Source organism: Burkholderia sp. AcTa6-5 (assembly GCF_017815075.1).
Taxonomy (GTDB): domain Bacteria; phylum Pseudomonadota; class Gammaproteobacteria; order Burkholderiales; family Burkholderiaceae; genus Burkholderia; species Burkholderia sola.
Genome location: NZ_JAGIQE010000005.1, coordinates 1 through 362,375 on the forward strand (window position 1 = coordinate 1; position 362,375 = coordinate 362,375).

A 362,375-nucleotide genomic window follows, 5' to 3' on the forward strand; every position below is an offset into this window, starting at 1 on the left:
TGGTTGCGGGGGTAGGATTTGAACCTACGACCTTCGGGTTATGAGCCCGACGAGCTGCCAGACTGCTCCACCCCGCGTCCGTCGAAGAAATGAATTATATGGTCTTACCCGAATGCGTGCAAGTGTTTTCTGACAATCGCGTGACGAGCGCTGGTGGGGCCGGTACGGGGAGGCGCGTGCGCTAGAATCGAGCGGTTTGTGTCGTCATCCCGGCAGCGGCCCTGCGCGAGCGCATCGGCGCCGTTCCGATACTCATTACTGCATCGACGGATTCATGGATATCGCTCACGATCTGCAATCGATCGGCGCGCAGGAACAGGCGCTCGTGTTTCCCCATTTCGACCCGGCCCGCGCGTGGGCGCTCGGCAACCGGATGCACGCGCTCGCGACGTCGCGCGGCCATGCGATCGCGATCGACATCGTCACGTTCGGCCAGCCGCTGTTCTACGCGGCGCTCGCCGGCGCGACGCCCGACAACGCCGACTGGGTGCGCCGCAAGCGCAACGTCGTCGCGCATTTTCGCCGCAGTTCTTACGCGATCGGCCTGCGCATGCAGCAGGCCGGCGCGACGCTCGCGGACAAGCACGGGCTGCCGGCCGCCGACTATGCGTCGCACGGCGGTTCGTTTCCGCTGACCGTCGCCGGCGCCGGCGTGATCGGCTCGATCACCGCGTCCGGGCTGCCGCAGCGCGCGGACCACGAGTTCGTCGTCGAGGCGCTGTGCGCGGAACTCGGTCACGACTACGCGGTACTGGCCCTCGCAAGGAGCTGAGCGATGCAACTGCCCGGTTACGCATGGCTCGCGATCGCGATCGTCGCGGAAGTGATCGGCACGTCCGCGCTGCGCGCGGCGGACGGCTTCACGCGCCTCTGGCCGTCGGTGCTCGTCGTCGCCGGTTACGGCGTCGCGTTCTACTGCCTGTCGCTCACGTTGCGCACGATGCCCGTCGGCATCATCTATGCCGTGTGGTCGGGCGCCGGCATCGTGCTGATCACGCTCGTCGCGATGCTGCTCTATCGCCAGGTGCCGGACGTGCCGGCGGTGATCGGTCTCGGGCTGATCATCGCGGGCGTCGTGGTGCTGAACCTGTTCTCGAAGATGCAGGCGCACTGAGCGTGCGACTGCCGTTTGCCGGATGACCGTCATGACCGATTCCACTCCCGCCGCCGTTTCCGCCGAATCCGCCCAGCCCGACGTGTGCGCGTACGTCGCGAACCGCATCGGCTTTCTCGAACTGAACCGGCCGAAGGCGCTGAATGCGCTGTCGGTCGGCATGATCCGGCTGATGCAGCAGGCGCTCGACGCGTGGCGCGACGATCCCGACGTCGTCGCGGTCGTCGTGCACAGCCCGCATCCGCGCGCATTCTGCGCGGGCGGCGACGTGCGCTTCTTCCACGACGCGTGGCGGCGCGGCGACCGCGATGCGGTCGACACGTTCTTCATCGACGAATACACGCTGAACCATGCGATCTTCACGTATCCGAAGCCGTACATCGCGCTGATGCACGGCGTCGTGATGGGCGGCGGCATGGGGATATCGCAGGCGGCGCGGCATACCGGCGGCCTGCGCGTCGTGACCGACTCGACGAAGATGGCGATGCCCGAAACGCGCATCGGCCTGTTCCCGGACGTCGGGATGAGCTGGTTTCTCGCGCGCACGCCCGGCGCGATCGGCCGCTATCTCGCGGTGACCGGCGCGACGCTCGACGCGGCCGGTGCGCTGTACGCGCAACTCGCCGACGTCTATCTGCCCGACGCCGCGCTGCCGGCGCTGCTCGACACGCTGCGTACCGCGCGCATCGACAGCGGCGCGCAGGCCGTCGCATGCGTGAAACACGCGGCAGCCGCGCACAAGGTCGTGCCGACGCCCGACACGTCGGCGCTCGCCGATGCGCGTGCCGCGATCGACCGGCATTTCGCGCAGCCGGACATCAACGCGATCCTCGCGTCGCTCGACGCCGAGCAGGATTGCGCGGCGGTCGACGGGTGGGTCGAGAAGGCGACCCACGCGATGCGCGAGCAGTTGTCGCCGCTGTCGATGGCCGTGTCGCTCGAAGTCGTCGAACGCGCGCGCGGCGCGACGATGGCCGATTGCCTGCGGCGCGATCTCGATCTCACGCGCTCGACCTTCGCGCGCGGCGACGTGATCGAAGGCGTGCGCGCGCTGATCGTCGACAAGGATCACCAGCCCGTGTGGCGTTTCAAGTCGGCTGCCGACGTCCGGCGCGCCGACGTGCTCGCGATGTTCGACAGCCCGTGGGCGCCCGACGCGCATCCGCTGCGCGAGCTGAAGGACTGACGTCGATCAGGCTGACCCGCGCGAGCCGATCGACGCGCGACACGGAAACGAAAAGGCCGCGCGCACGATGCACGCGGCCTTTTTCATGGAAGTCGGCCGGTCCTGAAGGGCGCGTCGCCCGCGCCGCGGCGTTATTCGTCGCCCGCGTCGTCCGACATGAACGCGCGCATGAACACGAGCGCGCCGAAACCCCACACCGCATTGGCCGCGAAGCCGGCCGCGAGCACGGGCATCATGTTGCCCGACGGCCAGATGCCGCGCAGCGGATCGATCGCGAACACGCGAGCGGCCGTCAGCACGATGCCGCCGAACACGAGTGCGCCGATCCACGATGCTTCGCGTTCCGGCGACACGCGCAACAACCACGCCATCGGAATCGCGCAGCACGCGCTGATCAGCGCATTCGCGACAAATTCAGGAATGCCGAGCGGCGCGAACGGTTGTGTCGAGAAGCCGGTTGCGGCGATCAGGTCGGCCGTGTGAAGGAGGGCCAGCGTGGCCTCGCGGAAGAACAGTGCGGCCAGGAAGCCGGACAGGAAGGGCAGGATGACTTTCTGCATCGATGAGTGCACCGCAGGCGCGCACGGCCGGGGCCGGGCGCGCGGAGTTATTCGGATAGGTGCGCCATTATAGGGCCCGGCCGCGGCGATATTCGCTCCAGCGTCGTGCTAATCACGAAAGCGGAAAACCTAAGCTCAAAAAAATCGTTCCAAAGCCCTGTACCGGTCCCTAGACTGATTTCCCAGAAACAGCCGTGCAATCGCGTCCTCGTCCGCGGCACGGCCTGACCGGCGAGCCATCCCGATTCGAATGCACACCATGCATGCGTCGCTCATCCGCGACGCGAGCAGGGCGATGTCTTTTTCAAATTTCGGCAGTGACAGTCAAGCAGGAGCAGCAGATGAATGTGTTCTGGTTTATCCCCACGCATGGCGACAGCCGCTATCTCGGCACGGCCGAAGGCGCGCGAGCCGCGGACTACGATTACTTCAAGCAGGTCGCCGTGGCGGCCGACACGCTCGGCTACGACGGCGTGCTGCTGCCGACCGGCCGTTCCTGCGAGGATGCGTGGGTCGTCGCGTCGAGCCTGATTCCGGCGACGCAGCGCCTGAAGTTCCTGGTCGCCGTGCGTCCCGGCATCGCTTCGCCGGGGCTGGCCGCGCGGATGGCCGCGACGTTCGACCGTCTGTCGGGCGGCCGCCTGCTGATCAACGTCGTCACGGGCGGCGATGCGGCCGAGCTCGAAGGCGACGGCCTGTTCGCCGATCACGACACGCGCTACGAGATCACCGACGATTTCCTGAACATCTGGCGCGGGCTGCTGACCGCGTCGCACGACAACGGCGGATTCGACTACATCGGCAAGCACCTGCAGTCGAAAGGCGGCAAGGCGCTTTATCCGCCGGTGCAGCATCCGCATCCGCCGCTGTGGTTCGGCGGCTCGTCGCCGGCCGCTCACGCGATTGCCGCCGATCACATCGATACCTACCTGACCTGGGGCGAGCCGCCCGAGGCCGTCGCGAAGAAGATCGCCGACATCCGCGCCCGTGCCGACGCGCGCGGCCGCAAGATCAAGTTCGGCATCCGCCTGCACGTGATCGTGCGCGAGACCGAGGACGAAGCATGGCGCGACGCCGAGCGGCTGATCAGCCGGCTCGACGACGACACGATCGCGCGGGCGCAGAAGGCGTTCGCGAACATGGATTCGGAAGGCCAGCGCCGGATGGCCGCGCTGCACGGCGGCAAGCGCGGCGGCCGCGAGGCGCTCGAGGTCTATCCGAACCTGTGGGCCGGCGTGGGGCTGGTGCGCGGCGGCGCCGGCACGGCGCTCGTCGGCAATCCCGAGCAGGTCGCCGAACGCATGCGCGAATACGCGGATCTCGGTATCGAGACGTTCATCCTGTCCGGCTATCCGCACCTCGAGGAGTCGTATCGGTTCGCGGAACTCGTGTTCCCGCTGATCAAGGGCCAGGGTGTCGAGAAGGCGGCCGGTCCGTTGTCGGGGCCGTTCGGCGAGATCGTCGGCAACAACTATCTGCCGAAGACGAGCCAGAGCTGAGCGACGGAGGCTTGCGATGACAACGAAAACGTCGAAGACGGGCGTCGCCGTGGCCGCCCGCGCATGGCGCGGCGTCGCGCCGTGGCTCGTGCCGCTCGCGTTGCTGGTGGTGTGGGAAGTCGGTGCGCGCACCGGCTGGCTGTCGACCCGCGTGCTGCCCGAGCCGGTGGCGGTCGTGCGCGCGGCCTGGTCGCTCGTGACGTCGGGCGAAATGTGGGCGAACGTGAAAGTGAGCACGTGGCGCGCGCTGTTCGGCTTCGCGATCGGCGGCGGCGTCGGCCTCGCGCTGGGGCTTGCGACCGGGCTGTCGAAGGCCGCCGAGGTCGCGCTCGACTCGACGATCCAGATGATCCGCAACATCCCGGCGCTCGCGATGATTCCGCTCGTGATCCTGTGGTTCGGCATCGACGAGAAGGCGAAGCTGTTCCTCGTCGCGCTCGGCGTGTTTTTCCCCGTCTACATCAATACGTATCACGGGATCCGCTCGGTCGACGCGAACCTGATCGAGATGGCGAAGAGTTACGGCGTGCGCGGCTTCGCGCTGTACCGCGACGTGATCCTGCCGGGCGCGCTGCCGTCGATTCTCGTCGGCGTGCGTTTCGCGCTCGGGCTGATGTGGGTGATGCTGATCGTCGCGGAAACGATCTCCGCGCAGTCGGGCATCGGCTACATGACGATGAACGCGCGGGAATTCCTGCAAACCGACGTGGTGGTGGTCGGCATCCTGCTGTACGCGGTGCTCGGCAAGCTGGCCGATGTGCTGGCGAAATGGATCGAGCGCGTGACGCTGCGCTGGCACCCCGCCTATCAATCAGGAGCAAAGGCATGAATGCGACGACTTCGGCGGCCGCCTACGGCCCGCTCGCCGGCGCAGACCTCGAGGCCGAGCTGGCGCAGGCCCGCGTCGCGGACGGCGATGCGCGCGATGCGGCCATCCTCGAACGTGACGGCGGCGCATCGGTCGTGCCGCTCGCGCGGCGGCGCGCGGGCGGTCCGGCATCCGACGACGCGGTCACGCTGTCGGGCGTCAGCAAGCGCTTCGGCGCCCGCACGGTGCTCGACAACGTCGAGCTGAACATCGCGCGCGGCAGCTTCGTCGCGATCGTCGGCCGCAGCGGCTGCGGGAAATCGACGCTGCTGCGTCTCGTCGCGGGACTCGAGCAGCCGAGCAGCGGCGCGCTCGTGACGCACGGCGACGGCGGCGGCGCGCTCGATACGCGGATCATGTACCAGGACGCGCGCCTGCTGCCGTGGAAGACCGTGCTGCAGAACGTGATGCTGGGCCTCGGCCGCGGCGCGCGCGACCGGGCCCGCGCGGTGCTCGACGAAGTCGGGCTGCTGGAACGCGCGAACGACTGGCCCGCGCAACTGTCGGGCGGGCAGCGGCAGCGCGTCGCACTGGCCCGTGCGCTCGTGCACCGGCCGCAACTGCTGCTGCTCGACGAGCCGCTCGGCGCACTCGATGCGCTGACCCGCATCGAAATGCACGCGCTGATCGAGCGCCTGTGGCGCGAACATCGATTCACCGCGCTGCTCGTCACGCACGACGTGCAGGAAGCCGTCGCGCTCGGCGACCGCATCCTGCTGATCGAGCAGGGGCGGGTGGCGCTCGACCAGCCGGTGCCGCTCGACCGGCCGCGTGCCCGCGCGTCGGCGGCCTTCGCGGCACTCGAGGATCGCGTGCTGAAACGCGTGCTCGCCGGCGGCCCCGGCGCGGTCGATCAAGACACGCAGCATGAAGCAGACAAGGTTCGACCGGTCGGGCAGATCCGCTGGGCCGTTTAATGCCGGGCGGCTCCGGCCGCCCGTTCTGAGACTTTTTCTTCGGAGCGATCATCCCGATGAGCATCACCGCAATCAACGTACGTAACCAGTTCAAGGGCAAGGTCAAGGAGATCATTCGCGGGTCCGTGGTCTCCGAAGTCGACGTCGAGACGCCGTTCGGCATCGTCACGTCGGTGATCACCACCCGTTCGGTGGACGAACTCGAACTGAAGGTCGGCGCCGCATTGCATTCGTGGAGCGCGTTTGCCTCGGTATTCGACTGCCGGACGAAGTGCTAGGATGGAACGACACCGATGCCGGAGGCGAACGCATGACCCCCATCCTTTCCCCCGAAGCCATCGAGGCGCTGAAATGGATCGACCAGTTCGGCGACAGCCGGCCGGTTCCCGCCTCGTTCAATGACGTTATCTACGCATTGCTGAACGACGGGCTGATCTATCAGGCGACGGCCGACCGGGTCGACCTGACGGCCGATGGCCGGTCATTTTTGTCCGACGAATACGATTGAGCGCGCGATGGAACCGAGAGGCAGCGACCTCGGCGATTTCAGCGAGCCGTACCGCGGCTTCGAGATCGAGGTGAAGACCGAGCAGGTCTGGGACGGCGAGCATGCGCATTACCGCGTGCTGCGAGGCGATACCGTGCGGATCGACTGGCGGCTGGTCAAGGTCGACGGGATGCTGCTAACCGAGCGGCACGTGATCGAGCGCGTGTTCGACGAGGCACGCCGGGCGGTCGATGCGGAGCTGGGCGACCGGTAGCGCGCGTGTCGGGCGGGCATGGCCGGGATTGCGGTAAAATACCCGGTTGTTTCCGTGCCGCCTGGCCTGTACCCGAATTCCATGTCCGCTCCGTCCTCGCTTCCTCCCCGCCGTGTATCGGTCGCGCCAATGCTCGACTGGACCGACCGCCATTGCCGGTCGTTCCACCGCACGCTGACGCGCAATACGTGGCTGTATACGGAGATGATCACGACGGGCGCGCTGCTGTTCGGCGATGCTCAGCGGCATCTTGCGTTCACGCCGAGCGAATCGCCGGTCGCGCTGCAACTCGGCGGCAGCGAGCGGGACGACCTCGCGCGCGCGGCGAAGCTCGGCGAGCAGTGGGGCTACGACGAAATCAACCTGAATTGCGGGTGCCCGTCCGAGCGCGTGCAACGCGGCGCGTTCGGTGCATGCCTGATGAACGAGCCGCAGCTCGTCGCCGACTGCGTGAAGGCGATGCGCGATGCGGTGTCGGTGCCGGTCACGGTCAAGCACCGGATCGGCGTCGATGCGGTCGAGGACTACGCGTTCGTGCGCGACTTCGTCGGCACGGTGGCCGAGGCCGGTTGCGAAACGTTCGTCGTGCATGCCCGCAACGCGATCCTGAAGGGGCTGTCGCCGAAGGAGAATCGCGAGATCCCGCCGCTCAAGTACGACTATGCGTATCGGTTGAAGCGCGATTTTCCGTCGCTGGAGATCGTGATCAACGGCGGCATCACGACGCTCGATGAAGTCGCGCAGCATCTGGAGCACGTCGACGGCGTGATGCTCGGCCGCGAGGCGTATCACAACCCGTACGTGCTGGCGGAGGTCGATGCGCGCTTCTACGGATCGAGCGCGGCGGTGCCGACGCGCGAAGCGGCCGAAGCGCAACTGATCGCGTATTGCGCGGCCGAGCTGAAGCGCGGCACCTACCTCGGCGCGATCGTGCGGCACGCACTCGGGCTGTATCGCGGCATGCCGGGCGCGCGTGGCTGGCGTCGCGTGCTGTCCGACAACAAGAAGCTCGCACGCGGCGATCTGGCCGTGTTCGACGAGGCACGCGCGCATCTGAACGAAGCCGAAGAATTTTTTGAAAAAAAGGCTTTGCAAGATTCAAAAGTGTTCGTATAATCTTGTTCTTCGCTGCTGAAACAAAACAGCGAAACGAAGCAAGCAGTATCAGTGGTGGCTGTAGCTCAGTTGGTAGAGTCCAGGATTGTGATTCCTGTCGTCGTGGGTTCGAGTCCCATCAGCCACCCCAACAAATTCAAGCAAAAAGCCCGGTTCATTGAACCGGGCTTTTTGCTTTCTGGCGTTCGGACACAGCTAATGCGTGTCTTGGTCCCGGCTTCTTTAACGAAGTGGCATTCCCGTATTCAGCGAATCAACCACGGCACCATTTCGGCCTCGCGCGCGTCAAAAGAGCGGTTGCATAAATCGAGTCGTCCCGGCGATATGACTTCGCTACCGAATACGAGACCTCGAATGAGACGACGCGGGCAGGTATCGAAATCGGGCGCGCGATCGTTCGTGGTATCGACGGATGGCCGCTTGTCCCGCATCGCCGATGTGGATGACGGAGATGGCGACGAGGCCCCCGGGCCTGCTTCGTATCGCGTTTCCTTGTCGTTGCGCTGACAACGTTCGTACCCATGCTCGCGCCGTTTCCTTTCCCGCCTAAGGTTCCCGCGCGCCGTGCCGTTATCTTCTCTGGACAGCCCTCGTGCCTCGAATGCTGATCCGTTTTCTTGCCTGCTCGCGCGAAACGCGAGCAGGCTTTTTTCGTTTACGGCCGCTCGTAACCGGCTGATTGGCGGAATCGAACAAGGGCTTGGCGCAAACCGACAAAGCGCAACAGTCTTACATGCGTGTAATGTAGGACCTTCCTCGTGCCCTCATGCTTTGCAGGGCCGTTCGATCCCGACGACCGGAGAAGGTGTCGGGATTTTTTTTGGGCGCTCGCCGACGATCGCCGACAAGCCCTGCGAAATGCATCCCGCAAAGCGCGGTATATTTTGCGACGACACAGGCCGATCAAGAGAACCTACACGAGGAGTGGCTATCGATGCCGGACACCCGGGTCACACTGCGCGCCGCGACGCGGCCCGACGCGAGCCACATTGCTCGCCTGCACACGCTGAGCTGGCAAACCGCCTATAGCCACATCCTTCCGGCCAGCTATCTGTCCGATGAGGTGCCGACGGAGCATGCGATCCGGTGGCGCAACTATTTCGATCGCAACGAGAGTGAGTGGGGTCTCGTGCTGATCGCCGAGTCGAACGGCGAGCCCGTCGGCTTCGTCAGCGCCGAGCGCCCCGTCGATCCGGCGCTGGGTGTGCTGCTCGACTGCCTGCACGTTCATCCTTCGCATCACGGCGGCGGCACGGGCAAGCGCATGATCGAAGCCGTTCGCGCATGGGCTCGCTCGATCGGCGTGGACAAGGTCCATCTGCAGGTACTCGAGGGCAACGTGCGTGCGATCGGGTTCTACGAACACAACGGCTGGCAATTGGCCGGTGTCGAAACGTGTCGCATCGGCCAGACGCAAGTCACCGACCGGATTTACGCAATCCACGCTTGAACGCCGGCCGGCATCGATGCGAGCGGCGGCAAGCGAGTGCAATTGCGCCTGGCTGCTAGGGAAGCGCCGGGTGAAAGCCGAACGGACTTTGCCCTCACTCGCCGCAATACCGCACAAGCAAATCGGCTTCGGTCTCGTGAATTTCGACGGGCAAGATCGTCGCGCCGGCATAGGCGAGATAGCGCGCGCGATGCTGGCCGTTACGGAACGATGCGACGCCGATTTTCGACAGGCCGGGAATGCCGAGCAACGTTCGCGTTCTCGTCTCGCGAAACGTGATGAACGGCATGTCCGGAATCCGGTCCTGGCCCGGATCGAGGAATTCGCGAATGCCCGCGGCTTTTCCAGGGGCCCAGTACTGGACCGACGGCAACACATAGTCGGTGGTGTCTCGGTCGGCGCAGGCGAGCAGTTTCCTCAGGTCGATCGTCACGACCCGATGGCGAGAGTCGTCGGACGAGAATACCCGCTTGAGGTGCGTGTAGGCATAGGGAACGTGCCCGGGAAGCTGGACGATCCAGACATCTACGCCGCTTTGTCGTGCGTGAGCGAGCGTCATTATTTCCTCTGGTAGCGCAAGCGGTCTTTGTGATCCGAGTTTAGCAGCGCGGACGGCTGCGCAGCAGGTCGAGACCAAAAATAGGAAAACAGAGCGACTTGCGGCTCAATCTGCAAAAGGAATGGGGGCGGCCATCCGTTGACGGCCCATATCGACGGGCCGCAACAATATCGCGATACGGCCAGCGAGAATGAAGCGCTGCGCGAAATTCTCGCAAGATTCATACTGTGTGGCGAAGCATGCGTCACGCACCGGGCATCACGAAAACTGAGAGGGCACATTGAACGGAGAGGCCAAGTCGTCGAAACTCGAGATCGACCATCTCGATTACCGCTTCACGGCAACGCTCGACATCACGGAGTCCGGCCGTACCGCCGTTGTCGACAGGCAACTCGAGTCCGAGGTACGCAGCAAGACGCTCGGGTGGATCGTGTTCGATCGTTTTCTCGAGCGGAACGACTTCGCCGATGAGGCGGACGCGCGCGCCAATATCGTCGACTGGCTGGCGCGGCTGGCCGATCCGAGGTCCGTTGCCTCGGCCGAGATTGCGAAGGCGCGCGCGGTGGCAACCGGCGTGGTGGCGGCAGATCTGTCGACAGGCGAAATCGTCGGCGGCGCCGCTATTGAAATCGCCGGCAATCTCGACTGGATCGATAGGACGGTCGACTGGTTTTCCAGTGGTGCGTTGTAGCGACGAACGCGTGTTTTCGTGACGTAGATCATTGCGCGCAAGAAATTCCGCACATAAAAATGAGATGGAAATCGCATTGCGCAAAAAAATAGAATAATCCTGCTTTGACAATATCCGCGACTTACCGGAAACTGCCGCGGGTCTGAAAACGAGATTTGAATTAAAAAGAAATAAAAGGCTGGAATGAAAAACCGAACGCGGTCGGCCGGTTCCTCGCGCTTGAATCACGATGGTATTCGCCGGCACGCGCGCATGCCGGTTGCCGTCGCGTTGTCACTAAAGGGTGAGTTGCCGCACAGACCGTCGCGCAGCCCGCGATCACAATTTGACCGGTTGACCGTTCTTCCCCGGCCCGGTCAACCGTTTCCCCGCTCGCTCGTGCAGGAGCGGGGGCTTTTTGCCCCCCCGACGCCGGAAGATTGCGTCGGCGGAATCGGACAGGCGTTCGGCGGGCTGCGCGACGGCACACGTTCGCCCCCGACATCCGTTCGCCCGATCCGGACGAATTGCTTTCCTCGTGCCTGAGCGAACCCTCAGGCCCATCGCCGGTCCTTGCCGGCGATGCCTTGTCCCGGCGGCGCGTCACAGCGCTGCCGGGATGTTTTTTGCGTCACGTCACATCGCGCGTCACGGGCATCGCGCTCCGCTCAGCCCGCCTGTTCGACGCTGGTTTCCCATCCGTCATAGTTGCCGCCGAGCGCGCGCACCTCGCGATTGAGCGCGACCGTGTGGCGCGTGATGTCGGCGAGCGCCATCGTGCCTTCGTGCGAAAACCGCACCGCCGACTTGCCGTCCTCGGTCGGCGCGACCGATTCGACCGGATAGCCTTTCGCTTCGGCCCAGTCCGCGAACTGGTGCGCGTCGCTCGGGTCGGGGAAGTACGCCCAGTGCATCACGCGCCGGCTCACGTCCGGCGCGTCGCCTTGCTGCCGCAGCGCATCCAGCGTGCGCATGTCGCGCATGATCTGCCAGTCGTCGTCGGTCGGGTAGAGCGTCTGCCAGTATGTCGTCTTGTCCGGGTCGTCCTGATGGGCATACTGAAGCGCATAGGTCGTCTGGTCGGCCAGCGAGTCGACGATCTCCGCGGCCGCCTCTTCGTCGAACGGCACGTAGAAAAGAAAATCCCGGTTGCCGTCGACGGTGATGCGGCCGACCTGCACGCCGCCTTTCGCGACGATCGCGGCGTCGAGCAGATCCTCGATCTTCGCGAGATCGGCGAATTCGTCGCCGGTCGGCAGACCTTCGGGCGACGGATGTGCAAAGGGGACGCGCACGCTGAGCAGCGACGTGCGCGGATCGCCTTCGGCGATTTCCGCAAAGCCGTGATTGAAGCTGATGAAAGCCTGATGGTCGCCCATTCTGGCAGGGAAGGTTCCCCAGGCGTCGCTCATGTGTTTCTCCCGTACACGATTGTCTGTTGACGGTTGCAAAGCGTCCCAATGTATCATCGAAAATCGCGTTGGCCGGAGCCGCGCACCCGATCGCGGGCCGTGTGCGCCGCGCCCGCGGGATCCGGGCTGTTCGCAGCGCGCCGCATGCATGCGGCCGGCCGCAAAAATTCAAGGGAGATGCCGATGTCGACGTTCGCGGTGAATGGTGTCCGAATCGATCCGCTCAGCGCGCGCGTGACGCACGTGCGCTGGGCGGCCGTGAACCCGGCCGATCGCTCGTGGGCGGCGACGCCCCGCGAGGCACCGGTGGCGGACGTGGCGCGCGCGCTTGCGTCCGGTAACGATGTCCGCGCGATCTTCTCGGCCTCGGACACCACCGCAATCGGGCCCAGGCTGAAACGCGTGCTGTATCGCGATGCGTCGGAAGGCATCGAGCTCGACATCGATGCAACGAGCGAGTCGCGCACGTTGCGCGATCTGCCGCAGATCTGACCGCGAGCCGTTTCCCCAACCGAATCGCGCGAACGCGCCCACGACCATGTCCAGATTCGCCATTTTTCCGCTGGCATTCGCGCTTTGTCTGGCGCTTGCCGCCTGCCAGACCGCGTCCGGGCCGACGCCCGTGCACCCGTCGCCCGAAACCGCGTCGACGACCGTTCCCGCATCGTCGCCGCCGGCCGCGCCGATTCGCGGCATCGGCGTCGCGCCTCGTCTGGCCGGGCAGAGTCACGCGGCCGTCGGTCAATGCACGACCAACGGTACCGTCAACGTATGCAATTGACCGGCGTCGGCGCGATGGCGCGTGATGCGTGCAAACGGAATCGGAATCCCGACATGTCGCCCGCGTCGATGGACGGGCGGCCGTCGACACGAGGCGGCGTGCAATGAACGACGAACGCGAAACGACGGATTCCGGCTGGCACGTCGATCCCGTTGCGGGAACGGTCACCGGCGCGTTGCCGGTGACGCTCGCGGTCGACAGCCGAAGCCTGAAAAGCAGGGCGGTCGTGTGTGCGGGGCTGGGCGCGGCGAGCCTGTGCGGTTACGTGGCCGCCCCGACGCTCTGGCCGCTAGCGGCGCTGGCCGCGTTGCTGGGGCTCGCCAGTGCCGCGTTGTTCGTCTCGTCGCGGCGCAAGCTGGCGCTGCAGGTCGACGAGACGGGCTTCCGGCTGATCGGTTCCGCCCGCGAAAAGCCCGTCACGCCGTGGCGGGACGTCGCTGAATTCCGGATCGTCAGCGTCGCCGGTAATCGTTACATCGGCTACCAGTTCTCCGTACATTCTTCCCGTACGAAGGTGCCGGGCGGCGTGATGCTGCCGATCGCCCGGTTTGCCGATCTTCCGCTCGACGCGGTGGCCGCGTTGCTGGAGGCTTGCCGCCGGCAGTTCGGCTTGCCGGACTAACCGGCCGACCGAACGGGCCGGTAACGCCCGATGCGGCTTCCTGCGCGCCCCGTCACTCGAGCAAACAGAAAAATCCCGGGCGCCGTGTCGATTTCCGCGGGAGTCGTCCGTCGTAGCATCGGAGGCGTGCGCATCGCGCGTCCGTCCCGATTTTCGATACGACAACCGACTGAAGGAGCGACACCATGGCCACATCCGTCAAGCCGATCCCGGAAGGGATGCGCACGCTGACCCCGCACCTGATTTGTGCGGGCGCTACCGCCGCCATCGACTTCTACAAGCGCGCGTTCAATGCGACCGAACAGTTTCGCCTCGCGATGCCCGACGGCCGGCTCGCGCATGCGTGCCTGGCGATTGGCGATTCGACGCTGATGCTGGTCGATGAAATGCCCGAACACGGCGCGCTGGGGCCGAAGGCGCTGAAAGGCACGCCCGTCTGCCTGCATCTGTACGTGCCGGACACTGATGCGGCGATCGAGAGGGCGGTCGCGGCCGGTGCGACGGTCACGATTCCGGCGGCCGACATGTTCTGGGGCGATCGTTACGGGCAGGTCGAGGATCCGTTCGGGCATCGCTGGTCGCTGGCGACGCATCAGCGCGATCTGACACCCGAGCAGATCGCGGACGCCATGGCCAGCGCGCCGCCCTGCGGCAGTTGAATCGACACCGTCGCACGAGCGCGGCGACGGCGGCGACGGGCAGCGCGGCGGCTTGATCGCGCCGCGCCGGCCTGGCTCGTCGGCGGTCATGCGCGGGCCGTCCGGCCGCGCTGCTTGTGTTAGTCCATCCGCCGATCGGCCGAGCCAAGCAGGTCGGCGACGGTGCGATGGCGGGCGGGATCGTAGGCAACGTGTCCGATCGGGCCGCCACGTCGGCCGGTTTCGGTGCGATTTGCGTGAGTCTTGTCTCGTGTCCCGACTGTCAGGTCGGTCATGGTTCGTCGAACGGTATTGCGCACGGTTCGATGCATCGCCACGCTGCAACTCCCGCCGCGGCGGCGATCGGGTTCGCGAGTGTCGGTGAAGATGCGGCGAGAAGCGAGGGGCATCGGCCCGCGTTCCGTCCCGATGCGGAATCGGACCCGCGATGCCTCAAGGGCGCGCGTCGCCCTGCCGTAAACAGGACGAGTCCAATCGTTCATCTCATCTCATCCGATCGCACCATGGTTCGAATTCTGTACGCGGGCTATCTCGCGTTTGCGCTGTATCTCCTTTACCCGCTGGTTCAGAACACGCTGATGTTCAGCACCGCGTGCGTGCGCAGCGTGCTGCCGATGGGCGACCACGGGCTGTCGGCGAATTCGGCCAGCGGCGCGGACGGGCACGCGAGCCGTTGTGTCGCGAGCGCGCCTGCGCGCGTCGCGACCGGGCGGGCGCCGGAAATCCATTGAACGCGGCGCGTCGCGCGTGAAGGGCGCTTCGCGACGCCGCGTGCTGGCCATTCGGCCGAATTGAACATCGCGCCATGCTCGCCGATCATCTGCAACGCGGCGGCAGAAATGCGAGGGGCGAGCGCCACGAGAAAGCGTGTGTCGGCGTCAGTAGCTGGAGCGATACGGCGTGCCCTGGTCGAAGCGGCTTTGCCAGTGCGTGAGGTAGCGTGACGCGAGTTGCGGGTTGTTCCAGACCACGACGACGTTCTCGGAATTGCGGCTGGCCGCCGACGCACTGTAGTTGAACGAACCCGTTTCGACGTGCTCGGCGTCGATCACGAGGTACTTGTCGTGATGGATCGCATAGGCATCGATCGTGCGCGTCGGGATGCCGGCGTTGACGAGCAGGTTCAATGCCTGCTTGCTGCTCTTCGCGCGATTGCCCTTGTCGTCGACGACCACCGCGACGTTGACGCCGCGGCGCTTGGCGGCAAGCAGCGCGCGCGCGACGGGCGGCGACGTAAACGAGTACGCGGCGACCCGGATCGAGCTGCGCGCCGCCCCGATCGCTTTCAGCACGAGCGCCTCGGCGCCGCCGTCGGGCGAGAATGCCGATTCGACGACCTGGGTCGCGGGGGCTTCGTGAGTGGGGGCCGGCAGCCATCGCGACACGAGGTCGATCGCTTGCTGGAGCAGCGATTCGCTTTGCGTCTTGCCGAAGGCGGCGAAGGGTGTGGCGAGCAGGGAAGCGGCGAGACAGGCGGCGGCGAGGCGATTGCGCGACAACATCTTGGACAGCGAATAATTTCGAGACAGCGGGCCGTGAGTGTAACGCACGCATGCCGGCCGGGTCACGCGCGGATGCGAAACGAGGGCGTGCGCAGTGATCGGCAGGGGTGGACAGGGTGACGCAAAGTTGCGTTATGCAGCCGGTGCGGGCGAGCGGGCGATCAACGCACAGCGATAGTGCCGGCGATGGCAGGCGATTGCGTTTGCCGTTGCGGCGCACCGGCGTGCGAACGATGCGTGCGCCGGCGGGCGGACTGCGACTCGATGCGGCCTGTGGCCCAAGCGTATGTCTAGCAGGCGCGTCGGAACGACATCCGTGCGCGACGTATCGTCAATCCGTGGATGCGGACGCCTCGGTCCCGTCGGACGCGATCCATCCGGGCCCCGGCTCGGGCTGCACGTCGCGTGCGTCGAGCGGTTCGCCGCACGCCGAGCATACGGTGACCGCGTGCATCAGTTGCCCGCAGGCCCGGTGGCGTAATTGCACCGGCGGCCCCTGGCCGTCGTCCTTCCAGCGATCGCCCCACGCCATCAGCGCGAGCAGGGCCGGGTAGAGGTCGAGGCCCTTTTCCGTCAGCCGGTATTCGAAGCGCGGCGGGCGTTCCTGATACGCGCGCTTGACGAGCACGCCTTCGTCGACGAGCCGCGCGAGCCGTTCGGCCAGCACGTGGCGCGTCAGGCCAAGCTGGGCCTGGAACGCGTCGAAGCGGCGGCAGCCGAGGAATGCGTTGCGCAGGATCAGCATGGTCCAGCGGTCGCCGAGCACGGCGAGCGTGCGCGCGACCGAACAGTTCAGCGTGCCGATGTCATCCCATTTCATTGTCGAGTCTCGTGCCCGTTGCGGCAGTCTTGCGGCGGTTCAGCGAAATAGCGGGTTCGATTATAGAACCCGCCTTCGGTCGCAACGGGCGCAGCCGCGTTGACAACGGCCCGCCTCGTTGACAATAATGAGTTCCAATTTAGAACTTACTCGCGCGGCGACGCGCTTTCAACCCGGAGACAACCCGATGAACCCGCTTTCCCTGTCTGGCCTCGATCTGCTGCGTGCCGCCGCGTCCGGAGACGCGCCCCTTGCGTCGATTTCCGAGACGATTCCGATGCGCCCGCTCGACGTCGAGCTCGGTTACGTGAAGTTTTCGGCGCGCGCGGACGGCCGGCACCTGAACCCGCTGGGCGGCGTGCACGGCGGGTTCGCCGCGACGGTGCTCGATTCGGTCACCGGGTGCGCGGTACATTCGATGCTCGACGCGGGCGTCGGTTACGGCACCGTCGATCTGCACGTGAAGATGCTGCGGCCCGTGCCGCGCGACGTCGACCTGATCGCGGAAGGACGCGTGATTCACCTGTCGCGCTCGCTGGGCGTCGCGGAGGGCACGCTGAAGACGCCGGACGACAAGATCGTCGCGCATGCGTCGGCGACCTGCTTCATCCAGCGACCGCAGTGACGGAGCGCGGCCGCATCCGGGCGGGCGCGTGAACGCGCGGGGCAGCGCTGGAGGCCGCCTGTAAGCGTGCGCCGCGCCTGCCTGAAGCAGTTGCGTCAATGTGATAGCTTTCCTGCTTTCCACCGACGCGACAGGAACAGCATGGAATACCGCACACTCGGCGATTCGGGTCTCGAGGTCAGCCTGATCGGTCTCGGCACGATGACGTGGGGCGAGCAGAATTCGGAGCGCGACGCGCACGAGCAGATCGACTACGCGCTCGGGCAGGGCGTGACGCTGATCGACGCCGCGGAGATGTATCCGGTGCCGCCGAAGCCCGACACGCAGGGCCGCACCGAGCAATACATCGGCACCTGGATCGCGCAGCATCGCGCGCAGCGCGACCGTATCGTGCTCGCGACAAAGATCGCGGGGCCGGCGCGGCAGCCGCACAATCCGCGCCATATTCGCGGCGAGGGCAACCAGTTCGACCGCAAGAACCTGACCGAAGCGCTCGACGGCAGCCTCAAGCGCCTGCAGACCGACTATGTCGATCTCTACCAGTTGCACTGGCCCGATCGCAGTACGACCACGTTTGGCCGGCCCGCGTATCCGTGGGTCGACGACACATACACGGTGCCGATCGAGGAAACGCTCGGCGTGCTCGCGGAATTCGTGAAGGCCGGCAAGGTGCGCGCGATCGGCGTGTCGAACGAAACGCCGTGGGGTGTCGCGCAGTTCCTGCGCGCGGCCGAAAAGCTCGGGCTGCCGCGCATCGCGAGCATCCAGAATCCGTACAGCCTGCTGAACCGCACGTTCGAGAACGGGCTGTCGGAATTCACGCATCGCGACGGCGTCGGCCTGCTCGCGTATTCGCCGCTTGCGTTCGGCTGGCTGTCCGGCAAGTACGAGAACGGCGCGCGTCCGGCCGGTGCGCGCATCACGCTGTTCGAGCGTTTCCAGCGCTACAGCAAGCCGCAGGCCGTCGAGGCGACGTCGCGTTACGTCGCGCTCGCGCGGCGTCACGGGCTGTCGCCCGCGCAACTGGCGCTCGCGTTCGTCAACAGCCGCCCGTTCGTGCGCAGCAACCTGGTCGGCGCGACGTCGCTCGAGCAGTTGAAGGAGAACATCGGCAGCATCGACGTGGCGCTGTCCGACGAGATCCTCGCCGAGATCGACGCATTGCACGAACGGCAGCCGAACCCGGCGCCGTAAACGGCACGCGGCCCGCGCGGCAGCGATGCCGCGACGGGCCGAGTCGGGCGGTTGCGGCGGCGCCGCGCCGCGCCGTCGTTTCTCGCGTCAGCGCATCTTCAGCCGCGTGCGCGCGACGAACAACGCGGCGAGGCTCAGCAGCGCGCATCCCATCAGATAGAGCGCCGGCGACAGCCGGTTGCCGGTCGTGCTGATCAGCCAGGTGATGACGAACGGCGCGAAGCCGCCGAACAGCGTGACGCCGGTGTTGTAGCTGACCGCGAGCCCGGTGGCGCGTGTTTGCGACGGGAACAGTTCGGCCATCAGCGCCGGCAGCGCGCCGCAGTACATCGCCTTCAGCGCGCCGATCCAGATCAGTGCGGCGAGCATCGTCGCGAACGACGCATGGCGCGTGAGCCACGCGAACGTCGGCCACACGGTCAGCAGCATCAGCACGGCCGCGACCGCCATCATGCGGATCCGCCCAGTGCGGTCGGACAGATGGCCGACGACCGGCGTGACGAGCGTCAGCACGAAACCGGTCGCGAGCGTCGCCGCGAAGCCCGTCGATGCCGGCAGCCCGAGCTGCTTGATCGCGTAGGTCGGCATGTACAGGATCATGTAGTTGACCGCGGTCGAGATCACGAGCGCGCCGATCGACAGCAGCAGCCGCACCTTCTGGTCCGCGAACAGCTCGCGAACCGGCGCCTCGGAGCGCGCCTGCGTCTTGAACTCGACGCCTTCGTCGACGTAGCGGCGGATATACAGCCCGACCGGGCCGATCGCGAGCCCGAACAGGAACGGCACGCGCCAGCCCCAGCTTTCGAGTTGCGCGGAAGTCAGCGTGGCCGTCAGCAGCGCGCCGAAGCCCGACGCGAGCAACGTCGCGAGGCCCTGGCTCGCGAACTGCCAGCTCGACATGAAACCGCGCCGCTGCGGCGCGTGTTCGACGAGAAATGCGGTCGAACTCGCGAATTCGCCGCCCGCGGAAAAGCCCTGCATCAGCCGCGACAGCATGATCCCGAGCGGCGCGAGAATGCCGATCGACGTATAGGTCGGCATCAGCGCGATCAGCAGCGTGCCGGCCATCATCATCGCGATCGACAATAGCAGCGACGCCTTGCGGCCCGCGCGGTCGGCATACGCGCCGAGCACGAAGCCGCCGATCGGCCGGATCAGGTAGGACAGCCCGAACGTGCCGAGCGTCAGCATCAGCGACGTCGCTTCGCTCGTGGCGGGGAAGAACAGCTTGGCGATCGTCACCGCGAAGAAGCCGTAGACGATCAGGTCGAACCATTCGAGCGCGTTGCCGATCGACGCGGCGAAGATGATGCGGCGGATTTTCGCGGCGCTCGGGCGCGCGGCGTCCTGCGCGGTGAGGGTGGTCGTATTCATCGTGTGTGCAGATCCCGTGAAAGGGGCGAAGCGCGTTACAGGGCGGCGCCGGCCGCGGCGGATGCCGCGCGGCGAACGGGCGGCGCGTCGTCGCCGAGATCCCAGAAGAGGCCGGCCATCATCTGCAGCCCCTCGCTGACGACGCTCGCGAGCAGATGCTCGTCGGGCGCGTGCTGCGCGCACGCCGGGTAAGAGTGCGGCACCCACAGCGTCGGCAGCCCGAGCGTGTCGGCGAACACCTCGTTCGGCAGCGTGCCGCCGAGATTCGGCAGGATCGCGGGCTTCTTGCCGGTGGTGCGCGCGAGCGACGCGACGGCCCAGCGCACCCACGGATCGTCCGGCGGCACGCGCGTCGCCGGTGCGCCGCGCTCGACGTCGATCTCGATATCGGCGAAGCCGTGCGCATCGAGGTGCGCGCGCAGGTGCGCATGCAGTGCTTCCCAGTCGGTGCCGACGACGAAGCGCAACTGGCAGTGCGCATACGCGGCGGGCGGGATCGCGTTGACGGGATGCTCCGGATTGCCGGCCTTGAACGCGAGGATCTCGAACGTGTTCCAGCCGAACACGCGCTCGGCCGCGGACAGGCCGGGCTCGCCCCAGTCGGCGTCGAGCGCCGGGTCGCCGGGGCCGCCGCCGACGGAAAGATCAGCGAGCGCGTCGCGCACCGCGGCCGGGATCGGCGGCGGGCGCAGCCCCGCGACGCGAATCGCGCCGCGCGCGTCGACGAGGCTCGCGAGCGCATGCGCGAGCACGATTGCCGGATTGCGCAGCAGTCCGCCCCAGTTGCCGGAATGATGCGCACCGTCGCGGGCGCGCAGGCTCAGCTTGAAGTTGACCGCGCCGCGCGAGCCGAGGAAGACCGTCGGGCGCGCGGCGGCGATGCGCGGGCCGTCCGACGCGATCAGCACGTCGGCCGCGAGCGCGTCGCGCTCCTGGCGGCACAGCGCGTCGAGCCCCGGCGACCCGGTTTCCTCGCCCATCTCGATCAGCAGCTTCGCGTTGAAGCCGAGCCGGCCGCCGCGCGCATCGAGCACGCTCGCCAGCGCGGCGAGGTTGATCGTGTGCTGGCCCTTGTTGTCGGCGCTGCCGCGCCCATACCAGCGGTCGCCGTCGGCCGTCAGCGTCCACGGCGACAGCGGCGCGCGCCACTGCGCGTCGTAGCCGCGCACGACGTCGCCGTGGCCGTAGATCAGCACGGTCGGCAGCGCGTCGTCTTCGTGGCGCGACGCGAGCAGGAACGGGCCGCCGCCGTCGACCGGGTTGTCGACGATCCGCGACGTGAAACCGAGGCGGGCGGCCTCGGGCGCGATCTCGTCGGTCAGATAGGCGCGCAGCGCGGCGCCGCTGCCGCATTCCTGGCTTTCGGTGCGCAGGCCGACGCGGCGGCTCAGGGTCGTGAAGAACGCGCCGGATTCGAACTGGTTCAGCGCATGCTGGATGGCGGCGGTACGGCTCAAATCGTGTCTCCTCGGTCGGGTTCGCCGTGCGCGGGCCGCGCAGGCAACGTGAAGTGCGATCGATTCTAGAAAGCCGCTTTTTTTGTCACAATGATCGAATTTCGAACCTTTCTTTGCCGAAAAGGCAAAGCAGCGCGGCCGGACGCGGCGCGGAGACAGAACGATGGCGGCTTTCCTGCATGGCCTGGGGTTGCGGTATTTCGTCGAGGTGGCGCGTACCGGCTCGATCAGCGACGCGTCCGCGCGGCTCCACGTGGCCGTGTCGGCGATCAGTCGCCAGATCGCGAAGCTGGAGAGCGAGCTCGGCGCGCCGCTGTTCGAGCGGCGGCCGCGCGGGATGGCGTTGTCGGAGGCGGGGGAGCGGTTGCTGGCGTTCGCGCAGCGCAGCCTGCTGGAGGCCGAGCACGTGATGAAGGACATCGGCGGGCTCGACGCGCTGCACGGCAGCCTGCTGAAGATCGCGTGCTCGGAAGGGTTCGCGATCGATTTCCTGCCCGGCGTGCTCGCGAGCTTCAAGGCGCGCCACCCGGGCGTCGATTTCACCGTATGGGTCGTATCGCCGGCGGACGCGACCCGGCGCGTGCGCGACGGCGATGCGGACATCGCATTGACGTTCAGCCTCGCGCCGGAGAAAGGCGTGCGCGTCGACCACACCGAGCGCGCGCCGGTCTTTGCGCTGGTCCGGCACGATCACCCGCTCGCGGCGCGCGATGCGGTGTCGCTAGCCGATGTCGCGCGGCACGCGCACGTGCTGCCCGAGGCCGGCACGACGGTGCGCCAGTTGATCGACATCGCGTGCGCGCTCGACGGGCTGCTGCTCGAGCCCGAACTGACCAGTAACAACACTGCGGCGATGTACGGTTACGCGCGCCGCACGGGTGCGGTGATGTTCACGGGGCTGTTGTCGGTGCGCGATCGCGCCGATGCGGACGGCTTCGTCGTCGTGCCGGTGACGAACCCGCAACTGCGCGAACGCAGCATCCAGGTGCAGACGATGGCCGGGCGCGATCTGCCCGCGTCGGTGCGCGCGTTCCGCGACCATCTGATCGACGCGATGCAGGCCGCGTCGTCGTCGCCGACTGCCGCACGAGGCCCGGGACGCCGGCCCGTGAGATAATCGTCAATCCGCCTTCCGTGCCCATGCGGCTCCCCGAGCCGCATCGCCCCTGTTCGACGCCAAATTGAAGAACCTGATTGTCACCCTCGATCGCGCCGGCGAGTTCGACGAGATCATCGACGTGCGCACGCCGCTCGAGTTCGCCGAGGACCATATCCCCGGCGCGCTGAACGCGCCCGTGCTCAGCAACGAAGAGCGCGTGCTCGTCGGCACGATGTACCGGCAGGTGTCGCCGTACGAGGCGACGCGCGTCGGCGCGGCGATCGTCGCGCGCAACATCGCACGCCATCTCGACACGACGTTCGCCGACCGGCCGCGCAACTGGCGACCGCTGATCTACTGCTGGCGCGGCGGCAAGCGTTCGGGCTCGATGACGACCTGGTTCAACCTGATCGGCTGGAAGGCGCGCCAGCTCGACGGCGGCTACAAGGCATACCGCCGGTCGGTGTGCGCGACGCTCGACTCGCTGCCGACGCGCTTTCGCTACATCGCGCTCGTCGGCCATACGGGCTGCGGCAAGACACGCCTGCTGAACGCGCTGCGCGACGTGGGCGCGCAGACGCTCGATCTCGAAGCACTCGCGTGCCATCGCGGCTCCCTGCTCGGCGCGCTGCCGGGCAAGCCGCAGCCCACGCAAAAGGGGTTCGATTCCGGGCTCGTCGAGACGCTCGGGCGTTTCAACCCCCAATGGCCAGTATTCGTCGAGTCGGAAAGCCGCAGGATCGGGCTCGTGCAGTTGCCGATCGCGCTGATCGAAGCGTTTCACGCGGGGCCGTGGGTGCAGGTCGAAGCGGCGCACGACGAGCGAATCGCGTTCCTGCTCGACGATTACGCGCACCTGTTCGACGAACCGGACGCATTCAAGGCGCAGCTTCATCGGCTGATCGGCCTGCACAGCCGCGAAGAGGTGATGCGCTGGAAGGCGCTGATCGATGCCGGCGCGCGGGCCGATCTGTTCACCGAACTGATCGACAGGCATTACGATCCCGCCTATGCGCGCACTTACCGCGCGACGTACAACAAGCCGAACCGCGCGCTGACGTTCACGTTCCGGCCCAACGCGGACGACGTACGCGCTCAGGCGCGCACGCTGCTGGCCGAACTCGCGCAGGCCGGATTGCCCGCATCGGCCGCGCTTGCCGGCGGCACGACATCCGAAACCGACAAAAACCAATCGACGATCACCACACGATGACGACCACACGCACCCAACCGAACCCGGCCCTCGGCTGGATGACCTTCCTGCTGATCGCGGTCGCGGGACTGTTCTACGTAAAATGGTTCCCGTACTACAACAAGGCGTTCGTTGCCGCCGAGCACCATTCGATCGGCCAGTCGATCCTGATGGGCACGTCGGCGGCCGCACCCGAGCCGTCGCTGAAGGCGGCGCTCGACTACGCATGGGCATACGGCAAGGCGATCTGGCAGGCGATGGTGCTCGGCCTGCTGCTCGGCTCGGCCGTGCAGGCGCTGCTGCCCGCGCATTGGGTGGCGCGCGTGCTCGGCCGCACGGGCTTCGGCAGCGTCGCCGCGGGCGGGCTGCTGTCGCTGCCCGGGATGATGTGCACGTGCTGCGCGGCGCCGGTCGTCGCGGGCCTGCGTGCGCGCCATGCATCGCCGGGCGGCGCGGTCGCGTTCTGGCTCGGCAATACGGTGCTGAATCCGGCCGCACTGGTATTCATGGGCTTCGTGCTCGGCTGGCACTGGAGCGCGCTGCGCGTCGTGCTCGGCATCGCGATGGTGTTCGGGATCGGCTATCTGCTGAACCGCATCGCGCGCCCCGAAGACCGCGGCATCGACGATGCGCAGCTCGCCGCGCTGGCGGCCGAACAGGCCGCTGCCGGCAATCCGTTCGTCCGCTGGATGAAACTGCTCGCGCGCATGGCCGTGCGGCTCGTGCCCGAATACATCGTGCTCGTGCTGCTGCTCGGCGCCGCGCGCGCGTGGCTGTTTCCGCACATCGGCCCGGACATCGGCAATCATCTCGGCTGGATCGTCGCGTTCGCGGTCGCGGGCATGCTGTTCGTGATCCCGACGGCCGGCGAGGTGCCGATCATCCAGGCGATGCTGTCGCTCGGCATGGGCGTCGGTCCGGCCGCCGCGCTGCTGATGACGCTGCCGCCGATCAGCGTGCCGTCGCTCGCGATGCTCGCGCGTTCGTTCAAGCCCTACATGCTGGCGATCGTCGCGACGCTCGTCGTCGTATTCGGGATCGTGAGCGGCTTGCTCGCGATCGCGTTCGGGTTCTGACAACGCGGGCGACACGCCGGCCCGGCGCACGCGTCGCATTCGTATTCATCCGGCGCCGCCGCTTCACGCGTGCGGCGCCCTTTACAAGAAGCAAACAGGAAAACGCATGACCCAACCGAAGATCCATCCTCGACTCGAAAAGGCGCTGACGCGCGGCGATCTCGCGATCCGCCAGGCCAATTCCGCGCGGGCGACTGCCGTGTTGCACGCACTCGGCACGATGATCATCGAGGCATCCGCAACGATCGGCGTCGAGGCCAGCATCGACATTCCGCAAGGCGATCGCATCTACGATCCGGTCAACGGCCTGTGGCCGCAGAAGATGCTGGTGTCGTTCGACGGCCCGGTGAACGAAGCCGACAAGGAAGAACTGCGCACGGTCTATCTGGTGGCCGACGATCCGGGCACGCAGTTCCGCGTCGAATGGCATCGCGCGGACGGCAAGCTCGGCCGCCAGGAAGGCGGCCCGCTCGCGACCGTCGCGTTCCTGACCGACGTCGAAATTCCGTGGAGCGACGATGACGAGTAACGTCGTCGCATGAAGCCGGTGCCCGGCGCCTGGTGCCCGACGCCTGGTGCCCGACGCGCCGGCCGTCAGCGCATCATCCGCCGCCGGAACAGCCACGCGGACAGCAGGAACCCGCCGACTGCGTAGCCGGCGAGCACCACGACGTGCAACGCGATGTCGGTCGCCGGCCGACCGAGCATCGCAGGCCGGATCAGCTCGACCGCATTCGCGAGCGGCAGCGCCTGCGCCGCGTGCCGCGCGAGCGGCGGCAACTGCGTGATCGGGAAGAACACGCCCGACAGCAGCAGCATCGGCGTCAGCACGAGCGTCTGGTAGAACATGAAGAAATCGTAGGATGGCGCGAGCGCCGTGACGATCATCGCGAGGCTGGCGAACGCGAGGCCGGCCAGCGCGATCACGGGCAGCACCGCGAGCATCGACGGAAACGCCGCGTAGCCGAGCACGCCCGCGACGAGCATGATCGCGCTCCCCGACAGCATCGCCTTGCTGGCCGCCCAGACGATCTCGCCGAGCACGATGTCGCCGAGCGCGAGCGGCGTATGCATGATCGCTTCCCACGTGCGCTGCACGTGCATCCGCGAGAAACCCGAATACATCGATTCGAAGCTCGCGGACATCATCACGCTCGAGCCGACCGTGCCGGCCGCGAGGAACGCGATATACGACACGCCGTCGACATGGCCGAGCATCAGGCCGAGCCCGAAACCCAGCCCGAACAGATAGATCATCGGATCGGCGAGATTGCCGAACATCGACGCGAGCGCGAGCTTGCGCCACACGAGATAGTTGCGCCGCCAGACGGCGACCCAGTTGCTTGCGTTCGCCGGCATTGCGATCGCGAAGCGCGACGCGCGCGGCGGGGCCGATGGCGTGGTGGCGGAATAGTTGCGGACGTCCATGGTCGATCAGTCCTGCATCTCGCGGCCCGTGAGCCGCAGGAACACATCCTCCAGATTGGCCGGGCGATGCAGATAGCGCAACCCCGGGCGGCCCGTGAGGCGTGCGCTGACCGGTTCGGGGTCGGTCACGTAGCAGAACAGCGTCTCGCCGCTGATCTCGGTGTGCTTCGCGAATGCCGACAACTCGTCGCGCAGCGCGGCCGGATCCGGCCCGTAGATCTCGATCACGTCGCAGCCGATCTCCGATTCGATCAGTGCATGCGGCGCACCTTCGGCGATCTTGCGGCCTTCCTCGATCACGCACAGCCGATCGCACAGGCGCTCGGCTTCTTCCATGAAATGCGTGGTGATCAGGATCGTCTTGCCGCGCGCGAGCAGCGAGCGCAGCCGCTCCCACATCAGGTGGCGCGCCTGCGGATCGAGGCCCGTCGTCGGCTCGTCGAGCACCAGCACGTCGGGATCGTTGACGAGCGCGCGGGCGAGCGTGAGGCGGCGTTTCATGCCGCCCGACAGTTCGCCGACTTTTGCATCGGCCTTGTTTTCCAGCTTCGCGAATTCGAGCAGCGGCGGCACGAGCGCGCGTGCGGCCTGCGCGGACATCCCGAAATAGCGGCTGAACACGAGCAGGTTTTCACGGACGGTGAAGTCGGGGTCGAGGTTGTCGAACTGCGGGACGACCCCGACTCGCCGGCGTGCATGTCGCGCACGCGATGGAACTGGTTCGCCGCACAGCGCGATCGTGCCTGCGTCGGGATGCGCGAGGCCGAGCAGCATCTTCAGCGTCGTGGTCTTGCCGGCGCCATTCGGCCCGAGCAGACCATAGCATTCGCCGGCCTTCACGTTGAAGGACAGGCCATTGACGACGAGCTTGTCGCCATAGCGCTTTTCGACGTTGCGGAAATCGATTGGTGCGACGGACATGGGCGTGTTGTCGTTGTAAGCGGGTGCGTTCCGCTGTCCGGCCCGCGGCCCGTGTGCGAACGGATCGCGCGAAGGCGTGTCACATGGGCATGGCCGAAGCATACGACGCCGGCGCGAGCTGGCCCGCCGGACGTGGAACGGGGCCATTCTAGTGCATCGCTGCATCGCTTGAGGGCATGCGCGCACGGTGCGAGGCAAGCACGCACCGATCGTGCACTGCATCATCGCGCACGCGCCGAGCGGGGCGAATCAGCGTTTTCCATCCCTTGCGTCCTGAATTGCGGCGCACCATGATGAATGCGTAGGCTCGTTGTCGCGATAGGGAGGCTTCATGGCTAGCTACAACAAGATTTTGCTGTGTTACGACGGCACGCTCGAAGGGCGCAAGGCGCTGCGTTACGGCGCCAATCTCGCAATGGACCTGAAGGCCGAAACGCACTTGCTGTCGGTCGTGGACATGCGTTCGAGCATCGCGCAAAGCGCGGGTTTGCTGACCGACGTCGCATGCGGCCGCTTCGAGGAAACCGCGCGCGAAATCCTGCAGGAAGGCGTGAACTGGCTGCGCGAGCGCGGCGTCCAGGCCGAAGGCCATTTCGCATTCGGTTATCCGATCGACGAAATCGCGAATCTCGCGTCGGAGCTGAAGGTCGACCTCGTCGTCGTCGGCCACCGGTGCCGCAGCGGATTGTCGAGATGGTGGATGGGGTCGGGCAATACGCAACTGCTCGATCGTGTGAACTGCAGCATTCTGGTCGCGTGCTCGTCGGCGGAAGAGCAGAAGGCCGAAATCGCGCGCGAACGTGAAGCGGCCACGGCGAGCAGCCAATGACCTAAAGGCTGGATGACCCTGACAGCCCGACCGGCGATGCGGGCCGGTCAGGCGTCGCGCTGCATTGGCAGCGCGCGCACCGAGCGCGGCCTGTTATGCGTGCAGGTCGATTCCGGACAATTTCCACGAGAACAGCCCGAAGCGGTGGAAGATCGCCGCATAGCGCGTGCCGTCGGCGCTGCGCTGATATGTGACGACGAATTCATCGATATTCCGGTAGCCCGCGCTGGTTTGCTGCTGGCGCGGCGCTTGCGTTGCTTCGCTCGGGCTGGCTGGTGCGGCGGGCGCAGGTGCCGGCGACGATGCGGCCGAAGCGGCCGCGTTGCCGCCCGGTACCGCAGCACTTGCCGGCGCCGGATTGACGGGCGGTGCGGCAGGCGGGTTGCCGGACGCATTGCCTGCTGGCGGCTGATTCGACCACTCGGGCGGGCGCTCGCCGGGATTGCCGCGCGGCGGCAATCCGCTCATCAACGCGGCGACGCCTTCCGGGGTCGCGTACGCATCGACCAGCGGGCCGATCAGCGCCGACCCGATCAGCGCGCCAATCACCGCTAACGGATTGTTCTTCTTCACGGCGTCGATCCGGCGCATCAACTCTTCCGTGACCTGCTGCTTCAGGCTGATGCGCAGCGACGGAAAATCGACATACTCGCTGATCGCCTGCGCATCGCGCGCATCGATCGCCGATTTCAGGCGACCGAGCGCGACATACGGTGACGCGTACGCATAGCCGAGCGCCGCAATGAGGGCGACGACCAGCGCGACGATCAGCAGCGGCTTGATTCGCCAAGCGCGGCGCGACGATTCAGTCACGTTGCCTCCGGTGCGGGAAGGTTCCGCAATCAGAGACCGCCCGGCGTGGCCGATCGTTCCTCCGCGATGCAGCGATCGATCATCCGGCACACGGCATCGATCGTGCCCACCATGATCAGGCGCGAGCGGCCGTGATAGACGCGCACCGGCGCGCGGCGCGCGGGTTCCGCATGGTTAAGACCGGCGTTCAGCGACACCCGCGCGAACGCGGGGAGCGCTGACGGCAGCAGGGACGCCTGCCGTTCGACTGCGATTTCTTCTTGCACAGGCGCCGCCGCGGACAGCGGTGCGCAGGGCGTGCGGCCGCGCAGATGACGCAGGCGACCGAATTGACGGAAAGGCAGCAGGCGGGAAAGGCGTTCCATGATGTTCTCCTAGCGAGACGGAATGTCAGAGTTCGCCCGAGCGGATCAGCCCGACGGCGATGCCTTCCAGCGCGAAATCCGCGCTGCCGGCCTTGACGAAGATGTTTTCGTAATCCGGGTTCTCCGCGATCAGCTCGAGGCCGCCGGGCCGGCGCATCAGGCGCTTGACCGTGACGTCGTCGCCCAGACGCGCGACGATGATCTGGCCGTCCTTCGCTTCCGTGCGCTTCTGCACGGCGAGGAGGTCGCCGTCGAGAATGCCGGCGTCGCGCATCGACAGGCCGCGCACCTTCAGCAGATAGTCGGGCTTGCTGGTGAACAGCGCGGGATCGCACGCGTAGTGCTGCGAGATGTGCTCCTGCGCGAGGATCGGGCTACCGGCCGCGACGCGGCCGACGAGCGGCAGCGACAGTTGCATCAGGCCGGCGTGCGGCAGCGTGAACTGATGCGGGGCGTCGTCGAGGCCGAGCAGCCGGATGCCGCGCGACGCGCCGGCCGCCAGCTCGATCACGCCCTTGCGCGCCAGCGCGCGCAGGTGCTCCTCGGCGGCATTCGGCGAACTGAAGCCCAGCTCGGCCGCGATCTCGGCACGGGTGGGCGGGAATCCGGAGCGCTCGATCGCGCGACGGATCAAGTCGAACACTTGCTGCTGACGGGCGGTGAGTTTGGTCATGGCTGAACTGTATGGATAGACAGTGAGCTGTATTTTTATACAGTACTTGGGGAATTTCAAGTGTTACTTGAGGTTCGACGCGATCGCGCCGGTTCCGGCGTAATTTCGCGACGTCCTGACGCCGGTTTGTCCGCCGCAACCGTCCATCCCGTCTGCGTTAGCACTTTTGAGTATTAAAAAATAAGGAACGATTATTTTTAATCATGTAACCCGTTCGATAGACTGGCCCGACATCGCAATACCGACAACACTGGAGAACCAAGGATGGCGAAGCGCAATACGGGGCTGGTGGGCGGAGTGGGTCGCCTGATCGCAACACTCGCGCTGGGCGCGGCGGCGGCGCTGGGCGTCGCGACGCATGCGCAGGCCGATACGACCTTCCTGAACGTGTCGTACGACCCGACGCGCGAGCTGTATCAGGATTTCAACCAGGCGTTCGGCAAGGAGTGGAAGGCGAAGACGGGCGAAACGGTCAACTTCAAGCAGTCGCACGGCGGTTCGGGCGCGCAGGCGCGCTCGGTGCTCGACGGGCTGCAGGCCGACGTCGTCACGCTGGCGCTCGCGTACGACATCGACGCGCTCGCGAACAAGGGGCTGGTGAACAAGGATTGGCAGAAGCGCCTGCCCGACAACGCGTCGCCATACACGTCGACGATCGTGTTCCTCGTGCGCAAGGGCAATCCGAAGGGGATCAAGGACTGGGACGACCTGACCAAGCCGGGCATCTCGATCGTCACGCCGAACCCGAAGACCTCGGGCGGCGCGCGCTGGAACTACCTGGCCGCATGGGCGTACGCCCAGCACAAGCCGGGCGGCAACGAGCAGACCGCGAAGGAATTCGTCTCGAAGCTCTACAAGAACGCAGGCGTGCTCGATTCGGGCGCGCGGGGCGCGACGACGAGCTTCGTGCAGCGCGGGATCGGCGACGTGCTGATCGCATGGGAAAACGAGGCATTCCTGTCGGTCAAGGAATTCGGCACCGACAAGTTCGAGATCGTCGTGCCGTCGGTGAGCATCCTGGCCGAGCCGCCCGTCGCGGTGGTCGACAAGGTGGTCGACAAGAAGGGCACGCGCAAGCTGGCCGAGGCATACCTGAATTTTCTGTACAGCCCGCAGGGCCAGGAAATCGCGGCGCGCAACTACTACCGGCCGCGTTCGAAGAACGTACCGGCGGAGCTGACCAAGCAGTTCCCGAAGCTGAAGCTGTACACGGTCGACGACACGTTCGGCGGCTGGACCAATGCGCAGAAGACGCATTTCGCGGACGGCGGCGTGTTCGATTCGATCTACAAGCCGCAGTAACGCACGCAGTCACACCATAACGACAAGCGGCGCGCCACGACAGCGCGCCGCGTCCCCGACGGCTCGCCGGCGCGATTCACTGCGCCGGCGTTTGCGTCGGACCCGTGAGCAGCATCGACCCAGCAAGAGCATCCGATGACGACGTACACCTTTCGCAAGCCGAGCGCGCTGCCCGGTTTCGGCGTGACACTCGGCATCACGGTGGCCTATTTGAGCCTCGTGGTGCTGATTCCGCTCGCTGCCACATTCCTGAAGACCGCGACGCTGTCGTGGGACCAGTTCGTCACCGCCGTCACGTCGCCGCGCGTGCTCGCGTCGTACCGGCTGACGTTCTCGGCCGCGCTCGGCGGCGCGCTGATCAACGCCGTGTTCGGCTTCCTCGTCGCATGGGTGCTGGTGCGCTACACGTTCCCGTTCAAGCGCCTCGTCGACGCGGTCGTCGACCTGCCGTTCGCGCTGCCGACGTCGGTGGCCGGCATCTCGCTCGCGGCCGTCTACGCGACCAACGGCTGGGTCGGCCAGTATCTCGCGCCGCTCGGCATCAAGATCGCGTTCACGCCGGCCGGCGTGCTGGTCGCGCTGACCTTCATCGGGCTGCCGTTCGTCGTGCGCACCGTGCAGCCGGTGCTCGAGGATTTCGAGCGCGAGCAGGAAGAAGCCGCCGCGTGCCTCGGCGCGTCGCGCTGGCTGACGTTCCGCCGCGTCGTGCTGCCGGCCGTGCTGCCGGCGCTGCTCACCGGTTTCGCGCTGTCGTTCGCGCGCGCGCTCGGCGAATACGGGTCGGTGATCTTCATCGCCGGCAACGTGCCGATGAAATCCGAGATCACGTCGCTGCTGATCATCACGAAGCTCGAGCAGTACGACTACGCGGGCGCGACCGCGCTGGCGGTCGTGATGCTGGTCGTGTCGTTCCTGATGCTGCTGCTGATCAACACGCTGCAGTGGTATCTGCAGCGTCGTACGAGCAAGGGCGCGAGCGGCCCGGCGCCCGCCACCGTCACCGCCGCTGCTGCCGCCGCAGGAGGCCAGCAATGAGCCAGGAGGCCACCGTCGTGCTGAAAACCCCGTCGCCGGCCGCGCGTGCCGCGAAGCGGCTCGACCCGGTCAGCGAGTCGCGCGTCGTGCGCTGGCTGCTCACCGGCATCGCGCTGGCGTTCCTCGCGTTCTTCCTCGTCGTGCCGCTCGCCGCGGTGTTCGTCGAGGCGTTGCGCAAGGGCGTCGGCTTCTATCTCGAATCGCTCGCCGATTCCGATGCGTGGTCGGCGATCAAGCTGACGCTGACCGTCGCCGTGATCGCGGTGCCGCTGAACCTCGTGTTCGGCGTGTGCGCATCGTGGGCGATCGCGAAATTCGAATTCCGCGGCAAGGCGCTGCTGACGACGCTGATCGACCTGCCGTTCTCGGTGTCGCCGGTGATCTCGGGCCTCGTGTACGTGCTGCTGTTCGGCGCGCAGGGCTGGTTCGGGCCGTGGCTGCAGGATCACGACGTGCAGATCATCTTCGCGGTGCCGGGCATCGTGCTCGCGACGATCTTCGTCACGTTCCCGTTCGTCGCGCGCGAGCTGATTCCGCTGATGCAGGCGCAAGGCACCGACGAGGAAGAAGCCGCGCGCGTGCTCGGCGCGTCGGGCTGGCAGATCTTCCGCCGCGTGACGCTGCCGAACGTGAGGTGGGGCCTGCTGTACGGCGTGATCCTGTGCAATGCGCGCGCGATGGGCGAGTTCGGCGCGGTGTCGGTCGTGTCCGGCCACATTCGCGGCGTGACCGACACGATGCCGCTGCACGTAGAGATCCTGTACAACGAATACAACTTCGCGGCGGCGTTCGCGGTGGCGTCGGTGCTGGCGCTGCTCGCGCTCGTCACGCTCGCGCTGAAGCTGATCGCCGAGCGTCATCTTGCGGCCGAACTGGCCGACGCGCACGACGCCGTTCCCGCACATGCCGGCCCCGTCGGCGCCGTTTCGTCGAAATCGTAAAGAGGCAACCAGAATGGGTATCACCGTCCGTCACCTTCAGAAGCGCTTCGGCGATTTCACGGCGCTCGACAACGTCTCGCTCGACTTCCCGCCCGGCGAACTGGTCGCGCTGCTCGGGCCGTCCGGCTGCGGCAAGACCACGCTGCTGCGCGTGATCGCGGGCCTCGAGCACGCGGACGCCGGCCAGGTCGTGCTGCAGGGGCTCGACGTCGCGTCGGTCGGCGCGCGCGAGCGGCAGGTCGGCTTCGTGTTCCAGCATTACGCGCTATTCCGCCACATGACGGTGTTCGAGAACGTCGCGTTCGGGCTGCGCGTGAAGCCGCGCCGCGAGCGGCCGTCCGAAGCCGCGATTCGCGAGAAGGTGCACGAGCTGCTCAAGCTCGTGCAGCTCGACTGGCTCGCGCAGCGCTATCCGTCCGAGCTGTCGGGCGGCCAGCGTCAGCGCATCGCGCTTGCCCGCGCGCTAGCGGTCGAGCCGAAGGTGCTGCTGCTCGACGAACCGTTCGGCGCGCTCGACGCGAAGGTCCGCAAGGAGCTGCGCGGCTGGCTGCGTCGCCTGCACGACGACCTGCACATCTCGACGATCTTCGTCACGCACGACCAGGAAGAGGCGCTCGAAGTGGCCGATCGCATCGTCGTACTCAATCGCGGCCACGTCGAGCAGGTCGGCAGCCCGCAGGACGTCTACGACCATCCGCAAAGCGCGTTCGTGTACGAGTTTCTCGGCGCGGCGAACCGGCTGCCGGGCACGGTGGCCGGGCGCGGCTTCGTCGCCGAGGGCGCGGCGGCGCCGATCGAGGTCGACGCCGATTTCGCGGGCCCCGCGAACGCGTACGTGCGGCCGCACGATCTGCAGCTGTGGCCGGCGGGCGAAGGGCACAGCGACGGCATCGCGGTGGACGTGCGGCGCGTGATTCCGCTCGGCGGTTCGGTGCGCGTGGAGCTCGAGGCGCGCGCGGGCGGCGCGCTCGAGGCGGAACTCGACCGCGACGCATGGCGCGCGCTTTCGCTGCAGGTCGGCGACGGCGCGACCGCCGTGCCGCGCGCCGTGCGGGTATTTCCCGCGCGTTGACGAGACAACGCAGGGCAGAGGGCGGGATTCGCGCCGATTCGACAATCAAACAACGACAGCCTAAGAGGCATACCCATGAATTTTCAGCAATTGCGGTTCGTGCGCGAAGCGGTGCGCCAGAACATGAACCTGACGGAAGTCGCGAACGTGCTGTACACGTCGCAGTCGGGCGTGTCGAAACAGATCAAGGATCTGGAAGATGAGCTGGGCGTCGACATCTTCATTCGGCGCGGCAAGCGGCTGACGGGGCTCACGGAGCCCGGCAAGGCGGTGCACCAGCTGATCGAGCGGATGCTGCTCGACGCCGAGAACCTGCGCCGCGTCGCACGCCAGTTCGCCGATCAGGACAGCGGCCACCTCGTCGTCGCGACGACGCACACGCAGGCGCGCTACGCGCTGCCGAAGGTGATCCGGCAGTTCACCGAGGTGTTCCCGAAGGTGCATCTCGCGCTGCGTCAGGGCAGCCCGCAGCAGATCGCGCAGATGATCCTGAACGGCGAGGCCGATCTCGGTATCTCGACCGAGGCGCTCGACCGCTATCCGGACATCGTCACGTTCCCGTGCTATTCGTGGCACCACACGGTCGTCGTGCCGAAGGGCCACCCGCTCGTCGGTCGCGAGAACCTGACGCTCGAGGAAATCGCCGAATACCCGATCATCACGTACGACCAGGACTTCACGGGCCGCTCGCACATCGACCAGGCGTTCACGCAGGCGGGCGCGGTGCCCGACGTCGTGCTGACCGCGATCGACGCGGACGTGATCAAGACCTACGTCGAGCTCGGGATGGGGATCGGCGTGGTCGCGGCGATGGCCTACGACCCGCAGCGCGACACGGGGCTCGTCGCGCTCGACACGCAGCACCTGTTCGAGGCGAGCACGACGCGGGTCGGGCTGCGCAAGGGCGCATTCCTGCGTGCGTATGCGTACCGGCTGATCGAAATGTTCGCGCCGCACCTGAACGAAGCGGAAATCGCGGGGCTGTTGCGCGAAGCCGTTTGATTCGCGCGTGTCGCGCGCTGTCCGGGCGGATCCCGCGGACGGCGCGCGACACGCATGACGCGCACCTTGCCGTACGCCGCACCGGGCGGCGGCGGGGGGATGGCCGCCGTCACGCTTCAAGCATCGGCCGACGCTGCCGGTCCGGTCCGGTGCGTCGTGTCAGCCGACGATCGACCTGCGTTCCCGTGCGGACAGAAAAACAAGAACAACCGGCAACGCAGAACCTGCATGCACCGCGCTTCGGCGAACCGCCGCCGGCATCGCGAGTGTCGTATTTGCGCGTCGCGAAGCGCGCTCGCGCGCTCCGAATAAACCCTTAAATATTGATTAGACAGGTTGCGCGCCGAAGCGAATCGGTACAGCATAGCCTTCACTCCGCCGGCGTCCCGCCGGCGGTGGCGCGTCAACGCCAGCACGCGCCAGGCAGTCGGCCGTCTGCCTCGCTTCCATTCCGTGGTACCGACAGCAGCATCGATGGCCATTGCCCGGGTAGTGTGGCGCAAACGTTTGCTCACATTAAAACAACAACCGAACAACAATCGGCCTTCGGGCCAGTCGCCAGGAGATGTGTATGAATGTCCGCTTTCGCCGTCGCTTCCTGACCGCCGCGCTCGCCGCCGTCGCGGTGGCCGCTGCCCCGGCTGTCCACGCGCAGTTCGCGGCCAAGCCGAAGGTCGCGCTCGTGATGAAGTCGCTCGCCAACGAGTTCTTCCTGACCATGGAAACGGGCGCGAAGGAATACCAGAAGCACAACGCGAACCAGTTCGACCTGATCACCAACGGCATCAAGGACGAGACCGACACCGCGAACCAGATCCGCATCGTCGAGCAGATGATCGTGTCGAAGGTCGACGCGATCGTGCTCGCGCCGGCCGATTCGAAGGCGCTCGTGCCGGTCGTGAAGAAGGCCGTCGACGCCGGCATCGTCGTCGTGAACATCGACAACCGGCTCGATCCCGACGTGCTGAAGTCGAAGAACCTGAACGTGCCGTTCGTCGGCCCGGACAACCGCAAGGGCGCGCGCAAGATCGGCGACTACCTTGCGAAGCGGCTGAAGGCGGGCGACCAGGTCGGCATCGTCGAAGGCGTGTCGACGACGACCAACGCGCAGCAGCGCACGGCCGGCTTCCAGGACGCGATGAAGGCGGGCGGGATGAAGGTCGTGTCGGTGCAGTCGGGTGAATGGGAGATCGACAAGGGCAATGCGGTGGCCGCCGCGATGCTCAACGAATACCCGAACCTGAAGGCACTGCTGTGCGGCAACGACAACATGGCGATCGGCGCCGTGTCGGCCGTGCGCGCGGCCGGCAAGCAGGGCAAGGTGCTCGTGGTCGGCTACGACAACATCAACGCGATCAAGCCGATGCTGAAGGACGGCCGCGTGCTCGCGACCGCCGACCAGTATGCGGCGAAGCAGGCCGTGTTCGGCATCGACACGGCGCTCAAGGCGATCGCCGAGCATCGCAAGCAGGCCGACCTGTCCGGTGTGGTCGAGACGCCGGTGGATCTCGTGACGAAGTAACGCCGCACCGGTCCGGCCGCCGCGCTCAAGAATCCGGCGCGGCGGCCGTTATCCGGTGTGAGCGCGATCACGGCCACTGCATGCACTTGTGAGCGTCATACCCGCGCGCCCCGTGCGCGCGGCCGCAACCAGGATCGCGATGGAACCGACCTTCCAACCCTCCCGTTCAGCCCACCCCGTGCTGTCCGTCTCCGGCATCGGCAAGACCTATGCCGAACCCGTGCTCGCCGACGTCACGCTGACGCTCGACGCGGGCCAGGCGCTCGCGCTGACCGGCGAGAACGGCGCCGGCAAGAGCACGCTGTCGAAAATCATCGGCGGGCTCGTCGACCCGACCACCGGCACGATGCAGCTCGGCGGCGAGGCCTATGCGCCGGCGAGCCGCACGCAGGCCGAGGCGCTCGGCGTGCGCATGGTGATGCAGGAGCTGAACCTGCTGCCGACGCTGAGCGTCGCCGAAAACCTGTTCCTGAACCGCCTGCCGCGGCGCTTCGGCATCATCGATCGCGCGCGGCTGCGCGACGACGCGCGCGCGGCGATGGCGCAGGTCGGGCTCGACGCGGTCGACCCCGATACGCCGGTCGGCGCGCTCGGCATCGGCCATCAGCAGATGGTCGAGATCGCGCGCAACCTGATCGGCGACTGCCGCGTGCTGATTCTCGACGAACCGACCGCGATGCTGACCGCGCGCGAAGTCGAGCTGCTGTTCGAGCAGATCGACCGGCTGAAGGCGCGCGGCGTCGCGATCGTCTACATCTCGCACCGGCTCGAAGAGCTCGCGCGCGTCGCCGAGCGCGTCGCGGTGCTGCGCGACGGCCGGCTCGTGCATGCGGGCGACATGGCGGCGACGACGTCCGACGGGCTCGTCACGCTGATGGTCGGGCGCGAGGTCGGCGAACACATCGATCTCGGCGAGCGCCGCTTCGGCGCGCCGCGGCTCGCCGTATCGGGCCTCACGCGCGGGACGGCGGTGCGCGACGTGTCGCTCGAGGTGCGCGCGGGCGAGATCTTCGGCATCTCGGGGCTGATCGGCGCGGGACGCACCGAGCTGCTGCGGCTGATCTACGGCGCCGATACGCCGGATGCCGGGACGATCGCCGTCGGTCAGCCGTTGAAGCCGGCGCGGATCGCGTCGCCCGTCGATGCGGTGAAGCTCGGCATCGCGCTGATCACCGAGGATCGCAAGGGCGAAGGGCTGCTGCTGTCGCAGTCGATCACCGCGAACGTGTCGCTCGGCCAGCTCGACCGGCTCGCGCGCGGCGGCATCGTCGATTCGGCCCGCGAAACGGCGCTCGCCGAACAGCAGATCGATGCGCTGCGGATCCGTACGCACGGCGCGGCGCAGCCGGTCGGCGAGCTGTCGGGCGGCAACCAGCAGAAGGTCGTGATCGGCCGCTGGCTCGCGCGCGACATGGGCGTGCTGCTGTTCGACGAGCCGACCCGCGGGATCGACGTCGGCGCCAAATTCGAGATCTACACTTTGATGGGCGCGCTCGCGCGCGAAGGCCGCGCGCTGGTGGTCGTATCGAGCGACCTGCGCGAGCTGATGCTGATCTGCGACCGGATCGGCGTGATGTCGGCCGGGCGCATGACCGCCGTGTTCGAGCGCGGCAACTGGACCCAGGACGCGCTGCTGGCCGCGGCGTTCGCCGGCTTCGGCCGCGAGACGCCGGCGGCCGCCATGCAGCATCCGGACCCGGAGCACGCGCGCGGCGCCGCTCCGGGCACTTCGACGACAGGACGACAGCAATGACCCAGCCTCCCGTATCCCCGACCGACGCAGGCGCGCAGCAGGACGTGACGGGCCGCCGCGCGCGCACGCTGTCCGGCACGCGGCTCGGCCTGTCGAACTATCTCGGGCTCGCCGGCGCGCTGGCCGCGATGATCGCGCTGTTCTCGGTGCTGAGCTCGCATTTCCTGACCTACGACACGTTCAGCACGATCGCGAACCAGATTCCCGATCTCGTCGTGATGTCGGTCGGGATGACCTTCGTGCTGATCATTGCCGGGATCGACCTGTCGGTCGGCTCGGTGCTCGCGCTCGCCGCGTCGATGGTCAGCGTCGCCGCGCTGAAATGGCAGTGGGGGCCGCTGCCGGCCGCGTTGATCGGCATCGCGGTCGCGACCGCCACGGGCGCGCTGACGGGCGCGGTCACGGTCGGCTGGCGGATCCCGTCGTTCATCGTGTCGCTCGGCGTGCTGGAGGCCGCGCGCGGCCTCGCGTACCAGCTGACGAATTCGCGCACCGCGTATATCGGCGACGCGTTCGACTTCCTGTCGAACCCGATCGCGCTGGGCATCTCGCCGGCGTTCCTGATCGCGGTCGCGGTGATGATCGCGGCCCAGTTCGTGCTGACGCGCACGGTGTTCGGACGCTATCTGGTGGGCATCGGCACGAACGAGGAAGCGGTGCGACTTGCAGGGGTTAACCCGCGGCCGTATAAAATCCTCGTATTCGCACTGATGGGCGCGCTCGCGGGGCTCGCGTCGCTGTTCCAGATTTCGCGGCTCGAGGCGGCCGATCCGAACGCGGGCGCGGGCCTCGAACTGCAGGTCATCGCCGCCGTCGTGATCGGCGGCACGAGCCTGATGGGCGGGCGCGGCTCGGTGATCAGCACGTTCTTCGGCGTGTTGATCATCTCCGTGCTGGCCGCGGGGCTCGCGCAGATCGGTGCGAACGAGCCGACGAAACGGATCATCACGGGTGCGGTGATCGTGGTGGCGGTCGTGCTCGATACGTATCGCAGCCGGCGTACGCGCGTGCGGTAAAAAGACAGACAGAACAGACCAGAGAGAAACGGGAAATGGCGACGATCAAGGATGTGGCGGCCATGGCGGGCGTGTCGTTTACGACCGTCTCGCACGTGGTGAACAATTCGCGGCCGGTGTCCGCCGACGTGCGTGCGAAGGTCGAGGGCGCGATCCGCGAGCTGAATTACGTGCCATCGGCCGTGGCGCGCTCGCTGAAGGCGCGGGCGACGGCGACCATCGGCCTCGTCGTGCCGAACAGCACGAATCCGTACTTCGCCGAGCTGGCGCGCGGCATCGAGGATCAGTGCGCGGCCAACGGCTATTGCGTGTTCTTCTGCAATTCGGACGACGATCCCGTGAAGCAGCGCAACTACCTGCGCGTGCTGCAGGAAAAGCGCATCGACGGGCTGATCGTCGCATCGGCCGGCGAGGACGCGGTGCTCGCGCAGACGCTCGCGGATATCCATGCGCCGCTCGTCGTCGTCGACCGCAACATCGAGGGGCTCGCGGCCGATCTCGTGCAGATCGACCACGAGCGCGGCGCATACCTGGCGACGCGCCACCTGCTCGAACTCGGACACGCGAAGATCGGCTGCATCACCGGGCCGACCGACACCGCGGTCAGCGCGATGCGCGTACACGGCTTCATCCGCGCGATGGCCGAGCGCGGCGTCGACATCGTGCCGGGCGCGATCGCCGAAAGCGATTTCTCATGCCTCGGCGGCTATCACGCGGCGTCGCGGTTGTTCGAATCGGTACGGCCGAGCGCGATCTTCGCGGGCAACGACCTGATGGGGGTCGGCGCGCTGCGCGCGGCGGCCGAGCGCGGGCTGCGCGTGCCCGACGACTGTTCGATCATCGGCTTCGACGACATCGAATTTTCCCGCTACACGTATCCGGCGCTGTCGACGGTCGGCCAGTCGGTGCGCGCGCTCGGTGAAATGGCCGCGCAGACGTTGATCGAACGGATCGGCGGCGGCTCGACCGCCGTGCCGAGCCGCCGCCGTGTCGTGTCGCCGCGCCTCGTGCTGCGCGAATCGACGGCCGTCTATCGCGAGCCGGCCGCGCCGGGCGCACGCGCATGACGGCGAGCGCAACGGGCGCAGGCCGCGTGACGGTGGTCGGCAGCCTCAACATGGATCTCGTCGTGCGCGCGCCGCGGCTGCCGCTGCCGGGCGAAACGCTCGCCGGGCACGCGTTCGCGCAGGCGGCGGGCGGCAAGGGCGGCAACCAGGCCGTCGCCGCCGCCCGGCTCGGCGCGCAGGTCGCGATGATCGGCTGCGTCGGCGCGGATGCGCACGGCGCGGCACTGCGCGCGGGCCTCGAGGCCGAGGGAATCGACTGCACGGGGCTCGCGACGAGCGCGTCGGCGTCGACCGGCGTCGCGCTGATCGTCGTCGACGATGCGAGCCAGAACGCGATCGTGATCGTCGCGGGCGGCAACGGCGAGGTCACGACCGACACGATCGCACGGCACGAGGCTGCGCTGGCGACGGCCGACGTGCTGATCTGCCAGCTCGAGACGCCGCCGGACGCGGTGTTCGCGGCGCTGTCGGCCGGACGCCGGCTCGGCCGCACGGTGGTGCTCAATCCGGCCCCGGCCGTCGCGCCGCTGCCGGACGGCTGGCTGCCGCTCGTCGATTACCTGATCCCGAACGAGGTCGAGGCGGCCGCGCTGACCGGGCTGCCGGTGCGCGACCCGGCCGACGCCGAAGCCGCCGCGCGGGCGCTCCAGGCCGGCGGCGCGCGCAACGTGCTGATCACGCTCGGCGCGCGCGGCGTGCTCGCGCTGACGGCCGACGGCGCCGCGCGGCACTATCCGGCGCCGGTCGTGCAGGCCATCGACACGACGGCGGCCGGCGACACCTTCATCGGCGGCTTCTCCGCACGGCTCGCGGCCGGCGCGGACGTCGATACCGCCATCCGCTTCGCGCAACGCGCGGCGGCGCTGTCGGTGACGCGCGCGGGCGCCCAGCCCTCGATCCCGACGCGGGCCGAACTGGCCGACTAGGGCCGGATCTCCAGTCTCGCGTTTTCGGTTCCCCACGCGCCCGGCCCGTCGCACGAGACGGCCGGGTGCGCTGCATTGGCGCGCCGACGCGCGTTCGCCCCGTTTTCGCTCCGACCCGAATTGCGTCGATTATTCAGTCTTATTCAATAAACAGACGAATAATGCGAAATAAACACGGCAAAACCATCAAGTTATGCGCCGCGCGGTCGTAAATGCACCGAGTGAAGCAATGCTTCGAGCCAACGGGCCGGGCCCGTTCATGACGACGCAACACAGGGTGGATGATGGTGTTCAGGAACCTGACGATTCGTGCGCGCATCGGTTTGACGATGGCGTTTCTGGCGGTACTGCTGGCTGTCACCGGCGTGCTCGGTCTGCACGGGATGACGCGTTCGAACGAGTCGACGCGCGAGATTTACACGAACCAGATGCCGAGCGCGGTCGACGTCGCGGTCTCGGAAATGTTCGCCGCACGCGCGCGCCTCGCACTCGACCGTGCGGCGCTGCTGGCCGGCACGCCGGACTCGGCGGCGGCCATCGAGCGCAGCCGCGCGATGCGCACGCAGTCGGACGCGTGGTGGCAGAAATACCTTGCGCTGCCGCGCGACGCTGACGAGGACCGGCTCGCACAGGACGTCGCCGCCCGGCGCAAGGTGCTGCAGGCCAGTTGCGACGCGTTCGCGAGTGCGGTCGCGGCCGGCGATCATGACCGGATCGGCGACGGCGCGAAGCAGCTTCAGGCGCGCTATACCGAGCTGGCCGCGGCCGGCGAAGCGCTGCGCAACTTCCAGTTCACCAATGCGCAGGCGCGCTTCGATCAGGCGGAATCGGTGTTCGAGACGATGCGCGTGCTGTCGATCGTCGTGCTGTTGGCCGGCATCGGCGCCGCGGTGCTGTCGTGGCTGACGCTGAGCCGCGCGATCGGCCGCCCGATCGCCGACGCGCTGTCGCATTTCGACGCGATCGCCGCGGGCGACCTGCGCCGGCCGATCGTCGTGGACCGGCGCGACGAGATGGGCCAGATGCTGGAGGGCCTCGCGAGGATGCAGCGCGGGCTCGTCGACACGGTGCGCACCGTGCGCGGCGGCAGCGAGTCGATCGCGACCGCGGCCCGCCAGATCGCGGCCGGCAACATCGACCTGTCGTCGCGTACCGAGGAACAGGCCGCCGCGCTGCAGGAAACCGCGTCGAGCATGGAGCAACTGACCGGCACCGTGAAGCAGAACGCGGACAATGCGCGTCAGGCAAGCTCGCTGGCCGCGAATGCGTCCGAGATTGCAAACAAGGGCAATACGGTGGTCGGCCAGGTGGTCGGCACGATGGGCGAAATCAACGACAGCTCGGCGAAAATCGCGGACATCATCGCGATCATCGAGGGAATCGCGTTCCAGACCAACATTCTTGCGCTGAATGCGGCCGTCGAAGCCGCGCGGGCCGGCGAGGAAGGCCGAGGCTTCGCGGTTGTCGCCGGCGAAGTGCGCAGCCTCGCGCAGCGTTCGTCGAGCGCGGCGAAGGAAATCAAGGCGCTGATCGACGCGTCGGTGGAGCGGATCCGGACCGGCTCGACGCTGGTCGACGAAGCCGGGCGCACGATGAGCGACGTGATCAGCGCGGTTCAGCGCGTGACGGACATCATGGGCGAGATCGCGGCGGCGTCCGAGGAGCAAAGCGGCGGGATCGACCAGGTGGCGCGCGCGGTCACGCAGATGGACGAGGTCACGCAGCAGAATGCCGCACTCGTCGAGGAAGCCGCGGCTGCCGCGCAGTCGCTCGAAGAACAGGCGGCCCGCCTGCGCGAAACGGCGGCGGTATTCCAGCTCGACGACGGAGCCACACGCGCGGGCGCCGTCGTTGCGGTGGCGGCGCGTCATGCGCCGCGCACGCCGTCCGTCCCGTCCCCCGCACCGGCTGCCGCGCGCGTCGAACGCGACGCCGCGCCGAAACGTGCGGCCGCTGCAGCGACGGCGCCGGCGCGCAAGCCTGCCGCCGTCTCGGCTGCGCCCGCGCCCGCGCCGGCCGCCGCGACCGCCGGCGGCGACGACTGGGAGACGTTCTGATCGGCGCGCGCCGCGTATCGATCCCCATTTGGTGACCCGCGACGCCCGCGATTGCGGGCGTCGTCGTTTCTGCGACAGTTGAATGTGACAGCGTGGACGATCGGTCATGCATCGGCACGTGCGTTGCGCATCGTGCACCGACGGACCCTCGGCGATGCGCTGCATGCGCGTCATGTTCCCCCGTTCGTCGTACGGGTATGTCCGTAAGGGACTGCGAAAAAAATTTGTAACGGTGCGCGCGGCGTGTCATCGCACGCGACCGCTCGAACGTATAGGAATGAAGGGAGAGGCGACGACGTCGGAGGTGTCCAACGCACGAGACGTTTCGATGTTCGACGAGACGCGGCGGATGCAGTTTCTGCGGCTCGGGAGGTCGATTGTAAAACGACGAAATGCGTTGTCCAAGCGGTGTTGTCGAGAATGACGAACTTCATACGAAGAGTTCGTGAAAAAAAATAAGAAAGGGTTTAGGATGAATTCGAACGCGCTTGCTTCTGCGCAGTCAGACGAAGGCAGGCACGTCTTCAGACTCAGGCGAGGGAGGTAGCATGGATATTTACAGCAGCTTCGCGAACCGCTTCGAAAAAACGCGAGAGGAAGAGCTCTCGCTGGAGGAGTATCTCGCGCTCTGCAAGAACGATCCATCCGCGTACGCGACGGCTGGTGAACGCATGCTGGAAGCAATCGGGGAACCTGAACAGATCGATACCCGCAACGACCCGCGCCTGTCGCGGATCTTCGCGAACAAGGTCATCAAGGTGTATCCGGCATTCCGTGAGTTCTACGGAATGGAGGAGGTGATCGAGCAGGTGGTCGCATACTTCCGCCACGCTGCGCAAGGTCTTGAAGAGAAGAAGCAGATTCTCTATCTGCTGGGCCCGGTGGGCGGCGGCAAGTCGTCGATCGCCGAGCGCCTGAAGCAACTGATGGAGCGCGTGCCGTTCTATGCGCTGAAGGGCTCGCCCGTCAACGAATCGCCGCTCGGGCTGTTCGACTACGACGAGGATGGTCCGATCCTCGAGGAACAGTACGGCATTCCGCGCCGCTACCTGAAAAGCATCCTGAGTCCGTGGGCCGTCAAGCGCCTGCACGAATACAACGGCGACATCCGCCAGTTCCGCGTGGTGCGCCGCTATCCGTCGATCCTGCGGCAGGTCGGCATCGCGAAGACCGAGCCGGGCGACGAGAACAACCAGGACATTTCGTCGCTGGTCGGCAAGGTCGATATCCGCAAGCTCGAACAGTACGCGCAGGACGATGCCGACGCCTATAGCTACTCGGGCGGCCTGTGCCTCGCGAACCAGGGCCTGCTCGAATTCGTCGAAATGTTCAAGGCGCCGATCAAGGTGCTGCACCCGCTGCTGACCGCCACGCAGGAAGGCAACTTCAAGGGCACCGAAGGTTTCGGCGCGATTCCGTTCGACGGCGTGATTCTTGCGCACTCGAACGAATCGGAGTGGAAGGCCTTCCGCAACAACCGCAACAACGAGGCACTGCTCGACCGGATCTTCGTCGTGAAGGTGCCGTACTGCCTGCGCGTGTCGGAAGAGATCAAGATCTACGAGAAGCTGATCCGCAATTCGTCGCTGGCCGAGGCCGTATGCGCGCCGGGCACGCTGAAGATGATGTCGCAGTTCTCGGTGCTGTCGCGCCTGCACGAGCCGGAGAATTCGAGCCTGTTCTCGAAGATGCAGGTGTACGACGGCGAAAACCTGAAGGACACCGATCCAAAGGCGAAGTCGTACCAGGAGTATCGCGACTACGCGGGCGTGGACGAAGGGATGACCGGCGTGTCGACACGGTTCGCGTTCAAGATCCTGTCGCGTGTGTTCAACTTCGATACGAGCGAGGTCGCGGCGAACCCGGTGCATCTGATGTACGTGCTCGAGCAGCAGATCGAACGCGAGCAGTTCCCGCCGGAAACCGAGCAGAAGTATCTGTCGTTCGTGAAGGACGTGCTCGCGTCGCGCTACGCGGAGTTCATCGGCAAGGAGATCCAGACCGCGTATCTCGAGTCGTATTCGGAGTACGGTCAGAACATCTTCGATCGCTACGTCACGTATGCGGACTTCTGGATCCAGGATCAGGAATTCCGCGATCACGACACGGGCGAGAGCTTCGACCGCGCCGCGCTGAACGCGGAACTGGAGAAGATCGAGAAGCCGGCCGGGATCAGCAATCCGAAGGATTTCCGCAACGAGATCGTGAACTTCGTGTTGCGTGCGCGGGCGGCGAACGCCGGCAAGAATCCCGTGTGGACGAGCTACGAGAAGTTGCGCGTCGTGATCGAGAAGAAGATGTTCTCGAACACCGAGGAACTGTTGCCGGTCATTTCATTCAACGCCAAGGGTTCGGCGGAGGAGCAGCGCAAGCATGAGGACTTTGTGAACCGGATGGTCGCGAAGGGCTATACGCCGAAGCAGGTGAGGCTGCTTTGCGACTGGTACCTGCGCGTGCGCAAGTCGTCATGACGCGCGCGGTATCGCGCCCGGACGGCGAGTCCGTACGGGCGCTTTCAGAGGCGCCGCCCGCATGACGGCAGACGGCATGCGCGGCGAGTGCCCCGGCAGATCGACTTTCGAGCGGGAGACCGGGAGTGCTTCATCAAATCATCGACCGCAGGCTGGCCGGCAAGAACAAGAGCATCGCCAATCGCGAACGCTTTCTGCGTCGCGTCAAGAACTACATTCGTCGTGCCGTGTCCGACGCGGTGCGCGACCGTAGCATCAAGGATATCCAGAGCACGCAGAGCATCACGATCCCGCGCAAGGACATCGCGGAGCCGAATTTCCGGCACGCGCCGGGCGGGCGTCGCGAATATGTGCACCCGGGTAATGAAGACTACGTGCGCGGCGACAAGATTCCGCGTCCGCAGGGCGGCTCGGGCGGCGGCGGCAGTCAGGCGAGCAACGAGGGCGAAGGGCAGGACGACTTCGTGTTCGAGCTGTCGCGCGACGAATTCATGCAGTACTTCTTCGACGATCTCGAACTGCCGCGCCTCGTGAAGACGCACCTGCTGACGGTGCCGAGCTGGAAGAACGTGCGCGCGGGCTGGTCGGCGGAAGGTACGCCGAACAACATCGACGTCGTGCGTTCGCTGCGCAGCGCGCTCGGCCGGCGCATCGCGCTCGGCTCGCCGCTCGTCAACGAGCTGCGCGAGCTCGAGGCGCAGCTCGAAGCGCTGAAGAGCGACCCCGAAGACCGCCGCGCGGAAATCGCGACGCTCGAGGCCGAGATTCATCACCTGAAAGGGCGCATCTGGCGGATTCCGTTCATCGATCCGTTCGACCTGCGCTACATCAACCGCGTGAAGCAGCCGCAACCGTCGAGCCAGGCCGTGATGTTCTGCCTGATGGACGTGTCGGGCTCGATGGACGAACAGCGCAAGGATCTCGCGAAGCGCTTCTTCATCCTGCTTTACCTGTTCCTCAAGCGCAACTACGAGCGCATCGAAGTCGTGTTCATCCGCCACCACACGCGCGCCGAGGAAGTCGACGAGGACACCTTCTTCCATTCGACCGAAAGCGGCGGCACGGTCGTGTCGAGCGCGCTCGAACTGATGCGCAAGGTGATGGACGAGCGCTACTCGCCGACCGAGTGGAACATCTACGGCGCGCAGGCATCCGACGGCGACAACTGGACTGACGATTCGCCCAAGTGTCGCAAAATCCTGGAAGAGGATATCCTCACCAAGACGCGTTACTTCGCGTATATCCAGGTCGCGCCGGAAGAGCAGAATCTGTGGCTGGAATACGCGCAACTGGCCCTGTCGCAACCGCATCTCGCGATGAAAAAAGTGGAATCGGCTGCGGACATTTACCCGGTGTTTCGCGAATTGTTCGAAAAGCAGGTGGAAATGTCATGACGACCCGCCATCTGCACAACGAGTCGCGCGGCTACGAGCCGCGCCCTTCCGGCGACGATACGGCCGGCCCTGCCGCACCGCAGCAACGCGCGCAGGCCGAACCGCCGCCGCCGGCCGCCGACTTGCCCGGTTCCGGGCAAAAGGAAGCGCGTATGAACGTTGCCGAACGCAAGCCGTTGCCGTGCCCGTCCGACTGGACGTTCGAATTGCTCGAGGAATACGACACGCACATCTCGCAGGTCGCCGAACAATACGAGCTCGACATCTACCCGATCCAGCTCGAACTGATCAGCGCCGAGCAGATGATGGATGCGTATGCGTCGGTCGGGATGCCCGTCAACTACCGTCACTGGTCGTTCGGCAAGCACTTCCTCGCGACCGAGAAGAGCTACCGCCGCGGCCAGATGGGCCTGGCCTACGAAATCGTCATCAATTCGAACCCGTGCATCGCGTATCTGATGGAAGAGAACACGATGACGATGCAGGCGCTCGTCATCGCGCACGCGGCGTACGGGCACAATTCGTTCTTCAAGGGCAATTACCTGTTCCGGCTGTGGACCGACGCGCACGCGATCATCGATTATCTCGTGTACGCGAAGAACTACGTCGCGGAATGCGAGGAGCGCTACGGCCTCGATCGCGTCGAGGAACTGCTCGACTCGTGCCATGCGCTGATGAATTACGGCGTCGACCGCTACAAGCGGCCGCAGAAACCGTCGCTGTCGAAGGAGGCGGCGCTGCGGCGCGAGCGCGAGGCGTACCTGCAGTCGCAGGTCAACGAGCTGTGGCGTACGCTGCCGGGCAAGAAACCGGAGCTGACGGAGGAGCAGGACGACCGCTATCCGTCCGAGCCGCAGGAGAACCTGCTGTATTTCGCTGAGAAGAATGCGCCGCTGCTCGAACCGTGGGAGCGGGAAGTGATCCGCATCGTGCGCAAGATCGGCCAGTATTTCTATCCGCAGCGGCAGACGCAGGTGATGAACGAAGGCTGGGCGACGTTCTGGCACTACACGTTGCTCAATACGCTGTACAACCAGGGGAAGCTGGAAGACGGCTTCATGATGGAGTTCCTGCATTCGCACAGCAACGTGGTCTACCAGCCGCCCGTCACGAAGCCGTACTACAGCGGGATCAACCCGTATGCGCTCGGTTTCTCGATGATGAGTGACATCCGACGGATCTGCGAAGCGCCGACGGAGGAAGACTACAAGTGGTTTCCGGAGATCGCGGGCACGCCGTGGCTGCCGGCGATGCACTACGCGATGCGCAACTTCAAGGACGAGAGCTTCATCGCGCAGTACCTGTCGCCGAACCTGATCCGCGAGATGCGGCTCTTCTCGGTGCTCGACGACGACATGCGCGATTCGCTCGAGGTATCGGCGATCCACGACGATTCCGGTTACCAGTACGTGCGGCAGGCGTTGTCGCGGCAGTACGACATCCATCACCGCGAGCCGAACATCCAGGTGTGGGCCGTCAATACGCGCGGCGACCGCAGCCTCACGCTGCGCCACTTCATGACCGACAACCGCCACCTGTCGGGCGACAGCGACGAAGTGCTCAAGCACATGGCGCGGCTCTGGCAGTTCGACGTGTACCTGGAAAGCGTCGACGAGGCCGGCACCGTGCGCAAGCGCTACGAGTGCCGCTACGTGCCGCCGGAAGTGCGCGTGTGATCGTCGCAGCAGTCGGAAATGTTTGCATCGAACGCCAGCCTTCGGGCTGGCGTTTTCATATGACGAACGCGTGGCGGGAGAAAATTTTTCTACATCCGGACGAACCCGGAGCGCTTGTTACTTTACATTTCGCTAAAATCCCGTAGCGCCGTGCGCCGGAACCGGTGCCACGTGCGACCGCACGCGGCGGCCCCCAGCCGTCTCGCCCAGAAAGCACTAAAAGGAACAGACCAACCCATGGACGTCCAGACCGACCAAGCTGCGCTGTCCGCGCATGACACCCGGCGGCGCGTGTTCGCCATCGTCGGCGCCTCATCGGGCAACCTCGTCGAGTGGTTCGACTTCTACATCTACTCGTTCTGCGCGCTGTATTTCGCGCCGGCGTTCTTCCCGAGCGGCAACACGACGACGCAGTTGCTGAACACCGCCGGCGTGTTCGCGGCCGGCTTCCTGATGCGTCCGATCGGCGGCTGGCTGTTCGGCCGCATCGCCGACCGTCACGGCCGTCGCGCGGCGATGATGATCTCGGTGCTGATGATGTGCGGCGGGTCGCTCGTGATCGCGGTGCTGCCGACCTATGCGCAGATCGGCGCACTCGCGCCGGCGCTGCTGCTGGTCGCGCGCCTGTTCCAGGGGCTGTCGGTGGGCGGCGAGTACGGGACGAGCGCGACCTACATGAGTGAAGTCGCGCTGAAGGGGCGTCGCGGCTTCTTCGCGTCGTTCCAGTACGTGACGCTGATCGGCGGCCAGCTGTGCGCGCTGCTGGTACTCGTGATCCTGCAGCAGACGCTGTCCGCCGGCGAGCTGAAAGCATGGGGCTGGCGCATTCCGTTCGTGGTCGGCGCGGCGGCCGCGCTGATTTCGCTGTACCTGCGCAAGTCGCTCGACGAGACGTCGACGAGCGCGTCGCGCGACAAGAAGGACGCCGGCACGATCCGCGGCGTGTGGCAGCACAAGGGCGCGTTCTTCACCGTGGTCGGCTTCACGGCCGGCGGCTCGCTGATCTTCTACACGTTCACGACGTACATGCAGAAGTACCTCGTGAACACGGCCGGCATGCACGCGAAGACGGCCAGCAACGTGATGACCGTCGCGCTGCTCGTCTACATGCTGATGCAGCCGGTATTCGGCGCGCTGTCGGACAAGATCGGCCGCCGCACGTCGATGATTTTGTTCGGTTCGTTCGCGGTGATCGGCACGGTGCCGCTGATGCATGCGCTGAAGGACGTGACGAGCCCGGTGGCCGCATTCGTGCTGATCACGGTGGCGCTGGCGATCGTCAGTTTCTACACGTCGATCAGCGGCCTCATCAAGGCCGAGATGTTCCCGCCGGAAGTGCGCGCGATGGGCGTCGGCCTGTCGTATGCGGTGGCGAACGCGATCTTCGGCGGCTCGGCCGAGTACGTCGCGCTGTGGTTCAAGTCGATCGGCAGCGAGGAAACCTTCTACTGGTACGTGACCGTGCTGTGCGCGATCTCGCTGATCGTGTCGTGGCGGATGCGCGATCCGAGCAAGGAAGGGTATCTGCGTCACGAGCCGTGATCGGGCTGCGCGTCGCGCGTACTTGCATGATGACGAACGTCCCGCCGGTTGGCGGGACGTTTTTTTTTGCGGCGTGCGATTCCGCACGCGCCGGCATGAGCGTGCCGCGTCATATCGATATGGAAATCGATTCGTTGTCCATGACGGGCGATTTCCTTAATCTGGCTGCGTAGTTCGTGTGACACCTCCTTGACTGGGATTCGCGCCCGCTGCTTGCAGCGGGCGTCTTTTTTTGTGTGACCGCGTGCGTGACCGCAGCCTATGTGCCTCATCACGAAACCCGCAGAGCAAAGCACCATTTGTTGGTTCGAATTCGCCGCACGCGCTGATACGTTAGCGGCTTCGCGACGGCACACTCCGTCGCGATGTGTTTCGAACCGTGCCGCCGCGCGATCCGCGGCGGCCTCCATAACAAATCAGGTCGTGCTCATGAAAATCAACACGCTCGCTACGTGGCTCATCGGGGTCGCGCTCATCTCCGCAGGCACCGTCGCGCATGCGGACCGTCTCGACGACATCAAGAAGGCCGGCGTGCTGCGCGTCGCGACGTTCGACAGCAACCCGCCGTTCGGTTATGTCGACGCGAAAAGCAACCACATCGTCGGTCTCGACGTCGATTACGCGAAGGCGCTCGCCGACAAGCTCGGCGTGAAGCTGCAACTGCAACCGACCAACCCCGCGAACCGCATTCCGTTTTTGACGTCCGGCAAGGTCGACCTCGTGCTCGCGAACTTCACGATCACCGACGAGCGCGCGAAGCAGGTCGACTTCAGCATCCCGTATTTCTCGTCGGGCCAGCAGTTTCTCGCGAAGAAGGGCGTGCTGAAATCGGCCGACCAGCTGAACGCGCTGCGCGTCGGCGCGGACAAGGGCACGACGAACGAGATCACGCTGCGCGAGAAATTCCCGAAGGCGACGATCGTCGCGTACGACGACACGCCGTTCGCGTTCGCCGCGCTGCGGGCCGGCAACGTGCAGGCCATCACGCAGGACGGCCCGAAGCTGATCGGCCTGCTCGCGAACGTGCCCGACAAGCAGAACTACGAGATCCCGGCGTTCACGATCTCGAACGACTACATGGGCGTCGGCGTGCCGAAGGGCGAAACGCGCCTGCTCGGCTTCGTCAACGACACGCTGAAGGGGCTCGAGGCGAACGGCCGCGCCACGCAGATCTACGACGCATGGTTCGGGCCGACGACGAAAACGCCGCTCACGCGCATTTTCCGGATCGGCGACAAGACCTGACCTTCGCTGCACGCGCGCCGCGATCGGCCGGAACACCGGCCGCGCGGCGCTTTTCGTTTTCATCTCCGACCGCGCGCGTCGTGCGCGCTCTCCAGCATGCTCGGATTGGCTCCCAAATATCTGTCCTGGCTCTGGCAGGGCTTCCTGCTGACACTCGGCCTCGCGGCCGCGTCGGCCGTCGCTGCGACCGTCGGCGGGCTGCTGCTCGCCGTGATGCGCCATGCGCGCGGCAGGGCGCCGCGCGCGGCCGCCGCCGCGTACGTCGTCGCGTTTCGCAACACGCCGCTGCTCGTGCAACTGCTGTTCTGGTATTTCGGCGTCGCGTCGTTGCTGCCCGACAGTTGGATCGCGTGGCTCAATGCGCGTCATGCGGTGAGCGCGGGCCCGTTCACGATCGCGTGGCCGTCGTTCGAATTCGTCGCGGGCTGGGTGGGATTGAGCGCCTATACGGCTGCGTTCGTCGCCGAGGAATGCGAAGCCGGCCTGCGCGGCGTGCGGCGGGCGCAACACGATGCGGCGGCCGCGCTCGGCCTCACGCCGACGCAGTCGCTGCGTTACGTGGTGCTGCCGCAGGCCGTGCGCATCGCGCTGCCGCCGCTGTTCGGCCAATACATGAATCTCGTGAAGAACTCGTCGCTCGCGATGGCGATCGGCGTGGCCGAGCTGTCGTATGCGTCGCGGCAGGTCGAGACCGAGACGTTCAAGACGTTCGCCGCGTTCGGCGTCGCGACGCTGCTGTACGTCGCGGCGGTGGCCGCGATCGAGGCCGGTGCGTATGCGGCCACGCAATGGCGCGACCGGCTCGGAGCAGGGCGCTGACGATGGATCTTTCGCTGCTGCTCTCGAATCTGCCGTACCTGTTGGTCGGTGCGTTTCCGGACGGCCCGCTCGGCGGCGCCGCGCTGTCGCTGGTGCTTGCGCTCGCGAGCGCCATTGCGTCGGCCGTGCTCGGCGTGGCGCTCGGTGTCGCGATGGCGCTCGCACGCGGTCCGTCGCGCGTGCTGCTCCTCGCATTCATCGGTTTCTTCCGCGCGACTCCGGTGCTGATGCTGATCTTCTGGACGTATTTCCTGATGCCCGTGCTGCTGCACATGGACGTGCCGGGGCTCGCGACGGTCGTGTGCGCGCTGGCGCTGGTCGGCGGCGCGTATCTCGCGCATGCGGTGCATGCGGGGATCGTCGCGGCGGGCGACGGGCAATGGCAGGCGGGGCTCTCGCTCGGGCTCACGCGCTGGCAGACGGTGCGCTACGTGCTGCTGCCGCAGGCGATCCGGATCATGACGCCGTCGTTCGTCAACCAGTGGGTCGCGCTCGTGAAGGACACGTCGCTCGCGTATATCGTCGGCGTGCCGGAGCTGTCGTTCGTCGCAACGCAGGTGAACAACCGGCTGATGGTGTATCCGGCGCCGATCTTCCTGTTCGTCGCGGTGATCTATCTGGTGCTGTGCACGTCGCTCGATGGCGCGGCGCGGTGGTTGTTGTCGCGGGGCGCGCAGGCGCGGCGTGTCGAGAGCACGGCGGTCGAACGGATCAAATCCTTGCAATGATGTAATCCCGATAAGCAATTACAAGAGATCTGATTACAGGTCGCATGCCGATTCGACCTCGCAATTCTGTCAGGGATTTTTTTGAACTGACGGGTGAGGTAAGATTCGCCCGGATTGCCGTTAACAATACCGTCGATATTTGCAGTCGACGGAGTATTTCTTTATATAAAATATCGAGATAGTCGGATTGGCATGGCAGTAATCGACCGATGTATCGAGTCGTCTCGTCCGTCGCATCTCGGCGACGATTGACACTCGTTGACGGTGCCTTTCCACGATTTCAAATAGATTCCACGCGATGTCCGAGGCCGTCAGGGCGGATCGAACGAAAATCGCGAGTAGACCAAGAAGATGAACAAAAAACAACATCGGCTGGTATTCAGCCGCGTACGGGGTATGTTGGTTGCCGTCGAAGAAACGGCCGGCAAGACGGGGAAAACAAATACGGGCGAGACTCGCCGTGTCGCCAAGCGCGGCGCCGAGCATCCTGCAGCGATGTTCGCGTTACGGGTGACTGCATTCGGCGCGCTGGTCGCAGCCGGCGCGAATCCGATATGGGCGACTGCGCAGATCGTCGGCGCGGGGCCTCACGCGCCCGCGGTGGTGCAGACGCCGAACGGCCTGCCGCAAGTCAACATCAACACGCCGAGCGCTGCCGGCGTGTCGCTGAACACCTATAACCAGTTCGACGTTCAGAAAAACGGCGCGATCCTGAACAACGCGTCGACGATCGTCAACACGCAGCAGGCCGGCTATATCAACGGCAACCCGAACCTGAGCGCGGGGCAGGCGGCGCGCATCATCGTCAACCAGGTCAACAGCACCGCGGCGAGCCAGATCAAGGGGTATGTGGAGATCGCGGGCAGCCGCGCGGAGATCGTGCTGGCCAACCCTGCCGGTATCGTCGTGGACGGTGGCGGGTTCATCAATACCTCGCGCGCGGTCTTGACAACCGGCGTGCCGCAGTTTGGCGCGGACGGGTCGTTGACGGGCTTCAATGTCAATCGCGGCCTCGTAACCGTGCAAGGCGCGGGCCTCGATACTTCGAATGTTGATCAGACCGACATCATCGCCCGTGCCGTACAGGCTAATGCCGCGATCTACGCGAAGAATCTCAATGTAATCGCCGGTACGAACCAGGTTAATCACGACACGCTTGCCGCGACGCAGGTCGCCGGTGACGGTCCTGCACCTGCTGTCGCGATTGACGTCGCTCAGTTAGGCGGCATGTATGCCAATAGGGTGTTTCTGGTTGGCAACTCCGCAGGCGTGGGTGTCGCGAACGCAGGGACGATCGCGGCGCAGGCAGGCGATTTGACGTTGCAATCGGACGGCCGGCTCGTGCTTGCGGGCAAGACCACGGCAAGCGGCAACCTCGCGATGGCGGCGTCGGGCGGCATCCAGAATAGCGGCACCACGTATGCGCAACAATCGTTGTCGGCGAACACTGCAGCCGATCTGACGAACAGCGGGACGCTCGCGGCGCAGCAAAATACGACGGTCAACGCCGGTAGCATCAACTCGACCGGCACGCTCGGGGCGGGCGTGAACAACGACGGTTCCGTGGCGCGCAGCGGCGACCTGAACCTGACCGCGTCGGGCCAACTGACCGCGACCGGCCAAAAAGTCGCGGGCAGTAACGCGTCGCTGACGGGCGGCAGTGTGAATCTCGCCGGCAGCCAGACCGCCGCGAACGGCAATCTGTCGCTGAACGCGACGGCCGGCGACGTGAATCTGTCGAACGCGACGACGAGCGCGCAAGGCGCTATTCAGGCGAACGCATCGGGCACCGTGATCAACGATCACGGCAGCCTGTCGAGCGGCAACGGCACGACGCTGACCGGCGGCAACCTGTCGAACCAAGGCGGCAAGGTGTCGTCTCAAGGCGCGCTGTCGGTGAATGTCGCCGGCCAGATCGCCAACCAATCCGGCGAACTGGTATCCGAAAGCACGGCGGACGTGCGTGGCGGCGCCATCGCGAACAACCAGGGCACCGTTCAAAGCGCAGCTAGCACGACGGTGGCCGGTGTGTCGCTGGACAACACGGCGGGTCGGATCACGTCGCTCAACAGCGACGGCCTCTCCGTGACGACCAGCGGCCAGTTGACCAACGCAGCGGGCAAGACTGCAAACGGCGCGCAGGGCGGCGTGATCGGTGGCAACGGCGACGTCACCGTGCACGGCGGCAACGTTGCCAACCACGGGACGATGACGTCCAGTACGAATCTGCATGTCTCGGGACAATCGATCGCCAATAGCGGTGGCGCTTTGCAGGCTACGCAAAAGGTGGCGGTCGATGCGGGCGCGCGTCTGATCAACAGCGGCGGCTCGATTGTCGCTCAGACGGCGGCACTGAGCGGCACGACCCTCGACAATAGCGCAGGCGCGGTGAAGGCCGACACGGTGTCGTTGAACGCGACCGACCTCGTGAATCACGGCGGCACGATCACGCAGATCGGCACCGGCGCGATGAGTGTGAACGTGTCGGGCACGCTCGACAATTCCGGCGGCGGTACGTTGCAAACCAACAGTAGCGACCTGACGCTCGCTCCCGCGTCGCTGGTCAATGACGGCGGCAAGATCACGCACGCGGGCACCGGCACGCTTACGCTCGGCAACGGCACGGGATCAGTGTCGAACGTCGGCGGTACGATCGCGAGCAACGGGCGCGTGGTGGCGCAATCGGCCACGCTGAACAACACGTCCGGCTCGATCAGCGGGCAAACCGGCCTGTCGGCCACGGTCGGTAGCGCGCTGAACAATACGAATGGCAAGCTGCTGTCCAATACGGACCTTGGCATCACCAGCGGCACGCTCACGAACGACGGCGGTCAGATTAGCGCGACTACGAACGCGATGATCCACACAGGCTCGATGACGAACCTGAGTGGTTCGATCGTTGCGCCTAACCTGTCGGTGACGGCTGATTCGACGCTTAACAATAGCGGCGGCAAGCTCGAAGCCAACCAGCTCGCGTTGACCACACCGAACCTGACGAACCATGGCGGCACGATCACGCAATATGGCTCGTCGACCATGGCTGTCGACGTCAGCGGCACGCTCGATAACTCGGCAGCCGGTGTGATTCAGACGAACAGCACCGACCTTACGCTGACCCCGGCTTCGCTCGTGAACGATGGCGGCACGATTACGCATGCGGGTACCGGCACGCTGACGATTGGCAACGGCACTGGTTCGATTTCGAACGTCGACGGCTCGATCGCGAGCAATGGGCGAGTCGTCGCGCAAAGCGGTTCGCTGAACAACACGTCGGGGGCGATCAATGGCCAAGCCGGGGTGACAGCGACGATCGCCGGCGCATTGAACAACACGCATGGCAAGCTGTTGTCCAGTACGGACCTTGCCGTTTCCAGCGGCACACTGACGAACGACGGTGGCCAAATTGGCGCAAGCGCGAACGCGATGATCTACACGGGCGCGATGTCGAACCTGAGCGGTTCGATCGTTGCGCCTAACCTGTCGGTGAAGGCCGACTCGACGCTTGACAACAATGACGGTTCGCTCGAAGCGAATCAGCTCGCGTTGAGCGCGTCGAATCTCACGAACCGCGGCGGCACGATTACGCAACTTGGCTCGTCGGCCATGGCTGTCAACGTCAGCGGCACGCTCGACAATTCGAATGGCGGCACGCTACAAACCAACAGTACGGACCTGACGCTTTCTCCTGCATCACTCGTGAACGATGGCGGCACGATTACGCATGCCGGCAGTGGCACGCTGACGCTTGGAAACGCGACGGGATCGGTATCGAACGTTGGCGGATCGATTGCAAGCAACGGTAGCGTCGTGGAGCACTCGGCCACGCTGAACAATACGTCGGGGTTGATCAACGGCAAATCCGGGTTGACGGCGACGGTCGGCAGCGCGTTGAACAATACGAACGGCAAGTTGCAGTCCCGTGCGGACCTTGGCATTTCCAGCAGCACGCTGACGAACGACGGCGGTCAGATTGGCGCGAGCACGAATGCGTCGATCCACACGGGCTCGATGACGAACCAGAGCGGATCGGTCAGCGCGTCCAATCTGTCCTTGACGGCCGGTTCGACGATCGACAACAGCAGGGGCAAGCTCGAAGCCAACCAACTTGCGTTGACCGCGCCGAACCTGACGAACCACGGCGGGACGATCACGCAATATGGCTTGTCGGCCATGGCTGTCAACGTCAGCGGCTGGCTCGACAACTCCGCAGCGGGCGTGATTCAAACGAACAGTACGGACCTGACGCTGGCCGCTAGCCAATTGAACAATGCAGGCGGCACGATCACGCATGCCGGTACCGGGACGCTGACCATCGCGCCGGGTAACGGCGCGAGTGCGCTGAACAATGCAGGCGGAACCATTGTCACCAAGGGGCGAGCGGTTGTCGACGCGAGCAGTTGGGACAACTCGAACGGCATTCTCGCGGCACAGGGCGGCGTGACGGCGACGGTTGCGGGCGACGTGAACAACGCACAAGGGCTGGTGCGTGCGGGCGCGTCTCTGTCGTTGACGAACGGCGGCGCGCTGGTGAACCAGGCCGGGCACGTTCAGGCCGGTCAGGCGACGGCGGGCGACACGAGCACGCTCGCGATTCATTCCGGATCGGTCAACAACGCCGACGGGGTCATTACCGACCTCGGTACGGGCGCGATGACCGTGCAGGGCGGCAACCAGATCACGAACAGCCGCGCGGGCAACGTGTCGGGCATGGGCGCGATCACCGGTAACGGCGACGTTACGATCAGCGCGACATCGATTTCGAACACGCAAGGCGGGCAGTTGAGCGGCACGAGCCTCCATGTTCAAGGGGCGACCTTGGACAACAGCGGCGGGCAAATCGGCAGCGTTGCGAATTCGAGCGGCAACGTGGACGTGACGACGAGCGCCGCACTCACGAATACGAATGGGCAAATCAGCTCGACGCACGACCTGACGATCACGGCTCCGACACTGCAAGGCGGCGGCGCGTATAGCGCAGCGCACGATGTACGCGTGAACCTGCAAGGCGATTACACGACAACGCCGGATACGCAGTTCAACGTCGGCAATGATCTTACCTTTGCGCTACCCGGCACGTTCACCAACAACGCGGGTTTCCAAACCATCAATGGCCTGAACATCAACGCGGCCAATATCGTCAATTCGGGCGCGTTGTCGGCTGGTGGACTGCTGCATACGCAATCGAGCAATCTGTCCAATACCGGGGCGCTGGTGGGCGCGAGCGTCTCGCTCAACGCAACCGGTACGGTGTCGAACGTCGGGTCGACGGCGTTGATTGGCGCATCGGATAGCAACGGCAAGCTTGAAATTCTCGCGCACGACATCGAAAACCGTGACGACGCGACGGCGACCGATTCGATGCCGACGACGGCGATTTTCGGGATGGGTAAGGTCGTACTCGCGGGTGGCAAGGACGCGAGCGGCAATTATACGAACGCGTCGCTGATCAATAACGTATCCGCTCTGATTCAGTCCGGCGGTGATATGGAACTGCACGCCGACAAGGTGACGAGCACGCGTCGTGTGATGAGCACCTCGGGAAGCACGAGTAACGTTGATCCGGCGGCCCTCGCGCAATACGGCATTAGCCTGTCAGGTTGCGCATCGTACTTCGCGGTGAATTGCATGAACGGGGGGCAGATGATCGCCGGTCTCCGGTCCGACAACATCACACCGGCCGAAGCGGCCGCCATCATCGCCCAGCCGGGCGGCATGTACATTGAGCCGCCTCACGGCGGCCAGTGGAACAGCGCGTACTTCTACACGACCTACACTGGAACGGCTGTGGGGAACACGGCCACGGCATTGAGCCCGACTGCGCAAATCGTGTCAGGCGGCAAGATCGATGCCTCATCGACCGGCACCCTGCAAAACTACTGGAGTAGCGTCACAGCGGTTGGCAATGTCGATATGCCGCATGCCTACGATGCCAATGGTTGGGCGGCTACCGGCCAGCAGGCGCCGACCGTAACGGTGACGTACTCGGGCCAGTATCACTACAACAACTACGATAGCAGCGAATATAACTGGCAATTGCCGTTTGGCAACGCGCCATTTGTGACGGGCAATCCGGGGGGCTACACCCAAGCTGCGCCAGCGGACGTCAAGACCTACAAGCTGCCGGGCTACGATTCGACCTTGGGTTCGAATGGCACGATTTCCGGCACGGGCGTGAGCATCAACAATACCGCAGGCAACGCATCGCTTCCGTCGCTCGGGCTGCTGCCCGGTCAATCGATCACGGGTTTGACGCCGGTCTCGCTCAATGGCGCAGCGGCGGGTTCGGGGGCGACGGTGACGCCTGCCACGCTCAACGGCAATGCAACGGCCTCGGCAACGACTGGTGGCGCCGTTCGAGGAACGATCGCGGGCGCGGGCGCCCAGTCGGCGGCGCCGGTGCATGGCGGCGCCTCAACACCGGTCGATCGGATCATTGCAAGCGCGACTGCGTTGAACGTGCTGAACAACCTGACGATTCCGCAGGGTGGCTTGTACCGACCGAATCCGTCGCCGAATGCGAGCTACGTGATCGAGACGAACCCGGCGTTCACGAACCAAAAGAGCTTCATTTCAAGTGACTATTTCTTCGGTCAGATTGGCGTCGACCTGACCCACATTCCGAAGCGACTGGGCGACGGGTTCTATGAGCAACAGCTTGTTCGTAATCAGGTGACGGCGCTGACCGGCCGCGCGGTATTGGGTCCATACGCGGACCTTCAGGCGATGTATCAGCAACTGATGGCGGCGGGCGCATCGTTGGAGAAGTCGCTTAATCTGCCGCTGGGCGCGAGCCTGTCTTCGGAGCAGGTATCGAAGCTGACCGGTAACGTGATCATGATGGAAACGCGCGTGGTCGACGGTCAGTCGGTGCTCGTGCCAGTTGTGTATCTGGCACAGGCGAACCAGCAGAACATCAATGGTCCGCTGATCACCGCCACCGACATCGATCTGAAGGACGCGCAGAACTTCACGAACAGCGGCACGCTGAAGGCGGACAATTCGCTGTCGATTCAAGGCAAGCAGATCGACAACGCGTTCGGTGCGCTTCAAAGCGGCGGCCTCATGTCGCTGAAGACGGACGGAAATGTCGACCTGACCTCGGCGAAGGTGAATGCGGGTAGCCTGAAGCTGAATGCAGGCGGTGATCTCATTCTCAATAGCGCGGTGAATACCGACACCCAGGTAAGCCGCGACGGTGCGACGAGCGTCAAGACGACGCTTGGGCCGATTGCTCAACTCGACGTCAAGGGCGACGCGGCGATCATCGCCGGCGGCAACCTTGAACAGCATGCGGGTGCGCTGACAGTTGGCGGGAATCTCGGCCTGCTTGTTGGCGGGAACTACGGCCTCGGTACGCAGCAAGTCGGCGAACACAAGATCGTGCAGCGCGCGAATGGCGTATCGAATACCGACATCAACGGTGTGGTTGGGAGCGCTGTGAATATTGGTGGCGTGTCGATGATCGGGGTGAATGGCGATCTGACCGCAGCCGGCGCGCAAATCAACCTGGGCAACGGGGGCACGATCGCCGCCAAGGGGAATGTCACGCTTGGCGCGGCGAGCACGACCTCGACGATCGACAGCAACAGTTCGGGTAGCGACCACCACGGCAGCTATTCGGAAACATTGCACACGTCCGACCAGACCGTGGTTGGCACGGCGGTGCATAGCGGCAATACCGTGAACGTTGCTTCAGGCAAGGACATCAACGTCATCGGAAGCACGATCTCGCTTGACCAGGGCAACGTGGGCCTGATGGCAGTCGGCAACGTGAACGTCGGCGCGGCGACCGAAACCCATGTGTCGAACATGGACGAGTCGCACGACCACGGTGGCGTCGCAAGTCATGCGAGCGCGACAAACCGGGTTGATCAGACCACCACGTATGCCAATGGCAGCACGATCTCGGCCGATGGCGTAACGGTCGTAAGCGGGAAAGACATCAACGTCACCGGTAGCTCCATTGTCGGGACGCACGATGTGGCACTGTCGGCCAAGGACAATGTCAACATCACTGCAGCAACCAACACGTATCAGGACAACGAGTATCACCAAGAGAAGCATTCGGGCCTGTCCGGCTCGGGTGGTCTGGGTATCACGATCGGATCGAGCGAAAAGAGCGATCGATATAACGCAACTTCGACGACGCAAAGCCAATCACGCAGCTCCGTCGGCAGCGTCGAAGGCAACGTGAAGGTGTCGGCTGGCAAGGACGTTCATATCGGCGGTAGCGATGTGGTCGCCGGCAAGGCGGTGGACGACGTCAAGGGCGCGACGGGTAACATCAGCATTGCTGGCGAGAACGTCACGATCGACTCGGGACAGGACCGTGCGCAATCGCATGATCAGCAAGAAGCGCGTTCGAGCGGGTTGACGGTGGCGGTCACTGGTACGCCGTTTGATACGGTGCGCAACCTGAAAGCGGATGCGTCCTCGGGCAACGGTTTCCAGCGAGGCCAATCGGTGCTGACCGAAATCGGCGCAAGTGCGGCCGATGTGCCGTCGATTTCGGTGACGTACGGTCGGAGCCGTAGCAGCAGTACGACCGACATGTCGAGTTTGACGAATGCGGGAAGCACGGTGCGTGGCGGCGGCAACGTGACCGTGAAAGCGACCGGCGGTGCGCAGAAAGATGCGAATGGGAACACCGTGGACGGCGATATTGCCGTGATTGGCTCCGCGATCAGCGCTGGCGGTACGGCGACGCTGGATGCCAACCGCGACGTGACGTTGCAGGCGTCGACCGATCAGCTTCGGCAGAGTACGTCGTCGAGCAGTTCCAGCACGAGCCTCGCGCTACTGTCGGCGCCGAGCCTTGGAGACGTCGCTCGCTGGATCGGCGGCACGGCCAACAGTGGCGGGAACAGTCCGTCACCGTACAACGCGAGCCGGAGCAATTCGGACGGCAGCCAGACGATGACCCAGCAAACGGCGTCGTCGGTCACTGGCAATAGCGTTGTCATCAAGAGCAAGACGGGCGACATTAACGTCGTCGGGTCGGGCATCAGCGGAACGCAGGGCGTCGATCTCGTCGCTACACAGGGCGCGATCAATGTACTGGCGGGGCTCGAAACCAACGTGACGCACCAGGAATCGAGTAGCCACCAGGTTGGCAGCCTCGGTAGCAACGGCACGGCGACCGGTTTTTCGGTCGGTGTGGCGAATAGCCATAGCGTGCAGGACACGTCGTCGCAAACGCAGAGCACGATGCGCAGCCAGATTGTGAGCGGCAACGGCAACGTGACGCTCGATGCGAAGCAGGACATTACGGTGGCAGGCTCCGACCTGAGTGCGGGTAAGGATTTGACGCTGATCGGCAAGAACTTGAATCTCGATCCGGGAACGGACGCGACACAGAGCCGCATGAGTCAGGATTCGAGCCAGTTCGGCGTCAGTGTTGCGCTTGGCGGTGCAGTGGGCAATGCAATCGCGCAGGCGAACCAGGCGTTTGGCCAGCCGGCGCGCGGCGGCGACTCGCGATTGGCGGCGCTCGACAAGGTACAGGCCGGACTTGCCGCATACAACGCATATCAAGTTGGTAGTGCATTGAGTAACGGGCAGCCAACGAATCAGGCACTGGTCAAGGCGACGGTCAGCATTGGCGGCGGTACCAGCCACAGCGAAGCGCAATCGAGCTCGGTCGCCAACGACGGGAGCACGCTGCACGCTGGCGGTAAGGCAACGCTGATTGCAACGGGGAGCGGAGCCAAGGATGCAAATGGCTTTGCGACCGACGGTGACATCAATGCCAGCGGGACGCAGATTAGCGCGCAGCACGTTGAGCTGAGCGCGGCGCGCGACATCAACCTGACGAGCGCGAAGGATACGAGCCAGCAATCGAGCAGTAACAGTAGCAGCAGCGGGAGTATCGGTGTCGGAGCCGCTCTCGGTGGACAGCAGAATGGTTTCACGCTTGAGCTTGGCGCGAGCACGGCACACGGCCATGCGAACGGTAACAGTGTGACGAATCGGGATACGCAGATTAACGCGAGCGATACGCTGTCGATTACGAGCGGACGCGATACGAACTTGCGTGGAGCCGAGGTGTCGGGCAATACGATCAACGCGAGTGTCGGGCGCGACCTGAACGTCCAGAGCCAGCAAGACACCAGCACCTACGACAGCAAGCAATCGAGCGCCGGATTCCAGGCAAGTATTTGCGTGCCGCCGTTCTGCTATGGCCAGACGGTCAGCGGCAGCGCGAGCGCGAGCGAGCAGAACATCAACGCGAACTATCAATCGGTGAACCAGCAAAGCGGCATCTATGCGGGTACCGGCGGGTATAACGTGAACGTTGGGAACCATACGCAGCTCGACGGTGGCGTGATCGCCAGCACGGCGACGCCTGATAAGAACAGCTTGTCGACGCAGACGCTTGGCTATTCGAATCTGGAGAACCACGCGTCTTACTCGGGCGATACGGTGGGCGTCAGCGCGAGCGGTGGATTCGGGAACAGCACGCCGGGGGGCGTGAATCTCAATACGCCTGTCAAGCAGGGCGCTAACAACACAACGGGAGCGCTGAATTCGCAGGGCCTGGGGCCGAGCGGATTCTCGGCAGCTGGCACGAGCAGCGACGCGTCGGGGACGACCTATGCGGCTGTCAGTCCTGGGAAGATCACGGTACGCGGTGACACGGGTACCGGACACGACAGCACTGCTGGGCTGAGCCGCGACACGGCGAATGCGAACGGTGCGGTACAGAACACGTTCAATGCGCAGAACGTGCAGAACGACATCGCGGTTCAGCAGTCGGTCGGCCAAGTCGGTATGCAGGTGGTGGGCGACGTAGCGAACGCATTGCAAAACAAGGCGATCGCAGACGAAACCAAGGCCCGACTGGCATATGCCAACGCTAGTGCCACAGGCGACACGGCCGGGATGGCCCAGGCACAGGCAGATTTCACGGCGGCGCAACAGCAGGAAGCTTTGTGGGGTAACGATGGTGCCGCACGCATTGCGTCGCACGCAGGAGTAGCTGCAATCGGGGCGGCGATGGGCGGTGGCAATGTGGCCGGGGCGGCCGCTGGCACGGTAGCCGGTGACATGGCAGGCAACGCCGTTGGGAACGCGCTCGGCGATACACTGGGCGGCACGTTGTTGGCGAATGCGGCATCGGGGCTGGCTGGTGCGGCGGCGGGCGGTTTGCTGGGCGGCTCGGCTGGTGCGATGAGCGGCGCAAATGGTGCATTGAGCGCGGATCTGTTCAATCGCCAACTTCACCCGCAAGAACGCACCATGATTTCTACGGCGGCGAAGGGTATTGCAGCCGCGATCGGTAAGACACAGGCTGATCAAGCGACGCTGACTGACTACTGGACCAATATGCTGACGTTGGCGGCAGGCGCAAAGGTAGACGCGGCCGCGCAGTCGCAGCTCACGAACTACGTATTCCAGTTAGCGCAGGCTGCCCAAGCGTCGGGCAATACGCAGACCCTGAACAGCTTTATGCAAAATCTGGTGATTGCACAGAACGCGATCGATCGGATGTCGGGCTACACGATCTCGGGGACGACCGGTCCGATCGTGGCGGATGGTAGCCCGGTCAAGACGTTCCAATCGACTACTGCGCAGTACAACGATAAGTACTTGTTCGATTCACCGGCTGGCACCGCGCAGGCGTTAGCGCTGGGACAGACGCCACATACAGCGGGGATTGGAGAGAAAAACTACGCTACGGCCGGTGCGATAAATCAGCAGGTGGCGGGCTTTGAGCAAAACGTGCTTCAGCGAGCTGGGGCGTCGAACGGCGCAGTTACGCCGGACTACACGGTCGAGAATCTGGTAGGGGGGGCGGCCGTTGGCAAGATTGTTTCACGCGTGCTCGGCGCGGTTTTCGGCTCAGGAGCCGAAGGAGCGGTGCAAGCCGCCGTAGACAGCAAAGTTGCTGGTGTATCGGATGGCGCTGGCGGTGCTGTTGGAGTACCCAAGACTATTCCTTATCAGCCGAGCGGGACCGTGATTCTGCAGGGAAATGCGCCAGTATGTGGTCCAGCGTGTGCGGCAATGGTTATTACAGATAACACCGGAAACTCAGTCAGTTTGGCAGACGCGATAGGTAGTTTCACAAATGGCATCCGACCAACGGGCGTCAGCACGACCGAGCTATCGAGCGTAATATCAAACGCTGGAGTGCAGAATACTGTTGAGACGGTGATGTTGCCAGGGCAACTGAGTCGAGTGTTGTCAAATGGGCAGTCGGCAATAGTTAATGTTAACGGGCACTTTATCATCGTGGACAGCGAAACGATGGTTAACGGAGTCTCGTACTACATGACTCGGGACCCTTACGTGGGTCCCCGTGGAGTCTTGGCTAGCGCACTAAATTCTGCTATGTCACGTGGCGTCAATGCAATTGTGATAGGGAAGTAACATGGATGTGAAAGATTTGCTAGATTCGCGGAGCCTGAAGCCTGGTGATCGTGTTGAAGTATCCGGCTGGCTGGTTGATACAAGCGATGGCTTGTTCATCTTGGGAGATCATTGGCCTGAAAATTATGAATACCCTTATAGGGTCAAGATCGCCAACGGAAATATCATGTATCCAATTTTGGAACAGGTTCCGAGCTTGGGCGGTGGATGGTCGCTTATATTTTATCGGGCAAAAATAAGTGCCGTTGTGGAATGTTGTTTGCCCTGGATTTTGAGGGCCGAAAACATATGCGTAGAGCCTGACAGGGGAAGCGGCCGGTATGTGGATGTCGATGTCAGGCCGGAAATAGTATCGTCATATGTTAAAAATAATGGCGAATATAAATTCGAAAGGAATAGAAATCCGGTCCGGGACTGGCTGGATGATTGATATTTGTAAATCGATGTATCGACGGATTTAAATTCTTGTTGTGGCGCCCTTGTGGTTGTGCCCGCGAGAGAGTGAGATGTTGCCGTCGGAATGCTCCTCTAGAAAAAGAGGGTCTTGGTTGGCATTGAGCCTGGAAGCGAAACACGACAGCCCACGAGCGTTGGCTGTACCCAGAGGCTTATCAAAGTCGATGTAGCAGTGCGCTAAAGATAGCAGCAGTTTTGCGGCGGAGCTAGCGCCATTGTAGTCGGTGCATTCGAGATGCACGTTTTCGCAGCAGATAAGACGGCGTGCATTCTCAACGATTATGTAGCAGGCTGAATCAGGGGTTAGTTGATAATGAGAATAAGGAATCGGCTGGTGGCTTTGCCATTCACAGCCTTGATGTCGCTCGGGGGGCACGCGCAGCAGGCTCCGACACCTGCAGACCAAGCCGCCGCCGCGCGCGCAAATGCGGAGCAGGATCGACAAGCGCAGCAACAACGCGACGCGCAGCAACGTGACGCGGCCGTGCGCGCGCCTTCGATGCGCTCGGACGTGCCGAAGATCGAAGCCTTTCCGGCGCTTCCCACGGAAACGCCGTGCTTTCGTCTCGATCGCTTCACGCTCGACGTGCCCGCGTCGTTGCCCGACGCAGTGAAAGCACAAGGTGCGTCGGCGCTGCCGATGGATCGCTTCGCGTTTGCGCGCGACTGGCTGAACCACTACGCGGGCCAATGCGTTGGCAAGCAAGGCATTGACGTGCTGGTCAAGGGGCTGTCTCAGGCAATTCTGGCGCGCGGCTACGTCACCACGCGCGTTCTCGTCCCCGAACAAGACCTGTCGACCGGTACGCTGAAACTGTCGCTGATTCCCGGCACGATCCGGCGCATCCGTTTCTCAGATGAAAAGTTGCGCGGCACGTGGAAAACTGCATTCCCGACCGGCGATGGTGAAGTATTGAATCTGCGCGACCTAGAGCAAGGTCTGGAGCAGATGAAACGCGTATCGAGCCAGGACGTCACGATGCAGATCGTTCCGGGCGAACTGCCCGGTGAAAGCGACGTGGTTCTGGACGTGAAGCGCGGCAAGCCGTGGACGGTCGTCGCATCGATCGACAACTCGGGCACGCGTGCTACCGGCAAGCTGCAAGGCAACCTGTCGGTCGGCATCGATAACCCGCTCGGCCTGAACGATACCTTCAACGTCGGCGTGAGCCAAGACCTTGAGTTCGGCGACAAGCGGCTCGGCTCGCACGGCTGGAACGGCTTCTATTCGATTCCGTGGGGTTACTGGACGGCCACGCTGTCCGCTTACACGAACACGTACTACCAGCAGATTGCTGGCGTGAATCAGACATTCGTCGCGAGCGGCAACTCAAAGACGGTCGATTTCAAACTGGCCCGCGTGCTGTCGCGTAGCCAGAACGATGTGTTCGGTGCATACGTTCGCCTGTCGCGTCGTTTCGGCCAAAGCTTTATCGAGGACACCGAGATCTCGCAGCAGCGCCGCAATAACACGATGATCGAGCTCGGCCTGACCGATCGTCACTACTTCGGCGGCGCACAGTTCGACGGCTCACTTGCATATCGTCAAGGTGTCGGTGGATTGGGCGCTCAGGACGATATGTTGGCGGCGGGAGGCGGGCCGACCTATCGCTTCAAGATGGCAGCGCTCGACGCGAACCTGGCGGTGCCCTTTGCGATCGGTAAGCAGCCATTCCGCTATGTCGGCACACTCCACGGCCAGTACACCGGGAACACGCTGTACTACATCGACGACTTGACGATTGGCAGTCGATACACGGTACGCGGCTTCGACGGTGAAACGATGCTCGCGGCGGCACGCGGCTTCTACTGGCGCAACGAACTGCAGGCGCCGATCGGGCAGACGGGCCAGGCAGTTTATGCGGGACTTGACTATGGTCGCGTATGGGGCCCGCAGCCTGTCGCCCTCGTCGGGACGCAATTGGCCGGCGCCGTGATCGGCATAAAGGGTAGCATGGGGACGCGATTCGGAGCCTATGCGTACGATCTTTTCGCGGGTACGCCCGTCTACAAGCCGTCGGGTTTTCCGACTGCGCGAGTGACGCTCGGTTTTCAGGTGACTGCTCAGTTCTGAATAAACGCGGTCTTGTTTGTCAGGAGAGAGCCTATCTCGGTCAACTACGGGGGTAGGTGCACACCGCCGACGGTATCGAGCGCAGGTCTGCTTTTACCTCGTGCCAAAACATTGGCTCAAGCGCGTGACCAGCTGACGGTGTAGAGAAGAGCGGGGGAGCATTCTGACAACCGTACGCTCTTCTCCAACCACCAGGACCGTATGCGTCGGCGTCAGCCTCGTTCCGCCGAGTAGTGCGTATCGAAAACCGCCCGCAACGTCGACGGACCGGTCGCAAAATCCCCCCACAGCGGCCCGTCGTTCTGCGCGAACGCGAACGGCGTCTTATTGATCGACGCGAGGCGGAAGCGCCATTGCGCGGCTTCCTGGCGGAATGCGGTGAGCTGCATGTCGGACAGCCCCGTCTGCGCGTTCGCGAGCGTGACGAGCGGATCGACCGGATCGTTCGCGACCCGCACCTCGAAATGCAGGTGCGGGCCGGTGGCCGCGCCCGTCATCCCGACCGAGCCGATGCGCTGGCCCTGCTTCACGGTTTCGCCGACCTTCAGCCCGCGAGCGTACGCGGACAGGTGCGCGTAGTACGTCGAATAGCCATCCGCATGATCGACGATCACATAGCGGCCGTAGCCGCCCGGATCGGTGCCGACGAACGATACGACGCCGTCGGCCGCCGCATCGACCGGCGTGCCGCTCGGCGCGGCGAGATCGACGCCCGTATGGAACGCCATCGCCTGCGACAACGGATGGACGCGCTCGCCGAAGAACGAACTGATGCGCGTCCACTTGACCGGCATCGTGAACGCGGCGGCTTCGAGCGGCGAACCGTCGAGCGTGTAGTACGCACCGTGCTCGGCGCCCGGCGCGCGGAACCAGATCGCGCCGAACGTGCGGCCGGCGACGCGCAGCTCGAGCGCGGTGAGGCGCGGCGTGCCGTCGTTTGTGTCGAACGCGACGCGGTAATAGTCGCCGCGCTGCGCACTCGCGCGCATCGCGACCTTGCCGGTGACGAGGTCGCCGAGCTGGATGCGCACTTCGGGCGGCACGTCGAGACGGTTCAGCGTATCGGACAGCGTGAGCTCGATGTCGCCCGCGCGCATCCCTTGCCGGCGATCGGGCGACGCGAACTGAAACAGGCTCGCGTAGCCGAGCATGTCGTTGCGATGCGCACTGAGTGGCGCGAACAGGCCCGGCTGCAGGCTGCGATCGTTGCGATCGACGTGTTCGTTGCGCTCGCCGATCGTGCGGGCGAGTTCGCTCGTCACGAAATGCTGCGCGGTGGGAAACGGCGTATCGGACAGCACGCGCTGCGGCAGCGCGGCCGTGCCCGAATCGACGGCGCCCGGCAATTGCGACACGGCCGGCAGCGCGGCGGCGAGGCCGAATGCGGCGAGGGCGCCGAGCACGGCCGCCGGCACAAGCGCGCGCACGGCGCGCTGCGCGCGACCGGGCGCGACGGCATCAGGGGTTGCGACAGACTTGACCAAGGTGTCCACATCCAGGAAAGCGGTTCAAAGGGGTGTGGGCGGGGGCCGCCGGCGGCACATCCGTCGAACGGCGACGGGGCGGGCGGCGGGCGTGCAACAAAACAGGCCCCGCCAGGGGCCTGTGTCGTTTCCGTTCGACCCAACCTGCGGGGCGGTGCCCGCTTCGAACGGCGGCGTGCATACCGGGTCGAACCCGGTTATCACGAAGACGCTAAAGAAAGATAACAGCGTCAGTCTACCGATGTTCCGCGAAACGTTAAAAATTTTAAAGAGGGTCGGCTCACTCGTTTCGCACTGCGGTAAATCGGGTTAAATCAGCATTTGTTACGACGATTTCCGTTAGTCCGGCAATTTTTGCGCGCGTCTGCGCAGGGCGCCGGACGTGCGCACGGCATCGAAACCGGCGTCGAGCATTGCCTCGGCGTCGTTCCACAGGTTGCCGCGCAGCCGGTTGGTCCAGATCATCGACGCGAACACGCCTTCGAGCAGCGACACGAGGTAGACGGCGGCCAGATGCACGTCGAGATCGGCGGCCACTTCGCCGGCCGCGATCGCGCGACGCAGCAGCGCCTTCGTGATCCGCAGCATCTGCAGCTCGAGCAGCATGCGGCGCCGCTGCAGCGCGCCGTTTTCCTCGCTCTGCTCGCATTTCGTATAGAGGATCACGAGCACGCGCTGCATCGGGCCCGGCTCGCCGCATTCCTGCAAGTAGTGCGACGCGGCGCGCCGCAGCGTGGCGAGCGGCGGCAGGCCGTCGCCCGCGTCGAACCCCTCGGACGTGCGCGCGAACGCGCGGTCGCACATCGCCAGACACACTTCCATCTTGTTGCGGTAGTGGCCGTAGACGGCACCCCGCGACATCCCGGCGGCCTCGGCGAGGTCCGCCATCGCGGTTTGCGCGACGCCTCTTTCGAGCAGCACGAGCTCGGCGGCGTCGAGGATCCGGTGCTTGATGGCGAGCGATTCTTCCCGGGTCTTGCGGGCCATGTCGTGAAATTCCTTACAGTTCGCTGTCGTTTTATTGAGACAGTGCGTCAGCCGGATGGAAAGCGGATGTATTTAATCAGTCGTGACTGATTATAATCGGCCACCCTGAGCCGCCGCATTGTATCGGCGGCGAACGATCCGAGGTCAGAACATGAATAACAAACGCACCCTGTGGCGCCGCCTGCGGCTGGCGCCGTTCGCGCTCGCGGCGCTGCTGGCCGTGGCCGGATGCGGAAAGGGCGACAAGAACGCCGCGCCGGAGACCGCGAAGCAGGCCACCGTCGTGACGGTGCGCCCGACGGCCGTGCCGATGACGGTCGAACTGCCGGGCCGGCTCGATGCGTACCGGCAGGCGGAAGTCCGCGCACGGGTCGCGGGCATCGTCACCGCGCGCACCTACGAGGAAGGCCAGGAGGTGAAGCAGGGCGCGGTGCTGTTCCGCATCGATCCCGCGCCGCTGAAGGCCGCGCGCGACGCCGCGCAGGGTGCGCTCGCGAAGGCGCAGGCCGCCGCGCTCGCGGCGACCGACAAGCGCCGTCGTTACGACGATCTCGTGCGCGATCGCGCGGTGAGCGAGCGCGACCACACCGAAGCCGTCGCGGCCGATACGCAGGCGAAGGCCGAGGTCGCGTCCGCGAAGGCCGAACTCGCGCGCGCGCAACTGCAGCTGGACTACGCGACCGTCACCGCGCCGATCGCGGGCCGCGCACGGCGCGCGCTCGTGACCGAGGGCGCGCTCGTCGGCCAGGACCAGGCGACGCCGCTCACGACCGTCGAGCAGCTCGATCCGATCTACGTGAACTTCTCGCAGCCGGCCGCCGACGTCGACGCATTGCGTCGCGCGGTGAAGAGCGGGCGCGCAACGGGCATCGCGCAGCACGATGTCGCGGTGACGCTGCTGCGCGCCGACGGCACCGCATATCCGCTGAAGGGCAAGCTGCTGTTCAGCGATCTCGCGGTCGACCCGACCACCGACACCGTCGCGATGCGCGCGCTGTTCCCGAATCCGGAGCGCGAACTGCTGCCGGGCGCGTATGTGCGGATCGCGCTCGACACGGCGGTCGACCGGCGCGCGATCCTCGTGCCGCGCGACGCGCTGCTGCGCACGGCCGACCGTACGTCGGTGCGTGTCGTCGGCGCGAACGGCAAGGTCAAGGACGTCGAGGTCACGGCCGACCAGATGAGCGGCCATGACTGGCGCATCACGCGCGGCCTCGCGGGCGGCGAGCGCGTGATCGTCGACGACGTCGCGCAGTTCGCGCCCGATACGGCCGTCCAGCCCGTCGAAAAGGCGCCGCCGTCGAAGGCGGCGCCGGCAGCGGCCGCTTCGCAGGCGGCCGCCCGTCAAACCTGACCGGTTCAAACCAACATGGCACGTTTCTTCATCGATCGCCCCGTCTTCGCATGGGTGATCGCGATCTTCATCATGCTGGGTGGCCTGTTCGCGATTCGCGCGCTGCCCGTCGCGCAGTACCCGGACATCGCGCCGCCCGTCGTCAGCATTTATGCGACGTACCCGGGCGCGTCCGCGCAGGTCGTCGAGGAATCGGTGACCGCGCTGATCGAGCGCGAGATGAACGGCGCGCCGGGGCTGCTGTATACGTCCGCGACGAGCAGCGCCGGCGCGGCGTCGCTGTACCTGACGTTCAAGCAGGGCGTGAACGCCGATCTCGCGGCCGTCGAAGTGCAGAACCGGCTGAAGACGGTCGACGCGCGCCTGCCCGAGCCCGTGCGCCGCGACGGCATCCAGGTCGAGAAGGCCGCCGACAATATCCAGCTCGTCGTGTCGCTGACGTCCGACGACGGCCGGATGACCGACGTGCAGCTCGGCGAATATGCGTCGGCGAACGTCGTGCAGGCGCTGCGCCGCGTCGAGGGCGTCGGCAAGGTGCAGTTCTGGGGCGCCGAATATGCGATGCGGATCTGGCCCGACCCGGTGAAGCTGGCCGGGCACGGGCTCACCGCGTCGGACATCGCGTCGGCCGTGCGCGCGCACAACGCGCGCGTGACGATCGGCGACATCGGCCGCAGCGCGGTGCCGGACAGCGCGCCGATCGCGGCGACCGTGTTCGCGGACGCGCCGCTGAAGACGCCAGCCGATTTCGGCGCGATCGCGCTGCGCGCGCGGGCCGACGGCGCCGCGCTGTTCCTGCGCGACGTCGCGCGCGTCGAATTCGGCGGCAACGACTACAACTATCCGTCGTACGTGAACGGCAAGGTCGCGACCGGGATGGGCATCAAGCTCGCGCCGGGCTCGAACGCGGTGTCCACCGAGAAGCGCGTGCGCGCGACGATGGACGAGCTGTCCCGATACTTCCCGCCGGGCGTGAAATACCAGATTCCGTACGAGACGTCGTCGTTCGTGCGCGTGTCGATGAACAAGGTCGTCACGACGCTGATCGAGGCCGGCGTGCTGGTGTTCCTCGTGATGTTCCTGTTCATGCAGAACCTGCGCGCGACGCTGATCCCGACGCTCGTCGTGCCGGTCGCGCTCGCGGGCACGTTCGGCGTGATGTATGCGGCCGGCTTCTCGATCAACGTGCTGACGATGTTCGGGATGGTGCTCGCGATCGGCATCCTCGTCGACGACGCGATCGTCGTCGTCGAGAACGTCGAGCGGCTGATGGTCGAGGAGGGGCTCGCGCCGTACGACGCGACCGTCAAGGCGATGCAGCAGATCAGCGGCGCGATCGTCGGGATCACCGTGGTGCTGACGTCGGTGTTCGTGCCGATGGCGTTCTTCGGCGGCGCGGTGGGCAACATCTACCGGCAGTTCGCGCTGTCGCTCGCGGTGTCGATCGGCTTCTCGGCCTTCCTCGCGCTGTCGCTGACACCCGCGCTGTGCGCGACGCTGCTCAAGCCGGTGGCCGGCGACCATCACGAGAAGCGCGGCTTCTTCGGCGGGTTCAACCGCTTCGTCGCGCGCGCGACGCAGCGCTATGCGACGCGGGTCGGCACGATGCTGAAGAAGCCGCTGCGCTGGCTCGTCGTGTACGGCGCGCTGACCGCGGCCGCGGTGCTGATGCTCACGCAGTTGCCGACCGCATTCCTGCCGGACGAGGACCAGGGCAACTTCATGGTGATGGTGATCCGCCCGCAAGGCACGCCGCTCGCGGAAACGATGCAGAGCGTGCGCGCGGTCGAGTCGGCGATCCGCCGCGACGAGCCGACCGCCTATACGTATGCGCTCGGCGGCTTCAACCTGTACGGCGAAGGGCCGAACGGCGGGATGATCTTCGTCACGCTGAAGAACTGGAAGGAGCGCAAGGCCGTGCGCGATCACGTGCAGTCGATCGTCGCGCGCATCAACGAGCGCTTCGCGGGCACGCCGAACACGACGGTCTTCGCGATGAACTCGCCGGCGCTGCCCGATCTCGGCTCGTCGAGCGGCTTCGACTTCCGGCTGCAGAACCGCGGCGGGCTCGACTACGCGACGTTCAGCGCCGCGCGCGAGCAACTGCTCGCGGCGGGCGGCAAGGATCGCGCGCTCACCGACCTGATGTTCGCGGGCACGCAGGACGCGCCGCAACTGAAGCTCGACATCGATCGCGCGAAGGCGTCCGCGCTCGGCGTGTCGATGGACGAGATCAACACGACGCTCGCGGTGATGTTCGGCTCCGACTATATCGGCGACTTCATGCACGGCACGCAGGTGCGGCGCGTGATGGTGCAGGCCGACGGGCGGCACCGGCTCGATCCGGACGACGTGAAGAAGCTGCGCGTGCGCAACGCGCGCGGCGAGATGGTGCCGCTCGCGGCGTTCACGACGCTGCACTGGACGATGGGGCCGCCGCAGCTCACGCGCTACAACGGCTATCCGTCGTTCACGATCAACGGCTCGGCCGCGGCCGGCCACAGCAGCGGCGACGCGATGGCCGCGATCGAGCGGATCGCCGCGAAGCTGCCGGCCGGCATCGGCCATGCGTGGTCGGGGCAGTCGTTCGAGGAGCGGCTGTCGGGCGCGCAGGCGCCGATGCTGTTCGCGCTGTCGGTGCTCGTCGTGTTCCTCGCGCTCGCGGCGCTCTACGAGAGCTGGTCGATTCCGTTCGCGGTGATGCTGGTCGTGCCGCTCGGCGTGATCGGCGCAGTGCTCGGCGTGACGCTGCGGATGATGCCGAACGACATCTATTTCAAGGTGGGGCTGATCGCGACGATCGGGCTGTCCGCGAAGAACGCGATCCTGATCGTCGAAGTCGCGAAGGATCTCGTCGCGCAGCGCATGTCGCTCGTCGACGCGGCGCTCGAGGCCGCGCGCCTGCGGCTGCGGCCGATCGTGATGACGTCGCTCGCGTTCGGCGTCGGCGTGCTGCCGCTCGCGTTCGCGTCGGGCGCCGCGTCCGGCGCGCAGACGGCGATCGGCACCGGCGTGCTCGGCGGCGTGATCACGGCGACCGTGCTCGCGGTGTTCCTCGTCCCGCTGTTTTTCGTGATCGTCGGCCGCCTGTTCGACGTCGGCCCGCGCCGGCGCGGCGGTGCGCAGCCGACGACGATGGAGGGTTCGCAACCATGATGTTCGCGCTGAATGCACGCGCCGCGCGGCGGGTGCCGGTCGCGCTGGCCGCCGCGCTCGCGCTCGCCGGGTGCTCGCTCGCGCCGCGTTACGAGCGCCCGGCGGCGCCGGTGCCGGCGTCCTATGCGCCGGTCGACGGCAGTACGGCGCCGGCGGCCCTACCGAGCGCGGCACGGGATGCCGCGCTGCTCGACGACTGGCATGCGTATTTCACCGATCCGGCGCTGCAGGCGTGGATCGACGCGGCGCTCGCGAACAATCGCGACCTGCGGATCGCGGCCGGCCGGCTCGAGGAGGCGCGCGCGCTGTACGGCGTGCAGCGCGCGGACCGGATGCCGTCGGTCGACGCGAATCTCGGCTACGAACGCGCGCGCCAGTACGACCCGGTCGTGCGCGAAAGCGCGATCAGCGGGCTGTATCGTGCGGGCGTCGGCGTCAGCGCATACGAGCTCGATCTGTTCGGCCGGGTGCGCAACCTGTCCGACGCGGCGCTCGCCGAGTATTTCGCGACTGCCGACGCGCAGCGCACGGTCCGTATCGGTGTGATCGCCGAGGTGGCGGGCGCGTACGTTTCCGAACGATCGTTGCACGAGCAACTGGCGCTCGCTGAGCGCACGCTCGAAGCCCGCGAACGGGTGGCCGCGCTCACGCAACGCCGCTATGCCGCCGGCACGAGCGACGCGATCGAGCTGCGTTCGGCCGAGATGCTGGTGGCGTCCGCGCGCGCGTCGCAGGCCGCGCTGCAGCGCGAGCATGCGCAGGCCGTACGGGCGCTGCAACTGCTGGCGGGCGACTTCGCGCGCAACGTGCCCGACGACGCGACCGCGCTCGACACGCTGTCGATCGCGCCCGTGGCGCCGGGCGCGCCGAGCGAACTGCTCGAACGGCGGCCAGACATCCGGCAGGCCGAGGCGCGGCTGAAGGCCGCGAACGCGAACATCGGCGCGGCGCGCGCGGCGTTCTTCCCGCGCGTCGCGCTGACGACCGACTACGGCTCGGTGAGCGACGCGTTCTCGAGCCTGTTCGCGGCCGGCACCAGCGTGTGGACGTTCGCGCCGCGCATCACGCTGCCGATCTTCGCGGGCGGTCGCAATCGCGCGAACCTCGACGTCGCGCACGCGCGCAAGGACATCGCGGTCGCCGAATACGAGAAGGCGGTGCAGACCGCGTTTCGCGAAGTGGCCGATGCGTTCGCCGCGCGCGACTGGATCGACCGGCAGCTTGCCGCGCAGCAGGACGTATATGCGGCGGACGGCGCACGGCTGAGGCTCGCGGAGCGCCGCTATGCGGGCGGCGTCGCGACCTATCTCGAGCTGCTCGACGCGCAGCGCAGCACGTACGAGTCGGGGCAGGAGCTGATCCGGCTCAGGCAGCTCAGGCTCGCGAACGCGATCGCGCTGTATCGCGCGCTCGGCGGCGGCTGGGCGCCGGCAACGGCGGAGGCCGCGGCTTCCGCGTGACGTGCGACGCGTCGCCTGACGCGGCAGCGTGTCGGGCGACATGACGGCGGCCGTACGATTCAACGTGCGGCCGCTGCTTCGACAGCGCGTGATGCCCGTCGTTTCGCCGCGCGGCATCGGCGCTTCCTGGCGCTGTTCCGCGCCTCCTTTTCATCTCCCGGCAGGGCAGAGCGGTTGCTTCCCTGCCACCCGCATCCGGCGACCGGTCGTGCCGCTCCCCGGCGCAAACGTGTGCCGCGTTCTTTCCTTTTTCATCTCGTCCAATCCGGCAAGCGAGCCGCGTTCCAGCGGCCGCGCATGCATGCGATTCAAGATCGGCAATTGACGAATGGATTAATCAACATATCGGAATTAATGGTGGCGGCAAAGTGTCGCGGTAAAACGTTTGTATTCTTGCGCAATCGTTTGCGCGATAAATCCATATTGATGGAATGCCATCGTTAATTTCCTGTCAGTTGAAAATGATTAGATATTAGCGTTGTAATCGGACAACGATGGCGGTGTTGGACAATGTTTTGTCCTTTGAGTGGCGGTCCTGCTCAAGCCAGCGCCAGTAAGGAAGTGCGCGGCGTCGATGATTATCGGCAAGAAATTCCCTTAATCTTCAATCGGTTCCGGAAAATAAAAAAGGACTGCGGATAAAAAATCCGGGATTGAAAATGGAGGGGAAATAATGGGGTTTTAGAGGGGTAAATCGAACATTGTCAGATGCATTTGACAATGATTTACAGACATCTTTCGTGGTTATCTCGATAATGCCGCCTCGTGTCGGACGGGAGCCACCACGCGCTGTCGTTTGTGTCCGCCACGTCGTCCATTCCATTTGCACTCCTTACGGGAAACCTCATGAAAAAATCCATCCTGAGCGCTGTCGCACTCGCAGCCCTGTCCACCTCGGCCTTCGCAGCGGGCACCGGCACGATCAACTTCACGGGCGAGATCGTCGCGGGCGCATGCGGCATCGACTCGGGCTCGGTCAACCAGACCGTGAACCTCGGCAAGGTGCCGACCAACGTGTTCAAGCAAGCCGGCGACAAGTCCACGCCGACCAACTTCGACATCAAGCTGACCGATTGCGACACCAGCGTCGCGAAGAACGCGTACTTCACGTTCACGGGCACGTCGAGCGCGGGCCAGCCGAAGCTGCTCGCCACGATCGGTTCGGCAACCAACGTCGGCATCCGCCTGCAGGCCGCGTCGGGCGAATACCTCGACAACGGCGCCGAGCAGAAGGCGCCGACGCTGCTGCAGAACGGCACGAACATCGCGCGCTTCGCGGCGATGTACGAAGCGACGGCAGCCGGCGTGACGCCGGGTACCGCCGACGGCGTCGCGAACTTCACGGTCCGCTACCAGTAAGCATCCGTACCGGAGGAGGGATGCGTGCATCCCTTCCTCCTTCGTCCTTCCTCTCGTTTTCCTTCTCCTCGGACTCCCGGTAGCACCGCGTGCGAATCAGACATTCCTTCCTTTGCGTCTCCGTGCTGGTCGTCGGCAGCCAGAGCCAGGCGACGGAATTCAATTCGTCGTTCCTCGACATCGACGGAACGCGCAACGTCGACCTGTCGCAGTTCTCGCAGGCCGACTTCACGCTGCCCGGCGAGTACATGCTCGACGTGCAGGTCAACGACCTGTACCTCGGATTGCAGCCGGTCGAATTCGTGGCGGTCGATGCGACGGGCGCGGGCAAGCCGTGCCTGCGGCCGGAGCTCGTCGCGCGGTTCGGCCTGAAGCCGTCGCTGGTCAAGGACCTGCCGCGCTTCCGGGGCGGTAGCTGCGTCGACCTGGCCGCGATCGAAGGGGCGACCGTGCGTTACCTGAAAAGCGACGGGCGGCTCAAGATCACGATTCCGCAGGCGGCGCTCGAATTCACCGATTCGACCTACCTGCCGCCGGAGCACTGGTCCGAAGGGATTCCCGGCGCGATGCTCGACTATCGCGTGATCGCGAACACGAACCGCAACTTCGGTGCGGGCGGCGGGCAGACGAATGCGATCCAGGCGTACGGGACGGTCGGCGCGAACTGGGATGCGTGGCGTTTTCGCGGCGACTACCAGGCGCAATCGAACGTGGGCAACACCGCGTACGCGGACCGCACGTTCCGCTTCAGCCGGCTTTATGCGTTTCGCGCACTGCCGTCGATCCAGTCGACGGTGACGTTCGGCGACGACTACCTGACCTCCGACATTTTCGACACGTTCGCGCTGACGGGCGCGTCGATCCGCAGCGACGACCGCATGCTGCCGCCGTCGCTGCGCGGCTATGCGCCGCTGATCTCGGGCGTCGCGCGCACCAACGCGACCGTGACCGTGTCGCAGGCCGGCCGCGTGCTGTACGTGACGCGCGTGTCGCCGGGCGCATTTGCGCTGCAGAACATCAACACGAGCGTGCAGGGCACGCTCGACGTCGCGGTCGAGGAAGAGGACGGCAGCGTGCAGCGCTTCCAGGTGACGACGGCCGCCGTGCCGTTCCTCGCGCGCACCGGCCAGTTGCGCTACAAGGCCGCGGTCGGCAAGCCGCGGCTGTTCGGCGGCGCCGGCATCACGCCGTTCTTCGGCTTCGGCGAAATCGCGTACGGCCTGCCGTTCGACGTCACCGCGTATGGCGGCTTCATCGCCGCGTCGGGCTATACGTCGATCGCGCTCGGCGTCGGCCGCGATTTCGGCGCGTTCGGCGCGGTGTCGGCCGACGTCACGCATGCGCGGGCGCGCTTGTGGTGGAACGGCGCGACACGCAACGGCAACTCGTATCGGATCAACTATTCGAAGCACTTCGACGGGCTCGATGCGGACGTGCGCTTCTTCGGCTACCGCTTCTCGGAGCGCGAGTACACCAGCTTCGCGCAGTTCTCCGGCGACCCGACCGCGTACGGCCTCGCCAACAGCAAGCAGCGCTATTCGGCGACGCTGTCGAAGCGCTTCGGCGACACGTCGACCTATTTCTCGTACGACCAGACGACCTACTGGGCGCGCGCGTCCGAGCAGCGCGTCGGCCTGACGCTCACGCGTGCATTCTCGATCGGCACGCTGCGCAACCTGAACGTCAGCGTGTCGGCATTCCGCACGCAAAGCGCCGGCGCGAGCGGCAACCAGTTCTCGGTCACCGCGACGCTGCCGATCGGCGGCCGCCACACCGTCACGTCGAACCTGACGACGGGCAACGGCAGCACCAGCGTGAACGCGGGCTACATCTACGACGATCCGGCCGGCCGCACCTATCAGGTCAATGCGGGCGAGACCGACGGCCGCGCGTCGGCGAACGCGAGCTTCCGGCAGCGCACGTCGGCGTACCAGCTCACCGCGCAGGCATCGACGCTCGCCAATGCGTATGCGGCCGCGTCGCTCGAAGTCGACGGCTCGTTCGTCGCGACGCAGTACGGCGTGTCCGCGCACGCGAACGGCAACGCGGGCGATACGCGGCTGCTGGTGTCGACCGACGGCGTGCCCGACGTGCCGCTGTCCGGCACGCTCACGCACACCGATTCGCGCGGCTACGCGGTCCTCGACGGCATCTCGCCTTACAACGTGTACGACGCGACCGTGAACGTCGAGAAGCTGCCGCTCGAAGTGCAGGTGACGAACCCGATCCAGCGCATGGTGCTGACCGACGGCGCGATCGGCTTCGTGAAGTTCTCCGCCGCGCGCGGCAGCAACCTGTACCTGACGCTGACCGACGCGGCCGGCCACGCGCTGCCGTTCGGCGCGTCGGTGCAGGACGCGGCGAACGGCAAGGAGCTCGGCATCGTCGGCGAGGGGGGCGCGGCGTTCCTGACCCAGGTTCAGCCGAAATCCGCGCTGGCGGTGCGGGCGGGCGAACGCACGCTGTGCACGATCGACGCGCTGCCGAATCAGCTCCAACTCGAAGGCACGCCGATTCCGGTGACGTGCCGGACACCGGGCGAGTCGCATGCGGCGGCCGCGCGGGTCGAACGATGATTTTCATGGATCCAGCGATGAAGAACGCTTTCTCCCTTTCTTTCCCGCGGCGCGCGCTGTGCGCGTTCGCGACCGTCGGCGCGATGCTGGCTGGCGCCGCGCAGGCGGCGATCGTGCCCGATCGCACGCGCGTGATCTTCAACGAGGGCGAGCAGGCCGCGATCGTGACGATCACCAACAAGAGCGCGACATATCCGTATCTCGTGCAGTCGTGGCTCGAGGACGCGAAGGGCAACAAGACCACATCGCCGCTGATGGTCGTGCCGCCGCTGCAGCGCATCGAGGCGAACGAGCGCAACGTGCTGCGGATCGCGAAGCTGCCGGGCACCGAGTTGCCGGCCGATCGCGAAACGGTGTTCTACCTGAACATCCGCGAAGTGCCGCCGAAGACCGATACGCCGAACACGCTGCAGATCGCGCTGCATACGCAGATGAAGCTGTTCTACCGGCCGAAGGCCGTGCAGCCCGCGCGCGACGAGGACTGGACGCTGCCGATGACGCTGCGGGTGGAGGCGGCCGCGCACAAGCTCGTGTTCGACAACCCGACGCCGTACCACGTGACGGTGGTCGACGTGAGCGCGGGCGCGCAGAAGACGCCGGTGCCGATCGAGCCGGTGATGGTGAGCCCGATGAGCACGGCCGACGTGCCGTTCAAGGCCGCGACGCCGGCGACGCTGTTCGTCACGCATATCGACGATTACGGCGGCCAGGTGGCGGTCGAGTATGCGTGCGACGCCGGTGTGTGCAAGAGCGTGAAGCAATGAGCGCGGGCATGCGTCATCGGGCGGCGCCGGCGGCATGGCTGCGCTGGGTCGTCCTCGCGCTGCTGATCGCGGCCGTGCAGCCGGCGTGGGCGCTGCGCTGCCTGACGAACAGCGGCGCGACGTCGTTGACCGAGCCGATCGGCGGCGTGGCGTCGTATCCGACCGACGCGCCGGACGGCTACGTGATCTGGGTGTCGCCGGTGCGCACGACGTCGGGGTATTGCTACAAGGACCTGGGGGACGCCGGCAGCCTGAAGGTCGTCGACAACATCTACTTCTACGCGAATCCGAATCGTACGGACCCTGCCGCATGGGGACTCGAGATCGGCATCCGCTACAAGGGCGTCGATTATTTCGACAAGACCAGCAATCGCGGCGGCGGGGTGTTTACCGGGTATTCGGTGCCGCCGTGCACCCGGTACGACTTCGACCGCGGGCGTTGCCAGCGCACGAACATCAGCATCGACTACCAGGTCGTCGTGCGCAAGAAGGGCAACTGGATCCAGCCGCCGAGCGATATCTACACGGTGTTCCAGTTCGACGGCGAGTTCGGGCTGAATGCGTTCGGCACGAGCTTCCAGTACCGGCTGAGCGGCCTGCGCAACCTCAAGCCGACACCGTGCTTCGTCGACGTCCTCGTGACGCCCGAACCGGGCATCGTCAATTTCGGGCAGGTGCAGGCGGCGGGTAGCGGCTTCATGCCCGCGGTGCCCCGCAAGCGGTTCTCGTTGTCGCTGACCAAGAAATGCAACGTCGCGGTGCGGGTGGACGGGTATTTCGAAACGAGTTTTCCGGTCCAGAACGGTTTGCTGGTGCCGGCGCAGGACAGCAATTTCGGGATCGGCATCGAGGATAGCCAGGGCAAGGCCATTCCGTTCAACCAGCAGTTCACGCTGGCTCAGTTCGCGTCCAACGTAATGAATCAGAGCGTGCTGATGGACGCGGTGCTGAAGTCGTTCGGGCCGCCGAAGATCGGGCGGTTCGATGCGACGGCGACGATCCGGTTGTTCATCTACTGACGGCGGTGGGCGCGGCCGCGTCGTGAATCTCGGCCGTTTCGGTCACCGGGCAACTTCCTTCGGCCCGGAAAGCTTGCCGTGCTTCGTAGACCCGTCGCGTTCGTCCCGTCCGCCGAAGCAGGTATTCCGGCAATTATTCAGACAAATCCCACTAACCCAAAGGGTTATCTCGTAATCGGATTGAGAATGATTTGCGTTTACGTTAAATTCCCTTATCTCGGAATTTGACGGAGCAGATCGATGGCGATGGCGGAAGTGCTCGACCGACCGGTAGCGGCAGCGGCAAACCCGTTCCTCGGCAGTTATCCGGACCTGCCGCCGCGCGCCGCGCCGCGTGCGCGCCGGGCGTCCGAGCCGCGTGCGCAGGGCGCGCTGCTCGATGTGCTGATCTCGCATCGCGCGATGCTCGTCAACGTCGCGCGCGGCTTCGTCGGCTGCGCGAGCCGCGCGGAGGACGTCGTGCACGACGTGTTCGTGAAACTCGTCGAGTTCCCCAATCAGGACGCGGTGCGCCAGCCGGTCGCGTACGTGACGCGGATGGTGCGCAACGCATCGATCGACGCGTGCCGCCGGCAAAGTCTCGAAAACGTCTATCACACCGAAGAGGACGACGGCTACGACGTGCCGTCGCCCGAGCCGACGCCGGAAGCCGCGTTGATGACGCGCGATACGCTGCGGCGCGTGTGCGCCGCGCTCGACGACCTGCCGGCGCGCAGCCGCGCGGCATTCGAGATGGTGCGGCTGCGCGAGGAGACGCTGCAGACCGCGGCGCGCGCGCTGAACGTGTCGCAGACGCTCGTGCATTTCATGGTGCGCGACGCGGAGCGCCACTGCGCGGAATGCCTCGACGCATGCCATCGCGGCGTCGCCTGCCCGGTGTTCCTGGGCGGCCGCGCACGGCGGCGGTAAAAAAACGCGCCGGCCAACCGTCTATCAGACAGGAGCGGCCGAATTCGCCGCTTCGCTTCCTTCAACCGCCCAGCGATTTCCGATCATGACGCAAGCCCCGACGCCTTCCGCCGACACCGACGATCTCGTCTATACGGTCGTCATCAACGACGAAGAACAGTATTCGATCTGGCCGACGTTCCGGCCCGTGCCCGCCGGCTGGCGCGAGATCGGCGTGAGCGGCCCGAAGGCCGACTGTCTCGCGCACATCGAAACCGTCTGGACCGACATGCGCCCCGCGAGCCTGCGCCGCGCGATGGACGGCGAGCGCGCGACGCGCGCGTCGTGACCCGTTGCGCCGCATGTGCGGCGCGTCACCTGAAGAGGACGTTGCATGACCCTGCTTTCGTTGCCGACGCTCGACGACCTGCGTATCGAGCCGGGACTGCCCACCGTCGTGTCGCCGCGCGGCAACGACGGGATGTCGATCGACGACGTCGCGCCGCTCGCGCGCGAGATCGCGGCCGACACGCTCGAACGGGCGGGCGGCGTGCTGTTCACGGGCTTTCGCGTGCCGTCGATCGACACGTTCCAGCAATTCGCAGCCTCGTTCGGCGATCCGCTGATCGGCTATGAATACGCGTCGACGCCGCGCAGCCAGGTCGAAGGCGCGGTCTACACGTCGACCGAATACCCGCCGCACCGCGCGATTCCGCTGCACAACGAGCAGTCGTACACGCGCGAATGGCCGCTGCGGATCTGGTTCCACTGCGCGCTCGCCGCGCCGAAGGGCGGGGCGACGCCGATCGCGGACAGCCGCGCCGTTTACCGCGCGCTCGATCCGGCGCTCGTCGCGCGCTTCGAGAAGCGCGAGCTGCTGTACGTGCGCAATTTCGGGCAGGGGCTCGATCTGCCGTGGCAGCAGTCGTTCGGCACCGACGAGCCGGCCGAGGTCGAGCGGATGTGCGCGGCGCGCGGCATCGAGTGCGCGTGGCGCACCGACGACGACGGCGAACTGCTGCTGCGCACGCGCGAGCGTTGCCAGGCCGTCGCGCGCCATCCGCGCACGGGGGACCGCGTATGGTTCAACCAGGCGAACCTGTTTCACCTGTCGGCGCTCGACGACGACATGCAGGAAGCGCTCGTCGACGCGGTCGGGCTCGAGAACGTGCCGCGCAACGTGTATTACGGCGACGGCGAACCGCTCGAGGCCGACGCGCTCGCGCAGATCCGCGGCGTGCTCGACCAGCAGCGCATCGTGTTCCCGTGGCGCACCGGCGACGTGCTGATGCTCGACAACATGCTGACCGCGCATGCGCGCGACCCGTTCGAGGGGCCGCGCAAGGTCGTCGTCGCGATGGCACAGAGTTACACGGTCCCGCGCGACCGAACGGAGGATTGATGACGCGTCGTACCGCCGCGCTTGCCGCGCGCGGGCTGTCGGTGGGATATCGCGACCATGTCGTGATCGACGGGCTGGACCTGTCGATCGCGGCCGGCCGCGTAACCGCGCTGTGCGGACCGAACGGCTGCGGCAAGAGCACGCTGCTGCGCACGCTCGCGGGCCTGCAGCCCGCGCGTGCCGGCCACGTTGAAGTCAACGGCAAGCCGCTCGCATCGTTTCGCCGTCGCGCGCTCGCGCGCGAGCTGACGATGCTCGCGCAGTTCAACCAGATTCCGTCGGGCCTCACGGTGCGCGAACTCGTCGCGTACGGGCGCTATGCGTACGGCGGCTTCCTGCGCGGCCTGTCGCGCGCCGATCATGCGGCGATCGACGAGGCGCTCGACACGAGCGGCCTTGCGAACGATGCGGAGCGCGACGTCGGCGCGCTGTCGGGCGGCGAACGCCAGCGCGCGTGGATCGCGATGGCGCTCGCGCAGCAGGCGCCGATCGTGCTGCTCGACGAACCGACGACGTATCTCGACATTCATCACCAGCTCGACATCCTCGATGCGCTGCGTGCGCTGAACCGCGCGCGCGGGCTGACGATCGTCTGGGTGTTGCACGACCTGAACCAGGCGGCCGCGTACAGCGACGAGATCGTGCTGATGCGCGCGGGCCGTCTCGTCGCGCAGGGCACGCCCGACGCGATGCTCGAGCCGGCGCGGCTGCGCGCGGCGTTCGGCGTCGAGATGCTGAAGCTCGCGCATCCGCAGACGGGCGCGCCGATGTGCGTGCCGGCCTACGGGCCGTCGACCGACGGCGCGCCGCAGGCGGCCGGCGTCTTCGACCGGGATCTCGCCGTATGACGACGTTCGCGATGCGCAAGCGCCTCGCGGCGACGGGCAAGAGCGCGGCGAAGGGCCGGGCCGGCGCGATCGCGTTCGGTCTCGTCGCGCTGATCGCGCTGCTCGCGGCGCTGCGGATCGCCCCCGATCTGCGCGTGTGGTGGGACGCGGCGCCCGGCAGCGATGCCGCGTCGCTCGCGCACGTATTCCTGTTCGACCTCAATCTGCCGCGCGTCGCGGCCGCGCTCGTCGCGGGCGGCTGCCTCGGCATCGCCGGCGCACTGTTCCAGTCGCTCACGCGCAATCCGCTCGCGTCGCCCGACCTGCTCGGCGTGACGGGTGGCGCCCAGCTCGGCCTGCTCGCGGCGATGCTGGTGCCGGCGCTGGCGGGCGTCGCGTCGGTGCCGCTGCTGTTCGTGTGCGGGCTCGCGGCCGCCGCGTGCGCGATCGTCGCGGCGGGCGGCTGGCGCGCGACGCCGTTGCGGCTCGTGCTCGCGGGCAGCGTGTGCATGCTGCTGTTCGCCGCGCTGTCGACGCTCGTGCTCGCGTTCTTCGAGCAGAACATCGCGGGCGCCGCGCTGTGGACCAACGGCAGCCTGTACCAGCCGGGCGCGGCGGGCCTCGCGCTCGCCGCGCGCTGGCTCGTGGTGCCGCTGGTCGCGCTGCCGTTCGTGATCCGGCCGCTGAATCCGCTCACGCTCGGCGACGATGCGGCGGCCGCGGCCGGCGTGCGCGTCGATGCGACGCGGCTTGCCGCGACGATCGTCGCGGTCGCGTTCACGAGCGTGGCGGTCAGCATCGCGGGCCCGCTGTCGTACGTCGGCCTCGTCGCGCCGAACCTGCTGCGCCAGGTGCGCGGCGCGCGCGCGGCGCGGCTCGGCGTGCTGGTGCCGCTGTCGGCGCTCGCCGGCGGCGCGCTCGTGCTCGTCACCGACAGCGCGGTGCTCGCATCGGGCCTCGACGCGACGCTGTCGACCGGCGTCGCGATCGCGCTGGTCGGCACGCCGCTGATGCTCGCGATGATCCGGCGCGGCGCCGCGTGGTCGGGCGTGCTGCACGCGGATGCCGAACGTGCGGCGGGCGGCGGCTCGACGCGGCTCGTCGGCTGGCTCGAACGGCTCGGCTGGCCGTTGCGCACCGTGCTGTTCGTCGTGGCGGGCTTGCTCGTGGTTTTTGTCGGCGTGTCGGCCGGCCCCGAATGGCTGTCGCCCGCGCGCTGGTCGGCCGCGCTGTCCGGTCACGATGCGCTCGCGCGGATGCTGATCGACCTGCGCCTGCCGCGCCTGCTGTGCGCGCTGCTCGCCGGCGCGTTGCTGGCGGTCAGCGGCGTCGCGATGCAGAGCGTCGTGCGCAATCCGCTCGCGGGCCCGGAAGTGCTCGGCGTCACGCAGGGCGCGGGGCTCGTCACGCTGTTCGCATTGTCGACGTGGCCGCTGATGGGCCACGTGACGCTGGCCGCCGCCGCGCTGATCGGCGGCGGGCTGTCGCTCGCGATCACGCTCGCGCTGAATCACCGGCATCGCTACGCGCCGCTCGCGGTCGCGCTGACCGGCATCGTGATCGGCGCGCTGTGGACCACGCTCGCGCAATGGCTGATCACGCAGGAAAGCGTGCAGCCCGCGCGCTTCGTCGTATGGCTCGTCGGCGGTACGTACGGCCGCAGCTGGGGCGAGGTGTCGATGCTGCTGCCGTGGTGCGTGCTCGCGGTGCCGGTGTTCGCGTGGCTCGCGAAACCGCTCGACATGCTCGCGCTCGGCGACGATCAGGCGGCCGCGCTCGGCCTGCCGGTGGCCGCGCTGCGGCCGCTCGCGCTGACGATCGCGACGCTCGCCGCGTGCGCGGCCGTCGCGGCGGTCGGGCCGGTCGGTTTCATCGGGCTGATGGCGCCGCACGTCGCGACGATGCTCGGCGCGCGCCGACATCGCACGCGGCTGTGGCTCGCGGCGGCGTGCGGCGCACTGATCCTCGGCGTCGCGGATCTCGCGGCGCGCACCGTCGTCGCGCCGCGCGAAGTGCCGGCCGGCGTGCTGACCGCGCTGATCGGCGCGCCGTACCTGCTCGGGCTGCTGATTCTCGAGGGGCGCCGCGCCCGGCGCGCCGGGCGATGACGCCGGCGCTCGAGGGCGTGCGCGCCACGCGCTTTTCGGCGTTCGCGCCGGAACCGTTCGCCGAGCACCTCGACGCCGTGTGGCTCGGCATGCCCGACGATGGGCACGCGCCGGGCCGCATCGTCGTGCCCGTCAGCGCGTTGCCCGCGCACCGCGACGCCGTGCTCGCCGCGATGGTCGACCATTACGGCGGCGATCCGGCGCAGCATGCGCGTGCGCTGATGTCGCAATGGAGCAAATACTATTTCGGCCGCGCGGCGCCGGCCGGCGTCGTTGCCGCGCTGACGCTCGGCCGGCCGCTCGACATGACGCCCGAGCGCACGTTCGTCGCGCTCGACGACGGGATGCCGGCCGCACTGTATTTCGCGAGCGATGCGCTCGGCGCGCCGTGCGACGAACCTGAGCCGCGCTATGCGGGGCTCATCGCGCATCTCGGCGCGGTGATCGACCTGCTCGCGGCGATGGGTCGCGTCACGCCGCGCGTGCTGTGGAGCAACGCGGGCAACCTGCTCGACTATCTGCTCGATACGTATCGTTCGCTGCCGTGCGCGGCGGATCCCGTCCGCGATGCGGACTGGCTGTTCGGCTCGACCTGCGTGCGCGGCGAATCGAATCCGCTGCGCCAGCCCGTGCGCGATGCCGTGCCGCGCTCGCCGCTGCTACCGACGCCGTTTCGCGCGCGTCGCGTGTGCTGTCTGCGCTACGAAATTCCTGGAGAAACGCAACTGTGTGGAAGCTGCCCGCTGCTATTGACGATGGACGACGCGGCGCTGGCCGAGCAGGACGCGATCCGGTGACGCACGCCGGCCGCCGGCATGTGCTTGGCACGCTCGCGGCCGCGCTCGGCGCCGCGTGGTGCGGCGCGTTTTCCGCATCGGCCGCCGCAGCTTCCGTGGCCGGGAGCGCCGGCGGTACGCAAGGCGCCGTGTCGCTGGCCGGCAATCCCGTCGTGTCGCAGGCCAGCGCGAAGATGCCCATGCGGCCGCAGCGCGTGGTCGCGCTCGACTTCATGTTCGCGGAAAGCGTGATCGCGCTCGACCTCGTGCCGGTCGGGATGGCCGATACCGCGTTCTATCCGGGTTGGCTCGGTTATCGGAGCGAGCAGCTCGCGCACGTGACCGACATCGGCTCGCGGCAGGAGCCGGGGCTCGAGGCGATCGCGGCGGTCAAGCCGGACCTGATCATCGGCGTCGGGTTCCGGCATGCACCGATCTTCGACGCGCTCGACCGGATCGCGCCGACGATCCTGTTCCAGTTCAGCCCGAACGTGTCCGAAGGCGGCGTGCCCGTCACGCAGCTCGACTGGATGCGGCAGATCTTCCGGACGATCGGCGCGGTGACGGGGCGCGACGCGCGCGCGCAGGCGGTCGAAGCGCAACTCGACGCCGGCATCGCGCGCAATGCGGCGCGGCTCGCGGCCGCGGGCCGCCACGGCGAGCGCGTCGCGCTGCTGCAGGATCTCGGCTTGCCCGATCGTTACTGGGCCTATACCGGCAACAGCACGTCGGCCGGCCTCGCGCGGGCGCTCGGGCTCGATCCGTGGCCGAAGAAGCCGACGCGGGAAGGCACGCTGTACGTGACGTCGGCCGACCTGCTGCGGCAGCGCGACCTGGCCGTGATGTTCGTGACCGCATCGGGTATGGATGTGCCGCTTTCCGCGAAACTCGATTCGCCGGTGTGGCGCTTCGTGCCCGCGATGAAGGAACACCGGATCGCGCTGATCGAGCGCAACATCTGGGGGTTCGGCGGGCCGATGTCGGCGCTGAAGCTGGCCGACGTGATGACCGATACGATGCTGAAGCTGCCGGCCGTGCGTTGAGCGTGCGGACGAGGCCGCGTTGACGGGCAGGGCGTGGCGACCGACTTGACGACGCGGGGCTTCCGCCTGTCCTTTCGCTACACGTCAGCCACATTCCCCGCTGAAACGACCATCGCCGACACACTGCCCATGCAGCGTGTCGGCGATTTTTTCGATCGACTGTCGGTGTCGTGTTACGCGCTCAGCGCATCGACGCCATCCTGCGCGCGCAGGCGCGCCGGCTGCGTGTCGCTGACGATGCGCCCGTTGTCGAGCTTCAGCAGACGGTCGGCGAGATCGAAGTAGCGGTCGTCGTGCGTGATCACGATCACGGCCTTGCCGCGCGCGCGCAGCTCGGGCAGCAATTGTTCGTAGAACACGGCCTTGAACGACGGATCCTGGTCGGCCGCCCATTCGTCGAACAGGTAGAACGGGCGATCTTCCAGGTACGCGACGACGAGCGCGAGCCGCTTGCGCTGCCCGGTCGACAACGCGCGCGTCGAGAATGCGCCGTCGACCACCTTCACCTTGTGGTCGAGCGCGAGTTTCGCGACGAGCGCGTTCGCCCGCGCATCGGCCTGCGCACGCGACGGATCGTCGGGGTCGACGATGCCGAGCAGCGCATCGAACAGATGGAAATCGTTGAACACTGCGCTGAAGCGCTGCCGGTAGGCCGCGCGTTCGCGCCAGCCGATCGTGCGGCCGTCGACCTCGATCGTGCCTTCCTCGGGCTCGTACAACCCCGTCAACACCTTCGCGAGCGTCGTCTTGCCGCTGCCGTTGCCGCCGACGATGAACACGAGTTCGCCCGGCTTGATCGTCAGGTCGATCGGCCCGATGCTGAACATCCGTTCGTCGCGCTCGTGGAAATACGCATGCGTGACGCCGCGCAGCGTGACCGCGCCGGCCGGCGGCACGTCGGGCGCATCGGCCGCGGGCGGCACCGTGCGCAGCGCGCCGAACTCGGCCATCACGCCTTCGATCCGCGTGAGCGACACGCGCGCCGCGTTGACGGTCGGCAGGTTGTTCAGCAGGCCGTCGAGCGGCACGAGCATGAACAGGAACACGACGACGTAGCCGGCGGCCGCGGCCGGATCGGCATGCACGCCGAGCTGCGGCCAGAACGACGCGATACCGAGGAACACGTAGAACAGGAAGATGATCCAGCCGACGCCGACCGCATACGCGCTGAACGCGCGGCGTCGATGGTCGCGCACTTCGCCGATCGCGGCGCCGAGCTGGCCGTCGACGAACTGGCGGGCGCGCGCGTCGTGCAGCTTCAGCTCCTTCGCGCCGGAGAACAGCGAGCCGAGATAGCCGAACAGGCGGTCCTGCGCCTGGCCGGCCGCTTCGAGCGCCGCGATCGCGCGGCGGTCGCCGGTGTGATAGCCGAGCGAGCCGGCGACGATCGCGGCCAGCGCCAGCACGCACACGGGCCAGGACAGCCACGCGAGATAGCCGAGGCAGCCGAACACGATCGAGCCGTGCATGACCAGGTTCGGCAGCGCGAAGAACAGCATCGACACGTTGGTCGCGTCGTCGGTCAGCACCGACTGCACGGGCGCCGCGCCGATCCGCTCGATGTCGCGCAGTTCGGCCGCGCCGACGCGCCGCGCCAGATGCACGCGCAGCCGCGCCATCGTGTCCTGCGACAGGCGGGCGAACAGCGTGCCCGACACGATCCGCGTGACGAGCGCGATCACCGCGCACAGCGCGAAGCGCCACGCGAGCGCGGCGTCGGCGGCGCCCGGTTGCGACAGCGCGCGGTTCAGCGTCGCGACGAGCAGCACGCTCGCGACGCCGTTCAGCACGCACGCGGTGAGCGCCAGCGTGAGCGACACGCGGCTTTCGCGCAGCAGCGCAAGGATCAGGCGCGCCGCGGGGCGGCCGGGGGAAGCGTCGAGGGACGGCGGGGAAGAAGGCTCGTGGGCGGCTGTCATCGGCAACGTCGGTAAAGGGAAGGCAGGCAATAACGCGAAAAACGGCAAATCTGACGCGAAAGCGGCGAGCGGGGCGCGCCCCGTTCCGGCTTTCCTTCCTGATAGACGAACGGGCCGCGCAAATATTTAGCGACATCGCCAAAAAAAGCGGTCGCACGCATTTTGCGCACAAAGCGGTAAAAAATCGGCCGCGTCGTTCGTCACACCAGTGAAGCCGCCCCAAGCGGCCCCGAGACTTGGCCGAAGCGGCCGGACCGAAGGATTTCACGCACATGACGAGTTTCCCGACTGCGCTGCATCACCGAATCCGCGAACTGGCGCGCATCGCGCCCGACGCACCCGCCATCGCGGTGCCTTTCCAGAACGACCTGCGCCTGTCGCGCGGTGCGCTCGACGCACGTGCGTCGCAACTCGCCCGGCAACTGCGGGCGGCCGGCGTCGGCGCCGAAGTGCGGGTCGGCGTGTGCGTCGAGCGGTCGGGCGACCTGTTCGTCGCGCTGCTGGCCGTGCTGAAGGCCGGCGGCGTGTTCGTGCCGCTCGATCCGCGCCATCCGGCCGCGCGCCTCGACTGGATCGTGCAGGACGCGCAACTGCGGCACGGCATCGTCGACGCCGCCGGCCGCACGGCGCTCGGCACGCCGTTCGAACACGCGTTCGACGCAGCGGTGGAAGCATCGGGCGTCGCGCAGGATCACGTGTTCGATGACGACATCGTGACCGTTCATCCGCGTTCGGCCGCTTACATGATCTATACGTCGGGCTCGACCGGCACGCCGAAGGCGGTGGTCGTCGAGCACGGGCCGCTCGCCGCGCATTGCGACGCGCTCGCGGCCGCGCTGCCGATCGAGGGCGGCGACCGTCTGCTGCATTTCGCGTCGGTCAACTTCGACGCCGCGCACGAATGCTGGCTCGCGCCGCTCGCGGTCGGCGCCGGCATCGTCGTGGCGCCGCCGCAGCCGTTCGCGCCGGTGGACGCGCATGCGCTGATGGTGCGCGAAGCCGTGAACGTCGCCGCGTTTCCGCCCGCGTACCTGCGTGAATTCGCGGCCGTCGCCGCGCGCGACGGCGTGCCGCCGGCCTTGCGCGTGCTCGCGTTCGGCGGCGAAGCGCTGCCGCAGCAGGCGTTCGAATTCGTGCGCCGCACGTTCCCGGCGGTGCGCCTGATCAACGGTTACGGGCCGACCGAAGCCGTGATCTCGCCGATGCTGTGGCCGGTCGAGCCGGGCGAGACGCCGGTGCTGGCCGCGGACGACGCGTATGCGTCGCTGCCGATCGGCCGCGTGATCGGCCCGCGGGTCGCGTGCATCGACGGCGCCGACGCCGATGGGGTGGGCGAACTGCTGCTCGGCGGCGTGTGCGTCGCACGCGGTTATCACGGTCGCCCGGCGCTCACGGCCGAGCGTTTCATTCCCGATGCGGACGGTGAACCCGGCGCGCGCGTCTATCGCACCGGCGACCTGGCACGCCTGCGCGACGACGGCGCATACGATTATTTGGGCCGCCTCGACGATCAGGTCCAGGTGCGCGGCGTGCGCGTGGAACCGGCGGAAATCGCCGCGTGCCTGCGCTCGCACCCGGCCGTGACCGACGCGGCCGTGATGGCCGACACCGCCAACGGGCCGACGCGGCTGATCGCGTGCGTCGCGTTGCGCGCGGCGGCCGACGATGCCGCATTGAAGGCGCATGTGGCCGCGCAATTGCCGGCCGCGTGGCAGCCGCACGGGTTCGTGCGGTGCGATGCGCTGCCTTACACGCTGAACGGCAAGCTCGACCGTGCCGCGCTGCGCGAGCGGATTGCCGCCCAGCGGATTGCCGCCCAGCGGATTGCCGCCGCGCGCGACACGACGCAAGCCGCGGGCGATGCGCCGCGCACGCCGACCGAACAACAGATCGCGGGCCTCTGGCAGACGCTGCTGGGCCTCGACGCCACGCCGTCGCGCGACGATCGTTTCTTCGCGCTGGGCGCCGATTCGCTCGCCGCGATGCAGTTGCAGGCCGCGATCCGTGCCGCCATGCGCGTGAACCTGCGGCTCGACACGCTGTTCGCCGATCCGGCGCTCGCCGAACTGGCCGAAATCGTCGACCGCGCGGAACGCGAGACCGGCGAACCGCTGGCCGCGATTGCCGCGCGCCGCGCGCCGGCCGATGCGGCCGCGTCGGGTGCGACGTACGTCGATCGTGCGGCATCGCTCGCCCAGCAACGCTTCTGGGTGCTCGCGCAAACGCGCGACGCAAGCGCGGCGTATCACATCGCCGCGCACTGGACGATCGACGGCGTGCTCCACCGCGACGCGCTGCAGCGCGCGCTCGATCACGTGATCGGCCGACATGAAGCGTGGCGCACGACACTCGTGGACAACGACGACGGCGTCGTGATGCAGCGGATTCACGCGCATCTGCCGGTGTCGATCGCGTCGGTCGACCTGCGCGAGCAGCCGCCGGCTGCCCGCGACGCGCAAGCCGCGCGTCTTGCCGAGCGCGACGCGGCCGAACCGTTCGACCTCGCGCGCGGCCCGCTGCTGCGCGCGACGCTGGTCGTGCTCGCGGACGACCGTCACCGCCTGCTGCTGACCGCGCATCACGCGATCACCGATGGCTGGAGTTCGCGTTGCGCGTTCGACGAACTGTCGGCTGCGTACTGCGCGTATGCCGAAGGCCGCGAACCGTCGCTGCCCGGATTGCCGATCCAGTACGCGGACTACGCGGACTGGCAGCGCGACATGCTGGCCGGCGGCGAGGGCGAGCGCCAGCTCGACTACTGGCGCGGCGCGTTGTGCGACGTGCCGGGCCCGCTCGCGCTGCCGGTCGACCGCCAGCCGGGCGCCGCACGCACGCTGCACGGCGCGCGCGTATCGGTGCGCCTGCCCGATGCGGTCGCGGCCGACGTGCGGCAACTCGCGCGCGACGCTCAGGCGACCGTCTTCACGGTGCTGCTGGCCGCGCTCGACGCATGGCTGTCGCGACTGACCGGCGAAACCGACGTCGTCGTCGCGGTGCCGGTCGCGCATCGTCAGCGCCCCGAAACGCGTGCGTTGCTGGGTCTTTTCCTGAATACGGTCGCGCTGCGCGTCCGCGTGGCGCCGACGCTGCCGTTCCGTGCGCTCGTCGATGCGGCGCGTACCGCGGCGCTCGACGCGGTCGCGCACCAGGACGTGCCGTTCGAGCGCGTCGTCGACGCGGTGAAGCCGCCCGTCAAGCGCGGCGACGAATGGCTGCGCGTGAAGTTCGCGCAGCAGTTCGACGCACGGCACGACAGCGTGCTGCCGGGCGCCACGGCGGTCGCGACGCCGGGGCCCGATCTCGCCGCGCGCTTCGATTTCGCGCTGGATTTCACCGACGACGCGAACGGGATCGAACTGGTCGCGGCCTATGCGACCGACTGCATCGATGCCGATACCGCGCGTGCGTGGCTCGACAGCTATGCGGCGCTCGTCGCGTCCGCCGCGCATGAACCGCACGCGACGACGGCCGCGCTGCCGTGCGATGCATCGGTGGCGTCGCGCCAGCCGCGCGACGGCCGTGCGCTGCGCATCGAACATGCCGACATCGTCGCCGCGTTCGCGCGGCAGGCGGCTGCCTATCCGCATCGCGTCGCACTTTCTGACGCATCGACCTCGCTGACGTTCGCCGAACTCGACGACGCATCGAACCGCATCGCGCGGGCGCTGACGCAACGCGGCGTCGCCGCCGAAGCGGCGGTCGTCGTCTGCATCGAGCGTTCGGCACGGTTCGTCGTCGGCCTGCTCGGCGCGCTGAAAGCCGGCGCGCTGGCCGTGCTGCTCGACCCGGCGCAACCGTCCGCGCGCCTCGCCGCGGCGGCCGCCGACTGCGGCGCGCGCTGGGCGCTCGTCGCGGACCCGGCCGCGTGGCCGGCCGGCACCGACACGCAGCCGCTCGACGTCGACGCGCTCGCGCAGGACGCGACGCTCGCCCATGCGGCCGGCATGCGCGTCGCGCCGCACCCGGATCAGGGCGCGTACCTGATCTACACGTCGGGCTCGACCGGCACGCCGAAGGGCGTCGTCGTGTCGCACGGCGCGCTGGCTGACTACGTGCAGGGGATGCTCGACGAACTCGCGTTCGCGCCCGACGCGTCGTTCGCGATGGTGTCGACCGTCGCGGCCGATCTCGGCCACACGACGCTGTTCGGCGCGTTGTGCGCGGGCCGTACGCTGCACCTGCTGCCGGCCGCGTGCGCGTTCGATCCGGACCTGTTCGCCGACGAAATGCGCCGCCGCGACGTGGGCGTGCTGAAGATCGTGCCGAGCCACCTGCAGGCGCTGCTCGACGCGCGCGTGCCGGCCGACGTGCTGCCGCGCCACGCGCTCGTGACGGGCGGCGAAACGCTCACGTGGGCGCTCGTCGCACGGCTGGCCGCGCTCGCGCCGGCCTGCCGCGTGATCAACCATTACGGGCCGACCGAAGCGACGGTCGGCGCGATCGCGTGCGACACGGCGTCGATTGCCGCCGACGCGCGCGATCCGGCGAGCGGCGTGCCGCTCGGCCTGCCGCTGCCGAATGCGCGCGCGCTGGTGCTCGACGCGTTCGGCGCGTGCGTGCCGGCCGGCGCGACCGGCGAGCTGTATCTGGGCGGGCCGGGCGTCGCGCGCGGCTACCTCGGCCGGCCCGCGCAAACGGCGGAGCGCTTCGTGCCCGATCCTTTCACGCGGGGCGCGCGGCTGTATCGGACGGGCGACCGCGTGCGGTTGCGCACGGACGGCCGTCTGGCATTCCTCGGCCGCATCGACGATCAGGTGAAGATTCGCGGCTATCGCGTCGAGCCGGGCGAGGTCAGTGCGGCCGTGCGCGCGACCGGCCCGATCGCGCAGGCTGAAACGCTCGCGATCGAGCACGATAGCCGCCTGCGGCTCGCGACGTTCGTCGTGATGCGCGACGGCGCGGCGTTCGACGAAGCCGCGGTGCGCGCCGCGCTGGCCGCGACGCTGCCCGACTACATGGTGCCCGCGCAGTTTGTCTCGCTCGCGCGTCTGCCGGTGACCGCGAACGGCAAGATCGATCGCGCGGCATTGCGCGAACTGGCCGCCGTGCCGGTTGTGGTCGCGTCCGGCGATGCACCGCAAGGCGCGGTCGAAACGGTGCTTGCCGATGTCTGGCAGGCCGTGCTGAAGGCGCCGAAGGTCGGCCGCGACGACAACTTCTTCGAACTGGGCGGCGACTCGATCCTCGTGCTGCAGGTGATCGCCCGGGCGCGCAAGCGCGGTGTCCGCTTCACGCCGAAGCAGCTGTTCGACGGGCCGACCGTCGCCGAACTCGCGCGCGTCGCGAAAACGGATGACACGGCCGTCACCGCGCAGCACCCTGCGGTTGCGCCTGCAACGGCCACGCCGGCTGCCAAGCCGATCCTGACGCCCGCACAACAGCGCTTCTTCGCGCTCGATATCCCGCACCGCGGCCACTGGAACCAGTCGGTGTCGTTCGACGTGCGCGGCGCGTTCGACGCGGACGCATTCGCGCGCGCATTCGACGCGTTGCTCACACATCACGACGCATTCCGCCAGCGCTTCGCATGCGCCGCCGACGGCACGTGGCACGCGAGCGATGCGGCGAAGCCGTACGACGCGCTGCCGTTCGTCGAAGTCGCCGCACGCGACGAAGCCGATGCACTGGCGCGCTTCGACGCGCTGCAACGCCGTCTCGATCTCGGCAACGGGCCGCTCGCCTGCGCATGCGCGGCACGGCTGCCGGACGGTTCGACGCGGCTCTATCTCGCGATTCACCATGCGATCGTCGACGGCGTGTCGTGGCGCATCCTGCTCGACGATCTCGACACCGCCTACCGCGCGGCATGCGAGCGCACGCCGGTCCGCCTGTCGCAGCCGGGCCTGCGCGCGGACGCCTGGGCCGCACGGCTCGCCCGCGCGGCAACGGAACCGGTGTCGCCGTTCGCAGCGGAAGCCGCCTACTGGGCCGGCACGGCGCAGGGCGACGACATCGCGCCCGATCACCCCGACGCAGCGGCGACGAACGCCGATGTGGCCGTCGTCGTGCAGACGATCGACGCGACATTGACCCGCGCCGCACTGACCGACGCGCACGCGGCCTATCGCACGCAGACGATCGAGCTGCTCGGCGCGGCGCTCGCACTCGCGCTGGCCGGCGCGCGCGGTGCCGCATCGTGCCGGGTCGAACTCGAGGGGCACGGCCGCGAAGCGCTGTTCGACGACGCGGATGCCAGCCGCACGATCGGCTGGCTGACGAGCCATTACCCGGTGACGCTGCCGGTCGCAGCCACGGCCCGCGACACGCTGTGCGCGGTCAAGGACACGCTGCGCGCGGTGCCGCACAAGGGGCTCGGCTTCGGCGTGCTCGCGCACTACGGCGATGCGGCCACGCGTGCGGCGCTGGCCGCCGTGCCGCGTCCGCGCGTCACGTTCAACTATCTCGGCCAGTTCGACGCGCCGCGCGACGCGACGCTCGTCCCGCGCTTCGGCGGCACCGGCGTCGAGCGCGATCCTCGAGGCCCGCTCGGCAATACGCTCGCGATCCATGCGTACCTCGACACGGACGGCGACGGCGCGCGCACGCTGAAGGTGCACTGGGTCTACGGTGCGCCGCAATTCGAACGCGCGACGATCGACGCATTCGCCGAACGCTTCGCGACCGCGCTGCGCGAACTCGTCGATGCATGCGTGTCGCGCGTCGCGCATCGCGGCGCCGGCGCGACGCCGGGCGATTTCCCGCTCGCGCAGGCCGCCGGCCTCACGCAGGCCGCGATCGAACGCGCGCCGCTCGACTGGCGCGCGATCGACGACGTGTATCCGCTGTCGCCGATGCAGCAGGGCATCCTGTTCCATGCGCTGTTCGCGCCCGGCCACGCGAGCTACGTGAACCAGCTCGTCGCGACCGCGACCGCGCTGGACGCCGACCGGCTCGCGGCCGCATTCGACGCGTCCGTCGCGCGTCACGACATCCTGCGCACGAGCGTGATGCCGGACGAAGCCGCGCCGCTGCAATGCGTGCATCGGCACGCACGCATGCCGGTCGAGCAACTCGACTGGCGCACGCGCGGCGACACGCTCGACGCCGATTTCGACGCATGGCTCGCGGCCGACCGCACGCGCGGCTTCGACTGGCGCGCGCCGCCGCTGATGCGGCTCACGCTGATCCGCGTGACGGACGATGCGTGGCGGGTCGTCTGGACGCGCCACCACGTGCTGCTCGACGGCTGGAGCACCGCGCGCCTGCTCGCCGACGTGCTGCGCGACTACCGCGACCCGGACGCCGTGTCGCCGTTCGCGAGCCGCCCGGCGCTGCGCTATCGCGATTTCATCGCATGGCTCGGCACGCGCGACCGCGACGCCGACGAGCGCTTCTGGACCGACCGCCTGGCGCGGCTCGATGCACCGACGCTGATCGCGGAGCGCACGGCCGATCGCGCGGATGCCGAGATGGTCACGTGGCGCGCGACGCTCGACGCCGACACGACGGCGCGCGTCGCGCAAACCGCCCGCGCGCTGAAGCTGACCGTCAACACGCTGGTGCAGGGCGCATGGGCGCTCGCGCTGCAGCGGATGACGCACCAGCCGGCCGTCGCGTTCGGCGCGACCGTCGCCGGCCGCCCCGATGCGCTTGCGGACGTCGACTCGGTGCTCGGCCTCTTCATCAACACGCTGCCGGTCATCACCGCGCCGGCGCCGCAGCAACGTGCGGCCGACTGGCTGCAAGCGCTGCAACGCGAGAACGCGGCGGCCGCCGAACACGCGCACACGTCGCTCGCCGACATCCAGCGCTGGGCGCGCGGGTCGGGCGGCGCACTGTTCGACACGCTGGTCGTGTTCGAGAACTATCCGGTGGACGAGTCGGTGCGTGACGCCGATCCGCGCGCGCTGGCGTTGAGCGGCATACGCAGCATCGAAGCGACCGATTTCGCGCTGACGCTCGTAATCGAAAGCGGCGCCGAACTGACGATCGACTACGGCTACGACACCGCACGCGTCGACGCGCGTCAGGTCGAGACCTGGCATCGCGCGTTTGCCTGCGCGCTCGATGCGCTGGCCCGTACGCCGGACGCGCTGCTGGGCACGCTGTCGATCGCCGACGATGCGACCCGCGATACGCTCGTGCATGCGCAGCACACCGCACATGTCTGGCCGTCCGAACAGCGGCAGCCGCTGCATCTGCAATTCGCCGACGCGGCACGGGCGACACCCGACGCGACCGCGCTCGAATACGCGGACGCTCACGGCCGCGTGCAGCGCGCGACCTATCGCGAACTCGACGCCGCGACGTCGCGCATCGCCGCCGCACTGCGCCGGCGCGGCGTGCAGCCCGACACACCCGTCGCGCTGTGCGTCGAGCGCTCGTTCGACATGGTGATGGCGCTCGTCGGCGTGCTGAAGGCCGGCGCCGCGTACCTGCCGGTCGATCCCGACTATCCGGCCGAGCGCATTGCGTACCTGCTGCGCGACGCGCGGCCGGCCGTCGCGATCACGCAGGCGCATCTGCGCGAGCAGGTCGAGGCCGCGCTGGGCGAGGGCGCCGATACGCAACTGCTGACGGTCGCGGACCTGCTGGCCGACGAGGCGGGCGGTATTGACGACGAAGCCGCCGCGATCGACGACGCGCAGCTCGCGTACCTGATCTATACGTCCGGCTCGACCGGCAAGCCGAAGGGCGCCGGCAACACGCACGGCGCGCTCGCGAACCGGATCGCGTGGATGCAGCACGCGTACCGGCTGACGCGCGACGACGTCGTGCTGCACAAGACCCCGTTCGGCTTCGACGTGTCGGTGTGGGAATTCGTGTGGCCGCTCGCGATCGGCGCGAAGCTCGCGATCGCCGCGCCGGGCGATCACCGCGATCCGGCGCGCCTGGCCGCCGCGATTCACGCGCACGGCGTGACGGTGCTGCATTTCGTGCCGTCGATGCTGGCCGCGTTCGCCGCGCATCTCGACGATTTCTCGGCCGCCGCGCAATGCGACAGCGTGCGCCTGATCGTCGCGAGCGGGGAGGCGCTGGCGCCCGAGCTCGTCGCGAAGATGGCGCGCCTGTTGCCGAACGCGACGCTCGTGAACCTGTACGGGCCGACCGAGGCCGCGATCGACGTATCGCACTGGACCTGCGGCCCCGACGACGCGCAGGCGGTCGCGGTGCCGATCGGCCATCCGATCGCGAACCTGCAACTGCACGTGCTCGATGCCGCGTGGCAGCCGGTGCCGGCCGGCGCGACCGGCGAACTGTATCTCGCGGGCGCGGGCCTTGCGCGCGGCTATCTCGGCCGTCCGGCGCTGACTGCCGAGCGGTTCGTGCCCGATCCGTTCGTGCCAGGCGCCCGCATGTACCGCACCGGCGACCTCGCACGCCGGCGCGCGGACGGCGCGCTCGACTACCTCGGCCGCGTCGACACGCAGGTGAAGCTGCGCGGCCAGCGGATCGAGCCGGGCGAGATCGAGGCGCTGCTGCGCGCGGCGCCGGGCGTCAACGATGCGGTCGTGGTCGTGCGCGACGCGCAACTGATCGGCTATGTCGCGCGCGGCGACGCGGGCCCGCTCGACCGTGCAGCGCTGCTCGGTGCGTTGCGCGCGCAACTGCCGGCGTACATGGTGCCGTCGCAGTTGATCGAGCTCGATGCATTGCCGGTCACGCCGAACGGCAAATGCGACCGCCATGCGCTGCCCGCGCCGGTGCGCGAAGCGACCGAAGCCGTCGAACTCGCGACCGATACCGAGCGCGCGCTCGCCGACATCTGGCAGCGCGTGCTGCATGTGGACGCGATCGGCCGCGACGGCGATTTCTTCCTGCTCGGCGGCCACTCGCTGCTCGCGACGCAGGCCCACGCGCAGGCGAACCTGCACTGGGGGCTCGCGCTGCCGCTGCGCACGCTGTTCGACACGCGCACGCTGGCGCGCTGCGCGGAAGCGATCGACGTGGCCTGCGCGGCACGCGGCGCGACCGATGCGGCGAGCGCGATCGACGCGCTGCTCGGCGAACTGGAAACCCAATAAGGACGACGGATGACGAAGGTTCAACCCGACTGGCTCGCGCTCGCGACGCGTTTCGCGCAACTGCCCGACGCGCAGCGTGCGGTCTTCATCGACAAGCTCGGCGCGGCCGGCATCGACTTCCGCGTGCTGCCGATCCCGCCGCGCACGCCGCGCAGCGATCGCGTGCCGGCATCGTTCGCGCAGACGCGGCTGTGGCTGCACGCGCGGCTGATCGATGCGCCGGACGCGTACCACATCACCGAGCGCCTCGCGCTGACGGGGCCACTCGACGTACATGCGCTGCGTCTTGCATGCGACGCGTTGATTGCGCGCCATGAGGCGCTGCGCACGACCTTCGACGAAGCGCAGGACGGCGTCGCGCAGACGATCCACGCACCGCTGCGCTGCCCGTGGCGCGAAACCGATCTCGAAGCGTTGCCGGACGCGCAGCGCGCGGCACGCGCGGAAGCCGTCGCGACGGCCGACGAAGGCGAGCCGTTCGATCTCGGCACGGCGCCGCTCGTGCGCGCGCATCTGGTGCGCTTCGACGCGACGCATCACTGGCTCGCGCTGACCGTCCATCACATCGTGTCGGACGGCTGGTCGTCGGGCGTGATGCTGTTCGAGCTTGCGGCGTTCTATCGCGCGTATGCGTCGGGCGAACCGGTGACGCTCGCGCCGCTGCCGATTCAGTACGCCGACTACGCGCTGTGGCAGCGCCGCTGGCTCGATGCCGGCGAGCGCGACCGTCAGCTCGCGTTCTGGCGCGAACGGCTCGATCCGCAGCGCGGCGTGCTGACGCTGCCCGGCGCGACCGCACGGCCGGCCCGTCGCAGTGCGCGCGGCGCGCGCCATGTGTTTTCGCTCGACGCGCGCGTCGCTGCGCAGTTGCGCGCGTTCGCGGCCGCGTCCGGCGCGACGCCGTTCGCGGTGCTGCTCGCCGCGCTCGATGCGTTGCTGGCGCGCGCGACCGGCGACGCGCGGATCTGCGTCGGCGTGCCGGCCGCGAACCGCGAGCGCGCGGAAGTCGCCGGCCTGATCGGCTTCTTCGTCAATACGCTCGCGATCGACGTCGACGTGCCCGCGCACGGCGATTTCTCGTCGCTGGTCGCGCGTACGCAGCGTGCGCTCGTCGATGCGCAGATGCACCAGGACGTGCCGTTCGAGCAGGTGGTCGACGCGCTCGGCGTGCCGCGCAGCGCGAGCCACCATCCGCTGTTCCAGGTGATGGCCGCGTATGGCGAACGCCGCGCGCTGCCGCCGCTCGGCGCGGCGTCGGCCGCGCTGCTGCCGTCGGGCACGCCGTCCGCGAAATTCGACCTGACGCTGTCCGTCGAAGCGACGCCGGACGGCACGTTCGACGCCGCCTTCATCTACGCGCTCGACCTGTTCGACGCGGATGCGATCGCACGGCTGGCCGCGCGCTTCGTCACGCTGCTGACCGATGCGCTCGCGCGCCCGGATCTGCCGATCGGCGATCTCGACTGGCTGCCTGCCGACGAACGCGCGCAGCTCTTCGCGTGGAACGCGCCGGCCGGCGCGACCGCCGCCGAGCCGTTCGTACCGGTGCATGCACGCATCGCCGCCCATGCGCACGCGCGGCCCGACGCACGCGGTGTCGCCGATATCGATCGCGCGTTGACGCGCGGCGAGGTCGATGCCCGTGCCGCACGTTTGGCGCGCCATCTGGTGGCGGCCGGCGTGCGGCCCGAGATGCGCGTCGGCGTCGCGCTGCAGCGCTCGGTCGACCTGCTCGTCGCGCTGATCGCGGTGCTGAAGTCGGGCGCCGCGTTCGTGCCGCTCGATCCGGCTCATCCGCGCGAACGGCTCGCGCAGATCGTCGGCGATGCGGCCATTGCGCACGTGCTGACCGACGCCGCGAGCGCCGCGTCGCTGCCCGACTTGCCTGAATTGCGCATCTGGCGCGCGGACGAAATCGCCGCGCTCGACGAAGCCGCGCACGTCGCGCTGCCGGACGTGCTGCCCGGTCATGCGGCGTATGCGATCTACACGTCGGGTTCGACCGGCAAGCCGAAGGGCGTGATCGTCGACCACGCGTCGTTCGCGCTGCATTGCGCGGCGATCGCCGAGCGCTACGGCGCGGGCGAGCACGACGTGTTCCTGCTGTTCCAGTCGGTCAATTTCGACGGCGCGCACGAAGGCTGGTTTTCGCAATACATGTCGGGCGCCGCCGTGTCGGTGACGGCCGACGTGCTGTGGCCGCCCGCGCAGACCTGCGCGATGATGATCCGCGACGGCGTGACGATGACCTACGTGCCGCCCGGCTGCGCGGCCCAGCTCGCCGAATGGGCGCTCGCGCACGGCGCGCCGCCGACGCTGCGTTCGCTGACCGTCGGCGGCGAGGCGACGTCGCGCGAGGCGTTCGCGATGCTGCGCCGCGCGCTGCCGAACGTGCGCGTGGTCAACGGCTACGGCCCGACCGAAACGGTCATCACGCCGACGCTGTGGATGTTCCGTCCCGGCGACGATCTCGCGAAGCTCGGCGACGCCGCGTATCTGCCGATCGGTACGCTGGTCGGCGCGCGCACCGCGCACGTGCTCGATGCGCGGCTGCATCCGCTGCCGGTCGGCGTGATCGGCGAACTGTATCTGGGCGGCGAGGGCATCGGCGTCGCACGCGGCTACCTCGACCGGCCGGCGCTGACGGCCGAGCGTTTCGTGCCCGATCCGTACGGTGTGCCGGGCGCGCGGCTGTACCGGACCGGCGACCTCGTGCGGCGCCGCGCGGACGGCGTGTTCGATTTCATCGGCCGCGTCGATCATCAGGTGAAGCTGCGCGGCCTGCGCATCGAACTCGGCGAAATCGAAGCGCAGCTCGCCGCGCACGACGCGGTGCGCGAAGCCTGCGCGGTCGTGCACGGACAGGGCGCGCTCGCGCAACTCGTCGCGTATGTCGAGTTGACCGCCGAAGCGCAGGCGGCCGCGCAGCCGGTCGAAGCCGCGACGCTCGATGCGCACCTGCGCCGCACGCTGCCCGACTACATGGTGCCCGCGCAACTGATCGTGCTCGACGCGTTGCCGCGCAACGCGAACAGCAAGGTCGACCGCGCGCGGTTGCCGGCGCCGGTGCGGGTCGAACGTGCGTACGAGGCACCGCACGACGGCGACGAAGCCGCGCTCGCGGCGATCTGGTGCGACGTGCTGAACCTCGAACGCGTGGGCCGCGGCGATCACTTCTTCGACCTCGGCGGCCATTCGCTTGCAGCCGTGCGCGTCGCGACGCGCGTGGCCGAGCGGCTCGGCCGCGACGTGCCGGTGCGTGCGTTGTTCGAGGCGCCCGTGCTCGCGCAATACGCGCGGCAGGTGGCCGATGCGCCGCGCGCCGCGCATACCGGCGCCACGGCGCCGGGCGTCGCCATGGCCAAACCGGACGCGCACGGCGTGTGGCCGCTGTCGCCCGCGCAGCTCGGCCTGTGGTTCCTGTGGCGCGCGCAGCCGGACAGCGCCGCATACAACATTCCGGTCGCGCTGCGCGTGCGCGGCCCGCTCGACGTCGATGCGCTGCGCGCCGCGTTCGCGGATGCCGCCGCCGGGCATCCGGCGCTGCGCGCGCGGCTCGTCGTCCGCGACGGCGCGCTGCCGGGCCAGCGGATCGACGCAGACGTTGCCGTCGATCTGCCGGTGATCGACCTGTCGGCGCAAGCCGATGCGCTGGCTCGCGCGACCGCGCTGACCGACGCGGATGCGCTCGCCCCGTTCGACCTCGCGGCCGACGCGCCGCTGTGGCGCGCCCGCGTGTTGCGGCTCGGTGCGGACGATCACGTGCTGTCGGTGACGATCCACCACATCGTGTCGGACGGCGAATCGATCGAGCTGTGGCTCGACGCGGTGCGCGCCCGCTATGTCGCCCGCGTGCAGCGCAGCGCCGTGCCGGCCGGTGAAGCCGTCGAACCGGCCGCGCCACCGCTCGTGCTGCCCGCGCCGTGCCATCCGGCGCGCGTCGCGTACTGGCGCGATGCGCTCGCCGATCTGCCGTCGCGCATATTGCCGCAGCGCACCGATGCGCCGGCCGTGCCGCAATGGCGCGCGGCCCGCATCGCATTCGAATTCGATGCGCCACTGATTCGCGCCGCGCGCGACGCCGCGTCGGCCTCGCACGCGACGCTGCCGATGCTGCTGCACGCGGCGCTCAACACCGCGCTGTTCCGCGCGACGGGCGCGGCCGACCAGCCGGTCGGCGTGCTCGCGTCGACGCGCGAACTCACGGGCGACGCGGCCCGCGCCGCGCTGGGCCTGTTCATCAACTCGGTCGTCGTGCGCACGCGGATCGCCCCGTCCGCGCGCCGTGCGGACGTGCTCGCGCAAGTGCGCGACACGGCGCTTGCCGCCTATGCGCATGCCGACGTGCCGTTCGCCGACGTCGTGGCCGCGCTGCGTGCGCCGCGCGCCGCGCAGGCCAATCCGCTGTTCCAGGTGATGTTCAACTACCTGCGCCCGACCGGCGCCGCCGCACGCGACTGGGCCGGTCTGTCGCTGGCCGGATTCGACGACGTGCGCCATCGCGTCGTGTTCACGCTGGAGCTGGACGTCGTCGAGCATCCGGATGGCCGCGTGAGCGCCGCGTTCTCGTATGCGGACGAACTGCTCGCGCGCGATTTCGTCGAGACGCTCGTCGATCTGTATCACGACGAAGTCGCGCGGTTCGCCGGCGCGTCGGAGGCGGCGCTCGGCGCACCTGATAAGCACGCAGCCGCGCACGCTGCGTCCGGCGCACGCGCCGGCGCCGCGACCCAGCCCCATGCAATGTCGTCCCATGCGGCCGCCGCGCTCGCCGCGCTGTGGTCGGACACGTTCGCGACGGCCGCACCCGAGGCCGATGCAGACCTGTTCGAAGCCGGCGCGACGTCGTTCGACGTCGTGCGCTTCGTCGACGTGGCCGGTCGTGCCGGTCATGCGCTGACGGTCGCCGACGTGTTCGCGGCGCCGACGCTCGCGGCGCTCGGCGCGCGGCTCGATGCGCAAGCGGAAACGGGACAGGAGGCGCGCCATGCTGGCTGAAGTGCGCCCGGACGGATTCACGATGCTCGATACCTACCGCCTCGCGTTCGCGGACGGCCTGTTCGCCGCGCGCGACGGCGCGGAGATCCGCGTCGCGCAGGGCGACGGTATCGGCGCGCAGTTGCTGCGCGCGCAGCTCGGCGACGACGGCGCGCTGCGCCTCGTCGCCTATAACCATCGCGCGGCGCCGGCCGATCAGCGGCGGGCGCTGCTGGCCGCACTCGCCGCGGCGTTCTCGGACAGCGCGCGCCACGCGGCGATTCGGCTCGACCCGGCCGCATGGCCGGCGGTCGCGCTCGACGCGCTGCGCGCGAGCGGCGTGCTGGCCGACGGCGGCCGCTGCCTGCGCGACGGCTGGGCGCAGCAGGCCGACCTGTGGCGCGTCGGCGCGGCGCTGCCGTGCGCGACGCTGCCGACGATCACCGACGGCCGGCGTCATCCGCGCCGTCCGCCCGCACCGCGCGGCGACGTCTATGCGCGCGACCTGCCGGCGCTCGGCGTGCGCTTCACGCTGCGCGGCTGGCAGCCGGCGGAAGACACCGAGCGGCTCGCGCGCTGGTTCGACGAGCCGCGTGTGCGCGACGGCTGGCCCGGCGCACAGCCCGCGCCACGCGGCGCGGAAGGCGCGCAGGAAACCGATCCGCACGTGACGCGGCTGGTCGGCTGTTTCGACGACGAGCCGTTCGCGTATTTCGAAGCGTTCTGGCTGAAGGAGGACGCGCTCGCGCCGCACGTCGCGGCGCGCGACTACGACCGCGGGCTGCGGATGCTGGTCGGCGAGCCGCGCTGGCGCGGTGCGCACCGCGTGGCCGGCTGGCTGCCGTCCGTCGTGCATTACCTGTTTCTCGACGACCTGCGTACCGAAGCGGTCGGCTGTGCCGTTCCGGCCGGCCACACGCGGGTTGCCGACCATCTCGCGCGGCATGGCTTCGCGCGGCAGCGCCGTCTCGCGCTGGCCGACGCGCAGCCGCTGTGGATGCGCACGCTGCGCGAGACGTTCTTCTCCGGCCGTCACGTCTGACGGGCCGGATTCACCGATAAAGGGAGCTGAGACATGCAGAGAGAAACCGTATTCGACCTGATCGGCGTCGGCTTCGGGCCGTCGAATCTGGCGCTGGCCGTGCGCCTCGCGGAGCGCGGCGGCGCGCACACGCTCGCCCATTGCTTCATCGAGCGCCAGCCGGAGTTCGGCTGGCATCGCGGGATGCTGCTCGACGACTGCCGGATGCAGATCTCGTTTCTGAAGGATCTCGTGACGATGCGCGATCCGAAAAGCCGCTACACGTTCATCAACTACCTGTTCGAACGCGGCCGGCTGAACGAATTCATCAACCTGAAGAACTTCTATCCGACCCGTGTCGAATTCCACGACTACCTGAGCTGGGTGGCCGACGCGTTCGACGATCGCGTCCATTACAGCGAGACCGTGCTCGGGATCGAACCCGTGCGCGGCGACGGCGCGAAGATCGACGCGCTGCGCGTGCTGTCGCGCGACGCGGCCGGCCACGAGCGCCAGCGCGTCACGCGCGCGCTGTCGGTGGGCGTCGGCGGCACGCCGGCGATTCCCGATGCGTTCGCCGCGCTCGGCCGCGACCGCGTGATCCATTCGTCGACGTATTTGGCCGACATCGACCGGCTCGTCGCGTCGCCCGACGGCGAGCGCCGCCGCGTCGCGGTGATCGGCGCGGGGCAAAGCGCGGCCGAGGTGTTCATCGACCTCGCGCGCCGCTTCCCGCACGTCGACGCGAGCCTCGTGATGCGCGCGGGCGCGCTGAAGCCGGCCGACGACAGCCCGTTCGTCAACGAAATCTTCAGCCCCGAATTCACCGACGTCGTCTATGCGCAGCCGCACGACGCGCGCCGCGCGCTGCTCGAGCGCTATCGCGACACGAACTACGCGGTGGTCGACCGGCCGCTGATCGAGCAGATCTACGAAATGCTCTATCTGCAGCGCATCGACGGCACGCCGCGTCATGCGCTGCTCGCGAACAGCGCGATCGAGGCCGCGGTGCGCACCGCCGACGGCCGCATCGAGCTGACGCTGCGCGACCGGATGAGCGGCGCCACGCGCGTCGAGCGTTTCGACGCACTCGTGCTCGCGACCGGCTACCGCCGCGACACGCATTCGGCGCTGCTCGAAGGGCTCGCACCGCACCTGGGCGATGCGCTCACGCGCGGCGACGTCACGCGCGACTACCTGCTCGCGACGCCCGAGCACTTCGCGCCGCGCATCTACCTGCAAGGCTGCTGCGAAGACAGCCACGGCCTGTCCGACACGCTGCTGTCGGTACTGGCGCGCCGCGCCGACGAGATCTGCGCGTCGCTCGAGGACGGGATCGCACCCGCGCACGACGAAGGCGCGGCGCGGGCCACGCACGAAAAACGACCGAACAACGGGGTGAGCGCGGGCCGGATGGCTTTCGCTCTTTGACAAAGGCGCGGTCGGAGACCGCATGAAAAAAGTGGAGCAGAAGAAGATGGAGTGGGCAACAGGCACGCGTTTGCGTGCGATCGCAGCCGCGGCAAGCGTCGCGTTCGGTACGGCGGCGGCAGGGCACGCGTACGCGCAGACGGCGCCGGCCGTGAACGCGGGCGCCGCGGCGTCGGCCAGCAGTGCGCAAAGCGGCGCGACGACGTCAACGTCGAGCACCGCGCAGAACGGCACGCTGCCGGCGATCACCGTCAACGCGGCCTCGGCCGGCGACGGCACGGTCGGACTCGTCGCGAAGCGCAGCACGACCGGCACCAAGACCGACACGCCGCTCAACGAGATCCCGCAGACGATCAACGTCGTCACCGCGCAGCAGATCGAGATGACCGGCGCCACCGACGTGAACGCGGCGCTGCGCTACGTGCCGGGCTTCTCGTCGTACGGGTCGGACAACCGCTCCGACTGGTACGCTGCGCTGCGCGGCTTCACGCCGACCGCCTACGTGAACGGACTGCAGGTGCCGAACACGATCAACCTCGCGAGCTGGCGCGTCGACCCGTACATGATCGACAGCATCAGCGTGCTGCGCGGGCCGACCTCGGTGCTGTACGGCGCGGGCGATCCGGGCGCGATCATCGACGTGCACACCAAGCTCGCCGACGGCGAGCGCGTGCGCGAAGCCGGCGTGCAGATCGGCAACTACGCGCGCAAGCAGTTCATGATCGACGTCGGCGACAAGCTCGATCCGGACGGCAAGTATGCGTACCGCTTCGTCGGCGTCGCGCGCGACGGCAACGCCATGACGGGCCCGAACAACGACCAGCGCGTCGCGCTCGCGCCGTCGTTCCGCTGGCGCCCGGACGCGGATACGTCGCTGACGCTGTCCGCGACCTACCTGCAGGACTGGGGCGACATCTCGTCGAACTTCCTGCCCGCGCAGGGCACGGTGCTGCCGAACCCGAACGGCCAGATCAACAAGGACATCTACGAAGGCGACGGCAGCTTCAACTACTACCGCAAGAAGCAGTGGTCGGTCGGCTACCAGTTCGAGCGCAACCTGACGCCGGCCTGGACGTTCCGCCAGAATACGCGGCTGATGCACCTGTCGCTCGACAACGGCTCGGTGTTCGGCAACGGCTTCGTCGACGGCAGCACGACCGACGTGTCGCGCTGGGCCGGCGTGTTCCAGATGAACTACAGTCGCTTCGACATCGACAACAACCTCGAGGGCCGCTTCGCGACGGGCCCGCTGCAGCACACGCTGCTGCTCGGCTTCCAGTACAACCGGCAGACCGCGACCGACAGCGAGTGGCTCGCCGCCGCGCCGCCGCTGAACATCTACAACCCGGTGTACCAGCCGGTCACGACGGCGGTGTTCACGCCCGACGCGACGTTCCGCACCAACACGTACACGACGCTGAACACGTTCGGCCTGTACGCGCAGGACCAGATCAAGTGGAACCGCTGGACGCTGACGCTCGGCGGCCGCGAGGACTGGGTCAACATGCGGCAGGACGACCGCGCGGCCGGCACGTCGACGAAGGCCGACGTGACGGCGTTCACGGGCCGCGTCGGCCTCACGTACCAGGGCGACTACGGGCTGTCGCCGTACGTCAGCTACGCGACGTCGTTCAATCCGCTGATCGGCGTGAACCTGGTCGGCGGCGGACTGCCGCAGCCCACGCGCGGCAAGCAGATCGAAGCCGGCCTGCGCTGGCAGCCGCCCGGCAAGAACCTGATGCTGAACGCGGCGATCTACCAGATCAACCAGACCAACGTGCTCACGTCGGCGCTGCCGAGCCAGGACCCGACCGGCACGAAGTCGGTGCAGACGGGCGAAGTGCGTTCGCGCGGGATCGAGTTGAGCGCGACCGGCAAGGTCACGCGCAACCTGTCGGTGATCGCGTCGTACGTCTATCAGGACGTGAAGAACGTGCAGGCCAACGACGTTTCGCTGAACAACTGGCCGGTCGACATTCCGCGTCCGCGCCAGATGGCGTCGCTGTGGACCGACTGGACCTGGTACACGGGGCCGCTCGCCGGCTTCGGCCTCGGCGGCGGCATTCGCTACCAGAGCGCGTCGGCCGGTGCGGCCGACAACTCGCTGACGGTATCGAGCGTCACGCTGTTCGACGCGGGCCTGCATTACGACATGCGCAACTGGCGCTTCGCGGTGAACGGGACGAACCTGTTCAACCGCCATTACATCAGCGGTTGCCAGTCGAACAACGTCTGCATCTTCGGGACCGACCGCACGGTGATCGCCACCGCGAAATACAACTGGTGACGTCGCGCGCCGCGGCTCGCCGGCCGGCCTTCGTAGCCGGGGCAGGCCGGCCGCGGCGCCTTCGTCCGCTTTTTTCCACGACGCCTCCATGCCGAAGAAAAATCTCGTCTACATCCAGTCGCTGCGCAACGGCGCGGCCGATCGCGCCGGCCAGCCGGTCGCTTATCGGGGCGGCACGCGCTACATGAAGGCGCCGCTCGAATTCCTCGTCGAGCGCCTGAACGATTCGCCGCTCGGCGAACGCTACACGCTCCAGGGCGTGATCGTCGACGACGACGAAGGCTCGCCGGCCGACCGCGCGAAAGTGGCCGATTACGGCTTCGCGCGCACGCCGGGCCGCCCGTGGATCCTGCCGGAAGGGCTGACGGTGCAGGGCCGGCCGGTCGACGAGCTGTTCTGTTCGATCCCGTCGACGTACCGGCGGCTGCCGCGCGACGCGCGCGAGCGCGTGGCCGGCAAACAGGCGTTCGAGCGGCGCCTGCTCGAGCGCCTGCTCGAACTCGACGCCGACGTCGTCGTGCTCGACGGGCTGCTCGTGATCCTCGACGAACTCGTGCGGCCGGGCGCGCGCTTTCACCGGCGCATCGCGAACATCCACCCGGGCATTACCGCCGACGATTCGCCGTACCAGCGGCGCGGCGCGTGGGCGACGCTCGACGCGCTGCACGGCGCGCGCGGCGAACGGGTCGACTGGGCCACCGGCGCGACGTCGTCCATCGAACCCGTGACGATGACGGGCGCGTCGTTCCACTACGTCGACAACGGTATCGATTCCGGCGAGGTGATCTGCGACGTGCTCGACACGCCGATCGCGCCGGACGACACGATTCTCGAACTGCGCTGGAACAACTTCCAGCGCAGCCTGTTTCCGGCGCTCGAGCGCGGGCTGCACGTGCTCGCCGATCGCCACGACGCGGGAGCATTGTGATGCAAGACACGCTGACGAAACCGGCCGGCGCCGCCGACGCCGTCGAAGGTGAAGTGGCCGCCGCGCTCGACGGCGCCGCGCACGGGCAGGCGGCGGCGGTCGTCGAGCATGCGCTCGACGCATGGCGGCCCGACGACGCGCCCGACGCGCTGCTCCCGACGTTAGTGGCGCTGTTCAACACCGACACGCGGCACGACGCGGCGACGATCACGGTGCCGCTCGGCGGCGCCGATGCGGCGGCCGTGGCCTCGTACGTCGCGCGTGCGGTGCGCGAAGGCGTGATCGACGGCGCGCAGGTCGCGGGCGACGCGCTGCGGCTCACCGTGTCGCGCACGACGTTCTGGCAGAACCCGCGGCCGTGGCTGAAGGCGCCTGCGTCGGGCGGGATGCCGCTGCGCTACGCGATCACGAACGGCCACCGGCATCCGGTGCGGCCGCCGTCGCCGGCCGGCGAGATCTATGCGCGCGCGATGCCGCAGGTCGGGATGACGTTCAGCCTGCGCACCGTCGACATCGACGCGCACGCGGACCTGTTCAGCGGCTGGATGAACCTCGACCGCGTCGCGCATTTCTGGGACCAGCGCGGCACGCGCGACGAGCATGCGGCGTATCTCGCCGAACGGCTGGCCGATCCGCACATGCACCCGATGATCGGCTATTTCGACGACACGCCGTTCGGCTATTTCGAGTTCTACTGGGCGAAGGAGGACCGCCTCGCGCCGTTCTACGACGCGCACGACTACGATCGCGGGCTGCACCTGCTGATCGGCGACTCGCGGTTCCAGAGCGCCGGCAAGCTGCATGCGTGGTGGAGCGGGGTGCTGCACTACATGTTCGTCGACGAACCGCGTACGCAGCGGCTCGTCGGCGAGCCGCGCGTCGATCACGTGCGGCATATCGCGTACATGCATCGGCTCGGGTTCTACACGCTGAAGGAATTCGATTTCCCGCACAAGCGCGCGGCGCTCACGGTGATCGAGCGCGATACGTTCTTTGACACTTTCCGGTTGCCGTGACGAGGCGGGCGCGCGGCGTCGGTGCGACGGCCTGCGTAGCCTGGCGATGCGCATGCATCGGCCGTCCGGTATATGGACCGCGCGGCCTGCGTCGTGAAGAATGGATCGCTCCTCTCATCGACGACAGGCCGGCAGCATGAATCAGACATCCGCGACAACGTGGGACGCAACCGCGAATGCGCGTCCCGACAAATTGACATATGCCAGCATATGTTTAGAATGGGCGCATCGTACTCCCATGGAGTGGCTCATGCGCACTGTTTCCATTTTCAAGAACGCCCGTAACCAGGCAATCCGCATCCCGAAGGACATGGAGTTCGAGGGTGTCACGGAACTCGAGATCCGCCGCGAAGGCGACACGCTGCTGTTGCGGCCGGTACGTCCCACGTGGCTGTCGTTCGCGAACGAACCGCTGGCCGATGCCGATTTCCTGGCCGAACGCCCGGCCGTCATCGAGTCCGGTCGCTTCGACCTGTCCGGCGATGCCGACGCGCCGTCGGAGTCCAACCGGTGACCACGCTCTACATGCTCGATACGAATATCTGTTCGTTCATCATGCGCGAGCGGCCGCCCGTGGTGCTGTCGCGGTTGCAGTCGTGCGTCAACGCACAGCACCGGATCGTCGTGTCGGCCGTGACCTACGCCGAGATGCGCTTTGGCGCGGTGGGCAAGAAAGCGTCGCCGAAGCATGCGGAACTCGTGACGGCCTTCGTTTCGCGGTTGGATGGCGTGCTGTCGTGGGATTCGGCGGCAGTCGACGCCACCGCCGCGATTCGGGCGGATCTCGCCCTACGCGGCACGCCGATCGGCGCGAACGATGCGTCGATCGCCGGACATGCGATCGCGGCCGGCGCGGTGCTGGTCACGAACAACGGCCGCGAATTCAGTCGTGTCGCGGGGTTGCCCGTCGAAGACTGGGTGGCTTGACCCCGACGCGCGGCAGCGTCGTCCTCTTGCCGCGCTGCGTCACGTCACACGCGGCGGGCGGGTGGGCCGGCAAGAAAGGCGTCACGGAACGCGTCGAGATACCGGTCCGCGTCGTCGTCGAACTCACCCGGCAACAGCGCGAACGCACGTGCCAGCAGGTCCTGCCCGAGCATCGCGTACATCGTTTCGTCGGCTAGCAGCGCGTGAATGGCGTCGCGCGTATGCGGCAACGCAATCCGTTTCGCATCGCGCGCCAGCAACGCCGCCGCCGCCAGCTCCGGCTGGAAACCATGTCGTTCCACCAGATCGGGCGCGACGTCCCAGATGCGCTCGCGATTACCCGCGTCGTGAAAATGCGTGAGCAGGAACAGCAGGTCGTACGCGTCGCTGTTCTGGCGCGCGCGCCGGTCCTTCCACGCAAGCAGCTTCAGCAGCACGAGCGCCGGCAGGCTGGCCACCGGCACCACGACGCCCGCGCCGACCGACACGGGCAGTGCCGTATCGACCGCCTCCTGGAAACCCAGCACGTTCAGCACGAACTCGCCGCCGGGCGGCCACGCGATTTCCCCGGGCGGCGTTTCGAGCGGCCCGAACGGCACGAGATCGAGTTCGGTGCGAAAACCCGGCGTGCCGCTGTCGAACAGCAGCTTCTGCTGATGCTTCGGCGCGTGCGCGAATTGTCCGGTCGCGACGAGCGCATCGACGAGCTGCGCGTGAAACGGCCAGCTCACCGCGCATACGGCAACGTCGACATCCCGCGTCGCACGCACCGGACGGATGCCGTGCACGTGCCACATCAGAATGTCGCGCGCGGTCGCACCGGCCACGACGAAGGCCGCGTCGAGATGCGCGCAGGCCGCGCCGACCGCTTGCAGCAGCGCGACCGCCGCCGGCTCGAGCGGCCGGCTCGCATCGATTTCAAGCGGGCGGGTGGGCGAGGTATCGGTCATGGAGCTGCGCGGCGGCGGCAAGGTTGCGGCTGTCTCCGGACGAGACGAGATCCGCATAGATCAGAAGCGGCGGCACGAGCGGCACATCCTGCTCGCGCCAGTCGAGCGCCGGCGAGCGCGGCCAGAACGCTTCGAGGATTTCGACGTCGCCACGTTCGTCCGGACGCATGCGGCCTTGCAGCAGCAGGCGGTTCGGCACGGCGCCGTGCGTATAGACGGTGATCGTGGCCGGCTTCAGATCGTGAGTCAGCAGATCGGCCGCGGGTTCGCCGCCGAGTTGCGCATCGAAGGACGCGAAATCGAAGTCGCGCCACCAGTCTGGCGAGATCGCGGCAAACCGCCGGGCCGGCAACTTCGCGCGCAGGCGGCTCGGGTAGAGCGCGACCCACTCCTGTACGAAGCGCGGCCAGTCGGGAATCAGGCGCTCGCCGTTGCGCCGTTGCGCGACGAGGCCGCGCGCGATCAGATCGTCCATCGCAAGGTTGACCGTGCCGAGCGCGACGCCCGACGCGGCGGCAATCCCCCGATACGGCTGCGCGACGAGGCCCGACTGCGTCGCGAGTGCGAACATCACGGCGAGCCCCTTCGGCGTGGTCGCGCGTGACGCCTGACGGCGCGGCGTGCGGGCAGGTTTCGGCCGACCGGCGATCATCACGGTGGCCTCCGGCTGGATCAGGCTCGCATTGCCGGCGGTATCGAGAAACGGGATGTCGTGCTCGATCAGGCGGGCGGCCAGTTCGGCGGAAAAATAAGGCGCGACCAGCATCAGCGGCCGCTCGCCCGGCGCCGGCGTGCCGCCGCGGCGACGCAGCGCCGCGAGCGCGCCCTGCAGCGAGTCGACGCCGATGCTCACGGCCGCCGGCATCTCGATAGTCTGCCCGGCGATGTCGAAGCGGATCATTGCGTCGGCGCGCGCCCGGTACGTCGCCGGCACGCGCACGGGCCGCGCAGCGAAGCGCCGGGTCGCGCGCGCGAACGCGGCACAGGCCTCATCGAGCACGTGCTGTTCCAATATCGGAAGAGGAGCGTTTGCGGGCATCACGGAGGATCGCTTGTTCACTGTTTTGTCAGCGTACACAAAAAATGTACATTCGTCAAAAAATGAACAAACGTTCCCAACCATTTGATGTAAATGGATTATTCCAGATTGCTGAGCGACACCCAACGATCCCCTCCGCATGAAAATTCGAACCTGAACACACAGTGTCGTGCGTGCCGATCGCCAGCGGCAGTCGTCCAGACGGCATAGCGCTCGCGAGGGCCACGCTTCGTCCCCTGCGTGCGCGATCCGACCAGCAATCAGTGGTTGCCGCCACGACGACTTTCTGTCTGTCCGGTTGCTGCTCAACGCACTATCCTTGCCTGCACATTCCCCACTGCACAACAGGAGACGACACCGTGACGCACAGCGTGATCCCCGCAGGCCTCGCCGACGAAATGATCGAGATCCGGCACCGCATCCATGCGCATCCCGAACTGGGTTTCGAGGAATTCGCGACGAGCGAGCTCGTCGCCGAGCAGCTGCAGTCGTGGGGCTACGCCGTGCATCGCGGGCTCGGCGGCACCGGCGTCGTCGCGCAGTTGAAAGTGGGCGACGGCGCGCAGCGCCTCGGCCTGCGCGCCGACATGGACGCGCTGCCGATCCACGAAGCGACGGGCCTGCCGTACCAGAGCACGGTCCCCGGCAAGATGCACGCGTGCGGCCACGACGGGCACACGGCGATGTTGCTCGCGGCCGCGAAGCATCTCGCGCGCGAACGCCGCTTCTCGGGCACGCTGAACCTGATTTTCCAGCCGGCCGAGGAAGGGCTCGGCGGTGCGAAGAAGATGCTCGACGAAGGGCTGTTCGAGCAATTTCCGTGTGACGCGATCTTCGCGATGCACAACATGCCGGGCTTCCCGACCGGCAAGTTCGGTTTCCTGCCGGGGCCGTTCATGGCGTCGTCGGATACCGTCGTCATCGACGTGCAGGGCCGCGGCGGCCACGGCGCGGTGCCGCACCGGGCGATCGATCCGGTGGTCGTGTGCGCGCAGATCGTGCTGGCGTTGCAGACGATCGTGTCGCGCAACGTGTCGCCGCTCGACATGGCGATCATCACGGTCGGCGCGATCCACGCGGGCGACGCGCCGAACGTGATTCCCGATCGCGCGCAGATGCGCCTGTCGGTGCGCGCGCTGAAGCCCGACGTGCGCAACCTGCTCGAAACGCGCATCAAGGAGGTCGTCCATGCGCAGGCGGCCGTGTTCGGCGCGACCGCGACGATCGACCACCAGCGCCGCTATCCGGTGCTCGTGAACGATGCGGAGATGACGGCGTTCGCGCGCGGCGTCGCACGCGAATGGGGCGGCGAAGCCAATCTGATCGACGGGATGGTGCCGCTCACCGGCAGCGAGGATTTCGCGTTCCTGCTCGAGAAACGGCCGGGCTGCTATCTGATCATCGGCAACGGCGACGGGGAGGGCGGCTGCATGGTGCATAACCCCGGCTACGACTTCAACGATGCGGTGCTGCCGACTGGCGCGTCGTACTGGGTGAAGTTGGCCGAGGCGTTTCTGGTGTGATGGAGGATGCGGCGCGAGGTTGGGGCCGGGCATTCACAATCCGCTCCCAGTCATGACAGACGGCATGTACCTGGCCTTGGTATATGCCCATCGTGCTCAAACGAAGTGAATCATGTCGAGAAAAGCGCCTGTTCCTCCAGACGATCACGTTGTCGAGTACGTCGACGCCGGCGGGCTGACGGAGCGATGTTCCGATAGCGACACCATGCGAGCGAGATGGCGGCCGCCCGAATCATGCAACGCACAGGTGCGTGCGTTGCATGACGCGCTGGACGCCGGGGAGGCCTCCGGTCATCCCAAGACGTTCGACGGAGAAACCTTCCTGGCTCGCATGCGGGCGCAACGCGTTGCGGTCAAGGCCGGTCACGCCTGGTCACACGCTTCCTGTCCCGAATCCTGAAGAGCGTTGGCGTCGTACCGCCGAAGGCCGGCCGATCATGTCTCGAATGCTTCCCCACCGAACAGCGCCACGACCGCATCCGGATTCGACGGCCAGTACATGTGCATGTACGTCGCGACGATCGCACCCGCGCGATAAACGGCTTCGCCGCTGCCAGCCTCGCCATCGGGCCGGGCCGCGGTCGCGACCGGCGCCAGCGCCGTATCCAGTCGCGAATAATGAAACGTATGGCCGCGCATCGGCCCGGTGCGCGTATCGAGCTGCTGCATGCCGAGCGCCGCGAACCGGCGCTGCATCGTCGCATGCCCCGGCAGCAGGCCGAGCATCGGCGTCGTCGAGCCGTCCACGTCGGTCAGCGATTCGCACAGGTACACCATCCCCCCGCATTCCGCGACGATCGGCCGGCCGGCTGCCGCATGCGCGCGAATCGTCCGTGCGGTCAGCGCATTCCCGGCAAGCGTCGCCGCGTGCAGTTCCGGATAGCCGCCGGGCAAAAACAATGCATCGCAATCGTCGGGCACGGGTTCGTCGGCGAGCGGCGAGAAGAACCGCGGCTCGGCACCGAGCGTATCCAGCAACGCGAGATTGGCCGGATAGATGAACGAAAACGCCGCATCGCGCGCCACCGCGATCCGCTTGCCGGCCAGCGCGCGCGGCAGCGGCGCGGCCACGTCCGGTTCCGCGAACGTGACGGCAGCCGGCAACTCGACAAGCGCGGTTTGCGCGAGCACATCGGCCGCGCGCTCGAGCCGTGCATCGAGATCGTCGATATCGGCCGGCTGATGCAGCCCGAGATGCCGCTCCGGCAACGCGATGCCTGCATCGGCCGGCACGTGCCCGAGCCAGCGCAGGTCGTCGGGCAACGCCTGTTGCAGCAATTCCGCGTGCCGTGCCGAGCCGACGCGGTTCGCCAGCACGCCGTGAAACGGCACCTCGGGCCGGAACCGCGCGAGCCCGAACGCGATCGCCGCGAACGTCTGCGCCATCGCCTTCGCCGAAATCACCGCGACGACCGGCACGCCGAACGCGGCCGCGAGATCGGCGCTGCTCGGCGTGCCGTCGAATAGCCCCATCACGCCTTCGATCAGGATCAGGTCCGCGTCGTGCGCGGCGTCGGCGAGCAGCGCGCGGCAACCGGCCTCGCCGACCATCCCGAGATCGAGCGCATGCACGGGTGCGCCGCACGCGCGTTCGAGCAGCATCGGATCGAGAAAATCCGGCCCGGTCTTGAACACGCGCACGCGACGGCCGAGCCGGCGGTGCAGCCGCGCGAGGCCGGCCGTCACCGACGTCTTGCCCTGTCCGGACGCGGGCGCGCTGACGAACAGCGCGGGGCAGGCCGGCATGCTCAGAACTCCACGCCGCGCTGCGCCTTCACGCCTTGCTCCTTGTACGGATGCTTGACGAGCCGCATTTCGGTGACGAGATCGGCCGCATCGATCAGCGCATCGGGCGCGTGCCGCCCGGTGACGACGACGTGCACCGACTCCGGTCGAGCCGTGAGCGTCGCGAGCACTTCGTCGAGCGGCAGGTATTCGTACTTCAGCACGGTGTTCAGCTCGTCGAGGATCACCATCCGGTAATCGCCGCTTTCGATCATCCGGCGCGCCTCGTCCCAGCCCTTGCGCGCGGTCGCGATGTCGGCGTCGCGGTTTTGCGTGTTCCACGTATAGCCGTCGCCCATCGTCACGAAATCGCACTCCGCGACCGCGCCGAGGAAGTCGCGCTCGGACGTATGCAGCGCGCCCTTGATGAACTGCACGACACCGAGCCGCATCCCGTGGCCGAGCACGCGCACGGCCATCCCGAACGCGGCCGTGCTCTTGCCCTTGCCGTTGCCGGTGTGGACGATCAGCAGGCCCTTTTCCTGGGTGGCGGCGGCCTGTTTCTTTTCATGGCCGGCGCGGCGGCGTTCGGCCATCCGCTGATGGGATTCGGAATCGGTCTTCATCGGGAGTCGTCCTGTCGAAAGCGAAACAATGGGTTCAAAGCGGGCCGGCGAGCGCGACCGTCACGCCGTCCCGGATGGATTTGGGGCCGAGCAGCCGGCCGTGCGGCGCGGCGAGCTGCGCGCACGGCTCGGCTACGCCCGCGATGCCGAAGCGGGCGAGCGCGGCGCCGGACGGACCGCTCGTGGCCAGTTCCGGGCGGCTCGCGAGTTGCGCCGCGTCGAACGCGACGAGCGGCCAGCCGCGGCGCGCGCACAGCGTGCGCAGCGCACGGGCGCGCGCCTTGTCGGCGAGCGTCGCGACGAGCGCCGGTTCGGCGGTCGGGTAGCACGCGAGCGCGGCGCGGATCGCGGCATCGAGTTGCGCGGCCGTGACGCCCGCGCGGAAACCGACACCGAGCGCGACGCGCATCATGCGTGGCCGCCGAGCGCCGCACGCACCGCCGGATCGTCGGCGAGCGCCGCGACGCGGCCGATCACGACGATCGCCGGCGAGCCGATACCGGTTTCCGCGATGCGATCGACGAGCGTATCGAGTGTCGCGACGACGTGGCGCTGTTCGGGGCGCGTCGCGTTCTCGATCGCCGCGCACGGCGTGTCGGCGGGCAGCCCGCCGTCGCGCAACGCCGCGGCAATCGCGTCGAGCCGGCGGATGCCCATGTAGACCACGATCGTCATGCGGGTGGCCGCGAGTGCGCGCCAGTCGGGCTCGTCGGCCCCCGCGCCGTGGCCCGTGACGAAGATCACGCCTTGCGCGTCGCCGCGGTGCGTGACCGGGATGCCGAGCGCGGCCGGCGCGGCGATGCCCGCGGTGATCCCGTTGACGACTTCCACCGGACAACCCGCCGCACCGAGCGCGATCAGCTCCTCGCCGCCGCGGCCGAACACGAACGGATCGCCGCCCTTGAGCCGCGCGACGCTGCGGCCCGCGCGCAGGTGCGCGAGCATCGCGGCCACGATCGCCGCCTGCGGCGTCGACGCATGGCCGCCACGCTTGCCGACGTGCTCGATCAGCGCATCGGCGCGCGCATGGCGCAGCACCTCGGGGTTCACGAGATCGTCGACGAGCAGCACGTCGGCCGCGCCGATCGCGCGCACGGCCCGGAGCGTCAGCAGGTCGGCGTCGCCGGGGCCGGCGCCGATCAGCCACGCGCGGCTCATCGCGCGCGGCACGGCGCGCACCGTGTCGAAACAGTGGAACAGGGAAGGCGGGCGGCGCATCGGCGGCCGGCGGGCAGGCAGTGCATGTCGGATCGGGCGAAACCCGCGCGAACGCGGGTGGAATGCGCACCCCATCCGTTCCCCGCGGATCGGGCGTTCGGCGAGCATCGCGCTCGCCCCTTGCGTCGGCCGGTATCCGGGCTGGCCGCTTGCCAGGCCGCAGCCTTCCCGCCCGTCGAAGGGCAGTGGCATCGCGGGCGGCCTGGGCGCACGCGCGGGAAAGCGCGTTGCGCGGGCGGCGTACCGTTGCGGGGACAGCACAGGCCGGGCGGATGTCCGCCTCCTGTTTCCCGTTTAACTGCATGCGCGGAATGCGCATGCGAGCACCGAACGCGGCGCATACGATAGCACAGCGTGCGTCGGGCGCGAGGCCGGCGAACCGCGCCCGCATCCGTCCGGGACTCAATCCGGGGAAGAGGCATTGCGTACCCGCAATATTGGTGTGCAATCATCTGGTCGACATCGTAAGCAAGGCGCCGGCTTCGGGCTGCCAGTCGCACGAAGCTGACGAGACCCATACCAAAATCGGCTCGCTCTGCCGGACCTGCAGGGCGATGGCCACTACATCGCGAAGTGCCGCGCCTATGGCGAACGTACGCAGATGGACAACCTCCAGTGGGGCCGGTTATGCACTCGCGATCGGCATGCTGGTCGTTTCGGCAGGACTGGCGCTGAAAGCCTGGCCGCTTGTTACGAAGACCGTGCTGGCGCAATCGGTTGCGGGGCTGGGGGCGCAAGTCGTGCAGCAGATCGACCTTGTGTTCGATTCGGCGGCCAGGACGCTTGCCGACGTGGATGCTTCCCCGTACGCGGACTGCTCGCCGCGAGACTTGCGCCTGTTGCGATCGGCTTCCGTGCAGTCGAAGTACGTCAAGGACGTCGGACGCCTGTCGGGCACCGATCTGCTTTGCACGACGATGCTGGGCATGCTGCCCAGGCCCTTTTCTCCGAAGCGGCAGCCATTCCGGCTGACCGACGCGATGTCGGCCTTCTGGACCGTGCCGTTGTTGTCGAGCCCCGACACGCTGGGGCTCGTGGTCGCGGGAAGGAGGGCGAACCTGCTGATGGATCTGGACGCATTCAGGGTACTGCCGCCGTCAGGTCTGCACTACGTGATCGGGCTCAAAGGCCACCCAACCGCGCTCGTCATCGGGCTCGACGCGCGCGGCGTCCCGGCGTACGTCGATGCCAGCCAGGTGCCGGGGTTTCGGGCCGGCAAATCATTCTGCTCGGCCCGCGTGCCGGTGTGCACGATCGTCGTCGTGACACCGCAAGCACTGGCAAACGCCAGTCGGCACGCCGCCTGGCTGCTGGGGATCGCCGGTGGCGCGGCGGGCTGCTGTCTGGGGCTCGGGGCGCTGATGCTGCACCGACGGTGGACGGCGCTTCCCGCGCAGATACGTCGAGCGCTGGCAAACGGGCAATTTGTCCTGCGCTATCAGCCGATCGTCGCGCTGGGCGCGTCATCGCGGATCGTCTCCGCCGAGGCGCTGATCCGCTGGATCGACGGGCCAGCCGCACCCGACGTATTCATTGCCGACGCCGAACGCGCCGGCATGATCGCCGACGTCACGGCCTTCGTCGTGCGCACGGTCCTGCGGGAGATGCGCCTGCTGTTCGACAGCGAGCCGGACTTTCGCGTGACCATCAACGTCAGCGCTGACGAACTGCGGGACGGCAGCCTGATGGCGACGCTGGACCGTTGCTGGCCGGCCGGATTGTCGCGCAAGCATGTCGGCTTCGAACTGACCGAACGGTCGACCGTGGAACTGCCGGAAATTGTGCCGGCGCTTCGGCAATTGCGCGATCTCGGGCATCCCGTCTACATGGACGATTTCGGCACGGGCTACTCCAGCCTGAGCCTGTTGCAGCATCTTCCGATCGACTACATCAAGGTCGACCGTTCGCTTCTGCCAGCCGCGCCGCAGCATGACGGCACCTCGATCATTCCGGAGATCCTCGCGATTGCCCGTCGGCTCGGGGTCGGCGTGGTCTTTGAGGGCGTCGAGACCCGTGAGCAGGCGCAGATGCTCGACATCCCGGGGCTGTCGATCGGCGCGCAGGGCTGGTATTTCGGGCGTCCCGATACAGTGCAAGCGCTGCAGGAAGCGATCGCGGAGCAGTCGCCGCGAACCGGCTGAGCATCCGGACCGAAACGCCGGTCGCGACGACCGCTCGTCTTGACGCCGTCCCCCGCGGGCCGGCCGTGCGGGGCGTCGGCGCGGCCCGCGCGGTCAGAACTTGTACGCCGCCGTCAGCGTGAACATGCGTGGCGCACCGGGCATGATCTGCGCGAGGCCCGTCGCATTCGCGTAATAGTCGCGATCGGTCAGGTTGACGGCCGCCAGCGTGACCTCGAAGTCGCGCGTGCGATAGCCGGCCTTGCCGTCCCAGCGAACGTAGGCGGGTAATTCGAGCAGGTTGTCGCGATCGGCGTAACGCGCACCTTCGTACACCAGCCCGAGTTCGGCGAAAAATCCGCGCAGCGGCGCATGGCTGACGAACAGGCTGCCGTTCGCCCCGGACACGCCCGCCGACCGCTTGCCCGCGTACTTCGGCTCGGCGTCGACCACCCGCGCGTGTTGCCAGCCGATGCCGCCGCGGACGAACCAGTCGCCCGTGAGCCGGCCGGCGACGCCCAGTTCCAGGCCGCGATTGCGTTCGAGGCCGGTGAGGTCGAAAAAGCCCGGCCGAACCGGGTCGGCGACGCGGCGGTTGTACAGATCGAGCTGAAACAGTGCGAGGGTCGTGGTGAGCGCGCCGCCGCGCCAGTCGCTTTTCACGCCGATCTCGTATTGGCGGTTGTATTGCGGGCCGAGATCGTTGGCGTTGCCGCGCGCGTCCGGCGTGATGCCGATCAGGTCGCCGCCGACCGGCGCGAAGCTCTTGCTGTACGACGCATACACGCTGTGCGCGCGGACCGGCGACCACACGACGCCGAGCCGCGGGCTCCATGCCGTCGTCGTGCGCCGCGAATGCAGATCGTTCAGCACGTTGGTCGAATCGACGTCGAAACGTTCGCCGCGCAGGCCGCCGAGCAACTTCCACGCTCGACCGAGGTCGATGCGGTCCTGCGCGAAGATCGCGTAGTCGCTCACGCGATGGCGGTTCATCGCATACGGGCGCGGCGCCGAACCGGCCAGAGCGAAACGATCCGGTCCGCTGATCGGGACCGGCGTCGCGTCGGCCTGCCAGAGCGTCGGACTGCGTTTCTGCCAGCCGTATTCGATGCCGAACAGCAGATGATGCAGCGCCGGTCCGGTCGCGACCTTGCCGCCCAGTTCGACGCCGGTCTGCACGTTGAGATGCGTCATGTCCTGCAGGTAGCGCGCCCGTTGCACGCGCCGGTAGTCGCGCGGCTTCGTGACGTAGCTTTGCGTGACGTAGGTATTGTCGAAGGTGCTGCGCAAATCCAGCACGCCCAGCGTATGACGCAGTTCCCAGTCGCCGCCGAGCGCGTGCGTGAAGACCGAGCGCCAGTTCATGTTCTGGTCGCGGATGGTGTCGCGTCCCGCCGCGCCGAAGAAGGTCGCGCGCCGCTCGGACGGCAGTGAGTACGCAACGGGTTTGCCGGCCGCGTCGAGCGCGGCGACCGGCGCCGGGATGCCGCGATCGGGCACGCGTCGGTACGCGTCGTATTCGAACTGCAGCAGCCAGCTGCGCCGCGCGTCCCGCCATTTGATCGACGGCGCGATGGTCTGGCGCGTGCCGTCGACGTGGTCGCGGAAGCTGCCGGCGTGTTCGCGTCCGGCATTGAGCCGCACGCTCCATGCGCTCGACAGCATCCGGTTGAGATCGACCGATGCGCCGAGCCGTCCATCACTGCCGGTCGCCGCCGACAGATGGCCGAAGTTTTCCGGCAACGGCTGCTTGGTGATCCGGTTGATGACGCCGCCGCCGCTGCCGCGCCCATACAGCGCCGCCGCCGGCCCCTTCAGCACTTCGACGCGTTCGATGTTGCCGAGACTGCGCACGTATTGCGCATCGTCGCGCATGCCGTCGAGCAACAGGTCGCCCGCGGCGGAAAAGCCGCGAATGCGGAACGAATCGAAGCGCGTATCCGACGTATTGGACACGCCCGGCACGCCGGCCAGCGCGTCGGCCAGCGTGCGGCCGCCGTAGGACAGCGTTTCGTCGACTGCGACGCTGTCGATGGTTTGCGGGACGTCGCGCGGATCGCTCGCGGTGCGGGTTGCCGTGCTCACGCTTTCGGCGCGCGGATCGTTCGGATGACGGCGGCTGCGCACCTCGAGCGCGGGCAGTTCGTCGTCGAACTCGGCGGCCGGGGCAGGGAAGGAGGCCACGCCGGCGAGCGAGCACAGCGACAGGGCCAGCACAGGAAAGCGCCGCCCGGAGATCTGTCGTTTCGACATGAAAATTTAAGGATGACTGAGTGATTGCCTCACATTGCCGTTGCGCGGTGGTTTGCGTTGTTGTCGGCGAAGTTTATCCCGATCAGTTGAAAACGACAATCATTCGCGTTCGCCGAGGGCCGCTCGCCTTGACGCTCCCGGCCCCGCCGCCTACACTCGCACGCGTTTTGGTGCTCGCGCGCGCCGCTCCGGCACGCGCAGTTAAACGGGAAACAGGGAGCCTGCCTGCACCGCAGTCGAGCCAACCTGTGCTGCCCCCGCAACGGTAAGCGAACGCGTCGCGCGAGAAGCGCCACGCAGCGCCGCTTCGCCGCATGCCATGCGCATGCGGACGACCGCCACTGGATGCCGCGCATCCGGGAAGGCGAAGCGGCGTGTTCGTCAGCCCGGATACCGGCCTAAACGTTGGGGTTCAGCGCTGCGGGGAGGCGGCGCATCGTCCACGGCCGCAGCCGTGTTGGCATTCACGATGTCGACCGTTCGCAAGGAAGCACCATGTCCGATTCGTTGTTCCGCCCGCCGTGGGACTGTCCGCGCGGATCACGCGGCGAGCTTCCCGCGCACCGCCCGCTGAATGGCCGCGCCGCCCCCGACTCGACGATCCCGTCCTGATTCCCTCTTCGACACCGGACCTACCATGACCCTACGCAAGCTGCCCGTCACGATCGTCACGGGCTTTCTCGGCAGCGGCAAGACGACGCTGATGCGCCATATCCTGCAGCACGCCGAAGGCCGCCGCATCGCGGTGATCGTCAACGAATTCGGCGAGCTCGGCATCGACGGCGAAATCCTCAAGGGCTGCGGCATCGGCTGCGACGATGCCGACGGCGCGCAGGGCGAAGCGTCGGGCCAGCTGTACGAACTCGCGAACGGCTGCCTGTGCTGCACCGTGCAGGAAGAGTTCTATCCGGTGATGGAAGCACTCGTCGAGCGCCGCGCGGACATCGACCACGTGCTGATCGAGACGTCGGGCCTCGCGCTGCCGAAGCCGCTCGTGCAGGCGTTCAACTGGCCGACGATCCGCAACAGCTTCACGGTCGACGCGGTCGTGACCGTCGTCGACGGGCCGGCCGCCGCGAGTGGCCAGTTCGCGGAAAACCCGCAGGCCGTCGACGCGCAGCGCCGCGCCGATCCGAACCTCGACCACGAATCGCCGCTGCACGAACTGTTCGCCGATCAACTGTCGTCCGCCGATCTCGTGATCGTGAACAAGGCCGACCTCGTCGGCGACGCCGAGTTCGCGCAGATCGAAGCCGCGATCCGCGAAGAAATTCCGCCGCAGGTGAAGATCGTGCGCGCGACGCGCGGCGAGCTCGATCTCGCGATGCTGCTCGGCCTCGAATCGGCGTCGGAGGACACGATCCATCTGCGGCACGACCATCATGGCTCGGCCGACGACGGCGATCACGATCATCATCACGACGATTTCGATTCGGTGGTGGTGTCGGGCGACGCCGGCACGCGCGAAGCGACGATCGCCGCATTGCAGCGGGTGGTCGAAGCGCACACGATCTATCGCGCGAAAGGTTTCGCCGCGCTGCTCGGCGCGCCGATGCGGCTCGTGATCCAGGGCGTCGGCCGCCGCTTCGACAGCTATTTCGACCGCCGCTGGCAGGACGGCGAAACGCGCGCGAGCCGCTTCGTGCTGATCGGCGAGGATCTCGACGCGGACGCGCTGCAACGCGCGTTCGACGCCGCGTGCGCGGCCGAGTCGCAACAGGCGTAACGCACGATGCATCTGCTGCGCACCACGCCGGGCGGCTTCGTCGACGATACGCAGGGCGTCGTCCGGATCGACCAGCAGCCGGCCGACATCGTGATCCTGAGTTCGGCCGACACGACGCTGTCGCTGCTCGCGAGCGTCGTGCCGCACTTGCCGGCCGGGTTCCCGAGCGTGCGGCTCGCGAACGTCACGTTCCTGCGGCAGCCTGCGTCGGTCGATTTCTATGTCGACGACGTGCTGCGTCACGCGAAGACGGTCGTGATCGATCATCTCGGCGGCGAAGCGTACTGGCCGTACGGGATCGAGCAGGCCGTGTTGCTCGCGTCGAAGCGCGGGCAGCAGCTCGCGATGTTCTCGGGCGACCTGCAGGAGGACCCGAACCTCGTCGCGAAGAGCACGGTCGAGGCCGAGCTGTGCCGGCTGTGGTGGCGCTATCTGCGCGAAGGCGGCGTGCACAACGCCGACGCGCTGCTGCGCAGTATCGCATTTCACACGCTCGGGTTCGGCGACGCGCCCGAACCGCCGCGCCCGCTGCCGGCCGCCGCGCTGTATCACCCGGCGCGCGACCGCGCGAGCGTCGACGACTGGCGGCCGCGCTGGACGCCGGGCGCGCCGGTCGTCGCGATCCTGTTCTATCGCGCGCACTGGCAGGCCGCGAACACGGCCGTGTTCGACGCGCTGGCCGATGCGTTGATCGACGAAGGATTGAATCCGCTGCCGATCGCGGTGACGTCGCTGAAGGACGCGGTGAGCCGCGAGGTCATCACGCAGCTGTGCGACACGCATGGCGTCGCGCTCGTGCTCAACACCACCGCGTTCGCGGCCGGCGCGATCGACAGCGCCGAGCCCGACGTGCTGGCCGGCGACGCGCCGGTGCTGCAGGTGATTCTGTCCGGCGGCAATCGCGACGCATGGGTGGCCGACAACCAGGGGCTGCACGCCCGCGACATCGCGATGCATGTCGCGCTGCCCGAAGTCGATGGGCGCATCGTCACGCGCGCGGTGAGCTTCAAGGGGCTCGCGTATCGTTGCCCGCACACTGAAGTCGACGTCGTGCGCTACCAGCCGGATGCGGAGCGGATCGCGTTCGTCGCGGCGCTTGCGCGCGGCTGGTGCCGGCTGCGCACGCTGGATAACGCCGACAAGCGCATCGCGCTGATTCTCGCGAACTATCCGCAAAGTGAAGGACGGATCGGCAACGGCGTCGGGCTCGACACGCCGGCATCCGCGCTACGCGTGCTCGCGGCGCTGCGCGATGCGGGCTACACGGTGGCCGATCTGCCGTCTGAAGGTGATGCGCTGATCGCGCAACTCACCGAAGGCGTGACCAACGATCCCGCCGTGCGCACGCTGCGTCCCGCGTTTCAGAGTTACGCGCTGGCCGACTACGTTGCGCGCTTCGCGCGACTGCCGGCGGCCGTGCGCGACGCGCTGAACGAACGCTGGGGGCCGCCCGAAGCGGACCCGACGCTGCGGCAGCAGCGCTTCACGATCGCCGGCTGGCGCGCGGGCAACGTGTTCGTCGGCATCCAGCCGTCGCGCTCGCGCGACGACAACGACTACGCGAGCTACCACGATGCGGATCTCGTGCCGCCGCACGCGTATCTCGCGTTCTATTTCTGGCTGCGCGATGCGTATCGCGTCGACGCGGTCATCCATCTCGGCAAGCACGGCAACCTCGAATGGCTGCCGGGCAAGAGCGTCGCGCTGTCCGACGCATGCTGGCCCGACCTGACGCTCGGGCCGCTGCCGCATCTGTATCCGTTCATCGTCAACGATCCGGGCGAGGGCAGCCAGGCGAAGCGCCGCGCGCAGGCGGTGATCGTCGATCACCTGATGCCGCCGCTCACGCGTGCGGAAAACTACGGCCCGCTGCAGGATCTCGAACGGCAGGTCGACGAATACTATGAAGCGCTGATGGTCGATGCGCGGCGCGCGAAGCTGTTGCGCAAGACGATCCTCGCGACGATCGCCGAGCATCGTCTGCATGACGAACTGAGCGTGTCGCCGCCGCGCGATGCGGGCGACGAGGATGCGCTGCTCACGCGCGTCGATGCATGGCTGTGCGAATTGAAGGAAGCGCAGATCCGCGACGGGCTGCACGTGTTCGGCGCGTCGCCGGTCGAGCGCCAGCGGCGCGACACGCTGCTCGCATTGGCACGTTTTCCGGTCGGTGACGGCAAGGGCGAACGGGCTGGCCTGATCGGCGCGCTCGCGCACGATCTCGCGCTTGGCAGCGATTTCGACCCGCTTTCGGCCGACTGGGCCGCACCGTGGACCGGGCCGCGGCCGGCCGTGCTGCAAACGCTCGACGCGTCGCCGTGGCGGCATGCGGGCGATACGCGCGAACGGCTCGAACGGCTGGCGCAGCATTGGCTCAACGTCGTGTGCGGAACCGCTTCGGAGGATCCCGGCCTCGACATGCCGCCGCCCGGCGAATGGCCGCATACGCTCGCGGTGCTCGAACGCGTGCGTTCGACGCTGTTGCCTGCGCTCGACGCGTGCGGCGGCGAGGAAATGCGGCAGTTGCTGCGCGGGCTCGACGGCCGCTTCGTGCCGCCGGGGCCGAGCGGTTCGCCGTCGCGCGGCCGTCCCGACGTGCTGCCCACGGGCCGCAATTTCTACTCGGTCGACACGCGCGCGGTGCCGACGCAGGCCGCGTGGTCGCTCGGGCTGAAATCCGCGCAGCAACTGATCGAACGCCATCTGCAGGATCACGGCGACTATCCGCGCGCGATCGGACTGTCGGTCTGGGGAACGGCCACGATGCGCACCGGCGGCGACGACATCGCGCAGGCGTTCGCGCTGCTCGGCGTGCGACCGAAATGGGCGCACGGCAGCCACCGCGTGACCGACTTCGAGATTTTGCCGATCGAGATATTCGACCGGCCGCGCATCGACGTGACGCTGCGCGTGTCCGGTTTCTTCCGCGATGCATTCCCGAACCTGATGCATCTGTTCGACGCGGCCGTGCAGGCGGTTGCCGCACTCGACGAGCCCGAGGAACTGAACCCGATCCGCGCGCGCATCGAGCGCGAACGCGAGAAGTGGGTCGCGCAGGGCATGGCGCCCGACGAAGCGCGCCGCCGCGCCGGCTGGCGCGTGTTCGGCGCGCGGCCGGGCAGCTACGGCGCGGGCCTGCAGGACCTGATCGACCAGCGGCGCTGGCAGACCGACGCCGATCTCGCGGATGCCTACCGTCGATGGGGCGGCCATGCATACGCGCAGAACAGTGCGGGCGACGCCGCGCCCGACGTGTTCGGCGAGCGGCTCGCGACGATCGACGTCGTCGTGCAGAACCAGGACAGCCGCGAGCACGACATTCTCGATTCGAACGACTACTACCAGTTCCAGGGTGGAATGACGGCGGCGGTGCGGCACCTGTCCGGGCAGCAGCCGAGTATCTATCACGGCGACCATGCGAACCCGGTCGCGCCGAAGATGCGCACGCTGCGCGAGGAAATCGCGCGCGTGATCCGCTCGCGCGTCGTCAACCCGAAATGGCTCGACGGCGTGAAGCGTCACGGCTACAAGGGTGCGGCCGAACTCGCCGCGACCGTCGATTACCTGTACGGCTATGACGCGACCGCGCGCGTGCTGTCCGATCACCAGTACGCGCTCGTCGCCGACGCGTACCTGTTCGACGACGCCACCCGCGCGTTTCTCGAACGGCACAACCCGAACGCGCTGCACGGCATCTGCGAGCGCTTCGTCGAAGCGATGCAGCGCGGGCTGTGGCAGCAGCCGGGCCATTATCGCGAGCGGATCGAGGCGATCTGGCTTGCCAGCGAACAACGTCAGGAAGGAGGACGGCGATGACCGATCCGACGACGCACCGCGCCCGCGCGGTTTTTCCGTTTGCGGCGCTCGTCGCGCAGGACGCGTTGCAGCAGGCGCTGCTGCTCGCCGCGATCGACCCGTCGCTCGGCGGCGTGCTCGTCAGCGGCCCGCGCGGCACCGCGAAATCGACGGCCGCGCGCGGCCTCGCGGAGCTGCTGCCGGAAGGGCAGTTCGTCACGCTGCCGCTGTCGGCGAGCGACGAGCAGGTGACGGGCACGCTCGATCTCGCGCACGCGCTGGCCGAAAACGGCGTGCGCTTCCGGCCGGGCCTGCTGGCGCGCGCGCATCGGGGCGTGTTGTATGTCGACGAAGTGAACCTGCTCGCCGACGGGCTCGTCGATACGCTGCTCGACGTCGCGGCGAGCGGCGTGAACATCGTCGAGCGCGATGGCGTGTCGCACGCGCACGACGCGCGCTTCGTGCTGGTCGGCACGATGAATCCCGAGGAGGGCGAGCTGCGTCCGCAACTGCTCGACCGCTTCGGGCTGATGGTCGAGCTGGAGAACTGCTTCGACGCCGCCCAGCGCGAGCGGATCGTGAAGGCGCGTCTTGCGTTCGATCTCGATCCGGATGCGTTTCGCGCGCGTCACGCGGCGGCCCAGCGGGCACTCGCGGACCGGATTGATGCGGCGCGTGCGCGGCTGGCGACGCTGGATTTCGATGATGCGGTCCATGCGCGCGTCAGCGCGCTGTGCATCGACGCGGCCGTCGACGGGTTGCGCGCCGATCTCGTGATGCTGCGCGCCGCGCGTGCGCTGGCCGCGCTGGAGCAGGCCGACGCGGTGACGGTGTCGCATGTGGCGCGCGTGGCCGAAGCCGTGCTGCGGCATCGGCGCCATGCGGGGCCGCCGCCGTCGCAGCAAGGTGGTGAGCACGACGATCGTTTGCGCTCGGATACACCACGGCAGCCCGACAAGCGACACGGCGGCACCGACGACACAGAGGCCGACGCGTCCGCATCGCAGGGCGACTGGGGCTACCTGCCGCCCGAACCGACCGGGCTGCGCGACGTGAAAAGCGTGGTGCCGCTGCCGCTAAAAAAACGCTGAGCCATCGAGCCGGCGCCGCCGCGAACGCGATTCGCGGTCCTCGATGGCAGACAGGCGCCGCCGCGCGCGTGCCGGGCACGGCGCGCGCCGGCACGGCCGTCGCGTGGCCGGCGACGCTCGCCGCGAAACGCGGCGGCCCGCTGCATCGCGATCATCTGCGCTACGGGAAACGCGCGGGCACGCCGCACGCGCTACATTGCTTCGTGCTCGACTGTTCGGCGTCGATGTTGTCGCATGAGCGGCTCGCGCTCGCGAAGGGGCTGATCGTCGCGTATTTCGATCAGGCTGCGCGCGCACGCGTCGAAACCGCGTTGATCTGCTTCGGCGGCAACGGCGCCGCGCGGCGCTTCGGCCCGGCCGTACCGCGCTGGTGGAACGCGCGCTGGCTCGAGCCGGTCGACGGCGGCGGCGGCACGCCGCTCGCGGACGGTATCGCGACCGCCGCGCAGTTGCTTGCCCGCGCCGCTCGCCGCGAGCCCGGCAAGCAGCGCTGGCTGTGGGTGCTGTCCGACGGCCGCACGCGCGAGATGCCGGCCAGACCCGCGGCGGCCGATCACGTCGTGTTCGTCGACTTCGACGATGCGGCCGTGCGAATCGGGCAGGGCGCGCGGCTCGCCGCGGCGTGGGGCGCGCGATGGATGACGGCCGACGCGCTTCGCACGGATCTCGCCGGCTGATGGCCGGCCGGCGGTGCGCTATGATCGGCGTTTGCGCTTCTGCCCACTGGACACTCCCGCCATGCAAGTACTGGTCGATGCCGACGCATGTCCCGCCGTCATCAAGGACATGCTGTTTCGCGCCGCGCGTCGCGCCGAAATCCACGTGACGCTGGTCGCGAACCAGTTTCTGCGTACGCCGCCGTCGCCGTTCATCAAGGCCGTGCAGGTGCCGGCCGGCTTCGACGTGGCCGACGCGCGCATCGTCGAGCTGGCGGAACCCGGCGACCTCGTGATCACCGCCGACATCCCGCTGGCCGCCGCCGTGCTCGACAAGGGCGCGCACGCGCTCGACCCGCGCGGCAACTGGTTCAGCCGCGAGAACATCGAGGAGCGCCTGTCGACGCGCGCGATGATGGACCAGTTGCGCAGCGCGGGCATCGACACCGGCGGGCCGGCGCCGTTCAGCGCGCGCGACGGCAAGACGTTCGCGTCGCAGTTCGACCGGTTCCTCGCGCGGCACGGCAAGCCGTAACGGCATGCGTTTGCGCCCGTCTGCGCCCGGCCGGGATGCAGGTTCGCGCCGACGCTGCTATCGTGTGGCGCGAACCCTCAGCACAGGAGCGCACGCGTGTCACCGACCCAACTTCTCGTTCCGACCTACACCCAGATGCTGCGCGCCCAGTCAGCGTGGCTCGACAAGGCCGTCGCCCACCGGCAGGCCGCCGGTGACGAACCCGACGCGGCGATGACGCTGAGGCTCGCGCCCGACATGTATCCGCTCGCCGCGCAGGTGCGCTTCTCGTGTTTCCAGGCGATGGAGCCGGTGCACCGGCTGCGCGGCGAACCGCTGCCGGCGGCATTGCTCGCGTTGCGCGAGGCGGGCTGGAATGCCGATGCGCAACCCGGCTCGCCGGCCGATGCGCAGGCGCTCATCTCCGGCACGCTCGCCTTTCTCGGCGAACTCGCACCGGATGCGCTCGATGGCGGCGCAGCGCTGCCGATCTCGCTCGAGATGCCGAACGGGATCGCGTTCGACATGACCGGCGAACAGTACGCGCGCGACTGGGCGCTGCCGCAGTTCTACTTTCACGCGATCGCCGCGTACGCGATCCTGCGCCATCACGGCGTCGAACTCGGCAAGGCCGATTACGTGCCGCACATGCTCGCGTACGTGCGGCCGGGCACGATTCCGCAAGGTTGAGCCGGCCGTCGGCCGACCGCGAAGCGACATGACGCGGGCACTGTTCCTCTGCAGCCGCAACCGGCTGCGCAGCCCGACGGCCGAAGCGGTGTTCGCCGCGTGGCCGGGCGTCGAAACCGACTCCGCGGGCCTCGCGCCCGACGCGGACGTGCGGCTGTCCGCCGAGCAGCTCGATTGGGCGGACATCGTGTTCGTGATGGAGCGCGCGCACAAAACGCGACTGTCGGCGCAATTCGGTGCGCATCTGAAGCACCGGAAGATCGTCTGCCTCGATATTCCCGATCGCTACGCGTTCATGCAGCCCGAACTCGTCGCGCTGCTCGAACGCAAGGCTGGCCCATTCCTGCGCGCGTAATCGCCGCGAGCCGTGCCCAAGCCTGAGCCGGCATCGACCTTAGCGAAGCGGTTCGCTCACCAATGCAGAAAAACAGTCGAGCCGCAGCAGCTCGATGATCTTGCGTGTCGGCACGCTCGCTCGCAGCGTGTCGAGCCGGTCGACCGCGAACCACTTGCAGTGGGCGATCTCGTTGCTCGCGCGCGGCATCAGGTGCGCCGGCACGTCGGCCACGAACACGTGATGCAACTTCGTCAGCCCGCCGAACTGCACCGCGTAGTCGAGCGCGAGTCCCTCGAGCCGGGTTTCCTCCGCGAGTTCCCGCCGCGCGGCTTCGAGCGGCGTCTCGCCGCGCCGGATCGTGCCGCCCGGCAGCGACCAGCGCGCCGTGGTGCGCGCGACCAGCAGCACGCTGCTGCGCTGGCGGCACACGATCGTGGCGCGTTCCTTGATGACGGCGAGGGTATCCGGCCCGGTGCTCATGTTCTGGCAAGACAGGTGCTGAATCGTGGAGAGAAGTGCACGCCGGCGGCCGTCGTCCGACAGCAGGCGGCGACGGCATGCAAGCCGCCGCGCCGATGATACCGGCCGTTCGTGACAGTTCCGTGCACCGCGGTCGCACGGCGGAATGGACGAAAGCTCACGCGTGCGTGTATATCCCGCTGCGCGTCGGCTTCGTGTGGCGCGAATGGCGGCGCTTGTGAACCGCACGCCGGTGATGGGGCGACGGCGCGGTCACGTGCCGACGTGCGGGCGCGGGCCGGGCCGCCGGCGCGGCGGCATGCGGCGCGGCGCCCGGCATCCCGGTTTGCCCTTCGCCGAAATGGAAAGTCTGGTTCTGCGCATGCGCGACGCCCAGCGTCGACGCCAGCACGAGGGCCGCCAGCCACAATCGTTTCATGGAGATTCCGTCTCGTGTCGTTCGGGATGAACGTGGTCCGTCAGCTTAGCGAACAGCGGGGCGTCACCGCAACCGGCCTGCGTTCGGCGTCGTTCCCGCTTGCGCGCGACGACGCGATCCGCGCGGCAGCCGGGTCCCTTCGGGCTTGACAACATAATTCTCCAGTGTGAATATAAATTCACACACAAGAATTATTCGTCGAATCCGGAGAAGCCGCGCGCAAGCGCCCGGCCACCGGAACCGGCAGTCCGATCGACCGGAACCAGGAGCGAGACGCATGGCGGAACACGAGCAGCAGGGCGCGCTGGCGGGATTGCGCATCATCGATCTGTCGCGGGTGCTGGGCGGCCCGTACGCGACCCAGATCCTCGCCGACCACGGCGCGGAGGTGATCAAGGTCGAGCCGCCGTCCGGCGACGAGACGCGCACGTGGGGCCCGCCGTTCGACGGCGACACCGCGTCGTATTTCCTCGGCGTGAACCGCAACAAGCTCGGCATCGCGCTCGACCTGACGCAGCCGGCCGATCGCGAGCGGCTGCTCGGGCTGCTCGAACGCGCGGACGCGCTGGTCGAGAACTTCAAGATCGGCACGATGGAGCGCTGGGGGCTCGGGTTCGACGCGCTGCATGCGCGGTTTCCGCGCCTCGTGTATTGCCGCGTGTCGGGTTTCGGCGCGGACGGCCCGCTCGGCGGGCTGCCGGGCTACGACGCGGCCGTGCAGGCGCTGGCCGGGCTGATGAGCGTCAACGGCGAAGCCGGCGGTGCCCCGCTGCGCGTCGGCGTGCCGATCGTCGATCTCGTCACGGGGCTGAACGCGGCGCTCGGCGTGCTGATGGCGCTGCGCGAGCGCGATGCGAGCGGGCGCGGCCAGTTCGTCGAATCGACGCTGTTCGACTGCGCGCTGTCGATCCTCCATCCGCATACGCCGAATTTCTTTCATTCGGGCAACGCGCCCGTGCGCACCGGCAACGCGCATCCGAACATCACGCCGTACGACAGCTTTCCGACGGCGGGCGCCGACATCTTCCTGGCGGTCGGCAACAACGGGCAGTTCGCCGCGCTGTGCGACGTGCTCGGCACGCGCGACTGGCTCGACGATCCGCGTTTCGCGGACAACCGCGCGCGCAGCCAGCACCGCGCCGCGCTGCGCACGCTGCTCGAAACGGCGCTGGCCGCGCACGACGGCGCGACGCTCGCCGAGCACCTGATGCGCCGCGGCGTGCCGTGCGCGCCCGTGCTCGGGCTCGACGCGGCGCTCGACCATCCGCATGTCGCGCACCGGCGGATGAAGGTCGAGCTGGGCCGGCACCGCGGCATCGCGTCGCCGATCAAGCTCGGCCGCACGCCGGCCACGTACCGGCGGCCGCCGCCCGCGCTGAACGAACATGCGGCGCAGGTGTTCGAGGACGACAACGGCAACGACGACCACCGCCGCACCTGACCGGCATCGCGGCGTCCGCCGTGCCGCACAGCGGCGCACGGCCGCGCGCCGCGCACACCCACATTCGGACATCACGTCGGCCCGCGCATCGACACGCCCGTCGATGCGCGCCGGCTGAAGAGGAGACGCATCATGCTCGCATGGATCGGCGCGGTCGCCATCGTCGCGCTGTTCGGCCTGATCATCACGAAGCGGCTGTCGCCGCTCGTCGCGCTGATCGTCGTGCCGGTGGCCGCGTCGCTCGCGGCCGGTTTCGGACTGCAGACCGGCAAGTTCGTCGTGCACGGCGTACAGAACATCGGCCCGATCGCCGGGATGTTCGTTTTTGCGATTCTATTTTTCGGAATCCTCACCGATGCGGGGATGCTCGACCCGATCATCGCGGGCGTGCTGCGCGTGATCGGCTGCCATCCGCCGCGCATCGTGATGGGCTCGGCGCTGCTCGCGCTGCTGATCCATCTCGACGGCTCGGGCGCGGTCACGTTTCTCGTCACGCTGCCCGCGATGATGCCGCTCTATACGCGGCTCGGGATGGATCGCCGTATCCTCGCGTGCGTCGCGTCGATGGCGGCCGGCGTCAACTTCCTGCCGTGGGTCGGCCCGATGCTGCGCGCGTCGGCCGCGCTGCACATTCCCGGTTCGGCGATCTTCACGCCGATGATCCCGGTGCAGATCGTCGGGCTCGTGTTCGTGTTCGGCACCGCGTACGTGCTCGGCGTGCGCGAGGCGAAACGGCTCGGGCTCGACCGCGCCGGCGCGGCCGCGCTCGCGATCGCGCCGCGCGAGCTGACCGACGCCGAACGCGCGTTGCGCCGCCCGGGACGCTTCGGGATCAACGTCGCGCTCACGCTCGTCGTGCTCGGCACGCTGGTGTCGGGCATCGTCGACCCGATGGTGATGTTCATGCTCGGCACGGTCGCCGCGCTGGTGATCAACTATCCGGACGTCCAGGCACAGCGCGAGCGGATCGACGCGCATGCGAAGGCCGCACTGATGATGGCGAGCGTGCTGCTCGCGGCCGGCGCGTTCACCGGCATCATGTCCGGCACAGGGATGCTGAAGGCGATGGCCGAGGTCGTCGTCGCGCACGTGCCCGTCGAGCATGCGCGCCACATGCCGTTCGTGCTCGGGCTGCTGTCGATGCCGCTCAGCCTGCTGTTCGATCCCGATTCGTTCTACTTCGGTGTGCTGCCGGTGCTCGCGGAGAGCGGCAAGCTGCTCGGCGTGCCGCCGATCCAGATGGCGCAGGCCGCATTGCTCGGCCAGATGACGACGGGCTTTCCGGTGAGCCCGCTCACGCCCGCGACGTTCCTGATCGTCGGCCTGACCGGCGTCGAGCTCGCCGAGCACCAGAAATTCACGATTCCGTTCCTGTTCGCCGCCACCGTGCTGATGGTCTTCGCCGCGGTCGCGACGGGCCTGTTTCCATTGTGAGCGGCGCGGCCGTTCACGCTTTCCGGGAGAGCAGTCCATGCAGTTCGACCTGACCGACGACCAGTGCGCGATCGAAAGCGCGATCGAGAAAATCTGCGAACGCTTCGGCGACGACTACTGGCTCGAACGCGATCGCGCCGGCGGGTTTCCCGCCGATTTCCACGCGGCGCTTGCCGACGCCGGCTGGCTCGGCATCGCGATGGACCCGGCCTACGGCGGCGCCGGGCTCGGGATGACAGAGGCGGCGCTGATGATGCGCACGATCAGCGCGTCGGGCGCGGGGCTGTCCGGCGCGTCGGCCGTCCACATGAACATCTTCGGGCTGAACCCGGTGCAGGTGTTCGGCAACGACGCGCAGAAGGCGCGCTTCCTGCCGCCGCTGATCGCCGGCCACGACAAGGCGTGTTTCGCAGTAACGGAACCCGATGCGGGGCTCGACACCACGCACCTGAGCACGCAGGCGCGCCGCGACGGCGATCACTACGTGCTGAGCGGCCGCAAGATCTGGATCTCGACCGCGCAGGTCGCGAACAAGATGCTGATCATCGCGCGCACGACGCCGCTCGACCAGGTCGCGAAGCCGACCGACGGGCTGAGCCTGTTCTATACCGACCTCGACCGTTCGCATGTCGAAGTGCGCGAGATCGAGAAGATGGGCCGCAAGGCGGTCGATTCGAACATGCTGTTCATCGACAACCTGCGCGTGTCGCGCGACGACCTGATCGGCCACGAAGGCGACGGCTTCCGCTATCTGCTGCACGGGCTGAACCCCGAACGGATCCTGATCGCGGCCGAGGCGATCGGGCTCGGGCAGGCCGCGCTGCGCCGCGCGACGCAGTATGCGTGCGAGCGCGTCGTGTTCGGCCGGCCGATCGGGCAGAACCAGTCGATCCAGCATCCGCTCGCGCAGGCGTGGATGCAGCTCGAGGCCGCGTGGCTGATGGTGATGAAGGCTGCGACGCGCTACGACGCGGGCCAGTCGTGCGGCGCGGAGGCGAACGCGGCCAAATACCTCGGCGCGGAAGCCGCGTTCCACGCGTGCCAGACGGCGATCGCGACGCACGGCGGGATGGGGTACGCGAAGGAATATCACGTCGAGCGCTATCTGCGCGAGTGTATGATTCCGAGGCTCGCGCCCGTGAGTCCGCAACTGATCCTGTGCTACATCGCGGAGAAGGTGCTCGGGCTGCCGAAGTCATACTGACCGTAGCGACCCGGCGGCCCGCCCGGCGCGCGGTTTCCCGTTCCGAATCAAGCGCTCGTCATGGACGTCAAACTCGTTGCCCGCACGCTCGACCTGTTCGAGCTGTTCGCCGCCGAACGGCGGCCGCTGCCGCTCACCGAACTCGCGCGCCTGCTCAATGTGCCGGCGTCGAGTTGCCTCGCGATGGCGCGCACGCTCGTGAGCCGCGGCTATCTGTACGAAGTGCGCAAGCGCGGCGGCTACTATCCGACCCGACGCCTGCAGACGGTCGCCGCCGCGATCGACGCGACCGATCCGCTCGTCGACATCGTGCATCCGCACCTCGTCGCGCTGCGCGACGCGAGCCGCGAAACGGCGGTGCTCGGCAAGATCCAGGGTGCGTCGGTCACGTATCTCGACGTCGTCGAATCGGAACAGGCGATCCGCTATACGCGTCAGCCGGGCGAGCTGCGGCCGCTGCATGCGAACTCGATCGGCAAGGCGATTTTCGCGGAACTCGCGAGCGATGCGCAGCAGGCGCTCGGCGCGCAACTGCCGTTCGAACGCTTTACCGACGCGACGGTGGCCGACCTCCCGGCGCTCGTCGCGCAGACTGCGCGGTTTCGCGAACTCGGCTGGGCCGAGAATTTCGGCGAGAGCGCGCCGGAGCTATCGGCGATCGCGGTCGCGCTGACGCTCGACGGCGACTGGTACGGGCTGTCGGTCGTCGGGCCGACCGAGCGGATCCGCCAGCATCGCGACACGCATGCGGCGCTGCTCGTCGACGCGAAGGCGCGGCTGCAGGCCGAGCACGCGCGCGGGTAGGGCAACGGCGCGCGACGGCGCGGGCAGCGGGCCGTCGCCGGCGTGCGGTCCCGCCACGCCGGAAGCGGCCCGCCGCACGTCACACGCGAGCGTGTCGCACCGTCACGACTTCACCCACACGCCGCCCGCGCTCGGGTTGTCGCCCTGCGTCCACCATTTCGCGCAATACTTCGCGCCCTGATACGTCACGCACGTGCCGCCCTGATACGCGGTCGTCGCCGACCACGCGGGCGTGCCGCCGCTTATCGGCTTCCACACGGCCGCCTGGCCCGGCACGTCGCCCTGCGTCCACCACTGCGCCTGATACGTGGTGCCCTGGTAGGTGACCGTCGCGCCGGCCGTATAGACCTGGCCGGCCGCCCACGGTGCGCCCGGCTGCGGCGTGCCGCCGTCCGAGCCGCCGCCGTAGTTCGGATCCTGCGTGACGCCCGCGCCCCACTTGCCGTCGAGCTTCTTGAAGATCGTCGCGAATGCGTACGGCTGCTGCGCGACGCCGGAGCAGGTCGGCGACGCATACGTGCCGCCCGACGGGCACGCCTGATCGCGGCCGACCGACCAGTTGCCGAAGAAACCGTAGCCGTTCGCGACGGCCGCGTTCAGCACGGTCTGCGCATTCGCGAGCGTGAAGGTTTCGCCCTGCACGTCGTTGACGCCGATCATCGGCGTGACGCCGACCATCTGCCACAGCTGCGCGTTGGTCTTCGGCTGGCCGGCCGACTTGAACGCGGTGTCGAGCTGCGAATAGAGCGCCTGCGCGGCGCTGATCGCGGCGGCGCCCATGTCGATGTTCGCGGGGCCGTAATCCATCGCCATCACGTTGACCGCGTCGAACGTGGTCTTGTTCGCGATGGCCGCGTTGACGACGTTCACGCCGTCCTGCGTGAGCCCGGTCGGCATCGTCGGCAGCGTCAGCGTCACGTGCAGCGGCTTGCCCTTCGCCGCATAGTCGGCTTGCAACTGCGCGACCGCCTGGAAGTTGCGCGTGACCGCCGCCGTGTCCTGCTGCGACGCGCCCTCGATGTCGAAGTCGATATGCGTGAGGCCGTACGTGTCGATCACCGTCTGGTACGCGGTCTTCAGCGCGGGAACCGTCGAGCACGCCTGCATCAGCGGCGTGCCGTTCGCGCCGCCGAACGACACCGCGACTTCGCCGCCTTTCGCGCGGTAGCTCGCGATCGACGTGGACAGCGCGGTCAGCAGCCCGCCGCTCGCGCCGTTGCCGATCGGCTGCACGCCGCCCCACGACGGCACGCAGCCGTTGCCCGCGACCACGAACGCGAGCGTGAACTGCTGGATGCCCTGGCGCACGCCGATCTGATCGACCAACGGTGTCGGATAGAGCGTCACGTCGACATAGGGCGCATAGACACCGGCACCGTGCGACACGCTCGCCATCGCGAGCAGACAACCCGCGGCAAACCCACGCGGAATGAAACGCGGCAACACATTGTTGTTCATTCTGTGTTCTCCAAGTGGAAGAGGGATACGCTGGCCTGCGTATCGTCGCCGGGGGGCAACGCACGTATCCCGCCGACGGCGTGCCTATCTTGGAGGATTCGCGTCGAATAGGAAACTTAGGTGTTCTTCTTTTTGTTATTCGATTTCCGATACGTAACGAACTTGCCGATTCAGTCGAATATCGAAACGCGCGGAGGGCACTTTTTCCGATCGATCGCGCGCCGCCGCGCGGATGGACCGGTTCCAGCGAACCGGCATGCCGATCAACGGCTCGCTCGCATGCGCATTCACATTCGTGCGAACCCCGCCGGGATGCGGTATGCGCAACCCGGCGGGCGCAGCGGCGTTCAACGATACCAGCGCGGCGTATAGACCCATTCGCGTGCGTTGCCGATCGCGAAACGCCGCGTCGTCGACGAGCCGACGATCACCATCGTGCGCATATCGACCTGATCGCCGCGCAGCGCGCCGAGGGTCGTGGTCGAAAGCGTCGCGCCCGGCCGGCCGATGTCGCGGCCGAGCACGACCACCGTGTCGGCCGCGCGATGCACGCGCACGATATCGAGCGCACGGTCGAGCTGCCACGGCCGCGCGCGCGAGATCGGGTTGTAGAACGCCATCACGAGATCGGCTTGCGCCGCGTGCCGCAGGCGCGTCTCGATCACCTCCCACGGCTTCAGGTTGTCCGACAGCGAGATCGCGCAGAAATCGTGGCCGAGCGGTGCGCCGGCCTGCGCGGCCGTCGCGAGCGACGCCGAGATGCCGGGCTCCACGCGCAGGTCGACCGCGGCCCATTGCGGGTCTCGGGCTTCATCGAGCGCTTCGAGCACGGCCGCGGCCATCGCGAATACGCCGGGGTCGCCCGACGACACGACCGCGACGCGCCGGCCCTCGGCCGCCAGTTCGAACGCATGGCGCGCACGCTGCATTTCCTCGCGATTGTCGGTGCCGTGCACGCGCTGGTCGGCCCGAAACGGGCCGGCCATGTTCACGTAGGTGGTATAGCCGAGGATGTCGGTCGCATCCGCGAGCGCCGCGCGTGCGGCCGGCGTGAGCCAGGCGGCGCCGCCCGGGCCGAGGCCGAGCACCGTCAGGCGGCCGCGTGCGCGGCCGAGCGTGGCCGGATCGACCGGGTGCGATGCGATCGCGCACGCGAGGCCGTTCGATTCTTCACGTAGCGTGTGGGCGACGCGTAATGCGCGGCCGAGCAGCGTGGTGGCGTCGGCGGGCGCGTCGCGGTCACTATCGCTATCGACGAAACGCAGCGGCACGTCGAGCGTGTTCGCCGCTTCTTCCAGTGCGGGTTCGCCGATCGCCGATGCGGGCGCGACGAGGGCCGCGAGCGCCAGCCGCGCGAGGCCCTGTGCGTCGAGCAGGGCTTCGATGCGCGCAGCAAGCGCTTCGCCGGCATGCGCGGCATTCGCGGCGACGCCGACCACCACGCTGCGCGGATGAATCACGAGTTCGTCGCGCGCGCCGCGCCACGCATCGGGCGTCACGCGAATCGCGTGCGCGGCCGCGGCATCGCGCGGCAGCGCGACGTCGTCGAGCCACGGCGCGGCGCCGTCGATGCGCGTCGACGCGCCCGCGAGCAGGTCGGACACGAAGCGCTTGCCCTGCGCGAGATCGGCGAGCGCATAGCCTTCCGGCGGATTGAGCACGCACGCGCCGAAGCGCAGTTCGCCGCTCGTCGTGATCGCCGGCGCGACGCCGACGCATTCGGCGATTTCGCGCGCGATCACGTTGACGCCCGTCAGCCCGCCGAGCAGCGGCACGACGGCCGAGCCGTCCTCCGCGACCGCGAGCACCGGCGGCTCGACGCCCTTGTCGGCGAGCGCGGGCGCGAGGCAGCGGATCACGATGCCGGCCGCGCACAGCGCGACGATCGGCAAGCCGCGCGCATAGAGTTCGCGCAGGTGAGGGCCGAGGTCGTCGAACGGCACGTCGGCCTCGACGCGCGACGCGAGACCGTGCACGAGGGCATCTGGATAACGCGCCTGGATACGTCGCGCGGTATCGAGCGCGCCCGCGCCGAGGATCACGATCGCGGGCGGCGTCGTCATCCTTGCCATTTTTCCCCCGGCACGACGAGCAGCGAGAAATACGGCGACGCCATCGGATCGACTTCGTCGAGCGGCACGATGCGCTGGTTCGCCATCGTCGCGCGCTCGACGTAGAGCGCGCGCTTCGCGAGCCCGAGTTCGTCGAGCACGCGCCGCACCTTGTCGAAATTGCGGCCGAGCTTCATCACGACGGCCGCGTCGGCCCGCGCGAGCCGCTCGCGCAGTTCGTGCTCGGGCAGCACGCCCGACAGCACCGACAGGCTCTGGTTGCGATAGACGAGCGGCTGGCCGAGCACGGCCGTGCCGCCGAGCATCGCGCACACGCCCGGGATCACCTCGGTGTCGTAGCGCGGCGCGAGACGGTCGTGCAGGTACATGTACGAGCCGTAGAAGAACGGGTCGCCTTCGCAGATTACCGCGACGTCGCGGCCTGCATCGAGGTGCGCGGCGACGATCTCGGCCGCGGTGTCGTAGAAATCGGCGATCACCGTCTCGTAGCACAGCGGCGGCGGCAGCGCCTCGGTCGTCACCGGATAGACGAGGGGCAGTTGCGTCTGTCCGTCGAGCAGGTGCGCTTCGACGATGCCGTACGCGTTGCCTTTCTTGCCCTTCGCGACGAAATACGCGACCACGGGCGCCGCCTGCAGCACGCGTAGCGCCTTGATCGTCATCAGTTCCGGATCGCCGGGGCCGACCCCGACCCCGAACAGCCGTCCGCGCGCGCGCGTCATTCGACCTCCGTCGCGAGCGCATTCACCGCGGCGGCGGCCATCGCGCTGCCGCCGCGCCGGCCGAGCAGCGTGACGTACGGCACGCCGCGGCTGTCGGCGTCGAGCGCCGCCTTCGATTCGGCCGCGCCGATGAAGCCGACCGGGAAACCGACGATCAGCGCGGGGCGCGGCGCGCCGGCGTCGATCATGTCGAGCAGGTGGAACAGCGCGGTCGGCGCATTGCCGATCACGACGACGCTGCCCGCGAGATGCGGACGCCACAGTTCGAGCGCGGCGGCCGAGCGCGTGTTGCCGAGGCGTTGCGCGAGATCGGGCACCTGCGGCTCGCCGAGCGTGCAGATCACGCGGTTGGCCGCGGGCAGCCGCGCGCGCGTGATGCCTTCGGCGACCATCCTCGCGTCGCACAGGATCGGTGCGCCGGTCGCGAGCGCGGTGCGGCCGGCCGTGCCGGCGCCGGCGGAAAAACGTAGGTCGTACACGACGTCGACCATCCCGCTCGCATGGATCACGCGTACCGCGAGTTTCTCGAGATCGGGAGGCACCTGCGACAGGTCGGCCTCGGCGCGGATCGTCGCGAACGACTGACGGTAGATTTCCTGCCCGTCGCGAATGTAGTCAAGCATCGGTGGTGTCCTGGCTGTGCCGCGCGTCCATGAGGCGGACCGCGGCCTGGTCAATCGTCAGACGGCGCGCGAGCAGGGCGCCGAGGCCCGCGGCCGCGTCGCGCCGATAAAGGTCGTAGCGTTCGGGCGCCACCGCGACGAGCGTATGCACGGCAGCGTGCGGCAGCGCGCAGTGGCGTTCGCAACCGGTCAGATGCACGTCGAGCGGATGGCCGATGCGCGCGGCGAGTGCAAGCGCGTCGCGTTTCGTGTCGGCGTGCGCTTTCGCGCAGCCCGCGCTGCCGGTGCAGGCGACGAGCGTCGCCAGCGGGTCGGACGCCGCGCACACGAGGCCGAGCGACGCGAGTGCTTCGCGCGTCGCGGCCGCGTGTTGGTTCGATACGCCGTGCATGAACACGCCTTGCCACGGCGTCATCGACAGCGTGCCGTCGCCGTCGGCTTCGGCCAGCGCGGCGAGCCGCTCCAGTTGCGCCGCGTCAAGCCGCCCGAGCGCGAATTGCGCGCCGATGCTGCAGCGTGCCGCGTCGCGCGACGGGTATGCGCCGAAACGCAACGCGGCGTCCGCGGGCGTGCGCCGCCAGCCGGCGAGCGTCGGATCGGCCGCGAGCGGGAACGGCAGATAGTGTTGCGCGCGCTCGAGCAGCATGCGTTCGCCGCACATCGACAGCAACGCGCGCATCCGCGTGACGTCGGCCGGCGCGAGATCGAGGAACGCGAGCAGCAGTGCGCGGACCAGTGCGACGCCCTGATCGATCGACACGTCGACCGACGCGGGCCGGTCGTCGTGCGCAACCGGAGGGCAGCCGGCCAGCCCCGCCGCGAGACGTACCGCGCCGTCGCCGCGACGCCACGCGGCGAGCCAGACGTCGTGCGGATGATCGAGCGCCGCGACCGCTTCGCCGCCGTCGAGCTGGATCGAGAATTTCGGCGACAGTTCGCCGCGGCGCGGCTCGCTCGCGAGCATGTCGAGCAGCGGCATGGCGAGCGCACGGCTATCGACGAGCGCGGCCGGGTCGTGCCCGGCGAGCGGGCTCAGCATCACGTTGCGAACGTCGTCGCTCGCCGCGAGCGCGGCCGCATCGATGGCGGTGTTGCCGGCGCTTGTGCGCGGGCCGAGCCCTGCTTCGAGCAGCGCGCGCGCGAGCGCATCGGACGCACCGTCGCGAATGCCGCGCAACTGGAGATTCGCGCGATTGGTCGCATCGATCTCGCCGGAGCCGTGCAGGCGCGCGGCGGCGGCGATCGCACGCGCCTGGCGCGTGTCGAGCCGGCCGCCCGGCAGCTTGATCCGGCACAGCCCGCCGTCGGCGGCCGCGACCACGCGCACGAGCCCCGGGCAAGCCGACGGGCGCACGATGGGCGACGCAGGAATCGAATCGGGGGCGGAATTCAACGGGATACCGGAACAGTGTGGCGCCACGGCCAACGCATCGGTACACCCCGCCCGACGCCGACTGGCACGCACGCACTTTCTGGCCGGCAGGTCTCCTGGCTGACAGGTCGGCGCCGCCTCCCGGCCTTCCCGGTGAAACCAGTGGCATGAGGGGGAGATCGGCTCGCTGTCTACAGTTGCGGGGGCAGCCACAGCGGCGCGCGGTGCGCCCTGTGTTCCCTCTTCGGCCCCGAAGGGCACCGGCGAACGAACGGCCGTAGGATACCCGATTTCGGCCGCGATTCGCGACCGGCCGGCCGTTCGAGGCCGGCGAAGCGGGCAACGGTCGGGAGCGGGCGAGCCGGCAGATGAAACGCCGGGTGGAACACGGTACCATGCCGTTTTTTGCAACGCGGACGGCGGCACCGGCGCTTTCACGGCCGCGCGGCGACACGATGGAATCGAACGATGGGGAAGGGTGCATGACGGCGTGGCTGACGGTAGTGGGCATCGGCGACGACGGTTACGCGGGGCTCGGACGCCACGCGCGGCGCGCGCTGCTCGATGCGACGCACGTGGTCGGCGCGAAACGGCATCTCGACATGCTGCCCGCGCGGCTGCGCGCCGCGCGCGAAGCATGGCCGTCGCCGTTCGACCTGTCGGCGCTGCTCGCGCGCCGCGGCGCGCCCGTGTGCGTGCTCGCGAGCGGCGACCCGATGCTGTTCGGCGTCGGCGCGACGCTCGCCCGCGCGCTTTCCCCCGACGAATGGCGCGTGCTGCCCGCGCCGTCGTCGCTGTCGCTCGCGGCCGCGCGGCTCGGCTGGGCGCTGCAGGACGTCGGCGCGGTCTCGCTCGTCGGGCGTCCGCTCGCGACGCTGGGCCGCCACCTGCTGCCGGGCCGGCGGCTGTTCGTGCTGAGCGCCGACGGCCGTACGCCGGCCGCGGTCGCGGCCGAACTCGTCGCCCGCGGCTTCGGGCCGACGCGCATCAGCGTGTTCGAACATCTGGGCGGCCCGCTCGAACGGCGGATCGACGGCCTCGCGCACGACTGGAACATCGACGAAACCGCCGCACTCAATCTCGTCGCGCTCGACTGCCGGGCGGGCCCCGACGCGCCGCGCCGCGCGCTCACGCCCGGCCTGCCCGACGACGCGTACCGCCACGACGGCCAGCTCACCAAGCGCGACCTGCGCGCGATGACGCTCGGGCGCCTCGCGCCCGCGGCCGGCGAACTGCTGTGGGACGTCGGTGCCGGCAGCGGCTCGATCGGCATCGAATGGATGCGCGCGCATCCATCCTGCCAGGCGATCGCGATCGAAGCGCATGCGGAGCGGCAGCGCTTCATCGAACACAACCGCGATACGCTCGGCGTGCCGGGCCTGCAACTCGTCGCGGGCCGTGCGCCCGATGCGCTCGCGGGGCTCGCCGCGCCCGACGCGATCTTCATCGGCGGCGGCGCGACGGCGCCCGGCGTGCTCGACGCGTGCTGGGCGTCGCTGAAACCCGGCGGACGGCTGGTCGCGAACGCGGTCACGCTGCAAGGCGAGATGGCGCTCGCCGCGTGGCGCGATGCGCATGGCGGCACGCTCACGCGCGTGTCGTTCGCGCACGCCGAACCGCTCGGCCGCTTCGACACGTGGCGGCAGCCGCTGCCGGTCACGCTGTACGACGGGCGCAAGCCCGACGCGACAGACGCGGCCGACGCGGCAGGTTCGTCGAATAGGGCGAACCCGTCGAACCCAGCGGACGCGTGATGCGCGACGAAACCCCCGAACAGCCCGCGCCGCTGCGCTTCGGCTACACGACCGGCAGCTGCGCGACCGCGACGTCGCTCGCGGCCGCGCGGCTGCTGCTCGCGGGTCACGCGGACGACGCGGTCGAGATCGTGCTGCCGAAGGGACAGCGCGTGATGATGCGGCTCGAATTCTGCCGCGTCACGGCCGACGGCGCCGAAGCCGGCACGATCAAGGATGCCGGCGACGATCCGGACGTCACGCACGGCGCGCTGATCTTCGCGCGCGTCGCGCTCACGGCAGCGCCCGGCGTGCGCTTTCATGCGGGGCCGGGCGTCGGCACGGTCACGCGCGCGGGGCTCACGCTGCCGGTCGGCGAACCGGCGATCAACCCGGTGCCGCGCCAGATGATGACCACGCACCTCGAAGCGCTCGGCGCTGAACACGGCTACACGGGCGGTTTCGACGTGACGATCGGCGTCGAAGGCGGCGAGGCGCTCGCGCTGAAGACGATGAACCCGCGCCTGGGCATCGTCGGCGGGCTGTCGATCCTCGGCACGACCGGCATCGTGCGGCCGTTTTCGTGTTCGGCCTATATCGCATCGATTCATCAGGGCATCGACGTCGCGCGGGCGAACGGCATCGCGCACATCGCCGCCTGCACGGGCAACGCGAGCGAGGATGCGATGCGCGCGCACTACCATCTGCCCGACATGGCGCTGATCGAGATGGGCGATTTCGCGGGCGCGGTGCTCAAGCACCTGCGGCGCGCGCCGGTCGCGCGCCTGTCGATGTGCGGCGGCTTCGGCAAGCTCAGCAAGCTCGCGGCCGGCCATCTCGACCTGCACAGCCGCCATTCGAGCATCGATCTGCCGCTGCTCGCGCAGTGGGCGGCGCAAGCCGGCGCGAGCGATGCGCTGCAGGCCGCGATGCGCGCCGCGAACACGAGCCAGGAAGCGTTGAAGCTCGCGCAGGCCGACGGCGTGCCGCTCGGCGACCTCGTCTGCGCGCATGCGCTGCGGGTCGCACGCGACATCGTGCCGCCGTCGGTCGCGGTCGAAATGTTCGCGATCGACCGACAGGGCCGCTTCGTCGGGGAGGCGCGATGAGCCCGCGCATCCTGCTGCTCGGCGGCACCGGCGATGCACTGAAAATCGCGCGCGCGCTCGGCCCGCATCATGTCTATAGTCTCGCCGGTCTCGGCAAGACGCCCGACGATTTGCGCTGCGACGTGCGCGTCGGCGGTTTCGGCGGCGCAGCCGGGCTGACCGCGTATCTTCGCGACGCTGGCATCGGCCTCGTGATCGACGCCACGCATCCGTATGCCGCGCAAATCAGCGCGAACGCCGCGGCGGCGACGCGCGACGCGGGCGTGCCGCTATGGGCGCTGCGCCGCGCGCCGTGGACGCCGCAACCGGGCGACGACTGGCGGATGGTCGACGAGTGGGCCGGCATCGAGGCCGCGCTCGCGCCGTTCAGGCGTCCGCTGTTCACGCTCGGCCGCGAGCCGCTCGCGCATCTCGACGCGATCCCGCCGCACCAGTTCTGGCTCGTGCGCTGCCTCGATGCGCACGCCGGCAACGCCCGCGCGCAGGTCATCGCCGCGCGCGGGCCGTTCACGCCCGACGGCGAGCGCGCGCTGTTCGCGCTGGCTGGCATCGACGTCGTCGTCAGCAAGAACAGTGGCGGCGCGGCCACCGAGGCCAAGCTCGACGTCGCGCGCGAACGCAGGCTGCCGGTCGTGATGCTGCGCCGGCCGCCGCTGCCCGATGCCGACCGCGGGTTCGACTCGGTCACGGCGCTCATCGACGCACTCGATCCGGCCGCGCGCGCCTGACGCGACGCAGCGGTCACCCCACGAATTGACGGAGAATTTTCGATGACGGTGTACTTCATCGGCGCGGGCCCCGGCGACCCGGAGCTGATCACGGTGAAGGGCCAGCGCCTCGTGCGCATGTGCCCGGTGATCCTGTATGCGGGTTCGCTCGTGCCGGCCGCCGTGCTCGACGGTCATTGCGCGGAGCAGGTCGTCAACACGGCCGAGCTCGACCTCGATGCGATCGTCGCGCTGCTCGCCGCCGCGCACGCGAAAGGGCAGGACGTCGCGCGCGTGCATTCGGGCGACCCGTCGCTGTACGGCGCGATCGGTGAGCAGATCCGCCGCCTGAAAGCGCTCGGGATTCCGTACGAAATCGTGCCGGGCGTGACGGCCACGGCTGCGTGCGCGGCGACGCTCGGTGTCGAGCTGACGCTGCCCGGCGTCGCGCAGACGGTGATCCTCACGCGCTTCGCGGGCAAGACGACGATGCCGGAAGGCGAAGCGCTCGGCGCGCTCGCCGCGCATCGCGCGACGCTTGCGATCCATCTCGGCGTGCGCCATCTCGCGCGTATCGTCGACGAAGTGCTGCCGCATTACGGCGCCGATTGCCCGGTGGCGGTGATCTATCGCGCGAGCTGGCCCGACGAGGAACGCGTGACGGGCACGCTGGCCGACATCGTCGGCAAGGTGCAGGGCACGCAGATCGAGCGCACCGCGCTGATCCTGATCGGGCGCGTGCTCGACGCCGAAGGATTCGCGGATTCGACGCTGTACGCGAGCGGGGGCTGAACGCACCTGCGCCCGCGCCGCTGGCCCGCGGCGTCGCTCAGGCCCGCGCCATGCGTCGCACCTGCTTCGGCGCAAACCCTGCCGCCAGCGCGAACAGCGCGATACAGAGGCACGCCATCGCGATCCACGCGGGCGTCAGATCCGCAAGATGCTGGCGCACCAGGCCGGCCGCGAACGGAAACAAGCCTGCGACCAGGTAGCCGACGCCCTGCACGAACCCCGTCAGCGACGCGGCATCGGCCGGCGTCGCCGCATGGTCAACCGTGACGATCAACGACAGCGGAAACAGCGCGCCGATCCCCGCGCCGAGCAGCAGCGCGGCCGGCAACGCGAGCGCGTCGGGCGCGGCCAGCATCACCAGCAAGCCGACGAACAGCGACGCGATCGCCGCATGCAGCGCGGGCCGGCGATCGGGCAGGCGGTCGATCGTCGCGGAAATGGTCAGGCCCGCGACGACTTCCGCGAGCGTCACGCCACCGAGCAGGCTGCCGGCCGCGGTCGGCGACCAGCCAAGCCGCATGTAGTACGGCGGCAGCCACGCGAGCACGAGCGTGTAAGCGCCCGTCGCGATGCCGAAGAACAGCGCGAGCCGCCATGCGCGCGGCGAACGCGACGGCCGTGCATTCGATACCGACGCCGGCCCGCCGGCCAGCGCGTCGCCACCGCGGCTGGCCAGCGGCCACGCCAGTGCGGCGAGCGCCGCCGGCAGCACCCAGCCCGCGAGCGCGGCGAGCCAGCCCCAGCGCGCCGCGGCGAACGGCGCGACGACGCTCGCGAGCACCGCGCCGCCCATGATCGACGTCGAATAGACGCCCATCGCGCCGCCGATGCGCGTCGCGAAATGCGCCTTCACGAAGCCGGGCAACAACGCCTGCACCATCGCGATCCCGACGCCCGCGCAGCACGCGCTCGCGAGCAGCAGCCATGCGTGCTGCGCCCCGACGCGCGATGCGCAGGCCAGCCCGATCAACGCGACGCCGAGCCACACGCCGCCCGCGATCCCGGTGATGCGCTGCAGCCGCCGCGCGCTCAGCGCGCCGAGCCCCATCAGCAGGATCGGGATCGTCGTCAGCAGGCTGGCCGCGCCGTCGCCAATACCCGTCGCGCGCTGGATCATGTCGAGCAACGGGCCGACCGCGGCGAGCGCCGGCCGCAGGTTCAGCCCGACGAGCACGATCGCGGCGAGCCGCCATCCGGGAGAAGTGAAGCGATTCATTGCAAGGCCCTCGATATCGGTGCGCGGCTGTCAGCGAGGCGCCGCGCGTTTTTCCGGTAAAGTATCTCGACATCAAGATATATGGCAATTTATCTTGACGTCAAGATAACTGGTGAGCCGAGGAGGGTTAATGGATCGAGCCGAGCATGCGCTCGCGCAATGGCGCGCCGAGCGTCCGGATCTCGACGCAACGTCGATGGTGGTGATGGGGCGGCTGCAGGAAGCCGCGCTCGTGATCGCGCGGGACCGTCTCAATCCGCTGTTCGCGCGCTACGGCATGCAGCCGGGCGAATTCGACGTGCTCGCGACGCTGCGGCGCAGTGGTGCGCCGTTCGCGCTGACGCCGACCGCGCTGTATGACGCGCTGATGATGTCGTCGGGCGGGATGACCGCGCGCATCGACCGGCTGCAGAAGGCGGGGTGGGTCGAGCGTCGGCCGAACCCGGCCGACGGGCGCGGCACGCTCGTCGCGCTGACGGATGCGGGGCGGGTGCTGATCGATGAGGCGGTTGGTGCGCACATCGATAACCAGCGCGAGGTGCTGGCGGTGTTGTCGGCGGCGGAGCAGGCGCAGTTGTCGGAACTGCTGGGGAAGTTGCTGGCGGGGCTGGAAGGTGGGGCGCCGGAAGGGGAGGAAGGGACGTCGCGTTGAAGAATGCGTGATGGAAACGGACGCGGCGGGCAAAAAAGTTCTTCGTGAATTTTCGTGGGCGTCGCTTGCCGACCCGTTTGAGTCCTTCGGCACTTCCTCGTGACGACGGCGGGTTTCGAGTCTCAAACGGTCGCTGCCTCCGATCGATTAGCATATGGCGATGTCGCCGTTGAAGCGGGCCGCAAATTCGCTCCGATTACGTCTAATATGAGGGCCTAGCAATGATCACAGAAGCTAAATTCAATCGACTTTCCATTGCGGTTCGCGATTTCGAAAAATGCATAGAATTTGCGGAAGAAGCGAAAGGCCACTCTCAATCTAGCCTTGCATACGAAGCGATCGTCTTTGCCGCAATCGTGTGCTATTACAGGCCATTTTCGCCAAACGAAAGGGGGCCGGCTGAGGCGACCTCGAAGCTGGAGCTTGGTGACTTCGCAAACTTGACAGCGCCTGAGACTGAACTTCACGAAAAGTGTAAGAGATTGCGTAACAAAGCGATTGCACATTCAGAATACAAGTACAACCCCACACGTCTTGATACGTCGAGTGGTGTCATAGCAAGCATGCCGTTCTCGTTGGCCCAAAATGAACCAAATTTGGCAGCCCTATCGACTTTGGCGCGAAAACTCGCCGAGGAGTGCCATCATATGCGAGCAGACTATGTTCGCAATCGTCGAAATTCTGCGGGGTTGGAGTCCGTTCCGGGCACGGATTCCTAACGGGAAACGCACCTCTGCCCGCGCAAAGTCGCTTGCATCATCAAGTTGATCGGCGGGTTACGGGCGGAAACTAAGGGTCATATCGGCGTGTAGCGAGGTAATTTGATGCCATGCATGTGTTCCCATTCGAGATCTGGGTGCTTCGTCCCGCCCTTGATTAGGTCAGTCAGTGACAGTAAAGTCGATGAAATATTGGCTGCAACCACCGGATCAGGATTTAGTGTAAGGGGAAGACCTGCATCACCACGAAAAAAGCACTCTGTAACTGCGCACTGAATAGCGAGAAATGGCCAGAACCAGTCGCTGCCAATTTCTGGGTGGATATCGCCCATTGGCTTTCTCAATGAATTAAAGATGTTCATGCCCGCCCACAAGATGCGATATCTGAAGAGTACCGCGTTCCACTTCGCATCTAGGTTGAGCGCTCCACCAAAACTTTGCAAATACGCGGCCAGCGGTCCGTTGGTGTGGGAGAGCAGTTCGAGATTTTGCCGTAGTTCACCACTGATTCCCAGCCAGCCCCGTAACCCCGTTTGATCTGCGGCGGGTGGTGAGTCGATGACAAGCACCTGAAACGGTGCGCAGGCTGCGACGAGACCGACTACTTCGTCGCGCGTCTTCTGCAGTGGGTCAGTAGATCCCAATATATCCAACACTTTCGCGGCCCAAACCTTGGCTTGCTGCTCCTTGAACTCGGGCGTGAAATCTTTCGTGATCGCGAGGTTGTTCGTCCAGAACGCCTGAATGGCAAGTGACGCCTCAACGAATTCGTGGGGATGGGCTGTAACGTTCTTGACCGATTGCGGCACGAACGCATCTCGCAGTTTTTTGAACATGGTTTGTATTCTTGAGTGTCCTTGGATTGGGCGAGGCGACACCGTCACAATACTGCCAATATTACTCGGGAACGCACCAACCGCAACCGAGCTCCTCCTGCACGCCGCGAGCGCGAGTGGCCGATAAAGGCGCCGGTAGTACCGTCCCGTACGGTTGCGTTTCGGCTTTTGAGTGGCAAATTCGGCACTCTGCGCGATACGCTCATGCGGGAGGGACGCATGCCGCTAGAATTCATTCACGTTCCGCGTCGAGGAGACCGCCTTGAAACAAGAAATTCAATCCCTGCTGGACAGAATGGCACAAGGGGGCGACTGGCACGCCTTTCGCAATGAAATTGCAGCGCTGCACGAGCACGCGACGACCGAAGATGAGCATGTGGCGTTGCTAGAAGCGCATCGAACACTCGTGGCCGTGGGAAGAGAGTGCTTTGATGAAGCGTCCTACGCAAAGCTGCTTCAAGCCGCAAACGCGGAATACCGGATGTTCCTTAACAAGGAGGCGACAGAGGATGGCTTGGTCAATCCGGTACTGCTGGACCGGATAACGCGCCGAGAAGTAACAGCGGGACGGCTCGGTGCCGACGACAACCTTCGAACATTGGCCGCAGCAGGGGCATCGGTTCTAGGCGACTCCGCAAAGAGCGCTGCACGTCGATGCAAACCGGGAGACTGGTTCTTCTATGGAATGGGCTTCGCGGCCCTTCTAGCAGTGGCGCTAGAGAATGCCCATGTCTCCCGGCTCTGGATGATCGCGCTTGGTCTGATCGTCGGCTGGTTCTTAAACGAGCGGGAGCGCAAGCATATCGATACATCGATTGATGGGCGTCGCTCAGAAAGTTGAACGCCAGACTCCGTCACGATAACCGATGGCAATCCAAGCCAGCAGCGCAACCGACCCTGAGCAGCGCTTCGGTGAGCGTTGACGATGATGCACGTCGCGAAAGGCATGGCCACTTACTGAGCGGGGCCGACGTCTGAATGTCCAAGCAACGGTAGGAGCAAATGACGCTTCTGGCCGAAGACCGACAGTCTTCCCAGCGTTCCCCGAAAATTCGCGATGAACCAAAAAACCCGCCGCACAATGCGGCGGGCGTCGCAGGTCGCAGGGCGCGGGCCGCACGTGGTGCGCCCGCGTAACCGATCAGCCGCGCGCCGGAATATTGAGCCCCCGCGCGACAGCCGGACGAGCAACAAACGCGTCAAGCACCCGCTTGACGTGCCGGAATTCGCTGAACCCCACCAGTTCACCCGCCTCATAGAAACCGACCAGGTTCCGCACCCACGGGAAGATCGCGATATCGGCGATCGTGTACGTATCGCCCATCACCCACTGGCGGTTCGCGAGATAGGCGTCGAGCACGCCGAGCAGGCGCTTCGACTCGTCGACGTAGCGCTGACGCGGTCGCTTGTCCTCGTAATCGCGCCCGGCGAACTTGTGGAAGAAGCCGACCTGGCCGAACATCGGCCCGATGCCGCCCATCTGGAACATCACCCACTGGATCGTCTCGTAGCGGCCCGCGAGATCCTTCGGGATCAACTGGCCCGTCTTGTCCGCGAGATAGATCAGGATCGCGCCCGATTCGAACAGCGGCAGCGGCTGGCCGTCCGGGCCGTTCGGATCGATGATCGCCGGGATCTTGTTGTTCGGGTTCAGCGACAGGAATTCGGGCGACAACTGGTCGTTCGTGTCGAAGCGCACGAGGTGCGGCTCGTACGGCAGGCCGGTTTCCTCGAGCATGATCGACACCTTGACGCCGTTCGGCGTCGGCAGCGAGTAGAGCTGAAGGCGGTCGGGATGCTGGGCCGGCCACTTTTGCGTGATCGGGAAGGCGGACAGATCGGGCATGAAGGTTCGCTCGTCGAAGTGAATGATCCGCGCTGCGTTCGCGCTGCCGCGCCCGAACACGATCCACGGCGCGGCGGCGGGCCGGAGCGCGCCGAAAACGCCCACTGTAGCCGATCCCCGGAATCGCTGCAGGCGCCGGCTGCGCACGCGCCCGCACCGCCGAAGCCATCAGAAGTTGTGCCGCAGCCCGACCATCGCGGCCGTCGTGCCGACGCCGGGCGCGACCGGCTGCCCGTACACGAGCATCTGGGCCATCGTGCCGCGATTGTTCACGTGGCCGACCTGCGCGTAGACCGTCGTCCGCTTCGACAGGCTGTAGTCGGCCGCGAGCACGACCGCCGTCGACTTGTTCGCCGAGACGTTGCGATCCTTCAGGTAATACACGGCCGAGCTCACCTGCAGGAAAGGCGTGAAGCGATAGCCGACGCCAGCCGACAGCATGTCGAGGTTGACCTTGTCCGCATGCGACGGATTCCGGCCGTTGCCGTACGACGCCGACACCGAGAAATCGCGGATCGTGTATTTCGCGCCGACGTAGACGAAGCGATTGTTGTCGACGCCGGTCGGCGCGACGCCCGGCGCCGGGTTCGTGTCGTGACCGTTGTAGTAGACGGCCGACAGGGTCAGCCCGTAGTTCGCATACTTGAGCACGACCGATTCGCGCGTGCCGCCCTGGAATTGCCCCGCGACGCCGCCCGGCGCGTATTCGAGCGCGATCGACGCGCCCGCGAACGTCGGCGACTGGTAGACGAGCGCATTGCTGTCGTACAGCGCGCCGATCGAGCCGTTGGTGCTCGTCCCCGGCCAGCCGGCCGCGGTGTTCAGGCCGAGCCACGCGGTCAGCACGCTGCCGAAGAACTGCGCATTGCGCACGTCGGTGTCGGCCATCGCATAGATCATCGGCACGATCTGGCGGCCGGCCGTGAACGAACCGAACGGGCCCGACACGCCGAGCGACGCGACCTGGTTGAAGATCGCGACGGCGCCGGGTGTGTCGCTCAGCTGCAGCTTGCCGGTACCGCTGTCGAACGAGCCCTGCAGCTTGAAGTTGATCTTGTAGCCGCCGCCGATGTCCTCGCTGCCGCGGATGCCCCAGAAGCTCGAATAGATGCCGCCGTCCTTCATCCGGAACACCTTGCCGGTGTTCGGCGCGCGGGGGCTGAACGACGCGGCCGACGTGCTCTGGTACAGCAGCCCCGTGTCGATCACGCCGTACAGCGTGACGGAGGATTGCGCATGCGCGAGCGCCGAACAGCCGGCAAGCGCCGCGAGCGCGGCCAGTTTCGTCTTCATCGAAGTCTCCAGGATCGTCATTGGCCCGGACGGGATCGAGCCCGGCCGGGTAAAGCGGGTAAAGCGAGGAAGCAGCGAGGCCGGCGGCAAGGCGCGACATGCGCGCCGGGGCGAGCCGTGCGGAAAGACTACGCAACGGCAGGCAACCGCTCCCCCCCATGCGCGGGGGGCAGGGTTGCGGAGAATTGAAGGGGGGCGGACAGCTACGCCGCTATGGGCGTCCGGCTCGGACAGGTGTCAAGGCGCGTTTTCAAGCAGCCCGAGCACCAGCGCGCGGCGCACCGCATGCTTGCGCGAGCTCGCGTCGAGCTTGCCGAACAGGTTCTTCAGGTGCCACTTCACGGTTTCCTCGCCGACGGCGAGCGCGACCGCGATCTCCTTGTTCGACAGGTTGCGCGCGAGCAATTCGAGGATCGCGCGCTCCTTCGGCGTCAGCACGACGCTCGGCACCGCGCGCGGGCTCGTCGCGCCGCGCGGGGCCGGCGGCACGATGCGCGGCTGCGGCAGCGCGTGCCGCGCGGGGCCGTCGCCGGCGGCCGCCTCGTCGCCGACGCGGCGCGCCCAGTCGGCCACGGCCGGATGCGCATCGGCGAGCGTGCGCGTGAGGCCGAACATGTCCGCGAGGTTCATCGCCTCGTCGAGCAGCGCACGGCCGCCACGCCCCGACTGGTCGAGCGCGAACGCGCTGAGCGCCATGATCTCGATGCGCTCGCGGCCCATGCTCATTTCGCGGGCCAGCACGGCGGCTTCGTCGAGCGCCGCGCATGCGTCGTCCCAGCGGCGCGCGGCCAGCGCCGCGTATGCATGCGCGGTCGCCTGCAGCAGCACGACGGGGCGCCGCCACAGCGGCCCGTGCGCCGGAAATTCGGCCGCGGCGATCGCATCGATCCGCTCGACCAGTGCATGGCACGTCGCCTCGCGATAACGCGCCGCGTGAATGCGCACCTGCTCGGCGACGCTCGCGACCGACAGGCGCGGCAGCCGCCGCGCGACGCCCATCGCGTCGAGCGCCTCGAGCAAGTCGATCGCGCGATGCTCGACGCCGCGCAGCAGCGCGATGCGCGCGGCCGTGCGATAGCCGAGCAGCACGGTGTCGGGCGTGCCCGCGTGTTCGAGCACGTCGAGCCGGTTCGCGAGCAGCGCGGCGGCCTGGTCGACGCGATCGGCCTCGTAGGCGATCGCCGCGCACATCGCCGCGAGCATGCAGGTCAGCGGATGGCGCCGCCCGAGATCGGTTTCCGCGCGCGCCAGCGCCGGCGACAGCACGTCGTCCGCGAGCCGGATCTGGCCTTCGCGCAGGTAGCTCAGGCCCGCGATCAGTTCGCCCCAGCGCGCGACGTAGCCGAATCCGGCCGCCGTCTCGCCGCGCGGGGCGGCCTGCTGGAAGCGACGCGCCTGCGCCGGTTCGCCGACGATGATCGCGCGCGCCGACAGCCGGTTCGCATGCATTTGCGCGAGCCACGTCGCCGCCGGCGGCGTGAAGTCGGCCCACGGCTCGAACAGTTCGACGAAGCGATCGATTTCATCAGCGTAATACGCGGCCGCGCTGAGGATCAGCGCGCATTCGTAGCGCATCGCGGCCGGCGTGCCGTCGTCGGCCAGGATGCCCGCGATCTGGCGCCGCGCCTCGACATGGCGCTCGCCGAGCGCCAGCGCCCACGCGACCGCGATCCGCAGCGTCGGGCGCTTGTCGAGCTCCGCATCGGGCAGCAGCGCGAGCCAGTCGAGCACGTCGTTGATGCGGCCCTGCTTGATCGCATCCTCGAGGCAGCGCTGCGCGAGCGCGTACGCGGTCTCGACCTGGCCGGCCGCATACGCGTGGCGCGCGGCTTCCTCGGTCATCCCGTGCGCGTCGAGCCAGCTCGCCGCGCGAGCGTGCAGCGTGCTGCGCTCGACGTCGGCGCGCGCGGCCAGCCGATCGCGCAGCGTGTCGCGCACGAGCGGGTGCAGCCGGCACCAGTCCGAATCGTCCGATGCGATGAACAGCGGCGTGTCGCGGGCGAGCCGCGCGAGGCGATCGGGCGCGCGCGCGTCGTCGAGCAGCGCCGCGCACAGCGACGGATGCAGGCGATCGGCGACGCTCGTGCGCGTCAGGAACGCGGTGTCGTCGGCCGACAGGTTCGCGAGCAGCAGCTCGACGAGCCGGTCGCGCGTGCCGTCCACGCGGGCGGCGAGCGCATCGACCGCCTGGCGCGGATCGGCCGAGCGCGCCATCGCGGCCATCGCGAGCTGCAGCCCGAGCGGCCAGCCGTCGACGCGCTCGAACAGCCGCGCGCACGCATCGGCGTCCACCCGCTGCGCGAAGCGCGCGCCGACCAGCGCGATCGTCTCATCGAGCGTGAAACGCAGCCAGTCGGGGCCTGCCAGCGTGCATTGGCCGCCCGCGAGCAGGTCGCCGGCCGCGTGATCGAGCCCGCGCCGCGCCGCGACGACGACATGCAGGTTCTGCGGCGCGTTGTGCAGCACGTAGGTCAGCGCATCGAGACCGGCGGCCGGCAGCCGCTCCGCGTCGTCGACGATCAGCAACGCCTCCATCGACAGTTGCGCGACCTCGGCCAGCCACGCGGTCAGCCCGTCCAGCGCACGCGCCGCGCCGCCCGGGATCAACCGTCCGAAGCCTGGCCGCGCGCAGCCGGTCCGCACCGCCTGCACGAGCCCCTGCAGCAGCCGTGGCGCGTCGTCGCGCTCGTCGGCCGACAGCCACACGACCGCGCGGCCGAGCGCGACGGTTTCGCGGCGCCATTGCGCGAGCAGCGAGGTCTTGCCGTAACCGGCCGGCGCCTGCACCAGCGTGACCGGGCGACCGCCGAACGCCGGTGCGGCAAGGCTCAGCCGCGCACGCGCGAGCAGCTGCGCCGGCACGCGCGGCGCGGTCGTCTTCAGCACGAGTTCGGTGGGGGGCGCGTCGGCGCGATCGGGTGGGTAGGCCATCGGGGCAGCAGTGGGGTCCGGCGCGGCCACGCGGGCCAGCGTCCGGGGTGGGCTTGGCGGAAGGATCGGTCGAACCGCGTTCGCGCGTCAATCCCCCCCGCGCCGAGTGGGGCCGCCCGGGCGCGGCGTCGATAGCATGGGTTCCGATGCATGACGAACGCCACGAGGAGGGCACCCATGAAGATCGTATCGACCGGCGCGAAGCGTCACGCGCCGAGCGCCGGATAAGCGGAGCGGCACGATGTACCGCCATCTGCTCGTGACGGTCGACGGCGCGCCCGGCGGCATCGACGCGATCGGCGATGCGCTCGAACTGGCGCGCGCGGTCGGCGCGCGGGTCACGTTCGTGCTGTCCGCCGCCGCGCCGGACTCGCGTTTATCCGGAGCGCGGCCGCCCGGACACGGTGCGAAAGTGGAAGCCGCCGCGCGGGCGCAGGGCCTGTCCCATGCGATCGCTGGGGCCGGCCATCCGGGGGCCGGCCATCCGGGAGCCGGCGACGCATCGCCGGGCGCGCTCGCCGACGAGCTCGGCTGCGACCTGATCGGCGTCGCCGCGCTGCCGCCCGACGCCGATGCGGCGGCCCGCGCACGGCGGCAGCGGTTGCTCGCGACGAGCGGCGTGCCGGTGCTCGTGTGCCCGTCGCACCGGGCGCCCGCCGCGGCGCGCGTGATCGCGCGTTGTCTCGATGCGCATCGCGCGGTCGGCGTGTTGCTCGAGGCGCTGATGGCGTCCGGCGACGCCGCGCATGCGCCGCAGCGGCAAGCGGCTGATGCGCGGGATGCGCTGGCTTCGCTCGCCGCACTGCAGAACGCCCGCTTCGGCACGGCCGACGAAGCGCGGCTCTTCGCGGCATTGCGCATCCGGGCGGAGTGCGTCGCGGCCGAACTGGACGAACTCGACCGCCAGCGGCAGCGCGACACGCAAACCCTCGGCGCGCTCGCCCGGCTCGCCGAAGACGGGCTGCCGTCGGCCGCGTTCGACACCGCGCTGGCCCGCTATGCGCACGGCACGTTCGAGCAGATGGGGCGGATGGAAGGCGTGATTTTCCCGGCCGCGCGGCGCTACCTCGTCGACGCCGACTGGGCCGGACTGGACGAACCGCTGGCGGACGGCGCACCCGCGACGCCGCCACGCACGAACGAACCCGCCGATGCGCGCCGCGCATCGGACTGACGACTTACGGAGAACAAGATGGCTCATGCAGTGCGATTCCACGAAACCGGCGGCCCCGACGTACTGCGCTGGGAGGCGGTCGACGTCGGCGATCCGGGCCCCGGCCAGGTGCGCCTGCGGCACGAGGCGGTCGGCCTGAACTTCGCCGACACGTATTTCCGCAGCGGCCTGTATCCGGTGCCGCTGCCGGCCGGCATCGGCGTCGAGGCGGCCGGCGTGGTCGAGGCCGTCGGCCCCGGCGTGACGAACGTCGCCGCCGGCGACCGCGTGACGTACACGGGCTTCCTGAACACGCTCGGCGCGTACAGCACCGAACGGCTGATCGCGGCCGCGCCGCTCGTCCGGCTGCCCGCCGGCATCGCGTGCGAAACGGCCGCCGCGATGACGATGCGCGGCCTCACGTCGGCCTACCTGCTGCGCCGCATTCACGCGTTTGCGCCGGGCGACACGATCCTGCTGCACGCGGCCGCCGGCGGCGTCGGGCTGATCGTGTCGCAATGGGCGAGGCTGCTCGGGCTCACGGTGATCGGCACCGTCTCCAGCGAACACAAGGCCGCGATCGCCCGCGCGCACGGCTGCGACCATACGATCGACTACAGCCGCGAGGACGTCGCGAAGCGCGTGCGCGAACTGACGGATGGCGCGGGTGTCGACGTCGTGTTCGACAGCGTCGGCAAGGACACCTTCGAAGGCTCGCTCGATTCGCTGAAGCGGCGCGGGCTCATGGTGTGCGTCGGCACCGCGTCGGGCCCGATCCCGCCGTTCGATCCGCAGCGACTTGCGATGAAGGGCTCGCTGTACCTGACGCGCCCGGCGCTGGCCGACTACATCGCCGATCCGGCCGAGAAGAACGACCTGGCCGGCGAACTGTTCGCGCACGTCGCGGCCGGCCGCATCAGGATCGAGATCAACCAGCGCTATGCGCTGCAGGACGCCGCGCAGGCGCACCGCGATCTCGAATCGCGCAAGACCACCGGTTCATCGGTGTTCATCGTCTGAGGAGGCGCGCATGCGAGTCGAACCCCTGACCTGTGCGATCGGTGCGGAGCTGCTCGGCGTGAACCTAGCCGACGCCGTGCACGACGACGGCCTGTTCGCCGAGATCCGCGCGCAACTGCTCCGGCACCGCGTGCTGTTCCTGCGCGACCAGGACATCACGCGCGCCGAGCACGTCGCGTTCGCGCGGCGCTTCGGCGAACTCGAGGATCATCCGGTCGCCGGCAGCGATCCCGAGCACCCGGGGCTCGTGCGGATCTACAAGTCGCCCGACCAGCCGAACGACCGCTACGAGAATGCGTGGCACAGCGATGCGAGCTGGCGCGTGGCGCCGCCGTTCGGCTGCGTGCTGCGCTGCATCGACGGTCCGCCGGTTGGCGGCGACACGATGTGGGCAAACATGGTGCTCGCGTACGAGCGCCTGCCGGACCACGTGAAGCAGCAGATCGCGGACTTGCGCGCGCGCCACAGCATCGAGGCGAGCTTCGGCGCGGCGATGCCGATCGACAGGCGGCTCGCGCTGAAGGCGCAGTATCCGGACGCCGAGCATCCGGTCGTGCGCACGCATCCGGAAACCGGCGAGAAGGTGCTGTACGTGAACGCGTTCGCGACGCATTTCACGAACTTCCACACGCCGGCGCGGGTGCGCTTCGGGCAGGACGCGAACCCCGGCGCCGGCCAGTTGCTGCAGTACCTGATCAGCCAGGCCTATATCCCCGAATACCAGGTGCGCTGGCGCTGGAAGAAGAACAGCGTCGCGATCTGGGACAACCGCAGCACGCAGCATTACGCGGTGATGGACTACCCGCCGTGCGTGCGCCGGATGGAGCGCGCGGGCATCGTCGGCGACGTGCCGTTCTGAGCGCGAGCGCGGCTTAACCGATTCGCCACCCGATACACGCCGCGCCGGGCTCGCCGCCCGGCGCGGCGGGGTACGCATGCCTGTACGCGTCGTACGCCCGACACACAACGATTCCCACTGGAGGACGACATGCAATTTCTCGACGATTCGCTGCACCCGGAAAACCAGGACAAGGTGGTCATCACGGTCGCGCCGTACGGCCCCGAATGGATGCCCGCCGATTTTCCGGAAGACATTCCGGTGACGATGGACGAGCACGTGCAGAAGGCCGTCGACTGCTATAACGCGGGCGCGACGGTGCTGCACCTGCACGTGCGCGAGCTCGACGGCAAGGGCAGCAAGCGGCTGTCGAAATTCAACGAACTGCTCGGCCGGTTGCGCGAGGCGGTGCCCGACATGATCCTGCAGGTCGGCGGCTCGATCTCGTTCGCGCCGGAAGGCGACGGCGCCGAGGCGAAATGGCTGTCCGACGACACGCGCCACATGCTCGCCGAGCTGACGCCGAAGCCCGACCAGGTGACGGTCGCGATCAACACCGTGCAGATGAACATCACCGAGCTGATGAGCCGCAAGGACATCGCCGGCACGTCGCTGAACGAAAACGCGCTGTGGGACGCCTATCGCGAGATGACGGTGCCGGCCGGCCCCGGCTGGGTCGACGAGCACCTGCGCCGCCTGCAGGCGGCCGGCATCCAGCCGCATTTCCAGCTCACCGGCATGCACGCGCTCGAAACGCTCGAACGGATCATCCGGCGCGGCGTCTATCGCGGCCCGCTGAACGTCACGTGGGTCGGCATCGGCGGCGGTTTCGACGGTCCGAATCCGTACAACTTCATGGAATTCGTGCGGCGTTGCCCGGACGGCGCGTGCATCACGCTCGAATCGCTGATGAAGAACGTGCTGCCGATCAACACGGTCGCGATGGCGCTCGGCCTGCATCCGCGCTGCGGGATCGAGGACACGATCATCGACCAGAAGGGCAACCGGATGACGTCGGTGCAACAGGTCGAGCAGTGCGTGCGGATCGCCCGCGAACTCGGCCGCGAGATCGCGACCGGCAAGGACGCGAAGGCGATCTACCGGATCGGCGTGCAGTACGACGGCGTCGACGAAACGCTCGCGCAGCTCGGGATGGCGCCGAACCGCCGGCCGGGCCAGGTGAGCGTGCCGCTGCGCGCGGCCTGACGCATAGCGCACCGGGCGGCCCGCGAGCGCCGCCCGCCGATCGATGTGGCGCGGCACCCATCCTCGCGTATCGGTATGGCGCGAGGCAAGCTCCCCGAAACGGAGCGGGGCCGCGCAAGCCGCGCCGGCGCATTGCCGCCCCGGCGCCGGAGGAGACACGCATGTTGATTCATCACGTCGAGCCGTCGCTGCAGGACCTGACGGCCACCGAGCGGCGCGCGCCTGCGTATGCGTGGCTCGTGTTCGGGTTGACCGTCGGGCTGCTGCTGTCCGACTACATGTCGCGGCAGGTGCTCAATGCGGTGTTTCCGCTGCTCAAGCACGCATGGGCGCTGTCGGACACGCAGCTCGGTTCGCTGTCCGGCGTCGTCGCGCTGCTGGTCGGGCTGCTGACGTTCCCGCTGTCGGTGCTGGCCGACCGCTTCGGGCGCGTGCGCAGCATCGTGCTGATGGCCGCGTTGTGGAGCGTCGCGACGCTCGGCTGCGCGCTGTCGACCCACTACGCGGAAATGCTGGTCGCGCGCGGCCTCGTCGGGCTCGGCGAAGCCGCGTACGGCAGCGTCGGCGTCGCGCTGATCCTCAGCATCTTTCCGGCCCGGCTGCGCGCGACGCTGACCGGCGCGTTCATGGCCGGCGGCGCATTCGGTTCCGTGTTCGGGATGGCGCTCGGCGGGCTGGTCGGCGCGCATCTGGGCTGGCGCTGGTCGTTCGGCGTGATGGCCGCGCTCGGCATCGTGCTGCTCGTCGCGTATCGCTGCATCGTGACCGAGCGGCGGCTCGCCGCGTGCCGCGTCGAGCCGTGCCGGCGCGAGGCCGGCGCACCGCGCGGCCTGCGCGGCAGCGGGCGCGCGCTGATGTCGGCGCTGTTCGCGTCGCGCTCGGTGATCTGCGCGTATGTCGGCAGCGGGCTGCACCTGTTCGTGCCGGGCGCGCTGTTCGCGTGGCTGCCTAGCTACCTGAACCGCTACTACGCGATGGCGCCCGACCGCGCGGCCGTCGTCGCGGCCGGCTTCGTGCTGCTCGCGGGCGTCGGGATGGTCGGCTGCGGGATCGTCACCGACCGCGTCGGGCGGGCCGACGGCTCGCGCAAATGGCTGACCGCGATCGCATATTGCGTGCTCACCGGCGTGTGCCTCGCGGTTGCGTTCCGGTTGCCGCCCGGGCCGCTGCAGCTCGCGCTGATCTGCGCGGGCATGCTGGTCGGCGCGGGCGCGTCCGGCGCATCGGGCGCGATGGTCGCGAACCTCACGCCGGCCGCGATCCACGCGTCGGCGTTCGCGACGCTCACGCTCGCGAACAACCTGCTCGGCATGGCGCCGGGCCCGCTGCTGACCGGGTGGGCGGCCGATCGCGCCGGGCTCGTCGGCGCACTGCAGTGGATTCCGGTCGTGCCGCTCGCGGCGGCCGTGCTGTTCGCGGTCGGACGCGCGAGCTATGCGGCCGATCTCGCGCGCGTCGAACGCGAACGGCGCGCGACACGACTTTCCTGAACTCTCTTCCCGAACGCTTCCTGGAGGCTGCATGACCCTGGCGACCACGCCCACCATCCTGATCGTGCCCGGCTTGCGCGATCACGTCGAAGACCACTGGCAGACGCATCTCGAACGACGCGTGCCGAACGCGCGCTCCGTCGCGCCGCTCGATGCCGACAAGCTGAGCCGCGCCGCGCGCGTCGCGGCACTCGATGCGGCGCTCGCCGCGATCGACGGGCCGGTGATCCTCGTTGCACACAGCGCGGGCGTGATGATCGTCGCGCATTGGGCACGGCAGGCCACGCGCGCGATTCACGGGGCGCTGCTCGCGGCGCCGGCCGATCTCGATACGCCGATGCCCGAAGGCTATCCGACGCCCGACGCGCTCGCCGCGCACGGCTGGACCCCGGTGCCGACCGGGCCGCTGCCGTTCCCGAGCATCGTCGCCGCGAGCCGCAACGATCCGCTCGCGCGCTTCGACCGCGTCGAGACGCTGGCGGCCGGGTGGGGCAGCCGGCTCGTCGATCTCGGCGAGGTCGGGCACCTGAACCCGGCATCCGGCTACGGCGAGTGGCGCGATGCGGAGCGGTGGATCGGGGAGGTGGCGGCGCTCGGAAAAACCCCTTTGCACCCCGGCGGCCTGACGTTCCCGGCCTGATTCGGGCGCTTCAGCGCTTGTACGGAAACCGAGAAAGGTGACGTGCTGCGGGCCGCACGAAAAGTCATTTCCGAGCACCGAGACGTGCCGATCGCATTGAAGGATCGTTGATTTGCTCGACCTCGATTACGTCATCACGATCCATGACGAGATCATCCGGGATCTGGGCGGACTGAACGGATTGGCTCATGCCGGCGGCCTTGCATCGCGTGGACAATCATGCGCATTACGCCGGGCTCGACGACGTATTCGGCATTGCCGCCACCTATGCAGTTGCCGTCGCACGAGGACATGTGTTCAACGATGCCAACAAGCGTACCGGTCTCACCTGCGCGTTGACTTATATGGAGCGACAGGGGATTACGATTCCCCGTCGCGCCGATCTTGAAGATCTTATGGTCGATGTGGCTGACGGCACGGTAACCAGCGAGGAACTGGCCGAATATTTCAGCGCGGTCCGGGAACTCTCCCAACGCCGTTGACGACCGCGAGTCACCCATCCTCGTACCCATCGCCGTAGATCAATCGTTCAACGGCGTGCATCGCTGGGCTTCTTATCCGGGTACCCGCCGTCTAACGTGCCATTTGGCAATGCACCAAGGAACCCGTTTCAGTCCGCATCACGCCAACATACGACGTCCTAACACGCAAAATGTGTGCGGCGCGCCAAACTGGCCGACTGGTTACATGCCGCATTCGGATGTTTCCCGGAAGCTTTTTGTCAGGGAAAGTCCCGCCCCGCATCCCGTGGTTTTTTGTTGACCGACATCGTATAACGCCGTCATGATTTCCTGACAAGAAAGGTCCCATCCACCGACCGAAGTGAGGAGACATGAACACCACCCCGATCGCTCGCCGTGTCCGCCGGATCGCACTCGCCCTGGGCTTCACGCTGTCGGCCGGCGCGGCCGTTGCGGCCCCCGTATCGCTGAACATCGTCGACGTCGCAGGCAACCTGCAGCTCACGCAGAAGGCCATCGAGGCGTTCAAGGAGAAGAACCCGACCCTCGTCGCGAACGTCACGTTCACAAACGCACCCGCGCCGCAGTTGCCGGGCAAGATCAAGGCGATGCAGGCGGCGGGGCGCTCCGACATCGACCTCGTGCTGACGGGCACCGACGCGCTGGCCGCCGGCATCGAACAGAACCTGTGGCAGAAGCTCCTGCCCGACAACGCAGCCGCGCTCCCCGGCGTGCTCGACAAGTACGCGCCCGGCCCGCGCAAGATGCAGGATCTGGCGCAGGGCTTCGGCCTCGAAGTCACCTACATGCCGGCCGGCCCGTTGCTCGAATACAACCCGGCGAAGGTCTCCGACCCGCCGAAGACGCCCGACCAGTTGCTCGCATGGTGCAAGGCGCACCCGAACAAGCTGATCTATGCGCGCCCGGCGAACTCGGGCCCCGGCCGTACGTTCCTGATGGGGCTGCCGTACGTGCTCGGCGACAAGAATCCGCAGGACCCGATCAACGGTTGGGACAAGACCTGGGCATTCCTGAAACAGTTGAACGACTGCGTGCCGTATTACCCGGGCGGCACGTCGGCGGTGATGAAGGAGCTCGGCGAGGGCACGCGCGACATGACCGTGACCGTCACCGGCTGGGATCTCAACCCGCGCGCGCTCGGCATCGTACCGGCCGAATTCAAAGTCCAGGCGTTCGACAACATGACGTGGGTCAACGACGCGCACTACATGGTGATCCCGAAGGGCGTGCCGAAGGAAAAGCTCGACGTGCTGTTCAAGCTGATGAATTTCCTGCTCGAGCCGGCGCAGCAGGCGACGACCTACGACGACGGCTACTTCTATCCGGGCCCGGCGGTGAAGGGCGTGACGCTCGAGATGGCGCCCGCGCACAGCCAGGAAGTGATCAGGAAATTCGGCCGCCCCGAATACGCGAAGCTGCTCGCCGATCGTCCGCACGTGCAGCCGCTCAACGCGCAGGCGATGGTCGCCGCGTTTCAGAAGTGGGACCGCGAGATCGGTTCGCAGAAATCGAAATAACGCATGAACCCGCGGGCGCTCGGGCGCCCGCGCCGACGGAGTTCGCGTACATGAAGCACAGTTTCGAACGGTTGCGGCTCGACGGCGTGTGCCGCAGTTTCACCAATGCGCAAGGCGCGCAGGTTGCCGCGCTGAACGGCCTCGACCTCGAGATCCGGCGCGGCGAATTCATCGCGCTGCTCGGCCCGTCCGGCTGCGGCAAATCGACCGCGCTGAACTGCATCGCCGGGCTGCAGCCGCTCACGCGCGGCGGCATCTGGCTCGACGACACGCGCATCGACGTGCTGCCGCCCGAGCGTCGCGGCTTCGGGATGGTGTTCCAGAACTACGCGTTGTTTCCGCACATGTCGGTGCTCGACAACGTCGGCTTCGGCCTCAAGATGCGCGGCGTGGCGAAGCAGGAAACGCGGCGGCGCGCGCAGCAGGCGCTCGAGCTCGTGCAGCTCGTCGGTCACGAAGGCAAGCTGCCCGGGCAACTGTCGGGCGGCCAGCAGCAGCGCGTCGCGATCGCGCGGGCGATCGTGATCGAGCCGCCGCTCGTGCTGATGGACGAGCCGTTGTCGAACCTCGACACCAAACTGCGCATCGAGATGCGCGCCGAGATCCGCCGCATCCACACGCAGCTCGAACGCGCGACGATCTACGTCACGCACGACCAGGACGAGGCGCTGTCGATGGCCGACCGCATCGTCGTGATGAAGGAGGGCGTCGTGCAGCAGGTCGCGTCGCCGAAGGACGTCTACACGCGTCCGCACAACCTGCACGTCGCGCGCTTCATGGGCTATCGCAACGTGCTGCCGTTCACGCTCGAAGGGATGGCCGGCGACGGCGTTCGGGTGACAGCCGGTGGCGTGCGCCTCCTCGGCGTGCCGATGGCCGGCTTCGACGCGAAGGACGTCGTGATCGCGCTGCGCCCCGACGACATCGAGCGCGCGGAAGCGGGTGCCGACAATGCGTTCGACGCGACCGTCGAGACGGTCGAATACGGCGGCCGCGACTCGCTGATCCGCGCGATCACGCCGTTCGGCCCAATCTGGGCGCGCGTGGCCGGCGAGTTCGCGCAAGGCGAGGCGCTGCGGCTGCGCGTGGCGCCGGCGCGCGCGCTCGTCTATGCGGGAGACGTGCAATGAACGGGCTGCGCCAATCGGCATGCGCGGGGGTACCTCGCCCGGAGGCCGCATGAGCACGCTCGCGACCGGCGGCGCGCCGCGCGATGCGAAGGCGTGGCTCGTCACGCCGGCGCTCGCGTTCATCGCCGCGCTGTTCATCTATCCGTTCGCGTACGGCCTCGTGCTGTCGTTCCAGCCGACGAACGGCGGCGGCGCGCTCGCGAACTACGTGCAGTTCTTCACCGACACCGCGATGTGGCCGACCGTGCTCGTCACGCTGAAGCTCGCGGTGCCGGCGACGCTGCTCAACGTCGGCATCGCGGTGCCCGTCGCGTTCGCGCTACGCCGCAGTTCGCGGTACCAGAAGTTCGTCACGACGCTGCTCGTGATTCCCGTCACGCTCGGCACGGTGCTCGTCGCCGACGGGATGCTCACGTATTTCGGGCCGAACGGCTGGTTTCCGCAGGCGCTGCAGGGGCTGCACCTGTACACCGACGAAGTGCGTCTCACGCATAACTACTGGGGCGTGCTGCTGTCGCTGATCGTGTCGGGCTTTCCGTTCGCGTTCCTGCTGATGCTGTCGTACATCAGCGGCATCGACCCGACGCTCGCGCGCGCAGCCGCGACGCTCGGCGCGAACCCGTGGCAGCAGTTTCGCCGGATCTACCTGCCGCTGCTCGTGCCGGGGCTCACGATGGCCGCGTGCCTGTCGTTCGTGCAGGCGTTCTCGGTGTTCCCGTCGGCCGTGCTGCTCGGCGCGCCGGCCGGCCCGACGCGCGTGATCTCGATCGCGGCGGCCGAAGCCGCGTTCGAGAGCTACGACTATTCGCTCGCGTCGGCGATCGCGATCGTGATGGGCTTCGTGCAGCTGCTGGTGGTCGCGTCGATGCTCGGCGCGCGCCGCTTCTTCTATACGGGTGCGGTCACGGGAGGCAAGGGCTGATGGCGACCGACAATCATGCCGCTCGCACGTGGCCGCCGAAACACGACGCGCCCGATGCGCGACCCGTCGACGCAAGGGAACCGCACCGGATGAAAAGCAATCTCGCCGGCCGCGCATGGAAGGCGCTCGTCTGGGGGCTGATGGCGTTCTTCCTGCTGAACGTGATGCTGCTGATCGCGACCGTCGCGGTGAACTCGGTCGCGACGCGCTGGTTCGGCACGCCGCTGCCGCAGGGCTTCACGCTGCACTGGTATGCGAAGGCGTGGGAAGACTTCCAGCTCGCGAGCGTGCTGTGGGTGACCGTCGAGGTCGTCGGCGCGGTCGTGCTGCTGTCGATCGCGCTCGGCGTGCCGGCCGCGTATGCGCTCGCGCGCGTGCAGTTTCGCGGCAAGCGCTTCGCGCTGCTGGTGTTCCTGCTGCCGCTGATGGTGCCGCCCGTCACCTACGGGATTCCGATGGCGACCGTGATGTACAAGATCGGGCTGGCGGGCACGCTGCCGGGCGTGATCCTGGCGAACCTCGTGCCGGCGCTGCCGTTCGTGATCCTCGTGATGACGCCGTTCATCGAGCAGATCGACCCGAATCTCGAAGCCGCCGCGCGTATCTTCGGCGCGAACACGTCGCGCTATTTCCGCTACGTGCTGCTGCCGCTGCTCGTGCCCGGCATGCTCGCGGCCGGGTTGCTCGTGCTGGTGCGCACGATCGGGATGTTCGAACTGACGTTCTTCACCGCGGGGCCGAGCACGCAGACGCTCGTCGTCGCGCTGTATTACGCGGTGTTCTCGACCGGCGTGCGCGCGCCGCAGTCGATCGACGCGATGGCGATGATCTACATGGCCATCACGCTCGTGTGGGTCGTGATCGCGTTGCAGTTCGTCAGTCCGACCCAGCTCGTGAGCCGCGTGAAGCAGGAGCGGCAGTAGGCGAGGGCGGCAACGGACGCGCCCGGGCCGCCGTGCAATTGGTTACAAATGGATACCGCGCACGATACGCGGACGTTGCAGACTACGCGGCGTTCACCCGATCGACGAATATCCATGAAGTTTCAAACGCTGCTGACACTCGCCGGTGCCTCGACGCTGCTGGCCGCCTGCAATCTGCTCCACGACGGTCCCGGATCGAGCGACGTCGACGCCGCCGTGCGCCGCGCGCTCGAGGCCGAAAACCACGGCGGGCTGAACGCGCTGTTCGGCCAGCCGTTGCCCGTGTCGGCCGACGTCGTGTCGGCGAAACCCGACGGCGACTGCAAGAAGCTCGGCGACCGCACGTACTCGTGCGACGTCGTGGTCACGTGGCGGAATGCCGATTACTCGCCGTCGCGCGCGAACCTGACCTTCGTGAAGGCGGCCGACGGCTCATGGCAGACGTCCGGCGTCGATGCGGCGCTCGTGACGGGCACCGCGAAGTCATTGATCGACCATATCGGCAAGGCCTGGCCGGGCAATGCGGCGAGCGGCGCGTCGGCGGCGGAGTGACGCGAGGGCGGCCAGCCTGGACCGCACTGCTGCTTTTTCCCGATAAAAAAGGGCGCGAGCATCGCGCCTATCTCGTTTGAACGCATCCTCGGTATGCAGCCAGGGTTATAGGGAAAACCCTTATCTCAAGGTATAATTCCGGCCATGAGAGAAAGGTCATACCATGCCTGAACGCTTCCAAACCCTTGAAAAATTTGTGTTTTCCCTCGTCGTGATGTCCGCCGTCGTGTGCTCGGCCTTCCTCGCGTACGAGCGTCACCCCGAGATCAGGATCGCACTGCACGAAGGCGAAGCGCTGATGCGCGAGAGCGCCAAGTACTCGGTCATCTGCTCGCCGTCCAAGGTCGACCCTTGCGTCGAGATGTCCGCTTACTGAGCCGGCTTTCCGCTTTTCGGGCTTGGGCGACGTCACTGCCGGTCTCAATGCCCTGAAGTCGTCTCGTCACGTATTCGGAAACCGGCCGCAAGACAGCGGCGAATGCACGAACCCGTTACGTGCCGAGTCGCCCGCATAAGCAGCCCCGCATCCGGTCGGCCCCGCTTCGAGCAATCGAGCGGGGCCGTTCTGTTTGTGCATGTCTGCGCGTATCACACAACATGCCGAGGGACGGCCGGGATTCGCAAAAAATCCGCCACATCTCGGCCTACGTTTTTGATTTGAATGCGAAATTGATGCGGGATGCGATTTCGCCGGCCGCATGTCACGCCCATCTCGCACTCATCCGTGATCGACCACCTGACGTTCTGGTACGCGCTTCGTCATTCCGCAATGCCGACTGCTGGCCGGGGACAAGCTTGGACGGGCCGCGAGGTCGGCCGTTACTTTGAGCGCGTTACGGCAGCAGGCGAGCTTGTTGATGAAGAGCCGCTGGTCCTCAAAATATTCGAAGAGGGCGGGGACGAATCCTGGACTGTCTACGCGCCCGATCTGCGGGAACGAATGCGACGTCATGAGTGTCTGTTGGTGCCGTCGAAGACATACTCGGAAATTTATGCGCAGGCAACATTGCGCACTGCTCGCGATTGCGTAGAACGAGTGCTTCAGAATACACTATTCCGTCAAAATCGCGCTGATCTTCGCGCAATACCCATGTCAAAGGCACTCCAGCCAGGTGCAGATGTCCGCCCAGCCAGCCTCAGTTGATGGTTTACTTGGAGACTCTCGGTGTGTTCATATATCTGGTTGAGGGCTGCTTCAATATTTCGCTTCGCTGCATCCTCTCGTCGATTGAAGTTGGGGACGTTGGCGCTTGGCCTTGTTGCCGTCACACTCGCCGCGCTATGCATTGGCCCCTATCGGCTCTCGCTTGGGCAAGTTATGACCGCGATTTTCGCAAGTAACGCATCATTGCTGCATGATCCCGAGTTGCAACAGATGCGCTACATGCTGATCGAAATTCGTGCTCCACGAGTTGTGCTGGCGATTTTGGTGGGAGGAGGTTTTGGCCTAGCGGGAAGCGCCATGCAGGCGCTGTTTCGGAATCCACTCGCCGACCCGGCGCTGCTCGGCATATCGAGCAGCGCCGCCTTCGGCGCCTCGGCCATGATCGTGCTGGGGCCCATCCTATTTGCCCATCCAGTGGTGTTCGGCTACCTCCCGGTAGCTGCGTTTGCATGCGCATTCGCCGCTTCACTGCTAATGTACGGCTTCGCAGCATCGAGTGGTCGACTTGCTATTCCTGTACTTCTGCTTGCGGGTATCGCGGTTAACGCACTCGCCATCGGCGGTATCGGTCTCCTCACCTATGTTTCCAACGATGACCAGTTGCGTTTTCTAGCGTTCTGGAACCTCGGCAGCGTCGCGGGTGCGACGTGGACAGTCATCGCAACAGTCGCTCCGATCATTGTGTTAAGCGCCGCGTTGTTATTACGTAACCGACAGGCCCTTAACGTTCTACAGTTGGGAGAAGTCGAAGCGCAGCATCTCGGCGTCTCGGTGCTGCGGCTCAAGCGAATCGTGCTCTTCGGCGTCGCGCTGTGCGTTGGCGCACTCGTTGCGTGCACCGGGGTGATAGGGTTTATCGGCCTCGTCGCTCCACACTGCGTGCGGCTACTATGCGGCCCGAACCTACGTTTCGTTATGCCTGGTGCGGCGCTGCTCGGCGCGAGCTTGACGCTAGTCGCGGATCTCGGTGCACGTACTTTGCACGCCCCCGCTGAAATTCCCCTCGGGATTCTGACTGCCCTGTTTGGTGCGCCGTTCTTTCTCACCTTGCTGTTGAAGAAAAAGGCCGCGTGGGGATTGTGATAGTAAGGAGTACGCCCATGGCAGCGACACGTTGCATTTACGCCCTGTCGCGTCGCCCTGACAATACGACGCGATTGGTTTGCTTTCCGCACGCAGGGGCGGGGGCGTCAATCTATTGCGCGTGGGATCGATTGGTGCCACATGACGTGGGCGTCCATGCCGTTCAGCTTGCAGGACGCGAGCAGCGAGCAGATGAGCAGCTGCGCATCGACTGGGTGCCGCTCGTCGAGGAAATTTGCGATGCGCTTGCTCGCTGGCATGACCAGCCGTTCGCGTTCTATGGACACAGCCTCGGTGGCTTAATTGCATATGAGGTGGCAAATGCACTACGACGCCGCGGCGCGACAGGGCCGCGAATGCTGTTCGTTGGCGCCTCGTATGCGCCGTCGGCGGTGCGCAAGGCCGGCACACACTTTGAAGATGACGAGAGCTTACTGCAAATCGTGCGCCGCTTTGGCGGCGTCGACGACACCTTTGCTGCGGAACCCGAATTCGTGAGGCACTTCCTGCCAGTGATAGCAGCCGACTTCACGTTGTTCAATCGGTATGTCTACGACGCAGCGCGAGATAGGCTTGATTGTCCCGTCATAGCTCTGTACGGCACACACGACGCCGATCATGATGGCGCGAGCATGGCACGATGGAAGCTGCATACCCGAGGTAGCTTTCATGCGCATGCAGTTCACGGCGGACACTTCTTTCATCGAGAATCCGCTCGCGAGGCCATCGAGCATATCGTCTCCCACCTTGGCAGCCGTTCGCAGTTGCGAACTTCAGAGGTGGTTGATGAGTTTTATGGGACAGTTCGCTCAGAAGTCGGAACCGGGAAATAAACCATGGCCTTTCATCCTGTCATTCAACCGTTCGATAATATCCCGGTTGCTTTGTCGAATGTCATATGTCCAGCGGAAACTTCCATCTTCCCCGATTTCCAAGGTGGCGACCTTACCGACAGCGCAACGCGGAGCGAGTGCGCGATTCGTCGAATCGATGTTTCTTCGAACGAAGGAAATGCCAATTTCCCATGGATGCTGAGTCTGCAGAGCGAGCATCGTTCTCAATTCCGGGTATCGAGACACAATATCGCGTGGATGCGTGCGATGTTGTTTCATAAGCTCCAATGCCAGCGTGACAGACTGGAGGTGGCGACGAAAATCGTTTCTCCGTTCAATCTGAACTTCCAGAGGCACGATCTCCGCAAGTCCGGCCATGCGCCCGGACAAAGTCGCTGCCTCGTCAACTCTCCATCCGACTTGAATGCACGATTGATCGATGTCGAGCGAGATACACACCAGGAATGTACCCAGCGTGACGACAGCGGGGTCTTCGCAGCTCATCATAGGACGCGGGGGGGACCAGTCGGTTGTCTCGCACGCGCGTTGTCCGCTGTGATCGTGCGATGACGAAAAGAGCGGACGACGGGCGCCGGACCGGACGAGACGCTCACGCCAGAATGCCTCGCTCGGAGCCAATGTCTCAAGCGTGCTTCTTGCCAGCTCCGCCTCTTCTTGCGTGAGGACGGGTAGCGGCGAACCTCGGCCCAAAGCCAACGTATCGGCGAGTTCGCTCGCGACATACGGAACGCCTTCGAGACTTGACAAACCTCGCACAAGTACGTCGGTGCTGCCAGTGGCAACTTGCCAGGCATCAGAGGCGACACCGATTAGCGTGCCCGGCGGCTGGCCGGAACATCGCCTCAACGGATGAACCTGACGGATCGCGAACGCGGTATCTGCGATCCACAGCTTCGGGGAAGTCAGGGGATTGGGGTAATGCTCGCCGAAATCGAGCGCGCGGGCCAAGGTTGACAAGTCATACGCTGTCATTGACCAGCGAAGGTGCGCACCGGCTTCAGGACGGCGCCATTTGGCATGGAAACTACGTTGCGCGATATCCTGCTGCTCGAGGACGAGTTCGCCCGTATCCAGTTGCGAGAGCAGTTCGGCAAAACCCTCGCGGGCGGCGTGATAACACTTGAGGTTAAGCGATAACGCGGTGTCGTGGGCCTCGATTGGCACTGCCCGGCGAATGGCGATATGCCCCCCGTCGACAGGGAAGGATAGGCAGTGCCAGCAGATTGCATGCTCTGTCTCGCCCGCCAGCAACGCCCACGAAGTTGCGTGGCTGCCGGCATGCCTTGGCAACGGGCCGTCATGGTAATTGAACGCGCCGCCATGTATTGCGTCAAGGAGCGCCGCAGGCATGATGAGTGGATTGGCGACGGAAAACAGCCAATCGATCTCATGGTTCTTCAGCCATTCACCCAGCGCATCGATCGAATCCAATCGGACGACGTCTTCGCGCTTGCCCCATGAATCCAGCGCGGCATCCGTCGGCAGCAGGGCCGAGACGGCGCGGCCGCTTGCGCGAATCTGCTCGCAGCAAGACACCGCCAGCGTGCCGCTTCCGACCACGACGCAACGTTCCGGGCGATTCCGAATGCTCGCCCGCCACGCTCTTGCCCGATCGCGTATCTGTTCGGGACCGCCGGATGCTTGGGTACGATCTTCCGATTGATCGCCGTGGTTACACATCAGGAAGACTCCTTCAATGTCATTTCGTCGCTCGCCTTTCCAGGCGCTCGGATGGGCACGCCCTCGAATGGGTGCTCAGGCGCTGAACAGCTGGCGGGTGATGATCTTGAACCAATCCTCGGAGAACGCCGCTTCCCGCAGGTGATCCTCGTTCGACGCGTCAAGCGACGTTGTTCCTCCGGACAGCTGTGCGATGCGATTTCCTGCCTTTTCGTAGCCGTAGTGATGGGCAATCGAGATCCCGTATCCGGGCTCGAGGAGGCTGAAGCAGGCGTTCATGAATCGCGGGTCGGGCGGGGCCGCGGAGAACGCCGCCGCGGCGATCGCGAATGCGCAAGCCTTGGCCTGCGACGTCGCGGAGAAGGCGGATTTGGGCATGCTGGCCGCGTCGCACGCATCGCCGACCACATGGACGCGCGCCATGCGCGTCGATTCCATCGTTGCCTTGTCGACCGGACACCAGCCGCTTGGATCGGTGATCCCGGACCGTTCGAGCATCGCGCCCGCGTATTGCGGGGGGATGAGGTTGCAGACGTCGGCGACGATGGTTTCGCCATTTTCGAGCTTGACGCGCCGGTTGTCGACGTCGATGCTGACAACCCGGCCACCCTTTCCGCCGCTGATGCGCTCGATGAGACTGTTCGGCGTCCCGAAGCCGTAGAGTCGCTCCCAGCCTTGCTGAAAGAGCGGCTGCTTGGAAAAGTTCTCGCTGGCGTCGGCAATGATGATCTTGGAATTCGGCTTGTTGCGGCGCAGATAGTGCGCGACAAGGCTCGCACGTTCGAACGGCCCCGGCGGGCATTTGTACGGCGCCTTGGGCGGGGCGATGAGAAACACGCCGCCGTCACGCATCGCGACCAGTTGCGACTTGAGTGCGTCGAACTGGGTCTTGTCGCCCCATGCGTGCGGCACGTCCAGCGATTGTCGCGCCGACAGCCCGTCTATGCCCTCGTATCGGAACTGGACGCCGGTCGAGACGACGATCCAGTCGAATGCGTGACGGCGGCCGCGTTCGGTGACGATCATGCCCGTTTCAACGGACGCGACCGGTTCCGGAATCCACTCGACTCGCTTTGCCCATGCGTTGTAGCCGAACAGCAGGTCGTCGTCCGGTCGCGTGTTTGCGAGTGCTTCATTCGATTTGAAGCATGCGTGATAGCGGCGGTTCGGTTCGAAAACGGTGATATGCGCGCGCGGCATCAGCATGCGCAGATAGCGTGCGGCCGTCAGTCCGCCGACGCCGGCGCCGACGACGCCGATCCGCGCGCCGTTGCCCGTCGGGAGGCCGGCGGCCGTGGCGAGGTCAGTTCCCGCTGCGCTCAGAATGGCGGCGAGAAAGGCTCGACGAGTGCTGCTGAAAGGGCGTGTCGACATGTCAGAGTAACGAAAGAAGGAGGTCGGCTTTCGCATCGAGGTCCGCCGATGGGTAGGTGTTCCGGAGATGGTCGGCCAATTCGCGGATTGTCGGGGCGATGAAGATCGCCGACGCTGGGACAGGTACGCCGAACAGATCGTGAAGTTGCGCCATGATCCGAATGGCCGTGAGCGAATAACCGCCCAGTTCCACGAAGTGGTCGTGAATGTTCATCGGCTCGATCTTCAGGACCTTCGCCCAGAGGGATTGGAGCACGCGTTCCAGCGAGTCCTTCGGGAGACCGTACCCGTCGAGCGTCGGCCGCGCCGCAGCCGGGGCGGGTAGCGCACGCAGGTCGATCTTGCCGTTGCGCGTGCGCGGCGGCTCGTCGATCCACGTATAGCTGGACGGCAGTGCGTACGGCGGCAGGTGAGTTGACAACCAGTCGCGCAATTGCGCGGCGGTCGGCTTCGTGGGCTGTGCGCGGGCCACCACGTAAGCCGCGAGCCTGCCTTCCAGCAAGGGGTGGAGAATCACGATCGCATGGGCGATCTCGGCATGAGCGGCGAGCCGCGTTTCCACTTCGTCGAGTTCGAGCCGACGCCCGGCAACCTTGATCTGCCGGTCGGCGCGTCCGAGGAAGACGAGCATGCCCGCCTCGTCGACGCGCGCACGATCGCCGGTACGATACATGCGCGCGCCCGGCGTCGAATCTTGAGGGTCAGGCAGGAACGACGCGGCGGTCCTGCCGGGTGCGCCCGCGTAGCCGAGCGCAACCCCGGCTCCGCCGATGTAGAGCGTACCGACGCTGCCCGCCGGCACCGGATCGAGCCGGTCGTCGAGCAAATAGCAGCGCGTCGCGGCGATCGGCGTGCCGATCGTTCGCGCTCCACGGCGCAGACGGGTGGCGGTCGACCAGATCGTGGTCTCGGACGGGCCATACACGTGCCACGCTTCTTCCGTCGTCTCGGACAGCCAGTCGCCGAGTTCGGGCGGCAACGGCTCGCCCCCGACCAGCGCTTTGACGCGCGGCAGGCGTGGCCAGCCGCGCAGCCGCAGCACGGACCAGACCGAGGGCGTTGCCTGGACGATCGTGTCGCCGGTGGTGTGGCCACTCGTGTCGTAGGCGGCGGGTGTCAGCGCCTCGTCGCGGCTCAGGATATGCAACGTGGCGCCGCTGGCGAGCGGCAGCACGACTTCCAGCAGGCTGATGTCGAACGTCAAGGCCGACGTCAGCATCACGCGATCGCCGTGCCCGACGCGCAGCGCATCGCGAAAGTAAGCGACGGCGTTGGCGTACGCAGCATGATGGATTTCGACACATTTGGGCACGCCGGTCGTGCCTGACGTGTAGATCCGGTACGCGGGCTGGGTAGGCGCGATCGGCATCCGCCCGTTCGTTTTCCCGTCGGCGCCTTCCACAACGAGCGCGCTTAGGCTGACGTCGGGGAAAGCCGGCGCGGGCGTGTCGTCGCAGACGCAAATCACGATCGCGACGTTCGCGAGGACGTGCGCGAGACGGGCGCGAGGCTCGTCCGGGTCCACGACGACGAAACAGGCCCCGCTCAGCAGCACGCCCAGGATCGCGACAGGCAGCGCCACCGTGTGCGCGATCCGGATGCCGACCGCGTCCCCGGGGCCGATTCCGCGCCGAGCGAGCGCGGCCGCGACGGATCGCGCGCGCGCGTCGAGTTCCCGGTATGTCAGCGCGCCGGTCGCGTCGAGAACGGCGGTCGCCGTGCCGTGAGATTGTGCCTGCTCGGCGAACAGCGCAGTCAGATCCATCGCGCGTGCGCCGCCGTCGGCTTCGTTCACAAGGATCGAGCGGGGTAGGCCTGGCATCGCATCGATCGTCGGCAGCGGCGCGTCGACACCATTCGCGAGCGCATTCAGGGCCGCGTCGTAGCACTGCGCGATTTGATCGACGCGCGCAGGCGAGAAGCATTGCGCGTCGAACGCGAGACTGTAGGTGATCTGTCCGCTGGCGGGGTCGATGTTGAAGCTGGCCGTCAGCGGAAAACTGGTGATTTCGTGCGAGGACTTGCCGTACTGCACGAGATCGTCCGTCGCGGCGATGCCGTTATGGAAGTTAGTGAAGTAAAAGAGCGATTCCGACAGAGGCGCCTCGCCGGCCATCCGTTGGATCTCGGCATACGGTAGCCGGCGATGGCCGAAGGCCGAGCGCTGGCCTCGCCCGATCCGGTTCGCGAGCCGCCGCCAGGTCTCGTCGTCGATGCGCGCCCGGACGGGTAGCGTATTGATGTACAGTCCGATCGCCCGTTCGCTCGTGGCTTCGTCGAGACGGCAGTCGGCCACGCTGCAGGTCAGGATCTCCCGCTCTCCGGTGACGAGGCGCAGCGCGACGAGATGGGCGGCAAGCAGCAGGACGGCGATCGGCTCGCTCGATTGCCGCGTGGCGTCTCGCAGCTGCCCGCAGACAGGCGCCGGCAAGGTGGCGAAAAGATGATGGTGCGTTGGCGCGTCGGGCTCGGCCCGCGCCGTTTCGCTAGCGCTGGCCGACGTCAGGCGGGTGGGCGCGGCGCCCTCGAGATAGTCTTGCCAGAACGCGCGCGTCGTCGGCGAATCGACCGCGGCGCGCTCGGCGGCGACGAAGTCGCGGTAGCGGCTGCTGGACGGGGCGATGCGGGAGGGCCGGCCATCGACCAAGGCCCGATAGTCGGCGAATAGTTCCGCGTGGATCTGTTGGTCGCTCCAACCGTCCATGATGCCGTGATGGAAGCTGGTGGTGAACTCGATCGTGCGCGGACCGAGCCGATGCACCTTGAAGCGCAGGAGCGGCAGCGCCCGGACGTCGAAGCCGCGAACCCGCTCGTCGTCGATCCACCGTTCGATGGCCTGCCGTTGATCGGAGGGCGGAAGCGAGGTCAGGTCTTCGTAGTCGAGCACGTCCGGCCCATGGGCCCAGACGCGCTGCACCGCGCCGCCGTCGGCGGCCAGATCGAACGTGGTGCGCAATGCCGGATGGCGCGCGACGAGACGCCGTACCGCCTCGCGCAGGCGCGCTTCATCGAAATCGAGGCCGAGCCTGTAGCTGAAGATGTCGTGATAGCGCCCGTCGTGTCCGTGCGCCTGATTCTGGAAGATCATCCCGAGCTGCAGGTAGGACGCGGGGAAGGTGTCCTCCACGCCGGATGGCGTAGCGTCGGCGTCTGGCGACATGGACGCCACGTCGTCCCGCGCGCGCTGCGTCGTGACCGAGGCCGCGAGATCGCGCAGCACCGGAGACCGAAAAAGCATTTCGGTCGACAGCACGATGCCTTGCTTGCGAGCCTCGACAGCGACCGTGATCGCCCGGATCGAATCCCCGCCCTCGGCGAAGAAATGGCTGGACGGCGTGATGTCCGTGGCACCGAGGACATCACGCCAGATCGCGCCGAGCGCGGTTTCCACGCCACTGGCGAGCGGTCCCGATATGCCATCCTGAGCGGGCAAATTGGCGATGAGCCGCCGTTCGTTTACCTTGCCTTGCGCAGTCAAGGGCAGGTTGTCGACCGGCACGATGCGGTTCGGCAACATGTGAGCCGGCAGTTGCGCGGACAGCCACGCGCGCAGCGCGCGCGTATCGAGCGAGTCCCCCACGACGGCGCAAATGATCCGCGGTTGCGCGTCGTGGGCGAGCCGCTGCGCGAACGTATGGCAGCTCGAGACGGCCGGATGGCACAACAGGTGGGCCGTGATTTCTCCTGGCTCGATGCGCACGCCGTTGCGTTTGATCATGTCGTCCACGCGCCCGACGAAGACGTGATGTCCGTCGTCCAAGCAGCGGACGAGGTCGCCGGTGCGATAGACCCTTTCCCCCGGCGTGCCGGGATGGGGGTTGGGCAGGAAGCGTTGCGCGGTTTCCCGTGCGCTTGCGACGTAACCGTGCGCCAACTGATCGCCGCCGATGTACAGCTCTCCGGTTTCCGCCGCCGGCACGCGTTGCAGCTCGGCATCCAGCACGAGAAGCGAAGTGCGGGGCGGGGCCGCGCCGATCGAGACAGGCCCGTCCGGCATCCCCTCGGCGGGCTCGCTCTGCACGCAGCAGCCGACGGTAGCTTCGGTGGGGCCGTATTCGTTGTGCACGATCGACCGCGCGCGCTGCAGCGAGCGCGGCAGCATCGCTCCCGTGAGCGCCGCGCCGCCGACGATCACGTGTTCCGGCCATGACACGGCACGCGGATTCAGCGTTTCGAGCGCCGCGATCGCTTGCAGGTGCGCAGGGGTGAGTTTGACGAACGACAGCGCTGACTCGGCGCTCAGCATGTCGTACAGCATGCCCGGCGTGACGGGATCCGGCGCGAAGCGCACGGTTTCGCCTGCCAGCAGCGGCAGCCAGAGGCAGGTCTGCGTGAAGTCGAACGTGAGTTCCGAATGCACGATCGTGCCGCCGCCGCCGCGGTCACGGTCGCTCGCATAGCGCGTTCGCGCCCAGCCGAGATAGGTCGACAATGCGCCGTGACTGACCGACACGGCCTTTGGCGCGCCGGTCGAGCCCGAGGTGAAGAGGATGTAAGCGGCCTCGCCGGACGCCGGACGGTAGTCGGGGGCGTCGGCCGCGCCGCGCGCGGGGTCGGCCGTTGGCGTGATGACGGAAGGGAGGCCGGGCGCGCCGTCAGCCGGCATCGTGGTCGACACGAGCCAGCGGGCGCCGGCGCGTGCGCACCCTTGCGCGGTGCGTTCGACGGGTGCATCGGCCGCAAGCGGCAGAACGACGGCGCCGGCCCGCCAGATCGCGAGCCACCAGACGATCCATGCCATGCCTCGGTGCGTCTGCAGGGCCACGATCTCGCGCCGCGAGACGCCGCGGGCCACGAGCGTGCGGGCCGCCGCGCGCACGGCATCGTCGAGCGTCGCGTAGGACATCGAATGCTCCATGTTGCGCAACGCGATGCGTTCGGGGCAGCGCAGCGCCCAATGATGCACGGCATCTACGACACAAAGCGTACCGTTGGCCAATGGGCTCGCGGGTGCGTCGCCCGCGGACTCGACGGCTCGTCGACATTCGATGGCGCCGAGCCGCAGGCAGGCGATGCGCTCGGCGGGCTCGAGCATGCCGCGCAGATGAGCCGTGATCGCGTCGAATTGCGGAGCCGACAGATCGCGTGCGCTCAGACGAAGCTCGCCGGGCGCGATCGCCGACAGCCGCAGGATGGCGGGCGACTCGGGCGTCTCCCATGTCGCGTCGAGCACGCGAAGACCGGCGAAGGTGGTCGGCAGGGGACACGAGGGTTCGAACATGAACGGCAGGTTCGCGGCGAGGCCAGGCGTCGTGCAATCGAAATGGTCGGCATGCGCGAGATCGGCTTCGGCCTGCTGCGCGATCGTGCGAATTGCCGTGTCGACATGTGTCGACCAGTCGACGTCGAACGGCAGCGCGAGGGGCCGCGCGATGGGACCGACGAGATCGGCGTGCTCGGCCAAGCGGGTGCCCGGCGCCAGATAACCCGTCACGATGGACCGACGGCAGGTCCATTTCGACAGGCACAGCACCCAACGCGCGAACAGCTCGGTTTCCTTCAGGCAGGCGTCGTACATGAGCGTCACGCCATGCACGCCGCCGCTCGCCGGCGGCACCACGGCGTCACCCGTCGATGCGTCGCGTGTCGCGGCGCGCCGGCCTTCCCAATAGCGGCGTCCCAGCGGGTCAAGCAGCAAGGCATGGTAGCCCTCCGCCAGATCGGGATACTCGATGACAGGGCGCGCGTCATACGCGTGCAAGCCCAGATATGCCTCGGCAATCCTGTCGACGATCGTTGCGACCGCCCAGCGGTCCGAGCACGAACGGTCGACAGCCACTTCGACGACACTACCCGACGCGCCATCGCGCAGCGCGACGAGAAACGGCAGATCGTCCGTCGGGACGCGCTCGGGCAGCACCGAGGACGGCACGTGGGCGGCGACCGTCTGCGTCGCCTCGTCGCTACCCGGAAGCGCGCACACGCGCGTGCGCAGGATCTCGTACCGCTGCGCCACGGTGTTGGCGGCCTCGAGCAAGCGCCGTCGTTCCAATGTGCCGCCCAAGGTCAGCGTGACGACATGGTGGCGCGGCGTCTCATCGCTGATCCACTGCGCGTGTTGTTGCGGCGAAAGACGGTACCCGGGTGACGCGTTTCGCAAATCGATCTTCATGGTGTTATTCGATTGTTTTTCCCATTGTCAGCCGGATGTCGCGTGGACCCTCATACGCGCATCGGCCGTGCGCCATCAAGAGGTTGTCGATGATCAGCACATCGTCTTTCTGTAGGGGCAGCTTGCGTTCGCAGTGCCGATGGGCCGCGCGCAGGTCGGCCAGCGCTTGCGGGTCGATCGGCGAGCCGTCTCCGTAAAACGACGCGTGAGGAAGGTAACTGTCTCCGTATAGCGTGCGCAGGCCGTCGCGAATGCCGCTGGGCAGGCTGCTCTCGTGGAAGAACAAAGCATGATTGAACCAGCACGCGTCGCCCGTGACGGGATGCGTCGCGACGGCTTGCGCGACGCGGGACAGGCTGACGCGCTCGTCCGAGCGCCAGACGACCTTGTAACCGGCGGCGCGGCAGAGGGCGTCGACTTCCTCGCGCCGGTCGCACTGAAACACGTACTGCCACGCCATGCCGAGCGGCGGGCCGAGTTCGCGCCGGTACAGCACCCCCTTGCGCAGGAACGTATCGCGCAGCGCGGGCGGAAGCCGGGCGAGCACGCGGCGGGAATCGGCCAGCAGCGTTTCGCCCCCCGACGGCGCGGGGCGCGCGCACCAGAAGAACAGCGTTCCCGGCCAGCGATGCGCATAAGCGTTTTCATTGTGCAGATCGATGCGCTGGTGAGACGGGTATTCCGTCGCCGTATACAACGTGTCGCTCAACCGGGTGCGCGGTGTAGACCGTTCGGTGTATTGAACGAGCTCCCCGCACAAGTCGGTCGCGACGCGCGCGAGTCCGGCGGCGGTGACGTCGGAGAACCCCCTGAGCAGTACGGCGCCGTGGCGCCGAACAAGCTCGACGAGCGTGCGTTGCTGGTTCTCGATGACGGTCGCAAGCGACACGCCGGGATGATTCGGTTCGATTCTCGGCACCGGGCAGTCCGGCGCTTGCGCGACGACACGCAATGCGACGCGCGTCGTCGCCAACGGCTGGCGGTGCGCGTTGCGTAGGTGTGCGAGCAAGGCGGGCGCGCTTGAAGGCGGCGCGTCGCCACGGATGCGTTGCGTGGACAGCGTGTGCCGTTCCTCGCGCACGTCGACCATGGCGGGTAGCCGCTCGAGCACGCCCAGGTAGGTTTCCCACAGCGTGCGGATCGCCTCGGCCGAATATCGGACACTGTCGAATACGATGCTTCCCGAGAACCGGTCCGCGTCGCGCGCGATATTGATGAGAATGCCAAACTTTGCGACGCGTGGCGGCAGGGACCGCTCGACGATGTGAAAACCCGGTACGGTGGCGGGTTCGCGCGCCTCATTGAGGACGAACTTGACGTCGAACAGCGCTGTGCCGGCCCGTTTCGTCAATGTGCGCGACAACGCGACGAGCCGCTCGTAAGGATACTCTTGATGGCTGAACGCCCCGGAGAGGTGTGCTTGGCAGGCTTGCAGAACGTCGTCGAGGCCGCCCGCGTCCGGCACGCGTATCGAGAGCAGCAGCTGGTTCACCATCATGCCCGGAATGTGCTCGAATTCCGGACGCTGCCGGTTGCGCGCGTCGGTCGCGATCGTGACGGGTCCGTCGGGATTGTTTTGCTTCAGCACGAGGCAGAGCGGTGCGATCAGCACGGCCAGCTCGCCGACGTGGTGGTCGGCGACTAGTTCGCCGACGATCCGCGTGGCGACGGCACCGATTTCGATGCGCAAGTGACCGGCCGGGGGCGGGCCGGGGCGCGGCGACGCGCCCGCCGCGCCGGTGGGCGGCGCGGCACGGCCACTGGCGAGCCGGTCGCTCCAGAAGGCTTCCAGCGCCTCGCGGCGGGTGTCGACGCGGCGGCGTTGCCAGTCTGCGAAATCGATATATTGCCAATGGGCTTCGGCCGCGTCCACGCAGTGGCCGCCCGCGGCGCGTTGGTAGTGCCGCAGCAGCTCGTCTAGCACGAGCCGCAATGTCACGCCGTCGCTCACGACATGATGGATGGCGATGCAGAAGCGATGGTCGTTCGCCCCGGCAGGCAGCAGGAGCGCACGAATGACTCGGCCGCCGGCCAGGTCGAACGGCTCGTCGACGAACGCGCGCAGGATGCGCTCGTGTTGCGCCGCTTCCGCCTCGACGATGCGAAAGTCGGGCGGTACGACGTCGCGCCATACCTGCAGGTAGTCTCCGGCTTCGAACCGGTAGGCGGTCGTGAAGACTCGGTGACGTTGCAGCAGCGCGGCAAACGCGCGCCGCAGACTGTCGGTCGAGAGCGGACCTTCGAGGTCGAGCACGACGTGATCGTGATACGCGCCGTGAGCGGCATCCTCCATCGCGTCCAGAATGAGCATCGCACGCTGCGCGAAGGACGTCGCGTATTCACGTTGGCGTGGGACGCGCGTCAACGTGCATTCGAACGCGCGAGCGCCGTGGGCGAGGATCGAGCGAAGATGGCCCGCGGGTGTCGGCGAACGGTAGAAGTCCCTCAGCGTCACCTCGACGCCGAAGCGGGCGTTGGCTTGTGCGAGAACCTGCAGCGCGATCAACGAATTGCCGCCCGCGCGATGAAAGTCCTGAATGGCGTCGAATCCGGGCAGCGCCGTGCGCCAGATATCGAGTAACTCGGCGAACACGGCGCGCGAGTGCGGGGCATCGTCGTGCGCCGGCGTAGCCGACGGCGCGTTGGCGAGACTGTCGCGATGAAGGGCTTCGAGGCGTCGCGTATCGGTTTTTTGGCTTGTGGTGAGGGGAATCGACGGCACGAGGACAATGTCGCGCGGCTGGCTGCCGGTTTCCCAATAGTCGGCAAGATGGTCGCGCAAGTCGGCGACCAGTTCGTCGCTCGCCTGCTGGCGCGGCACGACGAACGCGACGACAACAGACTCCGCATCCGCCGTTGCCCCTGCGTAGCGATGCACGTACGCGTCCGCTACGGCGGCATGCCGCAACAGCGTGTCACGCAGCCCCATCAATTCGACGCGGTGCCCCTGGATCTTCACCTGGCTGTCGCGTCGACCGAGAAACGCCAGTGTGCCGGCAGCCGTGAGGCGGGCGTAGTCGCCCGTTGCATACAGCCGCGCGCCCGGCGGTCCGAACGGGTCGGGGATAAAGGCCTGCGCGGTGAGCGCCGGCTGGCGCCAGTATCCTTGCGAGACACCCGCGCCGCCGATGTGGATCTGCCCTTCGACGCCGTGTGGCACGAGGTTGAGCATGTCGTCGAGCAGATGGACTCGCACGCCCGCGAGCGGGAGGCCGATGCCGGGCGGCCCGGCGCGCCGCGCGAGAATCACGGCGCGCGTCGCCCAGATCGTCGCTTCGGTCGGGCCGTATAGATTCAGCAGTGTCGCGTCCGTCGCCGTTCGCGCTTGCCTTGCCAGGTCGTCCTCGAGGGCTTCTCCGCCGAGCGCCCAGCACGCGAGCGTTTCCAGTTCCGCGGGCAGGCCGTCGGGCCGGCCGAGAAGCAGCCGCGCCGCCGACGGCGTGCATTGCAGGTGCGTGGCCGGCGGCCTCAAAGCGTTCCCGGGGGCGGGGCGGCCGGCAGCGGCGCGGGCCGTCGCGAGCCGCTCGAGGCTTGCGAGAATGGCTTCGGTATCCGGACCGAAATCGATCAGGCAGGCGACTTCATCCACGCCGATCCGTGCGAGTTGCCGCAGCCTGCTGATGGCCGTCCGGGTTCCGCCAATCAGGCCGCGCTCGGCGATGAGCCGCCGGGCGGCGCTGTCGAACAGCTCGCTTTCCGTTTGCGCCGCATGAGTTTCATGCTCGGGCGCGAGGCTGCGCAGCGCGTTGCGCGCGCTGGCCAAGTAGCGCGCGAGAAACGGACGGGCGAGGGCGGCCGACGTTTCGTCGTCGGCGCCGACGTAGGTGTGAAGCAACAGCACGACGCGGCCGGGCCGGCCGGTGTCGCCTTGGCATGCTTGCCAGGTTTGGCGGTATCGCTCGATATTGCGCGACAACTGCGCCACGTCCTGTTCGAGCAGGTGGGTGAGCACGTCGAGCCCCTGTTGGGCCGCGAATTCGAATTGCTCAGGACGATTCGATACCGTCATCGCGAGCGGGATGTCGACGTGTGGCGCGAGCGGCATGCGTGCCTCGAAATAGCGTCCGTCGGCATCGCAAAACGGGACCGGCTCGCCGCGCCACAACATTTTCAGGTCGCGCAGCTGCTGAGCCACGGTGTCGGCGCGCTCCGCGTTTGGGCGTGCGGCGAGCATGAAATCGGCCGGATTCCATCCAGACGCAATCGAGATACCGGCGCGTCCGCGCGACAGGCGTGCGATGGTGGCCCAATCCTCCGCCAGTCGGACGGTGTGGTGCAGCGGCCCGATCGCGCTGCCGGCGCGAATCGCGATGCGTTGCGTGAGTGCGGCAAGGTGCGCGCAAGTCAAGGCTGGATTGGAGAAAAAGCCGCCGAACGACGAAAAGTGGCGCTCCGGCGTCCACAGCGCGTGGAAGCCGTGTCGATCAGCCCATTGGGCGGTGCGCTCGAGCAACTGAAGATGATCGTCCGGTTCGTAGAGGTCGGCCGAGCCGAAGTAGAAGACGCCCAGCGCCGGGAGCGGACCGGCGTCCTCGCGCGTGCGCGGCGCGCGCGACGCGCACAACGAAGCCAGCGTGTCCACCCTGACCCGGAAGCCCCGACTCATGGCCCACAGCAGCTCGAGGGCCGAAATGTCGAACGACAGGTTCGATACGGCAAGCCAGACGTCAGCCTGGGTGCGGGGCACGGCCTCGTCCATCGCCGCGCAGAATGCATTCAGGTTGGCGTGCGAGACGAGCACGCCCTTCGGGCGCCCCGTCGATCCCGACGTATAGAGCAGATAGGCCGGCAGCAAGGCGGGCGGCGTCGAATGCGCGAGCGCGGCGTCCATGGGCGGCTCGGCGAGCCATGGTGAGATGACGTGCCAGTTTCCCGGCAGATCCCGCACGGGGGCGTCCGCAAGCAACCAGTCGGGTGCGGCGTCGTCGAGGATGAGGCGCAGCTTGGCGTTCGGCAGATCCCGCGCCAGCGGCACGTAGGTCAAGCCGAGCGCGAGACAAGCCCAAATCGCGCTCAGGGTCGCTTGATTCCGCTCGCCGAGAATCGCGACGCGCTCGCCCGACATGGCGCCAAGCCGGTCGAGCGCGGCGACGACCGACGCGATGCCATCGCACATCTGGGCGAACGTCAGCGCCGTTCCCTGCGCTTCGAGCGCTATCGCATCCGGCCGGCGTGCCGCGCGGTCCAACAGCGCGCGCATCAACGATGCGTCCGAGCGAGCGGCCCGGTCTGGTCCGACGAGCGTGGACAGTGGCAGGGCGTCGGCGAGCCGTTGCTCGACGGAGGCTTCGGGATGGGCGATGTCCTCGCACAGCGCATCGATCGCCATGCGAAAGCCCGCGACGAACTGCTCGATGCTCGCCTCGCGATAAAGCATCGTATCGTATTCGACCCATAGGTCGAGACAGCCTTCGCTTTCGGCCACGTAGACGCTGAGATCGAACTTTGCGTTGCCGGTTTCGACATCGAGCGGCTTCAGCGCCACGTCGCCGAGCCGCATGGGCGGCAACGGGTTGTTCTGGAAGGCGAAAAGAATGGACGGTTCGCGCGATACCACGTGCGGAACGTGTTGCGCGATGCTGTAGAGCGAAACCGCACCATGACGCAGCAGTTCCCGGACGGTCGCCGCCACCTCGGCGACGTACTGGGCGGTTGGCCGGCCCGCTTCGAAGCGATGCCGGACCACCACCGTGTTGGCGAGGTAGCCGACGACCTGCTGCCGCGCGGACTCGTTGCGATTGGCGATGAGCGTCGCGATCGCGACGTCGGGGCTTGCGCAGCGCTGCGACAGATACAGCAGGAACCCCGTCAAGACGAGTTGGTAGCGCGTGACGCACAGTTTGCCGGCCGACGCATGCAGCGCTGCCGGCACGCCGTCGAAACGACGGCGCAGCGTGCGGCCCCGGCGGGAGCCGCGGCGCGGCGCTGGCGCAGGCGCGTCGTACGGCAGCTGTGTCCAGCTCACCTCGGCCAACCGGCGTTTCCAATAGTCGAGCGATGCGAGATAGGCCGGTGTTTCGGTCGCGCCAAGCGCGTGCGCCACGTAGTCGTCTATCCGGTAGCGGGCATGGGACGCTCCAGCATGTCGAGATTCGACTCCGCTCGAGGTACAGGCACGGTAGTTCGCCGCGATGTCATCGAGCAGGATGCCCAGCGACCACCCATCCATCACCATGTGGTGGAAGCAGAGCAGGAGGATGAATTGTCCGGGCGCCAGCGCGAGCAGGCTGGCGCGCAACAGCGGACCCGTTTCCAGATTGAAGGCGCGCCGGGCCTCTTCGCGAGCCAGCCGATCGAGCGCGTCTTCGCGCGCGGCCTCGTCAAGCGCGGTCAGGTCGTAGCGCCGCAACGGCATCGCGCGTCGCGCGTCGATTGTGCAAACGGGCGCGCCATTTACGCTCGGAAAACGCATGCGCAGGCTGTCGTGAGAATCGACGGCGTGCTGCAGGCAGACGCGAAGCGCGTTTTCGTCCAGCGGACCCGATAGCCGAAGCGCGCTGAGGTGATGGTAGGCGGAATCCCCGGGAGTGCGCCGCTCAAGCGCCCAAAGACGCCGCTGCCCTAAAGTCAGGGGAAGCGTTCTGGCGCAAGTTGGACCTGGCGCGTCCGCCATTGGGTGAGGCGCGATCATGAATGGGGCTCGGGTTCGCGAAATGGAAGGCGACCGAAGTCAGAGACGCAATGGCGCCAGTTGAACAAACGGAATGGCTGACTTCAGTCCAGTTGCATGACTTGAAATACATTGCCTTCGGGATCGAGGCCGTCATACATCTGATATGCAAAGCCCTCATAGCGCTTCATCTCTTGTACTGCGACGCCGTCGCCCGCGAGTTGTTCGCGATGCTCGGCGATTCCCGCCGCAATCGAGAAAACGAACTTTGCATTGGTGCCGCGGCGATTGGGCGTTGCACGTTTCTGGTACGCCTCTCCGGCGAGATGCAGCGCCAGTTCGACCGCTCCTGCCTTGAACACCACCCATTCGCCGTCTATTTCCTCGATGACCGGCAGATTGAAATATCGCTGATAGAACGATTTAAGCAGCGCAACGTCGTGAACGTAAAGAATCACCCGCGTTATGGCAAGTGTCATTGGGCCTCCTGTCACGTCGGATAAATGGTGGGTGACCGTATTTCAGTCACGCGGTAGAGTAGCCGATCAATTTGTGATTGGCAATAGCAATGAGAATGATTTGCATCTCCAATTTGATATGTAATACACTGACAGGCTTGTAAGTGTCATGAACCGAAGCGGGCCGTTTAAGCACATGCGGCGGCCCGGAGAAAAAGGCGCGTTGTTTTGCGGGGTTTGCGGCTGGTGGGGCGCCGCGAGCAATATGTCCATTGCAATAACGCCTAAAGCCTAAAGCCGTACGCGTTGACGTGCACAACTTCGAAAGCAAGGTTGAATCGGCATGCAAGACAATCAGGGCCAAGCGTCACTTGACGAACACGGGTTGATCGCCGTCGTCGGCTTGGCATGCCGTTTTCCGGGCGTCAGCGATGTTCTGGCGTTCTGGCGTTTCTTGCTGGAGGGCCGCACCAGCATTCGCATGGTGTCGGACGAGGCGTTGCGCGTTGCCGGCGTGACGCCGGAAACCCTCGCCGATGCCGCGTATGTCCGCGCCAATGGCAGCCTTGACGATGCGCTTGATTTCGATGCCGCGTTTTTCGGGTATGCGCCCGAAGAAGCGGCGTTGCTGGATCCGCAGCAGCGAATCTTTCTCGAGACATGCTGGCACGCGCTCGAGGACGCGGCGCTTGCGCGCGAGCAGGACCCGCGCATTGGCGTATATGGCGGTGTCGGCTTCAATACCTATGTTCTCACGCATCTGGCGAGCGACGCGCCCGGATGGGACGGACTCGACCGCTGGCGCGCCGGCATTGCCAACGACAAGGACACGGCCACATCGCGAGTGGCCTACAAGCTCGGCTTGAATGGTCCCGCCGTCACGGTGCAGAGTGCTTGCTCGACCTCGCTCGTCGCCGTGCATTTGGCCTGTCAGGCGATCCTGGACGGTGACTGCGACGTCGCATTGGCGGGCGGCGCAAGTGTCCATTTCCCGTTGGGGCGGGGTTACCAGTACTTTCCCGATGGCATCGAGGCGAAGGACGGCGTTTGCCGGCCTTTTTCGCGCGATTCCGGGGGGACGGTTTTTAGCGACGGCGCGGGCGTGATCGTGCTGCGGCGATACGTGGATGCGCGAGCGGCTGGAGACCGCGTCTACGCCGTGATTCGCGGTTCGGCCATCAACAACGACGCGTCCGACAAGGCGGGCTTCGCCGCGCCGAGCGTGCGCGGCCAGACCGAGGTGATCCGCATGGCGCACGCGGTGGCCGGCGTGACGGGCGACGATATCGATTACGTCGAGGCGCATGGCACCGGCACTGCGGTCGGCGACCGCATCGAATTGCGCGCGCTCGAGCAGGCGTTTGGCGCGGCCGGATCGCCCGAGCGACGCTGCCTCCTCGGCGCGGTTAAAAGCAACCTCGGACATACGGACAACGCGGCCGGTGTCGCGGGGCTCATCAAGGTCGCGCTGAGCCTGCATCACGGCGTCTTGCCGCCGACGCTGAATGTCTCCGGCGAAACGGCCGCGCTTCCGCTCGACGGGCGATTCGAGCTTTGCGACCGCCTCGCGCCGTGGCCGCGGGCGACGCGTCCACGGCTGGCGGGGGTCAGCTCGTTCGGCATCGGTGGAACGAACGCACACGTCGTGCTGGAGGAGGCGCCGGACACCGGTATCGCCGCGCGAGGCAGCGGCCGGGACGTCGCCATGCAGGTGATTCCGGTCGTCGCGCCGGACGCCGATTCGCTCCAGCGCTACGCGAACGTGGTGCTGGCGGCGGTGCGCGCCGAGCCGGCCGCCGCGCTGCCTGAAATCGCCCATTCCATGCAAGGCCGGCCAGGCCGGGGACGATATCGTCGCGCATTGCTGGTGCGCCACGACGGTGCCGACGGCGACGTCTCCCATTGCTCGGTCGAGGCGGCGGGTCCAGTGCTCGACGTCGCTCCCGACGTCGTATGGGTGTTCTCCGGCGAGCCCATTCCGTTCGGCGGGGCAGGCGCGACGTCCTATCGCAACGCACCCGCGTTCGCGGCGCAGGTCGACCGGCTGCTCACCCGGCTCGACGCCGACACGGCGACCCACGTTCGCCGATGGTTGCTCGGCGGGAGCGACCCATCCCCGCGCACTGACGGCGGGTGCATCGAGTATTTGGCGGCATTCGTATACGGGTATGCGCTTGCGCAGCATTACCGGGCGTGCGGCGTGACGCCCCGCGCGTTGATGGGCCACGGCTGTGGCGAACTGGTCGCCGCGGCCGTGGCCGGCGTGTTTTTGCCCGAGGAGGCGCTTGAATTGGCGCGGCGGCGCACTACCTCGGCACTCGAGGTCGCTTCGGTCGCCGCGTTTCTGGCGAACGTCGAGCCGCGTTGTCCGGTGATTCCGATCGCGTCGTGCATCACGGGCGACTGGCTGACGCAGGACGACGCGCGCCGGCCGTCCCACTGGACGACCCAGTCGCGTGAACCGGCGGGGTTTTCCGAGCCCGTTCGGATCGCGTTGTCCGGCGCGGCGACGATCTGTCAACATATGGGGGGCGGGGCTGGGCCGGACGCGGGCTTCGCTGGCCAAGTAAATGCGCTGTTCAAGCATGCGGTCATGTCGGATGCATTCGACGCCGCTGCGTGCGTGCGTCCTTTTGCCGAGCTATGGGTTCGCGGCGTCAGCATCGATTGGGAACGCCTCCATCCGCATCGTCCGAGCAAGACGTCGGTCCCCGGCTATCCATTCCAGCGAATCGCGCTGGCCTATCGGCCCAAGCTCGACGCGCGGCGATCGCAGGCGGGGCCGGGCGTGCATCTCGGGCATCTGCATTGGCTGCGCGATGCGCGCCGCGTGCCCGCGGCCGGCGCGCTCGGTCCGATACTGCTCGTCGCCACGGCGCCTCCGCCTGAGGGCCTGCTCGGCAGTCTCGCGGCGCTGGGCCCGCTCGAGGTATGGACAGATGCTCGCATCGATGCCGGTTTCGGCGCCCCGGTGGCGGCGTCGCGGCGCTTTGACTTCGCGTCCGTTGCGGACTGGCGACGCGCGTGGGCAGCGCACCCCCACGCATCCACGACCCTCGTCTATTTCGACGGAGCGGGCGATGCCGCGCTTCCATTCGATGAATCGCTGGCATGCGCGCTTGCGTTCGCCAGCGCGATCGCGGCGAGGGTGGCCGACGGAGGGGGAACGTTCCATGTCCATTGGATCTCGTCAGGCCTGTCCGGTGCCGATGGTGCTTCACCCGTGGCCGACCGGGCCGGGCTGTGGGGGCCTGCGCGCGTGCTGCCCCAGGAGACGCCGGGCGTCGCGTGCCGGGTGTACGACATCGTCGACGCTGCCGAGCGCGTCGAGCAGGATGCGTCCTGGCGGACCGTCGCCGCGCTGATCGCGGCTGGCGCGCCGAAGGAGCAGGACGGCGAGGGCGAATTCACGGCATTCGCCGTGCGCGGCGGACGGGTGTTCACGCCGCGCGTCGATGCCGAGGTGGAACTGGTCGGCGACGATGCGGCGGCGCCCACACTGCGCACCGGCGGCACCTATGTGGTGACGGGCGGCGCGGGCGGCGTCGGGCGATCGCTGGCGGCGTGGCTTGCGAGCGCGTATCGCGCACGCGTGCTCGTCTGCGGGCGAACCGCGCCGGCCATGCTCGACGAATGGGCCGCCTTTTGCGACGCGTATCCGTCCGTCACGTATGTCCAGGCCGACGTCGAAAGCGACGCGCAGCTTGCGCGGCTGGGCGAGCGGATCGACGGCGGCTTGAATGCCGTCCACGGCGTCTTTCATTGCGCGGGGGCCATCGGCGAAGGCGTTCTCCTGGCGAAGGACGTCGCCCAGGCGCGGCAGCGCTGCGCCGCCAAAGTGCGGGGCGTGCAGGCGCTATGCCGCGTCTTCGCGCGCGTTCCGCTCGATTTCATGGTGCTGTTCAGCTCGGTCAACGGTTGGCTGGGCGGCGTCGGGCAAGCCGAATATTGCTCGGCGAACGCGTATCTCGACGCGTTCGCGCGAAGCGGCGCGGCGCCGTGGCGCATGCTGTCGCTCGCCTGGGACACGTGGCTGGATACCGGAATGGCGCGGCGCTTCCCCGGGGGGCGAGGCGCGCGACGTGCCACGGACGGCCCGCTCAGCGGCGCCGACGGCACGCGGCAGACCGTGACGTTGTCAAGCGGGTCGTGGCTGTTGCACGAACACCGGGTCGACGGTGTTGCGCTGCTGCCCGGAACCACCCACCTCGCGCTGTTGTTGCGCGCGGCGGAGCAAGGGGGGCGCGATGCTGATCTGAGCGACGTCGCATTGCTGGCGCCCACGCTGGTGCCGGACGGGGCCGATGTCGCGCTGTCGGTGTCGCGGCTGGGCGCTCACGAGGTGCTCGATGTCCGCGATGCGAGCGGCACGGTGTTCTGCACGGCTGTCGCGGCAGTGCAGCCGCCGCGCCTTCAGGCCGTCATCGCGCCCGAACGGAGCGCGGCCTTCTCGGACGGGCGGGCGGTGCCGTGCGCGGTCCCGCGCCCGGCTCGGCTCAAGCTCGGCACGCGCTGGAGTTGCCTGGGAGAAGTCAGCCGGTACGGCGATGCCTATCGCGTGGAACTGCGGGGAGACGCGCTCGCCCCCGATTTTGGCGAATGGCCGTGGCATCCTGCGGTGATGGATGCCGCCATGGCGCCGATCCAGTTATGCGCGCCGTCCTTCTCCGTGCCGGTCGCATTCCAGCGAGTGCGGGCGTTTGCGTCGCTCGCCGCCGCGCGTTACGGCTATGTCGAGATTCGCGAAGCGACACCGTCGGGCGTAGTCGCCGACGTGTGCGTGACCGACGCGCGCAATGGCCTGCTGTTAGCGATGTCCGGCGTGCGTTTCGCGCCGCTCGACGAGCGTGTGCTGCCTGCGCTGGCGATCGCGGGCGATGCCTTTTCCCACGGGTTGCCGGCATCGACAGCGCTCGGCTGGCTCGAACGCATCGTCGAACGCAGCGCGATCGAAACGTGGATGGTCGCCGCATCTCCCATCGCCGTGCTCGCGAGCCGGATCGAGCAGCGCGCACGGCGGTATCGTGCGAGATTCGCGGGCCTGCCGGCCTGCGACGCGCAGGCCGCTGGCGAACGCGCGGCGTTGCCCGAGGCAACGCTATGCGATATCGTCGCGCGCCACCTCGGCTTCGAGTCGGTGTCCGCGGACGCCAACTTCTTTTCGCTCGGCGGCGATTCGCTCAGCGGCTTGCTCGTGATTGAAAGCGCACAAAAGGCCGGACTCACGGTGTCGCTCGCGGACCTCTATCGCGCGCGCACGATCGGCGAGCTAGCCACGCTGAACGGTTCGGCGCGCCCTGTCCGCACGGTGCGTCGCGCCGAACCGTTCACGCTGCTGCGCGACGATGATCGCCGCCGCGTGCCCGTCGGCGCCGTCGACGCATTTCCGCTGTCGGCGTTGCAGACGGGCGTCGTGTACTACCGGTCCCGCTACGGCGACACGCACCTCTATCGCGACGTGCTTTGGGTCGACGTCGAGGCCGCCGTGGCATTCGAGCGCGCGCATTTCGAGCAGGCCTGGTCGAGCTGCGTGGCGCGGCATCCGGTGCTGCGTACCCGCATTGACATTTCGCGATATAGCGAGCCGTTGCAAATCGTCGATCCGACGGGCGCCGCACCCGTGATCGTCGAGGCGCTGTCCGGAAGGACGGTGGGCGACTGGTTGGCCGAGCGCAATCCGAGCGCGTGCTATCCGGCGGGGCAGGCTGTCCGTTTGTTCGCGCTGACGGCGGGCCGCACGTTGCACGTTCTGATGCTGCTCGACGACGCGCTGCTTGACGGCTGGAGCGCGACGTCGCTGATGGCGGAGCTGCTGACGCAGTACGGCCGCTTGGTCGCCGGCCATGCGCCCGAGCAGCGGACGCCGCCGGCGCTCTCCTTTCACGACTATGTTCGCCACGAGCGCGAAGTCGTCGCGAGCGGCGACGAGGCGCGCGCATTCTGGCGCGAACATCTGGGCGACTGCGTACCGAGCCGCGTGACGCGCAGCGTCCCGCCCGCGGGCGATCCGTCGCCCGACATCGCGATTCGCGAGATGCGCTTCGACGCGGCCGGCTGCGTCGATGCCGTTGCCCGCCTGCATCACGTGACGCCGAAGGTCGTGCTGCTCGCCGCGTATCTGAGGGCATTGTCGCTTTGGTGCGGGACGTTCGAAGTGACGGCCGGCCTGGAGACGCACACGCGCCTCGAGGCCGACGGCGGCGCCGACGTGTTGGGTCTGCATCTGAATACGCTGCCATTGCGTCACGTCTTTACGTCCATGTCCGTCAGCCGCTATCTCGCCGCGGTCGCGGAGGCCGAGGCGCAGGCGATCGTGCACCGACACCTGCCCTTGAGCGAGATGCAGCGGCACTGGTCCGTTCCGCTGTTCGACAATTGCTTCAACTACACGCACTTTCGCCAGCTCGAGGCGGTCGCGGACGGCCGCGCGAGCGGCCATGCATTACAGCTGCGCGGCTGCTTTGGCGAAGAGAAGACGCACTACCCGTTGAAGCTGTGGGTCGACCGGGACGCCACCACGGGTGCATACCGCCTTTATGTGGCTTTTGATCGCGTGCGGGTCGAGCCGGAGCACGCCGAGGCGATCGCCGCGCTGTTCGATGCGGTGTTGAGCGCGTTCGCGCGGACCCCCGACGCGGACGTGACGGCGATCGGCGTTGCGCGGAGCGCGACGACGGACCGCGCGCAAGCGTGGATGGCCGGCGCGTCGCCCGCCGTGCCGGCGCTCGGTGACCTGTTCGAGCGAGCCTGGGAAACCCATGCCACGCGTGTCGCAATACGTGACGGCAACGGCGAGTTCTCCTATCGAATGCTTGCGGTGTCGGTGCAGATCATGGCCCGGCGTCTTCGCGAGACGGGCCGCGCGCGCGGCGCAACCGTCGCGATCATGCTGCCGCGCTCGTTTCGCTGGGCCGTGGCGATGCTCGGCGCGATGAAGGCGGAGGCGACGGTCGTGTTGATCGATCCGCATCTTCCGGCCGCGCGCGTCGACGCGATGCTGCGTTTGAGCCAGGCGGCGCTCGTCATCGCCGATGAATGGGCAACGTGCGACGACTGCCGGCCTGGCCATGGCGTCGTGTCGATCGAGCCGGTCGACGTGATCACGGACCCGGATGATGTCGTGATCGAGCGATGGCCGCGGGTGGACGAAGTGCCGGCCTATCTGATCTTCACCTCGGGCAGCACGGGAGAGCCGAAGGGCGTCGTCGGCACGCGGGTCGGCTTGAGCAATCGCATCGCGTGGCAGCTGAAGCGATATCCGATCGAGTCCAGCGCCGTGTTCCTGTCGAAGACGGCGTCGAGCTTCGTCGACGTGTTCTGGGAAGTGCTCGGTCCTTTGTGCGCCGGCGCAACGCTCGTTTTGCCCGACGACGCCGAATGCCGCGATGCCGCGCGTATCGTCGGCCTGTTGCAGCGGCAGCGTGTCACGCACCTCGTGGTGGTGCCGACGCTGCTCGAATCGTTGTTGACGCAAATTGAGGCGCATGCGCCGCAGCGCGAGCTGGCGTTGCGCCAGGTATCCGTGAGCGGGGAGCCGTTGACGCGCGGGTTGGCGCGGCGCGCCCGTGCGCTGCTGCCCGCCGCCCAATTTTTGAACCTGTACGGCATGTCCGAAGCGGCGGCGGACGTCAGCGCCCTCGATCTGGACCAGTATGCCGACCGTGATGACGGCGGGCCGAGCGTTCCGGTTGGCGGGCCACTCGACAACGTGTGTCTTCACGTGCTCGATGCGGACCTCGAACCGGCGCGGCCGAGATGCGAGGGCGAGCTGTATGTGAGCGGCTTGGCGCTCGCGCACGGCTACCTCGGGCGGCCCGCGCTGACCGCGGCGCGCTTCGTGCCGAATCCGCGGGCGCGCGGGCCGTATGACACCCGCCTGTTCCGTACGGGAGACCGGGCGAGACTGGGTCCGGACGGCTTGGAAATCTTCGGTCGGCGCGACCGGCAGATCAAGGTGCGTGGGGTGCGCGTCGACCTCGACGGGGTCGAGGCGTGTCTCGAACGCTTGCTGCGGGTGCGGCGCGCCGCCGTGATCGAGCGTGACGGCGGGCTGGCGGCGTATCTGCAATGCTGGTCCGATCCCGATCCCGATCCCGATCCCGACGCGTGGCGGCTGGCGTTGCGCGAGCAACTGAGACCGGAGGAGCGCCCCACGCAGTTCTGGTGGCTGGAACATATGCCGCTGACGCCGTCCGGCAAGATCGATCGCGCGACGCTGTCGAGCGCGGCGGCGCGCCGCATCGAACGCGACGCCGTCATGCCGCTGGACGATGTGGCGACGACGCTGGCCGGCTTGTGGCGTGAACTGTTGCCCGGCGCGGAGGTCTTCGCCGACAGCCGCTTCGACGAGGTGGGGGGCCATTCGCTGTTGATGCTGCAGCTGGGCGGACTGATCGAACGGACCTTTGGCTGCCGATTGAGCGTTACGGAACTGCTTGCCGCGCCGACCTTGCGCGACGAGGCGCGGCTCGTGCGTGAGCGGCGCATTTCGTCGCGCGCCGCGGTGCCTCTCATCGGCGACCCGGCCGCCGAGTTCGTTTCGTTTGCGCCCACGCCGTTGCAGCAGGCGTATTGGATCGCACGCCATCAGTCGGGACCGGAGGGGGGCGGCAGCCACCTCTATCAGGAATGGACACTCCCGGATCTCGACCTCGGCCGCTTGACGCGCGCATGGAATCGACTGATCGCCCGCCACGGCATGCTTCGCGCCCGCTTTGGCAGCGATGGCCTGCTGTCGGTGCAACCCGTACGGTCGCACGACATCGACTGCCGGGACTTGCGCGGCCTCGAGACGGCGCAGCGCGAGGCGGTATTGTCGGATTGGCGTGACCGGCAAGCCTTCACCGCGTTTGCCGCCGACGGCGGCGAGTTGTTCGCGCTGCAGGCGTTCCGGCTTCCGGACGACATTCACATCCTGGTCGTCAAGGTCGACTTCCTAATTGCCGACGCGTGGAGCATGAGCATCCTCGCGCGCGAGCTATGGACCCTCTATCGGGATCCGGACGCGGCGTTGCCGCCGCTCGACATTTCCTTTCGCGACGTGCTCGAGCACCGGCGCCGACACGGCAATCCGGCCACGCGAGACGCGGCGCGGCGCTACTGGACCGACCGGCTGGCGTCCTTTCCCGAGATGCCGGCATTGCCCGTCCGCAGCGACTTCGGCGCACAGGCGACGGAGGTCCGGCGGCGCGCGGTAACGCTCGATGCCGATGCGCAGCGCGCGCTCACGACGCTTGCCGCCCGTATCGGCGTGCCGGCGAGCAGCCTGTTTCTGGCGGCCTATGCTGCGGTCTTGCAGCGCTGGTCGGAAAGCAAGGCGTTCTCCATCACGCTGACCGTGTTCGACCGGCCGCCCGTCCACCCTCACGTCAATCGGGTGGTCGGCGATTTCACGTCGGTTTCCTGGCTCGAAATCGATGGTGCGCCCGTCGCGTCGTTCTTCGCGTTTGCCCGCGCGGTTCATGCGCGCCTGCTCACGGATCTGGACTATCGCGAATACAGCGGCGTCGAGCTGGCCCGGGAAGCCCGGCGTGCGTCGATCGCAGCGGACACGATGCGCTACGTGTTCACGCATATTCCGGAACTCGACGGCGGGGTGGCGCCATTCGCGTCGATGGGCACGGAACGCTATCGGGTCACGCGCACAGCGGGCGTGTGGATCGACAACCAGGTGGTCGGCGAAGCCGGCTTGGTCCGATTGCACTGGGACGCCGTCGACGACCGATTCGCGCCGGGGGTCGTCGACGACATGTTCGCGGCTTACAGCGATCTCGTGACCGCGCTGATCGCGTGCGCGAACGATGCCGGTATCGACGAGGCCCGCGCGCCGGCGGTACGACTGCCCGCCTCCCAGCTCGCGCGCCGGTGCGCGATCGATCGCGAAGAGGCGCCCCATGAAGACTATCTGGCCGCGATCGCGTCCCGCTGTCGCGACATGCCCGAGGTGGTCGCCGTCATCGCCTCGGAAAGAGCCTTGTCGTATGGCGAGCTATGGACGCGCGCGTGGCGGCTTGCCGCGCGCTTGAAGCGCGAGGCTCCGAACGCGGCCTGCGTGGCGGTGCATATGGCGCCCGGCTGGCGCTACGTGGTCGCGGCGCTCGCCATTCAGCTGGCGGGCCTGCCTTATGTGCCGCTGTCGACGCGCTGGCCGCGTGCCCGCGTGGACGAAGTGATCGAAAAATACGGCATACGGCATGTGTTCTCGGACATGACGGACCCGCCCTGGCAGACGGACGCGTCGACGGTGCGGATATTCGCCGTGACCGGGCACGACCACGAGCCCGACGCGCCGGACTTCCGGCCCGTCTTCGATCCCGAGGCGCTCGCGTACGTGATGTTCACGTCCGGCAGCAGCGGCGAGCCGAAGGGCGTCATGATGCGCCGTCGCGCCGTCGCGAACACCTTGCGCGACATCCGGGCACGCCTGCGACTCGGCGAGAGCGACCGCGTGCTCGGATTGTCCGATCCCGGATTCGATCTGTCCGTGTTCGACATGTTCGGCACGCTGCTGTCCGGCGCGGCGCTCGTGATACCGGATGCGTCCGAGCGCATGGATCCGGCAGCGTGGTGGACGCTCTGCCGTACGCACCGCGTCACGATCTGGAACACCGCGCCCGCGCTGTTCGAGCTGCTTGCCGATTACGGGAAAGGGAAGACCGCGCGGATCGGAACCTTGCCGTTGCGCTGGGTGCTGCTGAGCGGCGACTGGATTGCCCTGCATCTGCCCGGCGTGCTGCGCGAGCTTGCGCCGGGCGCGCGGCTCCTGTCGCTCGGCGGTGCGACCGAGGCGGGCATCTGGTCGGTTTCCTTTCCCGTGACCACAGTGCGCGCGGACTGGGTCCGTATCCCGTACGGATTGCCGTTGCGCGGGCAACGCTGCGACGTGGTCGATGCCGCTGGCGCGTCCTGTCCCGACTGGGTCGCGGGCGAATTGACAATCGCGGGCGCGAGCCTGGGCGACGGGTACTGGCAGCGTCCCGATCTGAGCGCACGCGCATTCGTGGTCGACGCGAGCACGGGGGAGCGCCGCTATCGGACCGGCGACCTCGCGCGCTACCGCTCGGACGGTGTGATCGAGCTGCTCGGGCGCCTGGATTCGCAAGTCAAGATCGCGGGCCATCGGGTCGAATGCGCGGAGGTCGAGCATATCGTCGGCGCGTGCGCCGGCGTGTCCCGCGCGGTCGTGGTGCCTATCACGGGGCGCACCGGGGCCGTCGAGCTGCACGCCGTCCTGCATGCGGCGAACGATCTGCCGGCCGAGACCCTCAAGCAGCATTGCAGCGAACGCTTGCCGGAATGCATGGTGCCGCGGCATTGGCACCGCGACATGGACATACCCCTGAACGACAACGGCAAGATCGATCGTCGCGCGTTGCGCACGCGCATCGAGGCTGTACTCAAGGAGACCGGTTGAAATGGTGCGATTGGCGCGTGGGACGAACCGCCCGACAGGCGGCGCGTGGCGGCGGGCGCTGTGCGCGGGCTTGCTGGCCTGCGTCGCGCAGGCCGCCGCCGCGGGCGACGGCGATCATCTCGTGAAGGACTGCATGTCCTGTCACGATGCCGCCCAGGGACGCGATTGGGCGATACCCGTCATTCTCGGACAGAAGCCGCGCTATCTGGCGAGCCGGCTCGAGGCATTCCGCCATCCGGACGCCGACGGCAATCTCATGCCGCGCCTGATGTCCGCCTTTACGCCGCAGGAGATCGAGCGGCTTGCGGTCTACCTGTCATCGCAGCCGTCGGGTCTGGCCCGATCGGCCGACGCGCGCGCGGTTGCGTCCGCCGCCGGCTTTGCGCGCTACCAGCAGCATTGCGCCGTCTGCCACGAGCAAGCACCTGACAGCCCATTGCTGCTAGGACAGGGACGGGCCTATCTCGTCGACGCACTGCGCGACTTCGTTTATGGCCGCCGCGGCATGCCGCAAGGCATGCGCGAGAGCCTGAGCGCGCTGTCGGCCGACGACCTGAACGCGGTGATCGGCTTTCTGGCTTCTTCTTCAAACAGGAAAGAAAAGTGAAACGTTCGTTTCTCGCTTCTCCGTTGTCGCACGCAGCGCGGCGACGGCATCGCCGGTCGGGCATGCGCGCCCCGTCGTGCCCGAAGTTCGTCGTGCTGATCGCCGCGCTGCTCGGCGCGCCGAGCGCCGCGCTGGCCGCGGAAGGTGGTCAGCGCGGGCCGGGTCCAGCATTCATCGGCGCGTCCACCTATGCGAAGATCATGTGCTCGGGCGTATTCGTCTCGGGGCTGGCTGAGCCGCAGATCAGCGGACAGGATCTGGCCGATCTGCCGCCGATCCCGGTGGCGATCGATCGTGACCAGCGCACTGTCACGGCGACCATGGGGCCGGTGAAGCGTACGGCGCGTTACCGCGACGGGCTGGGCTGCACGCTCGACAACGCCCCGTCGCCGGACCTCGCGCGCGCTGCGTCGCCGAAGCCTTATCCGCAAACGAGCGAGGCGAGCGCGCAACATCCCGCGCCGTTGACGGTCGCCCCGAGTCCGGCGCTGACGCTCGTGCTGGACCGCGCGTTCGAGGAAAGCGATTCCGCGCTGCTGAAGAATACGCGCGCCGTCCTGATCCTCCGCCACGGCAAGATCGTGGCGGAACGCTATGCGGAGGGCGTCGCGATGGATACGCCGCTGCCGGGCTATTCGATGGTGAAGGGCGTCGCCAACCTGTTGACGGGCACGCTCGTGCGGCGCGGCTGGCTGTCGCTCGAGCGAAAGGATCTTCGGCCGGAGTGGCGCGTCGCTCCCGACGACGTGCGCAAGAACATTTCCGTCGATCAGCTGCTGCGCATGACGTCGGGGCTGGCCTGGAGCGAGAACTATCTCGGCACGTCGTCGGATCTGATGGTGATGCTGACCTCGGCGCACGATCCCGCCGCCTACGCGGCGGCCAAGCCGCTGGCGGCGCGTGCGGAATCCGCCGACGCGCCGAAGCCGCTGCCGGACGCGGCGCGTTTCGAAGCGGTGCTCGGCGCGGCGCGGATGGCGCCGTCCCGCAGCGAACCCCGGAGCATCACGCCTGGCGAGGCGTGGCGCTACTCGGGCGGCTCGTACGAAATCCTGTCGGCGGCGATCTCGGACACCTTGCGCGAACACCACGAAGCGCCGCTCGCCTATCCGTACCGCGCGCTTTTCGGCCCGCTCGGCATGACGAGCGCGATCCTGGAAGCCGCGCCGGACGGCGACTACATGCTGTCGTCGTTCATGCTCGCGAGCGCCCGGGACTGGGGCCGGCTCGGCCAGTTTCTGCTCGACCAATATCGCGACGGCACGCGTGCCGACGGCATCCTGCCGGCAAACTGGCTCAAGGAAAGCCTGCGCCCGACGCTCGCGCGGGGCATGCCGATCGGCACCGAGACGGGCTCCGGCTTCTGGCTCAATTCGCTTGGCGCAAACATACCGCGCAACACGTTTTACCTGGGCGGCTTTCAGGGGCAATTCGTCGTCGTCGTGCCGGACCAGGACCTGGTCGTGGTGAGGCTCGGCGCGACCTCGGCGGACGGCAACTGGATCGCCCGCAAGCTATTGGAAGACATCGTGCCGCGCCTGGACTGATCCGGCACGACGCCAGCCATCGCATTCGATCACACCCCGACACGTCATGAGGGAAAACATGAAGACACACGTCAGCAAGGTCGTCCTGTTGCTGGCCGCGCTTGTTTGCGGGCCGGCCTGGGCGCAAGCCGCGAAGGGCGCGGCCGCGGCGCAAGGGCCCGTCGCCTCGATCGCGAGCATTTACGTGACGCCGGGCAAGCGCGCGGCCTTCGAGGCGCAATACGAGAAGCAATACGCCGGCGCGCGCCTGCACGCGGACGGCCTGCTCGAATCCTATCTCCTGGCCCCGGTCTCCGGCGACAATTCGGCCCCCTTCAAGCACTTCACGGTATGGCGCGACCGCGCCTCCTACGAGGCGTTCTTCGCGAAGGTGGCGAGCGGCGAACATCCGGTCGGCGCGAAAGCCAGCTATGGCGGCGACGGCGACATGTATACGCGGCGGCCGATCTACGAGTTGTATGCGGTGCCCGTTCACCACAGCGAGGCCGGTGTGACCCCAGCGGCCGGCGCGTCGAACTGACGGACCATGGAATCGTCGAGCAAGCTGCCCGGGGCAGCCTTCGAGCAAGCCGATGACCGTTTCGGCGGCGCATCGCCGACCATCGAGCAGATTCGGCACATCGTCGAATCGGTGTTGGGCGTCGCCGTGCCGGCCCCCGACGCGAATATCATCGGCCTCGGCGCCAACTCGATGGAACTGGTGCGCATCATCAATCGCATCGAGGACGACAGCGGTGTGCGCATCGGCTTCGAGAACCTGAGCTTCACGCCGTCCGTCGCGATGTTGGCGGCGTGCGTCGAGACGGCGCGGGCGGGCTCCGTTGCCGATGCCGGCGCGCTTCGCGCGCATGACGAACTGCCCGGCGCGGACGGCACGGACACGCGTCGCGTCGCGCCAGCGCAGGCCATCGGCGCGATCCGGGACGACGAAGGATGGCCGGTCGTGCGCCTGATGGCTGGCATGCCGGACGAACTGTCCGTCGGCAGCGTCCGCGCGTTTCGCGAGACGCAGGTGGAGCTGGACCGTGTGGCGCGACTGTTGAGCGTGTTGCGGCAACGGCAAGCCCGGGCCGGCTACGCGTCCGCCGGCGCGCGATATCCGGTGCAGACGTATCTGTATGCGAGGGCGGGCGCGGTCGCCGGCCTGGCATGCGGCTTGTACTACTTTCACCCCGCACGCGCGGAGCTGTGGCTGCTCGCGCCGGATCTCGTGATCGACGCGGCGCTGTACGACCCGCTGCACAACGCGGCCATCCATCGAGGGGCGGCATTTTCGATTCACCTGGTGTCGCGCCCCACTGCGATCGAGCCACTGTATGGGGCGCGCGCGCGCGACTACTGTCTGCTCGAAGCCGGCGCGATGGCTCAGTTGCTGCGCATGCGCGCGCCGTCCTACGACCTGGGATTGTGCGCGATCGGCGATTTCGATTTCGAGCCGGTGCGCGGCTGGTTCGAACTCGACGCGGACCAGGAGTGCCTGCACTCGCTGCTCGGAGGCGGGGCGCCGTGAGCCGCGAGCAAGCGTCGGCGGGCTACGCGCTTTCCGTCAATCAGCAATCGCTCTGGCGCTATCAGCGCATGTTCCCGGACGCATCGACCTACGGAATGCTGGGCATCGCGCGCATGCGGACGGCACCGTCCATCGAGCCGCTGCGGCGCGCATACCGGCGCCTGATCGAGCGGCACGAGATCCTGCGATGCCGGATCAGCGACGGGGCGAGCGGACTTGCGGCGTATCCGCTCGCCGTCGAGCGGAGCGACGACGGCGAGCTGTTGCCGCTCGTGGAGGCGAGGGACTGGTCCGGCGCGTGTCTTGCAGCCTTCGTTGACGCGCGCTTCGCGCGTGCGCACGAAATCGACGACACTTCGCTGTTTCGTTGCGTGGCGGTCCTCGCGTCCCGCGCCGCGGCGGATGGCCTGAGCGCGGACGGGCTGCGCACGGGAGCGTCGAGCGACGCCCGGGAGGGCGAGACGGTCGGGCTGCTCGTGTTCACCGCGCATCACATAGTGGTGGATTTCCTGTCGTTTCCGCTGATTTTGCGGGAGCTGGATGCGCTCTACGCGGAGGAGACGGCCGAGCCGTCGCGGCCGCCGTGCGCGTTTCGCGCCGACGCGAATTTCCGGCATCTCGCGGCATGGGAGCGAGGCTGGCTCGGGACCGAGGACGCCCTCGCGCGTGCCGCGTCGTACTTGGCCCGTCTGGATCCGCCCCCGGAGCCGCTGTGCTTCGACGGGACGCCCGTTGCGCAGCCGGGCGCGCGCGTGGAGCGCGAGCATCGCTTTCGGCTGTCCGCCCAGATGCGCGACGCCTTGCTGGGCTGCGCGCGCGCGCACGGCGTGACGCCGTACGTGGCGATGCTGTCGGTGTTTCAGCTGCTGCTGCACGTGCATTGCGCCACGGCCGACGTCAGCGTGGCGACGCCGTTGCATGGCCGCCCCCGGGCCTTCGGCCGGACGATCGGCTATTTTGCGAACGTGCTGCCGGTCCGCCAACGCATCGCCGCGGCCGACACCTTCGCAGACCTCCTGCTGCGCAATCGGGAGACGTTGCGAAGCGGGTTGCGCCTCGCGCCGTTTCCGTTCGCGACCCTATGCGAACGCGCGGGCGTGCGCGAGATGCGGCCGGGCATGACCGCGCTTACGCAGGTCGCCCTCGTTTGGGATGCGATGCCTGAGAGCGACGCCGACGCGTGGCTCCACATCCAGCATGTGGAGCAGCGCGGCACGCCTTACGCGCTCGCGTTGACGGTATATGCGCGGGATGACGGGTGGACGTGTGGCCTGAAGCATGATCCCGATACCGTGCCGCGGCATTTCGTCGAACAGTGCCTCGCCGACCTGCCGCGCTTCGCGATCATGCTGACTGGCGCGCCGACGGTGCCGTTCGGCGCGCTTGCGTTCGTGCGCCCGCCCGACTGGCATTGGCCGGCGCCCGTGGCGCCGGAGCCGCCCGCGGACTTCATCGAGGCAGCGTTGCGATCGAACGCGCTGCGAACGCCGGATGCGATCGCATTGCGGAATGCGGCGCAGGCCCTGTCGTATGACGAACTGCTGTCCGTCACGCATCGAATGGCCGTCGCGCTCGGGCAGCTCGCGCCGACGAGCGGCCCCGTCGGCCTCCTGATGGAGCGTGGCGTCGATGCCGCGCTGGCCTTGATCGCCGCGTTCAGGGCCGGCATCGCCGTCGTCCCCCTGCATCCCGATCAGCCGGTCGCCTGGCTCGCTCGTGCCTGCCAGGACGGCGGTCTGATCTGCGTCGTAGCTTCGGCCGCCCATGCCGAGCTGGCCGCGTCGATGCCGGTGCCGGTCTTGACCTTTGCGCGGTGGCGGGAAGTTGCGTCGCGGGTCACTCACGACGCCTTGCCGACGCCTGATCCGCTCGACACGGCCTACGTCATCTACACGTCGGGTTCGTCGGGCGTGCCCAAGGGCGTCGTGGTCGCGCGACGGAGCTTGCAGCACCTGCTGGCGGCGAGCCGCTTCATGTTCGACGTTGCCGACGCGCGCTGGACCCTCGTCCACCATCCGAGCTTTGATTTTTCGATGTGGGAGTTGTGGGGGCCGCTCGTCCACGGGCGAGCGTTGACCGTGCTCGGCGAGCGGGAGGCCGCATTGCCCGACGCGTTCCACGACGCACTCGTGCGCGATGGCATCACGCACGCGGGGCTCACGCCGGCCGCCTGTCGGCTGCTGCTGCCGCTGCTGACGCGGCACGGCGCGCGGACCTTGAGGGGGATCTGCGTCGGCGGGGCCGCCGTCGACGCGGCGCTCGCGACCCGGCTCGCCGCGCTCGGCATCGACACGTGGACCTTCTACGGTCCGACGGAGGCCACGGTGTGGGCCGCTTGCACCCGGCTGGGCGCAAGCGGACAAGACGCGCGGATCGGCTACCCGCTCGCGGGCATGCGCGCCTACGTGCTCGACGCGCGCCTGCAGTGGGTACCCGAGCATCGGACCGGCGAGCTTTATCTTGGCGGGCCGCAACTGACGCGCTATCTCGGCGCGCCCGCGTTGACGGCCGCCGCGTTCATACCCGATCCGTGGCAACCCGGTGAGCGCATGTATCGCACGGGCGACCGGGTGCGATATTCGCGTGTCGACGGGCTGGTGTTCGTCGGCCGCGCGGATCGGCAAGTCAAGGTCAACGGCTATCGAATCGAACTCGATGCGCTGTCGAACGCGCTGTCGGGGTGCGACGGGATCGCGCAAGCGGGCTGCGTGCATCTGCCGGATCAGGGCGTCTGCGCCCTGTATACGACGTCGGACGGTCTGCCAATGCCGGCCGAACGGCTCGCCGAGATGGCGCGCCGGGTATTGCCGCGATACGTGCTGCCGGTGCGTTTCGTCCATCGCTCGGCGTTCGCGCTCACGCGCAACGGCAAGGCGGATCTCGACGCGATGACGGCAGAGCTGGCGCGCGCCTCGCGCGATGCCGAACCGCCGGCCGACGAGGCCGCGTTGTGCGCCGAGATCCTGCTTGCGCTCGAAGAGGATCTCGGCCTGCCGGTGGTGGCGGCCGACGCGAATTTCCACGATCTGGGCGCGACGTCGATCGTACTGGCGAACTTGCATTCGCGACTCGCGCCGCGCTTCGCGACGGGCTTCGAATTGGCCGACCTGTATGCGTTTCCGACGGCCAGGCGGCTCGCGCAGTGGCTCGCGTCGGGTGCGCGCGGCGCGCCGGCGTTGCGCGCGCGTGCGCCGTCCCGGTGGCAAGCGAGGCGCGCGCGCGTCGCGCGGCGTCAACCGGATTGATCATTACGAACAGGACAGGGAACAGGATGTGTGGATTCGTCGTCGCTTGTCATCGTGACGCAGTCGTGCCGGCCGAGCGCATCGAGCATGCGCTCGATGCGCTGCGCCATCGCGGCCCGGACGGGCGGGCGCTGTGGCGAGCATCCGATGGCCGCTGCGCGATGGGATTTCACCGTCTCGCGCTCGTCGGCCCACCCGAGCAGATGCAGCCGTTTCATGCGGAAGATGTGTGGACCGTCGTCAACGGAGAAATATATGGGCATGCGGCGCTGCGACGGGAGTTGGAGGCGCGCGGCGCCCGCTTCGTCACGGAATCGGATTGCGAGGTGCTGCTGCACGGCTATCGGGATGCGGGCATCGATTTCGTGCGGCGGCTCAATGGCGAGTTTGCCGGTGTCATCTGGGACCCGCGGGTGCGGAAACTGTATGCCGTGCGCGACCGATGGGGCGTGAAGCCGCTCTATTACCGCCTTTGCGAAGACGGCATTCATCTCGCGTCCGAGATCAAGGCGCTCGTCGCGTTGGGCGCGCGATTGCGCTGGAATCACGGCGCGCTGTTCCAGCATTTTTTCGCGTCGATCGGACCCGCCCAGACGCTGTTCGACGGCATCCATCAGGTGCCGCCCGGGCACGTGCTCGAATGGGACGCGCACGGATGGCGGGTGACGCCCTACGAGCCCGAGCCGACCGCGGACGGTGGCACGCCGCCACGCTGGGCGGGCGAGCCGCCGCGCGCGTTGATGGCGCAATTGCGCGAACGGCTGGATCTGGCGGTGCGCGATCGGCTGGCAGGCGATGTGCCGATCGCCTGCCATCTGAGCGGTGGCGTCGATTCCGCGACGCTCGCTGCCTTGGCCGTGCGGCACCGGACACGCGGACTGGAAGCCTTCACCGTCGACTTCGGCGCTTACGCAGGCGACGCGGCCGCAGCGGCGGAGATCGCGGCCGGCCTCGGCATTCGCCATCGCGTCCTGGCGCTCGACGAGGCGCGACTCGTCGCTCACTTCGAGGATGCGGTGCGGCACGCGGAAACCATCGGCTTCAACTTCATCGGTTCCGCGCGCTGGATGCTCGCTAGCGCGGTCGCCGCGGAAGGGTACAAGGCCGTGCTGTCGGGCGACGGCGCCGACGAGCTGTTCGGCGGATACGGATTTTCCGTGATCGACGGCTTGTGCGAGCGCTCGTCCGCGCAGCGCGCGCTGATCGCGCACGTGCTCGAGAGCGGCCGTTCGGCGCTCGCGGCGGAGCTTGGGCAGGCGTTGCCGATCTTCGAGCTGGCCCCCGCACGCCACGGCGACAGGGCGCCCTACCTCGTGACGAGCTGGAACCACCAGCGCAGCGGCATGCGCGTACTGCTTGCGCAAACCTTTCTCGACGAATTTCACGGCGACAACCCCTACGACATGTTGATGGAGGCGACGGGCGGGTTCGGCGAACCCTCCGCTTCCGCCATGCAGCGGTCGCTGCATCTTTGGCGCAAGTCGCTGTTTGCGAATCACATCCTCGTGTCTGAGCGGCTGGACATGGCGCACGGCGTCGAGACGCGCTACCCGTATCTGGACAATCGCGTCGCCGCCGTCGCCCAGGCGCTGCCCGATGCGTGGCTCGCCGACGACCTGCGGGAGAAGCGCTTCCTCAGGGAGGCCGTCGCATCGCTAACGCCCGAGTGCGCGCGGCGTGCGCGGAAGCAGCCTTTCGAGGCGCCGCCGATTACCGCCTCGCGGCGCGGCGCGTTTCGGCGCTATTTGCAGGACGTTCTGCATGGCGACAGCGTCAGGCATTCGTCGATCTTCGACCGCCAGCGCTTGCTGAAACTGGAAAGCGCGCTGCCCTCGTTGTCGAGCAAGGCGAAGGAGCGGATCGACAGCCTGTTGATGATGGCGCTCAGTTTCTTCGTGCTGCAGCGCGCGTTCGGCGTGAGCGAATGAAGAACCGGAGCAAGGCCGCCCCGGAGCCGCCCGCGTCAGGCAGCGGCTGGCATGCGGCCAGTGTGGGAGGCGATGTCGGTGACAAGGTGCGCCGTACGTCGAATTGATGGGCTGGATCACGTGCGGACTGGACGCATTCCGGTTCGAGGTGACGTCATTGGGAGCAGAACTTGAGCAACCTGGATACGTTGTTGTTGTCCGCCGAGCAACAAGAGCGCTACCGCGCACTGCTCGCGGAAAAAGGCCTCGCGGGTCCGAAAGGAACGGACGTTCCGCCACGCGCGCCTGGCGAGCGCATACCGCTCGCGAGCTATCAGGAGCCCTTGTGGTTCATCGACCGGTACGAGGGCGGCGATACCGCACATAACGTCGTGTATCCGATGGGCTTGCCCGAAGAGGAGATCGACGAGGCGGCGCTCGTTCAGGCGATCGGCCGGATGATCGAGCGTCACGAGATCCTGCGCACGACGTTCCGGCAGGACGATGCCGGCGTCGCGCAGATCGTGCATGCCAGCCGGCCGCCCGCGCTCGAGCGCGTCGACTTGCGGCCGGTGCCGGACGCATTGAAAGAAGCGAGCGGATGGAAGCGCGTCGACAAGGAGGCGGCCCATCAGTTCGATCTCGAGCACGGCCCGCTGATCCGCTTCACGCTGCTGATCGTCGCGCCGCGCAAGAATGTGCTGATCGTGTCCTTGCATCACATCGTATGCGACACGTGGTCGGTCGCGATCATCGATCGCGAGGTCCGCACGCACTACGACGATATCTTGCACGGCCGTCCGTGTTCGCTGCCGCCCGTGCCGGCGCAGTTCGGCGACTATGCGCTCTGGCAACGCAAGGCATGCGATGGCGGCGCGCATGCGCGCCATGTCGACTATTGGGTCGACCGGCTCGCCGATGCGCAGCCGCTGCAGCTCGAAACCGATTTCCCGATGCCGGAGCGGCGCAGCCACCGGGCGAGCAACTGCCTCGTCCTGATCAAGCCGGACCTGCTCGAGCGCGTCAATGCATACGCGCGCGGCCACGGCGTCACGCTCTACATGGTATTGCTGACCGCCTTCAAGATCGTGCTGGCGCGGCATACGGGACAGACCGATATCGTCGTCGGCACGCCCCACGCGAACCGCGGGCCGGATGCGATGCGGGACGTCATCGGCTTCACGATCAACTCGCTCGCGCTGCGCACCGAACTCGGCGGCAATCCGACCTTCGATGCGGCGGTGCGACGCGTCGGCGCATGCGCGCTCGAAGCCTACGAACACCAGGATGCGCCGTATCAATCGGTGGTCGAGGCGCTGGGCGTGCGGGCCAAGGGGGAGCGGCTCAGCCGCTATTCGCTGTTCCGCGCGTTCTTCTCAGTGCAGAACATCCGATGGGCCGATATCCAGTTGCCTCAGATCAATACGGGCAAGCTGCATGACAAGCCGCGTTTCACCGTGCCGCATCCGACCACGAAGTACGACATCTACATGTACCTGCGCGAGCGGGACGGCATGGTGTTGGGCGGGATGGAATACGACACGGAGCTGTTCGCGCAGAGTCGCATCGAGCGGATGATCCGCCATTTCCTGCGGATCCTCGAGCAGGGCGTGACTCATCCGGGCACGAGCATCCATTTGCTCGACATGCTGGCGGAGGACGAAGTTCGCGAGCAGTGCCCGGCGCCGCACCCGGCGCAGCGGGACGCGGCGCCGCCCGCGGCGATCCACGCCTGGTTCGAGCGCGCGGCTGCGCGTTTTGCCGACTGTCCCGCGATGATCGACGGCGACACGGTCGTGTCCTACCGGGCGCTCGCCGACGCGAGCGCGAAGCTGGCTGGTGCCTCGCCGCTGGCCGGGCGGGCACCGGAGCAGCGGATCGGCGTGCTCGCCGATCGCTCGATACGCATGGTCGAGACGGTGCTCGCGGTCCTGCGCGCGGGCGGAGCGTGCGCGATGCTCGACCACGCGACGCCCGCGCCGCGGATCGAAGAGGCCAGACGCGCCCATCGGATCGACATGCTGCTGCGCGACGAGGCGCCCGAATCCGTGGGCGAAGGCGCGGTCGAGGTCGTCACGCTCGACGCGTTGGCGGCGCGCGCCTCGACCGCTCCGGCGGCCGCGCCAGGCCCGGTGTTCGTCGGGCAGACAGCGTTCGTTTTCATGACCTCGGGCTCGACCGGCGTGCCGAATGCGGTCGAGCTGTCGCACGCGAGCGTGCTGAGCGGCCAACTGGTGCACACGTGTCCTCATCCGATCGGCCCCGGAGACCGGCTGCTCGTCACCACGCCGACAAGCTCGGCGCGGCTCGTCGGCGAGTTGCTGTGGCCGCTTCTCAACGGCGCGACCCTGGTGCTGTGCCGCCCGGGCGGGCATCAGGATCCGGCCTATATCGGCGAGATGCTGCAGCGACATCGGATCACCCATTTCAGCGTCCTGCCCCAGGTCCTCGCCGCGCTGCTGGACGAGCGGGTGCCGGCCCGCTGCCCGGATCTCAAGCTGGTGTACTGCGTCGGGCAGAACCTCGACCGGCAATTGGCGGCCCGCTTCGTCGCGATGTCGGACGCGACGCTCTACAACACCTACGCGCAGACCGAGGCCTGCCCGGTGACGTTCCACGCCTGCGACGACGACGTAGCCGGCGATGGACCGGTGCCGGTCGGCCGCGTCGCTCCGAATACAGCGGTCTATGTGCTCGATGCCTACCTGGGGCCGGCGCCGATTGGCGTCACGGGGCAGATCGCGGTTGCGGGCGACGCGCTGGCCAGGGGCTATTCGGACAATCCGCGCCTCACGGCGGAAAAGTTCGTGCCGAATCCGTTCGGCGAACCGGGCAGCCGCATGTACTGCAGTGGCGATCTGGGTTCGTGGGACGAGGCGGGGCGGCTCATGCTGCGCGGTCGCAGCGACCAGCGCGTGAAAATCCGCGGCTATCGGATCGATCTCAATGAGATCGAGCATGCGCTCATGTCGATTGAAGGCGTGGACGAGGCGGTGGTCGTCGCGTCGACGGATCTGCGCGGCGAGCCGTCGATCGTCGCGTTCGTTCGGGCGCGGCCGCTGCCGATGGAAAAGCACAAAGGCTTCGCGCGGCTGCTCAAGGCGCGTTTTCCCGTCCGCCGGCAAGATGTGGAGGCGTTGCTTCCCGATCAATTGCGCACGATCCTGCAGGCCCGATTGCCGTTCTACATGGTGCCGGCACGGATCACGCAGCTCGAGGCGCTACCGCGCGGCCGGACCGGCAAGGTGGATCGCGTGGCGCTGGCCGCGCGTGGCGCCGAGCGCGAGGCGTCGACGGTCAAGCTCGAGGGCGTGCCCCGCGCGGAGAATGAGCGCGCGCTCGTGGCGATATGGCGCGACGTGCTGGATCTGCCCGCCGACCGGCACATCGGCATTTACGACAGCTTCTTCGAGCTTGGCGGACACTCGCTGAGCGCGGTCAAGATCGTGCAGCGGATCCAGGCGCAACTGGGCGTGAAGCTGGATATCCGCAACGTGTTCGAGGCGGTCACGATCGCGGGCCTGAGCGACCTGATCGACTGGACAGTGTCGTCCGACACGTTCGACGACATCGAGCTTTGAGCGCGCGGACCCCATGCTGACAACATTGGACGATATCGGGGCAACGCGGCGCGTGCCTTATATCCGGCTGTTCGAGGATATGGCGCGGGCGCGCCCGTCGGCGGTCGCGGCCGAGGACGCAGTGCGGCGCGCGACTTATGCCGAGCTGGATGGGATGGCGGAGCGTTTCGCGCACGAAATGCGGGAACGAGATGTGGGTCGCGGCGCGATCGTCGCGATTGCGCGCGATCGCGACGTCTTCACGCTCGCCGCGATCCTCGCGACGTTCAAGTGCGGCGCCGCGTATTTGCCCATCGATCCCGAGGCGCCTACCCAGCGGCGGCGGCAGATGCTGGCGCGCTGCGCATGCACGCTGGTCCTCGCCGACGCGCGTGCGAAAACGGCGTGTGAGACCGACGCCGGCCATGCGGTGACGGCCATCGACCTCGCGGACTGGGTCGTGCTCGGGCCGCGACCCCAAGGCGCACGGTCCGACGCGAGGCTCGACGATCCCGCGTATGTGATCTTCACATCCGGCTCGACGGGGACGCCGAAGGGGGCCGTGCTGTCGCAGGCGAATCTGGTGAATCACCTGTGGGCGAAAGTCGACGCCCTCGGCCTTGCCGCGAGCGATCGGATCGCGCAGACGGCGCCTTTCGCGTTCGACCTGTCCGTTTGGCAGTTCCTCGTGGCGGGGCTCGTCGGCGGCAGCGTGACGTTCGTCGCGCAGGACGTCGTCGCGGATCCCCCCGCGTTGCTCGATACCCTGGCCCGCGCGAATGTGACCGTGGCGCAGGCCGTTCCGAGCTACCTGAACATGCTCCTCGATGTCGTGCGGCGGCGCGACGCGCGCCTGACCGACACGCTGCGCGTGATGGTGACGGCGGGAGAGACCTTGCCGATCGCTGTGGCGCGACGCTGGTTCGAGGCCAGCGGCGCAAGGCTCGTCAACGCGTACGGCCCGACCGAGTGCGGAGTTGACGTGACGCATCATGCGATGGCATGCGCGCCGGACGGCCACACCGTGCCCATCGGGCGCGCGATTCCTGGCGCCGAGTTGCACGTCGTGAACGCCGCGCTCGAGCGCGTCGCCGACGGCGAAGCCGGCGAATTGCTGATCGGCGGCGTGGCGACCGGCCTCGGCTACGTCGGCGCGCCGGAGCAGACGGCGGCCGCGTTCGTCGAATTGCCGTTCGCACGCGGCCGGTGCTATCGGACGGGCGACCGGGTGAGTCGACGCGGCGACGTTTACACATTTCTCGGCCGGCTCGATCTGCAGATCAAGCTGCGCGGCTATCGGATCGAGCCGGAGGAGATCGAGGCGGTGCTGCTGCGGGACCCGCGCGTGCGGGCGGCGGCGGTGACGCTGTACCGCGACGGCGCGCGCGCCGAACTGGTGGCCGTCATGGAACGCGCGGAGCCGGACGGTTCTCTCGACGCGCTGCGTCACGCGTGCCGCGAGCGGCTGGCGGCGGCGCTGCCGGCGTATATGGTGCCGAGGCTGATCGAATTCGTTTACGCGATGCCGCTCAACGCGCGCGGCAAGACCGACCGCGGCGCCATCGCCACGCTCCTGCGCGCGTTGAACCCGTTTCAATGAAAAGTCCATCCCATGAACCTTGCCAACCGTCTCTTGTATCGCCTCGTCGAGTGCGATTTCCTGTACCGGAACGTGTTGAACCGGCGCTCTACGCTTGAATACCGCCGTCACCGCGTCGCGCTCTGCGACGAGGGGCGACGCGTGCTGGCGGCGCTCGACGATGGCGGCCTGGCGATCACGCACGTCGGCCGGTTCGCCGGGATGCAGCCGTTGTTCGACGCGCTGCGCGAGCATGCGCGCAAGGTCGAAACGCTGCGCGGCAAGCGCGTTCCGCTGAATTCCGATCAGGCACGGGTCTATGCGTTCATGTCGAACGTGCTGGGTTCCTACCCGCGTTTCGAACCGGACAGCCTCTTCGCGCGCTTCGCTTGCCAGGCGCCGATTCTCGAAATCGTCAACGCATATTTCGGCATGTTCGCTCAACTGCGGAAGTACGCGGTGTTCAGGCACCAGCCGAGCGCCATCTCCGAGAATCTCAAATGGCACCGCGACGGGCTGTGCGATGCGATGGTGGTGCGCGTGTTCGCGTACTTCGACGACATCAGCGCGCCCAACGGCGCGATGCGCTACGCGCGCGGCACGCACAGCAAGGGCGAGCAGGGCAGCCGGGTCTGGCTGCCGCCCGACCGCCTCGACGAGCGGGCCGTCTCCTGCGATGGCCCGGCCGGAACTTTGGTCTTTGCCGACGCGCGCGGCTATCACCGCGCGGGCGAATTCGTGAAAGGCGAACGCTGGCTGTTCAACTGCATGTTCACGTCGCCAGGCTTCGGCGCCGACTATTTCACGCGCTCGGCAAGGCGCCGTCCGGCAGCCGGGGATCCCTTGTCGTGGGCGCTGTCGAGCCCGCTGAAATTTTCCGATAACTTTGTAGGCGGCCCATGGCGATGAACGAGCGAAGCAGGTTGCCGGCCGATCCGGTCGGCGGTGGCGATGAAGCGCCCCTCACGTGGGGGCAGAAGCAGATGTACCGCGCGATGCGGATCGATCGCGACGCGGCGCATTTTCATATGACCGATGTCCTTGTGTTGCGCGGCGACGTCGACCTTCCACGGCTCGCGCGCAGCCTGACCGATACGTTCGCCGGCCATCCGGCGCTGCATCTGCGCTTCGTGCCGCGCGCGGACGAGGACGAGGGCGTCGTGCAGCGCTTCGACGGCGTCGTGCGCGTCGCGTGTCCGATTCACGACTGGTCCGGCCTGCAACGCGACGAAGCGGTGGCGCGGCTCGAGGACATCCGCGCGCGCTTCCGGGAGACGCCGTTCGACCTGTCGGTCGCGCCGCTCTTCCGATTCGCGCTGGTGCGCCTGTCGAATCGCGACAGCTATCTCCTGCTCACGGTGCACCACCTGCTGGCCGACGATTGGTCGATGGGGCTGCTGCACCAGGAGCTGGCGGCGCGCTACGCCGGACACGCGCCGCCGCCGCCCACGCGGTCCGGCGACGACGCGCGCTATCTGCAGTTCGCGCGGCATCAGCGCGCGTGGCTGGATTCGGAGGAGGGCGCCCGCGCGACCGCTTACTGGACCGATCGCCTCGGCGCGCTACCCACGCAGCTCGCGCTGCCGGTCGATCGGCAGCGGAGCGTCACAGGCGTGTCCCGCAAGCGGGTGGCGACGGGAACAGTGTCGGAAACGGTGGCGCCGCGCCTGCACGATTTCGCGCGCGCGGCGCATCTTACGTTGTTTCCCGTGCTGCTCGCGGCGTTCGACGTGCTGCTATGGCGCTTGTCCCGCCTCACGCGCGTGCCGGTCGCGACGCTCGTCGCGAATCGCGGCGACGACGCCTTCGAGCGGACGGTGGGCCTGTTTTTCAATACGATCGTCATCGTTGAGGAGGTGAGGCCCAATCAGCCGTTTCGCGATTTCGTCGCGTGCATGGCGCAGACCACGCTCGAAGGCATCGCGCGGCAAGCGGTTCCTTTCCAGTATCTCGTCGAGCGCCTGCGTCCCGTCAGGGACCCCGCCCGGGTCCCGTTCACGCAAGCGCTGTTCGCGTTCATGAACACGTCCGGGTCGCGCTTGCGGCTTGGCGACGTCGAGCTGGCCCAGATGGGGGGCATCGATGCCGGATCGGCGTACGACCTCAAGGTCACCGCCTACGAGAAGGGCGAGACCGTGGAGGTGGTGCTCGAATACGATGCGGGTATCATCGAGCCCGCGACGGCGCAGGCGTGGCTTGACATGTATTTGCGGATGCTTGCCGACACGGCACGGAACCCCGATGCGCCGGTCCGTGATCTCGGCTTCGCCGGACCGCGTGTCGCGGCGCCCTGGCGGGAAGGGACGGCGGACGCGCTCGATGATTGGGGCGTGCCGGTTCCCGTCGGCTTCGTCGGCGAACTGTGCCGGCTTGACGATGACGCGGCGGCGACGCGCACGGGAGCGCTGGCGCGGCGTCTGGCGGACGGCGGCCTCCGGCCGCTCGAGGCCCCCCCCGCACACTACGATGTGCCCGGCGGACGGATCGACGTCGCGGCGGTCGAGCAGTGCGCGCGGGCCGTGACGGGCGTGCATCGCGCGGCGTTGACGCATGACGTCGAACACGGCCTTGTCATGCATCTCATCGTCGACGACGCGGCGTTCGCGCTCGCGGCGCTGCGCCGACAGTTGTACGCCTCGCTGCCGATACATTGCGTGCCGACGCGCTTTCGCGTCGTGCCGTGGATGATCGAGCAGGTCGGCGGCATGCCGGACCTGGACGAATTGTGGCGAACCGGGCGCGACGCGGACGAAACGTCGCGCAAGCGTCCGGCGCGGGATGCGCACGAGGCGGCCGTGCTGCGCATCTGGGCGGATACGCTGCAGTTTCCGGGGCTGGGACCGGACGACGATTTCTTCTCGGTCGGTGGCAACTCGCTGTCGGCGGCGCTGATCGTCGCCGAGATCAATCGCCAGTTCGGCTGCGCGGCGGCGCTGCATCAACTGTTCGACGCCCGCACGGTCGCGCGCTTCGCCGTCGTGGCGACCCCGCGCGACGACGGCGACACGCCTGCCGCCTGGTACAGGCACCCGGACGCCCGCAGTGATGAATGGGCGAACGTCGAGGAGGACGGCGCGCTCTCGTACCCGGTTTCGGACGCGCAGGCACGGATGTGGGTGCTCGACCGCTTGCCGTCCGTATCGGACCGTTATGTGTTGAAGACGGCCTATCGGATCGAGGGTCCGCTCGACGTGAACACGTTGCGGACCTCGTTCGCAGCACTGATCCGGCGGCACGAGCAACTGCGCGCGGTGTTTCGGGAGGTCGACGGCGAGATCCGGCAATGCCTGCTGCCGGCCGGCTCGGTCGTCCTCGAGGACGTGCTGTGGGATGCGGACCCGGCGCCGGATGACGCTTTGCCCGAGCACGTCACGCGGGATCTCGACGCGCCCTTCGATCTGCGTGCGGGGCCGCTGATCCGGGCGCGGCTCGTGCGCACCGGCGATAAGGCGGTGCACTACCTTTGTGTCGTGCTCCATCACATCGTGGCGGACGGCTGGTCGCTGGGCGTGGCCGTCAACGATTGGCTGCGTCTATATTCGGCCGACGACGCGCTCCCCGTCTTGCCGGCCGAGTATCGGGACTATTGCTGCTGGCGACGTTCGGACGAGGTGCGGCGGGCAATCGATGCGGATCTGGCCTATTGGCGCGTTCATTTGGACGATGCGCCCCCCATGCTGACCTTGCCGGCCCGGCATTCGGAAGCGCATGCCGGGCCGCAGGCCGGCCAACGTCCGTTCCGACTGTCGACGGCATTGTGCGAACGACTGGGCGAGATTGCTGCCGCGCAGGGCGCGTCGATCCACGCGATCTTGCTCGCCGGATTCGCGATCGCGCTGTCGAGGTACAGCGGGCAAGCCGATCTGTGCATCGGCGCGCCGGTGGCGAACCGCGATCGGGACGGCGTGGCACCGATTGTGGGGCTGTTCGTCAATACCGCCGTGCTACGCATGCGGATCGAGGCGCGGACGCCGTTGGCCGATCTGCTGGCATCGACCCGGGAAACGGTCCTGGCGGCCCTCGCGCATGCGAGCGCGCCGTTCGAGGAAGTCGTGCAGGCACTGCAACCGCAGCGGCACCTCGATGCCTCGCCGTTGTTCGAGGCCATGTTCGCATTCCAGGCTTTCCCGCCGTCGCTGTCGGCGCCGCCAAGCCTGGCGTTGCGGGGTGTGCCCCAGCACACGCGGCAGGCCAAGTTCAAGCTGGGTTGCACGGTAACGCTCGTGGCGGGCATGGCTTACGGCGAATTCGAGTTTCGCGAGGACCGGCTCGATCCGGCGCTGATCGAGCGCCTCGCTGTCGACTATGTGTCGATCCTCGAGCAATGGGCGGCGCGTCCCGACGCGAAGGTGCATGCGCTGGCGGTTCAAACCGCGCGCGTACCGCCCGCCGTGCCCGCGATGTCCGACGCCGCCGTGCCAGGCGACCTGCGCTCGCTATGCGGCATCGTCGCCCGACAGGCGCGGCGTATGCCGGACCGACCCGCGCTGCGAGAGGGCGCGACGACGCTCTCGTACGCCGAGCTGGACGCCGGCGCGAATCGCGTCGCGGCCCGGCTGCATGCGCAAGGCCTGGCGGCAGGGGCCCGCATCGGCTTAGGCGCGCCGCGTTCGTCGGCTGCGATCGTCTGCCTGCTCGGCATCTTGCGTGCAGGCGCGGCATACAGCCCGATGGACGTTCGAGCCGGATTCGCCGAATGGCGGGAGCATGCGCGCGACGCGCGCCTCGACGCGATCATCCTGGCGGAGCCCGCGTGCGCCGAACTGGACGGCTTGCGCACTGTGGCGCTCGATCGCTTGGTGGCGCCGACGGGCGCCGCGCCGGTGAACGTCCCTGTCGTGCGTCACGCTCAAGCGGGCGCGGCGATTTTCCGTACCTCGGGATCGACCGGGCGTCCGAAGTGCGTGACCGTGCCGCACGCGGGCGTGCTCGCGCTGATCGAGTGGGCGGGTGACGCGTATTCCGCGCACGCGTATCGCACCAGCACGTTCGCGACGGCGCTGACTTTCGACGTTTCCCTGTTCGAGATGTTTGCGCCCTGGGCGCTGGGAGGCTGTGCGACGCTGCTGGAGACCTTGTTCGACGCCGCCGAGGCGAGCGTGCCGCTCACGTGCGTGAGCGGCACGCCATCGCAGGTGCGGGTGCTGCTCGATCAAGGGCGTTTTCCGGCGGGCGCCGCGACGTTGAATGTCGCGGGCGAGCCGCTGCCGCCGAAGCTGGTCGAGCGCGTCTTCGCCGAAACCGGCGTGGACCGCATCGTCAATCTGTACGGCCCGACCGAATGCTCGATCTATGCGAGCTTCGAGGACATCCGGCGGGCCGGGCCGCCCGCGCCGATCGGAATCGGGAGGCCGCATCCGCATGCCGCGCTGTACGTGGTGGACGACGCATTATCCGAAACGCCGGCGGGCGTGTCGGGCGAGATTTGCATCGGCGGGGGCGCGCTGGCCCACGGCTATGCCGGACGACCCGCGCTGACCGCCGAGCATTTCATTCCCGATCCGTTTGCAACGACGCCGGGCGCGCGCATGTATCGCACGCGCGATATCGGTCGGGTCGGCGATCGCGGCGGGATCGACTATCTGGGGCGCGCGAACGGCGTGCGCAAGTTGCGGGGCGTGTGGGTCAATTTTCATGACCTGACCGCCGACGTGCGGGCGTGCGAGGGCGTCAGCGACGCGGTGGTGCTGCCGATGTCGTCCGAGGACGATGACGCCGGCGTGACGGCGTTCTGCGTGCCGGAAGCGGGTGTAGCAATCGACGAGACGACGCTGCGGCAGGCGTTCCGCGCGCGCGCAGGGCACAACCGTCCGCTCGCGTATGGCCGGCTCGTCAACCGCTTCGTGGTACTCGACGCGCTGCCGCTCACGCCGAGCGGCAAGATCGACGTCCGGCTGCTCGCGCTGCTGGAAATGCCTGGCAGGGCGACGGCGCCCACGCCGTTCGCGTCGACGGACCCGTACGATCACCTGCTGCGCGACACGTGGCGTCACGCGCTGAAGGTGGAGGAGATCGCGGACAGCGACGATTTCTTTGCGCTGGGCGGCCATTCGCTGCTGGCGCTGCGCATGTTGTCGGATCTGGAGAAAGCCACGGGGCTTGCGTTACCGCTCTCGAGGGTTTTCGAGTTCCCGGTGTTTGGCGAGTTCGCAGCCGAGGCGGGCCGGCTCGCGCGAGCCGGCGTTGCGGCGGACGGCATGCGGGATGGCATTCGCCCGATCGCGCGCGAGGGGGATTTGCCCGTGTCGAGCGCGCAGCGGCGCATGTGGTTCCTCGATCAGCTCGATCCGGGGACGACCCATTACAACGTCCCCGTCGTCCTGCGCGTACGAGGCGTGACGGACGGCGAGCGCTTCCTGCGCGCCCTGTGCGCATGCCTGCGTCGCCACGAAGTGTTCAGGACGTCGTTTCATTTCGTCGACGGCGACGTCGTCGCGCGCATCGACCGGGCGCCGCCGCCCGACCCGGAATGCCGGGATTGGTCAATGCTCGCCGAACCGGAACGGCGCGACCGTGAGGCGTCGTGGCGCGCGGCCCAGGCGGCGCACTGCTTCGATCTGTCTCTCCCCGGGCTGTTCCGGCTGCAGGTGGCCAAAGTCTCCGCAAGCGAGTGGCTGCTGGCCATGGTGTCGCATCACATCATCACGGATGCCACCTCGATGGCGTTGCTGGTCGACGAGATCGGGCAACAGTATGCGCAGGAGACGGAGCCCGCCGGGCCTCGCGTGCAGTATGTCGACTATGCCGCGTGGGCACGCGCGCGCGGCCACGCGCACGACGCGCATCTGGCGTACTGGCGGGAGCAATTGCGCGGCTGCCCCGAATTCCTGTCGCTTCCCGTCGATTATCCGCGCGGCGTGGCACTGAGCCACGACGGCGCGGCGCGCGCATTCCTGATCGATCGCGACGAGGTCGAGCAAATCGGCGGGATCCTGTCGCGCTTGCGCGTGTCGCGCTTCGTCGGCTTGCTCGCGTTGTTCAAGATGGCGGTACATCAGACCACCGGCGGCACGGACATCTGCGTTGGCGCACCCGTGACGAACCGCACCATCGTGTCGACGCGGTCGATGCAAGGCTGCTTTCTCGACACGTTGGCGCTGCGCACCCGGTTTTCGTCGAGCGACACGCTTGCCTGCTTCATCGGCAAGGTGCATGCCGTGTGTGTCGATGCCTTCCGTCATCAGGAGCCTGGTCTTGAGGCCATTGTCGAAGGCGTTCAATCCGAGCGGGTTCCCGGATACCATCCGCTGTTCCAGCTCGCGTTCGTCCACACGGACCGGGAACTGGCCGTGAGCGACGCTCATGGCTTGCGCTGGAGTGTGTCGCACGGCGGCCGTCGCGCGGCGCCGTACGATCTGACCTGCCATTGCAACGAGGCGCCGGACGGCATGTGGGTGACGCTCGAATACAAGAGCGCGCTGTACGCGCCGACGACCATCGCCGCGTTCGGCGCGCGGTTGCGCCGCCTGCTGACCTGTCTGGAGACGCATCTCGACCTGCCGATCGCCGCCTTGCCGGGCGTCGAAGCGGACACGCCCGGCGTCATGCCGTTGACGGGCGATGCGAGATTGACCGATGCGTTTGCGCGCCATGCGGCGGCGACGCCCGAGGCGATCGCGGTGAGAACCGTATCCGGCGAATTCAGCTACGCGACGCTCGACGCGGACTCGAACCGTCTCGCGCGCCGCTTGCTGGGAGACGGTTTGCAACCGGGCGAATGCGTTGCGCTCTGCCTGGAGCGCGACTACCCGCTGGTGGTCGCGTTGCTGGCGGTCAGCAAGGCGGGCGGCTGCTTCGTGCCGTTCGACAGCGAGGTGCCCGCGCTGCGTCTCGATGGCATCATCGCGCGCCATCGCATCGGCAAGCTGATCTCGACGCACGCGATCGCCGCGCGTTTACCGGCCGATGAACCCGGGCCGCTGCGCAGCGTGTGCTTGTACGACGTGGACAGGCACCAGAGCCCATCCTTCCCGGGTGGATTCGCGAAAGTCGTGCGAGCCCAGGATTGGGCCGACGAGAGCCCGCTGTCCGTCCCTGTCGCGCACGATGCGTCGCAAGCGGCCTATGTCTTTTTCACGAGCGGGTCCACTGGCGTGCCGAAGGGCGTGGTGGTCGGGCACGAGGCTGCCTGCGCGACGCTCGGGTGGATCAATGCGCACTTCGATGTCGGCGCCGGCGACCGTTTGCTGTGGTGCGCGTCGCCGGGTTTCGATCTGTCCGTCTACGACGTGTTCGGCGTGCTCGGCGCGGGCGCCACGGTGTGTGTGGCCGACCGAGGCATGCTGTTCGATCCGGCGGTGCTGGCCGCCTATCTGGCGCACTGGGAAGTGTCGATCTGGGATTCCGCGCCGGCGGTGCTGCAGTTCGCGCTCGCCGGCTGCGAGGCGCTGGGCGAAACGTTTCGAAGCGAGACGCTGCGGCTGGTCATGCTGAGCGGCGACAAAATTCCGGTCAGTTTGCCGGCCGCGGGCAGCCTGCATTTCCCGAACGCGCATTGGTGCGCGCTGGGCGGCGCGACCGAAGCGGCCATCTGGTCGAATTTCCATGAAATCGGGCCGGCCCGGGCGGCGCAGATGCTGCGCTGGCAGCATGCGGTGCCCTATGGCCGGGCATTCGGCGCAGCGGCGTATTTCGTGCTGGACGACGCGCTGCGGATTTGCCCGGACGGCGTGGAAGGAGAGCTATATATCGGCGGCAGCGGTCTCGCTCACGGTTACCTCGGTGCGCCCGGGCTCACGGCGGAGCGATTCGTTCCGAGTCCCTTCGCCGCAGGCGCGCGGCTTTATCGGACCGGCGATCGCGTCAAGCGCGATGCGTCGGGCACGCTGTGGATACTCGGTCGCACGGATAGCCAGATCAAGTTGCGCGGCTATCGGATCGAACTCGGCGAGGTGGAAAGCGTCATCCAGCAGATGCCGGAAGTGAAATCCGCGTTGGTGCTGACGGATGATGGCCGGTGCGAGATTCGCGCCTACGTCGAGCCGACTCGGCCGGGCTTGCTCGGGGAGGCGGATGTGCTGCGCCATCTCGGCGCTCGCTTGCCGCATTACATGGTTCCCGCCTCGATTCATTTCGTCGACGCGTGGCCGATGACCGTCAACGGCAAGGTCGACCGCGAACGGCTCGGGCTGGCGCGCGGCAAGGCGGCCGGCCACGGCCCGGCGCCATCGTTCGGTACGGCGGCGAGCCGGCTCGCGGCGCTGTGGGAAACCGTGCTGGGCGTATCCGTCGACGACATGGACAAGAGCTTCTTCCACTATGGCGGGACGTCCTTGATGGCCGTGCAGATGATCCGCCTCGCCAATGCGCGTTTCGGCACGGCATTGCAAGTCATCGACGTCTTTCGCCAACCGACGCCGACGCGCCTGGCAATGCACATGGCGCGGCAGGCGGCGCCGAAGTCTTCCCGGCAGACGTCGGATACGGATGCGGACCCGGCGGCCGTTCATGTCTGGCAGGCCGGGGACGGCCGCATGCCGATGCTGGTCTTCATCGCCCCGCCGGGCGCCGACGGCACCTGCTATGCGGCGCTGCTGGACGCGTTGCAGCCGTGGCCCGGCGGGCTCGCGACCGTCGCGCTCACGTTGCCGTTGCTGCGGCGATGGCGCGATGGAGCCGAGCGGACCGTGAGCGCCCTGTGCCGGTTGATTTCGGCCGTCCTTGTGGACGCCGGTATCGAGCGGGCCATACCGTGCGGATGGTCGTTCGGCGGCATGCTGGCGGCAAATCTGCTCGATCGTGAGGATGCTTCCCGGCTCACGCTGTCGGCGCCCGCGCTCTTGATCGACGCCTATGGCGTGACAAGCCAGCCCGGCGACGAGCCCGCGCTGCCCGACGATGCGCGCGCGCCATTCGATGCGGCGGCGGGATTGTTGCCCACCGCCGCTGACGACGCCACCCTGGCCGAGTTGCGTGCGGTATCCGTCGCGGTGCTGCAAGCCGGCGCGGCCGGCGGAAATCGGCTGGCGACACCCTGCCTTTCATTGATCGAAAGCGCATGCCCCGATCGCGTCAGGGCTTCGTCGAGCTGGCCGGAAGCGGCGCTGTTGCGCGTGCATGCGATCGAGGCGCATCACTACGCGATGTTGCGCCAGCCGTGGGTACGGGACGTGGCGTCGTGGATCACGATGACCGTCAATGACCATACCGCGCTCGCCGTTGCGGCGCAGGAGTCGACCTAGAGATGCAAATCGGAATGCTGTTGTTGCGCCGTGAACGGGCGTTCTTTCTCGCGCTGTGCGTCATTGCCGGCCTGGCGTCGTCCTGCGCGGTCATCGTGGCGATTCGCGAAATCGCGTTTGCCCTGACGGACGGCGCCGCAGGCCTGCATTTCGCCTGGCCGGTGTTCGTCGTGGCGCTCCTCGTGACCGTGTTCGGCGGCCTGTGCTCGCAAATCGCACTGAGCCATATCGGCTCGCGGATCACGCACGATTTGCGCACCGAGGCGGTCTCCCGCATCGTGCACCTGCCATACGAGACGCACGAGCGGCTCGGCGTGCCCCATATGTATTCGATGCTGTCGGATGATGTCGGCAAGGCGTCCGTCGCGCTCGGCACCTTGCCGACTTTCGTCGTCTGCATCGGCCTGGTCGTGTTCGGCCTGGGATACCTGATGTGGCTTTCGCCGGCGTACTTCGCGCTGGTGGCCGCGGTATTGCTCGTCGGCATGAGCGTCGCCCGGTATGCCTCCGCCCGCCTGGGCCGGCTGCTGCGCGACGCGCGGACCGACGAGGACGAGATGCAGGCGCTGTACCGCGCGCTCATTGAAGGTGCGAAGGAGTTCCGGCTCAACGCCGGCCGCCGGCAACGCTTCATCGAGCACACGTTCACACCGCTGAGCCACCGGCTCGCTTCACGCAAGCGGGCGAGCGGCGTGCTGTGGGGCGCGACCGTGCAGTGGAACAATTTCATCTTCTTCATGCTCCTGGCCGCGGCGGTGGTATTGCCGGCCCATCTGTCTCTGTCGCCCGGTCACGCAAGCATGTTGACGACGTATGCGCTCGTGCTGCTCTTGCTGCGCGGCCCGATGATGGCGTTGATGGAACTGGTGCCGACCCTTGTCGCAGGCAAGGTGGCGCTCGAACGCCTTGCCCGGATTGAACCTCCGCCCATGCTGCGTAACGCCTCGGAGACGCTCGAACCCGCCGTTCGTCGCCTCGCGCTACAGGGCCTGCGCTTCCGCTATCCTGCGGAAGCGGGCGAGCGGACCGTGGCGCTGGGCCCGATCGATTTGTCGCTGACGGCAGGCAAGGTGGTGTTCGTCACGGGGGGCAACGGCTCGGGCAAGACGACATTGGTGAAGGTGCTGTCCGGGCTGTACGCGGCGCACGAAGGCGCCGTATTGCTGAACGACGTCGCGCTGGGCGCAGACGCGGCGGCGACGCTTCGGCGCTGCGTCTGCGCGATCCATAGCGACTTCTTCGTCATGCCTTTCGAGTCCCACGGTGCGGCGCGGAATCAGTCGTTGAGCACATGGATTCGTCTGCTCGGACTGGACGACAAATTATCGGCGGCGGGCGGTTGGCGCTCCGCACCCCGCCTTTCCCAAGGGCAGCGCAAGCGGCTGGCGTTGCTCAATCTGCTTGCCGATAATAAGCCGATTTGCATTTTCGACGAATGGGCGGCCGATCAGGACGCGAACTATCGAGAGCTGTTCTATCGTCGGTTCCTGCCCGAACTCGCAGCAAACGGAAAACTGGTGATCGTCGTTACCCACGACAGCGACTATTTCTCTGACGCGGACACGATCGTGCATATGAAAGATCTGAATATTCATCACACTCAGGAGAATGAAGAATGAGCTGGGACCACGAAGATACCGAATTCAACGTCGTCATCAATCACGAGGAACAGTACTCGATCTGGCCGGTTTACAAGGACGTGCCGGCAGGCTGGAAAACGGTGGGCGTGAGCGGAAAGAAGGCGGCATGCCTCGATTACATCGAAAAGACCTGGACGGACATGCGTCCCTTGAGTCTCAGGCAGGCGCTTGAGAGCAAGGTGCACGAATCGCCGTGAACGTTCATCGGCGGCGAGGTCTTTCCCGGCGGGCGATCGATCACCGACGGAGCGCTTGAATCCCCGTCGCCGCGCACGTGAAAGCTTCGCGATGCCACCGCCTTGCGAAGGCGTGGCGTGCGCTGCTTATCCTCATCAGCTTGCACAGAAAATGGAATCACTCGCTGACATCAAGCAGGTCTTTTGTCGACGTGTCGAGCAGTATTTCCTGCCGGGATATCGCGGCGGCGTCGTGCAATTCTTCGTGACCGATCCGGTCGACGGGCGATTTTATGCCGAGATTTCGGAGGGCATTCGATTCCTCGAAGGTGTGCACCCGGATCCGGACGCCGCGGTCGAAATGTCCGGCGCGACGCTGCGCAGGCTCGTCGATCAGCCTGGAGAGATGTTGGGCGACGCTATCAAGGCAACCGGGGATCGCGATTTGGTCTCGCTCATCGCGCATGCCGCGCAACCCGGCGGAGGGAGCGGCCGAGCGCGTCTGAGCCGCTTGATGGATCGAGCGACGCGCCCGACGTCGCCCGGCACGGAGATTCGCCGCGTGGCGGCCGTCCATTCAAGGCAATTGATCCAACTGCTGCATGAGGGGCTGCCGATCATTCTTACGGCGATGCTGGATGCATCGGGTTGGCGCATGACGTTTGACGAACTCAAGCGGAATTTCGGCGATCTGCCGCTTGTTGGGCTCGACGCCGACATACTGGGCGCCACGCCCGGCATGTCGACGTTCGGGGCACTAGTCGATGACGCATTGGATGGAGGCGGATGCGGCGTCTACAGCGGTGGATGTGCGCTTCCGGGACCCATGCACGAATCGTTCGAACTGCCCTTGCTGAAGCCGAAATGTTTTACACGCCCCCAGCTATGGATGGGGCGTCGCGATTTCAACGCGTGTACCCGGCTGCATCGTGATTTTCTGCATGCATTGATTGGCCAGGCAAGAGGCTCGAAGAAATTCATCCTGTACGGTCCTAGCGACGCGGAATTTCTCTATCCGGGCGCGTGTTTCAATCTGTTCCAGCTGGCGCGATTTGATCCATTCGAGCCCGATCTCGCGCGGTTCCCGCTGGCAAGGCAAGCCAGTCCGATCGAGTGCGAACTGCATCCCGGCGAGTTGCTCGTTTTGCCTGCCGGATGGTTTCATACGGTCATCAGCAACGGCGCGGTAATGTCGGTGAATCGCTTCTTGCGAGAGGATGCGTGGGCGGTGTTGATGACACGTGGAGGATTCGAGGCGTGACAGGAAGCAGTGCATTGATCTGCACGGTGCGAAACTTCACCAGTTGCTGGCGCATCCGGCGCAGTGCAAGCATCGCCTGCTGCATCTCGGACTTCACCGCTATGGGTTGGCTGGATTGCTGCACCGCCAGCCAGATCGCACGGGCGTCGGGTTGCTTACCGCGACCGCAGCGGTCGCGATGATGGGTGACGCGAAGACATTCCGGTCAGGTCGGGAATTTGCTGCATGGGCCGGTCTTGAACCGAAGCAGACAGGCTCAGGCGGCAAGGTGAACCTACACGGGATCAGTAAACGGGGCGACACGTATTGGCAAACGCGACCAGTGCAAAGCACCCCGAATGTGAAACGTTGAAGTCCGACGTATTACGCACACCGGAAGGTACATGGCTAACGAGCCCAGGCCAGCCATTTGCACGAGGAACATCAAGGAGATGCTTGACCGCGGGATGAGCGGCAAAAGGAAATGGAATGGATGTCGCAATACCAGAAGTCGACTTGGGTGAATTCTACCGGCTGCGCACCTGATCAGTACTCTGGCGAGTGGTTGTAATGAGTAACAGGTCGCCGGTGCCGTGAACGCGGCCATGCTGGATCTGATGGCTTTCGGGAATCTGCAGCCGGGCGTGCCAACGAGTTTGATAGGCACGGCGCCGGAATATCGCTAACGTATATTATCGATAGGGATGCATATTCCGGTGAAACTGCCGATTCGCAAAACGCGTCACACCTGACTGTCACGCCGCTGTCATCCCGCCGCCTATAATTTCTGGATGCCGAACGTTCTGTCGCCACCATCCTTGCCCGGCACCGCGTCCCTGTCCGCGCTGCGCGCCTGGTACGCGGGCGTTGGCTCGCGCGAAGCGATCGAACGCTATTGCCCACAGGCGCTCGAAGGCGGACAGTCGGCCCGTGGGGTGATCGGCTGGCTTCGCCGACAGGTCGTCGAATTCGTCCTCAGCCGTCATCGCGACGATTTGGTCCCCCCATTCCAGTGCGCCGCCGGCGAGCGCACGCGCCACCGCAAGGCCGCAAACCGGGCGCTGGACATCATGCCGACGCTTGCGGTCCCGCAACCGCAGGTGAGCGATCCAGTTGATGTCTGGCTGCCGCCTCACGTCGTTCCCGCGCTGCATCGGCATGGCATCCGGACACTGGCCGACCTGACCGTGCGGATTCCCCGTCGCCGGCGCTGGTGGCTCGCGATTCCCGGACTTGGCGAGCGGAGCGCGCGCCGGATCGAAGCCTTCTTTGCCGCTCATCCCGCGCTTACCGAGCGGGCCCGCGCGCTGATTGTGGTAGCAACGCCGGAACCTGTGGCGCCGTGGGAAAGCATTCGCGTACCGCATGACGTCGACGGCTCGCGTGGCACTTTCCGCGCGCCGAAGCCGATGTGTGCGCTCGAGGCCGATAACGACTATCAGGCAATCAGTGCCTGGCTCGAACGGCACGAAGCCATCGAAACACGGCGCGCCTATCGCCGGGAAGCCGAGCGCGTGCTGCTCTGGGCGATCGTCGAACGTAACAAGGCGCTGTCTTCGCTGACCAGCGAAGATGCAACCGCCTACCGTACCTTCCTGCGTCATCCAGCGCCGCGTGGCCGCTGGGTCGCACCAGCGCGACCACGATCGTCCCCCGAGTGGCGGCCGTTCACGGGCTCGATGTCGCCGGATTCCATCGCCTACGCGCTGTCGGTGCTCGGCGCAATGTTCCGCTGGCTGATCGAGCAGCGCTATGTGCTGGCGAATCCGTTCGCTGGCCTCAAGGTGCGCGGCGCGCAGCGCGCTGGCGAACTGGACATTTCCCGCGCCTTTTCGGCCGGCGAGTGGGACCTGATCCGGACGATTGCCGATGGCCTCGAATGGTCGAACGGCTGGACGGTGCCCGCCGCGCAGCGGCTGCGCTTCGTGCTCGACTTCGGCTACGCGACCGGTCTGCGCGCAGGCGAGCTGGTCGGCGTAGCGCTCGGCGGCATTGAAACCGGCGCGCGCGGCGAGCGTTGGCTGCATCTCACCGGCAAGGGCGCGAAGGTCGGCAAGGTGGTGCTGCCGCCGCTCGCGTGCTTTGCGCTGGACCAATACCTGATTCAGCGCGGTCTGTCGGTGATCCCGTCACGATGGGCACCAGACACGCCACTGCTCGGCCATCTCGATGCCCCCGGCGGCATCACCACGCCGCGCCTGAGGGAGGTGCTGCGCCGGTTCTTCCGGACCGCTGCCGACGCTATCGAGGTCGACCACCCCGCGCTCGCCGGCAAGCTGCGACGCGCGACGCCGCACTGGCTGAGGCATACGCACGCGACACACGCACTGGCCAACGGAGCGACGCTGACGACTGTGCGCGATAACCTGCGTCACGCATCGATCACGACCACCTCGATCTACCTGGACGACGACGAAGTTCAGCGCATGCAACAGATCGAACGAATCTTCGCTCGACGATCAGCTGTATGAGCACCGTCCACGAAACCGTCTATCCTGTACTACCTGCTGAGCCGGGCGCGGCGGAGCTGAAGGCGGCGTTCACGCCAAGCACCGCGGAAATCCGCTTCGTGCGCCGGCAGTCCCGGCAGGAATCCACCGCCGTGCTGATCATGGTGCAGTTGAAGCTGCTGCAGCGTCTCGGTTACTTTCCGATGCTGGTGGATGTACCGTCCGTCATCATCGATTACATCCGGATCGCGATGCGGGCCCGCGCCGTGTCCCGGACTGCGATCGCGCGATACGACGTGTCCGGCAGCCGCATCCGTCACCAGAAGCTGCTGCGCGGCTGGCTCGACATCCGGGCGTTTGATGCGAGCGAGACGGCGTGGCTGATTGAGCTCGCGGCGCAAGAGGCTCGGACAAAGATCGAACTGCCCGACATCATCAATGTGCTGATCGAGGACCTGGTCCGCCGCCGGTATGAGCTGCCGCCGCAAGGGACGTTGCAGCGCATCGCCACGCAGGCGCGCAACGATCTCAACGAGGCGATCTACGGCGCCATCAGCGGCACACTCGATGCATCACACATCGAACGGATCGACGCGCTGCTCATCGTCAGGGCCGGCAAGTCGGGTTGGGACGATCTGAAACAGGAGCCGAAGCGACCAGCCGCACGGGCGATCGCCAGCTTCCTGAAACATATCAACGGGATCAGGAGACTGGCGGAAGGCTTACCGGCGCCGCCCGCGATCCTGTCTGTCAGCAAGCGGATCCAACTGGTCACTGAAGCGCGGGCGCTCGACGTCGCGGAACTGCGTTCGCTCAAGGCCGCGAAGCGTTATGCGCTCGCGGTGCTCTTCATTCAGGCGCAGTTGCAGAAAGCGCTTGACGACGTCGCCGAGATCTTCATCAAGGTGGTGCGCAAGTTCGAATCCTATGCGAAGGTCCGGCTGCAAAAATACCAGCTTGAGCATGCCGATGTGCTGGAGGGGCTGGTCGGCCAGTTCCGCGATGTGTTGCAAATCCTTCAGGACGAGGGCGTATCGGAGCGCAACCGGTTACCGAAAATCCGCGAGGCGCTCGGCGACCCGGCCGAGGCGCTCGCGCAGTGCAACGAGCACATTGCCTATGCCGGCCAGTTCGACTTGCCGTTCATGCTCGTGCCTTATCGCAACCAGCGCTCGCTGCTGTTCCAGTGTCTGGACGTGCTGCCGCTGCGATCGAGCTCGCAGGACCGCGCGGTACTGGTCGCGCTCGCCTGGTTGCAAGGCTTCCGGAACGCGCACCGTGAATATCTGCTGTTGACGGAGAACGACCTCGCGAACCTGCCGCTGGACTGGCTTCCAGAAAAATGGGAGCGTGCGGTGTTCCCGCACGGCCGAGACAGCCGGATGCTGCACCGCCGGTTCTTCGAGCTGGGCGTCTTCAGCCAGATCATGCGGGAACTCAATTCCGGCGACCTCTACGTGGAGGGCAGCGACCGTTTCGACGATTATCGCGTGCATCAAGTCTCCGACGAAGAGTTTCAGCGTGAGCTGCCGCGCTACTGCGAGATCGTTGGCTTGCCCACGGATTGCAAGGCCTTCGCGAAAGACCTGCGGGATAAGCTGGATGCAGCGCTCGATGAGACCGATGCGAACTTCCCGGCGAACGACAGCATCGAGTTCGTCGATCAGGAACTCGTCATTCACAAGCCCGGCAAGGAGCCCGAGCCACCGAACCGGACGCTGATCGATCAGGCCATCTCGGCGTCGATGCCGCAGGTCAGCATCCTGGATCTCCTCACCGAAACCGAGCAGTGGCTCGACCTGCATAAACTGTTCGGCCCGCTATCCGGGTTCGACGCGAAGGTCGACGATCCGCGCAAGCGCTTCATCACGACGCTGTTCTGCTACGGCTGCAACCTGGGTCCCAGCCAGACGGCGCGCTCGGTAAAGGGTCTCAGCCGCAAGCAGGTTGCCTGGCTGAACCTGAAGCACGTCACCGAGGAGCGGCTCGACAAGGCGAACGTGAAGGTGATCAACGCTTATAACCAGTTCGCGTTGCCGAAATACTGGGGCAGCGGCAAGCGGGCGTCGGCGGACGGCACCAAGTGGAGCCTGTACGAGCAGAACCTGCTGTCCGAGTATCACGTCCGCTATGGCGGATATGGAGGGATCGGCTACTACCACGTGTCCGACATGTACATCGCGCTTTTCAGCCACTTCATTCCGTGCGGCGTTCACGAAGCCGTCTACATTCTTGATGGGCTGATCCTGAACGGCGCCGACGTCAAGCCCGATACGATCCACGGCGATACGCAGGCGCAAAGTGGTCCGGTGTTCGGCCTGTCCTACGTGACGGGCATCAATCTGATGCCGCGCATGCGCAACATCAAGGACCTTGTTCTGTACAAGGCGGACCGACGTCGCAAGTACAAGCATATCGACAGCCTGTGCCGCAAGGCGATTGACTGGGAACTGATCGAGCGGCACTATCCCGACATGATGCGCGTCGCGGTGTCGATCAAGGCAGGCAAGATGACGCCATCAACGATTCTGCGCCGGCTCGGCTCGGAGAGCACGAAGAACAAGCTCTACTTCGCATTCCGGGAGTTGGGGCGCGTGATCCGCACGTTGTTCCTGCTGAAGTATCTGAATGACCCGGAGCTGCGCCGCACGATTCACGCGGCGACCAACAAGAGCGAGCAGTTCAACGATTTCGCGCAATGGCTGATGTTCGGCGGCGAAGGTGTCATCGCGGAAAACGTCCGGCATGAGCAGCGCAAGGTGATCAAGTACAACCACCTCGTTGCAAATATGGTGATCCTGTACAACGTGCAATGGATGTCGCGCAAACTGAAAGAGCTGCAGCAGAAGGGGCATCCGGTCGACGCCGAGGTGCTCAAGGTGCTGTCACCGTACCGGCGGGAGCATATCAACCGGCTCGGGGACTATCTGCTGGATCTGCAACGCCCCGTTCCACCACTCGATCCGACCATCGATTTCGCATTCAAATCAGCAGCTTAGGCCGAGGTATGGCGGATATTTAGCGAATCCCGGCCGGACCTCATGCCGCGGCTCGCCACCGACGAACGCGGCGACGTTGTCCACGAGCTGATCGGCCAGCGCCTGCATCGCTTCGTCACTGGCCCATGCGACATGCGGTGTCAGGATGAACGCCGGATGCGACAGGATCGCGTGAAACGGATGCGCGGCCGGCAGCGGCTCCTGCGTAACCACGTCGAATCCCGCGCCTGCGATCTGCCCCGACTGCAACGCGTCGACGAGCGCGCTTTCGTCCACGAGCCCGCCGCGCGCGGTATTGATCAGCAGCGGCCGGCGCGCCATCCGCGCGAACGCATGTGCGTCGATCAGATGCCGCGTCGCGGGCGTGAGCGTACAGTGCAGCGTGATCACGTCGCTGACGCGCAGCAGCGTGTCGAGCGGCGCATAACCGTCGCCCGCTGCGTCGTCGTGCGCGGCGAACAACACGCGCATGTCGAGCGCCCGCGCGATGGCGGCCACCGCACGCCCGAGCACGCCGTCGCCGACGATCCCGAGCGTCGAACCGGCCAGGTCGCGAATCGGATGATCGAAGAAGCAGAACTGCCCGCTGTCGAGCCAGCGCCCGCCACGTACCGCGTCGCGATACGCGACGAGGCTGCGGCGCAGCGCGAAGATCAGCGCGAACGTGTGCTCGGGCACCGTACGCATCGCATAGCCGCGAATATTGCTCACGACGATGCCGCGTGCCGCACATACATCGAGATCGACGATATCGGTGCCGGTCGCGGCGATCGCGATCATCCGCAACCGCCGCGCGTCGGCGACGGTTGTCGCATCGAGCCGCACCTTGTTGGTCACGACGATGTCCGCATCGCGGATGCGCGCCGCGACTTCGTGCGCGGCCGTCCGGTCGAACGTCTGCACCACGTGCGGAAACGGAAACGGCTTCAGCACGGTCTGCGGCGACAGCGTCGCGCGATCGAGGAACACGATCTTCGCGGGAGAAGAAACGGAAAACATGGCGGGTCTCGCTGACAGGCGCCCGGCGGCGCGGAACGGATCCGATTCTGCGCGCGGCGCGCGCGCCGCCGTTTGACCGTTGCGGGAGCGTGCTTTCCCGGATGGAAAGGCTGGCGCGTCACACCTGGCCGATACCGCACTCGCGCCGTCGCCCGCCTTTCCGTTTCGGAAAGTCTGGTTGACCATCGATCGATTTTCGCCGGGCGCGAACGCCGTCATGATCGCCGTCATCGACAACACGATTTCATCGGAGACAGTCATGACACGCCCCCTGGACGGCATCCGCGTGCTGGAACTTGGTCAACTGATCGCCGGGCCGTTCGCGGGCCGGATGCTCGCCGAATTCGGCGCGGAGGTCATCAAGGTCGAGCCGCCCGGCGTCGGCGACCCGCTGCGCAAATGGCGGCTGCTGCACGACGGCACGTCGGTCTGGTGGGCCGCGCAGTCGCGCAACAAGACCTCGCTCACGCTCGACCTGCGCACGCCCGAAGGGCAGGACGTCGTGCGCCGCCTCGTCGCCGACACCGACGTGCTGATCGAAAACTTCCGGCCCGGCACGCTCGAAGGCTGGGGGCTCGGCTGGGACGCGCTGTCCGCGATCAACCCGGGGCTCGTGATGCTGCGCGTGTCGGGCTTCGGGCAGACGGGCCCGTATCGCGACCGCCCCGGCTTCGGCGTGATCGCCGAGGCGATGGGCGGTCTTCGCCACCTGACCGGCGAGCCGGGCCGCACGCCGGTACGCGTCGGCATCTCGCTCGGCGATTCGCTGTCTGCGCTGCACGGCGTGATCGGCGTGCTGCTCGCGTTGCGGCATCGCGAACAGCAGGGCGGCAAGGGGCAGGTCGTCGACGTCGCGCTGTACGAATCGGTGTTCAACATGATGGAAAGCCTGCTGCCCGAATATGCGGCGTTCGGCGCGGTGCGCGAGCCGGCCGGCAGCAGCCTGCCGGGCATCGCACCGACCAACGCGTACCGCTGCCGCGACGGCCGGTACGCGCTGATCGCCGGCAACGGCGACAGCATTTTCCGGCGCCTGATGGAACTGATCGGCCGGCCCGATCTCGGCAACGATCCGGCGCTCGCGCACAACGACGGGCGCGTCGCCCAGGTCGCGCGCATCGATGCGGCGATCGGCGAATGGAGCGCGCGTCACGACCTCGACGACGTGCTCGCCGCGCTGAACGACGCGCGCATTCCGTCCGGGCGCATCTACGACGTGGCCGACATCGCGGCCGATCCGCACTACCGGGCGCGCGACATGATCGTCGACGCCGCGCTGCCCGACGGTACCCCCGTGCTCGTGCCGGGCATCGTGCCGAAACTCGACGCGACGCCCGGGCGCATCGAGCAGCCGGCGCCCGCGCTCGGCGCGGATACCGATGCGGTGCTCGAATCGCTCGGCATCGACGCGGCGACCCGCGACGACTGGCGCACGCGCGGCGTGATCTGAAACGACCACCGGGACGAAGACATGAACCCCCATCCGCAACGACTCCATATTCACGAAGTCGCGACCCGCGACGGTTTCCAGAACGAAGCGGCGTTCGTCGACACCGACGACAAGATCGCGCTCGTCGACGCGCTGAGCGCCTGCGGCTACGCGAAGATCGAGGTCACGTCGTTCACGTCGCCGAAGGCGATTCCCGCGCTGCGCGATGCGGAAGCCGTGATGCACGGCATCGCGCGCGCGCCGGGCGTCGTCTATACGGTGCTCGTGCCGAACGTGCGCGGCGCCGAGCGCGCGCTGTCGTGCGGCGTCGACGAGGTCAACCTCGTGATGTCGATGAGCGAGAGCCACAACCGCGCGAACCTGCGGATGACGCGCGAGCAGTCGTTCGCGCAGTTGCGCGACGTGATCGACGCGGTGCGCGGCACGGGTGTCGCGATCAACGTGTCGCTGTCGACCGCGATGGGCTGCCCGATGGAAGGCGACGTGCCGGCCGAAACGGTGCTCGCGTGGATGCAGCGCTTCGCGGATCTCGGCGTGCACGGCTTCACGCTGTGCGACACGACGGGCATGGCGTTTCCGTCGCAGGTGCGCGACTTGTCGCGCCGCGCACGCGAGCGCTTCCTGGCGTTGCAGCTCACGCTGCACTTTCACAACACGCGCGGGATGGCGCTCGCGAACACGCTCGCGGCGCTCGACGCCGGCATCGACCGCTTCGATGCGTCGCTCGGCGGGCTCGGCGGCTGCCCGTATGCGCCGGGCGCGACCGGCAACGCGTGCACCGAGGAACTCGTGCACATGCTCGAACTCGACGGCTACGATACGGGCATCGACCTCGTGGCCGTGCTCGCCGCGTCGGCGCGGCTGCCCGCGCTGATCGGGCACGACGTGCCGAGCCAGATCTTGAAGGCCGGGCGCCGCTCGGACCTTCATCCGCCCCCGCGCGCCGACACCTGCGACATGCCCGCGCAACGCGCTTTCTCGTGAACGTCAACAGAAACAGGAGCGAATCCCATGGCGCTGATCGACCACCTCGATCATCTCGTGCTGACCTGCGTCGATCCGGAGCGGACGAAGCATTTCTACACCGAGGTGTTGCAGATGCAGCTCGACACCTTCGGCGCGGGCCGGCTCGCGTTCCGTTTCGGTAACCAGAAGATCAACCTGCACGTGCGCGGCGCGGAATTCGAGCCGAAAGCGCACGTGCCGGTGCCGGGCGCGCTCGACCTGTGCTTCATCGCGTCGGTCCCGCTCGACGACGTGATCGCGCACCTGCGGCGCGTCGACTGGCCGATCGTCGAAGGGCCCGTCGAACGCACGGGCGCGACGCAGAAGATCCGCTCGGTCTACGTGCGCGATCCCGACCTGAACCTGATCGAAATCGCCGAACCGATCTGACCGGCCGCGCGAGCACCGGCACGCTGCCACAATCCTTCGCCGAAAGCGGACACGCAGGCGCCGCGCCCGCCGATTCCGGATAGCCGTGCGCGGCCGCGCTGCGGATAATGGCGCCACGGCGTCGGCGCGGCCGCCGCCTTCGCCGCGCACGGAACCCACCGGCCGCGCGCATCCGCAACCCGATCCAGGCGCTTTCCGAATGACGATCCTCTATCGCGGCATGGACCGCACGGCGCTCGACGCCGCGTACCTGAACACGAAGGCCGTTCCCGATTTCCCCGCGTTGCTGGCGTCATGCCAGACGCGCAGCGCGGCGCTGTACGCGGCAACGCCCGGCCGGCGCGACCTGCGTTACGGCGCGCAACCCGCGCAGCGCTTCGACTGGCTGCCGTGCGGACAGCCCGACGCGCCGCTGTTCGTGTTCATTCACGGCGGCTACTGGCAGCACTGCGCGAAAGAGGATTTCGCATATGCGGCGAGCGGGCCGCTCGCGCGTGGCTACGACGTCGTGCTCGCCGAATACTCGCTCGCGCCGGTCGCGACGATGACCGATATCGTCGGCGAGATCGGCGCGCTGCTCGACCATCTCGCGGCCGACCGCGACGGCCTCGGCACCGCGGGGCGGCCGATCCACCTGAGCGGCCATTCGGCGGGTGGCCACCTGACGGCCATGCATCGCGCGCATCCGGCCGTCGTGTCGGCACTCGCGATCAGCCCGCTCGTCGATCTCGAGCCGATCGCGCTGTGCTGCCTGAACGACAAGCTGCAGCTCACCGCGCGCGAAGTCGACGCATACAGTCCGCTGCATCACATCGGGCCCGGCGCCCCGACCGTCATTGCGGTCGGCGACACCGAACTGCCCGAACTCATCCGGCAAGCAGACGTCTACGCGACGGCGTGCGAAGCCGCCGGCGAGCGGATCGTCCGCACATGGCTGCGCGGCATGCAGCACTTCGCGGTGCTCGACGATCTCGCGACGCCGGACGGCGCGATGCTCGACGCCTTGCATGCAATCGCGCCGCGCTAGCCGGGCCATATCCCGCCATATCGCACGCGCACGGCCCGGCGTATGATCGGCGTCAGGCCGGCGCGCTGACGGCATACCCCGGCACGGCCTTCCAGGATTCCACGACATGGTGAACCCGCTTCATTTCGATCTGCAGTCGCTGCGCGTGTTCGCGCTCGTCGCCGAGCACGGTAGCCTGACGAAGGCGGCCGAACACGGCCAGCTCACGCTGTCCGCGGTCAGCAAGCGCATTGCCGAACTCGAAAGCGTGACCGGCAGCGCGCTGTTCGTCCGGCATGCGCGCGGCGTCGAGCTGACGCCCGCGGGCCGCGCGCTGCTCGATCATGCGGCGAAGGTGATCGAGCAGGTGAACCGGATGGCGCACGAGATGAGCGACTACGTCGCCGGCGTGCGCGGCCATATCCACGTGTGGACCAATACGTCAGCGATCGTCCAGTTCCTGCCCGCCGATCTTGCCGCGTTCCTCACCGACCACCCCGGCATCAAGGTCAGTCTCGAGGAGCGGCTGAGCCACGAGATCGTCGACGCGCTCGCGTCGGGCAAGGCCGATCTCGGCGTATTCGCCGACAACGTGCCGGCGCCCGGCATCGACCGGCGGCTGTACCGGCGCGACGAACTCGTGCTGCTCGTGCCGCGCACGCACCGGTTCGCCGCGCGCGACAGCATCCGCTTCGCGGATACGCTCGACGAGGACTACGTAGGCTTGAGCGACGGCAGCTCGCTGCTCGCGCGGATGACCGACGCCGCGTTCGCGGCCGAGCGCTCGCTGAAGCTGCGGATCCAGGTATCGAATTTCGACGGTGTGAGCCGGATGATCGAGGCCGGCCTCGGCATCGGCGTGCTGCCGCGCGACGCGGTGACCGGCGAGCGCGCGGCGCGGCTCGGTGTCGTGAAGCTCGACGACGCGTGGGCAACGCGCACGCTGTGGGTCGGCGTGAAGGCCGACACGGTGCTGACGACCGACGTCGCGAAGCTGTTTGATTTCATGTCGGCGCGGTGAATGCGATGGTGCGATGGTGCGATGAAACGGCGACGCACGGGCATGCGCCCGTGCGCTCCGTGCCGACTGCCGCGTCAAACCGGATTGATCTCATCCTGGCTGCGCCGCGTGGTCAGCGGCCCCAGCACGCGCAGCGTGACGGCGACGACGCCGAGCGCGGCCGAGATCACGCCGAACATCGCGCCCGCGCCGTAGTTGACGAGCACCGGCAGCAACACGAACGGCAGCGCGCCGCTGACGATGCGCGACAGCGCATAGGTGCTCCCGATCGCCGTCGAGCGTACGCGTGCCGGGAAGATCTCGGCCTGATACACGTGATACGCGTTGCTGAACACGTTCGACGCGCACGTCGTCAGGAATCCGAAGCCGACGATCAGCACGGTATTGCCCGAATACGCGAAGCACAGCCCGAACACCGCGATCGACAGGATCGACACGATCACGAGCGTGCGGCGCTCGATCCAGTTGAGCAGCGGAATCGACAGCAGCGAGCCGATCGGATAGCCGATGAACGATAGCGCGATGAACAGCGTGCTGTCCGTCACGTCGAAACCGCGACTCTTCACGACCGTGCCGGCCAGCGTGCCGAATCCGTAATAGCCGAAGCCCTGGAACAGGTGAAAGATCGCCAGCATCAGGTAGCGCGCGCCATACGGTTGGCGGCGCAGCAGCGCGATGCGCTCGCCGAGCCCGAGCGGCCGCTGCGGCTCGGCCGGTTCCGCGAAGTGTTCGGGCGCGCGCACGCCGGCGCTTTCCGCAAAGCGCCGCAGCGCCGCGTGCGCCTCGGCCGTGCGGCCTTGCGCGAGCAGCCAGCGCGGGCTTTCCGGCAGCCGGTGCTGGACGAACAGCACGTACACGGCGCCGAGGCTGCCGATCGCGAGAATGATGCGCCAGCCGGCGACGCCCGCCACATGCAGCGGGTTCAGCCACAGCGCGAGAAAGCCGACGAGCGGCACCGCGACATACGAAGTCGTATAGGCCCACGCGGCGAGCCGGCCGCGCTTGTCCTTCGGCAGGATTTCGGACAGGAAGCTGTCGGCAACCGGATAGATCGCGCCGACGCCGATGCCGGTCAGGAAACGGCAGGCCACGAGCATGTCGGCGTTCACCGAAAACGCGCCGACCAGCGAGAACGCGCTGTACCACCCGAGCGTGAGCAGGAACGCCTTGCGTCGGCCGATACGGTCGGCCAGGCTGCCCAGGCACATCGCGCCGACGAACATGCCGATGAACGCGGACGCCAGCAACAGCTTGAAATCGGCGCTTTGTCGGCTCAGCCCGTATTCGTGCTGCAACGCGGAGCCGATCGTACTGACGAGAAAGATCTCGTACATGTCGAAGAACAACCCGATGCCGATCACCCAGACGACGAATCGATGCAACGCACCGACCGGCAGATCGTCCATGAAATCGCCGAGCGTGACGCGGCGGCCGGGGAGGGTCGCCGTGTCGACGCCGGCGCCTGCGGAGGCGGCCGGCGGGCGGGCGGACGCGGGTCCGCCCGCGTGGCCGTCGAGGTCGAGGGATTGGCTGTTCATCGTGTCTCCTGATTATCGATATGCGGTGTTGCGGGCTCTGGCCGTTCGCGACCCGCGTAACACGTCGGCCGCCCGGCGCGACGACAGGCATCGCCGGGCTCGCGCAAGCGTCTGCCATGCGGGTTGCGCCGATCGTCCGATACATGGTGGGCAAATCGGCGGCACGTGATAATTGAGGATGTCTCAAGCCTCCTTTCCTGAGCAGAAAGGGTGGGGCGCGCGCGGTGGCCAGATTCGCGCGGCAGGCCGTTGCAGCCTGCGTGGCGGGCGGGTGCATATCGAAAACGATGCGCACCCGCGCAATCCCTTGGCCCGGGAAAACCATGACGCCGATTCTAGGGATGAAACCGGAAATGCGATACCTGTCGCCGGGGCGGTAGATTTGCAATGTCCTGTATCCGCGCCGACTACCGATACAGTGCGATACACCGCCCGCGCGCGGGTTCGCTATAAAGCAGGCATGACCTCTTCCGGAGTCCATCATGTCTGCAACCTGGTTCAAGGGGTCCTGCCATTGCGGGGCCGTCAAATTCGAAGTCACGACGGCGATTGCGCCGGCCATTCGCTGCAACTGCAGTCTGTGCCGCCGACGCGGCGCGTTGATGAGCCCGATGTTCGCCGCCGCCAATCTGAGCGTCATCGAAGGCGAGGACGCACTGACGTGCTATCGCTTCAACACGCACACCGCGCGTCACTACTTCTGCAGCGGCTGCGGCGTCTATCCGTTCCACCAGACCCGCAAGGATCCGGCCTGCTGGCGCGTCAATCTCGGTTGCCTCGACGGCGTCGATCCGTATGCGCTCGACGCGGCGGTCGCCGATGGCGCGAGCCTCTCGGTCGTGGAGGACGCATGAAACGCTGGCTGATGATCCTGCTGTTTGCCGCGGGCGGGCTCGCGACCGAAATCGCGCATCCGGTGCAGTGCACGTTGCTGTCGGTGAGCCGTCAGCAAACCGGCAAGCGCCGCAAGCCGGGCTGAGCGCGCGGCGCGTCGGCCGATCGCCCCCGATTATCATGCTTCCGATAAGATCGCATGCGATATATAATGCGATTGTCTGCGACCGTTCGTGTCGCTGGAGGAAGTCCATGAAATCGCCCGAAACCCCGTCGCCTGCCGCGCCGAAGCTGTCCGAGTTCCTGTGCTTTGCGATCTACTCGGCGAACCTCGCGTTCGGCAAGGCGTACAAGCCGATCCTCGACGAGCTCGGCCTCACGTATACGCAATACATCACGATCATCGCGCTGTGGGAGCAGGACAACCAGACCGTCGGCCAACTCGGCGAGAAGCTGTTCCTCGAATCCAATACGCTGACGCCGATCCTGAAGAAGCTCGAGGCAATGGGCTATCTGGAGCGGCACCGCGATCCGTCCGACGAGCGCCAGGTGCTCGTCAGCCTGACGAAAAGCGGCCGCCGCGTGCGCGAGAAAGGGCTCGACATGAACCTGGTCGAAGCGACCGGGCTGAAGCCGGACGAGTTCGCGAAGGTGCAGAAGGCGATCGTCACGCTGCGCGGCAACCTGATCCGCTCGACCGACGCATAAAAACACGCAGGCGCGACAAGCGGCCGACGCGGGCATCGCGCCGGCCGCGCCGTCATGCGCGCGCATCGTCCAGCACCCGCAGGTGCATCTCGCGACGGACGACGAAACCGAGCGCGAGATAGCGCTCGATCGCCACCTGGTTCGTCGTGAGGACGTGCAGGAAAGGCGTTTGCGAACGCGCACCGATCGTCGCGATCAGCGACCGGATCAGCCGCGCCGCCAGCCCTTGCCGCCGAAACGCGGCATCCACGCAGACAGCGCTGATCTCGGTATATCCGTCCACCTGCATCCGCTCGCCGGCCATCGCGGCCAGCCGGCCGTCACGGCGCACGCCGATGTAGTGGCCGAGCTCGAACGTGCGCGGGCCGAACGGGCCCGGCTGCGCGGCGGCGGTCAGCGCGAGCATGTCCGGCACGTCGGCTTCGCCGAGCGGAACATGCTCCGATTCGGGGGCCGGCTCGAACGTCCGTTCGCAAGTCATCTGAAGCAACGTCGCGCGCCGGATCACCGACAATCCCGCCGGCGGCTCGATTTCGTTCGGCGTAACGAGCGCCGCCGGCCCGTGTGCGGCGATCAGCGCGCGCAGTGCGTCCAACGACGCCGGGCTCGTGTCGTCGATCGCGGCGAACGGCGCGATGGCCGTCGGGAACCGCAGCGCACGGCCGTCGCCGAGCGCAAAACGGCGCTGCCTGCCCGTGAGCGCATTCCAGACGACCCGGTCGAGCACGTGCGCATCGCCTGTCGTGTTTGCGGTCATCGCGTCCGGCATCGGCGGCTCCTTGGTGGAAGATCGGGGCCGCACAGAATAATCCTGGATGGGCCGGGCAGGTAGCGCCGTCAACGCAGATCCGCGCAACATGAAAAAAGCGCATGCGATTATATCGCATACGCTTTATATGGGGGACTTCGGCGACCGAATTCGCCGTACCGCGCTCAATGTCCGAAATAGATCGAGCGCTCGGCGGTGCGCAGCGTGTTTCGGCTGCCGGACTGCGAGGCGCCGCCGGCGTCGCTGCCGTAACCGGTTGTCTGCGTGTCGGCCGCGACGGCGCCGTCGTCCCGAATCCGTTTCAGCGCCGCCTGGATATTGTCCGGGTAGTTCGGATCGTTGGGGCGATTCGGCTGGTAGCCGGCTTGCTGCAACGCGGCCAGTTCCGCACGCACCTGCGCACGGGTGACGGTGCTTTCGCTTGCAAAAACCGGCGCGGCGACGGTGGCCGACACGGCAACGAGAAGGGCGGCAATCAGTGGGGTTTTCATTTTTCACCTCGATAGAAAAGGAATTCGGGAAGCGCACCGCACGCCGGCCATCGGCGTCGTTCGCGTGTTCGTTCAATGGCCGAAGTAGATCGAGCGTTCGGCAATACGCGTCGCCGGCCGGCTGCCCGACTGCGTCGCGGCGGCGGCATCGTTGCCGTAACCGGATGCCGACGTATCGGCCGCCACCGCATCGTTCGCATGAATGCGCGTCAACGCGGCCTGCAGGTCGGCCGGGTAATGCGGATCGTTCGCGCGGCCCGGCCGATAGCCGGCTTGTTCAAGCTGGACGAGCTCGGCGCGTACTTGCGCGCGGGACACGACGCCTGCGTCGGCAAACGCCGGTGCGGCGACGGAAGCGGAAACGGCGACGAGAAGGGCAGCGATCAATGGGGTTTTCATCATTCACCTCGAAAAAATGGCATCAGGAATAAAAGGACTCGCGGTTCACGTACCGGTGGGGTACTCAGTGACCGAAGTACACGGAGCGCTCGGCCACGCTGGCGACATAGCGGCGGCCGGATTGCGTCGCGGTGTCGCCGTTGCTGCCGTAGCCGGCAGCCTGTGCGTTGGCCGCGACGGCATCGTCGGCGTGGATCTGCGTCAGCGCGGCCTGCAGATCGTTCGGGTAGGTGGCGTCGGTCGCGCGGTTCAGCGGATAGCCGACGTGTTGAAGCTGCGCGAGTTCGGCGCGCACCTGCGCACGCGTCACGGCGGACTCATTGGCAAACGCCGGAGCGGCAACGGCAGACGAAACAGCGACGAGCAGCGCAGCGATCAATTGAGTCTTCATTTTTCACCTCGATAGAAAAGGAATCGGGAATTCGAGAAGGCGGCGTTCGGCCGCCCGATGCAACGTTCAGGCGATCCGGATCTCGACGTCGATGTTGCCGCGCGTCGCCTTCGAATACGGGCAGGTCTGGTGTGCGGTGTCGACGATGCGTTGCGCGACGTCGCGTTCGAGCCCCGGCACGCTCACGTTCAACCGGGCCTGCAGGAAGTACGCGTTGCCCGCCGTGCCAAGATCGACTTCGGCGTCGACCGCGAGATCGGCCGGCAGCGTCACCTTCTCGGCACGCGCCGCAAGCTGCATCGCGCCGATGAAGCAGGCCGACCAGCCGGCCGCGAACAGCTGTTCCGGGTTGGTGCCGGTGCCGGCGCTGCCCGGCGACGACAACTGGATGTCGAGGCTGCCGTCGGAACTGCGCGCCGCGCCGTCGCGGCCGCCGGAAGTCGTATGCGTCTTGCCCGTGTACAGCACTTTGTCGATCTTGCTCATCATTTGCTCCGTCAGTTGAGGTTTGTGTCAGATGCGATTCGATCGCATGCGATGCAGTTTCCGCCTGGCCGCCGCTTGAGTCAAGCGGATTCGATTAAATCGTATACGATATTTTGTATTTCAATGTATCTGAAACGGGCAGCGCCTTTCCTGGCAAGGCTTTTCAGGCGATTTCGCCCCCAATGAACCACGGCTGCCCAGTGGACGATGCGGTTTCGCCGCTCTGGTTCTTGGCCGATAGGGTTCGGACGCTCGGCAAGGTGATCGCCGCGCGCGAATGTCGAAACGTGGCGAGCGCTCGCGAGGGAACCGATTTTCCGGTGGTTTGACGACCTGAACCTTCTGTCGCGGAACATGCAGTTGGATAAAACAATGCATCTATCCGGATAACTTTTTTATCACAATAGCACTGTTGGTAAACCAAACTCGCCGTTTCAAAAACGCGCGGGCCACCGAACTGCGCTCGATTCGAAGGGCAGGGAACTGAATGCGCCGTCACGCCGGCGCGCTCATCCGCGCAAACAGCACCGTCAACACCTCCGCCGTTGCGCGCGAGACGTCGTGTGCGGTCGTGTCCACCAGCGCGTGCGCGCATCCGCGATACAGCGGGTCACGCATCCGGTACAGCGCGGCGAGCGTCTGCCGCGGCTCGCCCGCCTGCAGCAGCGGCCGACACCGCGCGTCGTCGCGCGTACGCCGCCACAGCACATCGGGGTCCGCATGCAGATAGATCACGCTGCCGCGTTCGCTCAGGCGTGCGCGGGTGCGCGGATTCAGAACCGCGCCTCCGCCGGTCGCCACGACCACGTTCGCGCGCTGCGTCAGCTCGTCGACGATCTGCGCTTCGAGCAGCCGAAAGCCTCCTTCGCCCACCCGGTCGAACAGCGCGGCGACCGAGCGCCCCATGCGCCGCTCGATCTCGTCGTCGCTGTCGGCGAACGACCAGCCGAGCGACGCCGCGAGCGCGCGGCCAAGCGTCGACTTGCCCGCGCCCATCATGCCGACCAGAAACGCGCGCCCGCCGGCCGTCGCTACGGCGGTGTTCATAACCGTCGCGCGAGCGGCCAGCGCGCCCGCGTCGCCAGACAGATCCGTCGCGCGCGCACTGCGTCCGACAGCGTGTCGAGCGCCGCGCCGGTCGACGCGTCATCGGCGTCGAGCAGCGCGCCGAGTATCGGCTCGTCCGGATCGCCGGCCGCGATGTGTTCGGCCGCATCCGTCGCAATGGTTCGCGGCGTGCGTTCGGGCCCCGCGTCGCGGTCGGGCCGTCGCCACCTGTCGTGCAGATCGCGCCATCGCACGACCAGCCCGGAGAGCAGCGCACCGCCCGGCACGGCCGCGTCGTCGGGTGCCATCGCCGAGCCGTCGGGCGTCGTACACCGTGTGACCCAGCTCGCGAATTCGAGCAGCGACGCATCGTGCGTGATCGTCGCCGCGTCGAGCGCGACGGCCACGCCGGCGTCCCGCAGCCGGCCGAGCAGCGTCCGCACGCCGTCGTGCGCGCCACCGCACGGCTGCAGCAGCACCTCCAGCTCGTCCTCGTGGCGATACGCGAGCGCACGGTGCCGTTCGAGCGCAGCCGGCTTGAGCAAGGCCTGCGCCGCATGCCGGACGATCACGATCGCGCGATCGTCCCGCCGCTCCACGATCGCGCCGATCCGGCGCCGGGCGCGCGCCACCGCACAGCTCACGTGTCGCTCCCGAATGGGTGCGCACGCATCACAGCGACCCCTGGAATTCGAGCACGCGCGTCTTGAATTCGTCGGGCACGGGCAGCGTCGTGTTGTTCGCGTAATCGAACATCACGTGCGTCGACACGCCGCGCGCGACGATGGTCTGGTCGTCGCGCTCCATCAGGTGTTCGAGATCGAAGCTCTTGCTGCCGAAGCGCACGATGCTCGAGCGGATGGTCAGGTTGTCGCCGAATTGCGCGGGCGCGAGGTACTCGCACTGCGTCTTCACCATGATGTGCGGCAGTTTCTCGCTGCGGGGCAGGCCGAGCAGGTCGAACATGTAGCAGAGATACGAATGCTGCAGGTAGTCGTAATAGACGGGGCTGCTCACATGCCCCATCGAATCCGTATCGCGATACTTGACGTGAATAGGGGTTTCGTAATGCCGTTTCGACATGGTGACTCTCCGCAATGACTGGGTTGATTTATATTTTCGAGCCCGAATGGCCCTCGGGCATCCGAAAATTAATCGAACGACTATCGGGCCGCCACTATCAGAACGAATAGCGACGCGCGGCGGAAAGTCGCATCAGCCTGCAGTCCCCTCTGCGAAATCACATCCCCATTTTCGAATGAAACCCAACGAATATGCGGTTCCACACGCCGCAAACGTACACGCACCGGGTTCCTCGATTATCGAATCCGACTCTTATTCTTCTCATTCATAAGGTTATGAATGAGAAACTGATAAATATGTTAGTTGCGCGTAGAAAGCGCCATTCAATACAGTCGCGCTGTAGTGAAAAAATCCGGTTCATTATCGACAGGAGGGCAGTCCCCATGCATGCAAACGCCTGGACGACAAACCGCGACGCCGTGTCGCGCTTGCCGTCCCCTGCGGATCTGGCCGGCGCACTGCCGCCGGCGTGGCGCGCGTCGCGCACCGTTCACACGACCCGCCGCGCGATCGTCGACGTGCTCGACGGCGCGGACGACCGGCTCGTGGTCATCGCCGGCCCGTGCTCGATACACGATCCCGACGCCGCACGCGACTACGCGGCACGGCTCGCGCTGCAACGCGCGCGCTTCGCGGACGAGCTGGAAATCGTGATGCGCGTGTACTTCGAGAAGCCGCGCACGACGGTCGGCTGGAAGGGGCTGATCAACGATCCGCTGCTCGACGGCAGCGATCGGATCGACGTCGGGCTGCGGACGGCCCGCGCGCTGCTGTGCGACCTCAACGGCGCGGAGATGCCGGCCGCGACCGAGTTTCTCGATCCGCTGTCGCCGCGTTACCTGGCCGATCTGGTCGCCTGGGGCGCGATCGGCGCGCGCACCGTGGAGTCGCAGGTGCATCGCGAGCTGGCGTCGTCGCTGCCGATTCCGATCGGCTTCAAGAACGGCACCGACGGCAATGTCCAGGTCGCCGTCGATGCGATGCGCGCGGCGGCGCACGCGCACCGATTCCTGTCGATCGATGCCGACGGCCGGCTATGCGCGAGCGCGTCGCCCGGCAATCCGCATACGCACGTCGTGCTGCGCGGCGGGCGCGAGCCGAACTTCGACGCGGCCGCCGTGCATGCCGCCTGCGAGCGGATGACGGCCGCGCACGTCGCCCCGCGCGTGATGATCGACGTCAGTCACGGCAACAGCCGACGCCAGTACCGGAACCAGCTCGCCGTCGGCGCGGAAGCCGCCGCGCAGGTGGCGGCCGGCGATACGCGCATCGTCGGCGTGCTGATCGAGTCGCACCTGATCGAAGGGCGGCAGGATCTCGTGCCGGGCGTGCCGCTGCGCTACGGGCAGAGCATCACGGACGCGTGCCTGTCGTTCGCCGATACCGCGCAGCTGTTCGAGACGCTCGCGCACGCCGTGCGTACCCGGCGACGCGGCCATGCGCTGCCGCTCGGCGCCGAGTTCGCGCACGAGCCGCTGCTTGCCTGCTGCGCGTGAGCGGCCCGGCGCGACGCGCTCAGATGGCGGCTTCGTCATGGATCCGCGTCGCGTCGCCGGCCCACGCATCGCGATAGCGGGCCAGCCAGTGTTCGGCCTGGGTCGGCGCGCCGGCGACGATTTCGTCGAGCGGCGCGAGATACATCGATTCGTCGCGTCCGGCCGCATCGTTGCGCGCCCGCGCGCGCAGGCCGCGATGCGCGATCGCGAGCGCATCGGCCGCCACCGCGCGTAACGACCGGCCGTCGGCCGGCGTGTCGAGCCCGGTACGCGGCACGTCGCGACGCAGCGCGAGCAGCGTGCCGCGGTCGATCTCGGCAGCCAGCGTCTCGGCTTCCGACAGCGCGGCCGGATCGTACAGCAGGCCGGTCCAGAACGCGGACAGCGCGACCATCATGTCCGGCGAGCCGGCATCGGCGCCGCGCATCTCGAGATAGCGCTTCAGCCGCACCTCGGTGAACACCGTGGTCAGATGGTCCGCGAAATCGCCCAGCGTCGGCATCTCGCCTTCGAGATGCGGAATGCGCCGCCGCAGAAAATCGCGGAACGTGTGCCCGGTCGCGTCCGCATAGCGATCGCCGCGCCGTACGAAGTACATCGGCACGTTGTCGAGCAGCCAGCTCACGTAGCGCTCGAAGCCGAAGCTGCGCGACAGGAACAGCGCCGGCACGCCGCAGCGATCCGCGTCGGTATCGAGCCACGTGTCGGCGCGCGTCGACAGCAAGCCCGACGGGCGGCCGTCGCGGAACGGCGAATTCGCGAACAGCGCGGTCGCGACCGGCTGCAACGCGAGCGACACGCGCAGCTTGCGCGCCATGTCGCTTTCCGACGCGAAATCGAGGTTGACCTGCACGGTGCACGTGCGCTGCATCATGTCGAGCCCGCGCGTGCCGACGCGCGGCATGTAGCGCCGCATGATCGCGTAGCGCTGCTTCGGCATCCACGGCAGCGCGTCGCGCGACAGGTGAGGGTGAAAACCGAGCGGCACGCAGCGCAGGCCGAGCGGATCGCATGCCGCACGGGCCGCGGCGAGGTGCGCATGCAGTTCGGTGTGCGTATCGTGCAGCGTATCGAGCGGCGCACCCGACAGTTCGAGCTGGCCGGCCGGTTCGAGCGAGATCGCGGCGCCGTCGCGCTGGATCACGCCGACGGTCTGCCCGGCATCGACGATCGGCGTCCCGTCGCCGCGCAGCCGCACCAGCACCTCGGCGATGCCGGACGGTCCTTCATAACGCGCAGCCGCGTGCGTCGCGCGGGAAACGACGAATTTCTCGTGCTCGGTACCGATCCGGAACTGCGCGGCCGGCTTGCAGCCGGCGGCCAGATGATCGGCGAGCTGCTGCTCGGAGACGATCGGCGTGTTGTCCGATCCGACGGCGTTCGACATCGACATCCTCCACAGGTCACATTGGGCGACCGACCGGCCGGTCGCACGGCGACTATAGCGACGTCGATGCGCGCGCAGTACTGGCAGGGGTGATAGGGGGCCGGGCGATGCCGCACGGCATTACGGCTGCTTGCGCTTCGCGAAGTAATGCGCGGGCGAATCGCCGAACGCGCGGCGGAACATCGCGATGAAATTGCTCGGCGTCGCATAGCCGAGCGCGTCCGCGATGTTGGCGACGCTGTCGCCGTTCGCCAGACGTTCGAGCGCATGCGTGAGCCGCGCCTGCTGCCGCCACTGCGCGAAGCTCGTGCCGGTTTCCGCGACGAACAGCCGGCTCAGCGTGCGGGCGGACAGCCCGGCCCATTCGGCCCACGCGTCGAGCGTCCGGCTGTCGTGCGGCTGCCCGAGGATCGCGTTGGCGATCCGCAGCAACCGCCGGTCGCGCGGCATCGGCAAGTGCAGCGGTTCGTGCGGCGCGCGGCGCATCTCGTCGAGCAGCACGACGCTCATGCGCGCCTGCTCGAGGTCGAGCCGGTCCTGGTCGGCCCACGACACCGCGCGCCGCACGAGCGCGCGCATCAGTTCGCTGATCGCGATCACGCACGGCTGGTCGGGCATCCGGCGGCTCGCGGCCGGTGCGATCACGACGCTCCAGCCGCTCAGCGCACCGCTGATGCTGACCTTGTGCTGCTCGCCCGGCGGAATCCAGCCCGCGCGATGCGGCGGCAGCAGCCACGAACCGTGCGGCGTGCGCACGTGCGCGAACCCGCTTTCGACGCAGAACACCTGACCGCGCAGATGGCTGTGCCAGTCGACCTCGCGCGTGCCGAGCTGGTAGGTGTTGCTGCCGTCGTCCTCGCCCCAGACGGCGATCAGCGACGGGCCGTCCGCGCGTTCGCTCGGATCGGCGTCGGCGCGTTGCGCCGCGCGGGCGGGAGAGGTGTCTCGGATGGGCATGGCCGGATTTCATTATTTTTTGTCTAAACAACATTATCAGCTTTGCCGGGGAGCGTCCAACAATGCGTGTCGTATTCAAACTCAAACGAATCCGAGGAATGCGATGCATGCAGTACTTGCTCCGCCGCCGCGCGATGCCGTCGCGCCGCGCGTCCTGTCGCGAATGGCCGTCGCCGTCGTGCTCGCCATGCTCGGCGCCTGCGCGAGCCGCGACGGGCTCACGCCCGCCGGCACGCTGCGCGGCGTCGATACGCTCGCCGCATCGCGCAGCCTCGCGCATGCGCCGGTCGCCGACTGGCCGGCCGCCGACTGGTGGGTTGCGCTGAACGATACGCAACTGAATGCGCTGATCGACGAAGCGCTTGCCGGCAACCCGGATCTCGCGACCGCCGATGCGCGTGCGCGCGAAGCGCAGGCGCTCGTGATCGAAGCGCAGGCCGCCCGGCTGCCGCACCTCGTCGGCCGCGCCGGCGCGAAAGGGGAACGCATGTCCGCCACGCAGTTCTCGACGGGCGAGGGCGGCGGTGTCTTCAGCCACACGCGCGAGATCAATCTCGGCCTGAGCTGGGATCTCGATCTGTGGGGCGGCCGCCGCGCCGCGTGGGAAGCCGCGCTCGGCGAAGCGCGGGCCGCGCAAATCGATGCACGGGCCGCGCGCGTGCTGCTGTCCGTCAACGTCGCGCGCGCCTACGTGAATCTCGCCTATGCGTTCGATCAGCAGGACGTCGCGCGCGCCGAATACGATCGCGCCGACGAAGCGCTGTCGCTGACGCGTCAGCGTGTCACGAAAGGCGTCGACAACGTCGCGCAACAGCGCCAGGCCGAAAGCGAAGTCGCGGCCGCGATGCGCGAGCAGGCACGCGCGGCGCAGGCGATCGACAGCGCGCGCATCGCGCTCGCGATCCTGCTCGGCGCAGGCCCCGATCGCGGCCTCGCGCTCGTGCGGCCCGCGCCGCTGCCCACCGCCGCGCTCGCGGTGCCGGCCGACCTGCCGGCCGCGCTGCTCGGCCGGCGCGCCGATCTCGTCGCCGCACGCTGGCGGGTGGAAGCCGCGAGCCGCAACGTCGCGGCCGCCCGCGCGGACTTCCTGCCCGACGTCAGTCTCACCGCGCTGATCGGTCTCGCGACGCGCGGCGGCGCATCGCTGTTCCAGGCCGCCTCGCGCACCTACAACGTCAGCCCGGCCGTGAGCCTGCCTATCTTCGACGGCGGCGAACGGCGCGGCGTGCTGCGCAAGCGCGACGCGCAATACGACGTCGCGGTCGCCGGCTACAACAAGACGCTGATCGGCGCGATCGGCGAGGTGGCCGACGATCTGCACCGGCTGCATTCGCTCGCGGCGCAGGCCGATGCGCAGCAGCGCGCGTTCGACGCCGCCACCGATGCATGGCGGCTCGCGGACGCGCGCTACCGGGCCGGCGTCGGCAGCTACCTCGACGCGCTCGTCGTGCGCCAGCAGCTGTTGATCGCGAGTCGCGAAGTCGCCGCGTTGCGCGCCCAGCGCGCGGACCAGTCGCTGCAGCTCGTCGCCGCGCTCGGCGGCGGCTTCCATGCCGAGCCGGACGACGTCGCGCTCGCCGCCACTCCTTCCCACCGTCCTTGACATCGAACCATGAGCAGCGACAACACCCTGCAGACTCCCGCGCGGCCCGCAACCGCCGATCCCGCCAGCGCCCGCCAGCCCCCGTCGGCCGACCACACCGGTGCGCCGCGCGCGCCGGGCGGGTCGGACGCCCGCACGCAACCGGCGCCGGGCGGCGCCGCACCGGCCACGCCGCCGCCCGCACGACGCAAGCACCTCGTGCGCGCGCTCGTCGCCGTGTTCGCGCTCGGCATCGTCGGCTGGGGCATCTGGTACGGGATCGTCGGCCGCTGGTACGAGTCCACCGACAACGCGTACGCGCAAGGCAACGTCGTCGAATTGACGCCGCAGGTGACGGGCACCGTCGTGTCGATCGACGCGGACGACGGCAACCTCGTTCGCGCCGGCACGCCGCTCGTCCGTCTCGACGCGAGCGACGCGCAGATCGCGCTCGCGGCCGCGCAGGCCGACCTCGCGGCCACGGTGCGCAAGGTGCGCGGCCTGTACAGCAACGAGCGCGGGCTCGCGAACAGCATCGACGGCGCACGCGCCGACCTCGACGCCCGGCGCACCGCGCTCGACAAGGCGAAAGCCGACTATCGGCGCCGCGAGGATCTCGGCCGCTCCGGCGCGATCTCGCGCGAGGAGCTCGCGCATGCGCTCGACACGCTGACGTCCGCGCAAAGCGCGTACGCCGCCGCGCAAAGCGCGCTCGCGACGTTGACCGAACAGCACCAGACGAGCAAGGCGCTCGTCGACGACACCGCGGTCGCGTCGCATCCCGACGTCCAGGCCGCGGCGTCGCGGCTGCGCGCCGCCTACCTGGCCCGTGCGCGCACCGACATCGTCGCGCCCGTCACCGGCTATGTCGCGAAGCGCACGGTGCAGGTCGGGCAGCGCGTGTCGCCGGGCGTGCCGCTGCTCGCGGTCGTGCCGCTGCGCGAGCTGTGGGTCGACGCGAACTTCACCGAAAAGCAGCTCGAACACATGCGGATCGGCCAACCGGTCGAGCTGACCGCCGACCTGTACGGCGACGCCGTGCGTTATACGGGCCGCGTGCAGAGCCTCGGCGTCGGCACCGGCAGCGCGTTCTCGCTGCTGCCCGCGCAGAACGCGACCGGCAACTGGATCAAGATCGTGCAGCGCTTGCCGGTGCGCATCGAACTGACGGACCCGTCGCAACTCGACGCGCATCCGCTGCGCATCGGCCTGTCGATGCATGCGCGCGTCGACCAGCACGACCGCAGCGGTGCGATGCTGTCGCATCGCGCGCAGGATGCGCCGGTGTTCCGGACCGACGTGTACCGCGACGAGCTCGCGCGCGCCGACAGCCTGATCGCCGACGTCGTGCATGCGAACCTGCCGGCGGCCGTGCATGCGGAGCGTGTGCGATGAGCGGCCCGATGCCGGCCGCCGACGCCGGCTTTCGTCCGTCGAGCGTCGCGCTGACGACGTTCGGCCTCGCCCTCGCGGTGTTCATGCAGGTGCTCGACGGCACCGTCGCGAACGTGTCGCTGCCGACGATCGCCGGCAACTTCGGCGTCAGCACGACGCAGAGCGCATGGGTCGTCACGACGTTCTCGGTCAGTAATGCGATCGCGTTGCCGCTGACCGGGTTTCTCGTGAAGCGCGTCGGGCAGGTCCGGCTGTTCGTATGGGCGACGCTGGCGTTCACGTTCGCCTCGCTGCTGTGCGGCCTTGCGCAAAACCTGCCGCAGCTCGTTGCGTTCCGCGCGCTGCAGGGCCTCGTGGCCGGGCCGATGATCCCGACCACCCAGGCGCTGATGCTGTCGATCTACCCGCCGCAGCGGCGCGGCTTCGCGCTGTCGATGATCGCGATGGTGACCGTCGTCGCGCCGATCGCGGGCCCCGTGTTCGGCGGCTGGGTGACGGAACATTACTCCTGGCGCTGGGCGTTCCTGATCAATCTGCCGATCGGCGTGTTCGCCGCGATGTGCGTGTTCGCGCAGATGCGCGCGCGCGTCGAGACGACGGTTGCCGCGCGCGTCGACTATGTCGGTCTCGCGGCGCTCGTGGTCGGCGTCGGCGCGCTGCAGATCGTGCTCGACAAGGGCAACGAAGCCGACTGGTTCAACTCGACGTTCATCGTCGTGATGTCGGTGGTCGCCGCGTTCGGGATCGCGCTGTTCCTGATCTGGGAGCTCAACGAGCCGAACCCGATCGTGAACCTGCGGCTGTTCAAGCATCGCAACTTCGCGGCCGGCACGCTGACGCTCGTGCTCGCGTACTCGGCGTTCTTCGCGGTCAACGTGATCGTGCCGCAGTGGTTGCAGCGCACGCTCGGCTATACGGCGTTCTGGGCGGGGCTGGCCGTCGCGCCGATGGGCGTGATCCCCGTGCTGATGACGCCGTTCATGGGCAAGTACGCACCGCGCTTCAACATGCGCGTGCTCGTGTGCTGCGCGTTCGCGATCCTCGGCACGTCGTCGTTCCTGCGCGCGGGCTTCGTGCCCGACGTCGACTTCACGCACATCGCGCTGATCCAGCTGCTGCAGGGCCTTGGCCTCGCGCTGTTCATCATGCCGATCAACAGCATCCTGCTGTCCGACCTGAAGCCGGACGAGATCGCCGCGGGCTCCGGCTTGTCCACGTTCCTGCGCACGCTCGGCGCGAGCTTCGCCGTGTCGATCACGTCGTTCCTGTGGGACCGGCGCGCGATCCTGCATCACGCGCAGCTCAGCGAGCACCTGAGCAAGTTCGATCCGGCCGTTCGCGCCGAACTCGCGCAACTCGGCGGCGGCGATCCGCAACGCGCGGCGACGCTGCTCGGCAACCTGGTCGACGCTCAGGCCTACCAGATTTCGTTCAACGACGTGTCGTTCGCGCTCGGCTGCGTGTATCTCGCGGTGATCGCGGTGGTGTGGCTCGCCCGCCCGCCATTCGGCCCCGGCGCCGCCGCGAAACGATGAAACGGGCGCCGCGCGGCCCGTTCCGACCCATGCTGTTCAATTCGATGGAGATTGACCCGATGCCTACCCACCACGCTGAAAACGCGCCGTCCGCACTGGCGGCGCTCGCCGTGTTCGACGTCACGGAATTTCCGCTCGTCGTCGTGCGCAATGATGCAATCGCATCCGCCGGCTACGCGCAGCGCTGGCTCGACGACATGCACGCGCTGATGCGGCACGGCGAGCCGTTTGTCATGATCTTTCCGCCGGCCCGGCCCGACGAGCAGCACGACGACCGCAAGGAACGCGGCATGTGGCTCAAGCAGAACCGCGCCGCGCTCGCCGCGGTCTGCCGCGCGCTCGTGTCGGTCGAACCGGACCCGCGCGAGCGCGAAGCGGCCATCGCCAACGCGGCCGGCATCGAAAAGGCGTTCGGGATTCCGTTCGACGTGACGGCTTCGCTCGACGACGCGAAGCAGGCCGGTCGGCGACGCTTGACGGAGGCGGTCTAGCGCGGCCCGTTCGCGCGCAACGCCTCGAACCGGTTGCGCAAGTCCGCCTGATTGCAGATTCCAACAATTAAACGGGGTGGCCTGTATGAAAGGACTGGATTGTCTTAAATGGTTGGTACCCGGCGACACGGACGCGTCATGGCAGCGAATGACCGACGCGGCCGCCGGCATGGGGTTCGACAAGGTCGTGCTGATCGTGTTGCCGTTCGCCGGCGCGTCGTTCGATCTCGCGCGCAAGTGGAGCAGCGGCGTGCCGGGCTGGACGGCGCTGTACCGGCAGCGGCAGTTCGACCGCATCGACCCGATGCTGCAGCATTGCTTCCGTTCGGCGCTGCCGCTCGTCTGGGACGGCGCGCTGTTCGGGCTGCCCGAGCAACGGCCATGCTACGAAGCGGCGGCCGCGTACGGCATGCGCAGCGGCGTCGTGCTGCCCGTGCGCGGCCCGAAGGGGGAGGTCGGCATGCTGTCGTGCGCGAGCGCGGACGATCTCGCCGCCACGTGCGAGCGCTGCGACCGGCATCTGGCGGCGCTCACGCTGTTGCGCGACATCGCCTGCGAAGCGATCGCCGGCACACGCTGCCACGCACCGCCCGACAGCGTGCCGCGCCTCAGCCGGCGGGAGGTCGAGTGCCTGCGCTGGCATGCGGCCGGCAAGACCTCGTGGGAAATCGGCCACATCCTGAACGTGACCGAGTCGTGCATCAACTTCCACTTCATGAACATCCGCCGCAAGTTCAACGTGTCACGTCGGCACGAAGCCGTGCTGCGCGCGGTCGAGTGGGGGCTGATCAGCATCTCCGACGTGACGGTGCCGACCTGACGCCGGCGTCTCGTCGAGCCAGCGGTCGAGAAACGCGCTGAGCCACGCAGCCGTCGCGCGGTCGTGCCGGCAGCCTTCGCTGGCCTGCGTCGCCAGGTCCTGCGCGCCGGGCACCGTCAGCTTGTGCGCGGCCGCCGTGCTCCAGCGCCGCATCATCGAATAGCTCACTTCCGGATGGAACTGGACACCGTACGCGCGCGGCCCGTAACGGACGGCCTGGTTCTCGAAATGCTCGCCGGTCGCGAGGATCTCGAGCCCGGCCACGCGCTCGAAGCCTTCGCGATGCCACTGGTACACGTGCGACGGCCATGAACCGAGCCGACGGCCGGCCGGCGTCGCGGCGATCGGCCAGTAGCCGATTTCCGCGCGCCCGTCGCGATGCGTATTCACGCGCCCCCCCAGATGGCGAATCATCATCTGCGCGCCGAGGCAGACGCCGAGAAACGGCGCCGCCTCGCGCAGCGGCACACCGATCCAGTCGATCTCGTCGCGGATCCAGCGATCGCCGTCGTTGGCGCTCATCGGCCCGCCGAACACCACGGCGCCCGCATGGTCGGCGAGCGTCGCCGGCAACGGATCGCCGAGCGGCGGGCGGCGGATGTCGAGTGGATGGCCGCGGGCGGCGAGCAGCCGGCCGATCCGGCCGGGGCTCGACTGTTCGCGATGCAGCACGATCAGGATCGGACGAAGGGCTAAGTGCGTCATGTCGGGTGTTCGGTAGAAGGTCAGCCCGGCTGGCCGCGCAACGCGTCGAACGACACCATCACCTGTTCGCGATAGGCGGGCCGTCGGCACAGGCGGGCGTACCAGGCCTCGACGTGCGGCAACGGCGGCCGCTCGACGTCGAGCGAGAAATAGCGGAACAGCGTCGCACCGGCCGGAATGTCGGCCAGGCCCGGCGACGCGCCACCGAGAAACGGCTGGGTCGACAGCAGCCGGTCGAGCAGCCGGTAATGCGTCGCGCTGCGCGCGGCCTTGTCGAGCACGATCGCCTCGTCGCGCCGCTCCGGCGGCGTTCGCACGAGCGCCCAGAACAAGCCGGTCATCACGTCGGGCTCGAGCGCGGTCTGCGACCAGTCCATCCAGCGCTCCGCGCGCGAGCGGGCGAACGTGTCGCGGCACCAGAACGGATTGTTCGGCACGCGCGCGGCAAGATAGCGCAGGATCGTGTGCGACTCCCACACGACGTCGCCGTCCCAGTCGATCACCGGAATTCGGCAGGTCGGATTCAGCGCCGCGAACGCGGGCGTTTGCAGCGAGCCATGCTCGCCGCCGACCGCAATATGCCGGTAAGGCAGGCCGAGCTCGCCGATGAGCCACAACACCTTCTGCACGTTGAACGACGTGCGGCGGCCCCAGACGGTCAGCATCGCGCGGCATCCTCGCAAGCGGCGATCGACGCGCATGCCGCATAGCGGTCGAGGCCCGCCGCAAGATCGGCGATCAGGTCGTCCGCATCCTCGAGCCCGATGTGCAGGCGCACGCCGCGGCTACCGGACGGCCAGCGCGCCGCGAGGCCGTGCGCGTCCAGCTCGAACGGCAGCGCGAGGCTCTCGTAGCCGCCCCACGAATAGCCGAGCCCGAACAGCGTCAGGTGATCGAGAAACGCGTCGATCGCGTGCGCGGGCGCCGGCTGCAGCACGATCGAGAACAGCCCCGACGCGCCGCGGAAATCGCGGCGCCACAGCGCGTGGCCGTCGTCGCCCGGCAATGCCGGATACAGCACCCGCTGCACCTCGGGACGCCGCTCGAGCCAGCTCGCGACGGCGAGCGCGTTGCGCTGGTGCTGCCGCAGCCGCACGCCGAGCGTGCGCAATCCGCGCAGCGCGAGATAGACGTCGTCGGGGCCCGCGCACAGTCCGAGATCACCGTGCAGTTGCTTCAGCGCGGGCCACGCGCGCGCGTTGGCCGACACCGTGCCGAGCATCGCATCCGAGTGCCCGACCAGATACTTGGTGCCGGCCTGGATCGACACGTCGATCCCGAAAGCATGCGGCTGAAAGAACAGCGGCGTGGCCCAGCTATTGTCCGCGATGACCTGCGCGCCGTGCGCGTGCGCGAGCCGCACGAGGGCAGGGATGTCGTGCATGTCGAACGTGTAGGAGCCGGGCACCTCGACGTACAGTGCGCGCGTGTTCGGACGAAACGCGGCCGCGACGGGCGTGCTGCCGTCGTACCACGTCGTCTCGACGCCGAGCCGCGCCAGCATGCCTTCGCATGCGTGACGCACCGGGCCGTAGACCGATGCGGTCATCAGCAGATGGTCGCCGGGTGTCAGGCACGACAGCAGCGCGAGCGTGCACGCGGACAGGCCCGACGGGCACAGCACCGCGCCGGCGCCGCCTTCGAGGCTCGTCACCGCGCGCTCGAGCGCGTCCGTCGTCGGCGTGCCGCGACGGCCGTAGATATACGGCTGCGTGCGGTTCAGCAGATCCGACACCGTCGGGCTGAGCACGGTCGACGCATGGTAGACGGGCGGATTGACGAAGCCGTGCCATGCGGCGCTGTCGCGGCCGGCGTGCGCGAGCCGCGTGTCGTCGTGCAGGCGGTCATGCATGCCGTCGCGCGGCAGCGACGGCGGTTCGTCACGCTTCACGGCCATAGCGCGCACCGCTCCCAGCGCTCGCCGGCGCGGCGATACGCCTGCCGCGCGAAACGGCGCGAACTGTCGGCCCGCCAGAACTCGACGTCGTCCGGCGCCAGCGTATACAGGTGCCAGTCGTCCGACACGAGCGCCGGATCGGCGGCCAGCCGTTCGAGCTGCGCGTCGATCGCACGCGCCAGGTCGGCCGGATCGTCGAGCCGTTCGCTTTGCCGTCCGGCCAGGATGCTCGCGCGCGACCGCTCGGGGCGGCTCGCGAAATCGGCATGGCCTTCGGCGTCCGGCAAGCGCTCGACCGGGCCGCTCAGCCGGATCTGGCTCGCGATCGCGGGCCAGTAGAACGTCAGCGCCGCGAACGGCAGGTTCGCGAGCTGGCGCCCCTTCGGACTGCGTGCGTTCGCCGCGAAATGCCAGCCGCGCGCGTCGAGGTTCAGCAGCACGACGGAACGTGCATCGGGCCGTCCGTCCGGGCGGACCGTCGACAGCGTCGTCACCTGCGGTTCGAGCGCGCCCGCGGTCACGGCCTCGTCGAGCCAGCGTTCGAACTGCGCGTGCGGCGTATCGGCCCAGTGGTCGGCCGGCACGTGCGGCGCGGCATGCGCGAGGGTTTTCAGCGCCTTCAGGCGCGTGGCGATCGTATCCATGGCGACACTCATGCGATGCCGAATTGCGTCGCGCGGGCGATCAGCCGATGCGCGGCGAGATAGTCGGGGACTTCCGCGAGGAAGCCGTCGACGACGGCGGCGGCTACACGACGGCCGCCGGAGGTACGCCGCGCGTGATCGAACGCGTCGATCACGCGGCGGGCGAGAGCGACTTCATCGGCCGTCGGCGTCAGCACGCGATTGACGACCGGCACGAACTGCGCGTTGACGATCGCTTTCGCCTGGTAGCCGAGGCCGCGCGACACGCGCATGTCGAGCTCCGCGCCTTCGTTGTCGGCATAGCTGTACGGGCAGTCGATCGCGGTTACGCCGACCGCCGCGCATTCGACGCGAAAGCGCGAGCGCACGTAGTCGAGCTCGCGGCCCGCACGGGTGCGCTCGGCACCCATGTCGGCCACCATGTCCTCGGTCGCGACGAGCACGGCCGACACGCGCGGGCTCGAGCGTGCGATCGCCATCGTGTTCACGAGGCCGAGCGTCGTCTCGACGTTCGGCACCAGTTCGGTCGAGCCCGGCGCGATGTCGTATTCCCGCTCGAAACGCGTGACGGCTTCGTCGAGCGCGACGACCTGCTCGGGCGTCGCGACGTACGACATCATCACGATGTCCGGGCGGCCGCGCATCGCGGCGCGCAGGTCGTCGATGCCGCCCGCGTCGAGCGGATTCACGCGTACGGACGCCAGCATGCCGGCGTCGCGCCAGCCGGCGAGCACCCGCTCGCTCAGTTCGCGCGCGGCCGGGCGCCGGTCGGGAGGCGTAAAGGTTTCGAGTTCCTGGATCAGCACATCCGCGCCGCTCGCGGTGCCGTCAACGAGCGCATCGTGATCGGCGCCGGCGAGAAACAGCCAGGAGCGGCGCAGGCGGGAAGGGCGTCGGTTCGTCGGTGTCATGCGTGGTTTCCTGTAGGGCGCGGGGTGCGCGTGGCGATGGCGCGGGCACTCAGCCGGCGCGCATCATCTGGTTGAAGATGTTCTTGCGATGCATTTCCTCGGTGCCGCCGACGCTCATGAAGCCCAGCGCGTCCGCCGCGAACGCGGCCACGGGCCCGGCCTGATAGCCGAGGCTGCCGTACAGCCGCACGAGACCGATCGCGCCGTCGACGAGATCCTGCGCGCCGACCAGCTTCGCGATCGAGCACGTCATCAACGCCTGCGGGTGATCCGTCAGCAACTGCGCGAGCGCGCCACGCGCGAGCCACGTGCCGCGCTCGATGCCGATCTGCAGGTCGACGAGGCGGCGCTGCACGTACTGGTGGGCATCGATCGTGCTGTCGAAGCTGCGTCGCTCGCGGCAATAGCCGATCGCATCGCGCAGATAGGGCGCCGTCACCTGCGCCGCGACGAGGCCGTAATAGAGACGGCCGAGCGAGATGATGTCGATCAGGTTGCCGAGCCCGGCACCCGGTTCGCCGAGCAACTGGCCGCGCGTGATCGGACAGTCGTCGAAATGCAGCGCGCCGGTGGGCAGGTCTTCGAGGCCGAGCTTGCGGTCGGGCGGGGACACCGTCATGCCCGGCTGATCGCGATCGACGATGACGAGCGCGGTGTTGCGCCGGCCCGGCGTTTCGATGCGCGTGACGACGAGAATGAAGCGCGCGAGCGGCGCATGCGCGATATTGAATTTGCTGCCGGTCAGCCGGTAGCCGTCGCCGTGCTCGGCGAGCGTCGTCGCGATGCTGCGCACATCGGTGCCGGTGCCCGGCTCGGCAATCGCGGTCGCGCTCAGTTCGCCACGCAGGATCGCGCCGAAATAGCGGTCCTGCTGCGCCTCCGTGCCGTGGCGCTCGAGTGCGCGCACCATGCCGGCCTGCGCGATCACCGACAGCAGCAGCGCCGGGCGGCGGATCGACGACGCAAGCCCTTCGAGCGCCGCGGAAAAATGCCACCAGCCGTGACCGTCGCCGCCATACGTGTCGGGCACGATCATGTCCCACAGTCCTTCGTGCCCAAGCCGCGTCCAGCCGGCCTCGTCGAATTCGGCCGGCGTGCGGCCGTCCTGCTCCACGGCCGCGGCGATCTCCGCGCCGATCTCGCGAAAGCGCGCACGTGTCGCGTGCTGTTCCTGTGTCCAGTCGAATGGCATCTGTCGTGTCTCCGGTCGAAGCGGCGCGGCCGTCGACGGCGCGCCAGCGATGACGACAAGGTTAAGGGGGTAGGGACAGCGCAGGTACTGGCAGTAGTGGTAGTTGCAGGGTGAATGAGCGGTTTCGCCGGATCTGACCGGACGCCGCCTATAATCGCTATCAACTTCTCCACGAAATCGCGGTGACCAAGGTGAGGGGGTGTCCAAATGGGACCGTGCCGTCGCATCCGTTCGCGCTTCGTCGTCGCAAGCTCGATCGCTGGTCTGACAATACTGGCGTGCCCGGTACACGCGCACGCCGAGGACGGTCCTTCGAGTTCGCCGAGCGGACCCACATCATCGGAGAGAACGCTCAACGCCTATGCGGTGTATGGCGACGGACGCGCGACCGAAGGCGGCGACATGCATTGGCGTGCGTACGAAGTCGGCTTCGGCGACGTCTTGAATGACTACCTCTCCGTCTATCTTGCCTATTTGAACGAGGGGCATCCGCTGGATCACCACCGTGATGGTTTCGCCGCGTTGGGTTCGTTTCGTTGGCCGCTCGGCAGTCGTATGGCGCTCGAATTTTCGGCGGGCCCGTATTTCAGCATGGACACGACACATGTCGACGACCAGCCACGCAATGAAAAGCGCTGGGGCGTGCGTGCGTCGGCAGCGGTGCGGTATTACGTCGTTCCCAACCGCTTCTTCCTCAAGCTGCAGTACAACCACGTCCAGATGATTGGCGGATTCAATTCCGACGCGGTGCTCTTCGGTATCGGCTCGGATTTCGGCGGCGCTCCTGGCCCGGTGTTTTCGGACGGCAAGACGCAGGTCGGCGTTTGGGCCGGGACGTCGCAGACGAACCGCCCTCGAGTGCCGATCGAAAAAGGATACATGGTCGAAGTCAAGCGGCCGCTCGGCAATGCGTGGGCCTATTCGGCGAGCTTCATCTATGAAGGCAACAATGGCGTGGCCGGCCGACGAGGCGTGGCCGCGCAATTCTGGTACGTCGCGCCGGTCACGAGCAAATGGACGCTTTCGGCCGGCGTCGGTCCGTATCTCTCGCGGGATCGGAACGACGTTTCCGGCACAACACGACTCAATGCGTTGCTCAGCGCGCAAGTGGCCTATCGGATCACGAACGAGTGGGCGGCGAGCTTGCGCTTCAATCGTGTCGCAACCGGCAACGACAAGGACCAGGACATGTTCATGGTCGGCGTGGCGCGCAATTTCTAGTGATGGCGGAATGTCATTGGCGTAATGACAACCATCAATCGTGAGTCAATGCGCGACGATATCGGGCGACGTATTTCGCCTGAGCGATGACTTTCCCGTGCATCTGATAGGCGACGAGTGCAGGACTCGCCGCCGGCGCCACGTCAATTTTTTTCCACGTCCAAGGCCGACGCCGTCACGACATATCGATGCGACGCCCCCGGAGGCGGGCAGGGCCCACCGTATCCGGATTCGCCAAAGTCCGTCAACGTCTCGACAGCGCCCGCCGGCAGGAATTTCGGATTGCCGGACGCGCCTTTTTCGATCGACGACTCCGAAGGTGGAATATTGACGATCTCCCAGTGGGTCCAGCCGAGCCCGCCGGTCGGCGCATCGGGGTCGAAAATTGTGACGACGATGCTCTTCGTGCCGCGCGGAACGTGAGTCCACGAAATTCGCGGCGAAACGTTCTGACCGCGACAGCCAAAGCCTCCGTACACGTGTTCGTTCGTAAAATGCCCGTGACTGAGGTCATCGACCATGATGGTGAACGGCGCCGCGCTGGCGATCGCCGGGATGACCGCTAGTGCCGCTGAAGTGCATAGAATCGCGGGAAATAAAATCCTCGATCGCATGATGTGCTCCGTTGAAGGGTAAGCGTTCCGTACAACGGTAACAACGGTATCGTGTAGCGATTCGCCCCGGAAGCCAGATTCGCGAACCACGGTGTTGCCTTCGCTGCAACGTCGTTGGCAGGACGTTCAGTCGAGTCGGCATAGCGTTCGCGGATGATCGAGAGTGCCCGGTCGGCCGTCACGGCGTCCAATCGGTTGTTGCTGGGCTTCGCGCGCCGCTGCGACACGAGACCTTGCGGCCCGTGCTCCCGCAGTCGGCCAACCAGTCGCCGAATCTGCCGCGTCGTCAGTCCGAGTCGCTCGACCGCGCGCCACGGCTTGAACTTGCCGTCCGCCACGTCCTGAATGACCTTGAATCGGTCCAGTTCTCGCATCGTCATCGTGATCCGTTCTGTCGCAGCCATCGAAGCTCCCGGCGCCGGACAACCGGCGGCCGGATAGCTTACGCGGCACGAAAGCGGACATTTGAACTTAGCTAGAAGCGGACATTACAACTTAGCCGCTACACAAATGTCGTAGCCATTTCAAGATGTCGGGGCGCCAGCCAGATAGAAATGTCGCGTTTTCAGGGGTTCAGGATTTGTTTCTCATGAGCTGCAGATCACGCAGTGTCGAAGAGCTGGTCCTGAACGGGCAGGGTGCTTACGCTTGCGTCGCTGCGCCTCGCAGACCGACGGCCAGGTTTGCGCGCGGGCTCTTGCGCCTGTCTGCGTTCGGAGAGATCCACGATCACTTTCTCTACATCGGCCTGCGTGATTTCACGCTGCTTCTTTTTATCCGGCCGGGAGGTGTTGCGATTCGTCTTGGATGAGTCGCCCCGATTCGTTCGGGATGGAGCCTTACCGATTCGACTGTTATCGCGCTGCGCCTGGATCGTCTGCGCAACCTGGAGCACGTGACTCAGGCGCTTGTGTTCGACAACAGCAGCTTGATCGATCTCGGCCAGCCGGTCGTACTGTCTGCAGGGCAACATGCGACCCTCTGTTCGGAGTTCGATGCGCCCGTCCGGGTACTCCCACACCTCGATCGTTCGACCGATCAGCTTCCGATTCTCCGGCGTATCGTCCAGCAAATACATCACTCGGTCGTACTGCACCGTGAGCGATTTCGTCACTTTCCGCGGCTCGCGCCACGTCATCACCAAGTCGAGATTCTCGTCGGCGCGCCGCGATCGGTGTGCATTGAAGTCGCTCTTCGGCGGCTTTGCGAAGCGTGTGTTGTAGGCGGCCATGAAGGAGGGCGCGTAAGCGTTGGCGTCGGCCACCGTGTTGATCCCACGCAGCCGCATCTCCTTGACCAAGCGATCCTGCAACGTCAGATGTGCTCGCTCGACTCGCCCCTTGGCCGGACTGCTGTTTGCGCAAAACGTATCGATGTTCAGCTCGTACATCGCGCGGCCAAAGTGCGTCACCCGATTGCCAGTCTTGCCCGGCGTTGTATTGCGGAACACGCTGTACTTGTCGCTATAGAACGCCCCCGGTTTGCCATGGCACTCGATATACGCTCGCGTCGCCTCGAAGTAGCTGAAGGTCGATTCGGTCTGCGTGAAGTGCAGCATCATCAACCGGCTCGTTGCATCGTCGACGTATACCAGCAGCGTGCAGGCCGGCGCCCGTTCCTCGAACCACCGATGGTCGCTGCCATCGATCTGGATCAGTTCACCCAGGCACGCCCGCCGTGCTCGTGGCTGATAGACCTTCGGCGGTCGTTGCCGGCGTGGCACCCACAAACCAGCTTCCGTCATCAGCCGCCGTACCGTTTCCTTGGCGAGCTGGATGCCGTGGCATTCCCGAAGCTTCTCGCACGCTAGTGTCGGCCCGAAATCGGCGTAGCGATCCCGGATGATCGTCAGGGCCCGCTGGGCCAACTCCGCATCCAGCCGCCGGTTGCCAGGACCGCCACGCTTGCGCGAGGTCAGGCCCACCGCGCCAGACTCCCGGTATCGAATCACCAGCCGCTCGATCTGCCGGACCGTCAGGCCCAGGCGTTCGGCCGCGCGGCCAGGCTTCACGCCCAAATCCACTACAGCCTGGATTACCTTCAGACGGTCGAGTTCTCTCATGTTCAATGTCACCAGTGCTGTTCGGTGCATCGCCGGCTCCATGATCTGACGGGGAGCCGGCAAGCTTACCGAGGTCCAAACGCGACATTTCTAAATGGCTAGAACACGACATTTCTAAAAAGCTACTACAACAAAAAATATCGATAATGTTGATTATGTCAAATAACAAAGATCGACTGCACGAGGTGCTGCTGGCCGAGCGCCTTCGCATTCAAACCCTCCACCTCTGATCCTCGTAGGAGTCGATGTGCTCATTCTTCGTCGTCCCGGCGCGGGCCGCGCGCCGGGACCGGTTGCCGCCTGGCGGCCTCCTCGCCGTCAGAACCGGTACGTCGCCCCGATCTGGAAGAAGCGGCCGAGATCCGTGTAGAGCGACTGGTCATAGCCAGTGATGTCGGGCACGGCTTGCCACTCGACGTCGAACGGCGGTTTCTTGTCGAAGAGGTTCGTGATGCCGCCGTAAATCGTCCAATGCTTGAAGCCGCGATAGTTGAACATCAGGTTGAACTGGCTGTACGACGCCACCGATCCCGTACCGCCGTCGCCGAATTCCGCGGCCACGGCGTTCGTATATGGCCCGGTGTATTGCCAGGTCAGCGTGGTAGTCAGCTGCCGGTAGTCCCAGCTCAGGCTCGTATTGCCCTTCCAGCGCGGGTTGCTCGCGCCGAACGGCTGCAGCAGCGCAAGGTTGTTGCCGGCGAAGTCCTGCGGTGCGGTTCCGGGGCTGTGCAGCTTGAAGTGCCACACATAAGTCCAGTCGCCTGCGAGCGTGAACGTGCCGTACTTGGTGCGCAGCGCTTTGCGGAAGTTGAGATCGAAGCCATCGGTATCGAGCGCACCGAGGTTCACGAAATGCTGAACGAGGTAACGCACCGACCCGTCAGCGTTGCGCACGACGCGCGAGGGATCGTTGGCGACGAGCACCGCGTTCGGATCGTCCGTGCCGATGACGCCGTCGATGCGGACCTTGTAGAACGCCGCGCCGATATCGGTCATCGCATCGGGTGAAAGCTGGAAGCCGATGTTGTAGTTCTTCGTGTGCTCCGGCTGAAGATTCGGATTGCCCGCGACTTGCTCCGTCGTGAAGTGCTTGGTCGGCACACCGCTCGGATCGTTCGGATCGACGAGGTTCTGGTGAGAGAGATAGACGGCCTGCGAGTTTTCGACGAGGGTCGGCGCGCGGAAGCCGCGACTGTACGATGCATACGTCGTCAGCATTTGCACCGGCTGGAAACGCAGCGCAAAGCTCGGCGAAAACGCCCCACCGAAGTCGCTGTAGTGATCGTAGCGGCCCGCCTGCGTGAACGTCAGATTGCGCAGGATCGGAATGTCGACCTGGTAGAACGCGGCGGCGACGTTGCGCGAACCCTCCACCGTCTGCACGTTCGCCGGTGCGGATACGCCCTGCGACGCGAGCGTCTGGGGGTTGATCGTCGACGATTCGTGGCGGAACTCGGTGCCCAGGCCCAGGCCGACCGGGCCCCCGGGCAGCGTGAAGAGATTCGACGTCGAGGCCTTGGCCGTCACGCTGTCGACCTTCGAGATGGCCTGCTGATCGTCGTCCGTGAAAACGCCGTTCAGGCCGTTTGGCGTGGAGGCCGGGTTCGAGAAGTTGTAGGTGCCGTTCGCGAGCATGTTCTCGAGGCCCGCGGCGTTGATCCGGTTGCGATACGTCGTATCGACGGTGCTCTGCGAGTGGCCGTAATCGGCCGACCAGTCCCACGCGCCGAATCTGCCCGCGTCGAGCGAGCCTTTGACGCCCGTGTTCGCCATCCAGAACGTCGATACCGTGTCCGCCCTCACGACGTTGCCCGGGAAAGTCAAGTTGATCGCCGTCGGCACGCCGAACGGGTTATAAGGATTGCTCACCGGTACGGTACGCGGCAGCGGCGAAACGGACCCGGTCGAAGGGTTGTAGACGTTCGTCGTGCTCGATATCGACGCCGGTCCCTGCAACTGGACGGTTTCATCGCGGCTCACCCAGAAGCCCGCATAGGCCTGCGTGTTGTCGTCGATCTTGAAGGTGGCGCGCACCTTCGCGTTCAGGCGCGTCGTGGACGGAACGAGCGACGTCGACGCGGCCGGGTTATACGTGCAATTGGTCGCGCTCGTCTTGCTGCCGGGCGGGCACGGCGAAAGCGGCACCTTGGAGCCGTCCGCCAGCGACCAGTACGATTGCTGGTTCGGCCCGAGCGGCGCTGCCAGTCCGCCGGGATATTGCGTGAAGTCTTGCGCCGACGTCATGTCTCGATCGCCGAGCGTCGAACCCGAATCGCGGTAATAGCTGGCGGCCGCGGTGACGTTGAAGCGATCCGAATTCAGGTCGCCGAAGCCGGCCAGTACGCTGAAGTTGCCCTGCCCGTCGCCCGGATGCTGCGCCTTGCCGAGTTGACCGTCGATCTGCAGGCCCTGAAAGTTCTTCTTCGTAATGATGTTGACGACGCCCGCGATCGCGTCCGAGCCGTAGACGGATACCGCGCCGGTCTTGACGATCTCGACGCGCTCCACCATGTTCAGCGGGATCGCGTTGACATCGAAGAACGTGTCGGTGAAGTTCACCGACTGCGCATAGTTCGCGACGCGCTGGCCATCGACGAGCACGAGCGTGTATTTCTCGCTGAGCCCGCGCAACGCCATGCCGGCGCCGCCGGGTGCCGAGCTGTTCATCGTCGTCTGGCCCCAGCTGCTTGCGGAATTGGCCGAGGTCGAACGCAGGAAATCGGCGACCGTCGTGTATCCGCTTTGCTGGATTTCCTTCGCGGTGATGACCTGCACTTCGGTGTGGCCGACCTTATCCGATGTGCGGATCAGCGAGCCCGTCACTTCGAACTTGTCGAGCTTTTTCACGGTCTGCCCGCCCGCAGCGGCGCCGGACGCCGGCGCGGGCGCGGCGGCGGCCGTGCTGCCGGTTTGCTCGGCGGCGACGCTCCCGTCGACAGGCGTTGTCTGCGCGTAAGCGGAGGTACCCAAAGCCGCCGTCAACGCGACTTCAGCCCATGCGATGCTGCGTATTGCCGATCCCAAAGCCGTTGGTTTCATAACACCCCTTTCCCTTTGTCGTCGCAAGGCCTGACCTTTTTGTATGCACGGAGACTCGCCGGCCTTTAAATAGCGTTGCCCCGCGTTCCTGATTCGTCATCTGACGATCACAACCATTCCGTCCACCCTCCCATTTCTTTCAAAATTATTTCCTCCGCTTATGAGTGGAATGAATTTGAAATTAAATAAACTTAATTCCTATAGGGTTAGGATGCCTAATTACATGGATCGGTCTTTCCGCATATCGAAAGGCTGCATACGCGCTGCGCCCTGGAACATTCTCACCATGGCGCTTCGTCAATCAGTGCGTACGGGTTGCCAGGAAGGCAGTCTCCCGTTGAAAGGCTTCTTTACGTATTCACTTTGAAAGCCTTAATTCACGGAACATGAATTACCGTTCACTACCAAGTTTTACATTGGACGCGAACATAGCAGGACAGAATCGACGCGTCAAAAAATATTTGATGCCACATAACTTTGTTTAGGTGCAATAGATGCACTCGGTTGGTGCCGAATAAAAATCGATATGGTTCATCAGCCGCTACCGTTGTCTTGTCTTCCTTGTTCGGCTGCTTTTTCACCCGTTCGCGCATGCGCCGCAATGGAGCATGCGGCCGGTACTCGCCAGTCCGAACTTTTTTGTTTACCAGAGGGAAGACACGAATCCTTGGCATGGAAACAGTCCGAACGCGTGGTCGATGAATCCCCATCACTACCATCAATCGATCTCCAGATTCCCGGCCGTTTCCACGCGCGGCGCCTCGCGCTTCGTCACCGCTGCATGCCGCCCGCGCCGGCCTATGGACACGACTACCCGAAACGCCACCGGCGCGAACACCAGCCCGAATATCGTCGCCGCCAGCACGCCCCCGAACGCGCCGGTCCCGATCGAACGCCGGCTTTCCGCACCCGCGCCGGTCGCCAGCACCAACGGCACGACGCCGAGCAGGAACGCCATCGACGTCATCACGATCGGCCGAAACCGCACGGCCGCGGCCTCCACCACGGCCTGCCGCAGCGGCACGCCGCGCCCGACGAGTTCGCGTGCGAACTGCACGATCAGAATCGCATTCTTCGCCGACAATCCGATCACCGTAATCATCCCGACCTTGAAGTACACGTCGTTCGGCATCCCGCGCGCGAACGCCGCCGCCAACGCGCCCACGATGCCGAGCGGCACGATCGTCAGCACCGACAGCGGGATCGCCCAGCTTTCATACAAGGCGGCGAGCGCCATGAACACGGCGAGCACCGACAACCCGACCAGCAGCGGCGTCTGCCGCTCGGCAATCCGCTCCTCGCGCGCCGCGGCGACCCAGTCGTAACCGATCCCGGCCGGCAGCATGGCGGCCAGCCGCTCCATCTCCGCCATCGCCGCACCCGAACTGGTGTGGGTCGCCGCCCGGCCGCTGACGTCGAGCGACGGATAGCCGTCGTAGCGATTCAGCATCACGGGCCCGACCGTCCAGTGCGGCGCGGCGATGGCCGACAGCGGCACCATGTCCCCCGTCCGGTTCGGTACCGTCAGCGCCATCAGTTGCGCGTCGGTCGCACGCGCGGCCGGGTCGGCCTCGACGATCACGCGGCGCATCCGGCCCGACGCCGGAAAATCGTTGATGTAGTTCGAGCCGAACGTGCCGCCGAGCAGCCCCGCGATGCGCTCGAACGGCACGCCGAGCGCATACGCTTTCGCGCGATCGACGTCGAGCTCGATGCGCGGCGCGTCCGGCAAGTCCTCGAAATGCACGGACGCGAGCGCCGGGTCCGCCTTTGCACGCGCGGCCAACTGCTCGCGAGCGGCCTTCAGCGCGTCGAGCCCGACCCCGCCGCGATCCTCGAGACGGAACGTGAAGCCGTCCGCGTGACCGATGCCGGGCACCGACGGCGGCAGCGTCGCCTGTACGTCGCCGTCGAGAATCGCGTCGAAACGCCGGTTGAGGCGATCGCGCAACGTCATCGCATCGACGTCGCGCTGCGCCCAGTCCTTCAGGTCGACGAATGCCATCCCGACGTTCTGCCCGCTGCCCGCGAAACTCCAGCCGATCACGCTCGTCACGTTCGCGACGGCCGGCTCCGCGCGCAGGATCGCCTCGACGCGCTGGACGACCGCGAGCGTGCGCGCCTGCGTGGCACCGGCCGGCAACTGGATCATCACCTGCAGCTGCCCCTGGTCCTCGGTCGGCAGGAAGCCGCCCGGCATCGTCCAGTACAGCAGCCCGCACACGGCCAAGAGTGCGACATAGATGCCGACGACCGCACCCGTGCGGCGTACCGCCGACACGGTGACGCGCCGATAGCTGGCCTCGGCGCGCGCGAACGCGACGCCGAAGCGGTCGGCCACGCGCGCGCCGAGGCTGCGGCGCGGCACGCCCCCGCCCCCGCCTTCGTGACGGACGACCGGTTTCAGCAAATTCGCGCACAGCGCCGGCGTGAGCGACAGCGCCATGAACGACGACACGAGCATCGACGCGATCATCGACACCGCGAACTGCCGGTAGATGCCGCCGACGCTGCCCGGGAAGAACGCCATCGGCACGAACACGGCGGTCAGCACCGCGGTCACGCCGACGATCGCCCCGCCGATCCGCTTCATCGCGTGCCGCGTCGCATCGCGCGGCGACACGCCCGCCTCCATCACGCGGTGCACGCTCTCGACGACGACGATCGCATCGTCCACGAGAATGCCGATCGCCAGCACGAGGCCGAACATCGTGAACACGTTGATCGACAGCCGGAACACCCACATCGCGACGAACGCGCCCATCAGCGTGACCGGAATCACGACGGTCGGCACGAGCGTGTAGCGCAGCTCGCGCAGGAACAGCCACATCACGCAGAACACCAGCACGACGGCCTCGACGAGCGTCAGCACGACTTCCCGGATGGCGATCTTCACGAAATGCGCGCCGTCGAACGGAATCTCCACCGCGACGCCCGGCGGCAGCGTCTTCGACAGCTCGGCAAGCCGCGCGCGGATCGCGTTCGACGTTTCGAGCGCGTTGCCGCGCGGGCCGAGCTGGATGCCGACGGTGGCCGCCGGACGGCCGTTCAGCCGCGAATAGAACGAATAGTCGTCGCGGCCGATTTCGATGCGGGCGACATCGGCGACGCGCACGACCGAACCATCCTGCTTCGACTTCAGCACGATCCGGCCGAACTCCTCCGGCGACGTCAGCTGTCCCTTGACGACGATCGTCGCGGTGAGCTGCTGGCCGCGCACGAACGGCGCATCGCCGATCGCGCCGGCCGTCACCGTCGCGTTCTGCACGCCGATCGCCGCGATCACGTCGTCGGCGCCGAGGTCGTATTCGCGCAACTTGCTGGGATCGAGCCAGACCCGCAGCGCCTCGTCGGCGTCCCACAGCTGGGCCGCGCCGACCCCGGGCGCGCGCTTCAGCTCGCGCAGCACGTAACGGTTCAGATAGTCGCCGAGCTGGGCGGAGTCGCGCGTGCCGTCGGTCGACGTCAGCGTGACGAGCATCAGGAACGTGTTGGCCGCCTTGAACACGCCGATGCCCTGCTGCACGACCTGCTGCGGCAGCCGCGGCTCGACCTGCTTCAGCCGGTTGTTGACGTCGACGAGCGCGATGTCCGGATCGGTGCCGGGCGCGAACGTCACGTCGATCTCGAGATTGCCGTGACCGTCGCTGCTCGTCTCGTAGTACTGCAGCCCGTCGGCACCGTCGAGGCTTTCCTCGATGATGCTGCCGACGTCGGCGTCGACCGTCTCGGTCGACGCGCCCGGATAGGTCGCGCTGATCACGACGCGCGGCGGCGCAAGGCGCGGATACTGCGCGATCGGCAATTGCGGAATGGCGAGCACGCCCGCGACGACGATCGCGAGCGCGACGATCCACGCGAACACCGGGCGGTCGATGAAGAACGATGGCATCGGCGTGCGTCAGCGAACGGTACGGGCGCGCCGCGCCCGCTTCACGTCACTCATCCGCGCCCCCTTCCCGCTGCAGCGGACCCGGTTCCGGTGCGAGCATCGACGACGCGAGCAGCGCCTGCGTATACGGGTGGGACGGCGCGTGCAACACGTCGAGCGTATCGCCCTCCTCGACCACGCGCCCCGCCTTCATCACGATGACCCGATGGGCCATCGCGCGCATCACCGCGAGATCGTGCGTGATGAACAGGTAGCTCAGTTGATACTTCTTTTGCAGGTTCGTCAGCAGATTCAGCACCTGCTTCTGGATCGAAACGTCGAGCGCGCTCGTCGGCTCGTCCAGCACCAGCAGCTCCGGCTCCACGGCCAGCGCGCGCGCAATCGCGATGCGCTGACGCTGGCCGCCGGAAAATTCGTGCGGATAGCGAAGCATCGCGTCGGCCGGCAGGCCGACCTCCTGCAGCAAGGCAGCGACCCGCGTGCGCCGCGCGGCGCCGGCCACCTCCGGCCGGTGCACGGCAAGCCCCTCGCCGACGATCTGCTCGACCGTCATGCGCGGCGACAGCGAGCCGAACGGATCCTGGAACACGACCTGCATGCGGCCGTACAGCGCGCGCCGGCCGCGTGTCGTGCGCAGCGACGCCAGCGGCATGCCGTCGATCTCGATGCCGCCCGACGCCGGCCGCTGCAGGCCGAGCACGGCCGCCGCCAGCGTCGATTTCCCCGACCCGGATTCGCCGACGATCCCGAGCGTCTCGCCACGTCGCAGGCTCAGCTTCACGTCGTGCACGGCCCGGAACGCCGTCTTGCCGAACACCGCGCGCCAGCCCTTCGTCGCGATGCGGTAATCGACGGCGAGTTGCCGCACGTCGAGGATCGTCTGCGCACCGGCCGCGACCGGTTCGACCGCACGTTGCGGCGCGCTGTCGAGCAGCCGGCGCGTGTACGCGTGTTGCGGCGCGGCGAACAGCGCGCCGGTCGTGTTCGTTTCGACGAGCACGCCCTGCTCCATCACGGCCACGCGCTGCGCGAAGCGCCGCACGAGATTCAGGTCGTGCGTGATCAGCAGCACGGCCATCCCGCGCGCGGCGGCCTCCTGCTCCTGTAGTTCGATCAGCAGGTCGACGATCTGCTGGCGCACCGTCACGTCGAGCGCCGTCGTCGGCTCGTCCGCGAGCAACAGCCGCGGCCGGCACGCGAGCGCCATCGCGATCATCGCGCGTTGCCGCTGGCCGCCCGACAACTGGTGCGGAAAACTGTCGATGCGCCGCTCCGGCTCCGGAATCCCGGTGCGCCGCAGCAGCGCGATGCCGCGCTCGCGCGCGTCGCCCGGCCGCAGCCCCTCGTGCAGCCGCAGGCTCTCGGCGATCTGCTTGCCGATCGTATACAGCGGATTGAGCGCCGTCATCGGCTCCTGGAACACCATCGCGATATCGGCGCCGCGGATGCCGCGCATCTGCTGCTCGGTCTTCGCGAGCAGATCCTCGCCGTCGAACAGCATCTGTCCCGACAGCGTCGCCTGCTGCGCGAGCCGCAGGATCGACAGCGCCGTCACGCTCTTGCCCGAGCCCGACTCGCCGACGAGCGCCACGCGCTCGCCGCGCCCGACCGCGAGGCTCAGGTCCTGCACGGCGGCTTTCGCGCCGAAGTGCGCGGAAAACCGTCGAATGTCCAGCAAAGGAGTCGTCATCGTTGCTCCCCGCCGAAGGCCGAGCCGCGCGCGCGCGTGTCGAGCGCATTGCGCAGCGCGTCGCCCATGAACGTGAGCAGCAGCAGCGTGACGACCAGCGCCGAGAACGCGGAGATCGAGATCCACCACGCGTCGAGGTAGTTCTTGCCTTCCTGCAGTAGTTCGCCGAGGCTCGGCGTCGGCGGCTGCACGCCGAGGCCGAGGAAGTCGAGGCTCGTCAGCGACAGGATCGCCGCACTCATCCGGAACGGCAGGAACGTGATCACCGGCGTCAGGCTGTTCGGCAGCACGTGCCGCCACATGATCTGCCAGTTCGACAGTCCCATCGTGCGTGCGGCCTTCACGTAGTCGAGCGCGCGGTTGCGCAGGAACTCCGCGCGCACGTAGTCGGACAGCACGAGCCAACCGAACATCGACAGCAGGACGAACAGCAGCCACAGCGACGGCTCGAAGATCGACGCGAAGATGATCAGCAGGTACAGGTCGGGCAGCGCGCTCCAGATCTCGATCAGGCGCTGCCCGACGAGATCGGTGCGCCCGCCGTAGAAGCCCTGCAGCGCGCCCGTCAGCACGCCGATCCCGACGCCCGAAACCGTCAGCGCGAACGCCATCAGCACCGACAGCCGAAATCCGTACAGCAGCCGCGCGAGCACGTCGCGGCCGAACTGGTCGGTGCCGAGCCAGTTGCTCGCGGACGGCGGCGCCGGATACGGCCGCGACGCGAAATAGTCGATCGTGTCGTAGCGGTAGCGGTTCGGCGGGTAGATCGCGAAGTTGTCGTGCGACTCGATCTTCGCGCGGATGTACGGATCGAGATAGTTGGTCTTCGCCGGGAAATCGCCGCCGAACTGCGTCTCCGGATAGTCCTTCACGATCGGGAAATAGAAATGCCCGTCGTAGCGCACCACCAGCGGCCGGTCGTTCGACAATCCTTCGGCCAGCAGGCTGAGCGCGAACAGCGTGGCAAAGATCACGAGGCTCCAGTAGCCGAGCCGCTGCGCGCGAAACCGCCGCCACGTGCGTCGCCATGGCGACGGCGACGCCGCGCATGCGACGGCGGCCGGATCAGTGGTCCAGGCGGTTGAACTGGATACGGGGGTCGACGAGGACATAGCAGACGTCAGCAATGAGTTTGGTCAGAAGGCCGATGAGCGTGAACAGGAACAGCGAACCGAGCACCACCGGATAGTCGCGGCGAATCACCGAGTCGTACGAGAGCTGCCCCATCCCGTCGAGCGAGAACAGCGTCTCGATCAGCAGGTTGCCGTTCAGGAAGGCGCCGACGAACGCGGCCGGCAACCCGGTGAGCAGCGGAATCGCGGCATTGCGCAGTACGTGCTTCCACAGCACGTCGCGCTCCGGCGCGCCCTTCGCGCGTGCGGTCAGCACGTATTGCCGGCCGATTTCGTCGAGGAACGTGTTCTTCGTGAGGATCGTGACGATCGCGAAGTTGCCGACCACCGACGCCGTCACCGGCAACGCGATATGCCACAGATAGTCGAGGGCCTTGCCGATCAGCGTCAGTTCGTCGAAGTCGTCCGAGGTCAGGCCGCGCATCGGAAACACCTGCCAGAACGTGCCGCCGCCGAACAGCATCAGCAGCAGCACGCCGAGCACGAAGCCCGGAATCGCGTAGCCGGCGAGCACGAGCACGCTCGTTACCGTGTCGAAACGCGAGCCGTTGCGCACGGCCTTCGCGATGCCGAGCGGCACCGACACGAAGTACGTGAGGATCACCGTCCACAAGCCCAGCGTGATCGACACCGGCAGCTTCGAGCGGATCACGGCCCATACGCTGCGGTGCGCGAAATAGGACTGCCCGAGGTCGAACGTCGCATAGCTTTTCAGCATCAGCGCGTAGCGTTCGAGCGGCGGCTTGTCGAAGCCGAACTGCTTGCGGATCTGCGCGATCTGCTGCGGATCGACGCCCTGGCTGCCGTGGTAGCCGCCCCCGCCTCCGCCCGCCTCGCCTCCACGCGCGCTGCCGTGGCGCAATTGCGTGAGCACCTGCTCGACCGGGCCGCCCGGCACGAATTGCGTAACCGCGAACGTGATCGTCACGACGCCGATCAGCGTCGGGATCATCAGCAGCAGGCGCCTCAATATGTATGCAAGCATCGTCGCTCCCTCGTCAGGCCGCCGCGGCGGGTTGTGGCCGTGCTACCGGCTTCTTCACGTACCAGTAGTCGATGATCCAGTCCTCGTACTGATAGGAAGCCGGCACGACCGGCGGATGGCCGAGCGTCGTCTTGTACGCGATCCGCGCGTTCGGCATGTAGTACTGCGGAACCAGCACGTACAGGTTGATCAGCACGCGGTCGAGCGCGTGCGTGGCCGTCTCGAGATCGTCGAGCGTATTGGCCGCAAGCGCCGCGCGGATCAGCGCATCGACGGCCTTCGACTTCACGCCCGGATAGTTCTCCGAGCCGGGCTGCGATGCGGCCTCGCTGCCGAAACGACGCGTCAGTTCCGCGCCCGGGATCGTCACGGGCGAGTAGATATACGTCGTCATGTCGTACTCGAAATTGTCGAGCCGCTTCTGGTAGAGCGCGCTGTCGATCTCGTGCAGGTACGCATGGATGCCGAGCGTCGCGAGCGCCTGCGTGTACGGCAGGATCAGGCGATCCATGCCGGGCTGGTCGTCGATGATCTCGATCGACATCGGCGTGCCGTTCGCGTCGCGCAGCGCGCCGTCCCGGTAGTGCCAGCCGGCCTGAGCGAGCAGGTCGCGCGCTTGCTTGAGGTTCGCGCGCAGCGAGCCCGGCGGCAACGTCGACGGCTGCTTGACCATCGGGCCGAACACCTCCGGCGGCAGCGTCGAGCGGTACGGTTCGAGCAGCGCGAGTTCCTTCGCGCTCGGCATGCCCGACGCGGCGAACGGGCTCGCGTCCCAGAAGCTGTTGGTGCGGCGGTACTGCCCGTAGAACATCATCCGGCTCATCCAGTCGAAGTCGAATGCCAGCGCAAGCGCGTGCCGCACGCGCACGTCCTGGAACATCGGTTTGCGCAGGTTCATCAGGAAGCCCTGCATCTGCGCGGGGCCGTCCGGGAACTCGCCCCTCTTCAGCATGCCGTTGCCGAAATTCTTGCCGACGTACTTGCGCGCCCACTGCGTCGAGCTGTACTCCATTCGCGCATCGACATCGCCGGCCTTGAACGCCTCGAGCGCCGTGTACTGGTCGAGATACAGCTTGAACGACACGCGCGCGAAACGGAACATCCCGCGCCGCGACGGCAGGTTCGCGGCCCAGTAATGCGGGTTGCGCACGTACGCGATCTGCTTGTCGTTCCTGCGCTGCTCGATCAGGTACGCGCCGCTCGCGATCGGCGGCTCGTTCGCGATCTGGTCGAACGGCGGCCGCGTACCGTCCGCGTGTTGCCCCCACTTCGGCGAGAACACCGGCAGGTCGCCCGCGATCAGCGCGGCGTCGCGCTCCGCGTGCCTGAACTCGAAGCGGATCGTGTGGCCGTCGACGACCACTGCGCGCCGGATGATCGAGAACTGCGCGTTGTACAGCGGCGACGCCTGCGGGCTCGTCAGCGTATCGAACGAATACTTGACGTCGGCCGCGGTGATCGGGTCGCCGTTCGAGAAGCGCGCGGCCGGGTTGATGTGGAACGTGGCCGACTGCCCGTCGGGCGCCACCTCGACGTCGTCGGCAATCAACGCGTATTCGGACGCGAGTTCGTCCCAGCTGCGCTGCATCAGCGTGTCGAACATCAGGTTCTTGATGTCCGGTGCGGGCGAGCCGCGCACGAGGAACGGGTTCAGCGAGTCGTAGCTCTGCGCTTCGTCGTAGTTTTCGAAGTTGAGCGCGCCAGTGTCCGGCGCCTGTGGGTCCGCATAATCGAAATGCGCGAAGTCCGGCGGGTATTTCGGCTGGTCGTATTGCGCGATCGCCGACACCGCGAGCGCCGCACGTGGCATGGCGCTACCCGACACGAGCAGCACGGCGCATGCGAACAGCGCCGCGCGCGGCACGCCTGCCCATCGCCATTTCAACAGTTTCATGGTCGGTCTGTCCGAAAGCGTGCGGGCGCGAGGCCTGCGCGCGGTAGATTCCTGTGCAGGTTGCCGCGTGCCACCTGCATCCCACTGGTTGTTCGTGCTGAAAACGATCCTGCGAACTGCATCGCCGCACGTCCCGGTTGCAGGCCGTCGTGGCGCCAGGCGAAAAAGGGCCGCTCCAAAAAATGGGGAGGTGGACGTGGAGCGGCCGGTCTAAAGCCTATCGGTGCATCGCAATCGCCATCAGAACTTGTAGGTCGCGCCAACCTGCGCGAATCGACCGACATACGTGTACAGCGACGTGTCGTAGCCCGTCTGGTAGCTCGCGTTCATATAAACCGGGTCGAACGGCGGCGCACGATTGAAGATGTTGTCGATGCCCGCATAGATCGTCCAATGCTTGAAGCCGGTGTAGCTGACCATCAGATTGAACTGGCTGTACGAAGCCACGCTGTCCTGCATGTTCGGATATTGGCCCGGCGACAGGATGGCCTGGCTGTACGGTCCCGTGAACATCCACGTCAACGTCGCGTTCCATTGGTTGTGGTAGTTCCAGTTCAGACTCGTGTTGCCCTTCCAGCGCGGGAAGCTGCCGCCGAACGGCTCGTTCAGCGAACCGTTGTTGCCCGCGAAGTCGGTCGTCTCGCCGCCCACCGGCATCTTGAAGTGCCACACGTAGGCCCAGTCACCCGACAGCGTGAAAGTACCGATCTTGGTCGACACCGACTGGCGGAAGGTGGTCTCGAAGCCGTCCGTATCGAGCGACGAGAGGTTCATATACGGCAGCAGCACATACGCGATCGAGCCGTTCGGGTTACGGATCACCTTCGACGGATCGTTCTGGTCGACCACCGTCTGGATGTCTTCCGTGCCAATCACGTTGTCGATGTGGATCTTGTACCAGTCGAAGCCGAAATCGGTATTGCGGGTGGGCGACAGCTGGAAGCCGATGTTGTAGTTCTTGGTCCGCTCCGGCTGCAGCTTGCTGTTACCGGTCTGCACTTCCTCGACGAGGTTGTATGCGTTCGGGTTGTTAGGATCGTTCGCGTCGACCGCGCCCTGCGCGCCGTAGGTCCTCGACGAGGTGTTTTCGATCAGCGTCGGTGCGCGGAAGCCACGGTTGTACGAACCGTACATCGTCAGCTCGCGGATCGGCTGGAAGCGCAACGCGAAGCGCGGCGAGAACGCGCCACCGAAGTCGCTGTAGTGGTCGTAGCGCCCCGACTGGCTGAACGTCAGGTTCTTCAGGATAGGAATGTCGATCTGGTAGTAGACCGCCGCGACGTTGCGCTCCCCGTTGACCGACTGCAGCGACGGCTGGATGAGCGTGCCATTCGCGTAGTCCGCGCCCGTACCGATGTACTGGCTCTGGTGCGTGAATTGCGTACCGAGACCCAGGCCGACGTTACCCGTGGGCAACGTGAACAGGTTCGGCGTCGACAGCGTCGCGTCGACAGCATCGAGCTTCGTGATGGCCTGTGTCGACGTGCTTCCGTACAGTCCGTTCAACCCGTTCGGTGTCGACGATGGATTGGCGAAGTCGAACACGCCGTTCTGGACGATATTTTCCAGTGCGGCCGCGTTGATCAGGTTCGAATAGTTGTTCGACACCGTGTCCTGCGAATGCGTGTAGGACGCCGTCCAGTCCCAATCCCCCACGCGTGGCGTGCTGAACGAGCCTTTCACGCCTGTCGCGGCACGCCAGAAGTTGGAACTCGTATGCACGGCCTGCGCGGCCGGGAATGCGTAGACCAGTTTGGCCGGCACGCCAAACGGGTTATACGGGTTGCTGCCCGGCACAAGGTTCGAAATCGGCGCGAGACCGCCCGTTGCCGGATCATAGGTCTGCGTGCTGTTGCCGAGGCGGCCGACGAAGTTGTTCGTGACCGTCGTATTGTTGCTTTCCCAGAGATCGGCGAACGCCTGCATCGCGTCGTTGATCTTGAAGTCGGCGTGCACCTTCGCGCTCAGGCGTTCAGTCCACGGCGACAGCGACGATGCGTACGCGGTGTTGTTTGCGCAGACCGTGCCGGGACCGTTGACCTGCGCGACGGAGGTGCCCGGCACGGCCTGGCCTCCGTTCGGACACGGGCTCAGCGGCACCTTCGCGCCGGTGGTCGGATTGCGCCAGTAGGAGACGCTCTGGTTCGACAAGCCGCCCGGGAAATTGGAGAAGTTCTGGTTCTGCGTCGTGTCGCGATCGGCGATCGAGATGCCGTTCGACTTGTAGTAGCTGGCCGCCGCCGTCACGTTGAAGCGGTCGGCGTTCAGGTCACCGAAGCCGCCGAGGATGCTGAACTTCGTCGTGCCCTGGCCGCCTTCACCGTTCGTTGCGCCACCGTAGCTGCCCCCCAATTCAAGACCCTGAAAGTTTTTCTTCGTGATGATGTTGACCACGCCCGCGATTGCGTCGGAACCATACTGAGACACCGCGCCTGTCTTGACAATTTCGATACGGTCGATGATGTTGAGCGGCAGCGTGTTCAGGTCGAAGAATTGATCGCTGCCGTTCACTGCGAACGCATATGGCGACACCCGCATGCCGTCGATCAGCACCAGCGTGTATTTCTCGCTGAGGCCGCGCAGCGCGATACCTGCGCCGCCCGGCGCGAAGCTGTTCGTCGAGCCCTCGCTCCAGCTGCTTGCCGAGTTGGCCGAGGTGCTGCGCAGGTAGTCAGCGACGCTGGTCTGGCCGCTGTTCTCGATGTCCTTGCTCGTGACGGTCTGAACCTGGTTGAAGCCGACCTTGTCGGCCTGCCGGATCAGCGAACCGGTCACTTCGAACCGCTTGATCTGCGCGACCTTGCCCTGTCCGTTCGCGCCGGGCGTGGCAGGCGTCGCCTCGGCTGCCGCACCGGACGCCGAGGCGCCCGTGGCAGCGACAGCGCTCGTCGCACCGTCCGCCTGTGCAACGGTCATCGGTGCGCCGTCCGCGACCGCATCCGCGATCGATGCGGCGCCCGGCGCCGGCTGGCTCTGGGCGAACGCCGGCGGCACCAGCGCGGCCGTCAGCGCCAGTTCCGCCCAGACTATCCTCTTGATGGCCAACGCCAAAACTCTCTGCTTCATCTTGTTCCCTCTCGCTCGTAGTAAGACCCCGCCTGCTGCGTGCCGGAACCTTGTGAATTCCTTGCGCGTCCTGGGTGCCCGTCTAACGGAACCCGCGATAGCCACTCTTCCGACTGCCGTGACTCGAACGGATCGGCCTCAGGGCACCCGTGCCACTCGGCATCACCCTCTCTTTATATTTCGATTCGTGCTACTTACTACATGTCCTGAGCGCGCTTCCTGCCACTTCCGATTCGAGGGATGGCGAGCCCAGCCCCGCCGTCGACGAAAATGCTCGCGCGCCATACTGCGTGCTGCCTTCCATCGATCGGGTACTTCTCCTGCATCGCGGCGTGCAGCACCTGGCGCCTGCGCTAGAACAGCCGCGGCGTACCGACCCAGACGATCACCGCCTCTTCGTCGGCCGTGTTGTGCCACGCATGCGGCAGCGTCGACTCGTAGTGCGCGGTGTCGCCCGCGCTCAACACGAACGTGCAATCCTCCAGCGTGAGCACGACCCTTCCGCGCATCACGTAGAGAAACTCCTCCCCGGCATGCGTCGTCACTTCAGACGGCGACTGCCCCGCCGGTATCCTGACGAGAATCGCGTCGAGCTTGCGACCGTCCACGAGATTCGTCAGCCGCGCAAAGGAGCTCGCCGAGTTCGCGAACTGGAAATACTGCAATGCGTCGCCGCGGCACACCGAGCGCGCCTCAGTCGGCGTGTCGATGAAGTACTGCATCGTCACACCGAGCGCCTTAGCGATTCGGACCAGCGACGTAATCGACGGCGTCGCGCGTCCGCGCTCGACCTGCGACAGGAATGGCTTCGAGATCCCTGCCGTCGTGGCCGCTTCGTCGAGCGTGAGTTTCAGCCGCTGCCGAAGCGCGCGGATCTTGTTGCCGAGCGAAACCGCAACGAGCACCGATTCATCGGGAGGCAAGACCATGGAATAACGGACCCTCTCAATCGAAATCGGTTTAATGTCGGCAGGCCTTGTCCGACGCCATGAGGCTGCCGCCGCGACGCGAGGCTGAACGGCCCTTCGCCGCCGCGCGCACGTCGCACGCGGCGCGAAACGGGATGCCCGATTCGTGGTCGCGCGATTCTCGCTCATTTCATTCGGTTTACTAATTAACAAGACTGCCCATTTTTCCTCGTCCAGTCAGACTTCCCTGCCTTCAGATGGCCGCAATGGCACGTGTATGCCGTACGGCGCCCATCCCGCCTCTGCCCCCTGCGTCCGCCGGCGTCGCCTTACCGCGACACGACGACCGTCCAGAGCTTCGCCAGATCCGCCGATCCGTCGGCACCCTTCACGGTGCGCAGCACCTGGACCGCGTGCGCCTTCTGGCCCGCCACGTAGTACGCCTCGCCGAGCCGCAGCCGCGCCGCATCGGGATGCTCGAGCCCGCCCTTCGCGATCGCCTGCTCCATCATCGACAGCCCCTGCGCCGCGTGGCCCGCGAACACCAGATTCATGCCGACGTCGATCGGCGCCACCGGATCGGGGGCGTCCGCGCCCGACTGCGCACGCTTCGCGGCCAGCGCCTGCAGCCGTTTCTCGCGGTCCGCCTGCGCATTCTTGCCCAGCACGCCGGATGCGAAACCCTGGTCGATCACCTGCCGGCCTTCGGCCGGCGTGCCCGCCACCAGCGCGAGCTGCGTCATCTCCATATAGGCGTCGGCCGTCGTCAGCGAGCCCGTCGCCCTGCGCAGCCGGTAGATGTCGAGGTCGAGCGACGACAGGTAACCGGGGCTGCCGCGAATCGCCGAGACCATTTCCTCCCAGTACGCGGGGCTCGGATGATAAGCCACCAGCATGGCGAGCGCGCTGCGATACGCGCCGGCATCCTTGCTCTTTTGCGCGCAGGTCGCGAGCATCTGCAACTGCCCTTCGTCGGGCGCGCGGCCGGCCTTCACCTGTGCGTCCGCGCTTGCCTTCAACTGGCTCACGACCTGGCCGCAATCGTTCGACAGGTAATACGATTGCGTGAGCAGCGTACGCATTTCCGGATCCGTGCCGCCCGCCTTCAGGTAGCGCTGCGCGATTCGGATCGCCTGCGGATAGTTCTTCTGCTGGAAGTAGATCCCCGCGAGCGCCGCCGTCGTCCGCTGTTCGTCCTCGCCCGACAGGCGCCCCGAATTCAGCACGGTTTCGTACGCCTGCGCGGCCACGCCCGTATCGCCGGCCGCCATCGCCGCTGCGCCGCGCGTCGCTTCAACCATGTAGGTTTCATACGGCGTGCGGTTGGGCACGGCGGCCGCCTGCGCGATCTTGCCGAGCGCGTCGCGATACTTGTGCGCGCGATACAGGTCCTGTGCCGCCGCCAACGGCTTCGCCACATCGGGCCGCAACGCGTCGGCCGCCCACGCCGGCCGGCCGAGCAAGCAGGCCGCACCGAGCGTCGTCAGCGCCATCATCCGTTTCCATCGTCGCTGGTTCATCGATCGACCTGTCCCGTCATTGCATGAACTGCTCGTTTCCGATCAGGCCGATCTTCGTCGCGCCCACGCGCTGCGCGGACGCCAGTACGGCCGCCACGTCCTTGTACGGCGCCAGCTTGTTCGGCCGCAGATGGATCTCCGCCTGCACGGGCTCGTGCGCGACCTGCGTCAGCTTCGCCTCGAGTACCGCTCGGTCCGGCACCGGCGCACCGTTCCACGTCGTCGTGCCGTCGAAGTCGATGTCGATCTGCACGACTTCCGGCTGTGTGGCGGGCGGCGGCGGATTGCCCACCGGCAGGTCCATCTTCACCGAATGCATCTGGATCGGGATCGTGATGATCAGCATGATCAGCAGCACCAGCATCACGTCGATCAGCGGCGTGGTGTTGATGTCGACCATCACGTCCGGCTCGCTGCCGCCCCCGCCCGAAGGCACGTTCATTCCCATCGTCTGCTCCTGTCGATGCCTGCTCCGATCCGCTGCGTCGCCGTCGATCGGCAGCGGCGCGTATGCCGTTCCCACGCAACGTTAACCACCACGCGCCGGCGGTTCCGTAATGAACGACACCTTCGCGATACCCGCTCGCTCGCACATCGTGATGACCCGGCCGATAAACTCGTAGCGCGTGTTCTGGTCGCCGCGCACGTGCACGCTCGGCTGCGGCTGCTGCTGCGACACCCCCTTCAGCTTCGCGAGCAACGCCGACGCGTCCACCCGTTGCTCGCCCCAGAAGAAATCGCCGTCGCGGTTCACCGCGATCTCGACGCTCTTCGGCGTGGTCTGCAGCGGCTGCACGACCTCTTTCGGCAACTGCAGCTGGATCGTGTGCGTGACGACCGGAATCGTGATCAGGAAGATGATCAGCAACACCAGCATCACGTCGACGAGCGGCGTCGTGTTGATGTTCGCGATCACCTCGTCGCTTTCGTCCTGCCCGACGTTCATGCCCATCGCGCGCCTCCGTCAGCCGGTCAGTTCACGAGCGACGCGGCGGCCGACGGCACGCGAGCGGGACGCTTGCTGCCGGCCAGCAGCACGGTATGCAGTTGGGCGCCGAAGTTGCGCACCCGCTCCATCACCGACTTGTTGCGCCGGACCAGGAAGTTGTAGCCGAGTACGGCAGGCACCGCGACCGCGAGGCCGATCGCCGTCATGATGAGCGCCTCGCCCACCGGGCCGGCGACCTTGTCGATCGACGCCTGCCCCGCGATGCCGATCGCCGTCAGCGCGTGATAGATCCCCCAGACCGTGCCGAACAGCCCGACGAACGGCGCGGTCGAGCCGACCGTCGCGAGGAACGCGAGCCCGTCCTGCATGCGGTTCGACACGTTCGTGATCGAGCGTTCGACGGACACGTCGATCCACGTGTTGCGGTCCACTGCTTCGAGCAGCGCCTCGTCGTGATGCTCGCCCGCCTCGATCGCCGTTTCGGCGATGAAGCGGAACGGCGACGCCTCGTCGAGCAGCTTCGCGCCCTCGGCCAGCGACGCCGCGCTCCAGAGCTGCGCGTCGGCGAGTTTCGCGCGGCGGTTAGCCCGCAACTGCTCGACGAACTTCGTGATCATGATGTACCAGCTCCCCATCGACATGATCACGAGCAGGATCAGCACGAAGCGCGCGACGAAGTCGCCGTTCTTCCAGAGCGCGCCGAGCCCGTACGGATTCTCGACCGCTTCGGTCGCGGCCGGCGCCGGCGGCGGGGCCGACTCGGCGGCGGCGGGCGCCTGCGTCGACGCCGCGGCCTGTGTCGACGCGTCGGATGTCGCCGTGGCTCCGCTCGCTTGCGCGTAAGCGAGTTGCGGCGCAACGAGCCCGTCGATCGCAGCGACGGACATCAACAGGCTTGCCGCCAGCGCGGCCAGAGAACGTTTCGTCATACCCCACTCCAATTCTTTCGTTAAACTTACGATTTGAGTTCAAGCCGGTTTTCCCCGGTCCGGCTCCCGCCGGACCGCCCACTGCATCAATTCAGATTGAACGAGAACGGCACCTGGACCCGCACTGCCTGGCCTTGCGCCACGCATTTGAAGCGCTTCACGGTGTTGTAGGCCGCACGATCGAGCACCGGGTCGGCCGACTGGACCACGCGTTCGTTCGTGATGTTCCCTTCCGCATCCACGACGAACTCGATCGTCACGTCGCCCGTGATGTTGTTTTCCTGCGCTTCCTTCGGGTACTGCATCGACGCGCGAATCGAGTCCGAATTCGGGCAGACGACCCCGACTTCGTGACTGACCGGCTTGGCCGGCGCGGGCGGTGCGATGACCGGCGCCTGCACCGCCGGCGCGGACGGCGCCGGGGCCAACTGGTGCGTGATCGTCGCCTGCTGCGGGGGCGCCTGCACCGGCACTTCGGGCGGCGGCACGAACGGCGGCGGCGGCGGCGCGAACTTCGGCGGCGGAAGCTTGACGACCGGCATCGGCGGGGGCGGCGGCGGCTTCACCGGCTCGATGATGCGGGTTTCGATCGGATGCTGGATCACCTGCACGACCTTGGTCGCGAGGCCGTTGAGCAATGCGTAGATCAGCACTGCATGCAACAGGAGGACGACTGCGATGCCGCCGAAACGGCGCACCGGATTCTGCTGCTTCTTGCCGAATTCCCGCGGACGGCCCAGCGTGGCCAGTCCGCTGTTCGAAGCAACCAGATGCTCTTCGACTTTCATGCCCACTATCCTTCCCCCAAGCGAATCGCCCAGTTTCGCGATGATGGCCGGCGCCGGAACCGGATCGGTTCCGTCTCCGCCTCAACCCGAAATTTCATTTTTAATTCAATTGGCAATCCGAATTGAAAGCATCGAATCCGGATCCTGATTTGTGCAATTTCAAGGAATCGTTTCAACCGCAACGGGATAGCCGCCCTATCCGGCGTCTACCCCGAACCAGCGCATTCAGGCAATTTTCAGCTGCGTCGACATAGTCACACTTTTCGCATGACGATTGGATCTTCGTTACACGCCGATGTCAGCCAAGCCGTTCGTCTTGGGTGCAGAAGATAGCAAGGAAAAAATTTAGGCGTCAAACTTTATTTGATAGCCGAATACAAAGTTTGGAGGCATTACTCGAATAACGAGTTAGTAAACTTCATGAATCATTTTTCATTGATTTAGTAATTGATTTGTATGGTATCGCACTCATTTAGTGACTTGTGCATAAATAATCACCAGTTTAGTGCGGCGCACCGAATTGGCCCGCTCGGTGCGCGTGTTGCCGGATGTGTTTCGTGGGCGCGCCCGGCGACGGCAGCCGATGAACCACTGCCGCGCATGCATACCGTGCGAGGCCACAGCCCACGCATGCCGGGAACGGGCTTGCATCCGCGCGAACAGGCTCTAGCCGATTCCACGGCGGCTCGGCGATGCTCGGATGGCGCTCGCATCGATCATATATCAAGGATTCCAAATCAAAAGCAATAGATCTCCCTGCTCGTCCGGTTTCCATTAAATGATTCGCACAACAAATCTAATTTTCGACTCAGGACTCCGCCGTATCAGCATGAATTCATTCCCCGCCCTCAGCGCGCACCGGCATCTCCCCCTCACCGAACCGGTGGAAAATGCCCGCGCGCATCCTTCCTCGACGAACGCCCGGCATCGCTCAGGACAGCATCATCCCCTGCATCCGGTGCGAGAAATGCGCGCGCTCGGCCGTCTCCATCAGCATCAGGAATTCGTCCTGCGTCATGTGAATCAGCGCCTCATGATCGCCGGCCTCGAAATAGACTTCCGGCTGCTGCGCGAGGTGCTCCTCGAGGAACGTCTTCATCCCGTACGCCATGCACACCGGCGGCAGCGCGCCCATGTCGCAATCCTTGAACAACTCGCGCAATTCGACCTCGCGGGCGAGCACGAGATGGCGTCCCGTCTTCACCCAGAGATCCGACAGACGCACGGCGTGCGTCGTCGGCAGCACGGCGGCGACGTAACCCTCGGCGTCCTCGAGGAGCACGGTTTTCGCGAGGCGATCGCCGGGAATATGCGCGGCGGCGGCCGTCTCCATGCTCGTATGGCTATAGGGGTGGTACACGACTTCGTACCGCGATGACTTCTGGCGCAGGCAATCCTGCAGGGTGGCTGAGACCGGCATGGCGCACCTCGTCTGGGCGAATCGGGTCAATCGGGCGAACGGCGTTCGCTCCGGATTCGTTCAGCATAGGTCGCATTTCGGCCCAATGGAAACGCTCGTGTGCGACGCCAGTCCAGCCGGCCCGGCAGCCGCCGCCCTCAGTTTCCATCCGGGCCGCCCGCCCTCGCCGGCATGTGAAATCGGGCCCCGGAATACGTTTCGCAGACCCTCACTTCTGCAGACAGATTTTGGGCAGTGCGCACGTAGATGCGGTCGCGCCCGGCAATTAGCCGATGTCGAGAAACTAGACCGTTAGTTGCATTCTAGGAAGAACACCAGGATACCCGTGGGCACGCATTGTTCCGAAGCGTGCACCCCAAGGCACGCCAGCCAACCCCGTCGCCAACGGCTTTCCCGGTGCCCTATACTGAGCCGGCCGCCCACCCTCCCGCGGCGGAAACCGACTCCTGGAGCGATCATGCATTACCAGTTGATCTACGAACTCGTCGACGATTACCTGTCGCGGCGCGACGCGTTCCGTGCGGAGCATCTCGCGCTCGCGCAGGCCGCGACCGAGCGCGGCGAACTCGTGCTCGCCGGCGCGCTGGCGGAGCCGGCCGATCAGGCCGTGCTCGTGTTCGAAGGCGATTCGCCGGAAGCGGCCGAATCGTTCGCGCGCGCCGATCCGTACGTGCAGAACGGCCTCGTGAAGTCGTGGCGCGTGCGGCCGTGGCGCGTCGTGGTCGGCAAGCACGCGCCGCGTCCCGCGTGAAATCGGGCCTGCGCAAGCCCGTTATTAGCGTGAACAGGCCCTACAGCCACCCTGCCCGCTTGAAGCGCCACCACAGCGCGAGATCGGCGATGGCCATCACCGCGATGCAGCCGTAGAACCCGTATTTCAGGTGCAGCTCGGGCATGTTCGCGAAGTTCATCCCGTAGATGCCGGCGATCATCGTCGGTATCGCGAACAGCGCGGCGAACGAGCCGAGCCGCTTGGTCACCTCGTTCTCCGCGAGCGAAATCATCCCGAGGTTGACCTGGATCGCGGTGACGACCATCTCGCGGCGCCCTTCGATCGTCTTCACGATCCGCTGCAGATGGTCGTACACATCGCGGAAATAGGCCGCCATCCCGCTGCAGACCTGCGGCACGCGCCCGCCGGTGAGCTTCGCGAGCGGCTCCATCAGCGGCGCCGTGTGCTGGTACAGCAGCACGAGCCGGCGCTTCAGCGAATAGAGATCCTCGATGATCGCGCGCGACGACGCAGGCGTCGCCTTCGCGAAGATGCGATCCTCGAGTTCCTCGAGTTCGGCTCCGAGCGTTTCGAGGATCGGGAAATACCGGTCGACGACCTGGTCCATCAACGCGTAGAACACAAACGCCGACCCCTCCCGCAGCAGATGCGGCTCCCGCTCGCAGCGCTTGCGCACGTCGCGGAAATCGTGCTCGGTATGGTTGCGGATCGACAGCACGTAATTCGGACCGACGAACACGTTCAGTTCGCCGACCTTGAATTCGCCGTCATCCTCGAGTTCGACGGTATGCAGCACCGCGAACAGCGAATCGCCGTATTCCTCGATCTTCGGCCGCTGATGTCCCTTGCGGGCGTCCTCGAGCGCAAGCTCGTGCAACCCGAATTCCTCGCCCATCAGGTCGATTTCCTCGGGCGTCGGATCCTTCAGCGCGACCCATACGAAGCATTCGGGCTTCGACACGTAATCGCTGATGGCGTCGATGTCGATATCGGCCAGCTTGCGGCCGTCCTGGTAAGCAGCGCAGTTGATCAGCATGTTGTCCACGATGTTGCGGTTTGCGCATCAGTTTACCGGTTTGCTGCACGGACGGACCGGCTTGCGCGGTACGCCGATATTGGTCATGATCGTGCTGCGTGCGCCGCAGCACGCGCGTCGGGGCACGTCGACAGGTCCGCCGGGCCTGCGTTGCGCAATGCACAACGACCGTGCGACCCCACCGTCAAGGAGACAGACCTATGTGGTATTTCTCGTGGATACTCGGCATCGGCGTGGCGCTCGGCTTCGGCATCATCAACGCGATGTGGCTGGAAGCGGAAGTGTTCTCGCGCGGCGACAAGCGCAGCGACACGTCGCGCCAGGAGGCGGGGAGCCGGTATTCGTGACGCATCTCGTGTTCTTCTGCGGTCACGCCGGCACCGGCAAGACCACGCTCGCGAAGCGGCTCATCGGGCCGCTGATGCGCGCGACCGGCGAGGCGTTCTGCCTGCTCGACAAGGACACGCTGTACGGCCGCTACAGCGCGGCCGCGATGGGCGCGCTCACGGACGATCCGAACGACCGCGACAGCCCGCTCTACCTGAAACATCTTCGCGATCCCGAATACCAGGGCCTGCTCGACACGGCCCGTGAAAATCTCGCGCTCGGCATCGGCGCGCTGGTCGTCGGCCCGCTGTCGCGCGAAGTGCGCGACCGGCGCATCCTCGACCGCGCATGGCTCGGCATCGCGCCCGACGTCACGCTGACGGTCGTCTGGGTCCACACGTCGGAAGACGTCGCGCACCAGCGGATCGTCGCGCGCGCCAATCCGAACGATGCGTACAAGCTCGCGCATTGGGACGAATACCGGCAGCGCCGCTTCGTGCCGACCGGCCGCGAATGCGACGGCATCGTGATGTTCGACAACACCGCGCCGTCCGACGCAGACATCGATGCGCTGCTGCACCGCATCGTGCCGCCGCCGCAACCGGCGACGATCGTCCCGCCGCTGCCGGCCTGAGCGCGCCGCCCGGCGCCGTTCCCGCTTCTCCCAAAAAACAACGCCGGAAGCGCTGCTGCGCTCCCGGCGTCGTACGGCCCTCGTGCCGGAGATGGGCTGGCGAATCGTCTGATAACGACGGTCAGGCGACCGCGTGCACGCGCTCCATCGTGCCGCCTTCGTACAGTTTGCCGAAGCGGTTCGACAGGAACGCCTTCAACGACACCTTTTCCTGCGGGATGAAACCGCTCTGCGGCAGCTTCTTTTCGCGGAACAGATCGAGCACCGCGCACATCGCGCCGGCCGTCGTGATCTGGATCGCGCTCATGTGCATCCCGCACACGTCCTTCGCGAAGATCTTGCGCGTGAACACGTCCTGCACCAGCTGGCCGTCCTTCACGCCCGTCACCGTGACGAACACGAGCACGACGTCCTGCTTCGTCGACGGCACCGCGCGGCGCATGATCGACTTCAGCGTGTCGCGATCGGTCGACAGGCGCAGGTCTTCCAGCAGGAACTGCACGAGTTCGCGGTGGCCCGGGTAGCGCACCGACTTGTAGTCGAGCGTCTCGACCTTGCCCGACAGCGTCTCGCACAGCGTGCCGAGGCCGCCCGACGTGTTGAACGCTTCGTATTCGGTGCCGTCGAGCGAGAAGTGCTCGAGGCCTTCGAGCGGCTGCACCCACTGCTTGCGGCCGTCGCGGATCGCTTCGCACGGCTGGCAGTATTCGTTGATCAGGCCGTCGACGCTCCACGTCAGGTTGTACTTCAGCGCGTTGGTCGGATATTCGGGCAGCGCGCCGACGCGCATCTTCACGTCGCGCACTTCGCTGAAGCCGTTCACGAGCTCGTGCGCGGCGATGCCGATGAAGCCCGGCGCGAGGCCGCATTGCGGCATGAACGCGCGGTCGGAGCCGTCGGCCAGTTCGCGGATCGCATGGGTGGCGCGCACGTCTTCGGTCAGGTCGAAGTAATGAACGCCCGCGGCCTTCGCAGCGGCGGCCACGTTGACAGCGAGGTAGTAAGGCAGCGCGTTGACGAGCGCATCGAAGCCCTTCACCGCTTCGCGAATCGCATTCGCGTCGGCCGAGTCGACCCGTTGCGTCGCGATGCCTTCGCGCGACAGCTTCGCGAGCGCATCCGCGTCGCGGTCGAACGCGACGACTTCGTAGTCGCCCGTTTCGCGCAGCATGTGAGCAATGGTGTGGCCGATCAGACCTGCGCCGACGATGGCGATTTTCATGCGCTTATCTCCTGATGATGGGTTGGTGTTGTGGACGGCGTTGAGCCATGGACACAGTGTAGGGACGCTCAAAATCAGTTCCAAGACGAAGAATGATGCGAAACGACCTGTAGTTTCGACGTTATGACGATACATTTCGTCTAAACGACCAATTCATCTAAAAATCGCGTAGAGGCACTGCCGCAAACCGGCCGTTGGCGGTTGCGCATTGCGAGGACGAAAACGAGGACACACCGCGTGACATCGGACGCACGCACTGACCGTGCGTCAAGATGCAACACGCCGGTCAAAGCGGAATACGAAAGGAGATTCGGGAGAGATGCGCGAAGGGACGACCGCGGTCATCCGTGTCGATCATGAAGTACGACGAACGCCAATACGAATGCGAGCGGAGACGTACCCGTCGTCAAGCCGAGCACCTGTGATGCACCGCTCCCTGCGCGGTGCATGCACGCGCGCCGTCATGCACGGCGCCGCGTGCAGCAACAAGTCAGCCGCCGATCGTCCCGCGATCGATCTTGCGCGACAGGATGATCGACGTCGTCGTGCGCTCGACGCCTTCGAGCGTGCCGATCTGGTCGAGCAGATCGTTGAGCCGTTCGGGCGAATCGGCGCGTAGCCAGGCGACGTAGTCGTACTCGCCGCTCACCGCGCACAGCAGCTGGACTTCCGGCATCCGGTCGAGCTTGCGCAATACGTCCTTGCCGAACTTCGGCGTGAGGATGATGCCGACGTACGCATAAATGCTCGCATCGAGCACGTCCTGCCCGAGCCGCACGCTGTACCCGGCGATCACGTTGGTGCGTTCGAGCCGCGCGATGCGCGCGACGACCGTCGTGCGCGCCACGTCGAGCTGGCGCGCGAGATCCGCGACGCTCGCGCGCGCATCGGCTTGCAGCAGCGCGACGAGCTGCCGGTCGAGATCGTCGAGTTGATCGAGGCGGGGTGGACGCATGACGCTGGGCCGGCACGCACGTGCCGGCGGAGTGGAAAGTGACGCGATGATAGCGCCGAACGCCGGCGCGCCCAACCGGCATGGCCCGGATTCGAACCGTCGATTTCGATTCGTATCGGATGTAAGCAAGTGTCGCATTCACTGCCGCCCCGCAGGCAACGTGCTACTAATAACGACGACGCGAGAGGCGCGCCGGCGGCGATGGCCGCCGCGCCCGCTCGCAAGACACCACCCCGGAGAGCCAACCATGAAGAAAATCTCGCTCACCCTCGCTACGCTCGTCGTTGCAGCCAGCGCATTCGCGCAAACCCCGGCGCAGCCGCAAGCACCGGCCCAGGCGCCGGCCACGACGGCCGCGGCATCGGCCCCGAGCGCCGAGCAGCGCGCGGCACGCCACGAAGCGCGCATCGAGCAGCGCATCAAGTACCTGCACGACCAGTTGAAGATCACGTCGGCGCAGGAGCCGCAATGGAAGACGTTCGCCGATACGATGCGCGACAACGGCGCCACGATGGGCCGCCTCTACAGCGAACGGATGGCCAAGCACGACGTGTCCGCGCTCGACGACATCAAGCAGTATGCGGAACTGTCGCAGGCGAATGCCGACGGCGCGAAGAAGCTCGCCGACGCGTTCGCGCCGCTCTACGAGAGCTTCCCGGCCGAGCAGAAGGCGCTGGCCGACACCACTTTCCGCAGCTGGCTGCACCACGGCGGCGAGCACCACGGCAAGGGCAGGACGAAGGGCAAGGAAGGCAAGGCGGCCGCCGCGCCGGCCGCGAGCGCGCCGGCGCAGCCCTGACGCGCCCCGCCGGTGCCGTGCCGGCCCGCTCGGGCCGAACGGCGCCGCGCCGCGATCGGCGACGGCGCGTCACACGGCGCGCCGAATTCGGGATAAGCTCCCGGCTTTTCCCGCTTTCCCGCCCTTCCCCGCCATGCTCGAACTCAAGCAACTCGATCTGCGTACCGATCCGCAGGCCCGTCGTGTCGTCAAGGACGAAACCGTCGCCGTGTCCTTCGCGGACGCCGACGGCGAACTGATGAGCCTCGAAGGCCCGAACCGTTATGTGACGGGCGACGCGCTGATCACCGGCTCGACCGGCGACCGCTGGGCCGTGTCGCGCGCGCGCTTCGACGCCAAATACCTGCCCGCCGATCCGGCGCTCGCGCACGGCGCAGCGGGCGCCTACCGCAACCGGCCGGCCGTCGTGCTCGCGCGCCGGATGGACGAACCGTTTACGATCGCCCGCTCGGAAAACGGCGACACGCTGCGCGGCGTGGCCGGCGACTGGGTGATGCAATACGCGCCCGGCGACTACGGCGTCGTGCAGGCGCAGCGCTTCGCGCAGGTCTACCGCGACGCGTAACGCGTCACGCGCCGGCACGCGGCCGGCGCCACCGCTCACGCAAAGTCTTCGTCGAGCTCGAGTTCCGCGTCGCGCTCGACGGCCTCGCCGGCCGCGTGCCGTTCTTCGAGCGACCCGAGCATCGCTTCCGTATACGCATGCAGCACCGCATGGCTGCGCGCGCGCTGCATCGGCTTGAGCGCCAGATAGCGCGCGAGCGCGGCCGGCACGATCCGGATGTCGAGCGTCATCCGCTTCGGCGTCGCGCCGAACCGCATCGCCAGCCAGTGCACGGACAGGAAGCGCCCGCGCGCGTCGCTGCTTTCGGCGAAGCGCGTCTGCTCCGGAAACAGATCGCAGATCACGCGCGCGAGCGCGTCGAATTCCGCGCTCTGGCATTCGATCAGGTAGTCGTCCATTCCGTCTCTCCCGTCAGGCCGCCGCACGCGACGGCCGGCACGTCTTCACCAGCACGACCACCAGCACCGCGGTCAGCACGAAATACGCGGCCTCGACCCACGCGGCCGGCAGCACGCGCACCTGGTACAGCAGCGTCGGCGTCGCCGCGAGCGCATGCAGCACGATCGCGAGCGGCAACACGGCGATTCGGCCGGCCCGCACGCCGCGCCACACCAGCACCGACAGCGCCAGTTGCGCCGCGAATGCCGCGCAGCGTTCGAGCAGCAACAGCAGGATCGACTGGGCCGACAGCGTCGCGAGCATCATGTGCAGCCGCACCACGGTGTCCACCGGCAGGTCGGCCAGCTGCGTCTCGAGCTGGCCGCGGCTCGCGAGCCACGCGAGATACGACCACTGGCCCCACACGAGCACGCCGACGAACCACGCTTCGGCCCCGCCGTGACCGATCCCGTAGCCGATCCCGCGACCGTCGCCGGCCGATGCGCCGTAGCGGCGCTCCAGAAAACGCATCCCGAGATAGCGGCCGACTTCCTCGAATACGGCGGTCGCGAGCGCGCCGTATGCGACGAATGCGAGCGGCTGCGTCAGCCAGCCGTCCTCGGGCGTGTGGCTCAGCACGAGACCGTGGAACGCGCGCTCGAGAATCATCGCGAACAACGTGAAGACGGCGACGCCGACGATCGTGTCGCGGCGGTTGAGCGCAAGCGGCTTGCGCAGGATGCGGTAAAGGACGAGCGGCAGCAGCGCGATGATCAGCGTGGCGGCGATCAGCGCCGCCAGCGTGACGGGAGCGACAGTCATGTATTTCCTTGGTTCGGGGCAGCGCACCTGACGCGCCGCGTGCCCCGAATGATACTCAGCTTGCGGTCGACGCGCGCGCGATCAGCTCGCCGGGCAGCATCGCGACGCGCACGTCGCCCGCCGCGCCGTCGATCCGCTCGTGCACGAATTCGACGGCCTTGTAGCCGATTTCGTAGGTCGGCTGACGGATCGTCGTGATGCCGATCAGCTCGGCCCATTCCGGATCGTCGATCGACAGCAGCGCCGCCTGCTGCTGCCACGCGGCGCCGAAACGCGCGCGCAGATGGCGCGCGATCGCCAGCGCGACCGGTGCATTCGCGGCGAACAGTGCGGCGCGCACGCCGCGCCGGGCCGCATCGTCGAGGCGGGCATCGACGTCGGCGAGCGCCGCCGCGGCCGCGTCGGGTTCGTTCAGGTCGAGCACGATCGTCGGCGGCACCGGCAACCCGCGCGCCGCCAGCGCCGCGCGGAACGCGGTCTCGCGCACGCGCCGCGAGCTGACCCGCTCGAACGGCTGCACGACGAAATGGATCGCGTCGAAGCCGTGTTCGACCAGGTGCGCGAGCGCCGTCTCGATCGCGTCGGTATTGTCGAGGCCGATCAGGTCGGCCTCGAAGCCCTCGACCGTGCGGTCGACGAGCACGGCCGGAATGCCTGCGCCGCGCAGCGGGCGCAGCACGTCTTCGTCGGCGCCGAGCGCGTTGACGATCAGCCCTTCGACGCGGTAAGTCGTGAGCAGTTGCAGGAAGCGGCGCTCCATCTCGACTTCGTTCGCCGCGTGACAGATGAGCGGCATGTAGCCGAGCGCATGGCACGCGGCCTCGACGCCCTGCAGCACTTCGACGGTATAAGGATTGGTCAGGTCGGCGGCGAGCATGCCGAGCAGCCGGTTACGGCCGCGCTTGAGCCCGCGCGCCATCTGGTTCGGCCGGTAGTTGAGCCGCGCGATGGCCGCCTCGATCCGCTGGCGCAGATCGACGGACAGCACATGCGTCTCGCCGTTCAGATAGCGCGAAACGCTGGTCTTGCCCGTGCCGGCCTCGCGCGCGACGTCGCTGATCGTCGCCGGACGCGTCGTGGAAGGTTGCGAATCGGTCACTGTCGTGCCTCGCGACGTACGATCCGCGCCGCTTCGTGAGCAGACGGACCATTGTTGTTGGAAACGTAAGCCAACCGGCGGCCTCCCCTGTCGTGGCGCGTGGGCGCCTGCGCTGGCCCGGTGCGCTGTCGAGCCGCGCCCGCCAGCAGCGTGCTACGGCAGTCGGCCGCACCGGACCTGGCGCGGATGCCCGTCGCGCGACACCGCCGGCCGCGTGGCCGGCCGTCGATACGACGAGCGCGGGCGATCATAACGCAGCCAGCCCTCTCGCACCAAGATCATCGACTCTAATGGCGCCGGGCGGTTATCGCAGGCGGCTCAGGCATGCGCCAGCGCATCCGGATTGACGAGATTCGTGCGCAGCGTGCCGGCCAGCGCGCCGACCAGGTTCTCCGCGGCGCAACGCGCCATCGCATCGCGCGTCTCGTGCGTCGCCGAGCCGATATGCGGCAGCGCGACGACGTTCTTCATCTGCAGCAGCGGCGAATCCGCCGGCAGCGGCTCCTTCTCGAATACGTCGAGCCCCGCGCCGCGGATCGTCCCCGCGCGCAGCGCGTCGACCAGCGCGGCTTCGTCGACGACCGGCCCGCGCGACGCGTTGATCAGGATCGCGCCGCGCTTCATCTTCGCGAATTCGGGCGCGCCGATCAGGTGGCGCGTGTCGGGCGACAGCGGCACCTGCAGGCACACGAAATCCGACTGCGCGAGCAATTCGTCGAGCGTCACGCGCCGCGCGCCGTACTGCGTCTCGGCCTCCGCATGCGCGGACCGGTTCGCGTACAGCACCTGCATCCGGAAGCCGAGCGCCGCGCGGCGCGCGACCGCGCCGCCGATCCGCCCGAGCCCGACGATGCCGAGCGTCTTGCCCTGCACGTCGGTGCCGTACAGGTCCGGGCCGATGCTGCGATGCCAGTGGCCGGCCTTCACCCACTCGGCCAGCTCGACCACGCGGCGAGCGGAGGCCAGGATCAGCGAAAACACCGTATCGGCCGTCGACTCGGTCAGCACGTCCGGCGTATGCGCGAGCACGATGCCGCGCCGCGTGAGATCGGCGACGTCGAAGTTGTCGTAGCCGACCGAGATCGTCGACCACGCCTTCAGCCGCGGCGCGCGATCGAGCATCTGCGGCGTGACCTTCAGGCTCGCGCCGATCGCGCCGTCTGCGTCGCCCAGCGCGGCGGCGAGTGCGTCGGCGCCGTCGGCCTGCACGACGTCCGCATGCTCGCGCAGGTACGCGAGAACGTCATCGGGCAGCGGCTTGTACGCGACGATACGGGGCTTCATCGTTTCATTTTCCTTGCAGCGGCGCGGCGAGCGGATGCGCATCGCGCGCCTGGGGTTTGACGGACAGCGTGAGGATCACCGCGGCGACGAGCGCGGCGCTCATGAATGCGTACGACGCGACGGGCGACCCGGTCGCGCCGTTCAGGTAGCCGACGAAATACGAGCCGACGAACGAGCCGAGCGCGCCCATGCTGTTGATCAGCGCCATCGCGCCGCCGGCGACGTTCCTCGGCAGCAGTTCCGGCACGATCGCGAAGAACGGGCCGTACGGCGCATACATCGCGGCGCCCGCGACGACCAGCAGCGCATACGAGATCCAGAAATGCGACGAGCCGAGCGCGTACGACGCGGCGAACGCGGCCGCGCCGACCAGCAGGAACGGCCACACGAAACCACGACGCGAACCGACCTTGTCGGACGCCCACGACGCGGCGAGCATCGCGATCGTCGCCGCGAGGTACGGCAGCGCGGACAGCCAGCCGGTCGCGACCATCCCGAGGTCGGAGCCGTTCTTCACGATCGACGGCAGCCACAGCACGAAGCCGTACACGCCGATGCTCCAGCAGAAATACTGCGCGCACAGCTTGATCACGGCCGGCGAGCGGAACGCCTCGCCATAGTTGCGCACCGGCTTGATCGCCGCCTGCTCGGCCGCGAGCGCGGCGTCGAGATCGCGCTTTTCCTGGGCGCTGAGCCACGGCGAATCGGCCGGCTTGTCCTGCACGAGCACCCACCAGCACACGGCCCAGATGATGGCCGGCACGCCTTCGGCGATGAACATGTGGCGCCAGCCGAATTCATGCACGAGATAACCGGACACGATCGACATCCACAGCACGGTGACCGGGTTGCCGAGGATCAGGAACGTGTTCGCGCGCGAGCGTTCGTTCTTCGTGAACCAGTTGCTGATGTAGATCAGCATCGCCGGCATCACGGCCGCCTCGACGATGCCGAGCACGAAGCGGATCGCCATCAGCGACGGAATGTTGCTGACCACGCCGGTCAGCGCCGCGCAGCCGCCCCACAGCACGAGGCTGACGAACACGAGCTTCTTCACGCTGCGGCGTTCCGCGTAGATCGCGCCGGGGATCTGGAAGAAGAAATAGCCGAGGAAGAACAGCGCGCCGATCAGCGACGACAGGCCCTTGCTGATGCCGAGATCCTGGTTGATGCCGGCTGCGGCCGCGAACCCGTAGTTCGCGCGATCGAGGTAGGCGAGGCTGTACGTGATGAAGACGATCGGCATGATCGTCCACCAGCGTCGAGCTGCGAGATTGGCTGCCATCAGAGTGTCTCCTGAGTAGACCGGCATCGGCGCATCGTTGCGTCGTCCGGTCTCATGCAAAACCGTGCATGAAGCACGAAATGGATCCGCGGATTGTGCCGTGTCCGGCCTCTCATTGCGCGGTGACGGTTTCCTCTAAGCGATCGGCGCGATTGCTGACCTTTTCGAGCCGGTCGAGCGCATCGCGCGTCGGCAATCCTTCCGAATCGCCGATCACCTGGATCGCGAGCGCACCGATCCGGTTGCCGCGCGCGACCGCCTGCTCGACGCTGCGCCCTTCGAGCAGCGCGCTGACCACGCCGACCGCGAAGCCGTCGCCGGCGCCGACCGTATCGACGACCTTCTCGACGCGCTCGCCGGCGACCGTGCCTTCGCGGCCGTCGGCCGTGCGGAAATACGCGCCTTGTTCGCCGAGCTTGATCACGACGCCGCGCGCGCCCTGCGCGAGATAGAAGCCCGCGATGTCGGCCGGCGTATCGTGCCCGGTGAGCTGCCGCCCTTCGGCGAGGCCCGGCAGCACCCAGTCGGCGAGCGTCGCGAGCGCATTCAGCGTCTTCGCCATCACGTCGGCGGACGGCCACAGCGTCGGGCGCAGGTTCGGGTCGAACGAGATCGTCTTGCCGGCCGCCCGCATTTCGCGCGCGAGCCGGAACGCGAGTTCGCACGACGTCGCCGAGATCGCCGGCGCGACGCCGGTCAGGTGCAGGTGGCGCGCGCCGAGCACGTAGTCGGCCACGTAGTCGTCGCACGACAGGTGGCTGGCCGCCGAACCCTTGCGGAAATATTCGACGGTCGGGTCGCTGCCGTCGTCGTTGCGCGACTTCAGCTGGAAACCGGTCGGGTAGCGCGGGTCGACGGTCACGCACGACGCGTCGATGCCCTCGCGCGCCAGCGTGTCGAGCACGTAGCGGCCGAACGAATCGCTACCGACCCGGCTCATCCAGCCGACCCGGAAGCCGAGCCGCGACAGCCCGATCGCGACATTGAGATCGGCGCCGGCGATCCGCTTCGCGAATTGCCCGGCGTGCGCGAGGTGGCCGGGCTCCGTCGCGACGAACATCGCCATCGCTTCGCCATAGGTCACGACATCGAGTGCTGCTTTCATGACTGAACTCCTCAGGATCCTTCCGCGGTCACGCGGTTGCAAGCCACGCGACGCGCCGGCACGCATCGCCGGCCAGGTCGGCCGCGTCGAACGGAAACTCGATGCCGCGCGGCGCATGCTGCGGCAGCGCCGCGAGCACGCCGGTCACGAGCGGATCGTTCGGCGCCGGCGCGACGGCGAACCGGCGCGCGCCCTCGCCTTCGGTGGCCTTGCAATGAATGTATTCCACATGCGGCGCGAGCACCTGTGCGCAGTCGAGCGGCGCTTCGCCGCGCCACTGCCAGTTGCCGATGTCGAACGTCATGCCGAGCGCATCGCGCATGCCGGCATCGGCGAGCGCATCGAACAGCCCACGGAACTGCGCGAACGCGCCGCCGACCTCGAGCTGGCCGTTCTCGACCACCACGCGGGCCTGCGCGCCGCGCGACAGCGCGACGATTTCGGCCGCGTGCGCGTCGCCGGCGAAGCCCCCGAGCTGGAATTTCACGAAGCGTGCGCCGAGCGCATCGGCTTGCGCGAGCCCGTCGCGCAATGCGTCGGCATCGAGCGCGCCCGTTTCCGTATACAGCGAGTCCGGCGTCGAATAGACCGACCACAGCCCGTGGCCGGCGATCTGCGCGCCGAGCGCGGCCAGCGCGCCAGGCGCCGTGTCGTCGTCCGACGCGAACAGTTCGCGCCGTACCTCGAAACCGGTCGCGCCGGATGCCGCCACGGTCGCGATGAATGCACTGTGGCCCTCCTGGCGCACCCGGTCCATCCCGAATGCGCTCGCCACGATCACGATGTCTGCCATGTTGCCCTTTTTCACCGGAATGGAACCGGTTCCATTTGCTTGAGACGGATGGTGCGCTTCGCCTCGGACGCACGCCATAGAGGAAATCCCTAACGCTCCGTTATCGCACGAATGCGCGCCGCGCCCGCGTGCAACGCATGTTCCCGGCGCGACTTCGGTCGACTACGCGAGGCGCTGCGCGAGACTCATTTCGAGGAATTGCGCGGCGAGCCGCGACGGCGCGCCGCCATGCGGGACGAGAATGGAGAAATGCCGCGTGAGCGGTGCGGGCGCCAGCGAGCGCAGCACGAGCGCCGCATCGTCGTGACGCAGCGACATCGCGGACACGAACCCGACGCCCATCCCCGCGCGCACGGCCTCCTTCACGGCCTCGACCCCGGCGATCTCGAACGCGACGCGCATCGGCGCGCCGCCATGTGCGAACGCGCGCTCGACGAGCTGCCGTACGGCGGAGCCCGCCTCGCGCAGCACGAGCGGATGCGCGGCGAGCGCGTCGAGCGTCACGCCCGCGTCGTAGCCGGGCGCCGCGAGCGGATGGCCGGCCGGCACGATCGCGACGATCTCGTCCTCGTGCCACGCGTGCACGGCCGTACCGGGCGGCAGCGCCTCGCCGGGCGGCCCTTCGATCAGCGCGAGGTCGAGCGACGGCAGCGCCGCGACCACGTCGGCCGTGTTGCCGCTCATCGTCTGGATCGCCACGCGCGGCGCGCGCGGCTGGAACGCCGCGATCAGGTACGGCAGCAGGTAGCTCGCGGGCGTCGTGCTCGCGCCGATGCGCAGCGTGCCGGCTTCCAACCCGCGCACCGCGTCGCGAAACGCACGCGCCTGCGCGAACGTGTCGCGCTGCGCGTTCGCGTACTGCGCGAGCTGTTCGCCGACCGGCGTCAGGCGGATGCCGCGGCCGTCGCGCTGGTACAGCGGCTCGCCGAACTCGTCCTGCAGCAGCCGCAACTGGCCCGATACGGCCGGCTGCGACAGATGCAGCGCCACGGCGGCGCGGCTGATGTTCAGATGCTCGGCGACGGCGGCGAACGTTATCAGTTGATCCGGGGTCATGGGGACGAATTATCGGCTTTCCGGATAGTTTACGTCACAAATCACAATTTTTCATATCGATATAACGAAATTAGGATTACACCATCGCCACACGCTCCATCACGGTGCTTCCATGTCCACTGCTCCGACTCCCTCTCTCAGCCACGCCGCGCCGTCGATGCGCGGCCAGTTGAACGGCGTGCTGTTCGTCGCGCTGTTCGCCGCCGCCGTCACGAGCCTGTCCGAGCTTCCCGCGATCGCGGGGCTCGGCCTGTCGCCGCTGATCGTCGGCATCGTCGCCGGCGCGTTGTACGGCAACGCGCTGCGCGACGGCATGCCGGCCAGCTGGGCGGCCGGCGTCAATTTCTCCGCCCGCAAGCTGCTGCGCATCGCGGTCGCGTTCTTCGGCTTGCGCGTGAGCCTGCAGGAAATCGCGCAGGTCGGGTTGCCGGGCCTCGCGGTATCGGTGCTGGTCGTCGTCAGCACGCTCGCGATCGGCACCTGGGTCGGCATGAAGCTGATGAAGCTCGACCGCGACGCCGCGCTGCTGACCGCCGCCGGCAGCGCGATCTGCGGCGCGGCCGCCGTGCTCGCGTTCGAATCGACGCTGCAGTCGAAACCGCACCAGAGCGCGATGGCCGTGGGCAGCGTCGTGCTGTTCGGCACGCTGTCGATGTTCCTGTATCCGCTCGCCTATCACGCCGGGCTGCTGAACCTCGATCCGGCCGGCCTCGGTCTGTTCTTCGGCGGCACGATCCACGAAGTCGCCCAGGTGGTCGGCGCGGCGAGCGACATCAGCCCGCAGGTCGCGCACGTCGCGACGATCGTGAAGATGACGCGCGTGATGCTGCTGGTGCCGGTGCTGCTGGCCCTCGGCTGGTGGCTCGCCCGTTCGGCGCGCTCGGCGCACGACGCGGCCGGCGGCACGCACGGCAAGCGCAAGGTGGCGGTGCCGTGGTTCGCGCTCGGTTTCCTCGGCTTCGTGATCGTCAATTCGCTGAACGTGCTGCCCGCGGACGTCACGCATACGCTGAACGTGCTCGACACCTTCGCGTTGACGATGGCCATGACCGCACTCGGCATCGAGACGCGCGTCGCGCAGATCCGCGCGGCCGGCCCGCGCGCGCTGATGACCGGCCTGATCCTGTACGTGTGGCTGATCGCCGGCGGCTACGCGATCACCTGGGCCGTGCAGCACTGGCTTGGCTGAGCCGCACGTCCGCGACGGCTCGCGCGCCGCGCCCTACGGGAAGCCCGACGGGGAAGTCCCGCGGGCGCGGCGCAGTGCTATGCTTCGCGTCGTTTTCCATCGCCCCCTTTCAGCCGTGCTCTCGTTCCTGCTGAAGCTGCGCACTCGCGCGCGAACGCTGCTCCGCCTGTCGGACGCCCATACGATGCTGATCTGGTCGGCCATCGTCGGCGTCGGCGGCGCCTTTGCCACGATGGCGTTCCGCGAAGGCATCGACCTGATGCAGCGCCTGATCTCGGGGCACAGCGGCAGCTTCGTGCAGATGGCGAAGAGCCTGCCGTGGTACGTGCGATTCTGGATGCCGGCCGCGGGCGGCTTCCTCGCCGGCTGCGTGCTGCTGCTCGCGACGCGCGGCGACAAGGCGGCCGCCAAGACCGACTACATGGAATCGGTCGCGCTCGGCAACGGCGTCGTGCCGGTGCGGCAGAGCCTGTGGCGCAGCGTGTCGTCGCTGCTGACGATCGGCAGCGGCGGCTCGATCGGCCGCGAAGGCCCGATGGTGCAGCTCGCGGCGCTCGCCGCGTCGCTCGTCGGCCGCTTCGCGCACTTCGACCCGCCGCGCCTGCGTCTGCTGGTCGCGTGCGGGGCCGCGGCCGGCATTACGTCCGCGTACAACGCGCCGATCGCCGGCGCGTTCTTCGTGTCGGAGATCGTGCTCGGCACGATCGCGATGGAGAGCTTCGGGCCGATGGTCGTCGCGTCGGTCGTCGCGAACATCGTGATGCGCGAATTCGCCGGCTACCGGCCGCCGTACGAGATGCCGGTGTTTCCGGCCGTGACGGGCGCCGAGGTGCTGCCGTTCGTCGTGCTCGGCGCGCTGTGCGGCGTGCTCGCGCCGCAGTTCCTGCATCTGCTCGACGCGTCGAAGACGCAGTTCAAGCGACTGCCGGTGCCGCTGCCCGTGCGGCTCGCGCTCGGCGGCCTCGTGGTCGGCGTGATCTCGGTGTGGATTCCGGACGTGTGGGGCAACGGCTACAGCGTCGTGAACCACATCCTCCATTCGCCGTGGACCTGGCAGGCGCTCGTCGCGGTCCTCGTGTTCAAGGTGATCGCGACCGCCGCGACGGCCGGCTCGGGCGCGATCGGCGGCGTGTTCACGCCGACGCTGTTCGTCGGCGCGGTGTTCGGCTCGCTGTTCGGGCTCGCGATGGACGCGCTGTGGCCGGGCCATACGTCCGCGTATTTCGCGTACGCGATCGTCGGGATGGGCGCGTTCATGGCGGGCGCCACGCAGGCGCCGCTGATGGCGATCCTGATGATCTTCGAAATGACGCTGAGTTATCAGGTCGTGCTGCCGCTGCTGGTGTCGTGCGTGTTCGCGTATTTCGTCGCGCGCGCGACGGGCACGACGTCGATGTACGACATCACGCAGCACCACTACCAGGACGCGCAGGAGCGGCAGCGGCTGCGCACCACGCAGATGCGCGAGCTGATCCAGCCCGCGCAGACCGTCGTGCCGCTCACCGCCAGCGTCGCCGACATGACGCGCGTGTTTCTCGAATATCCGGTGAAATATCTGTACGTGACCGACGACGCCGGGCGCTTTCGCGGCGCGGTCGCGCTGAAGGACATCACGTCCGATTTGCTCGACAAGCGCGACACGACCGACAAGACAGCCGCGCACTACGCGCATACGCCGTTTCCGCTGCTCACGCCCGACATGCCGCTCGCGACCGCGCTCGAGCGCTTCATGGCGTTCCAGGGCGAGCGGCTGCCGGTGATCGAGAGCGAAGCCGAGCCGACGCTCGCGGGCGTCGTCTACAAGACGTCGCTGCTCGACGCGTACCGGCGGATGACCGGCGAGCGCTGACGCGCACCGCCCGCGCCGCCTGCCGTGTTCAGTCCGGCGCGCGCCCCAGCACGACCCGCGCGAAGAACCCCGCGAGCACCGATTCGGCCACGTCGACCGATACGTGCTGCGGATCGGCCGTGTAGTACGACTGCACGCCGTCGCACAGGCACATCAGCCCGAACGCGAGCGTGTCGGCCGGCAGCAGCAGCGGCGTGCCCGAACGCTCGGCGAAGCGCTCGATGAATTCGGCCATCTGCACGCGCTTGCCGTGCAGGAACTGGTTGAAGCGCACGCGGAACTTCGCGTCGCGCGCCGCCTGCAGCTTCGCCTCGCCCCACAGCAGCGAGTATTCGTCGTCGCGAAACAGCGTCCGGTAATACGCGAGCGCCATCGATTCCATCTGCTCGCGCGTGCCGCCCCCTTCGAAAATCGCCTCGAAGTCGGCCCGCACCTCCTCGTGATTGCGCTCCAGCAGTTCCAGCAGCAGGTCGGACTTGCTGCGGAAATTCGAGTAGAACGCGCCGCGCGTATAGCCGGCCGCCGCTGCGATGTCCTCGACGCTCGCGGCCACATAGCCTTTCTTCAGAAAAATGCGATGCGCGGCTTTCAGCAGACGCTCGCGCGTCTGGTCCCTGCTCTGCTCGCGAGTTAAGCGCTGTGGTTTCATGCCGCGCAGTCTAGCATCTCTTCCCTTTCGGATTCATCTTTGCATTCAGATACAGGTGTGTATTAGAATCCGCCACAGTTTCCGAAGATGTCGTTCGTCTGTCCGTGTGCGCCGCTGCCGGCGCCACTTGGGGCAAGCGCCCGCCGCGCTTGCCGGCCTCGTTCCGCTCCACCTCACCTGGGGGTTTCGTGAATCGCTCCGGTTCCCGCGCCGCGCTGCTGATCGGCGCCGCGCTCGTCCTTGCCGCCTGTCATCCGAAAGAATCCGCGCCGCCCGCCCCGCGCCCCGTCGTCGCGCTGCCCGCGCGGGCCGACACCGTCGCGGCCGCACGCACGCTGCCCGGCGACATCCAGCCGCGCTATGCGACCCCGCTGTCGTTCCGCATCGCCGGCAAGATCATCGAGCGCCGGGTGCGGCTCGGCGATACGGTGAAGGTCGGCCAGGTCGTCGCGCTGCTCGATCCGTCCGACGTCGAGAAGAACGCGGCGAGCGCGCAGGCGCAATTCGATGCCGCGTCGCACAGCCTCGCGTTCGCGAAACAGCAGCTCGACCGCGATCGCGCGCAGGCCCGCGAAAACCTGATCGCGACCGCGCAGCTCGAGCAGACGCAGAACAGCTACACGTCGGCGCTCGCGCAGCGCGACCAGGCGCAGCAGCAGCTCGCGCTCGCGAAGAACCAGCTCCGCTACGCGACGCTCGTCGCCGACCATGCGGGCACCATCACCGCCGAACAGGCCGACACCGGCCAGAACGTGTCGGCCGGCCAGCCGGTCTACCAGCTCGCGTGGTCGGGCGACGTCGACGTCGTCAGCGACGTGCCCGAGGCCGCGCTCGCGTCGCTCGCGCCCGGTCATGCCGCCACCGTCACGCTGCCGTCGCTGCCGGGCCGCCAGTTCGCCGCGAAGGTGCGCGAAATCGCGCCGGCCGCCGATCCGCAAAGCCGCACCTACCGCGTGAAGCTCACGCTGGGCGCGCCCGATCCGGCGATCCGGCTCGGGATGACCGCGGACGTCGCGTTCGACGGCGCGCCGGCCGCGGGCGATACGCAGCCGATCACGCTGCCCGCGACCGCGCTGTTCCACGACGGCGCGCAACCGGCCGTGTGGGTCGTGCGCACGAAGGACGACACGCTCGAACTGCGCCGCGTCGACGTCGCGCGCTTCAACGAGCGCACGGTCACCGTGTCGCACGGGCTGCAGCCGGGCGAGCGCGTCGTGCTGCAGGGCGTGCATACGGTCAGCGCGGGCGAGAAGGTGCGCGCGATCGCGCCGCTGCATCCGGAGGACTTCGCATCGTGAGCGTCTCCCACGAAGAAGGCCGCTTCAACTTGTCCGCATGGGCGCTGCGCCACCAGGCGCTGGTCGTCTACCTGATCGCGCTCGCGACGCTCGCGGGCATCCTCGCTTACACGCGGCTCGCGCAATCCGAAGACCCGCCGTTCACGTTCCGCGTGATGGTGATCCGCACCTTCTGGCCGGGCGCGAGCGCGCGGCAGGTGCAGGAACAGGTGACCGACCGGATCGGCCGCAAGCTGCAGGAAACGCCGGCCATCGACTTCCTGCGCAGCTATTCGCGCCCCGGAGAGTCGCTGATCTTCTTCACGATGAAGGATTCGGCGCCCGTGAAGGACGTGCCCGAAACCTGGTACCAGATCCGCAAGAAAGTCGGCGACATCGGCTACACGCTGCCGCCCGGCGTGCAGGGCCCGTTCTTCAACGACGAATTCGGCGACGTCTACACCAACATCTGGACGCTCGAGGGCGACGGCTTCACGCCCGCGCAACTGCACGACTACGCGGACCAGTTGCGCACCGTGCTGCTGCGCGTGCCGGGCGTCGGCAAGGTCGATTATTTCGGCGACCCCGACCAGCGGATCTTCATCGAGGTCAACAACGCGCAGCTCACGCGCCTCGGCATCTCGCCCCAGCAGCTCGGCCAGGCGATCAACGCGCAGAACGACATCTCGTCGACCGGCGTGCTGACGACCGCGGACGATCGCGTGTTCGTGCGGCCGAGCGGCCAGTTCGACAACGTCGACGCGATCGCGAATACGCTGATCCGCATCAACGGCCGCACGTTCCGGCTCGGCGATCTCGCGACTGTGAAACGCGGGTACGACGATCCGCAAGTCACGCAAATGCGTACGGCCGGTCCAGGCACCAACGGCCACGCCGTGCTCGGCATCGGCGTGACGATGCAGCCGGGCGGCGACGTGATCCGGCTCGGCAAGGCGCTCGACGCCGAATCGAAGGATTTGCAGGCGCAACTGCCGGCCGGACTGAAGCTGACCGAGGTGTCGAGCATGCCGCACGCGGTCTCGCATTCGGTCGACGACTTCCTCGAAGCCGTCGCCGAAGCGGTCGCGATCGTGCTGGTCGTGAGCCTCGTGTCGCTCGGGCTGCGCACCGGGATGGTCGTCGTGATCTCGATCCCGGTCGTGCTCGCGGTCACCGCGCTGTTCATGTACCTGTTCGACATCGGGCTGCACAAGGTGTCGCTCGGCACGCTCGTGCTCGCGCTCGGGCTGCTCGTCGACGACGCGATCATCGCGGTCGAGATGATGGCCGTGAAGCTCGAACAGGGCTACACCCGCGCGCGCGCCGCCGCGTTCGCGTACACCAGCACCGCGTTCCCGATGCTGACCGGCACGCTTGTCACGGTGTCGGGCTTCCTGCCGATCGCGCTCGCGAAATCGAGCACCGGCGAATACACGCGCTCGATCTTCGAGGTATCGGCGATCGCGCTGATCGCGTCGTGGTTCGCGGCCGTCGTGCTGATCCCGCTGCTGGGCTTCCACATGCTGCCCGAGCGCAAGCGGCACGCGCACGAGGCGCACCTGCCCGACGATCACGAGCACGACATCTACGATACCCGCTTCTACCGGCGGCTGCGCGGCTGGATCGACTGGTGCATCGAGCGGCGCTTCGTCGTGCTGCTGATCACGGGCGTGCTGTTCGTCGTCGCGATGATGGGCTTCTCGCTCGTGCCGCAGCAGTTCTTCCCGAGCTCCGACCGGCCCGAGCTGCTGGTCGACCTGCGGCTGCCCGAAGGCGCGTCGTTCGCGGCGACGCTGCGCGAGACGGAGCGCCTCGAGAAAGCGATCGACAAGCGGCCCGAGATCGACCATGCGGTGAACTTCGTCGGCAGCGGCGCGCCGCGCTTCTATTTGCCGCTCGACCAGCAGTTGCAACTGCCGAACTTCGCGCAGTTCGTGATCACCGCGAAATCGGTCGAGGATCGCGAGAAGCTCGCGACCTGGCTCGAAACCACGCTGCGCGACACATTTCCTGCCGTGCGCTGGCGCCTGTCGCGGCTCGAGAACGGCCCGCCGGTCGGCTATCCGGTGCAGTTCCGCGTGAGCGGCGACAGCATCGCGACGGTCCGCTCGATCGCCGAGAAGGTCGCGGCGACGATGCGCGGCGATGCGCGCACGGTCAACGTTCAGTTCGACTGGGACGAGCCGGCCGAGCGCTCGGTGCGCTTCGAGCTCGACCAGAAGAAGGCGCGCGAGCTGAACGTCACGTCGCAGGACGTGTCGAGCTTCCTCGCGATGACGCTGTCCGGCACGACCGTCACGCAGTATCGCGAGCGCGACAAGCTGATCGCCGTCGACCTGCGCGCGCCGCGCGCCGACCGCGTCGATCCGGCGAAGCTCGCGGGCCTCGCGCTGCCGACGCCGAACGGCCCCGTGCCGCTCGGCTCGCTCGGCCGCTTCACGCCGACGCTCGAATACGGCGTCGTGTGGGAGCGCGACCGTCAGCCGACCATCACCGTGCAGTCGGACGTGCGCGCCGGCGCCCAGGGCATCGACGTCACGCATGCGGTCGACGCGAAGCTGAACCCGCTGCGCGCGCAACTGCCGGTCGGCTATCAGATCAACATCGGCGGCTCGGTCGAGGAAAGCGCGAAGGCGCAGGCGTCGATCAACGCGCAGATGCCGCTGATGGCGATCGCCGTGTTCACGCTGCTGATGATCCAGTTGCAGAGCTTCTCGCGCGTGCTGATGGTCGTGCTGACCGCGCCGCTCGGGCTGATCGGCGTGGCCGCGACGCTGCTGCTGTTCGGCCAGCCGTTCGGCTTCGTCGCGATGCTCGGCGTGATCGCGATGTTCGGGATCATCATGCGCAACTCGGTGATCCTGGTCGACCAGATCGAGCAGGACATCGCGGCCGGCCACGGCCGCGTCGACGCGATCATCGGCGCGACCGTGCGGCGCTTCCGCCCGATCACGCTGACGGCCGCGGCCGCGGTGCTCGCGCTGATCCCGCTGCTGCGCTCGAACTTCTTCGGGCCGATGGCAACCGCGCTGATGGGCGGCATCACGAGCGCGACCGTGCTGACGCTGTTCTACCTGCCTGCGCTGTACGCGACGTGGTTCCGCGTGAAGCGCGACGAACGCGACCCGCAGGACGGCCCGCCGCCAGACGGCACGCCTGCCGCGCCGTCGGGAGCCTGACCATGGATCGATCGATGACCCTGAAAAAGAAAGCCGTGCGGGTGCTCGCCGCGGCGAGCGTCGCCGGCCCGCTCGCGGGCTGCGCGTGGTTCGCGCCGAGCGGCGAGCCGCCCGCGATGCCGTCGCCCGCGCACTACGGCGCCGCGCCGCAAGTCCAGCAGACGGTGTCCGCACAAGGCGTCGCGCAACAGTTCGAGGTCGGCGCGCAGCCGGTGCCGGACTGGTGGAAACAGTACCGTTCCGATGCGCTGAACGCGCTCGTCGACGAAGGGCTGCGCAACAGCCCGACGCTGAGCGCGGCGTCGCATTCGCTGAATGCGGCGCGCGAGCAGTTGCGCGGACAGATCGGCAGCTCGATGCTGCCGTCGATCGACGCGGTCGGCCAGGCCACGCGCCAGCGCGCGCTCGGCGTGCCGATTCCCGCGCTCGGCGCACCGACGCTGCTGTACGACACGTTCGTCGGGCAACTGCAGGCGAGCTACACGGTCGACCTGTTCGGCGTGTCGCGCTTCGCGAACCGCGCGCTCGCGAAACGCGTCGACGTCAGCGCGTTCCAGCTCGAATCCGCGCGGCGCGCGCTGGCCGCGAACATCGTGACCGCGTCGATCACCGTATCGGTGCTCAATGCGCAGATCGACACGACCGAGCGACTCGTCGCGCTCGCGAACGACCAGGCGCACGACGCCGAGCGCCGCCATGCGCTCGGTTCGGCCTCGCGCAGCGACGCGCTGAACGCCCGGCAAAGCGCCGACACGTTCGCGGCAAGCCTGCCCGCGCTGCGCCAGCAGCGCGACTCGGCGCGCCACGCGCTCGCCGTGCTGGTCGGCCGTACGCCCGACCGGCCGCCGGCCGATCTCGCGCTCGCCGATCTGCATCTGCCCGAGCAGGTGCCCGTCGTCGTGCCGTCGGACCTGCTGCAAAGCCGCCCGGACATCCAGGCCGCCGACGCGGGGCTGAAGGCCGCCGCCGCCGAAGTGGGCCTCGCGACCGCGCAAATGTTTCCGCAACTGTCGCTGTCGGCGGCGATGGGCAAAGGTGGCTTCAGCTGGCCGGCGATGCTGTCGGGCGCCGGCGCGATCTGGAACGTCGGCGCGTCGCTGAGCCAGCCGATCTTCCACGGCGGCGCGCTGCTCGCGCAGCGCCGCGCGGCGAAGGCAACCTACGAGGCCGCGGTCGACCAGTACAAGCAGGCGGTGCTCGGCGCGTTCCAGAACGTCGCCGATTCGCTCGCGGCGCTCGAGCACGACGCCGAGGCGCTCGATGCGACGTCGCGCGCCGCGCTGTCCGCGCGTGGCGCGTACGACGACGCGGCCGCCCGCGTGCGGCTCGGCGCGCTGCCGCCGTCGGCCGCGCGCGCGAGCGAGTTGCAGTACCGCAATGCGCGGCTCGACGAGATTCGCGCGACCGGCGCACGGTTCGCGGATACCGCGCGGCTTTACCAGGCGATGGGCACGCCGCCGGCCGACAACGGCGACACGTCCGGTAAAAGCGGCCACGCCGCCGGCGACGGCACGACCGGCACGCAAGCACGCGCCGCCGCGCCCGACCCCGCTCCTTCGGCGCAATAACCGCCATACCCCCCTCCGATCGAACGTGCGTGCGGCGCCCCGCCACGCGCGTTCGATCGCCGATCTTCCGCTTGACCCTCACGTAGCGTAACGTTCGAGACTCCAGTGTGCGCACCGAACGGAGGAACGAATGCGGCTGAAAGTGGGAGACCTGGCGAAACGCAGCGGGTTGACCGTCCGCACGCTTCATCACTATCACGCAATCGGTCTGCTGAAGCCTTCGGCGCGCGCCGACAACGGCTACCGGCTGTACGACCGCGACGACGTCGCCCGGCTCCACCAGATCCAGGCCCTGCGTCGCTTCGGACTGTCGCTCGCCGAAATCGGCGATTACCTGAACCGGCCCGGCACGCCGCTCGTCGATCTCGTCGCGAAGCAGATCGCGTCGCTCGACCGCCAGCTCGCGCAAACCGCGCAGTTGCGCGAGCGGCTCGCGAGCCTGCATGCGCAGCTCGCGGCGGGCACCGAGCCGGAACTGGCCGATTGGCTCACCACACTGGAGTTGATGACCGTGTACGACAAATATTTCTCCGAGGAAGAACTCGCGCGCCTGCCGATGTACCAGAAGAGCCAGGCCGGCGACGCGGAATGGATCGCGCTCGTCGACGAGGTCCGTACGCTGCACGAGGCGGGTGTGCCCGCCGAGGACGAGCGCGTACGTGCGCTTGCCGCGCGCTGGATGGCGCTGCTGGTACGCGACACGAACAACGATCCGCGGCTGCTTGCGAAGCTGAATCTGATGCATGAGCAGGAGCCGTCGATGCAGTCGAAGATCGGCATCTCGACGGCGTTGCGCGACTATGTGCTCCGGGCCTCGTCGGAGACGAAGATGCGGCTCTTCGAGAAGTACCTCACGCCGGACGAGAGCCGCTTCATGCGCGCGCACTACCGTCAACGGGCGATGGAATGGCCGCAACTGATGGCCGACGTGCGCGACGCGATCGATGCGGGCACGCGGCCCGATTCGCCGCAAGGCCGCGCGCTCGCGCAGCGCTGGCTCGAGCTGTTCTGCAGCTACGCGGGCCACGATCCGGCCACGCACGCGAAATTCCGTCACGCGCTGATGAACGAGCCGGCGCTGACTAAGGATTCGTGGACCGACGACACGCTGCTCGGTTTCATGCGCGAGGCGATGGCGCAGCTGGCGCCGGCGCGCTGATCGCGTGATTCGCGGGCGGCAAGCGGAGTTCCCGTGTGCCGCCCGTTTCACCATTGGCAGCCGGTATCTCACGCCCGACGGCCAAGCACCCGCCTAGTCGTTGCGCATGCTGATCCCGCGCCAGCGCTTCATCATGTAACGTAGAAACGCGGGCTGCGCCTTCAGCTCTGCGTTCGGCACGGGCGCCGCGCCCCCGTCGACGAACTTGCCGTTGACCGTGACGATCTCCTCGCCACGAAGCACGTATTTCGTCCCTGCGTCGATCAGGAAGTACTTGACCTGATCGGCGCTCACGTCGCCGCGGCAACCGATCTTGTACGCGAACAGGAACTGCTTGCGGCCGTTGCCGAGCAGGTCGCGCATTTCGATCGACTTCGGCACGACGTCGAGAATCACGTCGACCGGGCATGCCTTCACGTAGTCGCGCACTGCCCAGTCGGGGCGGCCGTCGAGCGTCGCGGACACCTTGAGTTCGACGTCGTCGCCGGACGCGGTTCTGGCGAGCGTCACCGCGTGCGCGCCGGCCGCATCGGTCCACGTGTAATCGGCGGCGTGCGCCGGGCTGGCCAGCGCTGCGACTGTGAGCAACAGACAACTCGAAAGAACATGTCTTTTCATCGGAGATGGAGAGAGAGCCGGAATCGAACGCGCCATTATCGACAAAGCCGCGTGCCGCTGCCAGCGGCACGCACCACGCCCGTTCAGCGCTCGCGCGTGCCGAGCCCGAGCGCCTTCATCCGGCGGTACAGCGTCCGTTCGCTCAATCCGAGCTGCGCGGCGAGCGCCTTGCGCGTGCCGTCGAACGCGCGCGCGATCCGGACGAGCTCCGCATCCGACACGCCGCCCGCATCCGCCGACTGCGCATGCGGCGCCGCCGCGGCCGCGACGAGCTCGGCCGGCAGATGTTCGACGCGGATCGTCCCGTCGTCCGCGAACAGGCACGCGCGTTCGAGCACGTTGCGCAGCTCGCGGATGTTGCCGGGCCACGCATACGCATCGAGGCACGCGCGCGCACGCTCGGTCAGCGTGAACGGTCGCGCATTCGCGTCGCCCGCGTTGCCGCGCGCGTTCGCGATCCGCCGCAGGATCGATTCGGCCAGCAGCGCGACGTCGCCCTGCCGTTCGCGCAGCGCCGGCAGCGGAATCGGAAACGCGTTGATCCGGTAGTAAAGATCCTGCCGGAACCGGCCGTCGTCGATCATCTCGCGCAGCGGCTTGTGCGTGGCCGCGACGAGCCGGAAATCGGCGCGCAGCGCCTCGACGCCGCCCACGCGCCGGAACGTACCCGATTCGATCAGCCGCAGCAGCTTCACCTGCATCGGCAGCGGCACGTCGCCGATCTCGTCGAGAAACAGCGTGCCGCCCTGCGCGGTCTCGACGAGGCCGGGCTTGCGCTGGTTCGCGCCCGTGAACGCGCCTTTCTCGTAGCCGAACAGTTCGCTCTCGAACAGCGTCTCGGCGATCCCCGAGCAATCGACGACGACGAACGGCCCCATCGCGCGATCGCTCGCCTCGTGCAGCGCGCGGGCGAACAGCTCCTTGCCGGTGCCCGATTCGCCGAGCAGCAGTACCGGCAGCGTCGACGGCGCCACGCGCTGCAGCGCGCCGAGCGCCGCGTTGAACGCGTCCGAGCCGCCGACGAGCCCTTCCGCGCTCGGCTGCGCGGACGCGCTGCGCACCGTCGTCAGCCGCTCGACGTACGCGATCACGTTGCCGTCCGCGTCGAAGATCGGCCGCAGCTCGACGTCGACATGCTCGGGGCCGCGCGGCGTGTGATGGATGTGCAGCACGCGGTTGAGCCCGCGCGATTCGAGCGCCTGCTTCATCGGGCAATGCTCGCCGGCCTGGTCGCACGGCACGTTGTAGTGATGCGACACCTGGAAACAGTGCCGGCCCACATGCTCGACGCCGGCCACGCCGAACTGGCGCCGGTACGCATCGTTCGCCGCGAGGATCCGGTAGTCGGGATCGACCACGATCATCGGCTGCGGGTCCTGCTCGAGATACGCGACGAGCGCGCGTACGTCGGGCATCGCGTCGTGACGCGCGGAGGGGACGATCGGAATGGTGTCGTGCGGATTCATGCGGCGGCTCGCTCGGCGAAGGGGCGCCCGGATGGACTGCCAGGCTGACTGCCAATTCTGCCACGACACTGCCAGATGTGGCAGTTCTCGTCCGCCACCGAATGTCGTTGACATCTCCACAGGGCCGCCGACGTCCCGAAAACCCGAGCCGAATCAAGCCCCTGCCACATCGGCCGGTACCGCGCCGCAGGTTGGCATGCTTCTTGAGATAAAGATCGCGATTGCAGATGCAGCACCCGATCGAGGACACCCCGTGAGCAACGCCCCCGCCCTGTCGGTCGAAGGCTTTTTCGACCCGGCGACCCACACCGTCAGCTATCTCCTGCTCGATACCGCGAGCCGCGCATGCGCGCTGATCGACAGCGTGCTCGACTACGACCCGAAATCCGGCCGCACGCGCACCGCCAGCGCCGACCGGCTGATCGCGCGCGTCGCCGAACTCGGCGCGACCGTGCACTGGCTGCTGGAGACGCACGTGCACGCCGACCACCTGTCGGCCGCGCCCTACCTCAAAGCGCAGGTCGGCGGCCAGATTGCGATCGGTTCGCACGTGCGCCGCGTGCAGCACGTGTTCGGCACGCTGTTTAACGCAGGCCCCGGCTTCGCGGAAGACGGCCGCCAGTTCGACCGGCTCGTCGACGACGGCGACACGCTCGCACTCGGCGCGCTGACGATCCGCGCGCTGCACACGCCGGGCCACACGCCCGCGTGCATGACCTACTGCGTGGACGACGCGACGCAGCGCGCGGCGTTCGTCGGCGACACGCTGTTCATGCCCGACTACGGCACGGCCCGCTGTGACTTCCCCGGCGGCGATGCGCGCATGCTGTACCGCTCGATCATGCGCGTGCTCGCGCTGCCGCCCGACACGCGCCTGTACCTGTGCCACGACTACCAGCCGGGCGGCCGCGACGTGCAGTTCGTGACGACCGTCGCCGAGCAGCGCCGCGCGAACGTGCACGTGAGGGATGGCGTGAGCGAGGACGATTTCGTCGCGATGCGCACCGCGCGCGACGCGACGCTCGACATGCCGGTGCTGATGCTGCCGTCGGTGCAGGTCAACATGCGCGCCGGCCACCTGCCCGAACCCGAGAACAACGGCGTGCGCTACCTGAAGATCCCGCTCGACGCGATCTGAGCCGCGCGCCCCCAAACGGAGCCCCCCAATATGACCATCCGCAAGCTGACCGACACGCTGTCGGTCTCGCCGCAGATCGCGACGACCGACCTGCCCGAGCTTCACGCGGCGGGCATTCGCGCGATCATCTGCAACCGGCCCGACGGCGAAGGCGCCGACCAGCCGACCGTCACCGAGATCCGCGCGGCCGCCGCGCCGCTCGGCATCGACGTGCACTACCTGCCGGTCGATACCGGCAAGGTGACCGACGACCAGGCCGCGCAGTTCGGCGCGCTCGTCGCGTCGCTGAATGGGCCCGTGCTCGCGTACTGCCGCAGCGGCACGCGGTCGGCCACGCTGTGGGCGCTGTCGCAGGCGGGGCTGCGCCCGCTGGACGACCTCGTCGCCACCGCCGGCGCGGCCGGCTACGACCTGAGCGCGCTCACCTCGCGTATCGCGCAGGACGGCCGCCAGAGCGCGCCGGCCGTGGACGCGCGACACGACATCGTGATCGTCGGCGCGGGCGCGGCCGGCATCGCGGTCGCGTCGAGCCTGCTCGCGCGCGACGCGTCGCTCGACATCGCGGTGATCGATCCCGCCGACGTTCACTACTACCAGCCCGGCTGGACGATGGTCGGCGCGGGCGTGTTCTGCCCCGAGACGACCGCGCGCAGGATGACCGACGTACTGCCGCGCGGCGTGCAGCGGATCCAGGCCGCGGTCGCCGGCTTCGAGCCCGACGCGCACGTGGTGGTGCTCGACGGTTGCCGGCGCATCGGCTATCGCAGGCTCGTCGTGTGTCCGGGGCTCAAGCTCGACTGGCATGCGATCGACGGCCTCGCCGACACGCTCGGCCGCAACGGCGTCACGTCGAACTACCGCTACGATCTCGCGCCGTATACGTGGGAGCTGGTGCGCGCATTCCGCGGCGGCAATGCACTCTTCACGCAACCGCCGATGCCGATCAAGTGCGCGGGCGCGCCGCAAAAGGCGATGTACCTGTCGTGCGACCACTGGCGGCGCACGGGGCGCCTCGACGCCGCGAACGTCGAATTCCTGAATGCGGGCGGCGCGCTGTTCGGCGTCGCCGATTACGTGCCGGCGCTGATGGAGTACGTGAAAAGCTATGACATCGCGCTGTCGTTCGGCCACAACCTCGTCGCGATCGACGGGCCCGCGCGCCGTGCGACGTTCTCGCGCGCGCTGCCGGAAGGCGGCAGGGAAACCGTCGAGCGTTCGTTCGACATGATCCACGTCGTGCCGCCGCAGAAGGCCCCCGATTTCGTACGCGCGAGCCCGCTCGCCGACGCGGCCGGCTGGATCGACGTCGATCCGGCGACGCTGCGCCACAAGCAGTTTCCGGACATCTACGCGCTCGGCGACGTCACCAACACGACCAATGCGAAAACGGCCGCGGCCGCCCGCAAGCAGGCGCCCGTCGTCGCGCACAACCTGCTCGCGTCGCTCGGCCGCGCACAGGGCGACGCCGCGTACGACGGCTACGGTTCGTGCCCGCTCACCGTCGAGCGCGGCAAGATCGTGCTCGCCGAATTCCTGTACGGCGGCAAGGTCGCGCCGACCTTCCCCGCCTGGCTGATCGACGGCAAACGGCCATCGCGGCTCGCGTGGCTGCTGAAGGAACGCGTGCTGCCGCCGCTCTACTGGAAGGCGATGCTCAAGGGCCGCGAATGGCTCGCGAAGCCCGCGATCGCCCGTTGACCGGAGCGCGATGACGTCATGCTGATTTCCCTCGTACTCGGCGGCTTCGTCGGTGCCGTGCTCGGCCTGACCGGCGCCGGCGGCGGCATTCTCGCGGTGCCGGCCCTCGTCGTCGGGATGAGCTGGCCGATGCAGCAAGCGACGCCGGTCGCGCTCGTCGCGGTAGCCGGCAGCGCCGCGCTCGGCGCGCTCGAAGGCTTCCGCCGCGGGCTCGTGCGCTATCGCGCGGCGCTGCTGATGGCCGTGGCCGGCGTGCCGCTGACCACGCTCGGCGTGCGACTCGCGCACGTACTGCCGCAGCGCCTGCTGCTCACGTTGTTCGCGCTGACGATGCTGGTCGTCGCCAGCCGCCTGCTACGACAGGCGCTGCGGCGGCAGACGACCGACGCGGACGCGTCGCCGCTGTGCGTCGGCCGCGTGAATCCCGATACGGGCCGGCTCGTGTGGTCGTGGCCCGTGGGCATCGCGCTGGCGTCGACCGGCGCGGTCACGGGCCTGATGACGGGATTGCTCGGTGTCGGCGGCGGCTTCGTGATCGTGCCGATGCTGCGCAAGTTCACGAACGTGTCGATGCATGGGGTGGTCGCGACGTCGCTGATGGTGATCGCGCTGGTCGGTACCGGCGGCGTGTTCGCGACGCTCGTGTCGGGCACGCGCGCGCCGCTCGACGTGACGCTGTGGTTCAGCGTCGCGACCGCGCTCGGCATGGCCGCCGGCCGCGGCGCGTCGCGCCACCTCGCCGCGCGGCACGTGCAGGCCGGGTTCGCGGCCGTGCTCGTCTGCGTCGCGCTGGGATTGCTGGCGAAGGCGGCGCTCGGCGCATAAACGCCGGCGATGGGCCGGCGATCGTTACGCGCCGCCAAACAAAACGCCCGGGCCGACTCGTCGTCGGCACCGGGCGTTTTTCTTGAAGGCCACAACCGCCGTATCAGGCCGCAAACCCCGCCATCCGCTTGCGTTCCTGACGCAGCATCACGAAGTTCGCGATCACGACGCCGGCCGTCACCGCGATGATGAACAGCGTCGCGAGCGCGTTCATCTCCGGGTTCAGCCCGAGGCGCACGCGCGAGAACACGACGAGCGGCAGCGTCGTCGAGCCGGGGCCCGACAGGAACGCCGACAGCACGAGGTCGTCGATCGACAGCGTGAACGACAGCAGCCAGCCCGCGATCAGCGCCTGCGAGATCAGCGGCAGCGTAATCGTGAAGAACACCTTCAGCGGCGTCGCGCCGAGATCGAGCGCGGCTTCTTCCAGCGACGGATTCAGCTCGCGCACGCGCGACTGCACGATGATCGCGACGTACGAGATGCACAGCATCACGTGGCCGAGCCAGATCGTGAACACGCCGCGCTCGGCCGGCCAGCCGATCCACTTCGCGAGCTCGATGAACAGCAGCAGCAGCGAGATCCCCTGGATCACCTCGGGGATCACGAGCGGCGCGTTGATCATCCCGCTGAACAGCGCGAAGCCGCGAAAGCGGCCCATCCGCGCGAGCACGAAGCCGGCCCACGTGCCGATGAACACCGACGCGAACGCGGTCAGCACGCCGATCTTCAGCGACAGCCACGCGGCCGTCAGCAACTCGTCGTCCTCGACGAGCGCCTCATACCAGCGGAACGAGAAACCCGACCACACGGTGACGAGCTTCGACTCGTTGAACGAATAGACGATCAGGCTGATGATCGGGATGTACAGGAACGCGAAGCCGACGAACAACGCCGCGAACTGCAGGTAGCGATTCGGCTTCATCGACGGCCTCCCTGTTCCTTCGCCTGGAAGTGCTGGAACATCGCCATCGGCACGAGCAGCAGCAGCACCATCGCGCAGGTCACGGCAGACGCCATCGGCCAGTCCGCGTTGTTGAAGAACTCGTTCCACATCACGCGGCCGATCATCAGCGTATTCGCGCCGCCGAGCAGCTCCGGAATCACGTACTCGCCGACCGCCGGGATGAACACCAGCAGGCAGCCCGCGATGATCCCGTTCTTCGACAGCGGCAGCGTGATCTGCACGAACGCCTTCCACGGCTTCGCGCCGAGGTCGTACGCGGCTTCGAGCAGGCGCAGGTCCATCTTCACGAGGTGCGCGTAGAGCGGCATCACGAGGAACGGCAGGTACGAATACACCATCCCGATGTACACCGCATAGTTCGTGCGGTACAGCTCGATCGGCGTATGCGTGAGCCCGATCCACATCAGGAAGTTGTTCAGGAGCCCGTTGTTCTTCAGGATCCCGATCCAGGCATACACGCGGATCAGGAACGACGTCCAGAACGGCAGCATCACGCCCATCATCAGCAGGTTGCGGGTGGCCGGGTTCGAGCGCGCGATGTAATACGCCATCGGATAGCCGAGCAGCAAACACAGCAGCGTCGTGATCGCGGCGACCCACACCGAGTTCACGTAGGTCGCGAAATACAGGCTGTCCGTGAACAGGAACGCGTAGTGCGACAGGTTCAGCGCGACGTGCACGACGCCGTCGGCGTACGACGCGAGCTCCGTATACGGCGGGATGCCGAGCTGCAGCTCCGCGAAGCTGATCTTCACGACCAGCACGAACGGCACGAGGAAGAACAGCACGAGCCACGTGAACGGCCCGGCCACGACCGCCGTGGCGCCCGTCAGGTTGAAGCGCCGCACCGGCCACTCGAGCAGGGACTTGAACGCGTTCATGACGTCAGCACCACGCCGGCGGTCGCGCTCCAGCGCACGTAGATCTCGTCGGCGAGCACCGGCGTGTCGAGTTCGGAAATCGCGAGGCTCGACACGTTCGCGATCACCGTCTTGCCCCCGTCGAGCTTCACGTGATACAGCGAATAGCCGCCCATGTACGCGACGTTGCTGATCCGGCCGCGCGCCCAGTTGAACGCGCCTTCGGGCGGCTTGCGCGTGAGCGCGATCCGCTCGGGGCGCACCGACACCGTGACCGGCATCCCGAGCGGGCCCGAGATCCCGTGGCTCACGTACAGCCGGCTCGGCAGTTCCGGCGATTCGATGTACACGTGATCGGGTTCGTCCTCGACCGTCACGCCGTCGAACAGGTTCGTCGAGCCGATGAATTCGGCCGAGAAGCGGCTGTTCGGGTATTCGTACACTTCGTTCGGCGAGCCGATCTGCACGATCTGCCCTTCGCTCATCACCGCGAGGCGGTTCGCCATCGTCATCGCCTCTTCCTGGTCGTGCGTGACCATGATGCAGGTGACGCCGACCTTGTTCAGGATGTTGACGAGTTCGATCTGCGTGCGCTGGCGGATCTGCTTGTCGAGCGCGGACATCGGCTCGTCGAGCAGCAGCAACTTCGGGCGCTTGACCAGCGAGCGCGCGAGCGCGACGCGCTGCTGCTGGCCGCCGGACAACTGATGTGGCTTGCGCTTCGCATACTTGCCCATCTGCACGAGTTCGAGCGCGGAAGCGACGCGCGCCTTCAGCTCGGCCTTCGGCGTGCCTTCCTGCTTCAGCCCGAACGCGACGTTCGACTCGACCGACATGTGCGGGAACAGCGCATACGACTGGAACATCATGTTCACGGGCCGCTTGTACGGCGGCATCTGCGCGAGGTCCTCGCCGTCGATCAGGATCTTGCCCGACGTGACCGTCTCGAGGCCCGCGAGCATCCGCAGCAACGTCGACTTGCCGCAGCCCGAGCTGCCGAGCAGCGCGAACAGCTCGCCCTGGCGCACGGTCAGGTTGACGCTGCGCACGGCTTCGGTGTCGCCGAATTTCTTGACGACGTCGACGATCTGGACAAAGTTCTCGGCGCGCGCATCGGCGCCGGAGGAGGAAACGGAGAACGGCGCGCCCGCGACCGGCGCGCCCGACTGGCTATTCATGATGTGCTGCTTCTCTCCTGCGTTAGACGAACAAAGCCCCCGGGGGCACCAGGGGCTTCATGACTGCGGGTTCACTTCGGCTCGCGTCAGCGGCCCGACTTCAGCTCGGTCCACAGACGCGTCTGCAGACGCTGGATTTCAGGCGGCAGCGGCTTGAGCAGGAACAGCGTCTTCACGACGTCGGCCGGCGGATACACGGCCGGGTCGTTCGCGACGTCGGGCCGCACGTACTTGCGTGCCTCGGCGTTCGCGCTCGGGTAGTACACCGCGTTCGTGATCGCCGCATGCACCTTCGGATCCTCGATGTAGTTGATCCACTGCAGCGCGGCTTCCTTGTTCTTCGCATCCTTCGGGATCGCCATCACGTCGAACCACACCGGCGCGCCGCCCTTCGGAATGTAGTACTCGACCTTGTACGGCTTCTTCGCCTCGATCGCACGATGCTTCGCGATCACGACGTCGCCCGACCAGCCGAACGCGAAGCAGATGTCGCCGCCGACCAGGTCGTTGATGTAGCCCGACGAGTTGAATTGCGTGATGTACGGACGGATCTTCTTCAGCACGTCCATCGCGGCCTTGTAGTCGGCCGGGTTCGTGCTCATCGGATCCTTGCCGATGTAGTGCAGCGTCGCCGCGAACATCTGGTCGGGTGCGTCGAGCACCGACACGCCGCAGGTCTTCAGCTTCGCGAGGTTTTCCGGCTTGAACAGGATGTCCCAGTTGTCGAGCGGCACCTTGCCGAGCGCCTGCTGCGCCTTCGTCAGGTTGTATGCGAGGCCGGTCGTGCCATATGCCCAGGGCACCGAATACTTGTTGCCCGGGTCCGCGCCGGCGACGAGCGCCATCAGTTGCGGATCGAGGTACTTGAGGTTCGGCAGCTTCGACTTGTCGAGCGGCGCGAAGATGCCGGCGGCGATCTGCTTGCCCGCGTAGTTGCTGGTGGGCACGACGATGTCGTAGCCCGAGCTGCCGGTCAGCAGCTTCGCCTGCAGCGTGTCGTCGCTGTCGTAGTTGTCGTAGCGAACCTTGACGCCCGCCTGCTTCTCGAAGTTCGGGATCGTGTCCTTCGCAATGTAGTCCGACCAGTTATAGACATTGAGCTGCGTATCCTTCGCCGCTGCCGCCGACGCCCCCACGCACAGCGCGAGCGCTGCGAACCGGCCCACTACCTTTGCTTTCATCCCGTTCTCCCTTCGGCCGGACGCGTTGCCCGGCTGCCGTCTGCCTCGTCATGGCGGCGCATTCTGGCGCGCCGCCCCTCGAAAACCCCGAAAACTACCATCATTCGCGCCCCGTCACAAAAAAATCATGCCGGTGTCGCGCAAACGGAACAGATTCCCGCCGCCGGTCGGTCGAACCGCCCGTGCGGCGGGGCGTTCCGGGGGAATTCTATCGGGTAATCGGCGGCTGTCCACCGGGAAAAACGGGCAGCGGCGAAGCGGCGTTCGGATGGCGCGCGGGTCCGCCCGGCGCCGGCGGCCGGCCGGGCCGTCGCGATGCATTAAAATGGCGGCTGACGATTCAACTGCGCGAACCCTCCCGATGGCCTCCAATCTTCACGACCTCCCCGACAGCCCCTGCATCGGCGTGTGCTCGACGCTCTTCGACGAAGTCTGCAAGGGCTGCGGCCGCACGGCCGCCGAAGTGTCGAACTGGGTGTTCCTGAGCGACGACGAAAAGCGCGCGGTGTGGGAGCGCATCACGCGCGAAGGCACCGCGATGCGTTTCCAGTACGACAAGCTGTAAATCCACTGCACAAAAAAAGAGCGGCATGCCGACCGCCATGCCGCCAACCCCAACTCTGTTCCTTTCGCGCGAGCGCGTCGTGTCTAGAACTTCATCCCGACGCCGATGCCGACGATCAGCGGATCGATGTGCAGCGTGCCGATGCCCTTGTCGCCGAGCGTCGCATCGGTGCTCATCCAGATCTTCTTCACGTCGACGTTCATGAACACCTTCTTCGTCAACTGCACGTCCACGCCGAACTGCAGTGCCGGACCGAAGCTGCTCTTGTTGATCGACACGCCCTCGCCGCCGACGTTGAGCCCGTTGTTGTAGAAGTACGTGTAGTTCAACCCGGCGCCGACGTACGGACGCACCTTGCCCGCATGGTTGAAGTGATACTGCAGCAGCAGCGTCGGCGGCAGCACGCCCACGCCGCCGAGATTGCCGAGGCTCGACGTCATTTGATGCCGCGACGTGCCGAGGATCAGTTCGACGCCGAGGTAGTCGCGGATCATGTACGTGAAGTCGAGCTCGGGCACGATCGCGTTGTTCACGCCGGTGTTGATCGCGCCGAGCGTGTCGCTCGCGCGCTCGTTCGGCTGGATGCTGATCGCGCGAAGCCGGACCAGTACGTCACCCTGATTGATGCCGTCGCCGGGCGACGCCGCGTGCGACAGCGACGGCATCGCGACGAAGCTGGCCGCGACGGCGGCTGCGGTGACACATGTTCGAATCGTTTTATGCATGGTACGGACCCCCAAAGAATGGTTTCCATTCTCCCTGTAGGGTCTTTTCGTCATCTTGATATTGGTCAAGCCAGCGTAAACGTGGGACGGTTTGCCGCAGGCTCGGTCGCACTGCCCGTCAGCAGCAGGTCGAGCAGATCGCGCACGCTGCGGATCGCGCGGCCGAACGGCAATGCTTCGCGGCCGCGGAAGAACAGCCCGTTCGAGACGTCGCCGCGCAGCGCGGCCGCAAGCCGCGTGTCGATGCAGAAGTGGCCGAATTTCTCGATGCCGTCGCGCAGCCCGCATACGCTCAGGCATTCGAGCGCGGTCGGGCAGCGCTGCTTGAACGCGCCGAGCTTGTTGCGAATGCGCGTCTCGTTGCGCAGGTAACGATCGAGCCACGGCGTCTTCACCGCGCGTGCCGGCAGCCCCGTCACGCTGACGAATTCGACGATGTCGTCGGGCGTCGCATCGGCGAGCACACGCTTGAAGTGCGGATGCGCGTCGCCTTCTTCCGTCACCGCGAACGGCGTGCCCACCTGCACACCGTTCGCGCCGGCCGCGAGCGCCGCGCGCACCGTGTCGTGACTGTTGATCCCGCCGGCCACGATCAACGGGATCGTGTCGCGGGCGAGGCCGAGCGACGCCATCACCTGCGCGGTCTCGTCGAGCACGCGCGCGAAATCGAAACGACCGTCGTGCATGTCGTCGATCTGCGTGACGCCGAGGTGGCCGCCCGCGTGCGCCGGATGCTCGATCACGATCGCATCGGGCAGCCGCCCCTTCTTCATCCACTTCTTCAGCACCAGCGCGATCCCGCGGCTGTCCGACAGGATCGGAATCAGCGCGATGTCGTGCCCTTGGGTGAGATCGGGCAGATCGAGCGGCAGGCCCGCGCCCATCACGATCGCGTCCGCGCCCTCGTCGCACGCGACCCGCACGTAGTCCGCATGCGCGCTCACCGCCTTCATCACGTTGACCGCGATCATCCCGCGCCCTTCGCTGTACGTCTTCGCGAGACGGATCTCGCGCGCGAGCGCGTCGAGGTTCGCCGCCTCGAGCGTCGCGCGATCGGGGTGCGCGCGGCAACGCGCGAGCAGGTCCGCATGATGGTGACGCAGGTCGATGCTCGCGATCGTGCCGACCGCGCCTTCGCGCGCGACGCTGCCCGCCAGCCGGTGCGCGGAGATGCCGACGCCCATGCCGCCCTGCACGACCGGCAGCAAGGTGCGGCCGCGGATCGTCAGCGGCGGAAAGGAAGTGCGTACGGTCATCTGAAACCTCGTCGGAACATCGAAATCGCGATGATCGACGATCCACCGCCGCGCACCTTGACGGCCGTCAATAAAAAACGGCACGCGAGCGTGCCGTTGCGCGGTCATGCGGGATGAAACGCTCAGGCCGGCTTCGCCGGCCTCAGTTGCATCGACTTGTATTCGAGGTATTCCTCGAGCCCGTACACGCCGTTCTCGCGGCCGTGCCCCGACTGCTTGAAGCCGCCGAACGGCGCGGCGGCGTTCCACGTGCCGCCGTTGATGTCGACCTGCCCCGTGCGGATGCGGCGCGCGACGCGCATCGCGCGTTCGTCGCTGCCGGCCCACACCGCGCCGCCGAGCCCGTACGGCGAATCGTTCGCGATCCGCACGGCCTCGTCTTCGTCGCGATACGTGATGATCGACAGCACCGGCCCGAAGATCTCTTCCTGCGCGATCGTCGCTTTCGGATCGACGCGGCCGAACACGGTCGGTTTCACGAAGAAGCCCTTCGCGAGCCCTTCCGGCAAACCGGTGCCGCCCGTCACGAGTTCCGCGCCTTCGTCGATGCCTCGCTGGATGTACGCCTGCACGCGCTGCTGCTGCGCGGCCGACGCCAGCGCGCCGAGGCGCGTCGTGTCCTGCCGCGGGTCGCCCGCGACGTACGTTTCGGCCGCGGCCTTCGCGATCTCGCGCGCTTCGTCGTAGCGGGCTTCAGGCACCAGCATCCGCGTATGCGCGGAGCAGGTCTGGCCCGCGTTCAGGTAGCACGCGTTGACCGTGCCCTTCACCGCCGTCGCGAAATCGGCATCGTCAAGGATCACCGACGCCGACTTGCCGCCCAGCTCCAGCGCGACGCGCTTGACGCCCGCGGCCGCCAGCTCGGCCACGCGCTTGCCCGCGCGCGTCGAGCCGGTGAACGACACCATGTCGACGTCCGGATCGGTGACCAGCACCTCGCCGACGACCGGGCCATACCCGCACACGAGGTTGAACACGCCGGCCGGCAGCCCGGCTTCGTGGATCGCTTCGGCGAGCATGAACGCGTTGAGCGGCGCGACTTCAGACGGCTTCAGCACCACCGTGCAGCCGGCCGCGAGCGCCGGCGCGACCTTCAGCGTGATCTGGTTGAGCGGATAGTTCCACGGCGTGATCGCCGCGACGACGCCGACCGGCTCGCGCACCACCAGCGAATTGCCGACCCGCGCCTCGAATTCGAACGATTCGGCGAGCTTCGCGTACGCCTTCCAGTTGTAGACCGGGCCGCCGACCTGGATCGCGCGCGACAGCTTGATCGGCATGCCGACTTCGCCGGTGATCGACTGCGCGAGTTCCTCGCTGCGCGCCTGCAGATGCTCGACGATCTTGCGCAGATAGCCCGCGCGCGTCGCGGCCGGCGTGGCCGCCCACGCGTCGAAGGCCGCGCGCGCCGCGCGGATCGCGTCCTGCGCGTCGGACGCGACGCCCTCGGGAATCCGGCCGATCACGGCTTCGGTGCCCGAATCGATCACGTCGATCGCGCCGGCGCCGGCCGGTTTGCGCCACGCGCCGTCGATGTAGAACTGGTCGTAGATTTTCATCGTGTTCCGCCTCCAGGGAAGCCGCCATTCTAGCGAGCGTTTCGGTGGCTGGTGTGACGAATGACAGCCATTCGAAAGGACCGGCGCGCCCTAGCGCCGGTGCTCCGCCGCGCGCCGCGCACGGCCGGCGCCGCACGCTTCGGGCCGCCGTCACGTCGGCATCCGCCCGGGTGCGCGGCCGGGCCCGCATCGTGCTATGTTTTTAGTATCGGCATCGGCCCGTTGCGGCCGGCGCCGCCCGGAATCGACGCACTTCGTGAGCGCTGCCATGTCCGACGCATCCCATACCCTCGGCTCGCAAGACCGCCTGGAGCTGCTTTGCTGGCTCACCTGCGGCAACCTCGGCGCGTTTTACCTGAACGAATCCTGGCCGGACGCCGCGTTCCAGGTCCAGGCCGCGCACCGCTGGCTCGACCGCCATCACCGCCAGGCCGACTGGCTCTCGGTCGCGCGGCTCGCGGCGCTCGCGCAGGACATCGCGAAGCGGCATGCGGGCTTCGTCGACGCGTCGTGGGCGCGCGACGCGGTCGAGGAAATCGTCGATACCGACGATCTCGACTATCGGGCCAAACTCGTGCAGTGGGTGTACGAGGACTGCTGCAAGGCGCTCGCCGACAAGCGGCTGGCCGATTGAGCGGCGCCGGCGCCGCCCGGTGCGCGAGTCGCGGTGTCGCCGGGCGCGACGCCCTTTCGCCGTGACGACCGTCACGGCCGGAACGATTGTCGGGGTACGGTGCATGCGCGCTGCCCCGGCGCCCGCACGCGCGAAGCGTCATACAATCGTCGCCGCCGGCCATTCGGCCGCCGCGGCCCGACCTCGATCTCGACCATGAAAGACACTCGCGTGGCGCTCGCCCATCGACTTCTGCTGATCGCCGGCGCATCGGCCGCACTGACGGCCGGCGCCGCCGGTGCTGCGCCCGCAGCCACGGCGGCCGCGGCCTGTGCATCGCCTGCGTTCGACCGTTACCCGGCACCGGCCGCCGCCGCCCGCGCGCCGCGCAAACCGGCTGCCGCGCCTCGGCTCACCAGCCACGAAGCGCGCCTCTATCGCACCGTTATTCGTGACGCGTTCGCGCAACCGGCCAACTTTGCCGGTCACTACCGCGTCGCGATCTGGGGTTGCGGAACGGATTGCCGAAATTTCGCGATCGTCGACAAGGACACGGGCGCGACGTACACGATGCCCGGCGTGACGGCCGTCTCGGGCGTGATGGGCAACGACGACGAGCGCGTCGACTTCCGTGCCGGCAGCAGGCTGCTGATCGTCGCCGGCTGCTTCAACGACGATTGCGGCGACGGCAATGCGAAAGCGGCCCGATTCTTCTACGAATGGACCGGCACCCGGCTGCGTCCGGTCGGCACGTGCCCACTGGCCATCGAGCCAGTTCAGTGAGCGGCCCGGGCAACCGATGACATCCATTCATTTCAGTTTCGACGACGGCCCCGGGCCCTCGACGCCCGCGCTGCTCGACGTCCTGCGCGATGCGTCGTGCACGGCGACCTTCTTCGTGCTCGGCAAGCATCTGGCGGGCGCGCTCGGCGTCGCAACGAGCATCGCGCGCGAAGGCCACCGGCTCGGCAACCACACCTATTCGCACGCGAAGCCGGGCGCGCTCGCGGACGCCGCACTGATCGACGAAATCGACATGACCGATGCGCTGATTCGCGATGTGTATCGCCGCGCCGGCGTTGCCGCGCCGGACGCGATCCCGCTGCGGCTGCCGTACGGGTTGATGCCGCACGACGATCGCGCCGCCGTGCTCGCGCGCCTGCAACGCGAACACACGAGCTGGACCGCGATACTGGACGACTGGCAACGGCCGGCGCCCTCGTCGCAAGCGCTGTTCGACGCGATGTGCGCGCATGTCGACGCGTGCACGGCGCAGCATCGCGACGTACTGTTCTGCCTGCACGACGGATCGCGGCACGGCGACGCGCGGCCCAACACGGTCGAAGCCGTGCGGCTGTTCCTGAACCGGCAGCGCGCCGACGCGCCGCCCCGCTAACCCGCCGGCACCGCCCCGTCCAGCAACCGGCGCCAGCCGCCGAGGAAACCGATGCCGGGCCCCGGCATCCACAGCCCGCGCTGCGCGGCTTCGAGATGGATCAGCGACTGGTCCGCGCAGAACAGCGTCGTCAGCGTGTCGTGGTTGTCGCGCAGCCAATCGGGCGCCGCATCCGGCCGCGTCGCCATATAAATGTGCAAGCAGGCCGTCCATCGCCCGCGGTCGAATACGAAGCCGTCGTCCCGACCCGCATCGCGCGACAGCGCGAACGACGCGAAGGCCGCCTCGAGCCATTGCGCGCCCTGCCCCACATCGTCGAAATCCAGCACGCCGTTCACCGCGTTGTCCACATACAGCAGGTTGCCCGCGTGATAGTCGCCGTGCAGCCACTGCACGGGCCCCGTGAGCCACGCCGCCGCCGCGTCGAGATGCGTGCCGATGCGCCGGATCACCGTGTCGTAGTCGTCGTGCAAGTCGGCTGGCAGCGACGGCATCGCGCGCGCCGCCACGCGTGCATGACGTGCGGACAGCCATGCGAGCGGCGCCGCTTCGCTCGCGGGGATCGCGGCCAGCGCCGTATGCAGATGCGCGAGCGTGCGCATCGCATCGATCGCTCCCGCGTGCCGGTCGTCCGGCAAACCGGGACGGCCGTCGATATGCTCGAACAGATGCAACCAGCTTCCGTCGGACGTCTGCACGCCGGTTTGCGCGTCGACGGTCGGCCGCAGCCGCGGCAGCGCGGGCAGCGTCGACGCCATGCGCGCCTCGCCGAGACGCGCGAGTATCGACGCCTCGCGCCGCATCTGCGCGACCGGCTTCCCGGCCCACGACACGCGCAACACCGTCCGCCCCGCATCGCACTCGACGAGATAGGTTTTGTTAGTATGGCCCGACGCCAGCGCGTGCAGGCGCGCCGGGCCGATGTCCCAGTACCGGTGAAGCCACGGTTCCAGCGTTTTCACGTCACTCCTACTCGTTGCATCGACCATGTCAGAGCGTCCTTCGGCCCGCATGCGGGACATCAACATCGAATGGCTGACGCGCGCCGGCGAATTCGGCCATCTGTTCCAGACCCGCTGGCTCGGCGAGCGCTTCTTCCATCTACCCGGCGACATGCTCGCGCTCCAGGAACTGATCTGGCGCGAGCGCCCCGACTGCATCGTGCAGACCGGCATCGCGGCGGGCGGCGGCGTGGTGTTCACCGCGTCGATGCTGGAACTGGCGGGCACCGAGGGCCGCGTCGTCGCGATCGAACCGCGCCTGCGCGACGAGGTTCGCCAGCGCCTGCAATCGCACCGGCTCGCCCATCGCATGATGCTGATCGAAGGCGAATCGTGCGCGGCCGACACGCTCGCCTCGGTGCGGGCGCAGATCCACGACGGCGCGCGCGTGATGGCGATCCTCGATCTCACGCATACGCACGCGCACGTGCTGCGCGAACTCGAATGCTATGCGCCGTTCGTGACGCCCGGCAGCTACGCGATCGTGATGGACACCATCATGGAGTACCTGCCCGAGTCGATGTTCGACGGCAAGCCGTACGGCCGCGGCAACAACCCGGCCACCGCCACACGCGAATTTCTCGCCCGCGACGACCGGTTCGAAATCGATCACGACATCGAGGACCGCGTGCTCATGACGCTGTCGCCAGGCGGCTTCCTGAAGCGAGTGCGCTGACCAGGCGGGCCGCTTGCGCGGAGCCGTCGCACGCGGCATAGCTGTCGCGGATCCGCGCCGCCTGTTCGCGCAACGATCCCGCACGCAACAGGCGTTCGAGCGCGCCGGTAATGGCCGCGATACCGGCCTGCCGCAGATCGAGCACGCAACCCGCGCCGGCCCGCTCGACGAAGTGCGCCGAATGGAACTGGTCGTTGCAGAACGGCGACAGCAGCATCGGCACGCCGCACGCGAGCGACTCCATCACCGAATTCGCGCCGCCGTGGCTGACGAACGCATGCGTGCGCCGCAGCAGCGCCAGTTGCGGTGCGTAACGCACCGCGATCACGCGTTCGTCGCCGGCCGGCAGCAGATCCGAATCGACCAGTTCGCCGACCGACAGCACCAGTTGCGCGGCGCTCGCGCGCGTCGCGTCGATGACCTTCGCGAACACCTCCGGGTGGTAGTAAAGCTGGCTGCCGAGCGACATGTAGACGAGCGGACGATCCGCGTCCAGGCGCTCCCATGGAAATGCCGTCTCGTCGCCGCGCGGGCCCGACGGCATCGCGGGGCCGACCAGATCGACACCGCGCGGCGGCGTGCCGACCAGCGCGTCGGTCGTGAACGCGAGCGTCAGGTGCGGCGACAGCACGTCGCAACCGCGAAAGCGTGCGTCGAGGCCGTAGCGCGCGAACAGGCGCGTGCGTTCCGGTGCGAGCCATCGCACCGTGCGCAGCAGTTCCGAATCGAGATCGTCGGGCAGCACCGGATTCAGCGAATTGGACATCGACACCCACGGCAGCCCTTCCAGCTCGGCGGCAATCGCCGCCGCATAGAGCAGCGGGTCGATCACGACCACGTCGGGCCGCCAGTCGCGCAGCACCGCGCGGATGCCGTCCACCTGCGCGGGCGCCAGATCGATCAGCAGCGTGCGGATCCAGTGCCGCAGCCAGTCGGCGTCGCGAATGTTCGCGGCGAAGCTCGCGCCGCGCGACAGGTCGTGGCGCTCGGGCGTCTCGCGCGGCCCGACGAACGCGAAGTCGCCGGCGCCGTCGAGCTGTGCGCTGATGTCGGCCGGCGCATAGAACGCGACGTCGCAGCCGGCCGCGCGCAAATGCTGGGCCGGGCCGATGCACGGATTGACGTGGCCCTTCTCGGGCACCACGCAGAACAGGATGCGTTTCATCAGCGGCTCAGGTTGGGCGATGCGCGGCATCGGGATGAAGGCGACCGAGATGATCGAGGATCAGTGTCAGCGTCGTCCACAGCACGCGTTCGGTATCCGTCTGCAAAGTGGGTGTGGCAAGGCCGAGCGTGTCGGCCAGCGCATGCGTGCGGTCGCGATCGAGCAGCGGCGCCAGATTCATCGCCGGCGCGAGCCGCCCGCGCTTCGGGCCGTGCACGAGACGCTCCGGCAGGTTCAGGCGCGCGCCGAGATCGCGCAGGCACTGCTTGTCCGGGTCGGGCGCGATGCTCGTCAGATGCGCGACGACGGCGGCGTCGATGAACGGCGGATGCAGATCGACCGACGCGGCGTCGAACAACGCATGGCACAGCGGCAGATAGTTGGCCGACCGGTCGCGGCGCAACACCTGGTCCGCGCCGTCGCCGGTGATCGCCACCTCGACGCCGTCCGCCGCCATCGCGTCGGCCAGCAGCAGCTTCGCGACCGGATGCAGGTTGAACATCGGCTCCTCGACCGCGTGCGTCGTCCTCGGCAGCGCCGCGATGAAATCGGCCTCGTTCGCGCGCACGATCTTCACGTTCGCCTGCATCTGCGCGGCGAGTTCGAGCGCCGCGTCGCGTTCGCAGTAATCGGGCATGTCGGTCGCGAGGATGTAGGCCGTCACGTGCCGCAGCGCGCCGAGTTCGCGCAGCAACGCGAGCAGCAGCGCCGAATCGAGCCCGCCGCTCAGCGCCAGCGCGACGCGCTTGCCGCTGTCGAGCGCGCGGTGCAGCGACGCGCGCAGCGCGGTGTCGAGATCGGCTGGCTGCGGCCGCTCGGGCGCCGGCTGTACCGTCAGCCCTTGTGGCGACCGGATCAGTTGGTGGCCGGGCGGCACCGCGAGCACGTCGCGCAGCACCGTGCGGCCGATGAGGCGCTCGCCGCTCAGGTAGCCAGCGATGGCCGCCGTGTCCGGCGCGCCGGCCGGTTGCCCCGACGCCCGCAATACCGCGCGGATGCCGGACGCCGACACGCCGCTGCGCGGATGGTAGTGCAGACGATCGAAACCGAACGGGTCGCGCGTGCCGACGATCATGGATAACGAGCCTTCAAGGTGTTCACTTCAATGCGTTTCAGGATGCGATGCGGCGCCACCGGCGCGCTGCCGCCCTGGCAATGCAGACAGGCTTCGAGCGGCGTCTCGCGTTGCAGATAGGCAAGCATCGCGTCGAGCATGCCCGCGTCGTCGCGCAGTGCCAGGCCGTCGGCCTGAAAATCCTTCTCGCCCTTGTACAGCGTGTGGAAGTGCGCGGGACGCGTGCACGTGTAGAACATGCCGTCGCGAATCATATGGCAGCGCTCGCGGATCCAGCAATCGTGATACAGGCGTCGGACTTCATCGCGATCCGTGCCGGGCCGCGCACGGTTCATCGTCGTGAACACGTTCTGCACCTTCCAGTTCAGCCGCACGTCGAAGCGCGCGGCCTGATGCTCGACATGCGCGATCAGGTCGGCGGAAAGCGCGGGTTTCGGATAGCGCGAGATCGTCAGCGCATCCACTGCCTGCCAGAACGCGTCGGGCATCTCGCCGAGCTTCAGGCCGTTCGTCGTGACCGAGATCACGGGCGCGATGCCGGTGCCGCGCACGCGCTCGACGAGTTCGACGAGCGCCGGATGCAGCAACGGTTCGCCGCCGACCAGCTTGAACATGCGCGGGCGCAACACCTTCGCGGCCTTGCGCAGATCGGCTTCGATCGATTCGGGACTCGCGTACCACTCGGGCAGCAGCGGCGACAGCGAGCAGCATTCCGCACAGGTCAGGTTGCAGTGATCGACGATATGTGCTTCCAACGAGCGCGTCTGGACGCGCCCGTCCTCGACGCGGTAATCGCGATCCAGCGGCGGCGGAAACACATGCTGCCGCTCGCCGGCGCGCAGCGGATTCGGGATCTCGTTCGGATTCGCACTCACATCAGCTTCCTGTTTCCATGCAGCGGGAAAAGAAATCGATCAGACGGTCACGCGCGTCCACCATCGCGGACGCCATCGTCATCGCGCCGTTCAGGTGCGACGCGAAGCGCGACGGATCGTCGAGCCAGCCTTGTACGATCCACAGCTTGAGCGCGTGCTGCACGCATGCGGCATCGACCGCCCACGCGATGTACGCCGGGTTTGCCGGCCGCACGCGCAGGTACGCACGCACGAACGCTTGCGCGAGGTGCGGTGCCTCCAGCGGCAAATGATTCAGGCAGCGCACCAGTTCGTATTCGCGCGGCGCGCCGATCGACGCTTCCCAGTCGACGATCAACGGCGGCAGCGTGCCCGTGAACAGATAGTTGAACTGGTTGTAGTCGTTGTGGATCGGGTGCTGCGGATCGTCGGCCGGAAACGCATCGATGCTGCCGGGATAGTAGCGGTCGAGCATGCGTAGCGCGAGATCGACGTAGCGGCGCAGGTTCGTGGCGTCGGCGGCGTTCGCATCGGCTCGATCAAGTGCATCCAGCAGACTGCGGCGCACCGCGTCCGCGTCGATCGAGGTCAACCGTGCGCGGATCGTATCGAGCGACGGCAGGTGCAGTCGTTCGAGGCTCACGTGCAACGCGGCCAGGCTCGCGCCGAGCGCACCCCATTCGGCTGGCGAAAACGTATCGTAGGTTTTGAATTGCCCGGCTTCCCAGCGCGTCAGCATCGCATGGGAATGTTGTCCTGACCAAAGCGATTCGCCGGACGTCGTGCGCTTCAGCGTCTGCACGTGGAAGCGAGTATCGCCGTGCGTTTCGAGATGCGTGAGGACAGCGGTTTCCTTGACCGCACGCGCATGGTGTTCGAGCGCATAGAGCTTGACCGCCACGCCCGCGCCGCTGTCAGCCGGCAGATGCCACACCCGCTCACTGACTTGCGTCGGCGGCCCGCCGCGATCGAGCCCGTAGGCGTCGCGAATCTCGTCGAAGGTGACGGCGAGCGAATCCATTCAGATATGCTCGGCCGGCCCGTGCCGATACGGATGACCGGTCAGGAACGTGTTGTGTCCGACGTAGCGCAGCTTGTACATCGCCGGCCGGAACAACACCGACGGATCGTTGTTCGCGATGCCGAGCAGCGGGTAGAGGTCGTGCCGTACGAAGAACGCGTTGTTGCCCATGTCGTCGCAGCAGACGAGTTCATAGCCTTTCTGGCGGCCGAGGTGCACGAGCGATTCGAGGCTCGCGCCGTAATAGGTCGAGCCGTCCCATTCGTGGTCCGGATTGAAGCACATGACCCAGCGCTCGGGCGGCGTGTAGTACGGGTTGTATTCGATCACGACGATGCGCGGCTGGAACGCTTGCATGCCGCGCCACACCCAGTAGTCGTTGCCGTCGATGTCGATCGACAGCAGATCGAAATCGGTCGGTACGTTCGCATCGGCGAGCAGTTGATCGACCGTATCGGGCTGCACGCGATCGTGGTGCAGGCGGACGCGCTCCGCGCCCGCGTAGTGCGCGGCAAGCTTGCCGAACCGGTATGCGCTGCCTTCCACGAGTACGCCGGCCCAATCCTGTTCGCGCAGCAGCCGCGCGGTGTTGCTGTTGCGCAGGCCGTCGCTTGCGCCGATATCGACGCAGAAGCGGTTGGTCGGTGTGAGGCGCTCCATCAGGCGCGACAGGATGCCCTCCTCGGCGCCCTGTGCGTACAGGCTGGGCGCAAGGCCGGACAGGTCGAGCGGGAGAGGATGGTCCTGCATCGAGGGCGGCTCCGGGGTGAAATGGGGAATGATGGGGGCGTTGGGTGGGTAATTTACCTGAAGTCGATTACGCGGAGGAAACTGGAAAGCGCCGCGTGGCGGGGTTTGGCCGCGGGGAAATGAAAAAGCCCGCATCGACATTGCTGTCGATGCGGGCCTGTAGCGCTTCTGGCGGCTCGCTCCGTGTGGTGATGCTTAAGCTCGACTCACGACCGGAGGAAACCTCAGGACACTTACTCCTGCCCCTGACTCGTCAGGAACTCCTCGTAATTCCCACCGAAGTCGAACAGCGTCCCGTCCGTCTTCACTTCGATGATCCGGTTCGCCAGCCCGCTCACGAACTCACGGTCGTGCGACACGAAAATCAGCGTGCCTTCGAACTGCTCGAGCGCGATCTGCAGCGACTCGATCGACTCCATGTCCATGTGGTTGGTCGGCTCGTCCATCAGCAGCACGTTGTGGCGGCCGAGCATCAGCTTGCCCCAGATCATGCGGCCCTTCTCGCCGCCCGACAGCACCTTCACCGACTTCCTGATGTCGTCCGACGAGAACAGCAGGCGGCCCAGCGTGCCGCGCACCATTGTTTCGTCGTCGCCGTCCTTGCGGTACTGGTCGATCCAGTCCATCAGCGTGATGTCGTTCGGGAATTCCTCGTACGTGTCCTGCGGCATGTAGCCGACGTTCGCGTTCTCGGACCACTTCACCGTGCCGTGATCGAGCGGCAGCGCGCCGAGCAGCGAACGCAGCAGCGTCGTCTTGCCCGCGCCGTTCTCGCCGATGATCGCGATGCGCTCGCCCGGCTGCACCGACAGGTTGAAGTTCTGGAAGATCGTGCGCTCGTACTTCTTCGTGATCTCTTCGGCGACCACCGCGACGTTGTGCAGCTTCTTCTCGAACTCGAAACGGATGAACGGATTCTGGCGCGACGACGGCTTGAATTCCTCGATCTTGATCTTGTCGATTTGCTTCGCGCGGCTGGTGGCCTGGCGCGCCTTCGACTTGTTCGCCGAGAAGCGGCGCACGAAGTCCTGCAGTTCGGCCACGCGTTCCTTCGCACGCGTATTCGCCGCGGCCTGGCGCTCGCGCGCCTGTGCCGATGCGAGCATGTAGTCGTCGTAGTTGCCCGGCCAGACCTTCAGCGTGCCGAAGTCCATGTCGGCCATGTGCGTGCATACCGAATTCAGGAAGTGACGATCGTGCGAGATGATGATCATCGTCGAGTTGTACTCGTTGAGCGTCTGCTCGAGCCAACGAATCGAGTTGATGTCGAGGTTGTTGGTCGGTTCGTCGAGCAACAGCACGTCCGGCTTCGAGAACAGCGCCTGCGCGAGCAGCACGCGCAGCTTCCAGCCCGGTGCGACGTCGGCCATCGTGCCGTTGTGGAACTTCTCCTCGATGCCGATGCCGAGCAGCAGCGCACCCGCGCGTGCTTCGGCGTCGTAGCCGCCGTATTCGGCGAACTTGCCTTCGAGCTCGGCCGCGTGCATGTAGTCGTCGTCGGTGGCGTCCGGGTTCGCGTAGATCGCGTCACGCTCGGTCATCGCGGCCCACATCTCGGTATGGCCCATCATCACGACGTCGAGCACGCGCACGTCTTCGTACGCGAACTGGTCCTGGCGCAGCTTGCCGAGGCGGACGTTCGGCTCCAGCGCGACGTTGCCGGCGCTCGGCTCGAGGTCGCCGCCGAGGATCTTCATGAAGGTCGACTTGCCACAGCCGTTCGCGCCGATCAGACCGTAGCGGTTGCCCTCGCCGAATTTGACCGAGATATTCTCGAACAAGGGCTTCGGCCCGAATTGCATCGTGATGTTGGCAGTAGAAAGCACGGCAGGTCCCGTTAAGAGAGAAATCGACGGAAAACCGTGTATTTTAGCAGGTGTCGGAGAAACTGCCGACCGCCCCGCCCCGGCAGCGTATTCCCGGCCCTCCCGCCGGCCGCCCGCCGGCCCGTCAACATGACGGCACGCGCGTCACCGCCGTCTCACCGGAATCCCGCATGCTCGCCAGCCAGCTTCGCGAACAACTCGTCGGCGCATGGCGCCTCGTGTCGTACGAAATCCGCCCGCGCGACGGGAGCACCGTTACCTATCCGCTCGGCCGCGACGCGCGCGGCTGGATCCTGTACACGCCCGACGGCTACATGTCCGCGCAACTGATGGCGGCCGGCCGCCCGCCCTACGCGGACGGCGACCTGCAAGGCGGGAGCGTCGAGGAGCGCGCGGCCGCGGCGCACGGCTACATCGCGTATTCAGGCCCCTTTAGCGTCGACGACGACGGCACGTTGACCCATGAAATGGACGTCAGCCTGTATCCGAACTGGATCGGCAACGTCCAGCAGCGTGTCGTGAGCCTGGACGGCGACCGGCTGCAGCTCGGCACCGCCGGACCGGTGCGGATCCGCGGCCGGGAGGTCGACCCGGTGCTCGTCTGGGCACGCGCCCGCCGTTGAGCGCGCTGGCCGCGCAGCACGGTCGGCGCTCAGCCAGGCGCGGCAACGACGCCGAGGCCGCACGGCGGCGCATGCCGCGCCCGTGGCCGCGCGTCACTTGCCGGCCTTCGCCGCCCCCTTCTGCGCCGCCTTGGCCTTCAGCTGCCCGAACAGTTCCGAGCACGGCACGTCGCGATTGTTGCTCGGCGCGATCAGCGGGATCAGCGCCGCGAACGGGTTGAGCAGCCCGAGCCCGACCATCGCACCGGCGCGCAGCGCGAGCGCGCCCGCATCGACGCCGACCTTCGGGTTCTTGAACGTGCCCTTCGCATACAACGGCGAGCGCAGCGAGAAGATCCGGAAGCCCTTCGTGTGCGGATGGATCTTCAGGTCGATCGATTCGTCGCGCAGGTTGATCGGGCCGTCGACGTTGATCAGCGCATCGTCGGTATCGAGCGCGAACACCTTCGGGTCGAGCATGCCGTCGGTCGCCACGAAGTCGATCGCCGCGCAGTTGATGTTGACGTCGCGGTTGCCGAACAGCTTCTCGTAGACCACGTTCGCGACGTTCAACCCTGCGGCCTCCATCAGCAAGCGACTGATGCGGCCGTTGGTGATCAGCGCCTTCACTTCGCCGGTCGATGTCGCCGCGAGCGCGGCCGGCGAATTGCCCGTTGCCGACAGCGACGCATCGCCGTTGATTTCGCCGAGGGCCGTCTGCATCACCTTCTGCGTCGGGAACAGCTGCTTGAGCTTCAGATGCCGCGCAGCCAGCGTGAAGCGGCCCTTCAGCGGCGTACGGCTGCCGTCGAGATGCGCATTCGTCGCGAGCGTGCCGCCCGCGACGCCGAACTGCAACGGCTCGAGCGTCAGCACGCCGTCCTGCAGCAGGATATGCGTGTACAGGTCGGTGATCGGCAACTGCGGGCTCTTGATCAGCTTGCGGCCGGTGAACTTCACGTCCGCATCGATCGCGCTCCACCGTTCGGTGCGGAACGCCGCGACCGGCAGCACGCGGTCCGGCGGCTGGCGCGTCGTGTCGCCGCGCTTCTTCTTGCTGGCAGCCGAGTCGGCGCCGATCACCGGCGCGAGGTCGGAGAACTGCAGCAGGTTCGACACGAGCTCACCCGACAGCTTCGGACGCGGCTCGCGCTGCGCCCACGTCAGCGTGCCGTGCAGATCGCTGCCGCCGACGCGCCCGTTGAAGTTCTCGTAGCGGAACGTGCTCGCGTCCTGCTTGATGTTGCCGATGAGGTGCCCCTCGGTCGCATACGGCGGCGTGTCGGGCAGCGTGATCCCGGTGAGCTGGTAGAGATGCGACATCGACGTGCCCTGCAGCCACAGTCGCAGGTCGAGCGCCGCCAGATGCATCGGATCGGTCAGCGTGCCGACGATCGCGAGCCGCGTGTCGCCGGCCTTCACGTCGGCCTGCAGCGGGAACGGCTGCGTCGCGTTCTCGATCGCCAGCACGCCGCCCACCTTGCCGGTGCCGGTGACCGGCACGTTCTTGTAGCGGCCGTCGAACTTCAGGCCGAACGCATAGGTCGGCCCGGACGGCTTCGCGGGCACGGTGGCGCCGGAGGTGGCCGATGCGCCGCTCGCGCCGGATGCGGACGCAACCGTCGATGCGGACGAAGCCGTATTCACCACGGACGCAGGCAGCACACCCGATGCGGACCCGGACGTCGATGCCGCGCTCGGGACCTGCGCCGCCGATGCGCGGGATGCATCCGACGCAGCCTCGGCGTTCGCCTTCGCGCTCAATTGCGCGGCGCCGCGCTTGCCGACGCGCTGGGCGGACGCCGCGCGCGACTTCTGTTCCTGCTCCTTCAGCACGTCGCCGAGCGGGATCGGCTGGCCGAGCGTATCGATCCCGATCGTCAGATCGGCCTGGGTGATCGCATCGCGATAGACGACGGTACCCTTCGCGAACCCGAAGCTGTCGAGCCGCACTTTCCACTTGTTCGGTTGCCCCGATTGCTTGAACTGGAAGGTCCACGTATTGCTGCCGTCCGCGCGCCGTTCGAGATCGACGGCAGGATTGACGACGTCGATCGAAGGGATGACGATTTCATGCGCCAGCAGCGGCAAGAGCGCGAGATCGAAGTGCGCGGCATCGAGCGTGACGAACTTGGGCGCCTGCGCCCAGTCGGGATTGCCGATCTCGAGTTGCGTGGCCGAGAAGCTCGGCCAGGGTATCCATGCACGCCAGCCGGTCTCGCCATCGGGACGACGCCAGCCGACCTTGATGTCGCCGTTGATCGCAAACGGGCGGCCGAGCGCGGTACTCACGTGTTCGTTGACCCACGGTTTCGCGCGGTTCCAGTCGAACGTGAAAATAAAGATGCCGGCCGCCGCGATGAGCACCGCGACGATACCGACGATCCATGCAGCCGATTTGCCGATGGTTCGGGCTAGCGTCATGGCGGTTCCGTTGTTGTTCTGAAGCGTTGCCGCACGATGCCGGGCCGCTTGCGTGGACGAACGGCGCACGACAACGGCGGTTTTTCAATAGGTATTATGGCGCACGACATGGCGGCCTTTCGGCGCCATTAACGCTTTTTTTCATTTGTGACATGACCTCCCCCACCGGCCTCATCGACGCGCAGCACATCACGCGGCGCGACGCCCGCAGCGGCAAGACGCTGCTCGCTCCGACCGATTTCAGCCTCGCCGCGGGATCGCGAATTGCTATCACCGGACCATCCGGGTCGGGCAAGAGCGTGCTGCTGCGCGCGCTCGCGCTGCTCGATCCGCTCGACGGCGGCCACCTCCTGTGGCGCAGCCGCCGGATCCGGCGCAGCGCGATTCCGCGCTATCGGCGCAGCATCGCCTATGTCCGCCAGCGCCCCGCGCAGATGGACGGCACCGTCGAATCGCAGTTGCGCTACCCGTACTCGCTCGCGATCTATCGCGACGTCGCGTTCGATCGTGCCCGCGCAGAAGCGCTCGCCGCGCAGGCCGGCCGCGGCGCCGATTTTCTCGACCAGCGCGCGAGCGACCTGTCCGGCGGCGAAGCGCAGATCACCGCGCTGCTGCGCGTGCTCCAGCTCGATCCCGACGTGCTGCTGCTCGACGAGCCGACCTCCGCGCTCGATCCCGAATCGGCGCGCGCGATCGAAGCGCTCGTCGGCGCGTGGTTCGACGCGGCGCCCGACGCCCGCGCGTACATGTGGATCTCGCACGATCCGGCCCAGGCCGCGCGGATCGGCACGATGCGGCTCGTGATGCAGGCGGGCGTGCTGCACGCGGCCGACCCGACGGAGGCCGCGCAATGAGCCCGACCTTGCAGGACTTGAGCCTCGTCGACGTCGGCATCGCGGCCGCGCTCGTCGCCGTCAACGGCGCGATCTCGGCGGCGCTGTCGCTTGGCCTCGGCCGCAAGCTCGCGCTCGCGGCGGTACGCACCGTCGTGCAGTTGCTCGCGATCGGCTACGTGCTCGGCTGGGTGTTCGGCCATCCGCACTGGTACGTCGTGCTGCCGCTCACCGCGCTGATGACGCTGATCGCCGGGTTCGCCGGCGCGGGGCGCGGCAAGCGCACATACCGCGGCCAGCGGATCGACAGCATCGCGTCGATCTGGTTCAGCAGCTGGTTCGTCGCGGCGGTCGGGCTGTTCGTCGTGATCCGCATCCATCCGTGGTTCGCGCCGCAATACGCGATCCCGATTCTCGGGATGATTCTCGGCAATACGCTGACGGGCGTGTCGCTCGGCGTCGAGCGGATGATGGAAGAACTCACCGCGCGCCGCGATCGCGTCGAGACCGCGCTCGCGCTGGGCGCGACGCGCTGGGAAGCCGCGCAGCACGCCGCGCGCCAGGCCGTGCGCGCCGGCATGCTGCCGACGCTGAACCAGATGGCGGTGGTCGGCGTCGTGAGCCTGCCGGGGATGATGACGGGCCAGGTGCTGGCCGGCCAGTCGCCGCTGCAGGCCGTGCGCTACCAGATCGTGATCATGTTCCTGATTGCCGCGGCGTCCGCGCTCGGCACCGTCGGCGCGGTGCTGATGACCTATCGCCGGCTGTTCTCGGCCGATCACCGCTTTCTCGCGTCGCGGCTCGAAGAGCGAACGCACTGACGCGCGGCGGCGGCACATCGGGCGATCGGCGCGATCAATGCGCGCCGCGTCGCTTGCCGATTGCCTGCCGAAGGGCGGCCGCGATATCCGCGTCGGGCGCGAGCCCGTCGACCGATGCGACGAGCCGCACCGCACGCGGCGTCGTCACATACGCCTGCGCGCCGACGTAGCCGCCGCTGCCGGCCGAGCGCGTGGTCACGACGAGCGCCTGCGGCGCGCGTGCGCCGAGGTCGGCCGTGTACGCATCGGCGACGGTACCGTCGCGCGCCTGCAACGTGCCGGTCACGTAATCGTCGGTATCGAAGCCCGGGGCGGCATGCGCGGTCGAATACACGCGCACCGCGTAGCTGCCGGTCGAGCACGGTTCGAGTGCGCCGCTGGATACCACCGCCACCTGCTGTCGCGACGGCAGCTCGACCTTCTTCACGAAACTGCACTCGTCGGCCGCATGAGCGTGCGCGGCGACGAACGCAATGGCGGACAGCAGCGCACGCATTCGAAGTTTCATCGGGGTGTCGTGACGGAAAGGAAAGAATGCGGGCGAGCATAACGTGACATCCGCATGACGTCACGCATCGCCGTTGCACGGTCGGCGCGCCGTACCGCGAAGCAGGTTGCGGAAACGCATGGCAACGGCGACGCGGCGCGATCTGCTCGCGTGCCGCCCTGCTCGTTCCGCCAATCGAACCGGTTGCGCGCGCACCGGACGAAACGCCGGCCCACGCGCGCCGCTCAATGCTTGATCGACACCGTCACCTTGGTGCCGTCGCTCATCGTCACGGTCTTCGACCCGCCGTTGGTCGGCAGCGACACCCACTTCACCTGGCTCACCGACACGACATCCGGACACTGCAGCGACTTGCCGCCGGCCGTCACGCTGCGCATGCCCTTCGGCGCGGCTGCCTGGAAGCTCAACTGCACGTTCGCGACACCCTTCGCGTCGACCGACGGCGCGAGCCGCACCTGGGTCTGCCGCACCATCGCGCCGTTCGCGTCGCGCGGCAGGTTGTCGGCGTTCGGGCAGCCGTCCGGCATCGCGACCGCGCCGCTCGGCGGCACCGACTTCCAGTTGAAATCGTCCGTCTCGCCCGAGCGGATCTTGCGGGTCTCCTGCGTATTGCCGAAGGTCTTCGAGTCGACCTTGACGGTGTATTCGAGTTGCCCCGTCCCGCCGCCCTTCAGGCTGCCCTTGACCGGCGGCGCCGCGAATACGCTCGCGCTGGCGCACACCGCCGCGAACACGACCGACCACGATGCGGCGACCGACAAGCTGCGTTGGCTCATGCTGACCTCCTTGTCATGCGGCGGCACGCGCGTGCCGCGCGGTTTTAGATGCATGATGCGTTGCCAGTCTACCGCCAAGCGGGGCGCAATGCGCCGCGAACGCATCGGGTGTTACCCCGCTTGCGTTCGCGGCGCCGCCACCTTACGCGCGCTGCCGGCTCAGAAGCCGCTCAGCACGAGCTTGCCGATCGCGCGCCCGCCCTCGAGCATCCGGTGCGCGCGCCGCACGTTCTCGGCATTGATCGCGCCGAGCCGTTCGCCGAGCGTCGTGCGCAGCGTGCCGCCGTCGACGAGCCGCGCGACCTCGCTCAGGATCTTGTGCTGCTCGATCATGTCCGGCGTCTCGAACATCGCGCGCGTGAACATGAACTCCCAGTGAAACGCGGCGCTCTTCGCCTTCAGCAATTCGACCGGCACCGGCTTCGCGTTCTCGACGATCGTGCAAATGCCGCCCTGCGGCCGGATGACTTCCGCCGCGGCCGGGAAATGATGGTCGGTATCGTTGAAGATCAGCACATAGTCGACGCTCGGATGCCCGGCCTCGCGCAATTGCGCCGGCAAATCGCCGAAATGGTCGACCACCGCATCCGCGCCGAGCGTGCGTACCCATTCGGCCGATGCCGGCCGCGACGCGGTCGCGATCACGTGCAGCTTGCCGAGCGTCTTCGCGAGCTGGATCGCGATCGAGCCCACGCCGCCCGCGCCGCCGATGATCAACACGGACTTGCCGGCGTCCGCGCCCTGCGGCGACACGCGCAACCGGTCGAACAGTGCTTCCCACGCGGTCAGCGCGGTGAGCGGCAGCGCGGCCGCCGCCGCGAAGTCAAGCGTGCGCGGCTTCAGCGCGGCGATCCGCTCGTCGACCGCGTGGAATTCGCTGTTCGCGCCGGGCCGCGTGATGCTGCCCGCGTAGAACACTTCGTCGCCGGGCCGGAACAGCGTGACGTCGGCGCCGACCGCGACGACCGTGCCGGCCGCATCCCAGCCGAGCACGCGCGGCGTCTCCTCGACCTGCGGCTTCGGCGCACGCACCTTGGTGTCGACCGGGTTCACGGAAATCGCATCGACTTTCACGAGCAGGTCGCGCGGGCCCGGCACGGGCTGCGGCAGTTCGACGTCGAGCAACGCTTGCGGGTCGTCGATCGGCAGATAACGGGTCAATCCAACGGCTTTCATCTCGATACTCCTTTCAGGGGATCCGGCAGGCTGCGGCGCAACCTCCATGCGTGCCATCGTAGGCAACCCGATCATTCGAGAAAACCGCTATATTTCCTGAAACATTTTCAGGAATTTCAGAATAATGTCGTCTGATCCGACGCCTGCTCCCATTCCCGCGCCCGACAAGCCGCTCGACCTGCTCGACGTCGCGCTGTTCGTGCGCGCGGCGCTGCTCGCGAACGTCAGCGCGGCCGGGCGCGAATTCGGCGTGTCGGCCGCGGTCGCGAGCGCGCGCATCGCCCAGCTCGAACGCCAGCTCGGCGCGCGGCTGCTGCACCGCACCACGCGCCGCATCAGCCTCACGCAGGACGGCGAAATCTTCATGGCGCGCGCCGACGCGCTGCTCGCGGCGGCCGACGCCGCGCGCGCGTCGGTCGGCCGCGGCCGCAGCGAGCCGTACGGGCGGCTGAAGGTGTCGATGTCGTCGTCGTTCGGCCGCCAGCACGTCGCGCCGGTGATCCCGGCGTTCCTGCGCCGCTACCCGTCCGTGTCGCTCGATTTGCGCCTGTCCGACGAGATCGTCGATCTGGTCGACGACGGCTACGACGTCGCGATCCGCCTCGGCGCACTGAAGGATTCGACGCTCGTCGCCCGCAAGCTCGCCACCAACCGCCGCGTACTGTGCTGCTCGCCCGCCTATCTCGCCGAACGCGGCATGCCGCGGCACCCGGCCGATCTGACGCAGCACGAGTGCGTGATCCTCGGCGACCAGCGCGACTGGTCGTTCGCGACGCCGCAGGGCCCGCTCACGGTGCGGGTCGGCGGCCGGCTCGTCGCGAGCAACGGCGAGGCGATCCGCGAAGCGCTCGTCGACGGCTTCGGGATCGCGATCAAATCGACCTGGGACGTCGGCCCGCTGCTCGCGAGCGGCGCGCTCGTCACCGTGCTCGACGACTATCCGTTCGCGGACGACGTCGCGATCTGGGCCGTCTATCCGAGCCGCGCGCACGTGCCGCTGAAAACGCTCGCGTTCATCGCGTTCCTGGCCGAGCATTTCGGCGATCCGCCGTACTGGGATCGCGCAAACGGGTGACCGCCGCCGTACCGCGCCCGGTTTCGCGCCGGCACCGGCCGCCACGCGCGACCAACCGGCTACAATGGCGCGTTCGCGACGCACTGGCCCGCAGCCGTACGGGGCCCGCGCGCGCAGGCGGCCACCCGTGGGCCGCGCACGTCATTCATTCGCTTCCCAACCACTCGTCATGACCCACAATCTCGTCATCCAGAGTCTTGCGCCGCTGTCGGACGCCCATCACAAACCGCTGCTCGCGCTGTCGCGCGGCACCCGCGTCGTGCAGACCGACGATCACGCGCTGCGCATCGAAAACGCGAGCCCGGCGCAACGCCTCGACATCGACGCGTACTGCGGCACGCATGCGCTCGACTTCGGCTTCGTCGAGGCCGGCCGCACGCTCGGCGATTTCGGGCTCGCGGTGATGGACATGGATTCGACGCTGATCACGATCGAATGCATCGACGAGATCGCCGATTTCTGCGGGCTGAAAACGCAGGTCGCGGAGATCACCGAAGCGGCGATGCGCGGCGAGATCCGCGATTTCAACGAAAGCCTCACGCGCCGCGTCGCGCTGCTGGCCGGGCTCGACGCGCACGCACTCGAGCGCGTGTACGAAGAACGGCTGCAACTGTCGCCGGGCGCCGAGACGATGCTGGCCGGCGTGAAGGCCGCCGGCCTGAAGACGCTGCTCGTGTCGGGCGGCTTCACGTTCTTCACCGAGCGGCTGAAAGCCCGCCTCGGCCTCGACTACGCGCATGCGAACACGCTCGAGATCGTCGACGGCAAGCTGACCGGCAAGGTGCTCGGCGAGATCGTCAACGCCGACGTGAAGGCGCGCCTGCTGCGCGACACGTGCGCGTCGCTCGGCCTCGAGCCGAGCCGCGCGATCGCGATGGGCGACGGGTCGAACGACCTGAAGATGATGGCCGAAGCCGGGCTGTCGGTCGCGTTCCACGCGAAGCCCGTCGTGCGCGATGCGGCCACCGTCGCATTCGACCATGTCGGCCTCGACGGGCTGCTGCGCCTGTTCTGATCCCGCGGCACCGTCAATGAAAAACGCCGGCGCGATGCGATATCGCGCCGGCGTTTCGCTTTTCTGCCGGACGTTGCCGGCGCGCAATCAGCCGAGCGTGGCCTGCATCGCCCGCTCGATGTCGGCGCGCAAATCCGCTTCGTCTTCCAGACCCACGTAGAAACGCACCAGCGTGCCGCGATGCGGCCAGTCCGGGCGCATCGACGCGACGTCGTAAGGCATCGCGAGGCTGCACGCGCCGCCCCAGCTCCAGCCGATCGCGAACAGCTCGAGCGACTCGACGAAACGGTCGATCTGCTCCGCGCTGTAGCGTGCGTCGAACACCACCGAGAACAGCCCGCCCGCGCCCGCGAAATCGCGCATGAACGACGCATGCCCCGGGCAGTCGGCGATCTGCGGGTGCAGCACCGTCGCGATCTCCGGCCGCGCCTTCAGCCACTGCGCGAGCGCGAGCGCGCTCTTGCTGTGCGCATCGAAGCGCACCTGCATGCTCGGCAGGCTGCGCAGCACGAGCGAGCAATCGTCGACCGATACGCCGATCCCGCAGCGCATCCGCGCGAGCTTCAGCTTCGCGTGCAGTTCCGCATTCGCGGTGATCGTCGCGCCCATCAGCACGTCGCTGCCGCCCGACTGATACTTGGTCAGCGCCTGCACCGAAATGTCGACGCCATGCGCGAACGGCTTGAACGCGAGCCCCGCCGAAAAGGTGTTGTCGATCGCGGTGACGATGCCGCGCGCCTTCGCGGCGGCCGCGATCGCCTGCACGTCGGGCACCTCCATCGTCACCGAGCCCGGCGCCTCGAGCCAGATCAACCGCGTGTTCGGCTGGATCAGCTCGGCGATGCCGGCGCCGATCAACGGATCGTAACCGCGCACGGTGATGCCGAAATCGTTCGCGAGCCAGTTGCCGAAATCGGCGTTCGGGCCGTACACGTTATGCGGAATCAGCACGTCGTCGCCCGCTTTCACGATCCCGAAGTAGACGTTCATGATCGCCGCGAGGCCCGACGGTTGCAGCAGCGCATGCGTGCCGCCTTCGATCTCGGCGAGCCGCTGCGCGAGCGCGAGCGACGTCGGCGTCGCGTGCAGCCCGTAGCGCCACTGGTTGTCGTCGTGCCAGACCAGCGCGCGCATCGTCGCGAGATCGGGGAACACGACCGTCGACGCGCGCGCGACCGGCGGCACGAACGAACGGAAGCCTTCCGGAATGACGTCGTCGGGTTGAACGATGCGGGTTTGCAGCGCGCGCTTGGGAGTGGATGCAGTCATGACTGGGGGCCGGGCACGAGGCCGTTCGGTTGCGGAATATGTCGTTAGAGTAGCCAAAATCGGCGCGCTTGGCCCGGTACAATGCGCGCCGCGCGCACCGAGCCAGCACGTGCTCAGTCGTCGGTACGCAGGTTGACGACGCCGCCCACCGTCTCGATTTCCTGCACCCGGCCGTCGCGCACCTGCAGCGCCGCGCGCTTGCCCGGCGCCAGATGCAGCACGACCGGCTGCGGGTCCGATTCGTCCGAGTTCATCCGGTCGGCCTTCAGGTCGCCCGTCGCGTCGAAGCGGCCGATCCACACGCCGGTGATGTTCGTGCCGTCGTTCGACTCTTCGATCTCGAGCGTATCGCCGTCCCGGTCGCCCGCGAGCAGCACGACTTCGCCCGTGTCGGCGAACTGGTATTCGCCGTGCACGCCTTCCTCGTCCGTCTTCGGGCCGAGATGCACGACGATCGGCCGATCGCCGAGCGTGCCTTCGTAGCGCGGCAGGCCGGCGAACTCGGGATTCGGCTTCAGCGGCCGCGCGGGCGCCGGTTCATCCTGCTGCACGGCCGGTGCGACCGCCTGCGCGGCGACCACCGTCGGCATCGCGATGCCCGCTGCCAGCGCACCCGCGACGACGAGCGCCCGTTGCCATTCCGAATATCGACCCACCTTGTGTTGCTCCTTGCTTCAGATTCGCCCGACCATCGCGGACCGCGCCGGGCCGCGACCCGGTTCCTGCATGACCGCGCAAACCCGCGCCGCGAATGCGCGGGCGGGCGCGTGTCGCGTCAGCCCTGCATCAGGCGTTCCACCGCGTCGCGATGCGGAATCGGCGCGACCGCACCGTAACCGGTCGTCGACAGCGCCGCCGCCGCGTTCGCATAACGCGCGGCCGCGAACGGATCGTCGCCCGCGACGATCCGCGCGACGAACGCGCCGCCGAAACAGTCGCCCGCGCCGGTCGCGTCGACGGCCTCGACCGCGAAGCCCGGCACGACGCGCCGTTCGTGCGGCGTCGCGACATACGCGCCTTCCTTGCCGAGTTTCAACGCGACGACCTGCGGCCCGTGTTCGAGCATCGCGTCGACGATCGCGTCGCGATCGTTCGCGCCCGTGAGCGCCGTGACGTCGTCCCAGCTCGGCAGGCAGATGTCCGTCTGCCGCAGCGCCTCGCGCATCACCGCACGGGCACGCGGCAGCGGCCACAGCTTCAGGCGCAGGTTCGTGTCGAAGCTGACCTTCGCGCCGCTGCGACGCGCATGGTCGATCGCCGCGAACGCCGCGTCGCACGCGGCCGTGCTGATCGCGAGACTGATGCCCGACAGGTGCACGGCCTTCGCGGCCGCGAGCGCGTCGAGCGGCAGGTCGGCCGTCGCGTAGCGGCTCGCCGCCGACCCCGCGCGCAGATAGTCGAACTGATGGCCGTCGGCGCCGTGCGTGACGAAATACACGCCGGTCGGTGCCGAGCGGTCGATCCGCACGTACGTCGTGTCGACCTGCTCCGACGCCCACATGTCGGCCAGCAGGCGGCCGAACGGATCGTCGCCGATCGCCGACACGAAGCCCGTCGATGCGCGCTGGCGCGCCGCCGCGATGCAGAAGTTCGACGTGTCGCCGCCGAAGCCCTGCAGGAATTCAGGACGCCCCGGCTGCGACTGGTTGAATTCGATCATCGCCTCGCCGAGCGCGAGGATCTCCGGGAATGCGGCGGCCATCGCTTACACCTCGCCCCACAGATCGTGGCCGTCGGCGCCCGTGATCTTCACGGACACGAAATCGCCGACCTTGTAGCGCTTCGATGCCTTCGCCGCCGGCTCGACGTAGACGACGCCGTCGATCTCCGGCGCATCGGCTGCCGTACGGCCGATGCCGCCTTCCGCGCTGACTTCGTCGATCAACACCTTGAGCGTCTTGCCGACCTTGCGCTGCATGCGCTTCGCCGACACTTCCTCCGCCACTTCCATGAAACGCGCGCGACGCTCCTCGCGAACCTCGTCCGGCAGCGCGCCATCCAGGTCGTTCGCGGTCGCGCCTTCGACCGGCGAATACGCGAAACAGCCGACGCGATCGAGTTCCGCTTCGCGGATGAAGTCGAGCAGCGTTTCGAACTGTGCTTCCGTCTCGCCGGGGAAGCCGGCGATGAAGGTGCTGCGGATCGTCAGGTCCGGGCAGATCTCGCGCCACTTCTGCACGCGCTCGAGCACCTTCTCAGCGTTCGCCGGCCGCTTCATGCGCTTCAGCACGTCCGGATGCGCGTGCTGGAACGGCACGTCGAGATACGGCAGCACGTGGCCCTTGAACGGGCCTTCGGCCATCAGCGGGATCACTTCGTCGACGCTCGGATACGGATACACGTAGTGCAGGCGCACCCACGCGCCGTACTGCGCGGCGAGTTCGCCGAGCGCGGCGACCAGGTCGGTCATCCGCGTCTTGATCGGCTTGCCGTTCCAGAAGCCGGTGCGGTACTTCACGTCGACGCCGTATGCGCTCGTGTCCTGCGAGATCACGAGCAGTTCCTTCACGCCCGACTTGAACAGGTTCTCGGCTTCCAGCATCACTTCGGCGACCGGCCGCGACACGAGGTCGCCGCGCATCGACGGGATGATGCAGAACGTGCAACGGTGGTTGCAGCCTTCGGAGATCTTCAGGTACGCGTAGTGACGCGGCGTGAGCTTGATGCCGGCCGCGGGCACGAGATCGACGAACGGGTCGTGCGGCTTCGGCAGGTGCGAATGCACGGCCTGCATCACCTCGCCCACCGCGTGGGGGCCGGTGACGGCGAGCACCTTCGGGTGGACTTCCTCGATCAGGTTCGAGCCGCTCGCGCTCGACTTCGCGCCGAGGCAGCCGGTGACGATCACCTTGCCGTTCTCGGTCAGCGCTTCGCCGATCGCGTCGAGGCTTTCCTGCACGGCTTCGTCGATGAAGCCGCAGGTGTTCACGACGACGAGGTCGGCGCCGTCGTAGCTGCCGGAGATTTCATAACCTTCGGCGCGCAGCTGCGTGATGATTTGTTCGGAATCGACGAGCGCCTTCGGGCACCCGAGGGATACGAACCCTACTTTGGGGGATTGGGACATCTGGAATGGGGGCGTGGCAGCAAAAGCGTGAGTTTACAGCGATTTAGGGTCCAGCGAGCCAAAATGAGCGGTTGGCGGCAGCACCCATCGGCAGTTCGAGCACGCTGCCCGCTGGGGGCCGACAACGAGATGGAGTTTTATATGACCCTATCACTTCGGGGAATCGGACACGAAGAGCAAGCGCGTGAAGGCGGCGATCCGCCGGCAGTGCCAGAGCTGGATCGCGGAGACGTGGCGCGCGCCGATCCGCGTCAGACGAGATCCGCATGGGGTAGAGCCGACAGTGGCGTCGGTCGCGCGCGCGAAATCCGGCCTGGGCCTTTCGCGAAGCTGCTCGGCGTGGGGTTGCGCACGTTCCAGCAGTACGAGCAGGGAGACCGCAACCTAACCGAACCTTCAGCGGTTTGATGTCTATGGGTGTCGGTGCAGTCGTCAGGGCATGGCTCCGCGCGAAATCGACAAGATCTTTCGTGCGCGGCTGCTCCGCTCGCGTCAGGCCACGCGTCAGGGCTCAACCCTGATCAGCGGGATTGTAACTCCAGATCACGAGTCCCCAATTCGTCGACTTGATGTCGGGAAATTTCTCCCCCTCCTTAAAATAGCGCCGCCCCTGTTCACTCCCGAGTGCCGGGCTAGTCCACCATCCACTCTGCGGTACCACGTCGCCGGGCCGGCCCTTCAGTCTCGACGAGGCGACCTTCTGGGCAGGCTCGCTCGAACCGATCACAACGGGACACCATTCGATGGCGCGCCCATTCTCCGCACTGCCCGCGGCAACCGCACGGCGGGCTTCCGGTATATCGTCGAACCGAGTCCGGTAGGTCGTCTCACCCTGCAGCACGTCACCGAATGTGCCACCAAGAAAGCGCACACCCGTCAGGTCCGCGCCCCTGAAGTCAACACCGCTCAGATCGCAATTCTCGAACGTGGCATCGATCAGCCGTGCGCCATCGAGCCGGGTTGCCGTCAGTCTGCACTCGACGAAACGGGCCGCCACGAAAGCGCATCGCGTCGTCGCGTTCCAGCGCCATTCGCTCTGCTCAGCGAGCATGCCGGAAAAATTGCATTCGATGAGCTCCGAAAAATTCAAACTGCTGTCGGACAGCGTCACGCCGGAGAGATCGCTATTGCTCAGCTTGGCATACTCGATGAACGATTGCCGGAATCGAGCATGGCGAAAATCAGCACCGTTTCCGTAGACCGGCAGCATCTGTGCCAAATGAAACCCGCATTCCTTGAAAGAGACACCGTCCAGGATCGCGTGTTGAAACCCTACTTCGTCGAACTGCGAGGCATCGAACACAGCAAAGCCGAGATGGCTGTAGCTCAGGTCCAGGTTCTCGAGTTTGCCGCCCGGCAACGGCGCCCCGCGCAGGTCGATCGTCGGCGAGCCATCCAGCATATGTGGCAGGGAGTCGCACAAAGGCACCCATTCATCCTCTGGCAACGCTTCCTTGATTGCGTCGAGCAGTTCTTTGTACTTCCCGATTTTCCATCGATCGCGCAATTCCCGCACGTCGGTGTCGTTCGTCAACATGCAATTTCTCCGGGCAAATATGTGATTACCGTGGCAGTTTACGCGCCATCAATCTTCCGCTTCGGCTCATCACCACTTCATACACCGCCTCCACCTGTTCCGGCTTGACTCTTCCCGGCACTGCAATTTCCACCTCGCCGTGCACGGCGTTACCGCCGAAACTGCCGTCGGGCTTACGCACCCGCCCCTCGAGTACGGCATTCACGTCGTAGCCCTTCACGTTCTTCAGTTCGATCACAAATCCGCCTTCGTCGGCCCACAAGATCGCGCCGGCCTGACCGTCGGGCGTCATCATCATGACCGTTGTGCCGCGAAACGCGCGATCGTGTGCGCCGCCCGCGTGTTCAACCAGATCGATATTGTTGCCTCGTCCCGGCAGACCTTCCGTATATATCTTTGCCGCGACCTCCTTGGCCGACAGCTGCGTATCGACGCCGAGCGTGGCTCGGTCGGCCCCGTGATACAACTTGTCGTAAAGCAGAGGCTTGATCTTGACACCGTTTACCACTGCATACTGCTCACCCGGCGTATGCACCTCCTCGATCTTCACATTCGGCTGACCAGTCGGCGGCGGCGGCACGTCCGGCTTCTCTTTGCGGGCCGGCGCGGAACCCGTCCTCGCGCTTCCATTGGTGCCGTCGGCACCGTGCGCCGCCGGATCACGAAGCGTCGCCCCTGGCGTGTCGTGGATCTCCTGCTTGGGCGGCGCGACGGCTTGTGGCTTCGTCGCTGTCACCCCTGCGGAGACCACGTGGCTGTCCTTTGGTGCCTCCTGCGCCAGCAACCGGTCGAGGCGCTGCTGCAACTCTGCCACGGCCCTCGGAATCTGCTGGATGCCTTCCTGCTGTACCGCGTAGAACCGCTGTTCCCACGTCGACAGCTTCTGGACCAGATTCTGGACCGACTCGAAATGATCCGCGATCTTGACATGAAACACTCGGGCTTCCAGAAGCTTGCCGCGTACTTCCTGCACGATGCCGATCAGCTTGCCCGTAGTCTGCTGAAGAATTTCGAGCAGCGACTTTTCATAGTTGGCAAACTTCACTCCCTTCAGAAACTCAAGAATGTTGCCTTTGATGAATTTGTTGAGAAAGCGGATCATTTCGGCTAGCTTTCCCGACTTTTCGATCAGCATCAGCATCACGGCGCGCAGCGCAGCCGCGAGTTCGTCACCCATGATGCCGGTGACCACCGCGCCGACGCCCGCGGCGACCGCACCGGCGGCGGCCATCACCAGCGGCAAGGCCAGGGCGATTAAGCACGCGCACAGCAGAATCCACTCGGACACTTCCTTGCGCCGCTCAGGGTGCGTGGAAAGACGGACTATGATGGCGACCGCATCGCGCGCGCTCGTGACGATAATGACGCCCGGCACGAAGTTCGCGAGCATTTCGGCAACGATCACGGAGAACGGTCGGTCTGGAACGAACTCGCCCAGCAGGAAATCCTTCAGCCAGTTGAAGGTGGCCGCCGCGTCGCCGAGCACTTCCTTCCAGATTGCGTCCAACAGGCCGCTGCTTGACGATTCGCTCATACTGTCCCGCTCCGATCAGGATCGTTGGAATTGCCTGCGTCGGCCACAGGCTTGGCCGTGACCTTTATCGACTGAAACAGACTCCAGTCGGAATCAGTCTTGATACCGACCTCCGACTTGGGTGGACTCTTGTCCGTCAGGTATTGGACTTTCGCGCTGGTGCCGGCAGGTACGCCACTGATCTTCGCGTAACCATCCGCATCCAGTACGCCGTGTTTGACAGAGCCGTCACTGAGCGTCGTTTTGTATTCCACGCCGGGACTGGGGCGCCCGTAGGGATCGACCAGGCGGAATTCCAAGTCGGTCGGGGCCGCTACGCCCTGGGGCAAGTGCGGCATGACGAAATTTGTGCTCGCTGGCCCCGCGAACGTATGTGACGCGCCCTTGATATCGATTTTTCCGGGAGCATGAATTTCGACATTTCCATCTTTGATCAGGATGTAGGCGCCACCGCTCGTCAGCAGAATTCCTTGGTCGGCCGCGATCTCGATCCGGTCCGTCGCCGATACAACCTTCACTGCTTTCTGCGCGGTCACCTCGATGTTGTCCGACTGCGCCTGGATCTCGACCTTGCCCTTGCCCGCAAACAGTTTTATTCCCGCGTTCTGCACGAAGAGGCTCAGTTTTTGCCCGACGCTCGCCAGTAGCGATTTGCCTATGGCGATGTGGGTACTCTGCCCGCTAACCAAGTTGACATGCTGGTCCGCACTCACGTGAACGGATTGATGTGTCGAGAGGCCGATGCTGGCCGGGCTGCCGAACAACATCACCGACTCTTTGAATGCACTCGCCGAGCCAGTGCCACCGCCCGCCGTGCGCCCGCCCGACGTTGGGCCCGACACACTGTCCTGAGTCGCATCGGTGAACGCACGCATGGCATCGCGGCCCGGTTTAAGCGATTCCGCCTGGTGCAGCTCGCTGATGCCCGACAGCGATTCGAGCAGGCTTTCCGCGTTCACAAGTTGCTGCTGCGTCTCACACACGTCGAGCGGCTGGCTCGTCGGCGATTTCGGATGCGTGGTCACGTATAGGCCACGGGTCGCGCGCACCGCACCATACGCGTCCGTGCGCAAGTCGAAGCCACTGCCGAGGTAGGCCCCGCGCGTGTTGCCCTCCTGATCGATTAGGTAACCCAGGTGCAGAATGCTGTTGCTAGAACTGCTCATCAACCGCACACGATTCTGCGAAGTGGCATCGTCCAGCGCCAGTTCGTTGAAACCGCTGCCGGCATACTCCTTCGAGCGGTACCCGGACAGAAGCCCGTTGCTGTGCCACTGCGGCTGGGTCACCCCGTTGTAAACGCGGCCCACGACCAGGGGCCGATCGCAATCACCGCCGACGTGATCGATCAGCACTTCTTCGCCGATCCGTGGGACATGGACACCCCCGTAACCGCCCCCGGTGTCGGACTGAACGACGCGCACCCAGCACGACGCGCTCTCGTCACCCTCGTTCACGCGATCCCAGACGAAGTGAACGCGGATCCGGTTCAACTCGTCGGTGTAAACCTCCTCGCCCGATGGGCCAACGACGACGGCCGTCTCCAGATGCATCTTCGGCTTCTCGTGCTCAAACAGGCTGCGGTACGGCACACTCGCGCGTTGCGCTTCGACCTCGACGAGGTAAAAGCCGACGGAGCCGTCGGCATGTGGCACCTGCAACGACGCATCGCCCGGGTGACTAGCTCGTGCGTCGGCGATATCGTCATGCAGGCTATACGGAAAATTCGACTCAAGAGTGATCGGCAGGTTGTTCTCGATCCACCAGGATGACTTGATCGTCGCGAACTCGCGCTGATCGACAGGATCGGTGTCGTGCACCGGATGGTCTGTCAGCACGAAACGCCGGCCCGCTTCAATTGCACGGAGTCCTCCTATACCGTGAAAGCGCTTCGCGCGCGACTCCCATTCCTCCATCCGAAAGCGAGATTGTGCGTCTCCGCGCTGCTGTTGCAGGTACGTGTATGCACCCGTGTATTCGTAGACTTCGAGTTGGTCCGGGACATTGCCTTGGCTCTCGATTGTCGGCACCGTCGTGCCCTTGGGGTTCGAGGGATCGGACGGGTTCTTGTAGTCGAAGGTTCGAGTAGTAAGGGTGACGCTTTGGAGCGTGCGCGTACCGGCCCACTGCGTGAACGCGTCGACCTCGGTCTTTGCGCCCCCGCGGTAAAACGAAATGCTCTTGGGCGACAGGTCCGGAAACGTATCCGGTCTATCGGTGATCACCAAGGTGTGCGATTTTCCGTCGTCGGCCTGCTCCCAGTAGCCGAACAGCCCCTCGCTCTCGAGCAGACGGTGCACGAAGTTCCAGTCGGTCTCGCTCTGCCGGGTGTATGAGCGGTTTGGGAACGACTGGGATAGCGTGAATCGAAACCGGCCACGAGCCTCGGGGTGCTGTTTCAGGACATCGGAAACGATGTCCTCGACCGTCTTGTCGATCCAGATCCTTTGGTCCCGCCGGAACTTCAGTATGTGCATCCACGCTTGCAGCGTGATTTGATACGTTGTGAGACCACCGTCGGCGCCCAGCCGGCGCGCGGTATAAACATAACCGTTGATTGGGCGATAGTCGCCACTCGCTTGCTGGATCCACAGGGTAACCGGCTGGGCGATGAGCCTCTTCAGCTCGATCGCGCTGTCAGTCGACACCACGTCCAGCGTAAAAATGTAGTCCCGGCCGACCGTCGAATGACCGATGGCCCGCTGCACCACAAGGGAGTTCGGTCCCAGAGGCGTATCGAGTTTCAACAACCGGTCCTGCTGAATCAGGCCACCGCGCAATGCAGCAGCCAAGTTCTGCACGTTCATTGTTAGCCTTTCATTATTATTACAGCGCTCTCGGATAGCGTCTGATTAATACTTGCTCAATTTTACCCGAGCCAAGGACAACCTTCATGTCGCGAGGTACGGTTGTGGGAGGGAACCAGTATCGAAGCCCATGAAATCGAGAACGGGCTAAATGCGGTCGGTTATTCCAAGCCCCGCTCGACCGCCATGAGCAGCCGATGCCAGCATACAGCCAGCGCCTCAACACTTCGCCAAACGGCCCGAGCCGCAACTCGATCACCGGCGCGCGCCGAGGCAAGCGCCAGTGCGGCCCCTTTCTCGGCAACCGGATGAAGTGACGGGGATCCAGCCGCACGCGTCGCTTCCCGACAATTCCGCCGGATCCGCCCTGTCGCTATGCGAAAATCGCAGCGTCCACTCTCTTCCATCTCTTCCATTACCCAACGGGACTCGCATGACCACCCACCTCACGATCGAATTCACCGAACACGCCGCAGAAGCCATCGGTGAGCAGACCAACACCAGCTTCTCCTACGACCAGGGCGCGCATGTCCCGCAGCCGGGCGACTTCGTCGAGCTCGAAAATTCGCGGCAGACGTTTCTCGTGATCGGCCGCGTGTTTTCGCTCAAGGCCAACTACAGCGCGGTCAAGCTCGTTCTCGATCTACCCCCGTCGGATAGCGAAGACTGACTCGATCCGACGCTTAATCCGGATACGTCGCTGCCGTCGGGCACCGTTTGAACCGGACCGCATCGTCGCCATCGCCGATCGGCCACAGCTCCGTACGGAGTTGCGGCCGACCGGTTGTCGGCGCAGGCGCGTGACTATCGCTATCGCCGCCCCCCCACGCACCTCACCCAGCCTGCGCGCCATCGTCATCGCACCCGGCGCCAGCGCCTCGCAGAGCGCCATCGGGCGAATCTTCCCGCCATCGGCCACAATCATCGCGCGATACTGACAAACGCACCGGTGGCCCAATCCTCGCTCCGGCTGCAGACACGCGCACGATGCTGCACGTGTAGCGCACCGAAACACGGATACGAAACGTGTGCGCCCCGCGCATCGCCCGGAACGAAATCGCAGCTCGCTTCGAAGCCCGCCAACGGGCCGCCCGTCTATTCCGCGAGCACTGGCGCTCGGCCCGCGCCAGCGCCAGCGCGATCAGCCCTTTGCCCGACCGATCGGCCCGCACGGCGACACGCTCGCCGATGGCCTTGCGCATTTCAGCGGTGATCATTCAAAAAATCCGGCCGCGCAAATAAAAAATAGAGAAATAAATTAAAAAAACCACAAACCAAACCACAACCAAAAATCGTCGATAAATTTATTTTGTTGCAACCATCCAATTACCACCGGCCCTTATTCGACCTCACAACACACAATTCACAAGAATAGTTTTAAACGCTCAACAATCCACAAAAATCATTTCCAAATCCGCCACCCCCATTCAACACCCGATTAATCTCCGATACATTTCACATCGATCAGACATCGGCACCTATTCGGCCAGCCAATACTGAACCGTGCATGACCCGCATCACAGCCCCAGCAATCCACTCATTCACCAAGGAAAGACCATGAGAAAACTCGCGGCCACCCTCGTTTGCGCCATGACGCTTGCAGCATCCTCGTACGCGTCCGCGGAATCGCTTTGCAAGGCAGGCAAGATCGACAAGATCGAAACCGATACGAGCGGCAACCTCCTCGTATCCATCAACGATGGCATTTACTCGTTCAGCGCCAAGGAAGTTTTTCCGATCATCTACTCGGCATTTTCCGAAAACAGAAATCTCTTTATTTACGGAAATAACTGCGCGAACGGATCGGCGGCAAGCCGCTTCGCGGTTCGATAAGCCGGCCGAAAATCCGGCCATCGGCATCTTCTACAATCAGCGCTTTATCTGATATTCGGCCGACCGGGCTTTGCCGGTCGGCCTTGTGCGTTTTATTTGCACTGAGGCGCTACGGCACGACGACGCCCATGCACGCGCGTGCGATGCCGCCGTGCGAACAATCGTTCCGCGACGCGGCCCGTTGCCGTCCCGAATGGGTCGTCCCAAACGGCCGTCCCGCACGATGCCGGCGCGACACTTTGCGCGTCCACGCCGGCTCGCCGCTTACTTCTTTTCGGGCTCCGGCGCGCCCGGCTGCTTGAACGGGAACGTGCTGAACATCGACTTCGCCTGGTTCTGCATCTGCTCCTGCATCTGCACGAACATGTTCTTCGACTGCTCGATGTAGCTCGTCATCATCCCTTGCATCATCGGCGCCTGCATGTTCATGAACTGCGACCAGACTTCCGGATTCATCGCGTTACCTTCGTAGAGGTTCTTCGATTGATCCGCGAGCTTGTTCTGGATGTCGATGAATGCCTGGATGTTCTTTTCCAGGTACGTGCCCATCATGCCCTGCATCGCATGACCGTAGAAACGGATGATCTGCGACAGCATCGACGACGAGAACATCGGCACGCCACCGCTTTCCTCTTCGAGGATGATCTGCAAGAGGATGCTGCGCGTCAGGTCTTCATTGGATTTCGCATCGACGACCTTGAAATCCTCCTGCTCCAGCACGAGCTGCTTCACGTCGGTCAGCGTAATGTACGTGCTTGTCTCGGTATCGTAGAGCCGGCGGTTCGGGTATTTCTTGATGAGCCGTTCGGCCGTCTTCTTTGTAGTAGTCATGTAACGCCTTTGAGTGCAGCGTAGCGCAAGTGACGAATCCCCGCCGCCCGAATCCGGGAGGCGGGGGCCTTCGGAAAACGCCCGGCTGCGCGGCCGTCCGGCTCGCGCAGCCCGGACGCTCAGCCCATGTGCAGGCCGCCGTTCAGCGAGAAGTCGGCGCCCGTCGCGAAGCCGGAATCGTTCGACGCGAGCCACGCGACGATCGAGCCGATTTCCTCCGGCCCGCCGAGACGCCGCACCGGAATCGTCGCGACGATCTTCTCCAGCACGTCCGGACGGATCGCCTTCACCATGTCGGTGCCGATGTAGCCCGGCGACACGGTGTTGACCGTCACGCCCTTCGTCGCGACTTCCTGCGCGAGCGACATCGTGAAGCCGTGAATACCGGCCTTCGCGGTCGAGTAGTTGGTCTGGCCGAATTGCCCCTTCTGGCCGTTCACCGACGAAATGTTGATGATGCGGCCCCAGCCACGTTCGACCATCCCGTCGATCACCTGCTTCGTCACGTTGAACAGGCTCGTCAGGTTGGTGTCGATCACGGCCGTCCAGTCTTCATGCGTCATCTTGCGGAACACGACGTCGCGCGTGATGCCCGCATTGTTGACCAGCACGTCGATCTCGCCGACCTCGGCCTTGACCTTGTCGAACGCTTCCTTGGTCGAGTCCCAGTCGCCGACGTTGCCTTCCGACGCGATGAAGTCGTACCCGAGCGCCTTCTGGTCCTCGAGCCATTTCACCCGGCGCGGCGAGTTCGGGCCACAACCTGCGACCACCTTGAAGCCGTCTTTCGACAGGCGCTGGCAGATGCTGGTGCCGATGCCGCCCATCCCGCCCGTTACGTACGCAATTCGCTGAGACATAAATCTCACTCCATTTTTTGGTTTCGAGAGCTGCCGGAGCCCCCTCTGACTTCACGTGACGCCGGCCGAAGCCGCAATCGGCCGGCGCACGAATTCGGTTCGCCAGTGGCGAACGGCCGGTGACGGAGGGCCGGTTACGGACGCTCGACCGCGAGCGCGACGCCCATCCCGCCGCCGATGCACAGCGACGCCAGCCCGCGCTTCGCGTCGCGCTTGAC

Annotated in this window: 278 protein-coding genes, 2 tRNA genes, 6 pseudogenes and 3 riboswitches; of the genes and pseudogenes, 166 read left to right on the forward strand and 120 right to left on the reverse strand. The window is 67.2% G+C overall.

What is annotated here, in order from left to right; translation table 11 throughout:
* Nucleotides 1-77 (reverse strand) — tRNA-Met (locus tag J8I33_RS08665).
* 197 nt (nt 78-274) lie between these two features.
* On the opposite strand from J8I33_RS08665, the gene J8I33_RS08670 reads away from it, so the two are divergent.
* From J8I33_RS08670 to J8I33_RS08680, 3 genes are read left to right on the forward strand one after another with little or no spacing between them, the layout of a single operon-like run.
* Nucleotides 275-772 (forward strand): heme-degrading domain-containing protein, encoded by a 498-nt coding sequence (locus tag J8I33_RS08670; RefSeq protein WP_069621415.1) that lies wholly within the window; start codon nt 275-277, stop codon nt 770-772.
* Nucleotides 773-775: 3 nt separating this feature from the next.
* Nucleotides 776-1,114, forward strand: coding sequence for a multidrug efflux SMR transporter (locus tag J8I33_RS08675; RefSeq protein ID WP_011545307.1), 339 nt, complete (start codon nt 776-778; stop codon nt 1,112-1,114).
* 31 nt (nt 1,115-1,145) lie between these two features.
* A complete protein-coding gene (locus J8I33_RS08680; RefSeq protein WP_209934647.1) occupies nt 1,146-2,300 on the forward strand; it encodes an enoyl-CoA hydratase/isomerase family protein in 1,155 nt (384 codons plus the stop codon).
* Between the two features lie 131 nt (nt 2,301-2,431).
* On the opposite strand, the gene J8I33_RS08685 is transcribed toward J8I33_RS08680, so the two are convergent.
* On the reverse strand, nt 2,432-2,860 hold the full coding sequence (locus J8I33_RS08685) for a hypothetical protein (protein WP_006484223.1): 429 nt from the start codon (nt 2,858-2,860) through the stop codon (nt 2,432-2,434).
* A 341-nt stretch (nt 2,861-3,201) separates the two neighbouring features.
* Between J8I33_RS08685 and ssuD the strand changes: the two genes are divergently transcribed.
* The 9 genes from ssuD to J8I33_RS08730 all read left to right on the forward strand — a co-directional run bounded on the left by ssuD (nt 3,202) and on the right by J8I33_RS08730 (nt 9,471).
* Nucleotides 3,202-4,359: an FMNH2-dependent alkanesulfonate monooxygenase gene (gene ssuD / locus J8I33_RS08690; RefSeq protein WP_050012553.1), complete on the forward strand. Its 1,158-nt coding sequence runs from the start codon at nt 3,202-3,204 to the stop codon at nt 4,357-4,359.
* A 16-nt stretch (nt 4,360-4,375) separates the two neighbouring features.
* Nucleotides 4,376-5,188, forward strand: coding sequence for an aliphatic sulfonate ABC transporter permease SsuC (gene ssuC / locus J8I33_RS08695; protein ID WP_050012554.1), 813 nt, complete (start codon nt 4,376-4,378; stop codon nt 5,186-5,188).
* Nucleotides 5,185-6,144: an ATP-binding cassette domain-containing protein gene (locus J8I33_RS08700; protein WP_050012555.1), complete on the forward strand. Its 960-nt coding sequence runs from the start codon at nt 5,185-5,187 to the stop codon at nt 6,142-6,144. Before ssuC ends, J8I33_RS08700 begins: the two co-directional genes overlap by 4 nt.
* 56 nt (nt 6,145-6,200) lie before the next feature.
* Nucleotides 6,201-6,422, forward strand: coding sequence for a TOBE domain-containing protein (locus J8I33_RS08705; RefSeq protein WP_209934652.1), 222 nt, complete (start codon nt 6,201-6,203; stop codon nt 6,420-6,422).
* Nucleotides 6,423-6,454: 32 nt separating this feature from the next.
* Nucleotides 6,455-6,652, forward strand: a complete 198-nt coding sequence (locus J8I33_RS08710; protein WP_209934654.1) for a hypothetical protein — start codon at nt 6,455-6,457, stop codon at nt 6,650-6,652.
* A 7-nt stretch (nt 6,653-6,659) separates the two neighbouring features.
* Nucleotides 6,660-6,905 (forward strand): hypothetical protein, encoded by a 246-nt coding sequence (locus J8I33_RS08715; protein WP_050012557.1) that lies wholly within the window; start codon nt 6,660-6,662, stop codon nt 6,903-6,905.
* A 129-nt stretch (nt 6,906-7,034) separates the two neighbouring features.
* A complete protein-coding gene (dusA, locus tag J8I33_RS08720; RefSeq protein ID WP_239468935.1) occupies nt 7,035-8,021 on the forward strand; it encodes a tRNA dihydrouridine(20/20a) synthase DusA in 987 nt (328 codons plus the stop codon).
* A gap of 54 nt (nt 8,022-8,075) precedes the next feature.
* A tRNA-His gene (locus J8I33_RS08725) sits at nt 8,076-8,151 on the forward strand.
* Nucleotides 8,152-8,955: 804 nt separating this feature from the next.
* Nucleotides 8,956-9,471 carry a GNAT family N-acetyltransferase gene (locus tag J8I33_RS08730; RefSeq protein ID WP_124556419.1) on the forward strand — a complete coding sequence of 172 codons (516 nt, stop codon included), beginning with the start codon at nt 8,956-8,958 and terminating at the stop codon, nt 9,469-9,471.
* Between the two features lie 94 nt (nt 9,472-9,565).
* Here the strand turns inward: J8I33_RS08730 and J8I33_RS08735 are convergent, their stop codons facing one another.
* Nucleotides 9,566-10,030, reverse strand: coding sequence for a hypothetical protein (locus J8I33_RS08735; RefSeq protein WP_124680750.1), 465 nt, complete (start codon nt 10,028-10,030; stop codon nt 9,566-9,568).
* Between the two features lie 280 nt (nt 10,031-10,310).
* Between J8I33_RS08735 and J8I33_RS08740 the strand changes: the two genes are divergently transcribed.
* Nucleotides 10,311-10,721 carry a hypothetical protein gene (locus J8I33_RS08740; protein WP_209934655.1) on the forward strand — a complete coding sequence of 137 codons (411 nt, stop codon included), beginning with the start codon at nt 10,311-10,313 and terminating at the stop codon, nt 10,719-10,721.
* Nucleotides 10,722-11,368: 647 nt separating this feature from the next.
* On the opposite strand, the gene J8I33_RS08745 is transcribed toward J8I33_RS08740, so the two are convergent.
* The gene (locus J8I33_RS08745; protein WP_124556397.1) at nt 11,369-12,112 is read right to left on the reverse strand and encodes a DUF695 domain-containing protein; all 744 of its coding nucleotides are present in this window, start codon (nt 12,110-12,112) and stop codon (nt 11,369-11,371) included.
* Between the two features lie 183 nt (nt 12,113-12,295).
* On the opposite strand from J8I33_RS08745, the gene J8I33_RS08750 reads away from it, so the two are divergent.
* From J8I33_RS08750 to J8I33_RS08765, 4 genes are all read left to right on the forward strand, one after another.
* Nucleotides 12,296-12,604 carry a hypothetical protein gene (locus J8I33_RS08750; RefSeq protein ID WP_011545327.1) on the forward strand — a complete coding sequence of 103 codons (309 nt, stop codon included), beginning with the start codon at nt 12,296-12,298 and terminating at the stop codon, nt 12,602-12,604.
* 46 nt (nt 12,605-12,650) lie between these two features.
* Nucleotides 12,651-12,893 (forward strand): hypothetical protein, encoded by a 243-nt coding sequence (locus J8I33_RS08755; RefSeq protein ID WP_124556399.1) that lies wholly within the window; start codon nt 12,651-12,653, stop codon nt 12,891-12,893.
* A gap of 103 nt (nt 12,894-12,996) precedes the next feature.
* Entirely contained in the window at nt 12,997-13,515 is a 519-nt protein-coding gene (locus J8I33_RS08760) for an aspartyl-tRNA synthetase (protein WP_124630407.1), read from the forward strand.
* A 185-nt stretch (nt 13,516-13,700) separates the two neighbouring features.
* Nucleotides 13,701-14,174: a VOC family protein gene (locus J8I33_RS08765; protein ID WP_089488409.1), complete on the forward strand. Its 474-nt coding sequence runs from the start codon at nt 13,701-13,703 to the stop codon at nt 14,172-14,174.
* Between the two features lie 119 nt (nt 14,175-14,293).
* Here J8I33_RS08765 and J8I33_RS08770 read toward each other — a convergent pair whose 3' ends face one another.
* Nucleotides 14,294-14,656 carry a hypothetical protein gene (locus J8I33_RS08770; protein ID WP_209935266.1) on the reverse strand — a complete coding sequence of 121 codons (363 nt, stop codon included), beginning with the start codon at nt 14,654-14,656 and terminating at the stop codon, nt 14,294-14,296.
* Between the two features lie 21 nt (nt 14,657-14,677).
* On the opposite strand from J8I33_RS08770, the gene J8I33_RS08775 reads away from it, so the two are divergent.
* A complete protein-coding gene (locus J8I33_RS08775; protein WP_080334187.1) occupies nt 14,678-14,905 on the forward strand; it encodes a hypothetical protein in 228 nt (75 codons plus the stop codon).
* Nucleotides 14,906-15,052: 147 nt separating this feature from the next.
* Here J8I33_RS08775 and J8I33_RS08780 read toward each other — a convergent pair whose 3' ends face one another.
* Nucleotides 15,053-15,676 (reverse strand): phospholipase D family protein, encoded by a 624-nt coding sequence (locus tag J8I33_RS08780; protein WP_027784365.1) that lies wholly within the window; start codon nt 15,674-15,676, stop codon nt 15,053-15,055.
* A 331-nt stretch (nt 15,677-16,007) separates the two neighbouring features.
* Nucleotides 16,008-16,496, reverse strand: coding sequence for a helix-turn-helix domain-containing protein (locus J8I33_RS08785; protein WP_006476090.1), 489 nt, complete (start codon nt 16,494-16,496; stop codon nt 16,008-16,010).
* Between the two features lie 187 nt (nt 16,497-16,683).
* On the opposite strand from J8I33_RS08785, the gene J8I33_RS08790 reads away from it, so the two are divergent.
* Nucleotides 16,684-17,121, forward strand: a complete 438-nt coding sequence (locus J8I33_RS08790; protein ID WP_050012568.1) for a PaaI family thioesterase — start codon at nt 16,684-16,686, stop codon at nt 17,119-17,121.
* Between the two features lie 141 nt (nt 17,122-17,262).
* Nucleotides 17,263-18,315, forward strand: coding sequence for an NADP(H)-dependent aldo-keto reductase (locus tag J8I33_RS08795; protein ID WP_050012569.1), 1,053 nt, complete (start codon nt 17,263-17,265; stop codon nt 18,313-18,315).
* A gap of 87 nt (nt 18,316-18,402) precedes the next feature.
* Here the strand turns inward: J8I33_RS08795 and J8I33_RS08800 are convergent, their stop codons facing one another.
* Both J8I33_RS08800 and J8I33_RS08805 read right to left on the reverse strand, forming a co-directional pair.
* Entirely contained in the window at nt 18,403-19,689 is a 1,287-nt protein-coding gene (locus J8I33_RS08800; protein ID WP_209934656.1) for an MFS transporter, read from the reverse strand.
* Between the two features lie 35 nt (nt 19,690-19,724).
* Nucleotides 19,725-21,146 carry a M20 family metallopeptidase gene (locus J8I33_RS08805; RefSeq protein ID WP_124556404.1) on the reverse strand — a complete coding sequence of 474 codons (1,422 nt, stop codon included), beginning with the start codon at nt 21,144-21,146 and terminating at the stop codon, nt 19,725-19,727.
* 163 nt (nt 21,147-21,309) lie between these two features.
* Between J8I33_RS08805 and J8I33_RS08810 the strand changes: the two genes are divergently transcribed.
* The 4 genes from J8I33_RS08810 (at nt 21,310) to J8I33_RS08825 (ending at nt 25,042) form a co-directional block, all read left to right on the forward strand.
* Nucleotides 21,310-22,263, forward strand: coding sequence for a LysR substrate-binding domain-containing protein (locus tag J8I33_RS08810; protein ID WP_050012572.1), 954 nt, complete (start codon nt 21,310-21,312; stop codon nt 22,261-22,263).
* Between the two features lie 64 nt (nt 22,264-22,327).
* On the forward strand, nt 22,328-23,458 hold the full coding sequence (mnmH, locus tag J8I33_RS08815; protein ID WP_209934659.1) for a tRNA 2-selenouridine(34) synthase MnmH: 1,131 nt from the start codon (nt 22,328-22,330) through the stop codon (nt 23,456-23,458).
* Nucleotides 23,455-24,513 carry a permease gene (locus J8I33_RS08820; protein WP_124556406.1) on the forward strand — a complete coding sequence of 353 codons (1,059 nt, stop codon included), beginning with the start codon at nt 23,455-23,457 and terminating at the stop codon, nt 24,511-24,513. The genes mnmH and J8I33_RS08820 overlap by 4 nt, the downstream gene beginning before the upstream one ends.
* Before the next feature lie 106 nt (nt 24,514-24,619).
* On the forward strand, nt 24,620-25,042 hold the full coding sequence (locus J8I33_RS08825) for a hypothetical protein (protein WP_185625021.1): 423 nt from the start codon (nt 24,620-24,622) through the stop codon (nt 25,040-25,042).
* A 65-nt stretch (nt 25,043-25,107) separates the two neighbouring features.
* Here J8I33_RS08825 and J8I33_RS08830 read toward each other — a convergent pair whose 3' ends face one another.
* Complete coding sequence (locus J8I33_RS08830) at nt 25,108-25,941, reverse strand: ABC transporter permease (RefSeq protein WP_050012575.1); 834 nt, start codon at nt 25,939-25,941, stop codon at nt 25,108-25,110.
* Between the two features lie 6 nt (nt 25,942-25,947).
* On the reverse strand, nt 25,948-26,862 hold the full coding sequence (gene nodI / locus J8I33_RS08835) for a nodulation factor ABC transporter ATP-binding protein NodI (RefSeq protein ID WP_209925565.1): 915 nt from the start codon (nt 26,860-26,862) through the stop codon (nt 25,948-25,950).
* Between the two features lie 331 nt (nt 26,863-27,193).
* Here nodI and J8I33_RS08840 point away from each other — a divergent pair, with 331 nt between their 5' ends.
* Nucleotides 27,194-27,691, forward strand: coding sequence for a universal stress protein (locus tag J8I33_RS08840; protein WP_089467374.1), 498 nt, complete (start codon nt 27,194-27,196; stop codon nt 27,689-27,691).
* A 93-nt stretch (nt 27,692-27,784) separates the two neighbouring features.
* On the opposite strand, the gene J8I33_RS08845 is transcribed toward J8I33_RS08840, so the two are convergent.
* From J8I33_RS08845 to lexA, 3 genes are read right to left on the reverse strand one after another with little or no spacing between them, the layout of a single operon-like run.
* Nucleotides 27,785-28,504, reverse strand: coding sequence for a DUF2939 domain-containing protein (locus tag J8I33_RS08845; RefSeq protein WP_209925567.1), 720 nt, complete (start codon nt 28,502-28,504; stop codon nt 27,785-27,787).
* Nucleotides 28,505-28,533: 29 nt separating this feature from the next.
* Nucleotides 28,534-28,869: a hypothetical protein gene (locus tag J8I33_RS08850; protein ID WP_069621440.1), complete on the reverse strand. Its 336-nt coding sequence runs from the start codon at nt 28,867-28,869 to the stop codon at nt 28,534-28,536.
* Nucleotides 28,870-28,894: 25 nt separating this feature from the next.
* Nucleotides 28,895-29,542, reverse strand: coding sequence for a transcriptional repressor LexA (lexA, locus tag J8I33_RS08855; RefSeq protein ID WP_050012580.1), 648 nt, complete (start codon nt 29,540-29,542; stop codon nt 28,895-28,897).
* Here lexA and J8I33_RS34845 point away from each other — a divergent pair.
* The 23 genes and pseudogenes from J8I33_RS34845 to J8I33_RS08965 all read left to right on the forward strand — a co-directional run.
* Nucleotides 29,513-29,629: pseudogene (locus J8I33_RS34845) on the forward strand (sodium:proton symporter); the annotation flags it as partial. The gene lexA and the pseudogene J8I33_RS34845 overlap by 30 nt on opposite strands.
* Nucleotides 29,630-29,806: 177 nt before the next feature.
* Nucleotides 29,807-30,844, forward strand: coding sequence for a sulfate ABC transporter substrate-binding protein (locus J8I33_RS08860; RefSeq protein WP_050012581.1), 1,038 nt, complete (start codon nt 29,807-29,809; stop codon nt 30,842-30,844).
* 135 nt (nt 30,845-30,979) lie between these two features.
* A complete protein-coding gene (cysT, locus tag J8I33_RS08865; protein ID WP_050012582.1) occupies nt 30,980-31,879 on the forward strand; it encodes a sulfate ABC transporter permease subunit CysT in 900 nt (299 codons plus the stop codon).
* Nucleotides 31,876-32,820 (forward strand): sulfate ABC transporter permease subunit CysW, encoded by a 945-nt coding sequence (gene cysW / locus J8I33_RS08870; RefSeq protein ID WP_050012583.1) that lies wholly within the window; start codon nt 31,876-31,878, stop codon nt 32,818-32,820. Before cysT ends, cysW begins: the two co-directional genes overlap by 4 nt.
* A gap of 13 nt (nt 32,821-32,833) precedes the next feature.
* On the forward strand, nt 32,834-33,892 hold the full coding sequence (locus J8I33_RS08875) for a sulfate ABC transporter ATP-binding protein (protein ID WP_050012584.1): 1,059 nt from the start codon (nt 32,834-32,836) through the stop codon (nt 33,890-33,892).
* Nucleotides 33,893-33,967: 75 nt separating this feature from the next.
* On the forward strand, nt 33,968-34,894 hold the full coding sequence (locus J8I33_RS08880) for a CysB family HTH-type transcriptional regulator (protein WP_034186954.1): 927 nt from the start codon (nt 33,968-33,970) through the stop codon (nt 34,892-34,894).
* A gap of 571 nt (nt 34,895-35,465) precedes the next feature.
* Nucleotides 35,466-36,416: a sugar ABC transporter substrate-binding protein gene (locus tag J8I33_RS08885; protein WP_209934663.1), complete on the forward strand. Its 951-nt coding sequence runs from the start codon at nt 35,466-35,468 to the stop codon at nt 36,414-36,416.
* 139 nt (nt 36,417-36,555) lie between these two features.
* Complete coding sequence (locus J8I33_RS08890; protein WP_089488415.1) at nt 36,556-38,169, forward strand: sugar ABC transporter ATP-binding protein; 1,614 nt, start codon at nt 36,556-36,558, stop codon at nt 38,167-38,169.
* A complete protein-coding gene (locus J8I33_RS08895) occupies nt 38,166-39,185 on the forward strand; it encodes an ABC transporter permease (RefSeq protein ID WP_006476069.1) in 1,020 nt (339 codons plus the stop codon). The genes J8I33_RS08890 and J8I33_RS08895 overlap by 4 nt, the downstream gene beginning before the upstream one ends.
* A 35-nt stretch (nt 39,186-39,220) precedes the next feature.
* The gene (locus J8I33_RS08900; RefSeq protein ID WP_050012587.1) at nt 39,221-40,252 is read left to right on the forward strand and encodes a LacI family DNA-binding transcriptional regulator; all 1,032 of its coding nucleotides are present in this window, start codon (nt 39,221-39,223) and stop codon (nt 40,250-40,252) included.
* Complete coding sequence (gene rbsK / locus J8I33_RS08905) at nt 40,249-41,178, forward strand: ribokinase (protein WP_050012588.1); 930 nt, start codon at nt 40,249-40,251, stop codon at nt 41,176-41,178. Before J8I33_RS08900 ends, rbsK begins: the two co-directional genes overlap by 4 nt.
* A gap of 284 nt (nt 41,179-41,462) precedes the next feature.
* Nucleotides 41,463-43,235 (forward strand): methyl-accepting chemotaxis protein, encoded by a 1,773-nt coding sequence (locus J8I33_RS08910; RefSeq protein ID WP_209935204.1) that lies wholly within the window; start codon nt 41,463-41,465, stop codon nt 43,233-43,235.
* 548 nt (nt 43,236-43,783) lie between these two features.
* Nucleotides 43,784-45,706 carry a PrkA family serine protein kinase gene (locus tag J8I33_RS08915; RefSeq protein ID WP_027784391.1) on the forward strand — a complete coding sequence of 641 codons (1,923 nt, stop codon included), beginning with the start codon at nt 43,784-43,786 and terminating at the stop codon, nt 45,704-45,706.
* Nucleotides 45,707-45,831: 125 nt separating this feature from the next.
* Nucleotides 45,832-47,100, forward strand: coding sequence for a YeaH/YhbH family protein (locus J8I33_RS08920; protein ID WP_006476064.1), 1,269 nt, complete (start codon nt 45,832-45,834; stop codon nt 47,098-47,100).
* On the forward strand, nt 47,097-48,776 hold the full coding sequence (locus tag J8I33_RS08925; RefSeq protein ID WP_050012590.1) for a SpoVR family protein: 1,680 nt from the start codon (nt 47,097-47,099) through the stop codon (nt 48,774-48,776). Before J8I33_RS08920 ends, J8I33_RS08925 begins: the two co-directional genes overlap by 4 nt.
* A 237-nt stretch (nt 48,777-49,013) precedes the next feature.
* The gene (locus J8I33_RS08930) at nt 49,014-50,318 is read left to right on the forward strand and encodes an MFS family transporter (RefSeq protein WP_050012591.1); all 1,305 of its coding nucleotides are present in this window, start codon (nt 49,014-49,016) and stop codon (nt 50,316-50,318) included.
* Between the two features lie 26 nt (nt 50,319-50,344).
* Nucleotides 50,345-50,491, forward strand: coding sequence for a hypothetical protein (locus J8I33_RS08935; protein ID WP_185731858.1), 147 nt, complete (start codon nt 50,345-50,347; stop codon nt 50,489-50,491).
* A 256-nt stretch (nt 50,492-50,747) separates the two neighbouring features.
* The gene (locus tag J8I33_RS08940; RefSeq protein ID WP_209925573.1) at nt 50,748-51,563 is read left to right on the forward strand and encodes an ABC transporter substrate-binding protein; all 816 of its coding nucleotides are present in this window, start codon (nt 50,748-50,750) and stop codon (nt 51,561-51,563) included.
* 96 nt (nt 51,564-51,659) lie between these two features.
* Entirely contained in the window at nt 51,660-52,382 is a 723-nt protein-coding gene (locus J8I33_RS08945) for an amino acid ABC transporter permease (RefSeq protein WP_209934664.1), read from the forward strand.
* 2 nt (nt 52,383-52,384) lie between these two features.
* The gene (locus J8I33_RS08950; RefSeq protein ID WP_209934669.1) at nt 52,385-53,110 is read left to right on the forward strand and encodes an amino acid ABC transporter permease; all 726 of its coding nucleotides are present in this window, start codon (nt 52,385-52,387) and stop codon (nt 53,108-53,110) included.
* A gap of 351 nt (nt 53,111-53,461) precedes the next feature.
* Nucleotides 53,462-65,482 (forward strand): hemagglutinin repeat-containing protein, encoded by a 12,021-nt coding sequence (locus J8I33_RS08955; protein WP_209934676.1) that lies wholly within the window; start codon nt 53,462-53,464, stop codon nt 65,480-65,482.
* A 1-nt stretch (nt 65,483) separates the two neighbouring features.
* Nucleotides 65,484-65,912 (forward strand): hypothetical protein, encoded by a 429-nt coding sequence (locus J8I33_RS08960; RefSeq protein WP_209925578.1) that lies wholly within the window; start codon nt 65,484-65,486, stop codon nt 65,910-65,912.
* A gap of 339 nt (nt 65,913-66,251) precedes the next feature.
* On the forward strand, nt 66,252-68,012 hold the full coding sequence (locus J8I33_RS08965; RefSeq protein ID WP_209934678.1) for a ShlB/FhaC/HecB family hemolysin secretion/activation protein: 1,761 nt from the start codon (nt 66,252-66,254) through the stop codon (nt 68,010-68,012).
* Nucleotides 68,013-68,224: 212 nt separating this feature from the next.
* Here J8I33_RS08965 and J8I33_RS08970 read toward each other — a convergent pair whose 3' ends face one another.
* Both J8I33_RS08970 and J8I33_RS08975 read right to left on the reverse strand, forming a co-directional pair.
* A complete protein-coding gene (locus J8I33_RS08970) occupies nt 68,225-69,496 on the reverse strand; it encodes a M23 family metallopeptidase (protein ID WP_124593137.1) in 1,272 nt (423 codons plus the stop codon).
* A gap of 339 nt (nt 69,497-69,835) precedes the next feature.
* Entirely contained in the window at nt 69,836-70,483 is a 648-nt protein-coding gene (locus tag J8I33_RS08975) for a TetR family transcriptional regulator (protein ID WP_124556425.1), read from the reverse strand.
* Nucleotides 70,484-70,634: 151 nt separating this feature from the next.
* On the opposite strand from J8I33_RS08975, the gene J8I33_RS08980 reads away from it, so the two are divergent.
* Genes J8I33_RS08980 through J8I33_RS08990 form a run of 3 tightly spaced genes read left to right on the forward strand, consistent with a single transcriptional unit; the run spans nt 70,635 to nt 76,453 of the window.
* Nucleotides 70,635-71,837, forward strand: a complete 1,203-nt coding sequence (locus J8I33_RS08980; RefSeq protein WP_089488423.1) for a MexX/AxyX family multidrug efflux RND transporter periplasmic adaptor subunit — start codon at nt 70,635-70,637, stop codon at nt 71,835-71,837.
* A 15-nt stretch (nt 71,838-71,852) separates the two neighbouring features.
* On the forward strand, nt 71,853-74,993 hold the full coding sequence (locus tag J8I33_RS08985) for a multidrug efflux RND transporter permease subunit (protein WP_124556427.1): 3,141 nt from the start codon (nt 71,853-71,855) through the stop codon (nt 74,991-74,993).
* The gene (locus J8I33_RS08990) at nt 74,993-76,453 is read left to right on the forward strand and encodes an efflux transporter outer membrane subunit (RefSeq protein ID WP_209935206.1); all 1,461 of its coding nucleotides are present in this window, start codon (nt 74,993-74,995) and stop codon (nt 76,451-76,453) included. Before J8I33_RS08985 ends, J8I33_RS08990 begins: the two co-directional genes overlap by 1 nt.
* 604 nt (nt 76,454-77,057) lie before the next feature.
* Here J8I33_RS08990 and J8I33_RS08995 read toward each other — a convergent pair.
* A complete protein-coding gene (locus J8I33_RS08995) occupies nt 77,058-77,276 on the reverse strand; it encodes a hypothetical protein (protein WP_124630392.1) in 219 nt (72 codons plus the stop codon).
* A gap of 23 nt (nt 77,277-77,299) precedes the next feature.
* On the opposite strand from J8I33_RS08995, the gene J8I33_RS09000 reads away from it, so the two are divergent.
* From J8I33_RS09000 to J8I33_RS09050, 11 genes are all read left to right on the forward strand, one after another.
* Entirely contained in the window at nt 77,300-77,812 is a 513-nt protein-coding gene (locus J8I33_RS09000; protein WP_050012601.1) for a fimbrial protein, read from the forward strand.
* A 122-nt stretch (nt 77,813-77,934) separates the two neighbouring features.
* Nucleotides 77,935-80,388 carry a fimbria/pilus outer membrane usher protein gene (locus J8I33_RS09005; RefSeq protein ID WP_209935208.1) on the forward strand — a complete coding sequence of 818 codons (2,454 nt, stop codon included), beginning with the start codon at nt 77,935-77,937 and terminating at the stop codon, nt 80,386-80,388.
* 17 nt (nt 80,389-80,405) lie between these two features.
* Nucleotides 80,406-81,152 (forward strand): molecular chaperone, encoded by a 747-nt coding sequence (locus J8I33_RS09010; protein ID WP_050012603.1) that lies wholly within the window; start codon nt 80,406-80,408, stop codon nt 81,150-81,152.
* Entirely contained in the window at nt 81,149-82,171 is a 1,023-nt protein-coding gene (locus J8I33_RS09015) for a fimbrial protein (protein WP_209934683.1), read from the forward strand. Before J8I33_RS09010 ends, J8I33_RS09015 begins: the two co-directional genes overlap by 4 nt.
* A 240-nt stretch (nt 82,172-82,411) precedes the next feature.
* Complete coding sequence (locus J8I33_RS09020; RefSeq protein ID WP_050012605.1) at nt 82,412-83,080, forward strand: RNA polymerase factor sigma-70; 669 nt, start codon at nt 82,412-82,414, stop codon at nt 83,078-83,080.
* Between the two features lie 85 nt (nt 83,081-83,165).
* Complete coding sequence (locus J8I33_RS09025) at nt 83,166-83,408, forward strand: MbtH family NRPS accessory protein (RefSeq protein ID WP_050012606.1); 243 nt, start codon at nt 83,166-83,168, stop codon at nt 83,406-83,408.
* Nucleotides 83,409-83,453: 45 nt separating this feature from the next.
* Nucleotides 83,454-84,461, forward strand: a complete 1,008-nt coding sequence (locus tag J8I33_RS09030) for a TauD/TfdA family dioxygenase (RefSeq protein ID WP_089467403.1) — start codon at nt 83,454-83,456, stop codon at nt 84,459-84,461.
* Nucleotides 84,461-85,309 (forward strand): ABC transporter ATP-binding protein, encoded by an 849-nt coding sequence (locus J8I33_RS09035; RefSeq protein ID WP_124652828.1) that lies wholly within the window; start codon nt 84,461-84,463, stop codon nt 85,307-85,309. The genes J8I33_RS09030 and J8I33_RS09035 overlap by 1 nt, the downstream gene beginning before the upstream one ends.
* Entirely contained in the window at nt 85,306-87,396 is a 2,091-nt protein-coding gene (gene fhuB, locus J8I33_RS09040; RefSeq protein ID WP_124556431.1) for a Fe(3+)-hydroxamate ABC transporter permease FhuB, read from the forward strand. The genes J8I33_RS09035 and fhuB overlap by 4 nt, the downstream gene beginning before the upstream one ends.
* Entirely contained in the window at nt 87,393-88,193 is an 801-nt protein-coding gene (gene fhuF / locus J8I33_RS09045) for a siderophore-iron reductase FhuF (RefSeq protein ID WP_209934688.1), read from the forward strand. The genes fhuB and fhuF overlap by 4 nt, the downstream gene beginning before the upstream one ends.
* On the forward strand, nt 88,190-89,215 hold the full coding sequence (locus J8I33_RS09050; RefSeq protein WP_209934694.1) for an iron-siderophore ABC transporter substrate-binding protein: 1,026 nt from the start codon (nt 88,190-88,192) through the stop codon (nt 89,213-89,215). The genes fhuF and J8I33_RS09050 overlap by 4 nt, the downstream gene beginning before the upstream one ends.
* A 173-nt stretch (nt 89,216-89,388) precedes the next feature.
* On the opposite strand, the gene J8I33_RS09055 is transcribed toward J8I33_RS09050, so the two are convergent.
* A complete protein-coding gene (locus tag J8I33_RS09055) occupies nt 89,389-91,134 on the reverse strand; it encodes a cyclic peptide export ABC transporter (protein WP_124556434.1) in 1,746 nt (581 codons plus the stop codon).
* A gap of 272 nt (nt 91,135-91,406) precedes the next feature.
* Here J8I33_RS09055 and J8I33_RS09060 point away from each other — a divergent pair, with 272 nt between their 5' ends.
* The 9 genes from J8I33_RS09060 (at nt 91,407) to J8I33_RS09100 (ending at nt 113,686) form a co-directional block, all read left to right on the forward strand.
* Nucleotides 91,407-101,099, forward strand: a complete 9,693-nt coding sequence (locus J8I33_RS09060) for a non-ribosomal peptide synthetase (protein ID WP_209934709.1) — start codon at nt 91,407-91,409, stop codon at nt 101,097-101,099.
* 9 nt (nt 101,100-101,108) lie between these two features.
* Complete coding sequence (locus J8I33_RS09065; protein WP_209934716.1) at nt 101,109-106,097, forward strand: non-ribosomal peptide synthetase; 4,989 nt, start codon at nt 101,109-101,111, stop codon at nt 106,095-106,097.
* Complete coding sequence (locus J8I33_RS09070) at nt 106,087-107,118, forward strand: GNAT family N-acetyltransferase (RefSeq protein WP_050012614.1); 1,032 nt, start codon at nt 106,087-106,089, stop codon at nt 107,116-107,118. The genes J8I33_RS09065 and J8I33_RS09070 overlap by 11 nt, the downstream gene beginning before the upstream one ends.
* A 33-nt stretch (nt 107,119-107,151) precedes the next feature.
* Entirely contained in the window at nt 107,152-108,528 is a 1,377-nt protein-coding gene (locus J8I33_RS09075) for a lysine N(6)-hydroxylase/L-ornithine N(5)-oxygenase family protein (RefSeq protein WP_124556438.1), read from the forward strand.
* A gap of 22 nt (nt 108,529-108,550) precedes the next feature.
* The gene (locus J8I33_RS09080; RefSeq protein ID WP_089488426.1) at nt 108,551-110,815 is read left to right on the forward strand and encodes a TonB-dependent siderophore receptor; all 2,265 of its coding nucleotides are present in this window, start codon (nt 108,551-108,553) and stop codon (nt 110,813-110,815) included.
* Nucleotides 110,816-110,903: 88 nt separating this feature from the next.
* Complete coding sequence (locus J8I33_RS09085) at nt 110,904-111,743, forward strand: formyltransferase family protein (RefSeq protein WP_124679753.1); 840 nt, start codon at nt 110,904-110,906, stop codon at nt 111,741-111,743.
* Nucleotides 111,743-112,759, forward strand: a complete 1,017-nt coding sequence (locus J8I33_RS09090) for a GNAT family N-acetyltransferase (RefSeq protein WP_089488428.1) — start codon at nt 111,743-111,745, stop codon at nt 112,757-112,759. Before J8I33_RS09085 ends, J8I33_RS09090 begins: the two co-directional genes overlap by 1 nt.
* Before the next feature lie 250 nt (nt 112,760-113,009).
* Nucleotides 113,010-113,273, forward strand: a complete 264-nt coding sequence (gene vapB / locus J8I33_RS09095; RefSeq protein ID WP_050012619.1) for a type II toxin-antitoxin system VapB family antitoxin — start codon at nt 113,010-113,012, stop codon at nt 113,271-113,273.
* Nucleotides 113,270-113,686, forward strand: coding sequence for a PIN domain-containing protein (locus J8I33_RS09100; RefSeq protein ID WP_089488429.1), 417 nt, complete (start codon nt 113,270-113,272; stop codon nt 113,684-113,686). Before vapB ends, J8I33_RS09100 begins: the two co-directional genes overlap by 4 nt.
* Nucleotides 113,687-113,730: 44 nt before the next feature.
* Here the strand turns inward: J8I33_RS09100 and J8I33_RS09105 are convergent, their stop codons facing one another.
* Nucleotides 113,731-114,636 (reverse strand): nucleotidyl transferase AbiEii/AbiGii toxin family protein, encoded by a 906-nt coding sequence (locus tag J8I33_RS09105; protein WP_050012620.1) that lies wholly within the window; start codon nt 114,634-114,636, stop codon nt 113,731-113,733.
* Nucleotides 114,605-115,675 carry a type IV toxin-antitoxin system AbiEi family antitoxin gene (locus tag J8I33_RS09110; RefSeq protein WP_209935211.1) on the reverse strand — a complete coding sequence of 357 codons (1,071 nt, stop codon included), beginning with the start codon at nt 115,673-115,675 and terminating at the stop codon, nt 114,605-114,607. Before J8I33_RS09110 ends, J8I33_RS09105 begins: the two co-directional genes overlap by 32 nt.
* A gap of 359 nt (nt 115,676-116,034) precedes the next feature.
* Here J8I33_RS09110 and J8I33_RS09115 point away from each other — a divergent pair, with 359 nt between their 5' ends.
* On the forward strand, nt 116,035-117,198 hold the full coding sequence (locus J8I33_RS09115; RefSeq protein WP_209934724.1) for a M20 aminoacylase family protein: 1,164 nt from the start codon (nt 116,035-116,037) through the stop codon (nt 117,196-117,198).
* A gap of 112 nt (nt 117,199-117,310) precedes the next feature.
* Nucleotides 117,311-117,598, forward strand: coding sequence for a type II toxin-antitoxin system ParD family antitoxin (locus J8I33_RS09120; protein WP_209925600.1), 288 nt, complete (start codon nt 117,311-117,313; stop codon nt 117,596-117,598).
* Between the two features lie 35 nt (nt 117,599-117,633).
* Here J8I33_RS09120 and J8I33_RS09125 read toward each other — a convergent pair whose 3' ends face one another.
* The 4 genes from J8I33_RS09125 to cobA are packed head-to-tail and all read right to left on the reverse strand — an operon-like array spanning nt 117,634 to nt 120,767.
* On the reverse strand, nt 117,634-118,944 hold the full coding sequence (locus tag J8I33_RS09125) for a cobyrinate a,c-diamide synthase (RefSeq protein ID WP_209925602.1): 1,311 nt from the start codon (nt 118,942-118,944) through the stop codon (nt 117,634-117,636).
* 2 nt (nt 118,945-118,946) lie between these two features.
* Nucleotides 118,947-119,549, reverse strand: coding sequence for a cob(I)yrinic acid a,c-diamide adenosyltransferase (cobO, locus tag J8I33_RS09130; protein WP_050012624.1), 603 nt, complete (start codon nt 119,547-119,549; stop codon nt 118,947-118,949).
* A 34-nt stretch (nt 119,550-119,583) separates the two neighbouring features.
* Nucleotides 119,584-119,961 (reverse strand): cobalamin biosynthesis protein, encoded by a 378-nt coding sequence (locus J8I33_RS09135; RefSeq protein WP_209934731.1) that lies wholly within the window; start codon nt 119,959-119,961, stop codon nt 119,584-119,586.
* Nucleotides 119,958-120,767, reverse strand: coding sequence for a uroporphyrinogen-III C-methyltransferase (gene cobA, locus J8I33_RS09140; RefSeq protein WP_235356174.1), 810 nt, complete (start codon nt 120,765-120,767; stop codon nt 119,958-119,960). The genes J8I33_RS09135 and cobA overlap by 4 nt, the downstream gene beginning before the upstream one ends.
* Before the next feature lie 109 nt (nt 120,768-120,876).
* A riboswitch (cobalamin riboswitch) is annotated at nt 120,877-121,113 on the reverse strand.
* 298 nt (nt 121,114-121,411) lie between these two features.
* Here cobA and J8I33_RS09145 point away from each other — a divergent pair.
* Nucleotides 121,412-122,908 carry an EAL domain-containing protein gene (locus J8I33_RS09145; protein WP_209934738.1) on the forward strand — a complete coding sequence of 499 codons (1,497 nt, stop codon included), beginning with the start codon at nt 121,412-121,414 and terminating at the stop codon, nt 122,906-122,908.
* A gap of 93 nt (nt 122,909-123,001) precedes the next feature.
* On the opposite strand, the gene J8I33_RS09150 is transcribed toward J8I33_RS09145, so the two are convergent.
* Nucleotides 123,002-125,140 carry a TonB-dependent siderophore receptor gene (locus J8I33_RS09150; RefSeq protein ID WP_209934744.1) on the reverse strand — a complete coding sequence of 713 codons (2,139 nt, stop codon included), beginning with the start codon at nt 125,138-125,140 and terminating at the stop codon, nt 123,002-123,004.
* 151 nt (nt 125,141-125,291) lie between these two features.
* Nucleotides 125,292-125,557: riboswitch (cobalamin riboswitch) on the forward strand.
* A 220-nt stretch (nt 125,558-125,777) separates the two neighbouring features.
* Here J8I33_RS09150 and cobW point away from each other — a divergent pair.
* The 7 genes from cobW (at nt 125,778) to J8I33_RS09185 (ending at nt 133,967) form a co-directional block, all read left to right on the forward strand.
* Nucleotides 125,778-126,866, forward strand: a complete 1,089-nt coding sequence (cobW, locus tag J8I33_RS09155; RefSeq protein ID WP_209934750.1) for a cobalamin biosynthesis protein CobW — start codon at nt 125,778-125,780, stop codon at nt 126,864-126,866.
* 6 nt (nt 126,867-126,872) lie between these two features.
* A complete protein-coding gene (cobN, locus tag J8I33_RS09160) occupies nt 126,873-130,682 on the forward strand; it encodes a cobaltochelatase subunit CobN (RefSeq protein WP_209934756.1) in 3,810 nt (1,269 codons plus the stop codon).
* A complete protein-coding gene (locus J8I33_RS09165) occupies nt 130,679-131,752 on the forward strand; it encodes an ATP-binding protein (protein ID WP_050012630.1) in 1,074 nt (357 codons plus the stop codon). Before cobN ends, J8I33_RS09165 begins: the two co-directional genes overlap by 4 nt.
* A gap of 68 nt (nt 131,753-131,820) precedes the next feature.
* A complete protein-coding gene (locus J8I33_RS09170) occupies nt 131,821-132,429 on the forward strand; it encodes a VWA domain-containing protein (RefSeq protein WP_209934763.1) in 609 nt (202 codons plus the stop codon).
* Nucleotides 132,430-132,490: 61 nt separating this feature from the next.
* A complete protein-coding gene (locus J8I33_RS09175) occupies nt 132,491-132,943 on the forward strand; it encodes a YaiI/YqxD family protein (protein ID WP_050012632.1) in 453 nt (150 codons plus the stop codon).
* Between the two features lie 96 nt (nt 132,944-133,039).
* Nucleotides 133,040-133,612 carry a DUF1993 domain-containing protein gene (locus J8I33_RS09180; protein ID WP_176015667.1) on the forward strand — a complete coding sequence of 191 codons (573 nt, stop codon included), beginning with the start codon at nt 133,040-133,042 and terminating at the stop codon, nt 133,610-133,612.
* Nucleotides 133,613-133,640: 28 nt separating this feature from the next.
* On the forward strand, nt 133,641-133,967 hold the full coding sequence (locus tag J8I33_RS09185; RefSeq protein WP_209934771.1) for a low molecular weight protein tyrosine phosphatase family protein: 327 nt from the start codon (nt 133,641-133,643) through the stop codon (nt 133,965-133,967).
* Nucleotides 133,968-134,006: 39 nt separating this feature from the next.
* Here the strand turns inward: J8I33_RS09185 and J8I33_RS09190 are convergent, their stop codons facing one another.
* Both J8I33_RS09190 and J8I33_RS09195 read right to left on the reverse strand, forming a co-directional pair.
* On the reverse strand, nt 134,007-134,429 hold the full coding sequence (locus J8I33_RS09190; protein WP_209934778.1) for an NUDIX hydrolase: 423 nt from the start codon (nt 134,427-134,429) through the stop codon (nt 134,007-134,009).
* A 157-nt stretch (nt 134,430-134,586) separates the two neighbouring features.
* Complete coding sequence (locus J8I33_RS09195) at nt 134,587-134,847, reverse strand: hypothetical protein (protein WP_050012636.1); 261 nt, start codon at nt 134,845-134,847, stop codon at nt 134,587-134,589.
* A 277-nt stretch (nt 134,848-135,124) separates the two neighbouring features.
* On the opposite strand from J8I33_RS09195, the gene J8I33_RS09200 reads away from it, so the two are divergent.
* From J8I33_RS09200 to J8I33_RS09215, 4 genes are all read left to right on the forward strand, one after another.
* Complete coding sequence (locus tag J8I33_RS09200) at nt 135,125-136,288, forward strand: CoA transferase (RefSeq protein WP_209934785.1); 1,164 nt, start codon at nt 135,125-135,127, stop codon at nt 136,286-136,288.
* A 132-nt stretch (nt 136,289-136,420) separates the two neighbouring features.
* Nucleotides 136,421-137,722 (forward strand): citrate:proton symporter, encoded by a 1,302-nt coding sequence (locus tag J8I33_RS09205; RefSeq protein ID WP_124593113.1) that lies wholly within the window; start codon nt 136,421-136,423, stop codon nt 137,720-137,722.
* 37 nt (nt 137,723-137,759) lie between these two features.
* Nucleotides 137,760-138,926 (forward strand): acyl-CoA dehydrogenase family protein, encoded by a 1,167-nt coding sequence (locus tag J8I33_RS09210; protein ID WP_209934791.1) that lies wholly within the window; start codon nt 137,760-137,762, stop codon nt 138,924-138,926.
* 60 nt (nt 138,927-138,986) lie between these two features.
* Nucleotides 138,987-139,730, forward strand: a complete 744-nt coding sequence (locus J8I33_RS09215) for an IclR family transcriptional regulator (protein WP_209934798.1) — start codon at nt 138,987-138,989, stop codon at nt 139,728-139,730.
* A 102-nt stretch (nt 139,731-139,832) separates the two neighbouring features.
* Here the strand turns inward: J8I33_RS09215 and J8I33_RS09220 are convergent, their stop codons facing one another.
* The 6 genes from J8I33_RS09220 to cobG all read right to left on the reverse strand — a co-directional run bounded on the left by J8I33_RS09220 (nt 139,833) and on the right by cobG (nt 145,959).
* On the reverse strand, nt 139,833-141,188 hold the full coding sequence (locus J8I33_RS09220; RefSeq protein WP_050012641.1) for a chitinase: 1,356 nt from the start codon (nt 141,186-141,188) through the stop codon (nt 139,833-139,835).
* A gap of 135 nt (nt 141,189-141,323) precedes the next feature.
* A complete protein-coding gene (locus J8I33_RS09225; RefSeq protein WP_124637931.1) occupies nt 141,324-141,566 on the reverse strand; it encodes a hypothetical protein in 243 nt (80 codons plus the stop codon).
* Nucleotides 141,536-143,251, reverse strand: a complete 1,716-nt coding sequence (gene cobJ / locus J8I33_RS09230) for a precorrin-3B C(17)-methyltransferase (RefSeq protein ID WP_209934804.1) — start codon at nt 143,249-143,251, stop codon at nt 141,536-141,538. The genes J8I33_RS09225 and cobJ overlap by 31 nt, the downstream gene beginning before the upstream one ends.
* Nucleotides 143,248-143,982, reverse strand: a complete 735-nt coding sequence (locus tag J8I33_RS09235) for a precorrin-2 C(20)-methyltransferase (protein ID WP_050012643.1) — start codon at nt 143,980-143,982, stop codon at nt 143,248-143,250. Before J8I33_RS09235 ends, cobJ begins: the two co-directional genes overlap by 4 nt.
* Entirely contained in the window at nt 143,979-144,605 is a 627-nt protein-coding gene (locus J8I33_RS09240) for a precorrin-8X methylmutase (RefSeq protein WP_050012644.1), read from the reverse strand. The genes J8I33_RS09235 and J8I33_RS09240 overlap by 4 nt, the downstream gene beginning before the upstream one ends.
* On the reverse strand, nt 144,598-145,959 hold the full coding sequence (gene cobG / locus J8I33_RS09245) for a precorrin-3B synthase (protein WP_279612889.1): 1,362 nt from the start codon (nt 145,957-145,959) through the stop codon (nt 144,598-144,600). Before cobG ends, J8I33_RS09240 begins: the two co-directional genes overlap by 8 nt.
* Nucleotides 145,960-146,065: 106 nt before the next feature.
* A riboswitch (cobalamin riboswitch) is annotated at nt 146,066-146,257 on the reverse strand.
* A 202-nt stretch (nt 146,258-146,459) separates the two neighbouring features.
* Between cobG and cbiE the strand changes: the two genes are divergently transcribed.
* The 4 genes from cbiE to cobM are packed head-to-tail and all read left to right on the forward strand — an operon-like array spanning nt 146,460 to nt 150,318.
* Nucleotides 146,460-147,731: a precorrin-6y C5,15-methyltransferase (decarboxylating) subunit CbiE gene (gene cbiE, locus J8I33_RS09250; RefSeq protein WP_209935217.1), complete on the forward strand. Its 1,272-nt coding sequence runs from the start codon at nt 146,460-146,462 to the stop codon at nt 147,729-147,731.
* Nucleotides 147,731-148,819, forward strand: a complete 1,089-nt coding sequence (locus tag J8I33_RS09255; RefSeq protein ID WP_209934811.1) for a cobalt-precorrin-5B (C(1))-methyltransferase — start codon at nt 147,731-147,733, stop codon at nt 148,817-148,819. The genes cbiE and J8I33_RS09255 overlap by 1 nt, the downstream gene beginning before the upstream one ends.
* The gene (locus J8I33_RS09260; RefSeq protein ID WP_209934818.1) at nt 148,816-149,547 is read left to right on the forward strand and encodes a cobalt-precorrin-6A reductase; all 732 of its coding nucleotides are present in this window, start codon (nt 148,816-148,818) and stop codon (nt 149,545-149,547) included. Before J8I33_RS09255 ends, J8I33_RS09260 begins: the two co-directional genes overlap by 4 nt.
* Before the next feature lie 42 nt (nt 149,548-149,589).
* Nucleotides 149,590-150,318 carry a precorrin-4 C(11)-methyltransferase gene (gene cobM / locus J8I33_RS09265; RefSeq protein WP_050012649.1) on the forward strand — a complete coding sequence of 243 codons (729 nt, stop codon included), beginning with the start codon at nt 149,590-149,592 and terminating at the stop codon, nt 150,316-150,318.
* A gap of 37 nt (nt 150,319-150,355) precedes the next feature.
* Here the strand turns inward: cobM and J8I33_RS09270 are convergent, their stop codons facing one another.
* The gene (locus tag J8I33_RS09270) at nt 150,356-151,534 is read right to left on the reverse strand and encodes an MFS transporter (protein WP_209934824.1); all 1,179 of its coding nucleotides are present in this window, start codon (nt 151,532-151,534) and stop codon (nt 150,356-150,358) included.
* A 130-nt stretch (nt 151,535-151,664) separates the two neighbouring features.
* Here J8I33_RS09270 and J8I33_RS09275 point away from each other — a divergent pair, with 130 nt between their 5' ends.
* Both J8I33_RS09275 and J8I33_RS09280 read left to right on the forward strand, forming a co-directional pair.
* Nucleotides 151,665-152,186, forward strand: a complete 522-nt coding sequence (locus J8I33_RS09275; protein ID WP_209934830.1) for a MarR family transcriptional regulator — start codon at nt 151,665-151,667, stop codon at nt 152,184-152,186.
* 221 nt (nt 152,187-152,407) lie between these two features.
* Nucleotides 152,408-152,905, forward strand: coding sequence for a hypothetical protein (locus J8I33_RS09280; protein ID WP_209934833.1), 498 nt, complete (start codon nt 152,408-152,410; stop codon nt 152,903-152,905).
* 77 nt (nt 152,906-152,982) lie between these two features.
* On the opposite strand, the gene J8I33_RS09285 is transcribed toward J8I33_RS09280, so the two are convergent.
* Nucleotides 152,983-153,741 carry a hypothetical protein gene (locus J8I33_RS09285; protein WP_209934836.1) on the reverse strand — a complete coding sequence of 253 codons (759 nt, stop codon included), beginning with the start codon at nt 153,739-153,741 and terminating at the stop codon, nt 152,983-152,985.
* Between the two features lie 262 nt (nt 153,742-154,003).
* On the opposite strand from J8I33_RS09285, the gene J8I33_RS09290 reads away from it, so the two are divergent.
* Nucleotides 154,004-154,582 (forward strand): hypothetical protein, encoded by a 579-nt coding sequence (locus J8I33_RS09290; protein WP_209934837.1) that lies wholly within the window; start codon nt 154,004-154,006, stop codon nt 154,580-154,582.
* Nucleotides 154,583-154,882: 300 nt separating this feature from the next.
* Here the strand turns inward: J8I33_RS09290 and J8I33_RS09295 are convergent, their stop codons facing one another.
* The 3 genes from J8I33_RS09295 to J8I33_RS09305 all read right to left on the reverse strand — a co-directional run bounded on the left by J8I33_RS09295 (nt 154,883) and on the right by J8I33_RS09305 (nt 159,811).
* Nucleotides 154,883-155,587 carry a glutathione binding-like protein gene (locus tag J8I33_RS09295; protein ID WP_209934838.1) on the reverse strand — a complete coding sequence of 235 codons (705 nt, stop codon included), beginning with the start codon at nt 155,585-155,587 and terminating at the stop codon, nt 154,883-154,885.
* 168 nt (nt 155,588-155,755) lie between these two features.
* On the reverse strand, nt 155,756-156,880 hold the full coding sequence (locus J8I33_RS09300) for a porin (RefSeq protein WP_209925635.1): 1,125 nt from the start codon (nt 156,878-156,880) through the stop codon (nt 155,756-155,758).
* 237 nt (nt 156,881-157,117) lie between these two features.
* Nucleotides 157,118-159,811, reverse strand: a complete 2,694-nt coding sequence (locus J8I33_RS09305; protein ID WP_209925636.1) for a LuxR C-terminal-related transcriptional regulator — start codon at nt 159,809-159,811, stop codon at nt 157,118-157,120.
* Nucleotides 159,812-160,052: 241 nt separating this feature from the next.
* Here J8I33_RS09305 and J8I33_RS09310 point away from each other — a divergent pair, with 241 nt between their 5' ends.
* The 15 genes from J8I33_RS09310 (at nt 160,053) to J8I33_RS09380 (ending at nt 174,765) form a co-directional block, all read left to right on the forward strand.
* Complete coding sequence (locus J8I33_RS09310; protein ID WP_209934843.1) at nt 160,053-160,985, forward strand: universal stress protein; 933 nt, start codon at nt 160,053-160,055, stop codon at nt 160,983-160,985.
* Nucleotides 160,986-161,003: 18 nt separating this feature from the next.
* Complete coding sequence (locus tag J8I33_RS09315; protein ID WP_209925638.1) at nt 161,004-161,984, forward strand: quinone oxidoreductase; 981 nt, start codon at nt 161,004-161,006, stop codon at nt 161,982-161,984.
* Nucleotides 161,985-161,994: 10 nt separating this feature from the next.
* Entirely contained in the window at nt 161,995-162,843 is an 849-nt protein-coding gene (locus J8I33_RS09320; RefSeq protein ID WP_209934849.1) for a TauD/TfdA family dioxygenase, read from the forward strand.
* A 129-nt stretch (nt 162,844-162,972) separates the two neighbouring features.
* Entirely contained in the window at nt 162,973-164,028 is a 1,056-nt protein-coding gene (locus tag J8I33_RS09325; RefSeq protein WP_209934856.1) for a 3-keto-5-aminohexanoate cleavage protein, read from the forward strand.
* Between the two features lie 161 nt (nt 164,029-164,189).
* Nucleotides 164,190-165,518, forward strand: coding sequence for an MFS transporter (locus J8I33_RS09330; protein WP_209934864.1), 1,329 nt, complete (start codon nt 164,190-164,192; stop codon nt 165,516-165,518).
* A 31-nt stretch (nt 165,519-165,549) separates the two neighbouring features.
* The gene (locus tag J8I33_RS09335) at nt 165,550-166,158 is read left to right on the forward strand and encodes an alpha/beta fold hydrolase (protein ID WP_209934868.1); all 609 of its coding nucleotides are present in this window, start codon (nt 165,550-165,552) and stop codon (nt 166,156-166,158) included.
* Between the two features lie 188 nt (nt 166,159-166,346).
* Nucleotides 166,347-166,640, forward strand: coding sequence for a type II toxin-antitoxin system death-on-curing family toxin (locus J8I33_RS09340; protein ID WP_245171721.1), 294 nt, complete (start codon nt 166,347-166,349; stop codon nt 166,638-166,640).
* Nucleotides 166,641-166,990: 350 nt separating this feature from the next.
* Nucleotides 166,991-168,157: an extracellular solute-binding protein gene (locus tag J8I33_RS09345; RefSeq protein ID WP_209925654.1), complete on the forward strand. Its 1,167-nt coding sequence runs from the start codon at nt 166,991-166,993 to the stop codon at nt 168,155-168,157.
* Nucleotides 168,158-168,207: 50 nt separating this feature from the next.
* Nucleotides 168,208-169,287, forward strand: a complete 1,080-nt coding sequence (locus J8I33_RS09350) for an ABC transporter ATP-binding protein (RefSeq protein WP_050012695.1) — start codon at nt 168,208-168,210, stop codon at nt 169,285-169,287.
* Nucleotides 169,288-169,336: 49 nt separating this feature from the next.
* The gene (locus tag J8I33_RS09355; protein WP_209934872.1) at nt 169,337-170,209 is read left to right on the forward strand and encodes a sugar ABC transporter permease; all 873 of its coding nucleotides are present in this window, start codon (nt 169,337-169,339) and stop codon (nt 170,207-170,209) included.
* Nucleotides 170,209-171,132 carry an ABC transporter permease gene (locus J8I33_RS09360; RefSeq protein WP_089488443.1) on the forward strand — a complete coding sequence of 308 codons (924 nt, stop codon included), beginning with the start codon at nt 170,209-170,211 and terminating at the stop codon, nt 171,130-171,132. Before J8I33_RS09355 ends, J8I33_RS09360 begins: the two co-directional genes overlap by 1 nt.
* Before the next feature lie 114 nt (nt 171,133-171,246).
* Complete coding sequence (locus J8I33_RS09365) at nt 171,247-171,684, forward strand: hypothetical protein (RefSeq protein WP_124640261.1); 438 nt, start codon at nt 171,247-171,249, stop codon at nt 171,682-171,684.
* Between the two features lie 163 nt (nt 171,685-171,847).
* Nucleotides 171,848-172,060: a hypothetical protein gene (locus tag J8I33_RS09370; RefSeq protein WP_046545736.1), complete on the forward strand. Its 213-nt coding sequence runs from the start codon at nt 171,848-171,850 to the stop codon at nt 172,058-172,060.
* A gap of 858 nt (nt 172,061-172,918) precedes the next feature.
* Nucleotides 172,919-173,932 (forward strand): iron ABC transporter permease, encoded by a 1,014-nt coding sequence (locus J8I33_RS09375; RefSeq protein WP_209935223.1) that lies wholly within the window; start codon nt 172,919-172,921, stop codon nt 173,930-173,932.
* Between the two features lie 17 nt (nt 173,933-173,949).
* On the forward strand, nt 173,950-174,765 hold the full coding sequence (locus J8I33_RS09380; protein ID WP_209934878.1) for an alpha/beta fold hydrolase: 816 nt from the start codon (nt 173,950-173,952) through the stop codon (nt 174,763-174,765).
* On the opposite strand, the gene J8I33_RS09385 is transcribed toward J8I33_RS09380, so the two are convergent.
* The 5 genes from J8I33_RS09385 to J8I33_RS09405 form a co-directional block, all read right to left on the reverse strand.
* On the reverse strand, nt 174,742-176,466 hold the full coding sequence (locus J8I33_RS09385) for a formyltransferase family protein (RefSeq protein WP_209934884.1): 1,725 nt from the start codon (nt 176,464-176,466) through the stop codon (nt 174,742-174,744). The genes J8I33_RS09380 and J8I33_RS09385 overlap by 24 nt on opposite strands.
* Before the next feature lie 75 nt (nt 176,467-176,541).
* Nucleotides 176,542-177,876: an NAD(P)/FAD-dependent oxidoreductase gene (locus tag J8I33_RS09390; protein ID WP_245171723.1), complete on the reverse strand. Its 1,335-nt coding sequence runs from the start codon at nt 177,874-177,876 to the stop codon at nt 176,542-176,544.
* A complete protein-coding gene (locus J8I33_RS09395) occupies nt 177,842-183,952 on the reverse strand; it encodes a non-ribosomal peptide synthetase (protein ID WP_209934890.1) in 6,111 nt (2,036 codons plus the stop codon). Before J8I33_RS09395 ends, J8I33_RS09390 begins: the two co-directional genes overlap by 35 nt.
* 4 nt (nt 183,953-183,956) lie before the next feature.
* The gene (locus J8I33_RS09400) at nt 183,957-190,583 is read right to left on the reverse strand and encodes a MupA/Atu3671 family FMN-dependent luciferase-like monooxygenase (RefSeq protein WP_348636004.1); all 6,627 of its coding nucleotides are present in this window, start codon (nt 190,581-190,583) and stop codon (nt 183,957-183,959) included.
* An 83-nt stretch (nt 190,584-190,666) separates the two neighbouring features.
* Nucleotides 190,667-191,041, reverse strand: a complete 375-nt coding sequence (locus tag J8I33_RS09405) for a VOC family protein (RefSeq protein ID WP_209934896.1) — start codon at nt 191,039-191,041, stop codon at nt 190,667-190,669.
* Between the two features lie 322 nt (nt 191,042-191,363).
* Here J8I33_RS09405 and J8I33_RS09410 point away from each other — a divergent pair, with 322 nt between their 5' ends.
* The 14 genes from J8I33_RS09410 to J8I33_RS09475 all read left to right on the forward strand — a co-directional run bounded on the left by J8I33_RS09410 (nt 191,364) and on the right by J8I33_RS09475 (nt 229,646).
* Nucleotides 191,364-202,433, forward strand: a complete 11,070-nt coding sequence (locus tag J8I33_RS09410) for a non-ribosomal peptide synthetase/type I polyketide synthase (protein WP_209934903.1) — start codon at nt 191,364-191,366, stop codon at nt 202,431-202,433.
* Between the two features lies 1 nt (nt 202,434).
* On the forward strand, nt 202,435-203,040 hold the full coding sequence (locus tag J8I33_RS09415; RefSeq protein WP_209934910.1) for a c-type cytochrome: 606 nt from the start codon (nt 202,435-202,437) through the stop codon (nt 203,038-203,040).
* A gap of 92 nt (nt 203,041-203,132) precedes the next feature.
* Complete coding sequence (locus J8I33_RS09420; RefSeq protein WP_348636005.1) at nt 203,133-204,587, forward strand: serine hydrolase; 1,455 nt, start codon at nt 203,133-203,135, stop codon at nt 204,585-204,587.
* A gap of 58 nt (nt 204,588-204,645) precedes the next feature.
* Nucleotides 204,646-205,107 carry an antibiotic biosynthesis monooxygenase family protein gene (locus tag J8I33_RS09425; protein WP_209934919.1) on the forward strand — a complete coding sequence of 154 codons (462 nt, stop codon included), beginning with the start codon at nt 204,646-204,648 and terminating at the stop codon, nt 205,105-205,107.
* A 6-nt stretch (nt 205,108-205,113) separates the two neighbouring features.
* Complete coding sequence (locus J8I33_RS09430; protein ID WP_209934927.1) at nt 205,114-206,097, forward strand: nitroreductase family protein; 984 nt, start codon at nt 205,114-205,116, stop codon at nt 206,095-206,097.
* Nucleotides 206,094-209,342, forward strand: coding sequence for an AMP-binding protein (locus J8I33_RS09435; RefSeq protein ID WP_348636006.1), 3,249 nt, complete (start codon nt 206,094-206,096; stop codon nt 209,340-209,342). The genes J8I33_RS09430 and J8I33_RS09435 overlap by 4 nt, the downstream gene beginning before the upstream one ends.
* 26 nt (nt 209,343-209,368) lie before the next feature.
* Nucleotides 209,369-211,270 carry an asparagine synthase (glutamine-hydrolyzing) gene (gene asnB / locus J8I33_RS09440; RefSeq protein WP_209935247.1) on the forward strand — a complete coding sequence of 634 codons (1,902 nt, stop codon included), beginning with the start codon at nt 209,369-209,371 and terminating at the stop codon, nt 211,268-211,270.
* Nucleotides 211,271-211,464: 194 nt separating this feature from the next.
* On the forward strand, nt 211,465-214,830 hold the full coding sequence (locus J8I33_RS09445; protein ID WP_245171773.1) for a condensation domain-containing protein: 3,366 nt from the start codon (nt 211,465-211,467) through the stop codon (nt 214,828-214,830).
* 13 nt (nt 214,831-214,843) lie between these two features.
* Entirely contained in the window at nt 214,844-216,409 is a 1,566-nt protein-coding gene (locus J8I33_RS09450) for an amino acid adenylation domain-containing protein (protein WP_209934940.1), read from the forward strand.
* Nucleotides 216,410-216,442: 33 nt separating this feature from the next.
* A complete protein-coding gene (locus J8I33_RS09455; protein ID WP_245171726.1) occupies nt 216,443-217,297 on the forward strand; it encodes a phytanoyl-CoA dioxygenase family protein in 855 nt (284 codons plus the stop codon).
* The gene (locus J8I33_RS09460; RefSeq protein WP_245171744.1) at nt 217,288-226,569 is read left to right on the forward strand and encodes a non-ribosomal peptide synthetase; all 9,282 of its coding nucleotides are present in this window, start codon (nt 217,288-217,290) and stop codon (nt 226,567-226,569) included. The genes J8I33_RS09455 and J8I33_RS09460 overlap by 10 nt, the downstream gene beginning before the upstream one ends.
* 2 nt (nt 226,570-226,571) lie before the next feature.
* Nucleotides 226,572-228,188 (forward strand): cyclic peptide export ABC transporter, encoded by a 1,617-nt coding sequence (locus J8I33_RS09465; protein WP_209934945.1) that lies wholly within the window; start codon nt 226,572-226,574, stop codon nt 228,186-228,188.
* Nucleotides 228,185-228,406 (forward strand): MbtH family protein, encoded by a 222-nt coding sequence (locus J8I33_RS09470; protein WP_209934951.1) that lies wholly within the window; start codon nt 228,185-228,187, stop codon nt 228,404-228,406. The genes J8I33_RS09465 and J8I33_RS09470 overlap by 4 nt, the downstream gene beginning before the upstream one ends.
* A 151-nt stretch (nt 228,407-228,557) precedes the next feature.
* Nucleotides 228,558-229,646 carry a cupin-like domain-containing protein gene (locus tag J8I33_RS09475; protein WP_209934955.1) on the forward strand — a complete coding sequence of 363 codons (1,089 nt, stop codon included), beginning with the start codon at nt 228,558-228,560 and terminating at the stop codon, nt 229,644-229,646.
* A 7-nt stretch (nt 229,647-229,653) separates the two neighbouring features.
* On the opposite strand, the pseudogene J8I33_RS09480 reads toward J8I33_RS09475, so the two are convergent.
* A pseudogene (locus tag J8I33_RS09480) lies at nt 229,654-229,794 on the reverse strand (IS110 family transposase); the annotation flags it as partial.
* Here J8I33_RS09480 and J8I33_RS09485 point away from each other — a divergent pair.
* The 3 genes and pseudogenes from J8I33_RS09485 to J8I33_RS09495 all read left to right on the forward strand — a co-directional run.
* Nucleotides 229,789-229,962, forward strand: a pseudogene (locus J8I33_RS09485) (transposase); the annotation flags it as partial. The pseudogenes J8I33_RS09480 and J8I33_RS09485 overlap by 6 nt on opposite strands.
* 454 nt (nt 229,963-230,416) lie before the next feature.
* Entirely contained in the window at nt 230,417-232,096 is a 1,680-nt protein-coding gene (locus J8I33_RS09490) for a site-specific integrase (protein ID WP_209934958.1), read from the forward strand.
* Nucleotides 232,093-235,074 (forward strand): Tn3 family transposase, encoded by a 2,982-nt coding sequence (locus J8I33_RS09495; protein WP_209934965.1) that lies wholly within the window; start codon nt 232,093-232,095, stop codon nt 235,072-235,074. Before J8I33_RS09490 ends, J8I33_RS09495 begins: the two co-directional genes overlap by 4 nt.
* On the opposite strand, the gene J8I33_RS09500 is transcribed toward J8I33_RS09495, so the two are convergent.
* Entirely contained in the window at nt 235,063-236,073 is a 1,011-nt protein-coding gene (locus J8I33_RS09500) for a D-2-hydroxyacid dehydrogenase (protein WP_209934972.1), read from the reverse strand. The two genes, J8I33_RS09495 and J8I33_RS09500, sit on opposite strands and share 12 nt — an antisense overlap.
* Before the next feature lie 259 nt (nt 236,074-236,332).
* Between J8I33_RS09500 and J8I33_RS09505 the strand changes: the two genes are divergently transcribed.
* The 5 genes from J8I33_RS09505 to J8I33_RS09525 all read left to right on the forward strand — a co-directional run bounded on the left by J8I33_RS09505 (nt 236,333) and on the right by J8I33_RS09525 (nt 240,945).
* Nucleotides 236,333-237,523 (forward strand): CaiB/BaiF CoA-transferase family protein, encoded by a 1,191-nt coding sequence (locus tag J8I33_RS09505; protein ID WP_209934978.1) that lies wholly within the window; start codon nt 236,333-236,335, stop codon nt 237,521-237,523.
* Nucleotides 237,524-237,544: 21 nt separating this feature from the next.
* Nucleotides 237,545-238,507 carry a hydroxymethylglutaryl-CoA lyase gene (locus J8I33_RS09510; RefSeq protein ID WP_209934983.1) on the forward strand — a complete coding sequence of 321 codons (963 nt, stop codon included), beginning with the start codon at nt 237,545-237,547 and terminating at the stop codon, nt 238,505-238,507.
* Nucleotides 238,508-238,534: 27 nt separating this feature from the next.
* Complete coding sequence (locus J8I33_RS09515) at nt 238,535-238,918, forward strand: VOC family protein (RefSeq protein WP_124556468.1); 384 nt, start codon at nt 238,535-238,537, stop codon at nt 238,916-238,918.
* Nucleotides 238,919-239,117: 199 nt separating this feature from the next.
* Nucleotides 239,118-239,945 carry an alpha/beta hydrolase gene (locus J8I33_RS09520; RefSeq protein WP_209934988.1) on the forward strand — a complete coding sequence of 276 codons (828 nt, stop codon included), beginning with the start codon at nt 239,118-239,120 and terminating at the stop codon, nt 239,943-239,945.
* 106 nt (nt 239,946-240,051) lie between these two features.
* A complete protein-coding gene (locus tag J8I33_RS09525; RefSeq protein WP_089488446.1) occupies nt 240,052-240,945 on the forward strand; it encodes a LysR family transcriptional regulator in 894 nt (297 codons plus the stop codon).
* A 74-nt stretch (nt 240,946-241,019) separates the two neighbouring features.
* On the opposite strand, the gene J8I33_RS09530 is transcribed toward J8I33_RS09525, so the two are convergent.
* On the reverse strand, nt 241,020-242,483 hold the full coding sequence (locus tag J8I33_RS09530) for an MFS transporter (protein WP_050012662.1): 1,464 nt from the start codon (nt 242,481-242,483) through the stop codon (nt 241,020-241,022).
* A gap of 482 nt (nt 242,484-242,965) precedes the next feature.
* Here J8I33_RS09530 and J8I33_RS09535 point away from each other — a divergent pair, with 482 nt between their 5' ends.
* The 3 genes from J8I33_RS09535 (at nt 242,966) to J8I33_RS09540 (ending at nt 244,025) form a co-directional block, all read left to right on the forward strand.
* Nucleotides 242,966-243,337, forward strand: a complete 372-nt coding sequence (locus J8I33_RS09535; protein ID WP_050012663.1) for a GFA family protein — start codon at nt 242,966-242,968, stop codon at nt 243,335-243,337.
* Nucleotides 243,334-243,462 (forward strand): hypothetical protein, encoded by a 129-nt coding sequence (locus J8I33_RS34735; protein ID WP_256122098.1) that lies wholly within the window; start codon nt 243,334-243,336, stop codon nt 243,460-243,462. Before J8I33_RS09535 ends, J8I33_RS34735 begins: the two co-directional genes overlap by 4 nt.
* A 107-nt stretch (nt 243,463-243,569) precedes the next feature.
* A complete protein-coding gene (locus J8I33_RS09540) occupies nt 243,570-244,025 on the forward strand; it encodes a MarR family transcriptional regulator (RefSeq protein WP_209934995.1) in 456 nt (151 codons plus the stop codon).
* A 52-nt stretch (nt 244,026-244,077) separates the two neighbouring features.
* On the opposite strand, the gene J8I33_RS09545 is transcribed toward J8I33_RS09540, so the two are convergent.
* The 8 genes from J8I33_RS09545 to J8I33_RS09580 all read right to left on the reverse strand — a co-directional run bounded on the left by J8I33_RS09545 (nt 244,078) and on the right by J8I33_RS09580 (nt 248,691).
* Nucleotides 244,078-244,794 (reverse strand): GNAT family N-acetyltransferase, encoded by a 717-nt coding sequence (locus J8I33_RS09545; protein ID WP_124630379.1) that lies wholly within the window; start codon nt 244,792-244,794, stop codon nt 244,078-244,080.
* A gap of 164 nt (nt 244,795-244,958) precedes the next feature.
* Entirely contained in the window at nt 244,959-245,285 is a 327-nt protein-coding gene (locus tag J8I33_RS09550) for a DUF4148 domain-containing protein (RefSeq protein ID WP_209935001.1), read from the reverse strand.
* Nucleotides 245,286-245,357: 72 nt separating this feature from the next.
* Nucleotides 245,358-245,684, reverse strand: a complete 327-nt coding sequence (locus J8I33_RS09555; RefSeq protein WP_089488652.1) for a DUF4148 domain-containing protein — start codon at nt 245,682-245,684, stop codon at nt 245,358-245,360.
* 64 nt (nt 245,685-245,748) lie between these two features.
* Entirely contained in the window at nt 245,749-246,075 is a 327-nt protein-coding gene (locus tag J8I33_RS09560; protein WP_089488450.1) for a DUF4148 domain-containing protein, read from the reverse strand.
* Nucleotides 246,076-246,141: 66 nt separating this feature from the next.
* A complete protein-coding gene (locus tag J8I33_RS09565) occupies nt 246,142-246,561 on the reverse strand; it encodes an organic hydroperoxide resistance protein (protein WP_209935006.1) in 420 nt (139 codons plus the stop codon).
* A 495-nt stretch (nt 246,562-247,056) separates the two neighbouring features.
* Nucleotides 247,057-247,608: a shikimate kinase gene (locus J8I33_RS09570; RefSeq protein WP_209935012.1), complete on the reverse strand. Its 552-nt coding sequence runs from the start codon at nt 247,606-247,608 to the stop codon at nt 247,057-247,059.
* On the reverse strand, nt 247,605-248,252 hold the full coding sequence (locus tag J8I33_RS09575) for a hypothetical protein (protein ID WP_209925665.1): 648 nt from the start codon (nt 248,250-248,252) through the stop codon (nt 247,605-247,607). The genes J8I33_RS09570 and J8I33_RS09575 overlap by 4 nt, the downstream gene beginning before the upstream one ends.
* Before the next feature lie 28 nt (nt 248,253-248,280).
* Nucleotides 248,281-248,691, reverse strand: a complete 411-nt coding sequence (locus tag J8I33_RS09580) for an acyl-CoA thioesterase (RefSeq protein WP_050012672.1) — start codon at nt 248,689-248,691, stop codon at nt 248,281-248,283.
* Between the two features lie 383 nt (nt 248,692-249,074).
* Between J8I33_RS09580 and J8I33_RS09585 the strand changes: the two genes are divergently transcribed.
* A complete protein-coding gene (locus J8I33_RS09585) occupies nt 249,075-250,187 on the forward strand; it encodes a 3-deoxy-7-phosphoheptulonate synthase (RefSeq protein ID WP_209925666.1) in 1,113 nt (370 codons plus the stop codon).
* A gap of 19 nt (nt 250,188-250,206) precedes the next feature.
* Here the strand turns inward: J8I33_RS09585 and J8I33_RS09590 are convergent, their stop codons facing one another.
* On the reverse strand, nt 250,207-251,574 hold the full coding sequence (locus tag J8I33_RS09590) for a glutamate--cysteine ligase (protein ID WP_209935019.1): 1,368 nt from the start codon (nt 251,572-251,574) through the stop codon (nt 250,207-250,209).
* Nucleotides 251,575-251,694: 120 nt separating this feature from the next.
* On the reverse strand, nt 251,695-252,531 hold the full coding sequence (locus J8I33_RS09595) for a helix-turn-helix transcriptional regulator (RefSeq protein ID WP_050012673.1): 837 nt from the start codon (nt 252,529-252,531) through the stop codon (nt 251,695-251,697).
* Between the two features lie 103 nt (nt 252,532-252,634).
* Between J8I33_RS09595 and J8I33_RS09600 the strand changes: the two genes are divergently transcribed.
* The 5 genes from J8I33_RS09600 (at nt 252,635) to J8I33_RS09620 (ending at nt 258,354) form a co-directional block, all read left to right on the forward strand.
* The gene (locus J8I33_RS09600; protein WP_209935025.1) at nt 252,635-254,134 is read left to right on the forward strand and encodes an efflux transporter outer membrane subunit; all 1,500 of its coding nucleotides are present in this window, start codon (nt 252,635-252,637) and stop codon (nt 254,132-254,134) included.
* A 9-nt stretch (nt 254,135-254,143) separates the two neighbouring features.
* On the forward strand, nt 254,144-255,508 hold the full coding sequence (locus J8I33_RS09605) for an HlyD family efflux transporter periplasmic adaptor subunit (RefSeq protein WP_080334193.1): 1,365 nt from the start codon (nt 254,144-254,146) through the stop codon (nt 255,506-255,508).
* Nucleotides 255,505-257,043 (forward strand): DHA2 family efflux MFS transporter permease subunit, encoded by a 1,539-nt coding sequence (locus tag J8I33_RS09610; RefSeq protein WP_089488453.1) that lies wholly within the window; start codon nt 255,505-255,507, stop codon nt 257,041-257,043. The genes J8I33_RS09605 and J8I33_RS09610 overlap by 4 nt, the downstream gene beginning before the upstream one ends.
* A gap of 59 nt (nt 257,044-257,102) precedes the next feature.
* Nucleotides 257,103-257,534 carry a hypothetical protein gene (locus J8I33_RS09615; RefSeq protein WP_050012700.1) on the forward strand — a complete coding sequence of 144 codons (432 nt, stop codon included), beginning with the start codon at nt 257,103-257,105 and terminating at the stop codon, nt 257,532-257,534.
* Nucleotides 257,535-257,619: 85 nt separating this feature from the next.
* Entirely contained in the window at nt 257,620-258,354 is a 735-nt protein-coding gene (locus tag J8I33_RS09620; protein WP_124593092.1) for an autoinducer binding domain-containing protein, read from the forward strand.
* Here the strand turns inward: J8I33_RS09620 and J8I33_RS09625 are convergent.
* Genes J8I33_RS09625 through J8I33_RS09650 form a run of 6 tightly spaced genes read right to left on the reverse strand, consistent with a single transcriptional unit; the run spans nt 258,277 to nt 263,703 of the window.
* Complete coding sequence (locus J8I33_RS09625) at nt 258,277-259,059, reverse strand: glutamine amidotransferase (protein WP_124640231.1); 783 nt, start codon at nt 259,057-259,059, stop codon at nt 258,277-258,279. The two genes, J8I33_RS09620 and J8I33_RS09625, sit on opposite strands and share 78 nt — an antisense overlap.
* Before the next feature lie 20 nt (nt 259,060-259,079).
* Complete coding sequence (locus tag J8I33_RS09630; protein WP_050012677.1) at nt 259,080-259,724, reverse strand: glutathione S-transferase; 645 nt, start codon at nt 259,722-259,724, stop codon at nt 259,080-259,082.
* Nucleotides 259,718-260,956 carry a cystathionine beta-lyase gene (gene metC, locus J8I33_RS09635; protein WP_245170220.1) on the reverse strand — a complete coding sequence of 413 codons (1,239 nt, stop codon included), beginning with the start codon at nt 260,954-260,956 and terminating at the stop codon, nt 259,718-259,720. Before metC ends, J8I33_RS09630 begins: the two co-directional genes overlap by 7 nt.
* Nucleotides 260,947-261,600 carry a pyridoxal 5'-phosphate synthase gene (locus J8I33_RS09640; protein WP_050012679.1) on the reverse strand — a complete coding sequence of 218 codons (654 nt, stop codon included), beginning with the start codon at nt 261,598-261,600 and terminating at the stop codon, nt 260,947-260,949. The genes metC and J8I33_RS09640 overlap by 10 nt, the downstream gene beginning before the upstream one ends.
* An 8-nt stretch (nt 261,601-261,608) precedes the next feature.
* Nucleotides 261,609-262,511 carry a CoA ester lyase gene (locus tag J8I33_RS09645; protein ID WP_209935030.1) on the reverse strand — a complete coding sequence of 301 codons (903 nt, stop codon included), beginning with the start codon at nt 262,509-262,511 and terminating at the stop codon, nt 261,609-261,611.
* Nucleotides 262,512-262,560: 49 nt separating this feature from the next.
* Nucleotides 262,561-263,703, reverse strand: a complete 1,143-nt coding sequence (locus J8I33_RS09650) for an acyl-CoA dehydrogenase family protein (RefSeq protein ID WP_209935031.1) — start codon at nt 263,701-263,703, stop codon at nt 262,561-262,563.
* Between the two features lie 207 nt (nt 263,704-263,910).
* Here J8I33_RS09650 and J8I33_RS09655 point away from each other — a divergent pair, with 207 nt between their 5' ends.
* Nucleotides 263,911-264,924 carry a hypothetical protein gene (locus J8I33_RS09655; protein ID WP_209925677.1) on the forward strand — a complete coding sequence of 338 codons (1,014 nt, stop codon included), beginning with the start codon at nt 263,911-263,913 and terminating at the stop codon, nt 264,922-264,924.
* Between the two features lie 34 nt (nt 264,925-264,958).
* Here J8I33_RS09655 and J8I33_RS09660 read toward each other — a convergent pair.
* The 17 genes and pseudogenes from J8I33_RS09660 to J8I33_RS09740 form a co-directional block, all read right to left on the reverse strand.
* Nucleotides 264,959-265,538 (reverse strand): annotated as a pseudogene (locus J8I33_RS09660) (YbhB/YbcL family Raf kinase inhibitor-like protein).
* Nucleotides 265,539-265,672: 134 nt separating this feature from the next.
* Nucleotides 265,673-265,942: pseudogene (locus tag J8I33_RS09665) on the reverse strand (helix-turn-helix domain-containing protein); the annotation flags it as partial.
* Between the two features lie 197 nt (nt 265,943-266,139).
* Nucleotides 266,140-267,630 (reverse strand): ISNCY family transposase, encoded by a 1,491-nt coding sequence (locus J8I33_RS09670; RefSeq protein ID WP_209935033.1) that lies wholly within the window; start codon nt 267,628-267,630, stop codon nt 266,140-266,142.
* 288 nt (nt 267,631-267,918) lie between these two features.
* Complete coding sequence (locus J8I33_RS09675; protein WP_050015431.1) at nt 267,919-270,639, reverse strand: TonB-dependent receptor; 2,721 nt, start codon at nt 270,637-270,639, stop codon at nt 267,919-267,921.
* Between the two features lie 718 nt (nt 270,640-271,357).
* Nucleotides 271,358-274,531, reverse strand: a complete 3,174-nt coding sequence (locus J8I33_RS09680; protein ID WP_209935035.1) for a multidrug efflux RND transporter permease subunit — start codon at nt 274,529-274,531, stop codon at nt 271,358-271,360.
* A 46-nt stretch (nt 274,532-274,577) separates the two neighbouring features.
* Nucleotides 274,578-276,221 carry a dipeptide ABC transporter ATP-binding protein gene (locus J8I33_RS09685; protein WP_124630370.1) on the reverse strand — a complete coding sequence of 548 codons (1,644 nt, stop codon included), beginning with the start codon at nt 276,219-276,221 and terminating at the stop codon, nt 274,578-274,580.
* On the reverse strand, nt 276,218-277,333 hold the full coding sequence (locus tag J8I33_RS09690) for an ABC transporter permease (protein ID WP_209935041.1): 1,116 nt from the start codon (nt 277,331-277,333) through the stop codon (nt 276,218-276,220). Before J8I33_RS09690 ends, J8I33_RS09685 begins: the two co-directional genes overlap by 4 nt.
* A complete protein-coding gene (locus J8I33_RS09695) occupies nt 277,287-278,339 on the reverse strand; it encodes an ABC transporter permease subunit (protein WP_050015437.1) in 1,053 nt (350 codons plus the stop codon). The genes J8I33_RS09690 and J8I33_RS09695 overlap by 47 nt, the downstream gene beginning before the upstream one ends.
* 13 nt (nt 278,340-278,352) lie before the next feature.
* A complete protein-coding gene (locus J8I33_RS09700) occupies nt 278,353-280,233 on the reverse strand; it encodes an extracellular solute-binding protein (protein ID WP_050015439.1) in 1,881 nt (626 codons plus the stop codon).
* Between the two features lie 240 nt (nt 280,234-280,473).
* Nucleotides 280,474-283,299: a TonB-dependent receptor gene (locus tag J8I33_RS09705; protein ID WP_209935048.1), complete on the reverse strand. Its 2,826-nt coding sequence runs from the start codon at nt 283,297-283,299 to the stop codon at nt 280,474-280,476.
* 353 nt (nt 283,300-283,652) lie between these two features.
* Nucleotides 283,653-284,228 carry a cupin domain-containing protein gene (locus J8I33_RS09710; RefSeq protein ID WP_050015443.1) on the reverse strand — a complete coding sequence of 192 codons (576 nt, stop codon included), beginning with the start codon at nt 284,226-284,228 and terminating at the stop codon, nt 283,653-283,655.
* A gap of 308 nt (nt 284,229-284,536) precedes the next feature.
* Nucleotides 284,537-285,727, reverse strand: coding sequence for a tetratricopeptide repeat protein (locus tag J8I33_RS09715; RefSeq protein ID WP_209928535.1), 1,191 nt, complete (start codon nt 285,725-285,727; stop codon nt 284,537-284,539).
* A 16-nt stretch (nt 285,728-285,743) separates the two neighbouring features.
* Nucleotides 285,744-286,175: a biopolymer transporter ExbD gene (locus tag J8I33_RS09720; RefSeq protein ID WP_050015447.1), complete on the reverse strand. Its 432-nt coding sequence runs from the start codon at nt 286,173-286,175 to the stop codon at nt 285,744-285,746.
* Between the two features lie 81 nt (nt 286,176-286,256).
* Nucleotides 286,257-286,679: a biopolymer transporter ExbD gene (locus J8I33_RS09725; RefSeq protein WP_069620776.1), complete on the reverse strand. Its 423-nt coding sequence runs from the start codon at nt 286,677-286,679 to the stop codon at nt 286,257-286,259.
* 20 nt (nt 286,680-286,699) lie between these two features.
* The gene (locus J8I33_RS09730; protein WP_209928529.1) at nt 286,700-287,605 is read right to left on the reverse strand and encodes a MotA/TolQ/ExbB proton channel family protein; all 906 of its coding nucleotides are present in this window, start codon (nt 287,603-287,605) and stop codon (nt 286,700-286,702) included.
* A gap of 86 nt (nt 287,606-287,691) precedes the next feature.
* Nucleotides 287,692-288,393 carry an energy transducer TonB gene (locus tag J8I33_RS09735; protein WP_209935054.1) on the reverse strand — a complete coding sequence of 234 codons (702 nt, stop codon included), beginning with the start codon at nt 288,391-288,393 and terminating at the stop codon, nt 287,692-287,694.
* A gap of 931 nt (nt 288,394-289,324) precedes the next feature.
* Nucleotides 289,325-289,813, reverse strand: coding sequence for a YbaK/EbsC family protein (locus J8I33_RS09740; RefSeq protein ID WP_050015455.1), 489 nt, complete (start codon nt 289,811-289,813; stop codon nt 289,325-289,327).
* 457 nt (nt 289,814-290,270) lie between these two features.
* On the opposite strand from J8I33_RS09740, the gene J8I33_RS09745 reads away from it, so the two are divergent.
* Nucleotides 290,271-290,564: a YciI-like protein gene (locus tag J8I33_RS09745; RefSeq protein WP_050015457.1), complete on the forward strand. Its 294-nt coding sequence runs from the start codon at nt 290,271-290,273 to the stop codon at nt 290,562-290,564.
* A 40-nt stretch (nt 290,565-290,604) separates the two neighbouring features.
* On the opposite strand, the gene corA is transcribed toward J8I33_RS09745, so the two are convergent.
* Entirely contained in the window at nt 290,605-291,582 is a 978-nt protein-coding gene (corA, locus tag J8I33_RS09750) for a magnesium/cobalt transporter CorA (RefSeq protein WP_050015565.1), read from the reverse strand.
* Nucleotides 291,583-291,782: 200 nt separating this feature from the next.
* Here corA and cydX point away from each other — a divergent pair, with 200 nt between their 5' ends.
* Nucleotides 291,783-291,929, forward strand: a complete 147-nt coding sequence (gene cydX, locus J8I33_RS09755) for a cytochrome bd-I oxidase subunit CydX (RefSeq protein ID WP_063772904.1) — start codon at nt 291,783-291,785, stop codon at nt 291,927-291,929.
* Nucleotides 291,926-292,543 (forward strand): ATP-binding protein, encoded by a 618-nt coding sequence (locus J8I33_RS09760; RefSeq protein WP_050015459.1) that lies wholly within the window; start codon nt 291,926-291,928, stop codon nt 292,541-292,543. Before cydX ends, J8I33_RS09760 begins: the two co-directional genes overlap by 4 nt.
* A 121-nt stretch (nt 292,544-292,664) precedes the next feature.
* Here the strand turns inward: J8I33_RS09760 and J8I33_RS09765 are convergent, their stop codons facing one another.
* Together J8I33_RS09765 and J8I33_RS09770 are read right to left on the reverse strand one after the other, a co-directional pair.
* Nucleotides 292,665-293,765, reverse strand: a complete 1,101-nt coding sequence (locus J8I33_RS09765; protein ID WP_034181371.1) for a saccharopine dehydrogenase C-terminal domain-containing protein — start codon at nt 293,763-293,765, stop codon at nt 292,665-292,667.
* A gap of 490 nt (nt 293,766-294,255) precedes the next feature.
* Nucleotides 294,256-294,720, reverse strand: coding sequence for an Lrp/AsnC family transcriptional regulator (locus J8I33_RS09770; RefSeq protein WP_006481526.1), 465 nt, complete (start codon nt 294,718-294,720; stop codon nt 294,256-294,258).
* A gap of 247 nt (nt 294,721-294,967) precedes the next feature.
* Here J8I33_RS09770 and J8I33_RS09775 point away from each other — a divergent pair, with 247 nt between their 5' ends.
* Together J8I33_RS09775 and J8I33_RS09780 are read left to right on the forward strand one after the other, a co-directional pair.
* Complete coding sequence (locus J8I33_RS09775) at nt 294,968-295,519, forward strand: Spy/CpxP family protein refolding chaperone (RefSeq protein WP_209935061.1); 552 nt, start codon at nt 294,968-294,970, stop codon at nt 295,517-295,519.
* Nucleotides 295,520-295,652: 133 nt separating this feature from the next.
* Entirely contained in the window at nt 295,653-296,084 is a 432-nt protein-coding gene (locus J8I33_RS09780) for a PGDYG domain-containing protein (RefSeq protein WP_050015464.1), read from the forward strand.
* A 35-nt stretch (nt 296,085-296,119) separates the two neighbouring features.
* On the opposite strand, the gene J8I33_RS09785 is transcribed toward J8I33_RS09780, so the two are convergent.
* From J8I33_RS09785 to J8I33_RS09820, 8 genes are all read right to left on the reverse strand, one after another.
* Nucleotides 296,120-296,482 (reverse strand): DUF3022 domain-containing protein, encoded by a 363-nt coding sequence (locus tag J8I33_RS09785; RefSeq protein ID WP_050015466.1) that lies wholly within the window; start codon nt 296,480-296,482, stop codon nt 296,120-296,122.
* A 13-nt stretch (nt 296,483-296,495) separates the two neighbouring features.
* Nucleotides 296,496-297,284, reverse strand: a complete 789-nt coding sequence (locus J8I33_RS09790) for a YhfC family glutamic-type intramembrane protease (RefSeq protein WP_124556892.1) — start codon at nt 297,282-297,284, stop codon at nt 296,496-296,498.
* Nucleotides 297,285-297,339: 55 nt separating this feature from the next.
* Nucleotides 297,340-298,383, reverse strand: a complete 1,044-nt coding sequence (locus J8I33_RS09795) for a LacI family DNA-binding transcriptional regulator (protein ID WP_050015470.1) — start codon at nt 298,381-298,383, stop codon at nt 297,340-297,342.
* 318 nt (nt 298,384-298,701) lie between these two features.
* Complete coding sequence (locus J8I33_RS09800) at nt 298,702-299,667, reverse strand: D-glycerate dehydrogenase (RefSeq protein ID WP_089488654.1); 966 nt, start codon at nt 299,665-299,667, stop codon at nt 298,702-298,704.
* Between the two features lie 4 nt (nt 299,668-299,671).
* Complete coding sequence (locus tag J8I33_RS09805) at nt 299,672-300,952, reverse strand: MFS transporter (protein WP_050015472.1); 1,281 nt, start codon at nt 300,950-300,952, stop codon at nt 299,672-299,674.
* A 112-nt stretch (nt 300,953-301,064) separates the two neighbouring features.
* A complete protein-coding gene (locus J8I33_RS09810) occupies nt 301,065-302,057 on the reverse strand; it encodes a sugar kinase (protein ID WP_089488460.1) in 993 nt (330 codons plus the stop codon).
* Nucleotides 302,058-302,085: 28 nt separating this feature from the next.
* Nucleotides 302,086-302,850, reverse strand: coding sequence for a TIM barrel protein (locus tag J8I33_RS09815; RefSeq protein WP_050015475.1), 765 nt, complete (start codon nt 302,848-302,850; stop codon nt 302,086-302,088).
* 162 nt (nt 302,851-303,012) lie between these two features.
* The gene (locus J8I33_RS09820; RefSeq protein ID WP_050015477.1) at nt 303,013-303,906 is read right to left on the reverse strand and encodes a LysR family transcriptional regulator; all 894 of its coding nucleotides are present in this window, start codon (nt 303,904-303,906) and stop codon (nt 303,013-303,015) included.
* A 112-nt stretch (nt 303,907-304,018) separates the two neighbouring features.
* Between J8I33_RS09820 and J8I33_RS09825 the strand changes: the two genes are divergently transcribed.
* On the forward strand, nt 304,019-305,095 hold the full coding sequence (locus J8I33_RS09825; protein ID WP_209928520.1) for a YeiH family protein: 1,077 nt from the start codon (nt 304,019-304,021) through the stop codon (nt 305,093-305,095).
* A 115-nt stretch (nt 305,096-305,210) separates the two neighbouring features.
* Complete coding sequence (locus tag J8I33_RS09830) at nt 305,211-306,944, forward strand: ClcB-like voltage-gated chloride channel protein (protein ID WP_200891631.1); 1,734 nt, start codon at nt 305,211-305,213, stop codon at nt 306,942-306,944.
* 28 nt (nt 306,945-306,972) lie between these two features.
* Here the strand turns inward: J8I33_RS09830 and J8I33_RS09835 are convergent, their stop codons facing one another.
* Complete coding sequence (locus J8I33_RS09835; protein ID WP_050015483.1) at nt 306,973-307,593, reverse strand: TetR/AcrR family transcriptional regulator; 621 nt, start codon at nt 307,591-307,593, stop codon at nt 306,973-306,975.
* Between the two features lie 188 nt (nt 307,594-307,781).
* Here J8I33_RS09835 and J8I33_RS09840 point away from each other — a divergent pair, with 188 nt between their 5' ends.
* The 4 genes from J8I33_RS09840 to J8I33_RS09855 all read left to right on the forward strand — a co-directional run bounded on the left by J8I33_RS09840 (nt 307,782) and on the right by J8I33_RS09855 (nt 314,776).
* A complete protein-coding gene (locus tag J8I33_RS09840; protein ID WP_050015485.1) occupies nt 307,782-308,891 on the forward strand; it encodes an efflux RND transporter periplasmic adaptor subunit in 1,110 nt (369 codons plus the stop codon).
* The gene (locus tag J8I33_RS09845; protein ID WP_209935068.1) at nt 308,888-312,049 is read left to right on the forward strand and encodes an efflux RND transporter permease subunit; all 3,162 of its coding nucleotides are present in this window, start codon (nt 308,888-308,890) and stop codon (nt 312,047-312,049) included. The genes J8I33_RS09840 and J8I33_RS09845 overlap by 4 nt, the downstream gene beginning before the upstream one ends.
* Before the next feature lie 2 nt (nt 312,050-312,051).
* Complete coding sequence (locus tag J8I33_RS09850) at nt 312,052-313,617, forward strand: efflux transporter outer membrane subunit (RefSeq protein ID WP_124680931.1); 1,566 nt, start codon at nt 312,052-312,054, stop codon at nt 313,615-313,617.
* Between the two features lie 130 nt (nt 313,618-313,747).
* Nucleotides 313,748-314,776: a MerR family transcriptional regulator gene (locus J8I33_RS09855; RefSeq protein ID WP_209935073.1), complete on the forward strand. Its 1,029-nt coding sequence runs from the start codon at nt 313,748-313,750 to the stop codon at nt 314,774-314,776.
* A 93-nt stretch (nt 314,777-314,869) separates the two neighbouring features.
* Here the strand turns inward: J8I33_RS09855 and J8I33_RS09860 are convergent, their stop codons facing one another.
* Both J8I33_RS09860 and J8I33_RS09865 read right to left on the reverse strand, forming a co-directional pair.
* Nucleotides 314,870-315,394, reverse strand: a complete 525-nt coding sequence (locus J8I33_RS09860; protein WP_209935079.1) for a DUF4124 domain-containing protein — start codon at nt 315,392-315,394, stop codon at nt 314,870-314,872.
* A gap of 83 nt (nt 315,395-315,477) precedes the next feature.
* Complete coding sequence (locus tag J8I33_RS09865) at nt 315,478-316,860, reverse strand: sigma 54-interacting transcriptional regulator (RefSeq protein WP_209935092.1); 1,383 nt, start codon at nt 316,858-316,860, stop codon at nt 315,478-315,480.
* 253 nt (nt 316,861-317,113) lie between these two features.
* On the opposite strand from J8I33_RS09865, the gene J8I33_RS09870 reads away from it, so the two are divergent.
* From J8I33_RS09870 to J8I33_RS09880, 3 genes are read left to right on the forward strand one after another with little or no spacing between them, the layout of a single operon-like run.
* Complete coding sequence (locus tag J8I33_RS09870) at nt 317,114-317,998, forward strand: MBL fold metallo-hydrolase (protein WP_209935099.1); 885 nt, start codon at nt 317,114-317,116, stop codon at nt 317,996-317,998.
* A 30-nt stretch (nt 317,999-318,028) separates the two neighbouring features.
* The gene (locus tag J8I33_RS09875; protein WP_209935117.1) at nt 318,029-319,696 is read left to right on the forward strand and encodes a bifunctional protein tyrosine phosphatase family protein/NAD(P)/FAD-dependent oxidoreductase; all 1,668 of its coding nucleotides are present in this window, start codon (nt 318,029-318,031) and stop codon (nt 319,694-319,696) included.
* Between the two features lie 18 nt (nt 319,697-319,714).
* Nucleotides 319,715-320,521 carry a sulfite exporter TauE/SafE family protein gene (locus tag J8I33_RS09880; RefSeq protein WP_209935122.1) on the forward strand — a complete coding sequence of 269 codons (807 nt, stop codon included), beginning with the start codon at nt 319,715-319,717 and terminating at the stop codon, nt 320,519-320,521.
* 103 nt (nt 320,522-320,624) lie between these two features.
* Here J8I33_RS09880 and J8I33_RS09885 read toward each other — a convergent pair whose 3' ends face one another.
* From J8I33_RS09885 to J8I33_RS09900, 4 genes are all read right to left on the reverse strand, one after another.
* Entirely contained in the window at nt 320,625-321,446 is an 822-nt protein-coding gene (locus J8I33_RS09885) for an ABC transporter permease subunit (protein WP_089435094.1), read from the reverse strand.
* A complete protein-coding gene (locus J8I33_RS09890) occupies nt 321,443-322,369 on the reverse strand; it encodes an ABC transporter permease subunit (protein WP_050015507.1) in 927 nt (308 codons plus the stop codon). The genes J8I33_RS09885 and J8I33_RS09890 overlap by 4 nt, the downstream gene beginning before the upstream one ends.
* Entirely contained in the window at nt 322,366-323,526 is a 1,161-nt protein-coding gene (gene potA / locus J8I33_RS09895) for a polyamine ABC transporter ATP-binding protein (RefSeq protein WP_050015509.1), read from the reverse strand. The genes J8I33_RS09890 and potA overlap by 4 nt, the downstream gene beginning before the upstream one ends.
* A gap of 86 nt (nt 323,527-323,612) precedes the next feature.
* Entirely contained in the window at nt 323,613-324,707 is a 1,095-nt protein-coding gene (locus J8I33_RS09900) for a polyamine ABC transporter substrate-binding protein (protein WP_050015511.1), read from the reverse strand.
* A 361-nt stretch (nt 324,708-325,068) separates the two neighbouring features.
* Here J8I33_RS09900 and J8I33_RS09905 point away from each other — a divergent pair, with 361 nt between their 5' ends.
* The gene (locus tag J8I33_RS09905) at nt 325,069-325,272 is read left to right on the forward strand and encodes a DUF1289 domain-containing protein (RefSeq protein ID WP_006493160.1); all 204 of its coding nucleotides are present in this window, start codon (nt 325,069-325,071) and stop codon (nt 325,270-325,272) included.
* Between the two features lie 83 nt (nt 325,273-325,355).
* On the opposite strand, the gene J8I33_RS09910 is transcribed toward J8I33_RS09905, so the two are convergent.
* From J8I33_RS09910 to J8I33_RS09920, 3 genes are all read right to left on the reverse strand, one after another.
* Nucleotides 325,356-325,997, reverse strand: a complete 642-nt coding sequence (locus tag J8I33_RS09910; protein WP_124640150.1) for an OmpW family outer membrane protein — start codon at nt 325,995-325,997, stop codon at nt 325,356-325,358.
* 65 nt (nt 325,998-326,062) lie between these two features.
* Nucleotides 326,063-327,253, reverse strand: a complete 1,191-nt coding sequence (locus J8I33_RS09915) for a nitronate monooxygenase family protein (protein ID WP_209935129.1) — start codon at nt 327,251-327,253, stop codon at nt 326,063-326,065.
* A gap of 122 nt (nt 327,254-327,375) precedes the next feature.
* Nucleotides 327,376-328,812 (reverse strand): aldehyde dehydrogenase family protein, encoded by a 1,437-nt coding sequence (locus J8I33_RS09920; RefSeq protein ID WP_209935135.1) that lies wholly within the window; start codon nt 328,810-328,812, stop codon nt 327,376-327,378.
* Nucleotides 328,813-329,080: 268 nt separating this feature from the next.
* Between J8I33_RS09920 and J8I33_RS09925 the strand changes: the two genes are divergently transcribed.
* From J8I33_RS09925 to J8I33_RS09935, 3 genes are all read left to right on the forward strand, one after another.
* A complete protein-coding gene (locus J8I33_RS09925) occupies nt 329,081-329,446 on the forward strand; it encodes a hypothetical protein (protein ID WP_006488152.1) in 366 nt (121 codons plus the stop codon).
* Nucleotides 329,447-329,656: 210 nt separating this feature from the next.
* Nucleotides 329,657-330,208, forward strand: a complete 552-nt coding sequence (locus J8I33_RS09930) for a hypothetical protein (RefSeq protein ID WP_209935259.1) — start codon at nt 329,657-329,659, stop codon at nt 330,206-330,208.
* Nucleotides 330,209-330,224: 16 nt separating this feature from the next.
* A complete protein-coding gene (locus J8I33_RS09935) occupies nt 330,225-330,821 on the forward strand; it encodes a polysaccharide deacetylase family protein (protein WP_209935141.1) in 597 nt (198 codons plus the stop codon).
* Here J8I33_RS09935 and J8I33_RS09940 read toward each other — a convergent pair.
* Nucleotides 330,818-331,810 (reverse strand): phosphotransferase, encoded by a 993-nt coding sequence (locus tag J8I33_RS09940; protein WP_209935147.1) that lies wholly within the window; start codon nt 331,808-331,810, stop codon nt 330,818-330,820. The two genes, J8I33_RS09935 and J8I33_RS09940, sit on opposite strands and share 4 nt — an antisense overlap.
* Between J8I33_RS09940 and J8I33_RS09945 the strand changes: the two genes are divergently transcribed.
* Nucleotides 331,809-332,498, forward strand: a complete 690-nt coding sequence (locus tag J8I33_RS09945) for a CmcI family methyltransferase (RefSeq protein WP_124556876.1) — start codon at nt 331,809-331,811, stop codon at nt 332,496-332,498. The two genes, J8I33_RS09940 and J8I33_RS09945, sit on opposite strands and share 2 nt — an antisense overlap.
* On the opposite strand, the gene J8I33_RS09950 is transcribed toward J8I33_RS09945, so the two are convergent.
* The 6 genes from J8I33_RS09950 to J8I33_RS09975 all read right to left on the reverse strand — a co-directional run bounded on the left by J8I33_RS09950 (nt 332,455) and on the right by J8I33_RS09975 (nt 339,189).
* The gene (locus J8I33_RS09950) at nt 332,455-333,663 is read right to left on the reverse strand and encodes a glycosyltransferase (RefSeq protein ID WP_209935153.1); all 1,209 of its coding nucleotides are present in this window, start codon (nt 333,661-333,663) and stop codon (nt 332,455-332,457) included. The genes J8I33_RS09945 and J8I33_RS09950 overlap by 44 nt on opposite strands.
* 7 nt (nt 333,664-333,670) lie before the next feature.
* On the reverse strand, nt 333,671-334,738 hold the full coding sequence (locus tag J8I33_RS09955) for an asparagine synthase-related protein (protein WP_209935160.1): 1,068 nt from the start codon (nt 334,736-334,738) through the stop codon (nt 333,671-333,673).
* Nucleotides 334,735-335,613 (reverse strand): 4Fe-4S cluster-binding domain-containing protein, encoded by an 879-nt coding sequence (locus J8I33_RS09960; RefSeq protein ID WP_209935162.1) that lies wholly within the window; start codon nt 335,611-335,613, stop codon nt 334,735-334,737. Before J8I33_RS09960 ends, J8I33_RS09955 begins: the two co-directional genes overlap by 4 nt.
* A gap of 1 nt (nt 335,614) precedes the next feature.
* Nucleotides 335,615-336,613: a phosphotransferase gene (locus J8I33_RS09965; protein WP_209935169.1), complete on the reverse strand. Its 999-nt coding sequence runs from the start codon at nt 336,611-336,613 to the stop codon at nt 335,615-335,617.
* Nucleotides 336,614-337,363 (reverse strand): FkbM family methyltransferase, encoded by a 750-nt coding sequence (locus J8I33_RS09970; protein WP_209935173.1) that lies wholly within the window; start codon nt 337,361-337,363, stop codon nt 336,614-336,616.
* A gap of 233 nt (nt 337,364-337,596) precedes the next feature.
* Nucleotides 337,597-339,189 (reverse strand): ABC-F family ATPase, encoded by a 1,593-nt coding sequence (locus tag J8I33_RS09975; protein ID WP_050015532.1) that lies wholly within the window; start codon nt 339,187-339,189, stop codon nt 337,597-337,599.
* Nucleotides 339,190-339,359: 170 nt separating this feature from the next.
* On the opposite strand from J8I33_RS09975, the gene J8I33_RS09980 reads away from it, so the two are divergent.
* Nucleotides 339,360-339,812, forward strand: coding sequence for a lipocalin-like domain-containing protein (locus tag J8I33_RS09980; protein ID WP_050015533.1), 453 nt, complete (start codon nt 339,360-339,362; stop codon nt 339,810-339,812).
* Nucleotides 339,813-339,905: 93 nt separating this feature from the next.
* Here the strand turns inward: J8I33_RS09980 and J8I33_RS09985 are convergent, their stop codons facing one another.
* Nucleotides 339,906-342,215 (reverse strand): AsmA family protein, encoded by a 2,310-nt coding sequence (locus J8I33_RS09985; protein ID WP_124630352.1) that lies wholly within the window; start codon nt 342,213-342,215, stop codon nt 339,906-339,908.
* Between the two features lie 152 nt (nt 342,216-342,367).
* Here J8I33_RS09985 and J8I33_RS09990 point away from each other — a divergent pair, with 152 nt between their 5' ends.
* Both J8I33_RS09990 and fetB read left to right on the forward strand, forming a co-directional pair.
* A complete protein-coding gene (locus tag J8I33_RS09990; protein ID WP_209935180.1) occupies nt 342,368-343,069 on the forward strand; it encodes an ATP-binding cassette domain-containing protein in 702 nt (233 codons plus the stop codon).
* Nucleotides 343,066-343,869: an iron export ABC transporter permease subunit FetB gene (fetB, locus tag J8I33_RS09995; RefSeq protein ID WP_050015539.1), complete on the forward strand. Its 804-nt coding sequence runs from the start codon at nt 343,066-343,068 to the stop codon at nt 343,867-343,869. Before J8I33_RS09990 ends, fetB begins: the two co-directional genes overlap by 4 nt.
* A 34-nt stretch (nt 343,870-343,903) precedes the next feature.
* On the opposite strand, the gene J8I33_RS10000 is transcribed toward fetB, so the two are convergent.
* From J8I33_RS10000 to J8I33_RS10010, 3 genes are all read right to left on the reverse strand, one after another.
* Nucleotides 343,904-344,377, reverse strand: a complete 474-nt coding sequence (locus J8I33_RS10000; RefSeq protein ID WP_209935185.1) for a PliI family lysozyme inhibitor of I-type lysozyme — start codon at nt 344,375-344,377, stop codon at nt 343,904-343,906.
* 224 nt (nt 344,378-344,601) lie between these two features.
* Nucleotides 344,602-345,153, reverse strand: coding sequence for a DUF6013 family protein (locus J8I33_RS10005; protein WP_209935191.1), 552 nt, complete (start codon nt 345,151-345,153; stop codon nt 344,602-344,604).
* Nucleotides 345,154-345,312: 159 nt separating this feature from the next.
* Entirely contained in the window at nt 345,313-346,329 is a 1,017-nt protein-coding gene (locus tag J8I33_RS10010) for a zinc-binding alcohol dehydrogenase family protein (RefSeq protein ID WP_089488477.1), read from the reverse strand.
* 124 nt (nt 346,330-346,453) lie between these two features.
* Between J8I33_RS10010 and J8I33_RS10015 the strand changes: the two genes are divergently transcribed.
* Both J8I33_RS10015 and serB read left to right on the forward strand, forming a co-directional pair.
* Nucleotides 346,454-347,404, forward strand: coding sequence for a LysR family transcriptional regulator (locus J8I33_RS10015; protein ID WP_050015545.1), 951 nt, complete (start codon nt 346,454-346,456; stop codon nt 347,402-347,404).
* 169 nt (nt 347,405-347,573) lie between these two features.
* Nucleotides 347,574-348,419, forward strand: a complete 846-nt coding sequence (serB, locus tag J8I33_RS10020; protein ID WP_050015547.1) for a phosphoserine phosphatase SerB — start codon at nt 347,574-347,576, stop codon at nt 348,417-348,419.
* Between the two features lie 87 nt (nt 348,420-348,506).
* Here the strand turns inward: serB and J8I33_RS10025 are convergent, their stop codons facing one another.
* From J8I33_RS10025 to rimO, 4 genes are all read right to left on the reverse strand, one after another.
* A complete protein-coding gene (locus J8I33_RS10025; RefSeq protein WP_209935198.1) occupies nt 348,507-349,688 on the reverse strand; it encodes a cystathionine beta-lyase in 1,182 nt (393 codons plus the stop codon).
* A gap of 113 nt (nt 349,689-349,801) precedes the next feature.
* The gene (locus J8I33_RS10030) at nt 349,802-350,344 is read right to left on the reverse strand and encodes a hypothetical protein (protein WP_050015551.1); all 543 of its coding nucleotides are present in this window, start codon (nt 350,342-350,344) and stop codon (nt 349,802-349,804) included.
* A gap of 119 nt (nt 350,345-350,463) precedes the next feature.
* Nucleotides 350,464-351,390, reverse strand: coding sequence for a sugar kinase (locus tag J8I33_RS10035; RefSeq protein ID WP_050015553.1), 927 nt, complete (start codon nt 351,388-351,390; stop codon nt 350,464-350,466).
* Between the two features lie 3 nt (nt 351,391-351,393).
* Nucleotides 351,394-352,755 carry a 30S ribosomal protein S12 methylthiotransferase RimO gene (gene rimO, locus J8I33_RS10040; protein ID WP_050015555.1) on the reverse strand — a complete coding sequence of 454 codons (1,362 nt, stop codon included), beginning with the start codon at nt 352,753-352,755 and terminating at the stop codon, nt 351,394-351,396.
* Between rimO and J8I33_RS34435 the strand changes: the two are divergent.
* Nucleotides 352,682-353,023: pseudogene (locus tag J8I33_RS34435) on the forward strand (hypothetical protein); the annotation flags it as partial. The gene rimO and the pseudogene J8I33_RS34435 sit on opposite strands and share 74 nt — an antisense overlap.
* Nucleotides 353,024-353,266: 243 nt before the next feature.
* On the opposite strand, the gene J8I33_RS10045 reads toward J8I33_RS34435, so the two are convergent.
* The 3 genes from J8I33_RS10045 to J8I33_RS10055 are packed head-to-tail and all read right to left on the reverse strand — an operon-like array spanning nt 353,267 to nt 358,633.
* Nucleotides 353,267-354,292, reverse strand: a complete 1,026-nt coding sequence (locus J8I33_RS10045; RefSeq protein ID WP_209935199.1) for a pentapeptide repeat-containing protein — start codon at nt 354,290-354,292, stop codon at nt 353,267-353,269.
* Nucleotides 354,293-354,317: 25 nt separating this feature from the next.
* Complete coding sequence (locus tag J8I33_RS10050) at nt 354,318-355,826, reverse strand: hypothetical protein (RefSeq protein WP_124680948.1); 1,509 nt, start codon at nt 355,824-355,826, stop codon at nt 354,318-354,320.
* Nucleotides 355,823-358,633: a type VI secretion system Vgr family protein gene (locus J8I33_RS10055; protein ID WP_209935202.1), complete on the reverse strand. Its 2,811-nt coding sequence runs from the start codon at nt 358,631-358,633 to the stop codon at nt 355,823-355,825. The genes J8I33_RS10050 and J8I33_RS10055 overlap by 4 nt, the downstream gene beginning before the upstream one ends.
* A 433-nt stretch (nt 358,634-359,066) precedes the next feature.
* Between J8I33_RS10055 and J8I33_RS10060 the strand changes: the two genes are divergently transcribed.
* Nucleotides 359,067-359,303 carry a hypothetical protein gene (locus J8I33_RS10060; protein WP_209929059.1) on the forward strand — a complete coding sequence of 79 codons (237 nt, stop codon included), beginning with the start codon at nt 359,067-359,069 and terminating at the stop codon, nt 359,301-359,303.
* 887 nt (nt 359,304-360,190) lie between these two features.
* On the forward strand, nt 360,191-360,466 hold the full coding sequence (locus J8I33_RS10065) for a hypothetical protein (protein ID WP_050014909.1): 276 nt from the start codon (nt 360,191-360,193) through the stop codon (nt 360,464-360,466).
* A 264-nt stretch (nt 360,467-360,730) separates the two neighbouring features.
* On the opposite strand, the gene phaR is transcribed toward J8I33_RS10065, so the two are convergent.
* Nucleotides 360,731-361,297 (reverse strand): polyhydroxyalkanoate synthesis repressor PhaR, encoded by a 567-nt coding sequence (gene phaR / locus J8I33_RS10070; RefSeq protein WP_011549704.1) that lies wholly within the window; start codon nt 361,295-361,297, stop codon nt 360,731-360,733.
* 119 nt (nt 361,298-361,416) lie between these two features.
* Nucleotides 361,417-362,157, reverse strand: coding sequence for a 3-ketoacyl-ACP reductase (locus J8I33_RS10075; RefSeq protein ID WP_006491801.1), 741 nt, complete (start codon nt 362,155-362,157; stop codon nt 361,417-361,419).
* Nucleotides 362,158-362,375: the final 218 nt, after the last annotated feature.

What these genes read in the sequence shown, in the direction of transcription:
- J8I33_RS09330 (WP_209934864.1), top strand. Translation starts at nt 164,190, where the DNA reads ATGTTGATTCATCACGTCGAGCCGTCGCTGCAGGACCTGACGGCCACC.
- J8I33_RS08760 (WP_124630407.1), top strand. Translation starts at nt 12,997, where the DNA reads ATGAACGACGAACGCGAAACGACGGATTCCGGCTGGCACGTCGATCCC.
- J8I33_RS09720 (WP_050015447.1), bottom strand. Translation starts at nt 286,175, where the DNA reads ATGGGAATGAACGTGCCTTCGGGCGGGGGCGGCAGCGAGCCGGACGTG.
- J8I33_RS09640 (WP_050012679.1), bottom strand. Translation starts at nt 261,600, where the DNA reads ATGGATACGATCGCCACGCGCCTGAAGGCGCTGAAAACCCTCGCGCAT.
- J8I33_RS08860 (WP_050012581.1), top strand. Translation starts at nt 29,807, where the DNA reads ATGGCGAAGCGCAATACGGGGCTGGTGGGCGGAGTGGGTCGCCTGATC.
- J8I33_RS08710 (WP_209934654.1), top strand. Translation starts at nt 6,455, where the DNA reads ATGACCCCCATCCTTTCCCCCGAAGCCATCGAGGCGCTGAAATGGATC.
- J8I33_RS09225 (WP_124637931.1), bottom strand. Translation starts at nt 141,566, where the DNA reads ATGGGTCTATACGCCGCGCTGGTATCGTTGAACGCCGCTGCGCCCGCC.
- J8I33_RS08670 (WP_069621415.1), top strand. Translation starts at nt 275, where the DNA reads ATGGATATCGCTCACGATCTGCAATCGATCGGCGCGCAGGAACAGGCG.
- J8I33_RS09915 (WP_209935129.1), bottom strand. Translation starts at nt 327,253, where the DNA reads ATGACCGTACGCACTTCCTTTCCGCCGCTGACGATCCGCGGCCGCACC.
- J8I33_RS09855 (WP_209935073.1), top strand. Translation starts at nt 313,748, where the DNA reads ATGCGGCTGAAAGTGGGAGACCTGGCGAAACGCAGCGGGTTGACCGTC.
- J8I33_RS09810 (WP_089488460.1), bottom strand. Translation starts at nt 302,057, where the DNA reads ATGAAAGCAGCACTCGATGTCGTGACCTATGGCGAAGCGATGGCGATG.
- J8I33_RS09405 (WP_209934896.1), bottom strand. Translation starts at nt 191,041, where the DNA reads ATGACACTTGCCATAACGCGGGTGATTCTTTACGTTCACGACGTTGCG.
- vapB (WP_050012619.1), top strand. Translation starts at nt 113,010, where the DNA reads ATGCGCACTGTTTCCATTTTCAAGAACGCCCGTAACCAGGCAATCCGC.
- cobA (WP_235356174.1), bottom strand. Translation starts at nt 120,767, where the DNA reads ATGCGCCGCCCGCCTTCCCTGTTCCACTGTTTCGACACGGTGCGCGCC.
- J8I33_RS10005 (WP_209935191.1), bottom strand. Translation starts at nt 345,153, where the DNA reads ATGAGCCAACGCAGCTTGTCGGTCGCCGCATCGTGGTCGGTCGTGTTC.
- J8I33_RS09315 (WP_209925638.1), top strand. Translation starts at nt 161,004, where the DNA reads ATGGCTCATGCAGTGCGATTCCACGAAACCGGCGGCCCCGACGTACTG.
- metC (WP_245170220.1), bottom strand. Translation starts at nt 260,956, where the DNA reads ATGGCCGTGAAGCGTGACGAACCGCCGTCGCTGCCGCGCGACGGCATG.
- J8I33_RS10065 (WP_050014909.1), top strand. Translation starts at nt 360,191, where the DNA reads ATGAGAAAACTCGCGGCCACCCTCGTTTGCGCCATGACGCTTGCAGCA.
- J8I33_RS09390 (WP_245171723.1), bottom strand. Translation starts at nt 177,876, where the DNA reads ATGCGAAAGCCGACCTCCTTCTTTCGTTACTCTGACATGTCGACACGC.
- J8I33_RS09335 (WP_209934868.1), top strand. Translation starts at nt 165,550, where the DNA reads ATGACCCTGGCGACCACGCCCACCATCCTGATCGTGCCCGGCTTGCGC.
- J8I33_RS09475 (WP_209934955.1), top strand. Translation starts at nt 228,558, where the DNA reads ATGGAATCACTCGCTGACATCAAGCAGGTCTTTTGTCGACGTGTCGAG.
- J8I33_RS08770 (WP_209935266.1), bottom strand. Translation starts at nt 14,656, where the DNA reads ATGAACGATTGGACTCGTCCTGTTTACGGCAGGGCGACGCGCGCCCTT.
- J8I33_RS09460 (WP_245171744.1), top strand. Translation starts at nt 217,288, where the DNA reads ATGGCGATGAACGAGCGAAGCAGGTTGCCGGCCGATCCGGTCGGCGGT.
- J8I33_RS09890 (WP_050015507.1), bottom strand. Translation starts at nt 322,369, where the DNA reads ATGAACGCGTTCAAGTCCCTGCTCGAGTGGCCGGTGCGGCGCTTCAAC.
- J8I33_RS09060 (WP_209934709.1), top strand. Translation starts at nt 91,407, where the DNA reads ATGACGAGTTTCCCGACTGCGCTGCATCACCGAATCCGCGAACTGGCG.
- cobN (WP_209934756.1), top strand. Translation starts at nt 126,873, where the DNA reads ATGCATCTGCTGCGCACCACGCCGGGCGGCTTCGTCGACGATACGCAG.
- J8I33_RS09255 (WP_209934811.1), top strand. Translation starts at nt 147,731, where the DNA reads ATGCGCGACGAAACCCCCGAACAGCCCGCGCCGCTGCGCTTCGGCTAC.
- J8I33_RS09310 (WP_209934843.1), top strand. Translation starts at nt 160,053, where the DNA reads ATGTACCGCCATCTGCTCGTGACGGTCGACGGCGCGCCCGGCGGCATC.
- J8I33_RS09945 (WP_124556876.1), top strand. Translation starts at nt 331,809, where the DNA reads ATGTCAGAGCGTCCTTCGGCCCGCATGCGGGACATCAACATCGAATGG.
- J8I33_RS09680 (WP_209935035.1), bottom strand. Translation starts at nt 274,531, where the DNA reads ATGCCATCGTTCTTCATCGACCGCCCGGTGTTCGCGTGGATCGTCGCG.
- J8I33_RS09880 (WP_209935122.1), top strand. Translation starts at nt 319,715, where the DNA reads ATGCTGATTTCCCTCGTACTCGGCGGCTTCGTCGGTGCCGTGCTCGGC.
- J8I33_RS09355 (WP_209934872.1), top strand. Translation starts at nt 169,337, where the DNA reads ATGAGCACGCTCGCGACCGGCGGCGCGCCGCGCGATGCGAAGGCGTGG.
- J8I33_RS09615 (WP_050012700.1), top strand. Translation starts at nt 257,103, where the DNA reads ATGCCTACCCACCACGCTGAAAACGCGCCGTCCGCACTGGCGGCGCTC.
- J8I33_RS09815 (WP_050015475.1), bottom strand. Translation starts at nt 302,850, where the DNA reads ATGGCAGACATCGTGATCGTGGCGAGCGCATTCGGGATGGACCGGGTG.
- J8I33_RS10035 (WP_050015553.1), bottom strand. Translation starts at nt 351,390, where the DNA reads ATGGCCGCCGCATTCCCGGAGATCCTCGCGCTCGGCGAGGCGATGATC.
- J8I33_RS09215 (WP_209934798.1), top strand. Translation starts at nt 138,987, where the DNA reads ATGGACGTCAAACTCGTTGCCCGCACGCTCGACCTGTTCGAGCTGTTC.
- J8I33_RS09135 (WP_209934731.1), bottom strand. Translation starts at nt 119,961, where the DNA reads ATGATGCGCGTCGCGCTCGGTGTCGGTTTCCGCGCGGGCGTCACGGCC.
- J8I33_RS08795 (WP_050012569.1), top strand. Translation starts at nt 17,263, where the DNA reads ATGGAATACCGCACACTCGGCGATTCGGGTCTCGAGGTCAGCCTGATC.
- J8I33_RS09120 (WP_209925600.1), top strand. Translation starts at nt 117,311, where the DNA reads ATGTCGAGAAAAGCGCCTGTTCCTCCAGACGATCACGTTGTCGAGTAC.
- J8I33_RS09620 (WP_124593092.1), top strand. Translation starts at nt 257,620, where the DNA reads ATGAAAGGACTGGATTGTCTTAAATGGTTGGTACCCGGCGACACGGAC.
- J8I33_RS09725 (WP_069620776.1), bottom strand. Translation starts at nt 286,679, where the DNA reads ATGGGCATGAACGTCGGGCAGGACGAAAGCGACGAGGTGATCGCGAAC.
- J8I33_RS09980 (WP_050015533.1), top strand. Translation starts at nt 339,360, where the DNA reads ATGCTCGCCAGCCAGCTTCGCGAACAACTCGTCGGCGCATGGCGCCTC.
- J8I33_RS08675 (WP_011545307.1), top strand. Translation starts at nt 776, where the DNA reads ATGCAACTGCCCGGTTACGCATGGCTCGCGATCGCGATCGTCGCGGAA.
- J8I33_RS09395 (WP_209934890.1), bottom strand. Translation starts at nt 183,952, where the DNA reads ATGAAGATCGATTTGCGAAACGCGTCACCCGGGTACCGTCTTTCGCCG.
- J8I33_RS09210 (WP_209934791.1), top strand. Translation starts at nt 137,760, where the DNA reads ATGCAGTTCGACCTGACCGACGACCAGTGCGCGATCGAAAGCGCGATC.
- cysW (WP_050012583.1), top strand. Translation starts at nt 31,876, where the DNA reads ATGAGCCAGGAGGCCACCGTCGTGCTGAAAACCCCGTCGCCGGCCGCG.
- J8I33_RS09035 (WP_124652828.1), top strand. Translation starts at nt 84,461, where the DNA reads ATGACGCGTCGTACCGCCGCGCTTGCCGCGCGCGGGCTGTCGGTGGGA.
- J8I33_RS08735 (WP_124680750.1), bottom strand. Translation starts at nt 10,030, where the DNA reads ATGACGCTCGCTCACGCACGACAAAGCGGCGTAGATGTCTGGATCGTC.
- J8I33_RS09580 (WP_050012672.1), bottom strand. Translation starts at nt 248,691, where the DNA reads ATGTCGAAACGGCATTACGAAACCCCTATTCACGTCAAGTATCGCGAT.
- J8I33_RS09610 (WP_089488453.1), top strand. Translation starts at nt 255,505, where the DNA reads ATGAGCGGCCCGATGCCGGCCGCCGACGCCGGCTTTCGTCCGTCGAGC.
- J8I33_RS08940 (WP_209925573.1), top strand. Translation starts at nt 50,748, where the DNA reads ATGAAAATCAACACGCTCGCTACGTGGCTCATCGGGGTCGCGCTCATC.
- J8I33_RS09055 (WP_124556434.1), bottom strand. Translation starts at nt 91,134, where the DNA reads ATGACAGCCGCCCACGAGCCTTCTTCCCCGCCGTCCCTCGACGCTTCC.
- J8I33_RS08875 (WP_050012584.1), top strand. Translation starts at nt 32,834, where the DNA reads ATGGGTATCACCGTCCGTCACCTTCAGAAGCGCTTCGGCGATTTCACG.
- J8I33_RS10075 (WP_006491801.1), bottom strand. Translation starts at nt 362,157, where the DNA reads ATGTCTCAGCGAATTGCGTACGTAACGGGCGGGATGGGCGGCATCGGC.
- J8I33_RS08825 (WP_185625021.1), top strand. Translation starts at nt 24,620, where the DNA reads ATGACCCAACCGAAGATCCATCCTCGACTCGAAAAGGCGCTGACGCGC.
- J8I33_RS09625 (WP_124640231.1), bottom strand. Translation starts at nt 259,059, where the DNA reads ATGACGCACTTAGCCCTTCGTCCGATCCTGATCGTGCTGCATCGCGAA.
- J8I33_RS08820 (WP_124556406.1), top strand. Translation starts at nt 23,455, where the DNA reads ATGACGACCACACGCACCCAACCGAACCCGGCCCTCGGCTGGATGACC.
- J8I33_RS08900 (WP_050012587.1), top strand. Translation starts at nt 39,221, where the DNA reads ATGGCGACGATCAAGGATGTGGCGGCCATGGCGGGCGTGTCGTTTACG.
- J8I33_RS09305 (WP_209925636.1), bottom strand. Translation starts at nt 159,811, where the DNA reads ATGGCCTACCCACCCGATCGCGCCGACGCGCCCCCCACCGAACTCGTG.
- J8I33_RS09220 (WP_050012641.1), bottom strand. Translation starts at nt 141,188, where the DNA reads ATGAACAACAATGTGTTGCCGCGTTTCATTCCGCGTGGGTTTGCCGCG.
- asnB (WP_209935247.1), top strand. Translation starts at nt 209,369, where the DNA reads ATGTGTGGATTCGTCGTCGCTTGTCATCGTGACGCAGTCGTGCCGGCC.
- J8I33_RS09105 (WP_050012620.1), bottom strand. Translation starts at nt 114,636, where the DNA reads ATGACCGATACCTCGCCCACCCGCCCGCTTGAAATCGATGCGAGCCGG.
- J8I33_RS08765 (WP_089488409.1), top strand. Translation starts at nt 13,701, where the DNA reads ATGGCCACATCCGTCAAGCCGATCCCGGAAGGGATGCGCACGCTGACC.
- J8I33_RS08925 (WP_050012590.1), top strand. Translation starts at nt 47,097, where the DNA reads ATGACGACCCGCCATCTGCACAACGAGTCGCGCGGCTACGAGCCGCGC.
- J8I33_RS09340 (WP_245171721.1), top strand. Translation starts at nt 166,347, where the DNA reads ATGCCGGCGGCCTTGCATCGCGTGGACAATCATGCGCATTACGCCGGG.
- J8I33_RS08750 (WP_011545327.1), top strand. Translation starts at nt 12,296, where the DNA reads ATGTCGACGTTCGCGGTGAATGGTGTCCGAATCGATCCGCTCAGCGCG.
- J8I33_RS10015 (WP_050015545.1), top strand. Translation starts at nt 346,454, where the DNA reads ATGTCGTCTGATCCGACGCCTGCTCCCATTCCCGCGCCCGACAAGCCG.
- J8I33_RS09745 (WP_050015457.1), top strand. Translation starts at nt 290,271, where the DNA reads ATGCATTACCAGTTGATCTACGAACTCGTCGACGATTACCTGTCGCGG.
- J8I33_RS09555 (WP_089488652.1), bottom strand. Translation starts at nt 245,684, where the DNA reads ATGAAAACCCCATTGATCGCTGCCCTTCTCGTCGCCGTTTCCGCTTCC.
- J8I33_RS09650 (WP_209935031.1), bottom strand. Translation starts at nt 263,703, where the DNA reads ATGCCATTCGACTGGACACAGGAACAGCACGCGACACGTGCGCGCTTT.
- J8I33_RS10060 (WP_209929059.1), top strand. Translation starts at nt 359,067, where the DNA reads ATGACCACCCACCTCACGATCGAATTCACCGAACACGCCGCAGAAGCC.
- J8I33_RS09350 (WP_050012695.1), top strand. Translation starts at nt 168,208, where the DNA reads ATGAAGCACAGTTTCGAACGGTTGCGGCTCGACGGCGTGTGCCGCAGT.
- cobJ (WP_209934804.1), bottom strand. Translation starts at nt 143,251, where the DNA reads ATGACGACGCCGCCCGCGATCGTGATCCTCGGCGCGGGCGCGCTCGAT.
- J8I33_RS09885 (WP_089435094.1), bottom strand. Translation starts at nt 321,446, where the DNA reads ATGAAGCCGAATCGCTACCTGCAGTTCGCGGCGTTGTTCGTCGGCTTC.
- J8I33_RS09780 (WP_050015464.1), top strand. Translation starts at nt 295,653, where the DNA reads ATGCTCGAACTCAAGCAACTCGATCTGCGTACCGATCCGCAGGCCCGT.
- J8I33_RS09365 (WP_124640261.1), top strand. Translation starts at nt 171,247, where the DNA reads ATGAAGTTTCAAACGCTGCTGACACTCGCCGGTGCCTCGACGCTGCTG.
- J8I33_RS09820 (WP_050015477.1), bottom strand. Translation starts at nt 303,906, where the DNA reads ATGACCCCGGATCAACTGATAACGTTCGCCGCCGTCGCCGAGCATCTG.
- J8I33_RS09935 (WP_209935141.1), top strand. Translation starts at nt 330,225, where the DNA reads ATGACATCCATTCATTTCAGTTTCGACGACGGCCCCGGGCCCTCGACG.
- nodI (WP_209925565.1), bottom strand. Translation starts at nt 26,862, where the DNA reads ATGTCCGTCGCACCAATCGATTTCCGCAACGTCGAAAAGCGCTATGGC.
- cobW (WP_209934750.1), top strand. Translation starts at nt 125,778, where the DNA reads ATGACCCTACGCAAGCTGCCCGTCACGATCGTCACGGGCTTTCTCGGC.
- J8I33_RS09520 (WP_209934988.1), top strand. Translation starts at nt 239,118, where the DNA reads ATGACGATCCTCTATCGCGGCATGGACCGCACGGCGCTCGACGCCGCG.
- J8I33_RS09825 (WP_209928520.1), top strand. Translation starts at nt 304,019, where the DNA reads ATGTCCACTGCTCCGACTCCCTCTCTCAGCCACGCCGCGCCGTCGATG.
- J8I33_RS08730 (WP_124556419.1), top strand. Translation starts at nt 8,956, where the DNA reads ATGCCGGACACCCGGGTCACACTGCGCGCCGCGACGCGGCCCGACGCG.
- J8I33_RS09860 (WP_209935079.1), bottom strand. Translation starts at nt 315,394, where the DNA reads ATGAAAAGACATGTTCTTTCGAGTTGTCTGTTGCTCACAGTCGCAGCG.
- rimO (WP_050015555.1), bottom strand. Translation starts at nt 352,755, where the DNA reads ATGTCCCAATCCCCCAAAGTAGGGTTCGTATCCCTCGGGTGCCCGAAG.
- J8I33_RS09655 (WP_209925677.1), top strand. Translation starts at nt 263,911, where the DNA reads ATGGGACCGTGCCGTCGCATCCGTTCGCGCTTCGTCGTCGCAAGCTCG.
- cysT (WP_050012582.1), top strand. Translation starts at nt 30,980, where the DNA reads ATGACGACGTACACCTTTCGCAAGCCGAGCGCGCTGCCCGGTTTCGGC.
- J8I33_RS08780 (WP_027784365.1), bottom strand. Translation starts at nt 15,676, where the DNA reads ATGTTGTCGCGCAATCGCCTCGCCGCCGCCTGTCTCGCCGCTTCCCTG.
- J8I33_RS09065 (WP_209934716.1), top strand. Translation starts at nt 101,109, where the DNA reads ATGACGAAGGTTCAACCCGACTGGCTCGCGCTCGCGACGCGTTTCGCG.
- J8I33_RS09075 (WP_124556438.1), top strand. Translation starts at nt 107,152, where the DNA reads ATGCAGAGAGAAACCGTATTCGACCTGATCGGCGTCGGCTTCGGGCCG.
- rbsK (WP_050012588.1), top strand. Translation starts at nt 40,249, where the DNA reads ATGACGGCGAGCGCAACGGGCGCAGGCCGCGTGACGGTGGTCGGCAGC.
- J8I33_RS09865 (WP_209935092.1), bottom strand. Translation starts at nt 316,860, where the DNA reads ATGAATCCGCACGACACCATTCCGATCGTCCCCTCCGCGCGTCACGAC.
- J8I33_RS09200 (WP_209934785.1), top strand. Translation starts at nt 135,125, where the DNA reads ATGGCGGAACACGAGCAGCAGGGCGCGCTGGCGGGATTGCGCATCATC.
- J8I33_RS08960 (WP_209925578.1), top strand. Translation starts at nt 65,484, where the DNA reads ATGGATGTGAAAGATTTGCTAGATTCGCGGAGCCTGAAGCCTGGTGAT.
- J8I33_RS10000 (WP_209935185.1), bottom strand. Translation starts at nt 344,377, where the DNA reads ATGAAACTTCGAATGCGTGCGCTGCTGTCCGCCATTGCGTTCGTCGCC.
- J8I33_RS08840 (WP_089467374.1), top strand. Translation starts at nt 27,194, where the DNA reads ATGGCTAGCTACAACAAGATTTTGCTGTGTTACGACGGCACGCTCGAA.
- J8I33_RS09630 (WP_050012677.1), bottom strand. Translation starts at nt 259,724, where the DNA reads ATGCTGACCGTCTGGGGCCGCCGCACGTCGTTCAACGTGCAGAAGGTG.
- J8I33_RS08980 (WP_089488423.1), top strand. Translation starts at nt 70,635, where the DNA reads ATGAATAACAAACGCACCCTGTGGCGCCGCCTGCGGCTGGCGCCGTTC.
- J8I33_RS09955 (WP_209935160.1), bottom strand. Translation starts at nt 334,738, where the DNA reads ATGATCGTCGGCACGCGCGACCCGTTCGGTTTCGATCGTCTGCACTAC.
- J8I33_RS09380 (WP_209934878.1), top strand. Translation starts at nt 173,950, where the DNA reads ATGGCAGCGACACGTTGCATTTACGCCCTGTCGCGTCGCCCTGACAAT.
- J8I33_RS09545 (WP_124630379.1), bottom strand. Translation starts at nt 244,794, where the DNA reads ATGCCGGACGCGATGACCGCAAACACGACAGGCGATGCGCACGTGCTC.
- J8I33_RS09070 (WP_050012614.1), top strand. Translation starts at nt 106,087, where the DNA reads ATGCTGGCTGAAGTGCGCCCGGACGGATTCACGATGCTCGATACCTAC.
- J8I33_RS09345 (WP_209925654.1), top strand. Translation starts at nt 166,991, where the DNA reads ATGAACACCACCCCGATCGCTCGCCGTGTCCGCCGGATCGCACTCGCC.
- J8I33_RS09010 (WP_050012603.1), top strand. Translation starts at nt 80,406, where the DNA reads ATGAAGAACGCTTTCTCCCTTTCTTTCCCGCGGCGCGCGCTGTGCGCG.
- J8I33_RS09740 (WP_050015455.1), bottom strand. Translation starts at nt 289,813, where the DNA reads ATGCCGGTCTCAGCCACCCTGCAGGATTGCCTGCGCCAGAAGTCATCG.
- J8I33_RS10010 (WP_089488477.1), bottom strand. Translation starts at nt 346,329, where the DNA reads ATGAAAGCCGTTGGATTGACCCGTTATCTGCCGATCGACGACCCGCAA.
- corA (WP_050015565.1), bottom strand. Translation starts at nt 291,582, where the DNA reads ATGCTGATCAACTGCGCTGCTTACCAGGACGGCCGCAAGCTGGCCGAT.
- J8I33_RS09875 (WP_209935117.1), top strand. Translation starts at nt 318,029, where the DNA reads ATGACCATCCGCAAGCTGACCGACACGCTGTCGGTCTCGCCGCAGATC.
- J8I33_RS08850 (WP_069621440.1), bottom strand. Translation starts at nt 28,869, where the DNA reads ATGGAACGCCTTTCCCGCCTGCTGCCTTTCCGTCAATTCGGTCGCCTG.
- J8I33_RS09280 (WP_209934833.1), top strand. Translation starts at nt 152,408, where the DNA reads ATGATCACAGAAGCTAAATTCAATCGACTTTCCATTGCGGTTCGCGAT.
- J8I33_RS08975 (WP_124556425.1), bottom strand. Translation starts at nt 70,483, where the DNA reads ATGGCCCGCAAGACCCGGGAAGAATCGCTCGCCATCAAGCACCGGATC.
- J8I33_RS09090 (WP_089488428.1), top strand. Translation starts at nt 111,743, where the DNA reads ATGCAAGACACGCTGACGAAACCGGCCGGCGCCGCCGACGCCGTCGAA.
- J8I33_RS09175 (WP_050012632.1), top strand. Translation starts at nt 132,491, where the DNA reads ATGCAAGTACTGGTCGATGCCGACGCATGTCCCGCCGTCATCAAGGAC.
- J8I33_RS08790 (WP_050012568.1), top strand. Translation starts at nt 16,684, where the DNA reads ATGAACCCGCTTTCCCTGTCTGGCCTCGATCTGCTGCGTGCCGCCGCG.
- J8I33_RS09195 (WP_050012636.1), bottom strand. Translation starts at nt 134,847, where the DNA reads ATGAAACGATTGTGGCTGGCGGCCCTCGTGCTGGCGTCGACGCTGGGC.
- J8I33_RS09030 (WP_089467403.1), top strand. Translation starts at nt 83,454, where the DNA reads ATGACCCTGCTTTCGTTGCCGACGCTCGACGACCTGCGTATCGAGCCG.
- J8I33_RS09495 (WP_209934965.1), top strand. Translation starts at nt 232,093, where the DNA reads ATGAGCACCGTCCACGAAACCGTCTATCCTGTACTACCTGCTGAGCCG.
- J8I33_RS09535 (WP_050012663.1), top strand. Translation starts at nt 242,966, where the DNA reads ATGTCTGCAACCTGGTTCAAGGGGTCCTGCCATTGCGGGGCCGTCAAA.
- J8I33_RS09150 (WP_209934744.1), bottom strand. Translation starts at nt 125,140, where the DNA reads ATGTCGAAACGACAGATCTCCGGGCGGCGCTTTCCTGTGCTGGCCCTG.
- J8I33_RS10055 (WP_209935202.1), bottom strand. Translation starts at nt 358,633, where the DNA reads ATGAACGTGCAGAACTTGGCTGCTGCATTGCGCGGTGGCCTGATTCAG.
- J8I33_RS09430 (WP_209934927.1), top strand. Translation starts at nt 205,114, where the DNA reads ATGGAATCGTCGAGCAAGCTGCCCGGGGCAGCCTTCGAGCAAGCCGAT.
- J8I33_RS34735 (WP_256122098.1), top strand. Translation starts at nt 243,334, where the DNA reads ATGAAACGCTGGCTGATGATCCTGCTGTTTGCCGCGGGCGGGCTCGCG.
- J8I33_RS09730 (WP_209928529.1), bottom strand. Translation starts at nt 287,605, where the DNA reads ATGACGAAACGTTCTCTGGCCGCGCTGGCGGCAAGCCTGTTGATGTCC.
- J8I33_RS09600 (WP_209935025.1), top strand. Translation starts at nt 252,635, where the DNA reads ATGCATGCAGTACTTGCTCCGCCGCCGCGCGATGCCGTCGCGCCGCGC.
- J8I33_RS09675 (WP_050015431.1), bottom strand. Translation starts at nt 270,639, where the DNA reads ATGAAACCAACGGCTTTGGGATCGGCAATACGCAGCATCGCATGGGCT.
- J8I33_RS09770 (WP_006481526.1), bottom strand. Translation starts at nt 294,720, where the DNA reads ATGCGTCCACCCCGCCTCGATCAACTCGACGATCTCGACCGGCAGCTC.
- cbiE (WP_209935217.1), top strand. Translation starts at nt 146,460, where the DNA reads ATGACGGCGTGGCTGACGGTAGTGGGCATCGGCGACGACGGTTACGCG.
- J8I33_RS08935 (WP_185731858.1), top strand. Translation starts at nt 50,345, where the DNA reads ATGATGACGAACGTCCCGCCGGTTGGCGGGACGTTTTTTTTTGCGGCG.
- J8I33_RS08995 (WP_124630392.1), bottom strand. Translation starts at nt 77,276, where the DNA reads ATGGAATGGACGACGTGGCGGACACAAACGACAGCGCGTGGTGGCTCC.
- J8I33_RS09385 (WP_209934884.1), bottom strand. Translation starts at nt 176,466, where the DNA reads ATGTGTAACCACGGCGATCAATCGGAAGATCGTACCCAAGCATCCGGC.
- J8I33_RS10045 (WP_209935199.1), bottom strand. Translation starts at nt 354,292, where the DNA reads ATGTTGACGAACGACACCGACGTGCGGGAATTGCGCGATCGATGGAAA.
- J8I33_RS09260 (WP_209934818.1), top strand. Translation starts at nt 148,816, where the DNA reads ATGAGCCCGCGCATCCTGCTGCTCGGCGGCACCGGCGATGCACTGAAA.
- fhuB (WP_124556431.1), top strand. Translation starts at nt 85,306, where the DNA reads ATGACGACGTTCGCGATGCGCAAGCGCCTCGCGGCGACGGGCAAGAGC.
- J8I33_RS09400 (WP_348636004.1), bottom strand. Translation starts at nt 190,583, where the DNA reads ATGATCGCGCCTCACCCAATGGCGGACGCGCCAGGTCCAACTTGCGCC.
- J8I33_RS09590 (WP_209935019.1), bottom strand. Translation starts at nt 251,574, where the DNA reads ATGTCGAACGCCGTCGGATCGGACAACACGCCGATCGTCTCCGAGCAG.
- J8I33_RS09205 (WP_124593113.1), top strand. Translation starts at nt 136,421, where the DNA reads ATGCTCGCATGGATCGGCGCGGTCGCCATCGTCGCGCTGTTCGGCCTG.
- J8I33_RS08755 (WP_124556399.1), top strand. Translation starts at nt 12,651, where the DNA reads ATGTCCAGATTCGCCATTTTTCCGCTGGCATTCGCGCTTTGTCTGGCG.
- J8I33_RS09425 (WP_209934919.1), top strand. Translation starts at nt 204,646, where the DNA reads ATGAAGACACACGTCAGCAAGGTCGTCCTGTTGCTGGCCGCGCTTGTT.
- J8I33_RS09295 (WP_209934838.1), bottom strand. Translation starts at nt 155,587, where the DNA reads ATGCCCGATCTGTCCGCCTTCCCGATCACGCAAAAGTGGCCGGCCCAG.
- J8I33_RS09470 (WP_209934951.1), top strand. Translation starts at nt 228,185, where the DNA reads ATGAGCTGGGACCACGAAGATACCGAATTCAACGTCGTCATCAATCAC.
- J8I33_RS08955 (WP_209934676.1), top strand. Translation starts at nt 53,462, where the DNA reads ATGAACAAAAAACAACATCGGCTGGTATTCAGCCGCGTACGGGGTATG.
- J8I33_RS09490 (WP_209934958.1), top strand. Translation starts at nt 230,417, where the DNA reads ATGCCGAACGTTCTGTCGCCACCATCCTTGCCCGGCACCGCGTCCCTG.
- J8I33_RS08965 (WP_209934678.1), top strand. Translation starts at nt 66,252, where the DNA reads ATGAGAATAAGGAATCGGCTGGTGGCTTTGCCATTCACAGCCTTGATG.
- ssuD (WP_050012553.1), top strand. Translation starts at nt 3,202, where the DNA reads ATGAATGTGTTCTGGTTTATCCCCACGCATGGCGACAGCCGCTATCTC.
- J8I33_RS08785 (WP_006476090.1), bottom strand. Translation starts at nt 16,496, where the DNA reads ATGAAATGGGATGACATCGGCACGCTGAACTGTTCGGTCGCGCGCACG.
- fhuF (WP_209934688.1), top strand. Translation starts at nt 87,393, where the DNA reads ATGACGCCGGCGCTCGAGGGCGTGCGCGCCACGCGCTTTTCGGCGTTC.
- J8I33_RS09970 (WP_209935173.1), bottom strand. Translation starts at nt 337,363, where the DNA reads ATGCAGGACCATCCTCTCCCGCTCGACCTGTCCGGCCTTGCGCCCAGC.
- J8I33_RS09185 (WP_209934771.1), top strand. Translation starts at nt 133,641, where the DNA reads ATGACGCGGGCACTGTTCCTCTGCAGCCGCAACCGGCTGCGCAGCCCG.
- lexA (WP_050012580.1), bottom strand. Translation starts at nt 29,542, where the DNA reads ATGACCAAACTCACCGCCCGTCAGCAGCAAGTGTTCGACTTGATCCGT.
- J8I33_RS09965 (WP_209935169.1), bottom strand. Translation starts at nt 336,613, where the DNA reads ATGGATTCGCTCGCCGTCACCTTCGACGAGATTCGCGACGCCTACGGG.
- J8I33_RS09905 (WP_006493160.1), top strand. Translation starts at nt 325,069, where the DNA reads ATGGCCTCCAATCTTCACGACCTCCCCGACAGCCCCTGCATCGGCGTG.
- J8I33_RS09570 (WP_209935012.1), bottom strand. Translation starts at nt 247,608, where the DNA reads ATGAACACCGCCGTAGCGACGGCCGGCGGGCGCGCGTTTCTGGTCGGC.
- J8I33_RS09605 (WP_080334193.1), top strand. Translation starts at nt 254,144, where the DNA reads ATGAGCAGCGACAACACCCTGCAGACTCCCGCGCGGCCCGCAACCGCC.
- J8I33_RS08715 (WP_050012557.1), top strand. Translation starts at nt 6,660, where the DNA reads ATGGAACCGAGAGGCAGCGACCTCGGCGATTTCAGCGAGCCGTACCGC.
- J8I33_RS09025 (WP_050012606.1), top strand. Translation starts at nt 83,166, where the DNA reads ATGACGCAAGCCCCGACGCCTTCCGCCGACACCGACGATCTCGTCTAT.
- J8I33_RS09585 (WP_209925666.1), top strand. Translation starts at nt 249,075, where the DNA reads ATGCATGCAAACGCCTGGACGACAAACCGCGACGCCGTGTCGCGCTTG.
- J8I33_RS08890 (WP_089488415.1), top strand. Translation starts at nt 36,556, where the DNA reads ATGGAACCGACCTTCCAACCCTCCCGTTCAGCCCACCCCGTGCTGTCC.
- J8I33_RS09700 (WP_050015439.1), bottom strand. Translation starts at nt 280,233, where the DNA reads ATGAAACTGTTGAAATGGCGATGGGCAGGCGTGCCGCGCGCGGCGCTG.
- J8I33_RS08915 (WP_027784391.1), top strand. Translation starts at nt 43,784, where the DNA reads ATGGATATTTACAGCAGCTTCGCGAACCGCTTCGAAAAAACGCGAGAG.
- J8I33_RS09165 (WP_050012630.1), top strand. Translation starts at nt 130,679, where the DNA reads ATGACCGATCCGACGACGCACCGCGCCCGCGCGGTTTTTCCGTTTGCG.
- J8I33_RS09240 (WP_050012644.1), bottom strand. Translation starts at nt 144,605, where the DNA reads ATGCTTGACTACATTCGCGACGGGCAGGAAATCTACCGTCAGTCGTTC.
- J8I33_RS09110 (WP_209935211.1), bottom strand. Translation starts at nt 115,675, where the DNA reads ATGCCCGCAAACGCTCCTCTTCCGATATTGGAACAGCACGTGCTCGAT.
- J8I33_RS09925 (WP_006488152.1), top strand. Translation starts at nt 329,081, where the DNA reads ATGTCCGACGCATCCCATACCCTCGGCTCGCAAGACCGCCTGGAGCTG.
- phaR (WP_011549704.1), bottom strand. Translation starts at nt 361,297, where the DNA reads ATGACTACTACAAAGAAGACGGCCGAACGGCTCATCAAGAAATACCCG.
- J8I33_RS09985 (WP_124630352.1), bottom strand. Translation starts at nt 342,215, where the DNA reads ATGACGCTAGCCCGAACCATCGGCAAATCGGCTGCATGGATCGTCGGT.
- J8I33_RS08945 (WP_209934664.1), top strand. Translation starts at nt 51,660, where the DNA reads ATGCTCGGATTGGCTCCCAAATATCTGTCCTGGCTCTGGCAGGGCTTC.
- J8I33_RS09500 (WP_209934972.1), bottom strand. Translation starts at nt 236,073, where the DNA reads ATGTTTTCCGTTTCTTCTCCCGCGAAGATCGTGTTCCTCGATCGCGCG.
- J8I33_RS08685 (WP_006484223.1), bottom strand. Translation starts at nt 2,860, where the DNA reads ATGCAGAAAGTCATCCTGCCCTTCCTGTCCGGCTTCCTGGCCGCACTG.
- J8I33_RS09235 (WP_050012643.1), bottom strand. Translation starts at nt 143,982, where the DNA reads ATGACGCGCGCGCGCGGACGGCTGTTCGGGGTCGGGGTCGGCCCCGGC.
- J8I33_RS09465 (WP_209934945.1), top strand. Translation starts at nt 226,572, where the DNA reads ATGCAAATCGGAATGCTGTTGTTGCGCCGTGAACGGGCGTTCTTTCTC.
- J8I33_RS09015 (WP_209934683.1), top strand. Translation starts at nt 81,149, where the DNA reads ATGAGCGCGGGCATGCGTCATCGGGCGGCGCCGGCGGCATGGCTGCGC.
- J8I33_RS09000 (WP_050012601.1), top strand. Translation starts at nt 77,300, where the DNA reads ATGAAAAAATCCATCCTGAGCGCTGTCGCACTCGCAGCCCTGTCCACC.
- J8I33_RS09800 (WP_089488654.1), bottom strand. Translation starts at nt 299,667, where the DNA reads ATGAAGCCCCGTATCGTCGCGTACAAGCCGCTGCCCGATGACGTTCTC.
- ssuC (WP_050012554.1), top strand. Translation starts at nt 4,376, where the DNA reads ATGACAACGAAAACGTCGAAGACGGGCGTCGCCGTGGCCGCCCGCGCA.
- J8I33_RS09595 (WP_050012673.1), bottom strand. Translation starts at nt 252,531, where the DNA reads ATGCCCATCCGAGACACCTCTCCCGCCCGCGCGGCGCAACGCGCCGAC.
- J8I33_RS09415 (WP_209934910.1), top strand. Translation starts at nt 202,435, where the DNA reads ATGGTGCGATTGGCGCGTGGGACGAACCGCCCGACAGGCGGCGCGTGG.
- J8I33_RS08950 (WP_209934669.1), top strand. Translation starts at nt 52,385, where the DNA reads ATGGATCTTTCGCTGCTGCTCTCGAATCTGCCGTACCTGTTGGTCGGT.
- J8I33_RS08895 (WP_006476069.1), top strand. Translation starts at nt 38,166, where the DNA reads ATGACCCAGCCTCCCGTATCCCCGACCGACGCAGGCGCGCAGCAGGAC.
- J8I33_RS09125 (WP_209925602.1), bottom strand. Translation starts at nt 118,944, where the DNA reads ATGCCGGCCTGCCCCGCGCTGTTCGTCAGCGCGCCCGCGTCCGGACAG.
- J8I33_RS09320 (WP_209934849.1), top strand. Translation starts at nt 161,995, where the DNA reads ATGCGAGTCGAACCCCTGACCTGTGCGATCGGTGCGGAGCTGCTCGGC.
- J8I33_RS10050 (WP_124680948.1), bottom strand. Translation starts at nt 355,826, where the DNA reads ATGAGCGAATCGTCAAGCAGCGGCCTGTTGGACGCAATCTGGAAGGAA.
- J8I33_RS09695 (WP_050015437.1), bottom strand. Translation starts at nt 278,339, where the DNA reads ATGCTTGCATACATATTGAGGCGCCTGCTGCTGATGATCCCGACGCTG.
- J8I33_RS09525 (WP_089488446.1), top strand. Translation starts at nt 240,052, where the DNA reads ATGGTGAACCCGCTTCATTTCGATCTGCAGTCGCTGCGCGTGTTCGCG.
- J8I33_RS08880 (WP_034186954.1), top strand. Translation starts at nt 33,968, where the DNA reads ATGAATTTTCAGCAATTGCGGTTCGTGCGCGAAGCGGTGCGCCAGAAC.
- J8I33_RS09685 (WP_124630370.1), bottom strand. Translation starts at nt 276,221, where the DNA reads ATGACGACTCCTTTGCTGGACATTCGACGGTTTTCCGCGCACTTCGGC.
- J8I33_RS08985 (WP_124556427.1), top strand. Translation starts at nt 71,853, where the DNA reads ATGGCACGTTTCTTCATCGATCGCCCCGTCTTCGCATGGGTGATCGCG.
- J8I33_RS09785 (WP_050015466.1), bottom strand. Translation starts at nt 296,482, where the DNA reads ATGGACGACTACCTGATCGAATGCCAGAGCGCGGAATTCGACGCGCTC.
- J8I33_RS09670 (WP_209935033.1), bottom strand. Translation starts at nt 267,630, where the DNA reads ATGCACCGAACAGCACTGGTGACATTGAACATGAGAGAACTCGACCGT.
- J8I33_RS09775 (WP_209935061.1), top strand. Translation starts at nt 294,968, where the DNA reads ATGAAGAAAATCTCGCTCACCCTCGCTACGCTCGTCGTTGCAGCCAGC.
- fetB (WP_050015539.1), top strand. Translation starts at nt 343,066, where the DNA reads ATGAGCCCGACCTTGCAGGACTTGAGCCTCGTCGACGTCGGCATCGCG.
- serB (WP_050015547.1), top strand. Translation starts at nt 347,574, where the DNA reads ATGACCCACAATCTCGTCATCCAGAGTCTTGCGCCGCTGTCGGACGCC.
- J8I33_RS09325 (WP_209934856.1), top strand. Translation starts at nt 162,973, where the DNA reads ATGCAATTTCTCGACGATTCGCTGCACCCGGAAAACCAGGACAAGGTG.
- J8I33_RS09300 (WP_209925635.1), bottom strand. Translation starts at nt 156,880, where the DNA reads ATGAAGACGAAACTGGCCGCGCTCGCGGCGCTTGCCGGCTGTTCGGCG.
- J8I33_RS09835 (WP_050015483.1), bottom strand. Translation starts at nt 307,593, where the DNA reads ATGAAACCACAGCGCTTAACTCGCGAGCAGAGCAGGGACCAGACGCGC.
- J8I33_RS09190 (WP_209934778.1), bottom strand. Translation starts at nt 134,429, where the DNA reads ATGAGCACCGGGCCGGATACCCTCGCCGTCATCAAGGAACGCGCCACG.
- J8I33_RS09285 (WP_209934836.1), bottom strand. Translation starts at nt 153,741, where the DNA reads ATGTTCAAAAAACTGCGAGATGCGTTCGTGCCGCAATCGGTCAAGAAC.
- J8I33_RS08990 (WP_209935206.1), top strand. Translation starts at nt 74,993, where the DNA reads ATGTTCGCGCTGAATGCACGCGCCGCGCGGCGGGTGCCGGTCGCGCTG.
- J8I33_RS09505 (WP_209934978.1), top strand. Translation starts at nt 236,333, where the DNA reads ATGACACGCCCCCTGGACGGCATCCGCGTGCTGGAACTTGGTCAACTG.
- J8I33_RS09990 (WP_209935180.1), top strand. Translation starts at nt 342,368, where the DNA reads ATGACCTCCCCCACCGGCCTCATCGACGCGCAGCACATCACGCGGCGC.
- J8I33_RS08885 (WP_209934663.1), top strand. Translation starts at nt 35,466, where the DNA reads ATGAATGTCCGCTTTCGCCGTCGCTTCCTGACCGCCGCGCTCGCCGCC.
- J8I33_RS09805 (WP_050015472.1), bottom strand. Translation starts at nt 300,952, where the DNA reads ATGGCAGCCAATCTCGCAGCTCGACGCTGGTGGACGATCATGCCGATC.
- J8I33_RS08800 (WP_209934656.1), bottom strand. Translation starts at nt 19,689, where the DNA reads ATGAATACGACCACCCTCACCGCGCAGGACGCCGCGCGCCCGAGCGCC.
- J8I33_RS09270 (WP_209934824.1), bottom strand. Translation starts at nt 151,534, where the DNA reads ATGAATCGCTTCACTTCTCCCGGATGGCGGCTCGCCGCGATCGTGCTC.
- J8I33_RS09530 (WP_050012662.1), bottom strand. Translation starts at nt 242,483, where the DNA reads ATGAACAGCCAATCCCTCGACCTCGACGGCCACGCGGGCGGACCCGCG.
- J8I33_RS09715 (WP_209928535.1), bottom strand. Translation starts at nt 285,727, where the DNA reads ATGAACCAGCGACGATGGAAACGGATGATGGCGCTGACGACGCTCGGT.
- J8I33_RS09080 (WP_089488426.1), top strand. Translation starts at nt 108,551, where the DNA reads ATGAAAAAAGTGGAGCAGAAGAAGATGGAGTGGGCAACAGGCACGCGT.
- J8I33_RS08930 (WP_050012591.1), top strand. Translation starts at nt 49,014, where the DNA reads ATGGACGTCCAGACCGACCAAGCTGCGCTGTCCGCGCATGACACCCGG.
- J8I33_RS09710 (WP_050015443.1), bottom strand. Translation starts at nt 284,228, where the DNA reads ATGGTCTTGCCTCCCGATGAATCGGTGCTCGTTGCGGTTTCGCTCGGC.
- J8I33_RS08775 (WP_080334187.1), top strand. Translation starts at nt 14,678, where the DNA reads ATGGTTCGAATTCTGTACGCGGGCTATCTCGCGTTTGCGCTGTATCTC.
- J8I33_RS09790 (WP_124556892.1), bottom strand. Translation starts at nt 297,284, where the DNA reads ATGACTGTCGCTCCCGTCACGCTGGCGGCGCTGATCGCCGCCACGCTG.
- J8I33_RS08705 (WP_209934652.1), top strand. Translation starts at nt 6,201, where the DNA reads ATGAGCATCACCGCAATCAACGTACGTAACCAGTTCAAGGGCAAGGTC.
- J8I33_RS09450 (WP_209934940.1), top strand. Translation starts at nt 214,844, where the DNA reads ATGCTGACAACATTGGACGATATCGGGGCAACGCGGCGCGTGCCTTAT.
- J8I33_RS09765 (WP_034181371.1), bottom strand. Translation starts at nt 293,765, where the DNA reads ATGAAAATCGCCATCGTCGGCGCAGGTCTGATCGGCCACACCATTGCT.
- J8I33_RS09360 (WP_089488443.1), top strand. Translation starts at nt 170,209, where the DNA reads ATGGCGACCGACAATCATGCCGCTCGCACGTGGCCGCCGAAACACGAC.
- J8I33_RS09565 (WP_209935006.1), bottom strand. Translation starts at nt 246,561, where the DNA reads ATGAGCAAGATCGACAAAGTGCTGTACACGGGCAAGACGCATACGACT.
- J8I33_RS09735 (WP_209935054.1), bottom strand. Translation starts at nt 288,393, where the DNA reads ATGAAAGTCGAAGAGCATCTGGTTGCTTCGAACAGCGGACTGGCCACG.
- cobO (WP_050012624.1), bottom strand. Translation starts at nt 119,549, where the DNA reads ATGAAGACCGATTCCGAATCCCATCAGCGGATGGCCGAACGCCGCCGC.
- J8I33_RS09145 (WP_209934738.1), top strand. Translation starts at nt 121,412, where the DNA reads ATGCTGGTCGTTTCGGCAGGACTGGCGCTGAAAGCCTGGCCGCTTGTT.
- J8I33_RS09900 (WP_050015511.1), bottom strand. Translation starts at nt 324,707, where the DNA reads ATGAAAGCAAAGGTAGTGGGCCGGTTCGCAGCGCTCGCGCTGTGCGTG.
- J8I33_RS09515 (WP_124556468.1), top strand. Translation starts at nt 238,535, where the DNA reads ATGGCGCTGATCGACCACCTCGATCATCTCGTGCTGACCTGCGTCGAT.
- J8I33_RS09940 (WP_209935147.1), bottom strand. Translation starts at nt 331,810, where the DNA reads ATGGTCGATGCAACGAGTAGGAGTGACGTGAAAACGCTGGAACCGTGG.
- potA (WP_050015509.1), bottom strand. Translation starts at nt 323,526, where the DNA reads ATGAATAGCCAGTCGGGCGCGCCGGTCGCGGGCGCGCCGTTCTCCGTT.
- J8I33_RS09920 (WP_209935135.1), bottom strand. Translation starts at nt 328,812, where the DNA reads ATGAAAATCTACGACCAGTTCTACATCGACGGCGCGTGGCGCAAACCG.
- J8I33_RS09690 (WP_209935041.1), bottom strand. Translation starts at nt 277,333, where the DNA reads ATGTCCTCGTCGACCCCCGTATCCAGTTCAACCGCCTGGACCACTGAT.
- dusA (WP_239468935.1), top strand. Translation starts at nt 7,035, where the DNA reads ATGCTCGACTGGACCGACCGCCATTGCCGGTCGTTCCACCGCACGCTG.
- J8I33_RS09510 (WP_209934983.1), top strand. Translation starts at nt 237,545, where the DNA reads ATGAACCCCCATCCGCAACGACTCCATATTCACGAAGTCGCGACCCGC.
- J8I33_RS08810 (WP_050012572.1), top strand. Translation starts at nt 21,310, where the DNA reads ATGGCGGCTTTCCTGCATGGCCTGGGGTTGCGGTATTTCGTCGAGGTG.
- J8I33_RS09705 (WP_209935048.1), bottom strand. Translation starts at nt 283,299, where the DNA reads ATGAAGCAGAGAGTTTTGGCGTTGGCCATCAAGAGGATAGTCTGGGCG.
- J8I33_RS09550 (WP_209935001.1), bottom strand. Translation starts at nt 245,285, where the DNA reads ATGAAAACCCCACTGATTGCCGCCCTTCTCGTTGCCGTGTCGGCCACC.
- J8I33_RS10025 (WP_209935198.1), bottom strand. Translation starts at nt 349,688, where the DNA reads ATGACTGCATCCACTCCCAAGCGCGCGCTGCAAACCCGCATCGTTCAA.
- J8I33_RS09020 (WP_050012605.1), top strand. Translation starts at nt 82,412, where the DNA reads ATGGCGATGGCGGAAGTGCTCGACCGACCGGTAGCGGCAGCGGCAAAC.
- J8I33_RS09370 (WP_046545736.1), top strand. Translation starts at nt 171,848, where the DNA reads ATGCCTGAACGCTTCCAAACCCTTGAAAAATTTGTGTTTTCCCTCGTC.
- J8I33_RS09540 (WP_209934995.1), top strand. Translation starts at nt 243,570, where the DNA reads ATGAAATCGCCCGAAACCCCGTCGCCTGCCGCGCCGAAGCTGTCCGAG.
- J8I33_RS08830 (WP_050012575.1), bottom strand. Translation starts at nt 25,941, where the DNA reads ATGGACGTCCGCAACTATTCCGCCACCACGCCATCGGCCCCGCCGCGC.
- J8I33_RS09950 (WP_209935153.1), bottom strand. Translation starts at nt 333,663, where the DNA reads ATGAAACGCATCCTGTTCTGCGTGGTGCCCGAGAAGGGCCACGTCAAT.
- J8I33_RS09560 (WP_089488450.1), bottom strand. Translation starts at nt 246,075, where the DNA reads ATGAAGACTCAATTGATCGCTGCGCTGCTCGTCGCTGTTTCGTCTGCC.
- J8I33_RS08910 (WP_209935204.1), top strand. Translation starts at nt 41,463, where the DNA reads ATGGTGTTCAGGAACCTGACGATTCGTGCGCGCATCGGTTTGACGATG.
- cobM (WP_050012649.1), top strand. Translation starts at nt 149,590, where the DNA reads ATGACGGTGTACTTCATCGGCGCGGGCCCCGGCGACCCGGAGCTGATC.
- J8I33_RS08680 (WP_209934647.1), top strand. Translation starts at nt 1,146, where the DNA reads ATGACCGATTCCACTCCCGCCGCCGTTTCCGCCGAATCCGCCCAGCCC.
- J8I33_RS09275 (WP_209934830.1), top strand. Translation starts at nt 151,665, where the DNA reads ATGGATCGAGCCGAGCATGCGCTCGCGCAATGGCGCGCCGAGCGTCCG.
- J8I33_RS09910 (WP_124640150.1), bottom strand. Translation starts at nt 325,997, where the DNA reads ATGCATAAAACGATTCGAACATGTGTCACCGCAGCCGCCGTCGCGGCC.
- J8I33_RS08745 (WP_124556397.1), bottom strand. Translation starts at nt 12,112, where the DNA reads ATGAGCGACGCCTGGGGAACCTTCCCTGCCAGAATGGGCGACCATCAG.
- J8I33_RS09850 (WP_124680931.1), top strand. Translation starts at nt 312,052, where the DNA reads ATGGATCGATCGATGACCCTGAAAAAGAAAGCCGTGCGGGTGCTCGCC.
- J8I33_RS09085 (WP_124679753.1), top strand. Translation starts at nt 110,904, where the DNA reads ATGCCGAAGAAAAATCTCGTCTACATCCAGTCGCTGCGCAACGGCGCG.
- cydX (WP_063772904.1), top strand. Translation starts at nt 291,783, where the DNA reads ATGTGGTATTTCTCGTGGATACTCGGCATCGGCGTGGCGCTCGGCTTC.
- J8I33_RS09645 (WP_209935030.1), bottom strand. Translation starts at nt 262,511, where the DNA reads ATGACACCGACGAACCGACGCCCTTCCCGCCTGCGCCGCTCCTGGCTG.
- J8I33_RS09410 (WP_209934903.1), top strand. Translation starts at nt 191,364, where the DNA reads ATGCAAGACAATCAGGGCCAAGCGTCACTTGACGAACACGGGTTGATC.
- J8I33_RS08700 (WP_050012555.1), top strand. Translation starts at nt 5,185, where the DNA reads ATGAATGCGACGACTTCGGCGGCCGCCTACGGCCCGCTCGCCGGCGCA.